Origin of the sequence: Mycobacterium sp. SM1 (genome assembly GCF_018361265.1) — a bacterium.
GTDB lineage: Bacteria > Actinomycetota > Actinomycetes > Mycobacteriales > Mycobacteriaceae > Mycobacterium.
Genome location: NZ_JAFLNH010000003.1, coordinates 1 through 461,373, shown reverse-complemented (window position 1 = coordinate 461,373; position 461,373 = coordinate 1). Strand labels below are relative to the sequence as shown.

The 461,373-nt window shown below is 67.4% G+C and carries 369 protein-coding genes, 1 tRNA gene, 32 pseudogenes and 1 riboswitch (1 of these 403 only partly in view); of the genes and pseudogenes, 156 read left to right on the top strand and 246 right to left on the bottom strand.

Features of this window, described 5'->3' with window-relative positions:
- A protein-coding gene (locus MSM1_RS15195) for a hypothetical protein (RefSeq protein WP_213443792.1) crosses the window boundary here: on the top strand, positions 1–98 show its final stretch. It extends 322 nt beyond the left edge of the window; 98 of the gene's 420 nt are visible here — the last part of the coding sequence; its start codon lies beyond the left edge, outside the window; the stop codon is at positions 96–98.
- 31 nt (positions 99–129) lie between these two features.
- Here MSM1_RS15195 and coaE read toward each other — a convergent pair whose 3' ends face one another.
- From coaE to polA, 3 genes are all read right to left on the bottom strand, one after another.
- Positions 130–1,344 (bottom strand): dephospho-CoA kinase, encoded by a 1,215-nt coding sequence (gene coaE / locus MSM1_RS15190; RefSeq protein WP_213443786.1) that lies wholly within the window; start codon positions 1,342–1,344, stop codon positions 130–132.
- A 17-nt stretch (positions 1,345–1,361) separates the two neighbouring features.
- Entirely contained in the window at positions 1,362–2,810 is a 1,449-nt protein-coding gene (gene rpsA, locus MSM1_RS15185) for a 30S ribosomal protein S1 (protein WP_213443783.1), read from the bottom strand.
- 241 nt (positions 2,811–3,051) lie between these two features.
- Entirely contained in the window at positions 3,052–5,817 is a 2,766-nt protein-coding gene (gene polA, locus MSM1_RS15180; protein ID WP_213443779.1) for a DNA polymerase I, read from the bottom strand.
- Between the two features lie 120 nt (positions 5,818–5,937).
- Here polA and MSM1_RS15175 point away from each other — a divergent pair, with 120 nt between their 5' ends.
- A complete protein-coding gene (locus tag MSM1_RS15175; RefSeq protein ID WP_213443775.1) occupies positions 5,938–6,174 on the top strand; it encodes a DUF167 domain-containing protein in 237 nt (78 codons plus the stop codon).
- On the opposite strand, the gene MSM1_RS15170 is transcribed toward MSM1_RS15175, so the two are convergent.
- The gene (locus MSM1_RS15170) at positions 6,171–6,800 is read right to left on the bottom strand and encodes an ANTAR domain-containing response regulator (RefSeq protein ID WP_213443773.1); all 630 of its coding nucleotides are present in this window, start codon (positions 6,798–6,800) and stop codon (positions 6,171–6,173) included. The two genes, MSM1_RS15175 and MSM1_RS15170, sit on opposite strands and share 4 nt — an antisense overlap.
- 101 nt (positions 6,801–6,901) lie before the next feature.
- Here MSM1_RS15170 and MSM1_RS15165 point away from each other — a divergent pair.
- The 9 genes from MSM1_RS15165 (at position 6,902) to MSM1_RS15125 (ending at position 16,119) form a co-directional block, all read left to right on the top strand.
- Positions 6,902–6,975, top strand: a tRNA-Leu gene (locus MSM1_RS15165).
- 25 nt (positions 6,976–7,000) lie between these two features.
- On the top strand, positions 7,001–7,540 hold the full coding sequence (locus MSM1_RS15160; protein WP_213443770.1) for a DUF488 family protein: 540 nt from the start codon (positions 7,001–7,003) through the stop codon (positions 7,538–7,540).
- 19 nt (positions 7,541–7,559) lie between these two features.
- Complete coding sequence (locus MSM1_RS15155) at positions 7,560–8,882, top strand: adenylate/guanylate cyclase domain-containing protein (protein WP_213443766.1); 1,323 nt, start codon at positions 7,560–7,562, stop codon at positions 8,880–8,882.
- 55 nt (positions 8,883–8,937) lie between these two features.
- Entirely contained in the window at positions 8,938–9,543 is a 606-nt protein-coding gene (locus tag MSM1_RS15150; protein ID WP_213443764.1) for an HdeD family acid-resistance protein, read from the top strand.
- A 94-nt stretch (positions 9,544–9,637) separates the two neighbouring features.
- Positions 9,638–11,104, top strand: a complete 1,467-nt coding sequence (locus MSM1_RS15145; protein ID WP_213443762.1) for a cytochrome ubiquinol oxidase subunit I — start codon at positions 9,638–9,640, stop codon at positions 11,102–11,104.
- A 16-nt stretch (positions 11,105–11,120) separates the two neighbouring features.
- Positions 11,121–12,161, top strand: a complete 1,041-nt coding sequence (gene cydB / locus MSM1_RS15140; protein WP_213443757.1) for a cytochrome d ubiquinol oxidase subunit II — start codon at positions 11,121–11,123, stop codon at positions 12,159–12,161.
- Positions 12,162–12,238: 77 nt separating this feature from the next.
- Complete coding sequence (gene cydD, locus MSM1_RS15135) at positions 12,239–13,825, top strand: thiol reductant ABC exporter subunit CydD (protein ID WP_236056652.1); 1,587 nt, start codon at positions 12,239–12,241, stop codon at positions 13,823–13,825.
- The gene (gene cydC, locus MSM1_RS15130) at positions 13,812–15,542 is read left to right on the top strand and encodes a thiol reductant ABC exporter subunit CydC (protein WP_213443752.1); all 1,731 of its coding nucleotides are present in this window, start codon (positions 13,812–13,814) and stop codon (positions 15,540–15,542) included. Before cydD ends, cydC begins: the two co-directional genes overlap by 14 nt.
- The gene (locus MSM1_RS15125) at positions 15,511–16,119 is read left to right on the top strand and encodes a DUF4190 domain-containing protein (protein WP_213443748.1); all 609 of its coding nucleotides are present in this window, start codon (positions 15,511–15,513) and stop codon (positions 16,117–16,119) included. Before cydC ends, MSM1_RS15125 begins: the two co-directional genes overlap by 32 nt.
- A gap of 14 nt (positions 16,120–16,133) precedes the next feature.
- Here MSM1_RS15125 and MSM1_RS15120 read toward each other — a convergent pair whose 3' ends face one another.
- From MSM1_RS15120 to MSM1_RS15075, 10 genes and pseudogenes are all read right to left on the bottom strand, one after another.
- A complete protein-coding gene (locus tag MSM1_RS15120) occupies positions 16,134–17,525 on the bottom strand; it encodes a bifunctional lysylphosphatidylglycerol flippase/synthetase MprF (protein WP_213444501.1) in 1,392 nt (463 codons plus the stop codon).
- Between the two features lie 136 nt (positions 17,526–17,661).
- The gene (locus MSM1_RS15115) at positions 17,662–18,543 is read right to left on the bottom strand and encodes an acyl-CoA thioesterase II (protein ID WP_213443743.1); all 882 of its coding nucleotides are present in this window, start codon (positions 18,541–18,543) and stop codon (positions 17,662–17,664) included.
- A 79-nt stretch (positions 18,544–18,622) separates the two neighbouring features.
- On the bottom strand, positions 18,623–20,062 hold the full coding sequence (gene pyk / locus MSM1_RS15110) for a pyruvate kinase (protein WP_213444499.1): 1,440 nt from the start codon (positions 20,060–20,062) through the stop codon (positions 18,623–18,625).
- Between the two features lie 211 nt (positions 20,063–20,273).
- Positions 20,274–20,717 (bottom strand): DUF2752 domain-containing protein, encoded by a 444-nt coding sequence (locus MSM1_RS15105; RefSeq protein ID WP_213443739.1) that lies wholly within the window; start codon positions 20,715–20,717, stop codon positions 20,274–20,276.
- A gap of 142 nt (positions 20,718–20,859) precedes the next feature.
- Complete coding sequence (locus MSM1_RS15100; protein ID WP_213443734.1) at positions 20,860–22,305, bottom strand: prolipoprotein diacylglyceryl transferase; 1,446 nt, start codon at positions 22,303–22,305, stop codon at positions 20,860–20,862.
- Positions 22,302–23,114, bottom strand: coding sequence for a tryptophan synthase subunit alpha (gene trpA / locus MSM1_RS15095; protein ID WP_374101733.1), 813 nt, complete (start codon positions 23,112–23,114; stop codon positions 22,302–22,304). Before trpA ends, MSM1_RS15100 begins: the two co-directional genes overlap by 4 nt.
- Positions 23,114–24,382 carry a tryptophan synthase subunit beta gene (gene trpB, locus MSM1_RS15090; protein ID WP_213443723.1) on the bottom strand — a complete coding sequence of 423 codons (1,269 nt, stop codon included), beginning with the start codon at positions 24,380–24,382 and terminating at the stop codon, positions 23,114–23,116. The genes trpA and trpB overlap by 1 nt, the downstream gene beginning before the upstream one ends.
- Before the next feature lie 68 nt (positions 24,383–24,450).
- Complete coding sequence (gene trpC / locus MSM1_RS15085) at positions 24,451–25,269, bottom strand: indole-3-glycerol phosphate synthase TrpC (RefSeq protein WP_213443716.1); 819 nt, start codon at positions 25,267–25,269, stop codon at positions 24,451–24,453.
- 80 nt (positions 25,270–25,349) lie between these two features.
- Positions 25,350–26,021, bottom strand: coding sequence for a TIGR02234 family membrane protein (locus MSM1_RS15080; protein WP_374101727.1), 672 nt, complete (start codon positions 26,019–26,021; stop codon positions 25,350–25,352).
- Positions 26,022–26,089: 68 nt separating this feature from the next.
- Positions 26,090–27,607 (bottom strand): annotated as a pseudogene (locus MSM1_RS15075) (anthranilate synthase component I); the annotation flags it as partial.
- 70 nt (positions 27,608–27,677) lie between these two features.
- Between MSM1_RS15075 and MSM1_RS15070 the strand changes: the two are divergent.
- The 4 genes from MSM1_RS15070 to MSM1_RS15055 all read left to right on the top strand — a co-directional run bounded on the left by MSM1_RS15070 (position 27,678) and on the right by MSM1_RS15055 (position 32,576).
- The gene (locus MSM1_RS15070) at positions 27,678–28,136 is read left to right on the top strand and encodes a peroxiredoxin (RefSeq protein ID WP_213443713.1); all 459 of its coding nucleotides are present in this window, start codon (positions 27,678–27,680) and stop codon (positions 28,134–28,136) included.
- A gap of 460 nt (positions 28,137–28,596) precedes the next feature.
- Entirely contained in the window at positions 28,597–29,022 is a 426-nt protein-coding gene (locus tag MSM1_RS15065; protein WP_213443712.1) for a hypothetical protein, read from the top strand.
- Between the two features lie 333 nt (positions 29,023–29,355).
- Complete coding sequence (locus MSM1_RS15060; protein ID WP_213444493.1) at positions 29,356–29,754, top strand: MmpS family transport accessory protein; 399 nt, start codon at positions 29,356–29,358, stop codon at positions 29,752–29,754.
- On the top strand, positions 29,751–32,576 hold the full coding sequence (locus tag MSM1_RS15055; RefSeq protein ID WP_213443709.1) for an RND family transporter: 2,826 nt from the start codon (positions 29,751–29,753) through the stop codon (positions 32,574–32,576). Before MSM1_RS15060 ends, MSM1_RS15055 begins: the two co-directional genes overlap by 4 nt.
- 355 nt (positions 32,577–32,931) lie before the next feature.
- Here MSM1_RS15055 and hisI read toward each other — a convergent pair whose 3' ends face one another.
- From hisI to hisD, 8 genes are all read right to left on the bottom strand, one after another.
- Entirely contained in the window at positions 32,932–33,279 is a 348-nt protein-coding gene (hisI, locus tag MSM1_RS15050) for a phosphoribosyl-AMP cyclohydrolase (protein WP_213443706.1), read from the bottom strand.
- On the bottom strand, positions 33,276–34,067 hold the full coding sequence (gene hisF / locus MSM1_RS15045; protein WP_213444491.1) for an imidazole glycerol phosphate synthase subunit HisF: 792 nt from the start codon (positions 34,065–34,067) through the stop codon (positions 33,276–33,278). Before hisF ends, hisI begins: the two co-directional genes overlap by 4 nt.
- Positions 34,064–34,879 (bottom strand): inositol monophosphatase, encoded by an 816-nt coding sequence (locus tag MSM1_RS15040; RefSeq protein ID WP_213443701.1) that lies wholly within the window; start codon positions 34,877–34,879, stop codon positions 34,064–34,066. The genes hisF and MSM1_RS15040 overlap by 4 nt, the downstream gene beginning before the upstream one ends.
- Positions 34,876–35,607: a bifunctional 1-(5-phosphoribosyl)-5-((5-phosphoribosylamino)methylideneamino)imidazole-4-carboxamide isomerase/phosphoribosylanthranilate isomerase PriA gene (priA, locus tag MSM1_RS15035; protein WP_213443696.1), complete on the bottom strand. Its 732-nt coding sequence runs from the start codon at positions 35,605–35,607 to the stop codon at positions 34,876–34,878. Before priA ends, MSM1_RS15040 begins: the two co-directional genes overlap by 4 nt.
- A gap of 82 nt (positions 35,608–35,689) precedes the next feature.
- Positions 35,690–36,310 carry an imidazole glycerol phosphate synthase subunit HisH gene (gene hisH, locus MSM1_RS15030; protein ID WP_213443691.1) on the bottom strand — a complete coding sequence of 207 codons (621 nt, stop codon included), beginning with the start codon at positions 36,308–36,310 and terminating at the stop codon, positions 35,690–35,692.
- The gene (gene hisB, locus MSM1_RS15025) at positions 36,307–36,930 is read right to left on the bottom strand and encodes an imidazoleglycerol-phosphate dehydratase HisB (RefSeq protein ID WP_213443685.1); all 624 of its coding nucleotides are present in this window, start codon (positions 36,928–36,930) and stop codon (positions 36,307–36,309) included. The genes hisH and hisB overlap by 4 nt, the downstream gene beginning before the upstream one ends.
- Positions 36,927–38,045: a histidinol-phosphate transaminase gene (locus tag MSM1_RS15020; protein WP_213443681.1), complete on the bottom strand. Its 1,119-nt coding sequence runs from the start codon at positions 38,043–38,045 to the stop codon at positions 36,927–36,929. Before MSM1_RS15020 ends, hisB begins: the two co-directional genes overlap by 4 nt.
- Positions 38,042–39,358 (bottom strand): histidinol dehydrogenase, encoded by a 1,317-nt coding sequence (gene hisD / locus MSM1_RS15015; RefSeq protein WP_213444489.1) that lies wholly within the window; start codon positions 39,356–39,358, stop codon positions 38,042–38,044. Before hisD ends, MSM1_RS15020 begins: the two co-directional genes overlap by 4 nt.
- A 102-nt stretch (positions 39,359–39,460) precedes the next feature.
- Between hisD and MSM1_RS15010 the strand changes: the two genes are divergently transcribed.
- Positions 39,461–39,871 carry a nitroreductase family deazaflavin-dependent oxidoreductase gene (locus tag MSM1_RS15010; RefSeq protein WP_213443675.1) on the top strand — a complete coding sequence of 137 codons (411 nt, stop codon included), beginning with the start codon at positions 39,461–39,463 and terminating at the stop codon, positions 39,869–39,871.
- Between the two features lie 75 nt (positions 39,872–39,946).
- Here MSM1_RS15010 and nadC read toward each other — a convergent pair whose 3' ends face one another.
- The 3 genes from nadC to nadA all read right to left on the bottom strand — a co-directional run bounded on the left by nadC (position 39,947) and on the right by nadA (position 43,499).
- Entirely contained in the window at positions 39,947–40,804 is an 858-nt protein-coding gene (gene nadC, locus MSM1_RS15005) for a carboxylating nicotinate-nucleotide diphosphorylase (RefSeq protein WP_236056639.1), read from the bottom strand.
- Between the two features lie 62 nt (positions 40,805–40,866).
- Entirely contained in the window at positions 40,867–42,444 is a 1,578-nt protein-coding gene (locus MSM1_RS15000) for an L-aspartate oxidase (protein WP_213443669.1), read from the bottom strand.
- Entirely contained in the window at positions 42,441–43,499 is a 1,059-nt protein-coding gene (nadA, locus tag MSM1_RS14995) for a quinolinate synthase NadA (RefSeq protein ID WP_213443667.1), read from the bottom strand. The genes MSM1_RS15000 and nadA overlap by 4 nt, the downstream gene beginning before the upstream one ends.
- Before the next feature lie 48 nt (positions 43,500–43,547).
- Between nadA and MSM1_RS14990 the strand changes: the two genes are divergently transcribed.
- A complete protein-coding gene (locus MSM1_RS14990) occupies positions 43,548–44,252 on the top strand; it encodes an NUDIX domain-containing protein (RefSeq protein ID WP_213443662.1) in 705 nt (234 codons plus the stop codon).
- 42 nt (positions 44,253–44,294) lie between these two features.
- The gene (locus MSM1_RS14985) at positions 44,295–45,632 is read left to right on the top strand and encodes a lipase family protein (protein ID WP_213443656.1); all 1,338 of its coding nucleotides are present in this window, start codon (positions 44,295–44,297) and stop codon (positions 45,630–45,632) included.
- Positions 45,633–45,663: 31 nt separating this feature from the next.
- On the opposite strand, the gene MSM1_RS14980 is transcribed toward MSM1_RS14985, so the two are convergent.
- From MSM1_RS14980 to MSM1_RS14950, 7 genes are all read right to left on the bottom strand, one after another.
- The gene (locus MSM1_RS14980) at positions 45,664–46,314 is read right to left on the bottom strand and encodes a DUF2567 domain-containing protein (protein ID WP_213443652.1); all 651 of its coding nucleotides are present in this window, start codon (positions 46,312–46,314) and stop codon (positions 45,664–45,666) included.
- Positions 46,311–46,562, bottom strand: coding sequence for a hypothetical protein (locus tag MSM1_RS14975; protein WP_236056636.1), 252 nt, complete (start codon positions 46,560–46,562; stop codon positions 46,311–46,313). Before MSM1_RS14975 ends, MSM1_RS14980 begins: the two co-directional genes overlap by 4 nt.
- Before the next feature lie 50 nt (positions 46,563–46,612).
- Positions 46,613–47,662 (bottom strand): biotin synthase BioB, encoded by a 1,050-nt coding sequence (bioB, locus tag MSM1_RS14970; protein ID WP_213443640.1) that lies wholly within the window; start codon positions 47,660–47,662, stop codon positions 46,613–46,615.
- Positions 47,663–47,914: 252 nt separating this feature from the next.
- On the bottom strand, positions 47,915–48,424 hold the full coding sequence (locus MSM1_RS14965; RefSeq protein ID WP_213443634.1) for a 2'-5' RNA ligase family protein: 510 nt from the start codon (positions 48,422–48,424) through the stop codon (positions 47,915–47,917).
- Complete coding sequence (gene bioD, locus MSM1_RS14960) at positions 48,424–49,104, bottom strand: dethiobiotin synthase (RefSeq protein ID WP_213443629.1); 681 nt, start codon at positions 49,102–49,104, stop codon at positions 48,424–48,426. The genes MSM1_RS14965 and bioD overlap by 1 nt, the downstream gene beginning before the upstream one ends.
- Entirely contained in the window at positions 49,101–50,258 is a 1,158-nt protein-coding gene (locus MSM1_RS14955; RefSeq protein WP_213443626.1) for an 8-amino-7-oxononanoate synthase, read from the bottom strand. Before MSM1_RS14955 ends, bioD begins: the two co-directional genes overlap by 4 nt.
- Before the next feature lie 6 nt (positions 50,259–50,264).
- Positions 50,265–51,563 (bottom strand): adenosylmethionine--8-amino-7-oxononanoate transaminase, encoded by a 1,299-nt coding sequence (locus tag MSM1_RS14950; RefSeq protein WP_213443621.1) that lies wholly within the window; start codon positions 51,561–51,563, stop codon positions 50,265–50,267.
- 84 nt (positions 51,564–51,647) lie between these two features.
- On the opposite strand from MSM1_RS14950, the gene MSM1_RS14945 reads away from it, so the two are divergent.
- The 4 genes and pseudogenes from MSM1_RS14945 (at position 51,648) to glgX (ending at position 57,616) form a co-directional block, all read left to right on the top strand.
- Positions 51,648–52,085 (top strand): hypothetical protein, encoded by a 438-nt coding sequence (locus MSM1_RS14945; protein ID WP_213443615.1) that lies wholly within the window; start codon positions 51,648–51,650, stop codon positions 52,083–52,085.
- A gap of 543 nt (positions 52,086–52,628) precedes the next feature.
- A complete protein-coding gene (ripD, locus tag MSM1_RS14940; RefSeq protein WP_213443609.1) occupies positions 52,629–53,129 on the top strand; it encodes an NlpC/P60 family peptidoglycan-binding protein RipD in 501 nt (166 codons plus the stop codon).
- A gap of 125 nt (positions 53,130–53,254) precedes the next feature.
- A pseudogene (locus tag MSM1_RS14935) lies at positions 53,255–55,413 on the top strand (acyltransferase family protein).
- 37 nt (positions 55,414–55,450) lie between these two features.
- The gene (gene glgX / locus MSM1_RS14930; RefSeq protein ID WP_213443598.1) at positions 55,451–57,616 is read left to right on the top strand and encodes a glycogen debranching protein GlgX; all 2,166 of its coding nucleotides are present in this window, start codon (positions 55,451–55,453) and stop codon (positions 57,614–57,616) included.
- Positions 57,617–57,758: 142 nt separating this feature from the next.
- On the opposite strand, the gene ilvA is transcribed toward glgX, so the two are convergent.
- Both ilvA and MSM1_RS14920 read right to left on the bottom strand, forming a co-directional pair.
- On the bottom strand, positions 57,759–59,048 hold the full coding sequence (ilvA, locus tag MSM1_RS14925) for a threonine ammonia-lyase (RefSeq protein WP_213443593.1): 1,290 nt from the start codon (positions 59,046–59,048) through the stop codon (positions 57,759–57,761).
- Between the two features lie 28 nt (positions 59,049–59,076).
- A complete protein-coding gene (locus MSM1_RS14920) occupies positions 59,077–59,514 on the bottom strand; it encodes a nitroreductase family deazaflavin-dependent oxidoreductase (protein WP_213443587.1) in 438 nt (145 codons plus the stop codon).
- An 87-nt stretch (positions 59,515–59,601) separates the two neighbouring features.
- Here MSM1_RS14920 and MSM1_RS14915 point away from each other — a divergent pair, with 87 nt between their 5' ends.
- Positions 59,602–60,873, top strand: coding sequence for an amidohydrolase family protein (locus tag MSM1_RS14915; RefSeq protein ID WP_213443582.1), 1,272 nt, complete (start codon positions 59,602–59,604; stop codon positions 60,871–60,873).
- Here MSM1_RS14915 and dnaE read toward each other — a convergent pair.
- Positions 60,836–64,378: a DNA polymerase III subunit alpha gene (dnaE, locus tag MSM1_RS14910; RefSeq protein WP_213443577.1), complete on the bottom strand. Its 3,543-nt coding sequence runs from the start codon at positions 64,376–64,378 to the stop codon at positions 60,836–60,838. The genes MSM1_RS14915 and dnaE overlap by 38 nt on opposite strands.
- Positions 64,379–64,659: 281 nt before the next feature.
- Here dnaE and MSM1_RS14905 point away from each other — a divergent pair, with 281 nt between their 5' ends.
- A complete protein-coding gene (locus tag MSM1_RS14905; protein ID WP_236056404.1) occupies positions 64,660–65,031 on the top strand; it encodes a group 1 truncated hemoglobin in 372 nt (123 codons plus the stop codon).
- Between the two features lie 81 nt (positions 65,032–65,112).
- Positions 65,113–65,874, top strand: coding sequence for a class I SAM-dependent methyltransferase (locus tag MSM1_RS14900; protein WP_213443566.1), 762 nt, complete (start codon positions 65,113–65,115; stop codon positions 65,872–65,874).
- 5 nt (positions 65,875–65,879) lie between these two features.
- Here MSM1_RS14900 and MSM1_RS14895 read toward each other — a convergent pair whose 3' ends face one another.
- Positions 65,880–66,764 carry an RluA family pseudouridine synthase gene (locus tag MSM1_RS14895; protein WP_213444487.1) on the bottom strand — a complete coding sequence of 295 codons (885 nt, stop codon included), beginning with the start codon at positions 66,762–66,764 and terminating at the stop codon, positions 65,880–65,882.
- A gap of 89 nt (positions 66,765–66,853) precedes the next feature.
- Positions 66,854–67,396, bottom strand: a complete 543-nt coding sequence (gene lspA, locus MSM1_RS14890; protein WP_213444485.1) for a signal peptidase II — start codon at positions 67,394–67,396, stop codon at positions 66,854–66,856.
- Between the two features lie 127 nt (positions 67,397–67,523).
- Between lspA and MSM1_RS14885 the strand changes: the two genes are divergently transcribed.
- The gene (locus MSM1_RS14885; RefSeq protein ID WP_213443562.1) at positions 67,524–68,444 is read left to right on the top strand and encodes an asparaginase; all 921 of its coding nucleotides are present in this window, start codon (positions 67,524–67,526) and stop codon (positions 68,442–68,444) included.
- Here the strand turns inward: MSM1_RS14885 and MSM1_RS14880 are convergent.
- The 10 genes from MSM1_RS14880 to MSM1_RS14835 form a co-directional block, all read right to left on the bottom strand.
- Positions 68,409–69,833: a DNA polymerase IV gene (locus tag MSM1_RS14880; protein WP_236056628.1), complete on the bottom strand. Its 1,425-nt coding sequence runs from the start codon at positions 69,831–69,833 to the stop codon at positions 68,409–68,411. The two genes, MSM1_RS14885 and MSM1_RS14880, sit on opposite strands and share 36 nt — an antisense overlap.
- A gap of 113 nt (positions 69,834–69,946) precedes the next feature.
- On the bottom strand, positions 69,947–70,813 hold the full coding sequence (locus MSM1_RS14875; RefSeq protein ID WP_213443558.1) for a hypothetical protein: 867 nt from the start codon (positions 70,811–70,813) through the stop codon (positions 69,947–69,949).
- Between the two features lie 115 nt (positions 70,814–70,928).
- Complete coding sequence (gene ileS / locus MSM1_RS14870) at positions 70,929–74,054, bottom strand: isoleucine--tRNA ligase (protein ID WP_213443555.1); 3,126 nt, start codon at positions 74,052–74,054, stop codon at positions 70,929–70,931.
- Between the two features lie 291 nt (positions 74,055–74,345).
- Positions 74,346–74,720, bottom strand: coding sequence for an amino acid-binding protein (locus tag MSM1_RS14865; RefSeq protein ID WP_213443553.1), 375 nt, complete (start codon positions 74,718–74,720; stop codon positions 74,346–74,348).
- A 344-nt stretch (positions 74,721–75,064) separates the two neighbouring features.
- Entirely contained in the window at positions 75,065–75,322 is a 258-nt protein-coding gene (locus MSM1_RS14860; protein ID WP_213443551.1) for an Rv1535 family protein, read from the bottom strand.
- 297 nt (positions 75,323–75,619) lie between these two features.
- A riboswitch (M-box (ykoK) riboswitch) is annotated at positions 75,620–75,790 on the bottom strand.
- A 182-nt stretch (positions 75,791–75,972) separates the two neighbouring features.
- On the bottom strand, positions 75,973–76,449 hold the full coding sequence (locus MSM1_RS14855; RefSeq protein ID WP_213443549.1) for a hemerythrin domain-containing protein: 477 nt from the start codon (positions 76,447–76,449) through the stop codon (positions 75,973–75,975).
- The gene (locus MSM1_RS14850; RefSeq protein ID WP_213444483.1) at positions 76,446–77,408 is read right to left on the bottom strand and encodes a Rieske 2Fe-2S domain-containing protein; all 963 of its coding nucleotides are present in this window, start codon (positions 77,406–77,408) and stop codon (positions 76,446–76,448) included. Before MSM1_RS14850 ends, MSM1_RS14855 begins: the two co-directional genes overlap by 4 nt.
- A gap of 477 nt (positions 77,409–77,885) precedes the next feature.
- Positions 77,886–79,325, bottom strand: coding sequence for an NAD(P)/FAD-dependent oxidoreductase (locus tag MSM1_RS14845; protein ID WP_213443547.1), 1,440 nt, complete (start codon positions 79,323–79,325; stop codon positions 77,886–77,888).
- Positions 79,326–79,327: 2 nt separating this feature from the next.
- The gene (locus tag MSM1_RS14840) at positions 79,328–79,972 is read right to left on the bottom strand and encodes a TetR/AcrR family transcriptional regulator (RefSeq protein WP_213443545.1); all 645 of its coding nucleotides are present in this window, start codon (positions 79,970–79,972) and stop codon (positions 79,328–79,330) included.
- The gene (locus tag MSM1_RS14835; protein ID WP_213443544.1) at positions 79,969–81,090 is read right to left on the bottom strand and encodes a nitronate monooxygenase family protein; all 1,122 of its coding nucleotides are present in this window, start codon (positions 81,088–81,090) and stop codon (positions 79,969–79,971) included. The genes MSM1_RS14840 and MSM1_RS14835 overlap by 4 nt, the downstream gene beginning before the upstream one ends.
- Positions 81,091–81,149: 59 nt before the next feature.
- Here MSM1_RS14835 and MSM1_RS14830 point away from each other — a divergent pair, with 59 nt between their 5' ends.
- Positions 81,150–81,578 (top strand): PaaI family thioesterase, encoded by a 429-nt coding sequence (locus tag MSM1_RS14830; protein WP_213443543.1) that lies wholly within the window; start codon positions 81,150–81,152, stop codon positions 81,576–81,578.
- Between the two features lie 66 nt (positions 81,579–81,644).
- On the opposite strand, the gene MSM1_RS14825 is transcribed toward MSM1_RS14830, so the two are convergent.
- From MSM1_RS14825 to MSM1_RS14800, 5 genes and pseudogenes are all read right to left on the bottom strand, one after another.
- Entirely contained in the window at positions 81,645–82,745 is a 1,101-nt protein-coding gene (locus tag MSM1_RS14825; protein WP_213443542.1) for a zinc-binding dehydrogenase, read from the bottom strand.
- 281 nt (positions 82,746–83,026) lie between these two features.
- Positions 83,027–100,007, bottom strand: a pseudogene (locus MSM1_RS14820) (amino acid adenylation domain-containing protein); the annotation flags it as partial.
- 34 nt (positions 100,008–100,041) lie between these two features.
- The gene (locus MSM1_RS14810; RefSeq protein WP_213443540.1) at positions 100,042–100,281 is read right to left on the bottom strand and encodes an MbtH family protein; all 240 of its coding nucleotides are present in this window, start codon (positions 100,279–100,281) and stop codon (positions 100,042–100,044) included.
- A 522-nt stretch (positions 100,282–100,803) separates the two neighbouring features.
- On the bottom strand, positions 100,804–102,075 hold the full coding sequence (locus tag MSM1_RS14805) for a glycosyltransferase (RefSeq protein WP_213443538.1): 1,272 nt from the start codon (positions 102,073–102,075) through the stop codon (positions 100,804–100,806).
- A 48-nt stretch (positions 102,076–102,123) separates the two neighbouring features.
- A complete protein-coding gene (locus MSM1_RS14800; RefSeq protein ID WP_213443536.1) occupies positions 102,124–103,383 on the bottom strand; it encodes a glycosyltransferase in 1,260 nt (419 codons plus the stop codon).
- A gap of 280 nt (positions 103,384–103,663) precedes the next feature.
- Here MSM1_RS14800 and MSM1_RS14795 point away from each other — a divergent pair, with 280 nt between their 5' ends.
- The gene (locus MSM1_RS14795) at positions 103,664–105,307 is read left to right on the top strand and encodes a GMC oxidoreductase (RefSeq protein ID WP_213443534.1); all 1,644 of its coding nucleotides are present in this window, start codon (positions 103,664–103,666) and stop codon (positions 105,305–105,307) included.
- A gap of 22 nt (positions 105,308–105,329) precedes the next feature.
- Here MSM1_RS14795 and MSM1_RS14790 read toward each other — a convergent pair whose 3' ends face one another.
- The 3 genes and pseudogenes from MSM1_RS14790 to MSM1_RS14780 all read right to left on the bottom strand — a co-directional run.
- The gene (locus MSM1_RS14790) at positions 105,330–106,238 is read right to left on the bottom strand and encodes a sulfotransferase family protein (protein WP_236056617.1); all 909 of its coding nucleotides are present in this window, start codon (positions 106,236–106,238) and stop codon (positions 105,330–105,332) included.
- A gap of 194 nt (positions 106,239–106,432) precedes the next feature.
- Positions 106,433–107,401, bottom strand: a complete 969-nt coding sequence (locus MSM1_RS14785) for an FkbM family methyltransferase (RefSeq protein WP_213443530.1) — start codon at positions 107,399–107,401, stop codon at positions 106,433–106,435.
- A gap of 306 nt (positions 107,402–107,707) precedes the next feature.
- Positions 107,708–108,493 (bottom strand): annotated as a pseudogene (locus tag MSM1_RS14780) (glycosyltransferase); the annotation flags it as partial.
- 57 nt (positions 108,494–108,550) lie between these two features.
- Here MSM1_RS14780 and MSM1_RS14775 point away from each other — a divergent pair.
- From MSM1_RS14775 to MSM1_RS23020, 4 genes and pseudogenes are all read left to right on the top strand, one after another.
- On the top strand, positions 108,551–108,841 hold the full coding sequence (locus MSM1_RS14775) for a transposase (protein WP_213443526.1): 291 nt from the start codon (positions 108,551–108,553) through the stop codon (positions 108,839–108,841).
- Positions 108,838–109,731: an IS3 family transposase gene (locus MSM1_RS14770; RefSeq protein WP_213443524.1), complete on the top strand. Its 894-nt coding sequence runs from the start codon at positions 108,838–108,840 to the stop codon at positions 109,729–109,731. The genes MSM1_RS14775 and MSM1_RS14770 overlap by 4 nt, the downstream gene beginning before the upstream one ends.
- Before the next feature lie 180 nt (positions 109,732–109,911).
- Positions 109,912–111,159: a glycosyltransferase gene (locus MSM1_RS14765; protein ID WP_213443522.1), complete on the top strand. Its 1,248-nt coding sequence runs from the start codon at positions 109,912–109,914 to the stop codon at positions 111,157–111,159.
- A 160-nt stretch (positions 111,160–111,319) separates the two neighbouring features.
- Positions 111,320–111,643: pseudogene (locus MSM1_RS23020) on the top strand (transposase); the annotation flags it as partial.
- Between the two features lie 395 nt (positions 111,644–112,038).
- Here MSM1_RS23020 and MSM1_RS14755 read toward each other — a convergent pair.
- A pseudogene (locus MSM1_RS14755) lies at positions 112,039–113,251 on the bottom strand (IS3 family transposase).
- 73 nt (positions 113,252–113,324) lie between these two features.
- On the opposite strand from MSM1_RS14755, the gene MSM1_RS14750 reads away from it, so the two are divergent.
- Together MSM1_RS14750 and MSM1_RS14745 are read left to right on the top strand one after the other, a co-directional pair.
- A complete protein-coding gene (locus tag MSM1_RS14750) occupies positions 113,325–113,585 on the top strand; it encodes a hypothetical protein (RefSeq protein WP_213443520.1) in 261 nt (86 codons plus the stop codon).
- A 604-nt stretch (positions 113,586–114,189) separates the two neighbouring features.
- Positions 114,190–114,777: a methyltransferase domain-containing protein gene (locus MSM1_RS14745; RefSeq protein ID WP_236056401.1), complete on the top strand. Its 588-nt coding sequence runs from the start codon at positions 114,190–114,192 to the stop codon at positions 114,775–114,777.
- A gap of 103 nt (positions 114,778–114,880) precedes the next feature.
- Here MSM1_RS14745 and MSM1_RS14740 read toward each other — a convergent pair whose 3' ends face one another.
- The 13 genes and pseudogenes from MSM1_RS14740 to MSM1_RS14685 form a co-directional block, all read right to left on the bottom strand.
- Positions 114,881–116,620, bottom strand: a complete 1,740-nt coding sequence (locus tag MSM1_RS14740) for an IS1634 family transposase (RefSeq protein WP_213443518.1) — start codon at positions 116,618–116,620, stop codon at positions 114,881–114,883.
- Positions 116,621–116,887: 267 nt separating this feature from the next.
- Complete coding sequence (locus MSM1_RS14735; RefSeq protein WP_213443516.1) at positions 116,888–117,838, bottom strand: FkbM family methyltransferase; 951 nt, start codon at positions 117,836–117,838, stop codon at positions 116,888–116,890.
- 14 nt (positions 117,839–117,852) lie between these two features.
- Positions 117,853–118,866: an FkbM family methyltransferase gene (locus MSM1_RS14730; RefSeq protein ID WP_213443514.1), complete on the bottom strand. Its 1,014-nt coding sequence runs from the start codon at positions 118,864–118,866 to the stop codon at positions 117,853–117,855.
- Positions 118,867–118,929: 63 nt separating this feature from the next.
- The gene (locus MSM1_RS14725) at positions 118,930–119,919 is read right to left on the bottom strand and encodes an aldo/keto reductase (protein WP_213443512.1); all 990 of its coding nucleotides are present in this window, start codon (positions 119,917–119,919) and stop codon (positions 118,930–118,932) included.
- A gap of 10 nt (positions 119,920–119,929) precedes the next feature.
- Positions 119,930–121,555 (bottom strand): GMC family oxidoreductase, encoded by a 1,626-nt coding sequence (locus MSM1_RS14720; RefSeq protein ID WP_213444477.1) that lies wholly within the window; start codon positions 121,553–121,555, stop codon positions 119,930–119,932.
- 85 nt (positions 121,556–121,640) lie between these two features.
- The gene (locus tag MSM1_RS14715) at positions 121,641–122,888 is read right to left on the bottom strand and encodes a glycosyltransferase (RefSeq protein ID WP_213443510.1); all 1,248 of its coding nucleotides are present in this window, start codon (positions 122,886–122,888) and stop codon (positions 121,641–121,643) included.
- 452 nt (positions 122,889–123,340) lie between these two features.
- A pseudogene (locus MSM1_RS14710) lies at positions 123,341–124,663 on the bottom strand (ISL3 family transposase).
- Between the two features lie 99 nt (positions 124,664–124,762).
- Positions 124,763–125,562: pseudogene (locus MSM1_RS14705) on the bottom strand (IS630 family transposase); the annotation flags it as partial.
- A gap of 72 nt (positions 125,563–125,634) precedes the next feature.
- A pseudogene (locus MSM1_RS23015) lies at positions 125,635–125,793 on the bottom strand (ISL3 family transposase); the annotation flags it as partial.
- Between the two features lie 580 nt (positions 125,794–126,373).
- The gene (locus MSM1_RS14700) at positions 126,374–126,550 is read right to left on the bottom strand and encodes an FAD-binding protein (protein WP_213443508.1); all 177 of its coding nucleotides are present in this window, start codon (positions 126,548–126,550) and stop codon (positions 126,374–126,376) included.
- Positions 126,551–126,620: 70 nt separating this feature from the next.
- Complete coding sequence (locus MSM1_RS14695) at positions 126,621–127,889, bottom strand: glycosyltransferase (RefSeq protein WP_213443506.1); 1,269 nt, start codon at positions 127,887–127,889, stop codon at positions 126,621–126,623.
- Positions 127,890–128,118: 229 nt separating this feature from the next.
- Positions 128,119–129,030, bottom strand: coding sequence for a class I SAM-dependent methyltransferase (locus MSM1_RS14690; protein ID WP_374101732.1), 912 nt, complete (start codon positions 129,028–129,030; stop codon positions 128,119–128,121).
- A gap of 130 nt (positions 129,031–129,160) precedes the next feature.
- Positions 129,161–130,432 carry a glycosyltransferase gene (locus tag MSM1_RS14685; RefSeq protein WP_213443502.1) on the bottom strand — a complete coding sequence of 424 codons (1,272 nt, stop codon included), beginning with the start codon at positions 130,430–130,432 and terminating at the stop codon, positions 129,161–129,163.
- Positions 130,433–130,698: 266 nt separating this feature from the next.
- Between MSM1_RS14685 and MSM1_RS14680 the strand changes: the two genes are divergently transcribed.
- From MSM1_RS14680 to MSM1_RS14665, 4 genes and pseudogenes are all read left to right on the top strand, one after another.
- Complete coding sequence (locus tag MSM1_RS14680) at positions 130,699–132,282, top strand: MFS transporter (protein ID WP_213443500.1); 1,584 nt, start codon at positions 130,699–130,701, stop codon at positions 132,280–132,282.
- Between the two features lie 138 nt (positions 132,283–132,420).
- Positions 132,421–133,204, top strand: a pseudogene (locus MSM1_RS14675) (TylF/MycF/NovP-related O-methyltransferase).
- Positions 133,205–133,415: 211 nt separating this feature from the next.
- Complete coding sequence (locus tag MSM1_RS14670) at positions 133,416–133,748, top strand: alpha/beta fold hydrolase (RefSeq protein WP_213443498.1); 333 nt, start codon at positions 133,416–133,418, stop codon at positions 133,746–133,748.
- On the top strand, positions 133,745–134,287 hold the full coding sequence (locus MSM1_RS14665) for an alpha/beta fold hydrolase (protein WP_213443496.1): 543 nt from the start codon (positions 133,745–133,747) through the stop codon (positions 134,285–134,287). Before MSM1_RS14670 ends, MSM1_RS14665 begins: the two co-directional genes overlap by 4 nt.
- 89 nt (positions 134,288–134,376) lie before the next feature.
- Here the strand turns inward: MSM1_RS14665 and MSM1_RS14660 are convergent, their stop codons facing one another.
- On the bottom strand, positions 134,377–135,639 hold the full coding sequence (locus tag MSM1_RS14660) for a glycosyltransferase (RefSeq protein WP_213443494.1): 1,263 nt from the start codon (positions 135,637–135,639) through the stop codon (positions 134,377–134,379).
- A 226-nt stretch (positions 135,640–135,865) separates the two neighbouring features.
- Here MSM1_RS14660 and MSM1_RS14655 point away from each other — a divergent pair, with 226 nt between their 5' ends.
- From MSM1_RS14655 to MSM1_RS14635, 5 genes are all read left to right on the top strand, one after another.
- Entirely contained in the window at positions 135,866–137,269 is a 1,404-nt protein-coding gene (locus tag MSM1_RS14655; protein WP_213443492.1) for a hypothetical protein, read from the top strand.
- Positions 137,270–137,654: 385 nt separating this feature from the next.
- On the top strand, positions 137,655–138,077 hold the full coding sequence (locus MSM1_RS14650) for an MmpS family protein (RefSeq protein ID WP_307857420.1): 423 nt from the start codon (positions 137,655–137,657) through the stop codon (positions 138,075–138,077).
- The gene (locus tag MSM1_RS14645; protein ID WP_213443490.1) at positions 138,074–141,067 is read left to right on the top strand and encodes an RND family transporter; all 2,994 of its coding nucleotides are present in this window, start codon (positions 138,074–138,076) and stop codon (positions 141,065–141,067) included. The genes MSM1_RS14650 and MSM1_RS14645 overlap by 4 nt, the downstream gene beginning before the upstream one ends.
- A 12-nt stretch (positions 141,068–141,079) precedes the next feature.
- Positions 141,080–143,986, top strand: coding sequence for an RND family transporter (locus MSM1_RS14640; protein ID WP_213443488.1), 2,907 nt, complete (start codon positions 141,080–141,082; stop codon positions 143,984–143,986).
- 203 nt (positions 143,987–144,189) lie between these two features.
- On the top strand, positions 144,190–144,531 hold the full coding sequence (locus MSM1_RS14635) for a hemophore-related protein (protein ID WP_213443486.1): 342 nt from the start codon (positions 144,190–144,192) through the stop codon (positions 144,529–144,531).
- 48 nt (positions 144,532–144,579) lie between these two features.
- On the opposite strand, the gene MSM1_RS14630 is transcribed toward MSM1_RS14635, so the two are convergent.
- A complete protein-coding gene (locus MSM1_RS14630) occupies positions 144,580–146,316 on the bottom strand; it encodes an AMP-binding protein (RefSeq protein WP_213443484.1) in 1,737 nt (578 codons plus the stop codon).
- 403 nt (positions 146,317–146,719) lie between these two features.
- On the opposite strand from MSM1_RS14630, the gene pks2 reads away from it, so the two are divergent.
- Entirely contained in the window at positions 146,720–153,100 is a 6,381-nt protein-coding gene (pks2, locus tag MSM1_RS14625) for a type I polyketide synthase (protein ID WP_213443482.1), read from the top strand.
- 59 nt (positions 153,101–153,159) lie between these two features.
- Here the strand turns inward: pks2 and meaB are convergent, their stop codons facing one another.
- Genes meaB through mutA form a run of 3 tightly spaced genes read right to left on the bottom strand, consistent with a single transcriptional unit; the run spans position 153,160 to position 158,297 of the window.
- Positions 153,160–154,170 (bottom strand): methylmalonyl Co-A mutase-associated GTPase MeaB, encoded by a 1,011-nt coding sequence (gene meaB, locus MSM1_RS14620; RefSeq protein ID WP_213443480.1) that lies wholly within the window; start codon positions 154,168–154,170, stop codon positions 153,160–153,162.
- Positions 154,171–156,450, bottom strand: coding sequence for a methylmalonyl-CoA mutase (gene scpA / locus MSM1_RS14615; RefSeq protein ID WP_213443478.1), 2,280 nt, complete (start codon positions 156,448–156,450; stop codon positions 154,171–154,173).
- A 2-nt stretch (positions 156,451–156,452) separates the two neighbouring features.
- Complete coding sequence (gene mutA / locus MSM1_RS14610; protein ID WP_213444473.1) at positions 156,453–158,297, bottom strand: methylmalonyl-CoA mutase small subunit; 1,845 nt, start codon at positions 158,295–158,297, stop codon at positions 156,453–156,455.
- Positions 158,298–158,487: 190 nt separating this feature from the next.
- On the opposite strand from mutA, the gene MSM1_RS14605 reads away from it, so the two are divergent.
- Entirely contained in the window at positions 158,488–159,237 is a 750-nt protein-coding gene (locus tag MSM1_RS14605; protein WP_307857401.1) for a TVP38/TMEM64 family protein, read from the top strand.
- 185 nt (positions 159,238–159,422) lie between these two features.
- Here the strand turns inward: MSM1_RS14605 and MSM1_RS14600 are convergent, their stop codons facing one another.
- Positions 159,423–159,692, bottom strand: a complete 270-nt coding sequence (locus MSM1_RS14600) for a DUF3761 domain-containing protein (RefSeq protein WP_213443476.1) — start codon at positions 159,690–159,692, stop codon at positions 159,423–159,425.
- A gap of 238 nt (positions 159,693–159,930) precedes the next feature.
- Between MSM1_RS14600 and MSM1_RS21945 the strand changes: the two are divergent.
- The 3 genes and pseudogenes from MSM1_RS21945 to MSM1_RS14590 all read left to right on the top strand — a co-directional run.
- Positions 159,931–160,035 (top strand): annotated as a pseudogene (locus MSM1_RS21945) (IS607 family transposase); the annotation flags it as partial.
- Positions 160,036–160,157: 122 nt separating this feature from the next.
- Positions 160,158–160,628: a hypothetical protein gene (locus MSM1_RS14595; protein ID WP_213444469.1), complete on the top strand. Its 471-nt coding sequence runs from the start codon at positions 160,158–160,160 to the stop codon at positions 160,626–160,628.
- Positions 160,625–160,978 (top strand): hypothetical protein, encoded by a 354-nt coding sequence (locus MSM1_RS14590; protein WP_213443474.1) that lies wholly within the window; start codon positions 160,625–160,627, stop codon positions 160,976–160,978. Before MSM1_RS14595 ends, MSM1_RS14590 begins: the two co-directional genes overlap by 4 nt.
- Positions 160,979–161,247: 269 nt before the next feature.
- On the opposite strand, the gene MSM1_RS14585 is transcribed toward MSM1_RS14590, so the two are convergent.
- The 4 genes from MSM1_RS14585 to MSM1_RS14570 form a co-directional block, all read right to left on the bottom strand.
- The gene (locus MSM1_RS14585; protein ID WP_213444467.1) at positions 161,248–162,174 is read right to left on the bottom strand and encodes a class I SAM-dependent methyltransferase; all 927 of its coding nucleotides are present in this window, start codon (positions 162,172–162,174) and stop codon (positions 161,248–161,250) included.
- A gap of 2 nt (positions 162,175–162,176) precedes the next feature.
- Entirely contained in the window at positions 162,177–163,091 is a 915-nt protein-coding gene (locus tag MSM1_RS14580) for a class I SAM-dependent methyltransferase (protein WP_213443473.1), read from the bottom strand.
- 265 nt (positions 163,092–163,356) lie between these two features.
- Positions 163,357–163,968 (bottom strand): DUF2202 domain-containing protein, encoded by a 612-nt coding sequence (locus MSM1_RS14575; RefSeq protein ID WP_213443472.1) that lies wholly within the window; start codon positions 163,966–163,968, stop codon positions 163,357–163,359.
- A gap of 262 nt (positions 163,969–164,230) precedes the next feature.
- Complete coding sequence (locus MSM1_RS14570) at positions 164,231–165,520, bottom strand: IS110 family transposase (protein ID WP_213443031.1); 1,290 nt, start codon at positions 165,518–165,520, stop codon at positions 164,231–164,233.
- Between the two features lie 276 nt (positions 165,521–165,796).
- Between MSM1_RS14570 and MSM1_RS14565 the strand changes: the two are divergent.
- Positions 165,797–167,121: pseudogene (locus MSM1_RS14565) on the top strand (ISL3 family transposase).
- A 527-nt stretch (positions 167,122–167,648) separates the two neighbouring features.
- On the opposite strand, the gene MSM1_RS14560 reads toward MSM1_RS14565, so the two are convergent.
- The 4 genes from MSM1_RS14560 to MSM1_RS14545 all read right to left on the bottom strand — a co-directional run bounded on the left by MSM1_RS14560 (position 167,649) and on the right by MSM1_RS14545 (position 170,384).
- Positions 167,649–168,137 (bottom strand): IS607 family transposase, encoded by a 489-nt coding sequence (locus MSM1_RS14560; RefSeq protein WP_307857400.1) that lies wholly within the window; start codon positions 168,135–168,137, stop codon positions 167,649–167,651.
- A 179-nt stretch (positions 168,138–168,316) separates the two neighbouring features.
- Entirely contained in the window at positions 168,317–168,691 is a 375-nt protein-coding gene (locus tag MSM1_RS14555; protein ID WP_213443471.1) for a DoxX family protein, read from the bottom strand.
- The gene (locus MSM1_RS14550) at positions 168,688–169,830 is read right to left on the bottom strand and encodes an SPFH domain-containing protein (protein ID WP_213443470.1); all 1,143 of its coding nucleotides are present in this window, start codon (positions 169,828–169,830) and stop codon (positions 168,688–168,690) included. The genes MSM1_RS14555 and MSM1_RS14550 overlap by 4 nt, the downstream gene beginning before the upstream one ends.
- A gap of 119 nt (positions 169,831–169,949) precedes the next feature.
- Positions 169,950–170,384 carry an NfeD family protein gene (locus tag MSM1_RS14545; protein ID WP_213443468.1) on the bottom strand — a complete coding sequence of 145 codons (435 nt, stop codon included), beginning with the start codon at positions 170,382–170,384 and terminating at the stop codon, positions 169,950–169,952.
- A 58-nt stretch (positions 170,385–170,442) separates the two neighbouring features.
- Here MSM1_RS14545 and MSM1_RS14540 point away from each other — a divergent pair, with 58 nt between their 5' ends.
- On the top strand, positions 170,443–171,333 hold the full coding sequence (locus MSM1_RS14540; protein WP_213443466.1) for a hypothetical protein: 891 nt from the start codon (positions 170,443–170,445) through the stop codon (positions 171,331–171,333).
- Here the strand turns inward: MSM1_RS14540 and MSM1_RS14535 are convergent.
- From MSM1_RS14535 to MSM1_RS14495, 9 genes are all read right to left on the bottom strand, one after another.
- A complete protein-coding gene (locus MSM1_RS14535; RefSeq protein WP_213443464.1) occupies positions 171,305–172,372 on the bottom strand; it encodes a ferrochelatase in 1,068 nt (355 codons plus the stop codon). The two genes, MSM1_RS14540 and MSM1_RS14535, sit on opposite strands and share 29 nt — an antisense overlap.
- 5 nt (positions 172,373–172,377) lie before the next feature.
- Positions 172,378–173,187, bottom strand: coding sequence for an NADH-dependent enoyl-ACP reductase InhA (inhA, locus tag MSM1_RS14530; RefSeq protein ID WP_213443462.1), 810 nt, complete (start codon positions 173,185–173,187; stop codon positions 172,378–172,380).
- Between the two features lie 49 nt (positions 173,188–173,236).
- Positions 173,237–174,022 carry a 3-oxoacyl-ACP reductase FabG1 gene (fabG1, locus tag MSM1_RS14525; RefSeq protein ID WP_213443460.1) on the bottom strand — a complete coding sequence of 262 codons (786 nt, stop codon included), beginning with the start codon at positions 174,020–174,022 and terminating at the stop codon, positions 173,237–173,239.
- A gap of 96 nt (positions 174,023–174,118) precedes the next feature.
- Complete coding sequence (locus MSM1_RS14520; protein ID WP_213443457.1) at positions 174,119–175,126, bottom strand: VWA domain-containing protein; 1,008 nt, start codon at positions 175,124–175,126, stop codon at positions 174,119–174,121.
- 138 nt (positions 175,127–175,264) lie between these two features.
- Entirely contained in the window at positions 175,265–176,218 is a 954-nt protein-coding gene (locus MSM1_RS14515; protein WP_213443455.1) for a DUF58 domain-containing protein, read from the bottom strand.
- Positions 176,215–177,345, bottom strand: coding sequence for a MoxR family ATPase (locus tag MSM1_RS14510; RefSeq protein WP_213443453.1), 1,131 nt, complete (start codon positions 177,343–177,345; stop codon positions 176,215–176,217). Before MSM1_RS14510 ends, MSM1_RS14515 begins: the two co-directional genes overlap by 4 nt.
- 198 nt (positions 177,346–177,543) lie before the next feature.
- A complete protein-coding gene (gene ripB, locus MSM1_RS14505; RefSeq protein WP_213443451.1) occupies positions 177,544–178,302 on the bottom strand; it encodes an NlpC/P60 family peptidoglycan endopeptidase RipB in 759 nt (252 codons plus the stop codon).
- Between the two features lie 13 nt (positions 178,303–178,315).
- A complete protein-coding gene (gene ripA / locus MSM1_RS14500) occupies positions 178,316–179,743 on the bottom strand; it encodes an NlpC/P60 family peptidoglycan endopeptidase RipA (RefSeq protein ID WP_213443449.1) in 1,428 nt (475 codons plus the stop codon).
- A gap of 196 nt (positions 179,744–179,939) precedes the next feature.
- Complete coding sequence (locus tag MSM1_RS14495) at positions 179,940–180,524, bottom strand: DUF6676 family protein (RefSeq protein WP_213443446.1); 585 nt, start codon at positions 180,522–180,524, stop codon at positions 179,940–179,942.
- 204 nt (positions 180,525–180,728) lie between these two features.
- On the opposite strand from MSM1_RS14495, the gene MSM1_RS14490 reads away from it, so the two are divergent.
- Positions 180,729–183,557: an aconitate hydratase gene (locus tag MSM1_RS14490; RefSeq protein WP_213443444.1), complete on the top strand. Its 2,829-nt coding sequence runs from the start codon at positions 180,729–180,731 to the stop codon at positions 183,555–183,557.
- A gap of 136 nt (positions 183,558–183,693) precedes the next feature.
- Here the strand turns inward: MSM1_RS14490 and MSM1_RS14485 are convergent, their stop codons facing one another.
- The 4 genes from MSM1_RS14485 to MSM1_RS14470 all read right to left on the bottom strand — a co-directional run bounded on the left by MSM1_RS14485 (position 183,694) and on the right by MSM1_RS14470 (position 188,282).
- Positions 183,694–183,885, bottom strand: coding sequence for a helix-turn-helix domain-containing protein (locus MSM1_RS14485; protein ID WP_213443442.1), 192 nt, complete (start codon positions 183,883–183,885; stop codon positions 183,694–183,696).
- A 164-nt stretch (positions 183,886–184,049) separates the two neighbouring features.
- Positions 184,050–185,681, bottom strand: a complete 1,632-nt coding sequence (locus tag MSM1_RS14480) for an ABC-F family ATP-binding cassette domain-containing protein (RefSeq protein ID WP_213443440.1) — start codon at positions 185,679–185,681, stop codon at positions 184,050–184,052.
- A gap of 160 nt (positions 185,682–185,841) precedes the next feature.
- Complete coding sequence (trxA, locus tag MSM1_RS14475) at positions 185,842–186,198, bottom strand: thioredoxin (protein ID WP_213443438.1); 357 nt, start codon at positions 186,196–186,198, stop codon at positions 185,842–185,844.
- Between the two features lie 2 nt (positions 186,199–186,200).
- On the bottom strand, positions 186,201–188,282 hold the full coding sequence (locus tag MSM1_RS14470) for a heavy metal translocating P-type ATPase (protein ID WP_213443436.1): 2,082 nt from the start codon (positions 188,280–188,282) through the stop codon (positions 186,201–186,203).
- 117 nt (positions 188,283–188,399) lie between these two features.
- Between MSM1_RS14470 and MSM1_RS14465 the strand changes: the two genes are divergently transcribed.
- From MSM1_RS14465 to MSM1_RS14440, 6 genes and pseudogenes are all read left to right on the top strand, one after another.
- A complete protein-coding gene (locus MSM1_RS14465; protein WP_213444465.1) occupies positions 188,400–188,801 on the top strand; it encodes a metalloregulator ArsR/SmtB family transcription factor in 402 nt (133 codons plus the stop codon).
- A 201-nt stretch (positions 188,802–189,002) separates the two neighbouring features.
- Positions 189,003–190,034, top strand: a pseudogene (locus MSM1_RS14460) (acyl-CoA dehydrogenase family protein); the annotation flags it as partial.
- A 165-nt stretch (positions 190,035–190,199) separates the two neighbouring features.
- Entirely contained in the window at positions 190,200–190,571 is a 372-nt protein-coding gene (locus tag MSM1_RS14455; protein WP_213441075.1) for a hypothetical protein, read from the top strand.
- A 30-nt stretch (positions 190,572–190,601) separates the two neighbouring features.
- On the top strand, positions 190,602–191,204 hold the full coding sequence (locus tag MSM1_RS14450; protein WP_213443431.1) for an IS607 family transposase: 603 nt from the start codon (positions 190,602–190,604) through the stop codon (positions 191,202–191,204).
- Positions 191,201–192,907: a hypothetical protein gene (locus MSM1_RS14445; RefSeq protein WP_213443429.1), complete on the top strand. Its 1,707-nt coding sequence runs from the start codon at positions 191,201–191,203 to the stop codon at positions 192,905–192,907. The genes MSM1_RS14450 and MSM1_RS14445 overlap by 4 nt, the downstream gene beginning before the upstream one ends.
- A gap of 10 nt (positions 192,908–192,917) precedes the next feature.
- A pseudogene (locus MSM1_RS14440) lies at positions 192,918–193,706 on the top strand (acyl-CoA dehydrogenase C-terminal domain-containing protein); the annotation flags it as partial.
- Between the two features lie 240 nt (positions 193,707–193,946).
- On the opposite strand, the gene MSM1_RS14435 reads toward MSM1_RS14440, so the two are convergent.
- Complete coding sequence (locus MSM1_RS14435) at positions 193,947–194,318, bottom strand: hypothetical protein (RefSeq protein WP_213443425.1); 372 nt, start codon at positions 194,316–194,318, stop codon at positions 193,947–193,949.
- 7 nt (positions 194,319–194,325) lie between these two features.
- On the opposite strand from MSM1_RS14435, the gene MSM1_RS14430 reads away from it, so the two are divergent.
- The gene (locus MSM1_RS14430; protein ID WP_213443423.1) at positions 194,326–194,595 is read left to right on the top strand and encodes a hypothetical protein; all 270 of its coding nucleotides are present in this window, start codon (positions 194,326–194,328) and stop codon (positions 194,593–194,595) included.
- A 75-nt stretch (positions 194,596–194,670) separates the two neighbouring features.
- On the opposite strand, the gene MSM1_RS14425 is transcribed toward MSM1_RS14430, so the two are convergent.
- The 7 genes from MSM1_RS14425 to MSM1_RS14395 are packed head-to-tail and all read right to left on the bottom strand — an operon-like array spanning position 194,671 to position 202,159.
- Positions 194,671–195,012, bottom strand: coding sequence for a metal-sulfur cluster assembly factor (locus MSM1_RS14425; RefSeq protein WP_213443421.1), 342 nt, complete (start codon positions 195,010–195,012; stop codon positions 194,671–194,673).
- Positions 194,993–195,469 (bottom strand): Fe-S cluster assembly sulfur transfer protein SufU, encoded by a 477-nt coding sequence (gene sufU / locus MSM1_RS14420; RefSeq protein WP_213443420.1) that lies wholly within the window; start codon positions 195,467–195,469, stop codon positions 194,993–194,995. The genes MSM1_RS14425 and sufU overlap by 20 nt, the downstream gene beginning before the upstream one ends.
- A gap of 7 nt (positions 195,470–195,476) precedes the next feature.
- Positions 195,477–196,730, bottom strand: a complete 1,254-nt coding sequence (locus MSM1_RS14415) for a cysteine desulfurase (RefSeq protein ID WP_213444462.1) — start codon at positions 196,728–196,730, stop codon at positions 195,477–195,479.
- Between the two features lie 2 nt (positions 196,731–196,732).
- Positions 196,733–197,563: a Fe-S cluster assembly ATPase SufC gene (sufC, locus tag MSM1_RS14410; RefSeq protein ID WP_213443419.1), complete on the bottom strand. Its 831-nt coding sequence runs from the start codon at positions 197,561–197,563 to the stop codon at positions 196,733–196,735.
- Positions 197,560–198,777 carry a Fe-S cluster assembly protein SufD gene (sufD, locus tag MSM1_RS14405; RefSeq protein WP_213443418.1) on the bottom strand — a complete coding sequence of 406 codons (1,218 nt, stop codon included), beginning with the start codon at positions 198,775–198,777 and terminating at the stop codon, positions 197,560–197,562. Before sufD ends, sufC begins: the two co-directional genes overlap by 4 nt.
- Positions 198,774–201,341 (bottom strand): Fe-S cluster assembly protein SufB, encoded by a 2,568-nt coding sequence (gene sufB / locus MSM1_RS23010; RefSeq protein WP_213443417.1) that lies wholly within the window; start codon positions 201,339–201,341, stop codon positions 198,774–198,776. Before sufB ends, sufD begins: the two co-directional genes overlap by 4 nt.
- The gene (locus MSM1_RS14395) at positions 201,338–202,159 is read right to left on the bottom strand and encodes a metalloregulator ArsR/SmtB family transcription factor (protein WP_213444460.1); all 822 of its coding nucleotides are present in this window, start codon (positions 202,157–202,159) and stop codon (positions 201,338–201,340) included. Before MSM1_RS14395 ends, sufB begins: the two co-directional genes overlap by 4 nt.
- A 70-nt stretch (positions 202,160–202,229) precedes the next feature.
- On the opposite strand from MSM1_RS14395, the pseudogene mptB reads away from it, so the two are divergent.
- The 4 genes and pseudogenes from mptB (at position 202,230) to MSM1_RS14375 (ending at position 206,647) form a co-directional block, all read left to right on the top strand.
- A pseudogene (gene mptB, locus MSM1_RS14390) lies at positions 202,230–203,940 on the top strand (polyprenol phosphomannose-dependent alpha 1,6 mannosyltransferase MptB).
- Entirely contained in the window at positions 203,937–204,869 is a 933-nt protein-coding gene (locus MSM1_RS14385; protein WP_213443413.1) for an ABC transporter ATP-binding protein, read from the top strand. The pseudogene mptB and the gene MSM1_RS14385 overlap by 4 nt, the downstream one beginning before the upstream one ends.
- Positions 204,866–205,645, top strand: a complete 780-nt coding sequence (locus tag MSM1_RS14380; protein ID WP_213443411.1) for an ABC transporter permease — start codon at positions 204,866–204,868, stop codon at positions 205,643–205,645. The genes MSM1_RS14385 and MSM1_RS14380 overlap by 4 nt, the downstream gene beginning before the upstream one ends.
- A gap of 45 nt (positions 205,646–205,690) precedes the next feature.
- Positions 205,691–206,647 carry a heme A synthase gene (locus MSM1_RS14375; protein ID WP_213444458.1) on the top strand — a complete coding sequence of 319 codons (957 nt, stop codon included), beginning with the start codon at positions 205,691–205,693 and terminating at the stop codon, positions 206,645–206,647.
- Here the strand turns inward: MSM1_RS14375 and MSM1_RS14370 are convergent.
- Entirely contained in the window at positions 206,597–207,331 is a 735-nt protein-coding gene (locus MSM1_RS14370; RefSeq protein WP_213443409.1) for a hypothetical protein, read from the bottom strand. The genes MSM1_RS14375 and MSM1_RS14370 overlap by 51 nt on opposite strands.
- A 19-nt stretch (positions 207,332–207,350) precedes the next feature.
- Between MSM1_RS14370 and MSM1_RS14365 the strand changes: the two genes are divergently transcribed.
- On the top strand, positions 207,351–208,334 hold the full coding sequence (locus tag MSM1_RS14365) for a quinone oxidoreductase (protein WP_213443406.1): 984 nt from the start codon (positions 207,351–207,353) through the stop codon (positions 208,332–208,334).
- A 135-nt stretch (positions 208,335–208,469) separates the two neighbouring features.
- Here MSM1_RS14365 and otsB read toward each other — a convergent pair whose 3' ends face one another.
- The 5 genes from otsB to MSM1_RS14340 form a co-directional block, all read right to left on the bottom strand.
- Complete coding sequence (gene otsB / locus MSM1_RS14360; RefSeq protein ID WP_213443404.1) at positions 208,470–212,144, bottom strand: trehalose-phosphatase; 3,675 nt, start codon at positions 212,142–212,144, stop codon at positions 208,470–208,472.
- A 297-nt stretch (positions 212,145–212,441) separates the two neighbouring features.
- Entirely contained in the window at positions 212,442–213,419 is a 978-nt protein-coding gene (locus tag MSM1_RS14355) for a hypothetical protein (RefSeq protein WP_213443402.1), read from the bottom strand.
- Between the two features lie 76 nt (positions 213,420–213,495).
- A complete protein-coding gene (locus tag MSM1_RS14350) occupies positions 213,496–214,671 on the bottom strand; it encodes a cupin domain-containing protein (RefSeq protein ID WP_236056393.1) in 1,176 nt (391 codons plus the stop codon).
- A 408-nt stretch (positions 214,672–215,079) separates the two neighbouring features.
- Positions 215,080–216,666, bottom strand: coding sequence for a PPE family protein (locus tag MSM1_RS14345; RefSeq protein WP_213443398.1), 1,587 nt, complete (start codon positions 216,664–216,666; stop codon positions 215,080–215,082).
- Positions 216,667–216,832: 166 nt separating this feature from the next.
- A complete protein-coding gene (locus MSM1_RS14340; protein ID WP_307857399.1) occupies positions 216,833–217,831 on the bottom strand; it encodes a heme o synthase in 999 nt (332 codons plus the stop codon).
- Positions 217,832–218,080: 249 nt separating this feature from the next.
- Here MSM1_RS14340 and tkt point away from each other — a divergent pair, with 249 nt between their 5' ends.
- From tkt to MSM1_RS14305, 7 genes are all read left to right on the top strand, one after another.
- Complete coding sequence (tkt, locus tag MSM1_RS14335; RefSeq protein WP_213444454.1) at positions 218,081–220,171, top strand: transketolase; 2,091 nt, start codon at positions 218,081–218,083, stop codon at positions 220,169–220,171.
- A 42-nt stretch (positions 220,172–220,213) separates the two neighbouring features.
- Positions 220,214–221,332, top strand: a complete 1,119-nt coding sequence (tal, locus tag MSM1_RS14330) for a transaldolase (RefSeq protein WP_213443396.1) — start codon at positions 220,214–220,216, stop codon at positions 221,330–221,332.
- On the top strand, positions 221,329–222,894 hold the full coding sequence (zwf, locus tag MSM1_RS14325; protein ID WP_213443393.1) for a glucose-6-phosphate dehydrogenase: 1,566 nt from the start codon (positions 221,329–221,331) through the stop codon (positions 222,892–222,894). The genes tal and zwf overlap by 4 nt, the downstream gene beginning before the upstream one ends.
- A gap of 204 nt (positions 222,895–223,098) precedes the next feature.
- A complete protein-coding gene (opcA, locus tag MSM1_RS14320) occupies positions 223,099–224,010 on the top strand; it encodes a glucose-6-phosphate dehydrogenase assembly protein OpcA (RefSeq protein ID WP_213443391.1) in 912 nt (303 codons plus the stop codon).
- A 7-nt stretch (positions 224,011–224,017) separates the two neighbouring features.
- The gene (gene pgl / locus MSM1_RS14315) at positions 224,018–224,806 is read left to right on the top strand and encodes a 6-phosphogluconolactonase (RefSeq protein WP_213443389.1); all 789 of its coding nucleotides are present in this window, start codon (positions 224,018–224,020) and stop codon (positions 224,804–224,806) included.
- Positions 224,807–225,296: 490 nt separating this feature from the next.
- Positions 225,297–225,659, top strand: a complete 363-nt coding sequence (locus MSM1_RS14310) for a DUF1490 family protein (RefSeq protein ID WP_213443387.1) — start codon at positions 225,297–225,299, stop codon at positions 225,657–225,659.
- 68 nt (positions 225,660–225,727) lie between these two features.
- Positions 225,728–228,103 carry a copper-translocating P-type ATPase gene (locus tag MSM1_RS14305; protein WP_213444452.1) on the top strand — a complete coding sequence of 792 codons (2,376 nt, stop codon included), beginning with the start codon at positions 225,728–225,730 and terminating at the stop codon, positions 228,101–228,103.
- A 122-nt stretch (positions 228,104–228,225) separates the two neighbouring features.
- On the opposite strand, the gene MSM1_RS14300 is transcribed toward MSM1_RS14305, so the two are convergent.
- The 8 genes from MSM1_RS14300 to MSM1_RS14265 all read right to left on the bottom strand — a co-directional run bounded on the left by MSM1_RS14300 (position 228,226) and on the right by MSM1_RS14265 (position 236,120).
- Complete coding sequence (locus tag MSM1_RS14300; protein WP_213443386.1) at positions 228,226–229,932, bottom strand: hypothetical protein; 1,707 nt, start codon at positions 229,930–229,932, stop codon at positions 228,226–228,228.
- Positions 229,929–230,558: an IS607 family transposase gene (locus MSM1_RS14295; protein ID WP_213443383.1), complete on the bottom strand. Its 630-nt coding sequence runs from the start codon at positions 230,556–230,558 to the stop codon at positions 229,929–229,931. The genes MSM1_RS14300 and MSM1_RS14295 overlap by 4 nt, the downstream gene beginning before the upstream one ends.
- A gap of 1 nt (position 230,559) precedes the next feature.
- Positions 230,560–230,931, bottom strand: coding sequence for a hypothetical protein (locus MSM1_RS14290; RefSeq protein ID WP_213443381.1), 372 nt, complete (start codon positions 230,929–230,931; stop codon positions 230,560–230,562).
- Positions 230,932–231,150: 219 nt separating this feature from the next.
- Positions 231,151–231,384, bottom strand: coding sequence for a preprotein translocase subunit SecG (secG, locus tag MSM1_RS14285; protein ID WP_213443379.1), 234 nt, complete (start codon positions 231,382–231,384; stop codon positions 231,151–231,153).
- A 133-nt stretch (positions 231,385–231,517) separates the two neighbouring features.
- Positions 231,518–232,303, bottom strand: a complete 786-nt coding sequence (gene tpiA, locus MSM1_RS14280; RefSeq protein WP_213443377.1) for a triose-phosphate isomerase — start codon at positions 232,301–232,303, stop codon at positions 231,518–231,520.
- Positions 232,300–233,538: a phosphoglycerate kinase gene (gene pgk / locus MSM1_RS14275; RefSeq protein WP_213443375.1), complete on the bottom strand. Its 1,239-nt coding sequence runs from the start codon at positions 233,536–233,538 to the stop codon at positions 232,300–232,302. Before pgk ends, tpiA begins: the two co-directional genes overlap by 4 nt.
- A gap of 2 nt (positions 233,539–233,540) precedes the next feature.
- Complete coding sequence (gap, locus tag MSM1_RS14270) at positions 233,541–234,563, bottom strand: type I glyceraldehyde-3-phosphate dehydrogenase (protein WP_213443373.1); 1,023 nt, start codon at positions 234,561–234,563, stop codon at positions 233,541–233,543.
- Positions 234,564–234,704: 141 nt separating this feature from the next.
- Positions 234,705–236,120: an NAD(P)/FAD-dependent oxidoreductase gene (locus tag MSM1_RS14265; protein WP_213443371.1), complete on the bottom strand. Its 1,416-nt coding sequence runs from the start codon at positions 236,118–236,120 to the stop codon at positions 234,705–234,707.
- 270 nt (positions 236,121–236,390) lie between these two features.
- On the opposite strand from MSM1_RS14265, the gene MSM1_RS14260 reads away from it, so the two are divergent.
- Together MSM1_RS14260 and MSM1_RS14255 are read left to right on the top strand one after the other, a co-directional pair.
- Positions 236,391–236,561: a recombinase family protein gene (locus tag MSM1_RS14260; protein ID WP_213443368.1), complete on the top strand. Its 171-nt coding sequence runs from the start codon at positions 236,391–236,393 to the stop codon at positions 236,559–236,561.
- A 5-nt stretch (positions 236,562–236,566) separates the two neighbouring features.
- Positions 236,567–237,064 (top strand): RICIN domain-containing protein, encoded by a 498-nt coding sequence (locus MSM1_RS14255; RefSeq protein WP_213443366.1) that lies wholly within the window; start codon positions 236,567–236,569, stop codon positions 237,062–237,064.
- A 26-nt stretch (positions 237,065–237,090) separates the two neighbouring features.
- On the opposite strand, the gene whiA is transcribed toward MSM1_RS14255, so the two are convergent.
- The 5 genes from whiA to MSM1_RS14230 form a co-directional block, all read right to left on the bottom strand.
- A complete protein-coding gene (gene whiA, locus MSM1_RS14250; RefSeq protein WP_213443364.1) occupies positions 237,091–238,068 on the bottom strand; it encodes a DNA-binding protein WhiA in 978 nt (325 codons plus the stop codon).
- A complete protein-coding gene (gene yvcK / locus MSM1_RS14245; RefSeq protein ID WP_213443362.1) occupies positions 238,065–239,138 on the bottom strand; it encodes a uridine diphosphate-N-acetylglucosamine-binding protein YvcK in 1,074 nt (357 codons plus the stop codon). The genes whiA and yvcK overlap by 4 nt, the downstream gene beginning before the upstream one ends.
- A complete protein-coding gene (gene rapZ, locus MSM1_RS14240) occupies positions 239,135–240,064 on the bottom strand; it encodes an RNase adapter RapZ (protein WP_236056390.1) in 930 nt (309 codons plus the stop codon). The genes yvcK and rapZ overlap by 4 nt, the downstream gene beginning before the upstream one ends.
- Positions 240,061–242,031, bottom strand: a complete 1,971-nt coding sequence (uvrC, locus tag MSM1_RS14235; protein ID WP_213443360.1) for an excinuclease ABC subunit UvrC — start codon at positions 242,029–242,031, stop codon at positions 240,061–240,063. Before uvrC ends, rapZ begins: the two co-directional genes overlap by 4 nt.
- A gap of 373 nt (positions 242,032–242,404) precedes the next feature.
- Complete coding sequence (locus MSM1_RS14230; protein WP_213443358.1) at positions 242,405–242,992, bottom strand: protoglobin domain-containing protein; 588 nt, start codon at positions 242,990–242,992, stop codon at positions 242,405–242,407.
- Positions 242,993–243,054: 62 nt separating this feature from the next.
- On the opposite strand from MSM1_RS14230, the gene MSM1_RS23005 reads away from it, so the two are divergent.
- Positions 243,055–243,705 carry a MarR family winged helix-turn-helix transcriptional regulator gene (locus MSM1_RS23005; RefSeq protein ID WP_374101726.1) on the top strand — a complete coding sequence of 217 codons (651 nt, stop codon included), beginning with the start codon at positions 243,055–243,057 and terminating at the stop codon, positions 243,703–243,705.
- A gap of 69 nt (positions 243,706–243,774) precedes the next feature.
- Here the strand turns inward: MSM1_RS23005 and MSM1_RS14220 are convergent, their stop codons facing one another.
- The gene (locus tag MSM1_RS14220; protein WP_213443354.1) at positions 243,775–246,627 is read right to left on the bottom strand and encodes an RND family transporter; all 2,853 of its coding nucleotides are present in this window, start codon (positions 246,625–246,627) and stop codon (positions 243,775–243,777) included.
- Positions 246,624–247,055: an MmpS family transport accessory protein gene (locus MSM1_RS14215; RefSeq protein ID WP_213443352.1), complete on the bottom strand. Its 432-nt coding sequence runs from the start codon at positions 247,053–247,055 to the stop codon at positions 246,624–246,626. Before MSM1_RS14215 ends, MSM1_RS14220 begins: the two co-directional genes overlap by 4 nt.
- A 274-nt stretch (positions 247,056–247,329) precedes the next feature.
- Between MSM1_RS14215 and MSM1_RS14210 the strand changes: the two genes are divergently transcribed.
- Positions 247,330–248,067 carry a TetR/AcrR family transcriptional regulator gene (locus tag MSM1_RS14210; RefSeq protein WP_213443350.1) on the top strand — a complete coding sequence of 246 codons (738 nt, stop codon included), beginning with the start codon at positions 247,330–247,332 and terminating at the stop codon, positions 248,065–248,067.
- A 333-nt stretch (positions 248,068–248,400) separates the two neighbouring features.
- On the opposite strand, the gene MSM1_RS14205 is transcribed toward MSM1_RS14210, so the two are convergent.
- The 5 genes from MSM1_RS14205 to MSM1_RS14185 form a co-directional block, all read right to left on the bottom strand.
- Positions 248,401–248,778, bottom strand: a complete 378-nt coding sequence (locus MSM1_RS14205) for a hypothetical protein (RefSeq protein WP_213443348.1) — start codon at positions 248,776–248,778, stop codon at positions 248,401–248,403.
- Between the two features lie 590 nt (positions 248,779–249,368).
- On the bottom strand, positions 249,369–249,827 hold the full coding sequence (locus MSM1_RS14200) for a PH domain-containing protein (RefSeq protein WP_213443346.1): 459 nt from the start codon (positions 249,825–249,827) through the stop codon (positions 249,369–249,371).
- On the bottom strand, positions 249,824–250,306 hold the full coding sequence (gene ribH / locus MSM1_RS14195) for a 6,7-dimethyl-8-ribityllumazine synthase (protein WP_213443344.1): 483 nt from the start codon (positions 250,304–250,306) through the stop codon (positions 249,824–249,826). The genes MSM1_RS14200 and ribH overlap by 4 nt, the downstream gene beginning before the upstream one ends.
- A 28-nt stretch (positions 250,307–250,334) precedes the next feature.
- The gene (locus MSM1_RS14190; RefSeq protein ID WP_213443342.1) at positions 250,335–251,612 is read right to left on the bottom strand and encodes a bifunctional 3,4-dihydroxy-2-butanone-4-phosphate synthase/GTP cyclohydrolase II; all 1,278 of its coding nucleotides are present in this window, start codon (positions 251,610–251,612) and stop codon (positions 250,335–250,337) included.
- A gap of 110 nt (positions 251,613–251,722) precedes the next feature.
- Complete coding sequence (locus MSM1_RS14185) at positions 251,723–252,346, bottom strand: riboflavin synthase (RefSeq protein ID WP_213443340.1); 624 nt, start codon at positions 252,344–252,346, stop codon at positions 251,723–251,725.
- A gap of 127 nt (positions 252,347–252,473) precedes the next feature.
- Between MSM1_RS14185 and MSM1_RS14180 the strand changes: the two genes are divergently transcribed.
- Together MSM1_RS14180 and MSM1_RS14175 are read left to right on the top strand one after the other, a co-directional pair.
- Complete coding sequence (locus MSM1_RS14180; protein WP_213444447.1) at positions 252,474–253,196, top strand: LppX_LprAFG lipoprotein; 723 nt, start codon at positions 252,474–252,476, stop codon at positions 253,194–253,196.
- A gap of 4 nt (positions 253,197–253,200) precedes the next feature.
- A complete protein-coding gene (locus MSM1_RS14175; protein ID WP_213443337.1) occupies positions 253,201–254,739 on the top strand; it encodes an MFS transporter in 1,539 nt (512 codons plus the stop codon).
- 130 nt (positions 254,740–254,869) lie between these two features.
- On the opposite strand, the gene ribD is transcribed toward MSM1_RS14175, so the two are convergent.
- The 5 genes from ribD to MSM1_RS14150 form a co-directional block, all read right to left on the bottom strand.
- Positions 254,870–255,889 (bottom strand): bifunctional diaminohydroxyphosphoribosylaminopyrimidine deaminase/5-amino-6-(5-phosphoribosylamino)uracil reductase RibD, encoded by a 1,020-nt coding sequence (gene ribD / locus MSM1_RS14170; protein WP_213443335.1) that lies wholly within the window; start codon positions 255,887–255,889, stop codon positions 254,870–254,872.
- Positions 255,886–256,575, bottom strand: a complete 690-nt coding sequence (gene rpe / locus MSM1_RS14165; RefSeq protein WP_213443333.1) for a ribulose-phosphate 3-epimerase — start codon at positions 256,573–256,575, stop codon at positions 255,886–255,888. The genes ribD and rpe overlap by 4 nt, the downstream gene beginning before the upstream one ends.
- Before the next feature lie 57 nt (positions 256,576–256,632).
- Entirely contained in the window at positions 256,633–258,051 is a 1,419-nt protein-coding gene (locus MSM1_RS14160; RefSeq protein WP_213443330.1) for an RsmB/NOP family class I SAM-dependent RNA methyltransferase, read from the bottom strand.
- Entirely contained in the window at positions 258,048–258,980 is a 933-nt protein-coding gene (gene fmt / locus MSM1_RS14155) for a methionyl-tRNA formyltransferase (protein ID WP_213443328.1), read from the bottom strand. Before fmt ends, MSM1_RS14160 begins: the two co-directional genes overlap by 4 nt.
- A gap of 78 nt (positions 258,981–259,058) precedes the next feature.
- Positions 259,059–261,047, bottom strand: coding sequence for a primosomal protein N' (locus MSM1_RS14150; protein WP_213443326.1), 1,989 nt, complete (start codon positions 261,045–261,047; stop codon positions 259,059–259,061).
- Positions 261,048–261,263: 216 nt separating this feature from the next.
- Here MSM1_RS14150 and MSM1_RS14145 point away from each other — a divergent pair, with 216 nt between their 5' ends.
- On the top strand, positions 261,264–262,229 hold the full coding sequence (locus tag MSM1_RS14145) for an alpha/beta hydrolase (protein WP_213444445.1): 966 nt from the start codon (positions 261,264–261,266) through the stop codon (positions 262,227–262,229).
- Between the two features lie 42 nt (positions 262,230–262,271).
- Here the strand turns inward: MSM1_RS14145 and metK are convergent, their stop codons facing one another.
- The 12 genes from metK to pyrR all read right to left on the bottom strand — a co-directional run bounded on the left by metK (position 262,272) and on the right by pyrR (position 275,629).
- A complete protein-coding gene (metK, locus tag MSM1_RS14140) occupies positions 262,272–263,486 on the bottom strand; it encodes a methionine adenosyltransferase (protein WP_213443323.1) in 1,215 nt (404 codons plus the stop codon).
- Between the two features lie 143 nt (positions 263,487–263,629).
- Positions 263,630–264,871: a bifunctional phosphopantothenoylcysteine decarboxylase/phosphopantothenate--cysteine ligase CoaBC gene (gene coaBC / locus MSM1_RS14135; protein ID WP_374101725.1), complete on the bottom strand. Its 1,242-nt coding sequence runs from the start codon at positions 264,869–264,871 to the stop codon at positions 263,630–263,632.
- A 77-nt stretch (positions 264,872–264,948) separates the two neighbouring features.
- On the bottom strand, positions 264,949–265,278 hold the full coding sequence (gene rpoZ / locus MSM1_RS14130) for a DNA-directed RNA polymerase subunit omega (RefSeq protein ID WP_213443321.1): 330 nt from the start codon (positions 265,276–265,278) through the stop codon (positions 264,949–264,951).
- A gap of 98 nt (positions 265,279–265,376) precedes the next feature.
- Positions 265,377–265,994 (bottom strand): guanylate kinase, encoded by a 618-nt coding sequence (gene gmk, locus MSM1_RS14125; protein ID WP_307857398.1) that lies wholly within the window; start codon positions 265,992–265,994, stop codon positions 265,377–265,379.
- A 257-nt stretch (positions 265,995–266,251) separates the two neighbouring features.
- On the bottom strand, positions 266,252–266,569 hold the full coding sequence (gene mihF / locus MSM1_RS14120; RefSeq protein ID WP_213443319.1) for an integration host factor, actinobacterial type: 318 nt from the start codon (positions 266,567–266,569) through the stop codon (positions 266,252–266,254).
- A gap of 378 nt (positions 266,570–266,947) precedes the next feature.
- A complete protein-coding gene (gene pyrF, locus MSM1_RS14115) occupies positions 266,948–267,805 on the bottom strand; it encodes an orotidine-5'-phosphate decarboxylase (protein ID WP_213443316.1) in 858 nt (285 codons plus the stop codon).
- Positions 267,806–267,807: 2 nt separating this feature from the next.
- Positions 267,808–271,155, bottom strand: a complete 3,348-nt coding sequence (gene carB, locus MSM1_RS14110) for a carbamoyl-phosphate synthase large subunit (RefSeq protein WP_213443314.1) — start codon at positions 271,153–271,155, stop codon at positions 267,808–267,810.
- Positions 271,155–272,279: a glutamine-hydrolyzing carbamoyl-phosphate synthase small subunit gene (carA, locus tag MSM1_RS14105; protein WP_213443312.1), complete on the bottom strand. Its 1,125-nt coding sequence runs from the start codon at positions 272,277–272,279 to the stop codon at positions 271,155–271,157. Before carA ends, carB begins: the two co-directional genes overlap by 1 nt.
- Positions 272,279–272,779, bottom strand: coding sequence for a transporter (locus MSM1_RS14100; protein WP_213443309.1), 501 nt, complete (start codon positions 272,777–272,779; stop codon positions 272,279–272,281). The genes carA and MSM1_RS14100 overlap by 1 nt, the downstream gene beginning before the upstream one ends.
- Entirely contained in the window at positions 272,776–274,113 is a 1,338-nt protein-coding gene (locus MSM1_RS14095; RefSeq protein ID WP_213443307.1) for a dihydroorotase, read from the bottom strand. Before MSM1_RS14095 ends, MSM1_RS14100 begins: the two co-directional genes overlap by 4 nt.
- The gene (locus MSM1_RS14090) at positions 274,110–275,069 is read right to left on the bottom strand and encodes an aspartate carbamoyltransferase catalytic subunit (protein ID WP_213443305.1); all 960 of its coding nucleotides are present in this window, start codon (positions 275,067–275,069) and stop codon (positions 274,110–274,112) included. Before MSM1_RS14090 ends, MSM1_RS14095 begins: the two co-directional genes overlap by 4 nt.
- Complete coding sequence (gene pyrR, locus MSM1_RS14085; RefSeq protein ID WP_213443303.1) at positions 275,066–275,629, bottom strand: bifunctional pyr operon transcriptional regulator/uracil phosphoribosyltransferase PyrR; 564 nt, start codon at positions 275,627–275,629, stop codon at positions 275,066–275,068. The genes MSM1_RS14090 and pyrR overlap by 4 nt, the downstream gene beginning before the upstream one ends.
- 294 nt (positions 275,630–275,923) lie before the next feature.
- Between pyrR and MSM1_RS14080 the strand changes: the two are divergent.
- The 4 genes and pseudogenes from MSM1_RS14080 to MSM1_RS21935 all read left to right on the top strand — a co-directional run.
- Positions 275,924–276,742: pseudogene (locus MSM1_RS14080) on the top strand (DUF222 domain-containing protein); the annotation flags it as partial.
- Positions 276,743–276,780: 38 nt separating this feature from the next.
- Positions 276,781–277,365, top strand: a complete 585-nt coding sequence (locus tag MSM1_RS14075) for an IS607 family transposase (protein WP_213443301.1) — start codon at positions 276,781–276,783, stop codon at positions 277,363–277,365.
- Position 277,366: 1 nt separating this feature from the next.
- Positions 277,367–278,745 (top strand): annotated as a pseudogene (gene tnpB, locus MSM1_RS14070) (IS607 family element RNA-guided endonuclease TnpB).
- Between the two features lie 27 nt (positions 278,746–278,772).
- Positions 278,773–279,294, top strand: a pseudogene (locus tag MSM1_RS21935) (HNH endonuclease); the annotation flags it as partial.
- Here the strand turns inward: MSM1_RS21935 and MSM1_RS14065 are convergent.
- From MSM1_RS14065 to MSM1_RS23000, 3 genes and pseudogenes are all read right to left on the bottom strand, one after another.
- A complete protein-coding gene (locus MSM1_RS14065; protein ID WP_213443299.1) occupies positions 279,295–280,932 on the bottom strand; it encodes a hypothetical protein in 1,638 nt (545 codons plus the stop codon). It abuts the pseudogene before it with no gap.
- Between the two features lie 143 nt (positions 280,933–281,075).
- On the bottom strand, positions 281,076–281,462 hold the full coding sequence (locus tag MSM1_RS21930) for a recombinase family protein (RefSeq protein ID WP_236056385.1): 387 nt from the start codon (positions 281,460–281,462) through the stop codon (positions 281,076–281,078).
- Between the two features lie 4 nt (positions 281,463–281,466).
- Positions 281,467–281,511, bottom strand: a pseudogene (locus MSM1_RS23000) (hypothetical protein); the annotation flags it as partial.
- A gap of 433 nt (positions 281,512–281,944) precedes the next feature.
- On the opposite strand from MSM1_RS23000, the gene MSM1_RS14050 reads away from it, so the two are divergent.
- A complete protein-coding gene (locus MSM1_RS14050) occupies positions 281,945–283,345 on the top strand; it encodes an IS110 family transposase (protein WP_213444438.1) in 1,401 nt (466 codons plus the stop codon).
- Between the two features lie 122 nt (positions 283,346–283,467).
- Here the strand turns inward: MSM1_RS14050 and MSM1_RS14045 are convergent, their stop codons facing one another.
- Positions 283,468–283,734, bottom strand: a complete 267-nt coding sequence (locus MSM1_RS14045; protein WP_213443293.1) for a hypothetical protein — start codon at positions 283,732–283,734, stop codon at positions 283,468–283,470.
- A gap of 102 nt (positions 283,735–283,836) precedes the next feature.
- Here MSM1_RS14045 and MSM1_RS14040 point away from each other — a divergent pair, with 102 nt between their 5' ends.
- Positions 283,837–284,787, top strand: a complete 951-nt coding sequence (locus tag MSM1_RS14040) for a histone-like nucleoid-structuring protein Lsr2 (RefSeq protein ID WP_213443291.1) — start codon at positions 283,837–283,839, stop codon at positions 284,785–284,787.
- 59 nt (positions 284,788–284,846) lie between these two features.
- On the opposite strand, the pseudogene MSM1_RS14035 reads toward MSM1_RS14040, so the two are convergent.
- From MSM1_RS14035 to MSM1_RS14020, 4 genes and pseudogenes are all read right to left on the bottom strand, one after another.
- Positions 284,847–287,629: pseudogene (locus tag MSM1_RS14035) on the bottom strand (aminotransferase class I/II-fold pyridoxal phosphate-dependent enzyme).
- Between the two features lie 157 nt (positions 287,630–287,786).
- Positions 287,787–288,293, bottom strand: a complete 507-nt coding sequence (nusB, locus tag MSM1_RS14030; protein ID WP_213444436.1) for a transcription antitermination factor NusB — start codon at positions 288,291–288,293, stop codon at positions 287,787–287,789.
- A 2-nt stretch (positions 288,294–288,295) separates the two neighbouring features.
- Positions 288,296–288,853: an elongation factor P gene (efp, locus tag MSM1_RS14025; RefSeq protein WP_213443289.1), complete on the bottom strand. Its 558-nt coding sequence runs from the start codon at positions 288,851–288,853 to the stop codon at positions 288,296–288,298.
- A 15-nt stretch (positions 288,854–288,868) separates the two neighbouring features.
- Positions 288,869–289,984, bottom strand: a complete 1,116-nt coding sequence (locus MSM1_RS14020; protein WP_213443287.1) for an aminopeptidase P family protein — start codon at positions 289,982–289,984, stop codon at positions 288,869–288,871.
- Positions 289,985–290,017: 33 nt separating this feature from the next.
- On the opposite strand from MSM1_RS14020, the gene MSM1_RS14015 reads away from it, so the two are divergent.
- Positions 290,018–290,707 (top strand): B-4DMT family transporter, encoded by a 690-nt coding sequence (locus MSM1_RS14015; RefSeq protein WP_213443285.1) that lies wholly within the window; start codon positions 290,018–290,020, stop codon positions 290,705–290,707.
- Here the strand turns inward: MSM1_RS14015 and aroQ are convergent.
- The 10 genes from aroQ to MSM1_RS13965 form a co-directional block, all read right to left on the bottom strand.
- On the bottom strand, positions 290,698–291,132 hold the full coding sequence (aroQ, locus tag MSM1_RS14010) for a type II 3-dehydroquinate dehydratase (protein WP_213443282.1): 435 nt from the start codon (positions 291,130–291,132) through the stop codon (positions 290,698–290,700). The genes MSM1_RS14015 and aroQ overlap by 10 nt on opposite strands.
- A gap of 82 nt (positions 291,133–291,214) precedes the next feature.
- The gene (gene aroB / locus MSM1_RS14005) at positions 291,215–292,240 is read right to left on the bottom strand and encodes a 3-dehydroquinate synthase (protein WP_236056532.1); all 1,026 of its coding nucleotides are present in this window, start codon (positions 292,238–292,240) and stop codon (positions 291,215–291,217) included.
- 53 nt (positions 292,241–292,293) lie between these two features.
- A complete protein-coding gene (locus MSM1_RS14000) occupies positions 292,294–292,893 on the bottom strand; it encodes a shikimate kinase (protein ID WP_213443278.1) in 600 nt (199 codons plus the stop codon).
- A gap of 6 nt (positions 292,894–292,899) precedes the next feature.
- Positions 292,900–294,120, bottom strand: a complete 1,221-nt coding sequence (gene aroC / locus MSM1_RS13995) for a chorismate synthase (RefSeq protein WP_213443276.1) — start codon at positions 294,118–294,120, stop codon at positions 292,900–292,902.
- Positions 294,121–294,341: 221 nt separating this feature from the next.
- Positions 294,342–294,761: an A24 family peptidase gene (locus tag MSM1_RS13990; protein ID WP_213443274.1), complete on the bottom strand. Its 420-nt coding sequence runs from the start codon at positions 294,759–294,761 to the stop codon at positions 294,342–294,344.
- Positions 294,762–294,771: 10 nt separating this feature from the next.
- A complete protein-coding gene (locus tag MSM1_RS13985) occupies positions 294,772–295,578 on the bottom strand; it encodes a shikimate dehydrogenase (protein ID WP_213443272.1) in 807 nt (268 codons plus the stop codon).
- Positions 295,556–296,800: an endolytic transglycosylase MltG gene (gene mltG, locus MSM1_RS13980; RefSeq protein ID WP_213443270.1), complete on the bottom strand. Its 1,245-nt coding sequence runs from the start codon at positions 296,798–296,800 to the stop codon at positions 295,556–295,558. Before mltG ends, MSM1_RS13985 begins: the two co-directional genes overlap by 23 nt.
- Positions 296,793–297,323 carry a Holliday junction resolvase RuvX gene (gene ruvX, locus MSM1_RS13975; RefSeq protein ID WP_213443268.1) on the bottom strand — a complete coding sequence of 177 codons (531 nt, stop codon included), beginning with the start codon at positions 297,321–297,323 and terminating at the stop codon, positions 296,793–296,795. Before ruvX ends, mltG begins: the two co-directional genes overlap by 8 nt.
- Complete coding sequence (alaS, locus tag MSM1_RS13970; RefSeq protein ID WP_213443266.1) at positions 297,324–300,029, bottom strand: alanine--tRNA ligase; 2,706 nt, start codon at positions 300,027–300,029, stop codon at positions 297,324–297,326.
- Between the two features lie 212 nt (positions 300,030–300,241).
- Positions 300,242–300,631, bottom strand: a complete 390-nt coding sequence (locus tag MSM1_RS13965) for a secondary thiamine-phosphate synthase enzyme YjbQ (RefSeq protein ID WP_213443263.1) — start codon at positions 300,629–300,631, stop codon at positions 300,242–300,244.
- Positions 300,632–300,799: 168 nt separating this feature from the next.
- Here MSM1_RS13965 and MSM1_RS13960 point away from each other — a divergent pair, with 168 nt between their 5' ends.
- Positions 300,800–301,429 (top strand): hypothetical protein, encoded by a 630-nt coding sequence (locus MSM1_RS13960; RefSeq protein WP_213443261.1) that lies wholly within the window; start codon positions 300,800–300,802, stop codon positions 301,427–301,429.
- Positions 301,430–301,649: 220 nt separating this feature from the next.
- Positions 301,650–302,270, top strand: coding sequence for a hypothetical protein (locus MSM1_RS13955; protein ID WP_213443259.1), 621 nt, complete (start codon positions 301,650–301,652; stop codon positions 302,268–302,270).
- A 119-nt stretch (positions 302,271–302,389) separates the two neighbouring features.
- Here MSM1_RS13955 and MSM1_RS13950 read toward each other — a convergent pair whose 3' ends face one another.
- The 4 genes from MSM1_RS13950 to MSM1_RS13935 all read right to left on the bottom strand — a co-directional run bounded on the left by MSM1_RS13950 (position 302,390) and on the right by MSM1_RS13935 (position 308,942).
- Positions 302,390–303,733: a replication-associated recombination protein A gene (locus tag MSM1_RS13950; protein WP_213443256.1), complete on the bottom strand. Its 1,344-nt coding sequence runs from the start codon at positions 303,731–303,733 to the stop codon at positions 302,390–302,392.
- 56 nt (positions 303,734–303,789) lie between these two features.
- Positions 303,790–305,214 carry a hypothetical protein gene (locus tag MSM1_RS13945; RefSeq protein WP_213443253.1) on the bottom strand — a complete coding sequence of 475 codons (1,425 nt, stop codon included), beginning with the start codon at positions 305,212–305,214 and terminating at the stop codon, positions 303,790–303,792.
- A gap of 135 nt (positions 305,215–305,349) precedes the next feature.
- Positions 305,350–306,285, bottom strand: coding sequence for a transglutaminase family protein (locus MSM1_RS13940; RefSeq protein WP_213443251.1), 936 nt, complete (start codon positions 306,283–306,285; stop codon positions 305,350–305,352).
- Entirely contained in the window at positions 306,282–308,942 is a 2,661-nt protein-coding gene (locus tag MSM1_RS13935; protein WP_213443250.1) for a circularly permuted type 2 ATP-grasp protein, read from the bottom strand. Before MSM1_RS13935 ends, MSM1_RS13940 begins: the two co-directional genes overlap by 4 nt.
- A 464-nt stretch (positions 308,943–309,406) precedes the next feature.
- On the opposite strand from MSM1_RS13935, the gene MSM1_RS13930 reads away from it, so the two are divergent.
- Positions 309,407–309,850 carry a transglycosylase family protein gene (locus MSM1_RS13930; protein ID WP_213443249.1) on the top strand — a complete coding sequence of 148 codons (444 nt, stop codon included), beginning with the start codon at positions 309,407–309,409 and terminating at the stop codon, positions 309,848–309,850.
- 155 nt (positions 309,851–310,005) lie between these two features.
- On the opposite strand, the gene aspS is transcribed toward MSM1_RS13930, so the two are convergent.
- On the bottom strand, positions 310,006–311,793 hold the full coding sequence (gene aspS, locus MSM1_RS13925; RefSeq protein WP_213443248.1) for an aspartate--tRNA ligase: 1,788 nt from the start codon (positions 311,791–311,793) through the stop codon (positions 310,006–310,008).
- A gap of 87 nt (positions 311,794–311,880) precedes the next feature.
- On the opposite strand from aspS, the gene MSM1_RS13920 reads away from it, so the two are divergent.
- Together MSM1_RS13920 and MSM1_RS13915 are read left to right on the top strand one after the other, a co-directional pair.
- Positions 311,881–312,768 (top strand): oxidoreductase, encoded by an 888-nt coding sequence (locus MSM1_RS13920; RefSeq protein ID WP_213444434.1) that lies wholly within the window; start codon positions 311,881–311,883, stop codon positions 312,766–312,768.
- Between the two features lie 185 nt (positions 312,769–312,953).
- Positions 312,954–313,832: a neutral zinc metallopeptidase gene (locus MSM1_RS13915; protein ID WP_213444431.1), complete on the top strand. Its 879-nt coding sequence runs from the start codon at positions 312,954–312,956 to the stop codon at positions 313,830–313,832.
- 15 nt (positions 313,833–313,847) lie between these two features.
- Here MSM1_RS13915 and MSM1_RS13910 read toward each other — a convergent pair whose 3' ends face one another.
- Positions 313,848–314,738, bottom strand: coding sequence for a dihydrodipicolinate synthase family protein (locus MSM1_RS13910; protein ID WP_213443247.1), 891 nt, complete (start codon positions 314,736–314,738; stop codon positions 313,848–313,850).
- A 2-nt stretch (positions 314,739–314,740) separates the two neighbouring features.
- Positions 314,741–315,526, bottom strand: coding sequence for an aldolase (locus MSM1_RS13905; RefSeq protein WP_213443246.1), 786 nt, complete (start codon positions 315,524–315,526; stop codon positions 314,741–314,743).
- Positions 315,527–315,667: 141 nt separating this feature from the next.
- On the opposite strand from MSM1_RS13905, the gene MSM1_RS13900 reads away from it, so the two are divergent.
- Together MSM1_RS13900 and MSM1_RS13895 are read left to right on the top strand one after the other, a co-directional pair.
- Positions 315,668–316,201 carry a helix-turn-helix domain-containing protein gene (locus MSM1_RS13900; RefSeq protein WP_213443244.1) on the top strand — a complete coding sequence of 178 codons (534 nt, stop codon included), beginning with the start codon at positions 315,668–315,670 and terminating at the stop codon, positions 316,199–316,201.
- Between the two features lie 60 nt (positions 316,202–316,261).
- Positions 316,262–317,881 carry a metallophosphoesterase family protein gene (locus tag MSM1_RS13895; protein WP_213443242.1) on the top strand — a complete coding sequence of 540 codons (1,620 nt, stop codon included), beginning with the start codon at positions 316,262–316,264 and terminating at the stop codon, positions 317,879–317,881.
- 45 nt (positions 317,882–317,926) lie between these two features.
- Here MSM1_RS13895 and MSM1_RS13890 read toward each other — a convergent pair whose 3' ends face one another.
- The 5 genes from MSM1_RS13890 to MSM1_RS13870 all read right to left on the bottom strand — a co-directional run bounded on the left by MSM1_RS13890 (position 317,927) and on the right by MSM1_RS13870 (position 324,286).
- Positions 317,927–319,591 carry an NRAMP family divalent metal transporter gene (locus MSM1_RS13890; RefSeq protein WP_213443240.1) on the bottom strand — a complete coding sequence of 555 codons (1,665 nt, stop codon included), beginning with the start codon at positions 319,589–319,591 and terminating at the stop codon, positions 317,927–317,929.
- Between the two features lie 2 nt (positions 319,592–319,593).
- Positions 319,594–320,925, bottom strand: coding sequence for a magnesium transporter MgtE N-terminal domain-containing protein (locus MSM1_RS13885; RefSeq protein ID WP_236056520.1), 1,332 nt, complete (start codon positions 320,923–320,925; stop codon positions 319,594–319,596).
- A gap of 340 nt (positions 320,926–321,265) precedes the next feature.
- Positions 321,266–322,276: an Rv2578c family radical SAM protein gene (locus MSM1_RS13880; protein ID WP_213443237.1), complete on the bottom strand. Its 1,011-nt coding sequence runs from the start codon at positions 322,274–322,276 to the stop codon at positions 321,266–321,268.
- 31 nt (positions 322,277–322,307) lie between these two features.
- Positions 322,308–323,621 carry a histidine--tRNA ligase gene (gene hisS / locus MSM1_RS13875; RefSeq protein WP_213443236.1) on the bottom strand — a complete coding sequence of 438 codons (1,314 nt, stop codon included), beginning with the start codon at positions 323,619–323,621 and terminating at the stop codon, positions 322,308–322,310.
- Entirely contained in the window at positions 323,618–324,286 is a 669-nt protein-coding gene (locus MSM1_RS13870; RefSeq protein ID WP_213444427.1) for an MBL fold metallo-hydrolase, read from the bottom strand. The genes hisS and MSM1_RS13870 overlap by 4 nt, the downstream gene beginning before the upstream one ends.
- Positions 324,287–324,404: 118 nt before the next feature.
- Here MSM1_RS13870 and MSM1_RS13865 point away from each other — a divergent pair, with 118 nt between their 5' ends.
- Complete coding sequence (locus tag MSM1_RS13865; protein ID WP_213443233.1) at positions 324,405–325,283, top strand: peptidylprolyl isomerase; 879 nt, start codon at positions 324,405–324,407, stop codon at positions 325,281–325,283.
- A gap of 72 nt (positions 325,284–325,355) precedes the next feature.
- Here MSM1_RS13865 and MSM1_RS13860 read toward each other — a convergent pair whose 3' ends face one another.
- The 6 genes from MSM1_RS13860 to yajC form a co-directional block, all read right to left on the bottom strand.
- Complete coding sequence (locus tag MSM1_RS13860; protein ID WP_213444425.1) at positions 325,356–327,719, bottom strand: bifunctional (p)ppGpp synthetase/guanosine-3',5'-bis(diphosphate) 3'-pyrophosphohydrolase; 2,364 nt, start codon at positions 327,717–327,719, stop codon at positions 325,356–325,358.
- A gap of 31 nt (positions 327,720–327,750) precedes the next feature.
- On the bottom strand, positions 327,751–328,284 hold the full coding sequence (locus MSM1_RS13855; protein WP_213443232.1) for an adenine phosphoribosyltransferase: 534 nt from the start codon (positions 328,282–328,284) through the stop codon (positions 327,751–327,753).
- The gene (locus tag MSM1_RS13850) at positions 328,281–329,939 is read right to left on the bottom strand and encodes an ABC transporter substrate-binding protein (RefSeq protein ID WP_213443231.1); all 1,659 of its coding nucleotides are present in this window, start codon (positions 329,937–329,939) and stop codon (positions 328,281–328,283) included. Before MSM1_RS13850 ends, MSM1_RS13855 begins: the two co-directional genes overlap by 4 nt.
- 4 nt (positions 329,940–329,943) lie before the next feature.
- A complete protein-coding gene (secF, locus tag MSM1_RS13845) occupies positions 329,944–331,245 on the bottom strand; it encodes a protein translocase subunit SecF (RefSeq protein WP_213443230.1) in 1,302 nt (433 codons plus the stop codon).
- A gap of 4 nt (positions 331,246–331,249) precedes the next feature.
- Entirely contained in the window at positions 331,250–332,974 is a 1,725-nt protein-coding gene (gene secD, locus MSM1_RS13840) for a protein translocase subunit SecD (RefSeq protein WP_213443228.1), read from the bottom strand.
- A 127-nt stretch (positions 332,975–333,101) separates the two neighbouring features.
- The gene (yajC, locus tag MSM1_RS13835; RefSeq protein ID WP_213443227.1) at positions 333,102–333,446 is read right to left on the bottom strand and encodes a preprotein translocase subunit YajC; all 345 of its coding nucleotides are present in this window, start codon (positions 333,444–333,446) and stop codon (positions 333,102–333,104) included.
- 195 nt (positions 333,447–333,641) lie between these two features.
- Here yajC and MSM1_RS22485 point away from each other — a divergent pair, with 195 nt between their 5' ends.
- The 3 genes from MSM1_RS22485 (at position 333,642) to gabT (ending at position 335,911) form a co-directional block, all read left to right on the top strand.
- Positions 333,642–333,770 carry a hypothetical protein gene (locus tag MSM1_RS22485; RefSeq protein WP_282100932.1) on the top strand — a complete coding sequence of 43 codons (129 nt, stop codon included), beginning with the start codon at positions 333,642–333,644 and terminating at the stop codon, positions 333,768–333,770.
- A 3-nt stretch (positions 333,771–333,773) separates the two neighbouring features.
- The gene (locus tag MSM1_RS13830; RefSeq protein WP_213443226.1) at positions 333,774–334,457 is read left to right on the top strand and encodes a nitroreductase family protein; all 684 of its coding nucleotides are present in this window, start codon (positions 333,774–333,776) and stop codon (positions 334,455–334,457) included.
- 113 nt (positions 334,458–334,570) lie between these two features.
- A complete protein-coding gene (gene gabT, locus MSM1_RS13825) occupies positions 334,571–335,911 on the top strand; it encodes a 4-aminobutyrate--2-oxoglutarate transaminase (RefSeq protein WP_213443225.1) in 1,341 nt (446 codons plus the stop codon).
- Between the two features lie 30 nt (positions 335,912–335,941).
- On the opposite strand, the gene ruvB is transcribed toward gabT, so the two are convergent.
- The 7 genes from ruvB to pdxS all read right to left on the bottom strand — a co-directional run bounded on the left by ruvB (position 335,942) and on the right by pdxS (position 341,756).
- A complete protein-coding gene (gene ruvB / locus MSM1_RS13820) occupies positions 335,942–337,000 on the bottom strand; it encodes a Holliday junction branch migration DNA helicase RuvB (RefSeq protein ID WP_213443223.1) in 1,059 nt (352 codons plus the stop codon).
- Entirely contained in the window at positions 336,997–337,596 is a 600-nt protein-coding gene (ruvA, locus tag MSM1_RS13815; protein ID WP_213443221.1) for a Holliday junction branch migration protein RuvA, read from the bottom strand. The genes ruvB and ruvA overlap by 4 nt, the downstream gene beginning before the upstream one ends.
- Complete coding sequence (ruvC, locus tag MSM1_RS13810) at positions 337,593–338,147, bottom strand: crossover junction endodeoxyribonuclease RuvC (protein ID WP_213443219.1); 555 nt, start codon at positions 338,145–338,147, stop codon at positions 337,593–337,595. Before ruvC ends, ruvA begins: the two co-directional genes overlap by 4 nt.
- 367 nt (positions 338,148–338,514) lie before the next feature.
- The gene (locus tag MSM1_RS13805) at positions 338,515–339,270 is read right to left on the bottom strand and encodes a YebC/PmpR family DNA-binding transcriptional regulator (protein WP_213443217.1); all 756 of its coding nucleotides are present in this window, start codon (positions 339,268–339,270) and stop codon (positions 338,515–338,517) included.
- Between the two features lie 112 nt (positions 339,271–339,382).
- The gene (gene pdxT / locus MSM1_RS13800) at positions 339,383–339,979 is read right to left on the bottom strand and encodes a pyridoxal 5'-phosphate synthase glutaminase subunit PdxT (RefSeq protein WP_213443214.1); all 597 of its coding nucleotides are present in this window, start codon (positions 339,977–339,979) and stop codon (positions 339,383–339,385) included.
- Positions 339,980–339,986: 7 nt separating this feature from the next.
- Positions 339,987–340,835 carry an acyl-CoA thioesterase II gene (tesB, locus tag MSM1_RS13795; RefSeq protein ID WP_213443212.1) on the bottom strand — a complete coding sequence of 283 codons (849 nt, stop codon included), beginning with the start codon at positions 340,833–340,835 and terminating at the stop codon, positions 339,987–339,989.
- Positions 340,836–340,844: 9 nt separating this feature from the next.
- Positions 340,845–341,756, bottom strand: a complete 912-nt coding sequence (gene pdxS / locus MSM1_RS13790; protein WP_213443210.1) for a pyridoxal 5'-phosphate synthase lyase subunit PdxS — start codon at positions 341,754–341,756, stop codon at positions 340,845–340,847.
- A 23-nt stretch (positions 341,757–341,779) separates the two neighbouring features.
- Here pdxS and MSM1_RS13785 point away from each other — a divergent pair, with 23 nt between their 5' ends.
- From MSM1_RS13785 to MSM1_RS22480, 3 genes are all read left to right on the top strand, one after another.
- Positions 341,780–341,944 carry a hypothetical protein gene (locus MSM1_RS13785; RefSeq protein ID WP_213443208.1) on the top strand — a complete coding sequence of 55 codons (165 nt, stop codon included), beginning with the start codon at positions 341,780–341,782 and terminating at the stop codon, positions 341,942–341,944.
- A 98-nt stretch (positions 341,945–342,042) separates the two neighbouring features.
- Positions 342,043–343,176 (top strand): PPE family protein, encoded by a 1,134-nt coding sequence (locus tag MSM1_RS13780; RefSeq protein ID WP_213443206.1) that lies wholly within the window; start codon positions 342,043–342,045, stop codon positions 343,174–343,176.
- A gap of 16 nt (positions 343,177–343,192) precedes the next feature.
- Positions 343,193–344,812: a PE-PPE domain-containing protein gene (locus MSM1_RS22480; RefSeq protein ID WP_282100931.1), complete on the top strand. Its 1,620-nt coding sequence runs from the start codon at positions 343,193–343,195 to the stop codon at positions 344,810–344,812.
- Between the two features lie 31 nt (positions 344,813–344,843).
- Here the strand turns inward: MSM1_RS22480 and MSM1_RS13770 are convergent, their stop codons facing one another.
- From MSM1_RS13770 to fdxA, 10 genes are all read right to left on the bottom strand, one after another.
- Entirely contained in the window at positions 344,844–345,899 is a 1,056-nt protein-coding gene (locus MSM1_RS13770; protein ID WP_213443204.1) for an NUDIX domain-containing protein, read from the bottom strand.
- Entirely contained in the window at positions 345,899–347,023 is a 1,125-nt protein-coding gene (locus tag MSM1_RS13765) for a glycosyltransferase family 4 protein (protein ID WP_213443202.1), read from the bottom strand. Before MSM1_RS13765 ends, MSM1_RS13770 begins: the two co-directional genes overlap by 1 nt.
- The gene (locus MSM1_RS13760; protein ID WP_213443200.1) at positions 347,023–348,033 is read right to left on the bottom strand and encodes a phosphatidylinositol mannoside acyltransferase; all 1,011 of its coding nucleotides are present in this window, start codon (positions 348,031–348,033) and stop codon (positions 347,023–347,025) included. Before MSM1_RS13760 ends, MSM1_RS13765 begins: the two co-directional genes overlap by 1 nt.
- Positions 348,034–348,038: 5 nt before the next feature.
- Entirely contained in the window at positions 348,039–348,698 is a 660-nt protein-coding gene (pgsA, locus tag MSM1_RS13755) for a phosphatidylinositol phosphate synthase (protein WP_236056381.1), read from the bottom strand.
- Positions 348,680–349,213, bottom strand: a complete 534-nt coding sequence (locus MSM1_RS13750) for an HIT domain-containing protein (protein ID WP_213444421.1) — start codon at positions 349,211–349,213, stop codon at positions 348,680–348,682. The genes pgsA and MSM1_RS13750 overlap by 19 nt, the downstream gene beginning before the upstream one ends.
- A gap of 121 nt (positions 349,214–349,334) precedes the next feature.
- Complete coding sequence (gene thrS / locus MSM1_RS13745; RefSeq protein WP_213443196.1) at positions 349,335–351,389, bottom strand: threonine--tRNA ligase; 2,055 nt, start codon at positions 351,387–351,389, stop codon at positions 349,335–349,337.
- A gap of 210 nt (positions 351,390–351,599) precedes the next feature.
- Complete coding sequence (locus MSM1_RS13740) at positions 351,600–352,499, bottom strand: aldo/keto reductase (protein WP_213443194.1); 900 nt, start codon at positions 352,497–352,499, stop codon at positions 351,600–351,602.
- 105 nt (positions 352,500–352,604) lie between these two features.
- Positions 352,605–353,030, bottom strand: coding sequence for a hypothetical protein (locus MSM1_RS13735; protein ID WP_213443193.1), 426 nt, complete (start codon positions 353,028–353,030; stop codon positions 352,605–352,607).
- Positions 353,027–353,710 (bottom strand): metalloregulator ArsR/SmtB family transcription factor, encoded by a 684-nt coding sequence (locus tag MSM1_RS13730; protein WP_213443191.1) that lies wholly within the window; start codon positions 353,708–353,710, stop codon positions 353,027–353,029. The genes MSM1_RS13735 and MSM1_RS13730 overlap by 4 nt, the downstream gene beginning before the upstream one ends.
- Positions 353,707–354,063, bottom strand: coding sequence for a ferredoxin (gene fdxA, locus MSM1_RS13725; protein WP_213443189.1), 357 nt, complete (start codon positions 354,061–354,063; stop codon positions 353,707–353,709). The genes MSM1_RS13730 and fdxA overlap by 4 nt, the downstream gene beginning before the upstream one ends.
- Before the next feature lie 84 nt (positions 354,064–354,147).
- On the opposite strand from fdxA, the gene MSM1_RS13720 reads away from it, so the two are divergent.
- Both MSM1_RS13720 and MSM1_RS13715 read left to right on the top strand, forming a co-directional pair.
- Positions 354,148–354,750 (top strand): DUF2249 domain-containing protein, encoded by a 603-nt coding sequence (locus MSM1_RS13720; RefSeq protein ID WP_213443187.1) that lies wholly within the window; start codon positions 354,148–354,150, stop codon positions 354,748–354,750.
- Positions 354,747–355,571, top strand: a complete 825-nt coding sequence (locus tag MSM1_RS13715; protein WP_213443184.1) for a class I SAM-dependent methyltransferase — start codon at positions 354,747–354,749, stop codon at positions 355,569–355,571. Before MSM1_RS13720 ends, MSM1_RS13715 begins: the two co-directional genes overlap by 4 nt.
- A gap of 67 nt (positions 355,572–355,638) precedes the next feature.
- On the opposite strand, the gene MSM1_RS13710 is transcribed toward MSM1_RS13715, so the two are convergent.
- Positions 355,639–356,388 (bottom strand): metalloregulator ArsR/SmtB family transcription factor, encoded by a 750-nt coding sequence (locus MSM1_RS13710; protein ID WP_213443182.1) that lies wholly within the window; start codon positions 356,386–356,388, stop codon positions 355,639–355,641.
- Between the two features lie 262 nt (positions 356,389–356,650).
- On the opposite strand from MSM1_RS13710, the gene ctaD (MSM1_RS13705) reads away from it, so the two are divergent.
- A complete protein-coding gene (gene ctaD / locus MSM1_RS13705; RefSeq protein ID WP_213443180.1) occupies positions 356,651–358,396 on the top strand; it encodes a cytochrome c oxidase subunit I in 1,746 nt (581 codons plus the stop codon).
- Between the two features lie 87 nt (positions 358,397–358,483).
- A complete protein-coding gene (locus MSM1_RS13700; RefSeq protein ID WP_213443178.1) occupies positions 358,484–358,705 on the top strand; it encodes a DUF302 domain-containing protein in 222 nt (73 codons plus the stop codon).
- Between the two features lie 810 nt (positions 358,706–359,515).
- Here the strand turns inward: MSM1_RS13700 and MSM1_RS13695 are convergent.
- Complete coding sequence (locus MSM1_RS13695; protein WP_213443176.1) at positions 359,516–359,866, bottom strand: hypothetical protein; 351 nt, start codon at positions 359,864–359,866, stop codon at positions 359,516–359,518.
- Positions 359,867–360,037: 171 nt separating this feature from the next.
- Entirely contained in the window at positions 360,038–361,762 is a 1,725-nt protein-coding gene (locus tag MSM1_RS13690) for a molybdopterin-dependent oxidoreductase (protein ID WP_307857419.1), read from the bottom strand.
- A 691-nt stretch (positions 361,763–362,453) separates the two neighbouring features.
- Between MSM1_RS13690 and MSM1_RS13685 the strand changes: the two genes are divergently transcribed.
- A complete protein-coding gene (locus tag MSM1_RS13685) occupies positions 362,454–363,686 on the top strand; it encodes an NAD(P)/FAD-dependent oxidoreductase (protein WP_213443171.1) in 1,233 nt (410 codons plus the stop codon).
- Positions 363,687–363,690: 4 nt separating this feature from the next.
- Here MSM1_RS13685 and folE read toward each other — a convergent pair whose 3' ends face one another.
- Positions 363,691–364,281 (bottom strand): GTP cyclohydrolase I FolE, encoded by a 591-nt coding sequence (gene folE, locus MSM1_RS13680; RefSeq protein WP_213444419.1) that lies wholly within the window; start codon positions 364,279–364,281, stop codon positions 363,691–363,693.
- 45 nt (positions 364,282–364,326) lie between these two features.
- Positions 364,327–364,792 (bottom strand): annotated as a pseudogene (locus MSM1_RS13675) (hypothetical protein).
- Positions 364,793–364,880: 88 nt separating this feature from the next.
- Here MSM1_RS13675 and MSM1_RS13670 point away from each other — a divergent pair.
- From MSM1_RS13670 to MSM1_RS13650, 6 genes and pseudogenes are all read left to right on the top strand, one after another.
- The gene (locus MSM1_RS13670) at positions 364,881–365,597 is read left to right on the top strand and encodes a helix-turn-helix domain-containing protein (protein WP_307857396.1); all 717 of its coding nucleotides are present in this window, start codon (positions 364,881–364,883) and stop codon (positions 365,595–365,597) included.
- 36 nt (positions 365,598–365,633) lie between these two features.
- The gene (locus MSM1_RS13665; protein ID WP_213443167.1) at positions 365,634–365,966 is read left to right on the top strand and encodes a cupin domain-containing protein; all 333 of its coding nucleotides are present in this window, start codon (positions 365,634–365,636) and stop codon (positions 365,964–365,966) included.
- A 39-nt stretch (positions 365,967–366,005) separates the two neighbouring features.
- Entirely contained in the window at positions 366,006–366,326 is a 321-nt protein-coding gene (locus MSM1_RS22995; protein WP_236056379.1) for a hypothetical protein, read from the top strand.
- Positions 366,289–367,826 (top strand): annotated as a pseudogene (locus tag MSM1_RS22475) (aconitase family protein); the annotation flags it as partial. The gene MSM1_RS22995 and the pseudogene MSM1_RS22475, both read left to right, overlap by 38 nt.
- Before the next feature lie 179 nt (positions 367,827–368,005).
- Entirely contained in the window at positions 368,006–368,332 is a 327-nt protein-coding gene (locus MSM1_RS13655; protein WP_213443165.1) for a carboxymuconolactone decarboxylase family protein, read from the top strand.
- A gap of 147 nt (positions 368,333–368,479) precedes the next feature.
- Positions 368,480–368,959, top strand: a complete 480-nt coding sequence (locus tag MSM1_RS13650) for a hemerythrin domain-containing protein (protein WP_307857395.1) — start codon at positions 368,480–368,482, stop codon at positions 368,957–368,959.
- A 29-nt stretch (positions 368,960–368,988) separates the two neighbouring features.
- On the opposite strand, the gene MSM1_RS13645 is transcribed toward MSM1_RS13650, so the two are convergent.
- Positions 368,989–369,429 carry an OsmC family peroxiredoxin gene (locus MSM1_RS13645; protein ID WP_213444416.1) on the bottom strand — a complete coding sequence of 147 codons (441 nt, stop codon included), beginning with the start codon at positions 369,427–369,429 and terminating at the stop codon, positions 368,989–368,991.
- A gap of 302 nt (positions 369,430–369,731) precedes the next feature.
- Here MSM1_RS13645 and MSM1_RS13640 point away from each other — a divergent pair, with 302 nt between their 5' ends.
- Genes MSM1_RS13640 through MSM1_RS13625 form a run of 4 tightly spaced genes read left to right on the top strand, consistent with a single transcriptional unit; the run spans position 369,732 to position 373,524 of the window.
- Complete coding sequence (locus MSM1_RS13640; RefSeq protein WP_213443161.1) at positions 369,732–370,181, top strand: CBS domain-containing protein; 450 nt, start codon at positions 369,732–369,734, stop codon at positions 370,179–370,181.
- 31 nt (positions 370,182–370,212) lie between these two features.
- The gene (gene pdhA / locus MSM1_RS13635) at positions 370,213–371,295 is read left to right on the top strand and encodes a pyruvate dehydrogenase (acetyl-transferring) E1 component subunit alpha (protein WP_213443158.1); all 1,083 of its coding nucleotides are present in this window, start codon (positions 370,213–370,215) and stop codon (positions 371,293–371,295) included.
- Positions 371,292–372,302 (top strand): alpha-ketoacid dehydrogenase subunit beta, encoded by a 1,011-nt coding sequence (locus tag MSM1_RS13630; RefSeq protein WP_213443156.1) that lies wholly within the window; start codon positions 371,292–371,294, stop codon positions 372,300–372,302. The genes pdhA and MSM1_RS13630 overlap by 4 nt, the downstream gene beginning before the upstream one ends.
- Positions 372,295–373,524: a dihydrolipoamide acetyltransferase family protein gene (locus MSM1_RS13625; RefSeq protein ID WP_213443154.1), complete on the top strand. Its 1,230-nt coding sequence runs from the start codon at positions 372,295–372,297 to the stop codon at positions 373,522–373,524. The genes MSM1_RS13630 and MSM1_RS13625 overlap by 8 nt, the downstream gene beginning before the upstream one ends.
- 55 nt (positions 373,525–373,579) lie before the next feature.
- Here MSM1_RS13625 and MSM1_RS13620 read toward each other — a convergent pair whose 3' ends face one another.
- The 4 genes from MSM1_RS13620 to MSM1_RS13605 form a co-directional block, all read right to left on the bottom strand.
- On the bottom strand, positions 373,580–374,560 hold the full coding sequence (locus MSM1_RS13620; RefSeq protein ID WP_213443152.1) for an NAD(P)H nitroreductase: 981 nt from the start codon (positions 374,558–374,560) through the stop codon (positions 373,580–373,582).
- A gap of 117 nt (positions 374,561–374,677) precedes the next feature.
- Positions 374,678–375,475: a slipin family protein gene (locus MSM1_RS13615; RefSeq protein WP_213443150.1), complete on the bottom strand. Its 798-nt coding sequence runs from the start codon at positions 375,473–375,475 to the stop codon at positions 374,678–374,680.
- Positions 375,472–376,098, bottom strand: a complete 627-nt coding sequence (locus MSM1_RS13610; RefSeq protein ID WP_213443148.1) for a hypothetical protein — start codon at positions 376,096–376,098, stop codon at positions 375,472–375,474. The genes MSM1_RS13615 and MSM1_RS13610 overlap by 4 nt, the downstream gene beginning before the upstream one ends.
- A 3-nt stretch (positions 376,099–376,101) precedes the next feature.
- Positions 376,102–378,435, bottom strand: coding sequence for a nitric-oxide reductase large subunit (locus tag MSM1_RS13605; RefSeq protein ID WP_213443146.1), 2,334 nt, complete (start codon positions 378,433–378,435; stop codon positions 376,102–376,104).
- Positions 378,436–378,639: 204 nt separating this feature from the next.
- On the opposite strand from MSM1_RS13605, the gene MSM1_RS13600 reads away from it, so the two are divergent.
- Positions 378,640–379,467: a universal stress protein gene (locus tag MSM1_RS13600; RefSeq protein WP_213443144.1), complete on the top strand. Its 828-nt coding sequence runs from the start codon at positions 378,640–378,642 to the stop codon at positions 379,465–379,467.
- Here the strand turns inward: MSM1_RS13600 and MSM1_RS13595 are convergent.
- Complete coding sequence (locus tag MSM1_RS13595; RefSeq protein ID WP_213443142.1) at positions 379,408–380,445, bottom strand: nitroreductase family protein; 1,038 nt, start codon at positions 380,443–380,445, stop codon at positions 379,408–379,410. The genes MSM1_RS13600 and MSM1_RS13595 overlap by 60 nt on opposite strands.
- Positions 380,446–380,707: 262 nt before the next feature.
- Between MSM1_RS13595 and MSM1_RS13590 the strand changes: the two genes are divergently transcribed.
- Positions 380,708–381,601 carry a universal stress protein gene (locus tag MSM1_RS13590; protein WP_213443140.1) on the top strand — a complete coding sequence of 298 codons (894 nt, stop codon included), beginning with the start codon at positions 380,708–380,710 and terminating at the stop codon, positions 381,599–381,601.
- A 67-nt stretch (positions 381,602–381,668) separates the two neighbouring features.
- Here MSM1_RS13590 and MSM1_RS13585 read toward each other — a convergent pair whose 3' ends face one another.
- The 3 genes from MSM1_RS13585 to MSM1_RS13575 form a co-directional block, all read right to left on the bottom strand.
- Positions 381,669–383,345: a GAF domain-containing sensor histidine kinase gene (locus MSM1_RS13585; protein WP_213444414.1), complete on the bottom strand. Its 1,677-nt coding sequence runs from the start codon at positions 383,343–383,345 to the stop codon at positions 381,669–381,671.
- 106 nt (positions 383,346–383,451) lie between these two features.
- Positions 383,452–384,099, bottom strand: coding sequence for a response regulator transcription factor (locus MSM1_RS13580; protein WP_213443138.1), 648 nt, complete (start codon positions 384,097–384,099; stop codon positions 383,452–383,454).
- A 94-nt stretch (positions 384,100–384,193) separates the two neighbouring features.
- Entirely contained in the window at positions 384,194–385,036 is an 843-nt protein-coding gene (locus MSM1_RS13575; RefSeq protein WP_213443136.1) for a universal stress protein, read from the bottom strand.
- 279 nt (positions 385,037–385,315) lie between these two features.
- Here MSM1_RS13575 and MSM1_RS13570 point away from each other — a divergent pair, with 279 nt between their 5' ends.
- The 9 genes from MSM1_RS13570 (at position 385,316) to MSM1_RS13530 (ending at position 392,470) form a co-directional block, all read left to right on the top strand.
- Entirely contained in the window at positions 385,316–386,476 is a 1,161-nt protein-coding gene (locus MSM1_RS13570) for a 4Fe-4S dicluster domain-containing protein (RefSeq protein WP_213443134.1), read from the top strand.
- Positions 386,477–386,510: 34 nt separating this feature from the next.
- On the top strand, positions 386,511–387,326 hold the full coding sequence (locus tag MSM1_RS13565) for an FAD/NAD(P)-binding protein (RefSeq protein WP_374101731.1): 816 nt from the start codon (positions 386,511–386,513) through the stop codon (positions 387,324–387,326).
- A 3-nt stretch (positions 387,327–387,329) separates the two neighbouring features.
- Positions 387,330–388,088, top strand: a complete 759-nt coding sequence (locus MSM1_RS13560; protein ID WP_213443130.1) for an oxidoreductase — start codon at positions 387,330–387,332, stop codon at positions 388,086–388,088.
- Entirely contained in the window at positions 388,085–389,386 is a 1,302-nt protein-coding gene (locus tag MSM1_RS13555; protein WP_213443128.1) for a Ni/Fe hydrogenase subunit alpha, read from the top strand. Before MSM1_RS13560 ends, MSM1_RS13555 begins: the two co-directional genes overlap by 4 nt.
- On the top strand, positions 389,380–389,838 hold the full coding sequence (locus MSM1_RS13550) for a hydrogenase maturation protease (protein ID WP_213443126.1): 459 nt from the start codon (positions 389,380–389,382) through the stop codon (positions 389,836–389,838). Before MSM1_RS13555 ends, MSM1_RS13550 begins: the two co-directional genes overlap by 7 nt.
- Positions 389,839–390,071: 233 nt before the next feature.
- Positions 390,072–391,256 carry a ferritin-like domain-containing protein gene (locus tag MSM1_RS13545; RefSeq protein WP_213443124.1) on the top strand — a complete coding sequence of 395 codons (1,185 nt, stop codon included), beginning with the start codon at positions 390,072–390,074 and terminating at the stop codon, positions 391,254–391,256.
- The gene (locus MSM1_RS13540; protein WP_213443122.1) at positions 391,253–391,696 is read left to right on the top strand and encodes a hypothetical protein; all 444 of its coding nucleotides are present in this window, start codon (positions 391,253–391,255) and stop codon (positions 391,694–391,696) included. Before MSM1_RS13545 ends, MSM1_RS13540 begins: the two co-directional genes overlap by 4 nt.
- Before the next feature lie 42 nt (positions 391,697–391,738).
- On the top strand, positions 391,739–392,050 hold the full coding sequence (locus MSM1_RS13535; protein ID WP_213443120.1) for an NADH-quinone oxidoreductase subunit I: 312 nt from the start codon (positions 391,739–391,741) through the stop codon (positions 392,048–392,050).
- 12 nt (positions 392,051–392,062) lie between these two features.
- On the top strand, positions 392,063–392,470 hold the full coding sequence (locus MSM1_RS13530; RefSeq protein WP_213443117.1) for an SCP2 sterol-binding domain-containing protein: 408 nt from the start codon (positions 392,063–392,065) through the stop codon (positions 392,468–392,470).
- Between the two features lie 32 nt (positions 392,471–392,502).
- Here MSM1_RS13530 and MSM1_RS13525 read toward each other — a convergent pair whose 3' ends face one another.
- Complete coding sequence (locus MSM1_RS13525; protein WP_213443115.1) at positions 392,503–393,174, bottom strand: response regulator transcription factor; 672 nt, start codon at positions 393,172–393,174, stop codon at positions 392,503–392,505.
- A 35-nt stretch (positions 393,175–393,209) separates the two neighbouring features.
- Here MSM1_RS13525 and MSM1_RS13520 point away from each other — a divergent pair, with 35 nt between their 5' ends.
- The 3 genes from MSM1_RS13520 (at position 393,210) to MSM1_RS13510 (ending at position 396,733) form a co-directional block, all read left to right on the top strand.
- The gene (locus MSM1_RS13520; RefSeq protein WP_213443113.1) at positions 393,210–394,514 is read left to right on the top strand and encodes a sensor histidine kinase KdpD; all 1,305 of its coding nucleotides are present in this window, start codon (positions 393,210–393,212) and stop codon (positions 394,512–394,514) included.
- 210 nt (positions 394,515–394,724) lie between these two features.
- Entirely contained in the window at positions 394,725–395,831 is a 1,107-nt protein-coding gene (locus MSM1_RS13515) for an NDMA-dependent alcohol dehydrogenase (RefSeq protein ID WP_213443111.1), read from the top strand.
- A gap of 236 nt (positions 395,832–396,067) precedes the next feature.
- A complete protein-coding gene (locus MSM1_RS13510; RefSeq protein ID WP_307857418.1) occupies positions 396,068–396,733 on the top strand; it encodes a transglutaminase family protein in 666 nt (221 codons plus the stop codon).
- 103 nt (positions 396,734–396,836) lie between these two features.
- Here the strand turns inward: MSM1_RS13510 and MSM1_RS13505 are convergent, their stop codons facing one another.
- The 3 genes from MSM1_RS13505 to MSM1_RS13495 form a co-directional block, all read right to left on the bottom strand.
- A complete protein-coding gene (locus MSM1_RS13505; protein WP_213443109.1) occupies positions 396,837–397,805 on the bottom strand; it encodes a 1-phosphofructokinase family hexose kinase in 969 nt (322 codons plus the stop codon).
- 34 nt (positions 397,806–397,839) lie between these two features.
- Positions 397,840–399,915 (bottom strand): erythromycin esterase family protein, encoded by a 2,076-nt coding sequence (locus MSM1_RS13500; protein ID WP_213443107.1) that lies wholly within the window; start codon positions 399,913–399,915, stop codon positions 397,840–397,842.
- Between the two features lie 134 nt (positions 399,916–400,049).
- The gene (locus MSM1_RS13495) at positions 400,050–400,475 is read right to left on the bottom strand and encodes an Hsp20/alpha crystallin family protein (RefSeq protein WP_213443105.1); all 426 of its coding nucleotides are present in this window, start codon (positions 400,473–400,475) and stop codon (positions 400,050–400,052) included.
- Here MSM1_RS13495 and MSM1_RS13490 point away from each other — a divergent pair.
- A pseudogene (locus MSM1_RS13490) lies at positions 400,459–401,889 on the top strand (S1C family serine protease); the annotation flags it as partial. The gene MSM1_RS13495 and the pseudogene MSM1_RS13490 sit on opposite strands and share 17 nt — an antisense overlap.
- Before the next feature lie 125 nt (positions 401,890–402,014).
- On the opposite strand, the gene MSM1_RS21900 reads toward MSM1_RS13490, so the two are convergent.
- Entirely contained in the window at positions 402,015–402,749 is a 735-nt protein-coding gene (locus tag MSM1_RS21900; RefSeq protein ID WP_236056375.1) for a PIG-L deacetylase family protein, read from the bottom strand.
- Between the two features lie 30 nt (positions 402,750–402,779).
- Complete coding sequence (locus tag MSM1_RS13485; protein ID WP_374101724.1) at positions 402,780–403,505, bottom strand: peroxiredoxin; 726 nt, start codon at positions 403,503–403,505, stop codon at positions 402,780–402,782.
- Positions 403,506–403,653: 148 nt separating this feature from the next.
- Here MSM1_RS13485 and MSM1_RS13480 point away from each other — a divergent pair, with 148 nt between their 5' ends.
- From MSM1_RS13480 to MSM1_RS13455, 6 genes are all read left to right on the top strand, one after another.
- On the top strand, positions 403,654–404,871 hold the full coding sequence (locus tag MSM1_RS13480; protein WP_213443101.1) for a YeeE/YedE thiosulfate transporter family protein: 1,218 nt from the start codon (positions 403,654–403,656) through the stop codon (positions 404,869–404,871).
- Positions 404,868–405,104 carry a hypothetical protein gene (locus MSM1_RS13475; RefSeq protein ID WP_213443099.1) on the top strand — a complete coding sequence of 79 codons (237 nt, stop codon included), beginning with the start codon at positions 404,868–404,870 and terminating at the stop codon, positions 405,102–405,104. Before MSM1_RS13480 ends, MSM1_RS13475 begins: the two co-directional genes overlap by 4 nt.
- A 23-nt stretch (positions 405,105–405,127) precedes the next feature.
- The gene (locus tag MSM1_RS13470; RefSeq protein WP_236056373.1) at positions 405,128–405,412 is read left to right on the top strand and encodes a DUF2892 domain-containing protein; all 285 of its coding nucleotides are present in this window, start codon (positions 405,128–405,130) and stop codon (positions 405,410–405,412) included.
- Positions 405,413–405,451: 39 nt separating this feature from the next.
- Positions 405,452–406,396, top strand: coding sequence for a sulfite exporter TauE/SafE family protein (locus MSM1_RS13465; RefSeq protein WP_307857394.1), 945 nt, complete (start codon positions 405,452–405,454; stop codon positions 406,394–406,396).
- A 150-nt stretch (positions 406,397–406,546) separates the two neighbouring features.
- Positions 406,547–407,974, top strand: coding sequence for a dihydrolipoyl dehydrogenase (locus tag MSM1_RS13460; protein WP_213443097.1), 1,428 nt, complete (start codon positions 406,547–406,549; stop codon positions 407,972–407,974).
- Positions 407,975–408,145: 171 nt separating this feature from the next.
- On the top strand, positions 408,146–409,720 hold the full coding sequence (locus MSM1_RS13455; protein WP_213443095.1) for a Na+/H+ antiporter: 1,575 nt from the start codon (positions 408,146–408,148) through the stop codon (positions 409,718–409,720).
- Between the two features lie 106 nt (positions 409,721–409,826).
- On the opposite strand, the gene MSM1_RS13450 is transcribed toward MSM1_RS13455, so the two are convergent.
- The 5 genes from MSM1_RS13450 to MSM1_RS13430 all read right to left on the bottom strand — a co-directional run bounded on the left by MSM1_RS13450 (position 409,827) and on the right by MSM1_RS13430 (position 414,363).
- Positions 409,827–410,003 carry a hypothetical protein gene (locus MSM1_RS13450; RefSeq protein WP_213443093.1) on the bottom strand — a complete coding sequence of 59 codons (177 nt, stop codon included), beginning with the start codon at positions 410,001–410,003 and terminating at the stop codon, positions 409,827–409,829.
- A gap of 21 nt (positions 410,004–410,024) precedes the next feature.
- Positions 410,025–411,479, bottom strand: coding sequence for an NAD(P)/FAD-dependent oxidoreductase (locus tag MSM1_RS13445; protein WP_213443091.1), 1,455 nt, complete (start codon positions 411,477–411,479; stop codon positions 410,025–410,027).
- A 188-nt stretch (positions 411,480–411,667) separates the two neighbouring features.
- Positions 411,668–413,377 (bottom strand): cytochrome c oxidase subunit I, encoded by a 1,710-nt coding sequence (gene ctaD / locus MSM1_RS13440; RefSeq protein WP_213443089.1) that lies wholly within the window; start codon positions 413,375–413,377, stop codon positions 411,668–411,670.
- Between the two features lie 119 nt (positions 413,378–413,496).
- Positions 413,497–413,871 carry a thioredoxin gene (gene trxA, locus MSM1_RS13435; protein ID WP_213443086.1) on the bottom strand — a complete coding sequence of 125 codons (375 nt, stop codon included), beginning with the start codon at positions 413,869–413,871 and terminating at the stop codon, positions 413,497–413,499.
- 126 nt (positions 413,872–413,997) lie between these two features.
- Positions 413,998–414,363 carry a carboxymuconolactone decarboxylase family protein gene (locus MSM1_RS13430; protein ID WP_213443084.1) on the bottom strand — a complete coding sequence of 122 codons (366 nt, stop codon included), beginning with the start codon at positions 414,361–414,363 and terminating at the stop codon, positions 413,998–414,000.
- Positions 414,364–414,509: 146 nt separating this feature from the next.
- On the opposite strand from MSM1_RS13430, the gene MSM1_RS13425 reads away from it, so the two are divergent.
- Both MSM1_RS13425 and MSM1_RS13420 read left to right on the top strand, forming a co-directional pair.
- Positions 414,510–414,779: a metal-sensitive transcriptional regulator gene (locus tag MSM1_RS13425; RefSeq protein WP_213443082.1), complete on the top strand. Its 270-nt coding sequence runs from the start codon at positions 414,510–414,512 to the stop codon at positions 414,777–414,779.
- Positions 414,780–414,847: 68 nt separating this feature from the next.
- A complete protein-coding gene (locus MSM1_RS13420; RefSeq protein ID WP_213443080.1) occupies positions 414,848–415,267 on the top strand; it encodes a DUF302 domain-containing protein in 420 nt (139 codons plus the stop codon).
- 34 nt (positions 415,268–415,301) lie between these two features.
- On the opposite strand, the gene MSM1_RS13415 is transcribed toward MSM1_RS13420, so the two are convergent.
- Entirely contained in the window at positions 415,302–416,195 is an 894-nt protein-coding gene (locus tag MSM1_RS13415) for a universal stress protein (RefSeq protein WP_213443061.1), read from the bottom strand.
- A gap of 437 nt (positions 416,196–416,632) precedes the next feature.
- Between MSM1_RS13415 and MSM1_RS13410 the strand changes: the two genes are divergently transcribed.
- From MSM1_RS13410 to MSM1_RS13400, 3 genes are all read left to right on the top strand, one after another.
- Complete coding sequence (locus MSM1_RS13410) at positions 416,633–416,908, top strand: DUF1918 domain-containing protein (protein ID WP_213444404.1); 276 nt, start codon at positions 416,633–416,635, stop codon at positions 416,906–416,908.
- Between the two features lie 144 nt (positions 416,909–417,052).
- Positions 417,053–419,893 carry a cation-transporting P-type ATPase gene (locus MSM1_RS13405; RefSeq protein ID WP_213444402.1) on the top strand — a complete coding sequence of 947 codons (2,841 nt, stop codon included), beginning with the start codon at positions 417,053–417,055 and terminating at the stop codon, positions 419,891–419,893.
- A gap of 11 nt (positions 419,894–419,904) precedes the next feature.
- Positions 419,905–422,340 carry an HAD-IC family P-type ATPase gene (locus tag MSM1_RS13400; RefSeq protein WP_213443059.1) on the top strand — a complete coding sequence of 812 codons (2,436 nt, stop codon included), beginning with the start codon at positions 419,905–419,907 and terminating at the stop codon, positions 422,338–422,340.
- 14 nt (positions 422,341–422,354) lie between these two features.
- On the opposite strand, the gene MSM1_RS13395 is transcribed toward MSM1_RS13400, so the two are convergent.
- Both MSM1_RS13395 and MSM1_RS13390 read right to left on the bottom strand, forming a co-directional pair.
- Positions 422,355–424,220, bottom strand: coding sequence for a fatty acyl-AMP ligase (locus MSM1_RS13395; RefSeq protein ID WP_213443056.1), 1,866 nt, complete (start codon positions 424,218–424,220; stop codon positions 422,355–422,357).
- A 93-nt stretch (positions 424,221–424,313) separates the two neighbouring features.
- Positions 424,314–424,736 (bottom strand): pyridoxamine 5'-phosphate oxidase family protein, encoded by a 423-nt coding sequence (locus tag MSM1_RS13390; protein ID WP_213443054.1) that lies wholly within the window; start codon positions 424,734–424,736, stop codon positions 424,314–424,316.
- A 137-nt stretch (positions 424,737–424,873) separates the two neighbouring features.
- Between MSM1_RS13390 and MSM1_RS13385 the strand changes: the two genes are divergently transcribed.
- Positions 424,874–425,068, top strand: a complete 195-nt coding sequence (locus MSM1_RS13385) for a hypothetical protein (RefSeq protein ID WP_213443052.1) — start codon at positions 424,874–424,876, stop codon at positions 425,066–425,068.
- An 88-nt stretch (positions 425,069–425,156) separates the two neighbouring features.
- Here MSM1_RS13385 and MSM1_RS13380 read toward each other — a convergent pair whose 3' ends face one another.
- A complete protein-coding gene (locus MSM1_RS13380) occupies positions 425,157–426,431 on the bottom strand; it encodes an NAD(P)/FAD-dependent oxidoreductase (RefSeq protein WP_213443050.1) in 1,275 nt (424 codons plus the stop codon).
- Between the two features lie 298 nt (positions 426,432–426,729).
- Between MSM1_RS13380 and MSM1_RS13375 the strand changes: the two genes are divergently transcribed.
- Positions 426,730–428,130, top strand: coding sequence for a wax ester/triacylglycerol synthase family O-acyltransferase (locus tag MSM1_RS13375; RefSeq protein ID WP_213443049.1), 1,401 nt, complete (start codon positions 426,730–426,732; stop codon positions 428,128–428,130).
- A gap of 73 nt (positions 428,131–428,203) precedes the next feature.
- Here MSM1_RS13375 and MSM1_RS13370 read toward each other — a convergent pair whose 3' ends face one another.
- On the bottom strand, positions 428,204–428,845 hold the full coding sequence (locus MSM1_RS13370; protein WP_213443046.1) for a cyclopropane-fatty-acyl-phospholipid synthase family protein: 642 nt from the start codon (positions 428,843–428,845) through the stop codon (positions 428,204–428,206).
- Positions 428,846–429,255: 410 nt separating this feature from the next.
- Here MSM1_RS13370 and MSM1_RS13365 point away from each other — a divergent pair, with 410 nt between their 5' ends.
- Both MSM1_RS13365 and MSM1_RS13360 read left to right on the top strand, forming a co-directional pair.
- Entirely contained in the window at positions 429,256–429,741 is a 486-nt protein-coding gene (locus MSM1_RS13365; protein ID WP_213443044.1) for an OsmC family protein, read from the top strand.
- A gap of 400 nt (positions 429,742–430,141) precedes the next feature.
- A pseudogene (locus MSM1_RS13360) lies at positions 430,142–431,402 on the top strand (IS3 family transposase).
- A 140-nt stretch (positions 431,403–431,542) separates the two neighbouring features.
- Here MSM1_RS13360 and MSM1_RS13355 read toward each other — a convergent pair.
- Entirely contained in the window at positions 431,543–433,102 is a 1,560-nt protein-coding gene (locus MSM1_RS13355) for an HNH endonuclease signature motif containing protein (RefSeq protein ID WP_213443042.1), read from the bottom strand.
- A gap of 506 nt (positions 433,103–433,608) precedes the next feature.
- Between MSM1_RS13355 and MSM1_RS22470 the strand changes: the two genes are divergently transcribed.
- From MSM1_RS22470 to MSM1_RS22990, 3 genes are all read left to right on the top strand, one after another.
- Positions 433,609–433,950, top strand: coding sequence for a transposase (locus MSM1_RS22470; protein ID WP_213443040.1), 342 nt, complete (start codon positions 433,609–433,611; stop codon positions 433,948–433,950).
- Positions 433,947–434,165, top strand: coding sequence for a hypothetical protein (locus MSM1_RS13345; protein WP_213443038.1), 219 nt, complete (start codon positions 433,947–433,949; stop codon positions 434,163–434,165). Before MSM1_RS22470 ends, MSM1_RS13345 begins: the two co-directional genes overlap by 4 nt.
- Positions 434,166–434,239: 74 nt before the next feature.
- On the top strand, positions 434,240–434,746 hold the full coding sequence (locus tag MSM1_RS22990; protein ID WP_213443036.1) for a DDE-type integrase/transposase/recombinase: 507 nt from the start codon (positions 434,240–434,242) through the stop codon (positions 434,744–434,746).
- A 28-nt stretch (positions 434,747–434,774) separates the two neighbouring features.
- Here the strand turns inward: MSM1_RS22990 and MSM1_RS21890 are convergent.
- From MSM1_RS21890 to ftsH, 7 genes and pseudogenes are all read right to left on the bottom strand, one after another.
- A pseudogene (locus MSM1_RS21890) lies at positions 434,775–435,212 on the bottom strand (transposase); the annotation flags it as partial.
- Positions 435,213–435,260: 48 nt separating this feature from the next.
- Positions 435,261–436,151 (bottom strand): annotated as a pseudogene (locus MSM1_RS21885) (AAA family ATPase); the annotation flags it as partial.
- Positions 436,066–437,384 (bottom strand): annotated as a pseudogene (locus MSM1_RS13330) (ISL3 family transposase). The pseudogenes MSM1_RS21885 and MSM1_RS13330, both read right to left, overlap by 86 nt.
- Before the next feature lie 111 nt (positions 437,385–437,495).
- A pseudogene (locus tag MSM1_RS13325) lies at positions 437,496–438,028 on the bottom strand (Clp protease N-terminal domain-containing protein); the annotation flags it as partial.
- Entirely contained in the window at positions 438,010–438,339 is a 330-nt protein-coding gene (locus MSM1_RS13320) for a chaperone modulator CbpM (RefSeq protein WP_213443033.1), read from the bottom strand. The gene MSM1_RS13320 and the pseudogene MSM1_RS13325, both read right to left, overlap by 19 nt.
- Positions 438,336–439,189 (bottom strand): annotated as a pseudogene (locus MSM1_RS13315) (DnaJ C-terminal domain-containing protein). The gene MSM1_RS13320 and the pseudogene MSM1_RS13315 overlap by 4 nt, the downstream one beginning before the upstream one ends.
- A gap of 65 nt (positions 439,190–439,254) precedes the next feature.
- Positions 439,255–441,249: an ATP-dependent zinc metalloprotease FtsH gene (ftsH, locus tag MSM1_RS13310; RefSeq protein ID WP_282100929.1), complete on the bottom strand. Its 1,995-nt coding sequence runs from the start codon at positions 441,247–441,249 to the stop codon at positions 439,255–439,257.
- A gap of 242 nt (positions 441,250–441,491) precedes the next feature.
- On the opposite strand from ftsH, the pseudogene MSM1_RS13305 reads away from it, so the two are divergent.
- Positions 441,492–442,426 (top strand): annotated as a pseudogene (locus MSM1_RS13305) (transposase); the annotation flags it as partial.
- A 250-nt stretch (positions 442,427–442,676) separates the two neighbouring features.
- Here MSM1_RS13305 and MSM1_RS13300 read toward each other — a convergent pair.
- Positions 442,677–443,993: an ISL3 family transposase gene (locus tag MSM1_RS13300; protein WP_213443032.1), complete on the bottom strand. Its 1,317-nt coding sequence runs from the start codon at positions 443,991–443,993 to the stop codon at positions 442,677–442,679.
- A 275-nt stretch (positions 443,994–444,268) separates the two neighbouring features.
- Between MSM1_RS13300 and MSM1_RS13295 the strand changes: the two genes are divergently transcribed.
- A complete protein-coding gene (locus MSM1_RS13295; protein ID WP_213443031.1) occupies positions 444,269–445,558 on the top strand; it encodes an IS110 family transposase in 1,290 nt (429 codons plus the stop codon).
- A gap of 151 nt (positions 445,559–445,709) precedes the next feature.
- Here MSM1_RS13295 and MSM1_RS22740 read toward each other — a convergent pair.
- Positions 445,710–445,848: pseudogene (locus tag MSM1_RS22740) on the bottom strand (IS110 family transposase); the annotation flags it as partial.
- Between the two features lie 326 nt (positions 445,849–446,174).
- Here MSM1_RS22740 and MSM1_RS13290 point away from each other — a divergent pair.
- Entirely contained in the window at positions 446,175–447,593 is a 1,419-nt protein-coding gene (locus MSM1_RS13290) for an IS110 family transposase (protein ID WP_213443030.1), read from the top strand.
- Positions 447,594–447,747: 154 nt separating this feature from the next.
- Here the strand turns inward: MSM1_RS13290 and MSM1_RS13285 are convergent, their stop codons facing one another.
- The gene (locus tag MSM1_RS13285) at positions 447,748–448,737 is read right to left on the bottom strand and encodes an NAD(P)H nitroreductase (protein ID WP_213443029.1); all 990 of its coding nucleotides are present in this window, start codon (positions 448,735–448,737) and stop codon (positions 447,748–447,750) included.
- Between the two features lie 213 nt (positions 448,738–448,950).
- Between MSM1_RS13285 and MSM1_RS13280 the strand changes: the two genes are divergently transcribed.
- The gene (locus MSM1_RS13280; protein ID WP_213443027.1) at positions 448,951–450,435 is read left to right on the top strand and encodes a bifunctional aminoglycoside phosphotransferase/ATP-binding protein; all 1,485 of its coding nucleotides are present in this window, start codon (positions 448,951–448,953) and stop codon (positions 450,433–450,435) included.
- A gap of 43 nt (positions 450,436–450,478) precedes the next feature.
- On the opposite strand, the gene MSM1_RS13275 is transcribed toward MSM1_RS13280, so the two are convergent.
- Together MSM1_RS13275 and MSM1_RS13270 are read right to left on the bottom strand one after the other, a co-directional pair.
- A complete protein-coding gene (locus MSM1_RS13275) occupies positions 450,479–451,285 on the bottom strand; it encodes a universal stress protein (RefSeq protein WP_213444397.1) in 807 nt (268 codons plus the stop codon).
- Positions 451,286–451,523: 238 nt separating this feature from the next.
- Positions 451,524–452,129, bottom strand: a complete 606-nt coding sequence (locus tag MSM1_RS13270; RefSeq protein ID WP_213443025.1) for a hypothetical protein — start codon at positions 452,127–452,129, stop codon at positions 451,524–451,526.
- A 324-nt stretch (positions 452,130–452,453) separates the two neighbouring features.
- On the opposite strand from MSM1_RS13270, the gene MSM1_RS13265 reads away from it, so the two are divergent.
- From MSM1_RS13265 to MSM1_RS13245, 5 genes are all read left to right on the top strand, one after another.
- A complete protein-coding gene (locus tag MSM1_RS13265) occupies positions 452,454–453,341 on the top strand; it encodes a universal stress protein (protein WP_213443023.1) in 888 nt (295 codons plus the stop codon).
- Between the two features lie 215 nt (positions 453,342–453,556).
- Positions 453,557–453,988 carry a hypothetical protein gene (locus MSM1_RS13260; protein ID WP_236056367.1) on the top strand — a complete coding sequence of 144 codons (432 nt, stop codon included), beginning with the start codon at positions 453,557–453,559 and terminating at the stop codon, positions 453,986–453,988.
- A gap of 183 nt (positions 453,989–454,171) precedes the next feature.
- Positions 454,172–454,969 (top strand): slipin family protein, encoded by a 798-nt coding sequence (locus MSM1_RS13255; RefSeq protein ID WP_213444395.1) that lies wholly within the window; start codon positions 454,172–454,174, stop codon positions 454,967–454,969.
- 107 nt (positions 454,970–455,076) lie between these two features.
- A complete protein-coding gene (locus MSM1_RS13250; RefSeq protein ID WP_213443020.1) occupies positions 455,077–456,498 on the top strand; it encodes a bifunctional lysylphosphatidylglycerol flippase/synthetase MprF in 1,422 nt (473 codons plus the stop codon).
- Between the two features lie 367 nt (positions 456,499–456,865).
- Positions 456,866–459,043, top strand: coding sequence for a heavy metal translocating P-type ATPase (locus tag MSM1_RS13245; RefSeq protein WP_282100943.1), 2,178 nt, complete (start codon positions 456,866–456,868; stop codon positions 459,041–459,043).
- 481 nt (positions 459,044–459,524) lie between these two features.
- Here the strand turns inward: MSM1_RS13245 and MSM1_RS13240 are convergent, their stop codons facing one another.
- The 3 genes from MSM1_RS13240 to MSM1_RS13230 all read right to left on the bottom strand — a co-directional run bounded on the left by MSM1_RS13240 (position 459,525) and on the right by MSM1_RS13230 (position 460,843).
- On the bottom strand, positions 459,525–459,761 hold the full coding sequence (locus tag MSM1_RS13240) for a hypothetical protein (RefSeq protein WP_213443018.1): 237 nt from the start codon (positions 459,759–459,761) through the stop codon (positions 459,525–459,527).
- 174 nt (positions 459,762–459,935) lie between these two features.
- A complete protein-coding gene (locus tag MSM1_RS13235; RefSeq protein ID WP_236056365.1) occupies positions 459,936–460,130 on the bottom strand; it encodes a DUF2905 domain-containing protein in 195 nt (64 codons plus the stop codon).
- 14 nt (positions 460,131–460,144) lie between these two features.
- Complete coding sequence (locus MSM1_RS13230; protein WP_213443015.1) at positions 460,145–460,843, bottom strand: rhomboid family intramembrane serine protease; 699 nt, start codon at positions 460,841–460,843, stop codon at positions 460,145–460,147.
- A 283-nt stretch (positions 460,844–461,126) separates the two neighbouring features.
- Between MSM1_RS13230 and MSM1_RS13225 the strand changes: the two are divergent.
- A pseudogene (locus MSM1_RS13225) lies at positions 461,127–461,373 on the top strand (ATP-dependent DNA ligase); the annotation flags it as partial.

The window sequence follows — 461,373 nt, the reverse complement described above, 5'->3', positions numbered from 1 at the left end:
ACACCGTCGCCACGCAGGTCGATCAGTTCGTCAGACCGGTGCCCGGCAGTGCCGATCCGATGAACGGGGTGCTGCCGTGCGGTGCGCCGCTCACCTGAGCGCGAATCTCGGTGTCGGAGCGGGGTTGGGCTAGGGCCGCCAGCCGCTCGTGTCGGCCCACTCCCACGCCCGGTTGTAAGCGGCGTCAAACCACCGCTGTTTCGCCGCGGCGTAGCGAGCGGCATCGCCGCCGCAAGCGGCAACGGCCTGCTGTTTCACGGCCAGAAACTCCGCGCGCACTTCGGGATTGGCTCGCAGCCAGTCCCTGAGCAACAGCGCGAGCTGCTGGTTGGGCCAGCCGGCGACCCGGATATGGACACAGGTCGGCCGGCAGGGATCCGCCGAACCGTGGATCCGCTTGCGCCATAACGTTGGATCGTTACTGTGGTCATAGGACTGTACGGTGCTGCGGGCATCGGCCCGAGCGGTATCGGCGGTGATGCTGGGGATGCGGGGGTAGCCGGCGGGCAGCAGCAGCGAAGCAATGTCGTCGGCCACTGTGAGTGATTCGACGGTGACCTGGACATCAATGGCATTCCTAGCGTCCAGCCCGGGCACCGCTGTCGATCCGATATGGTCCACGCGCAGTGCTTTCTCCCCGCACGCCATTGCAATGCGAGCGAGGATGCGCCGCGCCTGCCGTGGCCACGCCGGGTCGGCGGGCGTCAGTCTCGCCGGCGGCCGAACTACCTGGTGCGCAGTCAGGTTGCGTGTGAACGGAAGTATCCGGTGATCCCACACCGCGCGCGCCGCCGCTATCAGTGCCGGCAAGCTACCCGAGTTCTCCAGCCAGACATCGGCCACCGCCCGGCGCTGTTGGTCATCGGCCTGCGCGGCGATCCTGGCGCGGGCGTCGGCCTCGGTCATGCCGCGTTGTTCGACCAGCCGCCGCACGCGCAGTTCGGCATCGGCGTAGACCACAACCACCAGCGGGAACAGTGGCGCCATGCCGGTTTCCACCAACAGCGGAATATCCTCCACGACAACCGCATCTTCGGGCACGGCCGCGATGATTTCCGCCCGGCGCTTGGCTACCAGCGGATGAACGATCCCATTGAGCGTGGCTCGGCTAGCGTCATCACGGAAAGCTTTGGCCGCCAATGCCTCCCGGTCTAGAGTCCCGTCAGAACGCAGGATATCGGTACCGAACGCGTTGACCAGCGCCGCCAATCCTGCGGTGCCGGGCTCGACCACCTCGCGGGCAATGACGTCGGCGTCGACAACGACCGCGCCGCATTCCGCGAACGTGGCCGACACCACCGACTTACCGGCGCCGATGCCGCCGGTAAGCCCGATGCGCAGCATCCGAGAGCCAGCGGCCGCTATGCGCTGCCGGCGAGCTTCTCTCGCAACGCGGCCAGTTGGGCGTCGCTGGCTAGGCCCCCACTGGTGCTGTCGCCGGACTGCGGGCTGTTGGCCGGTGGCTGGCCCGCATCGGCACGTGCGGCAGCGTCCGCGGCGGCGGCGAATTTCTCCATCTGGGCGGTGTGCATCTTGTGCCGGCGCTCGGCCTCGGCGTAGCGCGCCTCCCACTCAGCACGCTGCTTTTCAAAGCCCTCGAGCCATTCGTTGGTTTCCGGATCGAACCCCTCGGGGAAGATGTAGTTGCCCTGCTCGTCGTAGCTGTCGGCCATGCCGTACTTGGCCGGGTCGAACTCTTCGGTGTAGTCCTCGTTAGCCTGTTTGAGCGACAAGGAAATCCGGCGGCGGTCCAGATCGATGTCGATGACCTTGACCATCACCTCGTCGCCGACACTGACCACCTGGTCGGCGACCTCGATGTGCCGCTCCGACAACTCGGAGATATGCACCAGGCCCTCGATGCCCTCCTCGACGCGGACGAACGCACCGAAAGGCACCAGTTTGGTGACCTTACCGGGAACGATCTGGCCGATCGCGTGCGTGCGGGCGAAATGCCGCCACGGATCTTCTTGAGTCGCTTTGAGCGACAACGACACCCGTTCCCGATCCATATCGACGTCGAGCACCTCGACGGTGACCTCGTCACCGACCTGCACCACCTCGGAGGGGTGGTCGATGTGCTTCCAGGACAGCTCGGAGACGTGCACCAAACCGTCGACACCCCCGAGATCGACGAACGCGCCGAAGTTGACGATCGACGACACCACGCCTTTTCGGATGGCGCCCTTTTGCAGCTGGTGGAGGAACTCGGTGCGCACCTCGGACTGGGTCTGCTCCAGCCAGGCCCGCCGCGACAACACCACGTTGTTGCGGTTCTTGTCCAGCTCGATGATCTTGGCCTCGAGTTCCCGACCGAGGTAGGGCTGCAGATCGCGGACCCGCCGCATCTCGACCAGCGACGCCGGCAAGAAGCCGCGCAACCCGATGTCGAGGATCAGGCCACCTTTGACAACCTCGATGACGGTGCCCTTGACCGCCTCGTCCTTCTCCTTGAGCGCCTCGATGGTGCCCCAAGCGCGCTCGTACTGGGCGCGCTTCTTGGACAGGATCAGCCGGCCGTCCTTGTCCTCCTTGGTCAGCACCAGGGCTTCGACCTTGTCGCCGACGGACACCACCTCATGGGGGTCGACGTCGTGTTTGATCGACAACTCGCGCGCGGGGATGACCCCTTCGGTTTTGTAGCCGATGTCCAACAGGACCTCGTCACGGTCGACCTTGACAATGGTCCCTTCCACGATGTCGCCATCGTTGAAGTATTTGATCGTCTTGTCGATGGCGGCGAGAAAGTCCTCGCTCGAGCCGATGTCGTTGACGGCGACCTGGGGCGAGGTGACGGAGGGACTTGGCATATTGTTGGGGTGCTCCGGGCAGGCGTGGTCGTAGGGACAAATGGAGTTACCCGTCGAGGCTACTCGACTCGGCGCAGCCGGGCCAAACCCGGCCCGGTGCGCCGCGGATACCGCTACGGCGAAGTGGGGGCGCACAGCTCGCCCGGGCCTGTCCGCGGGCCTGTCGAACCCGGCCTATTGACTACCGCCGGAGCCCGCCGGCAGACACCGGCTTTGCGCGGGCTCAGTGCGCTTCGTGGGCTTAGTGCGCGGCGGCGTCCCAGCTGCGGCCATAGCCCACCGACACCTCCAACGGCACCTCCAGCGGGTAGGCGCTGCCCATCTTGTCGCGCACCAGCGCCTCGAGGCGCTCGCGCTCCCCGGGGGCGACTTCGAACAGCAGTTCGTCGTGGACCTGCAGCAACATGCGCGACGCCAGGCCGGCCGCTTTCAGTGCCTTGTCGACCCCGATCATGGCCACCTTGATGATGTCGGCCGCGCTGCCCTGAATCGGCGCGTTGAGCGCCGCGCGCTCGGCGGCTTCGCGCACCTGGCGGTTGGTGCTGTGCAGCTCGGGCAGGTAGCGCCGGCGACCCAATATGGTCGAGGTGTAGCCGTCCTTGCGGGCCTGCTCCACCACGGCGTGCAGGTAATCGCGCACCCCGCCGAACCGGGCGAAGTACGTCTCCATCTGGGCTTTCGCCTCTTCGGTGGAGATCTTCAGCTGGGCGGACAGCCCATAAGCGCTCAGCCCGTAGGCCAGCCCGTAGGACATCGCCTTGACGCGGCGCCGCAATTCGGGCGTCACCTCCCCGATCGGCACCCCGAATGCCCGCGACGCGACGAAGGAATGCAGGTCCTCCCCGGTGCGGAAGGCCTCGATGAGGCCCGCGTCACCCGAAAGATGCGCCATGATGCGCATCTCGATCTGGCTGTAGTCCGCACTCATCAGCTCGGCAAAGGGGCCGTTGGGTCCGCTGCCGACGACGAATGCGTCGCGGATCTGGCGCCCAGCCTCGGTGCGGATCGGGATGTTCTGCAGGTTCGGCTCGGTCGAGGACAGTCGGCCCGTCGCCGCGATCGTCTGGTTGAACGTGGTATGGATGCGCCCGTCGTCGGCGACCGAATTCAGCAGCCCGTCGACCGTGACTTTCAGCCTGGTGGCGTCCCGGTGCGCGAGCAAGTGCTCGAGGAACGGGTGCCCGGTCTTGTCGAACAGCGACTGCAGGGCGTCGGCGTCGGTGGTGTAGCCGGTCTTCGTCCGCTTGGTTTTCGGCATCTCCAGCTCGTCGAACAGCACGGCCTGCAACTGCTTGGGTGAGCCGAGGTTGATCTGCTTGCCGATCACGGCGTACGCCGCTTCGGCGGCGTCGCGGATCTGGTGGGCGAACCGGCTTTGCAGGCTGCTCAGCAGGTCTATGTCGACCGCGATGCCGGCGGCCTCCATGCCCGCCAGCACCCGTTGCACGGGCAGCTCCATCTCCACCAGCAACCTGGTGGAGTCGATGCGGGCCAGCTCCGCGTCCAGCGCGTCGGCCAGGTCCGCGACCGCCCGAGCCCGCAGGATCGTGGTCCGCACCGCTTGGCTGTCGGGCTTGCCGACGGCTTCGATGCTATCGAGAAGCGAAAGCTGCTGCGGCTCAGAACTTTCCGCGCGCAGCTCCCGGCGCAGGTAACGCAGCGAAAGGTCATCGAGCGTGAAGCTGCGCTGCCCCGGGCGAACCAGGTAGGCGGCCAGCGCGGTGTCGGAGGTGACGCCGTTCAGCGTCCAGCCCCGTCCGGCGAGGTCGTGGATGGCCGGCTTGGCCTCGTGCAGCGCCTTGGGTTTCTCCGGATCGCGCAGCCAGGCCGCCAGCGCCGCGTCGTCGTCGGGGGTCAGGGTGGTGGTGTCGATGTAACCGCCGTCACCGTCGGCGGCCGCGATCGCGAGCGCGGTGGCGTCCGCGCCGTAAGGCACGTGCGTGCCGACCACCGCCAACCCGGATCGGCGCCCATCGCTGGCGTGCTCGGCCAACCACCGCCCGACGGCGCCGGGCGCCAGCGCCGCGCCGCGGACCTCGAACCCCTCCTCGACCTCCGGCTCGACGGCGGCCAGCGTTTCGAACAGCCGGTCGCGAAGCACCCGGAATTCCAGCTGGTCGAACAGCCGGTGGATCGCGTCGCGGTCCCACGGCTGCAGCCGCAGCGTGTCCGGTGTCTGCGGCAGCGGCACGTCCCGGATCAGGCGGGTGAGCTCGCGGTTGCGCACCACCCCGGCCAGGTGCGCCCGCAAAGCGTCACCCACCTTGCCGCGCACCGAGTCGACGTTGTCCACCAGGGCCTGCAGCGAGCCGTATTCGGCGATCCATTTCGCGGCGGTCTTCTCGCCCACCCCGGGGATGCCGGGCAAGTTGTCGCTTGGGTCGCCGCGCAGCGCGGCAAAGTCCGGGTACTGCTCGGGGGTGAGCCCGTATTTTTCGACGACGGCCTCGGGGGTGAAGCGGGTCAGCTCGCTGACGCCCTTGCGCGGGTAGAGCACGGTCACGTCGTCGCTCACCAGTTGCAGCGCGTCGCGGTCACCGGTGACCACCAATACCCGGTACCCCTCGTCTTCGGCCTGGGTGGCCAGCGTCGCGATGATGTCGTCGGCCTCGAAGCCCGGCTCGGCCAGCACGGTGATGCCCAACGCGGCCAGCACCTCCTTGGTGATCTCGATCTGGCCGTGGAACTCATCCGGGGTGGCCGAGCGGTTGGCCTTGTACTGCGGGTAGCGGTCGGAGCGAAAGGTCTGGCGCGACACATCGAACGCCGCGGCCACGTGTGTCGGGGATTCGTCACGCAGCAGGTTGATCAGCATCGCGGTGAACCCGTAGACGGCGTTGGTGGTTAGCCCACCGGCGGTCTTGAAGTTCTCCGCAGGCAGGGCGTAGAAGGCGCGGTACGCCAGCGAATTACCGTCCAGCAACAGCAGGGTGGGTTTTTCCTCGGGGGCGGTTGCGCCACCCGGGACCCGCGGAAGCCGGGTGGGTGGGGCGTTGGCTGGGCTCACGGCCCCACTCTATGCACTGGGGCCGGCATCGCACGCGGCATCGGCGCCCCGGTGATCCCCGCAGGGCGCACGGGTCCACGGCGGTAGGGCCCGCCGCGGTGCCCGCTAAGGTGGGTGGCGATGGCACCCGCGCGAACCCTCGTCGTCACGGTCAAACCCGGCAGCCGCAAGGGACCGCTGGTCGAAGTCGGCGACGACGGCGCGCTGACGGTCTACGTGCGCGAGCCCGCCGCTGACGGCAGGGCCAACGAGGCCGTTATCCGGTTGTTAGCCGAACGCCTGCAGGTGCCGCGCAGTCGGGTACGGCTGGTCTCCGGGATGACATCGCGCGTCAAACGATTCCGGGTCGCGGGTTAGCGCTCGCCCGGCGGTGACGCGTCGTTGGCGGTGCCGAGGGTGTCTAGCACGACTTCGGCCACCCGTTTCATGGTGGTGCGGCGGTCCATGGCCGCGCGCTGGATCCACCGGAACGCCTCCGGCTCGGTCATGCCCTGTTTGGCCTGCAGCAGGCCTTTGGCCCGTTCGACGAGCTTGCGGGTTTCCAGCCGGTCCGCGAGCGTCGCGACCTCGCGTTCCAGCGCCGTGATCTCGGCAAACCGGCTGACCGCCAGCTCGATTGCGGGAACGAGGTCGCCGACGGTGAACGGCTTGACCAGGTAGGCCATCGCTCCCGCGTCGCGGGCCCGTTCCACCAGGTCGCGCTGGCTGAACGCGGTCAGCATGACGATCGGCGCGAGGCGCTTGCGGGCGATCTCCGAGGCGGCATCGATCCCGTCCCGCCGTGGCATCTTGACGTCCATGATCACCAGATCGGGTTTGAGCCGCCCGGCCAAATCCACGGCTTCCTGCCCGTCACCGGCTTCCCCAACGACGTCATAGCCCTCTTCCCGCAACATCTCGGCCAAATCGAGCCGGATGAGCGCCTCGTCCTCGGCGATCAGAACTCGGCGGCAGCTGGCGGCATCGGTCGTCGGGCCGGTCATGAGCACATTGTGGCAGCGCAAGGCGGCTCTCGCCGACCCCGGGCTGGCGAGCGACCGGCGATCGCACGCATCCTCTAAGGTGGGGAGCCGGAGCCGACTGGGCCCTCGTATCCCAACTGGCAGAGGAACGGGACTCAAAACCCCGACAGTGTGGGTTCGAATCCCACCGAGGGCACGACGGTATACCAACGGTCAACCCCATGCTCTACACCATCGGCCACGGCGCGAAGACCGCCGCGGAGCTCACCGCCCTGCTGCGTGAGCACGGCATCGACCTGGTGGTCGACGTGCGAAGCTTTCCGGGGTCCCGGCGCAACCCCGACGTGTCCAAGCAGGCAATGGCGCACTGGCTAGGCGTCGCGGGCATTGGCTACCGCCACGAGCCCGGGCTCGGTGGACGGCGTAAGCCGCCGCTCGCCCCGATACCGCGGGACCAGTGGTGGCGCAACCCGGCGTTCGCCAACTACGCCGCCCACACCCGCACGCCCGCTTTTCGCGCCGCCTACCAGCGGCTGCTGCAGGATGCCGGCAGCGCCCAGGTGGCCATCATGTGCGGGGAGCCGATCTGGTGGCGCTGCCACCGCCGGATGATCGCGGACCTGGCCACCCGCGACGGCCACCCGGTGTACCACATCATGCCTAACGGCGCGCTGGCAGCGCACCGCCCGTCGCAGTGGCTGGCCGTGGACCTGCCGGTTGAGCCGTGCCGACCCGCCGACACCGGCGGGTCCAGCGGTTAGGCTCGGTTAGGCTTTTGCCGTGGCCGCTGACAACTGCGGTATCCCCCAGGCAGCGGGTTCGCTGCCCGCGCCGGGCGGTGTCGCGGCAGTGCCGGCCCGCTCGCGCGCCCGCGTCCGGCACTACGCCGACAACGCCGCACGCCGGCGGCGGGTGCTCAACGTCAGCGCCGCGCTCGCGGTGGCGGTCAGCGGGATCTTGATCGCCCTCGGTTTCTTTGCCCAGCCCGTGGTCTGGTGGGTTCAGGCGATCAGCCTGGTCGCGGCCGCGATCTTCGCGGCGGTCCCGCTGCTGCACCGGTTCGGGGCACTGGTCGCGCCGCTGACCTTTTTCGGCACGGCGTATGTGGCGATCTTCATCAACTGCGTGAACGTGGGCACCGGCTCGGGTTTGCAGTTTTTCTTCCTGGTCGCGGCCTGCCTGGTGGTGCTGCAGCTGGGCATCGAGCGTATCGCCCTGGCGGGCGCACTGGCGGCCGTTGCCGCCGGTTTGGTGATCGCCCTCGAATTCCTGGTCCCCCGCGACACCGGGCTTCGGCCCGCCTGGGTGCAGCCGCTGGGCTTCGTCCTAACCACCGTCTCCGCGTGCGTGATGGTGGTGGTCACGGTGTGGTACGCGCTGCGCGACGCCGCCCGCGCCGAAGCGGCCATGGAGGCGGAATACGAACGATCCGAGGCGCTGCTGGCCAACATCATGCCGGCCAGCATCGCCGAACGGCTGAAAGACCCGGCCCACGGCATCATCGCCGACAAGTACGACGAGGCCTCGGTGCTCTTCGCCGACATCGCCGATTTCACCGCGAAGGCAAGCGATATGGCGCCGGACAGCCTGATCCGGTTCCTCGATCGGGTGTACAGCGAGTTCGACACGCTGGTCGAACGGCACGGCCTGGAGAAGATCAAAGTCAGCGGTGACTCCTACATGGTGGTCAGTGGCGTTCCCCACCCGCGACCCGATCACGTCGAGGCGCTGGCGGAGCTGGCGCTCGACATGGCCGATGCTGCGGGCAAGCTGCGGGACGCGGACGGCAATGGCTTGCCGCTGCGCATCGGTCTTGCCACCGGTCCGGTGGTCGCCGGTGTCGTGGGTTCGCGCCGCTTCTTTTACGACGTGTGGGGCGACGCGGTCAACGTGGCATCGCGGATGGAGGCCACCGACTCGGTCGGGTCGATTCAAGTGCCCGAAGCGGTCTACGAACGGCTGAAAAACGACTTCGTGCTGCGAGCGCGGGGCCGCGTCGAAGTCAAGGGAAAGGGCGTTCTGCGCACGTGGTATCTCACCGGCCGCAAAGCTGACACCGGTTCGGCCGGGCCGCGGGCACGCCGTCAAGCCGCGCGCCTCTGAAGTGGGGCTCCGTCGATCCGGCGCGGCGACCCGAGGCGTGTGGGACACTTTGTGCATGCACCCCCGCGGAGTCCCAATCTTGTTGCCGCATCTGTGGAAGTCCGCCCTGATATCGGGCATCCTGGCGCTGGCCCTTGGCATTGTGGTATCGGTCTGGCCGGGAATATCGATCCTAGTCGCCGCCATCGTGTTTGGGGCTTACCTGCTGATCAGCGGTATCGCGCAGGTGTTTTTCGCATTCAGCCTGCAGGTGTCCGCCGGCGGGCGGGTGCTGCTGTTCATCAGCGGGGCGGCGTCGCTGGTGCTGGCGCTGCTGTGCTTTCGCAGTCTTGCGAACTCGGTTTTGCTGCTGGCGATCTGGATTGGGGTTGGCTTCATCTTCCGGGGGGTGGCGACCTCGGTCTCCGCGATTGGCGAGCCGGCGCTGCCGGGCCGCGGCTGGACGATATTCCTCGGCGTGATCAGCCTGTTAGCCGGCATCGTGATGCTGGCCGCTCCGTTTGCGTCCTTGGAGATCCTGACGCTGGTCGTGGGGATCTGGCTGGTCGTCATCGGGGTGTTCGAGGTGGTGTCGGCGTTCGGCATGCGCGCCGCGTTCAAGGCGATCACCAGGGCTGTGCCCGGCACCGCGTCGCAGGAGTCGCAGGAGGCGTCGCCGTGACCGGCCCTGCCGTGATCTGGGTGACGTGGGCGCCCGCGACCCCAGAGTCATCTACTACAATTCGTCGTAGCATTGCGCACCCGGGAGAGGGCATATGAATGTCGTCGACATGTCACGGTGGCAGTTCGGCATCACCACCGTCTACCACTTCATCTTCGTGCCGCTCACCATGGGTTTGGCCCCGATCCTGGCGGTGATGCAGACGGCGTGGATGGTGACCGGCAACACCGCCTGGTATCGCCTCACCAAGTTCTTCGGCAAGTTGTTTTTGATCAACTTCGCCATCGGTGTGGCGACCGGGATCGTGCAGGAGTTCCAGTTCGGCATGAACTGGAGCGAGTACTCCCGCTTCGTCGGGGACATCTTCGGCGCCCCGCTGGCGTTCGAGGGGTTGATCGCGTTCTTCTTCGAGTCGACGTTCATCGGGCTGTGGATCTTCGGCTGGGGCCGGCTGCCCCGGTGGCTGCACCTGGCGACGATCTGGATCGTGGCGATCGGGGTGGAAACGTCCGCGTTTTTCATCATCGCCGCCAACGCCTTCATGCAGCACCCGGTCGGGGCCCGCTTCAACCCGCGCACCGGCCGCGCCGAACTGACCGACTTCGCTGCCCTGTTGACCAACAACACCGCCATCTGGGCGTTTTTGCACACCCTTACCGCCGCGTTACTCACTGGCGGCGTGTTCGTCGCCGGGGTCTCGGCCTGGTTGATGGTCCGCTCGCATAGGCACGCCGCCGACGCCGCCGAGCAGGCGCGCACCATGTTCCGCCCGGCCACCATCGCCAGCAGCCTGCTCGTTCTCGTCACGGCGGTGCTGTTGCTGATTCCCACCGGTGACACCCAGGGCAAACTGATGTTTCGCCAGCAGCCGATGAAAATGGCCTCGGCCGAGTCGTTGTGCCACACCGAAACCGATCCGAGCTTTTCGATTCTGACCATCGGCACCCACAACAACTGCGAAAGCGTCACCCGTGTGGTCACGGCGCTGTACGTCCTGCCGTTTTTAGCCGAAGGCAAGTTCAGCGGGGTCACCCTGCAGGGTGTGGAGGATCTGCAGCGGCAGTACCAGACCCGTTTTGGCCCCGGAGACTACCGGCCGAACCTGTTCGTGACCTATTGGTCGTTCCGGATCATGATCGGCTTGCTGGCGATCCCGGTGCTCTTCGCGCTGGCGGCGCTGTGGGTGACCCGCCGGGGCCGGATCCCCGATCAGCGGTGGCTGGGCCGGTTCGGTGTCCTTAGCATTCCCACCCCATTTCTGGCGTGCGAGGCGGGGTGGGTGTTCACCGAGATGGGCCGCCAGCCGTGGGTGGTCGCGCCCAACCCAACCGGCGACCAGGCGGTGCGCCTCACCGTGAACGCCGGGGTCTCCCATGTCGCGCCCCCGACGGTGCTGACGTCGTTGGTGGTGTTCACCCTCGTCTACGGGGTGCTGGCGGTGCTCTGGTTCTTCTTGATGCGCCGGTACGTGATCGAAGGCCCGCAGGAACACGACGCCGAGCCCGCGCCGGCGCGGCCGCCCGGCGAGGCCGAGGCGGCGCCGCTATCGTTCGCGTACTGAAAGGGGTTGAGTCACAGTGGGATTGCAGCACCTGTGGTTCGTGATCATCGCGGCGCTGTTTCTGGGGTTTTTGGTCCTCGAGGGTTTCGACTTCGGCGTGGGCATGCTGATGGCGCCGTTCGGGATGATCGGCGGGGGCGATCCCGAGCCTCGCCGGCGCGCGCTGCTCAACACCATCGGCCCGGTGTGGGACGGCAATGAGGTGTGGGTGATCGTTGCGGGCGCCGCGATGTTCGCGGCGTTTCCGAACTGGTATGCCGCGGTGTTCTCGGCGCTGTATCTCCCGCTGCTGGCGATCCTGTTCGGGATGATCGTGCGCTCCGTCGCCATCGAGTGGCGCGGCAAGATCGACGACCCGAAATGGCGTGCCTGGGCCGATTTCGGCATCGCGGCCGGATCCTGGCTGCCCGCGGTGCTGTGGGGGGTGGCGTTCGCGATCCTGGTGCGCGGACTGCCGATCGACGCGGCGCACCGGGTGCGTCTGGCGCTCGGCGATGTGCTCAACGCCTACACGCTGCTCGGTGGGCTGGCAACGGCGGCGCTGTTTCTGTTCTACGGCGCGGTGTTCAGCGCGCTGAAAACCGGAGGATCGGTGCGCGAGACCGCGTTTCGGTTCGCCCGATGGCTCTCCGCGCCGGCCGTGGTGCTAGCGGGCGGTTTTGGGCTGTGGACCCAACTGGCCTACGGCAAGCCCTGGACGTGGCTGGCGCTGGGGGTCGCGGTGGTCGCGCTGCTCACCGCGGTCACCCTGATATGGCTGCGCCGCAGCGAGGGCGCGGCGTTTGTCGCGATGACCGTGGTGATCGCCGGCGTGGCGGCGCTGCTGTTCGGGTCGCTGTACCCGAATCTGCTGCCGTCCACACTCAACCCGGAGTGGAGCGTGACGATCTACAACGGCTCGTCGACCGGCTACACCCTGAAGATCATGACCTGGGCGTCGCTCGCGTTGGTTCCTCTTGTCATCGGCTATCAGGGATGGACCTATTGGGTGTTCCGGCAACGAATTTCGGCTGAGCAGATACCTCCGTCGACCGGTCTGGCGAGGCACGCGTCCTGAGCGCCACCAGCCACGCCCCCTTCGACCCGCGGCTGTGGCGGGCTTCTTTCGCGCTGCGCCGGTTTTTGCTCGCCACGCTGGCCTGCGGTGTGGTGATCTCGGGCTGTGCCGTCACGTCGGCGATCGTGCTGGCGCACGTGGTGGCCGGCGTCATCACCGATCCATCCCGACGCAGCCTGCGCTGCTGGCTGTGGCCGCTGTCGGTCCTGGTGCTGGTGTGGGGAATTCGCACCGCAACCCGCTGGATTCAGGCGAGCCTGGGTCAGCGCGGCGCCAGCGCGACGATCGCCGAGCTCACCGCTGGGGTGTTGACGGCGGTAACGGCCCAAGAGCCCAGGACGTTGGCCGCCCGCCGCGACCTCGCCGCGGCGGTGGTGACGCGGGGCCTTGACGGGTTGCGTCCCTACTTCACCGCGTACCTGCCGTCGTTGATGCTGGCGGCGATCCTGACCCCGGCGACCGTCGCGGTGATCGCGGTCTACGACGTGAAATCGGCGCTGATCGCGGTGATCACGCTTCCGCTGATACCGATGTTCATGGTGTTGATCGGCCTGGCAACCGCTGACCGCTCAGCGGCCGCGCTGGCTGCGATGACCACGCTGCAGGCCCGGCTGCTGGATCTGATCGCCGGCATCCCAACGCTGCGGGCTCTCGGGCGCGCCACCGGACCCGAACACCGCATCACGGAACTGGCTGGCGCTCACCGCCGCTCGGCGATGGCGACGTTGCGCATGGCGTTTCTGTCCGCGCTGGTGCTCGAGCTGCTCGCCACCTTGGGCGTAGCCCTGATCGCGGTGAGCATCGGCCTGCGGTTGGTGTTCGGCGGGATGAGTCTGCCGACCGGGCTGACGGTGTTGTTGCTGGCACCGGACGTGTACTGGCCGTTGCGGCGTATCGGCGTGGAATTTCACGCCGCCGAGGATGGCAGAGCCGCAGCCGACAAAGCCTTCGCGCTCATCGAAACCCCGGCCACCGCGCCGCGGGGCCGGCGCCCGGTGTCCGCGCAAGGCGCGGTGATCCACATCGAGCGGCTGACCGTCGCGGGTCGTGACGGGCCCGCGCCGCGTGACCTTACCGCGGAGATCCGCCCCGGCGAGGTGACCGTGCTGACCGGGCCGAACGGCGCGGGGAAAAGCACGACCCTGCAGGCGATCGCGGGGCTGACGCCACCAACGTCGGGGCGCATCAGCGTGGCCGGGGTCGACATCGCCGACCTTGACCCGGCCGCCTGGTGGCGGCAGCTGTCCTGGCTGCCACAGCGCCCGGTGCTGATCCCGGGCTCCATCACCGACAATCTGACATTGTTCGGCGGCCTGCAAGATATCGACGCTGCCTGTGCGGCATCGGGATTTGACTCTGTGCTGAAGGAACTGCCCGAGGGGCTGCACACCGTTCTCGGGCGCGGGGGCGCCGGACTGTCGTTGGGCCAGCGGCAACGGCTCGGCCTCGCCCGCGCGCTCGGATCACCCGCCCCGGTGCTGCTGCTCGACGAGCCGACCGCCCACCTGGACGCCGACGCCGAGGACCGGGTGCTGCGGGCCATCGCGGCGCGGGCGCGAGCCGGCGCAACCGTGGTGGTCGTCGGTCATCGTGCTCGCGTCCTGGCGGCCGGTGACCAGGTCATCGAGGTGGCCGGGGGCGAAGTGCGTCATGCGCCGGTCTGATCCGCTGCCGGTGGCGGTGCGCCTGCTGCGCCCCCGCTTGCCCCGCTTGCTGCTCGCCCTGGCGCTGGGGGCGGCGTCGCTGGCCAGCGCGCTGGCGCTCGCCGGGGTGTCGGCCTGGCTGATCACCCGCGCCTGGCAGATGCCCCCGGTGCTGGACCTGACGATCGCGGTCGTCACGGTGCGGGCGCTGGCGATTTCCCGGGGTGTGCTGCACTACTGTGAGCGACTGGCCGCCCACGATACCGCGCTGCGCGGGGCCGGCGCCGCCCGCGCCCAGGTCTATCGCCGGCTCGCCCACGGACCCGCGGACGCCGCGGTCCGGCTGCACAGCGGCGAGCTGCTCGCGCGGGTGGGAACCGATGTCGACGAGCTGGCCAACGTGCTGGTGCGCGCCCTGCTCCCGATCGGCGTGGCCGCCGTGCTGGCCCTGGCGGCGACCGCGGTTATCGCCGCGATCTCCCCGCCGGCGGCGGGAGTGGTAGCGCTCTGCCTGCTCACCGCCGGAGTGGTAGCGCCCTGGGTGGCCGCCCGGGCCGCCACAGCCCAGGAAGCGGTTGCCCGCGAGCATCATTCCGCACGGGACGTGGCCGCGATGATCGCGCTGGAGCATGCGCCCGAACTGCGTGTCGCCGGCACCCTGCCGGCGATCCTCGCCGAGTCGCGCCGCCGCCATGATGACTGGGGTGTTGCGGTCGACACCGCCGCGCGACCGGCGGCCATCGCCGAGGCGATGCCCACCGCGGCGATCGGTGTCAGCGTCCTCGGTGCGGTCGTGGCCGGAATCGGACTGGCCTCCGCGGTGGCACCCACCACCCTGGCGGTGCTGATGCTGCTGCCGCTATCCGCGTTCGAGGCGACGGTGCCGTTGCCGGCCGCTGCCGTGCAGCTGGCCCGCTCACGGATCGCGGCGCGCCGATTGCTCGACCTCACCGGCCCCGCGCCGAAGGACCCGGTGCCGGCGGCTAAGGCGACCACTATCGCAGCACCGGCACCGCCGCGCCCCGCCCGCTGGCTGCGCGCCGAGGTATGCACCCGGCATCCGGCAAACCGGGTGCGCATCGACCTGGAGCCGGGCGCCAGGCTGGCGGTCACCGGAGCCAGCGGCTCGGGCAAGACAACGCTGCTGATGACACTCGCTGGCCTGCTGGCGCCGCAACACGGTCAGGTGTCGCTGGGCGGCATCCCCTTGAGTCTGCTCTGTGAAAGCGAATTACGCAGCGCTATAACCTTTTTCGCTGAGGATGCGCATATCTTCGCCACCACCGTGCGGGACAACCTGTTGGTTGCTCGCGGAGACCGTCGCGACGAGGAGCTGACGGCGGCGTTGCGACGCGTCGGCCTCGGCCGGTGGTTGGACGACCTGCCCGAAGGGCTCGATACCATGTTGACCGGTGGGGCGCAGGCCCTATCGGCCGGTCAGCGCCGCCGCCTGCTGTTGGCGCGGGCGGTGATCTCCACGGCCCAGATCGTGTTGCTCGACGAGCCGGCCGAGCATCTGGACGCGGCCGACGCGCACGTTGTGCTGCGCGGCCTGCTGGATCCGACCGGCGGACTGATGGCCCCGGAGCGAACGGTCGTGGTGGCCACTCATCATTTGCCTCCCGACATCCGATGTCAGCAACTACGAGTCGGTCCACCCGGGTACGCTGACCTTCGATCCGCCGGCACCGATGGGAGCGCAAGCCATGACAGAATCCGCGGGCAGCTCCGCAGATAAACCCTCCGACGGATCGGCGGATAAGCCCGAAACCCCCACAAGGCCACCGGAAACCCCGCCGCCACCGGCGCACTGGCCGGCCGGCGGCGGGTACCCGCCGCCGGCCTACCCGAATGCGCAGGTCCCCTATCCCGGGGGCTATCCGCCGCCCCCGTGGCAACCGTATCCCGGCTATTCCCCGCCCCCGGCCACCCCGAAAAATGGGCTGGGCATCGCATCGCTGGTCATCGCGATCGTCGCGCTGATGCTGGTGTGGTCGGTGCTCGGCGGTGTGCTCGTGGGCGCCACCGCCGCGGTCATCGGGCTCGTCGCGCGCAGACGGGTCACGCGAGGTGAAGCCACCAACGGTGGGGTGGCGGTCGCGGGGGTCGTGCTGGGCGTCCTCGCGATTGTCGTCGGCTTGATCTTCGTCGCGATCTGGATGGGCCTGTGGCGCGAAGCCGGCGGCGGCGACTACCTCACCTGCCTGCAGAAGGCCGGCTCGGACCCCGTTAAACAGCAACGGTGCGTGGATCGGTTCCGAGAGCACATCCAAGAGAAATTCAGCATCACACCGGCACCCGCGCCGTCACGGTAATCGGTCTGCGGGCATCAGAGCCGGCGCCAGCGCGGCATGAACTCCAGCGATAACAGCACGCAAATCAGCGGGACCAGCTGGGTCAGTGACACCAGCGCGTAGCGCCGCTCACCCAGTGAGTGGAACTTACGCAGATACCGCCACAGCGACTCCAGCGCGATCAGCGGGTCAAGAAGACGGATCAGCACGTAAAAAAGGCCGCGCACACAGCCACGCCGCCTGGCGTCGAAGAGCTCCGGGAATGCCGCGAACGCCAAGGATACCCGCCGCGCACCGGCGTTTCTGGCCGCTGTCACCATGTCGATGCTCAGCCGCTCATCGATGCCGTTGGGGGCTCCACGGCGCCGCCAGGGGGCGTCGAGGGTGATGTCGCTGCCGCCACCGGCGGTCGCGTAGCGCTGGAAGCCCTGGACCCGTCCGGATGCATCCCTGGCGAGGATCAGCAGGATTCCCGGGTATCGGCCCTCAAGCGCCCCGTCGAGGTTCATGCAAAATCCGCGTTGGAAGTGCGCCCCGCTGACGGACGCCCGGACCACGGCGGTCAGCTCCGCCCGTCGCCGATCGTCAAGCCCCTGCTCAGCCACGATCTCGGTGGTGATACCGAAGTTATGGGTGCGCTGTACCGCCTGGCGCAGGTTGCGAAACTTACGCCCGCTCATCTCGAAGCCAGACACGTCGATGACGACGTCCCGCCCGATCGGTATCTGGCGCAGCGGCCGGCCGATGACCGTCGGGTCGCTCCACAACCCCAGCCGCCGCTCGCTGCAGGCCAGCACCACAATCCGCCAGCCGCGGGCATGACACCTGGCGGCGAAATCGGCGACCAACTGCGGGAACTGCGTTTCGTCGCCGATCGGATCGCCGCTGACCACCGCATACCCGAGGCGCGTTCGATACGCCAGCGCCGCGGCGCCGTCAGCGCTGAAGTGATAGCACTTGCGGGCCTGCATGGCAAACGGCGCCAGCGGGTCCCCGCTGGTGGCGTTGACCAGCGCCCACACCCGAGCCAGGTCGCCGGGCTGCGGGCGTGCCGACGTGGGCCACATCAGCGCCAGCCCCGACCCGGCGACCAGCACATCACCGGGAAGATCAAGGGACAGCGCATGCGCGCCCAGCCCGGCGACCACCAAGCCGGCGGCGACGACCGCGTGCGTCGCCGTGACCGGTCGGTGCAAAAAGATACCGCGGGCGAACAATGCCGCCGCCGCTAAAGCCGTCAGGGACCATTCCAGCCGGCCGGCCGGCTGCCAGCGCGCGTGCTCATGGGTAACCACGGCGACCAGCCAGCACGCCGCTCCCAGCAGGGCCACGGCACCGATCCCCCGCGCTGCGGGCGAGTCGACGTGCACGATGACACGCTCGCGGGTGCGCAGCCCCGGAGCGGCGTCGACAAACAGCCGGTTCACCCCCACCCCCACGTGCCGTACCCCACTGTGCCCCGCCCCACCACTGAAACGTTACCCCTGATCACGGCCGTCGCTGGGCGTGACGGATAGCGCGACAGCATCGTCGTGCCGCGGCCACCGGCGAGCCTGCCGACCGCTAGCGGCCAGCGCCCGGGAAGTACTTCACGACGCCTTCCTGCACCACGGTCGCGACGAGTCGGCCCGAACGATCGAAGAAATGCCCCGTACCCAGCGCGCGCGAATCCGCGGCCACCGGTGACGACGTCGAGTACAACACCCAATCGCCGAAGTCGACCGGCCGATGAAACCACACCGAGTGGTTGGTGGTCGCGGCAAAGATCCGGTCAAAGCCCCACGACAGCCCGTGCGTGGTGATAACCGAGTCCAGCACCGTGGTATCCGACGAATACACCATCGCCGCGGTGTGCAGCACCGGGTCATCGGGCATGACACCCCCGGCCTTAACCCAAACCCGGTTGAAGGTCAGCCGCTCGCCTTTGGCGCGCATCACCCACGTTGGGTCGTTGGTGTAGCGCCAATCGATCGGCTGCAGCGCATTGACGAACAACGGAACGGTGTCCTCGTAGCCGCGCAGCAGCTCCGTGATCGGCGGCAGGGTGTCCGGCGGGGCGACGTCGGGCGGATCGATACCGTGCTCGAGGCTGCGGCCGCCGGAGAGATACGAGATCATCGCCGACGCCAGCAGGGTGCCGTCCTGCGTCGCGTCCACTCGCCGGTTGGCGAAACGGCGCTCGTCACGCAGCCGTGTCACCCGAAATTCGATGTCCTTGGCGGTATCGCCGCCGTTGATGAAATGCACCGACAGCGCGGTGGGCGGCAGCTCGCGGGTCAGGGTGCGGCTGGCCGCGACGAACGATTGTGCCATCAGCTGGCCGCCGAATGTCCGCGGCGGATTCTTGCTCGGATGCGAGCCGATGAACAAGTCGTCGGCGATCGGACTGAGATCCAAGACCGCCAGCAGCTGCTCGAAGTCCGACGCTGTTTGCTGTTCCCTCATTGCTGGCCGTACCGGCCCTCCCCGCGACCGTCCACGGCGCGCATCGTCGCCGGAGCGGGTCGCAGATCAGGGCCGCAGATTAGACGTCCTCCTCGCCGATGCGGTGCACATGAATCAGGTTCGTTGAGCCTACTGTGCCCGGTGGCGCGCCCGCGACGATCACCACCAGGTCCCCTCGTCTGTAGCGGCCGAGTTGCAGCAGCGCCTTGTCGACCTCGTGGATCATGCCGTCGGTGGAATTCTGGTGCGGAACGATGAACGTCTCGGTGCCCCAGGTCAAGGCCAATTGGCTGCGTATCTCGGGCAGATCGGTGAACGCCAGCAACGGCAGCGGGGTATGCAGCCTGGCCAGGCGGCGCACGGTGTCACCGGATTGGGTGAAGGCGACCAGGGCTTTGGCGTCCAGTCGCTCGCCGATGTCGCGGGCAGCGTAGGAGAGCACGCCCCGCTTGGTGCGGGGGATATGCGTCAGCGGCGGTGCCGCTGTCGAATTCTCTTCCACCGCACACACGATCCGCGCCATCGTCCGCACGGCCGCCAGCGGATACTTCCCGACGGCGGTTTCCCCGGACAGCATCAGCGCGTCGGCACCGTCGAGCACCGCGTTCGCGACGTCGGACGCCTCGGCGCGGGTCGGCCGGGGGTTCTCAATCATCGAGTCGAGCATTTGAGTTGCGACGATGACCGGCTTGGCGTTCTCCCGGGCAATTTGGATGGCCCGCTTTTGCACCAGCGGGACCTCCTCCAGCGGCAGCTCCACCCCCAAGTCGCCGCGGGCCACCATGACGGCGTCGAATGCCAAGACCACGGCTTCGAGGTTGTCGACGGCTTCCGGCTTCTCCAGCTTGGCGATCACCGGAACCCGCCGCCCGATCCGGTCCATCTGCTCATGGACCAGCTCGATATCAGAAGGCGAGCGCACGAAAGACAACGCCACCATGTCCACGCCAAGATCGAGCGCAAACCGCAGATCCTCAATGTCTTTGTCCGACAAGGCGGGAGCGGACACGTTCATCCCGGGAAGCGACATTCCCTTGTTGTTGCTCACCACGCCGCCTTCGGTGACGGTGCACACCACGTCGTCGCCGTCGATATCTTTGACGACCAGTCCGATGTTGCCGTCATCGACCAGAACGCGGTCACCGCAGGCGGCGTCCCTGGTCAACTGCTTGTAGGTGGTCGACACCCGATCATGGTCGCCTTCGCAGTCGGCGACCGTGATTCGCACCGTTTCCCCTTCGGCCCAATAGGTGGAGCCCCCACGGAAGCGCCCCAGCCTGATCTTGGGGCCCTGCAGATCGGCCAGCACACCGACCGCGCGGCCGGTGGCATCCGAGGCGGCCCGCACCCGCTCGTAGGCCGCCTTGTGGTCCTGGTAGTCGCTGTGGCTGAAATTCAGTCGGGCAACGTCCATCCCGGCCTCGACCAGCGCCCGAACCATCTCATCGGTGTTGCTGGCCGGGCCGAGCGTGCAAACGATCTTCCCGCGCCTCACGAGGTCAGCATAGTCGCGCCCGATCACCGTCTCGACCAATGTGAATCCCGTCTCACACCCCAGTTGGAGGGTCAGCGGGCAAGCGCCAACGTCGGCCGCACGTGTGAGCGACAGAGATCATTGGGAGTCATTGCACCCACGAGCTTTCCGGCTATACCGGCGCCGTCATGGCACCGCCGGCGCGGCCTCAGCCGAGCCGATGCCGGCCGGGCACGCCCGCAGCTGTCCGGTGCGGCTATCCGCCGAGCATGGTCGGAGCCAACGGGAAGCCGGGCAGGTTACGCAGCACCGTCCAGGTTAGCGTCGCCGTCGCGAGGGTCACGATTAGCGGCATCGGCAGGACCGGTTTTCCGCGGCGGCCCCGCAACAGCAGCCATCCCGCCAGCAACGGGAGGCCGAAAAGCAAAAACACGTTGTCGGTGACGGCGGCCGCAACGTGACCGTGCAGCAGGTCATGCACCATCCGCAGCCCGCCGCAGGCGGGGCAGTTCCAGCCGGTGAGCAGCCGAAACGGACATTGCGGGTACACGGCATTGTGATCGTGGGGGTCAACGAATCCGATGTAACCGAGGGCCGACGCCAGCGTCGCACCGGCGCCGAGCGCGCGGTACGTGCGGCGCCGACCGGCCGGTCCGGCGATCACCGGCCGTCCACCCGCGACAAGCGGATCCGGTCTCATCGCCCGATTCTCTGACCGGTGCGAGGGGTCGGTCACGGTGTTCAGCATGCCAGATCGGCTGCGGGTTGCCGCCGCTTTCGGCCGACCCGCGCCGACCGCCGGCTACCTCGTCGGGGCCCCGGGTGCCCCGCCGCAACCGTCGTCAGCGCCGGCGCCACGACAATCGCCTCCCCGGGCGCCACCGGGCGCCCGCGGCGGTCGCCCCTACTTCGGTCGCATCGACCGGGCGTGCCGCCTCTGTCGGCGCGGGCGCGGGCCCGCTGTCGGTGACCGGTTCCTCGCGGGGCTCCGGATCCTCTGGGGCCACCGGCTCCTCTGGTACCTCCGGCTCCTCGCGGGCCACCGGCTCCTCGTGGGCCACCGGGTCGGCTCCCGCCGCAACCCGGACGTCATCCCCGCAAGCCGCTGGCTTCTGGCCGGCGGGCCCCGCCGGCTCGGTTGGGGCTTCGGCGGGCCCCGCCGGCTGGGCCGGCGCGGGCTCCACCTCTTCGGCGGCGTCCACCTCCGCGGGCTTCGACTCCGCCGTTTCGGCCTGGCCTTCGGGCTGCCCAGCCTCGGGCGGTCGCGGCTCGGCTTTTTGGATCTGCGCCGCCTCAGCTCCCCCACCCGCGGGCTCACCGTCGTTGCGGTCGGCACCTTTGACCGCCGCGGTCGCATCGGGTGCCGGCGCGACGGCCGCGACTTGGGCCACCGGCTCGGGGACCGCCGGCTCCTCGGCGTGACGGGCACCCCGCAGGGTCGCCGGATCCTCCCGGCCTCGCGGGGCCAGGAGGAAATAGACGACCGCCCCGATGAACACGAACGTCGAGGTGAAGGAATTGATCCGGATCCCGGCGATGTGGGTGGCGGGATCGGCCCGCAGCAGCTCGATCCAAAACCGCCCGAGGCAGTAACCGGCGGCATAAAGCGCGAACAGGCGCCCGTGGCCGATGGCAAAACGCCGATCCACATAGATCAGCAGGACAAACACCACGACGTTCCAGAGCAATTCGTAGAGAAACGTCGGTTGCACGACGAGCGCTACCTGCCCGGTCGAGACGCCGTCCAGTGAATGCACATCCACGTATCCATCGGGGCCGCGACGGTAAAACACTTCCATGCCCCACGGCAGCGTGGTTTCCCGACCGTAAAGCTCCTGGTTGAAGTAGTTTCCCAGCCGGCCGATGGCCTGTGCGAGCACAATGCCCGGAGCCACCGCGTCGGCAAAGGCCGGCAGTGGAATGCCATGCCGGCGGCACGCGATCCACGTTCCAACGCCGCCGAGGGCCACCGCGCCCCAGATCCCCAGGCCCCCGTCCCAGATGCGCAACGCCGCGCCTAACCCGACACCGCCGCTACCGAAGTAAGTCCGCCAGTCGGTGATCAGGTGATAGAGCCGCGCGCCGATCAACCCGAAAGGCACGGCCCACAGCGCGATGTCGTAGATAACGCCGCGTTCGCCCCCGCGGTCTTCCCAGCGCCGGTCGCCGATCACCAGCGCGACGAGGATGCCGGCGATGATGCACAGCGCGTAGGCACGGATGGGAATCGGCCCGAGGTGCCAGACCCCGCGCGGCGGGCTAGGGAAATACGCAAGCACGGTGCTCATAGCGTGACGATCCTTTGGCGCACACCGGCGGCGAGTTCGCCGGTCAGCTTACGCAACCTGGGCGGGCCGTCGGCCAATGCCGACACCAGCGCCGAGCCGACGATAACACCATCGGCATAAGCGCCGATCTGAGCGGCCTGATCTCGCGAGCGCACCCCCAACCCCACGCCCACCGGTATGTCAGACACCGCCCTCACCCTGCGCACCAGCTCGGGCGCCGCCTGCGACACCGCGTCACGCGCGCCCGTGACACCCATTGTCGATGCCGCGTAGACGAATCCCCGCGACGCCTCGACCGTCATCGCCAGCCGCTGCGGCGTCGATGACGGTGCCACCAAAAAGATTCGGTCCAGCCCGTGCCGCTGGGATGCGGTGATCCATTCACCGGCCTCATCGGGAATGAGGTCGGGCGTGATCACGCCCTGGCCGCCGGCCGCTGCCAGGTCTCGGGCGAAAGCATCAACCCCATAGCGCAGCAACGGATTCCAGTAGGTCATCACCACGGCGCGGCCGCCGGCGGCGCTGATCGCCTCGACCGCGGCCAACGAGTCGCGGACACGCACGCCGCCGTGAAGCGCGGCCTGCGACGCCCTGGCGATGGTCGGGCCGTCCATGCTGGGGTCCGAATACGGCACACCGACTTCAACGATGTCGCAACCGGATTCGACGAGGGTTATCATCGCGTCCACGGAGGTCCGCACATCCGGGAACCCGGTGGGCAGGTAACCGATCAGCGCCGCGCGACCCTCGTGCCGGCAGGAGTCGAAAAGCGGTGCCAGTTTGCTCATTTCAGTTTGGCCCGCAGTCATCATCCGCCGCTGCCCCGACCATCGAGCAGGCCAAACCACTTGGCAGCGGTCTCCACGTCTTTGTCGCCGCGACCGGAGAGGTTGACCACGATGACCGCGCCCTGGCCCAGCTCGACTCCCAGCTTCAGCGCACCGGCCACCGCGTGCGCGGATTCGATGGCCGGAATGATGCCTTCGGCGCGACACAGCAACCCGAACGCCGCCATCGCCTCGGCGTCGGTGATCGGCCGATACTCCGCCCGCCCGGTCTCCTTCAGCCAGGCGTGTTCTGGGCCCACACCGGGGTAGTCCAGGCCCGCCGAGATCGAGTGGGATTCGATGGTCTGCCCGTCGTCGTCCTGAAGCAGGTAGGAAAACGATCCCTGGAAGACCCCCGGGGAACCGCCGGTGAACGTGGCCGCATGCCTGCCGGTCTGCACGCCGTCCCCCGCCGCCTCGAACCCCACCAGCCGGACACCGTGATCGTCGAGGAAGGCGTGGAAAATCCCGATCGCGTTGGATCCCCCGCCGACGCAGGCCGCGACCGCGTCGGGCAGCCGGCCTGCCTGGTCCAGGATTTGCGCGCGCGCCTCCAAGCCGATGATCCGCTGAAAATCACGCACCATCGCCGGGAATGGATGCGGACCGGCCGCGGTACCGAAGCAGTAATACGTGGTGTCGGCGTTGGTGACCCAGTCGCGGAACGCTTCGTTGATCGCGTCCTTGAGCGTTTTGGAGCCCGAGTCCACCGAGACGACCTGCGCGCCCAGCAGCCGCATCCGCGCCACATTGAGCGCTTGGCGCTCGGTGTCGACGGCACCCATGTAGATCACGCAGTCCAGGCCAAGCAACGCGCACGCGGTGGCGGTGGCCACCCCGTGCTGACCGGCGCCGGTCTCAGCGATCACCCGGGTCTTGCCCATCCGCCGGGCCAGCAGCGCCTGCCCGAGAACGTTGTTGATCTTGTGAGAACCGGTGTGGTTCAGGTCTTCTCGCTTCAGGAAGATGCGTGCCCCGCCGGCGTGCTCACGCAGGCGTGCGGCCTCGTACAGCGGGGACGGCCGGCCGGCGTAGTTCGCCTGCAGCGTATCGAGAAGATCCAGGAACCCTTGATCGGTGCGGGCTTTCTCGTAGGCGGCGGTGACCTCCTCGATCACCGCCATCAACGCCTCGGCGACATAGCGGCCACCGTACACGCCGAAATGACCGCGCGCGTCCGGCTCGTGGCGGGTGGGTTCGGCGACGGCCGCACTCGGGCGCGGCAGATCCGGGCCGCGGTGTTCTCTCATCACGAGGCTTTAACGCATAACGGGCGTGCCGGGTTCACCGTCTTTCCGCCTGCGCGCCTCATCAGCGGTCAGCGAGCCGGTTTTGGACACGACGGATGCGTGCCGGCGGCAACCAGATCGGCAACCGCCGCCCGCGGATCATCGCTGGTGACCAGGCCCTCCCCGACCAGCACGGCGTCCGCGCCCGCGCCGGCATACGCCAACAGGTCGGCGGCGCCGCGCACGCCGGATTCGGCGATTCTGATCACGTCGCTCGGCAGGCCGGGAGCGATCCGCGCAAAGCAGTCCCGGTCCACGTCCAGCGTCGAGAGGTCGCGGGCGTTGACACCGATCACCTTCGCGCCGGCCCGCAGTGCCCGGTCGGCTTCCTCTTCGGTGTGCACCTCCACAAGGGCGGTCATGCCCAACGACTCGGTGCGATCCAGCATCGCCACCAGCGCCGGCTGATCCAGCGCCGCGACGATGAGCAGCAGCATGTCGGCGCCGTGCGCGCGCGCCTCATGAATTTGGTAGGGCCGCACCACAAAATCTTTCCGCAAGACCGGCACCGAGACCGCCGCCCGCACCGCGTCAAGATCAGCCAGCCGGCCGTGAAACCGGCGTTCCTCGGTCACCACGCTGATGATTCGCGCGCCGCCATCCTCGTAGGCCCGGGCCAGTTGACCGGCATCGGCGATCGGTGCCAGCCGGCCCGCCGACGGGCTGGCGCGTTTGACCTCGGCGATCACCCCGACACCGGGCGCCCGCAACGCCGCCATCACGTCACGCGGCGGCGGCGCCGCTTCGGCGGCCGCCTTGACCTCCGACAGGCTTACCGCGGCCTCACGAGCGGCGACATCCGCGTGGACCCCCTCGATGATGGAGTCGAGCACGGTTACCGGACTCATGCCTGCGGGTTCCTTCCCCCGGTCCCCACCGGTTCGCGACAACGTCCATCGAAGGGTAGCGAGCGCCGGGGGACGCTTCGTCACCGGCCCTCGGTGCCGGCTTCGTGATTGCCCGGCGCGGCGGAATTCTCGGGCCGATCGGTCGGATCGCAGCCCTCGTCGAGCGCATCCCAGATCGTGCGCGGCGACACCGGCGCGTCATCGCCGGTCGCGGTCGAACGGCGCGCGGCCGGCGGAACGTACTGCGACGCCCGCGACGCCCCACAGATCGCGGCCGACCTCATCAACAGGACGGCGGCCATCAGCGCGCACACCCCCGCCCCCAGCGCGACGGCCGCCCCGGTGTAGTGCCGCTCGCTGCCCACCAGGAACGGCACCGGGATGCGCGCGAGATCGGCCGCCCGCACCGCCACATCCGGAACCACCCACAAACTGATCGCGAGATAGCCGATCACCAGACTCGCGAGTGCCGCCAGCACCGCCACCAGCCGCAGCAGCCGGCCACGCAGGGCGACGGTGGCCACGGCGATGGCCAGCAGCAGCAGCGCCAGGGGCAGCAACGCCGTCGACCACGACGCCCCCGAGAGCGTCGCGGATCTCGGCGGGCCCAGCCCGTCGAACGCGTGGATCACCACCCACGGCAGCCGCGATGCCACCCACAGCGCCCCCGCGGAAGCCGCCAGCAACGCCTGGGCCGCACCGATCAGCACCCGGCCCCACCGCTGCGGGTCGGCCGTTACCGTCCGGCGCACGTGCCCGCCCCCTCCTGCGACCGCGCCCCGGCCCACGTCGTCACCGGGCCGTGGTCGAGGCCCGTCGCGGGCGCCGTCAGCGTCTCCGCCGCGGCGATCGCGTTCAACACCGCGCGGGCCTTGTTGGTCGCCTCGGTGTATTCGTAGGGGCCGTTGGAATCGGCGACCACCCCGCCGCCGGCCTGCACGTAGGCCGTGCCGTCGCGCAGCAGGGCGGTGCGGATGGCGATCGCGAAATCAGCGTTGCCGGCGAAGTCGAGGTAGCCGACCACCCCGCCGTATAGACCGCGGCGGGTCTTTTCCACCTCCTCGATCAGCTCCATTGCGCGCACCTTCGGCGCGCCCGACAGCGTGCCCGCGGGAAAGCAGGCGGTCACCGCGTCCAGGGCGGTGCGCCCCTCGGCAAGCATGCCGGTCACGGTGGACACCAGGTGCATCACGTGGCTGTAACGCTCGATGTGGCTGTAATCCTCGACACGGACGGTGCCCGGCACGCAGACCCGCCCCAGGTCGTTGCGACCCAGGTCGACCAGCATCAGGTGCTCGGCGCGCTCCTTGTCGTCGCACAGCAAGTCCTTTTCCAGCTGCTGATCCTCGTCCTCGGTGTGCCCCCGCCACCGGGTTCCCGCGATCGGATGCGTCGTTGCCCAGCGATCCTGAATGGTGACCAGGGCCTCCGGGCTGGATCCGACGATCGAAAACGCCAGCCGCCCATGCTCGTCGGGCACATGGAGCAGATACATGTACGGGCTCGGGTTAGACACCCGCAGCATCCGGTACACGTCGATCGGCTCGGCGCTGGTGTCCATCTCGAAGCGCTGCGACGGCACCACCTGAAAGGCCTCACCGGCCGCTATTTGCGCCACCAGGTGCTCGACGATGGCGCCGTACTCTTCGACGGTGCGCTGCGCACGGTGCTTCGGCTCGGGTCGGCGGAACGTCGCGACGGTCGACGGCAGCGGCTGGGCCAGCGCCGCGGTCATCACGTCCAGGCGTGCCACCGCGTCGTCGTAGGCCTCATCGACGCGCTCGTCGGTGCCATTCCAGTTGACGGCGTTGGCGATCAACGTGATGGTGCCCTCATGGTGGTCGACCGCCGCCATGTCGGTGGCCAGCAGCAGCATCATGTCGGGCAATCCGAGGTCGTCCACGGTGAGCTCGGGTAGACGTTCCAGGCGTCGCACCAGGTCGTAGGCGAAGAAGCCCACCATGCCGCCCGACAGCGGGGGAAGCCCGGGAAGCGGGGCGGTGGCCAGCAGCTCGAGTGTGGCCCGCAGCACCTGCAGCGGATCTCCACCGGTGGGAGCGTCCCGCGGCACGGCCCCGAACCAGGCCGCTTGGCCGTCGCGCACCGTCAGCGCCGACGGCGAGCCGGCGCCGATGAATGACCACCGCGACCACGACCGCCCGTTCTCGGCCGACTCCAGCAGAAATGTGCCCGGCCGATTGGCGCCCAGTTTGCGGTAGGCCGACAGCGGCGTCTCGGCGTCCGCCAACACTTTGCGCGTCACCGGGACCACGCGATGCCCGGCGGCCAGCGCGTGGAAATCCTGCCGCGAGGTGGTGACGGCGAGGTCGGCGTGCACCTTCCCATCTTCGCCCATCTTCGCCCATCTTCGCAGACGCCGCGAGCACCCCGGGGGTAGCGTGACTGCCATGAAACCCGGCGACACCGTGCCCGACTTCCAACTTCCCGACCAGACCGGAACTCCGCGCGCGCTCGGCGAGCTGCTTGCCGACGGTCCGGTGGTGCTGTTCTTCTACCCGGCCGCCGGGACGCCCGGATGCACCCGGGAGGCGTGCCATTTCCGTGATACGGCCAGCGAGTTCGCCGCCGTCGGCGCGTCCCGGGTCGGTGTCAGCGCCGACCCGGTGGCCAAACAAGCCAAGTTCGCCGGCGATCACGGCTTCGACTACCCGCTGCTGTCCGATGCGGACGGCACCGTCGCGGGCATGTTCGGGGTCCGGCGCGGGTTGCTAGGCAAATTGCTGCCGGTCAAGCGCACCACGTTCGTCATCGACACCGACCGCACGGTGCTCGACGTGATCGGCGGCGAGCTCAGCTTCAACGCGCACGCCGACAAGGCGTTGGCGACGCTGCGGGCCCGTGGCTAGACCCGGGCTAATCCCGGGCGAAACCGCGGCTAAACCGCGGCTAAACCGGCCCGACAAACCATCGCTGGCGCCCAGCATCCTGCCGCGGCCCCGCCGGACATCGACTCGGCGTGCAGCACGCGCTGCGGGGCTTGGGTTGCGGCGTTGCGGGCCCAATCGGCCAATGAGCGAACACCGGCATGCAGGTATGCGCCGCGGGCAGCCGGACGAGGTCGCGGATCACGCCTTCTCCAGGACCGCCTACTGCCCCAACATCGATAAGGCCAAGGCCGGGGCCTATGCGCGCGATCCGAACGGCAACGCCATACTCGAGCCACGATTGCGCTGCCTCGGGGGACTCGCCGACACGGTCATTGATATCCATCGGGTATGGCGGAGTCTTCGAAGCCAACCGTGATGGATTCGCCAGTGTTTCAAGTGTGGCCGCTAAGGTCGGTCGGGCGGACGAAGGAGCGGGATAATGAATTCCGACTTATGGGGTTATCTGACTGTACTTTCCCTCGTGGCGGTATTGGTATTGGCTGCCTTTGCTACGGTATTCGTAAGACGGCTCTGCGAACGAGCACCTCTGCCGATAAGTGAAGGCATAGGGAGCGCGAAAGCGGTTATACGTAAAGTGCGCAAAAACGAACACATGTCGAAGGAAGAGGTGGATTATGCAAAGCAAATCATTGCTGATCGTAGCTCTTTGATGGCGTACTGCATTCCCGGTGCGTTGTTCATGGTGGGATGTTTTTATGTATTTGGCAGTCTTTACCACCTGCATGGAGCAACACCCTCCGAGCGGACATTTCTTGGAGTGTTCCCCATGCTGGCCTCCATAAACTTCACGATTCAGCTTCTCAGAAGCACACGGCTGAAATGGCGGGTGCAGGCAATGTCTTGACCGTTGTGCCTCGTCGTTCCCAGGTGGACGGCATTGTCACCTAACCGCGCCTAACACCTGCCTAACGCGGTCCGTGCCGCCCCTTCTCGTCTCACGTCGCCGATAGCGCCACTCGGTGCCACTCGGTGATGTCCGCACAGCCGGTGTCCGCGTTGCGGACCCGTGCTGGTACCCTACCCACGTTCATATATCAGCCTAGTTGATATGCATCCGCGCCGTGGCCGTCTCGGCTCGGGATCGAGAATAGAGCGCATAGGTTTGTGACCGGGACCGGCGAAAGGTGGTCGAGTGAGACCTCGTTCGGTTGGCAGGACTCTCTTGGCGCGAGCCTGGATGCCGTTGGTTGCCATCGTTGCGCTCGGTGCGGGCGCACTGGGCATGTGGAAGGTGCACGAGCTGTCCAATCCCCCGCCCGTCATCACCGTCAACGGCCCGGCGGCACCGCCGGAGTTCAATCTCAAACGGCTCACGTATGAGCTGTTCGGCTCCGTCGGCGAAGGGGGGATGCTCGTCTGGGTGGACGTCGACGGGCATCCCCATCAGGTTCAGCTCACGAGCTTGCCGTGGTCGCACACGGAGGCGACCACGCTCACCGTGGTGTCCGGCAGCATCTCGGCACAGGTTCATGGTGGTCAAGTTGGCTGCCGGATCCGGGTGAATGGTGTGGTTCGCGCTGAGCAGTCCGATACCCATCAGGATGCGCACGTCTTTTGCCTCGTGAAATCCGCATGAGCGAGCACCGCGCCGAGCATCGGGCCAGAGGACCCGTCGTCCCCAGAATGATCCGCGTCTTCGCGATACCGATCATCACCTTTTGGGCGCTTCTCGCGGTGTCGACGAACGCCTTCATGCCGCAAGTAGAGCGGGTCGCAGAAGAACTCGCGGGCCCGATGGTCCCGCACTATGCCCCCTCGCAGCGGGCATTGCTGGCGATCGGCGAAAAGTTCCACGAATCGAATTCGACCAATCTGACGATGCTGGTGTTGGAGGCCAACCGCCCGTTGGGCGACGCCGACCATCGCTACTACGACGAACTGCTGCGCCGGCTGAAGCAGGACCCCAAGCACGTGCAGTACGTGATGGATCTGTGGGGGAAGCCGATCACCGCGGCGGGGGCGCAGAGCCTCGACGGCAAGTGCGCGTACGTGCTGCTGCGTCTTGCGGGCGATATCGGCCAAATGCAAGCGAACCAGTCCGTCAACGCCGTGCGCGAGATCGTCGCCAAGGACACGCCGCCGCCCGGGCTGAAGGTCTATGTCAGCGGTGCGGCGCCGCTGGCCTCGGACACGGTGGCCATTGCCAATTCGAGCTTGAACAACATCACCATCGCGGTGATCTGCCTCATCGTCGTGATGTTGCTGCTGGTGTACCGCTCGATCAGCACCGTGCTGGTGCCCTTACTTGGAGTTTTGATCGAGATGTTGGTCGCGAAGGGGATTATCGCGGCTCTCGGCCATTTGGGGTATATCGAGCTCTCGTCATTCGCCGTCAACATCGTCGTCGCGCTGACCCTGGGGGCGGGCACGGACTACGGCATCTTCTTGATCGGCCGCTATCACGAGGCGCGCCAGGCCGGCGAAGGCAAAGAGGAGGCGTTTTACACCGCGTACAAAAGTGTCACCCCCGTCATCCTGGGCTCCGGGCTGACGATCGCGGGTGCGTGTTTCTGCTTGATTTTCGCGCGGCTCAATTACTTCCACACCATGGGGCCCGCCGTTGCCATCAGCATGCTGTTCACCATTGCGGCAGCGCTGACGCTCGGCCCGGCCATTTTGACCGTGGGCAGCCTGTTCGGGCTCTTCGACCCGAGAGGGACGGCGAAGGCGCACCTGTATCGGCGGATCGGAACGAGCGTGGTCCGGTGGCCGGTGCCGATCTTCGCGGCCAGCGCCGCGGCCGTCCTGCTCGGGGCGATCTTCGTGCCGACGTATCGGCAGAACTACGACGACCGTCAGTACCAACCGCGAAATGCCCCCGCTAATCAGGGCTTCGCGGCGGCGGATCGGCACTTCCCGAAGAGCAAGCTGTTCCCCGAGATGTTGATGGTCGAGACGGATCATGATATGCGAAACTCGGCTGACTTCATCTCATTAGACCGGGTGGCCAAGGCTCTCATCCGCCTCCCCGGCGTCGCGATGGTGCAAAGCATCACCAGGCCCCTGGGTCGACCGTTGGAACACGCCACCATCCCTTACTTGTTCACCACGCAAGGCAGCGGCAACGGCCAGCAGCTTCCGTTCAATAAGCAGCAAAACGCTAATACCGACCAGCAGGCACAGATCACGATGCACACCGTCGCGGTCTTGCGGAAAGAGATCGTGTTTTTCCAAAACATGTCGGATGAGCTGCACAAGACGGTTGTCACCATCGAGGATCTGCAGAAGATCACCGATGAGATGCGCTCGGAAATCGCAGATCTCGACGATTTCTTCCGGCCCATCAAAAGCTATTTCTATTGGGAGAAGCACTGTTTCGACATTCCCACTTGCTCGGCATTCAGATCGCTCTGGGATGCGCTCGACAACATCGACAAGCTCGCCGATGACATCACCGACGCTAAAACCTCCCTCGAGGCCGTCGACAGAATTCTGCCGCAAATCATCACCCAGCTGAAGCTCACGGCCGACGACTCGGAGGTTTTAGCGGCTCTTTTGGTTAACACCTACGGTTCGTCGGCTCTGCAGTCCACGCAAACCGATCAGACATTCTTCGACCAGATCAATGTGGGGCTTGACTTCGACCAGTCCCGCAGCGACGACTATTTCTACATCCCCCGAGAAGGCTTCGACAACGAAGACGTCAAAACGGGTATGGCGCTGCTGATGTCACCGGACGGCGAGGCTGCGCGGTTCATCGTCACCCTCGAGGGCGACGCGATGGGCCCGGAAGGCGTGGAGCGTGTTGAACAGTTCCCCACAGCCATAACCACGGCGCTGAAAGAGACCTCGTTGGCCGGCGCGAGAGTTTATATCGGCGGTTCAGCATCCAACGATGAGGACATCAAGGAATACGCCGCGTCCGACCTGCTCATCGTGGCGATCGCCGCCTTCGTGCTGATCTTCTTGATCATGATGTTCCTCACGCGAAGTCTGATGGCCGCCTTGGTCATCCCCGGCACCGTGGCATTCTCGTACGCAGGGGCGTTTGGGCTCTCCGTACTCGTCTGGCAGCACCTCATCGGCCTGCCCCTGCACTGGTTGATATTGCCGCTTACGTTTATCATCCTGGTGGCGGTGGGTTCGGACTACAACCTGCTGTTGATCATCCGTGTCAAAGAGGAGCTTCACGCCGGGCTGAACACCGGTCTCATCCGCGCGCTCGGAAGCACGGGAAGTGTGGTGACTTCCGCGGGCTTGGTGTTCGCGTTCACTATGTTGGCAATGCTGACAAGCGATCTCCGAACCATCGGTCAGGTGGGTTCCACGGTGTGCATCGGCCTGCTGCTCGACACGCTGATCGTGCGTTCATTCGTCGTGCCATGCATAGTCAGAATCCTCGGGCCGTGGTTCTGGTGGCCAACACTGGTGCGTTCCCGCCCACTACGGCAGCGATGAGCCCGCTTCGCGCACGGAAGACGGCCTGCAAAAAGGGCACGTTGTGCAAACTGCGCCGCCGGCCTTCGCCCCACTCGCGCATTCCGTTTAGCGTCCATGCCGGGCTTGAGCTGCGCGGATTTCGGCCGCCGTCACCGAGGCCAGAACAGGAGTGTTTGCGGCGCCTCGATCGCCACATCCAGACAAGTGACGACATGGAATATCAGCATCCCGGCTAAGAAGATCGCGAGGTTCTGCTTGTATGCCGGTTCACGTCGCCGGTGAAGCGCGAACGAGACGGGTGCGCCGATAAGCCAGATCGCCAGGGCACCGAGCTCACCTACCAGCCCGGCACAACCGTGAACAAGCCGGCGGGTCAGTCCTCGGGCTCCAGGAGCACGTCGGCGTCGAAGCAGCTGTGATCCCCGGTGTGGCAGGCGCCGCCGGCCTGGTCGACCACCAGCAGCACCGCGTCGCCGTCGCAGTCCAGGCGCACCGAATGCACATGCTGGGTGTGGCCCGAGGTGGCGCCCTTGACCCACTGCTGGCCGCGGGACCGCGAAAAGTAGGTTGCCTCACGGGTTTCCAAAGTGCGGGCCAGCGCCTCGTCGTCCATCCAGGCCACCATCAGCACGTCACCGCTGGCGCGTTCCTGCACCACGGCGGTGAACAGTCCCTCGGCGTTGCGCTTGAGCCGGGCCGCGATGGCCGCGTCGAGCGTCATCGCACCGTGATCCCCTCCGCCGCCATCGCGGCCTTCACCTGCCCGATGGTCAACTGGCGGAAGTGAAAAACACTGGCCGCCAATACCGCGTCGGCGCCGGCGCGCACCGCGGGCGCGAAATGCTCCACCGCCCCGGCGCCGCCGCTGGCGATCACCGGCAGGCGCACCGCGGCGCGCACCGCCCGCAGCATCGCCAGGTCGAAGCCGGTGCGGGTGCCGTCGGCGTCCATCGAATTCAGCAGGATCTCCCCCGCCCCCAACTCGGCGCCCCGGACCGCCCACTCGATCGCATCGATGCCGGTGCCACGGCGCCCGCCGTGTGTGGTGACCTCCCAGCCGGAGGCGGTGGGCGCGGCACCGGCGGGCACGGTGCGCGCGTCGACGGACAACACGATGCACTGGGAGCCGAAGGCCCGGGCCATCTCGGCCAGCAGGTCCGGCCGCGCGATCGCGGCGGTGTTGACCGCGACCTTGTCCGCCCCGGCGCGCAGCAGCATGTCCACGTCGGCCACGCTGCGCACCCCCCCGCCCACCGTCAGCGGGATGAACACCTGCTCGGCGGTGCGGCGCACCACCTCCAGCATGGTGGCCCGTCCCGACGATGAGGCCGTCACGTCGAGAAAGGTCAACTCGTCGGCGCCCTCGGCGTCGTAGGCGGCCGCGAGCTCGACGGGATCACCGGCGTCGCGCAGGTTGGCGAAGTTGACGCCCTTGACCACCCGGCCGTTGTCGACATCCAGGCACGGGATCACCCGCACCGCAAGACCGTTACCGCAACACACCGTCAATAATCCTCCGGCCTGCCTGTGCTGCACAGGATCTCCAGCATCTGGGCGTGCACACCCGGAGCCGCCGCCAGCGCCGAGCGCGCGTCCGGGCTCCAGGGCTCGCCGGCCAGATTGGTGACGATGCCGCCCGCGGCCCGCACCAGCGCCACCCCCGCGGCATGATCCCACACATGATCACCGAAACTGACTGCGCCGCCCAGAATTCCGTCAGCCACATAAGCCAGGTCGATGCCGGTGGCACCGTGCATGCGCAGCCGCGAGGACACCCGGCTGAGATTTTCCAGCACGGCCAGCCGGTAGCGTCCCGGGAACCGCCCCCGCGAGTCCACGTTGAAGGTGCCCACCCCGACGATCGACTCGGAAAGCTCGCCCGGCTCCAGCGGCGGCTGCGGCACACCGTTTTTGATCAGGGGACCACCCACCACCGCGGTGTAGCGCTGGCCGGTGAACGGGACCCAAGTCAGGCCCGCCACCGGATCACCGTCACGCATCAGGCCCAACAGGATCGCGGCCATCGGAGATCCGGCGGCGTAGTTGAACGTCCCGTCGATGGGGTCCAGCACCCACACCCACGGAGAGCCAACGTCCGGGCCGCCGAACTCCTCGCCGTGCACCATGATGCCGGTGGCCGCGACCAGCGCATCGGCGACCTGGCGCTCGATCTCCAGATCGACCTTGGTGGCGAAATCGTCACCTTTTTTGCGGACCGCCGAGCTCGCGCGGTGCCCGGCAAGGAACGGCTCGGCCGCCGCGTCGAGGATCGTCGACGCCTCGGCCACCAGCGCCTCCAAATCCGTGACGTCCAGCGTCATCGCACCGCCGCCAGTGCTTGCGCCAGGCTGAACCGCCCGGCGTAGAGGGCCTTGCCCACGATCGCGCCTTCCACTCCGCTGCCGGTCAGCGCGGCGATGGCGCGCAGGTCATCGAGGCTGGACACCCCGCCGGAGGCGATCACCGCGGCGGCGGTGCGCTCGGCGACCCGCGCGAGCAACTCGAGGTTAGGGCCGCTCAGGGTGCCGTCCTTGCTGACATCCGTAACGACAAACCGTGAACACCCTTGCTCCTCAAGGCGTTCCATCACTTCCCACAGGTCACCACCGTCGGTTTCCCAGCCGCGCCCACGCAACCGGTGCCGGCCGTCGACGATTCGGACGTCTAATCCGACGGCGATTTTCTCGCCGTGGCGGGCGATCACCTCCGCGCACCAGGCCGGGTTTTCCAGCGCCGCGGTGCCGAGGTTGACCCGCGCGCAGCCGGTGGCCAGCGCCGCGGCCAGCGACTCGTCGTCGCGGATCCCGCCGGACAGCTCGACCGCGATGTCGAGCTTGCCAACCACCTCGGCCAGCAGTTCGCGGTTGGAGCCACGCCCGAACGCGGCGTCCAAGTCGACCAGATGGAGCCATTCGGCGCCGTCGCGCTGCCAGCCCAGCGCGGCGTCGACCGCCGAGCCGTACTCGGTCTCGCTGCCGGCGCGGCCCTGCACCAGGCGCACGGCGCGACCGTCGACCACGTCCACGGCGGGCAACACGATCAGCGCCACGGGACACCCCGTTTCGCCAGCGTGCAACCAGCGCCGCGCGCTCTGGGCGGTTGCGTCGCGCAATGCGCTGTCGAAGACATCCTCACAGTCCCTCGACCCAGTTGCTCAGCAGCGCCGCCCCGGTATCTCCGCTTTTTTCCGGGTGAAACTGGGTGGCCGCCAGCGCGCCGTCCTCGACCGCGGCCAAAAACGGGACATGGTATGTGGCCCAGCTCAGCAGCGCGCCGGGCGCGCCTTCCCAGCGCTGGGCGGCGTAGGAGTGCACGAAATAAAACCGGGCATCTGGGCTTAGACCCTTGAACAGGGCGCTGCCCGGTGCGGCTTGCACCACGTTCCAGCCCATGTGCGGGATGATCGGGGCGTCCAGCAGGGTCACCGCACCGGGCCACTGCCCGCACCCCGGCGATTCGACCCCGAACTCCACGCCGCGGGCAAACAGGATCTGCATGCCCACACAGACCCCCAGCACCGGGCGCCCCGCCGAAACCCGTTGGGCGATGATCCGGTCCCCGCGGATGGCCCGCAAACCCGCCATGCACGCCTGAAACGCCCCGACGCCGGGCACCACCAGCCCGTCGGCGGCCACGGCGGCGCGGGCATCCGCGGTCACCTCCACCGTGGCGCCGGCCCGCTGCAGCGCGCGTTGCGCGGACCGCAGATTACCCGAGCCATAGTCCAGCACCACAACGGATTTGCTTTTCACAGAACACCTTTGGTGGAGGGTACCCCGGTTGCCCGGGGATCGGGTTCGACGGCCCGGCGTAACGCGCGGGCCACGGCCTTGTACTGAGCCTCGGTGATGTGGTGCGGGTCGCGGCCGTAGAGGACGCGCACGTGCAATGCGATGCGGGCACCGGCGGCCAGCGTCTCGAACACGTGCCGGTTGACGACGGTGTGATAGGGCACCCCGCTGCCCGCAATCGTGAAGTGCCGCAGATGATCCGGCTCTCCGATGTGCACGCAGTAGGGCCGCCCGGACACGTCGACGACGGCGTGGGCGAGTGCTTCGTCCATCGGAACGAACGCGTCACCGAAGCGGCGAATACCCGTTTTGTCACCGAGCGCCTCACCCAGCGCCTGGCCGAGCGCGATCGCGGTGTCCTCGATGGTGTGGTGGGCTTCGATGTGGGCATCGCCCCTGGCGCGCACGGTCAGATCGAAGCTGGCGTGGTAGCCCAGCGCGGTCAGCATGTGGTCATAGAACGGGATGCCGGTGTCGATGTGGGCCTGGCCGGTGCCGTCGAGGTCGAGGTCGACGACGACCTGGCACTCCCGGGTGCTGCGTTCGATCCGTGCGCGGCGGCTGGCGGCGGTAAGTGTCACGGTGCTCCTAGGGGTTGGGCCAGCTCGGTGGCGGCGATTCGCGCGCTGGCATCCAGAAACGCGTCGTTCTCCTTGGCTAATCCCGTGGTGACGCGCAGGTATCCGGGGACGCCCACGTCGCGGATCAGCACACCGGCATCCAGGTAGCGCCGCCAGGCGGCGGGCGCATCGGCGAAGCGTCCGAACAGCACAAAGTTGGCGTCGCTGGGGATCACCCGAAACCCCATGCCGGCCAACGCCGCCGAGACTCGTTCGCGCTCGGCGACCAGCCTCGCGACGCTGGCCAGGGTGTCGTCGGCGTGCCGCAGCGCGGCGCGGGCGGCGGCCTGGGTGATCGACGACAGGTGATAGGGCAGGCGCACCAACAGCATCGCCTCGACGACCGCGGGCGTGGCGGCCAGGTATCCCAGCCGTCCGCCCGCGAAAGCAAAAGCCTTGCTCATGGTGCGGGTGACGACCAGCTTGGCCGGATACTCCTCGAGGAGGGCCACCGCGCTGGGCTGCACGGAGAATTCGCCGTAGGCCTCATCGAGGATCAAGATGCCGGGTGCCGCGTCAAGCAGCTGCCGCAGTTCGGGCAGCGAAACACTCTGTCCGGAAGGGTTGTTGGGGCTGGTGACCAGCACCACGTCGGGCTGGCTCTCGGTGATGGCGGCAACGGCGGCGCCGACGTCCAGGCGGAAGTCCTCGGCGCGCATGGCCGTGATCCACCGGGTGTGGGTGCCCCCGGCGATGATCGGGTGCATCGAATAGGACGGGACGAACCCGATGGCGCTGCGCCCCGGCCCGCCGAACGCCTGCAGCAGCTGGTGCAGGATCTCGTTGGAGCCGTTGGCGGCCCAGATGTTTTCCACGCCCAGCCGGGCTCCGGTCTGCGTGCTCAGGTAGCGCGCCAAGTCGGCGCGCAGCGCCAGCGCGTCGCGGTCGGGGTAGCGGTGCAAGCCCGCCGCCGCCGCCCGCACCGAGCGCACCAGGTCGTCGAGCAGCGCCTCGGTGGGCGGATGCGGGTTCTCGTTGGTGTTCAGCCGCACCGGAACCGCCAGCTGCGGCGCCCCGTAGGGTGCTTTGCCACGCAGGTCGTCGCGCAGCGGCAGGTCCACAAGCGTGGGGTTCATCGCTCGAATCTCCGCCGGATGGCCTCGCCGTGGGCGGGCAGCTCCTCCGCTTTGGCCAGTGTGATCACATGCCCGGAAACGTCTTTTAGCGCCGCTTCGGTGTAGTCGACGACGTGGATGCCGCGCAGGAAGGTCTGCACCGACAGGCCGCCGGAATGCCGGGCGCAGCCCGCGGTAGGCAGCACATGGTTGGAGCCCGCACAGTAGTCGCCGAGGCTGACCGGCGACCAAGGGCCGACGAAAATCGCACCCGCGGAACGGATTCGGCCTGCCACACCGGGAGCGTCAACGGTGTGGATCTCCAGGTGCTCGGGGGCGTAGGCGTTGACCGTGCGCACCCCCGCGTCAAGATCGTCGACGAGGATGATCGCCGACTGGTGCCCGGTGAGCGCGGCCGTCACCCGCTGGCGGTGCACGGTGCTGCGCAGTTGAGAGGCCAGTTCGTTATCGGTGGCCTCGGCCAATTGCGCGCTGGGCGTTATCAGCACGCTGGCGGCCATCTCGTCGTGCTCGGCCTGGCTGATCAGGTCCGCGGCCACGTGAGCCGGGTCCGCGGTGTGATCGGCGAGGATGGCGATCTCCGTCGGCCCGGCCTCGGCGTCGATGCCCACCCGCGAGCGGCAGAGCCGCTTGGCGGCCGTGACGTAGATGTTGCCGGGCCCGGTGATCATGTCGACCGGCGCCAGCTCGGCGCCGTCGGTGTCGGTACCGCCGTAGGCCAAAAGCGCCACCGCCTGGGCCCCGCCGACCGCCCAGACCTCCTCGACCCCCAGCATCCGGGCGGCGGCCAGGATCGTCGGATGGGGCCGCCCGCCGAACCGCGGCTGCGGCGGGCTGGCCACCACCAGCGAGCCGACCCCGGCGGCCTGCGCCGGCACCACGTTCATCACCACGCTGGACGGGTAGACGGCGTTGCCGCCGGGAACGTACAGGCCCACCCGCTCGACGGGAACCCAGCGCTCGGTGACCGTCGCGCCCGGTCCCAGCTGGGTGCTGCGGTCGCTGCGGCGCTGCCCGTCGTGCACCGCGCGGGTCCGCGCGATCGCCACCTGCAGCGCGTCCCGGACATCGCGAGCCAGTCCGGCCAGCGCGGCGTCCAGCTCCGCCGGCGCGACCCGCACCGCCGGGGGCCGCACGTGATCGAACGACTCACAGAACTCCAGCGCCGCGGCGGCCCCCCGCGCCGCCACCGCCTCCACGATCGGGCGCACCGTGGGCAGCACCGCATCCACGTCGGCGCTGCCGCGGGGCAACGCTGCCCGCAACCGGGCGGCGGATAACTGGGCGCCCCGCAAATCGATACGGGCCATCAACGGCGCTGAGGTAGTCACCCGATCATTGTCCCAGAACGGCTCCTCGATATCGTCGCGCATCGGTGCAGCGTCGCATACTCGCTTAAAACGAACGGAGCCGTCATGTCAGCACAGGATCATCCCAACAACGCCCCCGGCGTCCCAATGGTCTTTCCGCCGTGGCTGGAACGCTTCCAAATCCGCTACGTCAACCCGCTGCTCAAGCCGGTAGCGGGCTATCTTCCCGGGACCGCGATCATCGCCCACCGCGGCCGCAAGTCCGGTACCCCGTATAAAACCGTTGTGACCGCCTACCGCAACGGCCCGCTGCTGGCGATCGCGCTGGCTCACGGGAAAACGAACTGGGTCAAAAACGTGTTGGCCGCGGGCGAGGCCGACGTGCGGCTCCTGGGCAAGACCGTGCACATCACCAATCCGCGGGTGCTGGCCGCCGGCAGCGACGCCGCCGGGTTGCCGTGGATGGCCCGGGTGCAGGCCCGCCGGGTCGGCGTGCTCGTCGCCGACGTCGCGTAACAGCGGCGTGTTCGTCGCCGACATCGCCTCCAAGCGCGCGGCCGGCCGCGGGCGCGCCCGGGCGGCCGTTTGCCGCTACAGATCCAGACCGATATCCAGGGCCCGCGCCGAGTGGGTCAGGGCGCCCACGGCCAGGTAATCCACCCCGGTGCCGGCGTAGGCGGCGGCGGTGCCCAGGGTGAGCCCCCCGGAGGCCTCGAGCTTGACGGCGGGCGCGCGGGCATCACGACGCTGCACCGCGGCCTGGGCCTGCCAAACGGTGAAGTTGTCCAGCAGCACCAACTCCGGCTCCTCGGCCAGCAGCTCGTCGAGCTGCTCCAGCGAATCCACCTCCACCTCGCACGGCAGATTGGGTGCCGCCGCGCGCACCGCCCGCAGCGCGGCGACCACCGATCCCGCCGCCGCGACGTGGTTGTCTTTGATCAGCGCGGCGTCCCCCAACCCGAGGCGGTGATTGACCCCGCCGCCGACGCGCACCGCGTATTTCTGCAGCGCCCGCAGCCCGGGCAGGGTTTTGCGGGTGTCGCGGATCCTGGCCTTGGTGCCGCGCACGGCGTCGACCCAGGCCGCCGTGGCGGTGGCGATCCCGGACAGGTGGCACAGCAGATTCAGCAGGGTCCGCTCGGCGGTCAGCAGGCCACGCGCGTCGGCCTGCACCCGCAGCAGCGTCGCGCCCGGCTGCAGCCGGGCGCCATCCTCGACGCGGTCGAGCACCCGGTAGCCGCCGGGCCCGAGCACCTCGTCGAGCACCAGCAGCGCGACGTCCACTCCGGCGATCACCCCGGGCTCGCGAACTCTCAGCGACGCGCTGACCTTGGCCCCTAGCGGCACCGTCGCCGCCGTGGTGATGTCCGGGCCGTAGCGCAGATCCTCGTCCAGGGCGCGGCTGATCGTGGCCCGAGCCGCAACCAGCTCGGCGTCGGACAATGACATGGCCGACGACATGGCGCCGCTCCTCCCCATCGCTTCGCCCTGCCTTGTCGCCGGCGCGGCCATCAGCACACCCCCGCCGGCGCCTCGACGCGCACGCCGTCCTCGGCCCCGGCCAGCCGGACCACGACGCTTCGCGCCTGATCCGCAGCGGCGTGGGGGTAGTCGGCGCGACGATGGCATCCCCGGCTCTCTTCGCGGGCCAGCGCGGCGGCGGTCACCGCCCGCGCCGTGACACTCAGCGCCACGTCTTCGAAGTCGGCACGGCTTGCCACCCGGCGAACGGGCGCCGCGGACAGCAGGCCGGTCAACCGGCGCAGTCCGCCGGCCGTGCGGACCACCGACGCGTCCCGGGCCATCGCGCGCTGCAACTGCTCGCGCGGCAGCGCTGTCTGCGGCAACGGCTCGGGCAATCGCGCCCGGACACGCCCGGCGGCCGCGGCATGCGCGGCGGCGGCCCGTCCCGCGCGGCCCCCCACGACAAGGCCTTCCAGCAGGCTGTTGGAGGCCAGCCGGTTCGCGCCGTGCATCCCGGTGCGGGCCACTTCGCCGGCCGCGAACAACCCGGGCAGCTCGGTGCGCCCGTCGACGTCGGTGACGACACCCCCGCAGCTGTAGTGCGCCCCCGGCACGACCGGAATCGGTTGGCGGAGGGGGTCCACGCCGATCGCCCGGCAGGCGGCCGTGACGCTGGGAAAGCGCGATGCGAAATCGGCGACACCGCGGGCGTCGAGGTAGACGTGCGTGTCGCCGGTGGCCTTCAGCCGGGCGTCGATGGCCGCCGCGACAACGTCGCGCGGCGCCAGATCCCCCATCGGGTGTATGCCGTCTGTTATCGAATTACCTTGACTATCAAGCAAAATTGCGCCCTCACCACGAACGGCTTCGGTGATCAGCGGGCGGCGGCCACCGGTGCGGCCGTCGAAGAGCATGGTCGGGTGAAATTGGATGAACTCGATATCGCTGACCGGCACCCCGGCCCACAACGCCAGCGCGACGCCGTCGCCGGTGGCGCCCTCGGGGTTGGTGGTCGCGGCGTACAGGTGGCCCAGCCCACCGGTGGCCAGGATCACCGACGGCGCGTGCACGATGCCGAAGCCCTCGGGACCGAGCACCCACACGCCCGTCACCGCCGCGCCGTCGTGCAGCACCCGTACCACCAGGTGGTTGGGGCGGACGTTGAGCATGGCCGCCGCCCGGTCGAGCACCCGCTGCACCTCCGCGCCGGTGGCGTCGCCGCCGGCGTGGATGATCCGCCGCCGTGAATGGCCGCCCTCCCGGGTCAGAGCCCACCGGCCGGGCACCGATTCATCGAATTGTGCTCCGTCACAGACTAATTGGACCACCGCGCGGTACCCGTCGGCGACAATCGAGGACACCGCGTCGGGGTCGCAGAGACCCGCGCCCGCGGCCAGGGTGTCGGCCACGTGGGCGTCCACCGAGTCATCGGTGTCCGGCAGCGCCACCGCGATGCCGCCCTGCGCGTAGCACGTGGCGGTCGCCCCGGCTGTCCGCTCGGCCTTGCTGAGCACCACGACATCGCGGCCCGCGCGGTGCGCGGCCAGCGCGGCGGCCAGTCCGGCGACGCCGGTGCCGACGACAACGACGTCGGCGCGCTGTTCCCACTGCGCCACGGTGATCATTCGCCGCGGCCCGGCTGCCCGATCTGGATCATCCGCTGCACGCTGCGCCGCGCCAGCCGGGCCGTCTCCGCGTCCACGACGACTTCGTCGACGCCCTCGACCAGGCAGCGCAACAGCGCCGCGGGGGTGATCATCTTCATGTACTTGCACGAGGCCCGGCCGTTGACGGCCCGAAAGTCGACGCCGGGCGCGGCGTTGCGAAGCTGGTAGAGCATCCCGACCTCGGTGGCGACCAGCACCTGGCGCGCCCGGGTGGCGCGCGCGGCGTCGAGCATTCCCCCGGTGGACAGGATCTTCACCCGCTCGGCGGGGAAGGCGCCTTCCCCGGCCAAATACAGCGCAGATGTGGCGCAACCACATTCGGGGTGCACGAACAACTCGGCATCGGGGTGGGCGCGGGCCTGATCGGCGAGCTCGGCGCCATTGATGCCGGCGTGCACATGGCATTCACCGGCCCACACGTGCAAGTTGTTGCGCCCGGTCAGGCGGCGAACGTGCGCCCCGAGGAATTGGTCCGGGCAGAACAGCACCTCCCGATCCGGGTCGATGGAGTTGACCACGTCGACGGCGTTCGCTGAGGTGCAGCAGATATCGGTGAGCGCCTTAACCGCCGCCGTGGTGTTGACGTAGGAGACCACCACCGCGCCCGGGTGCTCCTCCTTCCAGGCACGCAGCTCCTCGGGAGTGATCGAGTCCGCCAGCGAGCAGCCGGCCCGCTGGTCCGGGATGAGCACCGTCTTGTCGGGGCTGAGAATTTTGGCGGTCTCGGCCATGAAATGCACCCCGCAGAAGACGATGGTGTCCGCGGGCGCGGCCGCCGCGGTCCGCGAGAGCGCCAGTGAGTCACCGACATGATCGGCGACGTCTTGGATGGCGGGCAGCTGGTAGTTGTGCGCCAGGATGGTGGCATTGCGCGCCTTGGCCAGCCGCCGAATCTCCGCCGCCCAGCGTTCGTCGGCCTGCACTCCGGTGTAGCCGGTGGGCGAGTCGCTGATGCGAGCGGGCAGGTCGCCGATGGATGGGGCCGGTGTGTCCGCACGATTCAGGACCGTCATGGCCGTTCCTTTCGCCCGTGCCGAGGTTTTCGACTTACAATCGAAAACATGGCCCATAGTAGCACCGACCACGAAGTGCTCGCCGTGGTATTCCAGGTTCGCCGCTCCGATACCGGGCACGGCGCCGAGAAACCGCAGCTCAACGTGCTGTTATGGCAGCGCGCACAGGAGCCGCACAAGGGCGCGTGGGCACTGCCGGGCGGGCGGCTGCGCGACGACGAGGACATCACCACCTCGGTTCGCCGCCAATTGGCCGAGAAGGTGGATCTGCGCGAGGTCGCCCATCTGGAACAACTCGCCGTGTTCTCCGATCCGGGCCGGGTGCCGGGCCGGCGGGTCATCGCGGCGACGTTTCTGGGGTTGGTGCCTTTCCCCGCCACCCCCGTACTGCCAGCCGACACCCGCTGGCACCCGGTGACCTCGCTGCCGCCGATGGCGTTCGACCACGGCCCGATGGTGACCCACGCGCGCACCCGGTTGATCGCCAAGATGTCCTACACTAACATCGGATTCGCTTTAGCACCAAGCGAATTCGTCGTATCTACACTGCGCGACATCTACAGCGCGGCGCTGGGCTATCAGGTCGACGCCACCAATCTGCAGCGGGTGTTGACCCGCCGCGGCGTCATCACCCAGACCGGCACCCTCGCGCGGTCCGGGCGCAGCGGTGGGCGTCCGGCGGCCCGGTACCGCTTTACCGACTCGCGGCTGCGGGTCACCGACGAATTCGCCGCGCTGCGCCCACCCGGGTGAGCCGACTGGATTCCCCAGCCGCTCTTACGTGACAATGCCCCGATGGACTGTGTCGGGGTCGCGGGCATCGGCGGCGCGGAATGGATCGGCAAGCCGCCGCACGAGGAGCTGGACCGCACGGCCCGCCCGCGGCTGCCGTCGGAGGATCCCTTCTACCTGCCGCCCCCCGGCTACCAGCACGCCGCCGCGGGAACCGTGCTGCGTTCGCGCGACGTCGAGCTGGCGTATCTGGGCCTGATACCGCAGCGAACCGCCGCCACCCAGCTGCTCTACCGCACGACCGACGTGCACGGTAGACCCCAGGCGGCCGTGACCACGGTGGTAATTCCCGGGGAGATCGATTCGGGCCGAGCCTGCCCACTGCTGTCGTATCAATGCGCGATCGATGCGGTGACACCGCGCTGCTTTCCCTCCTATGCGTTGCGGCGCCACGCCCGGGCGCTCGGCGCGTTGCCGCAGCTGGAGCTGTTGCTGATTACTGCCGCCCTGGCCGAGGGCTGGGCGGTTTCGGTGCCCGACCATGAGGGCCCCGAGGGCCGGTGGGGCGCGCCGTATGAGCCGGGTTACTGCATCCTGGACGGGGTCCGGGCGGCGCTCAGCTTCGAGCGCTTCGGGTTGTCGGCGTCGGCGCCCGTCGCGATGTGGGGGTATTCCGGCGGCGGGCTGGCGACCGCCTGGGCCGCCGAGATCTGCGCCGACTACGCGCCGGAGCTCGACGTCGTCGGCGCGGTGCTGGGGTCACCCGTCGGCGATCTGGGCCACGCCTTCCGCCGGCTCAACGGCGGCCTGCTGGCCGGATTGCCCGCGATGGTGATCGCGGCGCTGGCGCACGTCTACCCGGAGCTGGACCGGGTGATCCGGGAGCACACCAACGAAACCGGGCGCGCGCTGCTGCGCCGGGCGGAGACCATGACTACGGCCGGCGCGGTCATCCGGATGGTGAAAAAGGATGTAGGCAAATACCTCGACCGGCCGCTGGAGGAGATCCTGGCGATGCCGGAGGTGCAGCACGTCTTCGAGGACATCAAACTCGGCACCGCGGTGCCGGCGCCGCCGGTGCTGTTCGTGCAGTCCGCGCACGACTTCCTCGTCGATGTCGCCGACGTCGATGCGCTGGCCGAGGCGTATTCGGCGGGCGGAGCACACGTCACCTACCATCGCGACGCGTTCTGCGACCACATCCTGCTGCATCCGCTGTCCGCCCCGATGACGATGCGATGGTTGCAGGACCGGTTTGCCGGCCGGCCGCTGAGCCAGCATGTGATCAGGACGACGTGGCCGACGCTGCTCAACCCGATGACGTATCTCGGCATAGTGCGCCTGGGCGTGATCGCGGCGAAGATCATCACCGGCAGGGCGGTTCACCGCCGCCCGCTGTAACGACCTGCCGCCCGCCTTCCGCCCGCCGTGACTACCCGGAGGGGCTTTCCGCCGCCCCGGGCGACACGGTCACCACGGCCGTCGCCGTGGCCGGCTGCGGCACAGCCGGATAGCCGCCGAGGTCGTCGCGTGTCGCGGCGGCCGCCAGCAGGGCATACACCAGCGCGCCCGTTGAGGCCGGCACCAACAGAGTGGCGGCGATCTGCAGCGGTCCGCGACCGAAAAACACCGGCGGCGCCTCGGTGACGTAATACACCGGGTGGTCGTGGGTGAGGGGTGCCCCATCGATATCGACCGCACCGTATCGCAGGTGCACCAGCAGGGCTCCCACCGTGGCCGCGGCCGTGGCCGCGGCCACCAAACCGATCGTGAGCCCGGCGACCATCGCGGGGCCCCGGTGCTCCCGCCACTGCCACACCAGCACCGGTGCCACCACCGCAACCACGCTCAATAGGCCCAGCATCAGAACCGCCGCAACGAAGAAATGCTCGGATTCGATGCCCACGTAGTCGAGCAGTCGCTCGCCGGAACGCTGCAGCGCCACCACGGCGTGGATCGGTGGAGCTATCCACGCCCATAGCCCGCCGGTCACGACACCGGTGGCGGCCAGCCCCGCCACCACGATGACCACCGCTCGGGTCCGTGACGTGCGCGGGGCGCGATCACCCGGCCAGTTGGTCATGCCCGCTCCTGTAGGTCGGCCGAATCCACTTGCCCGTGCTGCGAACATCTCGCCCACCAGCCGTCGGGCCGCACCTGCACGACCATCCGCCGGCCGCATTGTGCACAGAAGCGGGGGGGCTCCAGGCCGAGCTGCGCCGCGGCCGGCACCGCGGCGCCGGCCGGCTCGTCCCGATGGTTGACTCCGGTGTAAACGTTGTAAGCACCGGGGCCGATCGGGGCGGGTAATTGCGGGGGCACGATCTCCAGTGTCTACAGGTTGGTACGGGCTGACCAAAAGGCTGACCGAAACGGCTGGCCTATAGGCTGGCGTTAAGCGCCTTGATCGGCATCTGCAGGTCATCGAGCAACGCCAAGTCGGCCGCGGCGGGCCGCCCGAGCGTGGTCAGGTAGTTGCCCACGATCACCGCGTTGATCCCGCCCAAGATGCCCTGCCTGGCACCGAGGTCACCCAGGGTGATCTCGCGGCCGCCGGCGAATCGCAACATGGTGCGCGGCAGCGCCAGCCGAAACGCGCCGACGGCCTTGAGCGCCTCCACTGCCGGCATCACCTCCAGCTCCCCGAACGGGGTGCCGGGCCGCGGGTTGAGGAAGTTCAGCGGCACCTCATCGGGGCCGAGTTCGGCCAGCTCGGCGGCGAATTCTGCCCGCTGCGCCAGGGTTTCGCCCATGCCCAGGATGCCGCCGCAGCACACCTCCATACCGGCCTCGCGCACCAGCGAGAGCGTCTGCCAGCGCTCTTCCCAGGTGTGGGTGGTGACCACGTTCGGGAAAAACGAGCGCGCGGTTTCGAGGTTGTGGTTATAGCGATGCACGCCCAGTGCCGCTAGCTGCTGCGCCTGGTCGGCGGTGAGCATCCCCAGCGAGCAGGCGATCTGAATGTCGACTTCGCGGCGAATCGCCTCGATACCGGCGGCGACCTGGGCCATCAGCCGCTCGTCGGGCCCGCGCACCGCAGCCACGATGCAAAACTCGGTGGCACCGGTAGCGGCGGTCTGCTTGGCCGCCGCCACCAGCGCGGGAATGTCCAGCCGGGCGCTGCGCACCGGTGAGTCGAAAACCCCCGACTGCGAGCAGAAGTGGCAATCCTCGGGGCAGCCACCGGTTTTCAGGCTGATGATGCCCTCGACTTCGACCTCGGGGCCGCACCAGCGCAGCCGCACCTCGTGGGCAAGCGCCAGCAGCTCCTCCAGCCGGGCATCAGGCAGCCGAAGCACCTGCAGCACCTGCTCGCGGCTGAGCCCCTCGCCGCGTTCGAGCACCCGCCGACGGGCGACCGCCAGGATGTCGGGGCCTTCCGGACTGCCATCGCCGGTGCCATTGCCGGGCCGGGTCGCCGCCGAAGTCACCAAGTACTCCCCTGCATCGTTGATGGCGCGGGATGCCGTCGCAGCCTGCTTGAATCGGTGTTCTGGCTAGGGTAACGGGCCGACTGCCGGCCCGCGCCGGCGGGCCGGCTGGTCACGAGCGTCAGACCCCTCGCCGCGAAAGTGCCACTGACGACAGGCCTAGTCGAGAAACGCGTCGGCAGTTGCACCCTCGCGGCGCTTGGGCGCTCGCGGCGCTTGCGGCGCTGCGGCGCTTGCGGCCGGGCCTGCCCGTCAGCCAATCGGATGCTCGGCCTTTTTCTCGCCGTCCCAGCGACGCAAGCCCTCGACCCTGCCGTGGATCTCCGCCGGGCGCCCCGCCACGCGCACCGCCCGGCCGAGCTGAGCACCGCCGACCCGGCGGGCCAGCGTGACGTGCGCGGTCCACTGCCCAGGAAGGCAGTTGGGCAGGGGCTCGGGCGCCACATGCGGCAGGCACAGCCGGTACACGTCGGCGTGCACCGCCAGCAGCTCGCTGGTGGGCACCAACAGCCGCGCGAGCACCACCTTCGCCCGGCCGAAGAGCAGCGGCGCGCCGACCACACAGTCCAGGGGAAAGCGGTGACTCAGCGGCGCCAGCGCGGCATCGACCTCGGCGGCGATGCGTTCGGCCACCACCATGGTGGCGTGCGGACGGCTGGCCGGCGCCTGGCTGGGGATGCCGGCGGCCGCCAGCTCGGCCCAGATGCCCCGGATCGTCGTTTCGGTGTCGCGGTCAAAGACCAGCTCGATCGAATGAACCATTACCCCACCAGCGCCGCCACCCAAGCCGGCTCGAAAACGCGGGCGCTCATCGCGGCAAACCCGGCCGCATCCATCGACCCGGCGCCCGCGGGCAGCGCGGCCCGCAGCGGCGCCTGGCGGGCCAGCGCACACCGGTTGGACGTCTCCACCGGCCCCGGGCGGGCCGGCCAGCTGCCGAGCACCAGCCCGGCGCACGAAACGTGCTGGGCAGCAAGCGCTTCCAGGGTCAACGCGGTGTGGTTGAGGGTGCCGAGCCCGGCGGTGGTCACCACCAGCACCCGGGCGCGCAGATCCGCCGCGAGATCGCGCAGCGTCACGCCGCCGTGAGCGAGTTCGACCAGCAGCCCGCCCGCGCCTTCGACCAGCGTCAGGCGGTCGGGACCGTCCAGCGCCCGGATGAGCTCCAGCACCTCGGCGCGGGCGGGCAGCCGCGTACCGGCCTGCTCGGCGGCCGCGGCCGGTGCCAGCGGCTGCGGGTAGCGCGCCAGGCCGGCGAGCGTGCGCACCCCGGACAACCGGGCCACCTCGGCAAGGTCGTCGTCGCCGGCGGCGGTCCCGGTCTGCACCGGCTTGCAGACCGCCACCTCGAGACCGGCCTGGCCGGCGTGCGAGGCCAGCGCCGCGGTGGCGACCGTCTTGCCGACGCCCGTCCCGGTTCCGGTGACGACCAGGATCGTCACCGCCGTGCCGGACCCAGCTCCGCCAGCACCCGCGTCAGCACGGCGCGGGCCCGGTCGAGATCGTCGGCGTCCAGCGATGCCCGCGCCGTCAGCCGCAGCCGCGACGTTCCGGCCGGCACCGTCGGCGGCCGGAAGCACCCCACCCGCACCCCGGCGTCCAGGCACGCGGCGGCGGCGCCCAGCGCCCGCTGCGGATCGCCGAGAATCACCGGCACCACCGCCGACTGCGGTCGGGGCACGGCGCAGATCTCGGCCAGGGCGGCCGCGTGCCGCAGCACCGCCTCGGGCCGCCACGGCTCGGCGGCCAGCACCCGCAGCGCGGCCTGCGCGGCGCCGACCGCCGCCGGCGCCAGCGCGGTGTCGAAGATGAACGCGCGCGCGGTGTCGATGAGGTGATCGCGCACCGCAGCCGGCCCGAGCACCACGCCGCCCTGGCTGCCGAGCGCCTTGGACAGCGTGGCCGTCATCACCACGTCGGGCGCACCGGCCAGGCCCAGCTCGTGCAACAGGCCGCGCCCGCCCGCCCCCCGCACCCCCAGGCCGTGCGCCTCGTCGACGATCAGCAGCGCGCCGTGGCGGCGGCACGCGTCATGCAACCCGCGAACGGGCGCCAGCGAGCCGTCGGCGGAAAACACCGAATCGGTGACGACGACCGCGCGCTCCTCCTCCCGCGCCGCCAGGGCGGCCTCGACGGCGTCGACATCGCCGTGCGGCGTCACCACGACCCGGGCCCGTGAGAGCCGGCAGGCGTCCACCACCGAGGCGTGCGCGTGGGCGTCGGACACCACCAGCGAGCCCGGCCCCGACAACCCGGCCACCGCCCCCAGGTTGGCGGTGTATCCCGAGGAGAACAGCAAACCCGCCGCGGCGCCGACGAAGTCGGCCAGCGCCGACTCGAATTGCTGGTGCAGCTCGGTGTCGCCGCTGACCAGCCGTGAGCCGGTCGCGCCGGCGCCCCAGGCGCGCAGCGCCGCCACCCCGCCCTCGATGACGTCGGGGTGCCGGGACAGACCGAGGTAGTCGTTGGAGGCCAGGTCGACTTCGGCGGCGACGGCGGGGCGGGGCCGCAGCTGTCGGCGCAGCCCGGCCTGGCGGCGCTGCCGGGCATGCGCGTCCAGCCAGGCCAGCGGCGAGACGCCGATCGGTGCCTTCATCGGCGTTCAGCCTACGAGCCGCGCGACCTCGACCATCGCGGAGGTGATCTGGGCGATCTCCCCCGGGCCGCAGATGAACGGCGGCATCGCATACACCAGGTTGCGAAACGGGCGCAGCCACACGCCGTGCTGCAGCGCCGCCGGGGTGGCGACCGCCAGGTCGACCGGGCGGTCGCATTCGATGACCCCGATGGCGCCGCACACCCGCACATCGGTCACCGCGGGCAGCGCCCGCGCCGGCGCCAGCCCGGCGCGCAGCCCGGCGCCGATCCCGGCGACCACCGAGCGCCAGTCCTGGCGCAGCAGCACCTCGATGCTGGCCACCGACACCGCGCAGGCCAGCGCGTTGGCCATGAAGGTGGGGCCGTGCATCAGCGCGCCCGCCGAGCTGATGGTGTGCGCGATCTCGGTGGTGCACAAGGTGGCCGCCAGACCCAGGTAACCCCCGGTGAGCGCCTTGCCCACGCACATGATGTCGGGGCTGACCCCGGCGTGGTCGGCGGCGAACAGCTCGCCGGTGCGGCCGAAGCCGGTCGCGATCTCGTCGAAGACCAGCAACACCTGATGGCGCCGGCAGATGTCCCGCAGGTCGCGAAGGTAGCGCGGGTCGTGAAAGCGCATTCCGCCCGCTCCCTGCACCACGGGTTCGACGACCACCGCCGCCAGCTCGGCGGCGTGCGCGGCCAGCTGCTCTTCGAACGCCGCGCTGTAGTGCGGGTCATAGTCGCGGGGCACCTGCGGGGCAAAGACCTGCGCGGCCAGGATGTCGGACCACAGCGCGTGCATGCCGCCGTCCGGGTCGCAGATGCTCATCGGGGTGAAGGTGTCACCGTGATAGCCGCCCCGCCAGGTCATCAGCCGATGTTTGTGGTGCTGGCCGCGGCTGCGCCAATACTGCAGGGCCATCTTCACCGCGACCTCTACCGCCACCGATCCGGAGTCGCTGAAAAACACGGTCTGCAAATCCGCCGGGGTGATGTCGACGAGCAACTGCGCCAGCCGGGCGGCCGGCTCGTGGGTCAGCCCGCCGAACATGACGTGATTCATGGTGGCCAGCTGTGCGGTCAGCGCGGCGTCCAGGGCCGGGTGCCCGTGCCCGTGAATCGCCGTCCACCAGGAGCTCATCGCGTCCAGCGCGTTGATTCGCCGGCCGTCGTGAATCAGCGTCAGCCACGCCCCGCGCGCGCCGACAGCCACCACGGGGGGCACGGTTTCGGCGCCGATGGTGCTGTAGGGATGCCACAGATGCGCGGCGTCGATCGCGCTGATCTGCTCGGGGGTTAAACCAGAGGTCACCGCGGGCATGAAGATCGAGGGTAGAGCACCCGCGCTTGTGGCCGGCGCGCCCTGGGTCGCAGAAACACCGGGTGTCGGGGAGCATTGGACGACATGGCTGCGCCGCATCAGCCCGACGGCCCGCCCCGCGGTGAGAGCGCCCGATCCGCGGGGCGGGCCGTCGGGGATCGTCCTCGGGTGCTACGGCTGCGGCTGGCGCCCTGGGATGTGATCGGCACCCTCGCGATGCTGGCGGCGATCGCGCTGGCGGCCGTGATGACCGACTGGGTGTCGCTGCTTTTTGGCTTCCTCGCGCAGGTGTGCACGGGTGAGGACTGCGAACCGGTGCCCTACGGCGTCAACTTCTACATTTATCCGGTGGTTTGGGGCGGTCTCGGGGCGGCGGTCGCGGCGGCGCTCATCGGCCCGTTCGTCTCCCTCGTCAAGGGCTGGTACATGTCCTTCTGGCCGGTGGTAGCGCTCGCGCTGGTCTTTCTCAGCGCACTGGCCGGCTCCGCGCTAACCGCCTTTAGCGTGCGCTTCTGGCATTGATCGCCGCCGGCGGCGCGATCCGCAATCCCCGCCCGTCGCCAGGCAAAGGACCGCCCGTTCCCGGGGCACGGGCTGAGATCGGGCCACCGGCCGCGATCGGGGCACCGCCCATTCCCGGGGCACGGGCCGCGATCGGGCCGCAGACGGCCCGCGGCCGCAGATGATCGGTCACCGTCCGGTCACGGTAACGACAAAGCTTCGCGTCGCTGCCGCCCGGGTGATTGCCGGCACACCACCGGCGCGTTGTCATTGTTGCTAAAGGTATTAGTGTGACTACTGTGGCTGCTGTGAGTTTCGGGCGGCCGTCACGGACGCCGTTGAGGGTGATCGGCCCGCACGAAGCCGCCAATCCGGATGCCACCGGCGATCCGGGGCCACGCCAGCGCGCTGAGACCCACCAAAGGCCCACAAAGGGGACCGCATCAGAAGGGCCACCGGCGGGGCCACCACAGGCCCCTAAAGGGCCCCACCGGGGCCACCGGCGGGGCCACCAGAGGGCCACAAAGACAGCCCACAAGAGAGCCACGAAGGAGGGGAACCCTGATGAGACACGCCTACACGATCGGCCTGGGCCTGCTGATCGCCCTGGCGCTGCCGCTGGCCGGAACCGGCCGCGCGCACGCCGACCCGAGCGTTCTGACGGCCGGCAACCAGCAGGCCATCAACTATGTGATCCAGCGCGCGCTATCGCAGCGCGGGGTGCCGTACGTCTACGGGGGCGGCAACGCCGCGGGCCCCACCCGGGGCAGCGGGCTGAATGCCAACGTCGTCGGATTCGACGCCTCGGGTCTAATCCAGTACGCCTTCGCCGGCGCCGGGATCAAGATGCCCCGAACCTCGGGCCAGCAGTGCAGCGTAGGCGTTAAGGTCCCGCCCGCGCAGGCCCGCCCCGGCGACCTGATCTGCTATGGCCCCGGTGGCAGCCAAAGCGTCGCGATGTACCTCGGAAACGGCCAGATGATAGAGGCCACCGAGCCCGCCGTCACGGTCTCGCCGGCGCGCACCGCCGGGATGACGCCGTATCTGACCCGGATAATCGGCTGACGAGGGGCGCGCGCTGGCGAGTTAGCGGGCTCGATGGCGGCGCCCCCGCGGCAAACGCGCGCCGGCGGCGAGTCCTGTAGGCCCGGACACCGGTTGGGTAGATTGTCTGGCGATGCTGAGCCTGTCTGCGACCCCCTCGGCGCCCACCCGGGCCGCCGCAGCTTTCGACTCCGCGGCGGTGACGGGCAAGCGGAAGTCGGGTTTTTACCGGCACGATCTCGACGGCCTGCGCGGCATCGCGATCGCGCTGGTGGCCATGTTCCACGTCTGGTTCGGCAGGGTGTCTGGCGGCGTGGACGTGTTTCTGGCGCTGTCCGGCTTTTTCTTCGGTGGCAAGGTCATTCGTGCCGCGCTTAACCCAGGGGGGTCGCTGTCGCTCGTGCCGGAGGTGGTCCGGCTGGTCCGCCGGCTGCTTCCGGCCCTGGTCGTAGTGCTGGCCGGCTGCGCGGTGCTCACCGTCTTGGTCCAACCGCAGACCCGCTGGGAAACCTTCGCCGACCAAAGCCTGGCCAGCCTGGGCTACTACCAGAACTGGGAGCTGGCCCACACGGTCGCCGACTACCTGCGGGCCAGCGAGGCGGTCAGCCCGCTGCAGCACATCTGGTCGATGTCGGTGCAGGGCCAGTTCTATATCGCGTTCCTGGCCCTGGTCTTCGGCAGCGCCTATGTCCTGCGGCGGCGCCTGGGCCGCCGGCTGCGAAGCCTCTTCGTGGTGCTGCTGGGCACCCTGACGCTGGCCTCGTTCGGCTACGCGATCGTTGCGCATCAGGCCAACCAGGCAACCGCCTACTACAACAGCTTCGCGCGGGCCTGGGAGTTGCTGCTGGGAGCGCTCGTCGGCGCTTTGGTCCCCTACGTCCGCTGGCCGATGTGGCTGCGCACGCTGATCGGCACCGGTGCGCTGGCGGCGATCCTGTCCTGCGGGGCGCTCATCGACGGTGTCCGCGAATTCCCCGGCCCGTGGGCGCTGGTGCCCGTCGGGGCGACGATGCTGATGATTTTGGCCGGGGCCAACCGGCAGGCTGTGCCCGGCACCCGCGAGCGGCTGCCGCTGCCGAATCGGCTGCTGGCGGCCGCGCCGCTGGTGACGCTGGGGGCGATGGCCTACTCGCTGTATTTGTGGCACTGGCCGCTGCTCATCTTTTGGCTGTCCTATACCGGCCATCGGCGTGCCACCTTCATCGAGGGCACGGCGGTGCTGCTGCTCTCCGGGGTGCTGGCCTACCTGACCCTGCGCCACGTCGAGGACCCGCTGCGGTATCGGGTGCCGGCCGCCTCCCCGGCCGTGGCGGCAGTCCCCTGGCGGAGGCGGCTGCGGCGACCGACGATGGTGCTGGGGTCGGTGGTGGCCCTGCTGGGCGTCACCTTGACCGCGACGTCCTTCACCTGGCGTGAGCATGTCACCGTTCAGCGTGCCGAGGGCAAGGAACTCAGCGGGCTCAATGCCCGCGACTACCCGGGGGCGCGCGCGCTGGTCAACCACGTGCGGGTGCCCAACCTGCAGGTGCGGCCCACGGTGCTGGAAGCCAAAAACGACCTGCCGCCGTCGACGAAAGACAACTGCATCAGCGACTGGCACAACCCGGCGCTGATCAATTGCGCCTACGGCGACAAAGACGCCACCAGGACCATCGCACTGGCCGGCGGGTCGCATGCCGAACACTGGCTGACCGCCCTGGACCTGCTCGGCCGCCTGCACCACTTCAAGGTGGTGACGTATCTGAAGATGGGCTGCCCGTTGTCCACCGAGGAAGTCCCGCTGATCATGGGCAACAACGCCCCCTACCCGCAATGCCATGAGTGGGTGCAAAAGACGATGGCCAAGCTCATCGCCGACCACCCGGACTACGTGTTCACCACCTCCACCCGGCCGTGGAACATCAAGCCCGGCGACGTGATGCCGGGAACGTACATCGGGATCTGGCAAGCGTTCTCCGACAACAACATTCCCATTCTCGCCATGCGGGACACCCCGTGGCTGGTCAAGGACGGCCAACCGTTCGTGCCCGCGGACTGCCTGGCCAAGGGCGGCAACGGGTTATCGTGCGGGATCAAACGGTCCGACGCGCTCTCCGACCACAACCCCACCCTCGACTTCGTCGGGCAGTTCCCGCTGCTCAAGCCGCTGGACATGAGCGACGCGGTGTGCCGCGCCGATGTCTGCCGTGCGGTCGAGGGAAACGTGCTGATCTACCACGACGCCCATCACATCTCCGCGACTTACATGCGCACCCTGGCCGCCGAGCTTGGCCGCCAGATCGCGGCGGCCACCGGGTGGTGGTGACACCCGCCGGGCACCCGTCGGGGCTACCCTCGATGTGATGCCGTCCAACGAGTCAGCTGCCCGGCCAGACACTGAGCCCGGCTCGGTCGCGCCACCCACCGTGTGGCCCGGCAGTGCCTATCCGCTCGGCGCCACCTACGACGGCGGCGGCACCAACTTCGCGTTGTTCTCCGAGGTCGCCGAGAAGGTCGAGCTCTGCCTGATCGCCGACGACGGCACCGAGTCGCGGGTCCGCCTCGACGAGGTCGACGGACATATCTGGCATGCCTATCTGCCGACCGTGACTCCCGGCCAGCGGTACGGGTTTCGGGTCTACGGGCCCTTCGACCCGGCGGCCGGACACCGCTGCGACCCCAGCAAGCTGCTGCTCGACCCGTACGGGAAAGCGTTTCACGGCGATTTCGATTTCGGGCCGGCACTGTTCTCCTACGACACGGCGGCCCCCGATTCCCCCACCCTGCCGATGATCGACTCGCTGGGCCACACCATGACCAGCGTGGTGATCAACCCGTTTTTCGACTGGCAGTCCGACCGCGCCCCGCGGATCCCCTACCACGAGACGGTCATCTACGAGGCGCATGTCAAGGGCATGACCCAGGCACACCCCGGGATCCCCGCCCCGCTGCGCGGCACCTACGCCGGGCTGGCCCACCCGGTGATCATCGACTACCTCAAGTCGCTCAACGTCACCGCCATCGAGCTGATGCCGGTGCACCAATTCATGCACGACTACCGGCTGCTGCAAAAGGGTCTCCGAAACTACTGGGGATACAACACCTTCGGGTTCTTCGCCCCGCACAACCAGTACGCGGCCAACCGGCACTCTTCGGTGAGCGAATTCAAGGCCATGGTCCGCACCTTTCACCAGGAGGGCATCGAGGTCATCCTCGACGTGGTCTACAACCACACCGCCGAAGGCAACCACCTGGGTCCGACAATCAATTTCCGCGGCATCGACAACGCCGCCTACTATCGCCTCGACGACCAGGACCCGCGGCTCTACAAGGACTTCACCGGCACCGGCAACAGCCTCAACGCCCGCAATCCGCACACCCTGCAGCTGATCATGGATTCGCTGCGCTACTGGGTGCTCGAGATGCACGTCGACGGGTTCCGTTTCGATCTGGCCGCCACCTTGGCCCGCGAGCTGCACGACGTCGACCGATTGAGCGCGTTTTTTGACATCGTGCAGCAGGATCCGGTGATCAGCCAGGTCAAATTGATCGCCGAGCCGTGGGATGTCGGGGAAGGCGGCTACCAGGTCGGCAATTTCCCGGGTTTGTGGACCGAATGGAACGGGAAGTACCGCGACACGGTGCGCGACTACTGGCGCGGCCAGCCCGCAACCCTCGGGGAGTTCGCGTCCCGGCTCACCGGATCGTCGGATCTCTACGAGGCGACCGGCCGGCGCCCCAGCGCCAGCATCAACTTCGTCACCTGCCATGACGGGTTCACGCTGGCGGATCTGGTGTCCTACAACGAGAAACACAACGAGGCCAACGGCGACGACAACCGCGACGGGGAAAGCTATAACCGCTCCTGGAACTGCGGTGTGGAGGGCCCCACCGACGACCCCGACATTCTGGCGCTGCGCGGCCGGCAGATCCGGAACTTCTTGGCCACGTTGATGGTGTCGCAGGGCACCCCGATGATGTCGCACGGCGACGAGATCGGGCGCACCCAGTTGGGCAACAACAACGCCTACTGCCAGGACTCCGAATTAACCTGGGTGGACTGGTCGTTGGTCGACAAGAATGCCGATCTGCTGGCCTTTACCCGCAAGGTGACGGCGCTGCGTAAGGCCCACCCGGTCTTTCGCCGCCGGCGGTTCTTCGAAGGGGCGCCGATCCGCAAGGGCGAGCAAGTGCGCGATATCGCCTGGTTGACACCGGCCGGCCGGGAGATGACGCCCGAAGACTGGGACAGCCAGTTCGGCAAGAGCATCGCCGTGTTCCTCAACGGCGACGCCATTCCCTCACCGGACGCGCGCGGCCAGCGGGTCGTCGACGACTCGTTTCTGCTGTGCTTCAACGCCCATGACCAGGCGGTGAAATTCGTTACGCCGCAAGACCACTACGCCCGGGTGTGGACGGCGGAACTGGACACCACCGACCCCGCCGGCGACAGCGACCTGGTGGTGGCAGCCGGCGACAGCATCGTGGTTCCGGCCCGCTCGCTGCTGGTGTTGCGCAAGACCGCCTGACGCCGGGCTCTTCCGCCACCAGCCGGCTAGCCCACGGCCACCGGCCGGATAGCCCCGGTCCGACCCGCGGAGTCGCCCAACCCGGGGCCCAGGCGACACAAACGGGCGACACAAACGGCGACACAAACGCCGAAAAGCTCGGCTACAGCAAATAGCGGTAGGCCGGCGACCCTGGCTCGAGGACCTCGATGTGCAGCCCGGTGCCCCGCATCCGGGCTAGCAGGCCGTCGAGGTCCGCGGCCGACCCCAACTCGATACCGACCAGGGCCTCGCCGGTTTCCCGGTTGTTGCGTTTGACGTACTCGAACAGCGTGATGTCGTCGTTGGGTCCCAGCACCTCGTCGAGGAACCGACGCAGCGCGCCGGGCTCCTGCGGGAAATCGACCAGGAAGTAGTGCTTAAGGCCGAGGTGCACCAGCGAACGCTCCAGCACCTCCCCGTAGCGGGAGACGTCGTTGTTGCCGCCGGAGATCAGGCACACCACCGTGGCGCCCGGCTCGACGCCAGCCTCCAGCACTCCGGCGACCGACAGCGCCCCCGCCGGCTCGGCGATGATCCCCTCGTGCTGATACAGGTCGAGCATCGCGGTGCAGACCGCGCCCTCGTCGACGGCGATGATCGACACCATGTCACCGGCGGCGGCCAGCGCGGCATACGTCAGCGTCCCCGCCCGGCTCACCGCGGCGCCGTCGACGAACTGGTCGACGTGCTCGAGGGTCACCGGCCCGCCGGCGGCCAGCGCGGCCATCATGGCCGCCGCCCCCGCCGGCTCCACGCCCAGCACCGCGGTGTTCGCCGTGCGCTCGGCCAGGTAGGTGGTGATGCCGGCCACGCAGCCGCCGCCGCCCACCGGGACCACCACCAGGTCGGGCTCGGCGCCGAGCTGATCGAGCAATTCGACGGCAATGGTGCCCTGACCCGCGATGGTGCGCAGATCGTCATACGGCGGAACCAGCGTGGCACCGGTGCGGGCCACATCCTCGACGGCGGCCGCGGCCGCCACCTCATACGTCGACCCGCCCACAATCAACTCGATGAACTCCCCGCCGTGGTAGCGGATGCGCTCCTTTTTCTGCTTGGGTGTCTTGGCCGGCACGTAAACCCGGCCGTGGATTCCCAGCAAGCGGCACGCATAGGCGAAGCCCTGCGCGTGGTTGCCCGCCGAGGAGCACACCACGCCCGCGGCGACCTGTTCCTCGGACAATTGCACCAGCAGGTTGTAGGCGCCGCGCAGCTTGTAGGAGCGCACGGTTTGCAGATCTTCGCGTTTGAGGTAGATCGTGGCTCCGGTGGCCGCCGACAATCGCTCGCAGTGCTGCAGCGGCGTGGGGGTGACGACCGGCGCGATCCGCTTCGCCGCCGCCTCGATGTCCGCAGCGCACAACATCGCGGCCCCCGGCAGGGCCGGGGTGTGGCTCAGCTCAGCGGACACCGGATAATCGTGCCATCCGACCGGGGTTTTAGCGCACCGGGGTGAGCACGAACACCGGAATCTCGCGCTCGGTGTTGGCCTGATACGTGGCGTAGTCGGGCCAGACCTGCACCGCGCGCTGCCACCAGATCGCCTTCTCCTCGCCGAACACCTCGCGGGCCTCATAGTCGCCGGTGACGGGGCCGTCCTGCAGCTCCACTCGCGGGTTCTTCTTGACGTTGTAGTACCACACCGGGTGCTTGGGGGCGCCAGCCAGCGAGGCGACGATCGCGTACTGCCCCTCATGCTCGACCCGCATCAGCGGGATTTTACGGAGTTTTCCGGTCTTGGCGCCGACCGTGGTCAGCAAGACCACGGGCTTACCCTCTATCTCGGTGCCCTCGGTTCCGCCGGACGCCATGTACTTCTCGGCCTGCTCGCGGGACCAGTCCAGCGGACTGGGTGCGTATTCACCTGTTAGCGGCATGCCTCCCACTGTAAGGGCCGCGCTATCGTGTCACGCCACCCGGGTGATGCGCGCTCTTGGCGCCCGCGCGGCGCTACAGTGGCGAGAATGCCAGCGACCTTGATCACCGGCGCGAACGTCTGGGACGGGATCTCCGGCGCGCCCGAGCCGCGGCAGGTGCTCGTCGCCGACGGCCGCATCCAGCGGGTGGGCGAGGCGATCGAGGCGCCCGCCGACGCGCAGCGCGTCGACCTGTCCGGGCACACCCTGACCCCGGGATTCATCGACTGCCACGTTCATGTCACCCTGGCGCCCCCGCTCGGCCCGGCCCTGGCCGGTGACTCCAGCGTCGCGCGGACGCTGAAGGCGCTGCCCGTGCTGCGGGCCCTGCTGATGAGCGGCTTCACCACCGTGCGCGACCTGGGGTGCGCCGACGTCGACTACCCGACGATCGACCTGCGTGACGCGGTGGCCGCCGGCGTTGTCGACGGGCCGCGGCTACTGGTGGCACCGCATCTGCTGTCCGCGCGCGGCGGCCACGGCGATTTCAGCGCGATGCTCGCCGGGCAGTACCAGGGGCCCTCGCGGGCATTGGAGCTCGCGGCCGCCGACGGCTGCGACGAGATCCGCACCCGGGTCCGCCAAGAGATCCGGGCCGGGGCGGACTGGATCAAGTTCGCCGCCACCGGCGGGTTTGCCTCCCCGTCGGATGATCCCGCCCAGGCCACCTACAGCCAGGAAGAGATGCGCGCCCTGGTGGCGACGGCGGCCGACCTCGAGGTGCCGGCCGCCGCGCACAGCTACGGCGACGAGGGCATCCGGCGCGCGGTGCGCGCCGGGGTGCGCAGCATCGAACACGGCAACCTCGCCTCGGCGGAGGCGCTGCGGATGATCCGTGACGCCGGGGTGTTCCTGGTCCCGACGCAGTACGCGATCCTGTCGGGGGCGCGCCGTGGCGACGACGACCCGATGTGGGCGATCGCGCCCGAGTACGCCCGCCGCAAAGCCCGCAAATACCGGGGCGCGTTGCTGGAGGCCGCCGAACGGCTCGCCGCCAGCGATGTGCGGATCGCGTTCGGCACCGACGCCGGCATGTTCCCGCACCAGGAGAACTGGCGGGAGTTCCCGATGATGGTGTCCGCCGGCATCACCCCGCTGCGGGCCCTGCAAGCTGCCACCAGCACGGCGGCCGAGTTGCTGCGCCTCGATGATCTCGGCGTGATCGCCGAGGGCAAGATCGCCGATCTGATCGCCATGCCCGGAGATCCGCTCAGCGACATCGAGGCCACCGGCAGGGTCGATTTCGTCATGAAGGGCGGCGTGATCTACCAGCGCCCGGTGGCTAACCCCCCAGACAGCCCGGGCCCAGCAGCGCCTTGAGGTCGCCCATCAACGCCGGCGACGGCGTCACCCGCAACGAGGGATCCAGCTCCAGCGTGGTGACCCGGTCCTCGCTGACCAGCCGCAAATGCACCCGTGACGTTCCGGGGTGGCGGGCCAGCACCTGTTTGAGCGCGCTTACCGTGTCGGCAGTGCATTGGCGGGTGGGCAGGCTGACAGCAAGCGGGCGCTCCGCCTTGATGTTGGAAAAGTCAGGCACCACAAGATCGTTGGCGATCAGCACGGTCCGATCGTCGCGGACCGCCACCCGGGCGTTGATGAGCACGACCGCGTCGTCGACGATGTCGGCGCCGTACGTGGAGTAGGTCTGCGGGAAGAACATCACCTCGATGCCCCCGGTGAGGTCTTCCAATTGCGCTGATGCCCAAGACATTCCGTTCTTGTTCACGCGCCGGCTCACCGACGCCAGGATGCCGCCCACCTTCACCGGCGCGTCGTTGGGGATGTCGCCGTCGAGGATCGCCGGGATCGCGGTGTCGACCTGGGCGGCCAGCAAGTGCGCGACCCCGTTGAGCGGATGCCCGGACACATACAGGCCCAGCATCTCGCGCTCCAGCGCCAGCTTGTGCTTGTCGTCCCACTCCTCGTCGGGCACCTTGATGGAAAACACCGCGTCCACGGCGGTATCCGAGCACCCGAAAAGGTCGAACTGGCCCATCGCCTCGGCTTTTTTGGTGCCTAGCACCGAGTCCACCGCGTCGCTGTGCACCAAAAACAGCCCCTTGCGCGGGTGCCCCAGGGTGTCGAACGCGCCCGCCTTGATCAACGACTCGGTGACCTTCTTGTTGCAGGCGGCGATGTCCACCTTGTTCAGGTAGTCGGAGAAGTCGGTGAACTTGCCCTTCTCGGTGCGGGTCTTGATCAGCGAGGCAACGACATTGGCGCCCACGTTGCGCACCGCGCCCAACCCGTAGCGGATGTCGGTGCCCACGGAGGCGAAGTGCAGACCCGACTCGTTGACGTCGGGCGGCAGCACGGTGATACCGAGCTTGCGGCAGTCGGCCAGGTACACCGCGGCCTTGTCCTTGTCGTCGCCGACCGAGGTCAGTAGCCCCGCCATGTATTCGGCCGGATAGTTGGCCTTCAGGTAGGCGGTCCAGTACGAGACCATGGCATAGCCGGCGGCGTGCGACTTGTTAAACGCGTAGTCGGCGAACGGCAGGATGGTGTCCCACAGCGCCTTGATCGCGCCGGCCGAAAAGCCGTTGGCGCGCATCCCCGCCGCGAAGGTCTCGTATTCGGCGGCCAGCACGTCCGCCTTCTTTTTGCCCATGGCCTTGCGCAGAATGTCGGCCTGGGCCAGGGAGTATCCGGCCACCTTCTGCGCGATGCGCATGATCTGCTCCTGGTAGACGATCAAACCGTAGGTCTCGGCGAGGATGTCTGCCAGCGGCTCGGCCAGCTCGGGATGGATCGGCGTGATGGCCTGGCGGCCGTTCTTGCGGTCGGCGTAGTCGTTGTGCGCGTTTTGGCCCATGGGCCCGGGCCGATACAGCGCGATCACCGCGACGACGTCTTCAAAGCCGGTGGGCCGCATGCGGCGCAGCAGATCCCGCATCGGCCCGCCGTCGAGCTGGAACACCCCCAGGGTGTCCCCGCGGCCGAGCAACTCGTAGGTGGCCGGGTCGTCGAGCGGCAGCGACTCCAGGTCGACGTCGATTCCCCTGTTGGCCTTGATGTTTTCGATCGCGTCGCCGATGATGGTCAGATTGCGCAGCCCGAGGAAGTCCATCTTTAGCAGGCCGACGGCCTCGCACGACGGGTAATCCCAACCGGTGATGATCGCGCCGTCCTGGGGGCGTTTCCACAGCGGAATGACGTCCGTCAGCGGCTCGCTGCTCATGATCACCGCGCACGCGTGCACCCCGGCGTTGCGGATCAGGCCCTCCAGGCCCAGGGCGGTCTGGTAGATGGTGCGCACGTCGGGGTCGCTGTCGATGAGGGCGCGGACCTCGGCGGCTTCCTTGTAGCGCTCGTGGCTGGGGTCGGTGATGCCCGCCAGCGGAATGTCTTTGGCCATGATCGCCGGCGGCAGTGCCTTGGTGATCCGATCGGCAATCGCAAAACCGGGCTGCCCGTAGTGGATTCGCGCGGCGTCCTTCAGCGCCGCTTTGGTTTTGATGGTGCCGAACGTGATGACCTGAGCGACCCGGTCATGACCCCACCGCTCGGCGGCGTAGCGCACCATCTCGCCGCGGCGGCGGTCGTCGAAGTCGATGTCGATGTCGGGCATCGACGTGCGTTCCGGGTTGAGGAACCGCTCGAAGAGCAGGCCGTGCGGGATCGGGTCGATATCGGTGATGCCCAGGGCGTAGGCGACCAGCGAGCCGGCGGCCGAGCCGCGGCCGGGCCCGACCCGGATGCCCACCGACCGCGCGTAGCGGACCAAGTCGGCGACGATCAAAAAGTAGGAGGGAAAGCCCTTGGCGCAGATGACCTCGATCTCATAGGCGGCACGCTGGGCGTACCCGTCGGGCAGCCCCCCCGGGAACCGCCGGCGCAGGCCCGCGTCCACTTCGTGACGCAGCCACGACGCCTGGTCGTGGCCCTCGGGCACCGGGAACACCGGCATCCGGTCACGCGGGGTCCACGCGTCGGCGTAGCAGCCCACCCGCTCGGTGATCAGCAGCGTGGCGTCGCAGGCCCCGGGCACCTCGTCGTCCCAGATCTGGCGCATCTCGGCGGCCGACTTCAGGTAGTAGCCGTCACCCTCGAACCGGAACCGATTGGGGTCAGAGAGTGTCCTGCCGGTTTGCACACACAGCAGCGCCTCGTGGTTGTGGGCGGCGTCCCGGGTGACGTAGTGGCAGTCGTTGGTGGCCAGCGGCGGGATGCCCAGGGCGCGGCCGATCTGCAACAGCCCGTCGCGGACCCGCCGTTCGATGGCCAGCCCGTGATCCATCAGCTCGAGAAAGTAGTTCTCGGCACCGAAGATCTCCCGCCATTTGGCGGCCGACTCCAGCGCCTCGCGGTATTGGCCCAGCCGCAGCCGGGTCTGCACCTCACCCGAGGGGCAGCCGGTGGTGGCGATGAGGCCGGTCGCGTGTTCGGCGATCAGCTCCGCGTCCATCCGCGGCCACTTGCCCAGCTGGCCCTCGAAGGACGCCAGCGAGGACAGCTTGAACAGGTTGCGCAGCCCGGTGACGTTCTCCGCGATCATCGTCAGATGGGTGTAGGAGCCGCCCCCGGAAACGTCGTCGGCCTTCTGGCCGGGATCACCCCAGAGGATTCGCCGGGTGTCGAAACGCGAACCCGGGGCGACGTAGGCCTCGATCCCGATGATCGGCTTGATCCCGGCCGCGGTGGTGGCGTTGTAGAATTCGCTGGCGCCGAACATGTTTCCGTGATCGGTCATCCCGATGGCGGACATGTCAAGCCGTTGCGCCTCGGCGAGCATCGGGGTGATCTTCGCCGCACCGTCCAGCATCGAGTACTCGGTGTGGTTATGCAGGTGCACGAAGGACCGCGAAGAAGAGCCGCTCATCAGGAGGCCAGTCTAGGGCCACCGGCCGACGCCGTCGGCGTGTCGGGGTGCGTGTGTTGGCGCAGCGGTGCGGGCTCGCGGTATCGCGCGCGGTGTGCCGACCCGGCGATAGCGCCGCCGCACCCGGGCGGGTCAGCGGCGGGCGCACGCCGCGGTGAGCCACCGGCAATCGGTTTTTTACTGCTTCGGCCGCCCGGCAATCCCGCCGTGACGCTCGCCTAATCGACGCGCAACGGCGCAATGGTGGCCTTGACGGCATGGATCACACCATGGATCACACAATGCCCATCTACGAGCGAATCGGCGGCTACGAGGCGATCGAACGCGTGGTAGCGGACTTCTACGAGCGGGTGCTTGCCGACGATCGGCTGGCCGGCTTTTTCTCCGGGACGAACCTCAACCGCCTCAAGGGACGCCAAGCCGAGTTCCTGGCGGCCGCTTTTGGCGGGCCGGAACCGTACACCGGCGTGTCGATGAAGCGGGCGCACCAGGGCCGTGGGATCACCATGCGCCACTTCAACCTGGTCGCGGGGTACTTAGGAGACGCGCTGTCGGCAGCCGGCGTTCCCGCCGAGACCGTCGACGAAATACTCGCGCTCGTCGCGCCGCTGGCCGGCGAGATCGCGTCGGACCACGCGCCGGCGCACGCCTGACCCGCCGGGCGCCGGTGATCGGCGGGTCATTAGCGACGCGGCGCCCGGTCCGCGTCGGCGGCTCAATGCCACAATGCGGGGATGCCGCGAACGTTCGACGATCTGGTGGCGGAGGCCGCCGCGGCGCCCGTCGAGGGCTGGGATTTCTCCTGGCTCAACGGCCGGGCCACCGAACAACGCCCGACCTGGGGCTACCAACGGCTGATGAGCCGGCGGCTGGCGGGCGTGTCGGCGGCCCTGGACATCCAGACCGGCGGCGGCGAAGTGCTGGCCGGCGCGGAGAAATTCCCGCCCACCATGGCGGCCACCGAGTCATACCCGCCCAACGCCGCGCTGGCCACCCGCCGGTTGCACCCGCGCGGCGCCGTGGTGGTCGTCACCCGGGATGAGCCCCCGCTGCCGTTCGCCAGCGAGGCGTTCGACCTGGTCACCAGCCGACACCCGACCGCCGTGTGGTGGGCCGAGATCGCCCGGGTGCTGCGGCCGGGCGGCAGCTATTTCGCCCAGCACATCGGGCCCGCGACGATGTCCGAGTTGGCCGAGTACTTCATCGGCCCCCAGCCACACCGAGGGGCGGAATTGCATCCGGACACCCAGCGGGCCCGGGCGCACGCCGCGGGCCTGCGGATCGTGGATCTCCGGATGGAGCGGCTGCGCGCCGAGTTCTTCGACATCGGCGCCGTTGTCTACTTTCTGCGCAAGGTGATCTGGACCGTCCCGGACTTCACCGTGGACCGCTACCGCGACCGGCTGCGGGAGCTCCACGAGCGCATCGTGGCCGCCGGGCCGTTCGTCGCCCATGCCACCCGTGTCCTCGTCGACGCCCGCAAGCCGGACGGCTGAGGGTCTCAGCTCTCGGCGCGCAGCACCTCGAGGGCGTGCTGCAGGTCGGCCGGATACGGGCTAACGATCTCCATCTGGCGCCCGTCACCCGGATGAATGAACGCCAGCGACCGCGCATGCAGCCATTGACGTTGCAGACCAAGCTTTTCCGCGAGCTTCGGATCAGCACCGTAGGTCAGGTCGCCGCAGCAGGGGTGGTGCAGCGCGGCGAAATGCACCCGGATCTGGTGGGTGCGGCCGGTCTCTAGGTGAACCTCGAGCAGGCTGGCGGCGACGAACGCTTCCAGGGTGTCGTAATGGGTGAGGCTGCGCCGGCCGCTTTTGGTGACCGCGAATTTCCAGTCGTGGCTGCGGTGCCGGCCGATCGGCGCGTCGATCGTACCGCTGGACGGGTCGGGGTGGCCCTGCACCAGCGCGTGGTAGCGCTTGTCGACGGCGCGGCGTTTGAACGCCCGCTTGAGCGCGGTGTATGCCCGGTCGGAGAGCGCCACCACCATCACCCCCGAGGTGCCGACGTCCAGGCGATGCACGATGCCCTGGCGCTCGTGCACCCCCGAGGTGGTGATCCGGTAACCGGCGGCCGCCAGTCCGCCGAGCACCGTCGGCCCACTCCAGCCGACGGATGCGTGCGCCGCCACCCCCGGGGGTTTGTCGACGGCGACGATGTCCTCGTCGGCATACAGGACCGTCATGCCCTCGACGTCGACCGGGGTATTCTCCGGCGGCACCGGCGCCCTGGGCAACTGCACGCGCAGCCAGGCTCCCGCTTTCAGCCGATCGGACTTGCCCGCCGGCGCGCCGTCTAATTCGACACCGCCGGCTTCGGCGATCGCCGCCGCGGCGCTGCGCGACACACCGAGCAGCCGGGCCAGCCCGGCGTCAACCCGCATGCCCGCCAGGCCTTCCGGGACGGGCAGTGAGCGCTCGGTCGTCAACCCCGGCTCCTCCTGGCCGGGCCGCTCGGCATCCTCACCGCTGATCACCCGCTCTTGCGCCGCCCGACGGCGTCGAAGTCGAAGCCCAAGATGGACAGCACGACCAGCAGGATCGCCCCGCCGACCACCGACGGGTCGGCCACGTTGAACACCGGCCACCAGCCGATCGACAAGAAGTCCACGACGTGTCCCCGCAGCGGCCCGGGCGAGCGGAAGAACCGGTCGACCAGGTTGCCGGTCGCGCCGCCGAGGATCATCCCCAGGCCGATCGCCCACCACGGCGACACCAGTCGGCGCCCCATCCAGATAATGCCGGCCACGACACCGATCGCGATCAGCGTCAACAGCCACGTGTAGCCGGTCGCCATGGAAAAGGCGGCCCCGGAATTGCGAACCAGGGTCCAGGTCACGGTGTCGCCGATGATCGACACCGGCCGGCCCGGGGTCAGCAGCTTGACCGCCAGCACCTTGGTGACGATGTCGAGTAGCAGCACCACCGCCGCTACCGAGAGCAGCAGGCGCAGCCGCCGCGGCGGCGCGGGCGCTGCGGTGTCCCCGGCCTCCCCGGCCACCGTCCCCGGCTCCATCGATCCGTGGTCAGTCACTCCCCCATCATCCACACCTCGATGGCCCGCCGCGCTGCGGCCGTTTCGGCTCGCATCGTCGCCTGGGCGACGCCCGCCCTCGGCGGTGAGCGAGTGCGATGATGCCGGCATGAGCCGACTCACCATGATCAGCACCGGCGGCACGATCGCCAGCAGCGCCGGCGCCGACGGGGCGCTGCGGCCCACTCGCGGCGGAGCGGAGCTGGCGCTGGGCCTAGACGTCGATGTCGTCGACCTGATGGCGGTCGACAGCTCCCAGCTCACACCGGCCGATTGGGACCGCATGCGCGCGGCGGTGCAGACCGCGACCGGCAACGGCGCCCCGGGCGTGGTCATCACGCACGGCACCGACACCCTTGAGGAGACCGCGCTGTGGCTGGAACTCACCTATGCCGGCGCCGCGCCGGTGGTGCTGACCGGTGCGCTGCGCGCCGCCGACGCACCCGACGCCGACGGTCCCGGTAATCTGCGCGACGCGCTGACGGTGGCCGCCAGCGCGTCCGCGCGCGACCTGGGGGTGCTGGTCAGTTTCGCCGGCCAGCTGTGGCAGCCGCTGGGCCTGCGGAAAACGGGGGGCCGCCGCGGTTTCGCCGGTGACCTGCTGGGCACGGTCGGGGGCGGCGTGACGCTGACGCGCCCGAAAACCCGGCCCTATTTGGGTGAGCTGACCGCCGCCACGGCGCCACGGGTGGACATCGTGGCCGTCTACCCGGGAAGCGACGCGGTGGCGCTGGACGCGTGCGTGGCGGCCGGAGCGCGGGGTGTGGTCCTGCAGGCGCTGGGATCGGGCAACGCGCCGGCCGCGGTGATCGACGGGGTGCGCCGGCATTGCCGCGCCGGGGTCGTGATCGCGGTGTCCACCCGGGTCGCGGGCGCGCGGGTCAGCGCGGGCTACGGTCCGGGCCGCGAACTGGCCGCCGCGGGCGCGCTGATGGTGCCACGGCTGGCCCCGCCGCAGGCCCGGGTGCTGCTGATGGCCGCGCTGGCGGCGGCGCTACCGGCCGCCGATGTCATCAACCGGTGGGGTTGACACGTCCTCGGCCCGCAGCCCGTCCTCGGCCCGCAGCCCGTCCTCGGCCCGCAGCCCGTCCTCGGCCCGCAGCCCGTCCTCGGCCCGCAGCCCGGCGACATAGTCCGGCCAGTCCAGGCTGTCGAGGGGATCGGCGCGGGTGAGATCGCGGGTGTCGGCGGCAAAAGTCCGCATCGCCCCCGGGCCGGTGTCACGGGTTTCGAACCGCACCGTCACCACGCCGTGCCCCGCGCCCTGCACCCAGCCGTGCCCGTGATCGGGGTGGGCGACGTCATCGCCCACCCGCCACCCGGCGATCTGAGGCGGTGCCGAGCCAGCCGCCTGGTGAGATTCCCACGTCGCCGCCGCCGGCTCGAGATCGGAAAACAGCGGCTCCTGGCGCACCTCGGTTAAACCCGAAAAGCCCACGCCGAGAAGGCGAATCGGCCCGATCTCGCGTGGATCCAGCAGCAGCCGGCGAGCCACCGACACCAGCGCGGCGGCGTCGGTGGTGGCGTGCGGCAGGGTCGCGGAGCGGGTGAGCGTGCCCATATCGGATTTGCGCAGTTTCACCGTGACGGTGCGTGCGCCCCGCCCGTCGCGGACCAGCCGTTGATGCGCGTGCTCGGCGATTGGGGCGACCGCATCCTGCAGCTGCTCCAACGTGGTCACATCGACCGCGAACGTGGACTCGGCGCTGATTTGCTTGGCTTCGCCACGCTCGACGACCGGGCGGTCGTCGATCCCGCGGGCCAGCCGGTGCAATGCGGGCCCGGCGGTGGCGCCCAGGATGTTGGCCGCCTCCGCCTCGCTCAACGCGGCCAGCTGCCCGATGGTCTCGATGCCCAGCCGGTGCAGCTTCTCCTCGGCGACCGGGCCGATGCCCCACAACCGCCGCACCGGCAGACCGGCGAGCAGAGCCTGCTCCTCGCGGCGCCGGATCACCCGAACACCGTCGGGCTTGGCCAGCCCGGAGGCGATCTTGGCGATCTGCTTACCCGAGCCTGCGCCCACCGAGGCGACCAGGCCGGTGTGCTCCAACACCCGTCGCCGTAGGCCTTCGCAGAACCGCTCGACGTCTTCGGCGGACGCACCGCTGAGCCCGGGCGGCTCGGCGAACGCCTCGTCGTGCGCCAGCTGCTCGACGACGGGCACCACGCTGCGCACGGTGTCGAACACCCGGCGGCTGGCCACCGCGTACACCGCGCCCCGCGGCGGCAACACCACCGCCTGAATGCCCACCAGCCGGCGCGCCTGATGCATCGGCATCGCCGAGCGGGCACCGAACACCCGGGCCTCGTAACTCGCCCCGGCCACCACACCCCGTCCGCCCAGGCCGCCGACCAGCACCGGGCGCCCCCGCAGCGTGGGACGGGTCAGCTGCTCGACGGAGGCGAAGAACGCGTCCATGTCCAGGTGCAAGACCCAGCGGGCAGTCACAACCTTCAATCATCCTCTGGCCGCGAACGTGCAACTACCGACGGGTCTACTCGGGAAATGCGTTGCCAGTTGCACTTTCGCGGCTACCCGAGCGGGCAGCCCGCGGCACGTAACGCGTCGCGGGCCCGGGCGACGATGACGTGCGGGCGATAGCTCAGCAGCTCGGAGCTCACGCGGACCAGTCGCCAGCCGCGGCGCTGCAGGTTGGCGGCGCGCTCGATGTCATTGGCGCGGATGCGCGGATCGGTCCAATGCTGGGGCCCATCGTATTCGACACCGACAAGCCACTCCTCCCAGCCCATGTCGATGCGGGCGAGCACCCGACCCCAATCGTCGTGCACCACGATCTGGGTCTGCGGTCTCGGCAAGCCCCCCGCGATGAGCGCCAGCCTGGTGCGGGTCTCCTGCGGCGACTCGGCGCCGGCGTCGACCAGGGGCAGCGCCCGTCGCAGCTGCTTCATGCCGCGAGCGCCACGGTGGGCGCCGATCAGCGGCTGAACATCGTCGAGCGTCAACCCGGTGGCCCGGGCCAAGGCGTCAATGCGAATGACAGCGGTCGGCAGGCCAGGTCGCCGACCCAGGTCGAACGCGGTGCGAGCGGGACAGGTCACCGCAATCCCGTCGACCGCCGTGGTCTCACCGGCGAGCAGCCTCTCCTCGCGGGTGATGATCAGCGGGGGTGGACGTTTGCGGTCGCTGATAAGTTCGGCGGGCGCGCGCGGGTCGACCCATTCCGCGCCGAGCAGCGCGGCCGCGGAGTTGCCGGCGACGACCGCTTCCCGGCCCGACCACAGCCACGCGGCCAGTGCCCGATCTCGCGCGGTCAGCTCGCCGCCGCGCCGCTGGTAGACGTTGCGGTAAATCCGCGTGCAGGACCGGCGCAATTCCCGTTCGGTCAGCGTGCCGGCCCGGATCGCATCGGTCCCGACGAACGGTGTCGTCTTCCCCATGGGCGCAGCGTGCCAGGACACCCCGACATGCCGCGACAGTGCACCTGCCGACGGGCCTACTTGGGAAATGCGTCGCCAGTTGCACTGTCGCGGGGCTAAGCCGGGCTAAGCCCGGTTAAGCCTTGGCGATGCTGACGCGCACGCCGTCGCCGATCGCGACGGCGTGCGGTGCCGGCTCAGCGAATTCGAAGCTGGTGGCCAGGATTTCGCGGGCGATCAGGTCGCGGTGCGCCTGTGCCCAGTCCTGACGCTGCGCGGGCACCGACATCGTCACACTGATCCGGTCAGAGACATCCAGCCCGCTCGCCTTGCGCAGTTCCTGCAGTTCGCGGATGCGGTCCTTGGCCCAGCCCTCGGCTTCCAGTTCGGGGGTCACCGTGCCGTCCAGCACCACCAGGCCGGTGCCGTCGGCCAGGGCGGCGGTGTACTCCGGGTCGGCGGCCACCAGTTTCGAGCTGTACTCGCCGGGCTGCAGCACCGCCGGACCCGCGGTCAAGGTGCCGTCCGGGTTGACGACGCCCTCGCCCGCCTTGACGGCCCTGATGGCGGCCTGCACGTCTTTGCCCAGCCGCGGCCCGGCGACCCGCGCGTTGACCGCGAGCTCGAAGCGGCCGTAGCGCGCAATGTCGTCGCTGAGTTCGACCTTCTTGACGTTGAGCTCCTCGGCGATCAGCTCGGTGAACGGCTCGAGGTGGTGCGGATCCTCAACCGCCACAGTGAGTTTCGGCAACGGCAGCCGTACGCGCAGCTGGTGCGCCTTGCGCAGCGACGATGCCGTCGAGCACACCTCCCGCACCCGGTCCATGGCGGCCACCAGCGTGGTGTCGGCGGGCACCTCCCCGGCGGCCGGCCAGTCCGTCAGGTGCACCGAACGTCGGCCGGTGATCCCGCGCCAGATGACCTCGGTAGTCAGCGGAAGCAGCGGGGCGGCCAGCCGCCCGGTCACCTCCAGCACGGTGTGCAGGGTGTCGATGGCGTCGGGGTCTTCATCCCAGAACCGTTGGCGTGAGCGGCGCACATACCAGTTGGTCAGCGCGTCGGTGAATCGGCGCAGCTGTTCGCAGGCGCCGGAGATGTCGCAGGCATCCAACGCCTCGGTGAGCCGATCACGCAGCACGGCGAGCTTGGCCAGGATGTAGCGGTCCAAAACGTGGGGCGAATCAGTGCGCCAAACACCGACTTTCGGTGCGTAGAGCGCCAGAAAGCTGTAGGCGTTCCACAGCGGCATCAGCACCTGGCGCACGGCTTCGCGGATACCCGGTTCCGTGACAATCAGGTTGCCGCCGCGCAGGATCGGCGAGGCCATCAAAAACCAGCGCATGGCATCGGAGCCGTCGCGCTCGAACACCTCGGTCACGTCGGGGTAGTTGCGCCGCGACTTGCTCATCTTCTGGCCGTCATAGCCCAACACAATCCCGTGCGCCACGCAGGTTTTGAATGCAGGCCGGTCGAACAGCGCGGTGGCCAGCACGTGCAGGGTGTAAAACCAGCCGCGGGTCTGCCCGATGTATTCGACGATGAAGTCCCCCGGGTAGTGCGTCTGAAACCACTCGGCGTTCTCGAATGGGTAATGCACCTGCGCGTAGGGCATCGAACCCGAGTCGAACCAGACGTCGAGCACGTCGGGGATGCGCCGCATCGTCGAACGTCCAGACGGGTCATCGGGATTGGGCCGGGTCAGCTCGTCGATGTAGGGCCGGTGCAGGTTGTCCGGGCGCACCCCGAAGTCGCGCTCCAACTCATCGAGGCTGCCGTAGACGTCGATCCGCGGGTAGGCCGGGTCGTCGGACTTCCACACCGGAATCGGGGTGCCCCAGTAGCGGTTTCGCGAGATCGACCAGTCACGCGCGCCCTGCAGCCACTTGCCGAACTGGCCGTCTTTGACGTGCTCGGGGTACCAGGTGATCTGCTGGTTGAGTTCGACCATGCGGTCGCGGAATTCGCTGACCTTGACGAACCACGACGACACCGCGCGGTAGATCAGCGGGTTGCGGCAGCGCCAGCAGTGCGGGTAGGGGTGCTCGTAGGTTTCGTGGCGCAGCAGCACCGCCCCGTTGGCCGCGGCGGGGCCGCTGCCGTTCTTCAGGTCGCGGATGATCTGCGCGTTGGCGTCGAAGACGTGCCGGCCCTGATAGTCCGGCACGGTGGCGTCGAAACGGCCCCTGGAATCCACCGGCGTCACCGCCGTGATGCCGGCTTTTTCGGCGGCCAGCATGTCGTCCTCGCCGTAGGCCGGAGCCAGGTGCACGATGCCGGTGCCGTCCTCAGTGGTCACAAAGTCACCACCCAGCACCCGAAAAGCGTTGGGCGAGTCCATAAAGTACGGGAACGGCGGCAGGTAGCGCAGGCCCAGCAGGTCGGAGCCGCGGCAGGTGCCCAGCACCTCGGGGTGCTCCCCGAGCTCGCGGGTGTAGGCACCCAGCCGGGCCTGGGCCAGCACGAGCCGGCGATCGCCCGCCCGCACCTGCACATAGGTCACATCGGGGTTGACCGCCACCGCCTGGTTGGCCGGCAGCGTCCAGGGTGTGGTCGTCCACACCAGCAGGTACGCGCCCGCCAGGCCGGTCTCGTCGCCGTTGGCGACGCGGAATCCGACGGTGATCGCTGGGTCCTGGCGGCTTTGGTAGATGTCGTCATCCATGCGCAGTTCATGGTTGGACAGCGGGGTTTCGTCGCGCCAGCAATACGGCAACACCCGGTAGCCCTCGTAGGCCAGGCCCTTGTCCCACAGCTGCTTGAACGCCCAGATGACCGACTCCATGTAGGGCAGGTCGAGTGTCTTGTAGTCGTTGTCGAAATCGACCCAGCGGGCCTGACGGGTCACATAGGCCCGCCATTCGTCGGTGTAACGCAGCACCGAGGCGCGGCATGCGTCGTTGAACGCCGCGATACCCATGGCGTCGATCTGGGATTTGTCGGTGATCCCGAGCTGCTGCTCGACCTCGAGCTCGGCGGGCAGCCCGTGGGTGTCCCAGCCGAAGCGGCGCTCCACCTTATAGCCGCGCATGGTGCGATACCGCGGCACAATGTCTTTGACGTAGCCGGTGAGCAGATGCCCGTAGTGCGGCAGGCCGTTGGCGAAGGGCGGCCCGTCATAAAACACGTACTCCCGGGCGCCGGCGCGGCGGTCGATGCTGGCGCGGAAGGTGTCGTCGACCGCCCAGTAGTCGAGGACCTCGAGTTCCAGGGCCGGAAAGTCGGGGGCGCCACCAGCCGGTCGTGGATAGGTGTGCTCGGTCAACGTGTCGTCTCCTGTGCCAGGGTGCCGATTTCGGCACTGGCGTGCCTGTGTTAGGCCGGGGACGACGCCGCGCCGGGTGCGCGAGCGCCGCGGTACCACCCCGCTTGCACACGCCGTGGCGTGGCCGCTCGATTAAGGCTATGACGGGCCAACCCGTTCGGTTCTACTGGGCTGCTTCCGGTGCAGAAGCCGGCTGTTCTTCCGAAGGCTCCCCGGTGATGGCCGGATCAACGCCGTTGCATCGATTCTACGGATCCTCGCCGGCGACCGCCGGGGCGGCCCGCCGGGCGCTCAGCCCAGCGCGGCCTTGGCGTCGGCCAGGTTGTCCGCCCCCAGCACCAGGCGGGTGCTGGTCGCCAGGTAGACGGTGTCCAGGTTGACCTTTGCGGCGCCGAGCTTGTGCACCGCCTCGGCCAGGGCGCCGGGGCGGTCCGCCACCTCCAGAACGATGACCTCCTGCTCCTCTTCGATCTTGATGCCGGCACTCGTCAGCGCTTCGAATGCGGCGGTGGGATCCTGCACGAGGATGTGCAACTCCGCCTGGCCTCCCCCGCCACCAAGGGCGCACAGACCGGTGATGTTGACGCCCGCTCTGCCCAACACCTCACCCACCCGAGCCAGCTCTCCAGGCTCGTCATCCAGATAGAGCGTCAGATCGGTCGCCATGACACCCTCCTTCGCGCCACCACCGCCCGGGATCCGGCCGCATCGGGTTGGGCCGAGCGGATCTATTAACGCTACTGCGGATAACACCACCTGTTGCCGGGTTTTCGCGGTGGCAGCCGGTGTCGGCTGGGCCGCCTGACAGCCCCGCGACTGGGCGGGCAAAAATCACACGGCGCGTGCCTTGCCTGATCTCAGGGGCGATGATCCCCGGGAAAATACGCCCAAGGGAAATGCCACGAAGAAATGCCAAGGGGCTGCCTGGCCGCACCACTACGCTGCGGCCGGGCAGCCCCTTGGGCTTAGGGCGCGCCACGGACCCGTGACAAAAGATGCGCCGGGTGGTGTCACGCCAGGACCTCTAACAGCCCGACGCGCCACAGCGCCGCATACAGCTGGTGCACCGGAGCCCGCAACAACCACGCGGCCCCCTCCACCAGCGGGTCGCCCCCGACGCCGAACGGCTGGTCGTCAAGGCGCTTGGCTATCTTCTTCTGCGCGGCCTTCTTGGCGGCGGCTGGCGTCGGCTCTGCGGCCGGCACCGCCCGCAGCTTGGGCGCGCGGGGCACTCTCGTGGCTACGTCATCCCACAGAACAGCAGTCATGGTTGCCTCCTCGACGGAAAATCAATCGGACACTTCTGGACTGACTGTTCCGTCCCTCTCACGGTTCCCGGCGCCCGAGCGGATCGCTCGGCCGGTGAGGCAACTCGCGCTTTCTAGCTCAACGGCCAGGGGAGACGCCGCGCCGCAGGCCGGATCGGGACGAAACCAAGCCCGGATATCGACCCGGACTAGAACTGGAACTCATGCGTCCCTCACCTCCTCGCGGTCGCGAACACGTGCGGATGCCCGCACCCTTCACACGCAAGCAGGAGCGCAGAACCCGGCGACTGCCGGACAACCGCACCCCACTCGTCAGAGCTTCGACACCACACGCCGTATCCGGAAACACCAGAAGCCACTTGGGCTCAACCCTTAACCCGGGAAGAGCTGTCCTGACCCTGGGCGTCTCTCGACGTTCGGGGTCAGTGGCCTGTGTCCGTGTGGCCGCCTCGCCTAACGAGGTGCTTACCTACCCGATAGTGCAACAACAACGCGGCGAGGTCAAACCACCAAGTTCCACCGTGTCCGGATTGTTAGCGGATTTCTTACGCGTACCGGCGTCACGACCGGCGGGGCCGCCCCGATACGACGGCACGGCCAGGCGGGTGGGACGGTGCGCTGGCGTCGCCCACGCGCCGAAAGCCCTCGCGCTATAACGACCGCAGCAGTGCCTTACGGCCCTTGACCCGCAGCTTGTGGACCGTGGAGCCGCGTAATTCCTGGATGCGGCCGGCCATCTGGTCACCGAGCGTGTCGAGTTCTTCGTCGCTGAGCTGCACCGGCGGTGGTGCGGGGATCATGTCGCGTTCTTCTGCGTCGGCGTGGGCCTCGAGCACCCGGGCGAAGGAACGCCATTCGTCGTCGTACTCGGGCGCCCGCGGCGACGTGCGAAGAAGCACCGCCAGCTGGTCGATGACCTGGCGATGTTCGGCATGCGCGATCGCGATCAAGTCGCCGGCCGCCGACAGGGCCGGGTAATACAAGTCGTCTTCGATGCGAAAGTGGATGTCCAGTTCCACCAGCAATTCGTCGAGCAGGTCTTGGCGTTCGGCCGGCGCCTCGCTGATCTTCTTTATCAGGCCTTTGATCACCTTGTGGTGATCCTGCAATACCGTGTAGGCGGTCACTTAGCCACTCCCTTGGCCGCGGCGAGGGCATGGTGGCCATCGCCGCGCAGCTCGATCATCCCGTCGTTGATCCGCGTCTCGTAGCACGGCAGCGGCGCCGCCGCCGGGCCCCGCAGCACTTCCCCGGACTTGAGGTCGAACCACGACCCGTGCCAGGGGCATACGACGCGGCCGCGATCGATCCAGCCGTCGACCATCGGCGCGGCCAGGTGCGGGCACAGCTCGCCGAACGCCGACACCTGCCCATTGCCATCGCGGCACAGCACCACTCCCACACCGTCGAGCTCCACCCGCTGCGGCTTGCCATCCTGCAGCGAGGCCGCCGGCAGCACCGGTGTCCAGTCTGCGGTGCGCAGCCGCTTGCCGGATTGGTCGATGCCGATACCGGATTCGAATACCAACGCACCGCCCAGGTAGCCGCCACCGATGGTGACCGCATAACCGACCGCGCTGATCGCAATCCCCCGCAAATGCCGGCCGCGGCGGCGCTCCCACCACGACATCAGGTAGAGGGCAGTGGCCACGACGTTCAACACGCCGTGCACCAGTCCGATGCGGCGCTCTTCCTCGTGAGTGTGCTGCCAATCGGTCACGCCGGTGACCGCGGAGCCGATGTTCGCCAGGATGCCGATCCCGAGCGCCCGCGACGCGAACCGCGACGCGTCAAGCATCTCTGCGGCGGGCCGGCCCGGCAACACGCTGATCGCATCCAACGCCACGGTCGTGCCGATTGCCCCGCTGGTCAACGACGCCAATGGCGGATGGACCGGATGCCCGAGCCAGACGCCGTGCAACGCATTGGTGACCCGGTCGCGCGCGCCTCCCAGCGCGTTGTAGGCGAAGCTGAGCAGGTGCTCGAAACGGTAGCTCGGCCGGTCCAGCCACCGCTGACGCCCGATGAAAGCCAGCACCCGGGGCCCGATCTTCTGGAACCGTCCGTCGGGTGAGCGCTGAGCCATGAGGAGCACCGTGTCCTTTCTTTCTTGCGTCTCACGTGCGGCGTCTTTCACGTGCGTCGACAACGCCGCCGGTATTTTACGCATCCGGACCTACCGAAAATAACTGGCGACTGTCAATACCTACTTATCCGCAAGGTTATCCGCGAGCTGATCCGCCAAATGCACGGACTGGCGCGGCCCCCTGGTTAAACGGGACTGCGGTCCTATCCGCAGGCAGGGTGCAGCGGTCGGTCGGCGCATCGTGTCTTGAGGTCTTGAGCTGGCGCGGTGGCTCACTGCCGCCTGGCAGCCCTCTCGGAGGCGACAGTCCCTGTTGGCAGAGCGTGAGCGCCGAGCGCAACAGCCAACAGCCGGTGGGACTTGGCGGGTGTCCGGGCCGGCATCCACCGGGCGCTAAGCAGCTGCCGCTAAGCAACTGCCGCTACGCAACTGCCGCTACGCAACTGCCGCCAAATAACTGCGGCCACGCAACTGCGGCTAGACGAGTTCGTAATCGGCCAGATCGGGCCGCGTCATGACCTCCTGAAAGCGGGTGAAACTCCACGGCCAGACGGCGGGCACCCCGCGGTCGTCGAGGTACCAGCTGCGGCAACCCGTCACCCACACGGTTTTGCGAGCCGCCTGCACCCGCTCGGCCTCGAAGTGGGCGGTGGCCCGGTGGCTGGCGCTGATCTGGCGGCACTCACCCTCGCTCAACAGCTCGATGAGCTGCGCCAGGTAACCGATCTGCGCCTCGGCCACGTCGATCAGCGAAAAGTTGCCAACCGGCCCGTTCGGCCCGTTGAGCATGAACAGGTTGGGAAAATCGGGCACCGACACCGACAGGTAGGCAACCGGCCGCTGGCCCCAAACATCGTCGAGACGCACCCCGCCGCGGCCCACCACCTCCATCGGGCGCAGGAAGCGGTCCACCCGGAAACCGGTGGCCAGCACCAGCACATCGAGCCGGTGCAACCGGCCGTCGACGGTGCGCACCCCCTCCGCCTCGACTCGGTCGATGGGTTCGGTGACCAGGCGGGCGTTGGGCCGCTGGATCGCCTCGTAGAAGTTCGGCGAGACGATCAACCGCTTACAGCCCGCCCGGTAAGCGGGCCGCAGCTTCTCCCGCAGCTCCGGATCGGCCACGTTGTCCTCGAGATTGGCCAGGGCCGCCTCGTGCAGCAGCGCCAGCGCCGGCGATTGCGCGTCGACGACGGCGTTGGCGAAGCTCTGGATGAAGCGGGCGTTCAATTCCTCGCGCAGATCGGCCAGCAACGCCGGATTGGCCCGGTAGCGAGCCCGGTCAGCCTCGTCGATGGGCGGGTTGGGCACCGGCAGCACCCACTGCGGGGTGCGCTGGAACAGGGTGAATTCCCCCACGATGCCGCTGACCGCGCCGGTGATCTGCACCGCCGAGGAACCCGTGCCGATCACCCCGAGCCGCGTGCCCCCCAGCGGCACGCGGTGGTCCCAGCGGGCGCTGTGGAACACCGGGCCGGTGAACTCGTCGAGCCCGTCGATGTCGGGGTAGCGCGGGTGGTGCAGCACCCCGGTGGCGGCGATGACGACATCGGCCTCGTCGCGTTCCCCGGTGGATGTCTCGACGCGCCAACGAGTTCCATCATGCTCAAGGCGGCGCACCTCGCGTCCGTAGCGAATCACGTCGTTGACGCCGTAGCGCTGCGCGACGCTTTCGAGGTAGGCCAGGATCTCTGCGCCCGGCGCGAACACGTGGCTCCATTCCGGGTTCGGGGCGAAGGTGTAGGTATACAGGTGCGCGGGCACATCGCAGCAAATGCCCGGATAGGTGTTCTCCCGCCAGGTGCCACCGAGCCGGTCGGCCTTCTCATAGACGGTGACGTCGGCGCAGCCGGCCTCGCGCAGCTTGATCGCGGCGAGCACCCCCGCCATCCCGGCGCCGACAACAACGACGCGCATACTCAACCTGGCCGTGGGCGCAACCCGTCGAGCACAAGCGACACAACGAAATCCGCGACCTGCCCCGCGGTGACACCGTCGTCGGTGGCAAGGCGCCGGTGCGCCAGCTGGCCGATGAGCGCCGCCAGCGTGTAGGCCACCATCCGGGGCGGGGCGGCCACCACCTCGCCGCGCTGTTGGGCGGCCACCACGAAGGCTTCGATGTCGTCGATGAACCGCTCGTAGATGCCGCCGAGGTGCTTTTCGAAGTGGTCACCGAGCGCGTAGGAGTCGCGGAACAGCAGCTTGACGGTCGCCTTGTCGGCTTCGAAGAACTCGAACGTCGCCTGCACGGCGGTGCGAAACGCCGCCATGCCGTCGGCGTCGTCGCGCACCGCGGCGAGCGCGGCCGCGACGTGCGCGCGCAGCGCCGCCTCCTCGACGGCCATCAACGCGTGGAACAGCTCGTCTTTCGAGTCGAAGTACCAATAAATCAAGCCGTAGGCCAACCCGGCCCGCTTGGCGATGTCGGCGATGGTGGTGGCGTGAAAACCCTTGCGGGCGAACACTTCTTTAGCCGCGACCAGGATCTGGCCGCGGCGCGCCGACTTGTCCTCGTCGCTGACCGCGCGACGGCGGCGCCGCGGGCGGTGCGGGGTGGCGGTCACCGCTGCACCAGCTGCTCGAGACGCCCGACGGTGTCGACGAGCTCCTCAACCATCTCGAGAACCACCGTGCGCGCCGGGCGTATTTTGTCCAGCGAGCCGACGACCTGGCCCACGAAGTAGGTGGCCAGGTCGCGGGCTTTGGCGCCGGGCCGGCTGGCGGCCTGGTGGATGCGCAGCTGCGGGTCGGCGATCAGCGCGCTCTGCAGCGGCATGCCCAGCGGGTCGGGGGCGTCGGGCCGGTCCCATTCGTCGGTCCAGGCGCTGCGCAGCATGCGAGCCGGTTTGCCGGTCAGCGACCGCGAGCGCACGGTATCCGAGGACGTGGCGGCCAAGAATTTCTCCTTGACCACCGGCGGCGTCTCGGCCTCCTCGGTGGTCAACCACACCGACCCGCACCACACGCCCTCGGCGCCCAGGGCCAGGGCCGCGGCGATCTGGCGGCCGCGGGCGATTCCGCCCGCGGCGAGAACGGGCGTCGGGGACACCGCATCGACGATCTCGGGGACCAGCACCATCGTCGCCACCTCGCCGGTGTGCCCACCCGCCTCGGTGCCCTGCGCGACGATCAGGTCGACCCCGGCGGCGGCGTGGCGCAGCGCGTGCTCTTTGGTGCCCGCCAGGGCGGCCACCAAAACGTCGTGGGCGTGAGCGCGTTCGACCAGGTCAGGTGGCGGCGGGCCGAGCGCGCTGGCGATCAGCCGGATGTCGTGGGCGAAGGCGACCTCCAGCAGCGGCTCATAGCCCTTGGGCGAAATGTTGAGCCGCGGGCCCGGAGACTCGGGCGCCGACCCGCGCGGGATGTCGTACCGGGCCAGCAGGTCGTCGACAAACGCCCGGTGTTTTTCGGGCAGCAGCGCCGTGACCTGCCGCGCGTCGATGCCGCCCCGCTCTGCACCCACATACTTCGGCGGCAGCAGCAGATCGACCCCGTAGGGCTTGCCGCCGGTCTGGTGTTCGATCCAGGTCAGCTCGGTCTGCAGGCGCTGCGGACTATGCGCGACGGCGCCGAGGATGCCGAAGCCGCCGGCTTTGGACACCGCGGCCACCACGTCGCGGCAGTGGCTGAACGCGCAGATCGGAAACTCCGCGCCGAGCATCTCGGCGACCCGGGTTCGCATCGCTTCGACGCTAACCCGCTATTGATTGACGTGTCAATCGGATGCGCTAGAGTGCGGCCATGGCTTTGACCGAAGAGCAGCAGCGCCAGCGCCGCCAGGCGGTGCGGGACTTGATGCCCACAACGCCGTTTCTGGCCGGGCTGGGCATCGTGGTCGAACGCTACGAGCCCGACGACGTCACCGTCCGGCTGCCGTTTCGGGAGGACCTGACCAACGACGGCGTCTATTTTCACGGCGGGGTGATCGCGTCGGTGATGGACACCGCCGGCGCGGCGGCGGCCTGGTCCAACCACGACTTCGACAAGGGGACGCGGGCCGCCACCGTCGCCATGAGCATCCAGTACACCGGCGCCGCCAAGCGCTGCGACCTGCGGTGTCACGCGCGCACCGTGCGCCGGCGCAAAGAACTCATCTTCACCGAGATCACCGCCACCGACGCCGAAGGCACCGTCGTCGCCCACGCCGTGCAGACCTATCGCATCGTGTGAGGGCCGTCGTGTGGGAGCGGTTCGGGGCGGCCGGTCGACCGGCAGCCCCGAACCGCGGGGGTGCGGTCACGGTGTGAGCACCGCGTGGACGGGCGGAACGCCGTCGCGCTCGCCGGCCATAGTGGCGAGCAGTTCCCCGGCGTCGTCGAGGCGTGCGCAGCGCCGCGGCAGGCTCTCGAAGGGGTAGCGTCGCGATGCCAGCAACTCCAGGGCCGCCCGATAGGCGACGACGTCCACGCCGAGGGCGCCGAGGATGCGCAGTTCCTTGAGCACGATGGTGTCGGGCGAGAACCCCGGTGCGCCGGCGCCGAAACCCCTGGTGCCGGCGACGACGACGGTCCCGGCGGGCCGGGCCAGTGCGATCGCCTGCGCGAATGCCGTGGGCGCCCTGGCAGTGACGTCGATGACGACGTCGGCAAGCCCGCCCGTCGCCGCCACCAGCGCCGCCACGGGATCCGCGTCGGCGACGTCGACGGCGAGGTCGGCCCCGAACCCGGCCGACAGCGCCAGCCTCTCGGCGTCTCGGGGACCCAGGCCGGTCACCATCACGAACCCGGCGCCGGCCTCCTTGGCCGCCGCGGCGGCGCACAGCCCCCGCACACCCGGTCCGAGCACCGCCACGACGTCACCGTGCTTGGTCCCGGGAATCGTTGCCCCCCAGCGGATTCCGGCACCTAGCGGGTTGAACAAGCTGGCTATGACGGCATCGAGCCCGGCGGGCACCGGCAGCACCATCGAGTCGGGTGCCAGGTATTGGTATTCGGCGTAGCCGCCCCACAACCCGGGTGGGCGCTCGACCGGAATGAACCCGTACATGTCGGCCAGGCCGTGACGTTCGCAGCGCCGGTACTCTCCCGCTTGGCAGTTGGCGCACCGCCGGCAGGACTGGAACACCTCGACGGCCACCCGGTCCCCGGCGGCCACCCCCCACCGCCGGGCGGCCCGCTCCCCGATGGCCTCGATAAGCCCGACCGTCTCGTGCCCGGGGATGAAGGCGAAACCCCCGGCCAGTGTCCCGGTGTATTCCTCGTGGTCGGTACCGCACAGCCCACAGGCCAGCACGCGGACCAACGCGTCGTCGTCGCCCACTACCGGCAGCGGAAATTCGCGCACGGTCAGCCGGCGTGGGGCCTCCAACACCAGGGCCCGCGCCACCGCTCGTGACATACCGGCACCCTACGCCTGTTGACTGATGGGTCAATCGATCCCTGGGCCGGCGGCCGGACATCGTCACGGGCTTACGCTGCGCGGGCCGTGTCAACTCAGCCTGGCCCCCGCGGGCGGCGGCCCGCCTCGCGGGGTCGCTGACCCGCTATGGCCGGCCTCGCGTGCAGAGGCGCCCCTATGGCCGGCGGCTGGTCGGCCTTAGCCGTCGGTCGGACCCATCATCCGGGCTTCTGCCACTGGGTCGGTGTGCCGTTCCACCTGCTGGCTCAAGCTTCTAACCGACGGAGCGTCGAATAACGTGCGCAGCGCCAAGTCGATGTCAAGGGCCGTGTTGATTGCGGCGATCGCCCGCAGTGCGGAAAGCGAATCCCCACCTAGGTCGAAGAAAGAATCGTCGACACTCACGCGATCGACTCCCAGGACCTCAGCGTAGATGCCGGCCAAGATCTGCTCCACCAGAGTCTTCGGAGCGCGGTATCCACCGCCGTTGTCGTGACGTGGGGCCGCCGACGGTGCCGCGTCGCCCGCCTGGGTCGACACTGCCCGATGTCCCCGTCCCGACTCCTGGGCGCGCCGGCCCCCGTCAAGCAGATCTGTCGACCGCAGCGGTCGTGATGGGTCCGCGGTCATAGCTTGCAACGCCTGCGTGAACCGCTCGACGAGCGCTTCGATGCTGGCTACGCCGAACACATCGGTGCGGAACTGAATGCGCAGCTCCAGTTCGTTGCCGGGAACGGCTTGCAGCGCAAGCGGGTAGTGGTAGTAGTCGCGGGCGTGGACCTCGGTGATGGTCAGCCCGTCGGCGCCCGCCAGCGCGGTGGTCTCAAGCGGGTAGTTCTCGTAGACCAATAGCGTGTCAAACAGCTGGTCCACACCGGTGATGCGGTGGATGTCGCTAAGCGCCAGATGCTGATGCTCCACGGTGTGGTTGTGGGCGCTTTGCAGCTGATGGAGCAGCTCCGCGGTGGTGGTTGTCGCGCTCAGGCGCGCCCGCACCGGCACCGTGTTGATCAACAAGCCCACCATCGACTCCGCGCCGGGCAGCTCGGCCGGGCGCCCCGAAACCGTGGTGCCAAACACCACATCCTGGCGACCGGTCAGCCCCATCAGCAGCTGCGCCCACCCGGCCTGCAGCACAATGTTGACCGTCGTGTGATGCGAGCGCGCCAGCTCACCGACCGCGCCGGTGAGCCCGGCCGCCAGCCGAAACGACACCACCCCCCGAGGACCGGCCCCCAAGCGATCCGGCGGGCCGACCAACGTGGGACCATCCACACCGGCGAGCAGCTCACCCCAGGCCGCGCGGGCGGCCGGTAGGTCACGCCCGGCCAGCCAGCCGACAAACCGGCGATACGCCACCGGCGGCGCCAACCGCTGCCCGTGATAGCTGGCAAAGATCTCCCCCAGCAGGATCTGCAGCGACCAGCCATCGAGCACGATGTGGTGATTGGTCAACACAAACCGGTGCCGGTGGTCTGCAAGACGAATCAACACCACCCGAAAGCCCGGCTGGTCGGCCAGGTCACAGACCGCGGCGCGCTCGGCGGCGCACACCGCCCGAATCTGCTCATCGACGTCGCCACCGGCGCGGCCATCAAGGTCGACATACCGCCACGGCAGCACCGGATCAGCCGGAACGATCTGCACCGGCTGATCAAACCGCGCGCTAAATCGGGCCAGCAGGTGCGGATGCCGGCCCACCACCGCGCGCACCGCGGCCCGCAGCCGATCCGGATCCAGCGGGCCGGCCACGGTAAGGCCCACCTGCACCGCATACACGTCATCACCGCCACCGCGGGCGGCGCTGGCATGAAACAACAACCCCCGCTGCAAGGGGGTCAGCGGCAACACATCGGCAACCGGGTGGAGCCGCTGCAACTCGTCGATCTGCTGTTGGCTAAGCCCGGCGAGCGCGATATCCGAGGGGGTCAACCCGCCCCCACCGGCCCGCACATGCGCGCAGATCCCGGCCAGGGCCTCAAACCACAACCGGGCCAGCCGGCTGATCTGCTCGCGGTCAAAAGCCGACGGCGCCCACGTCCAGCTAGCGTGCAAACACGGGCCGGCCTCCTCCTCAACGGTGACGGCGTTGAGCTCCACCGTGTGCGCCAACGGCACGGGGATAGCCATCGCCGCCCCCAGGGCCCCCACAGCCTCCCGGCCGATCCGCCACAACTCACCGCAGTCCCCCACCGCCGCGCCGCCTAGCCGACCCAGATAGTTAAACCCAATCAGTGGATCCGGCCCCTCGAGGCCAACCTCGGGATTCAAATACCGCAACACCCCATAGCTCAACGGGTGCGGCAGGGCGCGCAACTGCTCTTTGGCGTCTTTAACCACCGCCCCCAACGCCGCCTCCCCGGTCACCACCTGCGCCCACGACACCCCCGCCACACTCAACGCCACCGGGTATTTCGCGGTAAACCAGCCCACCGTGCGCGACAGATCCACATCGGCGGCCAGCTCCTCATAGCGCCCATGACCCTCCACATCGATACCGATCGGCCCCGCGGGATCACCCACAAACCGCGCCACCGCCAGCGCCAACGCGATCACCAAAATGTCTTGCACCCCGGCGTGAAACGCCGCGGGCACCTCAGCGAGCAACATGGCGGTGGCCTGCGCATCCAGCGACACCGACAAATGCCCCGCCGTGGCAAACGTATCCACCTGCGGGCGCACCGCCGGCACCACCGCCGCGGCCCCCACCACCTGCCGCCACACCCCCGCCTGGGCCACCACCTGCGGGCGGCGCGCATACTCCGCCAACAGCCCAGCCCACCGGGCAAACGAGGTCCCCCCCGCCGACAACACCACCGGCTGCCCACCGCGATGCTGCACCCAGGCGACGTTGAGATCCTCCAACAAAATCCGCCACGACACCCCATCCACGGCCAAATGGTGAATCATCACCACCAACTGACCCGTAGCGGCCACCCACAACGCGCTAAGCATCATCCCCGCCGCCGGATTCAACCCCGAACGCGCCTTCACCAGCGCCTCATCGGAAAGCACATCCACGGTCTGCAGCCGCCGGCCCGCATGCACCACACCGGCCTCAAGCACCGACAACGACCACCCCCCGGCGCCGTCATCACCCACCCGCAGGCGCAGCATGGCATGCCGATCCAGCAACGCCTGCAACAACACCACCACATCGGCCTCGGTCACCCCCGGCGGAGCCTGCAGCACCACCGTCTGGTTGAACTGCTCAACCGCGCCCCCCAAACCCCGCAGCCACCACATAATCGGGGTCGCCACCACGTGCGGGACGCCCTCATCAACCGCATGACCACGACCGATTGACACCGAAAGCAGCGGGGCCCGGTGCGCCACCCGGGCCAGCCGGGCCACGGTCTGCTCGACGAACACATCGCGCGGCCGGCATAGCAGACCGGCCGCGCGGGCCCGCGCCACCACCTGCATCGACAAAATGCTGTCCCCACCCAGCTCGAAAAACGAGTCATCCACACCGACCCGCTCCACACCCAGCACCTGGGCGTAGATGCCGGCCAAGATCTCCTCGGTGGGAGACGAGGGGGCCCGGTAACGCCCCGCGTCCCCGTAATCGGGGGCCGGCAAGGCCCGCTTATCCAGCTTGCCGTTGACCGTCAACGGCAAACTCGCCAACCCCACCACCGCCGCGGGCACCATATACCCCGGCAACCGCTCGGCCAACGCGGCGCGCACCCACCCCGCATCGGCCCCCCCGGTGATATAGGCCACCAGCCGCTTATCCCCCGGGCGGTCCTCACGGGCGATCACCACCGCCTGCTCCACCCCCGCCAACCCGGCCAACACCGCCTGCACCTCACCGGGCTCGATGCGATACCCCCGGATTTTGACCTGCTCATCGGCGCGGCCCACATAGCGCAACTGCCCATCAGCGCCCCAGCGCACCAAATCCCCGCTGCGATACATCCGCGCCCCCACCCCCCCAAACGGGCACGCCACAAACCGCGACGCCGTCAACCCCGCACGCCGCCAATAACCCACCCCCAAGCCCCCACCAGCCACATACAACTCCCCCACCACCCCCACCGGCACCGGGCGCAACCACCCATCCAGCACAAAAAACCCCAAATGCGCCAACGGCACCCCAATCGGGCTGACCGCGCCCCCCACATCCTCGGCGACGATCTCCCGAAACGAGGCATGCACCGTCGTCTCGGTGGTGCCATACATGTTGATCAGCCGCGGCAACCCCACATGCCGGCCCAGCCACACCCCCAGCCGATTGGGCTCTAACGCCTCCCCCCCAAACACCACCGTCTGCAGCTTAAGCTCACCACCCCGCTCGGGGGCCAACGCATCCGCGGCCTGCAACGCATAAAACGCCGACGGCGTCTGGCTTAACAAACTGACCTGCTCACCAACCAGCAGCGCATGGAAATCCTCTGGGGAGCGCACCGTCTCCTCGGGCACCACCACCAGCCGCCCCCCATGCAGCAGCGCCCCGAAAATCTCCCACACCGAAAAGTCGAACGCCAGGGAATGGCTTTGCGACCACACCTGCCCCGCCAGCCCCAACTCGGCGTCCAGCGACTCCAGCAACCCCAACACGTTGCGGTGGGTGATCGCCACCCCCTTCGGGGTGCCGGTGGTGCCCGAGGTGTAAATCAGATACGCGATGTCATCCGGGCCCGGCGCCGGCAGCGGGCCGCCCGGCTGGGCCGCCGCACCCGCATCCCCCACCTCGATCACCGCCAGCCCACAACCATCTAGCCGCGACCCCAACCCCGAGCCGGCCAACACCACCACCGGCGCCGCATCGGCCAGCATGAACCGCACACGCGCCCCCGGCAGCCCCGGGTCGATGGGCACATAGGCCGCCCCCGCCTTCAACACCCCCAAAATCGCCACAATCGCCTGCGCCGAGCGCTCCACCAGCAACCCCACACACGCCCCCGGGCCCACCCCCCGGCCCACCAGCGCCCACGCCAACCGATCCGAGGCCTCATCCAGCTGCCGATAGGTCATCACCTGCGCCCCACAACTAAGCGCCACCGCCTCCGGGGCCCGCCCCACCTGCGCGCCAAACACCACCGGAATCGACACCCCCGGCCCCACCGCGCCGGCCAACACCCCCGCATTGCCCCACCCCGCCAACCGGGCCCACTCCCCCCCATCAAGCACATCAACCGACGACACCCGCGCCCCCGGATCCGCGCTCATCACCCCCAACACCCGGCGCAGGCGCTCCACCAGCACCGCCACGCTCTCCGCGTCAAACACATCGGCGCGAAACTCCACCGCCCCAAAAATCCCGGCGGGCTGCCCATCGGGGCCGTAGCGCTCCGCCAGCGAAAACGTCAAATCCATGCGGGCGGTGCGGGTCTGCACCGGCAACTGGGTGACCCGCACATCCCCCAACCCCAGCCCGGCGGCAAACTCATCGTTTTGCCACGCCAACACCACCTGCACCAGCGGGTGATACGCCAGGCTGCGGGTGGGGTTGAGCCGCTCCACCAGCACCTCAAAGGGCACATCCTGGTGCTCAAAGGCCTCCAAGGCGCGCGCGCGCACCCGCCCCAGCAACTCCGCCACCGTGGGATCCCCACCCACATCCACCCGCAACACCAAGGTGTTGACGAAAAACCCCACCAACTCATCAAGCGCGGGATCACGCCGCCCGGCGATCGGGAACCCCACCGCCACATCGGTGCTGGCGCTCAGCTTGCCCAACAACAGCGCCAACGCGGCCTGCACCACCATAAAGCTGGTCGCGTTATGCTCCCGGGCCAGCCGGGCGATCCGCCGCTGCAGCTCCGCGGGCCACTCCACCGCCACCGAGGCGCCCCGATAATCCGCCACCGGCGGATAGGGCCGATCCGTGGGAAGATCCACCCGCTCCGGCATCCCCGCCAACACCCGCTGCCAATAGGCCACCTGCTCGGCGATGGGGCTGCCGGGCTCATCGAGATCCCCCAACCGCTCCCGCTGCCATAGCGTGTAATCGGCGTACTGCACCGCCAACGGCGCCCAATCCGGGGCCCGCCCCGCGCGCCGGCTGGCATAAGCCAGCCCCAAATCCCGCACCAGCGGGCCCACCGACCAGCCATCGGCGGCGATATGATGGATCACCACCACCAGCACATGCTCCTCGGCGCCCACCCGAAACACCCGCGCCCGCAACGGAATCTGCTGCTCTAAATCAAACGGCTGGGCCACCACCGCGTCGATGGCCTCCCCCAGGCGGGCCTCCGGCCAGCCCGCGGCATCCACCACACCCCACCCGAAATCGGCCCCCCCAGCCTCCACCACCAGCTGCCGGGGCGTGCCCCCCACCGCCGGAAACCGGGTCCGCAGGCTCTCATGACGGCCCACCACATCCCCCAGCGCCGCGCCCAACGCCCCCACATCCAGGCGCCCCTGCAGCCGCAACGCCACCGCCATGTGATACACCGCCGAGGGCCCCTGCAGCTGATCTAAAAACCACAACCGCGACTGGGCAAACGACAACGGCACCACCGCCGGGCGCTTCACGGCCACCACCGGCGCCACCGCGGCCCCCGCGCCCCCCACCCGCGACGCCAACCCCGCCACCGTGGGCGCCTCAAACACACTGCGCACCGAAAGCCCCGCGCCTAACCCACTATTGACCGCGGCGATCACCCGCATCGCCGACAACGAATCCCCACCCAAATCAAAAAACGAGTCATCCACACCGACCCGCTCCACACCCAGCACCTGGGCGTAGATGCCGGCCAAGATCTCCTCGGTGGGAGACGAGGGGGCCCGGTAACGCCCCGCGTCCCCGTAATCGGGGGCCGGCAAGGCCCGCTTATCCAGCTTGCCGTTGACCGTCAACGGCAAACTCGCCAACCCCACCACCGCCGCGGGCACCATATACCCCGGCAACCGCTCGGCCAACGCGGCGCGCACCCACCCCGCATCGGCCCCCCCGGTGATATAGGCCACCAGCCGCTTATCCCCCGGGCGGTCCTCACGGGCGATCACCACCGCCTGCTCCACCCCCGCCAACCCGGCCAACACCGCCTGCACCTCACCGGGCTCGATGCGATACCCCCGGATTTTGACCTGCTCATCGGCGCGGCCCACATAGCGCAGCTGCCCATCAGCGCCCCAGCGCACCAAATCCCCGCTGCGATACATCCGCGCCCCCACCCCCCCAAACGGGCAGGCCACAAACCGCGACGCCGTCAACCCCGCACGCCGCCAATAACCCACCCCCAAGCCCCCACCAGCCACATACAACTCCCCCACCACCCCCACCGGCACCGGGCGCAACCACCCATCCAGCACAAACAACGCCGCCCCCGCCACCGGCGAACCAATCGGCACCACACCCGACCCGGCCGCCAACGGGGCGCTGATCGCCGCATACACCGTGGTCTCGGTGGGCCCGTAGGCGTTGCGCATCACCCGCCCCGGCGCCCAGCGATCCACCACCTCAACCGGGCACGCCTCCCCGGCCACCACCAGCGTCACCGACTCCAACCCCTCCGGGGACAACATCCCCACCGCCGAGGGCGTCTGCGTCAGCACACCGACCCGCTCACCAACCAGCAGCGCATGAAAATCCTGCGGGGAGCCCACCGTCTCCTCGGGCACCACCACCAGCCGCCCCCCATGCAGCAGCGCCCCGAAAATCTCCCACACCGAAACATCAAAACTATACGAATGCCACTGCGACCACACCTGCCCCGCCAGCCCCAACTCGCCGTCCAGCGACTCCAGCAACCCCAACACGTTGCGGTGGGTGATCGCCACCCCCTTCGGGGTGCCGGTGGTGCCCGAGGTGTAAATCAGATACGCGATGTCATCCGGGCCCGGCGCCGGCAGCGGGCCGCCCGGCTGGGCCGCCGCACCCGCATCCCCCACCTCGATCACCGCCAGCCCACAACCATCTAGCCGCGACCCCAACCCCGAGCCAGCCAACACCACCACCGGCGCCGCATCGGCCAGCATGAACCGCACACGCGCCCCCGGCAGCCCCGGGTCGATGGGCACATAGGCCGCCCCCGCCTTCAACACCCCCAAAATCGCCACAATCGCCTGCGCCGAGCGCTCCACCAGCAACCCCACACACGCCCCCGGGCCCACCCCCCGGCCCACCAGCGCCCACGCCAACCGATCCGAGGCCTCATCCAGCTGCCGATAGGTCATCACCTGCGCCCCACAACTAAGCGCCACCGCCTCCGGGGCCCGCCCCACCTGCGCGCCAAACACCACCGGAATCGACACCCCCGGCCCCACCGCGCCGGCCAACACCCCCGCATTGCCCCACCCCGCCAACCGGGCCCACTCCCCCCCATCAAGCACATCAACCGACGACACCCGCGCCCCCGGATCCGCGCTCATCACCCCCAACACCCGGCGCAGGCGCTCCACCAGCACCGCCACGCTCTCCGCGTCAAACACATCGGCGCGAAACTCCACCGCCCCAAAAATCCCGGCGGGCTGCCCATCGGGGCCGTAGCGCTCCGCCAGCGAAAACGTCAAATCCATGCGGGCGGTGCGGGTCTGCACCGGCAACTGGGTGACCCGCACATCCCCCAACCCCAGCCCGGCGGCAAACTCATCGTTTTGCCACGCCAACACCACCTGCACCAGCGGGTGATGCGCCAGGCTGCGGGTGGGGTTGAGCCGCTCCACCAGCACCTCAAAGGGCACATCCTGGTGCTCAAAGGCCTCCAAGGCGCGCGCGCGCACCCGCCCCAGCAACTCCGCCACCGTGGGATCCCCACCCACATCCACCCGCAACACCAAGGTGTTGACGAAAAACCCCACCAACTCATCAAGCGCGGGATCACGCCGCCCGGCGATCGGGAACCCCACCGCCACATCGGTGCTGGCGCTCAGCTTGCCCAACAACAGCGCCAACGCGGCCTGCACCACCATAAAGCTGGTCGCGTTATGCTCCCGGGCCAGCCGAGCGATCCGCCGCTGCAGCTCCGCGGGCCACTCCACCGCCACCGAGGCGCCCCGATAATCCGCCACCGGCGGATAGGGCCGATCCGTGGGAAGATCCACCCGCTCCGGCATCCCCGCCAACACCCGCTGCCAATAGGCCACCTGCTCGGCGATGGGGCTGCCGGGCTCATCGAGATCCCCCAACCGCTCCCGCTGCCATAGCGTGTAATCGGCGTACTGCACCGCCAACGGCGCCCAATCCGGGGCCCGCCCCGCGCGCCGGCTGGCATAAGCCAGCCCCAAATCCCGCACCAGCGGGCCCACCGACCAGCCATCGGCGGCGATATGGTGGATCACCACCACCAGCACATGCTCCTCGGCGCCCACCCGAAACACCCGCGCCCGCAACGGAATCTGCTGCTCTAAATCAAACGGCTGGGCCACCACCGCGTCGATGGCCTCCCCCAGGCGGGCCTCCGGCCAGCCCGCGGCATCCACCACACCCCACCCGAAATCGGCCCCCCCAGCCTCCACCACCAGCTGCCGGGGCGTGCCCCCCACCGCCGGAAACCGGGTCCGCAGGCTCTCATGACGGCCCACCACATCCCCCAGCGCCGCGCCCAACGCCCCCACATCCAGGCGCCCCTGCAGCCGCAACGCCACCGCCATGTGATACACCGCCGAGGGCCCCTGCAGCTGATCTAAAAACCACAACCGCGACTGGGCAAACGACAACGGCATCACCGCCGGGCGCTTCACGGCCACCACCGGCGCCACCGCGGCCCCCGCGCCCCCCACCCGCGACGCCAACCCCGCCACCGTGGGCGCCTCAAACACACTGCGCACCGAAAGCCCCGCGCCCAACCCACTATTGACCGCGGCGATCACCCGCATCGCCGACAACGAATCCCCACCCAAATCAAAAAACGAGTCATCCACACCGACCCGCTCCACACCCAGCACCTGGGCGTAGATGCCGGCCAAGATCTCCTCGGTGGGAGACGAGGGGGCCCGGTAACGCCCCGCGTCCCCGTAATCGGGGGCCGGCAAGGCCCGCTTATCCAGCTTGCCGTTGACCGTCAACGGCAAACTCGCCAACCCCACCACCGCCGCGGGCACCATATACCCCGGCAACCGCTCGGCCAACGCGGCGCGCACCCACCCCGCATCGGCCCCCCCGGTGATATAGGCCACCAGCCGCTTATCCCCCGGGCGGTCCTCACGGGCGATCACCACCGCCTGCTCCACCCCCGCCAACCCGGCCAACACCGCCTGCACCTCACCGGGCTCGATGCGATACCCCCGGATTTTGACCTGCTCATCGGCGCGGCCCACATAGCGCAGCTGCCCATCAGCGCCCCAGCGCACCAAATCCCCGCTGCGATACATCCGCGCCCCCACCCCCCCAAACGGGCACGCCACAAACCGCGACGCCGTCAACCCCGCACGCCGCCAATAACCCACCCCCAAGCCCCCACCAGCCACATACAACTCCCCCACCACCCCCACCGGCACCGGGCGCAACCACCCATCCAGCACAAAAAACCCCAAATGCGCCAACGGCACCCCAATCGGGCTGACCGCGCCCCCCACATCCTCGGCGACGATCTCCCGAAACGAGGCATGCACCGTCGTCTCGGTGGTGCCATACATGTTGACCAGCCGCGGCAACCCCACATGCCGGCCCAGCCACACCCCCAGCCGATTGGGCTCTAACGCCTCCCCCCCAAACACCACCGTCTGCAGCTTAAGCTCACCACCCCGCTCGGGGGCCAACGCATCCGCGGCCTGCAACGCATAAAACGCCGACGGCGTCTGGCTTAACAAACTGACCTGCTCACCAACCAGCAGCGCATGAAAATCCTGCGGGGAGCGCACCGTCTCCTCGGGCACCACCACCAGCCGCCCCCCATGCAGCAGCGCCCCGAAAATCTCCCACACCGAAACATCAAAACTATACGAATGCCACTGCGACCACACCTGCCCCGCCAACCCCAACTCGGCGTCCAGCGACTCCAGCAACCCCAACACGTTGCGGTGGGTGATCGCCACCCCCTTCGGGGTGCCGGTGGTGCCCGAGGTGTAAATCAGATACGCGATGTCATCCGGGCCCGGCGCCGGCAGCGGGCCGCCCGGCTGGGCCGCCGCACCCGCATCCCCCACCTCGATCACCGCCAGCCCACAACCATCTAGCCGCGACCCCAACCCCGAGCCAGCCAACACCACCACCGGCGCCGCATCGGCCAGCATGAACCGCACACGCGCCCCCGGCAGCCCCGGGTCGATGGGCACATAGGCCGCCCCCGCCTTCAACACCCCCAAAATCGCCACAATCGCCTGCGCCGAGCGCTCCACCAGCAACCCCACACACGCCCCCGGGCCCACCCCCCGGCCCACCAGCGCCCACGCCAACCGATCCGAGGCCTCATCCAGCTGCCGATAGGTCATCACCTGCGCCCCACAACTAAGCGCCACCGCCTCCGGGGCCCGCCCCACCTGCGCGCCAAACACCACCGGAATCGACACCCCCGGCCCCACCGCGCCGGCCAACACCCCCGCATTGCCCCACCCCGCCAACCGGGCCCACTCCCCCCCATCAAGCACATCAACCGACGACACCCGCGCCCCCGGATCCGCGCTCATCACCCCCAACAGCGTCTCGAACCGTTTGATGAGGGTGTGGATGCCGTCCGCCTCAAACACCTCGGTGTCGTATTCGACGCGCAGCTCCAGTTCGTTGCCGGGAACGGCTTGCAGGGCAAGCGGGTAGTGGTTGTATTCGTGGGCGTGGACCTCGGTGATGGTCAGCCCGTCGACGCCCGCCAGCGCGGTGGTCTCAAGCGGGTAGTTCTCGTAGACCAATAGCGTGTCAAACAGCTGGTCCACACCGGTGATGCGGTGGATGTCGCTAAGCGCCAGATGCTGATGCTCCACGGTGTGGTTGTGGGCGCTTTGCAGCTGATGGAGCAGCTCCGCGGTGGTGGTTGTCGCGCTCAGGCGCGCCCGCACCGGCACCGTGTTGATCAACAAGCCCACCATCGACTCCGCGCCGGGCAGCTCGGCCGGGCGCCCCGAAACCGTGGTGCCAAACACCACATCCTGGCGACCGGTCAGCCCCATCAGCAGCTGCGCCCACCCGGCCTGCAGCACAATGTTGACCGTCGTGTGATGCGAGCGCGCCAGCTCACCGACCGCGCCGGTGAGCCCGGCCGCCAGCCGAAACGACACCACCCCCCGAGGACCGGCCCCCAAGCGATCCGGCGGGCCGACCAACGTGGGGCCATCCACACCGGCGAGCAGCTCACCCCAGGCCGCGCGGGCGGCCGGTAGGTCACGCCCGGCCAGCCAGCCGACAAACCGGCGATACGCCACCGGCGGCGCCAACCGCTGCCCGTGATAGCTGGCAAAGATCTCCCCCAGCAGGATCTGCAGCGACCAGCCATCGAGCACGATGTGGTGATTGGTCAACACAAACCGGTGCCGGTGGTCTGCAAGACGAATCAACACCACCCGAAAGCCCGGCTGGTCGGCCAGGTCACAGACCGCGGCGCGCTCGGCGGCGCACACCGCCCGAATCTGCTCATCGACGTCGCCACCGGCGCGGCCATCAAGGTCGACATACCGCCACGGCAGCACCGGATCAGCCGGAACGATCTGCACCGGCTGATCAAACCGCGCGCTAAATCGGGCCAGCAGGTGCGGATGCCGGCCCACCACCGCGCGCACCGCGGCCCGCAGCCGATCCGGATCCAGCGGGCCGGCCACGGTAAGGCCCACCTGCACCGCATACACGTCATCACCGCCACCGCGGGCGGCGCTGGCATGAAACAACAACCCCCGCTGCAAGGGGGTCAGCGGCAAAATGTCAGCGATCTGCATAGAGCTGCTGCAACTCGTCGATCTGCTGTTGGCTAAGCCCGGCGAGCGCGATATCCGAGGGGGTCAACCCGCCCCCACCGGCCCGCACATGCGCGCAGATCCCGGCCAGGGCCTCAAACCACAACCGGGCCAGCCGGCTGATCTGCTCGCGGTCAAAAGCCGACGGCGCCCACGTCCAGCTAGCGTGCAAACACGGGCCGGCCTCCTCCTCAACGGTGACGGCGTTGAGCTCCACCGTGTGCGCCAACGGCACGGGAATAGCCATCGCCGCCCCCAGGGCCCCCACAGCCTCCCGGCCGATCCGCCACAACTCACCGCAGTCCCCCACCGCCGCGCCGCCTAGCCGACCCAGATAGTTAAACCCAATCAGTGGATCCGGCCCCTCGAGGCCAACCTCGGGATTCAAATACCGCAACACCCCATAGCTCAACGGGTGCGGCAGGGCGCGCAACTGCTCTTTGGCGTCTTTAACCACCGCCCCCAACGCCGCCTCCCCGGTCACCACCTGCGCCCACGACACCCCCGCCACACTCAACGCCACCGGGTATTTCGCGGTAAACCAGCCCACCGTGCGCGACAGATCCACATCGGCGGCCAGCTCCTCATAGCGCCCATGACCCTCCACATCGATACCGATCGGCCCCGCGGGATCACCCACAAACCGCGCCACCGCCAGCGCCAACGCGATCACCAAAATGTCTTGCACCCCGGCGTGAAACGCCGCGGGCACCTCAGCGAGCAACATGGCGGTGGCCTGCGCATCCAGCGACACCGACAAATGCCCCGCCGTGGCAAACGTATCCACCTGCGGGCGCACCGCCGGCACCACCGCCGCGGCCCCCACCACCTGCCGCCACACCCCCGCCTGGGCCACCACCTGCGGGCGGCGCGCATACTCCGCCAACAGCCCAGCCCACCGGGCAAACGAGGTCCCCCCCGCCGACAACACCACCGGCTGCCCACCGCGATGCTGCACCCAGGCGACGTTGAGATCCTCCAACAAAATCCGCCACGACACCCCATCCACGGCCAAATGGTGAATCATCACCACCAACTGACCCGTAGCGGCCACCCACAACGCGCTAAGCATCATCCCCGCCGCCGGATTCAACCCCGAACGCGCCTTCACCAGCGCCTCATCGGAGAGCACATCCACCGATCGCAGGCAACTACCGGCGTCCACCGACCCAGCCTCGGGCACTCCTAACGACCACCCCCCGGCGCCGTCATCACCCACCCGCAGGCGCAGCATGGCATGCCGATCCAGCAACGCCTGCAACAACACCACCACATCGGCCTCGGTCACCCCCGGCGGAGCCTGCAGCACCACCGTCTGGTTGAACTGCTCAACCGCGCCCCCCAAACCCCGCAGCCACCACATAATCGGGGTCGCCATGACCGGTCCAACTCCCTCATCGACGCGGTCACCCTCGCCGTCGGCGATCCTGGCTACTCGGGCCAGCCCGGCCACGGTCTGCTCGACGAGAACATCGCGCGGCCGGCACAGCAGACCGGCCGCGCGGGCCCGCGCCACCACCTGCATCGACAAAATGCTGTCCCCACCCAGCTCGAAAAACGAGTCATCCACACCGACCCGCTCCACACCCAGCACCTGGGCGTAGATGCCGGCCAAGATCTCCTCGGTGGGAGACGAGGGGGCCCGGTAACGCCCCGCGTCCCCGTAATCGGGGGCCGGCAAGGCCCGCTTATCCAGCTTGCCGTTGACCGTCAACGGCAAACTCGCCAACCCCACCACCGCCGCGGGCACCATATACCCCGGCAACCGCTCGGCCAACGCGGCGCGCACCCACCCCGCATCGGCCCCCCCGGTGATATAGGCCACCAGCCGCTTATCCCCCGGGCGGTCCTCACGGGCGATCACCACCGCCTGCTCCACCCCCGCCAACCCGGCCAACACCGCCTGCACCTCACCGGGCTCGATGCGATACCCCCGGATTTTGACCTGCTCATCGGCGCGGCCCACATAGCGCAGCTGCCCATCAGCGCCCCAGCGCACCAAATCCCCGCTGCGATACATCCGCGCCCCCACCCCCCCAAACGGGCAGGCCACAAACCGCGACGCCGTCAACCCCGCACGCCGCCAATAACCCACCCCCAAGCCCCCACCAGCCACATACAACTCCCCCACCACCCCCACCGGCACCGGGCGCAACCACCCATCCAGCACAAACAACGCCGCCCCCGCCACCGGCACCAATCGGCACCACAGCCGACCCGGCCGCCAACGGGGCGCTGATCGCCGCACACACCGTGGTCTCGGTGGGCCCGTAGGCGTTGCGCATCACCCGCCCCGGCGCCCAGCGATCCACCACCTCAACCGGGCACGCCTCCCCGGCCACCACCAGCGTCACCGACTCCAACCCCTCCGGGGACAACATCCCCACCGCCGAGGGCGTCTGCGTCAACACACCGACCCGCTCACCAACCAGCAGCGCATGAAAATCCTGCGGGGAGCCCACCGTCTCCTCGGGCACCACCACCAGCCGCCCCCCATGCAGCAGCGCCCCGAAAATCTCCCACACCGAAACATCAAACTAACGAATGCCACTGCGACCACACCTGCCCCGCCAGCCCCAACTCGGCGTCCAGCGACTCCATCAACTGGGTCACGCTGCGGTGGGTGATCGCCACCCCCTTCGGGGTGCCGGTGGTGCCCGAGGTGTAAATCAGATACGCGATGTCATCCGGGCCCAGCGCCGGCAGCGGGCCGCCCGGCTGGGCCGCCGCACCCGCATCCCCCACCTCGAGCACCGCCAGCCCACAACCATCTAGCCGCGACCCCAACCCCGAGCCAGCCAACACCACCACCGGCGCCGCATCGGCCAGCATGAACCGCACACGCGCCCCCGGCAGCCCCGGGTCGATGGGCACATAGGCCGCCCCCGCCTTCAACACCCCCAAAATCGCCACAATCGCCTGCGCCGAGCGCTCCACCAGCAACCCCACACACGCCCCCGGGCCCACCCCCCGGCCCACCAGCGCCCACGCCAACCGATCCGAGGCCTCATCCAGCTGCCGATAGGTCATCACCTGCGCCCCACAACTAAGCGCCACCGCCTCCGGGGCCCGCCCCACCTGCGCGCCAAACACCACCGGAATCGACACCCCCGGCCCCACCGCGCCGGCCAACACCCCCGCATTGCCCCACCCCGCCAACCGGGCCCACTCCCCCCCATCAAGCACATCAACCGACGACACCCGCGCCCCCGGATCCGCGCTCATCACCCCCAACACCCGGCGCAGGCGCTCCACCAGATCGGCGGGGTCGAAATTCGAAAAAGGCTGCCCCGCACCGGCCGTGCTGAGAAAAAGCTGGTTACCGGCGCCGGAGAAGATCAACCCAAAGCCGCCCACGGGGCCGATGTTGGTAAAAGACACGTGGGCCGGAACACCGCCAAAGTCCAGATTAAACGCGGCAGGGAGGAAATTCACACGTACTCTCTCGGCCGGTTTTCCCGGATCATGAAGGCCGGATTTGCGCTCGAGCGCTTGCACCGGAAACCTCTGATGCTCCAACACTTCCCGTATTCGGGCGTCAACATGCTTGCAAAACCCGGCGACTGTAGATTCTGGTGTAACCCTCAGTGGCAGTGGAACAATTCCGGCAACCATCCCGGGTATCGTCTTCGCCTCCGGGCGGACTCTCCTGGTGACCGGGAAGTCGAGCACCACCTCCGGGCCGTCAGCGCGCCAGCTGCGCACTAAAAGTGCGCACGCCGCGACGATGACCGATGATCGAGGCACGTTCCAGAAGTGGCAGAGCTCGTCGACTTGACGCAGGATTGCCGCGTCCAATTCAACGGGCTCGGAAACCTGATCCGGATCACGCTCTGCGGCTGCGTCGGGCAACCGATGATGATCCGCCCCGCTTGTCGATGGAAGTTTCCTGGTCCAATAGTCCTGGTCTTCCAGATACTGTTCAGACCTTTCGTATTCTAACTCGCAGTCAACCAAATCCCGCAACGATCCGAAGAAGGCTGGAGGAACAGGCGCGCCGGAAACGATTGCCGAGTAGACAGATGCAATCCGATGGCCGATCAGTAGAATCCCGGTCGCGTCAATAACGATGTGATGAGCACATGCGAACAAATAGAATTCGTCGTGCCGCGCCCGAAACAGCGCAAATTTGAATAGCGGGCCACTGAACGGCATGGGTGCGAGCCGGATCGATGAGGCTATCCCGCGGGCTTCCTGTTCGGGATCGGCCGCGCCGCTCACGTCATAGCAGGCCAGCTCGACATCCGGGTCATCGATCACCCGTTGGACAAGGTGCCCATCCACCTCGATGATGGCGGCCCGTAGCGGCTCGGCCTCCTGCACCGTACGGCGGATCGCCCACTCGAGGGCATCACGGTCGACGGCGCCCGCAATTCTTACGAATACGCCAAGCTGCCACTCGATGCCAGATTGGCGCGTTTCCTGGGCAAGCCATATGTCTAACTGCGCACGAGTGAGCGGAAGGCAGTGTTGGTCATCAAGCTCCATCCATCTTCCCCAAAGACTCCCCCAGCCCCCACGGTTACTCAGGGCCCGAGCCGCCGGCGAGCCGCTCACGCAGACTCTCACGCAGGCTCTTCGGTCGGATATCGGTCCAGTTCTTTTCGATGTAATCTAAACACGAGGCCCGGTCCGCTTCGCCATAAACCACCCGCCAGCCCGCTGGCACATCCGCGAAGGTTGGCCACAGGCTATGTTGCTCCTCGTCGTTGATCAAGACGTAAAAGCTTCCATTGTCATCATCGAACGGATTGACGCTCATCAGTAACTCCAGAATGTCTAGTCGGGCTTGGACGCAGTGGTTCCAACCTTACTGAACCTTACTGAAGCGCAACGGGGGCGGTCCGGGTTTCGGCGAAGTTTGCCAGATGTGACCGGGCGCACACCATGGCAAGGCGTCTGCCCGAGCGGGTTCGACGGCCCAACTCCGGCCGCCATGACCTGGACAATAGCCCTGACCGTTATCATCTTCGCCAGCACTCCCATTAAGCAGGACCGATTAGTCGGCTACACCATTGCAGCATTTGCCATATTCGATAGCATCACGAACGGATTATCTCCTGCGGCACGGCTGCCCATCTGGGGCCCACAGCCTCATCGGGGTATTCCCAGCCCCAAGCCGTCTGCATCGGCTGAGCACGCTCGCCGTCGACTTTGGGCCGTCGTTGCGATCCCGTTCTCCGGCCGCGGCGAAGGCCGCGGAGGCCGCGGCTCCGGGCTTGTGCGGAAAGAGCGCACATTGCTTTGGGCGCCTTGGGCGTTCGATGACACTCCCGACGACCCATCAGCCAACGCGCTTGCGACCAGCGAAATCTTCTAGGAAATCGGCGGCACGGGCCACACTCGCGGCGGGTGTGGTCATCCGGGTGGCGATCTCGCGGGCCCGAACGGCATAGTGCGGGGTGAGGATACGACGCAAGTCGGCGACGAGTGATTCCCGGGTAGTGCGCGAAAAGCGCCGGGCGGTGCCCACCTTCAACCGTTTGACCGCGGTTCCCCAGATCGTCTGCGTGACATCCATCGACAGGATCAACGTGGGGACCCCGGCCCGCAGGCCGATAGCCGTGGTGCCCGATCCACCGTGGTGCACCACCGCGCGGCAGGCCGGAAAGACGGCCGCGAAGTTCACCGCGGGCACCACCTTGACATGCGCAAACCGGGGAACGTCACTGAAATCGGTCCAGCCGGAGCACACCAACGCGCGTTCACCCAGCTCCGCGCATGCCGCGGCGATCATGGAGATCGTGTCGGCGGGCGATGCGACCGGCATGCTGCCAAAACCGAAGAAAATCGGCGGTGTTCCCGCGGCAATCCACGACGCGGCCTCCGCATCGGCATCGGTGGCCAACTCCATTGTCAGCGCGCCGACAAAGGGCCGTCGGCCATCGAATTTCGCCCACTCGGCCGCCAGCCCGGGAAAGCACACCTCGTCATAGGCCTGAATTTCCAGTGATCCGCGTTCGGCGATTCGTCGCGGCGAAGGCGCCGTTGCCGTTGGCAAACCGAGTTGACGGCGTTGGGTGTTTTCGACTTTCTGCTCGACGCACCACCAATCCAGCCAGTCGTACATCATCATCGCCGAGCGGCCCAGCGGGGCCGGCAGAAATGGCAGCAGCCTGCCATTGGGCCGCACCGGGACGTAATGCAGTGTGGCGAACGGGATGTTGTAGTACTCCGCGACATTGGCGGCAGGTCGCTCGAAAGCCAGCCCGGTGAACAGCAGGTCAGCCCCGTCCGCCAGCGATGTCAACGTGGTGCTGATCTCGTGCCAGCACTGGGTTACGAGCTCCCAAAGTTCGCCCCATAGCCTGCGCAGATCATGGATTTTCCAGAAGCTGCCAAACGCACACGTCCAGAAGTTGCGGTACGCGTCCAGCCGGGCCCGCGTTTCCAGCCCGTAGCCAACCGCGGCAAGCCCGGCCGACTCGGCGAAACCAACCAGATCGGGGGCAACGGCGATGCGCACCTCATGCCCTCGGCGCAGCAACTCCCGGCCGATGGCGGCGCAGTTCTCGACGTCACCGCGGCTTCCATAGCTTGCCAGCACAAACCTCATCGCGCACCATAGCCTCTCACGTGCGGTCGCCACCCGCCGGCTGTCCGATCAGCCACAGCGGCCCTGGCGAGCGAAATCTTCCAGCAGATCGGCGGCCCGGGCCACATTCGCGGCGGGTGGGCTCATCCGGGTGGCGATCTCGCGGGCCCGCGCGAGGTAGTGAGGGGCAAGGATGGTGCGCAAGTCCGCGACCAGCGACTCGTGGGTCATGGAAAAGCGCCGCGCGGTGCCCACTTGCAGTCGTGTGACCCGCGCTCCCCACAGCGCCTGATCAAGCCACGTCGACACGATCAACTGCGGAACGCCGGCCCGCAGGCCCGCGGCCGTGGTGCCCGCGCCACCGTGGTGCACAACCGCGCGGCAGGCCGGAAAGGCGGTCGCGTAATTCACCGTGTCCACGACCTTGACGTGCGCGAAGCGAGGGACATCACCGAAGGCGCTCTCGGCGGCGCATACCAGCGCCCGCTCACCGAGCTGCGCACAGGCCGCGCCGATCATGGCGATCGTCTCGGCGGGGGATTTGACGGGCGTACTGCCAAAACCGAAGAAAATCGGCGGTGTTCCCGCGGCGATCCACGAGGCCACCTCCTCATCGGCCGGGGTGGGCAACTCCAGCGTCAACGAACCGACAACGGGCCGCCGGCCATCGAAGTTCGCCCACTCGGCCGCCAGCCCCGGAAAGCACACCTCGTCATAGGCCTGAATGGCCAACGGCCGGCGTTCGGCGATCCGTCGCGACCAGAGCCCGCTGGCCGGTGGTAGCCCCAGGTCGCGGCGCTGCGCGGCATCAAGCTTGCGCACCAGGCGCCACGCCAGCCACTCGTTCGCCACCATGGCGGAGCGCACCAGCGGCGCCGGGAGCGTGAATTGGCTATTGGCCCGCATCGGCCTGGTGTGCAGCATGGCAAACGGAATGCCGTAATATTCCGCGACGTTGGCGGCGGGCTCCTGGCCAATCACGATCGTGAGCAGCAGGTCGGCCCCTTGCGCCAGCGGCATCAGCACCGCGCCGGCCTCCGCCCAGCACCGGGTGAACAGCCGCCAATCTTCGCGTCCCAGCCTGATCAGCTCCCGGATCTTCCAGAAGTTGCGAAACAGATGCGTCAAGAAGGCGCGGTGCAGGTCCTGCCACAACCGCGTGGGCGGTCCGTACCCGACCGCGGCAAGCCCGAGCGATTCCACGAAGCCAGCCAGATCGGGCGCGACGGCCATGCGCACCTCGTGGCCTCTGCGCAGCAACTCCCGGCCGACGGCAGCACAAGGCTCGACGTCGCCGCGAGTCCCATAGCTTGCCAGCACAAACTTCACCGGGGATACAGCCTTTCAGGTGTCGTGCGCATGCCGCAAATACCCGACCGCCCGCCGGGGATCGCCGCCCGGCGGCGTAGCACCATACGCGCCGCAACCCGTCTCGGTGGCGGGGCGCGTGACGTGGGACCCTACGAACGCCATCCTCGTTACGAGACCCGGTGATATGGTCGAACTCCGCCCAGCGGGGCGAGGCCGAAGCGTACTCCGCCCAGCGGGGGCGGGGCCGAAGCGTACTCCGCCCAGCGGGGCGGGGCCGAGCCAACGGCGGAGGAACGCCATGGTGGTCGACGGTGAGCCGAATGCGCGCGAAGCGGAGCGCGTCGTGTGGGACGTCCTGGTGGTGGGCACCGGCATGGGCGGCGCGATGCTGGGCTATTCGCTGGCCCGGGCGGGCCGCAGGGTGCTCTTCGTCGAAAAGGGCCGTTCGACACTGCCCGGGGCGCCGGGCACGATCCGCTCGTCGATCCCGGAGGTGGCCGAGCCGCTGGCGGCCCGTTCCACCGAGGCCTACCATGACGCCCTGGCTCGGGCCGGGCGCTGCACCGATGAGGTCGAAGACATCAGCGGGCGCTTCCCGCGGCGGTATTTGCCGGCGGTCGGCAGCGGCACCGGCGGCTCCTCGGCGATCTATCACATGGTCTGCGAGCGGTTTTTCGTTCGCGATTTCACCCCCCGGCAGGATTTTCGCCACCCCGGCGAGTCGACCGTGCCCGAGGCCTGGCCGGTCACCTACGAGCAGATGCGGCCCTGGTATGCGACCGCCGAGAGGCTGCTGCGGGTCCGCGGGGAGCCCGACCCGCTGCGGCCGGAGGCGGCCGAGGCCGGTCTGCCCGCCCCGCCGCCGTTTTCGGCAGACAACCAGCCGCTGGTGGACTATCTGGCGGGCCGGGGACTGCATCCCTACCACCTGCCGATGGCCTGTGACTACACCGATGGCTGCACCACCTGTTCGGGCTATCTGTGCGGCCGGCCGTGCAAAAACGACGCCGCCCGCAATGCCCTACTGCCGGCCCTCACCGAGCACGGCGCCCAGCTGCTCACCGAATGCCGGGCCATCCGTCTGGACGCCGAGGGAACCCGCGTCCGGCGGGTGATCTGCGCGCATCGCTCCGGCATGCTGGCCTTGAGGGCCAAGGTCGTGGTGCTGGCCGCCGGTGCGCTCGCCACCCCGCTGCTGTTGCTCAATTCCCGCTGCGGTGATTGGCCGCGGGGATTGGCCAACGGCTCCGACTGGGTGGGCCGCAACCTGATGCGGCATCTGGTCGATTTGATCGAGGTCTGGCCGCAGCCGGACTGCAAGATCACGGCCGAAAACAAGGAGATCGGGTTAAACGATTTCTATTTCTGGGAGGGGCAGAAATACGGCACCCTGCAGTCAGGGGGCGTGATGCCGCCGATGGCGGCACTGACCAATCACCCCGGCTGGCGGCCCAGGGCACTGCGGCTGATGAGCCCGGTGGCGCGCCTGATTTACGAGCGGTTTTTCAGCGGCGGGCTGGTGCTGGCGGCGATGCTGGAAGATCTGCCCTATTTAGACAACCGCGTGCTGCCGTCCGAGCGGCCGAGCGTGAACGGCCGGCAGCGGCTGCGGCTTCGGTATCGCTTGCACCCCAGCGAGATCGAGCGCCGCGCGGTGTTTTTGCGGCAGGTGCAGGAGGTGTTCAAGCCGTTTCGGCACAAAACGTTGCGGATGGCCACCAACAACACGGTCCTGGGCCATGTCTGCGGCACGTGCCGCTTCGGCACCGACCCCAAAACCAGTGTGCTGGATTCACACAACCGGGCACACGAAGTTGACAACCTCTACGTGGTGGACGGCTCGTTCTTTCCGTCCAGCACCGGGTTGAACCCCAGTTTGACCATCGCGGCCAACGCCTTGCGGGTGGGCGCACACCTGAACCACGAGCATTTCCCCAGCTGAGAATCTTTGCCGGCCGAAACCCTTAAGCCCAGGTCCCGCTGCGGCGGTGGGCCGTGGCGACCAGTTCAAGAACCGGCCCCACAATGCACGGTGGGATGTACCGGTTGGCCTTGCGGAAGCGCTGAAAATTCTCTAACGCCTTACGAAAACCGTATTCGCTCGCCCGATACGCCTCGAAAACACGATCCAGCTCAGCTTCATCCCAGGGCTCGTCCCGGGCAGCCGCGCGCAGCGCTTCGTAGACCGTGGATACCCAGTCCGTGCCGAAGGGCTCGGTCACCGGCCCGGCATGCCGGTGGCGGTGAAGATCCGGTGTGAGAAACTCCTCGATCGCGCCCGCATCCGGGCTGTTGAGCTCGATTCCGAGCGCCGCGGAAATCCGCCTGACTTCTCGCCGCCAGTTGTCGAGCAAGTTGGGGTACTCGACGAACACGCGCGGCAAGCCACGGGTGTCTCGCTCGGCGAGCAAGCAGTATTTCAGCCACAAGGCACCCGACAGCTCCGGCGTGGTCGCATTATGCGCCCCAATCGACGCGACGACCTCCTGCGGGTGGCGCACCGCAATCGCCGCCGCGATGTCGAATCCGGCTAAACCCGCCGCCTCGAACCACATGCCCGCTAGCGCCGCTATCTGCGGGTCTTTGATAACCACGAGCGGCGCGGCCGGCAGTGTGGCAAGGTATGCCCTGATCTTGGCGATGCAGAAGGCCTTCTCCTGTACGTCGAATGCGCCTTGGTCGTGCAGGCGCAGTGACGGGTCGGATTTAGCGCTACCGTAACGACGCAGGATCCCCTCGTTGAGGCTGACGACTGCGCGCGGCTCCCAATAGCCCAGCGGATTAGCCCGATTGGCGCCTACCATCCCGGCCGGCAGCGCACCACCACACAGTGAGAGCACCCGCGTGAGCGCCGACGTTCCGGAGCGGGCCATGCCCAGCACGAACAGCACGACCGGACGCCGGCCCGATCCGCTCTGTTCCACGGCGCCACCCGGACCGCCCGCCCGGCGTAGACCACCTGGAAGGCAGTGCAAAGTGCGCCTTGCGGCCCAGTACTTTTCCCCTCCCATGGGCGGAGACTATGCGGTGATCCGCGCCTTTGCAACCGCGACATAATCGCCCGGCGTCACAGCGCATCGGCGTCGCGGCGTGATAGCACGATATCGAGCCGCTTCACCCGCCGCTCGAGCACCGCTAAGTCACGAAGTCGTTGTGGCGCACCGATATCCTTTGGCCACAAGTAGCGCCAGGGCGCATAGTCGTTCGGCAGCAGGTAGATATGGTAGCCGCGTTCCAGGAAAGGCCGCAGCACGTCACTCGGGCGCAGCTGCGGATCGCTCCACCACGTTGGTGACAGCTCGATCACCAACTCCGCGTCGGCGGCAAGCGCATCGGCGGACGCCAGCATGCCGGCGAGCACCCGGTCTTCGGCGCCCTCCACGTCGATCTTGATCAGGCGCGCGGTCGCCAGCTCCTCGCGACTCACGAGTGCGCCGAGTGGCGCCGCACGCACCTGCCCTCGCTGTGGACGGCGGCCATGGGAGACCGTCGCGGTGAGGCCGGTGTTGTTTCTCGGCCCGGTGAACAGTGGCAGCGCCTGCTCGCGATCCGAGACCGCGCGGGCAACCACCCGGACATTCGCGAGGTCGTTGCTGGTGAGAGTCTCCTGGAGCGCGGCAATCATCGCGGGGGACGGCTCGATTGCCACGACGGTGCCACCCGGTCCGACCAATCTGCTGGCCAACGCGCTCACGCAGCCGATATTGGCGCCGACATCGATAAAGGTGTCGCCGGGTCGCAGCCGGCGGCGCAGAAATGCCGCGAGGTCGGGTTCCCACGTGCCGAACAGGTACACGTACAGCGCGATAATGTCGGGCAGCCGGCATCGAAAATGGATGCCGTCTTCGGTGGTGCCGTCGACGGTCAGTGGCCCCCACGCTAAGGCGCGGACCAACAGCACCACGTCCACGATGTAGTACGGCACCACCAGCAACAGCGCCCGCACCGAGCGCTCGACGACGCCGACGTGTCTCTTGTCGGTGCGCAAGCGCCGTATGTATCCTCGCCACAGCGCCACGACACGCGCTTCGATCATGTCCGCGACCCAGCCCCCTCGCCGCCGATGTACGTGAAATCGGCTCGCCCCGCAAAGGAACCGCGACTAGCGGCATGGGTGGTCAGAAAACCGGGTAACCGCATGCGCACCGACGACTTATGCATCTCGCCTTTTCCTCACCCCAACCCGGCAAGCCGGCGCTCTGAAAACCAAGGCCGCGCGACGCGCTCATCGTAGTCAGTAGGCGGGGAGTTCGGCCACTATGCGGCGCGCGGCACCCCACCGTGTGACGCCTGCGCGCCTGAGGTAGTGGCCGGCGTTGTTCATCCGGAGGCGCCGCCCCGATCAGCCGGCACGCGGGGAGCGGGCGAAGCCTTCCAGAAGATCGGCGGCAGCCGAAACGCTTTCGGCGGGTTTGGTCATCTGTGCGGCGATCTCACGGGCCCGGGCGGCGTATTGCGGCGCAAGGACAGTGCGCAGATCCGCGACTAACGATTCTGTGGTAGTAGTCGACAAGCGCCGTCCATAGCCAACGTTCAATCGCTTGATCTGGGCCGCCCATAGCGGCTGGTCCGGCAATGTCCAGAGGATCAACTGCGGGACAGCGGCGCGCAGGGCCGCGGCCGTGGTGCCCGCTCCCCCGTGGTGCACCACCGCGCGGCAGGCCGGAAAAATCGCGGCATGATTAACCGCGCCCACCAGTTTGACGTGCTCACAATGGGTCGCGTTGCCGAAGTCGCTCCAACCGGAGCACACCAACGCCCGCTGTCCTAGCTGCGCGCAGGCGTCACCGATCACGGCGAGCGTTTCGGCCGGAGATTGCACGGGCACACTGCCGAACCCGAAATAAATCGGCGGTGTTCCCGCGGCGATCCACGAGCCGACGTCCTCGTCGGCCTCCGTGGACAATTCCAGCGTCAGCGCGCCGACAAAGGGCCGCCGGCCATTCCATTTCACCCACTCGGTCGCCAGCTCGGGAAAACATACCTCGTCGTAGGCCTGAATTTCCAGCGATCCGCGTTGCGTGAACCGGCGCGGCGCAGGACTGGTCGCCTGCGGCAGGCCCAGTTCACGGCGCTGCGCGTCTTCCACCTTTTTCCACATGCGCCAGACCAGCCACTCAACGACTGTCCGTGTGGTGCGGCGAAATCCTCCGAAAGTGGGTGGCATGCACCATAAGGTAGGGGCATGTCAGAGACGCGCAGGAAGTTCGACCGGGAGTTTCGGGAGGGAGCGGTACGGATAGTCCGGGATACCGGTAAGCCGATCGCGCAGGTGGCCCGAGACCTCGGGATCCATCCGGGCACCCTGGGTAATTGGGTTGCCAAAGATCGTGCTGAACGGGAAGGCGCCCAGGGGCTTTCCACCGGTGATATCGCCGAGTTGAAGCGGCTGCGCGCCGAGGTCGCCGAGCTGCGCATGAAGCGTGATGTGCTCAAGCGATCCGTGGTCGGCTGGGTCAAGGAGGCGACGAGGTGAGTGTGGCCCGCTTTATCGCCGACCAGAGGACCGTGCATCGGGTGCCACACACGGTGTGCTGCGCGCTTTTGGGGGTCAGCGTTTCCTGGTTCTATAAGTGGCTGGACCGCGAGCCCACTGAGCGGCAGCGACGCCGCGCGCAGCTGGATGCGCGAGTGGCGGAGCTGTTCGAGCGCTCCCAGCGCGCGTACGGCTCGCCGCGGATCCACGCCGACCTGCTCGCTGAAGGCTGGAAGGTCAGCGTGAACACGGTGGCCGACTCGATGCGCCGGCACGGGCTGGCCGGGCGCAAGCCTAAGCGCCCCAGGGGGTTGACCCGCCAGGACAAGAAGGCACCTCAGTTCCCCGACCTGCTCAACCGGTACTTCACCGCCGCAGCGCCCAACCGGGCGTGGTGCGGTGATATCACCGAAATCCCCACCGATGAGGGCAAACTGTCTTTGGCTTCGGTCTTGGACCTGTGCGGGCGACGTTTGCTGGCTTGCCCGATGTCGGAGCACCCCGATGCCGAGCTGGCCAGCGACGCGATCAAGATGGCCGTCGCAGTACGTGGCGGGCGCGCAGCGATCGCTGGCGTGATCTTTCACACTGATCGCGGATCTACCTACACCGCCAATGATTTCACTAAGCTGTGCCGCAAGCTCGGGGTGCGCCAATCGATGGGACGTGTCGGGTCGTGCTTCGACAACGCCGCCCGCGAGGCGTTCTTTTCCACCCTCGAACACGAGGTGCTGTCCCGCCACCACTTCGCCACCAAGGCACAGGCACGCGAGGCCATCACCGCCTGGTGCTACGAGTTCTACAACACCCGACGCCGGCACAGCTCACCCGGGTTGCTGCCACCCGTCGAATACGAAAAAATCACGGCCATCCAACCGCAGGCCGCATAACGGAAACCTCCACACTTTCAGGGGAAGCTCATTAAGATCGAAGAGCCACTGAAGTCTGTAGGTTTCGCGTCGACGGCGCGAGTATTGAAATTGTGCTGTCGGGCGACTGGGCTAACGGCTGGAAGGCTGCCACTTTGATTTTGTGGAGTCCGCACGATAAGTGAGAGGCACAGATTCTCGATGAGGTTTGTATTAGCAAGCTATGGAAGTCGCGGCGATGTCGAGCCCTGCGCGGCCGTCGGCATGGAACTGCTGCGCAGAGGCCATGAAGTGCACATGGCTGTCGCACCTGACCAGGTTTGCTTCGTCGAATCGGCTGGGCTTGCAGCGGTTGCCTACGGCACCGATACGCGGCAGTGGCTCGACTCGCAACGCGACTTCTCTACGTGCTTATTCCGCCGTTTCTGGAATATTCGGGATTTGATCAGGTTGGGGCGCAAATCTTGGGAGTCGTTCGCCCCATCCTGGGAGAAGGCCAGCGCAACGCTGGTGTCGCTGGCGGAGGGGGCCGACCTGCTGGTCACCGGTCTGGTTTTTGAAGGGCTCGCTGTCAACGTCGCGGAGTACTACGATGTCCCTCTGGCCACACTACATTTCTATCCGGCGCGGGCCCATGGCCGGCTCCTGAACCGTACCACACGGAAAGTCGTTGAGTGGCTGGTCTGGCGCATGTGGAAAAAGGTGGAAGACGCGCAGCGCCGTGAACTGGGCCTGCCGGCGGCGACCAGTCCTGCGCCGCGCCGGTTAACCCAACGCGGATCACTGGAAATTCAGGCCTACGACGAGGTATGTTTTCCCGGACTCGCCGCCGAATGGGCGAAATGGAATAGTCGACGCCCCTTTGTCGGCCCGCTAACGCTAGAATTGCCAACGGATGCCGATGAGGAAATCGGGTCATGGATTTGCGCGGGAACACCGCCGATTTACTTCGGTTTTGGCAGCATGCCAGTCGAGTCTCCGGCCGACACACTTGCCATGATCGGCACGGCGTGTGCGGAGCTTGGCGAGCGGGCGTTGGTTTGCTCTGGCGCGAATGACTTCAGCAATGTCCCTCATTTCGAGCATGTCAAAGTCGTTGGAGCGGTTAACCATGCCACTGTCTTTCCAACCTGTCGCGCGGTGGTGCACCATGGTGGCGCGGGTACCACCGCTGCAGCTTTGCGCGCCGGGGTCCCTATGTTGATCCTCTCGATGATCTGGGGCGATCAGCCTTTCTGGGGAGCTGCGGTGAAACGGCTAAAAATTGGGTTGACACGGCCTTTTTCGACCAGTACCCCAGAATCGTTGGTCGCGGACTTGCGCACCATCCTCCACCCGCAATATGTCGCCCAGGCCCGCAAGATCGCCACCCGCATGACCAAACCCGCTGTCAGCATTGCGACCACCGCTGACCTTCTGGAGAATTTCTCCCGTTTAGGGCATGCTTAGACCGTATGTGGTGACTGCCCGCGGAGTGGAGTAGTTGCTGGCCGGGGCCTCGCTCACGCAATCACGTGGTTATGGGGTTGACCCCTAATGGTGGACACCTGACTGGTGGGACTGCTGGTCTCGCGGGAAGGATGTCCGTGTCTCGGGCAAGCGTGGCAAGTACACCCCGGAGTTTGGGGAGCAGGCTGCCCGCCTGGTGGTTGAGACCGGCCGCCCGGTTGCTCATGTGGCCGCCGAGATCGGGGTTGGTGATCCAGTGCTGGGGCGTTGGGTGCGCCTGCAACGCCAAGCGGCCGAAGCTGGCGATACTGGCGCGGTGTTCGATGCTGATGAACGCGCTGAGTTGGAGCCTCTGCGTAAAAAGAACGCCGAATTACGTTTGGATCGTGAGTTTTTGAAAAAGCCGCGGCCTTGTTCGTCTCCGAGCGGCACCGGTAGCAGACTAGTGGGTGATCGAGGCGCAGCGGGCCACCGACACGGTTAAGCGGATGGGCGAGCTGCTGGAGGTGTCGCGCTCGGGCTACTACAAGTGGCGTACATCCCGCGAGCGCGCACCGAGTCCAGGCTCAGCAGCGGCGCGCCGAGTTGGATGCCACGCTCGCCAAGGTCCACCAGGATTCTGACGGCGTCTATGGCGCGCCCCGCGTGTCCTGGCCGATCTGCGCGATGAGGCTGAGCGGGTGTCGCGCAAGACGGTGGCGGCCGCACTGCGCCGGCGGGGTTTGGCCGGGATCTGTGCGCGCCGGTTCGCGCCGGCCACCACGGTGGTTGACCTGGATGCTGCGGTGCCTAAAGACCCGCTCACGCGCCGCTTCGACACCGGGATCCTCAACCGGGTGGGCTGCCCCGCGTTTTCCGGACTGCGGATTTCGCGTCCATTTACGCGGCGAGCTGTGAATTCAGGTACTCGGTGCGGACTTCATGCGGTGTCCGGTAGCCGAGCGCGGAATGACTTCGTCGGTAATTGTAGAACAGTTCAATCCACTTGGCAATATCGACCTGCGCTTTCTTCCGGGTCGGGTACACCATCTGATGCGCCCGCTCATTCTTCAGGCTCGCGAAAAACGATTCCGCGAGCGCGTTATCCCCACATTGGCCGGTCCGCCCGACCGAATGCCGCAACCCCAGCTCGACCAATTCCTCCCGGTATTTCGCCGACGTATATTGTGCGCCACGGTCGGAATGCATAATGCAATCGGGTTCGAGTCGTCTGTTGCGCATCGCCATCTGCAACGCTTCCACGACGAGTTTTGTGCGCATGTGCTCAGCCCTCGCATACCCGATCACTTCGCGGGTAGCGCAGTCGGTCAGCACAGCCAAATACAACCAGCCCTGCCACGTTCGGATGTGCGTGATGTCGCCGACGAGCTTGGTTGCCGGTTGCTGCGCAGTGAAGTCGCGCTTGACCAGCTCTACGGTGTCGGGCGCGTTAGGGTCCGCTTCGGTGGTGGTGCGAAACGGTCGGGGCCGCGCCCTAGTCAGGCCCATCTCACCCCGAGCTTGCGAACCAGCTCAGGCCCGACCCGTTCGCCGGCCCGGACGAGTTCGGCATGGATGCGCCGCTAGCCGCACGTGGCGCCGAAGGCCTCGAACAAGGTGGCGATCTTATCAGCGAGCGGCTCGCGGCGTCGTTGGGTGAGGCTTTGCGGCCGATGCCACCACTGGGAGCAACCGGACTTGGGCACCTTCAGCAGTGCGCACATCCGCGCAACCGTCGAAAGCCCTGCGCCTTGCTTAGCGGCGGCGCGCTTCGCATCGATGAACTCGAATTTCTCGGTCACCGTGGCTCCCTCGCGAAGCGCGCCGCTACTTTTTTCAGGAACGCGTTCTCTATTTCCAGTTCCCGAGTACGGCGTTCGAGTTCCCGCAACCGGGCGCGTTCGGCCAATTCCAGCGGCGGCTCATCAGCGGCGTGCGCGGCCCGGTATTTCTTTACCCAGCCGCCAACAGTCGTCTCGTTCAGCCCGTATTCGCGCGCAACCTCCGCGATCGACCGATTCGACTCGACTACCAGCCTCGCAACCTCGTCACGAAACTCAGGCCAATTCCCCTCGTCCTTTCCGGATCGGACCTTATTTGGTCCGCAGTCCAGAAAGCGGGAGGCACGCCGAGGTGTGGACCAGCGATATCACCTATTTGGGCACCGGTGAGGACTGGCTTTATCGATGCGCCGTCCGCGACAATTACTCGCAGCGGGTGATCCCTGGGGCAGCCACGATTGCCTGCACACCGATCTGGTGCAGGCCGCCGTGGAGATGGCTGTGGCGATGCGCGGCGAGCTCGCCCAGCAGGTCGTGGTGCACGCCGATCGCGGCTGCCAGTGCACCTCAGCACAGCTCGCGCGGTTGGCCCGCGAGCACAACCTGGCCCGCTCGGTGGGCCGCACCGCGCTGTGCTGGGACAATGCTCAGCAGGAATCATTCTGAGCGACACTGAAAGTCGAGTTCTACGACCGATACCTGTGGCCGACCAAGACGGCCGCCACGCCCGCCGCCGGTGATTGGATCGAGCGGGTCTATAACCGACGCAGAGGTCATTCGGTCCTCGCTATGATAAGGCCGGTCGAGTTCGAAGACCGACTCACTCAGACGGCACAAGCCGCCTGACCCGGTGCCCACCAAACGTGGTCAAGCCCAGCACCTGTCGGAAAGGCCGAGCACAAAACCGCGCTCGGTAACCACGAGATTGCGTGAGCGAGGCCCCGGCCAGCCACTACTCCACTCCGCGAGCAGTCACCACATACGGTCTAAGAGGTGCTGCCGCAACGCGCAGCATAGCCAAGGCGCCAAGCGCTTTCCAACGCTCGCAGCCGCAAGATGCGGCGAATTGCGCAACCGGGCAGTTGGTCGCTTCCTCCGACGCCCAGAGGTTAATGTTTAGTAGGGCACCGCGTGGCAGCGAAGAGGCAAGAAAGAGCGACAACGACGAGGGGCAACCGTGGGGGACTTGGGCGAACACACGGCTCACAAAGCCGGTCGCGGGCGGCAGCTGCCGGCGTCGGCCTCGGTCAAGGCGTCGCCCGGTGACGCGTTGTCAACGCGCCTGCTACGCCGGCTGGGGCCGGTCGGGAATTATCTGGTGTCACCCCATTGGGCCCGCATCGTCATGAACCGCGAGACCCATAAGCTGGTGCAAAGTATCCAGCCACGCCGGCTCAGCGTGCTGGAGCTGTCCGGTGACTACTGGGGTCATATCGAGCAGTTCAAGATGTACCGCTCGGTTCACTATCCCGAATTCGACATCTGCTCGTCTATCTTGAGCGAGCAGTTTGACCTAATCATCGCGGAGCAGGTGTTCGAGCACCTGCTGTGGCCATATCGTGCCGGAAAGCACGTGTATCAAATGCTTCGCCCCGGCGGTCACTTCTTGATGACCACGCCCTTTCTGATCCGGGTTCACAACGCGCCGCTGGACTGTTCGCGCTGGACCGAAACCGGTGTCCGATACTTTCTTGCCGAGTGTGGCTTCGATTTGGAGCGGATTCGCACCGGTTCCTGGGGGAACCGCGCCTGCGTCCGCGCCAATTTTACCCGCTGGGCTTGGTATAAGCCGTGGTGGCATTCGCTACGCAACGAACCCGATTTTCCGGTCTCGGTCTGGCCTGACTTCCGCAGATAGTGGGCACACGGATCGCCGGATTTGGGCGTTTACTAGCGCAAACGTGGGATGAGCCGATTTGGGTCGTGTTACTACACGACGCCAGCGATCCGGGCGGGGTTCGTCAGTCGGCGACGGCGGCGTCGATGCCGGGTGTGAAGTCGAGGTACTTGGGTGGTTCGGGTAGGTCGAGCGCGGCGAGGATGGTTTTCTGATCGCCGGTGAGGGCGGAGCGTTGCGCCACGCGGCCGTCGGCGGTGGCGAAGGTGACCAGGTGCATGCGGTCGAGTTCGTGGCGCAGATTGCGCCAGGTGTCGCCGGTGCGGGTTTCTGCGACGCGGATGAGAAGCAGTGCCAGCCAACACAGTTGGACGTGAGCGCGGATGCGGTCCTCGCGGTGGTGGTAGACCGGGCGCAGCCCCAGCGAGCTCTTGGCGTCGCGCCAGCCGCGTTCCACCGCGAGCAGCTGCTTGTAGGCGGCGGCCAAATCCTCGGCGGTAAGCGTGAGGTCGGAAGTGCGCAGCAGCCACTTGCCGTCGTAGTGGGCTTCACGTTGGGCGGCGGCGCGGTCGATGCGCAGCAGCCCGGTCTTGGTGCGCCGCAACAGCCTGCGCAGCCCGGGCTTGCCCTTCAAGGAGCCGACGAACTCGTCGCGCTTGCGTTTCGGCCAGGCGTCCGAGCCATCGATCAGCCCGGAGAGGTGCTCGATGAGCCGCTCACGCACTGCTGCGTCACGGTCGGCGGCATCCGGGTTGTGGCACACCACGAACCGCTCCGCACGCACCCCCTCGTTGTTGCCGCCGCCGGGTGCCACCCGAATCTCCTTGACCCGCAGGTTGTCGGCCACGTCGTGGTAACGGCCGGGGCGGGCCAGCGCGTCGGCGGCCTCGGCGTTGGTGTGGCGCAGCTTCTCGGCGTGGATGTAGTGCCCGCCGCCGCGGGTGAGATAGGCGCGGTTGGCCGCGGAAGCAAACCCGGCGTCGGCCACCCACACCAGCCGGTGCAGATTCCACGATCCCAGATCGTCTTTGACCGTGCGGATGATCCGCTGATCGCTCTCACTGCCGGGAAAGGTCCAGCAGCGCACCGGGATTCCGTCGCGGGTCACCGCCATCGCGATCACCACCTGAGGCCGGTCGTCGCGGTGGTCCTTGGACTTGCCGAACCGGCGCGCGGCCCGCTCGACCGCTTTCGCGGTGCCGTCGTCGACCTCGGGTTCGGGGGCCAGGTCGGCCAGTTCGTCGGGCACATCGACCTCCCAGTAGGTGGAGGTGGTGTCGATGAAGACGATGTCGACGTCCAGGTTGAGCAGGTGCGCGACCGAATCGAAGATCTGCGCGGCGATCTCGCCTAGCGCGGCGAGCAAAAAGTCCATCGACCGATACGCCGCGTCATCGGAAAACCCGGGGCACTCGGCGATCGCGACCCGTTCGGCGACCCACCGTGTGGCGCCCAGCTTGCTGCCCGGTTCCAGCGCCCGCTGCGCCACCAGCGCGAACAGCACCCGCTCCACGGTCGCGGCGTCCAGGCGCCGGTCCGCGGCGACCCGGCGCAGCGCCGCGCCCACACCCAGCCGGTCCCAGAGTTGGTCGAGCACCCATGCCCCGCCGAAGCGGCGCGAGTCCAAGATCTCGATCTCGCCGGTGTGCGCGGCCGCGATCGCCTGTGCCGGGTCGAGGAACCGCGAGATCGAGGCGACCAGTCGGGCCAGCGCGTCGCGGTCCACGGTGTCAGCGCGGCCGAAGTTGTGGATCACCTTCGCCGAGGGCACCCCGGTGACCGGATGGCGTTCGCTGTGCGCCAGCTGCAGATACGACACCGTCGACCCGTCGCGGTTGCGCCGCTTCGTCTCCCGCAGGTACACCCCTACACTGCTAGCACATATTCGCTGGTGAAGTCCAGCGACACGCCAGAACTCGTGTGCCTACACGAATCCGCCGTTTCGGTGACTCTGCAAGCCTCCTACCAGCACAATCGCTCCGCGCTACCCCGAAATATGCCTACGAACTGCGGAAGTCGGGTCTGGGCGTTTGCGCAGAAGTGATCGCAGAAGCCGAGATGGTCACGGCGAGCTGGCTTTTGGGCGCGGTGTCCCAGCCCTGCGGCACCGGGGATCAGCGAACCGTGTGCGTCACGCTAGCGTGAAGCTAGCCCAGGGTAAGCGGCTGCCGGCTAAGGAGCACGTCGGCTCCGGCACGACGATAAAAATCGCTATAGGCCGCCTCGGTGATCGCCGGCACCGTGCGCTCGAACGCCCAGTGGTAGTCATTATGCAGGTCATAGATGTAGAACCCTGTTCCTGAAACGGCATCAACGTGGCGTCGATCGGCGGCATCACCTCGAGGGCCAGGACCAGCCTGGGATGGGTGAACCCGGCCACGATTTGGGACGCGATCGCCGCCTCCGCCCCCTCGATATCAAGCCTGATGAGGGACACCCGCTGAGCGTCCGCGCCCACGATGGAGGGGAGCGTGTCAGCGGCCACGGTCACGGGAATCCAGGTCTTGCCCATCATGAACCGGTAGCGCCCTCGGGTGGGTGGGCTGAGCTGAGACCACCCGTCATTGTGGGGATGCAGGTAAAACGTGAGTTCTCCCTGCTGTGCGGCGCATGCCGCCTCGATGACGTCGACGATGCCGGCGACGCCATTGAGGGCCAAGTTGGCGCGCAGGCGTTGCGCAGTATGGGGTGCGGCCTCGATTGCGATGACCTTGCCAGCAGGCCCCTCTCGCTGGGCGCACAGGAGAGCGAAATAACCGATGTTGGCGCCGACGTCGACACAGACATCGCCTTCCTGCACGTGCCGCAGAATGAATTCCGAGAGCGCCGGCTCCCACACCCCGCGGTAGCGCAGAACTGAGTGCAGCCAGAACCTGCCCGGTCCGGCGACAAACTTTGTCCCGTACTCGGACACCAGCGGCGTCTCGTCCGCCCCGACGTCGGGCGCCGCAAGCAGCATCTGGCATCCGATCACATACAGATATTTGGCGATCCATGGAAGGCGATCCTGCGCGACGCAGGCGCGCATGGAGGAGAGCAAAAAGCCGCGTCCACGCGCCTTGGCGGCATCGATACGGGACATGGCTGTGTCCTTTGCTAGACGTCCCACGAGTACCGGAGGTTTTTGTGCACGAAAATCTCGTCAAAAAACAATAGGCCCTGGTATTCGAATCCAGATTTTGTCAGCAGATCATAGACTTGCGGAAATCGGTCATTGTGCTCGACGCCTACAATGTTGACCTGCACCCTGCCGAAGTCGATGCCACGCAGCACTTCCAGTTCGGCGCCTTCTACGTCGACTGATAGGTAGTCGACGACGTCCACACCGAAATCTTTGAGCACGCTGTCGATGCGCCGACACGGCGCTGTAGTTAGAGTTTGGTTGAGCCGCAACGGCTTACGTATTGATTGCACCCACTGAAGCTGGTTCATGTGTTCGGGGATTCCACTGAGCATCGCACCCCCGTGGGTCGAGTCGAATACCATCGACAGCTGGCTGACCAACGGAGGGGATTCACTGCGTTTGCGCACCCGTTTCTCCGAGAGCGCCAGGAAGGGGATCTGACCGTCCCGTTCATACGCGCAGGCCCGGATCAACTGACATGATCGAGTGGTTCGCAAAACGTCAAATGCGGACGGATTCGGCTCGAACGCGATGCCCCTCCAGTGCAGCTTCTTTTCAAAGTAATACGTATTGCTGCCCAAAATTCCGTCGAAGGCCCCTACGTCGACGAAGAAACCGGGTCCCCGGTTCTTGAAATACCACCGATTCAAAAACATATCTTGGCCCATTTGGCTTTGATAGCCCTGCTGGAACCGCTCTGAAGAGAAAACAGCTCGATAGATGTCTTTTGCAGACAGGCCGGGGTCATGGTTCTGGAACAGGTAACCCATCGCTTCGCCGGCTGGCCCGGGCGCGGCCGTTCGCTCTAGAACTTTGCGCAACAGATGTATCTCTGCGCGCGCGGAAAGTCGTCGAATCAGCGCAAACCGCGCTGCGTACGCGACAGCGCTGATCGCGATCTCCTGGAAAAACCACCGAGCACCCGTGAGATGACCCACCGTTCGTGACACCGCCTTCGGCACCGCCACGGCAACGATACGCTGCACCCACTCCCGGCGGGCCGGGCGCCGGCCCCGCCTGCGGTGCAGGTTCGCGGTTGCGGCCGGTCGTCATTGCCCGGCCTGCCCCGTGGCGAGCCAGCGCAGGGTGGAGTCGTCGAGTTTCAGCGACAGCGCGGCCACGTTGTCGTCTACCTTCTCCACCGACGTGCAACCGACCACGGCAAAGACTCCAAGCGGGTGGCGCAGCACGTAGGCGAGCGCGACCTGCGCGACGCTGACATGATGCTCACGGGCGAGCATCCGTGCGCGCTTTAACCTTTGGATGTTCTCGTCGGTTCCGAAGTAGGTTGTGCACCAACGGCTCACCCGGTTGGCGCCCGGATTTGACGGATCGTAGTGATCGGAAAAAAATCCACGGGCAAGGCTTGACCACGCGAACACCGGCAGCCGGTGCGACAAATACCATTCCCGCGCCCAATGCTGCTGGCTTCCTCCCAGGGTGACGGCACCGCGCCACGGGGCGCGCGCCCACTCGGCGAGGCTGAATTGCACACTCGAGGCGCTAAAGGGTTTCAAGCCCGTCTCGGCGGCAAAAGCGTTTGCGCTGCAAATTCGCTGGTGGGACCAGTTCGACGCGCCTATCGCACGGATTTTGCCCTCGTCGATATGGCGGTTGAGCCGCTCCATGATCGGTTCCACCCGGGCCGCGGGGTCGTCGTAGTGAAGCAGGTACAAATCGATGTACTCGGTGCCGAGCGCCTTGAGGGACGCATGCAAGTCGTGGGATAGCTCAGACGCCGTGAGCCGCGGATGTCCTGACAGCAGGTGCGGGTGGCATCCCTTGCTGATGACCACAACCTCGTCACGGTTGCGGCGCCGGCGCATCCAGGCGCCCAGCATCCGTTCGCTGCCCCAATAGATGCGCGCCGTGTCGAATGCGTTGCATCCCAGCTCAAATGATCGATCCAAAAGCGAGAACGCCTGCTGCTGCCGGGTTCTGCTAGGCGGCCACGGCAGCCGCCCGCGGTGCAACCGGTCGGTGCCCACGACGATTCGCGACACCGGCTTGTCGATCCCGGAAACCGTTTGGTAGTCCATAATGGTCCAGTTAGCTCAGGCGCTTCATATAGTCATTGACGATGTAGCGACATGCCCGAACCGTGAGAGCCATGATCGTGAGCGCAGGATTCTGAAATCCGGGAGAGACGAAGCAGGCGCCGTCGGTCACGAACACGTTGTCGGCATCCCAACACTGACAGTAGGGGTTCAGCACCGAGGTGTCGGGCTTATCGCCCATGCGGGCGCCGCCGGTCTCGTGAACGGCCCCTCCGGGCCACATGGCGCCGTAGTCGGCGAGCAGCAGGGACCGAAGCCACCTTAGGGGGATGTTCCAGCGATCGGGGTTGCCGTGCTTGGCGATCCGCAGACCGCCGGCGACCGCGATCTCGGGAAGGGTCTGCCTCATGTGCGCGACCATCTCGATGTCACCCGGTGAATGACTACACTCGATTCTGGCGACGGGGATCCCCCAGGCATCCTTGACGGTCGGGTCAAGGGAGACGTGATTGTCGTATCGGGGCTGCATTTCGCCAAATGCGCTCATGATCCACCTCGGCGCGCCCCGGCCGATCGCGATTTGAATGCCGTAGCCTCCGGGAAAGCTCGTGGACCGCTTTTCACAAAAGCTCGGAATGTATAGCCCGGTTCCGGCAAAATCGAACCCGTCCTCGCCGAACGCGGGCTCGACGTCTCCCTCGGACACAGGTCCGGCCTGCGTGTAGGAAATGTGGTCGCACAGATAGTGGCCCAGATGACCCGATGAGCCGCCGACACCCGCGGGATGTTTCGGGCATCGTGAGTTCAGCAGGATCCGCACGCTCTCGATCGCCGACGCGCACAGCACGATGACCTTGCCCCGGATCGCCCGGGTATCTCCCGTCAAGCGCTCGACGTATTCAACGCCGGTCGCCCTGCCCGAGCGCGCGTCGATCAGCAGTCGGCTCACGACGGCGTCGGTAAGAATCTCGAGGCGCCCCGTTGCCAGCGCGTGCCTGATGGGAAGGGGAATCCTCCCGTTGTCGTATTTGACCTTCCTGGCGTACGTCACGTGGACCTCGGGAAGCAGTTTCTCGACTTTGGTCAAGAAGGCTTCTTCGAGCTTCGTTGTTTTCGCGGGCCCGATGAACTGCCCGTCGGGGCAGTTGGGAATGCCTGCGGGCGTGCCATAGACGCCGAGCGCCCGCTCGACAATGTCGTAGTAGGGCGCCAGCTCCTCATACGACAGCGGCCAGTCGAGGCCGTCGCCGCGAAGGCTCGCGGCTTTGAGCTCGTAATCGGACATGCGCGGCGTGTGTCGCCACCAGGTGTGCAGGCGACCACCCAGCTGGCGGCCGCGAAACCACAAAAATGTGCGGCCCCGCGCCGTCGTATAGGGATTGTCTTTGTCGCTGACGTAAAACTGCCTGGTGGCCTGGGAAAAGGAGGGGCAGCGGGCCTGAACGTGCTGACCCCGGAGCGCCGATTGCACGCGCCCCACGATGCCCATCGCACCCGCCCCGGCGCCGGCAGGAAAATCATGGCCGAGGTCGAGGTTTCTGCCCGCCTCCAGCAGGGCAACCCGCAGGCCGCCCTCCGTTAACTCCTTGGCGGCCCACGAGCCGGCGGCTCCGGACCCCACGACAAGCGCGTCATACGTCGCCGCAGTCGTCCCCGCGCGTGCGGTGTCTCGGTCCATGTCCGCTCGTCTCATCCGCCATCGACCACGGCCGTCGCCGCGGTCACCCCGGCTGCCCCGGGAAAACCAGGATATGCGGGGGCGATCAGCCGGCACGCCACGAACGAGCGAAATCCTCCAGCAGATCGGCAGCGGTTGCGACGCTATCGGCGGGTGTGCTCATCCGGGTGGCGATCTCACGGGCCCGCGCGGCGCACCGCGGGGCCAAGATGGTGCGCAGATCCGCGACCAGGGATTCTGAGGTAGTAGACAAAAAGCGCCGCCCAAAACCAACTTTCAAACACTTGATCCGTGCAGCCCAAGTTGGCTGGTCATGCAATGTCCAAAGGATTAACTGGGGAACCCCGGCGCGCAGGCCCGCGGCCGTGGTGCCCGCACCGCCGTGGTGCACCACCGCGCGGCAGGCCGGAAAAACCGTTGCATAGTTCACCGCGCCCACCACCTTGACATGCCCGAGATCAGGCATGTTGCTAAAGTCGCTCCAGCCGGCACACACCAGCGCCCGCTGGCCCAACCGCGCGCAGGCTTCGGCGATCATGGCGAGCGTATCGGCGGGTGACTCCACCGGTATGCTGCCAAACCCGAAATAAATCGGCGGGGAGCCCGCGGCGATCCACGAGGCGATCTCCGCATCGGTATCGGTGGGTAGCTGCAGCGTCAGGGCGCCCACAAAAGGCCGCTGGCCATCGAATTTCGCCCACTCGGCCGCCAGACCGGGAAAGCACACCTCGTCATAGGCCTGGATTTCCAGCGATCCGCGCTCGCTGATCCGGCGCGACACCGGCCGCGCCTCTTTCGGCAGCCCCAACGCACGGCGCTGCGCATCATCGACCTTTCTACACATGTGCCAAACCAGCCGCTCGCCCAGCGACCCTGCGAGGCGTTTCAAAAACTGGCCATGGGCCCGCGCCGGGTAAATATGAACCGTGGCCAACGGGATGGCGTAATACTCCGCGATGTTAGCAGCGGCGCCCTCGAAAACCGAGCCGGTGACCAACAAATCGGCGCCCTCCGCCAACGAGATCAGCGGTGTGTTCATCTGCGCCCAGCATTCCGTCGCGGGCTTCCAGGCTTTGCGCCACGATCTCCTCAGATCATGGATCTTCCAGAAGTGGCGGTATACGATCCTCCAGAAGTCACGCTGCTCGTGGAGCCACTTTTGCGTATCAAGCCCGTAAGCAGCCGCGGCAACTCCGGCCGCTTCGACGAAGCCCACAAGGTCCGGCGGGACCGCCATGCGCACGTCGTGCCCTCTGCGCAGCAATTCACGACCGATGGCCGCACCGGGTTCGACATCGCCGCGAGTTCCATAGCACGCCAGCGCAAATTTCATCGCATATTCCCGCCTTTTCACGTCCCCTATGGGTCATCCGACACGAGGCCGCATAGGTACCGGGCTCAGCCGTAGGCAAGTTTAACCCAATAGCGGTACCATCGGCTCTTAAGTCGATCCTTAACTGGCTCTTCATGAATCACGGTGTAGTTGGAGTTTGAAGCCGCCGGTTTCCAGCAGGGATCGTGCGATATAGTTGGTGAGGTTGCGGAATCCGGGCCCCCCTGACGTATCCGTGGGTGGGTGGGGCCGATTCGGGGCCGTGATCTGGTGGTTGAATTCGTTTGTGCTCGCTTCCGCGATAGTTGCCTGTAGCGCTGCCCGGGTGGGAGGTGTCCATGTGGAGCCCCCGGGCGCAGCGAGGCGGAACGACATGGACACCGACGAGCGGGTAGCGCAGAATCGGCGACGTCTGAGATAGGGAACCCGAGGGGTGCCCTGGTGGAGGGGTGTTAGCCGCGGCCGGGCAGGGTGGGGCGGTGGCCGCCGAGGGCGAGCATGGCCAGGGCGATCAGCGCGGCGGGGTTGTGGAATCCGAATGCGATGCGGGTGAGCAGGCGGATCTTGGTGTTGGTGGATTCGATCAATCCTTGGGACAGGCCGTGGTCGAGGGCGGCGTCGATGGCCTCGCGGTGGCGTTTGATGCGGCGGGCCAGCTCGACGAAGACCGGGATGCGGCAGCGCCGCGCCCAGGAGATCCACTTGTCGAGGGCGTCTTTGCCGTCCTGGCCTTTGACCGAAAACACATGCCGCAGGCCCTCTTTGAGCAGGTACGCGCGGTAGAGCCGGGTGTCGGTCTTGGCGATCCAGGCCAGTTTGGCGGTTTGGCGTTCGGTGAGGTCTTCGGGGTTTTTCCACAGCGCGTAGCGGGCGGCTTTGAGCCGCCGTGCTCGTTCATGACCCGGCCGCGGCGCGGTGTTCCTGCTGGGGCGACCACGGCCCCATTTGGGCTCGCCGCGCGCGATCGCCCGCGCGTCGTTTCAGGCCCGGCGCCGCTCGGCATCCAGCGCCTCGGTGGCCCAGGCCAGCACATGAAACGGATCTGCGCAGCGGATCGCGCCCGGGCAGCGCTCGGCGACCACATCGGCAATCCACTCCGCCGCGTCGGCGGACACATGGGTGATCTGCGCGCCCCGCTGGGCGCCCAGAGCGTCGAAAAACCGCCGCAGCGTCTTGGTGTCGCGGCCCGGGGCGGCCCACACCAGCCGGCCGCTGTCGTGGTCAACCACCACCGTGAGGTACTTGTGGTGACGCTTATAGGAGATCTCATCGATGCCGATCCGACGCAGACCCGCAAACCGGTCGATCCTCTTTTCCGTGTCGGCCCACACCCTCGCCACGATCGCCCCTACGGTGCGCCAGGCGACCCGCATCAACTCGCACACCGCGGTTTTCGAACACGCCACCGCCAGCCAGGCCACCGTGTCATCAAAGGCCAAAGTGTGCCCGGCATGGTGGCGCGCCCACGGCACCGCCACCACCGTAGGCCCATGGGCGGGGCAGTTCACCCGCGGCGCATCGGCCTCCAGCACCACCTGCATCGTGCCCCAATCCAGGCCCCGCCACCGGCGCCGACCCTCACCCCGGTCATACCAGGGCGCCCTGCGACCGCAGCGGCCACAACGGCGCGAAACACCACTTCGCGGCCGCACCCGCGCCACCACCAGCGTGTCGCCGTCGGCGTCTTCCTGCCCGAACTCCTCGAACTCGATGTCTTCGATCACGGTGCGCTGGTCGACACCCAGCAGCGCACGCCATAGCCTCACATTGCGCACGTCGTTGTTGGCTCCTTTGGTTCCTGACCTTCCACAAGCCAGAAACCTTAAGCCACAACGACGTGCGCCCCTTACATCAACAACCGGCCCACGGAAGCGTCAGAAAAGCCACTTAACTACATGTTCGGGTTTGGTGCGTGCGCGCTGGACTTTGGCGAGGATGGATTCGGCGGTGGCGGTCCAGACGTAGGGCTTGGGATCGGTGTTGTGCGCGTTGAGGTATGACTCGATGCTGGCGATCAGGTCGGGCACGCTTGCGAAGATTCCGCCGCGCAGGTTCTTGTCGGTCAGGTCATGAAACCAGCGTTCGACCTGGTTGAGCCATGATGATGAGGTCGGGATGAAGTGGAAGTGAAAATGCTTGTGCCGCTTCAGCCATCGATCGACTTCGGTGTGCTTGTGGGTGCTGTAGTTGTCCAGGATCAGATGGACCTGCAGTCCCTCGGGGACTGCGCGGTCGAGCGTGTTGAGGAACTTGATGAACTCGGTGTGGCGGTGCCGGGGAAGGCATTGGCCGATCACTGTGCTGGTCAAAACGTCCAACGCGGCGAACAAGGCCGTGGTGCCATTGCGCTTGTAGTCATGAGTCATGGTGCCCCGCTCGTCCCGGCACCATCGGCAGTGATGGTTGGGTGCGATCCAGGGCCTGGATCTGGGATTTCTCATCCATACACAACACGATCGCCTTCTCCGGCGTATTCAGATACAGACCGACGACATCGACGAGCTTGTCTTCGAATTTGGTATCGGTGGACACCTTAAAGGTGCGGCTTGACGCCCAAGCCGGACTAAATGCGTTGTACTGCAGAATGAGTCACACCCACATGCTTGGCCATCGTGCGACATGACCAATGCGTGTGCCCGGGCGTAGTCTCCTCAGTGCCCAACCGCACGATCTGGGGCCCGGTGCGCTGATACCTCGTGTAGGTAGCTCCGACCTCCGCGTGGGCATCGACGGTGAACAAGGTCGTCAGCCGGGCTTTCTGGTTGTCGGTTTGCAGATCAGCCCCGCTCCGCAGGGTGCGCCGGGAACGGTAGAGCGGATCGGTCTTGCGGCCGCGGTGCCCGCAGGTGGCCAGCTGGATGCGGCGCCGGCACTTCTCGAGGACGTCGCCGGCCAACAGGATCACATGGCAGGGGTCTATCACCGTGCCGCGTCGGGCAGCAGCTTGTCTGCGGTTGCGGTCTTGAACTCAGAAAATCCATACATGACAACAACTTCCAGCTGGTCACGCCTGGACTGCTCACGCTGGCAAGTCACTGCTGAAACGCTCGTTTCCAGCGGCCCTCAACCATTTCCAAGAGTCTTGGCCGGATCGGTCTTATCCCTCACGAGCACGTAAGTGCCGCCACGGCGGGTAAGGCACCACACGTGCCCACCGACCCCGATCACCGCCACGCCGTCGAAGCGGGCCGATCAGCGATGAGTGCTCGCTGGCCTTCGGCGAGCCCCGCGTTGGTGGCGCTGTCTCACGACATCGCCAATGCCTCGACGACCCGGGCCATGCTCAGGCGCTGGTGGACGAGGGCTGCTAGCTCCCAGCGCAACCCTCGCTACCGTCACCCGTTAACGTGCGCACGAGCCGGTTGTAAAACTGTTTGGTGATCTCGGAAAAAGATGAGCATCGTGCCTGAACATGCTGACCCCGGATCGCCGATTTGACCCGGAGCGTAATCCCCGTCACGATCGGCTGTGCACCCGGAGGAAAATCAACAGGCGGTGTTCAGGTTTCTGCCCGCCTCCAGCAGGGCAACCCGCAGGCCGCCCTCCGTTAACTCCTTGGCGGCCCACGAGCCGGCGGCTCCGAACCCCACGACAAGCGCGTCATACGTCGCCGCACTCGTCCCCGCGCGTGCGGTGTCTCGGTCCATGTCCGCTCGTCTCATCCGCCATCGACCACGGCCGTCGCCGCGGTCACCCCGGCTGCCCCGGGAAAACCAGGATATGCGGGGGCGATCAGCCGGCACGCCACGAACGAGCGAAATCCTCCAGCAGATCAGCGGCTGCGGCGACGCTGTCGGCGGGTGTGCTCATCCGGGTGGCGATCTCACGGGCCCGCGCGGCACACCGCGGGGCCAAGATGGTGCGCAAATCCGCGAGCAGCGACTCCCGGGTGGTGCTCGAAAACCGCCGCGCGGTGCCCACTTGCAGCCGTTTGATCGCCGCTCCCCACAGGGCCTGCTCACCCAGCAGCCACAGGATCAGCGTGGGGGCGCCAGCGCGCAGGCCCGCGGCCGTGGTGCCCGCGCCGCCGTGGTGCACCACCGCGCGGCAGGCCGGGAAAACCGTGGCGTGATTCACCGCGTCCACCACCTTGACGTGCCCGACATGGGGGACGTTGCTGAAGTCGCTCCAGCCGGCGCACACCAGCGCCCGCTGGCCTAACTGCGCGCAGGCGTCGGCGATCATGGCCAGCGTACCGGCGGGTGACTCCACCGGTATGCTGCCAAACCCAAAGTAAATCGGCGGGGATCCCGCGGCGATCCACGAGGCGATCTCCGCATCGGTGTCGGTGGGCAGCTGCAGCGTCAGGGCGCCCACAAAGGGCCGCCGGCCGTCGAATTTCGCCCACTCGGTCGCCAGGCCGGGAAAGCACGCCTCGTCATAGGCCTGAATTTCCAGCGATCCGCGCTCGGTGACGCGCCGCGGGGCGGGGCCGGTTGCCCGCGGCAGCCCCAGCTCACGGCGCTGCGCGTCTTCGGCTTTCCGCCAGATGCGACCCACCAGCCGCTCGGTCACCGTCATCGTCAAGCGGCCCACCGCAGGTGGCAACGGCGCCAGGAGCTGGCCGTTGGGCCGCAGCGGCGCGTGATCCAGCGTGGCCAACGGAATGCCGTAATACTCGGCGACGTTGGCGACCACATCCTGATAGGCCATGCCGGTGCACAGCAGGTCGGCCCCGTCCGCCAGCGACGCCAGCGTCGCGCTCATTTCCCCCCAGCACCGGCTGCCGGGCTCCCAAGCGTCGCGCCACACCCTGATCAAATCCCGTGTCCTCCAGAAGTTGGCGAACAGATCCCGCCAAAAGTTGCGGTGCGCGCCCAGCATGACGTGCGTGTCTAACCCGTAGGCGACCGCGGAGAGCCCGGCCGCCGCGGCGAAACCGAGCAAATCGGGTGGGACAGCCAGGCGCACGTCGTGCCCGCGGCGGGCCAGTTCACGGCCCACAGCGGCGCAAGGCTCGACATCGCCGCGTGTTCCATAGCTTGCCAGCACAAATTTCATCGTGTGTCTTAAGACCTTTCACTTTCCGCGTTCTGCAGGGAAGCAGCGGCCGCCGAAGGGGCGTGCCCATTTGTCACCCTAATCTCTTTGCCCGTGCTATCGCTGAAAACCCCGAAGGTTCCGGGCAAGCGGCCGAAAACCGCTGTCCGACATCCCAAGTGCGGCGCGGTGGCGGCGACAACAACCAGCTGCAGCGGATACAACAACCGCGGGTCGGAGGGCGATTTGCTCACTTGGCCCGCAGGACAAAACCGGCCTGATCGCCACGGCCCTGCCGGTTGAGTTTTTCCGCGCGCCTTTCCCATTCCCAGATTGTCCTGGGCCCGCACGACCGAAGAACGATATGCAGGTTTGTCAGCGCCACGTCGCGCCGATAGGCTTCGCTGCCCAGAAATTGGAATACGGTGGAATCATCGAATGTCTTTTCCACTCGCAGCCCCACCCTATCGGCCGCCAGTGCCATCCCCTGCCGTGACGGAATGACAATATGCCGAGGGGCATCGATTTGTACCCAGTCACGCCGATAGACGTCCCACGCCTCGGATGAGGTCGTCGGCAGGCGAACCAGGCAAACGCCGCCGTCGGCGAGCCTGTCGTGCGCCTCCTTAAGCGTGGCAAGCGGGTCAGGGACGTGTTCTAGCGAGTGATTGAACATAATGAGATCAAATTCGCCGGTCACTTCGCTCAAATATCGCTTCATCAGCGGTACGCCGTGGGGCGTTTCGTCATCGGCTGCGATGAACGGATCGGCACCAGACAAATTAGTGAAACCGACTCTAGCCAACCGGTCGAGTAGCGCACCGTCCCCACAGCCCACGTCGAGAATTCGTACCTCACGTTCAGGCGCAAGCTCGGTGAGCATTCCGAAGACGTCTCCGCCGTCAAGAGCGCGGACGATGCCCGCGATCATGGGCGCCGTCATAAGAGCGCCGACCAGCCAGCCGCCAGCATGTAATTTAAAGCGGTCTTGTTGGGTAATCAGCCATCGGAGAGCCTTCGGCTGAGCTGAAATATGATAGGAGTAATAATTTGGTGGATAATGGCGCATGAGCTCATCGCCTTCGAGTGCCGTCACGATCTGTAATGTCTCGCAGGCGGCGCAGCTATAGTATTCGAACGGCTCTCGGGTCCCGAACATCATCTCGCGGACCACAATAGTTTGATGGGGGCCGGTCGCCCCGCACAAGCGGCACGCTTGGGTGATCGTGCTCATGCGGGCCTCCCATACTGGATCGGTGTGATCTCAACCGCCGAGATCAGCCATCGGTCGATCAGTCAACATGTTTTATGCGGGCGAAATTCTCCAGCAGCTCAGCGGCGGCCGCGACACTGTCTGCCGGCTTGGTCATTCGGGCGGCGATCTCACGGGCCCGGGTGACGTATGGCGGCGTGAGGATGGTTCGCAGGTCTGCCACCAGTGATTCGCAGGTAGTTTTTGACAGGCGCCGGGTGATGCCCACGTGCAGCCGTTTGACCGCCGCGCCCCAGATCGCCTGACCGGGATCCACTGTCGAGAGAATCAACGTGGGCACCCCGGCACGCAGGCCCGCGGCGGTGGTGCCCGCGCCCCCATGGTGCACCACCGCGCGGCAGGCCGGAAACGCGGCCGCGTAATTCATCGCGCCCACCACCTTGACATGCCCAAAACGGGCGATGCTGCCGAAATCGGTCCAGCCGGAGCACACCAGCGCCCGCTCGCCTAGCTGCGCGCAGGCAGCGGCGATCATGGCAAGCGTGTCAGCGGGAGATTTCACCGGCATGCTGCCAAACCCGAAGAATATTGGCGGTGTTCCCGCCGCGATCCACGAGGCGACCTCCTCGTCGGCATCGGTTGGCAATTCCAGCGTCAGCGCGCCGACAAAAGGCCGCCGGCCGGCGAATTGCGCCCACTCGGCCGCCAGACCGGGAAAACACACCTCGTCATAGGCCTGGATTTCCAGTACCCGGTTCTCTGCGGGCCGTTGTAGCGAAGGGCCCGCTGCCTTCGCCCGCCCCACTGCACGGCGCCGGGTGTCCTCAAGCTTCTCCGCGCCACGCCACAACTGCCATTCCCAAATCCTCAACGCGGAGCGGGTCACCGGTGCCGGCAGAAACGGCAGGAGCTGCCCGTTAGGCCGCACCGGGAGGTAGTGATACACCGCCAGCGGAATGTCGTAGTACGCGGCGACACCGGCAGCAAGCTGCTGGTAACCCAGGCCGGTGAACAGCACATCCACCCCCTCCGCCAGCACCGTCAGCGTCGCGTGCATCTGCGCCCAGCCCCCGGTGACGAGCTCGCCAAGCTCACGGCGCAACCGGAGCAGATCCCGGACCCTCCACGGGGTGGCGAAGAAGCGCGAAAAGAAGTTGTGCTGGGCTTCAACGATGACCCGCGAATCCAGCCCGTAGGCGAGCGCCTTCAGCCCGGCCGCCTCAGCAAAACCAACCAGGTTGGGCGAGACGGCCACGCGCACCTCATGCCCCCGGCGCAGCAATTCGCGACCGACAGCAACGCACGGCTCGACATCGCCGCGAGTTCCAAAGCCGGCCAGCGCGAACTTCACAACGGATCGCAGCCTCCCAGGTGCGGCGCGTTCTACAACTCCTACGAGATAAACGCGGGGCCAACATACCTACATAGCCGCCCCGCAGCCCTACTGTTGTAGCAACATAACTCCCAGACACGCTCGAGGATGCTGCGAAACGCCACTTATCCCCAGGGCATCTCCTCAATGCATCAAAAAATTGCACCAACCTCCCATCCAGGATGTAAAGGTTTGCGGCTGATCATGTTCAAGGGTGTCTCAACGGTGCTGTAGGGTAGCCCGCTATGACGGCTCTCAACGATGGAGAGCAAGCCTTGCCTCACGGGACCACACCACACACCAAGCGAGCGACCCCCATGCCTGCCGAACAGACCGCACTGGGCCGCTCGAGCAGGTATTTCCCGGCCGTTTTGCCGTCGCGCCGGTTTATCGGCGCGATTAGCGCCATCACCGGCATGCAGCTGATGGCCGCCATGGACGGCACCATCGCGCTGCTCGCGCTTCCTAGGATCCAAAATGAGCTGGGCCTCTCCGATGCGTGGCGGAGTTGGGTAGTCACCGCCTACGTGCTGACGTTTGGCGGGCTGGTGCTGCTGGGCGGTCGGCTGGGCGATGCCATCGGCCGCAAGCGCGCCTTCATCGGCGGGGTCGTGCTGTTCACTTTTGCCTCCGCCATGTGCGGCCTCGCCTGGAACGGCGCCATTCTGGTGTTGGCCCGCCTTCTGCACGGCGTGGCCGCCGCCATCGTCTCACCGACCTCTTTTGCGCTGGTGGCGACGACTTTCCCGAAGGGCCCGTCGCGCAACGCCGCAATGGCGGTGTTCGGGGCTGTCGGCGGTGTTGGCGCGGTGCTCAGCCTGGTGGTGAGCGGCGCGCTCACCGAGGTGTCATGGCGGCTGGTGTTTTTGGTCAATGTGCCCATTGGGCTGTTGGTGACCTCCGTGGCACGCAGCGCGCTCCCGGAGACCCAAAAAGAGCGGATGAGGCTCGACGCCACCGGCGCCGGGCTAGCCACGTTGGCCTGCACGGCGGCGGTGTTCGGCTTCGCGATGGGGCCCGAGAAAGGCTGGCTATCGGCCACCACTATCGGTTCGGGTGCGGTGGCGTTGGGGGCGTTCGTGGCATTCACCGTGGTAGAGCGCACGGCCGAAAACCCCATCGTGCCGTTCGATTTGTTCTTCGACCGCAACCGGCTGGCCACCTTCACGACCATCTTCTTGGCCGGCGGGGTGTTGTTCACTTTGTCGGTGCTGCTCGCCCTGTATGTCGAGAGCATCTTGGGCTATAGCGCGTTGCGCGCGGGCGTCAGCTTCATCCCGTTCGCCATTGCGGCGGCAACCGGGGCGGGCGTGTCGTCACGGCTGGTGGCGTGGTTCCCGCCACGGGTGGTCGTGATCGGCGGCGGCGTCTTGGTGCTGGGGGCGATCCTGTACAGCGCGACAACCTTCAACCACGGCATCCCGTACTTCCCGAACCTGGTGACGCCGCTGGTCGTCGCCGGTATCGGTATCGGCGTGGTCAACGTTCCGCTGACGCTCTCGGTGATCGCCGATGTCGGGCTGGACCGCGTCGGCCCCACCTCGGCGATCGCGCTCATTTTGTCCAGCCTGGGCGGGCCGGTGGTGCTGGCGGTCATCCAGGCCGTCATCACCTCGCGCACCCTGCGCCTGGGCGGCATCAGTGCGCCAGTGACGTTGATGAACCCTGCCCAGTTGCGTGCGTTAGACCACGGCTTCACCTACGGGCTGCGCTGGCTGGCCGGGGTGGTTGTGCTGGTCGGCGGTGCGGCGCTGCTCATCGGCTACACCGCTCAGCAAGTGGCGCGCGCCCAGCACATCAAAAAAGCCATCGGGGCCGGGGAACTGTAGCTAGCCGAGACGGGGTCCGCCGCTTTGCGGACTGGGCCGCGGCAGGACCCCACTGCGAAGGCTACGCGCCGCAAACCAATCGGCGTGTTTTGGCACGCGGCACAACCCGTGGTGCCGGCAGGCGCTATGGTTGCCGGCGTGTCAACACGGTTGTCTGCCAGCGCTCGTTTCATGCTGTGGGCGGGCCGCACGCCCTACTGGTTCGTGCACAGGCTCCTAAAAGATGTCTACGCCGACGATGGTTTGATTAGTATTCATCGCCACGCCTTCCTGGACGACCGCGTTTCAACGCGCCTATCAGCGCGGCGTGCGCGCCTTGGGCGGCCAGGACTGGTATCGGTGGCACTGGCGGGTGCACGTCGGGCTGTGGGCGGCGGCCAGCGCCAGCCGCCTTGACGGCGATTTCGTCGAGTGCGGAGTCAATTATGGGTTCTTGAGCAGCGTCGTGATGGAGTTCCTCGATTGGGATCGGCTGGGCAAGACGTTTTATCTGCTCGACACCTTTGCGGGACTCGATACCCGCTTGTTCGCAGACGATGTACGCCGGGCCGCGGCGCTCAAGAGAAACCGGCGTTGCCTACGCCGCGGGTTGTACGTCAGTTCTGTAGATGATGTCCGGAAGAATTTCTCGCAGTGGCGGAATCAGCGGATCATCGTCGGCGCGATTCCGGAGACACTCGACCAGGTCGACGCGCGCGCCGTGGCGTTCCTCCATATCGATATGAATTGTGCTCCACCCGAAGTCGCCGCGCTGCGCTTTTTTTGGCCGATCCTCTCTCCCGGTGCCCTCGTGGTGCTGGACGACTACGCCAACCGGGGGTTCGAAGAGCAGCGCCTCGCCATGGATGCCGTGTCGAATGAATTGGGCATGCCAATCTGTGCATTGCCCACCGGTCAGGGTCTGCTCGTCAAGCCGCGCTGAGACCTTCCGGGTGGCGCCGCGCAGCTGTGCCCGGTCACCATGGCCCACGGACTTGCCAAAAGAGACGCGCATCGAATCGTCCCCGGGGGGCCGGCGCATATCAGCACCGAGAGCCTCCAGTGTTAGAGTCCACTGGGCATTAGCATTAGCAAGAAGGGCGCACAGCGAAGTGGCGGATTTTCGGCGCGGCCAAGTGACCGCGAATGGGATCATGTTCGAGTACTTGGAGGCCGGGCAAGGGCCACTTGCACTGTGCGTGCACGGCTTTCCTGATTCGCCGTTCACGTATCGCTACTTGCTGCCTGCCCTGGCCGAGGCGGGTTTCCACGCCGTCGCCCCGTTCATGCGCGGCTACGCGCCGACCCAACTGCCACCCTTGCGCACCCGTGTGCACACCAGCGTGCTGGTCGCCGACCAGTTGGCGCTGGCTGCCGAACTCGGAGGTGACCGGAACGCTTTGCTCGTGGCTCATGACTGGGGGCAGTCGGGGCATGGGGAGCGCTTCGGCGCGGGCCACACTTGTGGGGTCGGGCGGTCATCATGAATATCCCGCCGTATGAGATCTTTGCCGAGAATCTCTTCACCTATCCTCAGATCAAGCGAAGCTTTTATTTCTGGTACTTCCAGATGCGGCACGTGATCGAGGATCGGGTGCGCCAGAATGACTTTGAGTTCATTCGGGACATCTGGGGCGATTGGTCCCCGGGTTATCAGGCCGACGAAGATCTGGTACACGTCCGGGAGGCGCTCGCCGAGCCGGCTTGTCTGCGGACAGCGCTCGGCTATTACTGGGCCCAGTTCGACCCCACCGAGTTCGGCTCGGCCCAGTGGGCCGCCGAGCAAGAGGCGGCCTGGGGAGGCACCGTCGGCCAGCCCCTCCTTTATCTGCATGGCACCACCGACGGATGCTACGGGGTGACCGCCGAGCAGATCACCCGGATCCCCGGTTATGGCGGCACGGACTCGGCCGCCGAGCTGATCCCGGGAGTCGGCCACTTCATGCTGGTGGAGCGACCTAACGACATCAACGAGAAGATCCTCTCCTGGCTGCAACGCACCGGGAAGACACATGCGGCAGACTAGTTATCACGTTGATTCACCTTACGCAATATGCGCGCAGGGCTCTCGACGATGGCGACACGGGCAGAGCGTCGACAGCGGGCAGTGGTCAATCATCCAATCTTCTGACGGGCGAAGCTTTCCACAAGATCGGCTGCGGCCGCAGCGCTGTCGGTGGGCGTGCTCATCCGGGTGGCGATCTCACGGGCCCGCGCGGCGCACTGCGGGGCCAAGACGGTGCGCAAATCCGCGACCAGCGACTCCCGGGTGGTGCTCGAAAACCGCCGCGCGGTGCCCACTTTCAGCCGTTTGATCGCCGCTCCCCAGATCGCTTGGCCAGGGTCCATCCACAGGACTAACGTGGGCACCCCGGCGCGCAGGCTCGCGGCCGTGGTACCCACACCGCCGTGGTGCACCACCGCGCGGCAGGCCGGAAAAACCGTGGCGAAATTCGCCGCGCCCACCACCTTGACATGCCCGACGTGGGGGACGTTGCCAAAGTCGCTCCAGCCGGCGCACACCAATGCCCGCTGGCCTAACTGCGCGCAGGCGTCGGCGATCATGGCCAGCGTATCGGCGGGTGAGTCCACCGGTATGCTGCCAAACCCAAAGTAAATCGGCGGGGATCCCGCGGCGATCCACGAGGCGATCTCCGCATCGGTGTCGGTGGGCAGCTGCAGCGTCAGGGCGCCCACAAAGGGCCGTTGGCCGTCGAATTTCGCCCACTCGGCCGCCAGACCGGGAAAGCACACCTCGTCATAGGCCTGAATTTCCAGCGATCCGCGCTCGGTGATGCGCCGGGGGGCGGGGCACGTCGCTTGCGGCAGTCCCAGTTCACGGCGCAGCGCATCCCTGACGCTCTTTGCTGTTCGCCAGCCCAGCCACTCGTAGATCCTCATTGCGAGGCGGGTCAACGTTGGCGGCACAACCGGTAGGAGCTGACCGTTGACCCGCATCGGGAAGAAGTGCACCGTGGCCAACGGAATGCCGTGGTACTCCGCGACGTTGGCGGCGGCCTCCTCGAAATTCCCGGCAATCAGCAGATCCGCCCCCTCCGTCAGGGACACCAGCGGAGCATTCATCTGCGCCCAGCACTGGTTGGTGGGCTCCGCAACTTCGCGCAACAACCTGGCCACATCCCGGATCTTCCAAAAACTGCCTAATAGGCATCTGAAAAAGTTGCGATGCGCATCCAGCCACGTCCGGGTGTCGGTCCCATACGCCGTCGCCGCCAGCCCGGCCGCCTCGACGAAGCCCACCAGGTCGGGCGGCACCGCCAGGCGCACATCGTGCCCGCGGCGCGCCAGCTCACGGCCGATGGCGACGCAGGGCTCGACATCTCCGCGCGTTCCATAGCTCGCCAGCACAAATTTCATTACGGATTCGGGCCTTTCAGCACCATGCGCACAGTATGCGCATACTACGCAATGAACGGCATGAATGACGACGTGAAAATGACCGTGCCTCGCATTCTTCAGCTCGACTCCCGAAAAGGATCCTAAACACCGCACTGCGGTTGCGGGACTGTGGTCTGGCCCGTCCACTCACGGCTCACAAGGCGACGGCAGTGGGCCGGAACACCACACAGGAGATAATGGCCGCATGCCAAGCACCGGCAATGGGCCGCCAGACAACCGGCTCGCGATCCTGGACCACGCCGTGTTCGCCCAGCATCGCGCCGTCGGCCGGCGGGTAGTCATCCAGGTCGTGTGGGTATACGAGCACGCTATCGACGTCGACGGGGTGCGGCGCTTCAACCGCAATCTCAGCAAAGGGCTTTTGGGCCGGCGCATCGAGCGTTCGCCGCTGCCGTTTGCCCGGCTCCGGTGGGTGTCGGATCCGGGGCCGGCGGACATCGATGTCGCCGAGCGCGCCCGTCCCCGCGTGGAGCTCAGCGATTGGGCCGATGAACGCTCCCAGCTACCCGTCGACGTGGAACGCGGACCCGGCTGGCATATCGGTGTCCTGCCATTGAGCGACGGCTCGAACGCGGTCAGCCTGGTGATCTCGCACTACCTGATCGACGGCTTCGGCTCCGCGCTCACCATCGCCCGGGCCGTCTTGGAGCACGCGTCCGACCTGGGCTACCCGCCGCCGCGGTCACGGACCCGGCTGCGTGCGGTGGCGCAGGATGCCCGCCAAACGGCGCGGGACGCGCCCCAGGTCGCCCGTGCGCTGGTCGCGGCGGCGAAGCTGGCCCGGCGCGGGCGGCCCTATGGTCCCAATGGTGCCCTACCGTCGCCGTCACGGCCCGCGGACCCCGGTGGCGGCGACGGCGATGTCACCGTCGTCGTACCGGTGATCACCATGCACATTGACGTGCATGCTTGGGATGCGCGGGCGAAGGCCCTAGGCGGCACCGGTGACACGCTGCTCGCCGGGCTGGCCGCAAAGCTTGGGCAGTACATGGGACGCCGGCGCGCCGGTGACGGCGCCGTCACCCTGCAACTACCCATAAGTGAGCGGACCGAATCCGACACCCGTGCGATCGCGGTGTCGTATGCGCGTGTTAGCGTCGATCCGACCCGGGTCACGACGGATCTGCGGGATGCGCGGACCGCCATCAGGCGGGCGCTGACCGCGCTGCGGGAAACGCCCGACGACGATGAGCGCCGCCTGGCGTGGCTGGCCCCGCTAACACCGAGGCGCACATTGCAACGGCTGGCCGATGCGGCGCTCACCGACCCCGATCGCCCGGTGTTTTGCTCAAATCTGCGCGACCTCGGCGTGGTGGTGTACGCCCTGGCCAGAACCGATGACGAGTACGCGACCGTTAGCGCCCACCTCAACACGCTGCATCTCATCCGGGTGGTCGGCCAGCGGGTGACAAGGCGGTGGCTGGAGCGGGCGGGCGGGCATTTGACCATCCAATCGTGGCGCATCGGCGACAAGATCGGCATCACCGTTGAGGCCTATCGGCCGGGCGCCGAGAACACCAAGCCCGCCTTGCGCGCGTTGGCTGCGCGGGTGCTGGCCGAGTTCGGCCTGACTGGCCAGATCGAGTAGCAGCCATCCCCCACCCGCGGGGGAGGTTGACGGCAGTTGGCGAGCGCCCGAGGACAACGCGCGCCAACCTGCGGGCCTGCCCCTCGCGCAGCAGCGCCGGCTTCCCCGCGTCGACGCCGGCAATACGCGCTACAATTCCCCTTCACCGAGGGGGAAGGAGCCAACCGAGCACCGATATGGTTTACTCATCACGATCGGATCGCGCTCCCCGAGGCGACATTCGCTTGAGGTGACCGCCGCAAGCTAGCCTTGGGCGGGGCTGCGACGCCCGCCGCGTTCGAAATGCCGCCGTTTCGTGGGTCGCGGCCGATCTGTGGTTGCATGCTTGAGCGGTTGACACGGCAGCGGGTGCGGAATCAACTCGAGGGGATTCGCGATTTTGACGATTTTGCGGCGGGCATGGATTCCGTTGGTCATACTGGTGGTCATCGCCAGCGGAGGATTCACCGTGACCCGGCTCCACAGTGTATTCGGCTCTGAGAAACGCCCCTCGTATTCCGACACCAAAATGAATGACACCAAACCCTTCAACGCGAAGCGCCTGACATACGAGGTCTTCGGCCCACCGGGAACCGTGGCCACCATCAGCTATTTCGACGTCGACGCTAACCCGCAGCATATCGAGGGCGCACGTTTGCCGTGGTCGTTGGAGTTCGCAACCACCGAGGCAACGGCCGTGGGAAGTGTCGTGGCGCAAGGCAACAGTGACAGCATTGGCTGTCGCATCATGGTCGACGGCGAAGTCAAGGCCGAACGAATATCACACGAGGTGAACGCCTTTACCTACTGCCTTTTGAAGGCCGCATGAGCAACAAGCACATGGCCAACGGCCACAGCGCACCATCATTCGTGGCGCGGGCGATCCATCGGCTTTCGCTGCCGATCATCCTGGCGTGGCTGGCGATCGCCGTCATCCTGGGCACCGCCGTCCCCTCGCTGGAGCAGGTCGAAAAAGAGCGCTCGGTATCCCTGGAACCCGCCGACGCCCCGGCGTTCAAGGCGATGAAGCGCATGGGTGAGGACTTCAGGGAGTCCAATTCCCAGACGGTGGCAATGATCGTCCTGGAGGGCCAGCAACCCCTGGGCGACAATGCTCACCGATACTACGATCATTTGATTCGCCAGCTGCAAGACGACCCGAAACATGTGCGCCACATTCATAATTTCTGGGGGGATCCGCTCACGGCGGACGCCGCGCAAAGCGCCGACGGCAAGGCCGTTTATGTCCAACTGGATCTCGCGGGCAACCAGGGCCAGCCCCTAGCGAACGAGTCGGTGGAAGCCGTGCGCAACATCGTGGCGCGCACACCGCCGCCGCCGGGGGTCACCGCATATGTCACCGGCCCCGCCCCGATCGCCGCCGACATCGGCCGCAGCGGGGACCGGACGGTCGCCACGATCACGGCAGTGAGCATCGCGGTCATCTTTACGATGTTGCTGCTCGTTTACCGTTCGGTTGTCACGGTAATCGTCTTGCTGCTGATGGTCGGGGTGGAATTGCAGGTCGCCCGGGGAGTCGTCGCGTTCCTCGGCCATCAGCAGCTCATTGGTCTCACGACCTTCGTCGTCAATCTGCTGGTGTCCCTGGGAATCGCGGCCGGAACGGACTACGGGATATTCTTCTTCGGGCGATATCAAGAGGCCCGCCAGGCCGGCGAGGATCGGCAAACGGCTTTTTACACCACCTACCGGGGGGTCGCGCCCGTTGTTCTGGCCTCCGGTTTGACCATCGCCGGCGCGCTTCTCTGCCTGAGCTTTACCCGGCTGCCCGCTTTCCAGGCCCTGGGCGTCCCGTGCGCCGTGGGCATGCTCATTGCGGTCGCGGTGGCGCTGACGCTGGTGCCCTCCGTTATCGCCGTGGGCAGCCGCTTTGGGCTCTTCGACCCGAAACGCGCCATCAGGGCCCCCGGGTGGCGGCGCATCGGCACGGCGATCGTGCGCTGGCCGGCGCCCATTCTCGTCGCGACGTTAGCGGCCGCGCTGATCGGGCTATTGGCGCTGCCGGGCTTCCAGCCCAATTTCAACGATCAAAAATATATCCCCAAAGATATCCCCGGCAACCTGGGATACGCGGCGGCGGAGCGTCATTTTTCCGAGGCGCGGATGATGTCACCCGACATTCTCTTGGTCGAGGCCGACCATGATATGCGCAATTCCGCGGACTTTTTAATACTAAATAAATTAGCCAAGGGAATCTTCGCCGTTCCAGGAATTTCCAGTGTCCAGGCCATAACCCGGCCCACGGGGGCGCCCATTGCGCACACGTCGATACCATTTATTCTGAGCATGGCGCAGGCAAGCCAGGTGCAGAACTCGACGTATCAGAAAGAACGCATGAAGGACCTGCTCAAACAGGCCGACGAACTGGCTCAAACGATCAGCCTGATGCAGCGGATGTATGCTCTGATGCAACAGCTCACCGCCGCCACTCATCACATGGTCGGAAAAACTCATGAGATGATGGCGATCACCGAAGAGCTGAGAGACCACGTTTCGGATTTCGAGGATTTCTGGCGGCCGATCCGTAGTTATTTCTACTGGGAAAAGCACTGCTACGACATTCCTATCTGCTGGTCGATCAGGTCGATATTCGACACACTCGACGGTGTGGACTTGCTCACCGATAAGCTGCAGGAGCTGGTTAAAGATCTCGATCAGATAGACGTGCTCATGCCGCAAATACTCGCCCAATTCCCGCCGATGATCGCGACCATGCAAAGCAGCCGGACCATGCTGCTGACCATGCACAGCACGATGTCCGGGGTTCTCAGCGAGATGGACGAAATGAGCGATAACGCGACCGCCATGGGGAAGGCGTTCGACACCGCGAGAAATGACGACTCCTTTTATCTGCCGCCGGATGTCTTTAAGAACAAGGACTTCAAACGAGTCATGAAGGTGTTCTTGTCGCCGGACGGGAAGGTCGCCCGGTTGCTCATCACGCAACGGGGCGATCCCGCGACCATCGAAGGGGTCTCGCGGGTCGCGGCGATAAAAACGGCCGCCGAGGAGGCGCTGAAGGGAACTCCCCTGGAAGACGCCAAGATCTACCTCACCGGCACGGCTGCGATCGTGAAGGACATCGTGGACGGCTCCACCTACGACCTTTTGATCGCGGCGGTCGCCGCGCTGTGCCTGATTTTCATCATCATGCTGATCATGACGCGCAGTTTCGTGGCCGCTTTGGTCATCGTGGGCACGGTGGCGCTGTCACTGGGGGCGTCCTTCGGGCTTTCCGTGCTTGTCTGGCAGTACCTTCTCGGCATCCAAATACACTGGGTGGTTTTGGCAATGTCGGTGATCGTCCTTTTAGCGGTGGGCTCCGATTACAACCTGCTGCTGGTCTCCCGGATGAAAGAGGAAATAGCGGCCGGAATAAACACGGGCATCATCCGCGCAATGGGCGGCACCGGCAAGGTCGTGACCAACGCGGGCCTGGTGTTCGCCTTCACCATGATGTCTATGGTGGTCAGCGACCTGCGCATCATCGGCCAGATCGGCACCACCATCGGGCTTGGCCTGCTGTTCGACACGCTGGTGGTGCGGGCGTTCATGACGCCGTCTGCCGCCGCGCTGCTGGGCCGCTGGTTCTGGTGGCCGCAACGCGTGCGCCCACGTCCCGCCAGCGCCCTCCTGCGGCCCGTCGGGCCCCGCCCGGCGGTGCGCTCGCTGTTGCTCAGCCAGCAGTCCGTCAACGGCGGAAATCCGCTGCCGGTCCCAGAGGCGCACGCCGGCGACACCGACACGGATCGCCTCTATGTTGAGCATCACCACCATGTCGTGCCCAAGCGACCGTAAGGCGTTCGGCGCATGAGCACCGAACGCCCCCAGCGGTCCTTCGTGGCCCGGGCCATCCGCTGGGCTGCGCCGCTGGTCATCCTGGGCTGGGTGGCACTGACCGTGGTTGTGACGCTGGGGGTGCCGTCGCTGGAGCAGGTGGGCCAGGAGCATTCCGCGTCGATGAGCCCCAAAGACGCACCGTCGGTGCAGGCCATGGTGCGCATGGGAAAAGACTTCAAAGAATCCGATTCCGACAGCTTCGCGATGGTCGTCCTGGAGGGCCAGCAGCCCCTCGGCGACGACGCCCACCGGTACTACGCCAACTTGGTTCGTGAGCTGCGCAACGACCCCAAGCACGTCGAGCATGTGCAGGATCTGTGGGGGGATCGGCTCACGGCGGCGGGCGCGCAAAGCCCCGACGGCAAGGCCGCCTACGTGCAAATCAACCTGGCCGGCAACCAGGGCACAACCTTGGGGGACGAGTCCGTGGCGGCGGTCCGCGCGATCGTCGGGCGGACCTCCCCGCCTGCCGGGGTGAAGGTCTATGTCACCGGCCCCTCACCATTGGTCGTGGATATGCACCACAGTGGTGACAAGTCCATGCTGAAGATCACCGCGGTCACCGTCGCGATGATCTTCACGATGCTGCTGCTGGTCTACCGCTCAGCCATCACCGTGGTTTTGCTGCTGGTCATGGTCGGGGTCGAATTGGGGGCGGCCCGCGGAATCGTCGCGTTTCTCGGTCACCATAACGTCTTTGTGCTCTCGACGTTCGCCGTCAACCTGCTGGTGTCCCTCGGGATCGCGGCCGGAACCGATTACGCGATCTTTTTGTTCGGCCGCTATCACGAGGCGCGTCAGACCGGGCAGGATCCCGAAACCGCCTACTACACCATGTATCGGGCGGTCGCTCCCGTCGTCCTGGCCTCCGGTTTGACCATCGCCGGCGCCATCTTCTGCCTGAGCTTCACCCGGATGCCCTATTTCCAGACGATGGGCATCCCGTGCTCGCTGGGACTGGTCGTTGTGGTGGCCGTCACCCTCACGCTGATTCCGGCGGTCATCGCCATCGGCAGCCGCGTTGGCCTATTCGACCCCAAGCGCATGATGCGGGTCCGCACCTGGCGCCGGGTGGGCACCGTCATCGTCCGCTGGCCCATGCCGGTTCTGGGCGGGGCGACCGCGCTCGCGCTGATCGGCCTGCTGACCCTGCCCGGCTATAAAACGAGCTACAACGACCGCCTCTACATTTCCAAGGACATTCCCGCCAATTTGGGATACACGGCCGCCGACAGGCATTTCTCCCAGGCCCGGATGATGCCCGAAATCCTGATGATCGAGTCGGATCACGACATGCGCAACCCAGCAGATTTTCTCGTGATCAACAAGCTCGCCAAAGCAATTTTCAAGGTGCCGGGAATTTCTCGCGTGCAGGGCATAACACGTCCCGAGGGAACCCCGATCGACCATACCTCGATACCGTTTCTGCTCAGCATGCAAAGCGCCGGAATGGTCCAAAACATGCAGTACATGAAACAGCGCACAAAAGACATGCTCAAGCAGGCCGACGATCTGACGAAGATGATCCACCTGATGGAGCGGCAGTACGAGTTGACGCGGCAGCTCAATGCGCTCACCCACGACTCGATCATCAAAACAAAGGAAATGACTGCTATCACCGACGAATTACGCGACCACATAGCCGACTTCGAAGACTTTTGGAGGCCGATCCGTAGCTACTTCTACTGGGAAAAGCACTGCTACGACATCCCTATATGCTGGTCACTGCGGTCCATTTTTGATTCGATCGACGGTGTCGACGAGATCACGGAAAAGATGCACGAGCTCATCAAAGATCTCGACCAAATAGATGTGTTGCTGCCGCAAGTACTTAACTTGATGCCGCCGATGATCGCCACGATGAAGAACATGCGGACCATGACGCTGACCATGCACAGCACCATGGCCGGCACCCTGGACGAGATGGACGAAATGACCGAGAACGCGGCGGCCATGGGACAAGCGTTCGACGCGGCCAAAAACGACGACTCCTTCTATCTGCCTCCGGAAGTTTTCCAGAACAAGGACTTCCGGCGCGCGATGAACTCCTTCCTCTCCCCGGACGGCAAAGCCGCGCGATTCATTATCTCGCAGCGCGGAGAGCCGGCAACACCCGACGGCATCAAACGCATCGACAAGATAAGATCTGCGGCCGAGGAGGCCCTCAAGGGAACGCCGCTGGCAAGCGCCAAAATCTATATCGCCGGCGCCGCGGCGACCTATAAGGACTGGTCGGACGGCTCCAGATACGACCTCCTGATCGCCGGAGTGGGCTCGCTCTCCCTTATTTTCATCATCATGCTGATCATCACGCGCAGTTTTGTCGCCGCACTGGTGATCGTCGGTACGGTGGCGCTTTCGTTGGGCGCGTCATTTGGCCTGTCGGTGTTGATCTGGCAGTACATTTTGGGCATCAAACTGCACTGGATGGTGCTGCCGATGTCGGTGATCATCCTTTTGGCGGTGGGGTCGGACTACAACCTGCTGCTGGTCTCCCGGATGAAAGAGGAGATAGGCGCGGGCATTAAGACGGGCATCATCCGCGCGATGGGCGGCACCGGCAAGGTCGTGACCAACGCGGGCCTGGTATTCGCCTTCACGATGATGTCCATGGTGGCCAGCGACCTGCGCATCATCGCTCAAGTCGGCACCACCATCGGCCTCGGCCTGCTCTTCGACACCCTGGTGGTGCGTTCGTTCATGACGCCGTCCATCGCCGCGTTGCTCGGACGCTGGTTCTGGTGGCCGCAGCGCGTGCGCCCGCGCCCGGCCAGTCAAATGCTGCGGCCGTATGGGCCGCGGCCGCTGGTTCGGTCCTTGCTGCTCAACGAGCGGCGCGACGAAGCCGCCACCCCACTCCCAAGCCCGCTCGTCTGAGCGGCCAAACGGGAAACCGCAGCGTGACGAGCCAGCGCGGGCTCGGAGGATGGTGTGACCCACCACGTCACAACGCTCCAGGGCGCGCGAGCACGCCGTCCCCGGCGCAGTCGGGCTGCCGGCGGCCGCGGCGTGGGCGTGGTCGCCGCCGGGCGAGTACCGTCGATACGATCGTCTAGAAGGCGTCTGGAAGGGGAGCGCACATGATCAAACTGTCGCTGGCAAGGCTGGCGGTTGCCGTCGGCGGGCTGGGATTGACGGCGTTGACGGCCGGGAGCGGGATCGCCTCGGCGGACCCGGATCTGGGCCCGATTGTCAACACAACATGCACGTACTCGCAAGCGATGGCGGCGCTTAACGCGCAAAATCCAGAAGCCGCCGCACAATTCAATGCCTCGCCAACGTCGCAAGCTTTCTTGCGCCAGTTCCTCGCCGCGCCCCCGAGCCGGCGCCTGCAGATGGCCCAGCAGGTGGAAAGCACGCCGGCGGCTCAGCAGTACTTCGGAATTATCCAGCAGGTCTTCAACACCTGCAGCAACTACTGACGGCTATTAGACAGCTGGACGGCGCGGTTCTGCTGCGCTGTCGAAAATTTACGCGTCCAAACGCGCGAACTGGCCGCTGCGGTATTGCTCGACGCAGGCCGACCGTCTGACCTTGCCGCTGGTAGTAATGGGAATCGAACCGGGCGGCACCAGAACCAGATCCGCGATGCTCAGGCCATGCGACGCCGAGATCGCCGAGGCGACTTCGCTTTTGATGTGGCCGAACTTGTGCGCCGCCTCCTCGTGGGAATCGCCGCGCTTCTTGAGTTCGATGATCGCGACCAGCTTCTCGGTTTCCTTATCCGGAACCGATATCGCCACGCAGCGCCCCCGGGTGATCTCCTGGATCGTTGCCTCGATGTCATCGGGAGAGTGGTTGCGCCCATAGACGATCAAGAGATCCTTGATGCGCCCGACGATGAACAGCCCGCCCTCGGACACAAAGCCCAAATCCCCGGTTCGCAGCCACGGCCCTTCGGGTGTGCCCTGCGAAGGGTTGACCAGTGTGGCGCGAAATGTCTGCTCGGTCTCTTGAGGTTTCCCCCAATATCCCAGCGCGACGTTGTCGCCGTGCACCCAAATCTCGCCGGTCGTTCCGGCTGGGCACTCGGCCCTGGTCTCCGGGTCGACGATGCGCACCATCGGCGAGCGCGGCATCCCGTAATCGATCAGCGCGGTTCCACCGCCGCGACAGCGCTTGGCATGGCCGGCGGACAATTTGTCGGATTCGAAGTGCACGATTTCCGCCGCTTGGCCCGCCGGGGACGCCGCCACGAAAACCGTTGCCTCGGCAAGTCCATATGAGGGCCGTAGCACCGTGTCGGGCAGATTGAACTTGGCGAACCGCTCGGTGAAGCGCTTGAGGGTCGCGGGCTGCACCCGCTCGCTGCCGTTGAGGATGCCCAGCACGTTTCCAAGATCGCGCCCGGCCATATCCTCGTCTGACGTCCGGCGTGCCGTCAGCTCGAACGCGAAGTTAGGTCCCGCCGAAAAAGCGCGACCATTGTCTGCCATCAGGTGCATCCAGCGGGCCGGCCGCTGCAGAAACGCCACCGGACTTGTCAGCACGCCGCGATATCCGCCCAGTATCGGCGCGATGATTCCCAGAAACAAACCCATGTCGTGATAGAACGGCAGCCACGACACAACCACACTATCAGGTGGTGCGACATTCCCGTAATCCGCAAAATAATTGGCCATTAGCTGCCGATAATTAGCTAGCAGGTTATGGTAGGAAATCGCCACCCCTTTGGGCTGGCGGGTAGACCCTGAGGTGTATTGCAGATACGCCGTACCCGGACGATCCCCGGGCATGGTGCTAAAACCCCTAGCGCGGTCCGGGTCAAGCAAATCAACCGTGACCACTGCGGCCGCGGACCCGTCCGACTGCGGTTTCGCGTAGCGCTCAACACTGTCAACGGCTGCCGATGTTGTGAGAATGACGGCGGGCGTCGTGTCGCGAAACACCGAACGAATACGCTCATCGTGGCCGTCACCCACCGGAACCGACAGCGGCACGGCGATAACCCCGGCCTGCAATGCTCCCAGAAATGCGGTGATGTAATCCGCGCTTTGTGGGGCCAGTATCAGCGCCCGATCACCGGCCGAGGAATAACGGCGAATCTCGTGCGCAACCCTTAACGCCCGCCGATGCACCTGCGACCAGGTCAGGGTTTGGTCGGTACCGTTCCAATCCTGGTCGTAATCGACAAAGGTGAACGCTGCGTCATTGGGCGCTAGGCTGGCGCGCTCTTGCAGCACGGCCGGAATCGATGACTCGAGCATCCGCATAACGTTACCGCGGCCGTCGCTGCGGTATCCGCCAACCCCGAAGGCGGCCCGCCCGGCGCCGGTTTCGCCGGGACACGCCAGCAGGGCCGGGAAGGCAACCCGATCGCGCCACACCGGGGCGTCTGCGTGCGCCGATCGCCCGGGCTTGATTAAATGTCACGACTAGGTAACGTCCGACCCGGTACTTTGCATGTGTGTAATATTTGCGCGTTTGCCACTTCACCCGGTCGGGGCGCACGAAGCCCCTGACACCTGAAAGGCCCCGATTGACGGCCTTAATTGACGCAGACGCAGAACCTGGGCACCTGGGTGGCCGACGGGTGGGTGGTGCCACGTTGCGGGTCACACAGTCGACAAGGCTCCGTAGCCGTTGCCGCAAAGAGCGTGAGGAGGCGGAATGGTGTCGTTCGCGGCGAGCGATGATCGCGCAACCCGCTCGGCTTCGGCGACGTCGTCGCCCGCTCTGGGCAACACGCCGGTTACCCCGGTTGCCGTCATCGGCATGGCCTGCCGGCTGCCCGGAGGCATCGACTCGCCCGATCGGTTGTGGGACGCATTGCTGCGCGGCGCCGACCTGGTCACCGAGATTCCCCCGGACCGCTGGGACGCCGCGGACTACTACGACCCGGAGCCGGGAGCATCCGGTCGGTCGGTGTCGATGTGGGGTGCCTTCCTCGACGACGTCGCCGGCTTCGACGCCGAATTCTTCGGAATCACCGAGCGCGAGGCCACCGCGAGCGACCCCCAGCACCGGTTGTTGCTGGAAACCTCCTGGGAGGCCATGGAGCATGCGGGTCTCACCCCCCAGAGGCTGACCGACTCACCGACCGGGGTTTTCGTGGGGCTGACACACGGCGACTACCAGCTGCTGGCGGCCGACGCGCACGCCTTGACGCAACCGCACGGCTTTACCGGCACCAGCCCCAGCCTGGCGTCCGGCCGCATCGCCCACGCTTTGGGGCTGCACGGTCCCGCGCTGACGGTGGACACCGCCGGCTCCTCGGGCCTGACAGCGGTGCATCTGGCCTGCCGCAGCCTGCACGAGCGCGAAAGCGCGCTCGCCCTGGCCGGTGGCGTCGCGCTGGCACTGGACCCGCGGAGGTGGGCCGCGGGGTCGGCGGAGGGAGTGCTGTCGCCCACCGGGCGCTGCCACGCCTTCGACGCCGCCGCCGACGGGTTTGTGCCGGGCGAGGGCTGCGCGGTGGTGGTGCTCAAGCGGTTAGCGGATGCGCAGCACGACGGCGACCGGATTTTGGCTGTGATACGCGGCACGGCCGCACACCACGATGGCCGCACGGTCAGCATCGCGACACCGTCGCGGTCCGCACAAGTCGCGGCCTACCGGGAGGCGCTGGCTGCGGGGGGCGTGCAAGCGGGCAGTGTGGGCATGGTGGAGGCCCACGGCAGCGGCTCCCCCACCGGCGACGCCATCGAATACGCCGGCCTCGCCGAGGTATACGGCGCCGACGGTCCCTGCGCGCTCGCGGCCGTGACGACCAACTTCGGGCACACCCAGTCGGCCGCCGGCGTCCTGGGGCTGCTCAAGACGGTGCTCGCCGTGCGCCACGGCGTTATTCCACAAAATCTGCATTTCACCCGGCTGCCCGACGAGCTTGCCGCTATTAAGACTAATCTCTTTGTGCCACAAGAAAATACAACGTGGCCAAGCGGTCACTCACCCCGGCGGGCGGCGGTGTCGTCATATGGGCTGTCGGGAACCACCGTGCACGCGGTTGTGGAGCAAGCTCCCGACATCCCCGAAGCTTCCGAAATCCCCGACACCGATGCGCTCCCCGGCGGGCAGGCCGGCCCGACGACGGCACCCCTGCTGTTCGCGCTGTCGTCCACCTCGGCCGACGAGCTGCGCCGCAGCGCCGCGCGGCTGGCCGACTGGGTGGCCGCACACCGGGATGTCACGTTGCCGGATCTGGCCTACACCCTCGCGCGCCGGCGCGCGCACCGCCCGGTGCGCGCCGCCGTCATTGCGAGCAGCGGAACCGAGCTGACCGGCGCGTTGCGTGAGCTCGCCGACGGTGACACCGAGCATCAGGCCGCGGTGGGGCGCGACGACCGGGGGCCGGTGTGGGTGTTTTCCGGGCAGGGTTCCCAGTGGGCGGCGATGGGCGCGCGGCTGTTGGCGACCGAACCGGTGTTTGCGGCAACCGTTGCGCAAGCCGAGCCGCTGATCGCCCGCGAGTCCGGGTTCTCGGTGACCGAGGCGCTGACGGCCGCCGAGGCGGTGACCGGCCAAGACCGCATCCAGCCGGCGCTGTTCACCATGCAGGTCGCCCTGGCCGCCACCCTGAAGGCCTATGGGGCGCGCCCGGGCGCGGTGATCGGGCACTCCCTCGGTGAAGCCGCGGCTGCCGTCGCCGCGGGCGCGCTGTCGCTGGATGACGGCGTGCGTGTTGTCTGCCGCCGCTCGCGGCTGATGTCCCGCGTCGCCGGTGCCGGTGCCACGGCATCGGTGGAATTGCCGGCACAACAGGTGCTTTCGGAACTGATGGCCCGCGGCATCCGGGATGTCGTGGTGGCCATCGTGGCCTCGCCGCAGTCCACGGTGATTTCCGGCGCCGCCCCGGCGGTGCACGAGCTGGTGGCCGCCTGGCGCCAGCGCGACGTGGCCGCCCGGGAGATTCGCACCGATGTCGCGTTTCATTCCCCGCTGCTGGATCCGATTCTCGACGAGCTCAGGGACGCCCTGGCCGAGCTGCGCCCCACGGCACCGGAGGTGCCCTTCTACTCCACGACCCTGTTCGACCCGCGCGAGCAGCCGCTCTGCGATGCCCGCTACTGGGCGGACAATACGCGGCGCATGGTGCGGTTTGCCACCGCGGTGCAGGCTGCGCTGGAGGACGGCTACCGGGTTTTCGCGGAACTGGCCCCCCACCCGCTGCTCACCGACGCTCTCGAGCAAACCGCCGCCGGCCTCGAGATGCCGCTGGCCGCGCTGGCGGCGATGCGCTGTGAACACGAGCCGCCCCATGGGCTGCGCGGCTTTGTGGCGGAGTTGCACAACGCCGGTGCCGCGGTGGACTTTTCCGTGCTTTACCCGACCGGGCGGCTGGTGGACGCCCCGTTGCCGGCGTGGACCCATCGGCATCTGTGGCTAAGCCGCCACGGTCAGGAATCGCCCGCAGCCGGTGGTTGCACCGTATCGGCCCATCCGCTGCTGGGTGCCCACGTGCGCTTGCCGGAGGAACCCGAGCGCCACGTGTGGCAGGCCGAGACCGGAACCGCCGCCCAGCCCTGGCTTGCCGAGCACCGAGTCCACGGGGTGGCGGTGCTGCCGGGGGCGGCGTACTGCGAAATGGCGCTGGCCGCCGCGCATACCGTCTTCGGCCGGTCCGCTGAGGCCCGGGACATCCGTTTCGAGCACACGCTGCCGCTGGATGAGCACATCACGGTCAATTCGGCGGCGTCAGTCAACGCGCCGGACGTTGCCGACTTCACCGTGGACGCCGACCACGGGGGCGAGCGGGCGCGGCGCGCCGCTGCGGTGTTGCGCGTGCTGCGGGATGAGGCGCCGCCACCGGCGCAAGACGTCTCCGCATTGCTCGCCGCGCACCCCTCCCGCGAGGACGGCACCGAGGTGCGCAAGCGCCTGGAGCTGTGGGGTATTCAGTACGGCCCGGCTTTTGCCGGGCTGATCGCGGTGCGCACCGGCCCGCAGCTGCCCGCCACCGTGTTGGCCGAGGTGGCGCTACCCCGCCAACTGCGCTCACAACAGGATGCCTACGTGGTGCACCCGGCGCTGCTGGATGCCTGCTTGCAGTCCGTGGCGGCCCACCCGGACGTGCGCGCCCTCGGCGAGGACGCGCCGGTAGTGCCACTGGGGGTCGGGAGGTTGCGTGTCCACGGTGCGGCCCGCAACGCTCGCTACTGCTACACCCGGGTCACCAAAGCCGGGGCTTCGGGGGTCGAGGCCGATATCGACGTGCTCGACGAACACGGCACGGTCCTGCTTGCCGTGCGCGGCCTGCGGCTGGGCGCTGGTGCGTCCGAGACGGCCCACAAAGATCGGGTGTTAAACGAGCGGTTGCTGAGCATCGAATGGCGCCAACGCGAGTCACCCGAGGCCGACCATCGCGACGCCGGATCCTGGCTGTTGATCACCACCACCGTCGACGCACCGGCAGCCGCGTTGGAAGACGCGTTGAAAAGCCTTGGCGCATATTGCATCAGCATCTGCTGGCCACAGCGGGCCGACCACACCGCGAGCGCTCAACAACTAAGAAATCAGCTGCGCTCCGGCGGCTGCAGCGGCGCGGTAATCCTCACGGGGCCCGCCGGCGCGGACACCGAAAACCACCTCCCCCGGCTGGGCCGCGACTACGTGCGGCATCTGGTGCGCATCACCCGTGAGCTGGCCGACATGCCGGGCGCGCCGCCGCGCCTGTACGTCGTGACCCACAACGCCCAGACCGTCGTGGAAGGCGATGTGGCCAACCTGGAGCAGGCGGGGCTGCGGGGCATGCTGCGGGTGATCGGCGTCGAGCACCCCTTGTTGCGGGCCACCCAGATCGATATCGACCCCGGCACCGACGCGCAGCGGCTGGCGCGCCAATTGCTCAGCGGCTCCGACGAGGACGAGACCGCATGGCGAAACGGCGCTTGGTACACGGCACGGCTGAGCCGCGCGCCGCTGCGCCCCGAGGACCGGCACAGCACCGTCGTCAGCCGTGAGCGTGACGGGCTGCGCCTGCAGATCCGCACGCCCGGCGATCTGGAAACCCTGGAGCCGGTGGCGGCCGATCGGGTTGCGCCGGGGCCGGGGCAAATCGAGGTCGCGGTCAGCGCATCCAGCGTCAACTACGCCGACGTGCTGGTCGCGTTGGGCCGCTACCCCGCCGTCGAAGGGCAGCGGCCGCAGCTGGGCACCGACTTCGCCGGGGTGGTGACCGCCGTCGGGCCCGACGTGACCGGCCATCAGGTGGGCGATCACGTCGGCGGCCTGGGCGCCACCGGCTGCTGGGGCACGTTTGTCACCTGCGACGCGCGATTGGCCGTGACGCTGCCGGCCGGGCTTTCCGACGCGCAAGCGGCCGCGGTGACCACCCCCTACACCACCGCCTACTACGGCCTGCACGAGCTGGCCCGCATCAAGGCCGGCGATCGGGTGTTGATCCATTCCGCGACCGGGGGCGTGGGGCAGGCGGCGCTCGCGATCGCCCGCGCCGCGGGGGCGAACATCTTCGCCACCGCCGGCAGCGAGCAGCGTCGGCAATTATTGCGCGACATGGGGATCGAGCGCGTGTACGACTCGCGCAGCCTGGAATTCGCCGAGGCGATCCGCCGTGACACCCAGGGATACGGCGTCGACATTGTGCTCAACTCGGTCACCGGCGCCGCCCAGCGCGCGGGCCTGGAATTGCTGGCGCACGGCGGACGCTTCGTCGAGATCGGCAAACGCGACATCGACGGCGACACCCGGTTGGGGTCCTTCCTGCTTCGGCGCAACCTCGCGTTCTACGGCGTCGACCTGGCGTCGCTGGCCGACAGTGACCCGGATCGGCTGCGCGAGGTGTTGAGCACGGTGTATCGGCTCACCGCGGACGGCTCGCTGCCGCTGCCGCATCTCACCCGCTACCCGCTGGCCGACGCCGCCGCCGCCATTCGGCAGATCAGCGGCGCCCGGCACACCGGCAAGCTCGTGCTCGACATCCCGCGTACCGGGCGCACCCGGGTGGTGGTGCCCCCCGCACAGGTCCGGGTCTGCCGCGGCGACGGGGCCTACATCATTACCGGCGGGCTGGGCGGGCTGGGGCTGTTTCTGGCCGAGAAAATGGCTTCTCTTGGTGGCGGGGCCGGCTGTGGGCGTTTCGTGCTGTGCTCGCGCTCGCAGCCAACCCCGGAGGCGCTTCAGGTGATCGAGCGTATGCGCGCGCTGGGCGCGGAGGTCGTCGTGGAGCGCGGCGATATCACCCGGGCCGAAACGGCTGCGCGGCTGGTGGGGGTGGCGACCGCCACCGGGCGTGCGGTGCGCGGGGTGCTGCATCTGGCGGCAGCGCGCGAGGACGCCCCGGTGAGCGCCCTCACCGAGGAACTGCTCGACCGCAACTGGGCACCCAAGGTGTGCGGCGCGTGGAACCTGCACACCGCCACCGCCGGCCAGCCGCTGGACTGGTTTTGCTCGTTCTCCTCGGTGGCCGCATTGGTGGGCGCGCCCGGTCAGGGGGCAGGCGCCGCGGCCGACAGCTGGCTGGATGCCTTCACCCGGTGGCGGCGGGCTCAAGGCCTGCCGGCTACCGTGATCGCCTGGGGCGCCTGGGCGCGGATCGGGCGCGCCACCGCCCCCGACACCGCCCCCGAGACCGCCGGGGGCGCCACCATCGCCCCCGAGGAGGGCGCTTATGCGTTCGACGCACTGCTGCGCCACGACCGCGCCTCCACCGGATATGCGCCACTCAGCGGGGCGCCGTGGCTGACCGCCCTGGCCCAGCGCAGCCCCGTCGCCGAAGCGTTCCGCTCCAGCGGGCAACACCTTACGGGCACCAGCGCACTGCGTGCCGAGCTGGCCGAGCTGCCCGTCGACGAGTGGCCCGCCCGGCTGCGGCATCTGATCTCCGATCAGGTCAGCCGGATTCTGCGTCGCAGCATCGATCCCGACCGGCCGCTCTCCGGGTACGGGCTGGACTCCCTGGCCGCCCTGGAATTGCGCACCCGCATCGAGACCGAAACTGGAATCCGGCTCGCCGCCACCGACTTCAGCACCGTCACCATTCGTGGCTTAGCGGAGTTGTTGTGCGAAAGACTCGCCCTCGCACAAGCCACCTGAGCGTGCTCGACTCTTCGAGCGGCTCGGGCCCAGCACATCAGTGAACGCCGCGGACCGAGTTATCTTTCGGTTGGGCTTCCTTCCGGCTGAGCAAGCCTGAGTATCTGCTGAGCTGCCAGCACAGGGGTCAACTCACCGCTGAGAACCCGGCGCTCCACCTCGGCGCGGGACTTGCGCACCGCGGGGTTGGCCAGCACCCGCTCGAGCACCGCGTCGCGGACCAGCTGCCAGGTCCAGTCAACCTGTTGCGCGCGCCGGCGGGCCTCGAACTCCCCGGCCTCGGTGAGCAGCTGACGGTGGCGCTCGACCGCGTCCCACAGCTGCGTCAGCCCGGTGCCCGTCACCGCGCTCATGGTCAGAACCGGTGGCCGCCACAGTGGTTTGCCCGGGTGAATCAGTCGGAGCGCGGTAGCGAGTTCGCGTGCGGCTAACCGAGCCTCGACCAGGTGCTCACCATCGGCCTTGTTCACCACGACGATGTCGGCCAGCTCGAGGACACCTTTTTTGATGGCCTGCAACTGATCACCGGTGCGCGCCAGGGTCAGCAAGACGAACGTGTCGACCATGTTGGCCACCGCCACCTCGGACTGGCCCACCCCAACGGTTTCGATCAGGATCACGTCGAACCCGGCGGCTTCCAGCAGCACGATGGTTTCCCGGGTGGCCCGGGCCACCCCGCCAAGCGTGCCGGAGGTCGGCGACGGCCGGATGTAGGCGCTCGGGTGCGCCGCCAGCCGCGCCATCCGGGTCTTGTCACCCAGGATCGATCCGCCGGTGCGGGTCGACGACGGGTCGACAGCCAGCACCGCCACCCGGTGACCGTGCTCGACCAGGTACATACCCAGCGCCTCGATCGCCGTCGACTTGCCCACACCGGGAACCCCGGTAATCGCCACCCGGTGCGCATTTCCGGAGTGCGGCATCAACATCAGCAGCAACTGCTGCGCCCGCTCACGGTGGTCGGCGCGGGTGGACTCCACGAGCGTGATCGCCCGTGCCAACGCCGCCCGGTCCCCGCGGCGAATGCCGGCCGCCAGCTCCTCGACGGCGTCGCCGTTGCCGGCCGTCATCTACAGGGCGTAGCCCAACCGGTCGGCAAGCTTGTGCAGCAAGCCAATTGCCGCGTCAGCGATCACCGTGCCCGGCGGGAAGATGGCGGCGGCGCCGGCAGCGTAGAGCTCGTCGTAGTCGCCGGGCGGGATGACGCCGCCGACCACGATCATGATGTCGGGCCGGCCCACCTTCACCAGCGCGTCCCGCAGGGCGGGCACCAGCGTCAGGTGGCCGGCGGCCAGCGACGACACCCCGATCACGTGCACATCGTTGTCGGCGGCCTGGCGGGCCACCTCGTCTGGCGTCGAAAACAGCGGGCCCACATCGACGTCGAAGCCGATGTCGGCGAAGGCCGTTGCGATTACCTTCTGGCCGCGGTCGTGGCCGTCCTGGCCTATCTTGGCCACCAGGATGCGGGGGCGGCGGCCGTCGGCCTCGGCGAACTTCTCCACCAGCTCGCTGGCTTTGGCAATATTGCTCACCTTTCCGGCCTCATCCCGGTAGACACCCGTTAGGGTGCGGATCTCCGCGCGGTGACGGCCATACACCTTTTCCAGCGCGTCGGAGATCTCCCCGACGGTGGCCTTGGCCCGGGCCGCGTCGATCGCGCGTGCCAGCAGGTTGTTACCCAGACCGTCGGGCCCGGCTTTGCCCTGCGCCGCGGCGGCGCGGGTCAGCTCCGCCAGCGCCGCCGCTACCTGCGCCTGGTCCCGAGTCGCCCGCAGCTCTTGGAGTTTGGCCAGCTGTTCCGCGCGCACCCGGCTGTTGTCGACCTTGAGCACCTCGATCCGCTGTTCTTCGGCGACCTGATATTTGTTCACCCCGATCACGGGTTGCTGCCCCGAGTCGATACGGGCCTGGGTGCGCGCGGCGGCCTCCTCGATGCGCAGCTTGGGAATGCCCTCGCTGATGGCCTGGGCCATGCCACCGTACTCGGCCACCTCGGCCAGGTGCACGCGGGCGCGTTGCGCCAGCCGGTGCGTCAGCCACTCCACGTAATACGACCCGCCCCACGGGTCGATCGGCCTGGTGGTGCCCGACTCCTGCTGCAGCAGCAATTGGGTATTCCGCGCGATCCGCGCGGAGAAGTCGGTGGGCAGCGCCAGCGCCTCGTCCAGCGCGTTGGTGTGCAGCGACTGGGTGTGACCCTGGGTGGCGGCCATGGCCTCGATGCAGGTGCGCGCCACGTTGTTGAACGGATCCTGGGCCGTCAGCGACCAGCCCGAGGTTTGCGAATGAGTCCGCAGTGACAGCGATTTGGGGTTTTCCGGGTTGAACTGAGCGACCAGTTCACTCCACAGCAGCCGCCCGGCGCGCAGCTTGGCGACCTCCATGAAAAAGTTCATCCCGATGCCCCAGAAGAACGACAGCCGCGGGGCGAACTGGTCGATGTGCAAGCCCGCGTCCAGCCCGGCCCTGATGTATTCCACGCCGTCGGCAAGCGTGTATGCCAGTTCCAGATCCGCGGTGGCACCGGCTTCTTGCATGTGGTAGCCGGAAATCGAGATGGAGTTGAACTTCGGCATCTTGGCGCTGGTGTAGGCGAAGATGTCGGAGATGATCCGCATCGACGGCTTGGGCGGGTAGATATAGGTGTTGCGGACCATGAACTCTTTGAGGATGTCGTTCTGGATGGTGCCGGCCAGCTTTTCCGGCGGCACCCCCTGCTCCTCGGCGGCCACCACGTAAAGGGCCAGGACCGGCAGTACCGCCCCGTTCATGGTCATCGACACCGAGACTTTCGACAAGTCGATGCCGTCGAACAACTGGCGCATGTCGAGAATGGAGTCGATTGCCACCCCGGCCATTCCGACATCCCCTTGCACCCTGGGATGATCGGAGTCGTAGCCGCGGTGGGTCGCCAGATCGAAGGCCACCGACAGCCCTTTCTGGCCGGCTGCGAGGTTGCGACGGTAAAACGCGTTGGAGTCCGCCGCAGTGGAGAACCCAGCGTATTGACGAATGGTCCAGGGCTGGTTGACATACATCGTCGGGTAGGGCCCGCGGATGTAGGGGGGCTCCCCCGGGAAACTGTGCAGCGGATAGCCTTCGGCGACGGCGGCGGCCCGGTCGGCGGCGATGTACACCGGCTTGACGGCGATGCCCTCCGGGGTGTGCCACGTCAATTGCTCCGGTGCGTAGCCGTGCGCCGCCGCGGCGCCGGCGACCAGCTTTGTCACCGCGTCCTCGTCGGCGGGCCGGGCCGGGCGCTCACCGGTGAGCGGAACGTCGGCGAAACTGCCCACCACGGGCCGGGTTGGTGGAGCCGGCTGACCGGCGACATCATGGATGGTCATGGCTAGGCTCCCAAGCGTGTGAGCAGGTTCGAGAGAGCTTCTACCGCATTGATTTTCGCGGTCAAATACTCGTCGGGACGGTCGCCGCCGGGGGTGCCGTGCAGCGCCTTCTGCGGCCCGACGAGGTAGATCCGCGAAACACCGGAACGCCGGGCCACCCGCACAACATCGGTGACTTCCTCGCGATAGCGCTTATCGGTTCCGCAGATCACCGCGACGGCAGGCGATCCGGCTGCCGACACCGCCTGCGCCACACCGGCTGCCGAGACGGGCCCCGGGTTGATCGCCTCGATTCCACCCGAAGCCAACAGGTTTACCGCGAACGTGGCCCGGCTGTTGTGCTCGGCCAGCGGGCCCAGCGGCAGCAGCAACACCCGCGGGCGTGAGCCGGTGCGTTGCAAAAAGGCATCTGAGCGGTCCCGCAAGGCTTCGAACTGCGCCGCGTAGCCACGGATCGTCGAGTCACCGGGTGGCAACGGAGGTTCGGCCAGGTTCGGATACTCGTTGACGCCGGTGATCGCGGTGCGCCGATGCGCGATATCGTCGCTGCGGCGCGCGGCCACTTCCGCGATTTGCCCAGCCACATAGTCACGGGCACCGGCAAATCCGCCGCGTGCCTCAATCGCCTGGAAATGCTGCCAGGCCTGCCCGGCCAGCTGCGCGGTGAGATCCTCGACGTACCACGAACCGCCGGCGGGATCCAGCACCCGACCGATGTGGGACTCTTCCAGCAACAGCAGCTGGGTGTTGCGGGCGATCCGCCGGGCGAAGTGCGGCCCCATATCCGGGTAGCCGCCCGGGATGGCCACGTCGAACGGCAGCACCTGCACCGTGTCCGCGCCGCCGACGCCGGCCCCGAAAGCGGCCAGCGTGGTGCGCAGCATGTTCACCCACGGGTCACGCCGGGTCATCATCGGCAACGACGTCTCGGCGTGCAGGACAGCCGCGCCGTCGTCGGGGGCGCCGACAACCTCGGCAACTCGCGCCCATAGTTGGCGTGCGGCACGGAATTTCGCGATTGTCATAAACTGGTCGTCGTCGGCCACAAGCCGGAAGCTGATCTGCCGCAAGGCATCCCGGATGGCCAACCCGGACTCGCAGAGCACCCGCAGATATGCCACCGCTGCGGCAATGCTGCCGGCGAGTTCCCAGGCCGCGTTGGAGCCCAGGTTATGAAAGGCGGGGCCGTCGACGGTGATCGCCCGCACGCCGCGGCCACCGGCCGCTGTCATCGCGACGGCCGCCACCTCTGCCACGGACGGCGCGTCGCGGCCGCTCAGCGTCCCGGTCAGCGGGTCGGCACCCAGGTCGACCGACAGCGTCGCCTTCTTGTCCGGGTCCAGGCCGGACACCAAGGCCAGCACGGCATCGGCCGCCGCCGGGTAGTCGGCGCCAGCGTCGAGGATCAGCGGCACCAGCTCCAGGTAGACCCCCTCGAGCAGCCGGCCCAGCCGGCGCACCGGCGTTCCCGCGGTGCCCACCCGCAACACCAGGGCGCTCACGCCGTTGGCGAGCGCGGCCAGCACCGCGGCGTTGTCGTCGCCGCCCGCGCCCGGAAACGCTTCGGCGACCTTCCAGCCGCGGTTGACGTCGCGGCACGCGTCGGCGCCCCGCACAAACGGCCACTCGCCGGGCAGCGGCGGCTCGGGCAGCTCGTCCAACGCGGTGTAGAGCGCGCGAATCCCGAAGCCCTCGTAGGTCGCGGTGTCTAGCGCCCGCTCGGGCTGGTCGCCGAAATCCCTGGGGTGACGCCCCGTGCTTTTGGCCAGCACCCCGGCCACGGCCGTGCGCCATCGGGCGCGGGCCTGCACCAGCTCCACGCGCTCGGCGGACACGTCGACCGACACCGGCGGCTCCTGTCCTCGCAGCAGATCACTGCCTTTTGTCAACCTGTTGTCACCTTTTGCAGCCTTTTGCCACCGAGGCTAATCGATGGCTTCGGCTGCCCCGGCGGTGAGGTGCGGTGACGACGCCGCCTGCGACGAAACGCCGGTAACGGGAAACGCCGTGTTTACCCGCACCCCGTAGCCTAAGACCGTGACGGCCCGCGCCACCACCAGCACGCTGGGCGACACCGTGCGCGGTGTCGCGTCCTCGGTCGCCGCGGCGGCGCGTCAGCTTTCCCGGCGGCGAATCGTCGCGACCGCGGTCGCGATGGCGGGCGCGGTTGCGGCGGTCCTGCTGGTGCCCCTGCCCACCGCGGTCCAGCTGCGTGACTGGGCGACCTCGGCGGGCCCGTGGTTCCCGGTGGCGTTTTTGGCCGCGCACATCGCGATCACGGTGCTGCCGTTTCCCCGCACCGCGTTCACGCTCGGGGCTGGCCTGCTGTTCGGTCCCCTACTGGGCGTGGTGCTCGCCGTGGCCGCCAGCGCGATCAGCGCGGTGATCGCGCTGCTGCTGGTCCGCGCGGCCGGCTGGCAGCTGAGCCGGTTGGTCCGTCACCAGGCCGTCGACAGGCTGGACTCGCGGCTGCGCGAGCGCGGCTGGCCGGCGATCCTGTCGTTGCGGTTGATCCCCGCGGTGCCGTTCTCGGTGCTCAACTACGCCGCCGGTGCCTCGGCGGTGCGGGTGCTCCCCTACACCCTGGCGACGCTTGCCGGCCTGATTCCCGGCACTGCCGCCGTGGTGATCCTCGGCGACGCCCTCACCGGCCACATCAGCCCGCTGCTATTCCTGGTGTCGCTGTGCACGGCGACGGTGGGAGTGGGAGTGCTGATCTATGAGATGCGCCATCACCGCCACCGGTCGGTGGGCGCCGAGGCCGGCGAGCCGGCCGCCAGCCGGTGATCTGGCCGACCTGCGATCACCTCTCCGGCGGCGGCCTCACCCCGGCCTCGGCCGGCCAGGCAATCACCCCGGGCTCGGCCGGCCAGGCAATCACCCCGGGCTCGGCCGGCCAGGCAATCACCCCGGGCGGAACTGAAAACTTTCCGCACTGCTATCGAGGGGCACAACGGATTTGCACAACGGATTTAATTGGTCAAGTATTCAACAGCTCCGCCGTGACCGCTGCATGTCCAATCGTCGTGGGGATGTTGGCTAAATGAGTAGGTGCCATCCGCACACTTCGCGGTGGCACCGGGTGGCGGTGTCGGCGCCGCCTCTGGGCGATGGACGCACTCATTCAAATCCTGCTCGTAGTAGTAGCCTTCCTGGCACACCGGCTGCGCGGCGGCCGGTGATGCCGCACCCATCGCTGCCGTCGCGATAGCCGCTGCGATGAGAGTGACCCGAAAGAACATTGCGCTCATTCCTTACGAAACTGGTGGCCAGGGCTGATAACTTGCCGTCCTTACGAAACTGGTGTCCAGGGCTGATAACTTGCCGTCTCGAAGGACGCTACCGTCGCCGGGACGTTCGCGTATCTCGGACCCGAAAAGACATCTCCGCCGGCCATATCGCCCTCGTTCTGCCCAAGTGTGACAACTTGTTCCCTATAATCGTGGTATTACATGGTATTGGTATCGTAGCGGGTACTATTTGTGTGTGAAGTTGTCGGAGTACGCGGCCCGGAACGGGATCAAATACCGTGCCGCCTGGAATCGCTATAAGGCGGGCAAGATTGCGGGCGCGTACCGCGACGACCGGGACGGGGACGCGGCTTCCAGCTGGGCGGCGTGTCGTGACGACCCGCGCCGGCAGTGGTCTGGTCGCCAAAAAAGAATGATCCGCTCGACGTGAACGTACTTTTGAAGTACTTTAAAAGTATGGATGCGGTGACGTTTTCCGATTTGCAGTTGAAGGGCAAGGCCACGGTGGATCGCTGGTTGCGCCGCTCCACAGACCGGTTTCTGCTGGTGCGCCGTCGTGATGCCGAGGATTTGGTGTTGACGACTGTTTCTCGTGCTGAGCAGGCGCGTGAGGCGGCGTCGGTGACGTCGCGGATGTTTGTGGCGCTGATGCAGCACGATCCGCGGGTGCGTGAGTTGGTGACGGAGATCCTGCCCGAGGTGTTCCCGTGGGTGGCGTTCCTGTCTCGCGATGAGGTGCAGCAGTTCGTTGTCGAGTTGGTGTCGACGATGCGGGCGGCCGACTCGATCGACAATCCGGCTCCGGTTATTCAGGTCATCGAGAGCTGGCGTCACACCGCTGAGGTGCTCGCCGATCCGGAACTGGCTTCGGTCCTGCTGAAGCCCAGTGAGGGTGATTACGGTGCCGTGCCGGCGCCGAGCAGGTGAGCCCGAAGCGGGGGGATCGCGTTGCGCCGCCGGCAGGACACGGCGAATGGGAGCTGCGATTTGCGACGAATGAGGCTGCTAAGGGGTGGGATCGGCGGTGTCAGCAGGCGGCGGCCAATACCGAGCTTGCGTGGCGTGAGCTGCGGTCACGAGCAGATGCGCCGATCCCCACCACGCGCCACCATCGGCTGAAGGGACGGCTGGCAAGCGGCAACCACCGCGGCGTCGCGATGGAGCAGTGGCAGTACGAAGTCACCAGCGGTGGACGCATCTGGTACCTCGTCGATGTCGAGCGGCGCACGCTGTGGCTCAAGCACGCCGGCCCCGGCCACCCGGGCCAGACGGACTGAGTGGGCTTGACCCCGTTTGGTGGACACAGGGTCAGGCGGCTTGTGCCGTCCGAGTGAGCCGGTCTTCTAACTCGACCGGCCTCATCATAGCGAGGGCCGAATGACGTTACAGGTGCCCGTGGACGCAGCCCCAACGCTGCGTGACCTAAAACCCATGAAATGCCATGAAATTAGAAACTGTGCTGTGCGTCTCCCAGGAAGTCCGCTCGGATAAACCTCGGATAAAAATATTTAGGGGATTTTGTGGCGTTGCGATGCGCTGCGCGCCGTTATTCGGGCCTTCGCCGCGCGGACACGAAACGATTCGGCATGAGATCCGCGGCCGCTTCGCCGCGCCCGAAACGAGCCAGCCATTCCTGCAACGTCGCCGTCGACGCGTCCCAGCCGTGTTCGTTAAGCCAGGCGCCGACATCGGTGCGCTCTTCGGGGTACCACAGTTCGTCGGCGTCGATGATGTCGGCCCCGGCCAGCTGGGCGGCCACCGAGCGCAGGCGCCGCATCAATTCGCGTTGGCGCGCCAGCCGTTCGGGACTCAACGCTTCGGCGCCGACCGCGTTGGTGGCCAGCCGGCTGCCGGCGGCGCTGAGGGCATGGATGCGTTCGAACAACACATCCTGGGCTGATGCCGGCAGATAGCGAAGCAGCCCCTCAGCCGACCAGCCGGTGGGTATCGCCGGGTCGAACCCGGCGCCGCGCAGCGCCCGCGGCCAATCCTGGCGCAGGTCCACCGGCACAAACACCGGCTTTGCCATCGGGCGCACACCGTGACGCCGCAAGACGGCGGCCTTGAAGTCCAGCACCTTCGGCTGGTCGACCTCATAGACGGTGACGCCATCCGGCCACCGCAACCGCCAGACCCGCGCGTCCAACCCGGATGCCAGGATCACCATCTGCCGGATCCCGGCGTCGGCGGCGGCCAGGAAGAACTCGTCGAAGAACACCGTCCGCACCGCCATGAAGTCCACCATCGCCTGCACCAGCGTTCGCACGTCGCGGTCGACGTCATCGAGCAACGCCGGATCGGCGAATAGACTCCACACTCCGTTGCCGGCCGCATCCAGAAACATCCGCGCGAAGGGATCACTGATCAGCGGGGTTTGGCTCTCCGTCTCTACCGCCCGCGCCGCAGCGACCTGGAGCGCCGTGGCCCCCACGCTTTCGGTGATGTCCCAGGTGTCGTCATCGGTTCTGGGCATGCTCATGTGCTCCTATCGGACCGGATCGAGCTGTAGTAGCAGCTGTCGGCGAACGGTGACCGGTCTTGCCCAGGGGCTATGCCATGGTCCGCGAGCAATTGGCTCAAGGGTGTAGAGGCCGATTGCCAGCCAACGTTATTCAAATACATTCCGACGTCGTTACGTTCGCCATCATAAACGAGATCGGCAGGCACGACGTTAAACCCGTCATCGCCCCAGCGGTGCAGGACCGGTTGCAGCGCTTCGCGGGTCAGCGGAACAAAGTTCTCCGTGGCCAGCCGGGAATCGGCGGCGCTCAGCGCGGTGATGTCGTCCAGCAACCGATCTTGAGCATCCGGCGGCAAAAAGGGCAGCAGGCCTTCGGCGACCCACGCGGTGGGCCGGCTGGGATCGAACCCCGCTCGACGCAGCGCGGCGGGCCAGTCCTGCCGCAGGTCGATGGGCACCATCCGCAGGTCGGCGGTCGGCTGCGCGTTCAGTTGCGCAAGAGCGGCGGTCTTGAACTCGATGACTTGCGGCTGGTCGATCTCAAATACCGTAGTTCCCGGTGGCCAGGCCATTCGGTAGCCGCGCGCATCCAGACCAGAGGCTAAAATCACTGCTTGGCGGATTCCTGCCGCCATCGCGGTGAGCAGAAACTCGTCGAAGTACCGGGTGCGAACCGCCATAAGGTCGACAAACCACTGCAGCACCCGTCGGCTGGCGTCGTCGTCAGCGAGGTCGAGTTCGCCGCCGGCCCACCGGGTGAAGAAGTCAACTCCCACGGCCCGGACCAACGATTCGGCGAACGCATCGTCGATCAGGGGGTCATCGGTGTTGCTGGCAACGGCCCGGGCGGCGGCCACCATGGTTGCGGTCGCCCCCACGCCGGTTGCCAAGTCCCACGTGTCATTGTCGCGGCGCAGCTGTGGTGCCATACCGTCCCTCTTGCACTCCCGTGAGTGAGCCAAACTCACATAGCGTCTAGCGTCGCCGGCCAGGCTACCGCACGCACGGCCATGACGGCGGTGGCAAGCGGACGGTACACCACCGAAGGCGGGTCAATGTCGGTCATCATCGCTCCACGTCATCACGGCGCGAACCTGCGGATAGCGGCGACCGCCCTGCTCACGCGGCCCGACTTTACGCCCGCAGCACCAAAGGTCTGCTGGACCACGTAATTTCACCTCCGGGGCACCCACCTCAACTGCCGCGGCGCGCGCGCCCACCGCGGCGGCCGTGGCCACCTCCACCACGGTGGTGACCACCGTCGTAACCATCTCCGCCGCATTCGCCCCCGCGCCTGCGCCGGCACCAGCCTCGACCGCCGCCCATGGGGCGACCCGTTGTCGCCGCTTCAAATGCCCCCAGATGGCTCTCGGAGGCGGCACGCAAGTTCTCGTAGACCCGATGGATGGCGTCCTCATCGGTGCGTCCCACGGCCGAAGACAGGTCGGCGATGTCGCCAGTTTCGAGTTCGACTCCGACCGCGTACGCCCCTTGGACCGAGGACAGTCCCCGGGCAAGCCACATGTCGTAGGCGCTTTGCAGTTTGGTGTCGGCGTAGACACCGGGCGGCTGCCCTACCGATGGATCGGGAACATTGTACCGCTGGAGCATTCGCCCGATTGCGTCGTAATGCCGCTGCTCGCTGGCGGCAATGTTCTCGAAGATCGGCATCCCCCACGCGCGGTGGAAACGCCGGTACAAATCACGCGCCAGCCGTTCCTCCTCCCGTATCAGCACCAGATCCGCTCGCTCGCCATCGGACAACGGACCACCAGCCGCCGGCTCCAAGCTGTCGTCCACATTCATCCGATGCCTCCATTCACGTTCGGCCACCTACAATACCGGTCGGATCGACTACTGCTTCCATATTGAAGCATTCCCGGTTTCATGCGCAGTTCCTAATTTCATGGCAATTCAGGCTCTTCTGACGCTTCCGTGGGTGGATAGCAGCGAAAACGAGGCGCACGCCGTTCTCGCTTAAGGTTTCTGACCCGAAAATCGGATGGTGAGTGGGCAGGCCGAAGGCGCCCGGCGTAGCCGGGTGTTGTTGTGTTGCTGTGGGTTTGGTTTAGGCGGCGGTGTCGGTGATGACTGCTTTGCCGTCGCGGATGGTGATGTGCTGGCCGGTGAGCGCTTGCAGTTGGGTGGCCAGGTTGCGGGCGCGGCGATGCTTGTTGATGCGCGATTCGTAGTAGTCGGGGCCGAGGTCGCAGAAACTGGCTTCGGGGTCGGCGAGCAGGTGGTAGACGACGGTCAGCACCGAATTGCCGGTCGCGACGATGGCCTTTTGCTTGCCGCGGCGTCGGGCGAGGCGCCGGTAGCGGGCGCCCAGGAAGGTGTCGGTGCCGGAGTCAACGAACGCGATCCGGCCTAAAGTGCCGGCCAGCCACGGGTTGCCCTTGCCGCGGCCCCTGGTCTTGGACTTACCGGCCGACTGGTGGGTCTGCGGGCAAAACTTGGCCCACGACACCAGATGCGCGGCCGACGGGAACCGGGTCATGTCGACCCCGATCTCGGCGATCAGCTCGGCGGCGGCAACCCTGTCCACGCCGGGGATGTCAGCGAGTCGGGCCGCCTGCCCGCAGAAAGGGCCAATCGCCTCCTCGATGTGGGCGTCGAGCGCGGCGATCTGGGCGCTGATCCGGTCGATGTTGTCGAGCATCATCCGCAGGATCGTCGCGTGATGCTCGGTGAAGAACCCGCGCAGCGCCTCTTCGAGGCGGTCGGTCTTGTTGCGTGCGCGGGCCCTGGCCAGCCCGGCCAGCGTGCGCGGATCGCGCTCGCCGGCGATCAGGGCCTCCATCATCGCCCGGCCGGTGACACCGTGCAGGTTCGACAGCACCGACGAGATCTTGATCTGGGCGTCCTCGAGCAGCTTTTCCACCCGCTGCTGCTCGCGGGTGCGGTCCTGCACCAGGGCACGGCGGTAGCGGGTGAGATCCCGCAGTTGACGGATCGCGCGCGGCTGCACCAGCGACGGCCGGCACATGCCCCGTTCGGCCACTTTCGCCAGCCAGACAGCATCGGCCCGGTCCGTCTTAGCCCGACCTGGCACGTTCTTCACTTCGCGGGCGTTGACCAGCCAGCAGTCAAACCCCGCGGCCTCCAGCAGGTAGTACACGCCCTTCCAGTAGGTGCTGGTGGATTCCATCACCACCCGCTGCACCTGCCAGTGCCGCAACCAGGCCGCCATCGCCAACAGCTGTGCCGTGGTGGTGCCGTAGCCGCGCAGCTCCTGCATCCGCCCGCCGGGCCGCTGCGGGTTGGGCACCCGCACACAGGCCTCCAGACCGGCCTTGCCCAGATCCAGCGCCGCGACCCGCTGCACCACCAGTTCGACATCGTCGACCTCGTCCATAACGAAAATCCTTCCCGGGAAACCGATACATGAGCGCGGTCGCCCGCGGGAACCGAACAGGGATGGAAGAGAGTCGGACCCTCGTGCTCATAGCAACAATGCGCAGCCCCTACCACCGGCTCCCCGGATCAAACTGACTTACGGGCTCACCTGCGCCAAGAAGCACCGACCTCGGCGAGCGACCGCACCCGATTTTCCCGCATGCGCGGGCGTCCCTGGAAGGGACCACGAAACTGACTTGTCAAGGGTCAGGAAACCGAAGAGCGAGGAAACGACGTGCGCAATGTGAGGTTATGGCGTGCGCTGCTGGGTGTCGACAAGCGGACTGTGATCGAGGACATCGAGTTCGGCGACGACGAGGTCGACGGCGGGGATGAGGACGTCAAGGTGGTGGTCGCGCATGTGCGGCTGCGCGGGGGTGCGCGGGGTCGCTGTGGCCGCTGCGGGCGCAAGTCTTCCTGGTATGACCGGGGCGAGGGCCGGCGGCGCTGGCGGGGCCTGGACTGGGGCACCGTGCGGTGTTCCTGGAGGCCGACGCGCCGCGGGTGAATTGTGCCGAGCACGGGCCGACTGTGGTGGCGGTGCCGTGGGCGCGCCATGCCGCCGGGCACACCCATGCGTTCGACGACACGGTGGCTTGGCTGGCGGTGGCGTGCTCGAAAACCGCGGTGTGCGAACTGATGCGGATCGCATGGCGCACCGTCGGGGCGATCGTGACGCGGGTCTGGAACGACACGGAGGCCACCGTGGACCGGTTCGCGAACCTGCGCCGGATCGGTATCGACGAGATTTCCTACAAACGCCATCACAAGTATTTGACCGTGGTGGTCGACCACGACACCGGCCACCTGATCTGGGCCGCGCCGGGACGCGACACCGCCACCCTGCGGCGCTTCTTCGACGCCCTCGGCGCCGAGCGCTGCGCGCTGATCACCCACGTGTCCGCCGACGCCGCGGACTGGATCGCCGACGTGGTCACCGAGCGTTGTCCGGACGCGATCCGCTGCGCCGACCCGTTTCATGTAGTCTCCTGGGCCACCGAGGCGCTCGACGCCGAGCGGCGCCGAGCCTGGAACGACGCGCGGACGCTGGCGCGCAGCGAGCCCAAACGCCGCCGCGGCCGCCCGGCCACCGACGCGCCGCCCAGGCCGGGACACGAACGGGCGCGCCGACTCAAAGGCGCCCGCTACGCGCTGTGGAAAAACCCGGACGACCTCACCGAACGGCAGACCGAGAAGCTGGCCTGGATCGCCAAGACCGACACCCGACTCTACCGCGCATACCTGTTGAAAGAGGGCCTGCGGCATCTGTTCTCAGTCAAAGGACAGGACGGCAAAGACGCCCTCGACAAGTGGATCTCGTGGGCGCGGCGCTGCCGCATCCCGGTCTTCGTCGAGCTGGCCCGCCGCATCGTCAAGCACCGCATCACCATCGACGCCGCCCTCGACCACGGCCTATCCCAAGGGCTGATCGAATCCACCAACACCAAGATCCGCCTGCTCACCCGAATCGCGTTCGGATTCCACAATCCCGCCGCGCTGATCGCGCTGGCCATGCTCGCCCTCGGCGGCCACCGCCCCACCCTGCCCGGCCGCGGCTAACACCCCTCCACCAGGGCACCCCTCGGGTTTCCCCTCTCAGACGTCGCCGATTCTGCGCTACCCGCTCGTCGGTGTCCATGTCGTTCCGCCTCGCTGCGCTCGGGGGCTCCACATGGATACCTCCCACCCGGGCAGCGCTACAGGCAACTATCGCGGAAGGGAGCACAAACGAATTCAACCATCAGATCACGGCCCCGAATCGGCCCCATCCACCCACGGATACGTCAGGAGGGCCGCAATTCATGGGTTTTAGGTCACGCAGCGTTGGGGCTGCGTCCACGGGCACCTGTAATGCCGTGGACCGCGCGGGCTCTGAGCTGACTTCAGCTGCCGTGCTGAGAGCCCGACCGCAAAGCCGACGTGATCCTTGGGCATCACCCGCCAGCGCGCAAGCTGTTCGCCGGCCAGCAGTTCACGGCGCGATTTCGCCGCTAAATGCCCCATCGCGGAACGGAATTGCGGGAACAATGCCCGCAGCGCGGCCACCTTGGCGGGGTTAGCTGCCACAGTGTGGCGATACGCGGCGATCACCGGTCGAGCAGTCCCGCCGCGAGTTTCGGGTCGATCCCCAGCGCCGCGATCACGTCATCGGTCCGCCGGCGCGCCGACCGCGGCCCGTACACACGGGCAGCGAACCTGTAGATGATCGACACGAAGTCCTCGAGCAGGTCGGCTTTCTCCTCGGTGGCGGCGTCAGCGACCACGATACGGCGGCCCTGCAACCCGAGCAGAACCTCGAACCAGCCGAACCCCACGCGCGCCAGTCGATCCTTGCGCTCAACCACCAACGTGCCCCACGAGTCCTCCTTCAACAACGCCGTCAGCTTCGGCCGGGTGTCATTCACCCCGGGCGCGACTTCCTTGATAACAGCCACCACCGACAATCCCGCCGCATTCGCGAACGCGGTCATCCGCTGCGCCTGACGAGCCAGATCCTCGCGCTGCTTATGGGTGGAAACCCGGGCATACACGGCGGCTTTGCCGACCAGGGCGTGCTGGGGGTCAGGCACCACCACATGCCCCGAGTCATCGTGGCACGCGCCCGCAATCTTGCCCGCCCTATAGCGATTCCAGGCGGCACGCTATTTGATCCCGTTCCGGGCCGCGTACTCCGACAACGTCACGCCCAAATTATGTTCGGCGTCCCGTGCGCGTTCTCCGGCGGCAGGCCGACCGCGCGCAGTGCCCACTGCGGCTAGAGGCGCGCCGATGAATCCGCGTGTGCAGGTCCCTTCACGGTCATCGCCGCGAACGTCGTCAGCAACGCCGCCGCCGGCACGGCGTTGAGCACCCGATCCCGCGCCCGGATGTGCGCACCGACCGCCAGCACGAAATACAGTGTCAGCATCGCCGTTGTCAGTCTGGCCAGCCCCGGAAAGCGGAACACCGACAACAGACCGAGCGCGGCCGCCGCCTTGACCACCGGGAGAATCCACCGGATTCCCAGCGGAACCCTAAGATTATCAAGGACTTTGGTGATGTACGGCAGGGGGATCGCGCATGCCACCGCGTCACCGGCCTGAAAAGCAGCCAGCGCCACATAGGTTTTCGGAGACGTCAGCGCGCTCATGAGCCCACCTGCGGCGCCTCGATCACGCCGTCGGCCGGGGCGCGGGCCTCCGCCTCGGCCCTGGCGACCGCCTGCGCAATCGCCGGATCTGTCTGGGTGGTGAACCAGCCGGCAACCTCCTCGCTGTCATCCTCGGGCTTGGGCAGCTGATCCTCGCCCACCGGCGACGGCTGATACCGAAACACCCCGTCCTCGCCGGGTGTGCCCAGCAGCCTGACAAACCCGTGCAGCGCGGACCCGAAATCGCTGGGTATCACCCACACCTTGTTGGACTCACCCTGGGCCAGCTGCGGCAGAACCTGCAGGTACTGGTAGGCCAGCAGCTCGGGGGTGGGCCGCCCCGCCTTGATCGCGGCGAATACCTTCTCGATCGCCTTGGCCTGCCCCTGGGCCTGCAGATAGGCCGCGGCCCGCTCCCCTTGGGCCCGCAGCATCCGGGACTGCCGCTCGGCCTCGGCAGCCAGGATCGCGGCCTGCTTGGCGCCCTCGGCCGCCAGGATCTCCGCCTGCTTCTGCCCCTCGGCCTGCTTGATCGCCGACTCCCGGGTGCCTTCGGCGGTGAGGATCATCGCCCGCTTCTCCCGGTCGGCCTTCATCTGCTTTTCCATCGACGCCTGGATCGACGGCGGCGGGTCGATGGCCTTCAGCTCCACCCGCGCCACGCGCAAGCCCCACCGCCCGGTCGCCTCGTCGAGCACGCCGCGCAGCTGGCTGTTGATCACCTCACGTGAGGTCAGGGTCTGCTCCAGCGTCATCCCGCCGACCACGTTGCGCAGCGTGGTCGTGGTCAGCTGCTCGACGCCGACGATGTAGTTGCTGATCTCATATACCGCCGCCTGCGGATTGGTGACCTGAAAATAGACCACCGTGTCGATGTTGAGGGTCAGGTTGTCTTCGGTGATCACCGGCTGCGGCGGGAACGACACCACCCGCTCACGCAGGTCGACCCGGGCACGGATGCGGTCGATGAACGGCACCAGCAACGTCAGCTGGCCGCTGACCGTGCGGCTGTAGCGGCCCAGCCTTTCAATCACCGCGGCCTCGGCCTGTGGGATCAGCGCAATCGATTTGGCCACCACGATGACAGCGAAAATCACCAAGACAGCCAGCAACACCAAACCAGTAACCGTAGCGTGCACCGTGGTTTCCTCCTTGTTGCCGTTTCTTGCTGGGGTTGCTTGCTGTGCTTGTTGCCGTTTCTTGTTGCCGTTTCTTGCTGTCCATTCTTGCCGGGGTTGCTTGCCGCCATTCCGCGGCGCTAGGCGTTCTTCCAGACCACCGCGGTGGCGCCGTCGATGTGCATGACGGTCACCAGCTCACCGGGTTCATAGACGTCACCGTCGTTCAACGGCCGCGCCGTCCACACCTGGCCGTCGAGCCGCACTTGCCCTTCGTCGCGGGCGACCCGCCCGAGCACCAACGCGCTTTTGCCTTCCAGCGCCTTGACGCCGGTCAGGGTCTCACTCGCCGGGGTCAGCCGCCGCCGCAGCGCCGGGCGCACCAGCACGAGAAGCAGCACCGACACCACCAGGAACACCACCCCGTCGGCCCAGATCGGGGTTCCCAGCAGCCAGCTGCTGGCGGCGGCGGCCAGCGCACCGCCGCCAAGCATCAACAACGACATGTCCCCGGTCAGCGCCTCACCACCGGCCAGCCCCACCGCGAAGATCAGCCAGATCACGTCCGCGGGCATGCCGCCAGGATATCCTGTGAGCCGCCCGGATCGGGGTGAACAACTAGACTGCGAGATCATGTGGTGCCCCAGTGTCTCGCTGTCGGTGTGGGCCAACGCCTGGCTCGCCGGAAAGGCCGCTCCCGACGACGTTTTAGATGCGTTATCACGTTGGGCGCCAACACAATCGGTCACCGCTTACGACGCGGTCGCCGCGGGCCACACCGGGCTGCCGTGGCCGGATGTCGATGACGCAGGGGCGGTGTCGCTGCTGCAGACGCTGCGGACAGCCGCCGGGCGGTCGGCGCTATCCGCGCCATCGATAAGTGTGGTGCTGCCGGTGCCCGGCGATGTGCGCGGGCTTGCGGCGGGCACACAGTTCGAGCGCGACGCGCTGAGCGCCGGTGAAGCGGTGATCGTCAGCGACCCCGCCGACCCCACGGTGGCCGTCGGGCTGGTCCCCGAGTTTGGCGGCGCCGGCGCGGACCACGGCACCGACATCCCCGAACTGCGCGCGCTGTCCTGGACGGTGTACTCGCTGCCCGGCGCGCCGGTGCTCGACCAGCAGGGGCTGGGCGAGGCCGAATACGAGCTGCGCTCGGCGGTGCGCTCGGCCGCTGACACGCTGAGCGCCCTCGGCCTCACCCGCCCCGACGACCGGGCCGATCCGCGAACCCTGGTCACGCAGCTGCTGGAATCGTCTCGGCAGCACCGGATTCCTGACCACGCGCCGTCACGCGCGGTACGGGTGCTGGAGAATGCGGCACACGTTGAGGCGATCATCGCGGTCAGCTCCGGGCTGACTTCGGCGCCCGGCCTTACCGTCACCGCCGGGTGCGCGCCGATCCGCACGCTGTCGTCCTGGCAGGCGCAGATCACCGGCGAGGCGTTGCGGCCGCTGGTCGCCGTGGTGCGTTCGGCACGGATGGCCGCGGTCAGCGCTATCTTGCGCTCGGCCTGGCAGGGCTGACCGGCGACCCCCGGCTCTGCTGCGCCACGCAGTGCGGCGGTCGGCACGGCGCGCCGTTGATGCTGGCCCCGCAACCCGGGACGGGGTCGGGGCCGATCACCCGGACGGGCGCACGGCCGTAACGGAGTTCGTCGATCAGGTCTACGGCCAGCCGGGCGAGCCGCCGGTCGGCGTTGGGCGTGCTGGCCCGCGCGAACGCCATGCCGGCGTCCTCGGCACGTGCGCGCAGCTCATGGTCGAGATCCCACACCACCTCGATATGGTCGCCGACGAAGCCGATCGGGCACACGATGACGGCCTTGGTGCCGGCCAGCGTCGTGAGATGCTCGGCGGCGTCGGGCCCCAGCCACGGGATCTGCGGCGGCCCGGATCGGGACTGCCACACCAAATCGTAGTCGGCATATCCGGCTGCGGCGGCGACAAGTCTTGTGGCGTAAGCGACTTGGCGACTGTAAAGATGGGGGCCGAAGCTTTGGTCGTCGGCCACCGGGATCGAATGGGCGGTGAACACCAGCCGCGCGTCGCCACGCAGTTCGGGGGGTAGCGTGTCGGTCGCGGCAGCGACGGCACCCGCGAACATTTCGACGAACAGCGGATGGTCGAAGTAGGGGCGCAGCTTCACCAGCTCGGGAGCGCCCAGGCCGGCCAGCCGGCGGGCCCGCGCAATGTCCTCGACATACCGCGTGCAGCTGGAATACCCGCTGTACGCCGAGGTGGTGAACACCGCCGCGCGGCGAATCTCGTCGTCCCGCATGGTCGCAACGACATCCTCGACATAGGGTGCCCAGTTGCGGTTACCGAAATACACCGGCATGTCCGAACCGCGCTCGGCCAGCTCGGAGCGTATTTCAGCGACCAGCGCGCGGTTGATCGCGTTGACGGGTGACACCCCACCGAAATGCAGATAGTGCTGGGCCACCTCATCGAGGCGTTCGGCTGGCACGCCGCGGCCACGGGTAACGTTCTCCAGAAAAGGCCGTACCTGCTGCGGCCCTTCCGGCCCGCCGAAAGACAACAGCAAGACAGCGTCAAAGCACATGGAGCTCAAAGTAATTGAGTATGAGCACCGCCGTCGGCGTAGATGATGTCCCCGGTGGTGGCCGGCAGCCAGTCCGAGAGCACCGCGCAGACCGTCTTGGCGACCGGAGTCGCGTCCTTCATATCCCAGCCGATCGGCGCCCGCTGGTCCCAACCCTGTTCGAGCAAATGGATCTGGTCGCTGGCCTCGGCGCCGAGCACACCGCCAACGATCGCGGCCATGGCCAGCGTCCGGATCGGCCCGGCGGCAACAAGGTTCGAGCGCACTTTATACCGCCCGGCCTCGCGGGCAACGAACCGGTTCACCGATTCCAGCGCGCTTTTGGCGACCGTCATCCAGTTGTAGGCCGGCATCGCCCGGCTGGGGTCGAAATCCATGCCCACGATGGCGCCACCCGGACGCATGATCGGCAGCAGCGCCTTGGCCAGCGACGCATACGAGTACGCGGAGATGTGAATGCCCTTGGCGACGTCCTCGAACGGTGCGTCCAGGAACGGCGAAAAGCCCATTCCGCTTGGCGGCATGTACCCGATGGAGTGCACCACGCCGTCGAGCTGATTGCCCTCGCCGATGACCTCGATCACCCGCTCGGCCAGCGTGGCCAGATGGCTTTCGTTTTGCACGTCGAGCTCCAGCAGCGGCGGCTTCTGCGGGAGCCGGCTGAGAATGCGGTCGATCAGCCGCAGCCGCTGATACCCGGTGCACACCAGCTGCGCGCCCTGCTCCTGGGCCACCCGGGCGATGTGAAACGCGATCGACGCGTCGGTGATGATCCCGGTGACCAGAATCCGCTTGCCTTCCAGCAGTCCTGCCATTTCCGTCCTTGGTTGTGCCGTGGTTGTGCCGTGGCTGCCCCGAGAGGGCCTAGTGGCCCATCCCGGCCCCACCGTCGACGGGGATCACCGCGCCGGAGATGTAGGCGGCGTCTTCGGAGGCCAAAAAGCTGACGACACCGGCGACCTCCTCGGGGGTGCCGATACGGCCCAACGGGATCGCCTGCTGGGCCATTTCCTGGTATTTGGGGTCCATGGCCCGGGTCATTTCGGTGTCGATGAAGCCGGGCGCCACCACGTTGGCGGTGATGGACCGCGACCCCAGCTCGCGGGTCAGCGAGCGGGCCATCCCGACCAGCCCCGCCTTGGATGCCGCGTAGTTGGCCTGGCCGGGCAGCCCGGTGAGCCCGACGACCGATCCCATGAAGATGAAGCGGCCGAACCGCTTCTTGACCATGTTGCGCGACGCCCGCTTGGCGACCCGGAACACACCGGTCAGGTTGGCGTCGATGACCTTTTGGAACTGCTCCTCGCTCATCCGCATGATCAGCATGTCGGAGGTGATGCCGGCGTTGGCCACCAGCACCTCCACCGGGCCCTGATGCTCCTCGACGGCGGTGAACGCGGCGTCGACGGCGTCGTAGCTGGTGACATCGCATTCGACGCCGAAGAGCCCGTCGGGGGCGCCGGAGGCCCGGTGGGTGACCGCCACCCGGTGCCCGTCGGCGGCCAGCCGGCGCGCCACCGCGAGCCCGATGCCCCGGTTTCCGCCGGTGACCAGCACCGAGCGGGACACGAATGCGGGCTTGCCCGCGTTCGGGGTACTCGCGGTGGCGACGGGGGCTTCGGTGGCTTTCTCGGTAGCCGTGTCAGTCACCCCGCCAACTTATCGCCTGAGCGGGGCCACGCCGAAATCGTGTGCCGCATTCCGGGCGGCGGCGCCGAGGCGGCGCCGCGCGCGGGCGCGCTCCCGCTACGCGGGCAGCCGCCGGTTGATCAGCAACGCCGCCAGCCCGGCCAGCGCCAGCACCAGCGAGCCCAGCCGCAGCCAGCCGATGCTGGCGTCGCCCTTGATGGTCTCGTAGCCGATCTGCTGCTGCAGGTTCGCGTAGACCTGCTTGAGCTCCTGCAGGTTGGAGGCGTTGTAGGCCTGCCCTCCCGAGAGCTCGGCGACCTTTTTCATCGTGGTGTCATCGACCGGCACGGGCTGGCGCTGGCCGTTGATCTCCACGAAGCCGTAGGGGGTGCCGAACGAGATCGTCGAGATCGGCACGCCCTGGTCCTTGGCGGTGCGGGCCGCGGTGAAGGCCCCCTTGGGGTTGTCCGGGTTGGTCGGCACGGTTTCCTTGCCGTCGGAGAACAGCACGATGCGTGCCGGCGGCGGGGTGTCGCCGCCGCCGATCACCGCGCCCACCGTGGCGATGGCCTGAAGCGCGGTGAAGATGGCCTCACCGGTAGCGGTGCGGTCGGCGAACTGCAGCTTGTCGAGTGCGGCTTTGACCGCCTCCCGGTTGGTCGTGGGTTGCACCAGCACCGTCGCGGTGCCGGCATAGGAGATCAACCCGAGGTTGATGCCCGGAGTCAGCTCGCCGGCGAAGTCCTTGGCCGCGACCTCCGCGGCGACCATCCGGTTGGGCTCCACATCGGTGGCGCGCATTGACTGCGACACGTCGATCACCAGCATGACCACCGCGCGGTTGCGGGGAATCCGGATGTCGTGCGTCGGCCCCGCCATCGCGATCGTCAACAGCAGCAACGATGACACCAGCAGCGTCGCCGGCAGGTGACGCCACCGGCTGGGCCGATTGGGCGCGACGCTGTCCAGCAACTCCATGTTGGCGAACCGCAGCATCCGCCGGTGCCGCGCCACCTGCATGATGATGTACAACGCCACCAGTGCGAGAACGACCAGCAGAAACAGGAAAAACCACGGGTGCTCGAAACCGGACAGCGTCATGGGCCCGAGCAGCGGCAGCGTCATGCCCCGCCCATCGTGTCTGCCATGCCCGTCGGCGTCACCGGTGACCCGTCGGTGCCCCGGGGCGGCGATGTCGGCCGCGCGGTCATCCCCGCCCCCCGGTGCCCCGGGAGCGGGGAGCCGGCCGGGAAATCCGCGCCATCATTGCCGGCCCGCCAGTGCCCCGCGACGGCGGGACACGACGAAGCGGACGATGTCGGCGAGCCAGTCGCGGTCGGTGCGCAGTGACAGCAGCGGCGCCCCGCAACCGCGGAACGTGTGCTTGACGTCGGCGCGGTGCGCGGCCGCCGCCCGGGCGAAATCCTCGCGCAGCTGGGGGTCGATGGTGAACTCGCGAACCACCCCGGACTCGGCGTCCTGCAAGACGACGTCGCCGACATCGGGCAGCTCGACATCGCGGGGATCGAGCACCTCGATACCCAGGACCTCGTGACGGCCCGCGATCGCGCGCAGCGGCCGGGTCCAGTTGATCGGGCCGAGGAAATCGCTGATGATCACCGCCATCCCGCGGCGGCGCTGCGGCCGGCGCAGCGCGTCGATGGCCACCGCCAGATCCCCGCGCACCCCGACCGGCGCCCTGGGAGTGGTCGCGATCGTGCGAAGCAGCGTCTGCTGGTGCATGCGCCCGGAGCGCGCCGGAACCCGGGTCATCGTGGCTCCGGTGGCGATCAGGGCGCCCAGCCGGTTGCCGCCGCCACTGTTGAGGTAGGTGATCGCGGCCGCGGCCGCCACCGCCAGGTCGCGTTTCTCGCAGACCGTGGTGCCGAAGTCCAGGCTGGCCGACATGTCGACCACCAGCCAGGTTTCCAGCTCACGGTCGGCGATCATCTGCCGGACATGAGGATGGGTGGTGCGCGCGGTGACCGCCCAGTCCATCCGGCGGACGTCATCACCGGGCTGATACAGGCGCGACTCCCCGGGCTCGGTGCCCGGCCCCGGGATCAGGCCCTGATAATCGCCGTGCAGCATTCCGTCGAGCTTGCGCTTGACCGTCAGCTCGAGGGTGCGCAACGCGGCCGTGAGCTTCGGGTCGTCGATCTCGCCGCGAAGCATTGACGGCGGATGCACCACCGCCGGCGTTTTGGATTCCGTCACCGACCGCCAGCCACCCCAGCGGCCTGCATCACCGGAGACACCGCATGGCCTTGCTGCGGAACCGCATTCACTTGGGGCAGCGCAACCGTCTGCAACACCCGGTTGATGACGATCTCCGGCGAGATTTCGTCTGCGAGCGCGTCATAGGTCAGCACCAGCCGGTGGCGCAGCACGTCGGGGATGACGTCGATGACGTCTTGCGGGATCACGTAGTCGCGGCCCCGCACCAGCGCCAGCGAACGCGACGCGGCGATGATCCCCAGCGAGGCGCGCGGGGAGGCGCCAAAGGCCACCCAGCTCTTGACATCGTTCATGCCGAGCTGCTCGGGCTGGCGGGTAGCGAACACGACGCGCACCACGTAGTCGACCAGCGCATGGTGGACGAAGTTGTTGGCCGCCAGCTCCTGCAGCCGCAACAAGTCGCCGGTGTTGAGGATCTGCTTGGGTTGCGGTGGGGTGACGCCCATCCGGTAGATGATCTCGCGCTCTTCTTCGGCCGAGGGATAGCCGACGTTGATCTTGAACAGGAAACGGTCTCGCTGGGCTTCCGGCAGCGGGTAGACGCCTTCGTGCTCGATCGGGTTCTGCGTGGCCATGACCAGGAACGGATTGGGCATCGGGAAGGTCTTGCCGCCGATGGACACGTGGCGTTCCTGCATCACCTCCAGCAGCGCCGATTGCACCTTGGCCGGGGCCCGGTTGATCTCGTCGGCCAGCAGGAAGTTGACCACCACCGGACCGAGCTCGGTGTCGAACTCCTCCTTGCCCTGCCGGTAAATGCGGGTGCCGATGATATCGGTAGGCACCAGGTCCGGGGTGAACTGGATTCGCGCGAACGTCCCGCCCACGACCCGGGCGAAGGTCTCCACCGCCAGCGTCTTGGCCACCCCGGGGACACCCTCGAGCAGCACGTGACCTTTGGACAACAAACCGACCAGCATCCGCTCGACGAGCTGGTCCTGACCGACGATGATCCGCTTGACCTCGAAGACGGCCCGCTCCAGGGTGTGCACCTCACTGGCCAGCCCGTTGCCGCCGCCGGGAACCCCGTGCGCCGGGGGGGCCGACGGCCCACCCTGGCCGGAATATCCACTGGCGCCCGGGGCCAGCCCACCTGCTGATGTCATCGGCTACTACCTTCCACGGCTCGACCTACACAGCACTGCCGGACACGCCTGCCGACACGATGCTCCCGCGGCGCAGCGGCGCGCCCTCGTTCAACTATTCCAGGCGTCTGTGATTCCGTCGACGCGACGCCCGCGAGCACCGGCGGGCCACCCGGTGTTGCCCCGGACAATCATGGGTGCTCCCACCCGCCCCCGGGCTCAATACTCGATGATCCGGGTGACATACGGGGTCATTCCGGCGGTGCGCACCGGGCTGATGACCACCTTACCGGCGATGCTGGACGCCTCTAACATCTGGCCGCCGCCCAGGTACATGGTGACGTGCTGGGTGCCGCCCGGCCCATAAAAGATCAGGTCGCCGCGCTTGGCCAGCGACGGCAGCACATGCCGGCCCGCGTTGTACTGGTCGCCGGAAAACCTGGGGATCAGCACCCCGACCCCCGCGAACGCGTACCGGGTCAAACCCGAGCAGTCGAAGCCGACGGTGTCGGCGCCGGAATCCACCCCCTTGCTCGGCCCCTGCAGGCTGCCGCCGCCCCAGGAATACGGCACCCCCAGCTGCGAGATCCCGCGTTTGATCACGTACTCGACAGCCTGCCGGCCGTACACCCGCGGGATCCTAGCCGGGCTGGTGCTGGTGGCCGCGGTGGTGCCGCCGATGTTCAGGCCGAGGCCGCTCAGGAACTTTCGGCCCAGATCCAGGGTGGTCTGCGTCGCCTGGGCGGTGGCCGCCATCGAGGCGCTGGCGATGGCCACCGGATCCCCCGGAGCACCCGCGCTGGGCACCGCCGGCAACGTGGGATCCCAGGCGCCGTCGTCGGCGGCCGCGGGACCCGCCAACCCGATCAGCACGGCAACCGCCACCAGCGGGGGCAGGGCCCGGTTAATCAGGGCCCGGTTAATCAGTGCCCGGGTGATCAGGGCCCGGTTAATCAGGCGAAAACTCTTGTGGCCCATAGGTATCCCGACGTCAGAATTCGATGTAGCGGACTACGTAGGGCGTCATGCCGCTGGTGCGCACCGGAGCCACCCGCACCGGCACCCCGGTGTCGAACGCCTCGAGCATCTGGTTGTTGCCCAGGTAGAGCGTCACGTGCTGGCTGCCGCCGGGACCGTAGAAGATGACATCGCCGCGGCGCATCTGCGCGGACGGAATCTTGCGGCCGAGGTTGTATTGGTCGCCCGAGTAGTGCGGCAATTTGATGCCCACCCCGGCGAACGAATACAGGATCAGACCCGAGCAGTCGAAGCCGACCGTGTTGGCGCCGGAGCCGATGCCCCGACTGGGGCCGGCCGCATTGCCGCCACCCCAGGAATACGGCACGCCGATCTGCGACATCCCGCGGCGGATCACATATTCGGAAGCCTGCCGGCCGTACACCCGGGGGATGCGCCCGTTGGTGAACCCGGGGTCGGGGGTGTTGGGCTTGATCAGGCCCACCGACTGCAGAAACTTGCGCCCCATGTCGGCGGTGACCTGCGATGAGGTAGCCGAAATGCCCAAAACGGTGTTGATAATCGCGACCGGGTCGCCGGGGACGTTTGCGCTGGGCACCGCTGGCAGCGTCGGATCCCAGCCGGTATCCCATTGGCCAGCGCGGTGATCGGGCGGCGCAGCCACGCCCGGGGACGCGGGATCCCACCGGTCGGACGCGAGCGGGCCACCCGCGCCGCGTGCCGGCGCCGCCCAGTTGCGGGCCGCCGCGAGTCGGGCCTGGGCGGCGCGACGTTCGGCGGCCAGGCGGTCGATCTCCTTTTGCTGCTCGCCGAATTTGCGCTGGGCGGCGATCAGCGCGGCGACCGCCGCGTCCTGGCTGGCCTGGGCGTCCGCGACGGCCTTGTCGGCTTTCTGCTTGGCCAGCCGCGCCGTCGACTCCCTATTGACCTGCTCGGTGCGGGCCCGCTGCAGCTCCGCCATCACCCGCCGGGAACTGGCCGCCAGCGTCTGCCCGGCACTCGCGGTGGCGATGACGTCATCAGGGGTGGCCGCGATCAGAGAGCGGTCGGAAGGCCCATTGACGTACCGGGCCGCCGCGAAGGTGTCGAACCGACGCTGGGCCGCCGCGATCGCCGCGTCGGCGTCTTTGACCCCCTGTTGGCTGACCTCCAGGTCGTGCCGTGCGGCGGCGGCGTTGTCCCGCGCGGTTTGGACGTCGACCAGGGCCTTGTTGACGTGTTCCTGCTCGGCTTGAATGGCGGCGCCGATGGTCTGCAGCCGCTGGTCGGCCTCGGCGACCGCGGCGATCAGTGTGGCCAGGGTGTCGGGGCCGGCGCCGGGGTCGGCGCCGGCCGGTCCCGACACACCCGCCAACACGGCCACACTCAGGGCACATGACAACGCGGTCCGCGCGAGCCCGGCGGCCAGCTGCGCAGCAGAGCCGCGGCACGTGGGTCTCATTCGACTCAGATCTCCTCTGGCTCAACCCGAACGGACGGCGCCGGCCCCAGTCGTCACTGGAAGCGCGAATTGAACACAAGCATCACTAGAGACCGTACGTCACAGCTGACGCAAAGGAAACTTCTGTCACAAACCCAGGCCGGTTAGTGCACGGCCTGTGACCAAACGGTGACCTGGCGCTGCGGGACGCCAGCGATCAGAGGTCCGCCGGCGGGTCCGCCGCCACCGTTGCGGTGCCGTCGCCGTCGGCTGCGAGTGCCGCGCGCCTGCCGCGCACCTGCAGGATTCTGGTGCCCACCGCGGCGGCGAGCACCACGACCAGCAGCACGATGGTCAATGCGGTCCAGGGAAACTCCGGAGCGTTCAGCTCGTTCAGGAAATTCTGCGCGGAAACGACCGGGTTGCCGGTTTTGGAGATGTCTTCCCCGGCCTCCAGCGTGACCCGGGGGAACTGGGTGCTGTAGGTGCCGACGTAGGACGGGCTGAGCACCAAGACGGTGGTGTCTTTGTAGTCGGCGCCCACCACGGTGGCGATGTCGCGCAGCGGCGTATCGATCGGAGGATTGTGGTCAAGTACCACGATTTTGAGGTTGATGCCGTCATTGCGGGCGTCGGCGACCACGTGCAGCAGCCCCGGCCGGAGGGCCGGTGGCGCGCTCACGCCGTCCGCCGCCACCTGGGCTTTAATCGCAGGCATGTCCACGTCCGGCGGGATGTAGCCCGGCAGGAAGGGGATGATCTGCGGTCCCGAGAGCGGGACGAATGAAGTGTGCCCGGTCATCGCGTCCTTCTTGGGAGAACTCGGCTGTCTGCAAGCACGGTACGCGACCGCGCGCCACACGGTGAAACACCGCGCGCAACGCGACGACACCGGGGTTTTCCGCAACAGCTGACAACCACCGCAAAGCAGCACGAACGTACTGTTAAGGTGGGGTGACGCTTGACCAAGGCCCGCCGACGGCAGCGCAAATCCGGGAGATTCGAGATGAGTACCAAAGATTCGGTGAATTCGTTCGGGGCCCGCGCAACGTTCAGCATCGGGGACAACAGCTATCAGATCTACCGGCTGGATGCCGTTCCCGGCCTTGCGAGACTGCCTTATAGCCTCAAGGTCCTCGCGGAGAACCTGCTGCGCAACGAGGACGGCAGCAACATCACCAGGACCCACATCGAGGCCCTCGCGAACTGGGATCCCACAGCGAAGCCCAGCGTCGAAATCCAGTACACCCCCGCGCGGGTGGTGATGCAGGACTTCACCGGTGTGCCGTGCATCGTCGACTTGGCCACCATGCGTGAGGCCATCGCCGACCTGGGCGGTGATCCGGCGAAGGTCAACCCGCTAGCCCCGGCTGACCTGGTGATCGACCACTCGGTGATCGCCGACTTCTACGGCCGCGCCGACGCGTTCGAGCGCAATGTCGCGCTGGAGTATCAGCGCAACGCCGAACGCTACCAGTTCTTGCGTTGGGGGCAAGGCGCTTTCCGCGATTTCAAGGTGGTGCCACCGGGCACCGGGATCGTGCATCAGGTCAACATCGAATACCTGGCCCAGGTCGTGATGGCCCGCCACGGAGCGGCCTACCCGGATACGTGCGTGGGCACCGACTCGCACACCACGATGGTCAACGGGCTCGGCGTTTTGGGCTGGGGTGTCGGGGGCATCGAGGCCGAGGCCGCGATGCTGGGCCAGCCGGTGTCGATGCTGATCCCGCAAGTGGTCGGCTTGAAGCTGACCGGCGAGATCCAGCCGGGTGTGACGGCCACCGACGTCGTGCTCACCGTCACCGAGATGCTGCGAAAGCATGGCGTGGTGGGTAAGTTCGTCGAATTCTACGGTGAGGCCGTGTGCCGTGTCCCGCTGGCGAACCGGGCGACCCTGGGCAACATGAGCCCCGAATTCGGTTGCACCGCCGCGATTTTCCCGATAGATCAGGAGACCATCGACTACCTGCGGTTAACCGGCCGAAGCGAGGAACAGCTGGCGCTGGTGGAGGCTTATGCCAAAGAGCAGGGCATGTGGCACGACCCCGCGCATGAGCCGGAGTTTTCCGAATATCTCGAGTTGAACCTATCGGAGGTAGTGCCCTCGATCGCTGGGCCGAAGCGTCCGCAGGACCGCATCGCGCTGTCCGAGGCGAAGAGCACCTTCCGCCAGCAGATTCGCAACTACGTCGGTGAGCCGCGCCGCGAGGAACCCCATTCCAAGCTCGACGAGCTGGTCGAGGAAACCTTCCCGGCCAGCGACCCGGGTCAGCTGACCTTCGCCGACGACAATGGCGGCCCCGTGCCGTCGGCGGCGGGGAACGGGCCCGCCCGCCCGAGCAACCCGGTGCCGGTGCGCTCCGCCGGGCTCGGCGAGTTCGTGCTGGACCATGGTGCGGTGGTGATCGCCGCGATCACCTCGTGCACCAACACCTCCAACCCGGAGGTGATGATGGGGGCGGCGCTGCTGGCCCGCAACGCCGTCGAAAAGGGCCTGGCCTCCAAGCCCTGGGTGAAAACCTCGCTGGCGCCTGGATCGCAGGTGGTTCATGACTACTACGACAAGGCCGGCCTGTGGCCCTATCTGGAGAAACTCGGCTTCTACCTGGTCGGCTACGGCTGCACCACCTGCATCGGTAACTCCGGCCCGCTGCCCGAGGAGATCTCGAAGGCGGTCAACGACAACGACCTTGCGGTGGCTGCGGTGCTGTCGGGTAACCGCAACTTCGAGGGCCGCATCAACCCCGACGTGAAAATGAACTACCTGGCGTCACCGCCGCTGGTGATCGCCTATGCCCTGGCCGGCACGATGGACTTCGACTTCGAGGCCGAGCCGCTGGGCCGCGACGCCGACGGCAATGACGTTTATCTGCGCGACATCTGGCCATCGCAGAAGGACGTCTCCGACGCCATCGCGTCGGCGATCAACCGGCAGATGTACACCGCGAACTACGCCGACGTGTTCAAGGGCGACGAGCGCTGGCGCACCTTGCCGACACCGGCCGGCACCACCTTTGCGTGGGATCCGGCTTCGACCTATGTGCGCAAGCCACCGTACTTCGACGGGATGGCCGCCGAACCCCAACCGGTCACCGACATCCTGGGCGCGCGGGTACTGGCGCTGCTAGGCGATTCGGTGACCACCGACCACATTTCGCCGGCGGGCGCCATCAAGCCGGGCACCCCCGCGGCACAGTACCTCGACGCTCATGGGGTGGCCCGCAAGGATTACAACTCCTACGGATCACGCCGAGGCAACCACGAGGTGATGATCCGCGGCACCTTCGGCAATATCCGGCTGCGTAACCTGCTGCTTGATCCCATCGCCCCAGGAGTCACCGGCGGCTACACCCGCGATTTCACGCACCAGGGCGGGCTGCAGGCTTTCATCTATGACGCAGCGCAAAACTATGCCGCTCAAGGCATTCCGCTGATTGTTCTGGGCGGCAAGGAGTATGGCTCGGGGTCATCGCGGGACTGGGCGGCCAAGGGCACCCGGTTGTTGGGGGTGCGGGCGGTGATCGCCGAGTCATTCGAGCGCATCCACCGCTCCAACCTGATCGGCATGGGCGTCATCCCCCTGCAATTCCCCGAAGGCCAGTCGGCGCGATCGTTGGGGTTGGACGGCACCGAGGTGTTCGACATCACCGGCATCGGGGAACTAAACACCGGCAAAATCCCGAAGACGGTGCACGTCACCGCCGGCAAGAGCGCAGGCAAGCCGGTCGAGTTCGACGCGGTGGTGCGCATCGACACCCCCGGTGAGGCCGACTATTACCGCAACGGCGGGATCTTGCAGTTCGTGCTGCGCAACATGCTCAAGGCTGGCTAGCCTCCGGCCAACCCCCGGCCAGCGCGGTGACGATTGTGCCCCGGGTCCGTGGCGGCGTGCGCGGCGGGACCCACAGTTGTACGCCGCCGTCGTGGACCTGGTGGAACACTCGGCGCGGCACCGGTGAATCGCGGCGTTAGCGCACTCGCCTGCGGTGGTTGGGTCCCCCTCGGCTGCGCATCGTGGTGCCCGATTCCCGCAGCATGCTGTGAATGGATCCGTATGATCTGCCGGTCGACGCCGCCAGCTTGCGGATGCTGGCCCCGCCCTCGTAGGCGGTGCGCAACTCGCCCAGCAACTGCTCGCGTGTCTTCTTCGATTTCCTCATCTGGCGCCTCCCGCGATGCCAAGACCCCGGTGTGGCTAGCCTAGGGAAGCCACCGCCGGGCGCGCGCCCGTTTCACCGAAAACGCTTGCGGCTCCACGGGGCCGAGCGGCCTGGCGATCGGCGACCCCGCGTTTCGCGTTATCAGACCGCCCCGTTTCGCGGTGTCAGGCCAGCTGGATCAGATCCCGGTACTCCTCAGACCAATGGTCTTCGGTGCCGTCGGGCAGCAGCACGACGCGCTGCGGGTGAAGCGCCTCGGCCGCCCCCGGGTCGTGCGTCACCAGCACCACCGCTCCCGCGTAGCTGCGCAGTGCGTCGAGCACCCGCTCCCGAGACGCGGGATCGAGATTGTTGGTCGGCTCGTCAAGCAACAACACGTTCGCGGTGGAGGCCACCAATCCGGCCAAAGCCAGCCGGGTCTTTTCCCCGCCGGAGAGCGTGCCGGCCGGTTGGTCGAGCTGCGGACCGCTGAACATAAACGCCCCGAGCAGGCCGCGCAGGTCCTGCTCACCGGATCTCGGCGCCATGTGGACGATGTTCTGCCATACCGTCGCATCGTCGTCGAGGGTGTCGTGCTCTTGCGCGAAATAGCCCAGTTTCACCCCATGGCCGGGCTCAAGTGTGCCGGCGGTCGGCTTTTCGACACCGGCCAGCAGCCGCAGCAGGGTCGTCTTGCCGGCACCGTTGAAACCGAGCACCACCACCCGCGAGCCCCTATCGATCGCCAGGTCCACCCCGGCGAACACTTCCAGGGATCCGTAGGTCTTGGTCAGGCCCTTGGCCACCAACGGCGTGCGCCCGCACGGCGCCGGGGTGGGAAACTTGATCCGGGCCACCTTCTCGGCCGGTTGCTCCTCGTCGAGAGCGGCCATCATGCGGTTAGCGCGTCGCAACATGTTCTGGGCTGCAACCGCTTTGGTGGCCTTTGCGCCCAGCTTGGCGGCCTGAGCACGCAGCGCGGCGGCCTTGCGTTCGGCGTTGACGCGCTCCCGGCGGCGACGCTGCTCGTCGGTGGCGCGGGCATCAAGGTATTTTTGCCAGGTCATGTTGTAGACGTCGACCTCGCCGCGCGCCGCGTCTAAGAACCACACCCGGTTGACCACCTCGGCCAGCAGCTCGACGTTGTGGCTGACCAGCACCAGCCCGCCGGTGTGTGCCCGCAGGAAATCCCGCAGCCAGCCCAGCGAATCGGTGTCGAGGTGGTTCGTCGGCTCGTCGAGCAGCAGCGTGGTCGACGATCCCGGGCCGCTGCTGCCGGCGGCGGCGAAAAGGATGCGCGCCAGCTCCACCCGGCGGCGCTGACCACCCGAGAGGGTACGCAGCGGCTGAGCCAGCACCCGTTGGGGCAGACCAAGATTCGCGCAGATGCGCGCGGCCTCGTTCTCGGCGCCGTAACCGCCCAGGGCCGCGAAGCGCTCCTCGAGCTCGCCGTAGCGACGGATCGCGCGGTCGAGGTCGTCGTCGCCGGCGACCTCGGCCATCAACGCCTGCTGCTTTTCCATCTCGGTGAGCAGTGCGTCCAATCCGCGGGCCGAGAGCACCCGGTCGCGCGCCAGCACCTCCAGGTTGCCCTCTTTAGGATCCTGTGGCAGATAACCGATTTCGCCGTTGCGAAGTACCGTGCCGGCATACGGCTGGCTTTCGCCCGCGAGGATCCGCAGCGTGGTGGTCTTGCCGGCGCCATTGCGCCCGACCAGCCCGATGCGGTCACCGGGCTGAACGCGCAGACCGGAACCGCTAACGGAGAGCAACGTGCGGGCTCCGGCGCGGACCTCAAGGTCCGTTGCCGTGATCACGGTCACCCTCCTGTTCGCCTAGTGCCTCACCGACGCACACCCGGGGCTCGGGTTGGCCGCGCGGCTACCGCCGCCTCGACGGTGGCCGCGTGCGAACGCAGGCCCGGCGTCCGCGTGCATGTGCCCCCAGATTAGCGGCGTCTGGGCCGCGGTTGCGCGATCAGGGTTGCTCGCCGGTGGCGTCCGCGGCGTCGACGTCAAATGCCTTGACCCGCTGCACCAGCTCCTCCAGGGCGGCCGGCGGCAAGGCCCCGGCCTGGTTGAACACCAGCCGGCCCTTCTTGAACGCCATCAGCGTCGGGATGGCCCGGATCCGGGCGGCCGCCGCCAATTGCTGTTCGGCTTCGGTGTCGACCTTGGCGTGCACCACGTCGGGATGCTTCTCCGACGACGCCTGAAACGTCGGGGCGAAGGCGCGGCACGGCCCGCACCAGGACGCCCAGAAATCGACGAGCACGATGTCGTTGCCGGTGATGGTGTCGTTGAACCGCTCAGCGGTGAGATCTACGGTAGTCACCCCTAGCCCAACGCGGCGAGCTGCCGTGCTTGTTCCCCGCGCTGCCCACCGATTGCCGAACCTGCTGGCTGGGTCCGTCCGCCGGTCGTGGCCGGCGGACGCGGGGTGCGCCGAGCCGTGCTCCCGGCCGGCCCGCGGTGCGGCGCCGCCGCGGCGCGCCAGGCGCCGTTGGTCAGCAGGCGCAGACCGTTGAGAGCGACCAGCACGGTGGATCCCTCGTGACCGGCCACACCCAGCGGCAGTGGCAGGTACCCCAGCAGGTCCCAGGCCACCAGCGCGGCGATGACGGCGGCCGCGATGGCCAGGTTCGCGATCACGACTCGACGGGCACGGCGCGCCAGCGCGATGATCGTCGGGATGGTGTGCAGTTCGTCGCGAACCGTCACCCCGTCGGCGGTCTGCAGCGCGAGGTCCGAGCCGGCGGCGCCCATCGCGATGGCGGCGTAGGCCGCGGCCATGGCCGGAGCGTCGTTGACGCCATCGCCGACGACGAGCACCCGGTGGCCCCCGGACTGCAGCTCCCGGACCGCGTCGACCTTCTGCTCGGGCAGCAACGCCGCGCGCACCTCGCTAATGCCGGCGTGGCGGGCGGCGTGGGTCGCTGCGCGAGAGTTGTCACCGGTGAGCAGCACCGGCGAGCGGGCGGTCAGGGCCCGCAGCGCCGCGACGGCCCCAGCGGCCTCGGGGCGGATCTGGTCGGAAAGCCCCAGCACGCCGGCCGGACTCCCATCCACCAGCACCACGACGGCGGTGGCCCCCTCCTCCTGGATCCGCGCCAGCTGCGGAATCAGTGGCCCGCGGTAGCTGTGCGGGCTGCACAACTCGACGAGGGCCGGTCCGACGACAGCTCGGACCCCACGGCCCGGCAGGGCGCGAAATTGCGCCGCCGGTGGAATCGCGACACCGCGCGACCGGGCGGCATCCACGATCGCCCGCCCGAGCGGGTGTTCGCTGGATTGTTCTGCGGCGGCGGCCAACTGCAGCAGCCGCTTCCCGTCGATGCGATCGGGATCCAGCGACTCGACGGTGGTCAGCCGCGGCACACCGCAGGTCAGGGTTCCGGTTTTGTCCAGCGCGACGATGCTGATGCCGGCGAGGCGTTCAACGACGACGGCGGATTTGACCAAGACCCCGTGGCGGCCGGCGTTGGCGATGGCCGACAGCAGCGGCGGCATGGTGGCCAGCACCACCGCGCAGGGAGAGGCCACGATCATGAACGTGATAGCGCGCAGCAACGCCGAGTCCAGCCGGGCGCCGCAGAGCAGCGCACCGGTAACCAGGGCCAGAGTGGCCACCACCACGCCGACGGAGTAGCGCCGTTCCAGCCGCTCGATGAAGAGCTGGGTTTTGGCCTTGGTGGCCGAGGCGTGGGTCACCAGTGCGACAATGCGGGCGACAACCGTCTGCGTCGGGTCGCGAGTGACCAGCACCTGAAGCGCCCCCGATCCGTTTAACGTTCCGGCGAACACCTCATCGCCGGGGGCCTTTATCACCGGCAGGGATTCCCCGGTGATCGAAGATTGGTCGACCTCAGAGGATCCGGAGACCACGATGCCGTCGGCGGAGATGCGCTCGCCCGGACGCACCAGCACCCGGTCACCCACCACCAGCTCGGCGGCGGCCACTCCCCTCTGGTGGCCGCCGCCGTCGATCACGACGGCCCGGTCCGGCGCCAGGTCCAGCAGACCCCTGACCGAGTGCGCCGTCCGTTTGGTGGCGATGTCTTCGAGGGCCCCGGAGGTGGCGAAGATGACGATCAGCAGCGCGCCGTCATCGACCTGCCCGACCGCGGCCGCGGCGATAGCGGCGAGAACCATCAACAGATCCACATCGAAGGTTTTGTGGCGCAACGCCCGTAGCCCACTCCGCGCCGGCTGCCACCCGCCGCTGACGTAACAACCGAGATACAGTGCCCACCAGACGATGGGGGGTGCCCCGGCAAACTGAGCGCCCAGCCCGGGCACAAACAGGGCCAGCGCGCCCAGCGCCCACCACACCGAACCCGTCGGCCGCGGCAACAGGGGCCGCCCGCTGACTCGCCGGGTGCCGTTTCGGACCCGTCCCCCGAGCGCGATCCCGGTCATCCAACGCCCTCCTCGGGATAGTCGGCACTGATGGCAGTATAAATGTATACATGTCGAGGTCAACATCTCTTTTCGGCATCGGTCGTTGTGTGGTTGAATTTGGAGGTGGCACATGACATGGACAGCCGCACCGAGCCGCTGCTGACGGACCCCATCGCCGCCGGCAAGGTGGCCGAAACCCTCCAGGCGCTGGCCTCGCCGACGCGGCTACGCATCCTCACCCGGCTGCGGCAATCGCCGTGCTCGGTGACCGAGCTGGCGGCCGCGGTCGGAATGGAGCAACCCGCCGTGTCCCATCAACTCCGCCTGCTGCGCAACCTGGGCTTGGTGGCCGGCGATCGCAGCGGGCGCAACATCGTCTACCGGCTCTACGACAACCACGTCGCCGCGCTGCTCGACGAGGCGGTCTATCACAGCGAGCACCTCCGCCTGGGTGTCAGTGACACGTTTCCCCACCCGATCAACCCCACCAGGCAGGGACGATCCGGATACCGCCGGGAACAATCCGTTCGCCGCTAATCTCGCCGCCTGATTTCGAAACCTACTGCCACGCTGGGATATTCACTGCTTACCCGACTCGATGCGCGTGCCGGGGTTACGCCGGCGTAGGTTACGGTTCCGTCAGCGTAGGTTACGGTTGCGTATCTTATTGTCGGTGCTACACACTGTGATGAAGCGTTGCAAGTGATTTGGCGGATAGTTTTGCGGGGAAGGAAAACCGTGGGGCACTACATCGCCAACGTGCGTGATCTGCAGTTCAACCTCTTCGAGGTCCTCGACATCGGCAGGGTCCTCGGCGTGGGCCGCTACCGCGATCTGGATGTTGACATGGCGCACACCATGCTTGGCGAAGCCGCTCGTTTTGCCGAGGGTCCGGTCGCCGAGTCGTTCGCCGAGGCCGACCGTCATCCACCGGCACTCGACACGGATCGGCACACCATCGACGTGCCGGCAGAATTGGCCAAGACGGTGCAAGCCGTTAAGGAATCCGGGTGGTGGCGTATCGGCCTGGCCACAGAGATTGGCGGCGTTGCCGCCCCGGCCCCGCTGACCTGGGCGATCAACGAAATGCTTTACTGCGCCAATCCGTCTGCGGGGTTTTACTACAGCCTGGGCCCGGCGATCGCCAATGCCCTCTACCTGGAGGGTACCGAACAGCAGAAGCGGTGGGCGGCAATGGGGCTGGAGCGCGGCTGGTCGGCCACCATGGTACTGACCGAGGCCGATGCCGGCTCTGATGTCGGGGCGGCCCGGACCAAGGCCATCGCCCAGCCGGACGGGACGTGGCACATCGAGGGTGTCAAGCGATTTATCTCCGGCGGTGACGTGGGCGACACCGCCGAGAACATCTTCCATCTCGTGCTCGCTCGCCCGCAGGGCGCCGGTCCGGGCACCAAGGGCTTAAGCCTGTTCTATGTGCCCAAGTACCTGTTCGACCCGCACACCCTTGAACTTCGCTCCCGCAACGGGGTGTTCGCCACCCAGCTGGAACACAAAATGGGTCTGAAAGCCTCACCAACCTGTGAATTGACCTTCGGTGCCAACGGATTGCCCGCTGTTGGCTACCTGGTCGGCGGCGTGCACAAGGGCATCGCGCAGATGTTCACCGTGATCACCCACGCCCGCATGACCATCGGTGTCAAAGCTGCCGGCACGCTGTCCAGTGGATACCTCAACGCGCTCGCCTTCGCCAAACGCCGCGCGCAGGGTGCGGATCTGACTCAGATTGCCGACAAGACCGCGCCGCGGGTTGAGAACAGCTGGTGATTTTGTTGGCCGGTAGCGGTCGGCCGGTTGTTGTCGGACTTGTTTGAGAGTATGTGACTGCTGGACTCTCGCCGGTCTGGGTTCGGATGGTTTTGTTGGTCATTATTGGCCATGGTGGTGGTGCGTTCGATGCGTGATGGAGGAAATGCGATGAGCGCGAAGGTTGTCGTCAGCGCCTCGCTGTCCAGCAGCTATGACAAGCGGTATGTCGTCGTCGACGAGGCGACCGGTGAGGTGCTCGATGATGCTCAGGGCTACGGATATAAGACCGCGCAAAACGCGCACCGCGCACACGCCTTTAAGTCGATGTCGGCGAAGAAGAAGCGCGAGCGCGCCGCGGCGAAACGACGTGTGCAGCGTTGGTGTGGGCAGCACCCAGAATTCGTGCAGCACCTCGAACAGGCGGCGTTCTACGCGATCAAGGACGGCGAGAACGTCACCGCAGCGGATGTGCGGGCGATGCTGGCCGAAGATGGCCTCGAATTGCCTTTTCCGGTCGAAGACCTGATGAGGCATTGGTGAGGCTTGGCTCATCGTGGCCCTGATGATTATGTGTCGGCGACCGCGGCGGCCTACCGGTTGGGGGTGTCGACGCGTACGTTGCGCCGCTACACCCAACAGGGCCGGTTGCCCGATGCCCGCAGTGCTGGTGGGCGACGGATCTTCCGGGTCGGTGACCTCGATGCCCTCACGCGTAAACCTCCAACGGGCACGGCTGTTGGGTACGCGCGGGTGTCGTCGCGGCGGCAGCAGGCTGAAGGTGACCTCGATCGGCAGGTCGCGCGACTACAGGAACATGGCATCGATTTGATCGTGTTTGCCGATGTCGCGTCCGGGTTGGCGGACCGCCGGGCTGGGCTGGGTAAAGCGTTGAGCGAGTGCATGAAACCCGGTGTGGATCGGCTGGTGGTGGAGCATCCTGACCGGCTGGCATGGTTCGGGGTCGGGGTGATCGAACACTTGTTGGCCGGCTATGGGGTGTCGGTGGTCTACATCGGCCGGCCTGAGAATGAGTCGGCTGAATCAGAGCTGGCGCGCGACATGCTGGCCATCGTGACCAGCTTCGCCGGCCGACTGTACGGGCAGCGCTCAGCGAAGACGAAGCGGCTACGGGCCGCGGTGTCAGCTGAAACCGAATCCGGTGATGCGGCATGACCGATCGTGAGTTGCGCGCGTGGCGCGGGGTGAAGCCGGTCGCTGCACCGGTGGGCGTGGCGATCAGCACCCGGGTGCGCACGACATCGCAGGACGATCAGGTGTTAGAGCGTGTGGCTGAGCATCTAGGCCGGTTGCGTCGCGCTGATCTCGCCGTGGTGTCTCGGCCCGGGCCGGTCGACGCGGCGCTGAACGCCGATGAGCGGCGACAGCTGCGTCGGGATCGGCTAAATACCCGCAAGAAAGGGTTGACTGCGGCGTCGTCGGCGCGGTGGGCTAATGCGATCATCGCCGCCAATGATGATCAGGTCCGCCGGGCCCGCGATGCCCAGTACCGCCATGTGGCGGGGTTACGGGCGGCGATCGCCACCATCGAGGCGCGTCTAGCGGCGCCGACCGCGGACATGCTGTCCGTCGCTGAGCGCAAGGCCCGCCGAAAAGCCAAGGCCGCCAGAGGGTATGCCAACCAAGCTGAACGTTTCCAGAAGCAACGTCGGCTGCAGCATCTACGGGGCGAGCTGGCCCGGGTGCAACGGGATCAGGCCGCCGGTGTGGCGCATGTGGTGGAGGGCGGTAAACGCCTGGCTGCGACGCGCCATCACCTCGACAAGGCCGGTCTGACCGAAGCCCAGTGGCGCCGGCGGTGGCAGGCATCCCGGTGGCGAATCAGGGCGAACGGCTCGCCCGATGAACCGTTCGGGAATCTCACGATCACAGTGACCCCGGCCGGGCAGGTCAGTATTCGGTTGCCGAAACCGTTGGAACACTTCGCGAACGCCCCACGAGGCCGTTACGTCCTCTCCGGCAGCGCGGTGTTCGCGCACCGCGGCGGTGAATGGGTCCAGCGGATCATCGGCGCTAACTCGGTGTCCTACGCGATCAGCCGCAAACCCGGCAGGGCTGGGGTGTATCTAACCGCGGCGTGGGCGATCCCGTCTGTGCCGTACTGGGTAGGCCGCGACAATTGCGCAGTCGGCGACGGCGTCTACGCCATCGGGTCGGTGGTGGGAGTGGATCTCAACGATGGGCACCTGGCGGTGCGCCGGCTGGACGCCCACGGCAACCCCGTGGGTGCGCCCAGGCGGATCGACATCGACCTCACCGGGTCGGCGTCGCGGCGTGACGCCCAGGTCCGCCACGCCATCACCGCACTGATCAAGTACACGCGCCGCCACGGTGTTGCGACGATCGCGGTGGAGGACCTCGACTTCGCCGACGCCAGGATGAGCGGGCGGGAAACTATGGGCCGCGGCGCGGCCGGGAAACGGTTCCGCCACACCGTGATATCACGCATCCCGACCGCGGTCTTCCGTACCCGGCTGACCGGTATGGCCGCGGTCGCCGGCATCCAACTGCTGGCAGTCAACCCGGCTTACAGCAGCATTTGGGGCGCCCAACACTGGCAGCGCCCCTACCCCAACGTCACCCGACACCAGGCAGCAGCCACCGTGATCGGGCGTCGCGCCCAAGGCTTTTCAGCCCGGCGGCGGGAAGGTGTGACACCACAGCGACCAGAGGATCATGTGGTGAGAGCTACCAACCAGGCCGGGCCCGACAGCCGACAGGTGACCACCGGTAGCCGCCACCGACCAAGGACGCGAGGAACCGAATCTCGCCCACCTTCCCGGAACGTACGCGGTGATCCGGGCCGGGCAACCGTTACCCCGGCACAGTTGGCCAACAACGACCAACTACGTTTGTAACGGTCACGATCATCCATCATCCGTGCGCCGCAGTCTGATGACCCAGAAGGCCTACGCCGAGGGTCTGCGCGCCCTGTACATGTACGCCGCCGCACACCAGGACGAGGATTTAGCGCAACATGTTTCGGGAACCGACCCCGACATGGCGCGCCGGGTCGCCGATCTTTTGCTGCCGGTGGTCAAAGGGGCCGGCTCAGAACGCGCCTACGAAATGCTGACCGAATCGCTGCAAACGCTGGGCGGCTCGGGCTATTTGTCCGACTACCCCATCGAGCAGTACATCCGCGATTCCAGGATCGACTCGCTCTATGAGGGCACCACCGCCATCCAGGCGCTGGATTTCTTCTTCCGCAAAATCGTGCGCGACCGCGGCCAGGCCCTTGATCACGTGGCGTCGCAGATTAGACGCACCATCGAGACCTGCGACGACACCTTACGGCCCACCGCCGAGCGGCTTCGTATCGCGCTCGAGGACGTCACGGCGATGACGGCCCGCCTGACCGGATACCTCGTGGGCGCCACCCGCCAACCCACGGAGATCTACAAAGTTGGGCTGGCATCGGTGCGATTCTTGCTCGCCGTGGGTGACTTGCTCATCGGCTGGCGGCTGCTGGCAGGGGCGGATGTCGCGCACACCGCTTTGGCTAACGGGCCGGCGGCCGACGCGGCGTTCTATCGGGGCAAAATCGCCACCGCCGGGTTCTTCGCCAAAAACATGCTGCCGAACCTTACCGCGTTGCGCCGCATCATCGACTCGCTCGACGGCGAGCTCATGGCCCTTCCCGAGGCGGTTTTCTGAGCATCCGGGGATCGCATCCGCCGCGCGATTGGTTGCCCGGGGGTGACGACACGAGCGGCATAAACATAAAGGCCCACATCGCCGCCCGGGGGCGGGCACAATAGGCAGTGCCGGGCACCGCCGGCGGCTGGAGAGCATCATGTCTGACACCCCATGTCGCCCGCGACCGGGACGATTCGCGGGCCTGACGCTCATCGCTGCCACCGCGTTGGTGCTCAACGGCTGCGGCACACCGGCGGATCACAACCCCGCAACACCGGCTACCCCGGCAAGCCCGACGCGCCTGACGGCCCCGCCCGCGCCGCCTCCCACCCGGGGCGCAGACCACGTCGAGGGTGTGATCAGGTCGGTGGCGGACAACAGGATCCGGCTCACGCAGCGGGATCGAAGCGCGGCCACGGTGGCCTTCACGGCATCGACACACATCATCGAGACCACCCCCGCCCGGCTGGCCGACGTCACCGTCGGCCGTTGCGCCACCGTGCGTCCCGCCGCCCAGGACACACCCGCCGGCGCCGCGATCATCGCCAGATCGGTGACGGTCAGCGCGCCCACGGGCGGCAGGTGCCCGTCACCGCCGGCGGCGAGCGCGCCCACGGAGAAACCGGACATCAGCGGCATGGTCGCCGCCGTCTCGGACACCGCCATCACCCTCGCCCACCTGGAGGCGGACGGCACGAGCACCCCGACCGCCGTGAGCGTCACCACCACGACCTCCTTCACAAAACAGACACCCGCCCCCGCGCAAGCGATCGTTGCGGGTAAGTGCCTGGCGGCGCAGGGAGCCAAAGACAACAGCGGCGTGCTGCAAGCCACGGCAATCGAGCTGCAACCATGCCCGCCACTGGGCGGGCATCGCCATCACATCCCCCACTACCGGCGCGGCTAGAAACGGTCCGCCCCGGCCGCCTCTGGCTGGCGCCGGCTGGCACCGCGCTGGCGGGCGCGATTCACAGGGAGCGAATCAGACCGTGAAACCGAGGGCGCGCAGTTGCTCCCGGCCTTCGTCGGTGATCTTGTCGGGCCCCCACGGCGGGTTCCACACCCACTCGATGCGCACCTCGTCCACCAACCCACTGCCGATCAGCGCGGTCCGGGACTGATCCTCGATGATGTCGGTCAGCGGGCAGGCCGGCGACGTCAGGGTCATCGCGATCAGCGCGACGGTCCCCTCCTCGCCCTCCGCCACGTCGATGCCGTAGACCAGTCCCAAGTCGACGACGTTGATACCCAGCTCCGGGTCGACGACATCACGCATCGCCTCCTCGACGTCGGCGAGCAACTCGTCATCGGTGGCTTGGCTCATCGGCTCCCTCCTCGAAATCCTCGGTGGCTTGGGCCAGCGCGTCTTTGAACGCCATCCAGCCGAGCAACGCGCATTTCACCCGCGCCGGGTATTTGGCCACCCCGGCGAACGCGACCCCATCGCCCAGGACGTCCTCGTCACCGGCGACGGTGCCCCGCGAGGACACCATTTCGGTGAAGGCCTCGACGGTCTTCATGGCCTGGCCCACGCTCTGGCCGATCACCTGCTCGGTGAGCACCGAGGTCGACGCCTGGCTGATCGAACAGCCCTGCCCGTCATAGGAGACGTCGGTGACCCGTTGACCGTCCCCGGACAGGGTGACCCGCAGCGTGATCTCGTCGCCACACACCGGATTGGCGTGGTACACCTGCGCGGTGAATGGCTCGCGCAGCCCCCGATGCTGCGGATGCTTGTAGTGATCGAGGATCACGTCCTGATAGATCTGCTCCAGGCGCATGGCCGCATCACGCCCCGCCGAAGAAGTCCACCGCCCGCCGCACGCCGGCCACCAGACGCTCGACCTCCTCAACGGTGTTGTACACCGCAAACGATGCGCGCGCGGTGGCCGCCACACCGAAGTGCCGATGCAACGGCATCGCGCAATGGTGCCCGACGCGCACCGCGATGCCGTCGTCGTCGAGAACCTGCCCCACATCGTGGGCGTGCACACCCTCGACGACGAACGCCACCGGCGATCCGCGGTTTTCCATCGATGCGGGCCCGATGATCCGCACACCCTCGATACCGGAGAGGCCCTCCAGCGCCGCCGCCACCAGCCGGTGTTCGTGGGCCGCGACGGTGTGCATGCCGATGGCGCTCAGATACCGCGCCGCCGCGGCCAGCCCGACGACCTGGGAGGTCATCGGGGTGCCGGCCTCGAACCGCTGGGGCGCCGGCGCGTAGCTGGTAGCCTCCATGGTCACTGCCTCGACCATCGAACCGCCGGTGAGGAACGGCGGCATCGCCGAGAGGAGCTCGCGGCGACCATAAAGCACACCAACTCCGTTGGGGCCTAGCATCTTATGCCCAGAAAACGCGGCGAAGTCGATATCGAGCTGATGGAAGTCGACCGGTCGGTTCGGCACCGATTGACAGGCGTCCAGCACGGTCAGCGCGCCAACGGCTCTGGCTTGGGCGACCAGTTCGCCGATCGGTGCTAACGCGCCGGTCACATTCGAGTGATGGCTGAACGCAACGACTTTGACTCGCTCGTCGAGCCGCAGCGAATCCGGGTCGATGCGCCCGTCGTCGGTCACTTCGTACCAGCGCAGCCTGGCGCCGGTGCGCCGGGCCAGCTCCTGCCAGGGCACCAGGTTGGCGTGGTGTTCCAGCATGGTGGTGACAATGATGTCCCCGGGACCAACGGCGTGCTCAAAGCGGTTGTCGCCCAACACATACGAGACCAAGTTCAGAGCCTCGGTGGCGTTCCTGGTGAACACCAGCTCGTCGGGGTCGGCGCCGACGAACGCCGCGATGCCGGCGCGGCCCTGCTCGTAGGCGTCGGTGGACTCCTCCATCAGCTGGTGGGCGCCCCGGTGCACGGCGCCGTAGGAGCTGGTGAGAAACTCCCGCTCGGCATCAAGCACCTGCAGCGGACGCTGGGACGTGGCTGCGGAGTCCAAGTAGGCCAACTGCTTTCCGCCGCGCATTACCCGCTTCAGGATGGGAAAGTCGGCGCGAATCGCGGCCAGGTCCAGCGCGGCCACCGAACTCGTCATCATCAAACCCCGGTTGCCGTCGTCGGGGTGAACCGCAAGCGCGCCGCATCCGGGCGCAGCGGCTCGCCGCCATCGGTCTGGGTGAACCGCACGTAGCCGTTTCTATCGAGCTCCTCGGCCAATTCCGGACCACCGGATTGCGCGATGCGCCCGCCGATGAGCACATGCACGTACTGCGGACGGATGTAGCGCAGGATGCGGGTGTAGTGCGTGATCAACAGGATGCCGCCGTGCACCTCCTCGGCGTAGCGGTTGACCCCGTCGCTGACGACCCGCAGCGCGTCCACGTCCAGGCCGGAGTCGGTCTCGTCGAGGATCGCGATCTTGGGCTTTAACAGTCCCAGCTGCAGGATCTCGTGGCGTTTCTTCTCCCCACCCGAAAAACCCTCGTTGACGTTGCGCTCGGCGAAGGCCGGGTCGACGCCGAGCGCGGCCATGGCGCTGCGGACCTCTTTGACCCAGTGCCGCAGCTTGGGTGCCTCGCCGCGGACCGCGGTGACCGCCGAACGCAGGAAGTTCGACATCGACACCCCCGGCACCTCGACGGGGTACTGCATGGCCAAAAACAGCCCGGCCCGAGCGCGCTCGTCGACGCTCATCGCCAGCACGTCCGCGCCGTCCAGGGTGATCGACCCCGACGTCACCGCGTATTTCGGGTGGCCCGCGATCGCGTACGACAAGGTGGACTTGCCCGACCCGTTGGGGCCCATCAGCGCATGCGTCTCACCGGAGCGCACCGTCAGGTTGACCCCGGTGAGGATCGGGATCGCCCGCTGCCCGTCCGCGGGGTCCGCGACGCTGACGTGCAGGTCTTTGATGTCCAAAGTCGTCATGGGGCTGCCGTTCTCTCGGTGATGGCCAATTCGTGCTCGATGGCGGCGGTCAGGCGCTCGCGGACGCTCGGCACCGCGATCTTGGAGATCACCTCGCCGAAGAAGCCCCGTACCACCAGCCGGCGGGCCTGCTGCTCGGAAATACCCCGGGAGCGCAGGTAGAACAGTTGCTCGTCGTCGAATCGTCCGGTGGCGCTGGCGTGTCCGGCGCCGGCGATCTCCCCGGTCTCGATCTCCAGGTTGGGCACCGAGTCGGCACGCGCGCCGTCGGTGAGCACCAGGTTGCGGTTGGTCTCGAAGGTGTCGGTGCCGGTGGCCGCCGGGCGGATCAGCACGTCGCCCACCCACACCGTGTGCGCATCGGGCCGCTCAGACGCCGGATCTCCTTGCAGCGCACCCTTGTACAGCACGCTCGACGTGCAGTCGGGCTGGGCGTGGTCGATCAGCAGGCGCGACTCGAGGTGCTGCCCGGCGTCGGCGAAGTACAGGCCGAGCAACTCGGCGTCGCCGCCGGGGCCGTCGAAGCGCACCCGCCCGGTCAGCCGCACCAGATCCCCGCCGAGCATGACGGCGATATGGCGCAGCACCGCGTCCTTGCCCAGCGCCGCGTGGTGCATGCTCACCTGCACGGCGTCGTCGGCCCAGTCGGCGATCCACACCACGGTCAGCCGGGCGGCGTCGGCCACGACGAATTCGACGTTGTCGGCGTAGGTTCCGCTGCCCCGCAGGTCGATGACCACGACCGCCTCGGCCAATTCCTCGACCCGGACCTGCAGGTGCCCGTAGGCGGTCGCGCCCTCGCCGGGGCCGGTGACGACGATATCCAGCGGCTCAGCGGTGTGCGTGCCGCGCTCGACGGTGATGATCGTCCCCACGGTGAACGACGAAAACGCTTGTGCTGCAACACGATCAGCGGGAACACCACCCTGGCCCAACCGTTGGTCGCCGCGGCGCGTGGCCTCCACCCGCACGCCGGGCCGTTCGCTGACGGTGATCTGCGCGCTGCCGGTGGGCTTTCCGTGAGACCCAGCCGAGCCGTCGTGCAGGCCGCGCAGCCGCCGCAGCGGGGTGAACCGCCAAAGCTCGTCACGATGCCCGGGAACCTCAAAAGCGTCGACGTCGAACGAGCAGAACTGCGCTGCCTTGTTCGGCGCGGCAAGTTGAGACCCCGCCGGTGGCTGCTCTGCGACCTCCGCCAGGTTCTGGGCCGTCATCCGACCGCACCCTCCATCTGCAGCTCGATCAGCCGGTTGAGCTCCAGGGCGTACTCCATGGGCAGCTCCTTGGCGATCGGCTCGACGAAGCCGCGCACGATCATCGCCATGGCTTCCTCCTCGGTCAGCCCGCGGCTCATCAGATAAAACAGCTGGTTTTCGCTGACCTTGGACACGGTGGCCTCATGGCCCATCGTGACGTCGTCCTCGCGGATGTCGACATACGGGTAGGTGTCACTGCGGCTTACTGTATCAACAAGCAGCGCATCGCATTTCACGCTCGACCGGGATCCGTGCGCACCCTTGTTGACCTGGACCAGGCCGCGGTAGGAGGTGCGCCCGCCGCCCCGGGCCACCGACTTGGAGACGATGGTGCTCGAGGTGTTGGGCGCCAAATGCAGCATCTTGGCCCCGGCGTCCTGGTGCTGGCCTTCGCCGGCGAACGCCACCGAGAGCACCTCGCCTTTGGCGTGCTCGCCGGTCATCCACACCGCCGGGTATTTCATGGTGACCTTGGAGCCGATGTTGCCGTCGATCCACTCCATGGTGGCGCCCGCTTCGGCGCGGGCCCGCTTGGTCACCAGGTTGTAGACGTTGGTCGACCAGTTCTGGATGGTGGTATACCGGCACCGGCCGTGCGGCTTGACGATGATCTCCACCACCGCCGAGTGCAGCGAGTCCGACTTGTAGATCGGCGCGGTGCAGCCCTCCACATAGTGGACGTAGGCCCCCTCGTCGACGATGATCAGGGTGCGCTCGAACTGGCCCATGTTCTCGGTGTTGATCCGGAAGTAGGCCTGCAGCGGAATGTCGACATGCACGCCCGGCGGGACGTAGATAAAGCTGCCGCCGCTCCACACCGCGGTGTTCAGCGCGGAGAACTTGTTGTCCCCGGCCGGGATCACGGTGCCGAAGTACTGCTTGAAGATGTCCTCGTGCTCGCGCAGCCCGGTGTCGGTATCGAGGAAGATAACTCCTTGGGATTCAAGGTCTTCCCGGATCTTGTGGTACACCACCTCGGAGTTGTGCACCACCAGGCCCTCGGCGACGAAATTGTGCGGCCCGTCGACCTCGATGTCATACACCGGCTCCACCGCGTACGGTTGGATCGATTCGACCCGCTCGAAGCCCAACCACTCGTCGCGGCGCGGATCAGGCATCCCGGCGGCCGACCGCCCGCAGCGGCGCGGGTTGACGCGATCGAGCCGTTTCGGGTTGCGGCACCCCAGCCGCTCAACATCATCGGAGATGACCAGCCGCCAAGCGGTCTGAGTGCGCTCGGGGGCGTGGCGGCGCGGCCGGGTGAACGACCGCGGTCCGCGGGCGCGCAATCCGCAGAGATCGGCCAGTTCGCGCGCCTGCTCGAGCAATGCGCCGTCGACGCCCGTCAGTGCCACCGAGCCGCCGCCATCCGGCTGGACATCGCCGCCGACGTCAACCCAGCCGCCGAGGAACGCCAGTCGCTGATCGGTCGGCAGCGAGTAGACCCAATCGGGGACCCGCTTCGTCGCCGTCAGGCCGGCGAAGCCCAGCTCGGTGATCCACTCGGTCAACCCCGGGGAGCTCACGACAACACCGGACTCGTCGGCCTCGGTGCAACGCAGGCCAAACACCTCCGTGGTGATACGGGCCAGCTCGGCCCGCAGCCCGGCATCGGTGGCCGGGATCGCGAACTGCACGCCAGGCGTCGTCGACCGCCACAGGTTCCCGCCGCCCACAAACAAACCCAGCAACCACATCACGTCGACAGAGCTCGTCGGCGGTGTCATCAGCCCGGTAACGCTTGGGAGCTCAGCGGGCACACCGTATTCCGGAATGCGCCGCGGCGCCGCGATGAGATCACCCGGCCGCAGCTCACCCACGGTGACCCACCGCCGCGCCGAGCGGCGCCGGCCGCCTGCGGTGCGCTCGTCGCGCAATACCAGCATCGGATGGTTGGCGGTCGCGCGGATGCTGCGCAGCGTGGTCTTCACCTCGTAGGTCATCCGGGTGTCGGTCTGCGCCGACGCCTTGACCGGCGCCACCACGAACCGCTCGCCCGCCTCGTCGTAGGCGAATACCCGGTCTCCGTAGCTGATGTCTTTGATCGCGATCGGCCCGCGGTTGGCGGTCCACACCAGGCAGTCCCCGGCCAAGCACTCGTACTGAGCGGCGACACCGGCGATAAGCCGCTGCTTTTCCGCCTCCGGGATGCCCAGCTTATCGTAGGTGTTGCGAATGTCCGCGGGCAACTCATCCCAGCTTGCGGCCTGCTTTTCGGTGGAGCGCACGAAGTACTTGATGTTGTCGAAGTCGATGCCCGCCAGGTCGGCGCCCCACGTGGGCATCGGCTTGCGCTCGAAGATGCGCAGCGCCTTCAGCCGGTTCTGAAGCATCCACTCCGGCTCGTTTTTCTTCGCCGAGATGTCACGTACCACGTCCTCGGAAAGCCCGCGCCGCGCGCTGGCGCCCGCCATATCGGGGTCCGCCCAGCCGTAGCCGTACCGGCCCAGGGACGCGATCGCCTCTTTTTGGGTCAACGGCCCGGTGACCGGCGGAGTGGCCTCTGGCGTGGTGAGGGTCATATCGAGACTCCTTCGGTGCTCGTTACGCTGCGGCGCCCGCTGGGCGCCGGGATACCGTCGGTCTTGGTGATGGTGGGCGTGAGCGGGACGTGGGTGGTGCACACGCAGTCGCCATTGACGATGGTCGCCAACCGCTGCACGTGGGTACCCAGCACCTGGGCCATGGCCTGCTGCTCGGCCTCACACAACTCGGGGAATTCCTCGGCGACGTGCGACACCGGGCAGTGGTGCTGGCAGATCTGCACCCCGTGAATGGGCCCACCGACCCGGGTGCTGGTGGCGACGTACCCGGCCTTGGTCAGCGCGTCGGCGATCCGCCCGGCGGCCGCCTCGATGGCGGCGTCGGCGTGACCGGCGGCCGGCTTCACCCCGGCGAGGATCGCGTCGATGCGCCGCCGGGCGAAAGCCCGGACCGCGTCCTCACCGCCGATTTCCCGGAGTTGGCGCATGGCCGCGGACGCTAGGTCGTCATAGGCGTGACCCAGCTTGCCCCGTCCCGCCGCGGTGAGCCGGTAACGCCTCGCGGGTCGCCCGCGTCCCGCGTGCTGCCATGCCGCCGCGGGGATCGACTCGGCCTCCCCCGCGTCGATCAGCGCGTCGAGATGACGGCGCACGCCCGCTGCCGACAGCTGCAGCCGGTCGCCGATCTCACCGGCGGTGATCGGGCCGGACTCCAGCAGCAACTGCACGATCGCGCGGCGGGTATGACGATCCTGCGGCACACAGTCGGCGCCGCGCGCAGGCGAAAGGCCCTTCGCGGTGCCGCCCGGCCGGAATTTCACAACACCAGTGTGACAAAATTCCCGCCCCGGGTCCAGGGCGGCGGCCCGCCGTGACCGTTGCGCCGGTCACACCGGGGGCCGCCCGGGTGGCGGTTACGCTGCTGGGATGGCAGCCCGCCGCCATCCGCTGAGTTCGTCGATTGCCAGCTGGCACGGTGAGGAAGCGACGGTCACCGCGCCGCTGGACGCGGCCGAGTTACTCGCGGTTCGGCGCACCCGCCTTTTCGGCGCCAGCGGAACGGTCCTGATGGCGATCGGCGCGCTGGGCGCCGGGGCCAGGCCGGTGGTCCAGGATCCGACGTTCGGGGTCCGGCTGCTCAACCTGCCGTCGCGGATCCAGACGGTGGCGCTGACGATGACAACGACCGGTGCGGTCATGATGGCGCTGGCGTGGCTGATGCTGGGCCGGTTCGCGCTGGGCCCCCGACGAATGTCGCGCGGCGAGCTGGACCGCACCCTATTGCTGTGGGCGTTGCCGCTGTTGGCGGCGCCGCCGATGTACAGCAAAGACGTCTATTCCTACCTGGCGCAAAGCCAGATCTCCCGGCTGGGGCTCGACCCCTACCGGGTGGGCCCGGCCTCGGCGTTAGGACTCGACCACGTGTTCACCCTTTCGGTGCCGAGCCTCTGGCGCGAGACGCCGGCGCCCTACGGCCCGTTGTTCTTGTGGATCGGGCGCGGGATATCGGCGCTGACCGGGCAAAACATCGTCGCGGCGGTGCTCTGTCATCGGGTGCTGGTGTTGCTCGGCGTGGGCCTTATCGTGTGGGCAACGCCACGGCTGGCCCAGCGCTGCGGCGTGGCGGAAGTCAGCGCGCTGTGGCTGGGCGCAGCTAACCCCCTGCTGATCATGCACCTGGTCGCCGGCATCCACAACGAGGCGCTGATGCTCGGTCTGATGCTGACCGGCACCGAATTCGCGCTGCGCGGCCTGGACGCCGGAGGAGACTTCCCGAGGGTGCCGGGCGGGCCCGGCCGGCACAGCTGGTCCCGGCGGGCCCCGGCGGGCATGCTGCTGATGGGGGCGGTGCTGATCACGCTCTCGTCGCAGGTGAAGCTGCCGTCGCTGCTGGCGCTGGGATTTGTGGCGATGGCGCTGGCGCACCGCCGGGGCGGACGCCTGCCGACAGCCGGGGTGGTCTGCGTCGCGCTGGCAGGCGTGTCGGTTGCGGTGATGGCCGTTGTGGGCTGGGCCAGCGGACTTGGTTTCGGCTGGATCTACACCCTGGGCACCGCCAACGTCGTGCGCAGCTGGATGTCGCCGCCGACGCTGCTCGCCCTGGCCACCGGTCAGGCCGGGATTCTGCTGGGCTTGGGGGATCACACCACCGCGATCTTGTCGCTGACCCGTGCCGGCGGGGTGGCGATCCTCGCGGTCATGGTGGGCTGGCTGCTGTGGCTGGTGCTCCGCGGGCGGCTGCACCCGGTCGGGGGCCTCGGTGTGGCGCTGGGCGCCACGGTGCTGTTGTTTCCCGTGGTGCAGCCGTGGTATTTGTTGTGGGCGATCATCCCGCTGGCCGCCTGGGCAACCCGGCCGGGTTTCCGCAGGGCGGCGATCGGCGCCACCTTCGTCGCCGGTGTCTTCGGCCCCACCGCGAACGGTGACCGCTTCGCGCTGTTTCAGATCTTGGACGCCACCGCGGCCAGCACCATCGTGATGCTGGTGCTTTTCGCCCTGACCTACACCCGGCTGCCGTGGCGGCCACTCCCGCCTGGGGGCCACGAGCGGCTTGCGGGGGGCAGGGCTGAGGCGGCGCCCGCCGCCGATGCCCGCCGGCCGGCGGCCGCGCCCGGACGCTTACGCTGATGTCCCGTGAGCCGGGCCGCGAACATCCCCGTGAGACTGCGCGGGGTGTGCAAGCACTACGGATCCGTGGCCGCGGTCCGCGATCTTGATCTCGACGTGTACACCGGTGAGGTGTTCGCCCTGCTGGGCCCCAACGGCGCCGGCAAGACGACGACGGTCGAGATGTGCGAGGGTTTCATCCGCCCCGACGCCGGCACCATCGAGGTGCTCGGGCTGGACCCGATCACCGACAACGCGCGGTTGCGCCCGCGTATCGGGGTGATGCTGCAGGGCGGTGGGGGTTACCCCACGGCGCGGGCCGGCGAGATGCTCAACCTGGTCGCCGCCTACGCCGCCAACCCCCTAGACCCGCAGTGGCTGATGGCCACCCTGGGTCTCACCGAAGCCGCGCGCACCACCTATCGGCGGCTCTCCGGCGGGCAGCAGCAGCGCCTTGCGCTGGCCTGCGCCCTGGTCGGGCGTCCCGAACTGGTGTTTCTCGACGAGCCCACCGAGGGCATGGACGCACACGCCCGGGTGTTGGTGTGGGAGCTGATCGACGCGCTGCGCCGCGACGGGGTGACGGTGCTGCTGACCACCCACCAGCTCAAGGAGGCCGAGGAGCTGGCCGACCGCCTCGTCATCATCGACCACGGCGCGGTGGTGGCGGCGGGAACGCCGGCGGAGCTGATGCGCGCCGGCGCCAAGGATGAACTGCGGTTTTCCGCGCCGCCGCGCCTTGACCTGTCCTCGCTGCGTTCGACCCTGCCCGGGGACTACCGGGTCACCGAGGTGACGCCGGGTGAATACCTCGTCGAGGGCCCGATCAACCCGCACGTGCTGGCGACGGTCACCGCATGGTGCGCACGGCTCGACGTGCTGGTCACCGGTCTGCGGGTAGAGCAGCGCAGCCTCGAGGACGTGTTTTTGCAGCTGACCGGTCGGGAGCTGCGGCAATGACACCTGATTCCCGATTCACCGTGGGCACCTTCACGCCCGACCCGCGCCCCAACGCGGTGCCCCGGATGCTCGCCGCGCAATCCGCCCTGGAGTTAAAGCTGCTGCTGCGTAACGGCGAATACTTGCTGCTGACCCTGTTCGTGCCCATCACGCTGCTGGTCGGGCTCACGCTGCTGCCGGTCGGCTCGTTCGGTCCGCACCGCGCCGCGACCTTCGTCCCGGTGGTCATGGCGCTGGCGGTGATCTCCACCGCGTTCACCGCGCAGGCCATCGCGGTTGCGTTCGACCGCCGGTACGGCGCGCTCAAACGCTTGGGCGCCACCGCGCTGCCGATCTGGGGAATCATCGCCGGCAAGGCGCTGGCGATGGTCGCTGTGGTGTTTTTGCAGGCAATCATCCTGGGTGGCATCGGTTTTGCGCTAGGGTGGCGGCCCGAGCCGGCAGGGCTGGCGCTAGGCGCGGTGATCATCGCGCTGGGCACCGGGGGCTTCGCCGCCCTCGGCCTGCTGCTGGGCGGTACCCTGCGGGCCGAGATCGTCCTGGCGATCGGGAACCTGCTGGGGTTGGTCTTCGCCGGATCCGGCGCGCTGACCCTGGAGACAACCGTGCTCCCGAAGGCGGTCACGTGGGCGGCCTTGCTGACTCCGGCGGGCGCCTTCACCGAAGCGCTGTCACAGGCGATGGCCCTCTCGGTCGACTGGTTCGGTGTCGTGGTCCTGGCGGCCTGGGGCCTCCTGGCCGCGCTGGCCGCGCTGCGCTGGTTCCGGTTCGCCTGAAATCCCTACTACAGTATGTCGTTGATGGTGACCTACGATCGGGCAATGCCCGCTGGGCGCCCGCTGCGGCGGTTGGTTGACCTGCTGCCCAACCCCAGCCTGCGCGTGCAGCGCTGCATCGCCGCGGCCGTCATCCTGACCCAGGGCGGCATCGCCGTCACCGGCGCGATCGTCCGCGTCACCGCCTCCGGGCTGGGGTGCCCGACCTGGCCGCAATGCTTTCCGGGCAGCTTTACCCCGGTGGCGGTCGCGGAGGTGCCGCGCGTTCATCAGGTAGTCGAGTTCGGCAACCGGATGATCACCTTCGCCGTGGTCATCGCCGCGGTGCTTGCGGTGCTGGCCGTCACCAGGGCCCGCCGGCGTGGCGAAGTCCTGTGGTACGCGTGGCTGATGCCGGCCTCCACCGTGGTGCAGGCCGTGATCGGCGGCGTCACCGTGCGCACCGGGCTGCTGTGGTGGACGGTGGCGGTGCACCTGTTGGCGTCGATGACGATGGTGTGGCTCGCCGTGCTGCTCTACGTGAAGATCGGCCAGCCCGACGACGGGGTCATCCGCCACCTGGTTGTCACACCGCTGCGCGGACTCACCGCGCTCAGCGCGATGACGCTGGCGGCGGTGCTGGTGACCGGCACGCTGGTCACCGGGGCCGGTCCGCACGCCGGCGACCGCAGCGCCACCCGGACGGTGCCACGGTTGCGGGCCGATATCACCACGCTGGTGCACCTGCATTCGTCGCTGCTGGTCGCCTATCTCGCGCTGCTGGTCGGGCTGGGCTTCGGCTTGCGGGCCGTGCGCGCCCCCCGGTCGGTGCTGCTGCGACTGGGTGTGCTGGTGGTGCTGGTCTGCGGGCAGGCGCTGATCGGGACCGCGCAGTTTTTCACCGGCGTGCCGCCCGCGCTGGTCGCCCTGCACGTCGCGGGCGCGGTGCTGTGCACCGCGGCCACCGCGGCGCTATGGGCGTCGATGCGAGAACGGGCCCAGCCCCAGCCGCTCCAGGGCTGACTCGACGCAGAGCGCGAACTGCCGCTGGCCGACCTCGCGCGCGCCGCCATCCAGCAGCCCCCAGCCCAGCGACGGCGCGATCACATCCAGGCTCACCAGCCTCGCCTCGCCGGGGTCGCCGGTCACGTCGGCCCGGGCGTAGAGCAGGGCGCCGGTGCGGATCCCGAGGTGATCGGCGGCCGCCGCCAGGGCGGCCCGACCCACGTCCCAAAGCTCGAAATCCGGCTCGACCGGCGAATCCCCGGCGAACGCGTGCGACTGACCGCCGCAGAGGAACACCAGCGCGGTCGGGTTGCACGCCTCCGGTGCGCCGCCCGTGGGCACTCCGGCCCGCTGGAGATCGCCCAGGTATCGCTCGTCGGCATTCCAGGCGATCACATCGGGCGCGTTGAGCAGATGCGAGACGCGTCTGGTCCAGGCCAGAAAGCTCTCCAGCCGCTGCCGATAGCCCCCGGTCGCCCGCACGATCACCAGGTCGGCGTGCTCGGTGGCGGGATCATCCCAGGGCAGCCAGCGCGCCTGCAGCCCGCGCCTGCGCAACGCGCCGACCAGGCCCGCGTCCTCCCCCTCGTCCTCCCCCGAGCGCACCTGACCGGGCCATCCGGCTTTTCCCGGGGAGGCATCCTTACCGGGGCCCGCCAACACGATGCGCGGGTGGAATAGGTCGGGCCGGGCGAGTTTCATGTGCGGGCATGATAGTCAGATGCACGCAATCGAAGTGACCCAACACGGTGGGCCCGACGTTCTGCGCTACGTCGAGCGGCCCGACCCGTCGCCCGCCGCCGGTGAGCTGCTGATCAAGGCCGAAGCCATCGGCATCAACTTCATTGACACCTATTTCCGTTCCGGGCAATATCCGCGCGAGGTGCCGTTTATTCCCGGCATGGAAGTCTGTGGCACGGTCGTCGCGGTCGGTGAGGGCGTGACAGGGTTTTTCCCCGGCGAACGGGTCGTGACCGCCAACGCGTCCGGTGCATATGCGGAATTATCAACCGCCCCAGCAGAGTTCACAGCAAAAGTGCCGCAGGACATCGATCCGTCCCAGGCGGCGGCGGTGCTGCTGAAGGGACTGACCGCGCATTACCTGCTGAAATCGGTCTATCGGGTGCAGTGGGGCGACACCGTGCTGGTGCACGCCGGCGCGGGCGGGGTTGGACTGATCTTGACCCGGTGGGCCGCACACCTGGGCGCGACGGTGATCACCACGGTGTCGACGGACGCAAAAGCCGAGGTATCCCGCCAAGCCGGTGCCAGCGAGGTGCTGCCGTACCCCGACCCGGCCAGACCCGACGAGTTCGGCGCCCGGGTGCGCGCACTCACCGATGGCCAGGGCGTGCGGGTCGTCTACGACGGGGTGGGCGCCACCACATTCGACGCCAGCCTGGCCAGCCTGGCAATACGTGGCACGCTGGCCCTGTTCGGTGCCGCCAGCGGTCCGGTCCCCCCGGTCGACCCGCAACGGCTCAACACCGCCGGGTCGGTCTATCTGACCCGGCCGAAGCTTGCCGACTTCACCCGCACCGGAGAGGAATTTCGCTGGCGGGCAGGTGAGTTGCTGGACATGATCGGCTCGGGAGAGCTTACCGTCACCGTCGGCGCCAGCTACCCGCTGGCGGAGGCCGCCCGGGCGCACCGAGATCTGGGCGAGCGCACGACCATCGGCGCCCTGGTGTTGTTGCCGGCTTAGCCGTTTAGCGATTCCGGGCCGCGAAAGTGCGGACGGCGACGGTATCACTCGAGCAACGCGTCGGGCGATGCACTTTCGCGGCCGGCGCCTGCAAAAGGGCTGCAAAAGGGCTTGCAAAAGGGACTCCAAAAGGGGCTACGAGAACCTAATGACACGCCCGGGGGTCAGCCGTTCCACCCGTCCCCGGCATTCGATCTCGGCCGGCGGCACGTCTTGGGGATCCACGCTGATCTCCGCGCCCTTCCCACTGATTCGCAGGTGTAGGTTCTGACCGCGGTAGCGAATCGAAAAACCCAGGACACCAAGGGATTCTGGCCATTGTGGAGACAACACCATGCGGTCGCTGCGTATCTCCAGGCCGGTGAAGCAGCGTTGCATCAGGTCGACGCTGCCCGCCATCGCCGCGAGGTGGATGCCCTCGGAGGTGGTGCCGCCCTGGATGTCGGCGACGTCGGATTTCAGCACCTGCTGGAAAAACTCCATCGCGCGGTGACGATTGGCCCGAGCCAGCACCCACCCGTGCACAACCCCGCTTAGCGTCGATCCGTGCGAGGTGCGGGCCAGGTAGTAGTCGACGGTATTGCGAATCTGGCCGGGGCTCAGGTGGTAGTCCAGCCGGCCAAGCAGGTCGCGCAACTCGTCGGATGAGAGCAGGTAGAGCAGCATCAGCGCGTCGGCCTGTTTGGAGGCCCGGTATCGATTGACATCATCGCCCTCGGCTTCAAGGATGCGGTCCAGGCGCTGGATGTTGCCGTATTTGTGCCGATAGGCGTCCCAATCGAGCTCTTCGAGCTGCTCATAGCCGTCGAACTGGCTGATCACCCCGTCGTGGAAGGGAACGAACATGCGCCTGCTGACGTGATCCCATTGCGCGAGCTCCTGATCGGTCAGTCCGAGCCGCTCGCGCAGATCCAGCCGGTTGGGCAACGGGATCAACTCGAAAGCCTCGATTGCCCGCAGGATCACCCAGACCGCCATCACATTCGTATACGCGTTGTCGTTCACACCGTCGTACGGGCGGTCTGGGTAGCCGGAGTGGAATTCGTCCGGTCCGATGACGCCGTTGATGTGATAGCGATCCCGCTCGGGATCGTAGGTTGTCCTGCTAACCCAAAACCGGGCGATCTCGGCCAGCATCTCGGTGCCGTAGTCGATCAGATACGCCAGATCGCCGGTGGCCTGATAGAAATGCCACACGTTGTAAGCCACCGCGATACCGATGTGATGTGCGCGGTGGCTAGCATCGGGCAGCCACCGGCCGGATCGCGGGTTCAGGTGCTGCGTCGGGCTTTCCTCACGGCCATCGCTGCCGGATTGCCATGGGTACATGGCGCCGCGATAGCCGGCCAGCTTGGCGGCGCCACGGGCCTCCGGCAGCCGTCGATACCGGTACCGTAACAGCGCCCGGGTAACGTGGGGCAGCCGCAAATTCAGCACCGGGAAGATGAACAGCTCGTCCCAGAAGATGTGCCCCCGGTATGCCTCGCCGTGCAGCCCGCGGGCCGGCACCCCCGCGTCGAGGTCTGCGCTGTGGGGCGACACGGTCTGCAGCAGGTGCAGCAGATGCAACCGCAGGATCCGCAATTCGTCGGGGTGGCCGTCGAGTTCGATCGACAGCCGCTCCCACAGATGCGCCCAGGCCAGCTCGTGGCCGTGCCGGATCTCGGCGAACCGTCCCTGGCGACACAGCCTGCGCTCGGCGCCCTCGGCCGGATGCGACGTGGCGACGTCCCGCCCGGTCACCAGGGTGATGATCTTCTCCACGCTCAGCGGCTCACCCTGGACCAGCCGGGTGAAGATCTGGTGGCCGATCTCGAACTGCTCATCGATGAGCCGGTACGTCGCCGGCGCCGGGCTGGCACGGTGCCACACGCTGGTTCCTGCGGCAACGGCGATCGGGATCTGTGACTGCGACGTTTCCGCGGTCATGAGCACCGACTTCTCCGAGAGCGCGCGCTTCTCCAGCCGGTGCAGGTGGTTGCTGGCCAACTCGCGGTATCGCTCCACCAGGCCGTTACGGACGTTGCCGTCGATGGTCGACCGGATTTCGATTGTCCCCGACCAGTTCTCGGCGACGATCGTCATCTGCATGGCGGCGACGTGCGGCTGGCTCATCGACACGAACCGCTCTTGGGTGACCGACGTGATACGCCCGGTTTCGTCGCGAAAGCGCAGTTCCCGGCTCAGCACCGCGGTGCGAAGGTCAAGGCTCTGGCGGTAGGACAGCAATGTCACGGCATCGACATCAAACCAGTCGCCGCCGTCGACGCGGAATGTCAGCGGCAGCCAGTTGGGCAAGTTCACCAGGCTTTCGTGCTCCGCCCGGGTGCCGCCGATCAGGTCATGCAGGCGGTTGTACACGCCGGCGGCGTAGGTTCCCGGGTAGTGCACCTGGCCGGCTTTAGATTCCGGTGCAGCCCCGCGGGTGGCGAAATAGCCGTTACCGACCGTGCACAACGCTTCACGCAGCTTTTCGGTCGCAGGGTCATAGCCTTCGAAAGTGTAGGTCCATGCCCGGGTGTATGTTTGCTGCTCGTATGCCAGCCAGTTGCCGCCGCGGTGGATGAAATCGCGCACTTCGGTGGGGTTTCTCAGGGTGAAGGCGGCCGCTGTCGGGCGGTCGGCGTCCTCGTCGTGGCGCACGGCAATTCCAATGCCGCTGAGTCGAATCGCATCGAACGCATCCTCGTCGGTGAGGTCGTCGCCGATATAGATCGGGATGACCCGGCCGGTTTGAGGGATGCGATCGCGAATCCAGCCCAGCGCGGTGCCCTTGTCCCAGTCGATATCGGGCCGCAGTTCGACCACCTTGCGGCCGTTGGTGATTCGAAGGCCATGCTGCTTCCCGATCCGGTGTGCGGCCGCGATCACCTCACCCACCTGCTCGGTTGCGACATTGCGGTAATGCACCGCGACCGCGAATCGCTTGTGTTCGACCCGAACTCCCGGGACCGGGCTGAGGGCATCGCTTAAGGCCGCCGCCGCGCTTTCCAGCAGGGGTATCGCGGCACTCGCCGCCGTGTTGTGGTGTGCGCTGCCGTCCGGGCCGATCAGCTCGAAGCCATGGCTGCCGGCGTACCAGATCCCGGCCAGCCCGACGCGCTCACGGATGTCGGCCAGATCGCGGCCGGAGAGGATTGCGACCGGGCACTGGGCAGCCAGCTGCTGCAACGCCTCGGCGGCCCCGTCGACGAGGGTGGCCGCAGCGGGGTCCGCCACGATCTCTGACAAGGTGCCGTCATAGTCCAGGCAGACCAAAGGCCGGCGGCCGGCGACGACGCCGATCAGCTGACCGTAGGCATCCAGCGCGTTCGGGCGTGCCGACAGGCGCTTGTCCCCGGTGCGGACCTCGACCTCAGCGAGATCCGGTACCACCGCGTCGGCGCCACATCCCAACAACTCGTCGGCATGCCCGTCGACGTCGACACCGATGACCACGGCAAACCCGGCCTCGCGAGCAGCCGCAACGCCGGCACCGTCGCCCTCCAGGGCCACCGCGCGTTCCGCGGCCACCCCCAGCTTCTCGGCGGCGCACAGCAAGCCGGCCGGCTCGGGCGGCGCGGCAAGCCCGGCCCCGCCGGTGCCACCGGCACACCCGGCGAACACCTCGACGACGCCTGCTGCTCGCAGCGCCTGCCCGACATCACCACCGGAGCAGTAGACGGCCGCCGCAACGCCCGCCTGCCGCAGCTTGCGCGCCAGGGCTACCGCCGATGCGAGCGCCTCTTCCCCTCCGCACGGGAACACAACGCCGCGATCGAAGATCACGGCGTCGTGCAATCGCGGATCGATGGTGACAGGCAATTTCATTTTCGATACTCCTGCGCTCAGCGGCTCCGCGGCCGAGCGACCACCCGAACGCGCGCGCTTCTATCATTGCGCGCGGCTCAACCAAGCGTGTCGGGCACAGTCAACCCCGCACCAACACCTACCACCACCCCGAAAAACTGCGGCACAACGACGAAGACGACGACGCGCCGTAGCCGCGGTCCTGATGGGCCGAAGCCCGTTAGGCCCGCCCGATACCGTTACAGTTGGCGGAGGAGACATCCGTGCACGGTGACGCCACGGTGACGCAGCTAAGCCGGTCTCGCCGAGAGCCCCGCGCTATGCCTGTGACGCGAGCGCACGATAGCCCGGCTCGGCGAAGCGCCGGGCGGCCTCCCGCATCGCGTCGGTCACCGGGCGCCGATCCGGGTCGTCGCCGGCAAAGACCCGCCCCGCGGGATCCTTGGCATAGAAGTGGGACTCCTCGATCATGCGCCCGATTGCCGCTGGATCGGTTTCGAGCCCAAGATGCGAGGCCACGCGCCGCCAAACCGCGGCGGGCAGGTCGGCGTGATCGATGCAGAGGCGCCCAACCGGATCGTCCGCCGCCGCCTGCAGCATCGCGCCGAGCGCACGGGCCGCGAACTCCGCGCGTGCCATGGCCGAAACAGCGGCCGGATCAAGCCCGAACAGCCACGCGGCCCGAGTGGGCGTGGCTTGCAGCCCAAGCCAGCCCGGCGGCTCGGCCAGTAGCGAAGCCAGCACGCGCACCGGGTCGCGCTGGACCCAGATCCAGGGCGTTTCCGGGAAGGCGGCGGCCAGGACTCCCCGGCGGCGAATGTTCCAGCTGGAGCATTTGAGCACCAGCCGCCGTTCGTCGCCGTGCCGGCGTCGGCCGAGCGCCCGCACCAGTAACCGCACAACCCCGGCCAGGGTGGCCTCGTCGACCCGGCCGGGATCAAGCCCAAGAAGCGCGTTAAGGGGTGTGGGCTCGGCGAGGACGACCACGCCGGGAAGGGTGCCCAAAAGCCGCGACACGAGCGTAGACCCGCACCGTGAGAGGTGAAAGATGATGCCCGCCGGCTCAAGCGAGGGCTCGCCATCGAGGGCGACCAGCGCGTCAAGCCCAGTCCGCACCAGCGGCCGGGCACGGGGGCCGGACACCCAGCGGACGACCGTTTGGTCGAAAAACGGCTCGACGAATCGCTCCTCGGAAAGATCGGCCCAATCGACGGCCGGGGCGGGCCCGGAAAAATCGACCCTGACCGGTGTCCAGCGGGCGAGATCGGCGAGTTCCATCACACCGACCGGTCGCATCCCGACGCGCCAAGCGCCGCGGCCATAGCAGTCATCCGGGCAACCGGATTGTCACGGCATTGGGTGCTGCTTCGGCTCATGCGGACGGCTGGCTCTCTCGACCGTCGGGCAGCCGGACAAGGAATCCGCTCACCATCAGCGTTCGGGCCAGCTCTATCTGCTGCTCCGCACGCAGCCCCGGCAGCTCGCACACCCGAAACGGCTGCGTACTACGGGAGACGAACAGCATCGCCGCTTTGTGGTCGGGACCGGCGTTTATGACCAATTGCGCAAAATGCAGGGCCACACCGCCGGCATCCGCCGTCACCCGCGAATACAGCGGCTGGTACTTCCTGACCAGGGTTTGTCCGTCTATTCCGGCGGCGTTGGAGATCGCGTGTGCGACCGGCGGGCATCGGCCGCGGTGGACCAAGACATCCGCCAGGGCGTCGAGGCCGTCCGCGATGACGCTGGGTTCTTCGAGGGCCCGAGCTATCTCGCGCACGAGCACGCTCACACTCGCGCGGGCGTCCGCATCATCGAGATGCCGCGGCGGCAGCTGGGCGTGGAGGCGCTCGTCACGAAAGCCAAGCGAGTCGAGCGCCCGCGCGATTAGCGCGAACACGGTCGGCGCGTGGATCCCGACGGTCAAGTGAACGGATGACCGCGAGGTTGTCTCGGCCACATGAACTTTCCCGCGTGGCAGATACAGCACGTCCCCGGCCTCCAGGCACAGGTCGGTCGGCGACGGGAGCCGGGCCTTGTCGACCGGCACCTGGCGGCGCATCTCGTGCGGTGGTACCACGGTGTCGTACAAATGCCAGTTCTTGGATCCTTGGATCTGCAGGATCAACACGTCGTGGTCGTCGTAGTGGGGCAGAAAGCCTTGTGACCCAGGGGGAGTGAGGTAGGCATTGACTTGTGTGGCGAAGTTCAGCTCGACCTCGATGGAGTGAGACAACGAGGCGACCGCGCGGGCGTACCGCTCGACGTTATCCAGGACGATCGTGTAGCCGTCGGCGAAATCGTTATGGACACCGACGAGATCGAGAGTGCCATCGCCAAGCCGGTAAGCGTCCGAGCCCTTTTTCTCGCTCCCTCTCACCAGGCGCACCGCCGACGGCTCCGACCGAAACAACCCCAGGAGGTCCTCGACCGCCGACACCCCGGGCAGCAGGCTATCGAAGTAGCCCGCACGGCAACGCTTGACGTGGCAGTGCGTCACCCCCCAAAAGTCGTCGAGGAAGGCCGCGACCGTCAGAGGGTGAAGCAACCAGGCTAGCGACAACTCGACGGTAGCCTCCTGTCAAGCCACACTTTCAAACGGCGGCGGTGGGACAAGGTCAGCTCGGTCCTTTGCGCGCCAGCTACTCGAACACTCCTCGTAAGCATCGCAATACCCGCGCTGGGGGCGCTTAGCCAGGTCACCGTCCGCTGCATGAATTTTGGTGATACGGGGTGGGCCGCCCGCCAGTTAACGTGTCAGCGCGATAGTCGCGTAGCCCATGATCCGAGGGCCATCGCCCAAAGCCCCAGTCCGGCGATCCGGGCCATGCAGCCGATCAACGCCGCCTTGACGGACCGGCTGTCCGACCATCAACCGCGGAATACGGGCATCCAGACAACCTCGCCGCACCGCCTTTCCTGTCGACCGCTCACCCGAGCCCCGGCATGCAATCCCTCAGCTGCCCCCTTCGCCCTCCCCGGCGGGCTCCCCATCCTTCCAAGTACCCGGCACCATCGGTGTCACCGGGCCCGCGCCGAACGCATCGCCGGGCAGGGTGAGCAAACCGGCCGCCTGCCCGAACGACTCCGTGCGCCCAGCGCCGACGAACCCCAGATTTCCCGAACCGTGGTCGGAGGCCGCCGTAGGGACGGCTGGCCTCCCATCCGGCGGCGCGCCCCAGTCCGGGTCGACCTCGATATTCATATCCATGAACTCGTCACCGTGCCCCCGCCGCTTCGCACGCCGGCGCCGGCGCGCCCGCGCCTGCTCCCGGGCGGCGGCCGCGGCCGCCGCCGCGGCCGCCTCGGACGTCGGCGTCTTCCTTTTCGCGCCGGAGCTGGCGCTGGCGCTCATCCCGGAGTCGACCCCAATACCCGGTGGGCCGACGACGTAGGGCGGCGCAAAACCCACGCTGACCGCGGCTGTGGGCGGCGGCGGAGGCGCCGGCGTGGCATTAACGACGGTGCTAGCCGCGGGCGCCGACGCCGGCACCGAGGCGGGGGCCGCGGCCACCGCGCCCATTGGGGCGGGGCTAGCAGCCGCCGCCACACTCGGGGCCGCGGGCATCGGTGCGGCTGCCACGGCGGGGGCCACGACAGCCTCGGGCTGGATGCTAGCCAACCCGGTTAGACCCACGCCCGCGATGCCTCCCCCGGTTCCGGCCGGCACGACGAACGGCAGCGTCGTCGTTTCGGGGAAGTATTGAATGACCTGGAGGAAGTGACCGAACTCATCGAGCAGCACTCCCTGGATGTCGTACCACAGCTGGGTAAATCCTTGAGCAGGGTTGTGCAAAATCAATCCGATGTCTCTCTTCAGGGTCAAGGGACCCTCGAGGAATCGATTGATCCACCAACTCAGATCGTATGGGTTACCGGCGTCATTATCGATAATGGGCAGTATCCCCTGTGACGGGTTGCCCTTGCCGCCAAAGCTGGCCCCGGTCTGGCCGTTGGGGCCGGTTTGGACGCCTTGGCCGTAACCCGCACTGCTATTACTACTACTCTTCTGGATTTGAGGCGGCGGATCGGTTTGCGGCGCCGCCGCCACCGCGGCGGTGGACACCGCGTGATAGGTGCTCATCGTGGTGGCCGCCTGCACCCACATCCGCGCATAGTCGGCCTCATTGAGCGCGATGGGAATGGTGTTGATGCCGAAGAAATTCGTCGCCACCAGCACCGCATGGGTCGCATGGTTAGCGGCCAGCTCCGCCAAAGTGGGCATCGCGGCCAGTGCCGCGGTGTAGGCGGCGGCAGCGGTCTCATGGCCGGCCGCCGCCGCGGCGCTGTTCGCGCTGGCCCGCATCAGCCACGCCAGATAGGGCACGTGGGCGGCCACATACGACTCCGCGCTGGGGCCTTGCCACGCGCCGGCCTGCACCGCCGCCAGGATCGCGCTGAGCTCCTCGGCCGTGGAAGCGTATTCCGCGCTCAGCGAGTTCCACACCCCGGCCGCCGCCAGCAACGATCCCGGCCCCGGCCCGCTGGACAGCAACGCCGAATGCACCTCCGGCGGAAAGGCCATCCAGATTGGCGCGGTCATAGTGCGGCCGCCCCATGCCATGACACGGTGGCCGCAGGCACGGCCACTCGCAGGGTGATTCGGCTGATAACCACGGCTGAGGGGGCCACGTGGCGCATTCAATACCACGCCGCGGCCGCGAACAAGACGGTATCGGGGTAGGGGGTATCCGCAGCGCTGAACGCGCTCAGCCGCCCAGCAGGGTGGGCAGCGCCAGCGCCGAGTCGAGCGCCAACGCGCAGAACACCACCGCAAGGTAGTTATTGGACTGCAGGAAAAGCCGCAGCGGTTTCACCGGCTCCCCACGATGAACCCCGGCGTGAAGCTGGTGGGCCCTCGTCAAAAACCACGCTCCGGCCGCCACGGCGAGCGTCGCGTACAACCATCCGGCCGCCAGGCACAACACCAGCGTCGCCAGCACCGTCAGCCAGGCGTAGATCATGATCCGCCTGGTGACCTGACGCTCGGTGGCCACGACCGGGAGCATCGGAACCCCCGCCGCTTTGTAATCGTCCTTGTAACGCATGGCCAGGGCCCAGGTGTGCGGCGGCGTCCAGAAGAAGATGATCGCGAACATCACCAGCGCCGGCCAGCCGATGGTGCCGGTGACCGCCGACCAGCCGATCATCACCGGCATGCACCCGGCCGCCCCGCCCCACACGACGTTCTGCGGGGTGCGCCGCTTGAGCACCAGCGTGTAGACGAACACATAGAACGCGATGGTGGCCACCGCCAACAGTCCCGACAGCAGGTTGGTCAACCACCACAGCCACGCGAACGAGCCGACACTCAACACCACCCCGAACACCAGCGCATTTCGGGTGGGCACCGCGGCGCGCGCCAGCGGCCGGCGCGCGGTGCGCGTCATCACCTTGTCGATGTCCGCGTCGGCCACGCAATTGAGTGTGTTGGCGCCCGCGGCGGCCAGCATCCCGCCGATCAGGGTGTTGACGATCAGCAGCGGCCGCGCCGTGCCGCGCTCGGCGAGCAACATCGCGGGAATCGCGGTGACCACCAGCAGCTCGATGACCCGGGGCTTGGTCAGCGCGACGTATGCCAGTAGCACCCGCCGGAGTGCCCGGCCCGCCTCCCCGGGCGAGCGATACCCCCACCCCCGCCCGGACCGGCATTCTCGCCCGGCACGTCCGATTTCCAGGCTCGGCGCTTCGCGCCCGCGAACGCTCACGCAACAACTCCTCGGGTCGCAGCAGCGCGCAGCAACTACTACAGACGATGGTAGACGGGGATCGCGGGAACGGCCCGCGAGGGTCTGGTTTCTCCGAATTGCCGGCAGCCGCCGCGGCGTCGCGGACAGGATGGGCGCACCGTTTTGGCGGCGGCACACCGTGATCCGCCCCAACCTCGGCCCGCGGCTAGCTGGACCGCCGCATTAGGGTGGGGATAAACCAACTGTGCCGACGTGAGGACTCAGGTTGTGACCACGCTCGAAGACATCTCCGCGCTGACCCGCCCGCATCATCCCGACGACTGGACCGACGTCGACTCCGCGGCAGTTGACACCTGTCGCGTGCTGGCAGCCGACGCGGTGCAAAAAGTCGGTAACGGGCATCCGGGGACCGCGATGAGCCTCGCCCCGCTGGCATACACGCTGTTTCAGCGGGTGATGCGCCACGACCCCAGCGACACCACCTGGCTGGGTCGCGACCGGCTCGTCTTGTCGGCAGGGCACAGCAGCCTGACGCTCTACATCCAGCTCTACCTCGGCGGTTTCGGCCTGGAGCTGTCCGATATCGAGTCATACCGGACCTGGGGATCACGGACCCCCGGGCACCCGGAGTACCGGCATACCCCGGGGGTGGAGATCACCACCGGGCCGCTTGGGCAGGGCCTGGCATCGGCGGTCGGGATGGCGATGGCATCACGCTACGAACGCGGCCTGTTCGACCCCGACGCCGCCCCGGGCACCAGCCCGTTCGACCACTACATCTACGTGATCGCCTCCGACGGCGATATCGAGGAGGGAGTGACCTCGGAGGCGTCATCGCTGGCCGCGGTCCAGCAACTCGGCAACCTCATCGTGTTCTACGACAACAACAAGATCTCCATCGAGGATGACACCGCGATCGCGCTCTGCGAGGACACCGCCGCCCGCTACCGCGCCTACGGCTGGCATGTGCAACAGGTGGCGGGTGGCGAGAATGTGGCCGGCATCGAAGAGGCGATCGCCAACGCGAAAGCCGTCACCGACCGGCCGTCGTTCATCGAGCTGCGCACGATCATCGGCTACCCCGCGCCGACCCTGATGAACACCGGAAAGGCGCATGGCGCGGCCCTGGGTGCGGCAGAGGTCGCCGCCACCAAAGAAGTTCTCGGATTCGACCCAGGTAAGACGTTCCAGGTCAGCGACGATGTGCTGGCCCACACCCGCAAGCTAGTCGACCGCGGTAGGCAGGCGCACCAACGCTGGCAGGCCGATTTCGACGCGTGGGCCCAGCGCGAACCCGAGCGCAAGAAGCTGCTGGACCGGCTGATGGCGAAAAAGCTGCCCGACGGCTGGGACGCGGAATTGCCGAACTGGCGACCGGGCTCCGAGCCGGTCGCCACCCGAAAAGCGTCCGGAGCGGTGCTTGCCGCGGTGGGGCCGAAACTGCCTGAGCTGTGGGGCGGTTCGGCCGACCTGGCTGAGAGCAACCTCACCACCATCAGGGGCGCGGAGTCGTTCGGGCCGCCGGGGATCTCCACCAAGGAGTGGACGGCCAACTGGTATGGCCGCGTGCTGCACTTCGGTGTTCGGGAGCACGCAATGGGCGCGATCCTGTCCGGCATCGTGCTGCACGGCCCGACTCGTGCCTACGGCGGCACATTCCTGGTGTTCTCGGACTACATGCGCCCGTCGGTGCGGCTGGCGTCGCTGATGGACATCGACACCATCTACGTCTGGACACATGATTCCATCGGCCTCGGCGAGGACGGCCCGACCCACCAGCCGATCGAGCACCTGGCGGCGCTGCGCGCCATCCCCCGCTTGTCGGTGGTGCGGCCGGCCGATGCCAACGAGACCGCCTATGCCTGGCGCGCGATCCTCGCCCGCAGTAACGGCAGCGGTCCGGTCGGGCTGATCTTGACGCGGCAAGCAGTCCCCGTGCTGGACGGCACCAGCGCCGAAGGCGTTGCGCGCGGCGGCTACGTCCTCGGCGATGGCGGTGGCCCCGAGCCCGATGTCATATTGATCGCGACCGGCTCGGAGGTGCAGATCGCCGTCGCGGCACAAAAACTCTTGCAAGATAAGGATATTATCGCCCGGGTGGTGTCGATGCCCTGCGTGGAGTGGTTCGAGTCTCAGCCGTATGAGTACCAGGACAGTGTGCTGCCGCCGGCGGTCTCGGCGCGCGTCGCCGTGGAGGCCGGTGTGGCGCAATGCTGGCACAAGTGGGTCGGTGACACCGGGCAGATCGTGTCCATCGAACACTATGGCGAGTCCGCGGATCATCAAACGTTGTTCCGGGAATTCGGCTTCACCCCAGAGGCTGTCGCGGCCGCTGCCGAACGGGCACTAGACAACTGAGCGGCTGGCAACATAGGAATCCGCACGACGAAGGGCACCGCTATGAGTCAAAATCCCAACCTGGCCGCCTTGAGTGCCGCAGGCGTATCGGTCTGGCTGGACGATCTGTCCCGGGAGCGAATCACGTCCGGCGGCCTGCAGGAGATGATCGACACCAAGTGTGTTGTCGGCGTCACCAGTAATCCCACGATTTTTCAGAAAGCGCTGGCGGAAAGCAACGTTTACGCCGCTCAGATGGCGGAGCTGGCCGAGCGCGGCGCTGACGTGGACGCCGCGGTGCGCACCGTTACGACCGATGACGTGCGCATGGCCTGCGATGTGCTCAAGCCCCAATGGCAGTCCTCCGACGGCGTGGATGGGCGGGTATCCATCGAGGTCGATCCTCGGCTGGCACACGACACCGACAGGACCACCCAACAAGCGGTCGAGCTGTGGAAGATCGTCAACCGGCCCAATCTGCTCATCAAAATCCCGGCGACCCCGCGCGGTCTTCCGGCGATCACCGCGGTGCTGGCCGAAGGAGTTTCGGTCAACGTCACGCTGATCTTCTCCGTCGAACGCTATCGCGCCGTGATGGACGCCTATCTGAGCGGTTTGGAAAACGCCCGGGAGGCTGGACACGATCTGGCTAGCATTCACTCCGTAGCATCGTTTTTCGTCTCCCGTGTCGATACCGAGATCGACAATCGGCTGGAAAAGATTGGCACTGAGCAGGCATTGGCTCTGCGGGGCCGGGCCGGGGTGGCTAACGCCCGGCTGGCATATGCGGCATACCAGGAGGTGTTCACTGGCAGCAGTCGCTTTGAAAAGCTGAAGCCTTATGGCGCTCGGGCGCAGCGGCCACTGTGGGCGTCGACCGGCGTCAAGAACCCCGACTATCCCGACACGCTCTACGTCACCGAGCTGGTCGCCCCCAACACGGTCAATACCATGCCGGAGAAGACCATTGACGCGGTAGCCGATCACGGTGTCATCACCGGCGACACCGTTAGCGGTCGTGCCGCCGAGGCGCAGCAGTTGTTCGACGAGCTGCGCGCTGTTGGGATCGAGCTGCCCGACGTGTTCACCGTGCTGGAAAACGAGGGCGTGGAGAAGTTCGTCGCGTCTTGGGAGGAACTGCTCAGGGAAACCGGCGCCCAGCTCAACTCTGCCGCCAAATGAGCTCCGCCGGCATCCGGAGCCAATCCACGGCAACCGCCGCTCAGTGGCGTAACCCGTTGCGCGACAAGCGAGATAAGCGGCTTCCCCGGATCGCTGGCCCATGTAGTGTCGTGATTTTCGGTGTCACCGGGGACCTGGCCAGAAAAAAGGTGATGCCGGCCATCTACGATTTGGCCAACCGGGGCCTGCTGCCACCCAGGTTCGCCCTGGTGGGTTTTGCCCGCCGGGAATGGGATCATGAGGACTTCGGCGCCGAGGTGTACCAAGCGGTCAAGGAACATGCCCGCACCCCATTTCGTGAGGTGATATGGGATCGGCTGGCCGAGGGCATCCGGTTCGTGCAAGGCACCTTCGATGACGACAGCGCATTCTCGCGGCTCGCTGAAACGTTGGAGAAGCTCGACGCCGAGCGCGGCACGCGTGGTAACCACGCCTTTTATCTCGCGATCCCACCCAAAGCCTTTCCGCTGGTGTGCCAGCAGCTGCACAGATCCGGGCTGGCCCGCGCGCAGAACGACCGATGGAGCCGGGTGGTCATCGAGAAACCCTTCGGCCACAATCTGCAGAGCGCGCGAGAACTCAACAAAGTGGTCAATTCCGTCTTTCCAGAGGAATCGGTCTTCCGCATCGACCACTACCTGGGCAAGGAGACGGTGCAGAACATCCTGGCGCTGCGGTTCGCCAATCAGCTTTTCGACCCGATCTGGAACGCCCATTACGTCGACCATGTGCAGATCACCATGGCCGAAGACATCGGGCTCGAGGGACGGGCGGGCTACTATGACGGCATCGGCGCTGCGCGCGACGTCATCCAGAACCACCTGATGCAGTTGCTGGCACTGACCGCGATGGAAGAACCGGTGAGCTTCCAGCCGGCCGAGTTGCAAACCGAAAAGATAAAAGTGCTCTCGGCGACCCAGCTCGCACAGCCGCTGGAGGAGACCACTAGTCGCGGCCAGTACACGGCGGGCTGGCAAGGGAGCGAGAAAGTGGTCGGGCTGCTCGACGAGGAAGGGTTCTCGAAAGACTCCACCACCGAGACGTTCGCGGCCATCACGCTGGAAGTGAACACCCGTCGCTGGGCCGGGGTGCCGTTCTATCTGCGCACCGGAAAACGACTCGGCCGCAGGGTCACTGAGATAGCCCTGGTCTTCAAGCGCGCTCCCCATCTGCCGTTCGATGCGACCATGACCGACGAGCTTGGCGCCAACGCCCTGGTGATCCGAGTACAGCCCGATGAAGGAGTCACGCTGCGGTTCGGGTCCAAGGTGCCTGGCACAGCAATGGAAGTGCGCGATGTCACCATGGACTTTTCCTATGGCTCGGCATTCGCCGAAGATTCTCCGGAGGCCTACGAACGGCTTATCCTCGACGTGCTGCTCGGTGAGCCGTCCCTCTTCCCAGTCAACCAAGAAGTCGAGCTGGCTTGGCAGATAATCGATCCTGTTCTCGACTACTGGGCGGCGCACGGCAAACCCGACGCGTATGAGGCCGGAACCTGGGGCCCGGCATCGTCTTTCGAGATCTTGCGCCGTACCGGCCGGGAATGGCGCCGGCCGTGATTCGCGCCGCGACGATGCAGAGCCCAGCGATGAGAAGGAGCGGCGCCGGTGATTCGCGCCGCGACGATGCAGAGCCCAGCGATGAGAAGGAGCGGCGCCGGTGATTCGCGCCGCGACGATGCAGAGCCCAGCGATGAGAAGGAGCGGCGCCGGTGATTCGCGCCGCGACGATGCAGAGCCCAGCGATGAGAAGGAGCGGCGCCGGTGATTATCGACATGCCGGACACCAGCACCACCGCGGTCAACAAAAGGCTGGACCAGTTACGCGCGAGAGTCGGCGCGGTGACGATGGGCCGGGTGATGACCCTGATCATCGCGCCTAACACCGACACCCTGGTCGAGGAATCCATCGAGGCGGCAAACTTTGCCAGCCACGAGCACCCCAGCCGCGTGATCGTCGTACTGACTTCCGACCCGGAGGTCGCCGACGCACGACTGGACGCCCAGCTGCGAGTCGGTCGTGACACCGGCGCCGGCGAGGTCGTCGTGCTCCGGCTGTCCGGGCCGCTCTCCGCTCACGCCGACAGCGTCGTCATGCCCTTCCTGCTGCCCGACATCCCCGTGGTGGCATGGTGGCCTGGCAGCGCCCCGGCGGTTCCGGCTCAAGACCCGTTGGGCAAGTTGGCAATCCGGCGCATCACTGACGCGACCGATAGCGCCGACCCACTGTCGACCATCAAAAGCCGTTTGCCGGGATATACACCCGGCGACACCGATCTGGCCTGGAGCCGTATCACCTACTGGCGGGCGCTGCTCACCTCGGCGCTCGACCGGCCGCCGTACGAGCCGATCACCTCGGCGCTGGTTTCCGGTTTGCAGACCGAGCCCGCGCTGGACCTCTTGGCCGGCTGGCTGGCCAGCAGGATCGACGTGCCGGTGCGCCGCGCGGTCGGTGAGCTGAAAGTCGAGTTGGTGCGCGAAACCGAAACCATCACCCTGAGCCGGCCTCAAGACGGGGTAATAGCCACGATAAGCCGGACCGCCCGGCCGGACGCTCTGGTTCCCCTGGGGCGCAGGGAGACTCGGGAATGCCTTGCTGAAGACCTACGCCGGCTGAACCCCGACGAGATCTACTTCGAGGCCCTCAACGGCATCAACAAGGTGCAGTATCTATGAGCGCCTCATGAGCACCGTCGTCGAGACCTATCCGGACAGCGGCACACTTGTCGCAGTTGCGGGTAAGCGGTTGGCCGGCGCCATCGAAGGTGCGGTATCGGCACGAGGGAAAGCGCTCATTGTGCTCACCGGTGGGAGCAACGGCACTGCGTTGCTTCGGCACCTCGGCGGGCAGACGCTCCGGGTCGACTGGTCGAAGGTGCACATATTCTGGGGGGACGAACGCTTTGTGCCCCGAGACGACGAGCAGCGCAACGAGAAGCAGGCTCGGGAGGCTTTGCTTGATCACATCGATATCCCGGCGGGCAATGTGCATGCGATGGCGGCCAGCGACGGCGAGTTCGGCGGTAATCTTGCCGCCGCCGCACTGGCCTACGAGCAGGTTTTGGCCGCTAACGCTCGGCCGGGCGATCCCGCGCCTAATTTCGACGTTCACCTGCTGGGCGTTGGACCCGAGGGTCACGTCAACTCGCTGTTCCCGCACAGTGCCGCGGTACGCGAAACCACCAGGATGGTGCTGGGCGTTGTCGACTCCCCGAAACCACCTCCACAACGAATCACGTTGACACTGCCGGCGATTCAGTGCTCCCGCGAGGTATGGCTGTTGGTGTCCGGGTCGGAGAAATCCGAGGCGGTGGCCGCGGCACTCGGTGGTGCCGACCCGGTGGCGGTGCCGGCCGCCGGAGCGGTAGGACGCGAGAAAACGGTCTGGCTCCTCGACACCGAGGCAGCGGCCCGGCTCGGCGGTGAGCCCCGTTTTCCGTACCTGGGCGGACGGCACGGCCGCGACAGATAAACCCGCCTGCACAGGCACTGAGGGGCTGCGGTACGTCGGGCCTCAGCGGGGCGCCGAGCGGATGAAGGCCGTCGTCACACGGGCTAAGCGCATAACGCAATCAACGCTGCGCCACACGGCCATCCGGCGGCACCGGGATAAAATCCCTGCGGCCCCCTGGCAAAGACCTCGCTCGGGTAGCCTCCCCGACGCCGCTGCCGCATTCGACCTCAGCACGCTAAGCAAGGCAATTGTGCAGCGGAGAAACGACACTGGCGGTCAACTGGCCCAATCTTGCTGGCTATCGCGCGAGTTGTTCACACTTGGTCAATACGGTCTGGACGGCGATTCCAACCTCCAGTCAGGCATCGACACGCCCGCTTGACTAAATACCCCACCGGGGTATCCTACATGCATGAGCAGGATGCAAACCTGCCGCCGTAAATCCACCGGCCGCCCGTGTGCACGGTAGCCGGCCGCGCCTATGAGCCTATGAAAGGGAGCATTCGAGATGACACGGCATGGACACGCCGGAGCCGGTGCGCGACGCCCGCGTCGCGGGCAGCTACCTCGGCGAGCATTATCGTCGAGGACCGGACTGTGGAGCACGACGGTGTCCTCGGTGGTGACCGGGATGGTGGGTGTTGCGGCCGTAGAAGTTTTGGCGAAGGCGCCATGGCGGAAGATGACGGTTAGCGCCGCCGCTTTGGGGCTGCGGGCTGCGCGTGCAACCGAGCGCATGGCCAAAGAAGCCGCCGAGAAAGCGCGATTGGCGACGGCGGACGTGCTGGCCGAGGCGGCAGCGCGAACGGGGGCACACGTTGCGCCGCCACCGGCGGATGAGACCCCGGATGAAAGTCAGCGAGGCCGATGATGCTTGCCACGCAAACCCGCCCTAATGCCGAGTTCACGCTAAAAGTCCTGTCCGACGCGGCGGGCCGGATGCATGTGCGCGCCGCCGGGTTTGAGATTGACGCGGTTCGCGCCGTCGCGATCGAGGACAGGGTCGCCAAGGTGCCCGGTGTGCGCGCGGTATATGCCTATCCGCGAACAGCATCGGTGGTGGTCTGGTATTCACCCGGAAGCTGTGACGCGCCGGCCATCGTGTCCGCGATCGCCGATGCTCGCGACATCCCGGCAGAATTGGTGCCCACACGTGCCCCGCATTCGCCCGGCGCGCGCGATAGCAGCGTGGTGCAGAAAATCACCGGCGGAATCCTTCGCTTGCTGGGCCGCGGGCTCGACGTCGACACGGCCGGCCAACCAGTGGAGGGCAGCGGCTGTCGGCAGGGGTCATCAGCCTCCTGCTCCGGGTCGACGAGCCAAGATAGTAGGAGCGTGCAGCGGCGGTGGTTGCGGCGGGTGTGGCTGGCCTTGCCGTTGGGGTTGGTTGCGCTGGCGTCGGCGATGCTGTTCGGTGCCTCCCCCTGGGCGGGGTGGGTGGCGTTCGCCGCGACGGCACCCGTGCAATTCGTGGCCGGCTGGCCATTTCTCAAGGGGGCCGTGCAGCAGGCGCGGGCACGGTCGGCCAACATGGACACGCTGATCGCACTGGGCACGCTGACCGCGTTCGGCTACTCCACCTATCAGCTGTTCGCCGGGGGGCCGTTGTTCTTCGACACCGCGGCGCTGATCATCGCATTCGTAGTGCTGGGCCGCTATTTCGAGGCCCGAGCCACCGGTAAGGCCTCCGAGGCGATCGGCAAGCTGCTGGAGATGGGCGCCAAGGAGGCCTGTCTGCTCGTGGACGGCCACGAAGTCCTCGTGCCGGTGGAACGGGTGCAGGTCGGAGACCTGGTGCGGGTGCGCCCGGGGGAGAAGATCCCCGTCGACGGTGAGGTCATCGACGGGCGCGCCGCGGTGGACGAGTCGATGCTCACCGGCGAGTCGGTGCCGGTGGAGAAAGTGGTGGGCGATCATGTCGCCGGGGCGACCCTCAACACCGATGGGCTGCTGACCGTGCGGGCCACCGCCGTGGGCTCCGATACCGCGCTGGCGCAGATCGTGCGCCTGGTCGAGCAGGCACAGGGCGGGAAAGCTCCCATACAACGGTTGGCCGATCGGGTCTCGGCGGTATTCGTGCCCGCCGTCGTCGGTGCGGCAGTCGCGACGTTTGCCGGGTGGACGCTGTTGGCCGCCAATCCGCTCGCCGGCATGACCGCGGCGGTCGCGGTGCTGATCATCGCCTGCCCGTGCGCGCTGGGGCTGGCCACCCCCACCGCGATCATGGTCGGCACCGGCCGGGGCGCGGATCTGGGGATTTTGATCAAAGGCGCCGAGGTGCTGGAGGGCTCCAAGAGGATCGACACCGTGGTGTTCGACAAGACCGGCACCCTCACCCGCGGGCGGATGCAGCTCATCGAGGTGATCCCCGAGCGGGGCCAGAAGGCCGATCTGGTGTTGCGGGTGGCCGCCGCGGCGGAGTCGGGCTCGGAGCATCCCATCGGGGCGGCGATCGTGGCGGCCGCCCGCCAGCGGGGGCTGGCGATCCCCGCGGCCACGGGTTTCGCCAACCGCGCGGGGCACGGAGTGCGTGCCGAAATCGACGGCAAGCCGGTGCTGGTCGGGCGGCGCAAGCTCGTCGACGAACACGATTTGGTTCTCCCTGAGCACCTCGCGGCGGCGGCCACAGCACTCGAAGAACAGGGCCGCACCGCGGTGTTCGTCGGCTATGACGGGCGGGTTGTGGGGGTGCTCGCGGTGGCCGACACCGTCAAAGACGAGGCCGCCGCCGTGGTGCGCCGGCTGCACGCCATGGGGCTGCAGGTCGCCATGATCACCGGCGATAACGCCCGCACGGCGGCCGCGATCGCCGGGCAGCTGGGTATCGAGCGGGTGCTGGCCGAGGTGTTGCCCCAAGACAAGGTCAGCGAGATCCGCCGGCTGCAACAGGAGGGCCGGCGGGTGGCGATGGTCGGCGACGGCGTCAACGACGCCCCCGCGCTGGTGCAGGCCGATCTGGGCATCGCGATCGGCACCGGCACCGATGTGGCCATCGAGGCCTCCGACATCACCCTGATGTCCGACCGGCTCGACGGTGTCGTGCGCGCGATCCAGCTCTCCCGGCGCACCCTGCGCACCATCCACCAAAACCTGGGGTGGGCGTTCGGCTACAACACCGCCGCCATCCCCCTGGCCGCGCTGGGCCTGCTCAACCCGATCATTGCGGGCGCGGCGATGGGATTCTCCTCGGTCAGCGTCGTGACCAACTCGCTGCGGCTGCGCCGCTTCGGCCGCGACGCAGGGGCCGGGACGCCGATCATCATCGATGCGAAACCGCGCGAGCCTGCCCGATCCGAGCGCCCCGCCGTCGCGTGATCGATCACCCTGAAATTCGCCTTGATATTCGGCCGGTGGTCATCGGGCTATTCACCTTGACTGCCGCCGAGTGCGCCCGGGCATCTCGTCAAACGCCGACCGCGGACGGTAAGCGTCAACCGTTACAAACGTAGTTGGTCGTTGTTGGCCAACTGTGCCGGGGTAACGGTTGCCCGGCCCGGATCACCGCGTACGTTCCGGCAAGGTGGGCGAGATTCGGTTTCTCGCGTCCTTGGTCGGTGGCGGCTACCGGTGGTCACCTGTCGGCTGTCGGGCCCGGCCTGGTTGGTAGCTCTCACCACATGATCCTCTGGTCGCTGTGGTGTCACACCTTCCCGCCGCCGGGCTGAAAAGCCTTGGGCGCGACGCCCGATCACGGTGGCTGCTGCCTGGTGTCGGGTGACGTTGGGGTAGGGGCGCTGCCAGTGTTGGGCGCCCCAAATGCTGCTGTAGGCGGGATTAACCGCCAGTAGTTCGATGCCGGCACGGTCAGCCATGGCTGCGAGCCTGTTGCGGAACACCGCGGTCGGGATGCGTGATATCACGGTGTGGCGGAACCGTTTCCCGCGTGCGCCGCGGCCCATAGTTTCCCGCCCGCTCATCCTGGCGTCGGCGAAGTCGAGGTCCTCCACCGCGATCGTCGCAACACCGTGGCGGCGCGTGTACTTGATCAGCGCGGTGATGGCGTGGCGGACCTGGGCGTCACGCCGCGACGCCGACCCGGTGAGGTCGATGTCGATCCGCCTGGGCGCACCCACGGGGTTGCCGTGGGCGTCCAGCCGGCGCACCGCCAGGTGCCCATCGTTGAGATCCACTCCCACCACCGACCCGATGGCGTAGACGTCGTCGCCGACTGCGCAATTGTCGCGGCCTACCCAGTACGGCACAGACGGGATCGCCCACGCCGCGGTTAGATACACCCCAGCCCTGCCGGGTTTGCGGCTGATCGCGTAGGACACCGAGTTAGCGCCGATGATCCGCTGGACCCATTCACCGCCGCGGTGCGCGAACACCGCGCTGCCGGAGAGGACGTAACGGCCTCGTGGGGCGTTCGCGAAGTGTTCCAACGGTTTCGGCAACCGAATACTGACCTGCCCGGCCGGGGTCACTGTGATCGTGAGATTCCCGAACGGTTCATCGGGCGAGCCGTTCGCCCCGATTCGCCACCGGGATGCCTGCCACCGCCGGCGCCACTGCGCTTCGGTCAGACCCGCCTTGTCGAGGTGATGGCGCGTCGCAGCCAGGCGTTTACCGCCCTCCACCACATGCACCACACCGGCGGCCTGATCCCGTTGCACCCGGGCCAGCTCGCCCCGTAGATGCCGCAGCCGACGTTGCTTCTGGAAACGTTCAGCTTGGTTGGCATACCCCCTGGCGGCCTTGGCTTTTCGGCGGGCCTTACGCTCAGCGACGGACAGCATGTCCGCGGTCGGCGCCGCTAGACGCGCCTCGATGGTGGCGATCGCCGCCCGTAACCCCGCCCCATGGCGGTACTGGGCATCGCGGGCCCGGCGGACCCGATCATCATTGGCGGCGATGATCGCATTAGCCCACCGCGCCGACGACGCCGCAGTCAACCCTTTCTTGCGGGTATTCAACCGATCCCGACGCAGCTGTCGCCGCTCGCCGGCGTTCAGCGCCGCGTCGACCGGCCCGGGCCGAGACACCACAGCCAGATCAGCGCGCCGCAACCGGCCTAGATGCTCAGCCACACGCTCTAACACCTGATCGTCCTGCGATGTCGTGCGCACCCGGGTGCTGATCGCCACGCCCACCGGTGCAGCGACCGGCTTCACCCCGCGCCACGCGCGCAACTCACGATCGGTCATGCCGCATCACCGGATTCGGTTTCAGCTGACACCGCGGCCCGTAGCCGCTTCGTCTTCGCTGAGCGCTGCCCGTACAGTCGGCCGGCGAAGCTGGTCACGATGGCCAGCATGTCGCGCGCCAGCTCTGATTCAGCCGACTCATTCTCAGGCCGGCCGGTGTAGACCACCGACACCCCATAGCCGGCCAACAAGTGTTCGATCACCCCGACCCCGAACCGCGCCAACCGATCAGGATGCTCCACCACCAGCCGATCCACACCAGGTTTCATGCACTCGCTCAACGCTTTACCCAGCCCCGCCCGGCGGTCCGCCAACCCAGACGCGACATCGGCAAACACGATCAAATCGATGCCATGTTCCTGTAGTCGCGCGACCTGCCGATCGAGGCCACCTTCAGCCTGCTGCCGCCGCGACGACACCCGCGCGTACCCAACAGCCGTGCCTGTTGGAGGTTTACGCGTGAGGGCATCGAGGTCGCCGACCCGGAAGATCCGTCGCCCACCAGCACTGCGGGCATCGGGCAACCGGCCCTGTTGGGTGTAGCGGCGCAACGTACGCGTCGACACCCCCAACCGGTAGGCCGCCGCGGTCGCCGACACATAATCATCAGGGCCACGATGAGCCATGTCACCAATGCCTCATCAGGTCTTCGACCGGAAAAGGCAATTCGAGGCCATCTTCGGCCAGCATCGCCCGCACATCCGCTGCGGTGACGTTCTCGCCGTCCTTGATCGCGTAGAACGCCGCCTGTTCGAGGTGCTGCACGAATTCTGGGCGCTGCCCACACCAACGCTGCACACGTCGTTTCGCCGCGGCGCGCTCGCGCTTCTTCTTCGCCGACATCGACTTAAAGGAGTGTGCGCGGTGCGCGTTTTGCGCGGTCTTGTATCCGTAGCCCTGAGCATCATCGAGCACCTCACCGGTCGCCTCGTCGACGACGACATACCGCCTGTCATAGCTGCTGGACAGCGAGGCGCTGACGACAACCTTCGCGCTCATCGCATTTCCTCCATCACGCATCGAACGCACCACCACCATGGCCAACAATGACCAACAAAACCATCCGAACCCAGACCGGCGAGAGTCCAGCAGTCACATACTCTCAAACAAGTCCGACAACAACCGGCCGACCGCTACCGGCCAACAAAATCACCAGCTGTTCTCAACCCGTGTTTGCATGCCACGTGACCAGCCCGTAACGCCACGGGGCGCGACGGATCAGCGGTACTTGATCAACAGGGCCATGCCGATGATGGCGACCAGCCAGATTCCGGTGACGAAATAGGTCAACCGGTCGAGGTTCTTCTCCACCACCGTCGAGCCCGACAGGGCCGATTGCACGCCGCCGCCGAATAGTGTCGACAAGCCGCCACCCTTGGCGCGGTGCAGCAGCACCAGCAACACCACCAGCACACTGGTGATGACCAGGATGATCTGCAGCGCCAACTCCATGCCCGTCACCTTACCGAATCGGGGTCTGGACCGAATGGGGGTCCGGCGCCGGCAACCGGGAAAGGCCGGCGGCACGGCCAGGTAGGCTCCGCTTCGGCACCCATCAACGGTGCCGCTTTCGCCGTTTCGCCGGCTACGGCAGCGGCCCGCCGGCCGCGACGGCGCACAGGGTTGCGAATTGCTCCCCGTCCAGCGACGCCCCGCCCACCAGCGCGCCGTCGATGTCGGCTTGAGCGACGATGTCGCCGATGTTCTGCGCGTTGACCGATCCGCCGTAGAGCACCCGCACGCTCTCGGCAACCTGCGGCGACGCCAGTGTCCGGAGTTCGTCGCGGATGGCCGCGCACACCTCTTGGGCGTCGGCCGCACCGGCCACCCGCCCGGTTCCGATTGCCCAGACCGGCTCGTAGGCGATGACGACGGCGCCGATTTGCTGAGCCGACAACCCGGCCAGCGACCCGCGAAGCTGCTCAAGGTTGTGGGTCACGTGGTCACCGGCTTCCCGAACCTGCAGGTGCTCGCCGATGCAGACGATCGGGGTCAGCCCGTGCCTAAGTCCCGCGGCTGCCTTGGCGGCCACCAGCGTGTCGTCCTCATAGTGGTAGCTGCGTCGCTCGGAGTGACCGACGACGACGTAGGTGCAACCGAGCTTGGCCAGAAAGGCCCCGCTAATGTCACCGGTGTAAGCGCCCGAGTCGTGTGGGGAAAGGTCCTGCGCCCCGTAGCACAACCGCAGCTTGTCGCCGTCGACCAGGGTTTGCACGCTGCGCAGATCGGTGAACGGCGGCAGCACCGCGACGTCCACCTTGTCGAAGTACTTATCCGGCAGCGAGAACGCGATCTTTTGCACCAGCGCGATCGCCTCGAAGTGGTTAAGGTTCATCTTCCAGTTACCGGCGATCAGCGGCTTGCGGATCACGAGTCTCCTTGGTGTCCGGCGCCGTCACGCAACACCTCCAGGCCGGGCAGGGTTTTGCCCTCAAGGTATTCCAGCGACGCGCCGCCGCCGGTGGAGATGTGTGAGAAAGCCTTCTCGGGAAGGCCCAGGGTGCGCACCGCGGCCGCCGAGTCACCCCCGCCGACCACGCTGAAGGCGCCCTTGGCGGTCGCGGTGGTGATCGCCTGGGCGACACCCGCGGTGCCGGCGGCGAACGCCGGGAATTCGAACACCCCCATCGGTCCGTTCCAGAAGATCGTCTTCGCGTTGAACAACAACGTGGCGAACCGCGTCACCGACCCCGGTCCGATGTCCAGGCCCATCTTGTCGTCCGGGATACGTTCTGCGGCTACGGTTTCCGATGGCGAGTCGGCCGCGAAACGCTCGGCCACCACAATGTCGACCGGGAGCCGCAGCACATCGGCGTAAGTGTCCAGCAGCCGACTGCAGGTATCCACCATCTCGTGCTCCAGAAGCGACTTTCCTACCGAAAAGCCCTGCGCGGCAAGAAATGTGAAACACATGCCGCCACCGATCAGGATGCTGTCGGCCTTGGTCGCCAGCTGTTCGATCACCCCGAGCTTGTCGGACACCTTCGACCCGCCCAACACCACGGCGTAGGGCCGCCGGGTTGAGCTGGTCAGCTGCTCCAGCACTGTGACTTCGGCGGCCACCAGCGCGCCGGCATAATGCGGCAGCAGGGTGGCGACATCGTAGACCGAAGCCTGCTTGCGGTGCACCACCCCGAACCCGTCGGACACGAAAGCCCCGCCATCGCCGACCAAGTCGGCCAGTTGCCGGGCAAGGGCCAGCCGCTCTGCGTCGTCCTTGCTGGTCTCGCGCGGATCGAAGCGGACGTTCTCCAGCAACAGGATGTCACCCGCGGTCAGCCTCTCGGCGCGGGCCCGCGCGTCGGGCCCCGCGACGTCGCCGGCGAGCTGCACCGGCTGCCCCAATTGCTCGCCCAGGGCCGCGGCCACCGGCGCCAACGACAACTTCGGGTCGGGGCCGTCTGTGGGACGCCCCAGGTGTGCGGCGACCACCACTTTGGCGCCGGCGTTGACCAGCGTTCTCAGCGTGGGCACCGATGCTGCGATACGACCGGGATCGGCGATGGCGCCACCGTCACCGAGGGGGACGTTCAAGTCGGAGCGCACCAGCACGCCCCGGTCCGAGACCCCGTCGGCCAGCAAGTCGTCGAGTGACTTGATGCTCATGGTCAGAGGGACTTGCCGACCAGGTCCACCATGTCAACCAGGCGGTTGGAGTAGCCCCATTCGTTGTCGTACCAGGCCACCACCTTGGCCTGGGTGGCGATCACCTTGGTCAACCCGGCGTCGAAGATCGAGCTGTGGGGGTCGGTGACGATGTCGGTCGACACGATCGGCGCGTCATAGTACTTGAGGATGCCCTTGAGCCGGCCCTCGGCGGCGGCCCGGTACGCGGCGTTGATCCGCTCGACGCTGGCCGGTTTGGACAACTCGGCGGTCAGGTCGGTGACCGAGCCGGTAACGACCGGCACCCGCAGCGCGTACCCGTCAAGCTTGCCGTTGAGTTCGGGCAACACCAGCCCGATCGCCCTGGCGGCGCCCGTGGAAGTCGGCACGATGTTGACCGCGGCAGCGCGGGCTCGCCGCAGGTCCCGATGGGGCCCGTCCTGCAGGTTCTGGTCTTGGGTATAGGCGTGGACCGTGGTCATCAAGCCCCGCACAATGCCGAACTCGTCATGGAGCACCTTGGCCAGTGGCGCCAGGCAGTTCGTCGTGCACGACGCGAGAGAGATGATGTTTTGGCTGCCGTCGTACTTGTCGTCGTTGACACCGGGCACGATGGTGATGTCCGCCTTGGTGGCCGGGGCCGAGATGATCACCTTCTTCGCGCCGGCGTGCAGGTGACCCTCGGCCGCGGCGGCATCGGTGAAGCGGCCGGTGGACTCGACGACGACATCGACACCCAGATCGCGCCACGGCATCGCCGCCGGGCCTTCCCGGATCTCCAGCGCCTTGATTTTGGCGTCGCCGACGACAATGGTGTTCTCCCCCTCCAGGCTGACGTTGTGGGGCAGCCGGCCCAGAATGGAGTCGAATTTGAGTAAATGCGCCAGGGTGGCGTTGTCGGTGATGTCGTTGACAGCCACCACCTCGATGTCGGTGCCAACGCCCTGGGCCTGCTGCGCCAATAACGCCCGATAGAAGTTGCGACCGATGCGGCCGAACCCGTTGATGCCTAGCCGGACCGTCACGACTGTCTCCTTGCTGCCTCTGCTGAACTCGCCGCCAGCCTAGATGGTAGTTTGCCGACCGGCCTCGAGCCCGCATGGATGGTAACCGGCGTGCGCCCGGCCCAAACCCGGTCTACCGCCCCGCCGCCACGTGCGCCTGCCTCACCCGGACAGCCGGCGCAGCGCAGAGTGCGCAGCGTGGTAGCCGCACAGCCCGTGCACGCCCGCGCCCGGCGGGGTGGATTGCGAGCACAGGTAAACGCCCGGCACGCCGATGAAGTATGGGTCGAGGGCCACCCGGGGCCGAAACAGGAGCTGCAACCGGTCATTGGCGCCGCCGATGATGTCCCCGCCGACGAAGTTGGGGTTACCGGCCTGCAGCTCGGCAGTGGATGTGCTGACCGTGGCGATGATGTGGTCCCGAAACCCCGGCGCAAACCGCTCGATCTGATCGATGACGGCGGCGGTGGCGTCGCCCCGGTAGCCGAACGGCACGTGCGCGTAGGCCCAGACCGGGTTGATGTCGCCGGCGGAGCGCGACGGGTCGGCCAGGTACTGCTGGCCGACGAGCACGAATGGGCGCTGTGGCATCCGGCCTTCCGCCCGTTGCCGTTCGCTGTGCGCGATCTCGGCGAAACTGCCGCCGAGGTGCACGGTGCCCGCCCGGCGGCAGTCGGGGTTGGTCCAGGGGATGTCACCGTCGATGGCGAAGTCGACCTTGAACGCCGACGAGCCTTCCCGGTAGCGCTGATAGGACCGCCGGATCCGGGCCGGCATGAGATCGCCGTAGAGCCGTAACGCCGAGGCCGGGCTCAAATCGAGCATCACGATGTCGGCATCGGGGATATCGGTGCGATTGGTGACGGTGACGCCGGTGGTGATGGTGCCGCCATGGTTGTGCAGCGCGGCGGCCAGGGCGGTGGTGATCGACCCCGATCCGCCTTCGGCGACCGGCCAGCCGTATCGGTGCCCGCCGGCCAGCAACAGCAACGCCAACGACGCGGTCAGCGGCCGGTCCAGGCGGGTGAAGATGTGCGCGGCCGCGCCACCGAACAGGGCGCGTCCCCGCTCGGTGCCGAACCAGCGGGCCATCACCGTGGCCGGAAGCACGGCCCGCGACCCGAAAGCCGCCAGCCGGATGGGGTGGCGTGGCATGGCGATCACCGGTCGCATGAGGTCATGGGCCAAGTCGTCGAAACCGGACACCAGGTCGGCTAAGGCGCGACGCCACCGGGATCCGTCGGACCCTAGACCGGCGGCGGTCCGCTCGAGCGATCGCCACAGCACCCCCGCGGTGCCGTCGTCCAGCGGGTGCGCACAGTCGATCTCCGGCCATTTCCAGGTCAACCCGTAGCGTTGCAGGTTGAACTGCTCCCAAACCGGTGAGCCCGCTCCCAGCGGGTGCACCGCCGAGCAGTGATCGTGAATGACCCCGGGCACCGTCAGCTCGCTCGAGCGCGCTCCCCCGCCGATGGTGTCGGCAGACTCTAACACCTGCACCTCGACGCCGTTGCGCGCCAGGTAGATCGCGGCCGCCAGGCCGTTGGGCCCGGCGCCGACGACAACCGCGGTAGTCATCGCTGCGGGGCGGCTTTGCGGTGGGCGATAAGGCGCGCCGAGGCGATGAGGCGCGCCGGGAACGTATCACCGGGCTCGGGCCCGGGCTCTCGGGTCAGCATGTCGGCGATCTTGGCACAACCTGGCTTCCCGACGCCCGAGGCATCGGGCCGTTGAGCGCCTTGCCATGGTGGTTTCGGTGTGACAACTAGTTCTTTATAATCGCGCATAATCCGCTGTAGGGCGGGCAAGGTTGAGGGCGCGTACCTCGATGACTCGGGGCATGTGGTGATGCCTGACTCGCAGCACGCCCTGGTCGGGAACGCCGCTGTGTATGCCCGGGTTTCCACCCATATGCAGCTCGAGGATCTGGATCGTCAGGCGCAGCGGATGACCGCATTCGCGAATGCGGCGGGGGTGTCGGTGGTGGCTGTGAGGTTGCCAGAGAGCCAGAGAGGATGAAACCAATGCCGTTATCGCCTTTGTCTCGGTTGATAGGCGGCGCGCGCCAGGCCCCGGCGGCGGTCGGCGCGGTGTTGGCGGTTGCGTTGCTCAGCGCTGGTGTGGCAAGTGCCGCCGGGCCGGTCCAGTTGAAGAGCCGATTGGGAGGCAATTGGTGCTTTGACGCTCCGAACGGTAACGGCACCGCGACGATGGTCAACCCCTGCAATGCCTCGAAGTCGCAACTCTGGGAGTTCAACTCGTCCGGTCAGATCGAAAGTGTGGCCTTCCCCGGGCAATGCGTCAACATCGGCGGCGCAGCGGATGACACCCCGGTGGTGCTCGCGCCCTGCCGGGCCAACACCAACAACCAGCGCTGGACTCACCAGCCCGACGGTCAGGTCACAAGCGCCCTCGGCCCCTGCCTCAACATATATGGCGGGGTGGCCAACCCGGGGACGCCGGTCATCGCCTACCATTGCATCCCCGGTGTCGAAGACGAGCAGTGGGACAGCGTTTCCTGATCGGTGACGACGCGGTTCAACGCGCTTTAAGCGTCTTCGAGTAGGTCAGGGGTCACCGCCGATTCGGTGTCGGGAATGCCCTCCACCCTCGCCTTGCGGTCCGCCATCGACAATAGGCGCCGGATACGACCTGCCACAGCATCTTTGGTCATTGGCGGGTCGGCCAGGCGCCCAAGTTCTTCAAGGGAAGCCTGCCGGTGCTCGATGCGCAGCTTGCCGGCGGCGGCCAGGTGATCGGGCACCCCGTCGCCGAGGATCTCCAGGGCCCGCTCCACCCGGGCGGCCGCAGCCACCGCGGCCCGCGCGGAGCGGCGCAGATTGGCATCATCGAAGTTGGCCAGCCGGTTAGCCGTCGCACGCACCTCCCGGCGCCTTCGGCGCTCCTCCCAGACCAGCCGGGTATCCTGGGCCCCCATCCGAGTCAGCAGCGCCCCGATAGCCTCACCGTCACGCACCACCACCCGGTCGGCGCCGCGCACCTCGCGGGCCTTCGCGCTGATCCCCAGCCGGCGCGCCGCCCCCACCAGCGCCATCGCGGCCTCTGGACCGGGACAACTGACCTCCAACGCAGATGAGCGTCCCGGCTCTGTCAGTGAGCCGTGCGCCAAAAACGCACCCCGCCAAGCGGCTTCGGCATCAGCGATACTGCCGCCGACAACCTGGGCGGGCAAACCGCGTACCGGGCGCCCGCGCGCATCCAGCAGCCCGGTCTGGCGGGCCAGCGCCTCCCCCTCGTTGGCGACCCGCAACACGTACCGCGTCTGCTTGCGCAGCCCGCTGGCCGACAGCACATGCACGACCGCGTTGTAGCCGTACAGCTCGAAGATCTCCTTACGCAGCCGCCGGGCGGTGCTGGCCAAATCCACCTCGGCCTCGACGACAACACGGCCGCCCGCGATATGCAACCCACCGGCAAACCGCAGCAAAGAACTCACCTCGGCACGCCGGGCGCTGACCGAGGTCACCACCAGGCGGCTCAACTCGGTTTTGACTTCGGCCGTCATCGCCACGCGCCGTCACCCCTTGGCCCGCTATCTCCCGCTCCCGGCACGCCAGGCTGTTGGCCGTCACCGTCGATGCGCGCCGAGGCGGGCACCGCGGACGACGCCGGGCCGGCATCGGGTGCCCGCACCGCATCCAGCGCCGCCGCCAGCTTGGCCGGGTCATGTAAAGGTGTACCAGCTCTGGAGACGTCGGCGAAGTGCACCTCGGCTTCGAATAACGTTGCGGTGCGCCGCAGTTGCTCCCGCTCCCGCTCACTGGGCACTCGCTCGGCGTCGATGATGATGTCGTGGACGGTAAAGCCCGGGGCGTGCTGGGCGAGCACATGCAGATGACGCTCCACCGAGAAACCGGCCGTCTCCCCCGGCTCTGCCACCAGGTTGAGCACCAGGGCACGGCGGGCGGCGGTGGCCTGCAGCGCCGCCGCCAGTTCCGGCACCAGCACATGCGGGATCACGCTGGTGAACCACGATCCGGGGCCCAGCACCACCAGATCGGCGGCCATGATCGCGTCCACCGCCTGCCGAGTGGCCGGCGGGTCGGCGGGCAACAACCGTACCCGGCGCACTTTGCCCGGTGTGGTCGCGATTGCCACCTGACCGCGGATCAGCCGGAAAATCCGCGGGTCGGCTTCCAAGCCGGCGACATCGGCCTCGATCTGCAGGGCAATCGGGCACATCGGCAACACCCTGCCGGTGACCCCGAGGATGCGACCAAGTTCATCGAGCGCGGCGACCGGGTCGGCCAGCACCTCGTTGAGACCGGCCAGCAGCAGGTTGCCGATCGGATGTCCGGCCAGTGCCCCGCTGCCGCCGAACCGGTGCTGCAAGATGGTTGCCCACAGCCGCCCGTGTGGACTGTCGGACGCCAACGCCGCCAAGGCCATTCGCAAGTCCCCCGGCGGCACCACCATGTCCAGTTCGTTGCGCAGCCGTCCCGAGGAACCGCCGTCGTCGGCGACCGTCACCACCGCGGTGACGTGCGGGGTCAGGCGGCGGGCCGCCGACAATGTCGCATACAGGCCATGCCCGCCGCCCAGCGCGACAATGCCAGGGCTGTGCTCCACGCTCATTCGCGGCCCAGATCCCGGTGCAGCACCCGCACCCGCAGGGCCGGGTCGGGTTGCAACCTCCGGGACAGCTCCTCCGCGATCACGACGCTGCGATGCTTGCCGCCGGTGCAGCCAATGGCAATGGTCATGTAGCGCTTCCCTTCCCTGCGATAGCCGTCGACGACCAGGGACAGCAACCGATGGTAGGTGCCCAGGAACTCGGCCGCGCCGCTCTGGCAGAGCACATAGTCGCGCACCGCCGGGTGTTGACCCGTGTGCGGCCGCAATTCGTCCACCCAGTGCGGGTTAGGCAAGAACCGGACGTCCATCACCATGTCCGCGTCCATCGGTAGACCGTACTTGAAGCCGAAGGATTCAACCGTCACGCTGGTGTGCGCGACCACCTCGCCGCCGAATGCGCGTTCGATGCTTTCTCGCAGCTCGCGTACCGACAGCGTCGACGTGTCGATGATCAGGTCGGCCGTCGCGCGCACCGACGCCAGCATCTCGCGTTCGGCGGCGATGCCTTCGGCCAACGTCTGCCCGCTCTGCAGCGGATGCCGGCGACGACTCTGCTCGAAACGGCGCACCAACGCGTCGTCGGTGGCCTCCAGGAAGAGGACACGGGGGGTGATATTGCGGGTGGCCAGGTCGTTGCGCACCCAGTCCAGGTCACCGGTGAACCCGCGAGAACGCACGTCCATCACCACCACCAGCTGGGTGATGCGCGAACCCGCCGCCAGCCCGAAGTCGACCATGCGGGTGATCAGTTGCGGCGGCAGGTTGTCGGCGACATACCAGCCGAGGTCTTCGAGCACCTTGGCGGCCGTCCCACGCCCGGCGCCAGACAATCCCGTCACCAGGACGACGTCGATACCCGACCCGGTTGCGCCGGCCCCGGTGCTGGACTGGTCGGCCGGCTGCTTGCCGGTGGCCGGACCCGTCATCCGGAGGCCTGTTCGGCGAGCCGCGTATCCGCCGTCGGGTTCGCGCCGGCGGGATTGGCCCGCAACGCCTCAAGCACCGCCGTCGCCGTCGCGACACCGATTCCCGGAACGGTGGTGATCTCGTCGACGGTGGCCTCCTTCAGGCGCGCCAGCGATCCGAAATGGCGGACCAGCGCCTTGCGACGGTGCTCGCCCAGCCCGGGCACCGAGTCCAGCGCCGACGCGGTCATCCGTTTGGACCGCTTGCTCCGGTGATAGCTGATGGCGAATCGATGCGCTTCGTCGCGGACCCGCTGGAGCAGAAAGAGCCCCTCGCTGTTGCGCGGCATGATGATCGGGTCGGGTTCGGACGGCACCCACACCTCTTCGAGGCGTTTGGCCAAGCCGATCACCGCGACGTCGGTGATGCCGAGTTCGTCGAGCACCGCAGCGGCAGCGTTGACTTGGGGAGCGCCGCCGTCGACGACATACAAATTCGGCGGGTAGGCGAACCTGCGTGGTTTCCCCTCAGGTGCAGGAATAGCCGAGTCTTGTAGGTGGCGCAGGAAACGCCGCCGAGTCACCTCCGCGATGGAGGCGACGTCATCGGATCGGCCCTGCCCGGCGGCCTGACGGATGGCGAAGTGGCGGTAGTCTGACTTGCGGGGCAGCCCGTCCTCGAACACCACCAGCGAGCCCACCACGTCGGTGCCCTGCACATGGCTGATGTCGACGCACTCGATTCGCAGCGGCGCCTCGGCCAGTCCCAGCGCTTCCTGAATATTCTGCAGCGCAGCTGATCTGGCGTTAAAGTCCCCAGCACGCCTCAATTTATGTTGCTGGAGCGCCTCCTTCGCATTCCGCTCAACTGTTTCGGCCAGAGCCCGTTTGTCGCCGCGCCGCGGCACCCGCAGCACCACCCGCGAGCCGCGCAGTGTCGACAACCAATCGGCCAACTGCTCGGCGTCGGGCGGCAGGCAGGGCACCAGCACCTCGCGGGGCACCGGGTTCGCGGCTCCGTCGGCGGCCTCGTCCAGCTCTGCCTGCTCGCCGTAGAACTGGGTCAAAAACTGCTCGACCAACCGGGCCTCACCGGAATCGCCAGGATCACTGGGCTTTTCGACGATCCAGCCGCGCTGGCCCCGAACCCGGCCGCCGCGGACGTGAAACACCTGCACCGCCGCTTCCAGCTCGTCCTGGACGAACGCCATCACGTCGGCGTCGGTGCCGTCGCCGAGCACCACGGCCTGCTTCTCCAGCGCCCGCTTCAGCGCGGACAGGTCGTCGCGCAGTCGCGCGGCGCGTTCAAAGTCCAGTTGCTCGGCGGCGGCGTTCATCTGCCGTTCCAAGCTGCGGGCGAACCGGTCGGTCTTGCCGGACAGGAAGTCGCAGAAGTCCTCCACGATCCGGCGATGCTGCTCGGCGCTGACCCGCCCGACGCAGGGTGCCGAGCATTTGTCGATGTAGCCGAGCAGGCATGGCCGGTCGATCTGCTGGTGCCGCTTGAACACCCCCGCCGAACAGGTTCGCGCCGGAAATACCCGGGTGAGCAGGTCCAGGGTTTCCCGGATCGCCCAGGCATGCGAGTACGGCCCGAAATAGCGCACCCCCTTGCGCCGCGGGCCGCGGTACACCATCAAGCGGGGGAACTCCTCGCCCAGGGTGACCGCCAGCACCGGGTAGGACTTATCGTCGCGGTAGCGGACGTTAAACCGTGGATCGAACTCCTTGATCCAGTTGTATTCCAGTTGCAGCGCCTCGACCTCGGTCTTGACCACCGTCCACTCGACCTTGGCGGCGGTGGTCACCATCTGGCGGGTGCGCGGGCTCAGGCCCGCGACGTCGGCGAAGTAGGACGTCAGGCGGCTGCGCAGGCTCTTGGCCTTGCCGACGTAGATGACTCGGCCGTGCTGGTCCCGGAATCGGTAGACGCCCGGCTCGACCGGGATCGACCCGGGAGCGGGCCGGTAGGTGGCGGGATCTGGCACTCTTTCCAGGCTAGTTCTTCACGGGCGCCTGCCCCCGTAGGGGCGCCGGGGAGATCACCATCGCGGCCACCGGAACCCGGCGATGTCGCCGTCGAGCACGGCTGTGGAACTTCCGGACTACGGCCGTGAATGGCGATGGCCTCCGGGTGCGGTAGGGGGTTCGAGAGCGGCGGGCCCGCGGGCCGGGGTCCGGCCCCGCATCCGGGCCGCCACCGCCCCCCGGCGGGACGGGACCTCTCTGGCCAACACCCGCGTGTTGATGAAACCAGCCCGGATGACCCGGGAACCGACGTTCACACCGCACCCGCGGCCTGAACCAACAAACGCCCGAGAAGGGCGGTGCCCAACACTCACCCGAGTTGTGCGACATGCTCTAGAACCAGCCGTCCCGCACGTACGCCCGGCTCCAGAGAACGACGTTGAGCAGGACTGCCTTCAGCCAGGCCTGGTGCATCCGCTCCAGGTGGGCCGGATCCCGGGCGCCATCCTCGAGGAACGGGCGGACGGTCGCGTAGATCGGGTACGTGAGGGCGACGACGTATCGGAGGTGGACGACCTCCGGTGCCCCGGTAACCCCGTCGGTCGCGTTCTTGCCGGCCGCGTGGCGCCGGCCGACCTCCTCGGCGTAGGCGACCCAGGCCGGACCGAAGTCGGCGTCGCAGGTGTCGAGGACCCACTGGCCGAACCGAGCCCGCACCCGGGCGAGGTAGGCGTCGTTCGGCCCCACCGGTGTCGAGAAGTAGCCGAGGAGGAAGTCGTGGCTCCCGACGAAGCCGTACCAGACGTCAAGGAGCTCCTCGACGCGGGGGGCGAGGATCGCCTTCGCCTCGCGAAGGGCGGTCTTGTCGTCGTCGGTCAAGAGGAGCACCGCTTCGATGTTCGCCAGCTCCTCCTGGCTCGTCGCCGGGCCAGGCAACGTCGGGTCTCCCATTCGGTACCCGGGGACGGCGGTCGTGGCCATGGTTCACCTCCGTGTCAAGGGCCGCCCGGCTAGATAGATAGGTAGGATCCCTATAGTTCAGAATGGTAGGGACCCGATGTATCCGTCGTCAACCCACACTGGAGATGCGCATGCCACGAGACCACCGAGCCGAACGACGGGCCGGTGTCGTCGCCGCTCTCCTGCGCCTCTCCCGTCTCGTCGCCGGTGAACTCCGCTCGGCCACCGGTGAGCTCGGCCTCACGCCGGCCCAGGCCGAGGCGCTCCGCTTCGCCGCCCGGATACGGCCGGACATGGCGACGCCCGGTCAGCTCGCCCGCGTCCTTGGCGTGCGCTCGCCGACCGCGATCGGCATCGTCGCGCCGCTCGTCGAGCGCGGGCTCCTCGTTCGCCGGACACACCCATACGATCGGCGGCGCTCGATCCTCGCCCTCACCGCGGCGGGCCGCGACCTCTACGACCGCCTGGAGCGCCTCACCGCCGACCTCGAGGCGGCCCTCGCGGACCTCGAGCCCGCTGCCCTCGAGCAGATCGAGGCGGGGCTCGGGGCCCTCGTCGGGGTCTTCGTCCGCGATGGCCGCCTGGTCGTCGCCGCCCCATGCGCCGGCTGCATCCACTACCGGCCGAACGCCGCCCCCGGCAGCCCGCTGCCGCATCGCTGCGCACTCCTCCGGCGGAATCTGAGCGCAAGCGAGGCCGCAATGGACTGCCCGGAGCACGTCGCGGCGGGGTGATCGGCGCAGGCCGGCGTGGTCACATCACCGTCCGTGCGGTTCCCATACCACCCGTTCCCCGACCCACATCTACGTCGGGAGAGCCGAACTTCTCGGCTTTTCGGAGACGATGGCGTTTCGCAGTGGTCTGTTGCGCACGCGTTGGGGCCACCAGAACCAGCGGCCCAGCAGCACGGCGATCGACGGTGTCATGAACGACCGCACCACCAAGGTGTCGAACAGCAGGCCCATACCGATCGTGGTGCCGACCTGCGCGAGGATGAGCAGGGCGCTGGCACTGAAGGAGATCATGGTGAAGGCGAACACCAAGCCGGCTGAGGTGACGACGGCGCCGGTGCCGGCCATGGATCGGATGATGCCGGTCTTGATGCCGGCGTGGAGTTCTTCTTTGAAGCGCGATACCAGCAGCAGGTTGTAGTCGGATCCGACCGCCAGCAGGATGATCACCGACATGGCCAGGATCATCCAGTGCAGTTGGACGCCCACGATGTACTGCCACAGCAGCACCGACAGCCCGAACGAGGTGCCCAAAGACAGCAGCACGGTGCCGACGATGACGGCCGCGGCGATGACGGCGCGGGTTAAGACCAGCATGACGATGAAGATCAAAATCAGTGCTCCGGTTCCGGCGATCAACAGGTCGTAGGTGGCTCCTTCTTTCATGTCTTTGGCGGTGGCCGCGGTGCCGGCGATGTAGATGCGGGCGTTTTCCAGCGGGGTGCCTTTGATGGCTTCGAAGGCGGCGTTGCGGATCGCGTTGACGTGGGCGATGCCCTCGGCGGTGGCCGGGTCGCCGATGTGGGAGATGATGAAGCGCACCGCTTTTCCATCCGGTGAGATGAACATCGTCATGCCCCGCTTGAAGTCGGGATTGTCGAACACCTCCGGAGGCAGATAGAACGAGTCGTCGTTTTTGGATGTGTCAAAGGCCTGGCCCATGGCATTGCCCTTGCTCTGCATCGCAGCAGCTTGGTCCTGTATTCCGGCCATCGAGCTGTGCATCGACAGCATCATGGTGTGCATCGACTTCATCATCGTGACCATCGGTGTGAGCAGTTTCAGCATCTCGGGCATGAGCGTGTCGAGTTTGTCCAGTTGAGGTACCAAGTCGCCGATCGCGTCGCTGAGGGTGTCAATTCCATCCAGGGCGTCAAACACCGAACGCAGCGACCAGCACACCGGGATGTCGAAACAGTGCTTCTCCCAATAGAAATAGCTGCGGATCGGGCGGATGAAATCGTCGAAATTAGAGATCTGGTCGCGCAACACATTGATTTCGTCGACCATCGTGTGCAACTGCCGGACCATGTTGTGGGTGACGCCGGTGAGCTCTTTCATGATCCCGATCATGGTTTCCATGGTGCTGATCATGGTGTTCATCTGGTTCGCCATGACGAGCATCTGGTCCATCTGCCTCTGCAGGTAGTCCCGAGTCAATTGCTGGCTCACGCCTTGCATACCCATCAGAAACGGGATGGAGGTGTGCTCGAGCGGGGTGCCCAACGGCCGGGTGATGGTCTGTGCCCGCGCGACTCCGGGGGTGTGGAAGATGTTGCGGGCGATGTGCTCGATGATGAGCATGTCCGCGGAATTGCGCAGATCCTGGTCGGTTTGGACCATCAGGAGTTCCGGATTCATCCGGGCCTGGGAGAAATGGCGGTCGGCGGCGGCGAACCCCTGGATCGCCGGAATAGTGCGTGGCATGAACTTGCGGTCGTTGTAACTGGTCCGGTAGCCGGGTAGCGCGACCAGCCCCACCAGCGCCAGCGCGCTGGCCGCCGCCAGGATCGGCCCCGGCCAGCGGACCACGGCGGTCCCCACCCGTCGCCAACCTCGCGTGCGCGCAACCCGTTTGGGCTCAAAGCGACCGAATCGGCTCCCGATCACCAGCATCGCCGGTGCCATGGTCAGGGACGCCAGCACTGCCACGAAGATGCCGATCGCCAGCGGAACACCCAGCGTCTGGAAATAGGGCAGGCGGGTGAAGCGCAGGCAACCCGTCGCGCCGGCGATCGTGAGGCCCGAACCGAGGATGACAGGCGCGGTGCCCCGATACATCGTGTCGAAGGCGGTGTGGCGGTCCTGGCCGGCGGTGCGCGCCTCGTGATAGCGGCCCAGCACGAAGATCGCGTAGTCGGTGCCCGCCGCGATGCCCAGCATGGTCAGCAGGTTCACCGAGAACGTCGACAAGCCGATCAGGTGGTAGTGCCCGAGGGCGGCCACCACACCGCGGGCGGCCATCACTTCCAGCATCACCATCGCCAGCACCAGCCACACCGTGAGGACGGAGCGATAGACGATGAACAAGCTGACCACAATGACCACCAGCGTGAGGGCCGTGACCATCCTCAGGCTCTTGTCGCCGACGCGGTGCTGATCGGCGATCAGCGCGGTGGAGCCGGTGACGTAGACGTGGACGCCGGCCGGCGGCGGTGTGCTGGCGATGATGTGGCGCACCGCCGCGATGGATTCGTTGGCGCGGACTTCACCTTGGTTTCCGGCGAGCGCGAGCTGCACGTAGGTGGCTTTGCCATCGCTGCTTTGGGCGCCGGCCGAGGTCAGCGGGTCACCCCAGAAATCCTGGACGTGCTGGATGTGTGCGGTGTCGGCCCGCAACTTCTGGATCAGCTCGGCGTAATACCGGTGGGCCTGGTCTCCCAGCGGCTGGTCGCCCTCCAGCACGATCATCGCCGAGCTGTCGGAGTCGGATTCCTTAAAGACGCGCCCGATGTGTTTCATCGCCTGAAAGGACGGGGCATCGGCCGGGCTCAGGGACACCGACTGCTGCTGGCCGACCTGCTCCAGGGAGGGGACGGCCACGTTGAGCGACACGGTCAGCGCCACCCACCCGAGCAGGATCGGCACCGCGAAGGTCCGGATCAGACGGGGCAGCAGCGGGTGCGCGCCGAGCTGGTGGGTCATGCCCACTTCACCTGGCAGAAGGTGAAAGCATCCACCCCCTCGGCAAACTTCTCGTCCTTGAGCGTGCCGTCGACGAAAATCCGACAACCGATGCTCCCGGCGTTGCCCTGGGCCAGCAGGATCGGCATGCTCGCCGCCGAGGTCGTGGTCAGCGTGAGGGCCCAGGGCAGCCGAACCTGCTTGAGGCTCTGCGGATTCGCCGACAGATCGAGGTAATTGATGGTCGCGACGGCGCCCGCCGGTCCGAAGACCTCATAGGTCACCCGCTTGGGGTTGAACGGCTTAGCGTCGTTGGCGATGCCGGAGCCTTCGCGGGTGATCTCGTTGTCGGATCCGAAAATCCCATGCAGCCGGTGAATCACGAACCCCCCCAATGCGACCGCCACCAAGACCAGCAGTGGCAACCAGTACCGGCGCACTGTCCTCATCGTGGCACCCCTGTCTGTTGTCGGCTCGGCACGCGACCACATCGCATCGGGGCGCGGGCGACACCCACCTGATGTGAGACGAACGCGAATTCCGGTTCTGATAGTAAATCGAGCGTCCCACCCACGTCTACAGCCGACCGTGGCGCACCATAATCCCGTCACTACCTGCAAGCATCACCCCTGTGTCGCCGCCGCTGCCTTCGTGACGGGTGTCCAACAGCATCCCGTATGCTTCATAGCAGAGCTATTGTTCGCATTAAGCTAGGAGACGGTTATGAGGCGCCGCGCACCATCGGAGCCCGCTACCGGTGACGGACCCGATCACCGGCGCCAGGCCGACCCGGCGGTACGCGCACCGGTCGTCGATCCCGGGCCGGTCAAGTCGGGGGTGCGTCCGCCTCAGCAGGCCCGCAGCCGTGCCGCGTTGCAACGGTTAGTCGCCTCAGCCGAGCACGTCCTGGTCAACGAGGGCCTCGACGAGTTCACCATCGCGCGGGTCGCCGAGCACGCCGGAGTGTCCGTCGGTGGCGTCTACCGGCGTTTCGCAAGCAAAGAGCAACTCATCGAGGCCGTCAAGCACGAACTGCTGGCGCGGCTCGAAAACGCTGTGGCCAAGGCGCTGCGCACTGCCCAACCCTCGCTGGCCGGGGTCATTCACGCGTTCACCGCGGCATTGAGCCAAACCTTCGCTGAAAGCGGCCGCGTCATTCCGGTCATCTTGGCCGGTGGGCGCGCTGCGGATCCCCCCGAGCAAGGACTGCGCATCGCGACCGGTTTGCAGCAACGTTTTTTCGACGCCGCAGCGCCTTATCGGGAGCAAATCCGCCACGAGAGGCCGGCCAGCGCGCTGACGGTGGTGTTTCGCAGCGTGATCGCCGCCGGCGCGCACCGCGCCGCGTTAGCGCCGTGGTGGCCCGACGGCCTTACCTGGCAACAGTGGGCCCACGAAATCGCCGACATGACTACGGCATATCTGACCGCAGAACACAAAAACACTCCCGGCGCAACGTAATCCCGATCACCTGAATTTGGCTATGCGGCGTCGCGGCGGCGGAATCCCTGGGGACGCAACTGCCGTGAACGCCACCAGCACCCCCGGCCCTCACGACCGCCAGGCCGGTCCAATCGGGTGTTAGTGCGGTCACGTCGGGGTTGTGGTGACGCGTGTTGATGCGCACCGGCGCAGCTGCGGCGGCGCGGCCCCGTCAGGTTAGTTGTCCCCTCCCGCGCAGGTCAGTGCATTGCGCGGCGAAATCCGTTTACAGCCAGCATAATTAGTTAACCGTCCGCAGACGTGGCATCTTGGGGCACGCGTGCAGCAGGGCCTCGGTGGCCTCATGGGTCATCACGGCAGCATGGTAGAAATCGGCATCCTCGTCAGCTTGCGGCTTCGATTGCGTCGGGCGGTCAGCGGAGTCACGCTGGATCCTGGCCAACAGCGCGGCACCCTGGCCCACTTTCTCAATTGATCCTTCAACGTTGGTGTGGAAACCGAGCCCGCCCCCGCACGAATCGTGTCACTCATCGTTGATTCCTTGTCGGCACTGGCGAGCAGGTCCTCGCGTTCTCCTGGGCCGCCCTCGACTGATGTCACTGATCTCGCCATAGCGATCCACTGCCGCCCTAGCTGCTCGGCGACGGCGCAGCCATTGCGCGAAGCGCGGTGCCGCACCAGCGAGATCGCGCTCGCGCCACAGGCGATGACCAATACCCCGGCAACCACCCATATCAAATGTCTCCTGCGCGGCCAACTACCCAAGATCCTTCACGCCCTTACGCCGGGGATCTGCACGAAAACACCACCGTGCGTCTCCGCCCTCCCGTAAGAAGCCCATCCACCAATGCATTCCATCATCATGGCTTGCGATGGCAAAAATCTTTCGGCTCGACTGCCCTGTATCTGATGGTATCTGATGCGATCGTATCGACGACCTACCCTGCGGTGGGTCGTCGCATGTCTTCGCAAATCGGTCGCATGTCTTCGCAAATCGGAAATCTCACCTCACTGCAGCGGCCGTGGCCCGACCCCGCCCGCTGCCCAAGCTCGCAAGAGACTTGTGCAGTTGGCTGGGCCCTAGTTCGTCATGGCATCGCTACGCTTTTATGCTCGGACAGCTCGTGGAGCGCCTGCCGGGAGCTGCCGCCACCGCCATCGGCGCCCCCACATCACCCGGGTGGCGTTGCACGTCGTGGCGCCGCCGTTGGAGCACTTTCAGCATGGCGCTTCCGACCGCCACAGTGGGGATGGCACCCGAGAACGGGCCGGCCAATTGCGTGGCATGCGCCAGCAAGGAGCGAACATCCCTCGAGCGCTCAACGCGGGTCCGGTCGATAGCGGGCCAACAATGCTCGCACGGTGTCCATGGCGGCCACGGCGCGATCCTTGTCGACGGCCTGGATCGCCAACACCGGAATGTACTCGTCGCCCGGCAGGTCGATTCGCGCCCAGCGGGCTCCGGCGGGAAACGACACATCGACGACCTCCGACCACGGGATCAGCCGGTCGCCCAGCAGGTTGCGCACCAAGAGCCCGGCGGCGCCGACCCGCAGCCTCGGGCGCGCCAGCAGCAACACCACCCCGGCGATGATGACGCCCAGCGCGCCGATCGCCACCTGGTCGGCCGTCCGGAAGATCACCCCGGTGGATTGGCTCTTGAGCAGAAACCCCACCACGATGTGCGCCGCCGCGATCAGGAAAGCGGCTCCGTAGGCGAAATACGGTGTCAAATGGGGACGGACTTCGACGTCCCAATCACCAGCGGTCCCGGTCACCGTTGAGCGAGCAGATCACGCAGGGTGAGCGCGGTGCTCAGGGCGGCGGCCGTCGCCTGGGCGCCCTTGTCCTCCGCCGACGTCGGCAAGCCCGCCCGCTCCAGCGCCTGCTGCTCGGTGTTGGTCGTGAGCACGCCGTTGCCGACCGGTGTCGAGGCATCCAGCGACACCCGTGTCAGGCCCTGGGTCACCGCCTCACATACGTAGTCGAAATGCGGTGTCGCACCGCGGATCACGACACCGAGCGCGACGACAGCGTCGTGGTCGCGGGCCAGCGCCTGAGCCACCACCGGGATCTCGATCGCGCCCAGCACGCGCACCACCGTCGGGTTGTCGATCCCCCACTCCGCGGCCGTCTTGCGGGCACCGGCCAGCAGCGCATCACAGATCTTCCGATGCCAGCTACTGGCGACGATCGCCAGCCGCACCCCCGAAGCGTCCCGTGCCGGCATTTCCGGCACACCTGCGCCACCACTCATAAGGCGACCCCGGAAATGTCACCAACTCTCACAAGGCGCCACCGAACTCCCCTGTGAGATGGACCGATTCGTGAAAGTCATCGAGACCGGCCAGGTCGTGGCCCAGCTTGTCGCGTTTGGTCATCAGATAGCGGATGTTTTCGGCATTGGCCCGGACCGGCAGCGGCACCCGCTCGATGATGTGCAGCCCATAGCCGTCGAGCCCGACCCGTTTGGCGGGGTTGTTGGTCAGCAGCCGCATCGAGCGAACCCCGAGGTCGACAAGGATCTGCGCCCCGATGCCGTAATCCCGCGCGTCGGCCGGGAACCCCAGCTTGAGGTTGGCGTCCACGGTGTCGGCGCCGCCATCCTGCAGCTGGTAGGCCTGCAGTTTGTGCAACAGGCCGATGCCCCGTCCCTCGTGGCCCCGCATGTAGAGCACCACGCCGCGGCCCTCCCTGGCGATCATCGCCATCGCGGCGTCCAGCTGGGGCCCGCAATCGCATCGGCGCGATCCGAATACGTCACCGGTCAAGCACTCGGAGTGCACCCGCACCAGCACGTCATGCCCGTCGCTGTGGGGGCCGGCGATCTCACCGCGCACCAAGGCCACATGCTCGACGTCGTCGTAAATGCTGGTGTAGCCGATCGCGCGGAACTCCCCGTGACGGGTCGGGATGCGGGCCTCGGCAACCCGCTCGACTTGCTTCTCGTGTTTGCGCCGGTAGGCGATCAAATCGGCGATGGCGATCAGCGCCAGGCCGTGTTCGTCGGCGAAGACCCGCAACTCCTCGGTCTGGGCCATCGCGCCCTCGTCCTTCTGGCTGACGATCTCACAGAGCACGCCCGCGGGACGCAGCCCCGCCATCCGGGCCAGGTCGACGGCCGCCTCGGTGTGACCGGGGCGGCGCAATACCCCGCCCTCCTTGGCGCGCAGCGGAACCACATGGCCGGGCCGGGTGAAATCGTCGGCGACGCTGGCGGGATCGGCCAGCAAGCGCATTGTCGTCGCCCGGTCTGAAGCAGAAATCCCGGTGCCGACACCATGTTTAGCATCAACAGTGACGGTGTAGGCGGTACCGCGTTTGTCTTGGTTCACCGCGTACATGGGCAACAGGCCCAGCCGGTCACAGATCGCGCCGTCCAGTGGCACACACAAATACCCCGAGGTATAGCGCACCATGAACGCCACCAGCGACGGGGTCGCCTTTTCGGCGGCGAAGATGAGGTCGCCCTCGTTCTCCCGGTCCTCGTCGTCGATAACGATGACGGCCTTGCCGGCCGCGATGTCGGCAACCGCCCGCTCGACGGAGTCCAGCCTCGTCATCTCTGCCACCTAGCCCGTTATGCGACGGGAACGCCATCTGAAAGAACCCGCAAAGACCTCAAGTGTTGCATCCAGTATGAACCACCGGCCAACCGGTGGTTTGCCTCGGCTTACTCAGCGGGCCGGGTGCCCGCGACCGGGGCGCGCCCGCCGATCAGCCGCTCGACATACTTGGCGATCACATCCACCTCCAGGTTCACCGACGCACCCACCGGGGCGCGGCCCAGGGTGGTCAGTTCGCGGGTGGTGGGTATCAGCGAGACCTCGAACCAGCCCCGGCCGAGACCGGAAACGGTCAGCGAAATCCCGTCGACGGCGATCGATCCCTTTTCGACGACGTAACGCGCCAGCGCCGCGGGCAGCTCGATCCGCAGCACCTCCCAGTGCTCTGCCGGGGTGCGGGCCAGAAGGGTGCCGGTGCCGTCCACGTGACCCTGCACAATGTGCCCGCCGAGGCGGCCATTCACGGCCGCGGCACGCTCCAGGTTCACCCGGCTGCCGAGTTGAAGCTCGCGCAGATTGGACCGGCGAAGCGTCTCGGCCATCACATCGGCGGTGAACTGCCCGTCGGGCAGCAGGCCGGCAACGGTCAGGCACACCCCGTTGACGGCGATCGAATCGCCGTGGCCGGCGCCAGCGGTGACGGCGGGACCGCGGATGGTGAGGCGGGCGCAATCCGCGAGGTCGGCTCTGCCGGTCACCTCACCTAGTTCCTCGACAATTCCGGTGAACATCGCACCAGGGTAATGAGTCTTTCGGCCCGAAACCATCGCACCGGCGGGGACGGCCCCCGCCACCGGCCGGACCGCCGGGGCCGCGTTGTCCGGGATCTGGCCGCCGGCACCCTCTACGATGCTCGATATGCAGACGCCTCGCCGAAAATGCCGAATATCGGGCCGAATACCCGCCGTACTTGCCGCCGTGAGCATCACCACCGCCGTGCTCGCCGGCTGCGGCCCCGCGAAACACGCCGCCAAGCCGCTGCCGGATGCGGCGACGCTGCTCAAGGAATGCAGCCAGACCACCAAGGGCGTCACGAGCGTGCACCTGGTGCTGTCGGTGACCGGCAAGGTCAAGGGCCTGCCGGTCAAGACGCTGACCGGCGATCTCACCACCACTCCCAGTACCGCGGCGAAGGGCGATGCCACGATCACCTTGGCGGGCAACGATGTCGACGCTCAGTTCGTGGTATACAACACCGTCTTGTATGCGGCGCTCACCCCGAACAAATGGAGCGATTTCGGGCCGGCCGCCGACATCTATGATCCGGCGTCGATCCTGAATCCGAACACCGGTCTGGCGAACATGCTGGTCCACTTCATCGACCCGACGGCTCAGGGCCGGGCAAACCTCAACGGCCAGGACACCGTTCGCATCAGCGGCAAGGTCTCCGCAGACGCAGTGAATGCGCTCGCGCCGCAGTTGAACGCGACACAACCGCTACCGGCCACCGTCTGGATTCAGGAAAACGGCAGCCATGAGCTGGTGCAAGCCACGATGGATCAAAGCCCCGGCAATTCCATCCAGATGACCCTGTCGAATTGGGGCGAGCCGGTGCAGGTCACGAAACCACCGGTGAGCTAAGCCGATGCGCGCCAGCCGCAGGGTTGCGATCAGCGCCGGCAGTCTTGCCGTGCTGCTCGGCGCCCTGGACACCTATGTCGTGGTCACCATCATGCGCGACATCATCAGCACCGTCGGCATACCGATTAACCAGCTGCAACGGATCACCCCGATCGTCACCTGGTACCTACTGGGCTACATCGCCGCCATGCCGTTGCTGGGCCGGGCGTCGGATCGCTTCGGCCGCAAGCTGCTGCTGCAAGCCAGCCTGGCCACGTTCGCCGTGGGCTCGGTGGTCACCGCGCTATCGACCGATCTGCACGTGCTGGTGGTCGGGCGCACGATCCAAGGTCTGGCCGCGGGAGCGTTGCTGCCGGTCACGCTGGCGCTGGGCGCCGATCTGTGGTCGCAACGCACCCGCGCCGGCGTGCTCGGCGGCATCGGCGCCGCGCAGGAGCTCGGCAGCGTGCTGGGCCCGCTGTACGGGATCTTCATCGTCTGGCTGCTCAGCAAATGGCAGTACGTGTTCTGGATCAATGTGCCGCTGGCCGTGATCGCCATGGCGCTGATCCAAGTCAGCCTGCCGTCGCGGGACCGCAGCGCCGACCCGGCGAAGATCGACCTGGTCGGTGGGGTATTGCTGGCGATCACCCTGGGCCTCGCGGTGATCGGGCTGTACAACCCCGCCCCCAATGGTCAGCAGGCGCTGCCGAGCTACGGTCCGCCGCTGGTGGTGGCGGCGATCGCGGCGGCGGTGGTGTTCGCGCTCTGGGAGCGTTTCGCGCGCACCCGGCTGATCGATCCGGCCGGCGTGCACTTCCGGCCGTTTCTGGCGGCGCTGGGCGCGTCGGTGACCGCGGGCGCGGCGCTGATGGTGACGCTGGTCGACGTGGAGTTGTTCGGCCAGGGCGTGCTGGGGATGGACCAGGACGAGGCGGCCATTTTGCTGTTGCGCTTTCTCATCGCGCTGCCGATCGGAGCGCTGCTAGGCGGATGGATCGCCACCCGGGTCGGCGACCGCGCGATGACATTCGCCGGCTTGCTCATCGCGGCCTACGGCTACTGGCTGATCTCCAAGTGGCCGGTCGACCTGCTGGCCGATCGCCACCATGTTTTCGGTCTGCTCACCCTGCCGGCGCTGGACACCGATCTGGTGGTGGCCGGCCTGGGGCTGGGCCTGGTCATCGGGCCGCTGTCTTCGGCCGCGCTGCGGGTGGTCCCCTCGGCGGAGCACGGCATCGCCTCGGCGGCGGTGGTGGTGGCGCGGATGACCGGCATGCTGATCGGGCTGGCCGCACTGAGCGCCTGGGGATTTTATCGGTTCAACCAGATCGTGGCCGGTTTGACGGCATCGATACCGGACAATGCCAGTTTGGCGGTCCGGTTGGCCATCCACGCTCGGTTGTACCGGCAGGCCTTCGCGCAGATGTACGGCGGCATCTTTACGGTCACCGCCATCGTCTGCGTCGTCGGGGCGCTGCTGGGACTGCTCGTCAGCAGCCGCCGCGCCCGCGCCGAGGAACCCGAGATCCCCGAGCCGCAGACCGTCGGGCCGAAGGCCTAACGCCTACCGCGGACACCTGCCCCAAGACACCTACCGCAGACACCTACCGCGAGCAGCCGCAAAATCGCCGCAAACTCGCGATTTTTGGGTGCCTTTGCGTGTGCTCGCGCCAAAGTTGCGCCAAAGTTGTTTACCGCGGCACCAAGCTGAGCACCAGGTCCGGGCCGACCCGCTCGACGCCGTCGAATTGCCAGCGCAGTGCCCGTGCGATGTTGGGGACCCCGACGTCATCGACCGCGGTGACCGGCCCGCCCAGCAAAATTGGCGCCACATAGGCCAGAATCCGGTCGATCGCGCCGGCGCGCAGAAACGCGCCGGCAAGTGTGGGGCCGCCCTCCAGCAGGACATCGGTGCGGTCCGACAACGCCTTGAGCACTTCGTGCGGGTCGTGGGTGCGGATCACCATGGTGCGTGAGTCATCGTTGAGAACCCGGGCTTCTGAGGGTATGTCACGCTTACCTACCACGACGCGCAGCGGCTGGCGATCCGCGAGGGTGCCGTCGGGCAAGCGGGCCGTCAGTGCCGGGTCATCGGCGAGCACCGTGCCGGTGCCCACGATGATGGCGTCGGCGGCCGCGCGACGGCGATGCACATCCGCGCGTGCGGCTTCGCTGGCGATCCACTGGCTGGAGCCGTCCGCGGCGGCGCTGCGGCCATCGATGCTGGTGGCATACTTCCAGGTCACGTGGGGCAGCCCGGTCTTTTGTTTGTGCAGCCATTCCCGCAGTGGCCCGGCCACCACCAGATCGGCCTGCACCCCCGAAACCAGCTGCACGCCCGCCGCCGCCAGCCGGGCGGCGCCCCCGGCGGCGATCGGGTTCGGATCGGCTACGGCATACACCACCGCCGCGACACCGGCACCCAGCAGGGCGTCCACACACGGCGGCGTCTTGCCGTGGTGGTTGCACGGCTCGAGGGTGACCACCGCGGTGCCGCCGGCGGCCAACGCTCCGGCACGACGCAGCGCCACCACTTCGGCGTGTGCGCCACCGGCCGGCTCGGTGCCACCAGCGCCGACGACCCGCCCGTCACGGTCCAAGATGACCGCCCCGACCGGGGGGTTGGGATAGGTGCTGCCCTTGACCATGTTGGCGTGCTCCACGGCCAGTCGCATGGCGGCGTCGTGGCTTAGGGCCTCTGGGCTTTTCATGGGTCTAGGTGCGCTGACGCGGCGGCGGCCAGCCGGCGTAATTTTTCGACCGCACCCGCGGGGTCGTCGGTGTGGTAGACGGCCGTACCGGCGACGAAGCAGTCGACTCCCGCCTCGGCCGCCTGCGCCACGGTGTTCTCGTTGATGCCGCCGTCGATCTCCACCAGGACGGTCAGCCGGCAGGCATCGATGGCCCGCCGGGCGGTGCGCACCTTCTCGAGCACTTCGGGGATGAACGTCTGGCCCCCGAACCCGGGATCCACCGACATGATCAGCAGGGTGTCGAAGTTGGGGAGGATCTCCAGATACCGCTCGATCGGTGTCTGGGGCTTGATGCCCAGCCCGGCCCGGGCGCCGGCGGCCCGGATGTCGCGGGCCACTCCCACCGGGTCGTCGGTGGCCTCGGCGTGGAAGGTGACGTTGTAGGCACCGGCCTCCGCGTAGCGATGCGCCCAGCGGTCGGGATTGTCGATCATCAGGTGGCAGTCCATCGGCAAAGTGGTGTGCGCGCGAAGGCTTTCCACTACCGGCAGGCCGATTGTCAGGTTCGGCACGAAATGGGCGTCCATCACGTCCACGTGCAACCAGTCGGCGCCGTCCACCGCGGCGGCCGCGTCGGCCAGGCAAGCGAAATCTGCCGAGAGGATCGATGGCGCGATCAGCGGCCGGCCGTTGTCACCGGACATGCCGTCAGCCTAACCAGCGCTGCGCACCGGCGCAGAAGCGCTGGGGGCTTTCGGCCCTCATGCGTCGCATCGCCGTAGCGCGGCCGCGAACATCGCGTCGGTACCGTGCCGGTGCGGCCACAGTTGCGCATAGGGCCCTTCGCCCAGCTGATCGACCGGCTCGAATAAGCGCCGGGTATCCAGCGCGCACACCGGATGACGACGCACCGCATCGGCGACGACGCCCACGGTTTCGGCCAGGTGCGGCGAGCAGGTCGCATACAGCACCACGCCGCCGGGCCGGGTCAGCGCAACCGCGGCGGCCAGCAGTTCGCGCTGCAGCTTGACCAGCGCCGGGACGTCGGTGGGCTGCCGTCGCCATCGGGCCTCCGGCCGGCGCCGCAACGCGCCCAAACCGGTGCAGGGCGCATCGACCAGCACCCGGTCGAAGCCGGGCGGCAGACCGGTGCGCCGCCCATCGGCGCGCAGCACGTCGACCGGCAGCCCACGGGTGTTCGCGACCACCATGTCGGCGCGCCGGGCGGCGGGCTCCACCGCGGTGACCCGCGCCCCGCGGCGCGCTCCCAGCGCGGCCAGCAGCGCGGTCTTGCCGCCGGGCCCGGCGCACAGATCCAGCCACCGTCCGGCGTCGTCGGCGACGGGTGCCAGCGTCAGCGCCCGGGCGACAAGTTGGCTACCCTCGTCCTGTACCAGGGCCTGGCCGTCGCGCACCGGGGCCAGCTGCCCGGGATCACCGGTGCGCAGGTACACCGCGTACGGCGAATAGCGGCCCACCGTGCCGTGCACCGCGGCAGCCAGCTCCGCAGCGGTCAGCACGTCCGGGCGGGCAGCCAGGTGCACGTGCGGTCGTTCGTCGTTGCTGGCCAGAACCGCGTCGAGTTCTCCAGCCGCCGCCCCCAGCGCATCGGCGAAGGCCTGCGCGATCCACCGCGGGTGCGCGTGCACGAAGGCGGCGTGCCCGATCGGATCGCTTGCCGCGTCGGGAGCTAACTCGGCCACCCAGGAGGCCTCGTCTCGGCAGCTGATGGCCCGCAGCACAGCATTCACGAAACCAGCCCTGGCCGAGTCGAATTCGAGTCCGGCCTGCTCGACTGTGGTGGACACCGCGGCGTGCGCGCTGACCCTCGTGCGCAGCACCTGGTAGGCGCCCAGCCGCAACAGGTCGAGCAGCACCGGGTCGATGGCCGCCGGCGCCCGGCCGGCGGCCGCGCCGATGATCGCGTCGAGCAGGCCGCGGATGCGGCAGGTGCCGTAAGTCAGCTCGGTGGCGAAGGCGGCGTCCCGACCGGTGAGACCCCGTTCGCGCAGCAACGCCGGCAGCGCCAGGTTCGGGTAGGCGTCGCGCTCGGTGACCGCCCGCAGCACGTCGAATGCGGCGCGGCGTGCCGGATCCAGCGGCCGGCGGCGCGGCCCGCGCCGGTTGGGTCCGCCGTGTTGCGTGGACTGCGAGGGGGCGCCGCCGCGCCGCGCCGTCATGACGCCCGCGCGCCCGGCTCGAGCCGGGCGCCGCGGGCCCAGTCGACAGCATTCATGAATTTCTTTCCGGGAGGCTGGATTTGGCCCAACCGCACCGGATCCGAGCCGGTGCCGATCCACACGTTGTGACGATCGACGTGAATCTCGCCGGGCTGCAGCGGTTTTGGTGCAGAACCATTGACGCGCACCGGTCCGAGTTTAACTCTCAGCTCGCCGATCAGTGTCCAGGCGCCCGGGTGGGGTGTCACCGCGCGGATGCGCCGCTCGACGGCCTGGGCCGGCAGCTCCCAGCGCACCCGGGCCTGCTCGACGGTGATCTTCGGCGCCATGCTGACCCCTTCGGCCGGCTGGGGCCGCGGGGACAACCTGCCCTCGGCGATGCCGTCCAACGTGGATACCAACAGCTCGGCCCCCGAGACCGCCAGCCGGGCAAGCAGATCGCCCGCGGTGTCCGTCGGGCGGATCGTTTCGGTGACGACCCCGTACACCGGTCCGCAGTCCAGGCCGGATTCGATCTTAAACGTCGTGGCCCCGGTGACCGTGTCCCCCGCGGCGATGGCCGCCTGCACCGGGGCCGCGCCGCGCCAGGCGGGCAGCAGCGAGAAGTGCAGGTTGATCCACCCGTGCGGGGGGATCGCGAGCAACTGGTCACCCAGCAGCGCGCCGTAGGCCACCACGGCGCAGCACTCGGGTGCCAGCTCCGAGAGCGTGGCGACGAACTCCGCGGCGTTGGGCCGTCGGGGCCGCAGCAGCGGAATGCCGCGCTCGAGAGCCAGCCGGGCCACCGGCGACGGCTGCGGCTTGCCTCTGCGGCCCGATACCGCGTCCGGGCGGGTCAGCACCGCGATCACGTCGTGGCGGGGCGAGTCGATGAGGCGCCGCAGCGCGGGCAGCGCGGTCTCGGGGGTGCCGGCGAAGACAAGGCGCACGGGCCCAGTCTAGGAAGGCGTGCTCGCGGCTTTCCTGGGTCGAAAGGTGGCGTGAGCACCCACCGGTGCGGCGGGTGCTCACCCGATATGCAGCGGGTCGATCTGCACCCGAACCGGCTGGTGAGTTTGCCGGGCGCTGAGCACGCCGACGGCGCGCCGCAGGCTGGCCGCCAGCGCCGGGCCCTGTTCACGACGGACACGAATCAGCATCCGGCTCACCGGCGCATCGGCGGGGGTCCCCGGCGGGCGGCGGGCGCCCGGCGGTAGCTCCACCGGCCCCAGCAGCTCTGTGCCCTCGGGCAGTTGGGCTTCCTGCAGCAGTGCGCTCACCGCTTCGGCGGTGCCGTCCACGGCGGCGATGCGCACACTCGGTGGCAGTCCGACTTCGGTGCGGGCGGTTAGCTCGGCATCGGCGTGACCGATCGGGTCCCACCGGATGAGCGATTGCACGGTTGGGAGGGACGATTCGGCCACCACGATCACCGTCCCACCGTCAGCGCGGGCCCGCGCCAGCGCGGCGGCGTTCATCCAGCGCCGCAGCGCGTCCTCCGCCGCGCGCAGGTCCTGGCGGCCCAGCAGCGCCCAGGTGTCTAGCAGCAGCGCTGCCCCGTACCCCCCGCTGGCGCGGGGTTCGGCCCCCGGGGTGGCGACCACGAGGGCCGGTCCGGCTGGGATCTCGGGCACGACGGTGTCCCCGGAGGAGGTGATCACCGTGGTTCCCGGAAAGCCCCGGCCGAGTTCTTCTGCGGTGCGCCGGGCGCCGACCGCCACCGCGCGGACCGTATCCGAGCCGCAGCGGGGGCAGCGCAGCGCGGAATCGAGCCGGCCGCACCAACGACAGACCGCGCCCGCACCGCCGGCGCCGGGCAGCGACAGCGGGCCGGTGCAGTGCCGGCAGCGGGCGATGGCGCGACAGCGACCGCACGCCAGCGCGGGCACGTACCCGCGCCGGGGCACCTGCACCAGCACCGGGGCCCCGACCGCCAGCGCAGCGCGCGCGGCCCGCAGTGCAACGGAGGGCAGCCTGGCGGACCGCGCCGCCGGGTCGCGCTCGTCGGCGGTCTCATCGAGGGCGACGATCCGCGGGCTGCGGGCACGCACCACGGGCCGCGGCGCGACCACGTCGTGCGCCCACCCGGCACGCACCAGGGCGTGTGCTTCGGCGGTGCGGGCGTAGCCACCGATCAGGGCGGCGCAGCGCACCTGATGGGCGCGCAGCATCGCCACCTCGCGGGCGTGCGGGTACGGTGCCCGCGGCTCGGCCAGGGTGTCGTCGCCGTCATCCCAGACGATGACCAGACCCAGGTCGCGCACCGGCGCGAACACCGCGCTGCGGGTGCCGATCACCAGTCGCGCGTTTCCCCTCAGGACCGCCAGCCAGCGGCGATAACGGGCGGCGGGACCCAGACCGGCCGACAGCGCCACCACGCTGGACTCGTCGATCCACGCCGTAGCGGTCCGCCACAGCGCATCAACATCCCGCTGATCGGGCACGACCGCCAACACCGCGCGTCCGGCGCGGATGGTTTGCGCGGCGGCCTCGGCCAAGCGCTCGGGCCACGGCTCGCCGGGTAGTGCCTGCCAGACGGCGCGGGCGGCCCGTGACTCGGCCAAAGCGGCCAGAAACTGTGCGCCCCGGCCGTATACCTCCCAGCCAGCCGGGTCGATCGGCGCGACGGCAGGCAGCCTCGGGGGGGATACGGGTTCTCGTTCGACCCGGGCGTGCCGTGGCGGTACCGCCAGCCGCAGCACGTCAGCCCGGGTTCCGGCGTATCGGGCCGCGACCGCGTCGACAAGACGGCGGACGTCGGGGGTGAGCACCGCCTCGGCGGAGACCACCCGGTCAAGCCAGCCCAGCTTGCCGGGGTGATCGGTGTCGGTACGGCGCTCTAGAACGAACCCGTCGACCAGTCGGCCATGGAAGCCGATCCGCACCCGCACCCCGGGCTGCGCGTCGTCGGACTGCTCCGCGGCGACCAGATAGTCGAACTCGCGATCCAGGTGTGGTACCGACAGCGTGGGCAGCACCCGCGCGATCGGCTCGTGCTCGGCCGGGCGCCGGGTCACGACGGGCCGCCGGTCCGCGTCGCCGCTCGCCCGCCCGGGTCGCGCCGCCGCGCCGGCCCGGCATGCTCACCCCGGGCACCAACGGCGGCCGCAACCATGGGATCGCTGGCAGCCGATCACCGGCCGCCATGCACACCGGGGCCACCGCCGGCCCCGTACCGCGCTCGAGGTGCCGCCCGGCGCGGTGCGTAGGGTGTCCCCATGCGGGACGGTCCCATGCCGGACAGCGAGGAGAAACCAGGCGTCGACCCCATTCTGCTGAAGGTACTGGACGCGGTTCCGTTCCGGTTAGCGGCCGACGAGGGGGTCGAAGCCGCGCGGCGGCGGCTGCGCACCCTGCCCCGTCGCCCCGTGCATCCCGAGCTGCGCGTCGAGAACCGCGTCCTCGACGGTCCGGCCGGCGAGCTCGCGATCCGGATCTATTGGCCGGAAACGGGATCCGTATCACCCGTCGCGCTGTATTTCCACGGCGGCGGCTTCGGCGTGGGCGACTTGGACACCCACGACGGCATCGCGCGCCAGCATGCCGTCGGCGCCCGGGCGATCGTGGTTTCCGTCGACTACCGGCTGGCGCCCGAGCATCCCTACCCTGCCGCGATCGAGGATGCCTGGGCCGCTACGCAATGGGTCGCACGTCACGGTCGCGGCATCGGAGCCGACCCGGCCCGCATGGGCGTGGCCGGGGACTCGGCGGGCGGCACCATCGCCGCGGTGATCGCGCAGCGCGCCCGTGACAGCGGCGGCCCGCCGATCGCCTTCCAGCTGCTGTGGTATCCGGCCACGCTGTGGGATGCATCGCTGCCGTCGTTCACCGAGAACGCCGGCGCGCCCATCCTCGACCGTGACGCCATCGCCGCGTTTTCCCGGTGGTACGCAGGGAACGTCGATTTGTCCGATCCGCCGGTCGGACTAGCGCCGGGCCGAGCGCAGAACCTGGCCGGCCTGCCGCCCGCCTACATCGGCGTCGCCGGTCACGACCCGCTGCGCGACGACGGGATCCGCTACGGCGAGCGGCTGGCCGCCGCCGGTGTGCCCGTCGAGGTGCACCACGCCGAGTCGTTGGTGCACGGCTACCTCGGCTACGCCGGTGTGGTGCCGGCCGCCACCGCGGCCCTGGACCGCGGACTGGCGGCGCTGCGCGCCGCGCTGCACGTGCAGCCCGGCGATGCGACGGGTGTGTGACGGTCCCGCATCGGTGTTTCGGCCCCGGCGACCACCGGGTCGTTAGGTGACCGCGCTTTTGAGGTCATCGACCTTGTTGAGCCGCTCCCACGGCAGGTCGAGGTCGTCGCGGCCGAAATGTCCGTAGGCGGCGGTCTGCGCGTAGATCGGGCGCAGCAGGTCCAGGTCGCGGATGATCGCCCCCGGCCGCAGATCGAACACCTCGCCGATGGCCCGCTCGATCTTGACCGGGTCGACGGTCTCGGTGCCGAACGTCTCCACGAACAGCCCGACCGGGGCGGCTTTGCCGATGGCGTAGGCCACCTGAACTTCCACTCGCTGCGCCAGCCCGGCGGCCACGACGTTCTTGGCCACCCAGCGCGTGGCGTACGCCGCAGAGCGGTCCACCTTGGACGGATCCTTTCCGGAAAAGGCGCCGCCGCCGTGGCGGGCCCACCCGCCGTAGGTGTCGACAATGATCTTGCGGCCGGTCAGCCCGGCGTCACCCATCGGCCCCCCGACGACGAACTTGCCGGTCGGGTTGACCAGCAACCGCACCGAGGAGGTGTCCAGGGTGTCATGGGCCAGATCGTTCAGGACGGTGTTGAGCACCTTCTCCCGGATATCGGGAGTCAAGGTGTCGTCCAGGTCGATGTCGGCGGCGTGCTGGGTGGAGATGACGACGGTGTCCAGCCGCACCGGGGTGGTGCCGTCGAAGGCGATGGTGACCTGCGTCTTGCCGTCGGGACGCAGATACGGCAGCACGCCGTTCTTGCGCACCTCGGCCAACCGCCGGGCCAGCCGGTGCGCCAGCGCGATGGGCAGCGGCATCAGCTCCGGGGTGTCGCTGATGGCGTAGCCGAACATCAGGCCCTGATCCCCGGCGCCCTGCGTGGCCAGCGGGTCCAAGACGCCCTCGACACGGGCCTCGTGGGCGGTGTCGACGCCCTGCGCAATGTCGGGTGACTGCTTGCCGATAGCGATGTTCACCCCGCAGGACGCCCCGTCGAAACCCTTGTCCGACGAGTCGTAGCCGATCTCCAGGATGCGGTTGCGAACCGTGGTCGTGATGTCGGCGAAGGCCTCCTTGGCGCTCGTGGTCACCTCCCCCACGACGTGCACCTGCCCGGTGGTCACCAGTGTCTCGACCGCCACGCGTGAGCCGGGATCCTGGCCCAACAGCGCGTCAAGTATCGAGTCGCTGATGGCATCGCAGATCTTGTCGGGATGCCCCTCCGTCACTGACTCGCTGGTAAACAGCCGTCCCGTCCGACTCACCACGCCATCCTTCCGCCTCGCCTACCCTCGTCACCCGCCAAATTGTTAGCCAGACAAATTATATCGGCCCTGCCCCGATCCGGCCCACGGTGTTGCGGGTGTTCCGGGAGCCCGAACAGACACGCCGACGGACGTCTGCTCACCTATCCGCCGCTGCGGTGCAGGAACGCGGCGACCGCATCCACGATACGACTGGCCATCAACGTCTTGGAGCCGTGCTGCAGCGCCGACTCGGTGCCGTCTGACGCCAGCAACCAGCCGTCGTTGCTGTCCACCTCAAAAGCCCGGCCTTCCCCGACGGCGTTGACCACCAGCAGGTCACAGCCCTTGCGGCGTAACTTGTCGCGCGCATGGAACAGCACATCACCGTTGGTGTCGCCGGTCTCGGCGGCGAACCCGACAATGGCGCGCATCAGGGGAAGCTGGCCCTCGGATCGCGCGCGGACAACCCCGGCCAGCACGTCGTCGTTGCGCACAAGCTCGATCGTCGGCGATGCCTCGGCACCCTTTTTGATCTTGGCCGCCGCCACCCGCGCCGGCCGGAAGTCGGCGACGGCGGCTGCCATGACCAGCACGTGGGCGTCCGGGGCATGCTTGGACACCGCGTCGCGCATCTGCTGCGCCGAGCTGACGTGCACCACCTCGACCCCGGCAGGGTCGATGAGCCCGGCGGTGTGTCCGGCGATCAGGGTCACCTCGGCGCCGCGCTGGGCGGCGACCCGCGCGACCGCATACCCCTGCTTGCCCGAGCTGCGGTTGCCGATGTAGCGCACCGGATCTATCGGCTCGCGGGTGCCGCCGGCGGTCACCAGGATCCGGGAGCCCGCAAGGTCATAAGGCAACGCGTCGGCCCGCTCCAGCAGCAGATGGGCAAACGTGGTGATCTCCTCCGCCTCGGGCAATCGGCCCGCTCCGCTGTCGGTGCCGGTCAGCCGGCCCGATGCCGGTTCCAGCACCACCGCGCCGCGGCGGCGCAGCGTGGCCACGTTGTCGACGGTGGCCGGGTGCAACCACATCTCGGTGTGCATCGCCGGCGCGAACAGCACCGGACATCGCGCCGTGAGCAGAGTGGCGGTCAGCAGATCATCGGCCCGCCCGGCCGCCGCCCGGGCCAGCAGGTCGGCGGTGGCCGGCGCCACCACCACCAGCTCCGCCTCCTGCCCCAAATGCACGTGCGGCACCAGCGGAACATCCTCGAAGACCCCCGTGCACACCGGCTCACCGGACAGCGCCTCGAAGGTGGCGGCGCCAACGAACCGCAACGCGGATTCGGTGGGAATCACCCGCACCCGGTGACCGGCCTCGGTGAGCTGTCGAACAACCGTACAGGCCTTGTAGGCGGCGATCCCTCCGGAAACGCCAACGATGATGCGTCTACGTTCCATCAGCTCGGCCCCGTGGCCATAGGGCTGATGTCGCGCCGCTTGTCACCGAGCGTCATCGCAGGCCCGCCCCGACCGTGCTATTCGCCTTCGGTGTGCTCGAGCAGGCCGGCGTGGATTTCGCGTAATGCGATGGTCAGCGGCTTTTCGTGCAAGCCCGGCTCGACCAGCGGGCCGACATATTCGAGGATGCCCTCCCCGAGCTGGTTGTAGTAGTCGTTGATCTGGCGGGCCCGCTTCGCCGCAAAGATCACCAAGGCATACTTGCTCGACACCCGCTCGAGCAACTCGTCGATTGGCGGGTTGGTGAGGCCCAGCGGGACGTCGTAGGCGGCTGCCGCGCCGGCGGCGTCGGGATGATCCCCGGCGGGAACGGCGGCCAGTCGGGCGTCGGATTGCGAAGTGCTCACGTAGGCGAATCTCCTGATGGCGTCGAGCGGCGATGAATTTGACGATAACGTAGCGAAAACTTAGCGATAAGACCTGGGCAGAACCTGGACGAACCGCATCACGCGGTATTCGGCGCAGTTCCCACTAGCAACGATACCAATTCGCTGCAGGCGGTCTCCAATCGGTTGTTCACGATGACGTGATCGAAATCCCGCTGCGCCGCCAGCTCGGCGCGCGCGGTGGCCAGCCGGCGGCGGATCGCCTCCGGCGTTTCGGTCCCCCGGCCGACCAACCTGGCCTCTAGGGCCTCCCAACTCGGCGGTGCCACAAACACGGTGACGGCCTCGGGCATCGCCTTTTTGATCGCGCGCGCGCCGGCCAGGTCGACCTCGATCAGCACCGGACACCCCGACGCGGCCGCCTCACGCACGGGCTGGGCCAGCGTGCCCGAGCGGTGCAGGCCGCCGTGGATCTCCGCCCACTCCAGCAGGGCTCCCTGCTCGATCAGCTCTTGAAACCGGGCCTGGGTCACAAAGTGGTAGTCGACGCCGTCGACCTCGCCCGGCCTGGGCGCCCGGGTCGTGACCGACACGCTAAAGCGCAGGTCGGGGATGCGTTCCCGCAAGCACTGGACCAATGTCGACTTTCCGGCCGCGGAGGGGCCGCACAGCACCACCACGCGTCCCCTGCCGTTGCGCCGACAACGCTCACCATCCGGTTCCCGGTCGTCGCCCACCGACGCTCCTGAATCCTGCGGCCCGCCCGAATCGCCCGGCTCCTGCGCACCCCGCTCCCACGGGGCGCATCGTCGCCGGGCCCGCCCGAATCGCCCGGCTCCTGCGCACCCCGCTCCCACGGGGCGCATCGTCGCCGGGCCCGCCCGAATCGCCCGGCTCCTGCGCACCCCGCTCCCACGGGGCGCATCGTCGCCGGGCCCGCCCGAATCGCCCGGCTCCTGCGCACCCCGCTCCCACGGGGCGCATCGTCGCCGGGCTAGGCGGAGCCGAACTTTTCCAGCAATGCCCTTCGCTGACGATCGCCCAGGCCGCGCAAACGCCGGGTCGGCGCGATCTCGAGCTCGGTCATGATTTCCTGCGCTTTGACCTTGCCCACTTTCGGCAACGCCTCAAGCAGCGCGGACACCTTCATCTTGCCCAAGACCTCGTCGGTCTCGGCATCCTTGAGCACTTGTTTCAGGCTAGTGCCGCCACGCTTGAGTCGATCCTTGAGCTCGGCTCGCGCTCGACGGGCGGCAGCAGCCTTTTCCAACGCGGCCGTGCGCTGTTCGTCGGTCAACCGGGGAAGGGCCACGATTCCTCCGTCTCATCGATCTGGGTTTGTCTCAGCCGGTACTCCAGCCGCGGAGACGACCGTACCCACGCTATCCGACGAAATCTAACCCGCCCCCTTGCTTGCAGCCGCAAAGGCCCAGCGTGCCGGACTGCCAACGCGCCGTTTTGCCTGCCGGCCCCGCACCTGTCCAGCGCCGCCTCAAAAGCGTCGTTCCCGTCGTATACACCCGGATCATGCTGGCTGCCAACGGTTTTCGGATGCATTGTGGGCGCGGCGGCCGCCGGCGGCGCACCCGGATGGGCGGCGGCTGCGCGCCCGGCGAACCCGAACACCGCGCCGATGATGAGCCTCCCGGCGTGTCGGGCGTGTCGCCCCGGCGCAGCGCCCGGAACTCTCTCAATCCTGAGGTCGCGCGTCGGCGCTCAACAGCGAGGATGTGACGGCGTCACGCAGCCGCTCGGCCGCCGCGCGCAGCGCGCTGACTTCCGGGCCGGCGCGCAACACCGCGCGCGATACCGCCGGCAACAGCTGTCCGGGTGCCGCCCCGCCCAGGCCGGCGAGCCCGTCAACCCGCCCGCCCTGCGCCCCGATCCCGGGTACCAGCACCGGTCCGCCCAGGGCGCTGACATCCGGCAACCCGCCGGGGTCGCCGACCAGCGTCGCGCCGACGACCACCCCGACGAAGCCCGGCTCGGGCCGCGCCGCCCGGTTGACCGAGGCCGCCTGGTCGACGATCGACTGCGCCACCGTGCGGCCGCCGGCGTCGGCGCGCTGCACCGCCGCCGCCTCCGGGTTAGACGTCGCCGCCAGCACGAACACCCCGCGCCCGCGGGCCGCAGCGCTCTGCAATAGCGGCCGCAACGAGCCGAACCCCAAATACGGCGACGCCGTGACGGCGTCGGCGGCTAGCGGCGAGTCACCGACCCAGGCCGCCGCGTAGGCCGCCATCGTCGAGCCGATGTCGCCGCGTTTCGCATCGGCCAGCACCAGCACGCCGGCGTCGCGCAGCGCGGCGATAGTGCGCTCCAGCACCGCGTAGCCCGCGGCGCCGTAAGCCTCGAAGAACGCCACCTGCGGCTTGACGACAGCAAAACCGGAGTAGGCCTGCACGCAGGTCTCGCAGAACGCCGCCAGGCCGTCGGGGGTGGCCGGCAGGTCCCACGCCCGCAGCAACTGCGGGTGCGGGTCGATGCCCAGACACAGCGGACCGCGGCGCGCGATCGCGTCGCGTAACCGGGCGCCGAACCCGGGCATCGCTACCGGCCGCCGGTGCTCAGCGCGCTGTGCAACTCCTGCAGCGAGCGCACCCCGATGTCGCCGCGGATCCCCGCCTCGATGCCCTGCACTGCGGCCGAGGCGCCTTGCACCGTCGTCACGCAGGGGATGTTCATGGCCACCGCGGCCGAGCGGATCTCATAGCCGTCGATCCGCGGACCGGAGTTGCCGTAGGGGGTGTTGATCACCATGTCGACCTCACCGGCCTTGATCGCGTCAACGGCGGAGATCATGGCGCGGCCCGGCCGCGGCGGCTCGAAATGCTTGCGCACCTCGTCGCAGGCAATTCCATTGCGGCGCAGCATTTCCGCAGTTCCCTCGGTAGCCAGGACCCGAAAACCCAAGTCGGCCAAGCGCTTGACCGGAAAGACCATAGACCGCTTGTCGCGGTTGGCCACCGACACGAACACGGTGCCCTGCAGTGGTAAGGATCCGTATGCGGCGGTTTGGCTCTTGGCGAAGGCGCTGCCGAAGTCACGGTCGATCCCCATGACCTCGCCGGTCGATTTCATCTCCGGGCCCAGCAGCGAGTCAATGCCCGATCCGTCGGCCATGTGAAACCGGTGAAATGGCAACACGGCTTCCTTGACGGCGATCGGGGCGTCGGGGGCGGCGCTGGCGCCGTCCCCGCACGCGGCCAGCATGCCCTCTTTTCGCAGCTGGGAGATGCTGGCCCCCAGCATGATCCGCGCGCATGCCTTGGCCAGCGGGATCGCGGTGGCCTTCGACACGAACGGCACGGTGCGGCTGGCGCGCGGGTTGGCTTCCAGCACGTAGAGCACATCGTCCTTCAACGCGAACTGGACGTTGAGCAGCCCCACCACGCCGATGCCGTGCGCAATGGCCTCGGTGGCGTGGCGCACCTTGTCGATGTCGCCGCGGCCCAACGTCACCGGCGGCAGCGCGCACGCCGAGTCGCCGGAGTGGATACCGGCCTCCTCGATGTGCTCCATGATCCCGCCGATGTAGACCTCGGTGCCGTCGCACAGCGCATCCACATCGATCTCGATCGCGTCCTCGAGGAATCGGTCGACCAGCACCGGATGTTCGGGGGACAGTTCGGTGGCGCGGGTGATGTAGCCCTGCAACGTCTGGTCGTCGTAGACGATCTCCATGCCCCGGCCGCCCAGCACATACGACGGGCGCACCAGCACCGGATAGCCGATCTCGGCCGCAACCCGGCGGGCCTGCGCAAAGGTGGTCGCGGTGCCGTAGCGGGGTGCGGGCAGCCCGGCGGCGGCGAGCACATCGCCGAACGCGCCTCGGTCCTCGGCCAGGTCGATGGCCTGCGGTGGGGTTCCGACGATCGGCACCCCAGCGTCGGCGAGCCGTTGGGCCAGCCCGAGCGGGGTCTGCCCGCCCAGTTGCACGATGGCCCCCGCCACACCCGGGCCCCCGGCGGCCGACTTGCACTCGGCGTAAAACACTTCCAGCACGTCCTCGAAGGTCAGCGGCTCGAAATACAGCCGGTCGGCGGTGTCGTAGTCGGTGGACACCGTCTCCGGGTTGCAGTTGACCATAACGGTCTCAAAACCCGCCCGGCTCAACGTAGTTGCGGCGTGCACGCAACTGTAGTCGAACTCGATGCCCTGACCGATGCGGTTGGGTCCGGATCCCAGGATCAGCACCTTGGGCTTGTCCGTCTGCGGGGCCACCTCCGATTCCGCGGCGGGGTCCATCTCATAGCTGCCGTAGTGATAAGGGGTTTTAGCGTCGAACTCGGCCGCGCAGGTGTCCACCGTCTTGTACACCGGGTGGATCCCCAGCCGCTGCCGCAGCGACCGTACCCCGGCCTCGCCAGCCAACTCCGGTCGCAGCGCGGCGATCTGGCGGTCCGAGAGCCCACTGTGCTTGCAGCGCAGCAGCAGATCACCGTCGAGCACCGGGGCGTCAACCACCTCGGCCCGCAGCGAAACCAGTTCGGCGATTTGCGCGACGAACCAAGCATCGATTCCCGACGCCGCAGCCACCTGGTCCACCGACGCACCCAACCGCAGCGCATATTCGATGTCGTAGAGCCGGTTTTCAGTCGGGGTGCCCAAACGGCTCAGCATCTCCTGCACGGTAGCCTGGGGATCCGGTGTCGTCCAGAACCCGCAGCGGGTGGTTTCCAGTGACCGCATCACTTTGCCGAGCGCCTCGATGAAGTTGCGGCCCAGCGACATTGCTTCCCCCACCGATTTCATTGTGGTTGTCAGCGTGGGGTCGGCCCCCGGGAATTTCTCGAATGCGAACCGCGGGGCCTTGACCACGACGTAGTCCAGGGTCGGCTCGAAGCAGGCCGGCGTTTGCCCGGTGATGTCGTTGAGGATCTCATCGAGGGTGTAGCCGATGGCCAGCTTGGCGGCGATCTTGGCGATCGGAAAACCGGTGGCCTTGGACGCCAGCGCGCTGGATCGCGACACCCGTGGGTTCATCTCGACGACGATCAGCCGGCCGTCACGCGGGTTGACCGCGAACTGGATGTTGCACCCGCCGGTATCCACGCCGACCTCGCGCAGGATGGCGATGGCCAGGTCGCGCATCCGCTGGTATTCGCGGTCGGTCAGTGTCATCGCCGGCGCGACCGTGATCGAGTCGCCGGTGTGCACACCCATCGGGTCGACGTTCTCGATCGAGCACACCACGACCACGTTGTCATGCGCGTCGCGCATCAACTCCAGCTCGAATTCCTTCCAGCCGGAAATCGACTCCTCGATCAGCACATTGGCCCTCGGCGAGGCGGCCAGCCCGGCTCCGGCCATCCGCTCGACCTCAGCGGCGCTGTGTGCCATCCCCGAGCCCAGGCCGCCCATGGTGAACGAGGGCCGCACCACCACCGGCAGACCCAGTTCGGCAACGGTCTCGCGGACCTCGTCCATGGTGAAACAGACACGGCTGCGCGCCGACTCACCACCCACCTTGGCGACGATGTCTTTAAACCGCTGCCGATCCTCGCCGCGCTGAATGGCCTCGAAGTCCGCTCCGATGAGCTCGACGCCGTGGCGCTCCAGCACCCCGTTCTCGTAGAGCGCGACCGCGGTGTTGAGCGCGGTCTGCCCGCCCAGGGTTGCCAGCAGCGCATCGATGTTGTTGCCGCGCTCGGCTTGTTGTGCGATGACCCGCTCGACGAACGCCGGCGTGATGGGTTCGATGTAGGTGTGGTCGGCAAACTCCGGGTCGGTCATGATGGTCGCCGGGTTGGAGTTGATCAGGCTCACCTGCAGGCCCTCCGCCTTGAGCACACGGCAGGCCTGGGTGCCGGAGTAGTCGAATTCGCAGGCTTGCCCGATGACGATCGGCCCGGAGCCGATCACCAGCACGTGGCGCAGGTCGGTGCGGCGCGGCATTATCGCCCCTCCCCCGCCATCAGGTCGACGAACCGGTCGAACAGGTACTCCGCGTCGTGCGGGCCGGCCGCCGCCTCCGGGTGGTATTGCACCGAAAACGCTTGGCCACTAGCGAGTTTGACGCCCTCGACGACACCGTCGTTGGCGCAGGTGTGGCTGACGACAGCGGGCCCGAACGGAGTGTCGAAGCGCTGGCCCGCCTCTCCTTCGAGCGCGAAGCCGTGGTTTTGCGCGGTGATGGCAACCCGTCCGGTGGCGTGGTCGATGACCGGGATGTTGATCCCGCGGTGGCCGAACACCATCTTGTACGTCGACAAGCCCAGCGCCCGCCCCAGGATTTGGTTGCCGAAGCAGATGCCGAACAACGGGATTCCGGCGTTCAGCACCGCGCGCGTCAGCGTGACCAGGTGATCGGCGGTGGCCGGGTCGCCGGGGCCGTTGGACAAAAACACCCCGTCGGGGTGGAGTTCGCTGATCTGCTCGAACGTCACCGTCGACGGCAGCACGTGGCTGCGGATGCCGCGGCGGGCGAAGTTGCGGGGGGTGTTGGCTTTGATCCCGAGATCCACCGCAGCGACGGTAAACCGCGGCGGGCCTTGGGGTTCGACGACATAACCGGTCGCGGTGCTGACTTGGCCGGCAAGGTCGGCGCCGAGCATCGGCGGCTGGGCTCGCACCCGCTCCAGTAGCTTCGCGGGATCGGCAAGCGCCGCACCCGAAAATATCCCTGCCTTCATCGAGCCGCGGGTCCGCAGGTGCCGCACCACGGTGCGGGTGTCGATGCCGGCCACCCCGACGATCTGCTGGCGCACCAGCTGGTCTTCCAGCGTGCCGGCCGCCCGCCAGCTCGAGGCCCGCGGCGACGGGTCGCGCACCACATAGCCGGCCACCCAGATCCGCTCGCCACGGCTTTCGGAATCCTCGCCGTTCCAGCCGGTGTTGCCGATCTGGGGCGCGGTGGCCACCACGATCTGGCGGTGATAGCTGGGATCGGTCAGGGTTTCCTGATAGCCGGACATGCCGGTGCAAAAGACCGCCTCGCCGAGCGTCTGGCCGACCGCGCCGAACGGGCTCCCGGTGAAGATGCGGCCGTCCTCGAGCACCAGCTGGGCGCGGGCGCTCATCAGCCGGCCTCCGGCAGCCAGCGGGCGTACTCACCGGCGTCGTCGCCGCGAAACCCGGTGTCGATCTCGACGCCCGAGGGCAGCCGCCACCGGATCGTCAGTATGCCGCTGCGAGCACCCACCGGCGCGGTCATGGCGCGTTCGGTGCGAATGGCCGTGATCGACTCCTGGGGAATCCAGATCGGCCGCCCCCCGCTGCGTTGCACCATGATGCCCTCGGGGTAGCGGGTCAGCACCGCCTTGGTGCGGTAGCCGAGATCGCCCACGGCAACCCGGTCGCGCCCGTCGGGCGCCAGCGTGCAACCCACATACACCCCGCGAGTGGGTGCGACGATCGGCTCGCCCACCGTGTCGGGGATGGCGGGCAGCGTGCCGACCAGCGCGGCTAGCCGGCGCGCCCGCGCTCGCCAGCCGCGCATCATCAGCCGGATCACCACCGCGATCCCCACCACCAGCGCCGCGGCGAAGAGCAGCGACCCAACCAGGATGGCGGAGCTCATGCCGGGCACTTCCCGTCGCGGGCGGTGATTTTGCCGCGCAGCAGCGTCGCGGTCACGGTCGCGGGCAGTGTCATCGCCTCATAAGGGGTGTTGGCCGACCGGCTGGCCAGCCCGGCCCCGGTAACCGTCCAGGTGGCGTCGGGGTCGACCACGGTGAGGTTGGCCGGCTCACCCACCGCCAACGGGCGGCCGTGGTCGGGGAGCCCAGCGATGCGCGCCGGATTCTCGCTCATGACCCGTGCGACATCGCGCCAGCTCAGCAGGCCGGGCGCCACCATCGTCGCCGCCACCACCGACAGCGCGGTCTGCAGCCCCAGCATGCCGGGAAGCGCCGCGGAAAATTCGACGCACTTCTCGTGCTCGGCGTGCGGGGCGTGATCGGTGGCCACACAGTCGATAACACCCTCAACCAGCGCTTGCCGCAACGCGGCGGCGTCGGCCGGCTCCCGCAGTGGCGGGTTGACCCGGTACACCCCGTCATAGGTCGCCAATCGCCGATCGTCGAGCATCAGGTGATGCGGTGTCACCTCGGCGGTGATCGCGATGCCCCGTGCCTTAGCCCATCGCAGGATCTCGACGGTGCCGGCGGTGGAGGCGTGGCAGATGTGCAGCCGGGCGCCAGCGTCGCGGGCCAGCAGGGCGTCCCGGGCCACGATCGACTCCTCGGCGGCTCGGGGCCAGCCGGAGAGCCCAAGCCGGGCGGCGGTGGGCCCCTCGTGGGCGACGGCCCCGACGGTCAGTCTGGGCTCCTCGGCGTGCTGGGCGATCAGCACGCCCAGGCCGGTGGCGTATTCCAGGGCGCGGCGCATCACCAGCGGATCGGCCACGCAGTTGCCGTCGTCGGAGAACATCCGCACCTGCGCCGCCCCGGCGGCCATCATGCCCATCTCGGTGAGCTCGGTTCCGGCCAGCCCCACGGTGACCGCGCCGACCGGGTGCACATCGACCAGCCCGACCTGCTGGCCGCGGTGCCAGACATAGTCGGTGACCACCGGGCTGTCGGCGACCGGGGTGGTGTTGGGCATCGCGAACACCGCCGTGTATCCGCCGAGAGCCGCCGCCGCCGAGCCGGTCTCGATGTCCTCGGCGTATTCGCGGCCGGGCTCGCGCAGGTGGGTGTGCAGGTCGACCAGCCCGGGCAGCAGCACCTGGCCGGTGGCATCGATGACGTCAACGTCGTCGAGGTCTTTTTTGAGGCCTTTTCCGAGTCCCCCGGGCTCCGAAAGCCGCGCGCCGATGTCGGCGATCTGTCCTTCAAAACCAGGGCTGTCGACCAGCACGTCGACGCGCTCACCCTCCCCGTACAGGCGCACCCCACGGAGCAGCACGCTCATGCCGCGCCCTCTTGTCCTGCCGACTCGGTGCCGACCAGCAGGTGAAACAGCACCGCCATCCGCACATGAACACCATTGGAAACCTGTTGCAGCACAGCCGATTGCGACGAGTCGGCCACCGAGGACGCGATCTCCATGCCGCGCAGCATCGGGCCGGGATGCAGCACCGTGGCGTGGCCGGGAAGCAGGGCCTGGCGCCCGTCAGACAGTCCGTAGAGCACCGAGTACTCCCGCGCCGACGGGAAAAACCCGCCGTGCATCCGCTCGGCCTGTACCCGCAGCATCAGCACCGCGTCGGCGGCGGGCAGTTCGGCGTCCAGGTCGTAGGAAACGGTGACCGGCCAGTCGGCCACCCCGACCGGCAGCAGCGTCGGCGGCGCCACCAGCACCACCTCGGCGCCCAGGGTGCTCAGCAGCATGACGTTGGAGCGGGCCACCCGGCTGTGCAGGATGTCACCGACGATCACCACGCGGCGGCCCTCGATGCCACCGAGGCGCTGGCGGATGGTCAGCGCATCCAGCAGCGCCTGGGTGGGGTGCTCGTGGGTGCCGTCGCCGGCATTGATCACACAGGGGCCACCGTTGCCGGTGGCGGTCCAGTTGGCCAGCAGCTGGGCGGCCCCCGACGCCGGGTGGCGGATGATCAGCGCATCGGCGCCGGCCGCGCGCAGGGTGAGCGCGGTGTCCCGCAGCGACTCGCCCTTGCCCACCGAGGAGCCGGCCGTGCTGACGTTGATCACGTCGGCGCTCATCCATTTGCCGGCCACCTCGAAGGACACCCGGGTGCGGGTGGAGTTCTCGTAGAACAGGGTGACCACGGTGCGCCCTCGCAACGTCGGCAGCTTGCGGACCTCCCGGCCCACCAGAGCCTGCGCGAACCGGTCGGCGTCATCGAGGATGGCGCTGGCGGCGTCACGGGTCAGGTCGCCGGCGGCCAGCAGATGCCTTGGGCTCATCGCGAAATCACCACCCCGTCACGCCCGTCGTGCTCGCGCAGCAACACGTGCACGCTCTCGCTGCGCGAGGTGGGCACGTTCTTGCCCACGTAATCGGCGCGCAGCGGCAGTTCGCGGTGCCCGCGGTCGACCAGCACCGCCAGTTGCACGGCCCGGGGGCGGCCCAGATCGCGCAGCGCGTCCAGCGCGGAGCGCACCGAGCGCCCGGAGTACAGCACGTCGTCGACGAGAATCACCAGGGCGTCGTCGATGCCGCCGGGCGGGATCGACGTGGTCGCCAGCGGGCGCGGCGGCTTGATCATCAGGTCGTCGCGGTACAGCGTGATGTCCAGCGCCCCGCAGGCGACCTCGACGCCGCAGAACTCGCGGATGTTGGTTGCCAGCCGCCGCGCCAACGTGACGCCCCGGGTGGGGATGCCCAGCAGCACCACCCGCGGCGCGTCGGGAGCGTCGAGGGCGGTCTTCTCGATGATCTGATGCGCGATGCGGGCGATGGTGCGGCCCACGTCGGCCGCAGACATCAACTCCCGGCCGGTGGCGGCATTACCCGCAGCACCCATTCGGACTCCTTCTCCGCCTCGCCGGACGGATCGTTAAAGGATGTCGGCTGCCAGGCAGCCTAGCACCCACCCGGCGACGATGCGGGACGCGTGCCGTCCCGAGGAGGAGCCGCACAATTGGATCCGAACCGGCGACGATGCGGGACGTATCCCGTCCCGGTGAGGAGCGGGTCATCAGCAGACGTGAGCGCGGTAGTCGACGGGGTTGTCCACAGTCTGTGCTTTGCCCACAGCAGAGGCTCGCGGGCCGGATGGATGTCGTCAATGCCGGTAGGCTCGACTAGAATCGCAAATATGTTCGAACGAGCCGAGCTGGCGGCGGTGGATCCGCATGCCGACGAAGCGATGCTGATCGCGCGGATCGCCGAGCTGGAGCGGGCGAAGTCGGCCGCCGCCGCGGGTCAGGCGCGGGCGGCCGCCGCGCTGGACACGTTGCGCCGCTCGAACGAAGCCGATGCTGGGGTGCCGGCGCCCCAGCGCGGGCGCGGGGTGGCCAGTGAGATCGCACTGGCGCGACGGGATTCGCCGGCCCGCGGCGGGCGACATCTGGGATTCGCCAAGGCGTTGGTGTACGAGATGCCGCATACGCTTGCCGCGCTGGAGGCCGGGCAGTTGTCCGAGTGGCGAGCCACGCTGATCGTGCGGGAGTCGGCCTGCTTGGACGTCGAGGAACGCCGCGCGCTGGACGCGGAGCTGTGCGCTGACATGTCCGCATTGGACGGGATGGGTGATGCGCGGATCGCGGCGGCGGCAAAGGGCATCGCCTACCGGCTCAATGCGGAGGCGGTGGTGGCTCGGGCCGCGAAGGCCGAGTCCGAGCGCACCGTGACGATCCGACCGGCCCCGGACACCATGACCTGGGTGACGGCGTTGCTACCGGTCGCTCGGGGTGTGGCGGTGTATGCGGCGCTCAAACGGGCCGCCGACACGACATCCGATGAGCGCACTCGCGGGCAGGCGATGGCCGACACGTTGGTCGAGCGTGTCACGGGGCGCGCCGCCGAAGTGGCTGAACCAGTGGCGGTCAAACTGGTCTTATCCGATGAGACGCTGCTGGGCGGCGACAACACCGCAGCGGTGGTCGAGGGGTTGTCAACTGTTGCGGCGTGGGTGGTCGGTAGTTGTCGGTGGTGGGCTGTAGGAACAGGGGTATGAATCTTGCGGTGTGGGCTGAGCGCAACGGTGTTGCGCGGGTGGCCGCGTATCGCTGGTTTAGCGCCGGGCTGTTGCCGGTGCCCGCCCGGCGAGTGGGTCGGCTGATTCTGGTGGATGAGCCGATCGGCGCGGCTGGCCGAAGATCACGCACGACCGTGTACGCGCGCGGCTCCTGGGCTGATCAGAAGGCTGATTGGGATCGGCAGGTGGCGCGGGTGACCGCGTGGGCCACGGCAAAACAGATCCCGGTCGACACGGTGGTGGCCGGGGTTGGTTTCGCGCTCAACGGGCACCGCCGGAAGTTTCTCGCCGTACTGGGTGACCCGACGGTGAGTCGGATCGTGGTCGAGCGCCGGGATCGGTTCTGCCGGTTCGGCTCGGAGTACGTGCAGGCGGCGCTGGGCGCCCAAGGCCGTGAGCTGGTGGTGGTCGATTCGGCTGCAGTCGATGACGACCCGGTGGGCGATATGAGCGAGATCCTCACCAGTATGTGCGCTTGGTTGTCTGGCAAACGCGCTGCGCAGAACCGGGCCAAGCGCGCGCTGGCGGCCGCGGCGTCCGACGAGGTGGAGGTGGCCTGAGATGCCGCGTTTCGAGGTGCCCGACGGCTGGTGTGTGCAGGCGTTCTGTTTCACCCTGGACCCGAACGGGGACCAGGCCCGCGCGCTGGCGCGCCATTTCGGGGCCCGCCGCAAGGCCTACACCTGGGCCGCCGCCACGCTGAAAGCCGATATCCGGGCGTGGCACGCCGCCGGTGTTAAGACCGCGAGGCGATCGCTGCCGGTGCTGCGGAAACGCTGGAACCAGGTCAAAGACGAGGTGTGCGTCAACGCCGAGACGGGCCAGCCGTGGTGGGGTGAGTGCTCCAAAGAGGCCTACGCGGGCGGGATCGCCGCCGCGGTGGACGCCTACTGGAACTGGCAGAGCTCCCGATCGGGCAAACGCGAGGGCAAGCCGATGGGCTTCCCCCGGTTGAAGAAGAAAAGACGCGACGCCGACCGCGTGACGTTCACCACCGAGGCGATGCGCCTCGAACCCGACCGCCGGCATGTCACCTTGCCGGTGATCGGCACCGTCCGCACCCATGAGAGCACCCGCCGCATCGAGCGCCTCATCCGTGCTGGGCGGGCGCGGGTGCTGGCGATCAGCGTGCGGCGCGACGGCGCCCGACTCGACGCGAGCGTGCGGGTGCTGGTGCAGCGGCCGATTCAGCCCGGCGTGGCGCTGCCCGAGTCGCGGGTCGGTGTCGACGTCGGGGTGCGCCGGCTGGCGAGCGTGGCCAGCGCCGGCGGCGGCGTGATCGAACAGGTGGCTAACCCGCGCCCGCTGGAGGCGGCGCTGCGCGAATTACGGCGGGTGTCGCGGGCCCGTTCACGCTGTGTGAAAGGCTCCCGCCAATATCGTGAGCGCACCACGCAGATGTCTCGGCTGTATCGCCGGGCCAACGATGCCCGCACCCATCACCTGCACGTTCTGACAACACGATTGGCCAAAACCCACGGCCGGGTCGTGGTGGAAGGATTAGACGCCGCAGGGATGCTGCGGCAAAGAGGGCTGCCCGGGGGCTCGTGCCCGGCGGCGGGGACTCTCCGATGCCGCCCTGGGCACCCCGCGGCGGCACCTGGCCTACAAAACGGGCTGGTACGGGTCACGGCTGGTGGTCGCTGACCGCTGGTTCCCGTCGTCGAAAAAATGCCATGCCTGCGGGCATGTCCAGGACATCGGATGGGACGAAACGTGGCAATGTGCCACGTGTTTGGCGGTCCATCAGCGCGATGACAACCGCGATCAACCTCGCGCGCTACGGGGAAACCATTAGCGTCGTCGGCCCAGGTGGGGCCGCCGTCAAGCGTGGAGCCGACCGTAAGACCCGGCCTGGCCGGGCAGGTGGCCGTGAAGCGTGGAAGGGACGCGGCCGCAAGGCCGCCGAACAACCCCGAGACGGGGTGCAAGTCGCGTGACCACTAAAGATCACTCACTTGCAACGGTATGGCCCGATCCCTGCCGCCGCCGCCGTGGCGCGCAGTCTGGTCAGCGGCGCGATCACCGATGCCCGGTCGCGGGCCACGCTGTGCCGCCTCTACCGTCATCCCCGCTCTGCGGGCTTGGTGGCGATGGAGTCACGGGCGCGCCGCTTCCCCAAGGGACTGGCCAGCTTTATCGGGCTGCGTGATCAGCGCTGTCGCACCCCGTACTGCGATGCCCCAATCCGGCACTGCGACCACGCCCGGCCGCGCCACTGCGGCGGACCCACCAGCGCGGCAAACGGCCTCGGTTTATGCGAACGTTGCAACTACGTGAAGGAATCACCCGGTTGGCTGGTCAACACCATACTGGACGAAACAGGCTGCCATACAGCAAATTTCACTACACCAACCGGGATACATTACCATTCGACAGCGCCGCCGCTGCCCGGGCCGCTCACGGTCACGGTCAGCGAGGTGGAAACCGTTACAGTGGAGTTGGCCGTTGTTGGCCATTGCCGGGGTAACGGTTGCCCGGCCCGGTAGTCACGTTCTTGCCCGGTTGGGTGCGCGGGATTTAGTTCCCCGTGTCCTTGGCCGGTGGCGGCTACTGGTGTTCGCCTGGTGGCTGTTGGGTTCGGCCTGGTCGGTAGCTCTCACCGCGCGTTCCTCTGGTCGCGTCGGTGTCACACCTTTCCGTCGCCGGGCCCTAAAGCCTTGGGCGCGACGCCCGATCACGGTGGCTGCTGCCTGGTGTCGGGTGAGGTTGGGGTAGGGGCGGCGCCAGTGCTTCTCGCCCGAGATGCTGCTGTAGGCGGGGTTGACCGCGAACAGGTGGATGCCGGCGCGGGCGGCCATGCTGGCGAGCCGGTTGCGGAACACCGCGGTGGGGATGCCAGACATCACGGCGCGACGGAACCGTTTCCCGGCCGCGCCGCGGCCCATGGTTTCCCGGCCGGTGGCCCGCGCGTCGGCGAAGTCGAGGTCTTCGACCGCCAGCGTCGTGATGCCGCGCCGGCGGGCGTAGTGCGGCAGCCTGGTGATGGCGTGGCGCACGTGGGCGTCGCGGCGCGTCGAGCGGCCCGACAGGTCGATGCCGATGCGCTTGGCGGCCCCAACAGGGTTGCCGGGTGTGTCCAGGCGGCGCACGGCCAGGTGGCCGTCGTTGAGATCCACGCTCACCACCGGGCCTTCGGCGTACACATCGTCGCCGGTGGCGCCGGCCGCCCGGCCGGCCCAGCACGGCGCGCGGGGGATCGCCCAGCAAGCGGCCAGATACCGCCCGGCCCGGCCCGGGCGGCGGGTGATCGTGTACGAAATCGAGTTGCCGCCCGTGATCCGGTGGGCCCATTCGTCGCCGCGGTGCGCGAACACCGCGCGGGCTGACAGCACGTAGCGGCCACGGGCGGCGTTGGCCAGGCTCTCCAACGGTTTAGGCAATCGAATGCTGACCTGCCCGGCCGGGGTGACGGTAATGGTCAGGTTCCCAAACGGTTCGCCCGGGGAGCCGTTGGCGGTGATCCGGTAGCGCGCCGCCTGCCAATGCTGCCGCCACGCATCGGCGGTGAGCCCGGCATCGTCGAGCCGGTGGCGCTTTTTAGCGAGCCGTTTACCGCCGTCAACCACATGGACCCGACCCGCGGCGTGGTCGGCCTGCACGCGGGCGAGCTCGGCGCCTAGATGCTGCAGGCGGCGCTGCTTGTGGAATCGCTCGGCCTGAGTCGGGTAGCCCTTCGGATGTCGAGTCTTGCTGCGCGCCTTACGTTCTTCGGCGCTCAGGGTGTCACCGGTGGGGGCGGCCAGCCGTTTTTCGATCGTCGTGATCGCCGCCCGCAAACCGACAATATGGCGGCGCTGAGCGCCGCGGGCCAGCCGATACCGGTCGTCGTTAGCGGCGATGATCGCATTGGCCCGCCGGGCAGCAGACTGGGCGGTCAACCCCGCCTTGCGGGTGTTAAGCCGATCCCTGCGGGCGTGCCGCCGCGCCTCGGCATCAAAGACAGGCCCTATCGGTGTCGACCGCCAGGCCAAGTCCGCGCGCCGCAGCGCGCCCAGATGCTCGGCAACCAAGTCGAGCACGCGCTCGTCCTCGTCGGTGATCCGCAATCGGGTGCTAATCGCCACCCCGGACGGTCCGGCCGCCGGTTTGACTTCACGCCAGGCCCGCAGCTTGTCGGCCGTCATGCGGCATCACCGCTAGTGGCCTCGGCGCTCACCACTGCGCGTAATCGCTTCGCTTTGGCTGATCGCTGCCCGTAGAGGCGGCCAGCGAAGCTGGTCACGATCGCGATCATGTCGCGCACCAGTGCTGACTCCGCCGAATCGTCCTAGACGGCAAGGCCGCTGTAAGTCACACTCACCCCGTGTCCGGCCAGCAAGTGCTCGATCACCCCGACCCCGAAGCCTGCCAGCCGATCCGGGTGCTCGACCAGCGGCACGGTCACCGCGGGTTTCATGCACTCGGCCAGCGCTTTACCCAACCCAGCCCGACGGCCGGACAGCCCCGAGGCGACGTCGGTGAACACCACCAGATCCGCCCCGCCGAACTCCTTGAGCCCAGCCACCTGCCGGTCGAGATCGCCTTCGACCCTGCTGGCGCCGCGACGACACCCTCGCATACCCCACCATCCGCCCACCATCAGCGGGCGGATGGTGGCCGATCGCATCCAGATCGGCGATCCGGAAGATCCGCCGGCCACCGGCGCCGCGCGCATCCGGCAGCCGGCCTTCTTGCGTGTAGCGGCGCAACGTCCGCGTCGACACCCCCAATCGCAACGCCGCCGACGTCGCCGACACGTAATCATCCGGGCGCCGATTGGCCACTCAGCCCACCAACCCCGCAACAGGCGCGTGCACGTCACCGCTCTCGTCGTCGATGGGGCCCAGCACCAACAATGGCCAACACCAGCACTAAACAAGCCGCCACGCGCAACACGCACACATAATCTCAAACAGGTCCGACATTTAGCCTCGGTGTGAGTCCACGGGCAGGTCCGAGGGTCCGACTGGGACACCTGGTGATCCCTGAGATTTGAGCGGCCTCCCGTGGACTTTGGTGTCTGGTCGTGCGGTGTTGTTGTTCGGGAACTTGGAGCCAGCCCGTGGTGTGGACTCCTGCTTAGAGAATGTCTGGACCGTGGCCGTGGCGCTCAGTCACCTGGTGATCTGGAAGAGCTTGTGGCAGGAGGGTTTTTCAGTGGCATTGACGTTGGGGATCGACGTCGCGGTCCGGGCGGCGCATCAGGCGACGCTGGCCCGTGACGGCAAGACGGTGTGGCGGGGCCGTAAGTTCTTGACCCGCCCCGACGAGCTGGAGCGGGTGTGGGCCGATGTGGGTGCCGAGGATCCAGGCGAGCTGACGGTGGTGCTCGAGCCCACCAGAAACGCCTGGATTGTGGTGGCGGAGTGGTTTCGCCGGCGCGGCGCGAAGGTGGTGATGGTGCCGACGACTCAGTCAGCGGACCTGGGCAAGTACTACTCCAAGCACGCCAAGAACGACCGGATCGACTCAGAGCTGTTGGCCCGGCTGCCGCTGCTGCGCCCTGAAGGATTGCGTCCCTACACCGGGCAAGGCCCAGCTGATCCGTTGCGGCGGCTCACCAAGCAGCGTTCCACGATGGTCAAGCGCCGCACCGCGGTCTATGCCCGCCTCGACTCCCTCATCGAGCTGCTGGGACCGTCCTGGTATGCGGTGCTCGGGTCGAACTACGGCAACGCCGCGCTGCGGTTTCTGGCGCACTACGCCAATCCCCACGCAGTGATCCGGCTCGGCCAGGCCAGGCTGGCCAGGTTTCTCGCCACGCGGTCCCGTGGCGCCTGGCGTGACGAGCATGCCGCCGGCCTGATCGTCGCGGCCAAAGAAACCCTCGCCCTGTGGAATGTCGACGGCACCGATGAGATGAACTTCGCCGAACTGGCCGCCGACATCGCCCACGAGGCCGAACAAGCGCTGTTTTTGACCCGTCAGATCAAAGAGATCGACGAACGGATCGCAAACCTCTACGCCGAGGCCGACCCGCAGGGGATTGTCGCGTCCGCGCCCGGCCTCGGAGCCACCATCAGCGCGGTCATCGCCGGCCGGATCGGTGATCCGCACCGGTTCACCTCGCTCGCGGCGATCCGCGCCTACACCGGACTGGTCCCGAAAGTCAGCCAATCGGGGGTGGTCAAGACCGAGTCGTCGATCACCAAGGCCGGCGACCCGCTGCTACGCGAAATGCTTTACACCGCAGCCGATCAGGCGCGCAAAGTCGATCCCCAATTTGCCGCGAAGTACCACCGTCTAATGGCCGGGGACCGCCACCATGACTCGGCGATCTGCCACCTGGCCACCATGCTGATCACCCGCATCGCCACCTGCATGCGCAACGGGCAGCCCTACCAACTGCGCGACGTCGATGGCACCGCGATCACCGAATCGGAAGGCCGAGCCATCGTCAAAGAGCGCTACCAACTCGATCCCCGCCGCCGCGACCACGTCCGCCACAAACTCATGCGCCAGCGCCGCAAAAAGGCGGGCCAGGAGTCACAGGAGTCGCCACGCGCTCTAACATCCCAGCCCGCTAAACGCAAGCCTACGAACCCCCAAGTGGCTTGACTTCAGTTAGGAACTCAAAACCCGAATGACCACTACCGGCCAACAAAACCGCTAGCAGTTCCAAACCCGGATTGGCGTCGCCCTCGCCCGACTGCACGCCGCCTGACAGCCGGACGGCTTCGTCACGCTGGATCGAATCGGCGCGCCGCCTGGGCGGGCTCGGCGCCTACCACGGCCCATAGGCGCCCGGCCGGCAAATCGGCAAATCGGGAAGCCAGATGCGGATTGCCGACCGGCAGCAAACGCAGCCGGGCTGCCCGAAGGATATCTTTGGCCTTCTTGTGGGCGATAGCCCCGGCACGCAGGTCTTCCGTCAACGCGCCGACGGGTTGCGGATCGGCGAGCAGGCCAAGGTCGCTCCTCCCCGTCCTTGGTGCTCGCCGGCTCAACCGCGCACAATACGCCGGCCCGGACCGAAGGCCGACCCTCACCGGTCGGGTGCAGGCGAAGATGCTGTATCCGCGGGCACACAACCCGTACCCTCCCAAGTTGTGGAGCTGCTCATAGCCACCAATCCCGATACCGGCTCGCGGCTGCCCTACCTGATCCGGGTACCCGTGGGTGCGGGCCTGGTGTTCGCGACGTCGGGAACCTGGCCGCGAACCAAAGCGCTGTATTGCCATCCGCTTCCCGCCGACGCCTGGCCCGCCGAACCCGAGCTCGTCGAGCATGTGGAGCTGCGGGCCTGCAGCCGCCGCGGGGCCGCCGTCGACATCGTCGCCGAGCGCTTCCGGGAAAACCGCTCGCAGCTGGTGTACACCAGCGCCCGCGGGCGTGACGTCGTCTTCTGGCAGAGCCCGCGCACCACCAAGCAGTCCCGGCCGGGGGTGCGCACGCCAACGGCTCGCGCCGCCGGCATCGCCGAGTTGACGGTCGTTGTCGACGCCCACGAACGCTACGGCTACACCTTTTCCGGTAAACCCGTGGCGACCACCCGCCAAGCGTTGCCGTGCGGTGATTACGGGCTGATGGCCAATGGCCGGCTTATTGCGGTCGTTGAGCGCAAATCCCTGTCCGACTTGGTTTCCAGCTTGCTCAGCGGCAAGCTGAAATACCAGATGACCGACCTTGCCACGGTGCCGCGCGCGGTTGTCGTCGTGGAAGACCGGTTCTCCGAGCTCTTCACGATGACCGTCGCGCGCCCGGCCGTGGTCGCTGACGGGCTCGCCGAAGTGCAGGTCGCCTTCCCCAACGTGCCCATCGTGTTCTGCCAAACCCGAAAACTCGCCCAGGAGTACACCTACCGCTACCTCGCCGCCGCACACGGCTGGCTCGCCGACAGTGAAGACGCCGCAACGGTTTTCGAGGCACCCTCCGGGGCTGCGGAACCCAGCATGAGCGAGATACGCGAGTGGGCCCGCAGCGTGGGTTTGCCGGTGCCGGCCCGCGGCCGGATCTCACGCGAGATTCTCCAAGCCTGGCACGACGCACACCACCGGTGAGCGTGGCGCCCCCGGGCCGCATCCCACCCGGCCACCGCTGAGCGCGGCGCGGCAGCGCCTTACCCGACGGCGGCCGACACCCGGGCATGCGCATGCGCACCCGCTGCGCCGTTCGCATGCCGGGCCGCGGTCATCCGCTTGAGCGCGGTCTCGGTGAACACCGACAACCCGAGATCGGGGTTGTACCCGTGGATTTCCTTCACGTCGAGCTCGGCCAGGAAATAGAGGATCTCCTTGGAGACCACCTGACCGGGCACCAGCACCGGAAACCCCGGCGGGTAGGGGACGACGAACGTGGTGGACACCAAGGTTTTTCCCTCCGCCAGGCGTCGCCCGGCCTCGCCAAGCAGCAGGTGCTCGCGGCCGGATTCGTCGTAGCCGGCATAGAAGGCCGAGCGCATATCGCCGAACGCGTGCGCGCCGTCGGGCCGGAAGGCTTCGTCGAACTCACTGAAATCGGGTAGCGACGGCAGATCCTCGGTGATCTCGGCGACCCGGCGCTGCTGCAGGGCGCGATCGGCCCTGCCGGCGACGCTGCGGCTGCGCTCGAAGTCGGCGGCCACCCGCCGCAGCACGTCCAGCAGGTAGTGCACGCTCGACCAAGTCACGCCGATGGTGAAGATCAAGAGCACGCTGTTGATCGAGGTCTTGTTGATCTGGATGCCGAATCGGTCCATCAGGATCTTCTCCCGGAACTCGTATCCGGTCATCCCGGTTTTGCCGACGAACAGGGTGACCCGTGTCGGGTCGAGCACAAACTGATCGGAGCGCCAGGCTTCGTTCCACTCCGCCAAAGCGCCATGCCTGACTTGCCGGTAGGAGCTCACCGCGGAGGCCCGGAACTCGTCGGGCACCAGGTCGGACTCGTCGAGGATGCGCAGCCACGCGCTGATCAACCGGTCTTTGCGGACACGGTGGCGAAAGACCAGCGCCATGTTGTAAACGTCCCGGACCATCTGAAACCCCTCGATGTCGACTTGCCGGCGCGCCAGGTCCAACGACGCGAGCAGCTGCTGATTCGGTGACGTGGAGGTGTGGGTCAAGAACGCCTCGTGAAACGCGTCGCGGTTGAGGGCTTTAAAGTCCTGGTCGCGGACGTGGATCATCGACGACTGCCGAAGCGCCGAGAGCGACTTATGGGTGGAATGCGTCGCATACACCCGCACCCGCGCGCGGGCCGGGTCGGGAAGCAACCGGTGCTCGCACCACTTGCCGCGGTCAACCCCCTCCATCGCGGCGCGCCAGCTGCGGTACTCCTTGGCATACCGGGGCGATGACAACATCGATTCGAGTTGCTCGGCGGCCACCATCGCGGTCCGCTGCCGGGCCCAGGGCACCGCGGTGGCGAATGCGTACCACGCCTCGTCCCACAGGAAGCAGATGTCCGGTTTGATCGCCAGCACCTCTTCCATGACACGCCGGGGGTTGTAGACGATCCCGTCGAAGGTGCAGTTGGTCAGCAACACCATGCGCACCCGGCCTAATTGTCCGGCCGCCTCCAGGTCGAACAGCGCCTTTTTGATGGTGTAGAGCGACACGGCCCCATAGATCGCGAACGGCTGCAACGGGTAGGCGTCTAAATACAGCGGGTATGCCCCGGCCAGCACCAGCCCGTAGTGATGCGACTTATGGCAATTGCGGTCGATGAGCACGATGTCACCGGGCCGGGTGAGCGCCTGCACGACGATCTTGTTGGCGGTCGAGGTTCCATTGGTGACGAAGTACGTCTCGTTGGCGCCCCAGGTCTTGGCGGCCTTGTTCATCGCCTCCCTGATGGAGCCGTGCGGGTCCAGCAGCGAATCCAGCCCGCCAGAGGTGGACGACGTTTCCGCCATGAAGATATTGCGGCCGTAGAACTCACCCATGTCCAGCAGCGACTTGGAGTTGAAGATGCTGGCGCCGCGAGCAACGGGAAGAGCATGGAACTGGCCGATCGGCGCCGCCGCGTACGCGCGCAGGGCATCGAAAAACGGTGTGGCAAAGCGGGTGCGGATTCCGGCCAGTACGGTGCAGTACAGGTCGGTGACGTCGTTGAGCCGGTAGAAGGTACGGTGGTAAACGTCCGGCTGGCCCTCGGTCTCCGCGGCGATCGACTCGTCGGTGAGCAGATACAGGTCGATGTGCGGGCGCAGCTCGCGGATCCATTCCCCACATTCCACCCAATCATGGCTGCGGTCGCTGGTGGTCACGTCGTGGTTGGGGCCGAGCAGGGTGGTCATCAGCGGAACCCGGTCGCGGGACCGCAGCGGCAGGTCGTGGCGGATGATCGCGGCCGCGATCTCGCCGTTCAACGCGACCGCGGTGATGGCGTCTTCGACGCTTGAGACGACAAGGAACTCGACCTGCACCTCGTCGCCGGGGTACGCAGCCCGCGCAGGCTTTCGACCAGGCTGTCGGGGGCCCCGGGCAGGGTGTCGTCGGCGAGCAGCACGGTGTAGAACTGCTGGTGTTTGGCCTTTGCCACCAGCTCCTGATCGGCCAGCGGCGCGGATGTGTCGAACAGCGCTGCGCGGTCCCCATACTCGGACAGCAGGCGCACGGCCAGCGAGACCTCATCGGCGAGGCGTACCGTCGCGCGATCGGCGAGATACCCGCGGAACGCCGCCAGATTCGCCGCGCCGGGATACAGCCAGTAGCGCTCGTAGGCGCCCAGACGATCGAGCAGTCGCTTGACCCGGGCCACATCGTGGGTGCAGTCCAGGCCGGCACGCTTGACCTCGGCGAGCTGACGGCATGCGTCGTCGAGCAGATTCCAGGTGTCGGTTCGCGAGTACGACGGGTTTGCTACCGCCGCCAACGCGGACACCCGAAGGCGTTTGGGGTACCCGCCGTCTTGGCACATGTCATCAGTGTGTCCCACCGGTGACCGGCGCGAGGCCGTTTCATCGACGCGGATCCCGGCCTTTAGCTGCGCGATCCGAGTGCTAGAACGGCAGGCACGCGCATACCTGGCGATCGCCGGAGATACCGACGACCCCCGCGCGCGACGCGCCGACAGCTCAGGTCCCGGCCGCGTCGTCGCTGCCGGCGACCCGGCGACTGCCGCGGGCGATCTCCCGCGAGGCCGCCCGGATCTGCGGCGTGACCAGCATGATCTGGCCCAGGACCCCGTTGATGAAGCCGGGCGACTCCTCCGTGGACAATTCCTTGGCCAGGCGCACCGCCTCGTCGACGGCGACCGGCTCGGGCACGTCGTCGGCGTACAGCAGCTCCCACACCGCCACCCGCAAGATCGCCCGATCCACCGCGGGTAAGCGCCGCAATGTCCAGCCCTGCAGATGGGCGACGATCAGCTCATCGATGTGGGCGGCGTGCTCGGTGACCCCGCGCGCCACCGCGGCCGTGTAGGGATGCAGCGGCGGTACATCCGGCGTGGCTTTCGCCAGCGTGGCCCGCGCCTCGGCCGCCTCGGCCGGAGTCAAGCCCCGGGCCTCGGCCTCGAACAGCAGGTCGATGGCGCGTTTGCGGGCCTGGTGGCGGCCCTTGACCGGCTGGCGGCCCGACATGATCATGCGCGGCCGAGGTAGCTGCCGTCACGGGTATCCACCTTGACCTTGTCTCCGGTGTTGATGAACAGCGGCACGTTGATCTGGGCGCCGGTCTGCAGGGTGGCCGGTTTGGTGCCGGCGCTGGACCGGTCGCCTTGCAGACCCGGCTCGGTGTGTGTCACCTGCAGCTCAACGGTCGTCGGCAGCTCGATGTAAAGCGGCGTGCCGTTATGGAAGGCCACCTGCACCGGCATGCCCTCCAACAGGAACCGCGCGGCGTCGCCGACCAGGGATTCCGGCAGCGAATGCTGCTCGTAGTCGTGAGCGTCCATGAAGACGAAGTCCGAGCCGTCGCGGTAGAGGTAGGTGGTGTCCCGCCGGTCCACGGTGGCGGTTTCCACCTTGACCCCGGCATTGAATGTCTTGTCAACGACCTTCCCGGACAGCACGTTTTTTAGTTTGGTGCGCACAAACGCCGGGCCCTTGCCCGGTTTGACGTGCTGGAACTCGACGATCGTCCACAGCTGGCCGTCGATCACCAGCACCAACCCGTTCTTGAAGTCGGCAGTGGTCGCCACGGTCGGTGAATCTCCCTACACAATGGTCAGTTCCCGGGGGAACCGGGTCAGTAATTCCGGTGCGTGTCCGGCGGTGGCCGAAGTCCTACCAGCCACGACCAGGGTGTCCTCGATCCGGACACCGCCGCGGTCGGGCAAATAGACACCGGGCTCCACGGTCACCACGGAGCCCGCCAGCAGTGTACCGGTTGCGGTCGCGCTGATGCTGGGCGCTTCGTGGATCTGCAGCCCCACGCCGTGCCCGAGGCCGTGACCGAACTGCTCGCCGTAACCGGCGTCGGCAATCACCTGGCGGGCCGCGGCGTCCACGTCGCGCAGGGCAGCTCCCGCCCGCAGCGCCTCGCGCCCGGCCCGCTGCGCCGCGGCGACCAGCTGATAGATCTCCCGTTGCCAGTCGGCCGCTTGCTCCAGCACGAAGGTGCGGGTCATATCGGAGTGATATCCGCCCACCAGCGCGCCGAAGTCGATCTTGACGAAATCACCCGCCGCCAGCTCGGCGTTGGTGGGCCGGTGATGCGGGATCGCCGAATTCGCCCCGGTGGCCACGATCGTCTCGAATGACACCCCGTCGGCGCCGTGGTCGAACATCAGGGCCTCCAGCTCGCGGCTGACCTCACGTTCGGTTCGGCCCGGCCGCAGACCCCCCCGGGCCACCAGATCGGTCAGCGCGGCGTCCGCCGCCTCGCAGGCCAGCCGCAGCAACGCCACTTCGCCGGCGTCTTTGACCTCGCGCAGCGCCTCGACCGTTCCGGGGGCGCGGATCAACTCCATGGCCCGCTCGGATTTGCGCGCCTGGGCCGAGAGCGCCTCGAGCCCATCCACGGTGACCACATGGCTTTCGAAGCCCAGCCGCCGCACGCCGTCGGCGGCCGCCCTCCCGGCCAGATAACGTCCAGCGGCCCGCTCGATGGCCACCTCCAGGTCGGGCGCCTGCCGCGCGGCCTGGGTGCGGTAACGCCCGTCGGTGGCCAGCACCGCGGGCCGGTCGTCGGTATAGATCAGCAGCGCGCCGGCCGACCCCGTGAACCCCGACAGGTAACGCACGTTGACCAGATCGGTCACCAGCATGGCGTCGAGCCCGGCGGCGGCGATCCGCGTCCTGAGATTGTCGCGGCGCTGGGAATATGTCACAACCCACGACGCTACTCGCTAGGCTGTTGCTCCATGACTAACTGGATGCTGCGTGGCCTGGTGTTTGCCGTTGCGACGACCGTCCTGCGCTTGTTTCAGGGCGTGCTGATCAACGCGTGGCCGACTCACGCCATATGGGTCAGCGTGGCGTTGCTGGTCCCCCTCGTGGTCGGAGCCGCCGTCTGGGGAATGCGCGATGGCCGTGCCGACGCCCGGGCCAACCCGGTTCCGGAAAACCGGGCGGACCTGGCGATGTCCTGGCTGCTGGCCGGCCTGGTGGCCGGGGTGCTCGGCGGCGCGGTGACGTGGCTGATCGCCCTGGCCTATAAGGGGCTTTACGTCGGGGGGCTGATCAACGAGCTGACGACGTTCGCCTCCTTCACCGCGCTGCTGGTGTTCGTGGCGGCGATGGCCGGTGTCGCCGCCGGTCGCCGGGAGGTCGACCGCCAGCGGGAGAAGATGCCGGTGGGACACCTCGGTCCCGCCGCCGGCGAGAGCCGCACCGACGTGTTCGCCGCGGCGCGTGCCGACGAGACCCCCACCGGCGAAGTCGCCGTGGCAGAGCCCGGCGAACGCCCGGCCGCGGTGGCTACCGCCGAGCGTGCGGAAACCGCCCAGCAGGTTCCCCCGGCCTACCTCGAGGAACCCACACAGGTGACACCGGCGGAGGCCGGCGAGGAGCCGACGACGCCGGCCACCCCGCCGGAGGAGGATCAGCGGTAACCTTCGGCCAGGTAGCGCAGGGCGAGCAGGTAGCCCTGTACCCCCAGCCCGACTATCACCCCCGTCGCAACCGGGCTTATGTAGGAGTGGTGCCGAAACTCTTCGCGGGCATACACATTGGAGATGTGCACCTCGATTAAGGGTGCGCCGAGTTCGGCGCAGGCGTCGCGCAACGCCACCGATGTGTGCGTCAAACCCCCGGCGTTGAGAATCACCGGATCCCCCGCGTCTGCCGCCCGATGGATCCACTCCAGCAGTTGCGCCTCACTGTCACTTTGCCGCACCAGCACGTTCAAGCCGAGCCGCGCGGCCTCGCGTTCGATCAGCGCGGTGAGGTCGTCGTGGGTGGCGCCGCCGTAGACCTCGGGCTCGCGGCGGCCCAGGCGGCCCAGGTTCGGGCCGTTGATAACGTTCACGGTCGTCATCTGCGCCACTCCGCGATCCTCGCTACGCCGCTGTCATCCGCGTTGGCGACCCGCGCATAGGCGGCCATCTCGGTGGCCGGCATCAGGCCGCGACCCGCGCGTAGGCGGCCGCCAGCAGTGACGGGTCGGGTCCCTCGAGCCGGCCAGGCTTGGCCAGCCCGTCGAGAACCACGAACCGCAGCACCCCCGAGCGGGTCTTCTTGTCGCCGGCCATGTAGTCCAGCAGCTGCGGGAACGCGTCCGCGTGGTAGCCAACCGGCAGGCCCAGCGAGGCCAGGATGCTGCGGTGCCGGTCGGCGGTGGCGTCGTCGAGCCGCCCGGTGAGCCGGCCCAGCTCGGCGGCAAACACCAAGCCCACCGACACCGCGGCGCCGTGACGCCACCGATAACGCTCCCGCCGCTCGATCGCGTGGCCCAACGTGTGCCCGTAGTTGAGGATTTCCCGCAGCTGAGACTCCTTCTCGTCGGCGGCGACCACCGCGGCCTTGACGGTGACCGCACGGCGGATCAGCTCCGCCAGCGGCTCACCGGCCGGGTCCAGGGCGGCGTGCGGGTCGGCCTCGATGAGATCCAGGATCACCGGATCGGCGATGAAGCCCGCCTTGACCACTTCCGCCATCCCGGACGCGATTTCCTCGCGCGGCAAGGTGCGCAGCGTCGCCAGATCCGCCAGCACGGCCAGCGGCTGGTGAAACGCGCCGACCAGGTTCTTGCCGGCCCCGGTGTTGATGCCGGTCTTGCCGCCGACGGCGGCGTCGACCATGCCCAACAGCGTGGTGGGCACATGCACGATCGCCACGCCGCGCAGCCAGGTCGCCGCCGCGAAGCCCGCGACGTCGGTGGCGGCGCCGCCGCCCAGACTGATCAGCGCGTCTTTGCGGCCGACTCCGATGCGACCCAACACATCCCAGATAAACCCCACCACAGGCAGCTCCTTGGCCGCTTCGGCGTCGGGGATTTCGATGCGGTGGGCGTCAACACCTTTGCCGGCCAACTGGCTTCGGATCGCCTCCGCGGTCTGCGCCAGCACCGGCTGATGCAGGATCGCGACCCGGTGCCGCTCGGCAAGCAGCTCGATCAGCTCGTCGGACAGTCCGGCGCCGATCATCACCGGGTAGGGCGGGTCGACGGCCACCTGCACGGTGACCGGTGCGGCGTCGCTCACGTGCCGGCCTCGGCGCGACGGCCGGCGGACGGAGCGGGCGGGGTGGCAGGCGGCGACGGCCGGGCGTCTCGCGGGCGGCCTGCCGGCTGCCCGGCCTGCAGCCGGGCCAGGATGTGGCGCACCACCGCGCCGGGATTGCGGCGGTCGGTGTTCACCCTAATCGTCGCGACTTGCCGGTACAGTGGACCGCGCTGCGCCATCAGGGTGCGGTACCGCTCGGCCCGGTCGGGCCCCGCCAGCAGTGGCCGCACCGCGGTGCCGCCGGTGCGGCGCAACCCCTCCGCGGCGCTGACCTCGAGCAGGACCACGGTGTGCCCGGCCAGCGCGGCCCGCACGGCGGGGCTGGTGACGGCCCCGCCGCCGAGCGACAGCACGCCGTCATGCCCGGCCAGCGCGGCCCGCACCACCTCCTCCTCGATGCGGCGGAACTCCGTCTCCCCGCCGGCGGCGAAGATCTTGGCGATGGGCCGGCCGGTCCGCTGTTCGATCGCGGCGTCGGTGTCCAGCACGCTCACCCCGAGCGCCCGGGCCAGCCGCCGCCCGACCGTGGACTTGCCCGAGCCGGGCAGCCCCACCAGTACCACCCTGGGTGCCATGCCGCGCTAGCCCCCCACAGAGCGAGCCCGGACCTCGCCGGCCACCGGCTCGCGCTCCGCGAGCGACCGCAAATACGCCTCGGCGTTGCGACGGGTTTCGGTCAGCGAGTCGCCGCCGAACTTTTCCAGCACCGCCCGGGCCAGAACCAGCGCGACCATGGTTTCGACGACCACCGCGGCGGCGGGCACGGCGCACACGTCGGAGCGCTGGTTGATGGCCACGGCCTCATCGCCGGTCGCCATGTCCACGGTCGCCAGTGCCCGCGGCACGGTGGAGATCGGCTTCATCGCCGCCCGCACCCGCAGCGGCTGCCCGTTGGTCATGCCGCCCTCCAGGCCGCCGGCCCGGTTGGTGCAGCGCACCACCCCGCCGGGGCCGGGGTACATCTCGTCGTGGGCGCGGCTGCCGCGACGGCGTGCGGACGCGAAGCCGTCGCCGATCTCCACACCCTTGATCGCCTGGATGCCCATGACCGCGGCGGCAAGCTGGCTGTCGAGGCGGTTCTCGCCGCTGGTGAACGATCCCAGGCCGATGGGGACGCCGTGCGCGACGGCCTCGACCACCCCGCCGAGGGTATCGCCGTCCTTCTTGGCGGCTTCGATCTCGGCGATCATGGACTGCTCCGCGGTGGCGCCGAAGGCGCGCACCGGGCTGGCGTCGATCGCGGGCAGGTCCTCGGGTTGCGGCGGCGGACCCTCGTAGGGGACCGATGCGCCGATGGAGATCACATGGGAGAGCACCTCGACTCCCAGCACCTGCCGCAAAAACAGCCGCGCGACGGTCCCGGCGGCGACGCGGGCCGCGGTCTCGCGGGCGCTGGCGCGTTCCAGCACCGGGCGGGCGTCCTCGAACCCGTACTTGAGCATGCCCGCGTAGTCGGCATGGCCCGGCCGCGGACGGGTCAGCGGCGCGTTGCGGGCAAGCCCGGCCAGTTGCGCCGGATCGACCGGGTCGGCCGCCATCACGGTTTGCCACTTCGGCCACTCGGTGTTGGCGATCTCAATGGCGACCGGCCCGCCCAGCGTGTGGCCGTGGCGCACCCCCGCTAGCAGCGTCACCTGGTCGCGCTCGAAGGCCATCCGGGCGCCACGGCCATAGCCCAGCCGGCGGCGGGCCAGTTGCTCGGCGATGTCGTCGCTGGTGACGGCCACCCCGGCGACCATGCCCTCCAGCACCGCCACCAGCGCGCGGCCGTGGGATTCACCGGCGGTGGTCCATCGCAGCATGGGTCCCATCTTCCCACGTCTTGGCGCGTCCAGGTCGGCGGCCGGGCCGGCAGGCCGCGTCAGCGGCTCCCGGCGACGACGACCTTCCAGCAGGCGTCTGGGCGTGCGCTGGATGTCGCCCGGGTGCTTGGAGTCATAGCCATCTCCGCGGTCTCATCTGCAGCTGCTGTTACCCGCACGCCCCGGACCGAAACCCTGCCCCGCCGCGCCGCCGCCGGGCGTCACCCCACCGCCAGCCCCAGCGCCGCGGCGCTGGCCAGACACATCGACAGCCCATGTGGCACCGTCGACCCGCACTGGCGCAGCGCGGCGGCCACACCCCACAGCGCGCTCAGCAGCGGCGCGCCCAGCGCCGCCAGAAACCACACGGGCCCACCGAAACAGCCGGTCAGCGCGCCCAGGCCGACCGCCAGCTTGACGTCGCCGGCGCCCAGCGCCGCCGGCGCCGCCAGGTGCACCAGCAGATACACCCCGCTCAGCGCCGCCGCGCCGGCCAGCGCCGGCAACCCGCGCCCATCGCCCGCCGCGCCCAGCAGGATCACGCCCGCCCCGGGCAGCGTGAGCCAGTTGGGCAGCCGCCGGTGCCGCACGTCGTAGGCGCCCAAGACGCCCATCCACAGCACCACGGCCGCGGCCGCCATGTCCGGCACGTTAATCCAGCGCGGCGGCCATCGCCTCCCGCGGGGCGGGCAGGCCTGTGAATTGTTCGACCTGGGCGAACGCCTGATGCAGCAGCATCTGCAGGCCGCTGATCACCCGGCCGCCCGCCGCGGCCACCGCGGCGGCCAGCGGCGTGGGCCACGGGTCATAGACGGCGTCCAAGAGCAGCGGAACCGCGGCGAACACCCCGGCATAGCGCGATGCCGCCGCGGCGGGGACGGTGCTGACCAGCACCTGGGCGCTGGCCACCTGGTCGGCCAACCCACCTCCGTCCAATCCGCAGAACCGGGTCGCAACGCCCAGCCGGGCTCCGAGCTGCACCAGCCGGGCGGCTTTGCCTGGGTTGCGGGCGACCACGGTGATGGCGTCGACGCCCAGCCCGGCCAGCGCCACCACCGCCGCCGACGCGGTACCGCCCGACCCCAACACCAGGGCGCGCCCCGAGGCCGCGCCGAGCGCCCCCACCACCCCGTCGACGTCGGTGTTGTCCGCGCGCCAGCCGCGCGGCGTGCGCACCAGGGTGTTGGCCGCCCCGACCAGCTCCGCGCGCGGTGTGCGCTCGTCGGCGAAGCGCAGGGCGGCGAACTTGCCCGGCATCGTCACCGAGACACCGACCCACTCGGGCCCGAACCCGCCAACCACGCCCGCCAGCTCGTCGGCGCCGCACTCGATGCGCTCGTAGGTCCAGTTGGGCAGGCCCAGCGCGCGATAGGCCGCCACATGCAGCCGTGGGGAGCGCGAATGCGCGACCGGGGAACCCAGGATCCCCGCCTTTCTAGCGGGCGCTGTCGAGGACACCGTTGCGCTTGGCCAGCTCGACGTCGGCCAGGTGCTGCTGATAATCCCTGGTGAACAGCGTCGTGCCCTGCTTGTCAATGGTGACGAAATACAGCCAGTCGCCGGGATCGGGATGCTCGGCCGCGCGCAGCGCGTCGGTGCCTGGCGAACAGATCGGGGTGGCCGGCAGTCCCTCGGACACGTAGGTGTTCCACGGGGTGGGCTGGGCACGGTCGGCGTCGCTGGTGGCCACCTCCCGGCGGTCCAGCGGATAGTTCACCGTGGAGTCGAACTCCAACCTGCGCTGCTCGCGCAGCCGGTTATAGATGACGGTGGCGACCTTTGGGAAATCCTGGGGATCGGACTCCCGCTGCACCAGCGACGCCACCACCAGCACGTCATAGGGCGATAGGCTCATCGCTTGGGCGGTGTCGGCCATCCCGGACTCCCCATACTTCTCGGTGCCGGCGGTGATCAGCGTCGCCAGGATCGTCTCGGCTGAGGCGGACGGGTCGACGTTGAACGTTCCCGGCGCGATCAGGCCCTCGATGCGGCGGTGGTCGGGGCCCATGTTCGTCACCGGCCGTATGGCCCAGCTCGGTATCGACAGGGTCGACGGAGCAGCGGTGCCGGCCGCCGCGCGCAGGTCGGACACCGAGACGCAGTGCCGGTCGCCGTCGAGGTCCACGCAGGTGGCCCGGGAGATCAGCGTCAGGATTCCCGGGGTCACCGCATTGGTCTGCACGTCGGTGGTGTCGTCGAGCTGACGGCCCTCCGGGATGACCAGCCTGCCCACCCGGTTGTTGGGATCGACAAGGCGCTGCACCGCGCCGGCCGCGGGGATCTCGGTGCGCAACCGGTAAAAGCCGGGCTGAATCGACGATATCTTGGCGTTGCCGCGAGCGGCCTCGACGAAGGCCCGAACGGTACGCACGATGTCGTGGTTGCGCAGGGTCTCGCCGATGGCGGTGGTCGAGTCACCGTCGCGGATCTGGATCACCACATCCCGTTTGCCGCTGCCGGTGTAGTCATTGTGGGGTCCCAACACGGTGTGCCAGAGCCGCGAGCCCACGAAGACCGCCGCAACCACCACCGCGATGAGCACGGCGATGGCGAACCCGCCGGCGATGCGCCGCCGCCGGCGTTGCCGTTCGGCGCGGATGCGCTCCACGCGGCTTCTGCGGTGCCGGGGCGGCCCGACCGCCACGGGTTGCGCCCGGGTGCGACCGGTGCCGTCAGCCATCGGGGGCCTCCCCGCGCCCGGCCGGGGAACCAACCGCCGCCGCTCGGCGCTGGTCGAGCCAGCCTTGCAGGATCGCTACCGCCGCCGCCTGATCGATGATCGCCCGCTGGGCCTTCGCCCGCACGCCCGCCGCGCGCAACGATCGCTGCGCGCTGACGGTGGTCAGCCGCTCGTCGGCCAGGCGCACCGGGATTGGGGCGATCCGCCGGGCGAGGGTGTCGGCCAACTCGATCGCGTCGCGCGCGGACGGTCCGGTTTTCTCGGCCAGGGTGCGCGGCAACCCGACGATCACCTCCACCGCCGGCAACTCGGCGACCAGCTCCGCCAGCCGGCGCACATGGGCGTCGGACCGGTCGCGACGGACGGTTTCCAGTGGGGTGGCCAGAATCGCATCGGGGTCGCTGGCGGCCACGCCGATGCGCACGCTGCCCACATCGATGCCCAGGCGCCGCCCCGGCCCGGGGTCTGCCTCCTGGCCGGGATCGCCGGGCCGGTCGGGCCCGCGCCGCGCTGACGAGCCCACTTAGCCGACCCTTGCTATCTCGGTCCGCACCGCGTCCAGCGCAGCGTCGATGCCGGCGGCGTTCTTCCCCGAGCCCTGCGCCAGGTCGGCCTTCCCCCCACCGCGACCGTTGACCGCCGCCGAGAGGTGTTTGACCAGGTCGTCGGCGCGAATCCCCAGATCCTGCGCGGCGGGGTTAGCGGCGACGACATACGGCACCGAATCCCCCTGCGAATTCTGCGGGCCTCCCGCGATCAGCGCCACCACCGCCGGATCGCTACCGAGCCGGCCGCGGATATCGCCGACCAGCGAGCGCAGATCGGCCGCGCTCATCTCACCGGACATCCGCTGCGCCACCACTCGGACCTTACCGATGCGCTCGGCGCCGGCGGCGGCGTTGGCCGCCGCCGCCCGCGCGCCGGCCAGCCGGGTACGCTCGAGCTCCTTCTCCGCGGCCTTGAGCCGCTCCACCAGGGTGGCCACCCGGGCGGGTACCTCCTCCGAGGGCACCCTCAGCGACGAGGCCAGCCCCGCCATCAGCGCACGCTCCTTGGCCAGATGCCGGAACGCGTCCAGCCCGACATAGGCCTCCACCCGGCGCACCCCGGAGCCCACCGACGATTCGCCGAGAATGGTCACCGGTCCGATGTGCGCCGAGTTGCGCACGTGCGTGCCGCCGCACAACTCCAGGGAGAACGGCCCGCCGATCTCCACGACCCGCACCCGGTCGGGGTAGCTCTCCCCGAATAGCGCCAACGCGCCCATGGCCTTGGCTTTGTCGAGCTGCTCGGTGAACGTGTGGACCTCGTAGCCGGCTTGCACAGCCTGGTTGGCGACCTCTTCGATTTGCGTGCGCTGCTCTTCGGTCAGCGGCCCCTGCCAGTTGAAGTCGAAGCGAAGATAACCCGGCCGGTTCAGCGATCCGGCCTGAACTGCGTTGGGCCCCAGCACTTGTCGCAGAGCGGCATGCACCATGTGGGTGCCGGAGTGGCCCTGCGTGGCACCGCGCCGCCACTCGGGGTCCACCGCCGCGACCACGGTGTCGCCCTCGACGAATTCGCCGGATTCCACTTTGACCTGATGCACCCACAGGGTTTTCGCGATCTTCTGCACATCGGTGACCGCCGCGCGCGCGCTCGCCCCGGCACCGGTGCCGCTGATGGTGCCGACGTCGGCGACCTGCCCGCCGGACTCGGCGTAGAGCGGGGTGCGGTCCAGCACCAGTTCGACTCGGTGCGAGCCGTCGGTGGCGTGTGACACCACCGGAACCCGCCTGCCGTCGACGAAGATTCCTAAAATCCTTGCCTCGGAGGTCAATTCATCAAACCCGGTGAACTCGGTGGGGCCGGCGTCGACCAGCTCGCGATAGGCCGAGAGATCGGCGTGAGCGTGTTTGCGGGCGATCGCATCGGCTTTGGCGCGGCGGCGCTGCTCGGCCATCAACTCGCGGAAGCCCTGCTCGTCGACCGTCAGGCCGGCTTCGGACGCCATCTCCAGCGTGAGCTCGATCGGAAACCCGTAGGTGTCGTGCAAGGTGAAGGCATCCGCGCCGGACACCATCGTCGAACCGGAGGCCTTGGTGGCGCTGGCCACCTCGCCGAACAGCCGGGTTCCCGACACCAGCGTGCGGTTAAAGCCGGTCTCCTCGGCCACGGCGATGCGGTTGATCCGCTCGAAATCGGTGACCAGCTCCGGATACGAGGGGCCCATCGCATCGCGCACGGTGGCCATCAAATCGCCGACTATCGGGGTGTCGATGCCCAGCAACTTTGCCGAGCGGATCACCCGGCGCAGCAGCCGGCGCAGCACATAGCCGCGACCGTCGTTGCCCGGACTCACCCCGTCGCCGATCAAGATGGCGGCGGTGCGGCTGTGATCGGCGATGATCCGGTAGCGCACGTCATCCTCGTGGTTGCCGGCGTCATAGGGGCGCTTGGCGCGGGTGGCCACGGTATCGATGACCGGCCTTAGCAGGTCGGTCTCGTAGACGTTGTGCACGTCCTGCAGCACGCAGGCGACCCGCTCCACGCCCATGCCGGTGTCGATGTTTTTGCGTGGCAGCGGCCCGAGGATTTCAAAGCCGGCCTTGCCGGTGCCCTCGCCGCGTTCGCTTTGCATGAACACCAGGTTCCACAGCTCGAGGTAGCGGTCTTCGCTGACCACCGGTCCGCCTTCGGGGCCGAACTGCGGCCCGCGATCGTAATAGATTTCCGATGACGGCCCGCAGGGCCCGGGAATGCCCATCGACCAGAAGTTGTGCTCCATGCCCCGGCGCTGAATCCGCGCAGGCGGCAGACCGGCCACCTCACGCCACAGCTGTGCGGCTTCGTCGTCGTCGAAATACACGGTGGCCCAGATTCTTTGCGGGTCCAGCCCGTATCCGCCGTCGTCGACGCTTTTGGTCAGCAACGTCCACGCCAGCTCGATGGCGCCGCGCTTGAAATAGTCGCCGAACGAGAAGTTGCCGGCCATCTGGAAAAAGGTGTTGTGCCGGGGGGTGATGCCCACCTCGTCGATATCGGCGGTGCGGACGCATTTCTGGATGCTGGTGGCCGTTTTATACGGCGGGGTGCGCTGTCCGAGGAAATACGGCACGAACTGAACCATGCCCGCGTTGACGAACAATAGGTTGGGGTCGTCGAGGATCACCGACGCGCTGGGCACCTCGGTGTGACCCGCCTTCACGAAATGATCGAGGAACCGCTTCCTGATCTCGTGTGTCTGCACTCTCCGCTTCCTTTTGCCGTTGGCGTGCCCGGGCCTGGTCTCAGCCTATTCTCGGCCTGCGCGAATCGCCGGTGCTGCCGACGGCACTACAGTACCGGCCCGGTGGAATACCGGTCAGGTTGTGCTATTCCGGCTGCGCTACAGCGCGCTCTGCAGGCTCTAGAGAGTTCTCTACAGCGTTAACGAACCAGCGTGCGAACCGGTGCCGTCGCTCATCCGCCGACAAAGCTCAGCCGCACCGAGCGCCGCGGATTGTCGCGGTTGAGGTCGACCAGAACGATGCTCTGCCAGGTGCCCAGCAGCGGCCTCCCAGCCTGAACCGGCACCGTCAGCGAGGGCGAGACGATCGCGGGCACCAGATGATCGGCGCCGTGGCCGTACGAGCCGTGGGCGTGCCGGTAGCGATCGTCGCGCGGCAGCAGCCGCTCCAGGGCGTCAACCAGGTCGGCCTCTGAGCCGGAGCCCGTCTCGATGATCGCGAGCCCAGCCGTCGCGTGCGGGACGAACACGTTGCACAGGCCGTCGGCGCGGGACGCGCAGAACGAGCGCACGGCATCGGTGAGATCGACGATGCGGCGCCGCGCGGTGTCCACAGCCAGCACATCGCTATCCACCCGAGCCAGCCTACGGGCCGGCCTCGCCGGCCTACCAATGTGGGCACCCGCGGCCGCCGTGACCATTGCCAGGCCCGGTCCGCCGGAGGACAGTTGACAGTGGGCCGGTGACGCCACCGGGGCGCCGCCCAGAAAAAGGGAAAGAGGGTGTCGATCGTGTACGCACGCTCTACCACTATCCAGGCGCAACCTTCGTCGATCGACGCGGGAATTGCGCATATTCGCGACGAGGTGATGCCCGCGCTCCAGCAGATGGATGGGTACGTCGGTGTGTCATTGCTCGTCGACCGGCAGTCCGGCAGATGCATCGCGACCAGCGCTTGGGAGAGCGCGGACGCGATGCGCGCCAGCGCCGATCGGGTACGGCCGATTCGGGACCGGGCCGCGCAGATGTTCGGGGGCACCGCCACCGTCGAGGAGTGGGAGATCGGGGTGTTGCACCGCGATCACCGCTCGCACGAGGGTGCCTGCGTGCGGGCGGTGTGGGTACAAGGCGACCCCGCCCAGGTGGACCAAAACATCGCGTACTACAAGACGGCGATCCTGCCGGATCTGGAGAAACTCGAGGGGTTCTGCAGCGCCAGCCTGATGGCCGACCGTGCGTCGGGACGGCTAGTGTCCTGCGCGACGTACGACAGCCTCGCGGCTATGGACCGGAACCGGGAACGCGCCGCGGCCCTGAGGAAGGCTCGCATCCAACAGGCGGGCGTACCGGAGCTTGAGGAACTCGATGTGGGCGAGTTCGAGCTGGCGCTCGCCCACCTGCGGGTACCCGAGCTGGTCTGATCGACACGGCGCCGGCCCGGCCGCAACGACGGTGTGCGCACCCCCGTGCGGCCGGGCCGGTGCGCCGGTTTTTCGGTCAACCGCCCCGAGAGCCGGCCGAATCCCGCACGGAGACGGGTTGGCCGAGTGCCCCATTGCCAGGCTCACACCGTTGGAGCAAGGTAGTGGTTGAGCCGGTGGCGCCACCGGGCGCTGCCCCGAGCAGATGAGGGGTGGATCAATGTATGCACGCTCTACCACCGTTGAGGCGCAACCCTCGTCGATCGACGCTGGCATCGCCCATGTCCGCGACGTGGTCATGCCCGCCCTCCGGGAAATCGACGGGTATGTGGGGCTGTCGCTGCTCGTCGACCGGCAGTCCGGCAGATGCATCGCCACGAGCTCCTGGCAGACCGACGACGCGATGCGTGCCAGTGCCGAGCGGGTAGCGCCGCTCCGGGACCGGGCCGCGCAGATATTCGGCGGCCCTGCCACCGTCGACGAGTGGGAGATCGCGTTTTTGCACCGTGACCACCCCGCACGTGACGGCGCGTATGTTCGGGCCACGTGGCTCAAGATCCGGCCCGATCAATTCGCCCCAGCCGTCGAGTTCTACAAAACGTCCGTACTGCCCGCGATCGAGGAGTTGGAGGGATTCTGCAGCGCCAGCCTGATGGTCGACCGCGCCTCCGGGCGCGCGGTATCCTCCTCAACGTTCGACAGCCTCGAGGCCATGGAGCGAAACGGCGAGCGGGCCCGGTCGCTGCGCACCGGGCTGCTTCGCGACCTGGGTGCCGACCAACTCGACGTCGGCGAATTCGAGCTGGCGATCGCTCACCTGCGGGTGCCCGAGCGGGTCTGACCCAGCGAATCACCCGCCCTTGGCGGTGCGGGAGCCCAAAAGCTCACGGCCCAAGCCAAGAGCCCGCACGCGGGACCCCAGCGGGCGCACCTCGCGGGCACCGCCCGTGCCGTGGTTGGTCAGCCACGCTTTTTGCGCACGATCGCCCGTAACCTGGCCAGCAGCCCGGCGATCTCGCGTTCACCGCCGTGGCCGGTGGGCCGATAGTAGTCGACGCCGACCAGTTCGTCTGGTGGATATTGTTGCGCGACAACACCGTCCGGATGATCGTGGGGGTATTTGTAGCCTTGTGCGTTGCCCAGTGCCGCGGCGCCTGCGTAATGGCCGTCGCGCAGATGGGGCGGCACCAGCCCGGCCTTGCCCGATCTGATGTCAGCCATCGCCGCCGCCAGGGCGGTGGTGACCGCGTTCGACTTGGGCGCGGTGGCCAGGTGGATGGTGGCGTGCGCCAGCGTCAGCTGGGCTTCGGGCATGCCGATCAGCCCCACGGTGTGCGCGGCGGCAACCGCGGTCTGCAGCGCGGTCGGATCGGCCATGCCGATGTCCTCGCTGGCCAGGATCATCAGCCGGCGGGCAATAAACCGCGGATCTTCCCCGGCGATTAGCATGCGGGCCAGATAGTGCAGCGCGGCGTCGACGTCGGAGCCGCGCACCGACTTGATGAAAGCACTGATCACGTCGTAGTGCTGATCGCCGTCACGGTCGTAGCGGACCGCGGCCTCGTCCAGGGAGCGCTCGATAGCCTCGATCGTCACCCGGCCGCCTGCCGCCTTAACCGCTTCCGAGGCCACCTCCAGCGCGGTCAGCGCGCGGCGAGCGTCCCCGGCCGCCAGCCGGACCAGCAGGTCGACGGCGTCCGGGTCTACCGGCACTTGGCCGCCCAGGCCCCGCGGGTCATCGATCGCGCGCCGCACCACTGCGCGGATGTCATCGGCGGATAACGGTCGTAGCTGCAGGATCAGCGATCGCGACAGCAGCGGCGCCACCACCGAAAACGAGGGGTTCTCGGTGGTCGCCGCGACCAGCAGCACCACCCGGTTCTCCACCGCGGACAGCAACGCGTCCTGCTGGGTCTTGGAGAACCGGTGCACCTCGTCGATGAACAGCACCGTCTGCTCACCGCGCAGGATCCCGCGTCGGGCCGTCTCGATGACGGCGCGGACTTCCTTGACACCGGCCGACAGCGCGGACATCGCCTCGAACCGACGTCCGGTCGCCTGCGAAATCAGCGCCGCCAGCGTGGTCTTGCCGCTTCCCGGTGGGCCGTAGAGGATGACCGACGCCACGGCCGAGCCCTCGACCAGGCGCCGCAGCGGCGAACCTGGTTGCAGCAAGTGATCCTGCCCCAGCACCTCGTCCAGCGACGCCGGACGCATCCGCACGGCCAGCGGCGCCCGGCCGTGGCCGGTCACCTTCGATGTGCCGGGCAGGTCGAACAAACTGTCGGACACGATCTCAGGCATACCACGTCCGCGCCGGGCGACTCACCTGCCGCTGCGTCGCCACCCGCATAGCCGCTTTAAAGATGCGGAATCCCCGGGAGCGGAATGTGCGGGATGCCCGGGCCGGGAAGATGCGGAGCCGGAATGGCCGGACCGGGGATTGGGAGCGGCCCGACCGGCAGCGGCGGCGGGCCGACCGGAACCGGCAGCGGCGGCGGGCCGACCGGAACCGGCGGCGGCGGCGGGCCGACCGGAACCGGCAGCGGCGGCGGGCCGACCGGGACCGGCGGCGCCGGCGCGGGAAGCGCCGGCGGCGGAGGCGCGGGCGGAGCTGCAGGCGCCGGGGCCGGCGCGGGGGCCGGAGCCTTCGGCACCGGCGGAGCCTGTGGCGGCGACGGCGCGGGGTTGACCGGCTGGACCACCCGTGGGTGAGCGATGCTGGGCCGCTGATCGACGTGCGGCCGAATCGCGACCGCCAGCGCGATGACCAGCGCCACCACGCCGGCGACGAACAGCGTCAACACGCCCATGGCCACTAAAAACGGCTTGCCTGCGCGCTCCTGCTCGCCCTGCGCGGCACCGAAATCCGGGTAGGTGCCGGTCGCGAAATCCTCCTGCCGGGCAGCCGCGGCGAAGGCCTCGGCGTCACCGGCTAACACGGTGGCGGCGCCGGTCTCCTCCGGAACCGCGCTGTAGGCAAGACCGCCATCGGCGGCAGCGCCGCCGGCCGGAACGTCGACACCGGCAAGACGGTACGGATCAACCATGCCGGTGCCCGGATCCTGCGCATACGCCATGGCAGCGGTCGACGATGCGAACAACGGCGCGTTCGCAGACGCCAGCGCCGCTCCCCGGGCCAACGCCGTCTCAGGCTCCTCCGGTGCGCTCAGCGCAAGGGATGCCGCGGCCTCCAGCTGCGGCTTGATCGCGGCGACATCCACCCCATCGGACCCGATGACGAACAGACCATCCGGGCGCGATTCCAGCGCCTCCGCGGACGCGGCCATCGCGGCCAACTCGGCCACCGCGTCGGCGTCGTCCTCGGGCAAGGGCTGTCGCCGCACATCAGAGACCGAACCATCAGCGGAATCGACGAGAGCCAGTGTCGCGGTATCGGGTTCGACGAACAGTAGTCCGGTATGCGCGAAACCGCTCGCGTTGCCCACCGCCTGGGCCAGTGCGGCCGCGGCCAAGAACGCCGAAACCAGCATCACGTTCTCGATCCTGCGGCTGGCCAGCAAGTCGCGCAGGGCTGCGGCCTCGGCGGGATCGGTCCAGGCCACCCCGATCGACGTCAGCCGGTAGCCGCTTTCGGCCGCGCCCTCCCGGGTTCCCAGGATCGCCGAGATCACCTGGTTAGGCGCGCTCGACGTCACCGGGTCATGAGCATCGGGCACCTCGAAGCGCTCGGTGTCGACAATGACGCCATCGCCGTTTTCCCCCTCGACCAGCACCAGCTGCACCGTCGTGGGCGCCATCGACACCCCGAGTACGGCTTCCATCGTCCCTCCCAGGTGATTTGCCAGCTGGTCCTCACCCCGCATCAGCAGCCTACCGCGCCGGGCGATACGCCCAAAGATCGTCGGCGCGCCGTCGTGCGTGGTGATGCGGCGCGATTAGCTGCGCCCCGCCGGGGGTCACTGGCGTTGACGGTGCCGGGCGGGCGGCACTTCTTCAGCGCAGGGCACCACGTCGACGGCGACGTCGATCACGCTGCTCTCGGAGTTGGTGTAGATGATGCCGCGCAGCGGCGGCACATCCGCGTAGTCGCGGCCGCGGCCAACGACAATGTATCGCTCATCGACCATCTGGTCGTTGGTCGGATCGAACTCCAGCCACCTATCCTGCGGCGTCCACACCGCCGCCCAGGCGTGGGTGGCGTCGGCGCCGATCATGCGCTCCTTGCCCGGTGGCGGGTCGGTGGCCAGGTAGCCGGACACGTAACCGGCGGCCAGGCCGTTCGCGCGCAGGCAGGCGATCGCCAGCCGGGCGAAATCCTGGCAGACCCCTTCACGGGCCGCCAGCATCTCGTGAACGCCGGTGGACACCGTCGTCGAGCCCGACCGGTAGGTGAAGTCGCGGTAGATGCGCGCGGCGAGATCACGCAGCACCTCGATCAGCGGGCGCGCCCGGACGAAGCTGGGCGCCGCGTAGGCGCGCACCTCATCGGTGATCTCCGGCGGGTTGAGGTCCAGGGTGAACTCGACGGCGCGCGCCCCGCCCGGCCCGGCGGGACGAGCCGCCTCCCAGGGGGCGCGCGCCGCTCCCCGCTCGTAGTGGTCGGCGGGTGGCGGGTCCACCTCGACGATGGAGGCGCTGGTGATCGTCAGCGTGCGGTGCGGATCGGTGATCTGAAAATAGGAGCTGACGTTGCCGTAGACGTCCCGGCTGAGGGAGCTGTCGGCGGGCGCGGGATCGATGCGCAACTCGTGGGCGAGGCAGCGCTGCCGCTCGCAGTCCCGCGGCCGCAGAAACCCGCGGCCATAGGAGTTGGTCACCACGTCGGAGTAGCGGTATTCCGTGCGGTGGGTGACGCGGTAACAGCGGGTGTGCCGGCCCGACCAGTCGCTCACGGCACCGACCGCCGCGCCGATCCCCACAGCGGCCGCATCTCGCCGGGCACCGACAGCTGTGATGCGCTGATGACACCGGACAATTCGCGCAGCCCGTTGTGCACGTCGTCCAGCAGCCCCATCAGCACGGCGCGCTCCCCCTGCACCGTAACCGTGTCGAGATCGGCCGGGCCGACCCGGCGCAGCCGGGTGGTGATCTCCTCGACCAGCCGTTCGGCCTTCGACGAGCCGGACGCCCCCGGCAGTGCCTTCAGGTCGGCGCTCAGCCGCTCCAGCTGATACACCAGCGACCTGGGGTTCTCCGGCTCGAAGAGCACCAGCTCGGCCACCGCGGCCACGCTGACCGCGCCCAGGTTGCGCCGCAGGTAGCTCACCGAGGACTCGCAGGCCGCCACCGTGGATTCGGTGATTGCGCGCTCGGCGGCCGGGCTGCGGGCCTTTCCCAGGGTGGCGCGCAGCAGCGCGGTCACCCATTGCCCACGCTCGATTCGTTTGCCGATATCGGTCATGGTCCAGTCGACGTCCCGCACCATCGACTCGGCGGCCACCCCGGACAGCGCGAGCATTCCCGCCAACGTCAGCCGGTGCACGGCGGCGACCGCGGTGTCGTCGGCGCCCGGTTCGGCGGGCGGGGCCGGGTCGCGCGCCAGCTGCGCCAGGGCGCGTTCGACGCCACCGAGGACCAGCCACGTGTCCTTGGACATCTGGTCGCGCACCGCTTGGGCCGCCGAACCCAGGCGTTTCACCGACTGCGCCAGCGAGCCGTCGCGCCGCGCGTCGACGGTCAGCGACCACAAGATGCGCGGCGCGCCGGCGACCAGCTCGGCGTCGGAGAGGTCGGTGCCGCGTGCCGTGATCCCCTCCAGCGCGCGCAACAGCACCGGCACGCAGTCGCTGCCCGCCAGCTGCGGGCGGTCACGATATTCGTGGTACCGCTCCCGGGTGACGTTCAGCAACCGGGCCATGCCCTCGGCGCGTTCTGCGTAGCGCCCCAACCAGAACAGGTCGGAGAGCACCCGCGGCGAGCTGACGTCACGGGTGCCGCTGGGCTTCGGCGCGGGCAGCTCCGCGGCGGGAACCGTCACCTCGACCTGGGCACGTGTCGGCGCTCGGACCCAGATATCTTTAGCCGCAACGGTATTCCGTTTGTGCGCGGAGTCGCCGGGGGCCAGGACATAGCCCAGCCCGCCGATCATCGGCGCGTAGCCGCCACGTTGTGAGACGGTGAACAACCGCATCCCGACGGCGCCGGCGGCCAGTCCGCCGGGGTAGTGGCCGGTCGGCGCCGAGGAAAATTGCGGCGGCTCTTGGCCAACCCACCGCCACGGGGCCGCCTCGATGCGGGCCGCCAATGCGTCCCGCTGCGCCGACGACAGGGCGGGCCCAAGAATGGTCGGGCCGCCGGTGGTGGGCTTGATCAGCAGTGACGACAGCCGGGCGAGCAGATGCGAGCGCTCGGCACCGATACCGCCCCAGTAGAGCGGCGCCGTTGCCAGCAGCGGTGTCTCGCCCAGCAGCCGCCGGGCCAGCTCGGGCAAGAACCGCAGCAGCCCAGGGCTTTCCAGGATGCCGCTGCCGAGGGTGTTGACCACGGTCACCGTCCCGCGGCGGAGCGCCTCGACCAGTCCCACCACGCCCAGCTGGGAGTCGGATCTCAGGTCCAGCGGATCGGCGTATTCGGCGTCGACGCGCCGCAGCACGACGTCGACCTGCTTTAGCGTGCCCAGTGACCGCATCCACAGGGTGCCGCCGCGGACCACCAAATCAGCGCTTTCCACCAATGGGAACCCCAGCACCGACGCCAGGTACGCCTGGTCGAAGGCGGTCTCGGAGTGGATACCGGGGCTTAGCACCACCACCACCGGATCGTGGGCGGTCTCGGGCGCCACGTTGATCAGCGCCAACCGCAACGTCTGCGCGAACGGCGAGATGGGCCGCGGCCTGACCCGCTCGTAGAGGTCCGGAGCGGCGTGGGCGACCACCCGGCGGCCAGCCAGCGCGTATCCCGCGCCCGAGGGCGCCTGTGTCCAATCGGCGTTGACGACAAAGCCGCCGGAGCGATCCCGGCTGACGTCGCAGCCGTACAGGAACAGCTGGTGCCGCCCCGGGATTGTGATCCCGCTGGCCGCCCGGAGATAGCCGGGATGGGCGAACAGCAGCTCTGGCGGCAGCAGCCCGCCGCTGATCGCGCGCCGTGGCCCGTAGAGGTCGGCTAGCACCGCGTCGAGAATCCGGCTACGTTGAATCACACCGGATTCCAGTGTGTCCCAGTCTTCCGGCGAGACCAGCAGCGGCAGCCCGTCCAGCTGCCACGGTGTGGGCATGGCGGCGCCGTGAGCGTGGGCGCGGGTCTCCTCGCCCTGGTCATCGACCGCGATGTAGGTGATGCCGTCGTTGTCGACCAGGGCGCGCACCGTCGCGCGCAGCCGGTCCAGGCCCGCACGCCCGCGTTCGCCGATCACCTCGGCGAACTGCGACCAGTCCGGCCGGACGTTGCCGGCGGCGTCGACGAACTCGTCGTAACCGGCGCCACCGGCACGCCCTGCGGGCCCGTCGAAGAGGGTCTCCTGGGCCCAGGCGGCGCGATAGCCGGTGACGAGCCGGTCGGGGTCCTCAGGCCCGGCGGTCACCGCGGGCACCGGCTCGGGCAACGACAACGGGCCACCTCCTAACGGCGACCGGATCCTGGCGGTGTCTGGTCGGGCACGGGCGCGGATCGGCGCCGGCCCACGTCCACACCACCGATCCCAGCACAGTCGCCGCGGGGCCGCAGCGCCGAGCGGTGCTGGCGCCCTCGGCTACCACCCGTGCCCAGCTCGTGCGGCCAGACCGCCGCCGTTCACACGACCGGGCGCATTGCTCGCCGAGCAGCGGCACCGCTGTGATCCCATCTGCCTCAGTACTCACTCAAATAACTCAAATCACTTAAATCACTCCCACCACGTATCTCACTTTAATAACTTTTGCATCTAACAAATCCCTCGCCTGACACACATCATTTTGTAACTCCAATAACTTCTATCTCTCTAGTGCCATGATTCTCCATCACACCGGCCATCCCGCTAAATTCAACGCACCTCAAGCGTTGACAACTTTCACGTTGATTTGTTAGATCAATTAAATGGCGCGCATTCCCGACACCCTCCACGCGGATACCGTGTGCAGGTCGCTGCTGAAATCCGCGATCATCGTCGTCACCATTTCCCTGTTCGTCGATCCGTCCACCGGCGTGGCATACGCAAACAGCATCGATTGGGACGCCGTTGCGCAATGCGAGTCGGGTGGAAACTGGTCGGCCGACACCGGGAACGGGTACTACGGTGGCCTGCAATTCAAACAGTCGACGTGGGACGAAAACGGCGGCGTCGGGTCACCGGCGAACGCTTCGCGCGAGGAGCAGATCGCCGTGGCGCAGCGGGTGCTGGCGACCCAGGGGCCCGAGGCCTGGCCAAAGTGTGGACCCGATCAAAAGCTGTTCCCGGCCGAAGTCGTCAACGCCGTGCGTTCCGGTCATCCGTTGCACACCACCATCAAAAAGCTGTGGTCGAAACTGCTCACCCCGTGAGTGGCAGCGCCACCCCGCCGCCAAAACTCAGTCGCTTGGCGGAGCCCGGCGCCACGGTGGCGTTTTCGCTATCACTGGTCCGCGCCAGCTACGCGGTTGTCCCGGAGGCGCAGGATTCCGGCGTGATTTCGGGAAAAGGCCGCGCTGCCGGAGCCCTAATTCTCGGTGAACGGCCCGGCAACCCGTCTGGGGGCGGCATCAATTCCGGACTCCTTGCGTTGCTGGGCGGTTATCGGCGCGGGGGCGCCGGTCAGCGGGTCCACGCCCCCGCCGGTCTTCGGGAACGCGATGACCTCACGAATCGAGTCCATTCCCGCCAGCAGCGCGGTGATGCGATCCCAGCCGAACGCTATTCCCCCGTGCGGCGGTGCGCCAAACATGAATGCCTCCAAGAGAAATCCGAACTTCTCTTCGGCCTGCGCCTTGTCCAGGCCCATCACCGCGAACACCCGCTCCTGAATATCGCGCCGATGGATGCGCATCGAGCCCCCGCCAATCTCGTGGCCATTGCAGATGATGTCGTAGGCGTCGGCGAGCACGTCGGCCGGATCGGTGTCGATGCGGTCGGCCCACTCCGGCTTGGGCGCGGTGAACGCATGATGCACCGCCGTCCACGCCCCCGAGCCGACGGTCACCTCACCTGCCGCGGTGGCCTCGTCGGCGGGCTCGAACAGCGGCGGATCCACCACCCAGACAAATGCCCAGGAGTCGGGGTCGATCAGGCCCAGGCGCTTCGCGATTTCCACCCGGGCCGCGCCCAGCAGCGCCCGCGACGACTTCACCGGACCCGCCGAAAAAAACACACAGTCGCCCGGCGACGCCCCGACATGGGCGGCCAACCCGGAGCGCTCAGGGTCGGACAGATTCTTGGCCACCGGCCCTGAAAGCGAACCATCTTCCCCCACAAGCACATAGGCCAAGCCCTTGTGCCCACGCTGCTTGGCCCACTCCTGCCACCCGTCGAGGGTTCGCCGCGATTGCGATGCGCCGCCGGGCATCACCACCGCGCCGACATACGGCGCCTGGAACACCCGAAACGGCGTGTCCGCGAAAAACTCCGTGCACTCCACCAGCTCCAGCCCGAAACGCAGGTCGGGCTTGTCGGTGCCAAAGCGGCGCATCGCCTCCGCATAGCTGATCCGCGGCAGCGGGACTTCGAGCCGATAGCCGGTCAGCGCCCACAGCGCGGCCAGGATCTCCTCGGCGATAGCGATGACGTCATCGGCGTCGACGAAGCTCATCTCCAGGTCGAGCTGGGTGAACTCGGGCTGGCGGTCAGCGCGGAAGTCCTCGTCGCGATAGCAACGGGCGATCTGGTAGTAGCGCTCCATCCCGGCCACCATGAGCAGCTGCTTGAACAGCTGGGGACTCTGCGGTAGGGCATAGAACGTGCCGGGCTGCAACCTCGCCGGCACCAAAAAGTCGCGGGCGCCCTCCGGGGTCGAGCGGGTCAGCGTCGGTGTCTCGACCTCGACGAAGCCGTGCCGCGCCAGCACCTCACGTGCGGCCGCGTTCACCTTGGAGCGCAACCGAATCGCCGCCCCCGGCCGGTCGCGACGCAAATCGAGGTAGCGGTATTTCAGCCGCAACTCCTCCCCCGCGGGCTCGTCGAGCTGAAACGGCAGCGGCGCGCACTCGCCGAGCACGGTCAGCGATGTCGCGTTTACCTCGACCTCTCCGGTGGGCAACTCCGGGTTCTCGTTGCCCGGCGGGCGGATCTCAACGACACCGTCGACCGCAATGCAGAACTCGGCGCGCAACCGATGTGCCCGGGCAAGCACATCGGGCGCACGAAACACCACCTGCGACACCCCGGAGGCGTCCCGCAAATCGATGAAAATGACGCCGCCGTGGTCGCGTCGGTGGGCCACCCAGCCGGCCAGCGTCACCTTCTGGCCGGCGTCGACTGCCCGCAACGAACCCGCGGCGTGGCTGCGCAGCACAAATACTCCTCGTTAGGTCCTCTTGACGGGGCGGAACGCGCGCCCGGTGCAACGAGTGACCAGTGTAGAGGCGCTAGCCTCGGTGACATTGCCACGCGTATCGCCGTTGTCGGTCCGGGGGCCGTCGGCACGACGGTCGCCGCGCTTCTGCACGCCGCCGGTCATCCGGTGTTGCTGTGCGGGCGCACCGCCCGCAACCACATCGAGCTGCGCCCCGACGGCGCCGATCCCATCGTGGTGCCCGGCCCGGTGCACACCGACCCCGGCGAGATCAGCGGCCCCGTCGAGGTGGTGGTGCTGGCGGTTAAAGCGACCCAGAACGCCGACGCGCACGGGTGGCTGGCGCGCCTGTGCGACGAGCACACCGTGGTCGCGGTGCTGCAAAACGGTGTCGAGCAAGTCGAGCAGGTGCGGCCGCACTGCCCGTCCTCGGCGGTGGTTCCGGGAATCGTCTGGTATTCCGCCGAGACCCAGCCGCAAGGGTGGGTGCGGTTGCGCGGGGAAGTCCGGCTGGTGCTGCCCGCCGGAAGCGCCGCGCAAGGGATCGCCGAACTGCTGCGCGGCGCCGGCTGCGCGGTGGAATGCGACCCCGACTTCACCACCGCGGCGTGGCGCAAGCTGCTGGTGAACGCGCTCGCCGGGTTCATGGCGCTATCCGGGCGACGCTCCGCGATGTTTCGCCGTGACGATGTGGCCGCGCTGGCACGGCGCTACGCCGCCGAATGCCTGGCCGTCGCGCGGGCCGAAGGCGCGCGGCTGGGCGACGACACCCCGGACGAGATCGTCGCCCTGTTCCGGCGGGCGCCCGCTGACATGGGCACCTCGATGCTGACCGACCGGGAGGCGCGCCGGCCGCTGGAATGGGACATCCGCAATGGCGTGATCATCCGCAAAGCACGCGCCCACGGTCTGGCCACACCGATCAGCGACGTCGTGGTGCCGCTGCTGGCGGCGGCCAGCGACGGTCCGGGATAGCTCCCGACAGCCGGTGCGCCAGGCGGGGTGTGACGCGCAAAATCTTTGCGATCCCCGGCGACGAAGGCGCCGCGGTGTGCGACACTACTACGGCCGGGCCGGGCACATGGCCCGGCTCCCTGGTGGCACCACCGGCCCGCGTCGCCGCCGGGCAACAACCGCCGGTGCAGGCAGCGGAGCAGGCAATGACCTTCAACGAGGGTGTGCAGATCGACACCAGCACCACGTCGACATCCGGCGGCGGGGGCCGCGTCATCGCCCTCGGCGGCGGGCTCGGCGGGCTGATCATCATCCTGCTGGCGGTGTTCCTGGGCGTTGATCCCGGGGGCGTAATCAGCCAGCAGCCGGCCACCACCAACGAAGACGCGTCGCCAGGCTTCGACCTGAGCAAGTGCCGCACCGGGGCCGACGCGAACCGATATGTGCAGTGCCGCGTGGTGGCCACCGCCAACTCCGTAGACGCGGTGTGGAGTCAACTGGCGCCCGGTTACACCCGCCCGCATGTGCGGCTGTTCAGCGACCGGGTGGACACCGGCTGCGGGCCGGCCACCAGCGAGGTCGGGCCGTTTTACTGCCCGGTGGACAAAACCGCGTACTTCGACACCGATTTCTTCCAGGTGCTGGTAAGCCAATTCGGCTCCAGCGGTGGGCCATTGGCGCAAGAGTACGTGGTGGCCCACGAGTTCGGCCATCATGTGCAGAACCTGGAGGGCGTCCTGGGCCGCGCCCAGCAGGGCGCGCAGGGCGCTCTGGGCAACGGGGTGCGCACCGAGTTGCAGGCCGACTGCTACGCCGGGGTCTGGGCACACTACGCGGCGACCGTCAAACAGGAGAGCACCGGGGTGCCGTATCTGCGGCCGTTGAGCGACCAAGACATCGCCGACGCCCTCTCAGCGGCGGCAGCGGTGGGTGATGACCGTATTCAGCAGGCCGCCACCGGGCATACCAACCCGGAATCGTGGACACACGGTTCCGCCGCGCAGCGCCAGAAGTGGTTCACCGTCGGCTATCAAACGGGTGACCCCAACAAATGCGACACATTCGCCCCCCGGGATCTCGGGTAGGCGCCAGGCCGGCGGCTACGCGCCGGTCAACAGCCCCCGAAGCTCGGCGCGGCCGTCGTCGTCAAGCGGCAGCAGCGGCAGACGCGGATCGCCGGCCGGGAATCCGAGCAGATCCAGTCCTGCCTTGACGGTCGTGGCCAGCCCACCAGCGACGATGAACTCCAGCAGCGGTTTGAGGTCGCGGTAAATGGCTTCCGCCGTGCTGACATCGCCAGCGCGCACGGCGTGGTACAGCTCGATGCACGGCTGCGGCCGCAGGTTCGGTGCGGCCGTGCACCAGCCGGCGGCGCCCGCCCGCAGGGCGGCGAGCACCAGGGGGTTGCTGCCGTTGTAGAACGGCAGCAACCCCTCGCTGAGCTCGGCGATGCGCTGCATCCGGGACAGGTCGCCGGTGGATTCCTTGACCATGGTCAGGTTGTCGATGCTCTCAAACATCTTCACCAGCAACCCCGGGCTCATGTCCACGCCGCTGGTCGCCGGATTGTTGTAGGCCATGATCGGGATGTCGATGGCCGCGGCGACGCGCGCGTAGTGTCCGAGGATCTCGCGTTCGGTGAGCTTCCAGTAGGACACCGGAATGACCTGCACCGCATCGGCCCCGGCCCGTTGCGCGTAGCGGGCGCGCCGAATCGTCTTGGCGGTGGTCAGATCCGATACACCGACGATCACGGGCAGCCGGCCGGCGACCGTGGCGATCGTGGTGTCGACCACGGCGTCGAACTCGGGATCCTCCAGGTAGGCCAGTTCGCCGGTGCTGCCGAGGGCGGCAATCGCGTGCACGCCGGCGGTGATCAGCCGCTCGATGAGCCGCGCCAGTGTGGCGGTGTCGACGGTGCCGGCCGAATCCGGGGAGAACGGGGTCACCGGGTAGGCGATGATGCCGTGAATTGTGGGCGTCTCGGACATGCTCAGCTCGTCAAAACCTCGGGGTGGCGGGCCAGCGCGCGACGGGCGTAGTAGGCGAAGTTGGCCCGGCTGCGCTGCGGTGTCAGCGTCCAGTCGTGGGCCTCGCGGGCCAGCCGCTCCGGCAATTCTTTGACGGTGCCGGCGGCCATCGCCGCCAGCTGCAGCTTCGCGGCGCGCTCGATGAGGATCGCCAGGGAGCACGCCTCCTCGACGTTCGCGCCCGCTATCACCTGGCCGTGATGGGCCAGCAGGATCGCCTTCTTGTCGCCGAGGGCCGAGCTGATGATCTCGCCCTCCTCGTTGCCCACCGGGACGCCCGGCCAGTCGGCTAGAAACGCGCAATCGTCGTAAAGCGGTGTGGTGTCCATGTGCGAGACGATCAGCGGCACCTCAAGCATCGACAACGCCGCCACATGGAAGGCATGGGTGTGCACAATGCAGTGCACGTCGGGCCGGGCCCGGTAAATCCAGCTATGAAAACGGTTGGCGGGGTTGGCCATTCCAGTACCGTCGAGCACGTTCAGGTCCTCGTCGACGACCAGCAGGTTATTTTCGGTGACCTCGTCGAAGCCAAGGCCCAGCTGCTGGGTGTAATACGTCCCGGGCTGCTCCGCGCGGGCGGTGATCTGGCCGGTCAAGCCGGAATCGTGTCCGGCATCAAACAGCACCCGACAGGTCAGCGCCACCTTCTGCCGGGTCGTGAACCGCGAGTCAGCGACGGTGGTGGCGAGGCGATCCTGGGCGCGGCGCATCAGCTCGGGTTTCGAATCGGTGAACGTGGTTGCCATCGGCCGCTTCCGGATCCTCGTGTCATGACACTATGGTCACTATAGGAAACATTGTGTCATCAAGCAAACACCGCCGCAAAGCGCCGATAATCGGCCACGACCAAGGGAGACATCGTTGAGCAGCACCCCAAGGCGCCCTCGATGACGGCGCTGCTGCGCGCGGTCCGCCGACAACGTGGCCTCACCCTGGAGGCGCTCGCCGCGCAGACCGGGTTGACCAAGAGCTATCTGTCCAAAATCGAGCGCCGCCAGAGCACTCCGTCGATCGCGGTGGCCCTGAAAGTCGCTCGCGCTCTCGATGTCGACGTCTCGCGGCTGTTTTCCGACCAGACAACCGACGCCAAGATCAGCGTCGACCGGGCCGCGCGCCGCGACGCTGCCGGCCGATATGTGGCTTTGGCGGCGGAGGTTCTCGGAAAGTCCATGTCAGCATTTGTCGTTCGGCCAACGGAGAGCAAAGCCGAGGACCCGGGCCCGGTGCACACCGGCCAGGAGTTCGTGTTTGTCCACACCGGGACGGTCGAACTGCAGTACGGTGACCAAACCATCACTCTGGCCGCGGGTGACAGCGCCTACTTCGACGCATCGGTCAGCCACCGTTTCCGGGCGATCGGCGCGCCACGCGCCGAGGTCGTGGTGGTGGTGGCCAACGATCCTGGCGGTGCTCGGCGGTGACGGGCCGCCCCGTTACCGGCGCGGATGCGCGCAGGCGCTGCATCGGGTAGGAAACGTAGCATGGACGAGGCTTCACACCCGGCCGACGGTGATGATGCCCGTGGTGATGATGCCCAGCGGTCGGGCATCCGCCGGCGAACGCTGCTGACGACGAGCGCGGCGTCGGCGATTGCCGGTGCGGGCATCGGGCTGGGCGGAGCCACGCTGATGCGGGAGCGGCCGCATGGCCCCACCTTGTGGCCCCGGCCGAATCGCAGCGGCGCGCCTCCGGTCAGTGGTCTGCACCTGCAATTCGGCAAAAACGCCGCTTCCGAGGTCGTGGTGTCGTGGCACACCACCGAGGCCGTCGACAATCCGCGGGTCATGCTGGGCATGCCGGGGTCCGGTTTCGGGCGCACCGTGTGCGCGGAGACGTGGACATACCGGGACGCGAAGTCGGGCACCGAAGTCCGGGTCAACCATGCCCGCCTGGACCGCCTGTCCCCCGACACCGACTATGTCTACGCCGCAGCGCATGACGGCGCGACCCCGGAGCTCGGAACGGTGCGAACCGCACCATCGGGACGAAAACCACTGTGTTTCACTAGTTTCGGTGATCAGTCCACTCCGGCGCTCAATACCATGGCTGGGACGGCCTTCACCAGCGACAACATCGGATCGCCCGCGGCCGCGGACACCACCACCGCCATCGAGCGCATCGCCCCGCTGTTCAACCTGGTCAACGGCGACCTGTGCTACGCCAACCTCGCCCATGACCGGATCCGCGCCTGGTCGGACTGGTTCGAAAACAACACCCGCTCGGCGCGTTACCGGCCCTGGATGCCCGCGGCAGGCAACCATGAAAACGAATTAGGCAACGGGCCCATCGGATATAGTGCTTACCAAACGTATTTCGCGTTGCCCGACTCCGGATCGCCCGCGGAGTTCCGCGGGTTGTGGTATTCGTTCACCGCCGGTCCGGTTCGGGTGATCAGCCTCAACAACGACGACGTGTGCTTTCAAGACGGCGGCAACTTCTACGTCCGCGGCTATTCGGGTGGGGCGCAAAAGCGGTGGCTTGACGCAGAACTCGCTGCCGCGCGTCGTGACCCCGGAATCGATTGGGTGGTCGTCTGCATGCACCAGACGGCGATCTCAACCGCCGATCGCACCAACGGCGCCGACCTGGGCATCCGCCAGGAATGGCTGCCGCTGTTCGACCGCTATCACGTCGATTTGGTGGTGTGCGGCCACGAGCATCACTATGAACGCGCACACCCGGTGCGCGGCATGCTCGATACCGAAACCCAAACGCCGATACCCGTGGCCACCGCCGGCCCCGCATCCGGCGGTGTCATCGACTCCACCAAGGGAACGGTGCACGTCGTCATCGGTGGCGGTGGCACGTCAGCCCCGTCCAACCGGATGTTCTTTCCTGAGCCCCGGTGCCGGGTGCTGACCGGAGTCGGCGGATTCGACGCCGCGATCGGGCGCAAGGCGCCGATCTATCTGACCGAAGAGGCATCCTGGTCGGCATTTCGCGACCGCGACAACCCTTATGGCTTCACGGCATTCGAACTGGATCCCGGTCAGCCCGGGGGCAGCACGTCGATCAAGGCGACCCACTACGCGGTAACCGGACCGTTCGGAGCGCTGACCGTGGTCGACCGGTTCACCCTCACCAAGCCGCGGGGCGGCTAGCGTCAGAACGGCGTCGGTTGCCGGGTGCGCACAGCCGCCCCGCGGCTAGCCGTGCCCTAGTTGGATGGCCTTGACCACCAGCATGATCGCGCCGAGAACCAGGTAGCCGCGCAACGCCAGCATGCCCAGCCGGGTGCCGGTCGACCAGGTGACCGGCTCCAGCAAGCTCAACGGCGGCATCCGCCACGTGGACCGGTCGGCGCTGCTGATCGCCGGTGAGATGTGGTCGGGCACTGGCAGTTTCGGCTGGCGACGGTTGAGCCACCGCATGAGGGCGACGGCGCTTGCGGCGGCGATCGCCAGCCCGACGGCCAGGTAGCCGGTGACGGCGGCGACATCCAGGTCGGGGAACAGCGTCGTCGCCATCAGGATCGCCGACAGCAGCAGCAGCACGCCGACGATGAGTCCGGCCACCACGTTGAGCCACGGCCGGTTCACCCAGGGGCCCAGGACTTCCCGGTCGTTGCATAGCAACAGCAGAAAGACCGTGGCGCTAGGCAGCAGCAACCCGGCAAGGGCCTGCACCCCGGTGGTGATCAGCCCCAGCGGCGCGCCCGGGATGAGCACGATCGCCGCGGCCAGCGCCACCATCGCGGTGTAGGACAGGTAAAACGGCTTGGCGTCGGCAAAGCGCCGGTGCAGCGAATGCTTGATCCCGAACACGTCACCGAAGGCGTAGCTAGTGGCCAGGGTGACCGCGGCGGCGCCGATGATGGCCGCATCCAAAAGCACGATCGCAAACAGCGAGCCTAGGAGCCGGTCGTGCTCACCCAGCAGGCGCGCGACCATGCCGGCGTCGACGAAATCACCCCGCGTGTGGGTCTCCCGCGCCACCCAGCCGCCGACCATCATCAACGCGGCCGCGCCGATCACGACGACGACGGCTCCCACGGTGGTGTCGGCGCGCTCGTAGCCGATGAAGCGCGGGGTGATGCGCTTGTCCACGACGTTGGACTGCTGAAAAAACAGCTGCCACGGGGCCACCGTGGTGCCCACGATCGCGATGATCAACAACACCACGGTGGAGTTGAATCCGCCCGACACCCCCGGAACCACCAACGAGTGCCCGGCGTGCACCCAGCGCGGGTGCGCCATCAACACCATCGGGACCTGCAGCAGCGAGATAGCGATGAACACGAACATCGCGCGTTCCCAGCGCCGGAAGCTGCCGGTGGCCGTGATGACGATCAACGCGACCGCGGCCAGCGGGACGGCCACATACTTGGAGACCCCGAAGTACTCGGTCGCCAACACCACACCGATGAATTCGGTGACAATCGTCAAAAAGTTCAGCACAAACAGGTCACCGACGGAAAACCAGCCCCAAAACCGGCCGAAGCGCTCATTGATCAACCGCGCGTGACCCACCCCGGTGACCGCCCCCAGGCGCACCACCATCTCCTGGTTGACAATCAGCACGGGTACCAACAACAGAAGCACCCACAGCAGCGAATAGCCGTAGTTCTGCCCGGCTTGCGCGTAGGTGGCCACACCGCCGGCGTCGTTGTCGCCGACCATCACGATCAACCCGGGACCCATGATCGCCAGCAGGGTCACCAGCCGCGTCTTGAGCGTGCGCGGCCGCTCGGTGTCGCTGATGCTGATGCGGCCCAGCGCGCCCTCGATGTCACCAAGATGCGCGCTATCGAGCACCGCGCTGCGCCGCCGCGCCCCCACCGACACCACATCAGTGCGCTGCTGAACGGTCATCGCTACTCACCCCCTTGGCCGTGCTGGGCTGTTAGATCGCGGGTGGCGAGAGGCCCCCCGGCGTCCCGCGTCGGGCGCGGACCCGGCTCACGCCGGCGCCAGTCATCGGGAACGCTGAAATCCAAAACATCGTCAATGGTGACCACACCCAGCACCGTGTCCCGCTCGTCGACCACCGGGATAAGGTGCAAGTTGTAGTCCGACATCAGCACCGCGACATCGGTTAGATCCGCCTCGGGTCGTACCCGAATGGGATCGGAATCCATCAACCGGGCAACCCCATCGGCGGGATCGGCCTGCAGCAGCGCGATCACCGGCACCGTGCCGGCCAGCTGCCCGCGCTCGTTGAGCACATGCATCTGCAGCAGCGCCTCCGGCTGCAGGGCATGCGCGCCGGCGATAAGGGCCAGCGCCTCACCGGCGGTCGCGGCGCTACCGCAGCTCACAAAATCAAGGCTCATCAAACCGCCCGCACTGTCGGGATGAAACCCCAGCAACGTGATCACCTTGGCGCGCTGCGGGGCGGGCATCAGCTCCAAAACCCGCCGCCGGCGAGACTGGCGCAAATCCACGACCGTGTCCGCGGCGTCATCGGCGCGCATCCGCCCCAGCAGGGCAGCCACCTCCCCATCGGGCATGTCATCCAGCAGCCGGCTGGCTTTGCCGGGGTCAAGCTCCTCAAACACATCGGCCTCCAGCTCGGGGTCATGGCGCACCCGCTCGAGGATCTCCCCGCTTTCGGCCCTATCGGCCTCCTCCAGCAAGTCGGCGATCTGCGCCGGCTTTAGCGCCCCCACCCGCCCGAACACCCGCCGCACGGCCATCGACTGGCCATGCCCAATCAACGGCTCAAAGGCCTTCCAGTCCCGAGCCGCATGACCACCGGGTGCTTTCAGCAACCCAAACAACCGCGGCGGGCGGCGGGTATCCACCCGCGCGAGCACCCAACCATCCGGGGTGTCCTCCAACTCCACGTCATAGGCGCGCACCAACTCCCCGGCAGCCACATCAATGAGCCGATACCCCAGCACATCAGCACGCAGCAACACCTCCCCGAGGCAGCGCTCGAACTGGCGCAGATCGACCTTGCTTTTCGCCAGCCGCACCCGCTCCGGCTCGTAGCACTGAATCGATTTACCCCCCACAAACACCCGCCGATCACCCACCGCGGCCACGATCCCGCTCACCCGCGGATAGGCCGACACCCCCCGCAACCGCACAATAACGTCATCAACCCGGCCCACCGCCTCACCCGACGGCGTCACCACCGGCGCCCGCAACACCTCCGAGAGATGCATCACCTTCGCCCCGGCACCCAAATCGTGATGCCCCATGCAATCGATCGCCAGCCGGGCGCTCATAGTCGCCCTCCTTCGAGATGCGGGTCATGTTGCCAGACACCTCCAATGCTTTCGTCGGGGTCACTCCTGACCCCGTTCGAGTTCGCCGAGCACGTCGGACGGCAGCAACCGTCCTGCGGCGCAGGACGCATCCGCGACCTGCCCCGATTTACGCGACGCGCGATTAACCCCCGTGGCGGTTAGGTGCGCGCACTTCATAGTTGTCGCGCAATCGCTACCCAAAGTTCCCGGGCTCCAGCGTTGAAAGGCGAGCCAGCTTGCGGGCCCAGTCACACCACCGGCGCACTCTTGGCACGCCGTGGGGCGGCGAGCGTCAAAACAGCGTGGGCTGCAACGGTTCCGGCGCCAACACCGCGGTGGCCGCCGAGCGGGGGTGCTGATCACCGGCCAGCCGGTACTTGGCGATCAGCGGCGCCACCCGCTGCTGCAACTCGGCGCGATAGCTCGGCGGCAGATACGCCCCGCGACGGTACAACTCACGATAGGCGCCGACCAGTTCGGGATGCGAGCGCGCCAGCCAGGACAAGAACCAGCCGCGGGTGAAGCCACGTAGGTGCAACCCCAATACGGTCACACCGGTGGCGCCGGCAACCGCAATCTGGCTCAGCAGCCCATCGAGGTGCTCGACGGAGTCGGTCAGGTGCGGCAGCACCGGCGCGACCATCACGTGGCAGTTCAAACCGGCCTCGCGGACCGCCGTGATGAGCTCCAGCCTGGCCTGCGGTGTCGGCGTGCCGGGTTCGATGTCTTTGTGCAACTCGGGATCAGCTATGGCCAGCGACACCGCTATTGATAACGACACCTGTTGCGCGGCAGAAGAAATCAGTTCCAGGTCACGGCGCAACAAGGTCCCCTTGGTGAGAATGGATAGCGGCGTGCCGGACTGCGCCAGCGCGCTGATGATGCCCGGCATCAGCGCGTAGCGGCCCTCGGCGCGCTGATACGGGTCGGTGTTGGTGCCCAGCGCGACGGTGTCGCGCTGCCACGACGGCGCGCGCAGCTCACGGCGCAGGACCTCCGCGACGTTGGTCTTGACGATGATCTGGGTGTCGAAGCCGACACCGCAGTCGAATTCGAGGTACTCGTGGCTGGGACGCGCGAAGCAGTAGCGGCAGGCATGCGAGCATCCGCGGTAGGGATTCACGGTGTAACGGAACGGCAAGGCCGCCGCGTTGGGCACCTTGTTGAGCGCGGATTTGCAGAGCACTTCGTGGAAGGTGATGCCGTCGAACTGCGGGGTGCGCACGCTGCGGACGAGGCCCACCCGCTGCAGTCCGGGCAGCGCTCCGTCGTCGACATCGATGCCTTGGCTCGCCCATCGCACCCGTTTATTCGAACGGACGTGCGATCACATGTCAAGGGTTGAAAGCACGGGATTTTGCGGCCGGCGCGCCACCCTCCGGGCGGGTGGTTTCCAGCCGCGAAAGCACCTCGCTGACAACTAGATCCATCGCAACGTCAACCTGCTCGCCCGTCGACAAGTCCTTCACCCCAATGGTGCCGGCCTCGATATCGCGATCCCCGGCGACCAGCGCCAGGCGCGCACCGGAGCGATCGGCCGCGCGCATCGCGCCTTTGAGCCCCCGGTCGCCGTAAGCCAAGTCGACCCGCACCCCGGCATCCCGCAGCCGCCGGGCCAGGACCGCCAGCCGTAGTTTGGCCTGCTCTCCCAGCGGCACACCGAACACGTCGCACCGGGTGCTTTCTCCCACGGCTTTGCCCTCCGCCCGCAGCGCCAGCATGGTGCGATCCACCCCCAGCCCAAATCCGATGCCGGACAGGTCGGCCCCGCCGAGCTGGCGCATCAGGCCGTCGTACCGCCCACCGCCGCCGATGCCGGATTGGGCGCCCAGCCCGTCATGGACGAACTCAAAGGCCGTCTTGGTGTAGTAGTCCAGTCCGCGCACCAGGCGCGGGTTGATCACATATGCCACCCCCAGGGCATCCAGGTGGGCCAGCACGGTGTCGAAGTGCTGCTTGGCGACGTCGGAAAGGTGATCGAGCATCACCGGCGCGCCCGCCGTCATCGCCTTGATCTCGGGGCGTTTGTCGTCGAGCACCCGCATCGGGTTGATCTGGGCGCGCTTGCGGGTCTCGTCGTCGAGATCGAGCGCAAACAGGTACTCCTGCAACAGCTCCCGATATTGAGGCCGGCAGGTCTCATCACCCAGGGAGGTGATCTCCAGCCGGAACCCCTCAAGCCCGAGGGAGCGGAAGCCGGCGTCGGCAACCGCGATCACCTCGGCGTCCAGCGCCGGGTCGTCGACACCGATGGCCTCCACCCCGACCTGCTGCAGCTGGCGGTAGCGGCCGGCCTGGGGACGCTCGTAGCGGAAAAACGGGCCCGCGTAGCACAGTTTCACCGGCAACACGCCGCGGTCGAGGCCGTGTTCGATCACCGCCCGCACCACCCCGGCGGTGCCTTCCGGCCGCAGCGTCACCGAGCGGTCACCGCGGTCGGTGAAGGTGTACATCTCCTTGGACACCACGTCGGTGGACTCGCCCACGCCGCGGGCGAACAGCGCGGTGTCCTCGAAGACCGGCAGCTCGATGTCGCGGTAGCCGGCGCGGCGGGCCGCGTCAAGCAGACCGGCTCGCACCGCGACGAATTGCGCCGAGTCCGGGGGAACGTAGTCCGGCACCCCCTTGGGTGCCACAAACTCGCTCACGAGCTCAGGCCTTCGAGGAACGGGTTGCCGCGGCGTTCGGCGCCAATGGTGGTTTTCGGGCCGTGTCCGGGCAGCACCACGGTGTCGTCATCGAGCACCAGGAGCTTGCCGATGATCGAAGTCAGCAGGTCACGCCCGCTGCCCCCGGGCAGATCGGTGCGGCCGATGGTGCCCTCGAACAGCGTGTCGCCGCTAAACACCACGTCAGGTGCCGCCGGGGGGCTGACCCGAAAGACCACCGATCCGCGGGTGTGGCCCGGGGTGTGGTCGACGGTGACCGGCACGCCCCCGAGTTCGAGTTTGTCGCCGTCGCGGTCGAGTTCGACAACCTGCTTGGGCTCGCGGAAGAACGCGCCCGCCAGCAGCTGCGCCAGCCGCGGGCCCACGCCGCTGATCGGATCGGTCAGCATGACCCGGTCCTCGGGGTGGATATAGGCAGGGCAGCCGTAGGTGTCGGCCACCTTCTGGGCCGACCAGATGTGATCGATATGCCCGTGGGTGAGCAGCACCGCGGCCGGAGTCAGCCGATGCTGGTCCAGGATGTGTCGCAGCCGGCCCATGGCCCGCTGCCCCGGGTCCACGATGACAGCGTCCGTTCCCTGCCGCCGGGCGAGCACGTAGCAGTTGCACTGCAGCAGCCCCGCGGGAAATCCGGTGATCAGCACCCTCTCAGTTTCCCACCCGAGGTGCGTCGGGTCCGCACCACCCGCGTTCAGCGCGGGCTGGCACACTCGGTCCAGATTCACCACGTAACCACCACACAACCACGGAGGGACATCGGCGGTGCCCAGCAACGAGCAACGACGCGCGGCGGCGAAACGCAAACTCGAACGGCAGCTGCAACGCCGTGCCCAGCAAGCCCGTCGGCGCCGCCTGTTCCTCATCGCCGGCGGCGCGATCGCGGCGCTGGTCGTGGTGAGCGCCGCAGCGGCCACCGCGGTGATCGCCAACCGCGAGCACGCGCGCAAAACGGCGGCGGCGAAGGCTGGTGCCGGCGCGCCGGCCAACCCGGCGCTGGCCGGCGTGCCGCCGTTGCCGACGTTTAAGCCGACCGTCACCCTGGGCGCCAACTGTCAGTATCCGCCGTCGCGAAGCCCGGCCGCCAAGCCCGTCAAACCGCCCCGCTCGGGCAAGGTGCCCACCGATCCCGCCACGGTCAGCGTCAGCATGGTCACCAACCGGGGGAATGTCGGCCTGCTGCTGGCCAACAACGAATCGCCGTGCACGGTCAACAGCTTCGTCAGCCTGGCGCAGCAGGGGTTCTTCGATGACACCACGTGTCACCGGCTGACCACGTCCCCGACGCTGGGCGTGCTGCAGTGTGGCGACCCGACGGGCCAGGGCGCCGGCGGGCCCGGATATCAGTTCGCCAACGAATACCCCACCGACCAGTACCCGCCCGGCGACCCCGCGCTGCACCGGCCGGTCGTCTACCCGCGCGGCACGCTGGCCATGGCCAACTCCGGGCCCAACACCAACGGCAGCCAGTTCTTCATGGTGTACAAGGATTCCGCGCTACCCCCCGAGTACACGGTGTTCGGGACCATCCAGCAGGACGGGTTGGCCACCCTGGACACCATCGCCAAAGCCGGCGTCGCCGGCGGTGGCGAGGACGGCCCGCCCGCCACCGAGGTCACGATCAAGTCGGTGCGGCTGGACTAGGTTGCGCCAGCACTCACAAAAGCCCCCGACACGCCGCACGTCAGGGGGCTTTTGCGTCTCCTCGCGGATGAGTCAGGCCGCCGACGTCACTCGGTAGACGTCGTAGACGCCCTCGACGTTGCGGACGACGTCCAGCAGATGCCCAAGGTGCTTGGGATCGCCCATCTCGAAGGTGAACCGGCTGATCGCCACCCGGTCGTTGGACGTGGTGACCGTCGCCGATAAGATGTTGACCTTCTCATCGGCCAGGGCGCGGGTCACATCCGACAGCAACCGGTGGCGGTCCAGCGCCTCCACCTGAATCGCCACCAGGAACACCGACGACGGTGACGGAGCCCAGCGCACCTCGATGATCCGCTCGCTCTGCCGCTGCAGCGCGGCGGCGTTGGTGCAGTCGGTGCGGTGCACGCTGACCCCGCCGCCCCGGGTGACAAACCCCATGATCTGGTCTCCGGGAACTGGCGTGCAGCATTTGGCCAGCTTGGTCAGCACCCCCGGGGCGCCGGGAACTGCGACGCCGGTGTCGTCGGTGCGGCGCGCCCGCCGCGGCATCGTCGCCGGCGTAGACCGTTCGGCGAGTTCCTCCTCGGCCTGGTCGATACCGCCCAGCTGCGCGACCAGCCGCTGCACCACATGTTTGGCCGACACGTGTCCTTCGCCGATCGCGGTGTAGAGCGCGGATACGTCGCTGTAGTGCAGCTCGCGCGCTACCGCGGCCATAGACTCGCCGTTCACTAAGCGCTGCAACGGAAGTCCGCCGCGACGCACTTCGCGGGCCATCGCCTCTTTACCGGACTCCAGTGCCTCCTCGCGGCGCTCCCTGGCGAACCACTGCCGGATCTTGGCCTTGGCGCGCGGTGAGACCACGAACTGCTGCCAGTCGCGCGACGGCCCGGCGTTAGGGGCTTTCGACGTGAAAATTTCGACGACTTCCCCGTTTTCCAGTTTGCGTTCGAGCGCCACCAGCCGCCCGTTGACGCGGGCCCCGATGCAGCGGTGCCCGACCTCGGTGTGGATCGCATATGCGAAGTCCACCGGTGTCGACCCCGCGGGCAGCGTGATCACGTCGCCCTTCGGGGTGAACACGAAAATCTCTTGCACCGCAAGGTCGTAGCGCAGAGCCTCCAGGAATTCGCCGGGGTCTGCGGCCTCTCGCTGCCAGTCGAGCAGTTGACGCATCCACGCCATGTCGTCGATCTCGGCTGCTGCATGAGGATGCGGAATCCCATTGCGGCCCTTTGCTTCTTTGTAGTGCCAGTGCGCAGCGATACCGTACTCGGCGGTGCGGTGCATGTCGTGGGTGCGGATCTGCACTTCCAGTGGCTTGCCCTCGGGCCCAATGACCGTGGTGTGCAGCGACTGGTATACGCCGTATCGTGGCTGGGCGATGTAGTCTTTGAACCGGCCCGCCATCGGCTGCCACAGCGAATGCACCACGCCCACAGCCGCATAACAGTCGCGAATCTCCTCGCAGAGGATGCGAATGCCGACCAGGTCGTGGATGTCGTCGAAATCACGGCCTTTGACGATCATCTTCTGGTAGATCGACCAGTAGTGCTTGGGGCGGCCTTCCACCGTCGCTTTGATCTTCGAGGCGCTCAGCGTGTTGATGATCTCGGCTCGGACCTTGGCCAGGTAGATATCCCGCGACGGCGCCCGGTCAGCCACCAGCCGCACGATCTCCTCGTACTTCTTGGGGTGCAGGATGGCGAACGCCAGGTCTTCCAGCTCCCACTTGACGCTAGCCATGCCCAGCCGATGCGCAAGCGGGGCAATGACTTCCAGCGTTTCACGCGCCTTGCGAACCTGCTTCTCCGGCGGCAGGAAACGCATGGTGCGCATGTTGTGCAGCCGGTCGGCCACCTTGATCACCAACACCCGCGGATCGCGGGCCATCGCGGTGATCATCTTGCGGATGGTCTCGCCCTCGGCGGCGCTGCCCAGAACCACCCGATCCAGCTTGGTCACTCCGTCGACCAGATGGCCGACCTCCTCACCGAAGTCCGCGCATAGCTGCGCAAGGCTGTAGCCGGTGTCCTCGACGGTGTCGTGCAGCAGTGCGGCCACCAGGGTGGTGGTGTCCATGCCCAGCTCGGCCAGGATGTTGGCGACGGCCAGCGGGTGGGTGATATAGGGATCCCCGGACCGCCGCAATTGGCTGGCGTGGCGCTGCTCGGCGACCTCGTAGGCCCGTTGCAGCAGCGCCAGGTCGGCTTTGGGGTAGATCTGCCGGTGCACCGCGATCAGGGGCTCCAGCACCGGGTTGATGGTGCCGCGCTGGGCGGTCATCCGCCGCGCCAACCGCGCCCGCACCCGGCGCGACGCGCTGGTGCCGATCCGCAGCCCCACCCGCTCCTCGGCCGGCAAGGCGTCGGCAACCGGCGGCGCCGGGACGGCCGGTGGCAGGGCTTGCACCGCACCCGGGTCGTCCGCCACCTTGCTCACCTCCGCTGCTCCAGGATATCGCTCAGACACGCCGCAAGCTGTAGACCGGCACCGGAGCCACCGTGCCCCGGCCCCCCAGTGCCGTCAGCTCCAACACCACCGCAGCCGCGGTCACCCGGGCGCCGCTGTGCCCGAGCAGCCGACACGCCGCTGCAATGGTGCCGCCGGTGGCCAGCACGTCGTCGACGACGACCACCCTGCGGCCCGCCAGCGCGATGCCATCGGCGGGGATTTCCAGGGTGGCGGTGGCGTATTCCAGGGTGTAGGTCTCGGTGCGCACCGGCGGCGGCAGCTTGCCGCCCTTGCGAATGGCCAGCACGCCGGTGCCCAGCCGGGTGGCGACGGCCGCTGCCACCAGGAATCCGCGGGCATCTAGGCCCGCGATCAGGTCGGCGCCGGATGCGACGGCGGCCAGGGCGTCGGTCACCGCCGCCAACCCGCGGCGGTCGGCGAAGAGCGGGGTGAGATCCATGAACTGGGTGCCCGCGGTCGGAAAGTCGGCCACCTCGCGGGTCAGCGATGCGATGATTTCGCCGATAGACTCACCCGGGCTCACCGCACCAGCACCCAGCGGTCCATGTTCCAGCCGGCGCCCCAGCGGGTCGGATTGGCGCTCACGGCATACATTTTCTTCGGCATCAGCAGGGTCCGCTGCTGGCGGTACAGCGGCAGCGTGGGCATGTCGGCCCAGAGGATCGGGGCGCTTTCAGCCAGCAACCGCGCCCGCTCGCCGGCGTCGGCGGACACCGTCAGGGCACCGATGATGCGGTCGATCTGCCCGTTGCTGTACCCGGAGAGGTTGTTGCCATTGCCGGTGTGCAGGTCATAGGCGTCCATCGCGGACGATCCGGTCGAGCCGCTGCCGGTGGCTCCGCCCGTGCTGGCCAGCAGCACGTCGACGCGTCCGTCCCTCAGCGACTGCGGCCCGGTGGAGTCCGAGGCAACGTCGGAGACGGTGAGTCCGGCCGGCGCGCACGCCTTGGCGATCATTCCGGCGGTGGTGGCCAGCCGCGCGTTGGGGGCCCGGTAGCCGATGCGCACCGCCAGCGGCGAGTTCCCGACCGCGGCCCGGGCGGCCACCGGATCGGGCTTGTCGAACTGCCCGGCCGGCGGGGCGCTGTCGCCCTCGCCGACGGCGTCGTCGAGGGTCGGGTTGAGCCGTGCGTTGGCGATCGGCACGGCGGCGTCGCGCGCGATGACATCGCGCGGCGTGCACAGGGCCAGCGCCCGCCGCGCGGAAATCTGCGCCAGCGGTCCTTGCGGCGCAAAGATCAGTTGCTCGATCCCATCCGACGGCGAGTCGGCGCGCTGGTAGCCGTCCGGGGTGATCAGCGCGCCCAACGACCCGGCCGCGACGTCGAGGACATCAACGCCGCGCTTGTTAAGCCGGTCTTGGATGTCGGCTCCGGCTGATCGCACCGTGACCCGTTTGGTGGCCGGTTTGCTGCCCCACCAGCGCTCATTTGCGACCAGTGCCACCGCGCCGCCGTCGAGCACCCGGTCGAGCCGGTAGGGTCCCGACGACGGGAAGCGTTTCCTGACGGCGTCGGGTTGCAGACCCGGCTTGAGGTCCCAGAGGGTATTCCACAGCCGGGCGATGCGGTCAATCACGGGCGTGTTGTGGGCGAGCAGCGCGGCGGTCACGTCGACACCCAACTCGTCGGCGATAACGTGCGACGGCATCATCGAGGTCGCGGTGAACAGCTGGTGGTAGTCGACGATGCTGCGGTCCGGGGCGAACGACACCCGGGCTTTCTTCTGCCCCGGCACGCAGTCGACGCGGGCGATGTCGACGTAGCCGGCCTGGCTGGCGGCGGCGAAGCTCGGGTACTGCCCGGACTGGGCCGCCCAGGCCAGCACCAAGTCATCACAGGTGATTGGCTTTCCGTCGGAATAGACGGCGTTGGCGGCGATTTGGTAATCGAGCACCAGGGGCTCGCCACCGACCACCGAGATCGTCCCGAAGTCATGGTCGGAGACAACCTGCCCGTCGGGCCCGTGGTAGCCGAAACCGGTCAGCGTGCGGGCGAACGCCTGCGCCCCTCCCGATGCCGCGCCGTCAACGGTATTGGTGTTGTACGTGGTGAGCGCCCCATCGACCACATAGGTGATCTCGGCGGCGGCAGTACCCGAACACCCCGAAAGCGTTCCCGTGCCGGCGGCCACCACCGTCACCGCCAGCCCTGCGACGGCCGCGCGCCACCTCGCCATCTGGCTAACGCCGCCCGGCGTGCCGTTTACCTGCCGGACGTCCCCGGCGGCCGCCGGCTGGGCGCGCCGGCCGTGCGCCCGGAGCCGGTTTGGTGCCGGGCGTCCGCGGAGTCGGCGCCGCCGTCTCGTCCAGGGATAACGTGTCGGCGCTCTCCTCCTGCGCCGGATCCGCGGCGTCATCAGCGGGCGATCCCGCCGGGACGGTCGAGTGACGCCGGCGCAGCACCCGGCGGGTGTGGGTACGCACCAGCTCGGTGCGCTCCCGCAGGGTGACCAGCAGCGGGGTGGCGACGAAGATCGACGAGTAGGTGCCCACCAGGATGCCGACCAGCTGGACCAGCGCCAAATCCTTTAGTGTGCCGATACCCAGCAGCCACACCGCCACCACCAGCAGGGCCATCACCGGCAGCACCGAGATCAGGCTGGTGTTGATCGAGCGCATGAACGTCTGGTTGATGGCGAGGTTGGCCTGCTCGGCGAAGGTCCGCCGGGTGGTGTGCTGGAAGCCGTGGGTGTTCTCCTCGATCTTGTCGAACACGATGACGGTGTCGTACAGGGAGAAACCCAGGATCGTCAGCAGACCGATGACGGTGGCCGGGGTGACCTCGAAGCCCACCAGCGCATACACCCCGGCGGTGACGGTCAGGTCGAAGCACATCGTGGTCAGCGCGGCGACCGCCATGTAGCGCTCGTAGCGCACGGTGATGTAGAGCGCGACCAGCACCAGAAACACCACCAGCGCGATCAGCGCCTTCTTGGTGATCTGACCGCCCCACGTCGACGACACCGCGGAGTCGCTGATGGCTTGTTTGCTGGGCTGCCCGTCGGCGCCGTTGGGATGAAACGCGTCGAACAAGGCGTTGCGCAGTTTCGCGGTCTGGTCATTGGACAGCGTTTCGGAGCGGATGTGCACGCTCGCCGAGGCGCCGCTGCCCACGATGACCACTGCCTCCGGGTCTTTGCCCAGCGTGTGCCGAAAGACGTCTTCGACCTGGGCCACCTGCACTTGCCGATCCCCGCTGCCGCGCGGGAACGACACCGTGGTGCCGCCCTTGAAATCGATGCCGAAGGTGAACCCGCGAAGCACGATGCTGGCGATCGCGATCGCCACGATCATTCCGCTGACCCCGAACCACAGCCGGCGGCGTCCCACCACCTCGAACGCGCCGGTGCCGGTATAGAGCCGGGTGAAGAAGTTATGCCGCGCCGCCCCGATCACGGCGCCGGAGGTGTCAACCCCGCTGGCATCGGTGATTTCGACCGCACCGGCGCCCACCCCGTCCTCGGTATTCGCTTTGGAAGCCATCTCGTTATTCCCGTCCCGCCTGGGCCCTCGCATGAGCGACGGCCCTACGTTCGCGTGCGATTTGCTGCACCGCTCCCAGCCCGTTGTATGCGGGCTTGGCCAGCGTCACGGACTTGGAAGCCAGGTACAGCAGCGGCCAGGTCACCAAGAACACCACGACGGTGTCGAGCATCGTGGTGAGACCCAAGGTAAATGCGAATCCCTTCACCTGGCCGATCGCCAGGAAGTACAACACCGCGGCGGCCAGGAACGTGACGGCGTTACCGGACATAATCGTCTTACGGGCCCGCACCCAACCTCGCGGAACCGCCGAGCGAAACGAACGCCCTTCCCGGATCTCGTCTTTGATGCGCTCGAAGAACACCACAAATGAGTCGGCAGTGGTACCGATACCGATGATCAGGCCGGCGATGCCCGCCAGGTCCAGGGTGTAGTCGATGTAGCGGCCCAGGAGCACCAGGATCGCGAAAACCATTGCTCCGGAAGCCGTTAATGACAATGTGGCAAGCAAACCCAGCACCCGGTAGTACAGCAGCGAGTAAACCAGCACCAGGACCAGCCCGATTGCACCGGCGATCAGCCCTGCCCGAAGCGACGTCAAACCCAATGTCGCTGAAACCGTTTCAGCTTGTGATGCCTCGAACGACAGCGGCAACGACCCATACTTCAAGACGTTGGCCAGCTGGCGTGCCGTGCTGGCGGTGAAATCCCCGGTGATCTGGGTCCGGCCACCGGGGATCGCTTCCCGGATCACCGGGGCGCTGACCACCTGCGAGTCCAGGGTGAACGCGGTTTGGGTGCCCACATGCGAGGCGGTGAAATCGGCCCACGTGTTGGCCGCTGCGCTCTTGAACTGCAGGTCGACGACGTAGGCTCCGCTGTGCTGGTCGAAACCGGAAGTCGCGTTTTGGATCTGGTCACCGCTGATGATCGACGGCGCCAGCAGGTAGGCGGTCTTGTGGTCGGTGGAACAGGTCACCAAAGGCAGCTTGGGGTCATCGTTGCCGGCCAGAATGTCGTCCCTGCCGCAGCGAGTCGCTTCGAATTGCAGGGCCAGGAACTGAATGGTCGGGTTGGTGCTCTGCCGCCACTTCTTCTCCTCGGCGATGCGCTCGGCGAGATCCTTGCGCGGATCCGGCGGTCCCGGCGCGACGGGCGGCGCCGCGGGCGCCGGCGCGCCGGCTCCCGGTGGTGTCGGAGCTGGGCTGGGCGTCGGCTCCAGCGGATAAGGCCGCGGCTGGGCCGGGGGTGCGGGGGACGCCGGGGGCGCGGCCGGCGGGTGGGCATCCGGTCCGGGCTTGGCCGGCTGCTGCGGGGGAGGCGGCGGCTGTTCAGCTTTCGCAGCGGACTGCGCCGGTATCGCGTTGATCACCGGGCGGATGTAAAGCCGCGCGGTCTGTCCCAGGTTGCGCGCTTCGTTGCCGTTGTTCCCGGGCACCGTGATGACCAGGTTGTCACCGTCGATGACGACCTCTGAGCCGGAAACACCCAGTCCGTTGACCCGGGCGCTGATGATCTGCTGCGCCTGCGCCAGCGCCTCACGCGTCGGCGGTGAGCCGTCGGGTGTGCGCGCGGTCAACGTGACGCGGGTACCGCCTTGTAGGTCGATGCCGAGCTTGGGCTCAGCCCGCTTGTCACCGGTCAAGAACACCAGCAAGTAGACGCCGATCAGCAGGACCGCGAACACCGACAGATAGCGGGTGGGGTGCACGGCCGAAGGCGATGCCACGGTGTTTTAGTCTCCTCCCTCATGCGTGCTCCGCCGGCGCGGTTCGGGTACCGTCCCGCGTGCTCCCGGCTCGGCCACCACTGCACCCGCAAAGATTACGTGCCCGCGGGCAAGGCTCACGCCTGGCTTAAGTCTCCGGTTCAACCTCGGCGGTCCCGGTGTCGCCGTCGGCGACGTCGACGCCGGTGGCCTCATTCGCAGCGGTTTCGGCGGTTTCCGGCTCGATACGCTCCTTGATGGCCAGCTTCATCCAGGTGGTCACCACACCCGGCGCGATTTCCAGGTCTACCGTGTCATCGCTGACTCCGGTGATAACCCCGTGCAATCCGGAGGTGGTGAGCACCCGGTCGCCGACATCCAGTGATGCCTGCAGGTTGATGGTGGCCTGCATGGCCCGTTTTTGCCGCCGCGACGCATAAAAGATGGACGCGATCACGATAAGCAGCAGCAACAAAAAGACGACTGGGTCCATGGCGGCAGCGATCTTTCCTATCGGTCTTTCCCGTGGGTCTTTTCCCGGCGGGTCGTCCCCCGGCAGGTCTTTTCCCGGCGCCGGAGCGGTACCGGTCAGGAGCCCCGTAGCTGACAGTCTGCCATCGCCGCCCCCGAGGACAACCGGTACCGCCCGGGGCTTGACCCGCCGGCGCAAGCGTGGGACAACTGCGTTGTGCTGCGCAGTAGTGTGGATCCGCTCTCGCCGGGAACCGCGATGCCGCCGGGTGCTCACCGGCGCCGGCGGCGCCAGGAGATGGCCGCTCTGGTGCGTCCCGGCGTCGGCGTGCTGGCGCGCCGATAGCCGATGGAACTCACCGAGGCCCTGCGTACGACCGGCGCGGTCCGCGAATTTCGTGACCAGCCCGTCGACGACACCGTGCTGGCCCGCGTGCTTGACACCGCGCGGTTTGCGCCCAGCGGCGGCAACGCGCAGGCCTGGCGGGTCGTGGTCGTCAAAGATCCCGCGACGCGTCGCCAACTGCGCGACATGTACGTGCGGGGTTGGCGTCAATACCTGGCCATGACCGCCGCCGGCCTGCGCCCCTGGGCGCCAACCAACGACCGTGACGCCGAGGCGCGCGCGCTGGCGGCGGCCCCCGCCGGCGACACGCCGGCCGGCCCGGGCTTCGCCGAGCGGTTCGGCGACGCCCCGGCCCTGCTGGCGCTGTTTGTGGACCTCTCGCTGCTGGCGGCCACGGACCGGGATGCCTCGCGGTATTCGTTCGCGGGTGGCGCCTCGATCTATCCGTTCGCCTGGAGCATCTTGCTGGCGGCCCGCGGCGAAGGGCTAGGCGGTGTCATCACCACCATCCTGATCCGCGACGAGCCGCGGGTGAAAGCGCTCCTAGGAGCGGCTGACCCGCTGGCTCTGGCCGCGGTGATCACCCTGGGATACCCGGTGCACCAGCCGCGCCGGCTCAGCCGCGCCCCCGTCAGCTCGTTTGCCCGGGTCGATTCGGTCAACGGGCCGGTGTTCGGCGGGTCGTAGTGTCGGCGCGAGCGTGCCGGCCGTGACACCGGTGCGCATCCAGTAGCGCCGGTACCGCAGTCCAGGGCGTTCAATGTCGCCGGCGCGCGCTCGACGCCCGTAAGGTGATCCCCGTGCCCGCTCTCGAACAGCGCCGACGCCTCGTCACCGACATTCCCGGTCCGGCATCGCTGGAGCTGGCCAAACGGCGGGCGGCGGCGGTGGCCCGCGGTGTGGGCAGCGCCATGCCGGTGTACGCCGCGCGCGCCGAAGGCGGCATCGTCGAGGACGTGGACGGCAACCGGCTCATCGACCTGGGCTCAGGCATTGCGGTAACCACGATCGGCAACGCGGCGCCGCGGGTCGTCGACGCGGTGCGCGCCCAGGTGGCGCGTTTCACCCACACCTGCTTTATGGTGACGCCGTACGAGGGCTATGTTGCGGTCGCCGAGCAGCTTAACCGCATCACTCCCGGCGGCGACGACAAGCGCTCGGTGCTGTTCAACTCCGGTGCCGAGGCGGTGGAGAACGCCATCAAGATCGCCCGGTCGTACACCCGCAGGACCGCCGTGGTCGCGTTCGGCCACGCCTACCATGGCCGCACCAACCTGACGATGGCGTTGACCGCCCAGTCGATGCCCTACAAAAGCGGCTTCGGCCCGTTTGCGCCGGAGATCTACCGGGCGCCGCTGTCCTACCCGTATCGGGACGCGCTGGTCGACAAGCGGCTCGCCACCGACGGACGGCTAGCGGCCGAGCGCGCGCTGGAGGTCATCGACAAGCAGGTCGGTGCCGCCAACCTGGCGGCCCTTATCATCGAACCGATCCAGGGAGAAGGCGGGTTTATCGTCCCCGCCGACGGGTTTCTGCCCGCGCTGCGGACCTGGTGCGCCGACAACGACGTGGTGTTCATCGCCGACGAGGTGCAGACCGGTTTCGCCCGCACCGGCGCCATGTTCGCCTGCGAACACGAGGGCATCGAGCCCGACCTGATCTGCACGGCCAAAGGAATCGCCGACGGGCTGCCGCTCTCGGCGGTGACGGGGCGCGCCGAGGTCATCGATGCCGTGCATGTCGGCGGCCTCGGTGGCACGTTCGGCGGCAACCCGATCGCGTGCGCGGCCGCGCTGGCGACTATCGAGACCATCGAACGTGACGGCTTGATCGAGCGGGCCCGGCAGATCGAAAAGCTGATGAAGGACCGCCTGGGCCGGCTGCAGGCGGCCGACGACCGAATCGGCGACATCCGCGGCCGTGGGGCGATGATCGCCGTCGAGCTGGTGCGGCCCGCTGCCGCCGACCCGGACGCCGAGCTCACCGCGAAGCTGGCCGGCGCCGCCCGCGCCGCCGGGGTCATCGTGTTGACGGCGGGCACGTTCCGCAATGTGCTGCGGTTCCTGCCGCCGCTGAGCATCAGCGACGAACTGCTTAACGAGGGTCTTGACGTGCTGGCCTCGATCCTGGCCGACCGGTAATTGCCGTTGCAAGCGAGCGATCTTTGGTGGCTAGTCGAACAGGCCGGGCTGTCCCAGGCCGCTGACCCCGGCCGGGGGCACCATGCCCAGGTGGGTCCAGGCCTGCGGGGTCGCCACCCGGCCCCGCGGGGTGCGCGCAATCATGCCGGCGCGCACCAAAAACGGCTCGCATACCTCCTCCACGGTGGTGGCCTCCTCGCCCACCGCGACCGCCAGCGTCGACACCCCGACCGGCCCGCCACCGAAGCTGCGGGTCAGCGCCGAGAGCACGGCGCGGTCCAGCCGGTCCAGCCCGAGTTCGTCAACGTCGTAGACCTCCAAGGCGGACTTGGCGACGTCGCGGGTGATGACGCCGTCGGCCCGCACCTCCGCGAAGTCACGCACCCGGCGCAGCAGCCGGTTGGCGATCCGTGGGGTCCCCCGCGAGCGTCGCGCGATCTCCTGCGCGGCCTCGGCGCCCAGCTCGATGCCCAGGATTCCCGCCGAGCGGGCCAGCACCCGCTCCAGTTCGGCGGGCTCGTAGAAATCCAGATGCGCGGTGAAGCCGAACCGGTCCCGCAGCGGGCCGGTCAGCGCGCCGGAGCGGGTGGTGGCGCCGACCAGGGTGAACGGCGCGACCTCCAACGGAATCGACGTCGCACCGGGGCCCTTGCCCACGACGACATCGACCCGGAAATCCTCCATCGCCAAATACAGCATCTCCTCGGCCGGCCGCGCAATGCGATGGATTTCGTCGATGAACAGCACGTCGTGTTCGACGAGGTTGGACAGCATGGCCGCGAGGTCACCCGCGCGCTCGAGCGCGGGCCCCGAGGTCACCCGCAGCGAGGACCCGAGTTCGGCGGCGATGATCATCGCCAGCGACGTCTTGCCCAGCCCGGGGGGCCCGGAAAGCAGAATGTGATCCGGCGCGCTGCCGCGGTTCTTGGCGCCCTCGATGACCAGCTGCAGCTGCTCACGCACCCGCGACTGGCCGATGAACTCCCGCAGCGAGCGCGGCCTCAGGCCGGCGTCCGCATCGGCTTCCCCAACCCGCAACGCGGCCGAGACCTCCCGCTCGGCGGTCTCCTGCTCCCCTAAGCGGCTCACTTCGCCTTCCCCAACAGCGACAGCGCGGCCCGCAGCGCGCTTGACGTGCTGACCCCGTCGGCGCGCCCGGTGAAACCGGCCAGCACCTTATCGGTTGCCTCCTCCGCCTGCCTGACCGCAAAACCAAGTCCCACAAGAGCATCCACGACGGGTGCGCGCACCGCGTGACCGTTGACCGTCGCCGTTCCCGGGGTCGCGGGCCCCACCTTGTCGCGTAGCTCCAAGACCATCCGCTCGGCACCCCGTCTGCCGATACCGGGCACCCGGGTCAGCGCGGTCACATCGCCGTCGGCGAGCACCTGCCGCAGCGCCGCCGCGTCGTACACCGCCAGCGTGGCCAGCGCGATCTTGGGTCCGACACCGGAGACCCCCAACAAGGTCAGAAACAAATCGCGGGTGTCGGTGTCGGTGAAGCCATACAGCGTCATCGAATCGTCGCGGACGATCATCGCGGTGATGAGCCGGGCCTCGCCGCCTCGCCGCAGCGTCGCCAGCGTGGCCGGCGTGGCCATGATCGTGTAGCCCACGCCGGCGGCTTCGATGACGACATGGTCCAGCGCGACGTCGAGCACCTCCCCGCGAACCGAGGCGATCATCGGGCGGCCCTGACTTTCGCGGCGAACTTCTTGCGCCGCTCGGCTGCCTTGGCTTCGGCCGCGGCCGTCCGGGCGAGCATCGGGGCGCGCCAGCAGTGGCAGATCGCTAAAGCCAGTGCGTCGGCGGCATCGGGCGGTGTCGGTTTGGCTTGCAGCGCAAGGATTCTAGTGACCATCTCGGTGACCTGCGCTTTGTCGGCCCCGCCATTGCCGGTGACCGCTGCTTTCACCTCGCTGGGGGTGTGGAAACGCACGTCGATGTCGCGTTTGGCTGCCGCCAACGCGATCACACCACCGGCCTGGGCGGTACCCATCACCGTGGACACGTTCAGCTGGGAAAACACCCGCTCGATAGCGATCACGTCGGGGTGGTGGGTGTCCAGCCAGTGCTCGACGGCATCGCTGAGGGTCATCAGCCGCCGGGGCAGCGGTTGGTCGGCGGGTGTGCGCACGACGTCGACGTCTAGGGCAGTGACCTGTCTGCCCCGACCGGTCTCCACCACGGACAGGCCACAGCGCGTCAGCCCGGGGTCGACTCCCATCACACGCATGTCAGCCTCCCTGAATGACGAACTATTGTTCGATACCCTAGTGGGCGGGACCGACGCCGGCCGGCAGGACACGCCCGTGCCCGCAGACTCCATTCGGGCTCCATTGCGGCCGCCCTGGTCGGGTTGACGGCGAAAGCCGCCGCAGCAACGCTGTTGGCGCGCGAGCCGCGCGCGCTCAACACATACCAGCGGTTGCGGGTAGCGGTTGAGCTGGCGCGCTGAGAACTGCGCTGGCCACAACATCGACCGCGAGATCGGCTGCCAGCCGTTCCCGGGCATGACGAAACGCCGACACCGAGCTGGTGGGTGGGTCCCAGAGAGGCGATTTCCCAGCCGGGCGTTTTCGGGCGTTCCGGCGAAGTGTCGCTCAGTCGTCCTCCAGCGCGGCTAGCACCTCGTCGGACACCTCGACATTGGTCCACACGTTTTGCACCTCGTCGCTGTCCTCGAGCGCCTCGACGAGTTTGAACACCTTGCGGGCGCCCTCCAGATCGACGGGCACGCTGACCGACGGCTGAAAGCTCGCCTCGGCGGACTCGTAATCGATGCCGGCGTTCTGCAGCGCGGTCCGCACGGCGAGCAGATCACCCGGCTCGGAGACGATCTCGAAGCTGTCACCCAGGTCGTTGACGTCCTCGGCGCCGGCGTCCAGCACCGCCGCCAGCACGTCGTCCTCGGTCAGGCCGTTCTTGTCCAAGACGACCACGCCCTTGCGGGCGAACAGGTAAGACACCGACCCGGGATCGGCCATGGTGCCGCCATTGCGGGTCATCGCCACCCGCACCTCGCTGGCGGCCCGGTTGCGGTTGTCGGTCAGGCACTCGATTAACACCGCGACACCGTTGGGGGCGTAGCCCTCATAGATGATGGTCTGATAGTCAGCACCGCCGGCCTCTTCGCCGGCCCCCCGCCGCCGGGCCCGCTCGATGTTCTCGTTGGGCACCGAGTTCTTCTTGGCCTTCTGGATGGCGTCATACAGCGTGGGGTTCCCCGCCGGGTCACCGCCACCGACACGGGCCGCGACCTCGATGTTCTTGATCAGCCGGGCGAACATCTTGCCGCGGCGAGCGTCGATGACGGCCTTCTTGTGCTTGGTGGTGGCCCACTTGGAATGGCCGCTCATCGCCGTCCTATCTCAAATCCCGCTGCTTGTCCTTGGCCAGACGAGTCTACGTGGGAGCACGGCAGCGGTCGTTTGGCCGTGAGCCGAACACAACCCACCCAGGTTGGTGCCGCTACGCCTTGCCGTTGACGATGTCGACGAACAACCGGTGAATGCGCCGGTCGCCGGTCATCTCCGGGTGAAAGGCCGTCGCCAGCATCGGGCCCTGGCGCACCGCGACGATGTGACCACCCGCACGGGCCAGCACCCGCACATCCGGACCGGCGCGCTCCACCCACGGTGCGCGGATGAACACCGCCCGCACCGGAGCCGTTAGGCCCGCGAACGCGATGTCACCTTCAAACGAGTCAACCTGCCGCCCAAAAGCGTTGCGCCGCACGGTCATATCGATGGCATGCAGCGGCACCGCCTCCCGGCCGGCCGCGCCCGCGTCGAGGATTTCACTGGCCAGCAGGATCATTCCGGCGCACACCCCATACGCGGGTAACCCGCCGGCCAGCCGGGCCCGCAACGGCTCCAGCAGGCCGAACTCGCGCAGCAGATGGCTCATCGTCGTCGACTCCCCGCCGGGAATCACCAGTGCGTCCACGCTGTCCAGGTCGCCGCGACGGCGCACCGGCAGCGGCTCCGCACCGGCTTCCCCGAGGGCCGCCAGGTGCTCGCGGGTGTCGCCCTGCAGCGCCAGGACCCCGATCCGCGGTGCGCTCATGGTGCGCTCACCGCTTCGGGGGCCGGACATCTCGTGGGTAGCGGGTCAGGCCCTCCTGCATCACCGCGGCGACCAGCTCACCGTGGGGGTTGAAGATCGTGCCCTGGGTGAGTGCGCGGCCACCGCAGGCCGACGGCGAGGACTGGTCGTAGAGCAGCCATTCGTCGGCCCGGAAGGAGCGCATGAACCACATCGCGTGATCCAGCGACGCCACCTGCAGGCGCCGGCGCTCCTCAAGGTGGTTGACCTGCGCAGATCCCAGCAGCGTCAGGTCGCTCATATAGGCCAGGGCGCAGATGTGCAGCACCGGGTCGTCGGGCAAGCGATCGCGATGCCGAAACCACACCTGTTGCCGAGAGGCCTTGCCGGGCACCCGCTGCAGGCGCTCTTGCGGCACGATTCGGACGTCCCACTCATCGAACTGGCGGCGGAACCCCGCGTTGTCGAACACCTTCATTGAACTCAGTCCGGGCAGGTCATCCGGTGGCGGCGCCGCGGGCATCGCATCCTGATGCTCGATGCCGCGCTGTTCGGTCTGGAACGACGCCGACATGGAGAAAATGCTCTCCCCGTGCTGGATCGCGTTGACCCGCCTGGTGCAAAACGATGCGCCATCGCGGATGCGTTCGACGAGAAAAACCGTGGGCGCCTTGGCATCTCCGGGACGCAAGAAGTAACCGTGCAGCGAGTGGACGTGATAGCGAGGATCTACGGTGCGCGCCGCGGAGACCAGCGCCTGGCCGGCGACGTGCCCGCCGAAGGTGCGCTGCCAATTGTCCGACTCCGGGCTGAACACGCGCCCGCGGTAGATGTTGACCTCGAATTGCTCGAGATCAAGAATCTCCTCGATCGCCATGCAGTGTGTCTACCAGCCACGCTCGGCGAGCCGCTGGGCCGTGTCGATCTCCGCCACATTGGTGCCCGCCATGGGCTCGCCCAGCCCGCGCGACACCTTCGCCAGCACCTCCGGGTCGTCATAGAAGGTGGTGGCCTTGACGATGGCGGCGGCCCGGGACGCCGGATCGCTGGACTTGAAGATTCCGGAGCCCACGAAGACGCCCTCGGCGCCCAGTTGCATCATCATCGCCGCGTCGGCGGGAGTGGCGATACCGCCCGCACAGAACAGCGTGACCGGCAGCTTCCCGGCCCGGGCAACTTCCACGACGAGCTCGTGGGGGGCCTGCAATTCTTTAGCAGCCGTGTACAACTCGTCTTCGGAGAGCGAGGTCAGGCGGCGGATTTCACCGCTGATGGCCCGCATGTGCCTGGTCGCGTTGGAGATGTCGCCGGTGCCGGCCTCACCCTTGGAGCGGATCATCGCAGCGCCCTCGCTGATCCGGCGCAGCGCCTCACCGAGGTTGGTCGCGCCGCACACGAACGGCACCGTGAACTTCCACTTGTCGATGTGATGGGTGTAGTCGGCGGGAGTCAGCACCTCGGATTCGTCGACGTAGTCCACGCCCAGGGCTTGCAGAATCTGGGCCTCGACAAAGTGGCCGATGCGCACCTTGGCCATCACCGGGATGGTGACGGCGTTGATGATGCCTTCGATCAGGTCCGGGTCGCTCATCCGGGCGACGCCCCCCTGGGCGCGGATATCGGCGGGCACCCGTTCCAGCGCCATCACCGCCACAGCACCGGCACCCTCGGCGATGCGGGCCTGCTCGGGGGTGACAACGTCCATGATCACGCCGCCTTTGAGCATTTCGGCCATGCCGCGCTTGACCCGCGCGGTTCCTATTTGCCCGGCGCCGGTTGCTGAAGCGGCGGTGTCCACAGCTGGCTCTCCTTCAATTGGTCGTGATCAAGTTTAGTGGCGAGCGGCAAAGGAGTTTTCCGGCCCGTTCCCACGCGGCGGCACCGGACGCGCCCGGCACCCGCACCGAGCGGGGCCGACCCGGCCCGGAGCGCGCGGTCTTTGCCGATTCCGGTGAAAACCCGGTCGGTGTGGTGCTAGAAATCTGATCAACCTGTGGCAAACCCCGGGTGCCGGTACGCCGTTGGGCGGCACCGAGTTCTGGGCCTAGCAGGCGGCGGACCCTACCCGGTTGAGGAGGGATCGGATGTTGCCGGATTTCGGGTTGTTGCCGCCGGAGATCAACTCCGGCCTGATGTACAGCGGTCCGGGCGCGGGGCCACTGCTGGCCGCCGCGGCCGCATGGCAAGAGTTGGCCGCCGAGCTGGGGTGGGCGGCATCCTCGTTTGCGACGCTGGTCTCCGGACTGACCAGCGGTCCGTGGCTGGGTCCCGCGGCGGTCGCGATGGCGACCTCGGCCAGCCCCTACGTGACGTGGTTAACGGCGACCGCGCTGCAGGCCGAGCAGGTGTCGACGCAGGCCATGGCCGCGGCGGCCGCCTACGAGGCGGCGTTCGCGATGACGGTGCCCCCGGCGGTGATCGCGGCGAACCGTGCTCTGTTGCTGGCGCTGACCGCCACGAACTTTTTCGGCCAGAACACCCCGGCCATCATGGCCACCGAGGCCCAGTACCTGCAGATGTGGGCCCAGGACGCCGCCGCGATGTCGGGCTATAACGCCAGCACGTTGGCGGTGGCCTCGCACTTGACACCGTTTGTCGACCCGCCCGGCGGTCCGGCCGGCGCGGTGACCCGGAGTGCGGGCCACGCCCACGCCGCCGCGGCGGCATCGACCCAAGCGCAATCCGTCCTGTCAACGGCGTCGCAGCCGCGACCCGGCCCGCTCGAGCCACTGGAGCTGTTTTCGCCGCCGGCGCCGGGGCTGTCCTCGCTGAGCCTGCTCTCGACCCCCGCCGAGTTTGCGATGTCCCCGATGAGCATGCTCATGAGCCCACTGATGAGCGGCTCCAACCCGCTGATGAGCGGTGCTGGCGCCGGTGTCCCGGCGATCGGTGCGGCGCTGGCCTCCGAGACCGGTCCGAGTTGGAGCGCGGCGAGCCCGGCGCGGCTGCTGAGCGCTGCCGCGGTGTCGGCGGGTGTGGGCCGGGCCGGGGCTGTCGGGGCGCTTTCGGTGCCACCGAGTTGGGCCGCCCCCGCGCCCGCGACGATGCCGGCTCCCCTGACCGCCGGGGTGCCGGGCGCCGGGGTGAGCCAGGGTGCCGTCGGCATGCCGAGAATGCCGTTCAAGCCCCCGGCCGGCATGGCCGGACGCGGTGCTGCCCCAGCGGCCGCGGCACCCCGGCCGAGTCCGGGGGTGGCACCGCGTGGGGTAGTCGGCTAGTCGGGCGGAGTGGGCGATGTCGTTCGTTGTCAGCACCCCGGAGCTACTGACGGCGGCCGCCGGTGATGCGCAGGGGATCGGCGCGGCGGTCGCTGCCGCGAACGCAGCCGCGGCGGCACCGACAACCGGGGTGCTGCCCCCGGCCGCCGACCCGGTGTCGGCGCGCACCGCGGCGCTGTTTGCCGCCTACGCCCAGCGCTATCAGGAGCTCAGCGCCCGGGCAGCGGCATTTCATCACCAGTTTGCGCAAACCTTGGCCGCGGCAGGGGACTCATACGCCGAAACCGAGGCCGCTAACGCGGCCACGACCCGGCTGGCGTCATCGCTCCCGCTGCAGCACGGCGTCACTGCGCCTGGGTCACTGGGTCACCCGGGAAGTGGAAGTATCACTACCGCGAATTTCGGCAGCGGCACCGTCACCAATCACATCGTTACCCGCGCCCACCTCGGTGGTCACAATCCCGGGACGTCCGGGGCGGCAAACACCGCCGTCCGACCCGTTGACAGCGGTGCTCCTGGCAGCCAACCGGGCACCCAACCGGCTGACCCGGCCACCGTCACAAGCCAGGTGCGCAGCGTCAATTCGGCCACCGGAAACGCCAGCCCGGCAGGCCCCGCGAATGCCCACACCGCGGTTTCTCCCTCGACTGCTTCGCCGGAAACCGCGACGGGAACCGCGACGTCGCCAAACGACGTCGCGTTGATCATGGGCGGCACCGGCAATCCACAACCGAGCCCCAGCTATGTGAACGCCGTCTACGTGCGATACATCGAGCCCTATTACCCCGGCTACACACCGGAGGGCCTGTACACGCCCGAGCAGTTCTGGCCGGTTACCGGTCTTACCAGCGAAACCTTCGGTCAGTCGGTCCGCCAGGGCGTGCAGCTGCTCAACAACGCCATCATGACGCAAATTGGCGAAGGCCACCACGTCATCGTGTTGGGCTATTCCCAGAGCGCCACGATAGCCACCATTGAAATCCGTCATCTCGACGCCCTGCCCGCCAACCTGCGGCCGAGCACAAGCATGCTGAGATTCGTGTTATTGGGCGATCCGAACAATCCCAACGGCGGAATTCTGGAGCGCTTCCACGGCCTTTACATACCGGTCCTCAATGTGCATTTCAACGGCGCGACCCCGCCGAATACACCTTACCCGACAACAATTTACTCGATCCAATATGACCCCATCGCCGACTTCCCGCAGTACCCGCTGGATCTTCCGGCCGACCTCAACGCCTTTTTGGGCTACTTCTATCTGCACGGCACGTATCCGAGTCTCACCGCTTCACAGCTCGCCACCGCCATCCAGGAGCACTTCGGCGCGACCACCTACTACCTGATTCCCACCCAGAACCCGCCGCTGCTGCAACTCCTGCGTCAGCTCGGGGTGCCCTCGCCGATCATCGACCTGATCCAACCCTTCGTCCGGGCGATCATCGACTTGGGCTACGGCACCGGACCGGCCTATGTTCCCACCCCGGCCCAGTTGTTCCCGCACTTCGGCCTGTTCGACACCGCCGGTAATCTTGGTAATCTCGGCGGTGGCGCCGCGGCGGCAATTCCGGAGCCGCTGGCCGTGGGGCTGTCGCCGTCAGCCGAACTTCCGCACTCCCTACAGCCGGGTGTGCTCTAGCGGCCCTTGCCCGTGCTTCGACGCAGCGGCATCAGCGGATGGACTGCAACGGCCGCGACCGGCCGGCTCCCTCACGATCGGCCAGCGCGTTCGCCTCGGCCAGCAGTTCGGAGAGCTGAAGCGGATAGACGGTCTCCCCGGCGGCGACCAGCTCGGCGATGTCGGTGGCGTGGCACCAGCGTGAGCAGTGGATATAGCGGCGCTCCAGGTCGGTGCGGCCCGTCGGGGACGGCTCGAACCGCCGGGTGCGATACACGAAGAAGAACTCCCGGCTGTCAAGCACCGAACCGTTGAACTCGAAGACCGCGTCGCGTCGCCAGATCGGTCCGATCATCTCGGCGGGCTCGACCCGCAAACCGGTCTCTTCGGCCAACTCCCGCGCAGCGGCTTGGGCCAGCCGCTCACCGGGCCGCACCTGCCCGCCGACGGTGAACCACCACCTCGGCGCGGCGCCCTGGGTGATCGCCGGATCCGAGCCGCACAGCAACAGCACCGCGCCCGTCTCGTCGAGCAACACCACCCGCGCCGAAGTGCGCTGGTTGGATGCGCCGTGATCCCAGGGCGCCAGCACGTAAGACCGTTCCGCAATCTCGAAATAGGTTGGCAGCGGGGCGGTTCCGCCCAGCCGCAATAGGCGAACCAGGGGCCGTTCGCGCAGTGCCAGCGTGTCGCGGACGGCGTCGTTGTGGAATCGGCGGGCCAGCAGTACCCGCGCTTCGGCGTCGGCCAGCTCGGCGACCAGCGCCGACGGCAGTGCCGCCGGGTCGATCATCGCCAGTGCTCCCGACAGCTCGTTTTCCGCCGTCTCCCGAGCGTTCCGGGGGGCGCGCTCGGCGGCATCGGCCAATGCCACCAGCCGTCTGCCCTGCGGGCTGGTGTGTCCGGCGCCGCCGTAGACATCGGCCGCGATCGCGCGGGCCACCACGGCGCGCCGCGCCAGCGCAGCGTCGAGCGCCTGCCAGGACAGGTCGTAGCGCACGTGCAGCCGGTCGAGCCGGTTGGCCGTCTGATACCCCCAGGCGGCCACCGCCGCCAGCACAGCGACCAGCACGACGATCCCGAAGACGGCGAGATCCAGCCACGTCATCAGCCCGCCACCCGCACCTTGCTGCCCGACCTGGCGACGGTCTCATACACCCGGATAATCTGGCCGGCCACCACCGACCAGTCGTACTGGCGAACCGCGACGGCCCCGGCTCGGACGTAGCGCTCCCGCAGGATGTCGTTTTCTAGCACCTCGATCAGCCCGGCAGCCAAAGCCGCGCTATCGTCGACCGCTACCAGCCGCCCCGCCGCACCGTCGCGCAGCACCCGCCGGAAGGCGTGCAGGTCGCTGGCCACCACGGCGGTTCCCGCCGCCATCGCCTCGACCAACACGATGCCGAAACTCTCCCCGCCGGTGTTGGGCGCGCAGTAGACGTCGGCGCTGCGCATCGCCGACGCCTTGTCGGCATCGTCAACCTGCCCGAGGAAGCGCAGATGGCCCGCCAATCTTCCTGCCTGGCTGCGCAATTGGTCCTGGTCGCCACGACCGACGATCAGCAGTTCCAGATCGGCAAAACGCTCCACCACCCGGGGCAGGGCGGCAAGCAGCACGGCCATGCCTTTGCGGGGCTCGTCGTAGCGGCCCAAAAACAGCACCGTCTTGCCCGGGCGCGGGTACCCCATCAGGCGGGGCGCGGAGGCGAAAAAGCCCACGTCGACACCGTTGGGTATCTCCACCGCGTCGGATCCCAGGGCCTCCATCTGCCAGCGCCGGGCCAAGTCGGACACCGCGATACGACCGACGATCTTTTCATGCCAGGGCCGCAGCACACCCTGGAACACCGACAGCGTCAGCGATTTGGTCGTCGAGGTGTGAAATGTCGCCACGATCGGGCCCTCGGCCACCCGCAGGGCCCACATCGACAGGCTAGGCGCATTCGGCTCATGCAGGTGCAGCACGTCGAAATCGCCATCGGCCAGCCAGCGCCTCACCTTGCGGTGCACCGCCGGGCTGAACTGCAGCCGGGCCACCGACCCGTTGTAGGGAATCGGGACGGCCTTGCCCGCCGAGACCACGTACTCGGGGAGCCGCACCTGCGGTGACGAGGGTGCAAGCACGCTGACGCTGTGTCCGCGATCGCGCATCACCTCGGCCAACTGCAGCACGTGCGACTGCACCCCACCCGGCACGTCGAACGAGTACGGACAGACCATGCCGATGCGCATCAGGTGTCCCCTAACCCGGCCCGCCCCTCATCCGGCCCGATCGCCCAATCCCTTCTCGGGCCGTTGCGGCCGGCTTCGTCACGCGGCTGGGATAGATCGGCCAGCCACTGCGGCTGCAGCATATGCCAGTCGGCCGGATGAGCGGCGATGTTCTTCGCGAACCGGTCGGCCAGCGCCTGCGTGATGACGCCGACGTCACCGCTGGCGCAGTCCAGCGCCGGAAACACCTCAAACCCCCAGCCTTCATGGTGCCGCGAGTCCTCGAACCAGCAATGCACGGGAAGCAACGCCGCCCCGGTGTCGATCGCCAGCTTCGCCGGCCCCGCCGGCATCCGGGTGGGCTCGCCGAAGAAATCGACCCGAACCCCGGCGCGGGTGAGGTCACGCTCGGCCATCAGGCATACCACCCGGTTATCCCGCAATCGCTCACTCAGCAGCTCGAACGGCGGCCGCTTTCCCCCGGACAACGGCAGCACCTCGAAGCCCAGGCCCTCACGGTAAGCGATGAAACGCCGGTATAGCGACTCGGGTTTGAGCCGTTCGGCGACGGTGGTCGTGGGGCCGTGGGTCTGCACCAGCCACACCCCGGCCATGTCCCAATTGCCGCTGTGCGGCAACGCCAGCACCGCGCCACGGCCGGCCGCCAGCGCGGCGTCTAGGTGCTCTTTCCCGGCGACCGAGTCGTGCAGCCGTCGGGCCAGCATCCGGTGGTCCATCGCCGGTAATCGGAACACCTCCCGCCAGTAGCGGGCATAGGAGGCGAGCGAGGCCCGCAACAGCGTGTCGGGCACCTCCGCCGGCGCCACGCCGAGAACCCGGGCAAGGTTCTTGCGCAGCTGGATCGGGCCACCGTTGCGGGCCGCGTAGCGCGCGCCGGCGTTGAAGGCGGCGCGCGCGACGAATTCCGGCAGGGCGCGCACCACCATCCAGCCGGTCGCATATCCCCAGTCGGTTACCGTGCTGCGCCACGGAATCCCTTGGTCCACAGGAATTTTCAGGCCCACTGGCATCGAGATCACCGCTCGCCGTCCGAGCAGAGCGGATCGGCGGCCCCGGGTGAGATCCGCACGGTGTGCAGCCGCTGGATGACGGTGATCACGCTGGCCACCGCGAGCACCCACATCGCCACGGGCAGCGCCCACGGCAGCGGAAAGGCCGGCAGATCCGACAGCCCGGCGCCGACCAACACGATGATCAACCGCTCCGGGCGTTCGATCAGGCCGCGGTCGCCGCGCAGCCCACTGGCTTCGGCCCGGGCCTTGATGTAGGAGATCACCTGTGAGGTGACCAGGCAGATCAACGTCGCCGCGGCCAGCGAGGTGCTGCGCAGCCCGAAGGCCGCCCACCACGCCAGTCCACTGAACACCGCCCCGTCGCTGATGCGGTCGCACGTAGCGTCCAGCACCGCGCCGAACCCGCTGCCGCCGCCGCTTTCCCGGGCCATCGCCCCGTCGAGCATGTCGAAATGCACGAAGAACCACACCACCAGCGTGCCGGCGAACAGGCGGCCGGTCGGAAAAAGCGTCAGCGCCGCCAGGACTGCCGCGGCGGTGCCGACGATGGTGACGCCGTCCGCGGTGAAACCGGCCCGCAGCAACGCCCGCGCCACCGGTGTGGTGACACCGGTGAAGGCCGTCCGGGCCAGTCGCAGCCTACTCACGGTTGCCGTTCCCATTCGGCGGCCAGCAGGCGGCGGGTGTCACGGAGCAGCTGCGGGATCACCTTCGAGTCGCCGATGATGGTGATGAAGTTGGCGTCGCCGCCCCACCGCGGGACGACGTGCACGTGCAGGTGCTCCGCCAGCGAGCCACCCGCCGATGTCCCCAGGTTCAGGCCGACGTTAAAGCCGTGTGGCCGGGACACCGCCTTGATCACGCGGATCGCTTTCTGGATGAACGCCATCAGTTCGGCACTCTCTTTCTCGGTGAGGTCCTCCAGCTCGGATACCCGCCGGTAGGGCACGATCATCAGGTGGCCGGGGTTATACGGGTAGAGGTTGAGCACCGCGTAGACCTGCTCGCCCCGGGCCACCACCAGACCATCCTCGTCGGGGAGCTGCGGAATGTCGGTGAACGGCTGCGCGGGGGAGGAGTTGTCGCGCCGCAGCGGCGCTTCGGCCAGATAGCTCATTCGATACGGTGTCCATAGCCGCTGCAGGTGATCGGGTTCGCCGACGCCCCTGTCGATGATGCTCGCCGGCTCTGGGGCGCCGGCGTCGCAGTGCCCGCGCCGGCGCTGCTCCCCGCCGCCGCTAGCGGAGTCGATGATCGTGCGTTCGTCCGTGTTGCGATCCGCGCCCGCGAGGTCCTCGTCATTCACGACTGGCTACTTTCACCAGATCGGCTGTGGGGGTAACGTTTTGGCGGTCGGCAATCCACTTCACGATGGCTGCGATCGCCTCATCGGCGGCCACGCCGTTGATCTGGGTACGGTCGGGAAACCTAAAGCTCACCGCGCCGGCACGGACGTCACGGTCACCGGCCAGCAGCATGAACGGCACCTTCTGGTTGGTATGGTGCACGATCTTTTTCGCCATCCGGTCATCGCTGGTGTCGACCTCGGCTCGCACACCGTGCGACTTCAGCTCCGCGGCTACATTTTCCAGATACGGTATGTGAGTGTCGGCGACCGGAATGCCGACCACCTGCACCGGCGCAAGCCACGCGGGAAACGCTCCGGCGTAATGCTCGGTGAGAATGCCGAAGAACCGCTCGATCGAGCCGAACAGCGCACGGTGGATCATCACCGGCCGTTGCCGGCTGCCATCGGCGGCGGTGTACTCTAGCTCGAAACGCTCCGGGGTGTTGAAGTCCAACTGGATGGTCGACATCTGCCAGTTGCGCCCCAGCGCGTCACGGGCCTGCACGGAAATCTTTGGGCCGTAGAACGCCGCGCCGCCCGGGTCGGACACCAGCTCCAGCCCGGACGCCTGCGCGACTTCCGCCAGCGTGGTGGTGGCCGCCTCCCAGACCGCCTCCGACCCGACAAACTTCTGCTCGTCCCTCGTGGAGAGCTCGAGATAAAAGTCGGTCAGCCCGTAGTCGCGGAGCAGCTCGAGCACGAACCGCAGCAGTGACGCCAGTTCGTCGCGCATCTGCTCGCGGGTGCAGAAAATGTGCGAGTCGTCCATGGTGAACCCGCGCGCCCTGGTCAATCCGTGCACCACCCCGGATTTTTCGTAGCGGTACACGGTGCCGAACTCGAAGAGCCGCAGCGGAAGCTCACGATAGGACCGCCCCCGGGCCCGAAAGATCAGGCAGTGCATCGGGCAGTTCATCGGCTTGAGGTAGTAGTCCTGCCCGGGTTTGCGCAGGCTCCCGTCGTCGTTGTATTCGGCATCGAGGTGCATCGGGGGGAACATCCCCTCGGCGTACCAGCTCAGGTGGCCGGAGGTGTCAAACAGCCGCGCCTTGGTGATGTGTGGCGTGCTGACGAATTCGTAGCCCGCCTCGATGTGCTTGCGCCGCGAGTACTCCTCCAGTTCGCGCCGGATGATGCCACCTTTCGGATGGAAAACCGGTAGGCCGGAACCAATTTCATCCGGGAAGCTGAACAGGTCCAGCTCCAGCCCCAGTTTGCGGTGGTCACGGCGCTGAGCTTCTTCGATCAGCTTCAGGTGATGCTCGAGCGCCTCCTGCGACTCCCACGCGGTGCCATAGATACGTTGCAGGCTGGGATTGCTCTGGTCACCCCGCCAGTAGGCGGCAGAGCTACGGGTGAGCTTGAAGGCCGGAATATAGCGGGTTGTGGGGATGTGCGGCCCGCGGCACAAGTCGCTCCAAACCCGTTCACGAGTACGGGGATCGAGGTTGTCATAAGCGGTGAGCTCGTCGCCGCCGACCTCCATGATCTCGGCGTCGCCGGACTTGTCGTCGACCAGTTGTAGCTTGTACGGCTCGTCGGCCAGCTCGGCGCGGGCCTGCTCTTTGGATTCATAAACCCGCCGGGAGAACAGCTGGCCCTCCTTGACGATCTGGCGCATCCGCTTTTCCAGCGTCGCCAAATCCTCCTCGGTGAACGGCTCCGCCACATCGAAGTCGTAGTAGAACCCGTCGGTGATCGGCGGACCGATCCCCAGTTTGGCTCCCGGGAACAGGTCTTGGACGGCTTGGGCCAGCACATGCGCACACGAGTGCCGGATGACGCTGCGGCCCTCCTCGGTGTTGGCGGCCACCGGGGCAACCTCGGTGTCCCGGTCTGGCACCCAGCTCAGGTCGCGCAACCTACCGTGGGCGTCGCGCACCACGACGACCGCGTCGGGCGCTCCCCGGCCCGGCAACCCCGCCGCCCGCACCGCCTCGGCCACGGTAGTGCCCGCGGGCACCCGGATTGGGGCGGCAGCGGCGGGTTGTGCGGGGGCACTCATCGGGTCGTCTCCAACGCGTTGGGGCATGTGGTCGGTGTCGTGGGCTGCGTCTTCCGGATCCGGGGGGACGCGCGCCAACCGTTGTCATGCTATCGGTGCCGGGCCTTCCCCGGCCCGGGTACCGTCGGCCGGCGGAACGAAGGCGAGGCCGTGCCGTCGGCACACTCACGGGCCATCCGCCGATCATGGTGCCGGGCCCGCGGGCGCGCGTTAGGCGTTCTGCTCTCCGATCGCGGCCAGCATCTCGGCCTCGTCGTCGGAGAGCGCGATCTCAGCGGCGGCGACGTTCTCCTCCAGATGCTCCACCTTGGAAGTTCCCGGAATCGGCAGCATCACCGGCGATCGCTTCAACAGCCACGCCAGGGCCATTTGGGCGGGAGTCGCAGCATGCTCGGCGGCAATCCGCTGCAACGGGCTGTCCGCCGCCGCGAGTGACCCGGCGGCCAGCGGGAACCACGGGATAAAGCCGATGCCCTGCTCTGCACAGACATTCAGCACCGGCTCGGCGCGGCGGTTGGTCAGGTGGTAGAGGTTTTGCACCGAGGCGATCGGCGCAATCTGCTGTGCGGCCCGAAGCTGCTCGACGGTGACCTCCGAGAGGCCGATGTGACGGATCTTGCCCTCTTCTTTGAACTTGAGGAACTCACCGACCTGGTCCGCCAGCGGGAAGTTGGGGTCGATGCGATGCAGCTGAAACAGGTCGATGGTGTCGACGCCCAGACGGCGCAGGCTCATCTCGACTTCTTGGCGCAGGTAGCTCGGATTGCCCAGCGGGATCCACACATCCGGCCCGGTCCGCAGCAGCCCCGCCTTGGTCGCGATCACCAAGCCCGGGTAGGGGTGCAATGCCTCCCGGATGATCTCCTCGGAGACGTAGGGGCCGTACGAGTCGGCGGTGTCGATGAAGTTGACGCCGAGGTCTACCGCCCGGCGCAACACCCGGACGGCCTCGTCGCGGTCGGCGGGCGGACCCCAGACACCCGGGCCGGTTAGGCGCATCGCGCCGAAGCCGAGCCGGTTGACCGTCAGGTCACCGCCGAGGGTTAACGTACCCGCCCCCTGGGCGATGCGATGCGCGCTCACGGCTACGACGGTACGCCAAGAGCGCATCGCTGGGGCACCCGACCCGGGTGCCCGCCTCCCCCGGCGCCGCCTCGCGGATTACCCAGTCCACCAAGCCACTTACCAAGCCACTTCCAGAACCGCTGGAGAACCTCAGGCGGATAGCAGCAGAGCCCCCGCCGTCAGCAGGGCGATCACCTTGATCACCTCCAGCCCGACGTAGACGTGGTGGCTGCGAGAGCGGCGGCTGCTCAGCCCGGCCAGCACCTTGTCGGAGCGGCGGTTCAACAGGGGCCGCACCGCCCCCAATTGGAGGGCCAGCGCGGCACCGGCCACGACGAACGCCGCCGTGACGCCCGGGGGCTGTGGCCGGGCCAGGCCGGCCAGCAGGATGACGAGGGCGAAACCAGCCTCCACGCTGTTGAGCGCGCGGAAAACCAGACGGCCGATGCCAAGCCCGATCTGCAGCGTCACGTTGGGTGCGCGGAACTTGAGCGGCGCCTCTAGAAACGAGATGGCCAGCACCATGCCCAGCCAGACAAAGGTGGTAGCCACCGCGACCGCCGATGCGGTGCTCATGCCGTGGCTCCCGGCACTCCCTGGAATCTGAGGTGCGCCACACACAGGTCGGGTTCGGCGAACGCGTCTAACCGATCGACCATGACCGGTGCCTTCCAGGTTTCCAGTGCTCCCTGCATGAGCCCCAGGTGAACCGGGCAGATCACGGTCCCGCGGGTTTCGGCGAGCTCGAGAAACGGGCAGTGCCGCAGGCCAATCCGGTTCTCCCCGTCGGCGTCGCGGCGCTCGGGAGCGAAACCGAGCTCGTCGAGGACGCCGATCAACCGATTGATCGAGCCCTCCACACCGATCCGTTTCGCGCGCCGGCCCGGTGATTCCAGCCGCCGGCCCCAGGCGCGGCCCGCGGCCAGCGCCTTGGCGCGTGGGTTCCGGTCGGCGGCAAACCCGTTCGCGAGGATCTCGGCGAGCAGCCGGTACCGGCGCGGCCCGCCGCGATCCATCTGCCTGATCGCCTGAAACATCAGCGCCGGGCGTCCCGGGCCTTGGCGATCGGGCTGCACCCGCTCCACCTGGCCCTGGCTGACCAGGGCGTCCAGATGGAAGCGGACGGTGTTGGGATGCACACCCAGCGCCCCGGCGATCGCGACGATGCTCATGGGCGTGCCGGCCGCCTTCAGCACGCGCAGCACCGCCTGACGACGGCCCGCAGGCTCCTCCGGTGACCTGGCGATAACGCTCACGCTCCCTCGGACTCGCTAACCTTCGGCAGGCTGGCCACCAACGGTGCGTCGACGCCTAGTGGGCCGATCTTGGCGGCTCCACCCGGTGACCCGAGCGGCGCGTCGCGGCCCGGCAGGGTCTCGTAGAAAAACGCCGCGTTGTCCGCCTGGTACGGCTGCAGCTCTTCCGGCAGGTCGTCCTCATAGTAGATCGCCTCGACGGGACACACCGGTTCGCAGGCCCCGCAATCCACGCACTCATCGGGGTGGATGTACAGCGAGCGAGCGCCCTCGTAAATGCAGTCCACCGGGCACTCCTCCACGCAGGCCCGATCCATCACGTCCACACAGGGCTTCCCGATCACGTACGTCATGCCAACGCAGTTTACACAACTCGATTTGTGAAAACTAGGAAGGCGAGGGTATCCTTTTTCCAAAACCATAGGAAGGCATCCGAATTGGCCGACACCGAGCTTGACGTCCGGCAGCTAGGCAAGCCGGACAAGCACCCGGCGATCTTCGCCAGCTATGCCGCCCTGGCGGTCGGCCAGTCCTTCGTGCTGGTCAACGATCACAACCCCAAGCACCTGCACGAGGAGTTCGAAGCCGGTCATGCCGGTAGCTACCGCTGGGAATACCTTGAAAGGGGACCTGCGGTCTGGCGGATCCGGATCACCAAGCTCGCCGCTACCCCACTCCCCCGGATCCTGGTGAATACCGCCGACGTCGCCGCGGTCGAGCCGGGCCTGCGGGGCGTGGTGTGGAAGCTCGACGTTTCGGACCGAGGCCTAGACTCGAACATCATTGCGCTGCCAGCCGGCGGTGGGATCGACATGCACGCCGGTGCCGAGGTCGACGTCTTGATCCATGTGCTGTCCGGCAGCGGACACCTTGCCACCGAACGGGGAGCAATCGACCTGATCCCCGGTGCGCTGCTGTGGTTGCCCCGACGGTCGCGCCGGCAGTTCAGCGCCGGCCGCGACGGGCTGCGCTACCTGACGGTGCACCAAAAGCGCGAGCTTTTGCCCCTGACTCCCGCGGTGCGCCGGGCGGGCCGATGATTGGTCGGCGACGGGCTCCGCGAGCGGCCTTGCCGGCCGCACGCCGCACCGATGACACCGTGCAAGGGCATTGGCTTTTGGCCCGCTTGGGCAAACGGGTGCTCCGTCCGGGGGGTCTCGAACTCACCCGCACCTTGCTGGCCCACGCCGGGGTAACCGGTGCCGACGTGCTCGAGCTGGCCCCGGGGCTGGGCCGCACGGCGGCCGAGATCCTGGCCCGCAAGCCCCGTTCGTATCTGGGGGCCGAGCAAGACCCCGACGCCGCGCGTTCAGTGCGCAGCATCGTCGCCGGACATGGCGATGTGCGGGTCACCGACGCAGCCGGCACCGGCCTGCCCGACGGCAGCACCGACGTCGTCATCGGCGAGGCGATGCTCACCATGCAGGGCGACCCGTCAAAGCACGCCATCGTCGCCGAGGCGGTGCGGGTGCTGCGCCCGCACGGTCGCTACGCCATCCACGAACTCGCGCTGACACCGGACACCATCCCCGATGCGGTCAAGGCCGACGTGCGGCAGTCGCTGGCCAGGGCGATCAAGGTCAACGCCCGCCCGCTGACAGTTGCCGAGTGGCGCCGGCTACTGGCAGATCACGGGCTGGTTGTCGACCACGTCGCGACCGCCCCGATGGCGCTGTTAGAACCGCGGCGGCTGGTCGCGGACGAAGGTCTTCTCGGTGCGCTGCGATTCGCCAAGAACCTGCTCACCCACCACGATGCCCGTCGGCGGATACTTCAGATGCACCGTACCTTCCGCGACCACCGGCAACGGCTCACCGCCGTTGCGATCATTGCCCACAAGCCCGGCGCGCCGGCTCGATGATTCGCCCCAGACCGTGAGCCGCACGCCGGCGAACGGCCGCGTGAGGGGGCCGGCTGACGCCTCACGGTCACTTGTCGGCGATCACTGTGACCACACACAGTTCGGGCTCGACGAACGGGTGGAGTTCGACCTGGGGCACCGGCTGCGGCGTCATCGTCGGGTCGCCTTCGGCTCCAGCATTATTGGCGAGCAGACCTTGCAGCAAGCCGCGGTGCAGCGCGCAGCCAACCTCCGGATAGGCGCGCGCCAACTCCCGTACCGGGCAGGCGTGCAGCCGAATGGTCCGCTGCATTTTACCGCCCGTCGACTTCGCGGCCGGGGTCAATTCAGGACAGAATCCCATGCGTTGAAGGAGCTCCGCGGTCATCGCCGCTCGGTGATCGAGGGTTGCACGCGCTGAGGAAGAATCAGCAACGCCTTGTCTCGCAACATCTTCCCACAGTGAACTCGCCGCAACCCGAGCGGCCCATCGCCACCCGGCCCGCTCAGCGCGTCGCCGGCGTGTTTCCAAGGTGTCACCCAGCTCCAGCGCAAGCATCTCAGCGAAACCCTGATAGTCAAGGCGTCCCTGCACAGCCACGTAGCCGGTGCGGGGACGGCCGACACCGGCCCGCCTCATGCGGGTCCGGGTGATAAATCCCTGATCGCATAGGGTGTCCAAGTGAAACCGCGCGGTAGACACGTGCAGCCCAAGCTGCGCCGCCAGCTGTGCCGCATCGACCGGACCGCCGTGTTCACGGACCAGTTCCAGCACTCGGTCGCGTTGCCGTGGCACGGGCTGCGGTCGCCGGTCTCCGTGCCTGGGCTGAACCGCCATCCCGATGTCCCCTCGTCGATCTACCGCTCATGACATTTAGCGGATATTATTCATCGATATTAGGCGATGTTAGCCGTTCGTCACTATAGGAGACGAACCGATGGGGTGCCATAGCCGACCGACCGGGTGCGACTGGCGCCGACAAGGCGCCGGCATAACAGCGGCGGCGAGCCGTACGATGAGAGCCTGAAGCGCGATGGCCGATGCAGCCGTTCACTCACATCCGGGCTCGACTGATCCCGCTCATAGCCGGGACAAGTGGGTGACGCCCCAAACGCCCCCGCTGGGGGCGCTTGAAGCCCGCCGGCCGTTTCCGGCCAGGCTGGGCCCCAAGGGCAACCTGATCTACACACTGGTGACCACCACCGATCACAAGATGATCGGCATCATGTACTGCGTCGCCTGCTTCGCGTTCTTTTTCATCGGGGGCTTGTTGGCACTACTGATGCGCGCGGAGTTGGCCGCACCGGGGCTGCAGTTCCTGTCCAACGAGCAGTACAACCAGCTGTTCACCATGCACGGCACCATCATGCTGCTGTTTTATGCCACCCCGATCGTGTTCGGGTTCGCCAACCTGGTGCTGCCGCTGCAGATCGGCGCCCCCGACGTGGCGTTCCCGCGGCTCAACGCGCTGTCGTTTTGGCTGTTCGTGTTCGGCGCGCTGATCGCCATCGCCGGATTCATCACCCCGGGCGGGGCCGCCGACTTCGGCTGGACCGCCTACACCCCGCTGTCCGACGCCGTGCATAACCCGGGCGTGGGTGCCGACCTGTGGATCATGGGACTCGCCGTCGGTGGTCTGGGCACCATCCTGGGGGCGGTCAACATGATCACCACGGTGGTGTGCCTGCGCGCGCCCGGGATGACGATGTTCCGGATGCCGATCTTCACCTGGAACATCTTGATCACCTCGATCATGGTGTTGATCGTGTTCCCGGTTCTTACCGCCGCGCTGTTCGGGCTGGCCGCTGATCGGCACCTGGGGGCTCACATCTACGACGCGACCAACGGCGGCCCGATCCTGTGGCAGCATCTGTTCTGGTACTTCGGCCACCCGGAGGTCTACATCGTGGCGCTTCCGTTCTTCGGCATCATCACCGAAGTTATCCCGGTGTTTAGCCGCAAACCACTCTTCGGCTACACCACCATGGTCTATGCCACCATGAGCATCGCCGGGCTGTCGACGGCGGTGTGGGCGCACCACATGTTCGCCACCGGCGCGGTGCTGCTGCCGTTCTTTTCGTTCATGTCGTATCTGATCGCGGTGCCCACCGGGATCAAGTTCTTCAACTGGATTGGCACCATGTGGAAGGGCCAGCTGACCTTCGAGACACCGATGCTGTTCTCGGTCGGCTTCGCGGTGACCTTCCTGCTGGGCGGTTTGACCGGGGTGCTGCTGGCCAGCCCGCCGCTGGACTTTCACGTCACCGACTCCTATTTCGTGGTCGCGCACTTTCACTACACGCTGTTTGGCACCATCGTGTTCGCCACCTTCGCCGGCATCTATTTCTGGTTTCCGAAGATGACCGGGCGGCTGCTGGACGAGCGGCTGGGCAAGCTGCATTTCTGGTTGACGTTGATCGGGTTTCACACCACGTTTTTGGTGCAGCACTGGCTCGGTGACATGGGCATGCCGCGCCGCTACGCCGACTATCTGCCCACCGACGGTTTCCAGCCGCTCAACGTGGTCGCCACCACCGGCGCGTTCATCCTCGGTGTCTCGATGCTGCCGTTCGTGTGGAACGTGTTCAAAAGCTGGCGCTACGGCGAGCCGGTGATTGTCGATGACCCGTGGGGTTACGGCAATTCGCTGGAGTGGGCGACCAGCTGCCCGCCGCCGCGGCACAACTTCACCGAGCTGCCCCGCATCCGCTCGGCGCGTCCGGCGTTCGAGTTGCACTACCCGCACATGGTCGAACGACTACGCGCCGAAGCGCACGTCGGCCGGTCCCGTCAGCCGCCCGGGCGGACAGCCTTGCGAGCGACGGTGACAACACCTGCGCACTGACCGGAGATGGGCGTGAAAAGCAGGGGAACCAACGTCCGCTATCGGTGACGGCAACCGGGCCCTTAACCGCAATCCGGAGGCAGGGACATGTCCGACTGGGTCGAAAAGCAGAGCCCCTACCCGGTTGCGGAGACACTGGATCGCCTGGAAAGCAGGCTCACCGAACGGGGCTTTACCGTGATGGCGCGGATCGATCACGCCGCCAATGCCGCTGCGATCGGCATGGATTTGCCCCCCACTCAGGTGCTGTTGTTCGGCAACCCCAGTTTAGGAACCCAACTGACAGGCCGAGCAGACCCTTGCCATTGATTTACCCTCCAAGGTTCTGGCGTGGCAAGACACTTCCGGCCGGGTCCGGATCGGCTACCGGGATCTGCGGGTGATCGCCGCGAAACACGTGGGTCTGGATAACGCCCGGGCGGCCATCGAGGAACTCGCGCGCACCATCGACGAGGTGACCGATGCGGCGGTCGCACCGTCGCCATCCCCCGAGACGTGACGCCCCCCGCAGTTAACTGCGGGGATTCCTCGTGCCGGCCGGCTGTCGCGATGGCCGCTCATGCGGCTAGCGCCGTGGGCCGGCCGGCGGTGGGGGTTCGCGCCGAGCGGCCCTGTCGCATCGCGGTTTTGGCTTGACGCCGGGCTTTGATGCGCGCCACGGACCTCCGCGAGGGGCGGCTGCCTGCGGCCTCGCCGCTTGCGTGCTTGCGCACCACGGCTGGACCTCGGCGGCTCGTCGACGTCCTGACGATGCCCCCAGCCAATATTGGCTGCCTGCAAGTCCAGCCGGTCGAGACCATCGACCGCGGTGTGGACGTGTCGTCCCAGGTAGGCCGACAACAGGTCCCGATCGTCAGTGATGCCGCACTCACAGCGATGCACCCGTTGCGAAAGCGGCTTTTCTGGCGGTTCCCGCACAAACAGGTTTGCGACAAGGCAGTGGTGTATGGGCTGTACTCGAAGAGCCGTTGGCCGCCGGCGCTTTCAGCCGTGCGGCGCATCACTCCACCAGCAACCCCGGTGCCCGGTCGCGCGCACTGCGCGGGAAGTTCTTCTGCCACGACAGGTAACCCACGCGTTCACATACGATATCGGCGCTGTGGCCCAACAACCGGTTGCTCAGCGCCCCATGCAACGTGGCACGGTGGGCAGCCAGGCCGCGATGCGACTCGCCCACCCGTGCCGCGGCCCGCCGCGCCGCCGCCGAGCGCTGCCGCCAGTCGCAGCGGCCTGTCGAATGGCCGCCGCGGGTGAAGCAGCCCGGTGAGCCGGCGCGGTGTACGACACCGTGCCCTTACCGACCCGGTGGCGGCGGGGCGGGCGCCCAGCACACACCACCTGCATGCGGTAGGTATCACGACCGTCGATCACGGTGCGCGCGACCCGGGTCGCCGACACTTTCCCGGCCGCGATCAACGCCTCGATCTCGGCGAGCTCGCTGTGCCGCTCTTCACCGCGGCGACCCGACATCGCTGCCGGGCTACGCCCGGCAAAACACGAGGTGGGCGCACCCCGCCATAGCCATAAATGGCGAGGCTTGCGCCCAATAATTCGAGTCACGTTGCCGGGCCGCCCGTCCCAGTCGAGACCGGCAACCCAGCCACTCGCCTCGGCGGCTCGAGGCTGGCGTCATTAGCCTCGTTAGAGGGTTTGATGGCGTCCGAAGAACTTGTGGTCTTCACTGTATCCGCCGTGCCCACTGCCGATTTCGGAATAGTGGGCAAGGAACTCGATCCCTTTGATCCACTTGACTTGTTTGAACCCGTGCTGGAGTTCGTTGCGCAACCGCAATGGTGCCCCGTGGCCGTAGCTCAAGGGTTCGTCGTTCATGTTGTAGGCCAGCATGGTCAGGTGGTGGCTCATCTGTTTGATGGGGTGCACGTTGTAGTAGATGCCGCCGGTGGCGCCGAGCCCCATGGAATAGAACGCGACCCATTTGGCCTCCGGCAGCGGTTTGACGATGTCCATGATCGTCTGCATCGAGACCCCACCCCATTTCGCCACACCCGACCATGCCTGGATGCAGAAATGCTGGGTGATCTGCTCGTGATAGGGCAGCGCTTTTAGTTCGGCAAGCGAGAACTCGGTCGGGTTTTCCACCAGGCCGTAGACCCGCAGCCGCCAATCACGAAAGTCGTTCTTTTCCAGCTCTTTGTACTCGACGCTGTCGGGCAGGCGGCCGTTGTGCCAGAAGTAGGGCGAGATGTCCTTTTCGGTGAAGGCGCCCGGCTCGGGGTTGAGGTGTTCCAGGAGGCGCTGCACGGGCCCGATCAGCGCGTCACCCACCCGCTGCACCACCCGGGGGTGCCGGATCGTGAACGGGGTGGCCGCCACCCAACCCACGGCCGTCACCACCATGGCCAGCGAAAAAACCCCGAATCCCACCCAGCCGTTGTCGTCGCGGGCGGCGAACATGTGGTTGAGGTTGCGCAGCGCGCTGGTCGCGAACACCAGTGTGACGTGCACGATGATGAAGAAGATGAAATAGACCAGCACCAAAAAGTGCAGCGAGCGTGCATGCTGGATGCTCAGCCGCTTGCTGATCACGGTGAGGCGCATCGACAGCGCCGGGGACATTCCCAGCCCGGTGATCAGCGCCGCCGGCGCCGCGATGAAGATCGTGGTGAAATACACCAGCAACTGCAAGCCGTTGTAGGCGACCCATCCGTTATCCGTTGGCCAGTCCAGCGACAGGTACTGAATCGCCACCGACGCCGCGTTGGGGAAAACGTCCCAGCTGGTGGGCACCACATGGCGCCACTGGCCGGTGGCGAAGAGCAACACGTAGAACACCAGCCCGTTGAGCAGCCACAGCACATCGGCACCCAAATGCCACCAGCGGGCCAGCCCGATGGAGTGCCGGAATCCGGGCAGGCCGAATTGCGGAGGCAGCGCGACCGTGTCGTCGTTGGCGGTCCAGTAACCCTCCGGCACGGGCGGGCCCACCCGCAGCCACTCGTCCTTGCCCGGGGTGCAGTTGCGGCTGAAGTACAGCCGCGGGTGATCGCAGAGGATCTGAATCCCGGAGCGGATGATAAACACCATCAAAAACAGGTTGAAAAAATGCGTCCACCCCTCCCAGGGGTGGATGCCCGCCGGAACACCACGCGTGTCGGTGCCCGGGTAGCGCTGGATAAACGCCTGCACCGCAGGCATGTTGTGCAGGCCCTTGCCGATCGCGACGGCCGCGACCAGCAACGCGTAACCGATCGGGATCAGCCACAGCAGGTTAAACCACTTGTCGCGGCCCACCCGCAGCTTGGGCGCGCTGGCCCGTCGGGAAAGATCAAAGCCGCCACCGTAGGTCTGCAAATCGATGTGATCATCGGCGGGGTGGATCTCTTCGCTATAGGACTCCAGCTCCACCTCCACGAGCTCCGCGTCGCCGTGCAGTGCGGGCTGTGCCGAGACGTCAACGGTTCCCGGCCAATTGACCTGCTGAATCTCCTCGGTGTGTTCGCTTTCCTGGCGTTTCACGCGCATCTCCCTACAACGCCCGGCGCGCCGGCGAGCCGGCGCGCGGATATCACGAGTGTGTCCTCTCCCTGACGGCCATCCCGCTGGGGCTCGGCGACCTCCCGCGACCATCGCCGGATAATATTAATGGATAATATCCGTCAAATATGGCAAGCGGAAGGCCCGCCGGCGATGTCGCCCGCAGCCAGCGAAGGCGGCTAATTCCGCTATCAGCGCGCCGGAGACGATGCGCGCCACGACGTAATAGCCCAGCCCGACGCTTTGCCCGTTGACGAAATGAGCCAGGGAGCCGATCGCTTCGGTCCGCCGGGCCTGGCGATGACCACGCTGCGACCCCGGCCAAGTCCGTGAGCGCCAGCTCGCGGGGTCAGTGCCGGACCAGAACCGGCGATGATGAACCGGCGGTGAGTGATTCCCACGGCGAGAAGCCGGGCACTGTTGGTTATCAAGAGCGGTTATCATGCGCGCCTTCCGGCCCGGCGCCGCGCCGGGTAGTCTGTAGCCCGACATCGGTGCCGCAGCGCTGCCCCTTCGGTGGCGTTCGGCTCACGCTTTCGCGCCATGGAACGGAGCAGCCGTCATGTCAAGTCCTTCCACGTTCGTCATCGTCGGCGGCGGCCTGGCCGGTGCTAAAGCGGCAGAAGCCCTGCGCAACAATGACTTCGACGGCCAAATCGTCCTCTTCAGCGAGGAGGAGCAGCTGCCCTATGAGCGGCCTGTGCTGTCCAAGGAATTCCTCGCCGGTAAGAAGACGCTCGCCGATATCACCGTGCACGACGCTGACTGGTATCGCCAGCATGATGTCGATCTGCGGCTCGGTGTGCGCGTCGAGTCCGTGGATCCATCCACGCACATAGTCGGCCTCGCCGACGACACGACCGTCCGCTATGACAAGCTGCTGCTGGCCACCGGCTCTCGGCCCCGGCGCCCGCCGATACCAGGAGCCGACGCCGAAAAAGTCCATTATCTGCGGACAATCGGCGATGCGTCATCGCTGGATTCTGCGCTGACCCAGGGCTCTTCGCTCGCAGTGGTTGGCGCCGGCTGGATCGGGCTCGAGGTTGCCGCCAGCGCCCGGCAGCGCGGTGTCGCCGTGAGCGTGGTCGAGCAGGCCAAACTGCCGCTTTTGGCCGCGCTCGGCGAAGAGCTCGGCGAGGTGTTTGCCGAACTGCACCGCGGGCACGACGTTGACCTGCGGCTGCAGGCACAGGTCGCCGAGATCAGCACCACCAACGGCAAAGCCACCGGCCTTCGACTCACCGACGGATCGCAGATCAGCGCCGACGCGGTGCTGGTGGCGGTGGGCGCACAACCCAACATCGAACTCGCCCGGCAGGCAGGGCTGGCGATTGGCGACGGCGGTGTACTGGTCGACGCGTCGCTTGCGACCAGCGATCCCGACATCTACGCGGTCGGCGATATCGCAGCAGCCCAGCACCCACTGCTGCGCACCCGGATTCGCACCGAACACTGGGCTAACGCGCTCAAACAGCCCGCGGTAGCGGCGGCCGGAATGCTTGGCAAGCCAGCCGAATACAGTGAACTTCCCTATTTTTTCACCGATCAGTACGACCTCGGCATGGAATACGTCGGCCACGCACCCAGCTACCGGCGGGTGGTATTCCGTGGCGACGTCGCCGCCCGCGAGTTCATCGCGTTCTGGCTCGACGCCGACGATCGGGTGCTGGCCGGGATGAACGTCAATATCTGGGACGTCATCGATGACGTGAAAAGCCTGATCCGCGGGCAAAACCCGATCGACCCCGACCGGCTGGCCGACCCGAACACCTCGCTGAATGAGCTGATCAGCTGACGGGTCACCGGCCGATACCCGTGCCGATACCCGCAAGAGCGAAGAACTCGTTTCGGCACCGAGCATCGGTGCGCAAGCTGCCGAGCATGGCCGAGGTGAGTGTGGTCGAGCCGGTCGCCTCGATGCCGCGCAACGTCATACACGTGTGTTCGGCGCGGATCACAACACCGACTGCGCGCGGATGAAGGTGCTCGGTGAGCCAGTCGGCAATCTGTTTGGTCAAACGCTCCTGCACCTGAGGGCGGCAGGCGAAATGCTCGACGACCCGGGCGAGTTTCGATAGCCCGAGGATGCGATCGCCGGGAAGATACCCGACACAAGCGGTCCCGGTAAACGGCAGCATATGGTGCTCACAGAGCGAGCGAAGCGGGATATCGCGCGCCAACACCAGTTCGTCGTAACCCTCGTCGTTGGGGAAGGTAGTGGCCTCAAACGGTTCGGCGGTGACCAGTTCGGCATAGGCCGACGCCATGCGCCGTGGGGTAGCACGTAAGTGCTCGCGATCCACCGGCACACCGAGCGCGCGAAGGAACTCCGCCGCCTGCTCGGCGGCGGAGAGGTTCGGGACCGCGAACTCGGCGTGCCTTAGCGCCAGATGGGAAGTGTTGTGGTTATTCCTTTGCTCCAGCGTGGTCACGTGTTATCGCTGTCCGCGCGGCGCCCCGGAAAGCCCTGGGCGGTCGTAGACCACGCTGAGCCAAGCCAGCGCCAGCGCTGCGATCAAGAGACCGAAGTCACGCAGCGCGATGTCATAACAGCACGGGTATGTCAGTAAATTGACGATGATGGCCGCCAGCCACGCGGCGACCGCGTAGGCCGCATAGCGCGGTTTGACCGCCACCGCGATACCGGCGACGATCTCGATGGCGCCGACGATGTACATCACCGCCTGCGCGGTCAACCCGGCGCCTTTGGCGAGATCGACGATCCATGGAGCCAGGGCTTCCGGCCACTGGGGGTAGAGAACTTTCATGAAACTTGTCGAGGCCCATCCAGATCGGCAGCACCACAAAACCGATGCGCAAGAGCCAGAACGCGGCGTAGGCGGGGTCGCGGCGGATGCGCTGCCAGATGTCGGCGGCATCGCGTGTTCGGGCGACGGTCATCGTGCCTCCTCTAACACTAATATCTATATGTGTTAGACTGCGACGCGCAAGCCCACTTGTCAACGGCGATCGGCATTACATTGAGAGAGTGAAGATCGGTGCTGGTGCTGACCTTGACGCCGTGGCCCGGCTGAGCAGTTTGGCCGACCCGCTGCGGCGCCGGCTGTATGAATACGTTGCATCCTGTGACGAACCGGTGGCCCGCGATGACGCGGCGGCCGCGGCCGGCATCAGCCACAAACTTGCCGCCTATCACCTCGACAAACTGGCTGACGCGGGGATTCTCACCGTCAGTTATGCCCGACCGGCTGGTCGGTCGGGCCCCGGGGCGGGACGCCCCGCCAAGCGGTACCTGCGCGCGCAACAGGAGCTGTGGGCCGGCGTGCCGCCGCGCAATTACGGGCTGCTGGCCGAGCTTCTTGCCAACGCGATAGCCGTCGGCGACTCGGACTCGATGCGCGCCGCGGTGGCAGCCGCGGCGCAGCGGGCCGGGCGGGCCACCAGGGCAGGCCGGGGGGTGCTCTCCGCGCTGCGCGAGTGTGGGTATGAGCCCGTCGAAACATCTGGAGGCGGTATCGAATTGCGCAACTGTCCGTTCGATCGGCTCGCACGCGAACACACCGAGTTGGTCTGCGGGCTCAACCTGCAGCTCATCCGGGGGGTACTCGAAGCCGTCGGCGATCGGCCCGACCGGGCGGCCCTGGCGCCTCGCAACGGTCGCTGCTGTGTCGTGGTGCGCGCCCCCGAGCACCCTCGGAGCAAACCGTCACGCGGCGCGGCCAAGGCGCGCGGGTCGGGTGGCTGAGCACCCACGGCCGATTCGGGAAGGTGAATCTCGCACATGAAGAAGTTCTCTCTCACGGCTTTGGCTCGAGAGCAGCTGGATCGGGCCGCAACCGAACGTAGCGGGCGCAGCGCGTCCACGGTCTTCGGCGGCCATGAGCAAGTCCTGCGCCAGACCGTCATCGCCCTGCGCGAAGGACATGCGCGTACCGATCACGACAATCCGGGTGAGGCGACCTTGCAGGTGCTGACCGGTCGTGTTCGCCTCACCGCCGGCGACATCGAATGGATCGCCAGAGCGGGAGACCTCCTGGTGATTCCTAACGCCAAACACCGTCTCGACGCCTTCGAGGACTCAGCCATCCTGCTGACCGTGGCCAAACGGCCATAGGCAATAGGGCCAACGTGGGAATCCCGAGGCTGCCGGCGCATGACGGCGATCTCACCCGCCGGCCGACAGCCGTGGGCAGCTGCGGCGCGTGGCACGCTTGCCGTCGACGGCACCACCGACCGGATCCATCGCCTGGACCGCATCGAGGGCTCCGAACGGTTACCGTACAGCCTGAAGATCCTGCTGGAGAACCTGCTGCGCAACGAGGACGGTCGGCTGGTCACCGGCGAACAGATTCGCGCACTGGCGGCCTGGGATCCGATGGCCGCGCGGCCGCGAGATCGCATCCACCCCGGCCCGGGTGCTGATGCAAGACGTCACCGGGGTTCCGCGCGTGGTGGACCTGGTTGCGATGGGTGACGCCATTGGTCAACTCGGTGGTGACACACAGCGAATCAATCCGCGCTGTCTCACCGAGTTGGTGATCGACCATTCGGTGATCGGGGATGTTTTCGGGCGCCCGGACGCGTTTTGGATCAACGCCGAGCTGGAGTTCAAGCGCAACGGCGAGCGCTACCAGCTGCTGCGGCGGGCCCAGCAGGCGTTCGCCGACTTCAGTGTGGTGCCGCCGGACACCGGCATCTGCCACCAGGTGAATTTGGAATGCCCGGCCCGGGTCGTGTTCACCCATGACGGACCGGGGGACGCTGGCCTACCCGGACACCCTGGTGGGCACCGATTCGCATAGCCCGATGGGTCAACGGGCTGGGGGTGCCGCGCCAACACCTCAAAAACCTCCCTGGCCCCGGGCTCCCGTGTCGTCACTGACTACTACGAAAAAGCCGGCCTGACACCGTATCTGGATAAGCTACCCGGAGACCAAGATGAACTTCCTGGCCTCCCCACCCCTGGTCGTCGCCTACGCGCTCGCCGGGACCCTGCACACCAATCTGCTGTCCGACCCGCCGGGTGTCGCCGGCACCGGCGAGCCGGTCTATCTGCGCGACATCTGGCCCACGACCGCCGAGATCACCGACGTCATCGACTCGTACCTCAAAGCCGGCATGCTCACCAAGGACTACGCCGGCGTGTTCAGCGGCGACGAGCGCTGGCGTTCACTGCCAATACCTAAAAGTGCTACCTTCCAATGGGATCCGGTATCAACGTATGTGGTCAAACCACCCTACTTCGACGGCATGAGCCGTCAGCCCGAGCCGGTCACCGATATCGTCGGCGCCCGCGTGCCGGCCACGCTGGGCGACTCGGTGACCACCGACCACATCAGCCCGGCGGGATATCCAGCACAGCTGACTCCCCTGCCGGAAAGTACCTGTTGGAACACGGTATTGAGCGCAAGGATTTCAATTCCTATGGGTCGCGGCGCGGTAATCACGAGGTGATGATCCGCGGCACCTTTGCCAACATCCGGCTGCGCAACCAGCTCGCGCCCGACACGAAGGCGGGTGGACACGCGACTTCACCGAGCCGCTCGGCCCGATCGTGACAATCCACGACGCGGCGGCGCACTACAGCCGGGCCGGCACGCCGCTGGTGATTCTCGCCGGCAAAGAATACGGCTCCGGATCCTCCCGCGACTGGGCCGCCAAAGGTACTGCCCTGCCCGGGATACGCGCGGTGATCGCCGAATCCCATGAGCGCATGCACCGCTCGAACCTGGTCGACATGGGGGTGCCGCCGCTGCAATTCCCCGGCGGCCAAAGCGCCGATACCCTTGGGCTGACCGGCGAAGAGACCTTTCACATCACCGGTGTCAGCGCCCTGAACGACTCGGTACCGCACACCGCGCATGTGCGCGCCGGAGACGTGGAGTTCGACGCGGTGGGGCGTATCGACACCCCGGGCGAAGCCGATTACTACCGCCACGGCGGAATCATGCCGTATGTGCTGCGCACAGTGCTCGAAAAGCCCTGGGGTGTCGCGTCACTTCCGCTCATCGCCTTCCCAACCCCAGGCGCGGTGCGGTATATTTCTCCAACAATGCTTGTGCAAAACAGCTTGTGCCGAACATGATGGCGAGGGGCCATTCACCGCGAGCCGGCTAACGACACTGCGAAGAAACCCAGATAAGGAGAAGTCTCATGGCCGAGGGGATGTATCACCCCACCACTCCGGAGGTTCATCAACGCCGCAAGGAACTCGCCCCGCACACCCACGACGCGTTCGAGGCGTTCAGCCGCTCGGTGTTCGCCGAGGGCGCCCTACCGGAGAAGACCAAACAACTCATCGCCGTCGCCGTTGCTCATACCACCCAATGCCCGTACTGCATTCGGGGGCACACCCGCCTCGCCCGCCGCAAAGGAAATAGCGACCAAGAGATCATGGAGGCCATCTGGGTCGCCTCCGAGATGCGCGCCGGAGCCGCCTACGCCCACGCCACACTGGCCTTAGAAGAACTTGCTGAATAACCCAGCGGGCCGCGCATGACAAGCCGACACCCTGCTCCCGCCGGCCCTTCGAATGGAATTCGTGCTTTCTCAAAACGCTTTATAACAACCATGGTCAGCTCTGGCGGCAGAGCCCCCTTCGCCGCACGAAGCGAAAGGAGTTGGGAAGTGCCCGACCGAGCCCACCGAGCCCTATCCGCCATCCTGGAACAGGAGCATCGCGACATCGACAATGGGATAGAGGCTTTCGTTCGGAAGCTCGACGGCGACACCGTCGCGCCGCAGGGGCTGGTTGGGGCACTGGAGGCGTTGCGTCGTCATATCTACCTCGAAGAGGTCTTCCTGTTTCCGCCGATCCGCGAGGCCGGCATGGTGATGCCGATCTTTGTGATGCTGCGCGAGCACGGCGAACTATGGCAGACCATGGATATCCTCGACGATCTGCTCGCTGACGGGGCCGACGGCGAACGGTTGCGGGATGCTTGCCATCGGCTGCTGGACCAGCTTTATCAGCACAACTCGAAAGAAGAGCCGGTCATCTATCCCCACGCCGATACCGTTGTGCCGGCGCCCACGCGCGAGGAATTGGCCCGCTTCCTCGAAACCGGCCGCATCCCCGACGGCTGGGTGTGCCAGCAGGCAGGCTGAGACGTCCTGGTGCCGGCTGCCCCGGCCGCTCAACCGAGCCTGGCATCGACGCTGACGTGCGCACCCGCGAATAACCGCGACACCGGACACAACGCGGCGGCCTGATCCACCGCGGCGGCGAACCCCGCATCGTCGAGACCCGCCACCTGGGCTCTGACGGTCAGCCGGGACGTGGTGATCGTCGGCAGGCCGTCGACCTCGGCCAGGGTCACCGTGGAGGTAACCGCCATCCGCTGCGGGGGCGTATTGTTCTCACCTAACTTCAGCGCCAACGCCATTGCGAAGCACGACGAATGCGCCGCCGCCAACAGCTCCTCCGGGCTGGTCTTTCCGCCGGGTTCTTCGGTCCGGGCGGCCCAGGTCACCTCCAGGCCATCCAGCGCGCCACTGCTCCCCTCCGACAGCTTGCCCAAGCCCGAGCCCAGGGTGCCCTCCCAGGTGACCTTCATGGTCCGCTCCGCGATGCTCATCATCGTCTCCTCGTTAACGCTCTTCGGGCGCGCCAACCGGATGGCACTGCTCCAAATATAACATTTATACAATGTTAATTGTATAAATGTTTCCATCGCCGGTTCCTGGAGCCGGAAAAGGTCATGCGCGGGTAAGAGCCTGGCAGCCGTTCGCCAGCCAGGGAATTACGAGGAATTACGATCATGGACATGGGCACGGCGGGCAATCCCGATGATCGCCATGAGTCGTGGGTGCGGGCCCACGGCGACGATGTGATGGCGGCCGTCGGGCGGGGAGCGGCCCGGTGAAGGTGAAGGAGATTATGACCACCCCGGTGGTGACCGTCGCAGCGGACACACCCCCGCCCGTGGTGGCCGCGGTCTTGCGGGAGCACGGAATCAGCGGCGTGCCGGTGGTGGACGCCTTCGGTGCGGTGGTCGGGCTGCTGAGCGAATACGACCTGCTCGCCCGCCGGGGCGCCACCGCCGCCGAGGTGATGTCCTCGACGGTGATCAGCGTCACCGAGGACACCGACGTCGACGATGTGCGGCACCTGCTCGTCGAACGGCGGATCCATCGAGTTCCGGTGCTGGCCGGGACCCGCCTCATCGGCATCGTCAGCCGCGGCGACGTGGTGGCGCTGCTGGTCCCGGAATGGGTCTGCCAGGTCTGCGGGGAGGCGGCGCGCGGCCCGCAGCCGCCGCGGTCCTGCCCCAAATGCGGCGCCGGAAGCGAGCGGTTCACGCTCCACGAGCCCTCTCCCGGGAGTTAGCCGCGCGGGCCGAACAGTAGGAGACATGCGCATGGTCGAGACTTCACCAACAGCGGCGAGCTCAGCGGCCAGGACCGGTGAGCACTCGCTGCGCGAAGAACCGGCGGTGCTGCGGGGGTACTACCGGCAGATGATGCTGGTCCGCGTCTTTGAGCAGCGCGCCGCGGAGATGTACACCAAAGCCAAGATTGGCGGGTACTGCCACCTCAATCTCGGCGAGGAAGCCACCGTCGTCGGGCTGATGGCGGCGCTGCGGCCCACCGATTACCTGTTCGCGACCTATCGCGATCACGGCTATGCCCTGGCCCGCGGCGCCGAACCCGCCCGCGTCATGGCCGAGCTCTTCGGGCGTGCCACCGGTCTGTCCGGCGGGCGGGGAGGTTCCATGCACCTGTTCGACGCGGCCCACCGGCTGCTGGGCGGCTACGCCATCGTCGGCGGCCAGATTCCGCCGGCCACCGGGGCCGCGCTCGCACTGGCCTACCACAATGACCCGGGCCCGGATTGCGACGCCGTGATGTGCTTGCTCGGCGACGGCGCGACCAATATCGGCGCCTTTCACGAGTGCCTCAACCTCGCCGCCGTGTGGCGACTGCCCATCGTGTACGTCGTTGTCAACAACGGCCTGGGCATGGGCACGCCGGTCGAGGCCGCCTCCGCTGAGCCGGAGCTGTACAAGCGCGGCTGCTCCTACCGCATTCCCGGGCAGCGCGTAGACGGCAACGACGTGCTGGCCGTGCGGGACGCCGCCCGCGGGGCGCTGGATCGCGCCCGCGCCGAGCACCAGCCGATGCTGCTGGAAGCCGTCAGCGAACGGCTGCGCGGGCACTCGGTGGTTGACCCGGACCGCTACCGCAGCGAGGAAGACAAACAGCGGCTGCGCGCCGCCGACCCGGTGCCGGCGTTTCGGGCGCGGCTCATCGACGCCGGTGTGCTCGACGCCGACAGCGCAGCGGCAATCGACGCCGAGGTCGAGCAGACCGTCGCCCAGGCCATCGACGACGCCGACCGCGCCCCGGCGCCCGCGGTGGAATCGCTGTTCGACGGCCTGTACGCCACCCCGGTGGCCAACCTCTACCGCGGCCGGCCCGGCGACCCGGTGGTGCCCGCATGACGCTGATCAGCTACCGCCAGGCGCTGCACGACACGCTGCGCGCGGAGTTGCTGCGCGACGAGAACGTGCTGCTCATCGGCGAGGAAATCGGCGTCTTCGAGGGCTCCTACAAGATCACCGCCGGGCTGCTGGCCGAGTTTGGCCCGCGCCGGGTGCGCGACACCCCCATCTGTGAGGAGGGCTTCGTCGGCGCGGCGATCGGCGCGGCCATGCTGGGTCTGCGCCCGGTCGTGGAGATCATGACGATCAACTTCAGCCTGCTGGCCATCGACCAGATCGTCAACCACGCCGCGAAGATGCACGCGATGTTCGCCGGGCAAACGCGGGTACCGCTGGTGATCCGCACCCCCGGCGGTGGCGGCCAGCAGTTGGCCGCCACCCACTCGCAGAACCTGGAAGTCTGGTATGCCCACGTGCCGGGATTGAAGGTGGTCGCGCCGGCCACCCCAGCCGATGCCAAGGGCCTGCTGACCGCGGCCATCCGCGACGATGACCCGGTGCTCGTGGTGGAGAACCTCGCGTTGTACAACACCACCGGTGAGGTGCCCGACGGCGAGCACGTGGTCGATATCGGTACCGCCGCGGTGATGAAACCCGGTACCGACATCACCGTCGTCGCCTATTCCCGCGCCGCCGTCGTCGCCCTGGGTGTGGCCGAGCGGCTCCAGGCCGACGGCATCTCGGTGGAGGTGATCGACCTGCGCAGCCTGCGCCCGCTGGACCGGGCCACCATCTGCGCCTCGGTGCGCAAGACCAGCCGGGCCGTGGTGCTCGAAGACGATTGGCTGTCTTACGGTGTGGGCGCGGAGGTCGCCGCCACCATCGCCGAGGGCGCCTTTGACTATTTGGATGCCCCGATCCGGCGCGTCGCGGCTGCCGAAGTTCCGCTGCCCTATGCCAAACCGCTGGAATTGGCCGCCTTGCCCGACGCCGCCGCGCTGACCCGCGTCATCCACGAAACCCTTGACGCCAGCGGGTTTTCCGCCCCGGAGGTAACCCATGCCTGAGGTGCTGATGCCCCGTTTGTCGGACACCATGCAAGAGGGAGTCATCGGCAGCTGGCTCAAACACCAAGGCGACCCGGTGCACAAGGGCGACGTGCTAGCCGAGATCGAAACCGACAAGGCCACCATGGAGCTGGAGGCCTACGACGAGGGAATCCTCACCCGGATCCTGGTGGCTGAAGGCACCACCGTGCCGATCGGCACCCCCATCGCGGTGATCGACTCGACCATGGGCGCGCCCGGGGCCGCCGCCGAAACCCCATCGGCCCCCGCCGCACCGGGCGCACCCACCGCACCGCGATCGGCCCCGCCCGCCGCGCCCCCGCCGGGCCCCGCACCCGCCGACACGGCGGTGCGCGCGACCCCGCTGGTGCGCCGGCTGGCCCGCGAGCACGGGATCGACCTGGCCACCATCACTGGCAGCGGCCCCGAGGGGCGGATCATCCGTGCCGATATCGACAAGGCGATCGCCGCGGCGTCCGCCGCTCAGCCGGCAGCCCGGCCAGCGCCCGTGACACCGCCGGCCCAGGCGGGCCCGGACACCGAGGAGATTCCGTTGACCCGGGTGCGCCGGCTCACCGCCCAGCGCCTTGCCGAAAGCGCCCGCCAGGCACCGCACTTCTATCTCACCCGCGTCGTGCATGCCGACGCTTTGCTGGCCTTTCGCTCCCAGATCAACGCCGAGCTGGCGGCCACGGGCATCAAGGTCAGCGTCACCGACCTGCTGGTCAAAGCGTGCGCTCAGGCGCTCATCACGCATCCCGAGGTCAACTCCTCCTGGGGCGAGACCCGGCTGCTGCGCCATCGCCGCGTCCACATCGGTGTGGCCGTCGCCGTGGCCGACGGGCTGATTGTCCCGGTTCTGCATGACGCCGACCGCAAGACCCTCTCCCAGCTCAGCCGCGAGGCCCACGCGCTGGCGGAACGCGCCCGCAGCGGCCGGCTTTCGCTCGAGGAGATCAGCGGCGCGACCTTCACCATCAGCAACCTCGGCATGTACGGTGTCGACCAGTTCACCGCCGTCATCAATCCGCCGCAGGCGGCCATCCTGGCGGTGGGCGCGGCGACCGAGAGTCCCATCGTCCGCGACGGCCGGTTGACCGTAGGCACCACCCTGGCGCTTACCCTGGCCATCGACCATCGCGTCCTCGACGGCGCCACCGGCGCGCAGTTTCTCGCCGATCTGACCACGCTGCTGCAGCACCCCACCCGCATCGTGTTGTGAGCGCTGCGGTAGGCGGCCGAGCATCCGCGCATCCCCCCACCCGCGCCACCGGCCGTCAATCCTGCACCCGCAGCACCTCGTCGAGTGGCCGCCGCGGCGTTGGGGGCGGCGGCTCTTCGGTGGCGGGCGCCACGCCCACGCGGATGAAGATTTGGGGCATGGTGTCGCGCCCCAGGCACGCCTCGATCATCTCCCGGGTGACCTGCAGCTCGGTGATGTGGGTTACCGGGCAGGTGGCCAGGCCGGCCATTGTGCATTCCAGCAGAACGCCGGAGAGGGCTTCTCCGGTGGCCAATGCGGCGGCGCGGCTGTCCTCGCCGGTGGATAGCAGCAGAATCGTCGAGTTGTCTTCCGCGACTTCGGTGCGCCTCTCGGCATGGTGCGCCACCGGGAACTCCCGCCGCACGTCAACCCGCTCACCCTCGGCCGCCGACACCAGCGAACTGTACGGGATGCCCTCTGATGCTTCGAAAGGCGCTGTCCACCAGGAAAGTTCGTTATGATAGGTGGAGTCATAAAGGCGCAGCGAATCGGCGAGGCGGGAGGCGTCCGCCAGGCACGAGCGCATGTCCTCGGGCAGCACGTCTAACTGCACGGTATCGCCGTCGACGGCCGTGCGCAGCAGCGGCTCGAGCGCTTGCCAGTCGCTGGGTGCCATGAACGGCAACCGGTCGGTGCGACGCATTAAAATCGCGTCGGCGCGGTGGCGCTGCGCGGCGGTCACAGGCCGCGCCGGAATGAAGCGAACCGACGCCAGATGATTCGGATCCGTGGGATCCGGGAACCGGTCGATCTGTGCCTGCCAGCCGGATGCGGCCATCGCCACCCGAAGGTGATCCAGCGCCGCGCCGCAACCGATCACCGCCTGCCGGCCCGACCCGTCGGAGGTCATCACCCGGCTCGGGTCCAAAAGCAGGTGGACCGCGGCGCCCGCCAGGACCCACAGCCACGGCTGGGCGTTATAATGCGACGGCGCGCGGCAGGCCAACCGCACCCCATCTTTGATGACGTCAATCGCCGGGCTCGTGGCAGCCATCTGGACCTCCGATTCTCGCCTGCCGTAAGTTTCCTCCGAAACCGGCCGCGGCGGCAGGGCAATTGGTCCTCGGCGCAATGCCATTGGGCCCTGTTCGGCTGAGGGCCCGACTACGGCTCAACGACGTTCGATTATCGCACCGGCGATGTCGTGTAACACTTCGGGGTGTCTCAAAAACGGGGTGATGATGTCGACCGGCAGCGGAAACACCACGGTCGAGTTCTGGTCCGCGCCCAGCTCCAGCAGGGTTTGCAAATAGCGCAATTGAAGCGATGCCGGGTTTTTCGACAACGTTTCGGCGGCTTCACGCAGTTCCTCGGAGGCCTGCAGCTCCCCGCGGGCGTTGATGACTTTAGCTCGGCGTTCCCGTTCAGCCTCGGCTTCGCGGGCCATCGCCCGCTGCATCGACTCGGGGATCTCGACGTCTTTGATCTCGACCACCCGCACTTGCACCCCCCAGGGCTCGGTCTGCTTTTCGATGACGGCCCGCAGGTCGGTGTTGAGATCTTCCCGGTGCGCCAGCAGGGTGTCCAGGTCGGCCCTGCCAAGCAGCGACCGTAGCGTCGTCTGGGCGATCTGCGAGGTAGCGACCGCATAATTCTCCACCGCGAGAATCGCTTTCAGCGGATCCACCACCTGAAACATCACCACGGCGTTCACCCGGGCGGGCACGTTGTCGCGGGTGATCACCTCTTGCGGCGGGATGGTCAGCGTGACAACCCGTTGGTCGACGCGGATCATCTTATCCACCAACGGAATCAGAAGCCTCAGGCCGGGCCCGTACAGCGGCCTGATGTGACCCATCCGAAACACCACCCCGCGCTCGTATTCGCGCAGCACTACCAGTGCGACGAACGACAACGCGACCAACACCGCCACCGCCGTGGCGGCCACGCCGATCACCACGGCGCTCACCGTCGATCTTTCGGATCCTCCCACCCGCCGCCCCAGCGGGTGGAGTACCGGTCGATGGCGGCGGCGGCCTGATCCTCCAGGCCGTTGCGGTGCGGCAGATGCTCGGGCGCGTTCGACGGCGTATCCCACAGGTGCCGCGCCAGCGGCAGTCCCGCAATCAGCACCACCAAGACGGTGACGAGCAGCAGCAGCGCGTCGGCGGTCCCGTGGTGACCGATCAGCATCGCCAGCGGCATCACCACGCCCAGGCCGGCCACCGAGCAGGCGATACCGCGGTGGAAGCGGCCCGCGTCCGAATGCGGCCACGGATCGATCTCGCGGCTGATCTCCCGGCCGTGATCCGACGTCGTACAGGCGGGCTTGACCGGGCAGCTGTTGCACACCACCGGCGACGCCCGGTAGCGCAGCACCCGGTGCGCCGGATCGAACGATGTCGGCCACAGCCAGTGGTCCTGCGGGCACACCCAGGCGTCGTGATCCGGGTGGTAGCGAAAACCACCGGTGCGCCACCGCGCGGCGCGCCGCGAAATCCGGCGCGCCATCTCGTCGAAGCCCCACCCCAGCGCGACCAGAGCCAGCGCGTACCCGCTGACCAGCCACACCGACACCGCGGGTGCGCCCATGCCTCACTCCTTCGCCGGGGCCGCCGCGCCGGCGCGGGCGCCGGCCTCGGTGTACAGCGGATGCTCGGGCAATTCCCGGGCGGTTGATCCCGAGCGGAAATTACGCAGGGCCGTCCACGCGATCCACATGAACGGCACCACGCCGCCGGCGATGAAGATCACATCGCCGGGCAATCGCATCCACTCCAGCAACGCATTGCCCGGCCTGGTGATATAACCCAGCGACCGCGCCTCGAAATAGCCGTCGTTGACCGCGTGATACAGCTGCAGCACCCCCAACGGTAGCAGGGTGGCGAACACCATCCAGGCCAAGCCGATGTTCAGCGACCAGAAGCACAGTCGCGCCCATTTCTCCGGCCACTTCTCCGGCGGGATCACGTAGCGGAACGCGAACATCGCCAGCCCGACGGCGAGCATTCCATACACCCCCATCATCGCCGCATGCCCGTGGTTAGCGGTCAGCGCGGTGCCGATCTGGTAGTAAGACACCACCGGCAGGTTGATCAAAAACCCGAAGATTCCCGCGCCCAAGAAGTTCCAGAATCCGACCGCGACCAGGAACATCACCGCCCAGCGGTGCGGGAACGGCCGGGCGTCGCCGGCCTGCTGGCGCGACCCCAGCTGCAGAAACGCCCACGCCTCCACCGTCAGGAAGGTCAGCGGAATCACCTCGGCGGCCGAAAAGAACGCCCCCAGCGCCATGTGCTCCACCGGGGTGCCGGAGAAATACAGGTGATGCATGGTGCCGATCACCCCGCCGGCCGAGTACAAGATGATGTCCAGGTAGATCACGCCCAGCGCGACCCGTTCGCGCACCACCCCCAGCAAAACGAAGATGTAGGCCACCATCACCGTGGTAAACAGCTCCAAAAAGTCCTCGACCCACAGGTGCACCACCCAGAACCGCCAGAAGTCGGCGGCCGTGTAGTGGGTGCCGCTGCTGGCCAAAAGCCCGATCGTGTAAAACGTCGGGATCGCCAACCCGGCGAAGAAGAACATCCACGGCATGTTCATCTTCGATTCCCCGTGCAGCCGGGCCCGCATTCCCCGCCAGATGATCGCGATCCATAAAAACATGCCGACCACCAGCAGGATCTGCCACAGCCGCGGCAGATCCAGATACTCCCACTGCTGGCTGAACAGCGTTCCCGCCGGAATAACGCCGTAGATGGACAGCGCCTCGCTGATCAGCGAGCCGAAGACCACCACCGCGACCGCGCCCAGCAACCCGTAGACCAGCCAGGCCTGCCGTCGCGGCTCACGGCGCGCGATGAAGGGCACCAGAAAGATGCCGCCGGCCAGAAACGAGGCCGCGGTCCAGAACAACGTCAACTGCACATGCCAGGTGCGCGCCAGGTTGAACGGCAGCAGCCGGGCCAGGTCCAGCCCGAAGAAATTACTCAGGTCCGCCCGGTAGTGCTCGGCGGCCGCGCCCAGCAGGGTCTGCGCGAAAAACAGTACCGACACGATCGCGAAAAACCAGACCGCGGCCCGCTGCGCCGGGGTCAGGCTCACCTCGCCGGGCTCGCGAAACGACAACGTGGTCGCCTCGGCGCTGTGCCAGCCCACCTGCTGGCTCCAGCGGCCATAGACGGCCAACATCACCCCGATGCCGCCCAGCAGCGCGACCAGCGACAGCGCCGACCAGACGATCAGCTGCGCGGTCGGACCGTTGTCCACCCGCTGCTCGGGTGGCCAGTTGTTGGTGTAGCTGTAGTCATGGCCGGGCCGCAGCGCCGCCGACGCCCAGGCAGTCCATGCGAAAAACGCTGTCAAGTCATGGATTTGAGCCTCGCCGGTGATCGCTCGCGGCCGCAGGCCGTATTTGGTGGAGTTCTCGCCGAAATACGCCGCGTAGTGGCGTCGAATGTCGTCAAACGCCCGGGCCTGCTTGTCGGTGAACACCAGAGTTTTGGTGCTCGGGTTGTAGCGGTTGGTGCGAAATTCGCTGACCACCAGGTCACGCGGGTCGGCCACGCCCTCCGCGCGCCATTGGGCGGCGACATCGTCGGTGGCCAGGCGCAGATACTCCGCGGTGTAGTCGGGTCCGAGGTAGGCGCCATGCCCGAGCACCGACCCGTATTCCATCAGGCCGTGAGCCTGGTAGAGCTCCTGCCCGCGGGTAATCTGCGGGCCGGTGAACAGCACCTCACCGGACGGGCTGACCACCTTGTCCGGCAGCGGCATCGAGGCGCTGTAGGTGCGATAGACCAGGATGCCCATCACCAGGAAACCGAAGATCAGCACCAGCGCCACGCCCTGGATCCAGCCCTTGCCGATCAGCGGTTGCGAGGTTGCCGCCCCGGGGTGCCGTGCCTGCGCTGCCTCGGATGCCATCGCGTGTCCTTTCGCCGACAAGTGGCCCAGTTCCCAGAATTTAACTCATTGTCGACACGCGAAATTCGGTGGCACCGCTGGCGCGTGCTCGGCCGCCGGGGGAGCGGCGGGAAGCCGCGAGCCGGGGGGCGGTATTCGCCGCCGGCGCCGCGGCATAGCGTGGACGTTGTCGCAGATCCCCGTGAGCCAAGGAACCGCACACAGATGAGCAACGCGCATACCCGCAGGTCGGTGGTCGTCGGGATCGACGGCTCGCAAGCGGCTCTCGCCGCAGCGCAGTGGGCGGTCGATGAAGCCGTTAGCCGCGATGTCCCGCTGCGGCTGATCCATGTGATCCCCGACCGGGCCCAGCCGGAGGCGGCCCCGCCTGCGCAGGGCAAGCGCCTGGAACTCGAATACGGGGAGGCCGCGCTGCGCAGCGCCGCTGCTGCGGTGGCGGCGGTGGCGCAACCCGTCACGGTGGAGACCGTGATTGAACGCGGCAGTCCGGTGGCCGTGCTGATCGCCGAATCCCGCCACGCCGACATGGTGTGTGTCGGCTCGGTGGGCATCGGGCGCTTCGCCCGCGGACCGCTGGGATCCACCGCCGCCGAGCTGGCGCGGTCAGCCCGGTGTCCAGTCGCCATCATCCGTGGCACGGGGCGGCCCGATGCGGATAGCGGCTGGATCGTGGTCTCGGTCCAGGCCTCTTCCCCCACGGCTTCCCCCGACGCCGACGACGTAATTGCGCACGCGATGGAGGAAGCCCAGCGGCGCCACGCGCCGGTGCTTGCCATCGGGGAGCTGCCGGGTGACGGGCACGAGGCACCCGACCAGCTGGACAGCCGACTGCGGGCCTGGGGCCGACGCTACCCCGGCGTGCACGTCTACCCCGTTGGCGCGCGCACCGGAATCACCGAATTCCTCGCCGGCAACGAGGAGCGGGTCCAGCTTGCCGTGATCGGCAGCTCTGAGGCGGATCAGGTCGGCGAGCTAATCGGCCAGGCTATTCTCGGCCGACCGGAGTGCTCGGTGCTTGTCGTCCGTTCCTGACCCGGCAACCCATTCGACCACGTCGCCTAGTGGGCGCCGCGGAGTCGCCGGTAACGGGTCGGCGTTGACGGGGGCCCAACCCACGCGCAGCAGCATCTGCGGGAACCCGCTCATCCCGAAGACCTCGGCCCGCACGGCATCTCGTGTTTCGGGGATCTGCAGTGGCTCGGTGACCGGGCAACTCGCCAAGCCGAGCGCGGTCGCGCTCAGCAGCACCAGGCTGGTGGCCTCGCCGGCGCGCAGCCGCGCCAGCGGACTGTCGTCTTTGGTGCCCAGCGCCAACACCACGGCGTTGTCGGCGGCGGGGTCGGTTCCCGGGGGCTGCGCCAGCGCAGGACCGGCGAACAGCCGTGGTGGTAGCGGCGCGGCCGGGTCGGGTGCCGGTGTGTTGCGGGCGGGCACCCCGGCCAGTGACGCGTACCGCCCGCTCCAGGTGGTCAGCTCCGTGAGGTAATCGTAATCCCTCGCATGCCGCCATACTGCCTGCGCCACAATGCTTTGCAACCGGGGCAGTGACTCGATTTGGCGCAGCATCACACCGGCGCGTGCGGCGCGCGCACCCATCAGGACGATGGCGTTGGCAGGCACGGGCCACGAGCTGTAACGGCGTCGGTCGGTGCGCCGCCGCGGGATCGCCGCCGCCAGCGTGATATCGAGCTCGTGGGCGGGTTGGCGATAGACCTCCACGGCGGCAAGGTGTTCGGGCTCGTCAGGGGTGGGTAGGCGGTGGATTTTTGCTTGCCAGCCGAGAGCCGCCAACGCGACCACGCAATGGTGCAGGGCGATGCCGCAGCTCAACATCAGATCCCGGCAGTCGGGGTCGGTGCGGGGCAGACGCCGGCCCGGGTCGGCATACAGGTGCAGGCTTTCGTCGCCCACCCGCCACCGCCAGGGCTGGGTGTTATGCACCGAGGGTGCCCGGATCGCCAGGGATAAGGCCGCCTCGACCGTTTCGCGGTCCGGAAACGAGGCGCTCATCGGCATGACCGCTTTCTGTAGTCCAACAAACACTCTTGATTCAGGATCCCGCGGCCGCTGCCGGGTCCCTAGAGCAGAAAGACCTCACTTGAGAGGACTTCTTGACTACCGCAGGTTGTCGCTGAATTAGCGTTGCATTGGGGCCCAATGGCCCCCCGGTCGGTGACGAATGCCCTCTAAGCCAGCGTATCTCGCTGCGATACGCTCTGCGAAGTCGCAACCGAATTACTGCGGCGACGATCTGGGGCGAAACGGAGAAAGCATGCCGTCGGGAAACACGGATGTGGGCATCGTCGTCGGAGTCGACGACTCACCGGCGGCCAAGGTGGCGGTGTATTGGGCGGCACGCGATGCCGAGTTGCGACACCTCCCGCTGACGCTTGTCCACGCGGTCTCTCCGAACTTGGCTACCTGGCTGGATGTCCCGTTGCCCCCCGGCTTGGCGCGATGGCAGCAAGACCATGGCCGCCGCTTGCTCGATGACGCGGCCAAGGTCGTTGCCGAGGCGTGCCGGTCGGGAGGACCGGCCGGCGTACGTACCGAACTCTTGTCGTCCCCGGCCGTTCCCGCGTTGCTCGACCTGTCCAAAAACGCCGAGTTGGTGGTGACGGGCTCCCGCGGCACGGGCAGGTGGCCGGGCCGGCTGCTCGGGTCGGTCAGTTCCGGGCTGATCCGCCACGCGGCCTGTCCGGTGGGGATCGTCCACGACGAGGATCCGTTGATGCCCCACCCCGCTCAGGCGCCGGTGTTGGTCGGAATTGACGGCTCGTCGGCATCCGAGCTGGCCACCGCGATCGCGTTCGATGAGGCCTCGCGGCGCAACGTGGCGCTAGTCGCTTTGCACGCATGGAGCGATACCGATGTCTCCGAATGGCCGGGAATCGACTGGCCGGCAACACAACCGATGGCCGAAGAGGTGCTCGCCGAGCGCCTGGCCGGTTGGCGGGAACGTTACCCCGATGTGAGCGTGCGTCGTGTCGTGGTCCGCGATCAGCCGGCGCGTCAACTCATCGAGCGATCCGAGGACGCTCAGCTGGTCGTGGTCGGTAGCCGCGGCCGGGGCGGCTTCGCCGGGATGCTGGTGGGTTCGGTCAGCGAAACGGTCGCCCAGTTCGCGCGCATGCCGGTGATCGTGGCACGCGAATCACCCACATAGCCAAGCGCAAATCGGTCGCAGGAGGCCAACAGGCGGGCCAAGGAGATTTCGGGCGCTGTTGGTCGCCTTAGGGTAACGGCGCCGACCATCGCACCACGGTGCCTCCGGCCGGCGGACTCTCGACCGTGAAGCTGCCGCCGGCCTGCTGGGCGCGCTGGTGCAGATTGGCCAGGCCGCTGCCGGTGATGTTCTCGGGAATCCCCCGGCCGTTATCAGCCACTTCGATGGTCAAGTCGTCGTCGACCTTGACGGTGACGGTGAGCGTGGTCGCGTGAGCGTGCCGCACGGCGTTGCTCACCGCTTCGCGCACAACGGCTTCAGCGTGATCCGCCAAGGTCGCGTCGACCACCGAGAGCGGCCCGACGAACTGCGTCGTGATGCGCAACGCCGCATCCGAAAACTGGGCGATGGCCTCGTCGAGCCGCTGGCGCAGCCGGGTCATTCCCGAAGCCGGCCCGTGAAGGTCGAAGATCGTCGTCCGGATTTCCTGAATGACCGCTTGCAAATCATCGACGTACTCCGACAGCCGTTGCTGCACTTCGGGTGAGCGTGCCCGCGGGATGGTTCCCTGCAGCCCGAGCCCCACGGCGAACAGGCGCTGGATGACGTGATCGTGCAGGTCTCGGGCGATACGATCACGGTCGGCCAGCACATCGCGCTCGCGCGCCACGCGCTGTGCCGCGGCCAGCTGCCAGGCGAGCGCTGCCCGGTCGGCGAAGGCGGCTATCATCTCTTCCTCGTCGGAGCCGAATGGCTTTGCGCCACAGCGGCCGAGCGCAACCAGCACACCGATGGCCCGGTCACGGGCGCGAAGAGGTATCACCAGAGCGGGACACGGCCACGGTTCTCCGGCACCGATCTGCAGGCTGTCAACCCGCCGTGGCGTGCGGTCCCGAAAAGCTTGTCCGACAGGCGTTGTGCCGACCGGTATCGTCTCCAGCCGAGTCAGCGCACCCGGTTCGCCGGCCGTCTCGACCACCAGCAGTTCATCGACATCGGGGGGCGGCGTCTCGTCATCGGCCGGCACCGCGACGAAAGTCGCTTGAGCGCTGGACAATTTCAGCGCCGTGTCGGCGATGAGCCGAAACACGTCCGCCGGGTCGGTGCCGGACAGCAGCCTGGTCACGATGTCACGGCTCGCCTCGATCCAAGACTGCTGAGCCCTGGATTGCTCGTAGAGGCGCGCATTGTCGATCGCGATCCCGGCGGCGGCGGCCAGGGCCTCAACGAGCACCTCGTCATCCCGGCTGAACGGCTGCACGCTGGTTGTCTTCGCCAAATACAAGTTGCCGAACACCTTGTCGCGGACCCGCACCGGAACGCCGAGGAAAGCCCGCATCGGCGGGTGATGCGGCGGAAATCCCACCGCCGCCGGGTGCGCGGTGATGTCGTCCAAGCGGATCGGCTTGGGGTCATCGAGCAGCAGCCCGAGCACCCCGCGGCCTTCGGGCAGGTGACCGATAAGCTGACGAGTCTTTTCGTCGATCCCCTCATAGACGAACTCGACCAGCTTGTGCCCCTCCTCCCCCCGCACCCCCAGCGCCCCGTATTGGGCGTCGACGAGTTCCTTAGCGGTGTGCACCACCGCACGCAGCGTGGCGCCCAGCTCCAGGCCCGAGGCGATCACCAGCATGGCCTCGACAAACCCGTCGAGCCGGTCGCGCTCCTCGACGATCTGCTCGATGCGGTCTTGAACTTCGATCAGCAGCTCGCGCAGCCGCAGCTGCGACAACGCCTCCCGCATGGCATGCGCCTCACCACCGGGATCAGCCACGCCTGCCACGTGACCATGATCGCATCGGGTGGGTGTTTTCGGCGCCCCGAATTCCAACTTTGTCTAACTGTCTTGTCTAACTGTCCGGCCTATGCGCGGTGTTCAGCTTGGACGCGAAGACCGCCGCTTGGGTTCGGCGTTCCATGCCGAGCTTGGCCAGCAAACGCGACACGTAGTTTTTGACCGTCTTTTCGGCCAGAAACATGCGCGCCGCGATCTGCTTGTTGGTCAGCCCCTCGCTAAGCAGGCCGAGCAGTGTGCGCTCCTGCTCGGTCAGCCCGAGCAGCGGATCGGTGTGTCGCGCCGTGCCGCGCAGCCGGGCCATCAGCGCCGCCGCTGCCCGATTGTCCAGCAGCGATTTGCCGGCACCCACGTCTTTGATCGCCTGCGCTAGCTCCATGCCCTTGATGTCTTTGACCACATAGCCGCTGGCCCCGGCCAAGATCGCATCGAGCATCGCCTCATCGGACGTGAACGAGGTCAGCATCAGGCAGCGCAGGTCAGGTATGTCGGATAGCAAATCGCGGCACAACTCGATCCCGCTGCCGTCGGGCAACCGGACGTCGAGCACGGCGACGTCGGGCCGCGCCGCCGGTATCCGCGCCATCGCCTCGGAGACCGACCCGGCTTCGCCGACCACCTCCAGCTGCGGGTCCGATTCCAGCAGATCGACGATCCCCCGGCGAACCACCTCGTGATCGTCGACCAAAAAGACCCTTACCATGGCACGCCCTCCGCAACCCTCCGCAAGATGCCGTTCACCGTCGCAGCCGACGGGTACGCGTCTATCATGCTCCCCTGCCTCCCACTGTCGTCCGTCACAGGTGCCGGCGATTGACCACGAGCACCACGCAGTCGGAGTCACCCAGCGCGGCATTGCCGGCCGGCCCGACAACCTCTGCCACAAGATGACGGTCGTGGGCTCCCATAACGAGCAACTGCACGCCCGCGGCGTTTTGCGCCAGGTAATCCAGGATGGTGCCATGGACCACGATCGGCTCGATGCGCAGGTCTGGATAGCGCCGCCGCCACGGGGCCAGCCTGCGGGTCAGCCGCGCCCGTATCCGCCAGTCACCCTCGATGACCGCCTGCCGGTCGATCGAGGGCGCTCGCCAGCAGCCGATCGCCCGCAGTGGGGCGTTGCGCAGCCGCGCTTCGCTCACCGCGGCCTCCACCACGACCTCGTTGTCGGGTGCCTCGTCGGCTTCGACAACGATCCACTGGCCGCGAGACGGAAACGGACGGGTATCCCCGCGCACGATGGCGACCGGGCAGTGCGCCGAGACGGCAAGGGCCGCGGCGGTGGAGCCCACCCGGCCCGTTTGGAAGTGACCGAGCCCGACAGCCCCCACGCAGACCAGCGCCGCCGACCGGGAGGCACGGACCAGCGCGCTGACCGCCGGCCCCGCGGTGATGTCGATCTCGATTCGCACCGGGGTGCCGCCGGCCTCGACAACGGTGGATACCTCGCGCACCGCGAGTTCGCCGCGAGCCCTGCCCCGCGTTGCGTCCCCGGGATCCGTCCCGGCGATCGCGCAGAGTAGCCGGAGCGGAAGCCCCCGATCAACGGCCTCGTCGACGGCCCACAACGCTGCCCGCAGCGCCGCCCTGGATCCGTCGACACCCACGACAACGGCCGGCCCAACAGGCGAATCGTTCATCGTGAGCTCCGCGCGCCAATATCGTCTGCCGCCTGCGCGGCGTGCGCCGGCAGGCGTGCACACCGTACCGATTGGCCGGGGGCGTCGTCAGGGCCGTTGGTCCTCGGTGTGCCCGCCGTTGGTCCCAAGCTCAAGCGCGCCGGTCGACGGGTGGGCCGCGACGCCGAGCTGCGGCGACTCGGGGTCCTTCGACCCTGGTGCCTGCGGCGGCCGAGGAGGATGCTCATCGATGGCGTCAGCTGCAGCGGCCGCAACCGGTGAGAGCCAGGGAAGTCAGAGATGGGTGAACGCGGCGAATCCCCGCAAGCGCCGTCCCGCGCGCCTGCGGAACCGGCCGCGATCCTCGACGCCGCCGGCCTGGAACGCCTCGTCGGCGTGCTGATCGAGCGGGGCTATCGGGTGGTCGGCCCGACGGTGCGCGATAGCGCGATCGTGCTCGCCGAGCTCGAGTCGGCCGACGAGCTGCCCTGCGGCTGGGGTGTTGACGTCGGGCCCGGGCACTATCGGCTGCTGCGCCGCGACGATGACGCGGTGTTCGCCCACTCGGCGGGCCCGCAGTCCGTCAAACGGTTTCTGCACCCACCGCGCCGACGGCTGTGGGCTGCGGAGCGCAGCGGCGAACTCGTCGATAGCGCCGCAGAAGAGGCCCCGCGCTACGCCTTCATCGGGGTGCATGGCTGCGACCTGGCGGCGATCGCGACACTGGATCGGGTGCTGGGCCGCGGAGTGTACCCGGACGGGTCATTCGTCAACCGGCGCCGCCGGCTTTTCGTTGTCGCGGTGAACTGCACCGAGCCGGGCGCGCTGTGCTTCTGCGCGTCGATGGGCACCGGGCCCGCCGCCGGACCGGGCTACGACCTGGCTTTGACGGAACAGCTCGGCGACGCGGGCCGGCGCTATCTCGTCGACGTCGGCACCCCGCACGGCGCCGAGGTGCTGGCCGCGCTACCGCATCGCGAAGCCGGTGCCGATGAGATCAGCCGCGCCCGAGCCGATGTCGCAACGGCGTCGCACCGGATGGGCCGGCGGATGCCGCAGGTCGATCACCGGGAGCTGCTGATCCGCTCCCGCGAGTCGCCGCAGTGGGAGGAGGTGGCCGGCCGCTGCTTGACCTGCGGGAACTGCACGATGGTGTGCCCAACGTGTTTTTGCACCAGCACCGACGACGTCACCGACCTCACCGGTGAGCACGCCGAACGCTGGCAGCACTGGGCGTCCTGCTTCGAGTTCGACTTCACCTACATCCATGGCGGCAGCGTCCGCCAGTCCGGCGCGTCCCGCTACCGGCATTGGCTGACCCACAAGCTGGGCAGCTGGCATGACCAGTTTGGGATGTCGGGCTGCGTGGGCTGCGGGCGCTGCATCGCCTGGTGTCCCACCGGTATCGACATCACCGCGGAAATGACCAAGCTGGCCCGCGCGGACGGCGCCGATGAGTGACCCGCGCGCGCTGCCGCCGCCGGCCCGCTGCCCCATGACACCGGTTCCCTACCGGGTCCGCAGCCGCGTGCAGGAAAACCGCGATTCGGCGACGCTGTGCCTGGAACCACTGGAAAACGCGGTCCGAGTGCCGCAGCCGGGCCAATTCATGATGCTCTACGCGTTCGGCGTCGGCGAGGTGGCGATCTCCATCAGCGGGGATCCCACCGTTGCCGACGGCACGATCACCCACACCATCCGCGCGGTGGGCGCGGTCAGCCGCGCCCTGCATGACGCGCCGGTGGGCGCCGTGATCGGAGTGCGCGGCCCGTTCGGCACCGCCTGGGGGCTGGCGGAGGCCACCGGCCGGGATTTGGTCATGGTCGCCGGCGGCGTCGGGCTGTGTCCGCTGCGTCCCGCGGTGCTGAGCGCGCTGGCCCACCGGGAGCGCTACGGGCGGATGGTGCTGATCGCCGGGGCCCGCTCCCGGGCGGACTTCTTATTCACCGGCGAGCTCGAGCGGTGGGCGGCCGACCCGCGTATCGAGCTGCATCTCACCGTCGATGTCCCGGTGCAGGGCTGGAGCGGCGAGATCGGCTTCGTCACCGAACCGCTGCACCGGCTGGCGCTGACTCCCGATCGCACCACGGCGTTTCTGTGCGGCCCGGAGCCGATGCTGCGGTTCGCCGGCGACGCGCTGCTGCACAAGGGTGTGGCGGCCCGCGACATCCGGGTCTCGCTCGAGCGCAACATGCAGTGCGGGGTCGGCTGGTGCGGCCACTGCCAGCTCGGCCCGCTGCTGTTGTGCCGGGACGGTCCCGTGGTCGGCTATGACGTTGCTCGCCCCCTGCTCGCGGTGAAGGAGCTGTAAGAGATGAGCACGCCCACCTTGGCGGTGTGGAAGTTCGCCTCCTGCGACGGCTGCCAGCTGACCTTGCTGGACTGCGAGGACGAGTTGCTCACGCTGGCCCGGCGGGTGCAGATCGCAACCTTCCTGGAGGCCTCCAGCACGATCGTCGCTGGACCCTACGACGTGTCACTGGTCGAGGGATCCATCACCACCGAGGCCGACGCGCGGCGCATCCGCGAGATCCGCGCACAATCACGGCTGCTGGTCACCATCGGGGCGTGCGCCACCGCCGGCGGCGTCCAGGCGCTGCGCAACTTCGCCGACGTCGCCGAATTCGCGTCCGTGGTCTATGCCAAGCCGGAATACCTCGACACGCTGGCGACGTCCACACCGGCGTCGGCGCACGTGCGTGTCGACTACCAGCTGCAGGGCTGCCCGATCGACCGCGGGCAGCTGCTGGACACCCTGGCGGCGCTGCTGGTGGGACGCACCCCCCGGCTGCCGGCCAAAACGGTGTGCACCGAGTGCAAACTGCGCGGCGTGACGTGTGTCATCGTCGCCGACGGCACCCCGTGTCTTGGCCCGGTCACCCACGCCGGCTGCGGTGCGTTGTGCCCCAGGCATCGTCGCGGCTGCTATGGCTGTTTCGGCCCGTCCGCGACGCCGCAAACCGCGACACTGATCCCGCTGCTGCGCCGCGACGGGATGTCCGGGGCGGACGTCGAGCGGGTGTTCTCGACGTTCAACGTCGCCGCCTTCGCCGCCGAGCGGAGCACCCCATGATCCCGCCGGACCCGCCCACCCGCACGCTCAGCGTCGGCGCGCTGACCCGGGTCGAAGGCGAAGGCGCCGTGCACGTCCGGCTGCGCGGCGGCGCGCTGGACAGCGTCGAGCTGAACATCTACGAGCCGCCGCGGTTTTTTGAGGCGTTCCTGCGCGGCAGGTCATACACCGAACCGCCGGACCTCACCGCGCGGGTCTGCGGCATCTGCCCGGTCGCCTACCAGGTCAGCGCCTGCAACGCGATCGAAGACGCCTGCGGGGTCACGCTTGACGACTCGGTGCTGCGGCTGCGGCGGCTGCTGTACTGCGGCGAGTGGATTCACAGCCACGCACTGCACATCTACCTGCTGCACGCACCTGACTTCCTCGGCTATCCCGATGCGATCAGCCTGGCGCGGGACCAACGCGAGGCCGTGGAGCGGGGGCTGCGGCTGAAGAAGGCGGGTAACCGGCTGATGGAAGTCGTCGGGGGGCGCGCGATCCACCCGGTCAATGTGCGCCTCGGGGGGTTTTACTCGGTGCCTACCCGCGCCGAGTTGGCCCCGCTGGCCGAGCAACTGCGCCGCGCGCTCGACGACGCGCTGGCCACGGTCGCGTGGGTGGCCGGATTCGATTTCCCCGAGCTGGAACTCGAGCACGAGCTGGTGGCGCTGAGCCAGCCCGGCGGCTACCCGATCGAGAACGGCCAGATCGCCCGCAGCGCCGGAAAGCCCTTTGCCGCCGCACAATTCGGTGATCACGTCGTCGAGTCACAGGTGCCGTACTCCACTGCGCTGCATGCCACCCTTGACGGCGCGCGCTATCTCACCGGTCCGTTGGCCCGCTACTCGCTGAGCTTTCCGGCGCTCTCACCGGTTGCCCGGCAAGCCGCCGTCGATGCCGGGCTGGCAGCGCAATGCCGAAACCCGTTTGTGAGCATCGTGGTTCGCGCGGTTGAGGTGGTGTACGCAATCGAAGAAGCGTTGCGGATCATCGACGACTATGAGCGCCCAGAGCGGCCGTTCGTCGACGTGCCGGCCCGCGCGGGGGTCGGTCACGGGGTCAGTGAGGCGCCGCGGGGGCTGCTGTATCACCGATACCGCATCGACGAGCACGGGCTGATCGGCGCCGCGACCATCATCCCGCCGACCTCACAGAACCAGGCGGCCATCGAAGCCGATTTGGCACGCGTGGTCTCAGAGAACCTCTCACTGGCCGACGGCGAGCTGACCACGTTGTGCGAGCGGGTGATTCGCAACTATGACCCCTGCATTTCCTGCTCGGCGCACTTTCTGCGGCTCACCGTGGACCGGTGTTGAGCACCGTCGTCATCGGCATCGGCAACCGGTATCGCCGCGATGACGGTGTCGGTCCGGTCGTGGCCACCGCGATCGGCGGGCGCAAGCTCCCGGGTGTTCGCGTCGTCACCGGGATCGAGGATCCGTTCGATCTGCTGGACGCGTGGTCCGGCGCAGAGCTGGCCGTGGTGATCGACGCGGCGGTGGCTTCCCCACCGGCACCCGGCCGGATCCGTCGCGATGCGGTAACGGCGCTGGCCGCGACGGGCCCGGTGAGCACGCATGGTCTCGACGTTGCCGGGGCGTACGCGTTGGGCCGGGCGCTGGGCCGGACACCCGGGCGGCTGGTGCTGTTCACCGTCGAGGCCGCCGACAGCGGCCACGGCGTCGGCTTGACCCCGCTGGTGGCGGCCGCGGTGCCCGAGGCGGTCGGCGCAGTGGTGGCCGAAATTTGCGGCGCCGCCAGCCGGTAAAGCCATCCTTCTGCCTGCCGGCGGGGCGGGTCGCCGTGGGCGCGTATCACGGTCGAGGCGGACGCTCCGCACGAGCATTCCCGCAGCGGTCCGGCCGCCCGCGACGCCACGCTGGCCCATTCGGGTCAACACTGACCCAGCTGGACCGCCCGAGCGCTGTGAGCAGCGCCATACGCTTGAGCTGCCAACGGATTAGGTCCCTTGGCAACCCTACTGCGAAGGATCACCACGACATGACCGAGATGCTGACCCGGATGCAGCCGCTTCCGCCGGAGACACCGCTCGAAGACGAGGCTTTGGCGGCTTACGAGAAGAAGTTCCGTGAGGATAACACCGTCTGGGCCGAACTATTGCAGGAGAACCTCGACCGGCTAGAGCGCGGCTCGTTTTCCCTGTACTGGATGAACACCGATCAAGCGAGCTGGGGTATACGGGCACGACCGAGTTCGCGGGGGTTGACCTACATCGACATCAACCGCCCGCCGGCCTACGGCACGCTGCCCGAACACAACGCGACGCGCAACTTCGCCCCGCGGGGCTCGGTGCGCGACCCCTACGCCGCCCAGATGCCCACCATCGACGCCTACGACATTCTCGACAAGAAAGACGCGTGGGCGGAAAACGTGATGACCCTCTACGAAGAGGCCAAGGCGCGGCAGTGGAACTCCACCAGCGACATCCCGTGGGAGGAGCTCGAGCCGGTCAGCGAGGATTTGGAGAAGGCGGCCTGCCAGCTGGCCACCTCGCTCACCGAGGTCGAGTTCGTCGCCGGCGACTTCCCGTCACGCTGGATTTACCGCACCTCACCGGATTTCTTCGAGATCAAGAACTTTCTCGTGACCCAGATGATGGACGAGGCCCGCCATATGGAGGTGTTCCGCAAGCGTGCCCTCGCCGGCGGCGGCGGCTTGCTGCACGCCAGCCCGGCTCTGGAGTGGGCGCTGAAGGCCATCCTGGAATCACCGACCCACACCCAGGGCACCTTCCTGCTCAACGTCTTGGGCGAAGGGCTGGTCCTCACCTTGTTCCGGGCCGGGGAATACCTGGCCAAGACCCATGTCGACAAGGAGATCTTCCGGCGCTGCATGCAAGACGAGGCCCGGCATGTGTCTTATGGCACGTTGGAGCTGAAGAACTTCCTCGACGCCTCCACCGACCGGGACAAGGCGCTTTCGGATATGCACCGCTTCGCCGACCTCGGCGAGCAGATCATCCTCACGGCGCTGAGCAGCCCCGGACTGCTTGAGCCGCTAGCGGTTCTGATGGGCGGCGGAGTCGACAAGATCGACGAGGGCATGGAGGGGGTGTCGTTCTTGTGGGGGACGATAGTCGACGAATACTTGCAGCGCTGCGAGCGGGCCGGCTTTGACCGCCGTGAGAAAGTGACGATTCCGTTGGAGATGCCGTGGACGTCGTGAGCACCAGCACCGGCCTGCCTACCGTCGAATGGCTCACCAGGCTGGCGGAGATCAACAAGGCGGATCTCGCCGAGTTCCGGAAACTCGGCGAGGTCGACTGCCGGTTCGCCGTTGACATCGTCGACGGCGGCCCCGGCGGGTCGGCGCTGATTGTCCAAGTCACCTTCGATGGCTTCGACGTCAGCGAGATCAAGGAGATCGGCGCCACCGAACTGGAATCGATGGATTTTGTTATCGAGACCGACCGGGACTCGTGGCAGGAGATGGTGGATAACATCCGCGCCGGCAACGGCCGGCCAGACCTCGATCACACCCTCAACGCGTTGAGCATCGCGTCGACACCGATACGGGTCTGGTCTTCCGATCCGCTGGGCCGGGACATGTTTTTCCGCTACAACCAGAGTTTGCAGCATTTCATCAACAACTGCGCTCGGCTGTGAGCCGCCCATCAGGCAATCGCGCATCGGGGAAGAGAAACACCTATGAGCCGGACTCGGCGAGGCCATTTCTACATCGATGACACCTGCATCGGATGCGGGGCCTGCGAGCATGCTTGCCCGGGTCGCGTCGATGCCATATCGAAGAAAGCGGACGATTTCCTGGGCCGATTCGTGATCGACCCGGAACAGTGCATCGACTGCGGAAAATGCGTGCCTCTCTGCCCGGTCGACTGCATTCACGACGGTCGTAGCGAGGCGCAGTTCGTACCGGACAACGGCTACACGAAGATCGCGAAGCTGCACGACTGGGCGGCTCGCAAAACAGCTGAGCGCGTCGAAAGACTCAGGAGCTGAAGGACTTTAACCATGGGAGTTTTCAAAGATAGCGTCGAGGCGACGAAGTACCTTGCCGGGATTTTCGAGGAGGCGGCGGCAGACGATTCGATCGCCGGCCAACTCGAGGCATCTGGCGTTGTGCTGCAACTCAACTGCTCGGATCCGGACATCCAGATCACCGTCGACATGCCTAACAGGAAGGTGATCACCGGCAGCCGGGACCTTGCGCCTACCGTGACGCTGTTCATGACTTGTGACATGGCCAACCGGTTCTGGCAGGGCAAACTCAATCTTCCCGTTGCGCTGGCCAAAGGGCAGGTCCGCGCCAAGGGCCCGGTGCCGAAGATCCTCAAGCTCCTGCCCATCGCCAAACAACTTTTCCCCCGTTACCAGGAGTTGCTGCGCGCGGACGGGCGCACCGACCTGCTGGCCGGTTGACCGGCCCCCAGCGCGGTTATCGAACCGAATTCTCAATGCGGCTCGGCCTCGGAAAGGTCGTCGAGCAGCCGCAACCGCCCGGCCATCGCCGCCGCGGCGATGCGGTTGGCAACACCGAGTTTGCGCAGCAGCGCGGCCACCATCCGTTTGGCGGTGCGCTCCGACACGATCATCCGCCGGGCGATATCGCCGGTCTCCATGCCCGTGGCAACCAACCTCCACAGCTGCAGCTCCTGCGTGGTGAGGTTGTCCAGCAACGCCGACCGCGGTTCGCGAGACTTCGCCAGCAGCGCGTCAAGCAGCGCCTCGTCGAGGACCCGCAACCCTTCGGCGACGGTCCATAGCGGGCCGGCCAGCGCTTCGGGACGCGCCGTCTTTGGCAGGAACCCATCGGCGCCGGCGCGCAGCGCCTCCGCGGCCAGCTCGAGGTTGCCGGTTCCTGACAGCGCCAAGATCCGGGTTTCTGGATGACGCGCCTTGACATGCCGGATAGCGGCTATGCCGCCGAGCGGGGGCATCGACAGGTCGATGATCGCGACGTCGGCGGCGCAGCGGGCCACCAGGTCGGCCGCCTCCTCGACGTAGGCGGTCTGCCCGCACACCGTGAATAGCTCACCCCATTGGCGGTTGAGCAGCAAAGCCAGGCCTTGTGCGAAAAGCTCGTGGTCATCGACGATGACCACGACGTATGGCTTGCCGGTCATTGCTGTGACGCTACCCCGGCCCTAATGTCGGGCCGATGAGGCCGGTTGAGCAGCACCGTTGGACGGCAAAAGAATACGGCAGCGGCTACGGGCTGGCCCGCACGGTGGTCGCCGTGCGGGTCGCGGTGGTGCTCTCGACCGCGGTGCTGCTGGCCGCCGAGCCGGCGGTGGTGCGCTTGCGCGTGCCGATTTTGGTCCCGGCGATGCTGGTGGCCGCGGCGCTGGTCTATGCGGCGATCGTGTTCGTCCATCCGCGGCTGGAGGTGCGCCGCACCCGTTACCGTTGGCTGGTCACCGGATTGGACTCGATGTTCACGCTGGTGTTCATCGCGCTGACCGGCGGGGTGTATAGCCCGGCGGTGTCGGTGCTGGTGCTGGTCGTCATCGCCTCCGCGGCGCGGCTGTCGTTGACCGAGACCCTGGCGTTGGGAGTGATACTGGGTGCCGGGTACCTCGCGGTCGCGCTGCCGGCCGCCACCACCGCGGGTGCCGTGCTCACACCGGTGGCGCAAAGTAGCTGGTGGGCGCTGTATTTGCTGTTCACGGCGCTCATCACCGCGGGGCTGTCTTCCCTGGCAGAACGCGAGCACCAATCCCGCGTGCGGGCACTGGTGGAGGCCGAGGCCGAACACGCCGCCGCCGAAGAGGAACGCGACCTGCGAAGCCGGTTGTTGCAGTCCTACCAGTCGCAGCAAGACGGACTGCAGGTGCTGGTGCATGAATTCCGCACCCCTATCACCTCCTTGGAGGCGCTGACGGACGCGCTCACATCGGCCAAGCCGATGTCGGAGTCCGACCGCGCCGCCAGCCTGCAGCTGGCCGGCCGCCACGTTCAGCACCTCGCTGACATGCTCGACGCCTTGTCCGATGTCGCGCTGAGCCGACAGCCCACCTTCTCGGCGGGCCGGGTCCGGCGCGTCGACATCGCCGGCCTGATCACCGCCGCCGCCGACGCCGTGGGCCTGGTGCCACCGCAGCTGCGGTTGACGGTGGGCGGCGACGTGCACGCGGTAGCGGTCAACGCCCAGGGGCTGCGGCGCGTGCTGACCAACCTGCTGGAAAACGCGTCCCGGCATAGCCGTGATGCCCCCGTCGACGTGACGTGCACGCGTACCGGTGACGAAATCGTCATCGAGATCGCCGACCGCGGCCCCGGCATACCCGCTGCGAGCCTGGGCGAGTTGACGGCCAAATACATCAGCGTCGGGGACCGCCGCGGCACCGCCGGACTGGGCCTGTGGATCGTGCAGCAAATCCTTGAGGCAATCGGTGGGCGGGTCCAGTTCAGCGCGCGCGACGGCGGCGGGCTGGTGGCGATCGTTCGCGTCCCGATCGCGTGACCCGCCCCGACTTTTGGCCCGCGAAGACCACCGATTGGCACGCCCGCGACTCGCATGGCAAGGCGGTGCTCGCCACCATGATCAGGGCGTGGTGGTGGCGCGCACCACCACCGCAACGGCGACGCCGGCAAGCCGCCCGGTGCGGCCCCCGCCAAACCAGCTACCCGAAACGTCGATCAAACCAAAACATGAGGGTGCAAGGGGTATGACGTGAAGACACGCGCTGCGGTTCTGTGGGATCTCGGCCAGAAATGGGAGGTCGATGAGGTTGAGCTCGATCCCCCCGGCCCCGGGGAGGTGCTGATCCGGCTGATCGCGACCGGATTGTGTCACTCCGACGAACACCTGGTCACCGGCGACCTGCCGATTCCGCTGCCGGTGGTGGGCGGACACGAGGGCGCCGGCACGGTGGCCGCTGCCGGCCCCGGCGTCGAGAATCTCGCCGAGGGTGACCCGGTCATTTTGACGTTCCTACCCGCGTGTGGGCGCTGTTCCTACTGCGCGCGCGGCATGGGAAATCTGTGCGAAATGGGTGCGGCGGTCATGATGGGACCCCAGATCGACGGCACCTACCGCTTTCACGCCCGCGGCCGCGACGTCGGCCAGATGTGTTTGTTAGGAACGTTTTCCGAATACACCGTGGTGCCCGCGGCCTCAGTGGTGAAAATCGATGCCGGAATCCCGCTGGACAAGGCGGCGCTGATCGGGTGCGGCGTCACGACGGGCTACGGGTCGGTGGTGCGCACCGGGGAAGTAGGGGCCGGAGACACCGTGGTCGTGGTGGGGGCTGGCGGGGTCGGAATGAATGCGATTCAGGGGGCCCGGATCGCCGGAGCGTTGACGATCGTGGCGGTCGAGCCGGTGGCCGTCAAGCGTGAGCAGGCCCGTGGGTTCGGCGCGACGCACACCGCCGCCACGATCGATGAGGCCTGGGAGCTGGTCAGTGATCTCACTCGGGGCAAACTCGCCGATGTCTGCGTGTTGACCACCGACGTCGCGGAGGCGTCCTACGTCGGCCAGGCGCTCTCCTTAGTCGGAAAACGAGGACGTGTCGTGGTGACCGCGATCGGACATCCCGAGGACACCTCGATGTCGGGCTCACTGCTGGAATTAACGTTGTATGAAAAGCAGATCCGCGGCGCGCTGTATGGGTCGTCCAACGCCGCCCACGACATCCCACGGCTGGTCGACCTCTACCACGCCGGGCTATTGAAACTGGACGAGTTGATCACCCGTGAATACACCCTCGAGCAGATCAACGAGGGATACGACGACATGCGAGCGGGACTCAACATTCGAGGGCTCATCCGGTTCTGATGAGCTGCCGCAGTGACCGGATACGACAACGGTGCAGATACACCCCGCCCACACCGGAGTGCGCGCGGGAACGCCTCAGCCGTGCCGGTGGATTTGGCCGCGGGGTTTCCCCGGCGCCGAACGCCGCGGGGCCGCGCCCTGGGCTAGGCTGCACGACCAGTGACCACCCGCTGAGCGCCACCGCATTGGTGGTGACGCATTGATGGTGACGCATTGGTGGTGAAAGGGCTGCTGTGATTGACACATCGACCGATCCCGGTCCGGTTTTTCTGGCCGCTACGGAGTTCTTGGACTGGCACCACGACAATGTCCAGCGCTTCACCCGAATGGCGATCGGCGATAGCCAAGATCCGGTGACCAGAGCCCGGCGCCTTTTCCTCGCGGTCCGCGACAACATCTGGTATGACCCCTACAGTGCCGACGACGATGCTGACCACTACCGCGCCAGCTACATCGCGAGCGTCACCCGCGCCTACTGTGTCCCCAAGGCGGTTCTGCTCACCGCGGCGGCCCGCGCCGCGGGTATACCCGCCCGCCTGGGGTTCGCTGACGTGCGCAATCATCTGCAAACCGACACGCTGCGCACCCGGATGGGCGGAACCGACGTGTTCGTCTACCACGGCTACGCCGAACTGTTCGTCAACAGCAGGTGGGTCAAGGCGACACCGGCGTTCAACGCCGAACTGTGCGCGCGATTCGGCGTCCCGCCGATCGCTTTCGATGGCGAGCACGACGCGCTTCTGCACCCCTATGACGCCGAAGGCCGCCAGCACATGGAATACCTTCACGACCGCGGCTGGTACGCCGATCTTCCGTTCGCCGAGATCATCAGCGAGTTGAGACAGCGCTACGGAGCGCTCCTGCAGGCTCCTCCGCCCGAGCGCGACACGTTTGCTAATTAGCGCCAATTAATTGCTAACTAGGCTGCTGGAAAACCGAATTGACGCACGTGACTCAGGCGGCTCCGCCGGCAGCGTGTGCAGGCACGCCATGGCCAATGCCCGGTCACAGCGGCGTCGGCTCGGGCACCGTCTCGAAAAGACGATCCACGTCCGCCCGGTTGCAGGCGGCCGTGCCCGGTGTCATCAACATCGCCGCACCGGCGGCGATGCCGTAACGCACCGCCTTGTCCATCGGCCAGCCCCGGCTGAGACCGACGGTGATCGCGGCCACCATCGCGTCGCCGGCGCCCACACCACTGCCGGAACGCATGGGGAGTGCGGAAAACCGTTGGCTGCCATGAGCTGTCGCTAGTAACGCGCCCCGCGAACCCAGCGACACCACGACGGCCTGCGCACGGCCATGCCGGATAAGCTGCTGCGCCGCGGCAGTCTGCGCGGATTCGGTGTCCAGGTCGCGTCCGAAGCATTCGCGCAGTTCCCGCACACTGGCTTTCAGCAGGAACACACCGGAGGTGATGTGCCGCAGGCCGCCCCCCGACGTGTCGAGAACCAGCAATGCCCCCAACTTCGCGGACATGTCTGCGACGCGCTGGTAAAAGCGGGCGGGAACACCGGGCGGCAGGCTCCCGCTGGCCACCACGAACTGCGCCGATCGCGCCGCCGAGCGCAGCTCATCGAGGCATCGCGCCTGTTCTGCGGCACTCACCCGGGGACCGGGCAGAACAAACCGGTATTGCCGGCCGCTACTGGACTCGTTGACCGTGAAGCATTCCCGGGTGGCGCCCGCGATTTTGATGCGATGAAACCGCACCCCGGCCCTGGCGACCAGATCGACGACAACCTCACCGGTCTGCCCGCCGGCGGGAAACACCGCAGACACCGACGCACCCAGCACCTGAGCGACCCGGGCCACGTTGATGCCGCCGCCGCCCGCGTCATAACGTTCACCATGGCAACGGATTTTCTCGGTGGGACATACCCGCTCAGCGGTCGTGGTGATATCCAGTGCGGGATTCATAGTCAACGTCACGATCCGCGAACCGCTCGTCGGCGGCGGCGCCGCTGCTTTCATGGGCACTAGCACTCCATTGGTAGCTAACTCGTGTCTACAAGCCGGTGGGGTAGGTTTCGGGTGTTTCCCCGGCGATCCACTGACTGCTCACCTCGAGCGGCTCTAGCGCGCGTGTGTGGTCGATATGGATGAGCGCGTCGAACTGGTCGGCGGGCCGGGTGTGAAAGTAGTGGCTCTGGCGCTCGGTCGCCGGCAGATAGATCACACCGATGGCGCGACCGAGCCGCACCGCGCCCAGCGGCTCGGTGGCGTCCGGGCAGATAGTGGGCGACACCAAAAAGGCGTGCTTACCGGTCTCATGGAACAGATCTTCCACGCTGCCCTGCAGCGCCGGCCGGACGGTTTTGCGCTCGGCGACGCCTCCCCATTCGCTGGCAGCGGTCACCGTGCCGGCGTAGGTGGTGAACCCGATAAGACGCGATTGCGCGCCGTAGCGCTCACGCACCAGCTGCCCGAGCGTAAGCTGCCCGTCGGCACCCATTTCCGTTGCCCGGGCATCACCCACGTGAGAGTTGTGCGCCCAGACGACGATTCGCGCCGGGCTGTTTTGGCGATGGCGGTCCAGATGCGCCAACAACGCCTGCAGGGTTTGGGCCATGTGTGCGTCACGAAGATTCCACGACGTCACCCGCCCGCTGAACATCGAGCGATAGTAAACCTCCGCATTGCGCACCGTTTGGGCATTCTGCTGGGCATAAAACGCCTCATCCTCGGCGAGCAACCCGTCCCGGCGCGCGTACGCCAGCGCGTTGCGTTGAAACTCGACCAGCTGCTCGACAGCTTGGCGCTCGCAGGACGGCCCGGCGCCGAACGCTGCCGCAAATCCGTAAGCCTGCCCGTCATCGGCGGAAACGTGGTCAAAGCATGAGTAGCGCCGGCGCGCCCGGGCCGCCGCGAGCGGATCGACCTTGTCGAGGTAGGCGATCACCTCGTGAATCGATCGGTGCAGGCTATAGAGATCCAGGCCGTAGAATCCGGCCTCCCGCCGGCCCTGCGACCGGCACTGCCGGTTGTGCCCGCGCAGCCACTCGGTGAAATCGCGGACCACGACGTTACGCCACATCCAGGCCGGGAACCGCTCAAACCCGCTCAGCGCCTTCTCCGCGCTATCGTCTGCGCCGAGCCCACGAACATACCGGTTGACCCGGTAAGCATCGGGCCAGTCGGCTTCCGCGGCGACCGCGCAGAAACCCTTTCTCTGGATTAGCCATTTCGTGATGTCGGCGCGGGCCTCGTAGAACTCGTGGGTGCCGTGGGAGCTTTCGCCGATCAGCACAATCCGCGCGTCGCCGATCAGCGTGTCCACGATCTCGGGCGAAGGAACGCCGGCAGGTGCCTCGACGGCGGCGCGCCTGATCACTTCGGCCGCGGTGACCTCGGGCCGCACGGCGGGCGCCGCGGCACCCGTGGTGGGGGTGGCGAGCAATTCTCGAACTTCCTCGTCGCTGACCTGGCGGAAGTCCCAAAACGATTCCCCCACAGCCAGAAACGGTGTCGGCATGGTGGCACAAACAATATCCTCGACAATGCCGGCCAACTCCCGGCAGGTCGATTCCGGAGCTGCCGGCACGGCGATCACGATCTGCGCCGGCTCGGCCTCACGTAATGCCTGCACCGCAGCGAACATGCTCGCCCCGGTGGCCAGCCCGTCATCGACCAGGATGACGGTCTTTCCGGCCACGTCAACCGGCGGGCGGCCGCCGCGATACGCGGCCTCGCGGCGGGCCAACTCCCGTCCCTCACGTTCCGCGATGTCGCGCAATTGCTGCGGGGTGACCCGCAGCCCCCGCACCACGTCGTCGTTGATCACGACGCGGCCGTCTCTGGCCAAGGCGCCGAGCGCAAACTCCTCGTGGCCGGGCACGCCGAGCTTGCGCACCACGAAAGCATCCAGCGGCGCACGCAACCGTGCGGCGACCTCCCAGGCGACCGGTATCCCCCCGCGCGCCAACCCGAGCACCACGACGTCGTCGCGGTGGCGGTAAGCGTCCAGGAGACCGGCTAATACCCGCCCCGCCTCACGGCGGTCACGGAACACCCGCCGGGGCGCACGCCTGCCCGCGTCGGTGGCCCGTGTCATGACCGGATCGCCGCTGAGCGCCTGGGGCATTGGGCGTCTAACCCCGTCATAGCCTTCTCGTTCTCATCGATCCCACCGACCTCATCGGCTCGGACACCGCCGGACCGGCTAGCGCGTGCGCGGGTGCGGTCCCGGGGCCCAGGCCCCGGGACCGCACCCCCGTGTCAGGACTTGATCTTGATATGCTTCTCGGCGGGCTTGGCCTCGGCGACCGGCACCGTCACCGTCAAAATGCCCTTGTCGTAGCTGGCCTTGATGTCGTCTTCGTTGGCGCCCTCAGGTAGTGACACCGTGCGTTCGAACGAGCCGTATGCGAATTCCGACCGGCCGTTGAATTCCTTTTTCTCGCTGCGTTCGGCTTTGATCGTCAACAAACCGTCATGCACCGTGATGTCGACGTCCTTGGCCGGGTCGATGCCGGGAAGCTCGGCGCGTACTTCATAGCAGCCGTCCTTCATCTCGTCTTCTAGCCGCATCACCCGGGTTTCGACAAACGGGTGGAATTCCGCTAACGGCGGCAAACCCGCAAACCATTCGGATAACTCCGGAAAAAGCCCACGGCGCCGGCGCCGCATGGGAAGGGTCATCATGCCTCCTCGGGTCTCGGGTGAAAGGACAACTCGATCCGATCAGCCAAGCGGGCAGCGCGGTAGGGACCGAAGTCCCCGGATTGCAGGGCCGTTCGTCGCGCGCCCTCGGCGGTGGCCCCGGAGCGGACCAATTCCCCACAAACACGGGACTTCGGTCCCTACTGCCGCCGTACCGACGCATCCACGATTGAAGCCGGTGCAGCCGGTAGCTACGTGCCTCAGCGTCGGACACCGATTGACACATCTCGACCCGCGTCAAGGATTGCCCATGGCCAACGGCTCCACGCAGCGACCGCCCACGCGAGCGTCCGCGACGCGGGCGAGCGACGGCCCGACGGTCATACCGGGCGGTCCGGAGACCACAGCGGTTGTTAATGCGCAGCGGCAGAGCATTTTTCGCGATGTGAAACTGTTCGTCGGGGCGATGGCCGTGGCGATGATCTTTGGCATCATCGGGGCAACGGCCGTGCTGGTTACCGATCCCTTCGGCGGCAAACACGCTACTGGCGGGGCGTCGGCCTTTCCCCCCGCGGAATCCGCGGACGCGCTGCCACACCCCTCCCTGGAAAGCGCCGCGGCCAAGGCGGTGCCCAGCGTCGTCAAGCTGGAGGCCACAGCGGGCCCGCTGTCCGAGACGGGATCGGGCATCGTTTTGACACCCGAGGGGCTGATCCTGACCACCAGCCAAGTGGTGTCTGCTCTCAGCGGTGGGCCGGGAGTCGCTGCCCGCGCGAGGACCGTCGCCACTTTCGCCGACGGTCGCACCGCGCCATTTCGTGTGGTGGGTACGGATCTGGTCACCGACGTGGCGGTTGTGCGCGCGGAAGGCATGTCTGGGCTTACCCCGATCACGTTCGGTCGATCGGCCGATCTTCGCGTGGGTGAGAACGTGGTCGCGGTAGGGTCCCCGCTGGGCCTGGAGAGCACCGTTACCACCGGGGTCATCAGCGCGCTGCACCGACCGGTACCTACCCTCACGGACTCCAGCGGCCACATCACCGTGCTCGACGCCATTCAAACCGATGCCGCGATGAACCCCGGAAGCGTGGGTGGAGCGTTGATCGACCGCGACGGCAAGCTCATCGGTGTGAACTCGGTAATCGTGACCGGCGGCAATCCCCTTTTCGGGCCCAGCGGTTCGATCGGGCTTGGTTTTGCCATCCCGGTGGACCAGGCCAAGCGTATCGCGGGCGAATTGATCGCGACCGGCAAAGCCGCGCATGCGTATCTGGGTGTGCGGTTAGCCAACAACAACGACACCCCCGGCGCCGTGATCGTTGCGGCGCAAAGCGGCAGCCCGGCCGCGGCGGCCGGGCTGGGCCCGGGCATGGTGGTCACCAGGGTGGATGGCCGGGTGATCGCAAGTTCGGAGGCGCTGGTGGCGGCGATCCTGTCCAAGGCCCCCGGCAACGCCGTGGCGATCACCGCTACGGACCCGGCGGGAGCTACCCGCACCACGCAGGTCATTCTCGCGTCGGACCAAAGCGGCAGCGACGCCACCCCCGCCGCGCCCAGCCTTGTCGGCCCGGTGACCGACACTTACGCGGATCGGGTGACAGATCGGGTCGAATCAGCCAAATCGGGTGTCCGGCCGGGGTTTTTGTCGGGCGCCTCGCTCAGCCAGCGCAGATGCTCGAACGGCCCGAGCAGTTCCAGCCGTCGCCACAGCACGCTGGATGGCAACGCCTGACTGAGATGACGGCACACCGCTTGATACTGCCGGCGCCGGTCCACCGGCACGATCACGTCGATCTCGGCGAGCCGATGGCCGATGAACGCGGCAGCGTACTCGCAGTTGAGAACCTCGGCGACGGCGGCCGGCAGTGTCCAGCCCAGTACCGGCAGGCCAACCTCGGCCGCGGCAAGCAGGGCCGCAGCGGTCGCCTGCCGATGGTCGGGGTGACCGGTGACGCCGCCGCGATCGAACACCAATAAACCCTCGGCGCCGCATCGCCGAGCGCAATCGACCACCGAGACCGCCAACTCGTCGGGGCTGACCTCGGCCAGGCGCCCGTCCGGGTAGTCCAGCAACTCCACCGCCGACACGCCAAGCACCTCGGCCGCCGCCGCCAACTCACCGGCCCGGATGCAGGCCAAGTCGCCGGCAACCCCATGCAGTGTCGATGCCTCACCGTGGGTCAGACACAGCACTGCCAGGCGGGCTCCGCGTTGGGCGAACGCCGATAAAATAGCGCCCAAGCCAAACGACTCGTCGTCGGGATGGGCGACCACGGCGAGCACCGACCGCCACCCGGGAAGCTGACGAGCGGTCATCGAAGCGGACACCAAAGCCGCCGATTGCGCTTAGCGCGCTCGGATAGCGGATTCCACCTCGTCGGCCGGAAGCTCCTTGGTACAGAAATACCAGTCTTGGCACTGGACGCCCTCGGCGGCTTCGGCCATCCGCTCCTGCGCGGCAGCGGGGGAGTCAGGTGGGGGCAGGATGACCGGGTCACCGGGCCGCCAGTCGGCTGGGACCGCGACACCGAAATGATCGGTGGCCTGCAAGGCCTTGACGACGCGCAGCAGCTCGTCGAAGTTGCGCCCCAAGATCAGTGGGTAGTAAATGATCGCGCGGATGATCCCTTTCGGGTCGATGACGAAGACCGCCCGCACCGCCTTCGTGGAAGCCTCGCCGGGCATGATCATCCCGTATTTACGGGCCACATCCATTGAGACATCGGCGATGATCGGAAAGTTAACCTCGACGTCTTTGCGGCCACGGAAAGCGATCTTCTCCTTGATGGCGCGCAGCCACGCGATGTGGCTATCGAGCCCGTCGACCGACAGTCCCAGAAGCTCGGTGTTGTAGTCGGCGAACTGTTGGCGCATGGCCGCAAAGGTCACGAACTCGGTTGTGCACACCGGGGTGAAATCGGCCGGGTGGGAGAAGAAAATCACCCATTTACCCTGATAGTCTGCAGGAAAGTTGATCTCGCCTTCGGTGGTGACGGCGGTGAACGCAGGTGCGGGATCGCCGATACGTGGCATGGGCGTTGCGGCCGCGGGCGCGTCTTCGACGGTGGTCATCGTGACTCCTTTCGTTTCCCTCCCTCAGGTCCCTCCCTCAGGTTATACCCCGACGGGTATATCATGGGCGTGTGCACACGCATAGTCAGGATGCACATCGCTTCCGGCTGGTGATAAGGGCCGAAAGTCATCGTACGGCACCGCAGCGATGATCACCGTGACCGCACCACTGTGGGTCGGCGTTCCCATCGGGATGTGCCTCGGAGCCGTCGGGCAGGTCTGGGGCATCGGGAATCCTGAGACCTTGATCCGGTTGGCGCGGTGGAAGGACCGGCTCTTGGTCGGCTGCATTGCCATCACCTCGGCAGTTGGCGCCGTCACCTTGTACGGCCTGTACGCGCTGGGATTTTCCATGCATTTCTCACCGAAACCGGTTTATATCTTCGGTATTTCGATTGGGGGGATTCTCTTCGGCGCCGGGATTGCTATTTCCGGGTACCTCCCCGGTTCCGAATTGATGGCTCTTGGTGAGGGCAGGAGAGACGCGCTGTACGCATTTCCCGGCGGTCTTCTTGGTGCGGCAGCCTGGACACTGGTGTACTCGACACCGGTTGGTCATTGGCTAGTACACGCGGCGAACTACGGCGATCTTATCGCGTCTGGATCAATACAACACATCCGTCCGATGTTCACACTCCTTATTGCTGTCGCCTACGCAACGGCGCTTTTTGTTGGCGCGGCACTGCTTCCGCGCTACGCCCGCGGCAGGAGTTGTTTGGTGCACGCTGCCGGCGGCAAGAGCGATCCGCATGAGGAGGACCTGATGTCGGACACCGTGGCGTACTTGACCGAAGGGGGCCTGGATCACTCCCCGTCGTCCAGGCTGCATGCGTTAGTGGTCGCCGACGTGCCCACGGGTAACTTTTACTCACGGATAAAGCTGGGAACAAGTGTTTTCCTCGGCATAGTGGTGGTGCTCGCGATTTTCCTGCACCAGATTTTCGGTGAGTCAACGACGTACTCTTGGTTCGCCGGACATCTGCTGCTGCCGACCTTCGACTACACCAGGTTGGTGATCCAAACCGTCGGATGGGAGCCGTTTGCAGATATCGGAACGCTGCTTGGCGCGTTAATCACGGCGGTTTTCGTCAGCCGGTATTTTCAAGGGTTTAGGCTGGTCATTCCGCCGTCGTGGCGCAACAGGTTCGGCAGCGATCCGTGGAAGCGGGCAATCGGCAGCTTCGGCGGCTTTTTCATCCTGATGTTTGGCGCCCGGATGGCCGGTGGCTGCGCCAGTGGGCACATCCTGAGCGGGGGCATTCAGATGGCCGCAAGCGGCTGGTTGTTCACCATCGCTGTCTTTATCGGCATGACTGCCACGGCTCGTGTCATCTACGGTGAGGCAAGCGAAAGGGTCGCAGGATGAAAGCACCCGAGAAACGGTTGCTGGTTGCCGTGGTGTGCGGTGCGGTAGCGACGTGTGTGACCGCGGCAGTGGTGACCCACAACGGCACGTCGGGCCCGCTGACGTTGGCCCAAGTGCTGATCACGGCGATCATTCCGCTGGTACTTCTCGCCGCCGCGGCGATGTGCTACACACCGAAGACACCGAAGCGGGTACCTCAGACGAGCCGGCCGAGAAAGAATGCGAAGCGGTAGCAGAACCGAAAAGGAGGGTCACCATGCAGGAGCAGCAGGAGTCGCTCGCCATCGAGCGCGGAACGTTCGGGATGCCGAAACCGCAGGGCTGGACGCTCGAACGGATCGAGCATCTCCTGGCCGGGACTGTGGTGCTCACGACCTTGGCCTTAGGGCGTAAGCATTCCGGCCGCTGGCGGATGCTGACGGCCTTCGTCGGCGCGAATTTGCTGCTGGACGCCGCGGCGGGCTGGTGCCCCACGGGTGTCGTGCTGCATCGTCTGGGAGTCCCAACCGCAGCCGAACGCGCGCAAAGCCGTGCCCGGTGAGTTGAGCGGCGACACCGACAGCGCCCTGCGCGGGATTCGGTGAGCCCAGCGGTCGCCCCCGATCTGGCGGCGCTGAGCACGGGGGCTATTGCCGCGTCGGTAGCGCTGGGGTGTGTGATCGGACTCTCGCTGGGAGCTTTGGGTGGCGGTGGCTCCATCCTGGCTGTGCCGGCCCTGGTCTACGGGGTGGGTGAGACGGCCCACGCGGCGACCACGACGTCGCTTGTGGCGGTGGGCGCCACGGCGCTGGTCGGTTTGGTGGGACATTGGCGCGCCGGCTCCGTGCGATTCGCCTCCGGGCTGATCTTTGGGCTGGTCGGCCTCGGCGGCGCGGCGCTCGGCTCGCTGCTCAGCCGGGCGGTCCCCAACCAGGTGCTGCTGCTGGCGTTTTCCGCGTTGATCCTGGGGGCCGCGTGGCGCATGCATTGCCGATACGCCGAAACACCGTGCCACATAAGACAGTCGATCGCGCCCGCGTCCAGGGGTGACGGAGAGCGGCTGGTGAGACGAGCCGGGGGTGCCGGCTCGGTGTCGACGTCCGCTCCCCCGGATACGCCGGCGGCGCGCGACCGTGGCCGCCGGGAGCGCGCGGCGACGGCCGGGCGGGTGGTGGCCGCCGGCAGTGTCGTGGGCTTTCTCACCGGCTTCTTCGGCGTGGGCGGCGGTTTCGTGATCGTGCCGGCGCTGGTCCTGGCGCTCGGCTACGAGATGCCCGTTGCGGTGGGAACCTCGCTGCTGGTCATCGCCATCAGCTCGGCGGAAGCCTTGATATTCCGCCTGCACAGCGGCGGAGTCGACTGGCCGGTGGCCGTGCCATTCACCGCGGCGGGATTTCTCGGGGTGATCGTCGGGGACGCGATGGCCAACCGGGTTCCTGCCGCCCGGCTCACCCGGTGGTTTGTGTGGCTGCTGGTGGTTGTCGCCGGCTACACCGCGGCCCATTCGCTATTGACGATGTGGCGGAGCACGCCGACCGGCGGGTAGCGGTTACCGGAGACGGGTGCCGCGTTCGGCCGGCCGGCGCCGCGTTGAGCTCGCGAACTCCAGCCGCGCCGGGCGGCCGGCCACGTGGGCCAATCCACGAAAGGCCGAACGGCCCTAGCTGGGCGAGAAGTCCGATGCCAGGATCGAGGGATGCCGTCAAACCTGGTGGATGTGGCGATCATCGGCGCTGGAGGAGCCGGCTACCCGGCTGCATTTCGCCTCGCGGCCGCCGGTCGCTCGGTGCTGATGGCCGATCCGATCGGCAACCTGGGTGGCGATTGCCTGGCCGAGGGCTGTGTGCCCTCCAAGGCGGTGCGGGAGGCCGCGCTGAGCTACCAGCGTGCCCGCTCGGGTCCCCTGGCGGCCCTGACCGGCGCAGCGGCAGCGGCGCCGGATCCGCGCGACGCGGCGTCGCGGTGGCGCGACATTCTCCGCCACAAAGACGCCGTCCAGCAGACCCGCTACGAGCAACACCGCAAAGAGCTGGAGTCCTCCACGGTGCAATTCGTATCCGGGCGAGCCCGCGTAGTCGGCGACCGGGAGCTCGAGGTGACAACCGACGGCGGCAGGGTCCAGCGCGTGGGCTTTCACAGCCTGATAGTCGCCACCGGCTCCGCCCCGAGCCGGCTCCCCATTCCCGGGGCTGAACTCGCGGTGACCTCCCACGAGCTGTTCCGCCTCGGTGCCGACCTGGCGTTTCCGCAGCGCCCGGTCATCATCGGCGGGGGCTACATCGGTGTCGAGACGGCCACCATCTTCGCGCATCTCGGGGCCGCGCCCGTCGTCCTCGAGCTCACCGACCAGCTGCTGCCGGGCTTTGATCGGGACCTGGCCGACTTCCTGGCGCGCTCGCTGCGCGGACGCGTCCAGGTGCATCTCGGCGCGGCCGTCACCGGGATCGAGCGTTCGGGCACCGATCTGCAGGTGCGCTATCGATCCCAATGCGGCCAGGAAGCCACCGAGGGCGCGGTCGCCGGTGACCTGGTGATCATGGCAACCGGCCGGGTTCCGGTCCTCCCCGAGGGCATCGACCATCTCGATGTGCGCCTCGATCGCCACCGCAGCCCGGTTGTCGACGCGACGTTGCGCACCACCAACCCGTCGGTGTGGGCGCCCGGGGATGTCAATGGCGCCAGCATGCTGTTTCACTCGGCGGTGCGCCAGAGCATCGTCGTCGCGCACAACATCCTGGCGGGTGGCGCCAGCGCGGACCGCATGGAGTTCACGGCCGTGCCCTTCACCGTGTTCACCGATCCGGAATTGGCTAGCGTGGGGCTCACCGAGGAGAAAGCCGTCGAGCTGCATGGGGACGTGGCCGTGGGCAGCTACGACTATGCCGTCGACGCTCGGGCCCAGATCCTGGGCGAAACCACGGGGTATCTAAAGCTGGTGTTCGACTCCCACAGCGCTCGTCTGCTCGGCGCCCAGATCGCGGGCGCCGACGCCGCGCAGCTCGTCGCGCCCCTGGCCCTCGCGCTCAACGAAGGGCTCGACGCCCGCGCCCTGGCCGAGGTGGCATTTCCCCATCCGATGATCTCCGAAGGCATCAACGCGGCGGCGCGCCAGGTACTTGTCTGACGTCCCCGACCACCAGACCGCTGCCGTGACGCCCCGGATGCCGCTCACCCCCCAGGTGCTGCCCGGCGGAGTGCAGCCCAGGGGTGCTCGTCGGTGCGCCGGATGCTGCCGAGCAGCCGCGGCGCGTCCGGGTGACAGCTCACCCCCCGGGGGACATGAGGTGCGGACCTGATGTCGGGGCACGTCGCGATGCTTTTACCGTGCCTGCCGCTGGTAGCCGCCGTGGCCGGGTGGGCCGCCGAGCGCACCGGGCTGCCCTACCCGGTGCTGCTGGTGGTCGCCGGTTCGCTGCTGGGTCTGTCGTCGGTGGTCGCTACGCCCGAACTATCGCCCCAGGTCATGTTCTTCGTGTTCCTGCCGCCGCTGCTCTACTACGCGGCGTTCTTCAGCGCCCCGCGGGACCTGCGGGCCAACGCCACGCCAATCGGACTGCTGGCGGTGGGGCTGGTCCTGGTCACGATGGCTGCGGTCGCGGGGGTGATGGTGGGGGTCGCGGGCGTGCCGCCGGGGGTGGCCGCTGTGGTGGGGGCGGTGGTGGCGCCGACCGACGCGGTCGCGGCCACCGCCGTGTTCCGCCGACTCAATGTGCCCGAGCGGCTGGTCACAATCGTCGAAGGCGAGGGTCTGGTCAACGACGGCAGCGCCCTCGTGTTGTATGCGAGCGCGGTGGCCGCGGTGGTGACCGGAGCACTCGGACCCGGCGAGATTGCGATGGCGCTGCTAGCCGCCCCGTTGGGCGGCGCGTTGCTGGGCTTTGCGATCGCCTGGGTGTTGGTATGGGTGCGGAGGCGCATCGACCAGCCCTTGGTGGAGATCACCCTGTCGCTGTCTACGCCCTACCTGACTTACGTGACGGCGCAGATCGCCGGACTGTCGGGGATTCTGGCGACGGTGGTCGCCGGGGTGTATGTGGGCTCGCGCACCGGGGTGATCTACACCGCGGGCGGGCGGCTACAGGCGTTCGCTTTTCTGGACGTGCTGGTGTTTGTTCTCAACGGGGTGCTGTTCACCCTTTTGGGCATGCAGCTGGTGCGCGTGGTGCGCGCGATCCCGGACCTGGCCATCGAAACGGTGATGGCCGCGATGATAGCCGTAATCGCCGCGGTAATGGGCTCGCGTCTGGTGTGGATGCTGCTCGGGCCGGCCGCAGCCAGATTGTTGGGCCGCGCCGGGCAGCCGGCCGGGTGGCGGGAGCGGATCGTCATCGGGTGGGCCGGGATGCGCGGCGGCGTGTCGCTGGCTGCGGCATTGGCCGTGCCGCTGCGGCGGGCCGACGGCTCGCCGTTTCCCGACCGCGAGCTGGTGGTCGTGGTCACGGCTGGCGTGATCGTCGCCACTTTGATGCTGCAGGGCACGAGCCTGCCGTGGCTGCTGCGCCACCTCGGGATCGGCCACGAGGACCTCCAGAGCCAGCAGCGGCTGGCCCGGCTGCAGGCCGCGCGGGCCGCGTTGGCCTGGCTGGACGACTATGCCGCCACCGAGCGTGTCGATGACGCGGTCGAGTCGCTGCGCGCGCTCTATGGGGCCAGGGTGCGGCGCCTGCAGGGCGCCAACCAGGATCAGCCCAGCCGGGCCACCAGTGGGGCCGACGAGCTGCAACGATACCGGGAGCTGCAGTTGCGGTTATTGGGCGTGGAGCGGTCCACGGTGATTGAGCTGCGGCAGCAGGGCCGTATCAGCGCAACGGTCCGCCGCGCCATCGAGCGCATTCTGGACCTTGAGGAAGCCCGGATCCTGGGTTTATAAGCGTACCGACAGCCGGGCGAGGCCATCTCCCCCGGTGACAGCCAGCCGCATCACGGGAAAACCACGCGGCGCGCGGCGGCCGGCGGTTCGCTGATCGCCGGGACGGTTAGCCGTGGCCACTGCGGATGATTCGCATCATCCGCAAGTTGATGCGGGCAAAACGCCAGAACTGGACGACGATGTTCTGACGCCTCCGCAGCGTGGTGGGAGTGGGCAGGGGGGCGTCGGCGATGCGCTCAGCGGTGCGGACGTTCTCCGGCGAATCGGTGCCGTCGTCGGCCATGACAGTGCCTTTCAGTCAGGATCATTCGGGAATCAGCCACCAAAACGGCCTGGCCTTGGCTTTGTAGATGAACAGGTAGTGCAGCATCAGTTTGACCCAGTGACCGGCCAGCCCCAGCTCACCAGATGTGCCGGCAATGTCGCGGCCGGTTTGCGGGTACTTCATCGGGTCGGGCACGATCGGGAACATCGTCATCGCCGCGGCCGAGCCGTTGCGCACACCGGCCCCGGCGGAGGCGACGCACGCCGCGCCCATGGTCGCCATGGAGGCGCGATGGGCGGGCGCCTGGGGGTTTTTGATGCGGTCCCGGATGGTCTGCGCGACCGTCTTGGCCATGACGCCCGAGGGCATGCCGGTGCGCGGCGGGCTGGGCGTGATGACCGTTCCCTTCGCACTCGTGCGCGGCCGCGAAATCGAGTGCGGGGGCGCGAACGCGATGCCCGGTGCGAAGATGTTGGGGTATGCGGGTGACTCATAGGTGTGCGGCCAGTCGTCGGCGGACCACTGCTCATATGGCTTGCCCGAGTAGTCGGCGTCGACCTTGAGAAAACCCGACGGCGCGAACAAAGTAGCCGTGATGTCGTTGCCGTCTTTGTCGTAGGCGGCGAGGGGCACGCCCCGAAACGGTGGCAGCAGCATGGCGAAGTCGAACTCCAGGATGTGCTCGGTGCCGTCGAGCTGCTCGTAGCGCAGCTTGCCTGCCATCACCTCGTGCACGGCGGCCTGCGTGATGGCTTTGACGCCGCGCTCGCGAAACAGCGATTCGGTCCACAGCCGGCTGGACTGTGTAAAGCCTTTCTCGACGAACTTCATGCCGTCGACGCCGAAGTCTCCCAGCTCGTATTCATTGGTGAGATAGATGATCTCGGCCAAGTCGCGCACCCCGGCCGCGCGCAATGTGTGCTCGACGTTGAAGGTGTATTCGAACGCCGCGCCCTCGCAGGTGCAGGTGCCGTGCCCGATCCCGATGACAAGCCGCTGCTTCTGCCCGGCCTTCAGCTTGGCGATAACCTGCTCGAGCGCTTGAGCGGCCACGGCGGCATGCTCGGCGGTGCACACCGAGTAGGAGTATCCGTCAGGGCCGAGGCCGGGGGTAGCCGCGAAGTTCAACTGCGGTCCGGTGGCGTTGATGAGGTAGTCGTAGGTGAGGTTGCCGGTTTCGCCGCGGCGTGCCTCGTCGGTGTAGGTGAAATCCACTGACGGTGATGGCTGTTCGCGGGTCCCCTCGGGCCGGATCGCGGTAGCGAACCCCTGGTGAAAGACAATGCCCTGGCGCTTGTAGATCGGCTTGAGCGGAACCAGCACTTTCGCCGCGTCCATCCGGCCGACGCCGACCCAGATGTTCGACGGGATCCAGTTCCACTCGGCGTTAGGGGAAACCACGACGACTTCGTGGCTGCGGGACAACCAGCGACGCAGGTGCAAGGCGGCGGTGTGTCCCGCGATGCCGGCGCCCAGGATGACGACTCGTGCCATTGACGCTCCTCGGTGAGACCACTATGACGAAAAACTATGACGAAAAAGATGCGGCGACAACATCCCTGTGTGACAGGGTTTGGTGAGACAGCAACAATAGCCGCTAACAGCCGCCAATAGCTGCAAAATTGAGCGCCGGGTGCTGCTCGGCGAATGCACCACCGCGTCGCTCGCGGCGCACACCTGAGTCATGACTCGCTCCCTTTCGCGCGGTGGCCGACGTGCGCTTCGGCGCGTAGCCGTTCGACCATGTGCGGGTAGTGCAACTCGAACGCCGGACGCTCCGAGCGGATGCGGGGCAGCTCGGTGAAGTTGTGCCGCGGCGGCGGGCAGCTGGTCGCCCACTCCAGCGAATTGCCGTAACCCCACGGGTCATCGACAATCACCGGCTCGCCGTAGCGCCAGCTTTTGAACACGTTCCACACGAACGGCAGCATCGAGACACCGAGGATGAACGCGCCGGTGGTGGAGACCACGTTGAGCGGCTGGAAACCGTCGGTGGGCAGATAGTCGGCGTAGCGGCGCGGCATGCCCATGTTGCCCAGCCAGTGCTGCACCAAAAACGTGGTGTTAAACCCGATGAGGGTCAGCCAGAAATGCAGCTTGCCCAGCCGCTCGTCCAGCAGCCGCCCGGTCATCTTCGGAAACCAGAAATAGATGCCGGCGAAGGTGGAGAACACGATGGTGCCGAACAGCGTGTAGTGAAAGTGCGCGACCACGAAATAGGAGTCGGTGACGTGAAAGTCCAGCGGCGGGCTGGCCAGCAGCACCCCGGTCAAACCGCCCAGCAGGAAGGTCACCAAAAAGCCGACCGAGAACAGCATCGGTGTCTCGAAGGTCAGCTGGCCCTTCCACATGGTGCCAATCCAGTTGAAGAACTTCATCCCGGTGGGCACCGCGATCAGATAGGACGTAAGGCTAAAGAACGACAGTAGCACCGCGCCGGTGGCGAACATGTGGTGCGCCCACACCGTGATCGACAGCCCCGCAATACCCAAGGTGGCATAGACCAGGGTGGTGTAGCCGAAGACCGGTTTGCGGCTAAACACCGGAAAAATCTCGGTGACGACCCCGAAAAACGGCAACGCGACAATGTAGACCTCGGGGTGGCCGAAGAACCAGAACAGATGCTGCCACAGGATCGGCCCACCGCTGGCCGGGTCATAGACGTGCCCTCCGAGGTGCCGGTCATAGGCCAGCGCGAACAGCGCGGCGGTCAGGGGCGGAAAGGCGATCAGCACGATGATCGACGTCACCAGGATGTCCCAGGTGAAGATCGGCATCCGGAACATCGTCATCCCGGGCGCGCGCAGGCACACCACCGTGGTGATCATGTTGACCGCGCCCAAAATGGTGCCCAGACCCGCGATGATCAGCCCCATGATCCACAAGTCGCCACCGGCTCCGGGGCTATGCAAGCCGTCGCTTAACGGCGTGTAGGCGGTCCAGCCGAAGTCGGCGGCCCCGCCCGGGGTGATGAAACCCGCGAGGGTGATCAAGGCGCCGAAGAAAAACAGCCAGAACGACAGGGCGTTCAGCCGCGGGAAGGCGACATCGGGGGCGCCGATCTGCAGCGGCAGCACCAGGTTGGCGAACCCGAACACGATCGGGGTGGCATACAGCAGCAACATGATGGTGCCATGCATGGTGAACAGCTGGTTGTACTGCTCGTTGGACAAAAACTGCAGACCGGGTGCGGCCAGCTCGGCGCGCATCAACAGCGCCATCAGCCCGCCCACAAAGAACAGGCTCATGCAGGTGACCACGTACATGATCCCGATCGTCTTGTGGTCGGTGGTGGTGATCAGCCGGTAGACCAGCGCGCCCTTCGGCCCCAACCGGGCCGGAAACGGGCGGCGCGCTTGCAACCGGACCACAGACATGGCATCAGCGGTCATGGCATCTCCCGACGTCGCGTCCTAGCCGATTACCCGAATTTAGCTGCTGCCGTGGGAAACTCGGCGTTGCCAGCAGCATGTAGCTGCGCACATCGACAATGAAAGCACTGTTGTGCTGCTTAGGCTTTAGCGTCAGCACGGCGCGCGGCGATCCGGGCGCGAACCGCCTCCATGTCGAGGGCCTTGATCTGGCCGATCAGATCGTCGAGCACCGCCGGAGGCATCGCCCCGGGCTGGCTGTACACCAGGACGCCGTCGCGAAAAGCCATGATGGTCGGGATGGATCGGATGCCGGCCGCTGCGGCCAGCTCCCGCTCATCTTCGGTGTTGACTTTGGCGTGCACAATGTCCGGGTAGTTTTGGGCGGACTGTTCGAAGACCGGACCGAAAGCCCGGCACGGGCCACACCACGGCGCCCAGAAGTCGACGAGCACGATTGGGTTTTCCAGGATCGTCGACTCGAAATCGGTGAAGGTGAGATTTTTTATGGTCATTGCAGCACCTATCCTTTCGTTTCCTTTCGTTGCCGTGTCGGCGTGTCGGCGTGGATGACGAAAACCTCAAAGCGGTCCGTTTCCGGATAGCAGTCGGCCGGATGCCCGGCGCCCCGCCTCCGATGCTCATCGGGCCGGTGACGTGGCGTCGGCGAACTCACAAAACGCGTCATAAGCGCGAGCGCCGTAGATGGTGGCCGGCCCACCGTGCATTTGGATGCTGACGCCGATGGCCTCGGCGGCTTCTTGCTTGCTCGCCCCGGCACGCACGGCGGCTCGGGCGTGTGAGGCGATGCAGCCATCGCACCCGGCCACGATGCCGATCGCCAGCGCGATGAGTTCTTTGACTTTCGTGTCTAACGCGCCGGGAGTCTGCGCGGCTTTTTGCATTTCCAGGTACCCGCGGTAGACCTCCGGGATCATTGCCTTGAGGGCGCGATGCTGCGGGTTCAGCTCGTTGAGCACTTCCTGGTAATGGGTGTGTTGGCTCATAACCGATACAATACACATACCCGACCGGGTATATTCCCATCCCGGACTTCGCGCTGGCGCAGGGCCGACGGCCCGTGCGACTGGTCCGTGCGACTGGCACGCTTATACCCCTAGGGGTAACATGGGCGACAAGATGTGGAGGGATCATGATCGGTGATCAGGACAGCGTGACCGCCGTGCTCAACCGGTTACGCCGCGCCCAGGGCCAACTCGCGGGGGTGATCGCGATGATCGAGCAGGGCCGTGACTGCAAGGACGTGGTTACCCAACTCGCGGCGGTGTCCCGGGCGCTTGACCGGGCGGGCTTTAAGATCGTCGCGTCCAGCCTTCGGGATTGCATCAGCGGCGGCACCACGGCCGACGAGTCGCCGCTGACAGAGGCCGAACTGGAAAAGCTGTTCCTTGCCCTGGCCTGAATCGCAGGTGCGCGGATCGCAAACGGCAGAGCATGTCAACAGTCACGAAGGACTAGGGAGGAGTAGCAATGACGCTGGGCCTTAGCACCAAGCTGCACACCTCGTTCGGTGAAGCGGTTGATCGCGTCACCCGAGCGCTGGCCGATCAGGGCTTCGGTGTGCTGACGAAGATCGATGTCAAAGCCACGCTGAAGGAAAAGCTCGGTCAGGAGATGGAGGATTATCTGATCCTTGGTGCCTGCAACCCCTCCTTGGCGCATCGTGCGCTGGATGTGGACCGCGAGATCGGCCAGCTGTTGCCGTGCAACGTGGTGGTGCGGGCCGACCTCGCCGGCCAGAGCGACGCGATCATCGTGGAGGCGATGGATCCGCAAATCATGGTCCAGGTGGCAGGCCAACCGGAGGGGCTGCAAGAAATCGCCGACCAAGCCGCGAGCAAGCTGCAGGCGGCGATCAGCGCGGTTGGTCAGCCCGCCCAGACTCGGTAACGCGCCTGACGTACCGGAGCGGGCGCACGGTCGGTCATATGCGGCCTGCCGCGTCGCGAGGCCGCACGACAAGCACCGGAATGTCGACGGACTGCGCCACCGCGGAACTCACCGAGCCCAGCAGCATGCCGGGGAACCCGCCCCGGCCATGGCTGCCGACCACGACAAGCTGGGCGTGGTGGGATTCCTCGATGAGCCAGTGGGCCGGTTTGTCGCACACCAGCCGGCGGCGCACGGTCACATCCGGATATCGTTCTTGCCATCCGGCCAGGCGTTCGGCCAAGACCTCGTTACCTTGGGCTTCGTATTCCCGCCAATCCATCCCAAGGATCGGGAAAACCCCGACATCGCTCCAGGCGTGTACCGCGACAAGGCGCACACCCCGACGCGACGCCTCATCGAAAGCCAAGGCGGTGGCCGCTTCTGAGGCAGGCGACCCGTCGATGCCCAGCACAACCGGTGCCTGCTCGTCGACCGCCCGGTCGCCATGAATGATGGCGATCGGGCCGTAGCCGTGGTGAAGCAAGCCATCACTGACCGAGCCCAATAGGAAACGGCTCAGCGCGCTCATCCCATGACTACCGATGACGGTCATCTCGGCCTGCCGGGACGCGTCGATAAGTGCCGGCACCACGGCCGAATGGGCCACCTCGGTGTGTAGCTCGGGAGGATCGGATGCCTCCGCGCCGGCCAGCACCGCCTGACGCGCTTGCTCGATGACGTCGTTGGCGTTTTTCTCCCACGCCCGGGCAAGTTGCGCCTGCCTGGAAGGCGTGGCCCAGTCGGGGGCCGGGGCGACAACGTGCATCAGCGTGATCGGCTGACCGCGCAGCAGGGCTTCCCGGGTCGCCCAGCGGATGGCAGCGACCGCCTCCACCGAACCGTCGACACCAACCAATATCCCGTACTTCGTTGCCGCTTCGCACATCTCGCCTCCCTCACGCGCTGCCAATCACGTCGGTCACGCTCGAAGCGTACTGTCGTCGGCCGTGTGCCAGGCTGGGGCAAAAGGTCCGCCGTCGTCAGGACCAATGGCCCTCCAATGGCCCCGAAACCCGGTGAGCTGCAACTGCGAATCGACCGCGGTCGCTACCGAACGCGATGGCGTGCGAAAACGGTTGCGCCAACCCTGCGCCGCAACTGCACCGCCGCAGATACTCCCGGCATGCTACACCCCATGCGCGCCAGGCTTGGCGACCGGCGCGGATGTCAAGACACCCCAGGACTGCGGGATCCGGATGGACCTTTGGCCCCCGAGGCTGGTGCCGTACTGCCCTACCACGAATATTCGCGGTGCCCGCATCATGAAAGCCAACTGAGGCAAAGGGGTAACCAGCAAAGGGGTAACCAGCAAAGGGGTAAATGATGAGGGCCAACACCGGTGATTGGTTGGTGGTCAAGGGCAGGACCAACGAGCAGCCGGAGCATCGCGGGATGATCACCGAGGTGCACGGCACGGACGGCTCGCCGCCCTACATGGTGCGCTGGCTGGACACCGGACATGAGGCGCTGGTGTTTCCCGGACCCGACGCGGTCATTGTCACCCAGGCGGAGCAGCAGGCAGCCGACGAGCGCGCCCGGGCCCGACTGGCGTCAACGCAAGCGGCGATCCTGAACGATCCACCCGCCCACGACGGTTAATGATGCTTAATATCATCGATAGCGTCGGCAGAAACCGTATTCGCATGGGCATCGGTGCCCCTTAGCCCAAGCGTGGGAGGCCCATCGGTGACCGAGGAGAGATCGCCGAGCGTCGATGGCCCACCACCGGTCGTGCCGACCCGCATGAGCCATATCCGGACCCATAAAAGCCACTTAACCGCCGCGGAGTCGGCCGGCGGTGCTGTGACGGTCCTTGACCCCGAAGAGGCCGCAGACCGGCTGTTGCGTGATCTGCGCACCGGCCGGGAGGGGTTGACCAGCGCCGAGGCGGCGCGGCGACTGCTGCAATATGGCCCTAATGCGTTGCAACGGCGGGGCGGGCGGCGGTGGCCGGCAGAGTTGGCGCGCCAGTTTACCCACCCGTTGGCGTTGTTGCTGTGGCTGGCCGCCGGGCTGTTGTTGATCGTGGGCTCGAACGTGGTCGCCGCAGCGGTGATCTTGATTATCGTGCTCAACGCGGCGTTCGCCTTCGTGCAGGAACTGCAGGCCGAACGCGCGGTAGAGGCGCTGGCGAAGTATCTTCCGCAGCGCGCCAACGTCGAACGGGACGGCAGGGTCGTCGAGATCGACGCGACGCAGGTGGTGCCCGGCGACATCGTGGTCATCAAGGAGGGCGATCGCATCCCCGCCGATATCCGGCTGTTGAGCGGAGCGATCGAGGTCGACATGTCGGCGCTGACCGGGGAATCGGTGCCTGCGGTGCGGTCAGCGGCGATGGTGGATGTGCACGTGCCCCTGCTTCGTGCGCACGAGCTGGCTTTCAGCGGCACCAATTGCACCGGCGGTGAAGCCCGGGGCGTCGTGTTCGCGACGGGGATGGGCACCGAGATTGGCCGGATCGCGGCGCTGTCCGAGAGGGTGAAACCCGAGCCCAGCCCGCTGGAGCACCAGGTTCGGCGGGTGGCCTGGCTGATCGCGGCGGTCTCGCTGATGCTGGCGCTGTCGTTCATCCCGGTTGCCACGATCGCCGCCCATCTGACCCTGATCAACTCCATCGTCTTCGCCGCGGGGTTGCTGGCCGGCATGGTGCCCGAAGGTCTGCTGCCGGTGATCACGCTGGCGCTGGCGGTGGCGGTGCGGGAGCTGGCGGGCCGCGGTGCGCTGGTCAAACGACTCTCTGCGGTGGAAACGCTGGGCTCGACGGACGTGATCTGTACCGACAAGACCGGCACACTGACCGAAAACCGCATGACCGCCGTTGCGGTGTGGACCACCGCGGGCCGACTCGACCTCGAGACGCACGTCCCGGATGCCGCGGGCGGTAAGACACCCTTCCCGATGCCATTGCAGTCGCTCGGCCGCATCGCGGCCGACTGCAACAATGCACGCCTGGACGACATTGCCGGCCCGGTCGGTGATCCCACCGAGGTCGCCGTGCTGACGCTGGCTCGCAGACTTGGTGCCGACACCGACAGTGGTCGGCGAGAACGCCGGCGCCGCTGGCAGTTTCACTTCAATCCCGAGCTGAAGCTGATGTCCACCATCGACCAGGCCGACGATGGGTCGCTGGTGGTGCACACCAAGGGCGCACCCGAGGCGGTGCTGTCACGCTGCACCCAGCTGATGGCCGCCGATGGCAGCGCGCTGGCCCTGGATGAGCAGCAGCGCCGGAAAGTGGAGAGCGAGGCGAATACGCTTGCCGCGCAAGGGCTGCGGGTGCTCGCGTTTGCCCAGCGCCAACTACCGGCCACCATCGCCTTGCCGCAGCGGCGGGTCGACGTCGAAGGCGACCTGTGGCTGGTGGGCCTGATCGCGCTGCTGGATCCGCCGCGTCCGGGCGTCACGGAGTCGGTCGCTCAATGTCACGCCGCGGGAATCCGCATCATCGTGATCACCGGCGATCACCCGTTGACCGCAGGCGCGATCGCCCAGCGGGTCGGCATCACCGGTGCCCACCCCACTGTGGTCACCGCTGAGCAGTTCGAGCGGCTGACCGAAAAACAGCTCGCCGCGCTGATCCGCGACCACCCTGATTTGATCTTCGCCCGGGCGTCCCCGGAGGCCAAGCTGCACATCGCCGAGGCGCTGCGCATCGAGGGGCATGTGGTCGCCATGACCGGCGACGGGGTCAACGACGCTCCCGCTTTGCGCCGCGCCGACATCGGCGTCGCCATGGGACTGTCGGGCACCGACGTCGCCCGCGAGGCCGCCACCATGGTCCTCACCGACGACAACTTCAGCACGATCGTCACCGCCATCCACGCCGGCCGGCGTATCTATGACAACGTCCGCAAATTCATCATCTACATCTTTGCCCACGCCACACCGGAAACCGTGCCGTTCTTGGTGTTCGCGCTCGGCGGGGGCCTAATTCCCCTGCCGTTGCCCATCTTGCAGCTGCTGGCCTTCGACGTGGGAAGCGAGACCCTGCCGGCGCTGGCACTGAGTCGCGAACCCGCCGAACCGGGTATTATGGCCCGCCCGCCACGTCCCCGCGGGGAAGGCGTCATTTGTGCGCCGATGCTGGTGCGGGCGTGGCTTTTCCTCGGTGCGATCGTCGCTGCCCTGCAGCTGAGCGGCTTCTTCTATGTGCTGCTGAAAGCCGGCTGGCATCCCGGTGCCCCGGTGGGTGTGGGCGCGCCACTGCATCACGCCTACCTGCAGGCGACCACGATGACGTTTCTCGGCATGATCGCCGGGCAAATCGGCACCGCCTTTGCGGTACGCACCCACCGGGCCTCGCTGTGGTCGGTGGGCGTGTTCAGCAATCGCTATCTGCTGGCAGGTATCGCCGCCGAAATCATGCTCGCGGCGGTGTTCGTCTACACCCCGCCGCTGCAAGCCCTGTTAGGCACCGCCGCATTACCGGCCGGTGACCTGGTGCTCTTGCTGCCCTATCCCGTCATCGTGTGGGGTGCCGACGAAATGTGGCGCTACTGGCTGCGGCGCTCGGATGAGAAGCGGCGGCGCCGCGGCGCGCCGGTGCAGCCCGCGGACGGCACGGCGCGCCTGTCCAGCCGATAGGCTGTCGCGGCATGACCGCCGCGCAGGCGATCGGGCTCACCGAGGCCGAAGTCGCCCAACGGGTTGCCGAGGGCAAGGCCAACGACATTCCCGCCCGCGTGACGCGCAGCGTGGCCGATATCGTGCGAGCCAACACGTTCACCCGGATCAACGCGATCCTGGCTGTGCTGTTTGTCATCGTGCTGGCGACGGGCTCGATGATCAACGCCCTGTTCGGGCTGTTGATCATCGCCAACAGCGTCGTCGGCATGGTGCAAGAGCTGCGGGCAAAGCAGACGCTGGACAAACTCACCATCGTCGGGCAGGCCAAGCCTTTGGTGCGCCGGGCCGATGGAACCCGTGAGCTGCTGCCCAACGAGGTGGTGCTTGACGACATCATCGAACTGGGCCCCGGCGACCAGATCGTCGTCGACGGGGTGGTGATCGAAGGCTCCGCCCTAGAGATCGATGAATCGCTGCTCACCGGCGAGGCCGACCCCGTTCTAAAGGGGGCCGGGGACACCGTGATGTCCGGCAGCTTCGTCGTCGCCGGCACCGGAGCCTACCGCGCCACCACGGTCGGGCGCGACGCCTATGCCGCCCGGCTGACCCGGGAGGCCAGCAAGTTCACCCTGGTGCGCTCGGAGTTGCGCGCCGGGATCGACAAGATCCTGCAGGTCATCACCTATCTGCTGATCCCGACCGGGCTGCTGATCATCTACTCCCAGCTGTTCACCACGCATGCCGGCTGGCAGCAGTCGGTGCTGCACATGGTCGGAGCGCTGGTGCCGATGGTTCCCGAGGGCCTGGTGCTGATGACGTCGATCGCGTTCGCGGTGGGCGTGGTGCGCTTGGGCCGGCGGCAATGCCTGGTTCAGGAGCTGCCCGCTATCGAAGGGCTGGCGCGGGTCAACGTGGTGTGCGCCGACAAAACGGGCACCTTGACCGAGAACCGGATGCACGTGGCCGACCTGCAGGTGCTGGATGGCGCACCCGGCATGGACACAATCATCGACGCCCTGGCGTCGATGGCGGCCGATGACCCCCGCCCCAACGCCAGCATCCAGGCCATCGCCGAGGCCTACCGCAACCCACCGGGATGGACCCTTACGGCCACCGCCCCGTTCAAGTCGGCCACCAAATGGAGCGGCGTGTCCTACGGCGAGCACGGCAACTGGATTCTGGGCGCGCCCGATGTGCTGTTGGATCCATCCTCTCCCGTCGCCAAGCAGGCCGAGGAGACCGGCGCCCGGGGCCTTCGGGTGCTGCTGCTCGCGCTTAGCGACCTACCGGTCGATCATCCCGGCGCACCCGGTGCCGTCATACCGGCAGCTTTGATCATGCTGGCTCAACGGATCCGGCCTGACGCCCGCAATACTTTGGATTATTTTGCGGCACAGAATGTTTCAGTCAAGGTTGTCTCGGGTGACAACGCCGCCTCCGTGGGCGCAGTGGCGGCGGCGCTGGGCCTGGCCGGAGAGGTACTCGACGCGCGTAAGTTGCCCACCGATCCGGACGAGCTGGCCGAAACGGTGGCCAAGTACATCGCTTTCGGCCGGGTCCGCCCCGACCAGAAGCGTGCGATGGTGCACGCCTTGCAATCCCGTGGCAACACCGTGGCGATGACCGGTGACGGGGTCAACGACGTGCTGGCGCTGAAAGACGCCGACATCGGCGTGGCTATGGGGTCGGGGAGTGCCGCATCACGTGCGGTTGCTCAGATTGTGTTGCTGGACAACAGGTTCGCCACCCTTCCCTACGTGGTCGGCGAGGGACGCCGCGTGATCGCCAACATCGAACGGGTGTCCAACCTGTTTTTGACCAAGACCGTGTACTCGGTGCTGCTAGCGTTGCTGATCGGCATGAGCGGTCTGGGCGCCAAGGCGTTGGGCATCAGGTCGTTGATGTTCCCGTTCGAGCCGATTCAGGTGACCATCGCGGCCTGGTTCACCATCGGGATCCCCGCGTTCATCCTGTCGTTGGCACCCAACGATGAACGCGCACAACCCGGCTTCACCCGCCGAGTGATGATTGCCGCGGTGCCGAACGGCGCGGTAGCGGGCATCGCGACGTTCCTGTGCTATGTGCTGGCTTTCCGGGGGGTTGAGGCGACCCCGGCCCAGCAGATGCAGGCGTCGACCGCGGCGCTGATCACCCTGCTGGTGATCGCGGTGTGGGTACTGGCGGTGGTGGCCCGGCCCTACACTTGGTGGCGGCTGATGCTGGTCGCGCTGTCCGGTGGCGCATACCTGGTGATTTTCTGCATCCCGTTGACGCAGCACAAGTTCGGCCTCGATCCGTCGAACATCGCGTTGACGGCCACCGCGCTGGCGATCGGTGTGCTCGGTGCCGCGATTGTCGAGGCACTTTGGTGGTTGCAGGGTCCCCTGAGCAGAACGCCTCCGCAGTTGTGGCGCCAGCCGAACGTCGGCGGGCAAAGCGCGATCGCCACACCGCGACGCCGTTAGTTGCGCGCACCCAACTAGTTGCGCGCACCCAAAGTGCCGCTGAGATAGTGGGCGCGGCATGCGCTACGGGCCAGCTTTCCACTCGTGGTGCGCGGGATCGTTCCCGCCGCTACCAGCCGTACGTCGGCCACCGGCAATCCATGTCGGCGCGCGACCGCTGCCCGGATGGCCTTCAGCACCGGCTCCGGGTCGACGCGCCCCGCACCCGGCGCGCGCTCGGCGATGATCACCAAGTTTTCCGCGCGGTCACGTCTGGTTTCTTCCGGCATCTCGCTCGCCGGCACGGAGAACGCCGCGACATAACCGGATCGCACCGCCGGTGACGCGGCGGCCACAGTCGCCTCGATGTCTTGGGGGTAATGATTCCGGCCGTCGATGATGATCGCATCCTTGATGCGACCCGTTATGTAGAGTTCGCCGTCGAGGTAGACACCAAGATCACCCGTTCGCATCCACGTGCCATCGATCGGCGCACCCTCGGCGTGACTGCCCATCGGCAGGGGTGACTGCAGCTTGTTGCCGAATGTCTCGCGCGTTTCCTCCGTTCGCGCCCAGTAGCCGCGACCGATATTGTCGCCGTGCAACCAGATCTCGCCCACCTCGCCATCGGGCAGTTCCACCTGGGTCTGCGGGTCGACGATCACCGCCCATTGACAGCGCGCAACTCGACCGCAGGAAACATACGCGACGGCATTGGGAGCATCCGGCGCGACGCGAACCGCGTGCCCGGCGCCCAGCCGTTCTCGGTCGAGGTAGGCGGCGGAAGCCTCAGCGGTGGGCTCGATGCTCGACACAAACAGCGTCGCTTCGGCCATGCCGTAGGAGGGCTTGATCGCGGTTTTCGGCAGCCCGTACGCCTCGAAAGCCTTGGTGAACTTGGTGATCGACTCGATATTGACCGGTTCGGAGCCGTTGATCAGGATGACGTTGCGTAGCTCGATGTCCTCCCCCTCGGCGGGCAACCCCCGCTGCGCGACGAGTTCGAACGCAAAGTTTGGCGCGGGTGAGACAACACGCCCGCACCGCGAAGCCGCCGACAATGCCTGAATCCACCGTAATGGCCGGCGGATGAACGCCATTGGCGACATGAACGTCAGATGCCCACCGTATAACGCCGGGAAGCCGATCATCAAAAGACCCATATCGTGGTAGAGCGGCAACCAGCTCACACCATGAATGTCGGTGTTATCCAAACGGATCGACAGGATCATCTGCAGAAGGTTGGTGCCCGCAGCGCGATGGGTGATCTCCACTCCCAACGGGGTTCGTGTCGAGCCCGAAGTGTATTGCAGGTAGGCAATGTCATCGGTGTGCAGGTCCGCGGGCGCGAAGGCGACACCCACCGAGTCCGGTACCTCATCGATGGCAATGACGCGTGGCCGGTGGGCATGCGGGATCATTCGCGCACAGGCCCGAACAGCTTCACTGGCCGCGGCCGTGGTCAAAAAAACGCTGGGCTGCGCATCCTGGAGAATCGCGTTGAGGCGTTCGGCATGGCCGGGCAGCTCCGGCGCAAACAAGGGTAGCGCGATGTTGCCGGCCATGATTGCGGCGAAGAACCCGACCACATAGTCCAGGCCCTGCGGTGCCACTACCGCCACGCGATCCCCGGGAGCAGCCACTTGCTGCAGCCGCGCGGCGATTGCCCGGGTTCTGGTGCCCACCTCTGCCCAGGTCAACTCGACGGGTTTGCCGTCAGGGTGCTGGCTGTAGTCCAGGTAGCGGTATGCAAGAGCATCGCCGAAATGAGCGATACTGCGATCCAGAAAGGTGATCAGGCTGATGCCCTCCGGCAGGGCGATGCAGCCATTTGCATCCAAATAGTCTTCGGCTCGCGGGGGATTCCCCGAACCATCGGCATCGCGCGGGCATGCACTCATGTATGAGAATTCTAAGAGACAATGTCCCGCCCGTGGCGATGACCCGCAAGCCGGCACGGTCTTGGACCATGGCCGAGATCGCCGCCCGGCGCATTACTCCGGGTGCGGCTCGGGGCCAAATCGGAAACGGCGACCGGTAACCGAAATGGGAAGAATCCGAACGTAGTGCTGCTTTACGGTCGCCGTCCACGGCAGCAGGTGAGCCCGCTCAGCTTCGGCGATCTCCTCGACGGTGTGCAGTATGCGGGCCGTGCCCTTCACGATGACGCTCCAGCCTTCGGCCCTATCGTGATCGTCGGCCTCGAACAGAACGCGATTGTTGATTGCGGCACTGACCAACTTGGTGCCCTGCGCCGTGCGAAAAAGCACCGTACGACGCTGCACGGCGAAGTTGACCGGAAAGATCTCCGGCTCGCCCTGGGCGCTGGTGACAAGACGCCCCAAGGCCACGCTGGCCAGCAGGTTCCAGCTTTCGCTTACCGACAGGATGGTTACGGGTTCGTCGGGCACGGACATCGTCACGCTTATCCAGCCTCGGGGCAAGGCGCCCAGCCACGCCTCGAGGCTCGAATATCACCCGGTGTCTTCTGGTGGCAGTCACGTGGCTAACTTAAACACCATCCGGTACCGGCACAACCAGCCCGCGCATCCTCGTGTCCCTGCGCGACAGCACGATCGAGGTCCCCGCCGGGCGCATCTCATCGGGTGTCGACGCCGCCCTGCTCATCGGCCAGATCGGTGACGCGCTGGCAGCGGGGCTCAGCGCCTATGAGCTGGCCCAGTGCGCCGACCAGCACCCAACGGCAGCAGAGGGCATCGGAAGAGCGGCCCGGGCGCTGGTCGGCTGAGCCCCTCCGGTCGCGCGACAATCCACGGCGCGGATCGCGCACCTGAAATCCCCGCGTTTCGCGGGGTGTCCATTGACGGGCCCGTGGGTTATTCGCCGGGGAAGTGATCCATAAGCAGGTGGGTGGCCGGTACCCCGAAAGCCGGGGGTTTGCCGCCGGTGCGAAAGTACATCTCTTTGAAGGCCAGTTTCATCGCGTAGGGCGCGTGACCCATCTTGAACACGCTGATCGCCCCGCCATACCAGGTGTTGGAGTGAATATAAAAACCCTGATGGCCTCCGATATCGCCGAAACAGAGGATTTCAGGCTGATATTCGGGGCCGGCATCGTCGTGGCCAAGCGCCCCAGCCTCGATCGCGATCTGCCGGGCAGCGATCTCAGCCTGCTGGTGACCGAGGCTGCCGAGCTTGGGCACGGTGATCGCGGCCGCGTCACCGACCGCCAGGATCTCAGGATGGGCGGGGTTGCGCATCCGGCGATCGGTCAGCACAAAACCCCGCTCGTCGGCGATCGGCAGCCCCAGGAGAAACCGGTGGGGCACCCAGTCGGGGATGACGATCTTGATCTCGGCGTCCAGGCTTGCGCCGGACGCAAACTCGATGCCATCGGCGTGCAGGCGCCGCACATCCTGGGTGTTGTTGAGATAGCCGAAACCCCTCTGTGCCGCCATCTCCAGAAACGCTGTGATGATCGCCTCGCCGGCGTCTTCGGCGATCATAGCCGCCGGGGTGAACAGCGTGATCTTATGCGCGTCACCCAGATGATGACTGCTTAGCCAGTGCGCCATCGCCAGGCCCAACTCCAGCGGCGGGCCCTCGCAAGCCGCCAAGCCCACCGGCAGCCAGTCCGGCTTAGCCTGCAGACCCTGATGAAACCGGGCCGAGCCGATTGCGATCGGGCCCCCCTTATAGGCGGCCAGCCGCCGACGCAGCTTATTGCCGTAAAAGCCGCTCGAGACCGTGTCACCGTGCTCGCCGAACCCGTCGATCTGGTCGTAGGCCAGCCGACAGCCCAGCGCGATCACCAGGTAGTCATAAGAAAGGCTCTCCACCGCCGAACCGGGACGGTCGCTGGGCACGATCTGCACCCGACGTGCATCCGGGTCAAGCCCCACAACCTCGGCGGTTAAAAACGTGGTGTTGTCCTTTGCGTGGATGGCCGGGGTATGCAGCAGCATTGTCTCCAGCGGATCGCGCCCCGCAAGGACCTCCATCTGGATGTTCGGCACGAATGTCAGGAACGGGTTGCGGTCGACAACGACAAGATCAACCCTGTCACCGGCGTGCTCTCGGATGAAACGCGCGGTGGTGAGCCCAGCGAAGCTGCTGCCCAGCACCACCACATTCGGCTTGACCGTGCTCATAGTGTGTCCTCTCTGGGGCGGCGGTGTTACCGGAGGTAAACCGGCGGCATTAGCGCATCACTTAGAAGGTAAGGACATTCCACCTGGCTTATTCCCGTCGCGCTGGATGCGTTGCGCAGCGTACCGATGCAGGCGGCCGCACGTCGACGTAGCGGGGACGGCGATCATGTGCTGGGCCCTCCCGGGGGCCGCTCGACGCTTTCGAGCGGATTTGGGCATCGTTGAAGCGCCCTTCGGCCCATGACGTGGGGACTTCCGGCCCTGCTCACGCGCCCGGGCGGGCGTGCATAGTGAGGCGATGGAGCACTTGTCGGCGCTGGAAGCAAGCTTCCTGGAAGCCGAGGACTCCGATCCGCATGTGAGCCTGGCGATTGGGGCGGCGTCGATCCTGGCGGGGCCGCCGCCGCCCTACGACGCACTGGTCTCCGCGTTGTCCGAACGGGTGCAAACGGTCCCCCGTCTCACTCAGATGCTGCACACCCATCCGCTCGACTTGAGCCCGCCCGAATGGGTACACGACCCGCACTTCGACATCTCACATCACGTGCACCGGGTGGCACTGCCAGATCCCGGCAACGACGCCGAACTGTTCCGGTTGATCGCAACCTTAATGCAGCATCGGCTCGGCCGCGAACGCCCACTCTGGGAGTGCTGGGTCATCGAAAGACTCGCCGATAACAGGTGGGCCATCTTGGCGAAACTCCACCACTGTATCGCCGATGGTATCGCCACGGCGCAGATCCTGGCGAAGTTCAGCGATGAGGGCGGCGGTGAAACGTTTGCACGAGATATTCACGCCGCCAAGGAGCGGCCGAGGCCGGCGGCGGATCTGCCCCGGGTTAGCGCAAACCCGCTGACCTGGCTGGGCAACACCTGGCACACCGCGCTCACCACGGCGGCCGCAGTGAAACATGCGGCCGAGGGCGCGGCCGAGCTGACGACGGGCCTGCTGAGTTCACCGCCCGAATCGTCGCTGACCGGGCCGGTGAGCACGATGCGCCGTTACAGCGCGGCCCGGGTCGGGCTCCCCGCCATGCAAAAGATCTCCCGGGCGTTCGATGTGACACTCAATGACGTGGCGCTGGCGGCGATCACCGCCAGCTACCGCAATATTCTGCTCAACCGCGGTGAGCAGCCTCGCCACGACTCGCTGCGGACATTCGTTCCGGTGTCGGTTCGGTCGGTGCAAGACCTGGCGGTAACCGACAACCGAGCTTCGGCGATGCTGGCGCTGCTTCCCGTTGATGAGGCGGATCCGGTGAGGCAGTTGCAGCTCGTGCACTCCCGGCTGGCGAAAGCCAAAACCAGCGGCCAGCGCGAAGCCGGCAGTGTAATCGTCTCGGTGGCTAACGCCATCCCGTTCGCCCTGTCGGCGTGGGTGATTCGGCTGCTGACCCACCTCCCGCAACGTGCGGTCGTCACCTTGGCCACCAACGTGCCCGGCCCCCGCCGCCGGCTGACGGTGATGGGCCGCGAGGTGCTGGAAGTGCTTCCGGTGCCGCCGATCGCTCTTGGCCTACGAACCGGAATAGCGATGGCAAGCTACGCGGACATTTTCGTGTTCGGCATCACCGCCGACTACGACACCGCGCCCGATGCCGATGCGCTCGCGGCAGGTATCAAGCACGCAGTTGCGCAGCTGGCGGCCGCCAGCCGAACCCGCCAACGCAAACGCCGGCGCAAAACGGGCGCCGCGTAGCCCAACGGGCGGGCGAACGTCCGGGCCAGTGCCTGCGGGTCAACCAATCCCGTTGCGACCCAGCCAACGCCACTCACCGGGTTGATCGTTCCCGGCTCCCTACCGACTGTGATTCGCGCCGCAGCCGCACCAGGGCGTCAATCGCGTCCCGGTCGGCGCCCGGCACAGGGCGGCGGACCCGCTCGGCCTTTTCCACCACCAGCCCATCGAGGCCCACGAGATCGGCGAGCACATCGGCCGGGGAGAACAACACGGCGGGATCTTGTGGCCCGCCGGTCCCCTCGGCGATGTTGGTGCTGTCGTGGCCCACCACCAGCAGCGTGCCGCCCGGAGCAACGGCGGCGGCCGCCTTGCGCAGCACCACGCGGCGCGGTCCTGCCGCTAATTGCAGGTACGCAACGATCACCGCGTCGAACGGACCGGCTGGCAGCGGGTCGGACACCACATCGGCGAGCCGGAACGCGACCCGCTGAGCAACCCCGGCGCGGTCGGCCAGCCGCGCAGCCCGCTCCAGTCCCACCGCCGAGAAGTCGACGCCGACCACCTGCCATCCACGGCTGGCCAGCCAGATCGCGTTCCGGCCCTCCCCGCATGCCACGTCCAGCGCCCGGCCCGGGGGCGTCGCCGCCATTTCGGCAACCACGAACATGTTGGGCTGCGCTCCCCACAACAGCTCGGCGTCGCTGTAGCGGGAATTCCAGGCTTGCGCGTCCATGCGTCGCTCCAATCCAGCCAGCGCGCGTTCGACTTCGCGCGAAATCGCCAGAGATATCCACCGGCACCGGCGGCCAAATCGCCGCCAGCATACCCCATCCGGTATCCCTACTTGTTGCTTGCTTCATGATCACCACCGGGCACTCACCACGAATCCCGGAAAAAGCCCACATCGGCGGGTGCACCGACGATACTTGTCGAAGACACTGCCGCCCACCGCTGCCGCCCGCCGCTACGCTAAACGCATATACCCCTGGGGGTGTCAACACGACGAGGAGGTAGGCGGGTCATGCAGCGGTCAAACGGGTCAAAAGGGTCGAAAAGAAAGCCGTGTAGCTCGCCCGTGACGGGCGACGGCAGCATTTATCGCCGGGCTGCGCACGCGTCACCGGCGCCGCAGTTATGCGGGGGATGGGCATGATAAACCAGCCCGCAGCTAGCGCCGCTAACGAGGAAAGCGACGCGACGATCACCATGGAGCTAGAGGAGGGCTATCGGTTTCGCGTGGACTTCGGGCTGCCCGGGGTGTCAACCCTGGTCATGGACGAGCCCGCGCCGCTGGGCGAGCAAAACGGGCCGAACGCGTCCCGCGTGCTTGCGGCGGCGGTGGGAAACTGCCTCTCGGCCAGCGCCCTATTCTGCCTGAACAGGGCCCGGGTTCCGGTCCACCGGATGCGAACCACGGTCAGCGTCTCCTTGACCCGCAGCGAGAGCGGCAGACTTCGCATCGGCCGGCTACGGGTACAGATCGAGCCGCAGGTCGACGACCCCGACAGCGGTCGGGTGCGTCGCTGCCTGGAGCTATTCGAGGACTATTGCGTGGTCACGCAAAGCGTACGACACGGCGTTGACGTCGACGTTCAGGTTCAACCCCGGTCGAAGGAGCCGGCCGGTTAACGGCGGGTAGGGCCGCGGTAACACCCAACGCGTCCGAAGAGCCTCACCAGGAATTGCTCGACACGCTTTGATATGTAATCCGTTTTGTCAATCAGGCAGGGGAAGCAGGCGTCGCGGCCGTCGCCGGGCCCCCGCTTCCGGTTGACCGAATCGTCCCGGTTGGTGAGCGTGTCGAGGTTGTCGACGCGGGTGTCAAGTCTGACCCTGATTTTTCAGCCGGTATGGATTGGGGGCCGCGTCGTAGCGCGGAAGTGCCCTTCCTGCAAGGGATAATCGTGTTCGTGGAAGGCGACGATGATCCCAGAGAAAGGGCACCCGTGTGGTGAATGCTACCGGTTTGTTGTTCGATTGAACCGTCCCCGGTTTTATGCGCACTTCCTTTGTTGGGATGGATGGCGCGATGCCGAGCAGGTACGACGAGAACATCAAGGCCAGGGCCGTGCTGTTGGTGCGCGAACACCGCGACGATTACGACGTCATAATGGGCGGCGCTCAAGGCGATCGCCGGCCGGCTGGGGATGCATAGCGAGACGCTACGCAAGTAGGCACGCCGAGCCGAGATCGATGCTGGTGAAGCGGTGGGGGTCGCCACCGAGCAGAGCCGGAAGCTGCAAGAGCTCCGAAGGAAGAACAAGGAGAACAAAGAACTTGAGCAGGCCATCGACATACTCAAAGCCGCAGCAAGTTTCTTCGTGCGGGTGCGACCCGCGCCGTTGATCTGTGCGTTGATTTAGGCGCACCAGGAGCGGTTCGGGGTCGTAGCGGTCTGCCGCGCCCTGGGTATCCAGGGCGTGGCGATCGCCCCGCGCACCCACTGGGCGCACCGCTTCTCGGCGCCGTCGAAACGGGCCCTGTGGGACACCACGATCACCGCGATCCTGGCCGGCTACTACGAGCCTGACGCCGACGGGAAACGCCCACCAGAGAGCCTCTACGGCAGCTTGAAGATGTGGGCGCATCTGCAGCGGCAGGCATCCCGGTGGCCCGGCGCACGGTGGAACGGATCATGCGCCACAACGGTTGGCAAGGTGTGATGCGTGCTCGCCGCCCGCCGCGTACCACCGAGCGCGACTCGGCCGCGGCCCGAGCGCCGGACCTGGTGGGCCGGCGGTGGCGCGTTGCCGCACCCAACCTACTGGAAGTCGCCGACTTTAGCTACGTCGCGCTCGACACCGGCGGGTTCGGCTACACCGCGTTCGTCGTCGACGCCTACGCCGGGCTGATCCCCGGCTGGGAGTGCTCGATGACCAAAGACAACACCGGCTTCCTCGAGCGCTCCCTGCGCCACGCCGCGGCGTTCCGCGCCCGTCAAGGGCATCCGTTTTGCGCCACGATTCATCATAGTGATGCGAGAACTCAGTACATTGCACTACATTACGGCGACACTTTGATGTCGGAAGGTTTGATTCCGTCGATCGGCACGGTTGGTGATGCCCTGGACAACGCGCTATGCGAGACCACGATCGGGCTCTACACAACAGAGTGCGTGCGGCCAGGCTCCCCGTTTCGCACTGGCCCGATCCGTACCCTCGCCGACCTGCAGAACATAACCGCCGCACGGTCAGCTGGTACAACAACGCCAGGCTGATGCACCGCCTGGGTCGCATCCCACCCGCGGGGGCGCTCGACTCCAGGCCGGGAAGCACACCGGTCACCCGTAACGAGGTGTGCATCAAACCGGGGACGGTTCACACCCAGTCGGAAAGGCCGAGCATAAAACCGCGCTCGGTAACCACGAGATTGCGTGAGCGAGGCCCCGGCCAGCCACTACTCCACTCCGCGAGCAGTCACCACATACGGTCTAAAAGGGTGGCGGGTGGTTGCGCTCGGCGATGTGGGCGGCGTTGAGTGCCCGCTCGGCGTCGATGCGGCGGGCGCGGTCGTGTTCGCGGGTGCGGCGACGCTTGGGCATCATGATCCCGCGGTCACGCGGCGGTTGATAGACCGTTGGGGTCGCAGGCAATTCGCCGGTGGGCAGGCACAGGGCGGGAAACAGCAGGCGACTTGCCGGGCGAGTGGTGTAGGTGTGCCCGCTTGGCGATGTCCAGATGATGGTGCCATCGGGCAGCTGCTGATCGGACCATCCGTTCACCCCGGTCCAGAACGTTTTGAGCAAATGATGCTTTTTGCAAAGGCATTTCAAGTTCGACGGATGGGTCGGGCCGAGCGGCCACGGGATGGTGTGGTCGACGTCGCAGAACTCGGCGGGCCGATCGCAGTTGGGAAATCGGCAGGTCATATCCCGGCACCGAGTAAACCGCTCCAGCGCGGCCGAGGGGCGATAACCCGCCTCGGGCGCCACCGCCTCACCGGGATGGCACACCGGCCGGAGCTTGGCACCGCTTCGGATCAACTCGGCCAGCAAGGAGTTGGGTATCACCCCACCGGTAGTGAGCACGGCAGCCGGTGTGGACCCGCCGACCGGCGGATCGGGTTCGGGGTCGGCAGCCAGCGCCTCAGCCAGCGGGGTGTCGCGGGTGATGGGTCGCGGCGTGGGCGGCTCACCCGAGATGTGCGGATCAGGGCGGGTGTCAAGCGCCGAGGCCTCGGCGACGACATGGATGACCACCCCCGCCGCCCGCTCATGACCGCCGGCGCCGACCGGGCAGTCGGCGTTGCCGCAGCAACAGGCCAGCCGCTCGGCCCCGCCCGCCAGCGCCCCCAGCGCATCGGCACGACGCTGAGCGGTGGTGCGCGGATCGTCCTCACACACGCCGTGGGCCATCTGGGTGAGCCGGCGATCCAACACCGCCGCGTCGGTGGCAAACAGTCGGCCCCACAGCGCCGCGGTGCCCGCCTGCTGGTTTGCGCAGTCGATCACCACATCGCGACTGCGCGCGTTTGCCCGGGTGCGCCGCAACGCCCCCGGGTCATATCGATCCACCAACGCCTCGATGGCCTGGCTGGTCTTGTTCGCAGATAGCGGCCCGAAGCGTGCCGCGTCCTCGGCCAGAGCCTTATCGACTAGCCGCAGAATTTCAGGGTCTTTGATCAATTCGGTGTGCCATACGATCGTCGCCACCAACCGGGCCCCGATCGTGCCCTCGGCGAACAACGCGCCCACCAGGGGCAGCCGGTCGCGCAGGGCCACACCCAGATACATCTGCCCCAACGCCATGCCGTGGCTAATACCCTGGGCGGCAGCCACTTCAGCGGCCATGGCATCCCAGTTATCGCATGACCATCGTCCCCGCTCCGGGGAACCGCCTTGGACTCGGCGAGCGACTAATTCGGCGATGGCCGCCAGCCGGCGCGCCGAGGCGGCGGCCTCCACGCGCGCCCACCCGCCGATCGCCGCCACCAGCGTCGCGTCATCGGCGTGCGCCAGTGCCGCACCGGCCGGCACCGAGCCATCGAACATACAGGCGACTGTAGTGGCCGTCACCGACACGCGGCGCCACCCGCAACCACTCCATGTGGATAACCACCTAACTGTGGACAACCCCACGGCCAGGCCGCAGGGCCGGCACGCCGCAGGCCCCGCGGGCCTCGCGGGGCGATCCTGCGCCGCGACCTGGTCAACGCGCCGGCCCGCTTCGCGCCACCGGCCCGCAAGCCGATGCTCCCGGGGCGCTGGCCCTGGCAAGCCGGGTGGAAAACCCTGTGGGACAACATCATCGGCTACGCCCCGGCGATCCCACGGGCAGGGTAAACGCCACCTCCCCTGCCCATCCGCCATCCCAGGCCCGACCCCGGAGACACAGGAAAGGAGACACAGGAAAGCTGCTGCAGGCCAACGGATCACTCACACCCACACCATTCCCAATCACCCTAATCGTGCAGCGATCGGCCCCACGACGACATCAAAAAACCGATCCGGCGGGTGGCCGGGGGGAGTCGCACCCCCCGGCTCCCACAGAACCGTACGTGAACCTCCGGCGTGCCTCCCGCTTTCCGGACTGCGGACCAAATAAGGTCCGATCCGGAAAGGACGAGGGGAATTGGCCTGAGTTTCGTGACGAGGTTGCGAGGCTGGTAGTCGAGTCGAATCGGTCGATCGCGGAGGTTGCGCGCGAGTACGGGCTGAACGAGACGACTGTTGGCGGCTGGGTAAAGAAATACCGGGCCGCACACGCCGCTGATGAGCCGCCGCTGGAATTGTCCGAACGCGCCCGGTTGCGGGAACTCGAACGCCGTACTCGGGAACTGGAAATAGAGAACGCGTTCCTGAAAAAAGTAGCGGCGCGCTTCGCGAGGGAGCCACGGTGACCGAGAAATTCGAGTTCATCGATGCGAAGCGCGCCGCCGCTGAGCAAGGCGCAGGGCTTTCGACGGTTGCGCGGATGTGCGCACTGCTGAAGGTGCCCAAGTCCGGTTGCTACCAGTGGTGGCATCGGCCGCAAAGCCTCACCCAACGACGCCGCGAGCCGCTCGCTGATAAGATCGCCACCTGGTTTGAGGCCTTCGGCGCCACGTGCGGCTAGCGGCGCATCCATGCCGAACTCGTCCGGGCCGGCGAACGGGTCGGGCCTGAGCTGGTTCGCAAGCTCGGGGTGAGATGGGCCTGACTAGGGCGCGGCCCCGACCGCTTCGCACCACCACCAAACCGGACCCCCACGCGCCCGACACCGTTGAGCTGGTCAAGCGCGACTTCACTGCGCAGCAACCGGCAACCAAGCTCGTCGGGGACATCACATACATCCGAACGTGGCAGGGCTGGTTGTATTTGGCTGTGCTGGCCGACTGCGCTACCCGCGAGGTGATCGGGTATGCGAGGGCTGAGCACAGGCGCACAAAACTCGTCGTGGAAGCGTTGCAGATGGCGATGCGCAACAGACGACTCGAACCCGACTGCAATATGCCTCAGAATTTCACGGTGGCCCGGGTTCTGCTGTGGCGGTCTGCGAGGTGGCAGCTTTGTCGAGGTTTTGAGGTTGGGGGTAGGCGGCGGCGCCGCGTGTCGTGCGGTGACGCCGGGTCCTTTATCCCGGGGGTGGTTACTCCTTTCTTGGGGTCGAGCGGGCACAGGGGCCTGTGGGTCAGGGCATGGCGCGGACCCTGTTGAGGGCGTCGGCGAATTCTTTTGCCCAGGGCTAGGTTTGGGGGATCCGCAGGATCAGGTGGCGGGATCGTTTGATCAGCCGGGCCGCGGCGTGCAGCAGCCGGTAGCGCAAGGTGGCGGGTTCGGCTTTGGCCAGTGGGCCGTCCAGCAGTAGCAGTCGCATCCAGCACAGCAGGTCGATGGCGATCGCGACGGCGGTGACCCAAGCGGTGTTGATGGCGAACGAGTGTGAGGGCCAGCGGGCCAGGCCGGTGTCTTTGCCGGTGCGGATGAAGCCCTCCACCCGGGCGTGGACGCGGTGGCGGGCTTCTAGTCGCTGGGGTTGTCCACCGGCAGTCGAGGTGGCGAGGACCTGGTAGCGGTAGCCGGCCAGCTGCTCGAACAATGACAACTGGGTGCCGTGTTCGATTTCTTCGCGCCGCACCAGGACGCGCATGCCGGCCGGCCAGCCGACCAGCTGATCCCCTCCGGTGCTGTGGCGCAGCAGCCCGGTCAACTCGGCGACCTGGGCGTCGTCGCGGGCCGCCCCGGTGGCATCCAGCTCTTTGGCCAGTGCGGCCTCTTCGATCTCCAAGCGGGTAACGCGTCGGGTTAGCGCATCTAACTCAGCTGGCATGGAATCGATTTCGGTGCGCAGTCGCGCACATGCCTCGTCAACCAGGTCAATTGCTTTGTCGGGCAGGAAACGATCGGTGATATACCGGTGCGAAAGCGTGGCAGCGGCTACTAAGGCACCGTCCTGAATCCGCACACCATGGAAGATTTCTAGACGTTCGCGAAGGCCACGCAGGATAGAAATGGTATCTTCCACATTCGGCTCGTCGACTAGAACGGTCTGGAATCGGCGCTCCAGGGCAGCATCGTGTTCGATGTGCTTGCGGTACTCGTCAAGAGTGGTAGCACCGATCATGTGTAGCTCTCCCCGTGCCAGCATTGGCTTGAGCATGTTGCCAGCGTCCAACGCTCCTTCGGCTGCGCCGGCGCCGACGACGGTATGCAACTCGTCAACGAACAGCAGGATACGGCTCTCGGCGGCCTTGACTTCGTTGAGCACGGTCTTGAGTCGCTCTTCGAACTCGCCGCGGTACTTCGCGCCAGCCACCAACGATCCCATGTCTAAGGCGAAAATAGTCTTGTCCCGCAAGCCTTCCGGAACATCCCCACGCACAATACGCTGAGCGAGTCCCTCAACGATCGCCGTCTTCCCCACACCGGGATCACCGATGAGCACCGGGTTGTTCTTTGTTTTCCGACTCAGGATCTGTATCACGCGACGAATCTCGGCATCCCGACCGATGACTGGATCTAGCTTTCCTGGCTCTTCATGATTGAGGGTGTAGTTGGGGTTTGAATCCACCGGTTTCCAGTAGGGATCGGGCGATGTAGTTGGTGAGGTTGCGAAAGCCGAGGGCGGATCCGCGTAGGTGCTCCAAGCGGCCGTTGATCGCTTCTGTCGGTCCGTTGGAGGTGCCGGGCCGGTCGAAGTAGGCCAGGATGTCGGCGGCGCGTTTCTTCAGCGTTCGACCCAGCGTGATGACCTCCTTGAGCGCTTTTGGGACGCCGTGGCTGAGTGTGTCGATCACGGCCTGCATCATCGCGCGGCCCTTGGCCCGGTTGGGTTCGCGGTAGGCCGCGACGGTGCGCTGGTAGATCGTCCAGGTGGCCTCGACCTCGGCGTGGGCATCGACGGCGAACAGGGCGCGCAGTCGGGTCTTTTGCTTGTCGGTGAGCAGGTCGATGCCGGTGTGCAGGGTGCGCCGGGATGCATACAGCGGGTCGGTCGTGCGGCCGCGGTGCCCGCAGGTGTCCAGCTGCACACGGCGCCGGCACACATCCAGGGCATCCCCGGCCAGACGGACCACATGAAAGGGATCCATCACCGCGACCGCGTCGGGCAGCTCTTCGCTGGTGGCGGTCTTGAATCCGGTGAACCCGTCCATCGAACGACTTCCACGTGATCACGCCAGGATTTGGGACGGTCGGCCAGCCAGGTCTTGAAGGCCTGTTTGGAACGTCCCTCGACCATGTCGAGCAGCCGTGCCGGCCCGGTGCCGTCACGCACAGCGGTCAGGTCGATGATCACGGTGACGTACTTGTCACCGCGGCGGGTGTGGCGCCAGACATGTTCGTCGACGCCGATCACGCGTACCCCGTCGAATCGGGTGGGGTCTTCGATGAGAACACGGCGGCCTTCGGCCAGGACCGCATTGTTGGCGGTGTTCCACGACACGCCAAGGCCTTCGGCGACCCGGGCCACACTCAGGTGCTGGCACACGATGGCTTCCAACGCCCAGCGCAACCCCCGCCGTGACAGCTTGGCCCGCGGTTCGGCTGCGGCGCTGCTGTCTTGGCGCCATACGTGAGCGCAGCCGGCGCAGCGGTAGCGGGTCACAGTGACCAGCAGGGTTGTGGGCCGCCACCCGAAAGGCTCATGGGCCAACTGCCGGGTGACGCTGTCGCGTGGGGTGCCTTCCTCGCCGCACCGGCGACACCACCGATCCGGCTTGATGATCCGGCACGCCAGCACCGCCCGATCGGTCTGCAGCCGCTGCCCGGTCACCTCCAACCCAAGCTCATCAAGGCGACAGAAAGTGGTCAGATCGGCGCGGACAAAGTCCACCCCGCCGGTAGCGTCGTGCACGTCGAGGTCTTTCAGATGGTCGGTGTGGGAACCCCCATCTTCGAAAGACCTCGACCTCTACCGGGTCAACGACGCGCCGACACCCTCTACACCCTCAACTGCGAAGAGCCGCTTTCCTGCCCGCGCCTCGGCTACTAGGTCACGACCGTATTTTTCCAGCGCTTCGTAGGAGTTTTCCGGCGTGGCAGAGGTAACCCGTTGGTTGCCGCGGACTGTGATCAGCGCGGATAAGAAGGAATCCCGAGTCACCTGGTGCGAAGCAAGGATACGCCCTGCAGCACTACTCACGCCTTCTTCTGCCAGCGCGATCACCAGGTGCTCCACCGATACGTATTCGTCCTTGAGCCGCTTGGCTTCCCGCTCGGCTGCGTCGAACAGATTGACCAGCCGCCGGGTAACCATAACCTGTCCCGGTGTAACACCCGGACCGCTCACTTTAGGCCGGCGTTCCAACTCGCGTTGCAGATCCGCGGTCGGGTCCGCCCCGGCCTGACTCAGCAGCCGGGGCACCAGCCCATCGGCCTGGTCGATCAACGCCAGCAGCAGGTGTTCGCCGTCGACTTCGGTGTGGCCCATGCGGGTCGCGGCCGCCTGGGCTCTTGCAGCGCCTCCTGCGATTTCAGCGTCAGACGGTTGACGTCCACGGCGATGTCCTCCTTCGGTCGGAAGCGGATTCAAGGGCGTCGACGCGGTCGAGCAGGTCCAGCACCAGCCCGATCGCCGTGTAGTTCAGTCCGAGGCCAACCCGCAGTCGCTGGATCCGAGGGATGACGGCCAGGTCTGCAGGCTCGAACCACATATCCCACCGGCTGTCAATGCGACAGCGCAGCAATCCCGGTGCCACGTAGCGGCGCACAATGTCGGGGTGCAGCCCAGCGCGGTGCGCGAAGCTGTCCAGGCTAAGCCCTGCGACGCGGGCCGGAACGTAGCGCGACGAAGAACCGGGCGTGCTCACGATGCCCTCCTAGGGTCGAACTGCGATTCGGCAGCCAGTTCTTTGAACAGTTGTCGCTCTCGCGGTGTCGGCCTCGTCGGCACCATGACCTTGATCTCGGCGTAGAGGTCACCCGCTTTGCCGCGGGGATTGGGCATCCCTTCTCCGCGCAGCCGTAGGCGTCTGCCGGTGGAGGAGCCCGGGGCACTTTGACCTTGGATTCCCCGGCGGGGGTGTGGACCGCCACGGTTGCGCCCAGCACCGCCTCCCAGGGTGAGACGGGCAAGTCGACGGTGATGTCGCGGCCATCGAGCCGGTAGCGGGGATGCGGCCGGATGTGCACGACGAGATACAGGTCCCCGGGTGGTGCGTCGCCGCTGCCGCGGCCGCCCTCCCCGGCCAACCGGATGCGCTGGCCCTCGATCACCCCGGGGGGAATGTTGACGGTGTAGCGACGGCCGTCGAGTGCGACCGGCCGGCGACCGCCCCGGTAGGCCTCTTCAACGGTGAGTTCCAGGTGAGCCTCCTGGTCGGCTCCGGGTATCGGACCGAATCCTCCTCTGCCGCTGAATAATCCGTCGAAAATATCGTTGATGTTAATACCGTGCAGGTCATCGAAACCACCGAAATGCACCCTGGCCCCCGATGGGCCGCTCGTCCGAAAGCCTCCGACCCCGGCACCGGCGCGCTCGTCGTACTCCTCGGGTATACGGCGGAAGTCCGCACCGAATCGGTCGTATCGTTTTCGGGAGTCGGGATCGGAGAGTACGTGGTAGGCCTCGTTGATCTGCTTGAATCGGTCCTCGGCGCCAGGATCTTTGTTGACATCAGGATGGAACTTCCGTGCTAGGGTGCGGAAAGCCTGCTGGATCTGCTCGGCGGTGGCGTCACGGGGAACCCCGACCCGCCGATGTTCTCTCGCTCACGAAATGCCTTTTATGGCTGCGCCACCGCTTCCCTTGGAATACCCGCTGCAGCGTAGACCTGTGCTTCGTCCAACGTCTCGTGGGCCAACAGCTCCACGACGATATTGTCGAGCCTGTCGCGATTGTCTCGTAACAGTTTCCGCGCCTCGGCGTAGCACTCATCGATAATCCGGCGGACCTCGCGGTCCACGATGCCAAGCATTGCATCGGACACCCCGGCCATGTGCGGATCACCCTCCTTAGGTAACACCGACACCGGGCCGATGTGGTCGGACATACCCCACCGGCCGACCATGCCACGCGCGATGGTCGTGGCGTTCTCGAGATCGCTCTCTGAACCGGTAGTTACCACACCGAATATCTCCTGTTCGGCTGCCATTCCCCCGACAGCCCCGATGATGCGCCCCCGCAAGTACGCTTCGCTGTAGACATATCTGTCGTCTTCGGGGGTGGACAAGGTGACACCGAGAGCGTGACCGCGCGGAGTGATCGATACCCTGCGCACCGGGTCGGCACCGGGCTGAAGCATCCCGAGCAGGGCGTGCCCGGCTTCGTGGTAGGCAGTACGGCGACGTTGCTCTTCTGACATCACTACATTGCGGACGATGCCAAGCTGTACCTTTTCGAGAGCCTCGACCAGGTCCTGATGGGTGACGCGGATCTGGCCGTGGCGGGCTGCGGCCAGCGCTGCCTCGTTGACAAGGTTGGCCAGTTCCGCTCCAGTCATACCGGGCGTCGAGGCGGCGAGTTCGTCGAGATCCACGTCGTCGGCGAGTGGCACCTTGCGGGTGTGCACCCGCAAGATCGCGGCACGGCCCTTGCGGTCTGGCGTATTGACAGTGATCGTGCGGTCGAAGCGCCCTGGCCGCAGCAGCGCCGGATCGAGGACATCAGGACGGTTCGTCGCGGCAAGCACCACGACACCCTCCGACCCTGAGAACCCATCCATTTCAGTGAGGATCTGGTTAAGTGTCTGCTCTCGTTCGTCGTGCCCACCGAAAGCGACCGCGCCAGAGCGGGACCGGCCAATCGTATCGATCTCATCAATAAAGATGATTGCCGGAGCGACCTTACGGGCCTCATCGAACAGCTCGCGGACCCGAGAGGCACCGACACCGACGATCATCTCGATGAACTCCGAGCCGCTAGCCGAGAAGAACGGAACATTCGCCTCGCCTGCGGTAGCCCGAGCTAGTAACGTCTTCCCGGTGCCCGGAGGGCCAGCCAGCAGCACCCCCTTGGGTACGCGGGCCCCCACCTTGCGGTATTTCTCGGGATCACGCAGGTAATCGACTACCTCGTTGATCTCGGCCTTGACCTCCTCGATACCCGCAACGTCTTCGAACGTCACTCGCACCGATTCCGGGTCGACGGGCTTACGCTTTTTCCAGGACAATCCGTTGAATATCCCCGCCCCCAACTTCGCGCTGCGCTTGAAAAGCCAGTACCAAAAGCCGAATAGCAGCAAAATTGGAGCCACCGAAATCAGAAGGTTAACCAGGATTCCGCGCTCCTCGGTCAGCGGGGTCGCCGAGACCGTGGCGCCGCTGTTCTTCAATTGTGTTAGCAGGTCATCCTGCGCGAAGGTTGGGCGCTCGGTGATGAACTTCTGATATGTCCGGACGTGTTTCGCATCCGCGCTCTGGCCGGGCAGCGGTCTCGGTTGGCGCAATGTGCCTTCGATGGTATCGCCGTGTGAAAACACCTCAGCGACATTCCGCTGCTCGACTTCGGTCATGAATTCGGTATAGGGCACCTTCGGCGGCGCACCGAGTGTGTCCTGGACACTCAATCCGCCGAATAAAACGAAATACCCCAGTCCGAAAAATAATAGTACTAACCACCAATTTGGGCGCTTGCGTCCGCGGTCTTTACCGCCCCGCGCCGGAAGACCCTCAATGCGCCATGGCTTAGCCGCAGCCCGGCCCGATCGCGATGCCGATCCGCGAATGCTGTTGACCTCCGGCTGCTGTGTGGCATCGTGCTGTGTTATAACGACCCCCATCGACAGTTGACGGGAGACAACCCGCCTTGATACGACATTTGGCTGGTCTCCGAGGATATCGGCGGAGACGGACTTGTGTGAAGGGTTGGCATTCCACTGTCACCGCCATGCCGGCATGATCACATTATTTTCGGCTCTTCTGACTCTTCCGTGGGCCGGTTGTTGATGTAAGGGGCGCACGTCGTTGTGGCTTAAGGTTTCTGGCTTGTGGAAGGTCAGGAACCAAAGGAGCCAACAACGACGTGCGCAATGTGAGGCTATGGCGTGCGCTGCTGGGTGTCGAGCAGCGCACCGTGATCGAAGACATCGAGTTCGAGGGGTTCGGGGAGGAAGACGCCGACGGCGACACGCTGGTGGTGGCGCGGGTGCGGCCCCGCAGCGGTGCTTCACAGCGTTGTGGCCGCTGCGGTCGCAGGGCGCCCTGGTATGACCGGGGTGAGGGTCGGCGCCGGTGGCGGGGCCTGGATTGGGGCACGATGCAGGTGGTGCTGGAGGCCGATGCGCCGCGGGTGAACTGCCCCGCCCATGGGCCTACGGTGGTGGCGGTGCCGTGGGCGCGCCACCAAGACGCTGCGACGGTTTTTCGACGCTCTGGGCGCCCAGCGGTGCGCGCAGATCACCCCTGTGTCCGCCGATGCGGCGGAGTGGATTGCCGATGGGGTCGCCGAGCGCTGCCCGGGCGCGATCCGCTGCGCAGATCCGTTTCATGTGCTGGCCTGGGCCACCGAGGCGCTGGATGCCGAGCGGCGCCGGGCCTGGAACGACGCGCGAGCGATCGCGCGCGGCGAGGCCAAAGCTGGCCTGGATCGCCAGCACTGATACCCGGCTCTACCGCGCATATCTGCTCAAAGAGGGATTGCGCCACGTGTTTTCGGTCAAGGGCGAGGAAGGCAAGCAGCCCCTGGACCGGTGGATCTCCTGGGCGCGGCGCCGCCGCATCCCAGTCTTCGTCGAGCTGGCCGGCCGAATCGTGCGACACCGCCAAGCCATCGACGCCGCCCTCGACCATGCCCTATCGCAGGGACTGATCGAATCCACCAACACCAAAATCCGACTCCTGACCCGGATTGCGTTCGGATTCCGCTCCCCGGAAGCACTCATCGCCCTGGCAATGCTCGCCCTCGGCGGGCACCGACCCGCCCTGCCAGGCCGCGCCAAACACCCACGGATCAGTCAGCAGGGCCCAAAATCTGGCCCTCCTGACGTATCCGTGGGTGGGTGGGGCCGATTCGGGGCCGTGATCTGATGGTTGAATTCGTTTGTGCTTGCTTCCGCGATAGTTGCCTGTAGCGCTGCCCGGGTGGGAGGTGTCCATGTGGAGCCCCCGAGCGCAGCGAGGCGGAACGACATGGACACCGACGAGCGGGTAGCGCAGAATCGGCGACGTCTGAGAGGGGAAACCCGAGGGGTGCCCTGGTGGAGGGGTGTTAGCCGCGGCCGGGCAGGGTGGGGCGGTGGCCGCCGAGGGCGAGCATGGCCAGGGCGATCAGCGCGGCGGGGTTGTGGAATCCGAATGCGATGCGGGTCAGGACCCGGATCTTGGTGTTGGTGGATTCGATCAGTCCTTGGGATAGGCCGTGGTCGAGGGCGGCGTCGATGGCTTGGCGGTGGCGAATGATGCGGCGGGCCAGCTCGATGAACACCGGGATGCGGCAGCGGCGCGCCCAGGAGATCCACCGGTCCAGAGCTTGCTTGCCGTCCTCGCCTTTGACCGAGAACACATGCCGCAGGCCCTCTTTGAGCAGGTACGCGCGGTAGAGCGGGGTGTCGGTTTTGGCGATCCAGGCCAGCTTGGCGGTTTGGCGTTCGGTGAGGTCCTCGGGGTTTTTCCACAGCGCGTAGCGGGCGCCTTTGAGCTGGCGCGCCCGCTCGTGTCCCGGCCTGGGTGGCGCGTCGGTGGCCGGGCGGCCCCGGCGGCGTTTAGGCTCGCTGCGTGCCAGCGCCCGCGCGTCGTTCCAGGCCCGGCGCCGTTCGGCATCGAGTGCCTCGGTGGCCCAGGCCACCACATGAAACGGATCTGCGCAGCGGATCGCGTTCGGGCAGCGCTCGGCGACCACGTCGGCGATCCAGTCGGCCGCATCAGCCGAGACATGGGTGATCTGGGCGGCCCGCTCAGCTCCCAGGGCGTCGAAGAAGCGACGCAGGGTGGCGGTGTCGCGTCCCGGCGCGGCCCAGATCAGGTGGCCGGTGTCGTGGTCGACCACCACGGTCAAATACTTGTGGTGGCGTTTATACGAGATCTCGTCGATGCCGATCCGACGCAGGTTCGCGAACCGATCAGCGGTCTTTTCGGTGTCGGCCCACACGCGGGCCACGATCGCGCCGACGGTGCGCCAGGCGACCCGCATCAGTTCGCACACCGCGGTTTTCGAGCACGCCACCGCCAGCCAGGCCACCGTGTCATCGAAGGCGTAGGTGTGCCCGGCGGCATGGCGCGCCCACGGCACCGCCACCACAGTCGGCCCGTGCTCGGCACAGTTCACCCGCGGCGCATCGGCCTCCAGGAACACCCGCACGGTGCCCCAGTCCAGGCCCCGCCAGCGCCGCCGGCCCTCGCCCCGGTCATACCAGGAGGACTTGCGCCCGCAGCGCCCACAGCGACCCGGACCCCGCGCACCTCCGCGCGCCCGCACATGCGCGACCACCACCTCACCGTCACCGGCGTCCTCACCGAACTCGATGTCCTCAATCACCGTCCGCCGGTCGACACCCAGCAGCGCACGCCATAACCTCACATTGCGCACGTCGTTTCCTCGCTCTTCGGTTCCTGACCTCTGACAAGTCAGTTTCGTGGTCCCTTCCAGGGACGCCCGCGCATGCGGGAAAATCGGGTGCGGTCGCTCGCCGAGGTCGGTGCTTCTTGGCGCAGGTGAGCCCGTAAGTCAGTTTGATCCGGGGAGCCGGTGGTAGGGGCTGCGCATTGTTGCTATGAGCACGAGGGTCCGACTCTCTTCCATCCCTGTTCGGTTCCCGCGGGCGACCGCGCTCATGTATCGGTTTCCCGGGAAGGATTTTCGTTATGGACGAAGTCGACGATGTCGAACTGGTGGTGCAGCGGGTCGCGGCGCTGGATCTGGGCAAGGCCGGTCTGGAGGCCTGTGTGCGGGTGCCCAACCCGCAGCGGCCCGGCGGGCGGATGCAGGAGCTGCGCGGCTACGGCACCACCACGGCACAGCTGTTGGCGATGGCGGCCTGGTTGCGGCACTGGCAGGTGCAGCGGGTGGTGATGGAATCCACCAGCACCTACTGGAAGGGCGTGTACTACCTGCTGGAGGCCGCGGGGTTTGACTGCTGGCTGGTCAACGCCCGCGAAGTGAAGAACGTGCCAGGTCGGGCTAAGACGGACCGGGCCGATGCTGTCTGGCTGGCGAAAGTGGCCGAACGGGGCATGTGCCGGCCGTCGCTGGTGCAGCCGCGCGCGATCCGTCAACTGCGGGATCTCACCCGCTACCGCCGTGCCCTGGTGCAGGACCGCACCCGCGAGCAGCAGCGGGTGGAAAAGCTGCTCGAGGACGCCCAGATCAAGATCTCGTCGGTGCTGTCGAACCTGCACGGTGTCACCGGCCGGGCGATGATGGAGGCCCTGATCGCCGGCGAGCGCGATCCGCGCACGCTGGCCGGGCTGGCCAGGGCCCGCGCACGCAACAAGACCGACCGCCTCGAAGAGGCGCTGCGCGGGTTCTTCACCGAGCATCACGCGACGATCCTGCGGATGATGCTCGACAACATCGACCGGATCAGCGCCCAGATCGCCGCGCTCGACGCCCACATCGAGGAGGCGATCGGCCCTTTCTGCGGGCAGGCGGCCCGACTCGCTGACATCCCCGGCGTGGACAGGGTTGCCGCCGCCGAGCTGATCGCCGAGATCGGGGTCGACATGACCCGGTTCCCGTCGGCCGCGCATCTGGTGTCGTGGGCCAAGTTTTGCCCGCAGACCCACCAGTCGGCCGGTAAGTCCAAGACCAGGGGCCGCGGCAAGGGCAACCCGTGGCTGGCCGGCACTTTAGGCCGGATCGCGTTCGTTGACTCCGGCACCGACACCTTCCTGGGCGCCCGCTACCGGCGCCTCGCCCGACGCCGCGGCAAGCAAAAGGCCATCGTCGCGACCGGCAATTCGGTGCTGACCGTCGTCTACCACCTGCTCGCCGACCCCGAAGCCAGTTTCTGCGACCTCGGCCCCGACTACTACGAATCGCGCATCAACAAGCATCGCCGCGCCCGCAACCTGGCCACCCAACTGCAAGCGCTCACCGGCCAGCACATCACCATCCGCGACGGCAAAGCAGTCATCACCGACACCGCCGCCTAAACCAAACCCACAGCAACACAACAACACCCGGCTACGCCGGGCGCCTTCGGCCTGCCCACTCACCATCCGATTTTCGGGTCAGCAACCTTAAGCGAGAACGGCGTGCGCCCCTTCCTCGCTGCTACCCACCCACGGAAGTGTCAGAAGAGCCCAAAATCTCCTGATAATCCGGGGTCAACCGACGTTCGAATACCTCACCGGTACCCCCATCCAACGCGCACCCAACCACCGACCGCGCATGCACATCCAAACCAACACTCGTCCGCTGACATCACTGGGGCCTCCCACATCTTGTGGCTCTACCGGCCAGGACCCGTTTCTTGTCGGCAACCCACGTTCACATGTGAGTTCCCTATCCCTTCCGGGGGACGCCTTGCGGGCGTGAAAATGGGGTCGGGTCGCCTGCCGACGCCGATGTTTCCTTGGGCGTGTGAGCCCGCATGTGAGTTTGGTGCCGGGGCCCGACCTGGAAGGGTCACGCACTGTTGCTTCGAGCACGCCGGTCAGAATTTCGGTTCCCTTGACCGAGGCCCCAGGCGACCCACCCGATAGGGATGGATTCGATGGGAGGGTAACAGAAGTGGCGGCACGACGCAGGAGCAAGCAGAAGCAGGTAGTGACAGCCACGCCGCAGGAGATTCCCGACGGCGACCATGAGGTGGTGATCGAGCGGGCCGCGGCGGTCGACGTGGCCAAGGCGACCGGCACAGTGTGTGTGCGGCTGCCCGGCAAGTCCGGGAGGCGGTTTTCTCGGGTGTGGGAGGTGTCTGCACGCACCGGCGCGATCGGAGAATTGGCCCAGCAGCTGAGGCAGCAGGGTATCGAGAAGGTGACTGTCGAATCGACTTCGGACTATTGGCGGATCTGGTATTACCTGCTCGAAGACCAGGGTTTGGATGTGCAGCTGGTCAACGCCCGCGATGTCAAGAACGTGCCCGGCCGGCCTAAAACCGACAAACTCGACGCTGTCTGGCTGGCTAAGCTGACCGAGAAAGGCCTGCTGCGGCCAAGTTTCGTGCCGCCGGCGCCGATCCGGCGGCTGCGGGACTACACCCGGCTACGCGAAGACCTGACCCGGGAACGCTCGCGCTACTGGCAGCGGCTGGAAAAGCTGCTCGAGGACGCCGCGATCAAGGTGTCGGCGGTGGCCTCCACGCTGGACACCCTGTCCACTCGGGACATGATCGAGGCGCTCATCGCCGGGCAGCGCGACCCGCGCCGGCTGGCCGACCTGGCGCGGGGGCGGATGAAAACCAAGCGATCGGAGCTGATCGCCGCGCTCGACGGCCGTTTTGATGACCATCACGCCGAACTGGCGCGGATGCTGCTGGGCCAAATCGATGCACTTTGCGCCCAGATCGACACCCTGACCGCGCGCATCGAGGAGCTGATCGCCGAGCTGCCCGACGATGCTGTGGCCATCGATTCCTCCGGCAGAAGCGGCGATGGGCCCGGCACCAGCGCGGGTGCGGGCACCGACGCCGATCCTGACGCCGGCGGCAGCGATTCGGCCCCGCTCGATCCCGCCCCGGCGGCCGATGACCTGCCAGGTGTCATCGGCCGCCTTGATGAGATCCCGGGCATCGGCCAACGCGCCGCGCAGGCGATCATCGCCGAGATCGGACTGGATATGAGCAGATTTCCCACACCTGAGCATCTGGTGTCGTGGGCGCGGCTGTGCCCACGCACCATCCAGTCCGGGCCAATCACCCGCGGCGGCAAGACCGGCAAAGGCAACCCCTACCTCAAAGGCGCGCTCGGTGAGGCCGCGGTCGCGGCCGCCAAAACCGACACCTTCTTGGGCGAACGCTACCGGCGCATCGTTAAACGCCGCGGCAAACTCAAAGCCCTGGTCGCGGTCGCCCGCTCCATCCTGGTCGTCATCTGGCATCTGCTTTCCAACCCGGCCGCCCGCTTCTGCGACCTCGGCTCCGACTACCACACCAACCGCGTCGCCGTCGAACGCCGGGTACGCAACCACATCGCACAACTGACCGCGATGGGCTACCGAGTCACCCTGCAGGCCGCCGCCTAACCTAAACCGAGACCCTCAATCACATACCGCAGCAGCCGATCTCGCCTCTTAACAGCGGCGTGTCGCCCAATACCGCACTCACCAACTTGTGGTCACCTTGAGTGTTTTCCGGTCAGTGTTTTCCGGTCAGCGAGGCCCCAGCCCCCCATACCGTCTAGCGCGGCGAGCGGATTTCCAGCACCTCGTCAAGCGGCAGTCGTGGTGTTGCCGGCGGCAAGTTTTCCATGGGCGGCGCTATGCCGACACGGATCAGCACTTGCGGCTGGCCACGTTCGCCGATAAGCCTGCGCACCAGCTCACGGCTGGCGTCCACTTCGATCAGGTGGGTCAGCGTGCAGGTCGCCATGCCGGCCATCGTGCATTCCAGCAGCACGGTCGATAGGGCCTCACCACATCTCAACACCTCGGCGCGAGTATCCCCCGGGGTGGACAGCACCAGAATCATCGACCAATCCACCGGAATCTCCGGACGACGATCCCCATGGCCGCGAGTGGGGAAATCCCTTGCCACATCGACCCGCTGCCGTTCCGTCGCGGATGCCAGCGCGTCCGGTGGGACGCCCTCGGACAACGCGAAAGACGTTGTCCACCATTGAAGTTCAGCGTGGTATGAGGCGTCGTCGCGGCGCAGCTCGGCGGTGAGCTCCGAGGCTTTCGCCAGCTGCGGTCGCAGCTCATCGGATAGCACGTCGAGCATCGCGACATCGCAGTCTATGCTGCTGCGCAGCACCGGTTCGAACGATGCCCAGTGCGCCGGACGGCTCAGCGGAAGCCGGTCGGTGCGGCGTTGCAGAATTGCCTCCGCGCACTTGCGCTGAGCGGCCGTGACGACGTGTAGTGAACTGAATTCGACCGTCGCCAAATGATCCGGATTCTCCGGGTCGGGCAGCCGGTTGATCGTCACCCGCCAGCCGGCGGCCGCCATGGCGATGCGAAGGTGATCCAGCACAGCACCGCAGCTGATAATCGCTTCCCGGCCGGAGCGATCGGCACTGCGCACCCACCGGCGCCGATCGACGAACAGGTTGAGCACCGCATCTTCGGACACCCAGTGCCATGGCTGGCTGTTGTGTATCGACGGCGCCCGGCACGCCAGCAACAGCGCCTTTTTGATAACCTCGATGTTCGGCGTCGTGTGGGACATGTCCCTCTCTGAAAAACCTGGTTGTGAGATCGACCCTAACGAAGACGCGGCGCGCCGGTAGAGCCATTGGTCCCGGCCGCGCCGCCATCGTTGGCCGCGCGACAGGGACTTTCGGCCCTGGCAAATGGTGACCTTCACCGCGACGACGGTGGCCCTCGGACGCTTCGCTGGGAGCCCGCGCCGCCACAGGATCGAGTCATGGAGCCGGACACGATGACTAGCGGGCAAGCCGCCGAGGTCCCGACGGGCACGATGAGCCCCTACGCCGAGGTTCACGAAACCCACACCGGGCTCGTCGTGCTCGTCGGTGACAAGGCGTACAAGGTGAAAAAACCGGTAAAGACCGACTTCCTGGATTTCAGCACCGCCGACCGCCGTGAGCGAGCGTGCGCCCGCGAGGTCGTGGCCAACAGCCGGCTAGCGCCCGAAAGCTATCTGGGCGTCGCGCACTTGAGCGACCCCACCGGGGGCCCGGCCGAGCCCGTCGTTGTCATGCGTCGCTATCCTGACGCGCGCCGCCTGGCCACGCTGGCCAAAGGCGGCGCGCCGCTGCGCCGCGAGTTAGCTGACATCGCGGAAGTGCTGGCGGTCTTTCACAATCGTGGGCAGCACACCCGGGCCATCGACTCGCAAGGCAGGGTTGGCGCCATCAGCGCGCGCTGGGAGGAAAACCTCGCCGAGCTGAGGCGCTATGGCGAAGTGGTGCCGGCCAACTTGATCGGGCAAGTCGAAACCCTGGCCCGAAACTACATCGCGGGTCGCACGGCATTGTTCGGGCAACGCATCATCGACAAACGCATTGTCGACGGGCACGGCGATCTGCTGGCCGACGACATCTTCTGCATGCCCGACGGGGCGGTGCTATTGGATTGCCTCGATTTCGATGATCGGCTGCGCTACATCGACCGCATCGACGACGCGGCTTTTTTGGCGATGGACTTGGAGTTCCTCGGCCGCCAAGACCTCGCCGACTACTTCCTGGACACCTACAGCCAGGTGGCCGACGACCACCCACCGGCCTCGCTGAAGCACTTCTACATCGCCTATCGGGCGGTGGTGCGCTCCAAGGTCGATTGCGTGCGATTCGAGCAGGGACACCGCGCCGCCGCGGCCGACGCGTCCCGTCATCTGGCGCTGGCGCTCGAACACCTCACAGCAGGGACGGTACGGTTGGCCCTCATCGGTGGCGCGCCCGGGACCGGCAAGACCACCCTCGCCCATGCGCTCGCCGAGCGGGTTGGCGCCGAGGTTATTTCCACCGACGAGGTGCGGCGAGAACTGCAACAGCGCGGCACGATCACCGGCGAGGCCGGCGTTCTCGATGCCGGCCTGTATCGCCCGGAGGCCGTGGACGCCGTCTACCAGGAGGTCATTCGGCGCGCACGCGCACTGCTGACCGGCGGGCAGCCGGTGATCCTGGACGGCACCTGGCGGGATCCCCGCCAGCGCCGATTAGCCCGTGAGCTGGCCGCGCAGACCTCGTCGGCGCTGCTGGAAGTCGTTTGCTGGACATCGGTGGAGGTGGCGGTTCAGCGGGTGCAGGCGAGGCCACCCGGTCCCTCGGACGCCACCCCAATGATCGCCAAGCGCCTCGCGGTCCGCGACGACACTTGGGACACCGCGCACCCCATTGACACCGGCCAAGCCCTGACCGACAGCACCGATGAGGCCGAAAAGCTTTGGCGAAACACGCGTTAATCCCCCGCCGGCGAAAGCGGTGGACCACTGCCGTTAGCTGTCGTCAGCTGCGGACCACCAGCACCGAACACGCGGCGCAGCGTCCGAACAACGGCTCGCCGACCGGGCCCACGATTCGGGCCACCTCATGCGCCTCGGCGCTGCCCACCACGGCCAGTTGGACGGGTTCTCGGCTGCGGGCGAGGAAATCCGCAGCGCCCCCGCGTGCGCCAGCAGGACGGATGTGTATCTCAGGATAACGATCCGCCCAGCGGCCCAGGCGGCGATTCAGTTGGCTGTATGGGATTTCACCCACACCGAACCGCCAATCTCCCAGAGCCAAGATCGGGGCGTCGCGCAGCCGCGCCTCTCGGAAGCCGTGCTCGAGCACCGCGTCGTTGTCGGGTGAATCGTTCACGATGACCGCGATCCAACCGGAGTCTGACCTCCCGGTATCGTGGTCCGGACGGATGATCGCGACCGGGCAGTGGGCCTGCTGGGCTAGCGCACCGGCGGTCGAGCCGAGCACCACCTGGGCTAGACGGCCGATCCCCACCGACCCCACACAAATCATCGCCGCGTCCCGTGATTCATCGGCTAGCACCTTTTCAGGTGACCCGCGCACAACGGCGGTTTCGGCTTTCACCGGCGTGCCCAAGGCGTGCACCGCGGCCACCGCAGCGCGCAGCGCGGTTTCCGCGTACTGGGTATCCAGATCGAGGGCGCCCGCTGGGGGTGCCGCTGCCTGCCCGCTGCGTGTGACGTAAATCAGGCGCAGCGGAATGTCGCGGCTGATTGCCTCGGGCACCGCCCATTTGGCTGCGTTGATCGCGGTGTCCGAGCCATCGATGCCCACCACGATCGACTCCACTGCTGGTTGCGACTGGCTCACCGCACGCTCCCGATTTCGCCCGCTGAATCCCGGATGAAGTTATGCCTCATGCAACATGCCTCATGCAACCCGGAAAGCTATCCGGGCGGCTCCGCCTCTCCCCAGGGTCGTTCGACTCTGATTCGCTGGTGATAGTCCCATACGGCAGCGCCCGACGCTCTGTCTCACCGATCGGGCGAGCGAACACATGCGGCCGGATTCGGTTGGTGTGCACCACTCAGCTTGGCCCCATACCGCCCGGTCCCATCATGCCCGGGCCCATGCCGCCCCGTCCCATGCCACCCGGTCCCATCATGCCCGGGCCCATCATGCCTCTCATCATCGCCGGCATCCCGTCGACGACGAAGCCGGTGACTTCGCGGGCATGAGCACGGATAGCGTCGATCAGATCGGCATCGCTCGCGGTTTCCTCAACCACTACCCCCTTGGGGGTGAAGGTGACCTGGCGGTGATACTCGGGAGCCCGGCGGAACAAGGTGGGCAGGCTAGAACTCATGCAGGTCACCTCCGTGCCCTGGGCGAGATGGGAATACATCGACGACACGTGCGCTTGCACTTCGGCGGCGAGGTCGGGAGAGTCGGATTCGGTGGTAGCGCGGACGCCGCCGGGGATGTCCTCGACGGTGCGCCTGAGTTCAGTGTGTCGCATGAACATGTTCATGTATTTGCTCATGTCCACGCTCCCGGCGCCGCCGAAACCCGGGCCGTTTGCATGGCTGACGGCTACTCCCACGATGCCGCGCAGGACGTATCCGCCTAGCAGGCCCGCCCCCGTGGTGCTTAGCAGAACAAGCACCGTCCTCCTGGTCACTTGGATGGCCATATCCGATCGCCTCCCATCCTGGTTGAACCTGATTTTAAACTCACCCCAGTGATTCGGTCCCCTTGCGTTTCTGCTGGTCGATTCTCGGTGAATATTGGTGCAGCACAACAAAATATCCAAGAATCTCGCACTCGATGAAAATCATTCGGTCCCGATGCGCCGAAAGTGGTTCGGCAGCCAGAAGCCGGTAAGCATCGTTGGATTACTCGTCCGCGTGACATACCGATTGGCAACGGCCTTACGTCCACCCGGTTGGGGACTAATGCCCCATGACCGCCGACTTGGCGTGGGTTAGCGTTCCCGGTGAGCGAAGGAGAAAACGCAATGCCACCACGGATCAAAGAACACGGCATCGTCGTCGGCGTCGACGGATCGCGTGCGTCCAACGCCGCCGTCGTTTGGGCGGCACGGGATGCGGCCATGCGCCACCTTCCGCTAACCATGGCTTACGTGGCGAATCCCGTTGGCCCGCCCTGGCCCGCGGTCCCGGCGCCAGAGGGATACGCGGTATGGCAGGAAAACGAGGGACGCCGGATCCTGGCTGACGCGCTGAAGATTGCCCAAGACGCGACAAAGCATAGCCGCCCGATTGAGAGCAAGAGCGAATTGATGTTTTCGGCCACCGTTCCGACGCTGGTCGATTTGTCCAAAGACACCGAACTCATGGCCGTGGGCAGCTCGGGTCACGGGGCATTGGCTCACGGCTTGCTTGGCTCGGTCAGTTCGAGCCTGGTGCGAAGCGCCCACTGCTCCGTCGCGGTCATCCGCGATGCACCGCCGGCGATGCCGGATTTCCCGCAGGCTCCCGTGCTGTTAGGGATTGACGGCTCGCCGGCTTCCGAGCTGGCTACGGCGATCGCGTTCGATGAGGCCTCACGGCGCGGCGTCGACCTCATAGCCGTGCACGCGTGGAGTGACGTCGAGATCTTCGAACTCCCGGGGCTGGACTGGGCAGCGGTTAAGGCGGAGGAGGAACGCAGTCTGGCCGAACGACTAGCCGGTTGGCAAGAACGCTATCCCGACGTGACGGTGCACAGGATTCTGGTGTGTGATCGACCCGCCCGTGTGCTCGTCGAGAAATCCGAATCCGCTCAACTCGTTGTTCTGGGAAGTCACGGGCGCGGTGGTGTAGCGGGAACACTCTTGGGTTCGGTCAGCAACGCGGTCGTGCAGTCCGTGCGTGTGCCGGTGATCGTGGCGCGGTCCCCGTAACCATCCGAGTGCCTTGACCTTATTGAGCTGACCAACAGCCCAGGGGAACGGGACTTCGGTCCCTTTCGCACAGCCTCGCGGAAATGGTCGGATATACCCATGAATCGAAAGTAGCGCAGAGCTAATTGAGCACACGACGGTCGTCTGGGCACACGGCTGCCCCGGATGGAGGTAGATCAATGAGCATTTCACCGGAATCGCGGATCAGGACACGCATGTTCGCTCGGGTGCTCGGCCCGTTCTTGGTCATCGTTTGCGCCATCGCAATAGCACGTGCCTCAGAGACGCGAGCACTGCTATCAGACTTCGCCGGCACCGCATTGTGGTCCTGGGCGGCGGGCAGCTTTGTGCTAGTAGCGGGCCTTATCATCATCGCGCTTCATCAGCACTGGCGAAATCCTGCCGCTGTGATCGTATCCTTGCTAGGCTGGCTTCTGGCGCTGCGCGGCCTGCTGCTGCTGGCCTTCCCCGCCGTCTTTTTATCGATGGCCAACTCGGTGATCAACGCCGGTGCACTGTGGAAAACCATCAACGTCTTCTTGGGGGTGATCGGCCTATATCTGAGCTATGTCGGCTGGCGGCCTGCACCCGTTCAACCGAAGCCACAAGAGACAAGTCCTACCCGGGATCTGCCACGTGCCGCGTGAATAGGAACCGGATCGCAGTGTCGGGCCTTTCGGCCGGATAATCGGGGACTTCTGGCCGCTGACGGATCGCGGCGAGACTCCTAGCGTTGTCAGCAGGAGCGTTGTCGGTGCGACGGGCCGGATGAGATTGGAGTGGTCACCGTGAGCCAAAGCGTGGTGGTGGCGACGGTTTTCGGGGTTGGTATGGTGGTGCTGTTAGCGTTCGCCTCGATCCGGGTGGTGTGGCAGTACCAGCGCGGTGTGCACTTCCGCTTCGGCCGGGTCGTCGGGGTTCGTGAACCCGGTCTGCGGCTGATCATCCCGGTCATCGATCGCCTGTGGCGGGTTTCAATGCGCATCGTGACCATGCCAATTCAGTCGCAGGGCATCATCACCCGGGATAACGTCAGCGTGGACATCGCCGCAGTTGCCTACTTCCGCGTGATCGATGCCCGCAAAGCCGTTGTCGTTATCGAGAATGTTCATGCCGCGATTGACCAAATCGCTCAAACCACTCTGCGTAACGTCGTCGGCCGACATTCACTAGACGAGGTGCTTGCTCAGACGGAGAAAATCAACGCCAGCATCCGCCACATCCTCGACACCACCACTGTGGAATGGGGTGTGCAGGTCACCCTGGTCGAGCTGAAGGACATCCAACTGCCCGACAGCATGAAACGCGCGATGGCCCGCGAAGCCGAGGCCGAGCGCGAGAAGCGAGCCAAAATCATCGCCGCCGAGGGGGAAGCGCGGGCGGCCGCGGCACTCGGCGACGCGTCCGACACCATGATGAAGCACCCGCTGGCCTTGCAGCTGCGAAATCTGCAGACCTTGCTCGAACTCGGGGTGGAAAAGAACACCACCATCGTCTTCCCGGCCCCGTTGATGAGCGCGATCGGGGAGCTCACCGGCTTCCTGGCACGCGAGTCAACCGCATCGAGGTCCCCGGGGCCCGAGCTTCTGTCCCCTCAGACACTCGCCCATGCTGCAACGCCACACTGATCGCCGCCCCGGCATCCTCTCCCGCCGCTGCGGCTTTCGCCGCACAATCATGCCCTGCCCACGCCATTACCACACCCATGCTTGCCGGTCTCCGGCCAGGAGCCGCGATGGATGAGCTGAGCGCGACCAAAACCGGCACCAGCGACCCCATGATGCTCAGTGTCGACTCGCGACCCGCACGCTGGATGAGCATGCTGGTTCTGGTAGGCGCATGCGGCTGGCTGATCCTGTTGGTGGCACGCAATCATCACAACGGCGATTGGCACTCCACGAAACGCCTGACATGGTCGTTGTCGCTATTGGTAATGGCGATGTTCGCTGCACGTGGAATTCTGCTGGGCCGGCCGGTGACCGTTACACACACCGCCACCGCGGCGGTGATGCTCTTGACCGGACTGGGCGCACACCTGCTGTCGCTTGAGTTGCCCGGCGACGGGCTGGTCGCGGGCACCGGCCTGGCACTGACGTGGCCGATGCCGTCACGGCGAGATCCGGCCGCGCTGCCGAGAGTGTGGGCGCTGATCGAAGCGACCCACGGTGATCCTCTTGCCCCGTTTGCGATGCAATCGATGAAAAGTTACTACTTCGACGCCGAGGGTAGCGCGGTGATCGCCTATTGCACGCGCCTGGGCTTGGCGGTCGTCAGTGGTGACCCAATCGGCCAGCGCACCCGATTCCCGAAGCTTGTCCGCGACTTCGCGGCGATGTGTCACAGCCGTGGCTGGCGGATCGTCGTGCTGGGCTGTAGTGAGCAGCAGCTTGAACTGTGGCGAGACGCCGCCGTGATCGGCCGATCGCTGCGGCCGGTGCCCATCGGGCGCGATGTGGTGATCGATGTGGGCCGCTTCAGCATGGTTGGGCGGAAATACCGCAACCTGCGTCAGGCGGTGCAGCGCACGCATAACGCCGCGATCACCACCGAGATAGTCGCCGAACAGGAACTCGGCGATGCGCTGGCAGGGGAATTGGCCGAAGTGCTATACGCCTCGCATCGCGGGGCGCACGTCGAGCGCGGGTTTTCGATGATCCTCGACCACGCACTCGAGGGGCGCTACCCCGGTATCAAGCTGATCATCGCGCGAGACCGCGATGGGCGGGTGCAGGGATTCCACCGGTACGCAACGTCCGGCGGGGGCAGCGACGTGACCCTCGATGTGCCGTGGCGGCGCCCGGGAGCGCCCAATGGGATCGATGAGAGACTCAGCGTCGACATGATCTACTACTGCAGGAAACAGGGTGGCCGGCGAGTTTCGTTGGCGTTCGCCGCGTTTCCTGAAATCTTCGACAACAATAATCGCAGCCTGATCGAGAACATCTACTACGCGCTTATCCACCTGGGTCGTTCGCTTATCAGGCTTGAGTCGCTGTATCGTTACCTGCGCAAGTTCCACGCATTCGGGCAACGCCGCTACGTGCTGCTGTGCATACGACACATCCCCACTGCGCTCGTGGTGCTGTTGTCGCTGGAATTCCTGCCGCGCCGACGCCATCTTCCGCGACCCGCCCAGCGCGAAATCGGCGGCGCTTGACGCTGTCCCGCCATCCTGCGACCGCGTTATCGTTTGATCCGCCCGTGATGGCTCAAGGGGCGGTTCGAGTCGGTTCCGCCGGATGCCTTTCGTCTTCAGCCGTCGGCTCGACTCTCGGGTAACCAATCTTTAACCAACAATTGTTGTGTTAAATCTGAATATGCGCTGCGGCGTGATGAGTGCTCACGGGGTGCCGGTGGCGGGTACGATCGCGGGCACATTGCGGCCGCCGTCGCGGCTGTACTTGGCTCATGCTGATATCGCCGAACACCGGGCAGCTGTCACGTTCGGGTAGCGCAGGAAAGCTGAGGCGGTTGTGCCGACGGTGTTCACAAACGCGACGGGAACGGAAAGCCGGTCGGGGACCCTGGATTTCGCGGTGGGCGGAATGCACTGCAACTCGTGCGCCGTGCGCGTGCAGCGGGTATTGAGCCGCCAGCCCGGTGTGGCCTCGGCGGAGGTCAACTTCGCTTCGGGCACTGCGCATGTGACTCCGGCCGGGGATGACGCGAACCCTGCCGAGTGGATGGACGCGGTGGCGAAAATGGGCTACCGGTTGACGCCGGTGTCGACGGTGGCCGAAGAGGTGCGTGAGGCCGACGAGGCCGAGCGGGCCGTGGAACGATCCTGGTCGCGGCGGATGCTGATCGTGTGGCCGCTGGCCGTCGTGGTCATGTGGTTGGCGATGTTTTCCGGTTCGCTGTGTGAGCAGACGTGGACGCATTGGGTGGAGTTCGCGTTGGCCACGCTGATCCTCTTCTATGGCGGGTGGCCGTTTTTGCGGGGGGCCGCGATCCGGGCCCGGCGGGCGGCCGCGAATATGGACACGCTGGTCACGGTCGGGACGCTGACCGCCTACGGGTATTCCACCGTTGGGCTTGCCCTCGGCGGGCATCACTACTTCGAGACCACCGCGGACATCATCGCGTTCGTCGGGTTGGGCCGGTATCTGGAGGCCCGCGCGAAGCGGCGTGCCGGCAACGCTTTGCGCTCGCTGCTGGAACTTGGTGCCAAGCAGGCCCGACTGCTGCGTGCGGGCGCCGAGGTGCTGGTGCCCGCCGATGAGGTGGTGGTCGGTGACCTGATGCGCATCCGGCCGGGTGAGAAGATCCCCACCGACGGTGAGGTTGCCGAGGGCGCGAGCGCGGTCGACGAGTCGATGCTCACCGGCGAGTCGGCGCCGGTGGAGAAGACCGTTGGCGACACCGTGGCCGGTGCGACCATGAATACTTCTGGCGTGTTGACGGTTCGGGCCACCGCGGTGGGCGCACAGACCGCGCTGGCCCAGATCGTGGAGCAGGTGGCCGCGGCCCGGTCTGGCAGGGGCGCCGCGCAGCGGCTGGCGGACAAGGTTTCGGCGGTCTTCCTGCCCACGGTGATCGGGATCGCGGTGGCGACGCTTGCCGGCTGGTGGTTGATCGCGGCCGATCCGGAGCGCGGGCTGATCGCCGCCGTGGCCGTGGTCATCGTCGCCTGCCCTTGCTCCCTCGGGCTGGCCACCCCGGTCGCGATCATGGTCGGCACCGGGCGGGGCGCCAAACTTGGCATCCTGATCAAAGGGATGGAGGCGCTAGAACGTACCCGCACCATTACCACCGTTATCTTCGACAAGACCGGCACGCTCACCGAGGGCCGAATGACTCTCACCGACGTTCGCCCCGCCGAAGGCGTGGATGCCGAGATGCTGCTGCGGTATGCGGGCGCGGTCGAGGCCGGCAGCGAGCACCCGATCGGCCAGGCCATCACCGCAGCTGCCCGGCAGGCGAGTGAGAAGTTGCCGCAGGCCACACAGTTCGAGGCGCTGGCCGGGCGCGGGGTGCGCGCCAAGGTCGACGGAGTTACGGTCTGGGTCGGCGGGCGCGCTCTGCTGGCCGAGGCCGGCTTGACCCTGCCCACAGGGTTGGCCGACCTGGCGCACTCCTGGGAGGCCGACGGCAAAACCGTGGTCTTTGCCGGTTGGGATGGTGCGGTGCGCGGTGTCCTCGCGGCCGCGGACACCCTCAAAGACGGGGCGGCGGAGGTGGTGGCCGAGCTGCAGCGGATGGGCTTGACCGTTGCGATGATCACCGGAGACAACGCGCGCACCGCCCACGCCGTCTTCGACCGTGTCGGCCTCGATACCGTGCTGGCCGAGGTGTTGCCCGCCGACAAGCGCGCCGAAGTCCGGCGGCTGCAACAGGCCGGCCAGGTGGTCGCCATGGTTGGCGACGGTGTCAACGACGCGCCGGCGTTAGCCCAATCCGACCTGGGCATCGCGTTGGGCACCGGCACCGATGTGGCGATCGAGTCCAGCGACCTCACGTTGATGCGCGGCGATCTTGCCGGTGTGCCCACCGCGATCCGGCTTTCCCGCCGCATCTATCGCACCATCTGGCAAAACATGGGCTGGGCGCTGGGTTACAACGCAGCCACTATCCCCCTGGCCGCGGCCGGCCTGCTCAACCCCATAATTGCGGGCGCGGCGATGGGATTCTCTTCGATCAGCGTCGTCACCAACGCCTTGCGGTTGATGCGGTTTCGCGATCGCAAGCCCCCGCCCCGGTAGTGCGTAACACAGCCGTCAGCTCAGGGTCACCCGCAATTCCGGCAACCCCGACGGCATCTGCCGCCATCCGGCCGGCAAGAAACTGGTAACACGTGACTCCGGGGCGCTCCGCGCGCACGGCACCGACGGCGTCCACGTCCAACCGTTCCTAAACACTGAGCGAAACTGAGTTTTGCTCCGTGGGGCGGCCCGAACGGTGTTGGCCACCGGCGGTGGGTGTTCTCTGGTGGACCGGCGCGCCTCGTCGTCGTTGTGGGCGGGTCGGTGAGCCAGAACTGCCGCACCGTCGTGTGGTGGTCGGCGGCCTGGCAGGCCTGTCCGGCGGAGTGCCCGCACGCATCCGCTGTTGGTTGCGGGGTCTCACCGGCCGACGCCTGATCGGCATGCCGAGTCCACTTCTGGCGATCGCGGCCGCCGCCCCGTGATGCACGGTGACCGAGGCCGGGTCGGAAGTCTGCTGCTGCAAGGGTTTACGCCAATGTTAGGCGCCCCAGCGGCTAGTGTAAGCCGGATCAACACCGATCGCCGCGATACCGCGGCGGGCCGCCATCGAGGTCAGTCTGGTCCGGAAGTTCGCGGTGGGGATACCGGCCACGGCGCGCCGCAGCCGTTTGCCGCGCACGCCGCGGCCCAACGTCTCACGTCCGCTAGCGCGGGCGTCCGCGAAATTCAGGTTCTCCACCGCCGCCAACTGCTCACAACCCCGGGAGGTGATCACATAGCGCTACCCCTGAACCGGTGCCAGGGTGGTCATTTGCAGTGAGCAACACTGGTCAGTGTCGTTGCGCGCCAGCAAACATTGACAACCGGATCGCCCGGCCACGTGGACGTTAGCCAGCTGTGAACTCAAAAGACTGTGCCGCACTTAGCAATAGACGAGGCCGACCCGAAATCACCGTCGAAATAGGTACTGCACAAAGAACAACACTACGCTGGCCACAACCGAGATCACAAGCATCGAGGCTACGGGAATATACACCCGGAGGTTTCCGTGCTCGATCCGGATATCACCCGGAAGGCGACCGAACCACGAGAGCCCGCCCGCCCAGACCAGGATGCCCACCACCACCATAGCGATTCCTGCCATGACGATGAGCGGACCTATGTTCCGTACCATCGGCTCCTCCGAACTGTGGCTCGTCGGGTGCGGATATGACTTCCCGCTACGACCACGCCGAAAACGAATCCACCGACATGAGCAAAGAACGCAACGCCGCTGCCACCGGAATTGCCCTGGACCAACGCGTAATTTCCTTCGATGAACTGGTATAGAAACCACACACCGAGGAAAAACCATGCCGGGATGCTCATCGGAAACCACAGCACGAGCGTGCGGATCCATGAATTGGGATAGAACACGAAATAAGCGCCCAGCACGGCTGCTATGGCGCCACTGGCTCCAAGGGTCGGTACCCGCGCGTCAGATGCCGTGCCGAAGAGCAGTGTCATCGCGGTCTGGGCCATCGTCGCGAAGAATCCACCCGCAAAATAAAAACCCAGGTAGCGAACTCGCCCGATCGCATCTTCGACGTTCTTGCCGAAAATCGCCAGGAAAAGCATGTTGCCGAGAATGTGGTCCCAGCCGGCATGCAAGAACATGGCGGTAATCCAGCTGATCCCCCATGGTTCCGGTGCGCTGCACGTGTTGGCTACAGCGCACGGATAAAACGACGCATGACCGATCGCCTCGTCGGGGTCCGGGGATTCATAGAAGAGGAAGACCGCAAGGTTGGCGGCGATCAGGGTGACGTTGACGAGCGGGAAGCGGCGCGCTGGAATGCCGTCGGAGTACGGGATCATCTGGCCCGGTCCGCAGATTTATCGGCAGGGCTTAGGAACGGGCGGGACAATTGCCGTGGCGACGTGGCGCCGCTGCTGGCCGCAGCTTGCGAACTCGAAGAGCGGCCCGCCGAAATCCGCGCGCGCGCTCCCGAGCTGGCCTATGACCATGGCCGTGTCCCTTTTGGGCCCGCGCGTGGCCGCCCGCCGTGTCTTCGCTGGTTGGCGCATCAACACATCAGCCACGGCTTTAAGCCTATAGTAGGTATCGGTAGCGCAGGTTCAACTTGGCGGATGAATTGTCGTGATCACCCGACTGCCCGACACGGTACACGCCTTGCTGCGCGACGAACCGGTTCCCGCCTGGCGGGATCCAATGCTGGCCACGCTGACCGAAAAACCGTTCTCCGATCCACGGTGGATCTTCGAGCCCAAGCTAGACGGCGAACGGTGCCTGGCGTTTCGTGACGGCGAACGGGTGCGGCTGATGTCGCGCAATCGCCAACTGCTCAATGGGACCTACCCGGAACTTGTTGACGCGCTGCGCGCGC

Excerpts from the sequence above, each read along its gene's own strand:
- coaE (WP_213443786.1), bottom strand. The coding sequence starts at position 1,344 with ATGCTGCGCATCGGGCTTACCGGCGGCATCGGCGCCGGTAAGTCGGTG.
- rpsA (WP_213443783.1), bottom strand. The coding sequence starts at position 2,810 with ATGCCAAGTCCCTCCGTCACCTCGCCCCAGGTCGCCGTCAACGACATC.
- MSM1_RS15175 (WP_213443775.1), top strand. The coding sequence starts at position 5,938 with ATGGCACCCGCGCGAACCCTCGTCGTCACGGTCAAACCCGGCAGCCGC.
- MSM1_RS15170 (WP_213443773.1), bottom strand. The coding sequence starts at position 6,800 with ATGACCGGCCCGACGACCGATGCCGCCAGCTGCCGCCGAGTTCTGATC.
- MSM1_RS15160 (WP_213443770.1), top strand. The coding sequence starts at position 7,001 with ATGCTCTACACCATCGGCCACGGCGCGAAGACCGCCGCGGAGCTCACC.
- MSM1_RS15150 (WP_213443764.1), top strand. The coding sequence starts at position 8,938 with ATGCACCCCCGCGGAGTCCCAATCTTGTTGCCGCATCTGTGGAAGTCC.
- MSM1_RS15145 (WP_213443762.1), top strand. The coding sequence starts at position 9,638 with ATGAATGTCGTCGACATGTCACGGTGGCAGTTCGGCATCACCACCGTC.
- cydC (WP_213443752.1), top strand. The coding sequence starts at position 13,812 with ATGCGCCGGTCTGATCCGCTGCCGGTGGCGGTGCGCCTGCTGCGCCCC.
- MSM1_RS15125 (WP_213443748.1), top strand. The coding sequence starts at position 15,511 with ATGACAGAATCCGCGGGCAGCTCCGCAGATAAACCCTCCGACGGATCG.
- MSM1_RS15115 (WP_213443743.1), bottom strand. The coding sequence starts at position 18,543 with ATGAGGGAACAGCAAACAGCGTCGGACTTCGAGCAGCTGCTGGCGGTC.
- MSM1_RS15105 (WP_213443739.1), bottom strand. The coding sequence starts at position 20,717 with ATGAGACCGGATCCGCTTGTCGCGGGTGGACGGCCGGTGATCGCCGGA.
- MSM1_RS15100 (WP_213443734.1), bottom strand. The coding sequence starts at position 22,305 with ATGAGCACCGTGCTTGCGTATTTCCCTAGCCCGCCGCGCGGGGTCTGG.
- trpA (WP_374101733.1), bottom strand. The coding sequence starts at position 23,114 with ATGACTGCGGGCCAAACTGAAATGAGCAAACTGGCACCGCTTTTCGAC.
- trpB (WP_213443723.1), bottom strand. The coding sequence starts at position 24,382 with ATGAGAGAACACCGCGGCCCGGATCTGCCGCGCCCGAGTGCGGCCGTC.
- trpC (WP_213443716.1), bottom strand. The coding sequence starts at position 25,269 with ATGAGTCCGGTAACCGTGCTCGACTCCATCATCGAGGGGGTCCACGCG.
- MSM1_RS15070 (WP_213443713.1), top strand. The coding sequence starts at position 27,678 with ATGAAACCCGGCGACACCGTGCCCGACTTCCAACTTCCCGACCAGACC.
- MSM1_RS15065 (WP_213443712.1), top strand. The coding sequence starts at position 28,597 with ATGAATTCCGACTTATGGGGTTATCTGACTGTACTTTCCCTCGTGGCG.
- MSM1_RS15060 (WP_213444493.1), top strand. The coding sequence starts at position 29,356 with ATGCCGTTGGTTGCCATCGTTGCGCTCGGTGCGGGCGCACTGGGCATG.
- MSM1_RS15055 (WP_213443709.1), top strand. The coding sequence starts at position 29,751 with ATGAGCGAGCACCGCGCCGAGCATCGGGCCAGAGGACCCGTCGTCCCC.
- hisI (WP_213443706.1), bottom strand. The coding sequence starts at position 33,279 with ATGACGCTCGACGCGGCCATCGCGGCCCGGCTCAAGCGCAACGCCGAG.
- MSM1_RS15040 (WP_213443701.1), bottom strand. The coding sequence starts at position 34,879 with ATGACGCTGGACGTCACGGATTTGGAGGCGCTGGTGGCCGAGGCGTCG.
- MSM1_RS15020 (WP_213443681.1), bottom strand. The coding sequence starts at position 38,045 with ATGAACCCCACGCTTGTGGACCTGCCGCTGCGCGACGACCTGCGTGGC.
- MSM1_RS15010 (WP_213443675.1), top strand. The coding sequence starts at position 39,461 with ATGTCAGCACAGGATCATCCCAACAACGCCCCCGGCGTCCCAATGGTC.
- nadC (WP_236056639.1), bottom strand. The coding sequence starts at position 40,804 with ATGTCATTGTCCGACGCCGAGCTGGTTGCGGCTCGGGCCACGATCAGC.
- MSM1_RS15000 (WP_213443669.1), bottom strand. The coding sequence starts at position 42,444 with ATGATCACCGTGGCGCAGTGGGAACAGCGCGCCGACGTCGTTGTCGTC.
- nadA (WP_213443667.1), bottom strand. The coding sequence starts at position 43,499 with ATGACGGTCCTGAATCGTGCGGACACACCGGCCCCATCCATCGGCGAC.
- MSM1_RS14990 (WP_213443662.1), top strand. The coding sequence starts at position 43,548 with ATGGCCCATAGTAGCACCGACCACGAAGTGCTCGCCGTGGTATTCCAG.
- MSM1_RS14985 (WP_213443656.1), top strand. The coding sequence starts at position 44,295 with ATGGACTGTGTCGGGGTCGCGGGCATCGGCGGCGCGGAATGGATCGGC.
- MSM1_RS14980 (WP_213443652.1), bottom strand. The coding sequence starts at position 46,314 with ATGACCAACTGGCCGGGTGATCGCGCCCCGCGCACGTCACGGACCCGA.
- MSM1_RS14965 (WP_213443634.1), bottom strand. The coding sequence starts at position 48,424 with ATGGTTCATTCGATCGAGCTGGTCTTTGACCGCGACACCGAAACGACG.
- MSM1_RS14955 (WP_213443626.1), bottom strand. The coding sequence starts at position 50,258 with ATGAAGGCACCGATCGGCGTCTCGCCGCTGGCCTGGCTGGACGCGCAT.
- MSM1_RS14950 (WP_213443621.1), bottom strand. The coding sequence starts at position 51,563 with ATGCCCGCGGTGACCTCTGGTTTAACCCCCGAGCAGATCAGCGCGATC.
- MSM1_RS14945 (WP_213443615.1), top strand. The coding sequence starts at position 51,648 with ATGGCTGCGCCGCATCAGCCCGACGGCCCGCCCCGCGGTGAGAGCGCC.
- ripD (WP_213443609.1), top strand. The coding sequence starts at position 52,629 with ATGAGACACGCCTACACGATCGGCCTGGGCCTGCTGATCGCCCTGGCG.
- glgX (WP_213443598.1), top strand. The coding sequence starts at position 55,451 with ATGCCGTCCAACGAGTCAGCTGCCCGGCCAGACACTGAGCCCGGCTCG.
- MSM1_RS14920 (WP_213443587.1), bottom strand. The coding sequence starts at position 59,514 with ATGCCGCTAACAGGTGAATACGCACCCAGTCCGCTGGACTGGTCCCGC.
- MSM1_RS14915 (WP_213443582.1), top strand. The coding sequence starts at position 59,602 with ATGCCAGCGACCTTGATCACCGGCGCGAACGTCTGGGACGGGATCTCC.
- dnaE (WP_213443577.1), bottom strand. The coding sequence starts at position 64,378 with ATGAGCGGCTCTTCTTCGCGGTCCTTCGTGCACCTGCATAACCACACC.
- MSM1_RS14905 (WP_236056404.1), top strand. The coding sequence starts at position 64,660 with ATGCCCATCTACGAGCGAATCGGCGGCTACGAGGCGATCGAACGCGTG.
- MSM1_RS14900 (WP_213443566.1), top strand. The coding sequence starts at position 65,113 with ATGCCGCGAACGTTCGACGATCTGGTGGCGGAGGCCGCCGCGGCGCCC.
- MSM1_RS14895 (WP_213444487.1), bottom strand. The coding sequence starts at position 66,764 with ATGCGGGTTGACGCCGGGCTGGCCCGGCTGCTCGGTGTGTCGCGCAGC.
- lspA (WP_213444485.1), bottom strand. The coding sequence starts at position 67,396 with ATGGAGCCGGGGACGGTGGCCGGGGAGGCCGGGGACACCGCAGCGCCC.
- MSM1_RS14885 (WP_213443562.1), top strand. The coding sequence starts at position 67,524 with ATGAGCCGACTCACCATGATCAGCACCGGCGGCACGATCGCCAGCAGC.
- MSM1_RS14880 (WP_236056628.1), bottom strand. The coding sequence starts at position 69,833 with ATGGACGCGTTCTTCGCCTCCGTCGAGCAGCTGACCCGTCCCACGCTG.
- MSM1_RS14875 (WP_213443558.1), bottom strand. The coding sequence starts at position 70,813 with ATGGGGAAGACGACACCGTTCGTCGGGACCGATGCGATCCGGGCCGGC.
- MSM1_RS14865 (WP_213443553.1), bottom strand. The coding sequence starts at position 74,720 with ATGGCGACCGATCTGACGCTCTATCTGGATGACGAGCCTGGAGAGCTG.
- MSM1_RS14860 (WP_213443551.1), bottom strand. The coding sequence starts at position 75,322 with ATGACTGCTGTTCTGTGGGATGACGTAGCCACGAGAGTGCCCCGCGCG.
- MSM1_RS14850 (WP_213444483.1), bottom strand. The coding sequence starts at position 77,408 with ATGGCTCAGCGCTCACCCGACGGACGGTTCCAGAAGATCGGGCCCCGG.
- MSM1_RS14845 (WP_213443547.1), bottom strand. The coding sequence starts at position 79,325 with ATGCGCGTCGTTGTTGTCGGCGCCGGGATGGCGGGGGTGCTCGCCGCG.
- MSM1_RS14835 (WP_213443544.1), bottom strand. The coding sequence starts at position 81,090 with ATGCGAACCCGGGTCGCCGAGATGCTCGGCGCGGAGTTTCCGATCTGC.
- MSM1_RS14830 (WP_213443543.1), top strand. The coding sequence starts at position 81,150 with ATGGCTTTGACCGAAGAGCAGCAGCGCCAGCGCCGCCAGGCGGTGCGG.
- MSM1_RS14825 (WP_213443542.1), bottom strand. The coding sequence starts at position 82,745 with ATGTCACGAGCGGTGGCGCGGGCCCTGGTGTTGGAGGCCCCACGCCGG.
- MSM1_RS14810 (WP_213443540.1), bottom strand. The coding sequence starts at position 100,281 with ATGAGCGTCAATCCGTTCGATGATGACAATGGAAGCTTTTACGTCTTG.
- MSM1_RS14805 (WP_213443538.1), bottom strand. The coding sequence starts at position 102,075 with ATGAGGTTTGTGCTGGCAAGCTATGGAAGCCGCGGTGACGTCGAGAAC.
- MSM1_RS14795 (WP_213443534.1), top strand. The coding sequence starts at position 103,664 with ATGGTGGTCGACGGTGAGCCGAATGCGCGCGAAGCGGAGCGCGTCGTG.
- MSM1_RS14790 (WP_236056617.1), bottom strand. The coding sequence starts at position 106,238 with ATGGCCCGCTCCGGAACGTCGGCGCTCACGCGGGTGCTCTCACTGTGT.
- MSM1_RS14785 (WP_213443530.1), bottom strand. The coding sequence starts at position 107,401 with ATGATCGAAGCGCGTGTCGTGGCGCTGTGGCGAGGATACATACGGCGC.
- MSM1_RS14775 (WP_213443526.1), top strand. The coding sequence starts at position 108,551 with ATGTCAGAGACGCGCAGGAAGTTCGACCGGGAGTTTCGGGAGGGAGCG.
- MSM1_RS14765 (WP_213443522.1), top strand. The coding sequence starts at position 109,912 with ATGAGGTTTGTATTAGCAAGCTATGGAAGTCGCGGCGATGTCGAGCCC.
- MSM1_RS14750 (WP_213443520.1), top strand. The coding sequence starts at position 113,325 with ATGCGCCGTCCGCGACAATTACTCGCAGCGGGTGATCCCTGGGGCAGC.
- MSM1_RS14735 (WP_213443516.1), bottom strand. The coding sequence starts at position 117,838 with ATGTCCCGTATCGATGCCGCCAAGGCGCGTGGACGCGGCTTTTTGCTC.
- MSM1_RS14725 (WP_213443512.1), bottom strand. The coding sequence starts at position 119,919 with ATGGACTACCAAACGGTTTCCGGGATCGACAAGCCGGTGTCGCGAATC.
- MSM1_RS14720 (WP_213444477.1), bottom strand. The coding sequence starts at position 121,555 with ATGGACCGAGACACCGCACGCGCGGGGACGACTGCGGCGACGTATGAC.
- MSM1_RS14715 (WP_213443510.1), bottom strand. The coding sequence starts at position 122,888 with ATGAAATTTGCGCTGGCGTGCTATGGAACTCGCGGCGATGTCGAACCC.
- MSM1_RS14700 (WP_213443508.1), bottom strand. The coding sequence starts at position 126,550 with ATGAGACGAGCGGACATGGACCGAGACACCGCACGCGCGGGGACGAGT.
- MSM1_RS14695 (WP_213443506.1), bottom strand. The coding sequence starts at position 127,889 with ATGAAATTTGTGCTGGCAAGCTATGGAACACGCGGCGATGTCGAGCCT.
- MSM1_RS14690 (WP_374101732.1), bottom strand. The coding sequence starts at position 129,030 with ATGATGTTCGGGACCCGAGAGCCGTTCGAATACTATAGCTGCGCCGCC.
- MSM1_RS14680 (WP_213443500.1), top strand. The coding sequence starts at position 130,699 with ATGACGGCTCTCAACGATGGAGAGCAAGCCTTGCCTCACGGGACCACA.
- MSM1_RS14670 (WP_213443498.1), top strand. The coding sequence starts at position 133,416 with ATGTTCGAGTACTTGGAGGCCGGGCAAGGGCCACTTGCACTGTGCGTG.
- MSM1_RS14665 (WP_213443496.1), top strand. The coding sequence starts at position 133,745 with ATGAATATCCCGCCGTATGAGATCTTTGCCGAGAATCTCTTCACCTAT.
- MSM1_RS14660 (WP_213443494.1), bottom strand. The coding sequence starts at position 135,639 with ATGAAATTTGTGCTGGCGAGCTATGGAACGCGCGGAGATGTCGAGCCC.
- MSM1_RS14655 (WP_213443492.1), top strand. The coding sequence starts at position 135,866 with ATGCCAAGCACCGGCAATGGGCCGCCAGACAACCGGCTCGCGATCCTG.
- MSM1_RS14645 (WP_213443490.1), top strand. The coding sequence starts at position 138,074 with ATGAGCAACAAGCACATGGCCAACGGCCACAGCGCACCATCATTCGTG.
- MSM1_RS14640 (WP_213443488.1), top strand. The coding sequence starts at position 141,080 with ATGAGCACCGAACGCCCCCAGCGGTCCTTCGTGGCCCGGGCCATCCGC.
- MSM1_RS14635 (WP_213443486.1), top strand. The coding sequence starts at position 144,190 with ATGATCAAACTGTCGCTGGCAAGGCTGGCGGTTGCCGTCGGCGGGCTG.
- MSM1_RS14630 (WP_213443484.1), bottom strand. The coding sequence starts at position 146,316 with ATGCTCGAGTCATCGATTCCGGCCGTGCTGCAAGAGCGCGCCAGCCTA.
- pks2 (WP_213443482.1), top strand. The coding sequence starts at position 146,720 with ATGGTGTCGTTCGCGGCGAGCGATGATCGCGCAACCCGCTCGGCTTCG.
- meaB (WP_213443480.1), bottom strand. The coding sequence starts at position 154,170 with ATGACGGCCGGCAACGGCGACGCCGTCGAGGAGCTGGCGGCCGGCATT.
- scpA (WP_213443478.1), bottom strand. The coding sequence starts at position 156,450 with ATGACCATCCATGATGTCGCCGGTCAGCCGGCTCCACCAACCCGGCCC.
- MSM1_RS14600 (WP_213443476.1), bottom strand. The coding sequence starts at position 159,692 with ATGTTCTTTCGGGTCACTCTCATCGCAGCGGCTATCGCGACGGCAGCG.
- MSM1_RS14595 (WP_213444469.1), top strand. The coding sequence starts at position 160,158 with ATGGATGCGGTGACGTTTTCCGATTTGCAGTTGAAGGGCAAGGCCACG.
- MSM1_RS14585 (WP_213444467.1), bottom strand. The coding sequence starts at position 162,174 with ATGCCCAGAACCGATGACGACACCTGGGACATCACCGAAAGCGTGGGG.
- MSM1_RS14580 (WP_213443473.1), bottom strand. The coding sequence starts at position 163,091 with ATGGCACCACAGCTGCGCCGCGACAATGACACGTGGGACTTGGCAACC.
- MSM1_RS14575 (WP_213443472.1), bottom strand. The coding sequence starts at position 163,968 with ATGAATGTGGACGACAGCTTGGAGCCGGCGGCTGGTGGTCCGTTGTCC.
- MSM1_RS14570 (WP_213443031.1), bottom strand. The coding sequence starts at position 165,520 with ATGGACGAGGTCGACGATGTCGAACTGGTGGTGCAGCGGGTCGCGGCG.
- MSM1_RS14555 (WP_213443471.1), bottom strand. The coding sequence starts at position 168,691 with ATGAGCGCGCTGACGTCTCCGAAAACCTATGTGGCGCTGGCTGCTTTT.
- MSM1_RS14545 (WP_213443468.1), bottom strand. The coding sequence starts at position 170,384 with ATGCCCGCGGACGTGATCTGGCTGATCTTCGCGGTGGGGCTGGCCGGT.
- MSM1_RS14540 (WP_213443466.1), top strand. The coding sequence starts at position 170,443 with ATGTGGTGCCCCAGTGTCTCGCTGTCGGTGTGGGCCAACGCCTGGCTC.
- MSM1_RS14535 (WP_213443464.1), bottom strand. The coding sequence starts at position 172,372 with ATGTGCTTTGACGCTGTCTTGCTGTTGTCTTTCGGCGGGCCGGAAGGG.
- inhA (WP_213443462.1), bottom strand. The coding sequence starts at position 173,187 with ATGGCAGGACTGCTGGAAGGCAAGCGGATTCTGGTCACCGGGATCATC.
- MSM1_RS14520 (WP_213443457.1), bottom strand. The coding sequence starts at position 175,126 with ATGACGCTGCCGCTGCTCGGGCCCATGACGCTGTCCGGTTTCGAGCAC.
- MSM1_RS14510 (WP_213443453.1), bottom strand. The coding sequence starts at position 177,345 with ATGACATCAGCAGGTGGGCTGGCCCCGGGCGCCAGTGGATATTCCGGC.
- ripB (WP_213443451.1), bottom strand. The coding sequence starts at position 178,302 with ATGGGCCACAAGAGTTTTCGCCTGATTAACCGGGCCCTGATCACCCGG.
- ripA (WP_213443449.1), bottom strand. The coding sequence starts at position 179,743 with ATGAGACCCACGTGCCGCGGCTCTGCTGCGCAGCTGGCCGCCGGGCTC.
- MSM1_RS14495 (WP_213443446.1), bottom strand. The coding sequence starts at position 180,524 with ATGACCGGGCACACTTCATTCGTCCCGCTCTCGGGACCGCAGATCATC.
- MSM1_RS14490 (WP_213443444.1), top strand. The coding sequence starts at position 180,729 with ATGAGTACCAAAGATTCGGTGAATTCGTTCGGGGCCCGCGCAACGTTC.
- MSM1_RS14485 (WP_213443442.1), bottom strand. The coding sequence starts at position 183,885 with ATGAGGAAATCGAAGAAGACACGCGAGCAGTTGCTGGGCGAGTTGCGC.
- MSM1_RS14470 (WP_213443436.1), bottom strand. The coding sequence starts at position 188,282 with ATGACCGGGATCGCGCTCGGGGGACGGGTCCGAAACGGCACCCGGCGA.
- MSM1_RS14465 (WP_213444465.1), top strand. The coding sequence starts at position 188,400 with ATGGACAGCCGCACCGAGCCGCTGCTGACGGACCCCATCGCCGCCGGC.
- MSM1_RS14455 (WP_213441075.1), top strand. The coding sequence starts at position 190,200 with ATGAGCGCGAAGGTTGTCGTCAGCGCCTCGCTGTCCAGCAGCTATGAC.
- MSM1_RS14445 (WP_213443429.1), top strand. The coding sequence starts at position 191,201 with ATGACCGATCGTGAGTTGCGCGCGTGGCGCGGGGTGAAGCCGGTCGCT.
- MSM1_RS14435 (WP_213443425.1), bottom strand. The coding sequence starts at position 194,318 with ATGTCCGGTTTCTCCGTGGGCGCGCTCGCCGCCGGCGGTGACGGGCAC.
- MSM1_RS14430 (WP_213443423.1), top strand. The coding sequence starts at position 194,326 with ATGGTCGCCGCCGTCTCGGACACCGCCATCACCCTCGCCCACCTGGAG.
- MSM1_RS14425 (WP_213443421.1), bottom strand. The coding sequence starts at position 195,012 with ATGAGCCAAGCCACCGATGACGAGTTGCTCGCCGACGTCGAGGAGGCG.
- sufU (WP_213443420.1), bottom strand. The coding sequence starts at position 195,469 with ATGCGCCTGGAGCAGATCTATCAGGACGTGATCCTCGATCACTACAAG.
- MSM1_RS14415 (WP_213444462.1), bottom strand. The coding sequence starts at position 196,730 with ATGACGAGTTCGGTGGCCGCGCTGGACCTGGCCGCGATTCGCGCCGAC.
- sufC (WP_213443419.1), bottom strand. The coding sequence starts at position 197,563 with ATGACGACTTTGGACATCAAAGACCTGCACGTCAGCGTCGCGGACCCC.
- sufD (WP_213443418.1), bottom strand. The coding sequence starts at position 198,777 with ATGACGGCCCAGAACCTGGCGGAGGTCGCAGAGCAGCCACCGGCGGGG.
- sufB (WP_213443417.1), bottom strand. The coding sequence starts at position 201,341 with ATGACCCTCACCACGCCAGAGGCCACTCCGCCGGTCACCGGGCCGTTG.
- MSM1_RS14380 (WP_213443411.1), top strand. The coding sequence starts at position 204,866 with ATGACACCTGATTCCCGATTCACCGTGGGCACCTTCACGCCCGACCCG.
- MSM1_RS14375 (WP_213444458.1), top strand. The coding sequence starts at position 205,691 with ATGCCCGCTGGGCGCCCGCTGCGGCGGTTGGTTGACCTGCTGCCCAAC.
- MSM1_RS14370 (WP_213443409.1), bottom strand. The coding sequence starts at position 207,331 with ATGAAACTCGCCCGGCCCGACCTATTCCACCCGCGCATCGTGTTGGCG.
- MSM1_RS14365 (WP_213443406.1), top strand. The coding sequence starts at position 207,351 with ATGCACGCAATCGAAGTGACCCAACACGGTGGGCCCGACGTTCTGCGC.
- otsB (WP_213443404.1), bottom strand. The coding sequence starts at position 212,144 with ATGAAATTGCCTGTCACCATCGATCCGCGATTGCACGACGCCGTGATC.
- MSM1_RS14355 (WP_213443402.1), bottom strand. The coding sequence starts at position 213,419 with ATGCGACCGGTCGGTGTGATGGAACTCGCCGATCTCGCCCGCTGGACA.
- MSM1_RS14345 (WP_213443398.1), bottom strand. The coding sequence starts at position 216,666 with ATGACCGCGCCAATCTGGATGGCCTTTCCGCCGGAGGTGCATTCGGCG.
- tal (WP_213443396.1), top strand. The coding sequence starts at position 220,214 with ATGAGTCAAAATCCCAACCTGGCCGCCTTGAGTGCCGCAGGCGTATCG.
- zwf (WP_213443393.1), top strand. The coding sequence starts at position 221,329 with ATGAGCTCCGCCGGCATCCGGAGCCAATCCACGGCAACCGCCGCTCAG.
- pgl (WP_213443389.1), top strand. The coding sequence starts at position 224,018 with ATGAGCACCGTCGTCGAGACCTATCCGGACAGCGGCACACTTGTCGCA.
- MSM1_RS14310 (WP_213443387.1), top strand. The coding sequence starts at position 225,297 with ATGACACGGCATGGACACGCCGGAGCCGGTGCGCGACGCCCGCGTCGC.
- MSM1_RS14305 (WP_213444452.1), top strand. The coding sequence starts at position 225,728 with ATGCATGTGCGCGCCGCCGGGTTTGAGATTGACGCGGTTCGCGCCGTC.
- MSM1_RS14300 (WP_213443386.1), bottom strand. The coding sequence starts at position 229,932 with ATGACCGATCGTGAGTTGCGCGCGTGGCGCGGGGTGAAGCCGGTCGCT.
- MSM1_RS14295 (WP_213443383.1), bottom strand. The coding sequence starts at position 230,558 with ATGGCTCATCGTGGCCCTGATGATTATGTGTCGGCGACCGCGGCGGCC.
- MSM1_RS14290 (WP_213443381.1), bottom strand. The coding sequence starts at position 230,931 with ATGAGCGCGAAGGTTGTCGTCAGCGCCTCGCTGTCCAGCAGCTATGAC.
- secG (WP_213443379.1), bottom strand. The coding sequence starts at position 231,384 with ATGGAGTTGGCGCTGCAGATCATCCTGGTCATCACCAGTGTGCTGGTG.
- pgk (WP_213443375.1), bottom strand. The coding sequence starts at position 233,538 with ATGAGCATCAAGTCACTCGACGACTTGCTGGCCGACGGGGTCTCGGAC.
- MSM1_RS14265 (WP_213443371.1), bottom strand. The coding sequence starts at position 236,120 with ATGACTACCGCGGTTGTCGTCGGCGCCGGGCCCAACGGCCTGGCGGCC.
- MSM1_RS14260 (WP_213443368.1), top strand. The coding sequence starts at position 236,391 with ATGCCTGACTCGCAGCACGCCCTGGTCGGGAACGCCGCTGTGTATGCC.
- MSM1_RS14255 (WP_213443366.1), top strand. The coding sequence starts at position 236,567 with ATGCCGTTATCGCCTTTGTCTCGGTTGATAGGCGGCGCGCGCCAGGCC.
- whiA (WP_213443364.1), bottom strand. The coding sequence starts at position 238,068 with ATGACGGCCGAAGTCAAAACCGAGTTGAGCCGCCTGGTGGTGACCTCG.
- yvcK (WP_213443362.1), bottom strand. The coding sequence starts at position 239,138 with ATGAGCGTGGAGCACAGCCCTGGCATTGTCGCGCTGGGCGGCGGGCAT.
- rapZ (WP_236056390.1), bottom strand. The coding sequence starts at position 240,064 with ATGACGGGTCCGGCCACCGGCAAGCAGCCGGCCGACCAGTCCAGCACC.
- MSM1_RS14230 (WP_213443358.1), bottom strand. The coding sequence starts at position 242,992 with ATGGCCACGACCGCCGTCCCCGGGTACCGAATGGGAGACCCGACGTTG.
- MSM1_RS23005 (WP_374101726.1), top strand. The coding sequence starts at position 243,055 with ATGGTAGGGACCCGATGTATCCGTCGTCAACCCACACTGGAGATGCGC.
- MSM1_RS14220 (WP_213443354.1), bottom strand. The coding sequence starts at position 246,627 with ATGACCCACCAGCTCGGCGCGCACCCGCTGCTGCCCCGTCTGATCCGG.
- MSM1_RS14215 (WP_213443352.1), bottom strand. The coding sequence starts at position 247,055 with ATGAGGACAGTGCGCCGGTACTGGTTGCCACTGCTGGTCTTGGTGGCG.
- MSM1_RS14210 (WP_213443350.1), top strand. The coding sequence starts at position 247,330 with ATGAGGCGCCGCGCACCATCGGAGCCCGCTACCGGTGACGGACCCGAT.
- ribH (WP_213443344.1), bottom strand. The coding sequence starts at position 250,306 with ATGAGTGGTGGCGCAGGTGTGCCGGAAATGCCGGCACGGGACGCTTCG.
- MSM1_RS14190 (WP_213443342.1), bottom strand. The coding sequence starts at position 251,612 with ATGACGAGGCTGGACTCCGTCGAGCGGGCGGTTGCCGACATCGCGGCC.
- MSM1_RS14185 (WP_213443340.1), bottom strand. The coding sequence starts at position 252,346 with ATGTTCACCGGAATTGTCGAGGAACTAGGTGAGGTGACCGGCAGAGCC.
- MSM1_RS14180 (WP_213444447.1), top strand. The coding sequence starts at position 252,474 with ATGCAGACGCCTCGCCGAAAATGCCGAATATCGGGCCGAATACCCGCC.
- MSM1_RS14175 (WP_213443337.1), top strand. The coding sequence starts at position 253,201 with ATGCGCGCCAGCCGCAGGGTTGCGATCAGCGCCGGCAGTCTTGCCGTG.
- ribD (WP_213443335.1), bottom strand. The coding sequence starts at position 255,889 with ATGAAAAGCCCAGAGGCCCTAAGCCACGACGCCGCCATGCGACTGGCC.
- rpe (WP_213443333.1), bottom strand. The coding sequence starts at position 256,575 with ATGTCCGGTGACAACGGCCGGCCGCTGATCGCGCCATCGATCCTCTCG.
- MSM1_RS14160 (WP_213443330.1), bottom strand. The coding sequence starts at position 258,051 with ATGACGGCGCGGCGCGGCGGCGCCCCCTCGCAGTCCACGCAACACGGC.
- MSM1_RS14145 (WP_213444445.1), top strand. The coding sequence starts at position 261,264 with ATGCCGGACAGCGAGGAGAAACCAGGCGTCGACCCCATTCTGCTGAAG.
- coaBC (WP_374101725.1), bottom strand. The coding sequence starts at position 264,871 with ATGGAACGTAGACGCATCATCGTTGGCGTTTCCGGAGGGATCGCCGCC.
- pyrF (WP_213443316.1), bottom strand. The coding sequence starts at position 267,805 with ATGCCCGGGTTCGGCGCCCGGTTACGCGACGCGATCGCGCGCCGCGGT.
- carB (WP_213443314.1), bottom strand. The coding sequence starts at position 271,155 with ATGCCGCGCCGCACCGACCTGCGCCACGTGCTGGTGATCGGCTCCGGG.
- carA (WP_213443312.1), bottom strand. The coding sequence starts at position 272,279 with ATGAGCGCCCGCGCCCAGCTGGTGCTCGAGGACGGCCGCATCTTCACC.
- MSM1_RS14100 (WP_213443309.1), bottom strand. The coding sequence starts at position 272,779 with ATGAGCTCCGCCATCCTGGTTGGGTCGCTGCTCTTCGCCGCGGCGCTG.
- MSM1_RS14095 (WP_213443307.1), bottom strand. The coding sequence starts at position 274,113 with ATGAGCGTGCTGCTCCGTGGGGTGCGCCTGTACGGGGAGGGTGAGCGC.
- MSM1_RS14090 (WP_213443305.1), bottom strand. The coding sequence starts at position 275,069 with ATGAGCCCAAGGCATCTGCTGGCCGCCGGCGACCTGACCCGTGACGCC.
- pyrR (WP_213443303.1), bottom strand. The coding sequence starts at position 275,629 with ATGGGTGCTGCGGGTAATGCCGCCACCGGCCGGGAGTTGATGTCTGCG.
- MSM1_RS14075 (WP_213443301.1), top strand. The coding sequence starts at position 276,781 with ATGAATCTTGCGGTGTGGGCTGAGCGCAACGGTGTTGCGCGGGTGGCC.
- MSM1_RS14065 (WP_213443299.1), bottom strand. The coding sequence starts at position 280,932 with ATGACGGCCGACAAGCTGCGGGCCTGGCGTGAAGTCAAACCGGCGGCC.
- MSM1_RS21930 (WP_236056385.1), bottom strand. The coding sequence starts at position 281,462 with ATGCGCGCGGCGCCGGTGGCCGGCGGATCTTCCGGATCGCCGATCTGG.
- nusB (WP_213444436.1), bottom strand. The coding sequence starts at position 288,293 with ATGTCGGGCCGCCAGCCGGTCAAGGGCCGCCACCAGGCCCGCAAACGC.
- MSM1_RS14015 (WP_213443285.1), top strand. The coding sequence starts at position 290,018 with ATGACTAACTGGATGCTGCGTGGCCTGGTGTTTGCCGTTGCGACGACC.
- aroQ (WP_213443282.1), bottom strand. The coding sequence starts at position 291,132 with ATGACGACCGTGAACGTTATCAACGGCCCGAACCTGGGCCGCCTGGGC.
- aroB (WP_236056532.1), bottom strand. The coding sequence starts at position 292,240 with ATGATCGGCGCCGGACTGTCCGACGAGCTGATCGAGCTGCTTGCCGAG.
- MSM1_RS14000 (WP_213443278.1), bottom strand. The coding sequence starts at position 292,893 with ATGGCACCCAGGGTGGTACTGGTGGGGCTGCCCGGCTCGGGCAAGTCC.
- aroC (WP_213443276.1), bottom strand. The coding sequence starts at position 294,120 with ATGCTGCGATGGACCACCGCCGGTGAATCCCACGGCCGCGCGCTGGTG.
- MSM1_RS13990 (WP_213443274.1), bottom strand. The coding sequence starts at position 294,761 with ATGGCGGCCGCGGCCGTGGTGCTGTGGATGGGCGTCTTGGGCGCCTAC.
- mltG (WP_213443270.1), bottom strand. The coding sequence starts at position 296,800 with ATGGCTGACGGCACCGGTCGCACCCGGGCGCAACCCGTGGCGGTCGGG.
- MSM1_RS13955 (WP_213443259.1), top strand. The coding sequence starts at position 301,650 with ATGTATGCACGCTCTACCACCGTTGAGGCGCAACCCTCGTCGATCGAC.
- MSM1_RS13950 (WP_213443256.1), bottom strand. The coding sequence starts at position 303,733 with ATGCCTGAGATCGTGTCCGACAGTTTGTTCGACCTGCCCGGCACATCG.
- MSM1_RS13945 (WP_213443253.1), bottom strand. The coding sequence starts at position 305,214 with ATGGAAGCCGTACTCGGGGTGTCGATGGCGCCCACGACGGTGCAGCTG.
- MSM1_RS13930 (WP_213443249.1), top strand. The coding sequence starts at position 309,407 with ATGGCGCGCATTCCCGACACCCTCCACGCGGATACCGTGTGCAGGTCG.
- MSM1_RS13915 (WP_213444431.1), top strand. The coding sequence starts at position 312,954 with ATGACCTTCAACGAGGGTGTGCAGATCGACACCAGCACCACGTCGACA.
- MSM1_RS13910 (WP_213443247.1), bottom strand. The coding sequence starts at position 314,738 with ATGTCCGAGACGCCCACAATTCACGGCATCATCGCCTACCCGGTGACC.
- MSM1_RS13905 (WP_213443246.1), bottom strand. The coding sequence starts at position 315,526 with ATGGCAACCACGTTCACCGATTCGAAACCCGAGCTGATGCGCCGCGCC.
- MSM1_RS13900 (WP_213443244.1), top strand. The coding sequence starts at position 315,668 with ATGACGGCGCTGCTGCGCGCGGTCCGCCGACAACGTGGCCTCACCCTG.
- MSM1_RS13895 (WP_213443242.1), top strand. The coding sequence starts at position 316,262 with ATGGACGAGGCTTCACACCCGGCCGACGGTGATGATGCCCGTGGTGAT.
- MSM1_RS13890 (WP_213443240.1), bottom strand. The coding sequence starts at position 319,591 with ATGACCGTTCAGCAGCGCACTGATGTGGTGTCGGTGGGGGCGCGGCGG.
- MSM1_RS13885 (WP_236056520.1), bottom strand. The coding sequence starts at position 320,925 with ATGGGGCATCACGATTTGGGTGCCGGGGCGAAGGTGATGCATCTCTCG.
- MSM1_RS13850 (WP_213443231.1), bottom strand. The coding sequence starts at position 329,939 with ATGGCGAGGTGGCGCGCGGCCGTCGCAGGGCTGGCGGTGACGGTGGTG.
- secF (WP_213443230.1), bottom strand. The coding sequence starts at position 331,245 with ATGGCTTCCAAAGCGAATACCGAGGACGGGGTGGGCGCCGGTGCGGTC.
- yajC (WP_213443227.1), bottom strand. The coding sequence starts at position 333,446 with ATGGACCCAGTCGTCTTTTTGTTGCTGCTGCTTATCGTGATCGCGTCC.
- MSM1_RS13830 (WP_213443226.1), top strand. The coding sequence starts at position 333,774 with ATGGAACTCACCGAGGCCCTGCGTACGACCGGCGCGGTCCGCGAATTT.
- ruvA (WP_213443221.1), bottom strand. The coding sequence starts at position 337,596 with ATGATCGCCTCGGTTCGCGGGGAGGTGCTCGACGTCGCGCTGGACCAT.
- ruvC (WP_213443219.1), bottom strand. The coding sequence starts at position 338,147 with ATGCGTGTGATGGGAGTCGACCCCGGGCTGACGCGCTGTGGCCTGTCC.
- MSM1_RS13805 (WP_213443217.1), bottom strand. The coding sequence starts at position 339,270 with ATGAGCGGCCATTCCAAGTGGGCCACCACCAAGCACAAGAAGGCCGTC.
- pdxT (WP_213443214.1), bottom strand. The coding sequence starts at position 339,979 with ATGAGCGCACCGCGGATCGGGGTCCTGGCGCTGCAGGGCGACACCCGC.
- tesB (WP_213443212.1), bottom strand. The coding sequence starts at position 340,835 with ATGGCGATCGAGGAGATTCTTGATCTCGAGCAATTCGAGGTCAACATC.
- MSM1_RS13780 (WP_213443206.1), top strand. The coding sequence starts at position 342,043 with ATGTTGCCGGATTTCGGGTTGTTGCCGCCGGAGATCAACTCCGGCCTG.
- MSM1_RS22480 (WP_282100931.1), top strand. The coding sequence starts at position 343,193 with ATGTCGTTCGTTGTCAGCACCCCGGAGCTACTGACGGCGGCCGCCGGT.
- MSM1_RS13770 (WP_213443204.1), bottom strand. The coding sequence starts at position 345,899 with ATGACGTGGCTGGATCTCGCCGTCTTCGGGATCGTCGTGCTGGTCGCT.
- MSM1_RS13765 (WP_213443202.1), bottom strand. The coding sequence starts at position 347,023 with ATGCGCATCGGCATGGTCTGTCCGTACTCGTTCGACGTGCCGGGTGGG.
- MSM1_RS13760 (WP_213443200.1), bottom strand. The coding sequence starts at position 348,033 with ATGCCAGTGGGCCTGAAAATTCCTGTGGACCAAGGGATTCCGTGGCGC.
- pgsA (WP_236056381.1), bottom strand. The coding sequence starts at position 348,698 with ATGGGAACGGCAACCGTGAGTAGGCTGCGACTGGCCCGGACGGCCTTC.
- thrS (WP_213443196.1), bottom strand. The coding sequence starts at position 351,389 with ATGAGTGCCCCCGCACAACCCGCCGCTGCCGCCCCAATCCGGGTGCCC.
- MSM1_RS13740 (WP_213443194.1), bottom strand. The coding sequence starts at position 352,499 with ATGCGCTCTTGGCGTACCGTCGTAGCCGTGAGCGCGCATCGCATCGCC.
- MSM1_RS13735 (WP_213443193.1), bottom strand. The coding sequence starts at position 353,030 with ATGAGCACCGCATCGGCGGTCGCGGTGGCTACCACCTTTGTCTGGCTG.
- fdxA (WP_213443189.1), bottom strand. The coding sequence starts at position 354,063 with ATGACGTACGTGATCGGGAAGCCCTGTGTGGACGTGATGGATCGGGCC.
- MSM1_RS13715 (WP_213443184.1), top strand. The coding sequence starts at position 354,747 with ATGATTGGTCGGCGACGGGCTCCGCGAGCGGCCTTGCCGGCCGCACGC.
- MSM1_RS13710 (WP_213443182.1), bottom strand. The coding sequence starts at position 356,388 with ATGGCGGTTCAGCCCAGGCACGGAGACCGGCGACCGCAGCCCGTGCCA.
- MSM1_RS13700 (WP_213443178.1), top strand. The coding sequence starts at position 358,484 with ATGTCCGACTGGGTCGAAAAGCAGAGCCCCTACCCGGTTGCGGAGACA.
- MSM1_RS13695 (WP_213443176.1), bottom strand. The coding sequence starts at position 359,866 with ATGTCGGGTCGCCGCGGTGAAGAGCGGCACAGCGAGCTCGCCGAGATC.
- MSM1_RS13685 (WP_213443171.1), top strand. The coding sequence starts at position 362,454 with ATGTCAAGTCCTTCCACGTTCGTCATCGTCGGCGGCGGCCTGGCCGGT.
- MSM1_RS13665 (WP_213443167.1), top strand. The coding sequence starts at position 365,634 with ATGAAGAAGTTCTCTCTCACGGCTTTGGCTCGAGAGCAGCTGGATCGG.
- MSM1_RS22995 (WP_236056379.1), top strand. The coding sequence starts at position 366,006 with ATGACGGCGATCTCACCCGCCGGCCGACAGCCGTGGGCAGCTGCGGCG.
- MSM1_RS13655 (WP_213443165.1), top strand. The coding sequence starts at position 368,006 with ATGGCCGAGGGGATGTATCACCCCACCACTCCGGAGGTTCATCAACGC.
- MSM1_RS13645 (WP_213444416.1), bottom strand. The coding sequence starts at position 369,429 with ATGAGCATCGCGGAGCGGACCATGAAGGTCACCTGGGAGGGCACCCTG.
- MSM1_RS13640 (WP_213443161.1), top strand. The coding sequence starts at position 369,732 with ATGACCACCCCGGTGGTGACCGTCGCAGCGGACACACCCCCGCCCGTG.
- pdhA (WP_213443158.1), top strand. The coding sequence starts at position 370,213 with ATGGTCGAGACTTCACCAACAGCGGCGAGCTCAGCGGCCAGGACCGGT.
- MSM1_RS13630 (WP_213443156.1), top strand. The coding sequence starts at position 371,292 with ATGACGCTGATCAGCTACCGCCAGGCGCTGCACGACACGCTGCGCGCG.
- MSM1_RS13625 (WP_213443154.1), top strand. The coding sequence starts at position 372,295 with ATGCCTGAGGTGCTGATGCCCCGTTTGTCGGACACCATGCAAGAGGGA.
- MSM1_RS13620 (WP_213443152.1), bottom strand. The coding sequence starts at position 374,560 with ATGGCTGCCACGAGCCCGGCGATTGACGTCATCAAAGATGGGGTGCGG.
- MSM1_RS13610 (WP_213443148.1), bottom strand. The coding sequence starts at position 376,098 with ATGGGCGCACCCGCGGTGTCGGTGTGGCTGGTCAGCGGGTACGCGCTG.
- MSM1_RS13605 (WP_213443146.1), bottom strand. The coding sequence starts at position 378,435 with ATGGCATCCGAGGCAGCGCAGGCACGGCACCCCGGGGCGGCAACCTCG.
- MSM1_RS13600 (WP_213443144.1), top strand. The coding sequence starts at position 378,640 with ATGAGCAACGCGCATACCCGCAGGTCGGTGGTCGTCGGGATCGACGGC.
- MSM1_RS13595 (WP_213443142.1), bottom strand. The coding sequence starts at position 380,445 with ATGAGCGCCTCGTTTCCGGACCGCGAAACGGTCGAGGCGGCCTTATCC.
- MSM1_RS13590 (WP_213443140.1), top strand. The coding sequence starts at position 380,708 with ATGCCGTCGGGAAACACGGATGTGGGCATCGTCGTCGGAGTCGACGAC.
- MSM1_RS13585 (WP_213444414.1), bottom strand. The coding sequence starts at position 383,345 with ATGCGGGAGGCGTTGTCGCAGCTGCGGCTGCGCGAGCTGCTGATCGAA.
- MSM1_RS13580 (WP_213443138.1), bottom strand. The coding sequence starts at position 384,099 with ATGGTAAGGGTCTTTTTGGTCGACGATCACGAGGTGGTTCGCCGGGGG.
- MSM1_RS13575 (WP_213443136.1), bottom strand. The coding sequence starts at position 385,036 with ATGAACGATTCGCCTGTTGGGCCGGCCGTTGTCGTGGGTGTCGACGGA.
- MSM1_RS13570 (WP_213443134.1), top strand. The coding sequence starts at position 385,316 with ATGGGTGAACGCGGCGAATCCCCGCAAGCGCCGTCCCGCGCGCCTGCG.
- MSM1_RS13565 (WP_374101731.1), top strand. The coding sequence starts at position 386,511 with ATGACACCGGTTCCCTACCGGGTCCGCAGCCGCGTGCAGGAAAACCGC.
- MSM1_RS13560 (WP_213443130.1), top strand. The coding sequence starts at position 387,330 with ATGAGCACGCCCACCTTGGCGGTGTGGAAGTTCGCCTCCTGCGACGGC.
- MSM1_RS13555 (WP_213443128.1), top strand. The coding sequence starts at position 388,085 with ATGATCCCGCCGGACCCGCCCACCCGCACGCTCAGCGTCGGCGCGCTG.
- MSM1_RS13545 (WP_213443124.1), top strand. The coding sequence starts at position 390,072 with ATGACCGAGATGCTGACCCGGATGCAGCCGCTTCCGCCGGAGACACCG.
- MSM1_RS13535 (WP_213443120.1), top strand. The coding sequence starts at position 391,739 with ATGAGCCGGACTCGGCGAGGCCATTTCTACATCGATGACACCTGCATC.
- MSM1_RS13530 (WP_213443117.1), top strand. The coding sequence starts at position 392,063 with ATGGGAGTTTTCAAAGATAGCGTCGAGGCGACGAAGTACCTTGCCGGG.
- MSM1_RS13525 (WP_213443115.1), bottom strand. The coding sequence starts at position 393,174 with ATGACCGGCAAGCCATACGTCGTGGTCATCGTCGATGACCACGAGCTT.
- MSM1_RS13520 (WP_213443113.1), top strand. The coding sequence starts at position 393,210 with ATGAGGCCGGTTGAGCAGCACCGTTGGACGGCAAAAGAATACGGCAGC.
- MSM1_RS13505 (WP_213443109.1), bottom strand. The coding sequence starts at position 397,805 with ATGAAAGCAGCGGCGCCGCCGCCGACGAGCGGTTCGCGGATCGTGACG.
- MSM1_RS13500 (WP_213443107.1), bottom strand. The coding sequence starts at position 399,915 with ATGCCCCAGGCGCTCAGCGGCGATCCGGTCATGACACGGGCCACCGAC.
- MSM1_RS13495 (WP_213443105.1), bottom strand. The coding sequence starts at position 400,475 with ATGATGACCCTTCCCATGCGGCGCCGGCGCCGTGGGCTTTTTCCGGAG.
- MSM1_RS21900 (WP_236056375.1), bottom strand. The coding sequence starts at position 402,749 with ATGACCGCTCGTCAGCTTCCCGGGTGGCGGTCGGTGCTCGCCGTGGTC.
- MSM1_RS13485 (WP_374101724.1), bottom strand. The coding sequence starts at position 403,505 with ATGACCACCGTCGAAGACGCGCCCGCGGCCGCAACGCCCATGCCACGT.
- MSM1_RS13480 (WP_213443101.1), top strand. The coding sequence starts at position 403,654 with ATGATCACCGTGACCGCACCACTGTGGGTCGGCGTTCCCATCGGGATG.
- MSM1_RS13475 (WP_213443099.1), top strand. The coding sequence starts at position 404,868 with ATGAAAGCACCCGAGAAACGGTTGCTGGTTGCCGTGGTGTGCGGTGCG.
- MSM1_RS13470 (WP_236056373.1), top strand. The coding sequence starts at position 405,128 with ATGCAGGAGCAGCAGGAGTCGCTCGCCATCGAGCGCGGAACGTTCGGG.
- MSM1_RS13460 (WP_213443097.1), top strand. The coding sequence starts at position 406,547 with ATGCCGTCAAACCTGGTGGATGTGGCGATCATCGGCGCTGGAGGAGCC.
- MSM1_RS13455 (WP_213443095.1), top strand. The coding sequence starts at position 408,146 with ATGTCGGGGCACGTCGCGATGCTTTTACCGTGCCTGCCGCTGGTAGCC.
- MSM1_RS13450 (WP_213443093.1), bottom strand. The coding sequence starts at position 410,003 with ATGGCCGACGACGGCACCGATTCGCCGGAGAACGTCCGCACCGCTGAG.
- MSM1_RS13445 (WP_213443091.1), bottom strand. The coding sequence starts at position 411,479 with ATGGCACGAGTCGTCATCCTGGGCGCCGGCATCGCGGGACACACCGCC.
- ctaD (WP_213443089.1), bottom strand. The coding sequence starts at position 413,377 with ATGACCGCTGATGCCATGTCTGTGGTCCGGTTGCAAGCGCGCCGCCCG.
- trxA (WP_213443086.1), bottom strand. The coding sequence starts at position 413,871 with ATGACCATAAAAAATCTCACCTTCACCGATTTCGAGTCGACGATCCTG.
- MSM1_RS13430 (WP_213443084.1), bottom strand. The coding sequence starts at position 414,363 with ATGAGCCAACACACCCATTACCAGGAAGTGCTCAACGAGCTGAACCCG.
- MSM1_RS13425 (WP_213443082.1), top strand. The coding sequence starts at position 414,510 with ATGATCGGTGATCAGGACAGCGTGACCGCCGTGCTCAACCGGTTACGC.
- MSM1_RS13420 (WP_213443080.1), top strand. The coding sequence starts at position 414,848 with ATGACGCTGGGCCTTAGCACCAAGCTGCACACCTCGTTCGGTGAAGCG.
- MSM1_RS13415 (WP_213443061.1), bottom strand. The coding sequence starts at position 416,195 with ATGTGCGAAGCGGCAACGAAGTACGGGATATTGGTTGGTGTCGACGGT.
- MSM1_RS13410 (WP_213444404.1), top strand. The coding sequence starts at position 416,633 with ATGAGGGCCAACACCGGTGATTGGTTGGTGGTCAAGGGCAGGACCAAC.
- MSM1_RS13405 (WP_213444402.1), top strand. The coding sequence starts at position 417,053 with ATGAGCCATATCCGGACCCATAAAAGCCACTTAACCGCCGCGGAGTCG.
- MSM1_RS13400 (WP_213443059.1), top strand. The coding sequence starts at position 419,905 with ATGACCGCCGCGCAGGCGATCGGGCTCACCGAGGCCGAAGTCGCCCAA.
- MSM1_RS13395 (WP_213443056.1), bottom strand. The coding sequence starts at position 424,220 with ATGAGTGCATGCCCGCGCGATGCCGATGGTTCGGGGAATCCCCCGCGA.
- MSM1_RS13390 (WP_213443054.1), bottom strand. The coding sequence starts at position 424,736 with ATGTCCGTGCCCGACGAACCCGTAACCATCCTGTCGGTAAGCGAAAGC.
- MSM1_RS13380 (WP_213443050.1), bottom strand. The coding sequence starts at position 426,431 with ATGAGCACGGTCAAGCCGAATGTGGTGGTGCTGGGCAGCAGCTTCGCT.
- MSM1_RS13375 (WP_213443049.1), top strand. The coding sequence starts at position 426,730 with ATGGAGCACTTGTCGGCGCTGGAAGCAAGCTTCCTGGAAGCCGAGGAC.
- MSM1_RS13370 (WP_213443046.1), bottom strand. The coding sequence starts at position 428,845 with ATGGACGCGCAAGCCTGGAATTCCCGCTACAGCGACGCCGAGCTGTTG.
- MSM1_RS13365 (WP_213443044.1), top strand. The coding sequence starts at position 429,256 with ATGGGCATGATAAACCAGCCCGCAGCTAGCGCCGCTAACGAGGAAAGC.
- MSM1_RS13355 (WP_213443042.1), bottom strand. The coding sequence starts at position 433,102 with ATGTTCGATGGCTCGGTGCCGGCCGGTGCGGCACTGGCGCACGCCGAT.
- MSM1_RS22990 (WP_213443036.1), top strand. The coding sequence starts at position 434,240 with ATGGGCCTGACTAGGGCGCGGCCCCGACCGCTTCGCACCACCACCAAA.
- ftsH (WP_282100929.1), bottom strand. The coding sequence starts at position 441,249 with ATGGGGGTCGTTATAACACAGCACGATGCCACACAGCAGCCGGAGGTC.
- MSM1_RS13295 (WP_213443031.1), top strand. The coding sequence starts at position 444,269 with ATGGACGAAGTCGACGATGTCGAACTGGTGGTGCAGCGGGTCGCGGCG.
- MSM1_RS13285 (WP_213443029.1), bottom strand. The coding sequence starts at position 448,737 with ATGTCCCACACGACGCCGAACATCGAGGTTATCAAAAAGGCGCTGTTG.
- MSM1_RS13280 (WP_213443027.1), top strand. The coding sequence starts at position 448,951 with ATGACTAGCGGGCAAGCCGCCGAGGTCCCGACGGGCACGATGAGCCCC.
- MSM1_RS13270 (WP_213443025.1), bottom strand. The coding sequence starts at position 452,129 with ATGGCCATCCAAGTGACCAGGAGGACGGTGCTTGTTCTGCTAAGCACC.
- MSM1_RS13265 (WP_213443023.1), top strand. The coding sequence starts at position 452,454 with ATGCCACCACGGATCAAAGAACACGGCATCGTCGTCGGCGTCGACGGA.
- MSM1_RS13260 (WP_236056367.1), top strand. The coding sequence starts at position 453,557 with ATGTTCGCTCGGGTGCTCGGCCCGTTCTTGGTCATCGTTTGCGCCATC.
- MSM1_RS13255 (WP_213444395.1), top strand. The coding sequence starts at position 454,172 with ATGGTGGTGCTGTTAGCGTTCGCCTCGATCCGGGTGGTGTGGCAGTAC.
- MSM1_RS13250 (WP_213443020.1), top strand. The coding sequence starts at position 455,077 with ATGGATGAGCTGAGCGCGACCAAAACCGGCACCAGCGACCCCATGATG.
- MSM1_RS13235 (WP_236056365.1), bottom strand. The coding sequence starts at position 460,130 with ATGGCAGGAATCGCTATGGTGGTGGTGGGCATCCTGGTCTGGGCGGGC.
- MSM1_RS13230 (WP_213443015.1), bottom strand. The coding sequence starts at position 460,843 with ATGATCCCGTACTCCGACGGCATTCCAGCGCGCCGCTTCCCGCTCGTC.